Genomic DNA, 461,373 nt, shown 5'->3' with positions numbered 1-461,373 from the left:
ACTAAATATCGTAATATTCCGGAATTAGATATCTACTTTTTTAAATTAAAAATTCCAATGTCCGTTTTAGAGTGTTATGACAACAAGTATTTATCTTTTTTACGCCCGGTTGCTAATCGCATTGTTGTTGATACTTATGAAGATAAATTTTATGAAACTACCGAAGTTGATTTAAAAATACTAAAATACCTTAAAATGGAAAAATTTAGTCGTATTATGGAATTACTAAAAAGTAATTTGAAAGATAAGAATTAATTCTCTTGCTAGTAGCGAGAATAGTGTTTTATTTATATTTGTTTATTTTCTAAAAAGTTTGTAAATTAGAGGAATTAAAACGATAAAAAATGCTACTAAGAAATTTTATACTACTTTATCTATGTTTTCCCAACGCCCTTATAAGTTTTAGGAGAACACCTTCAGTTGTTATTGTAAGTATTTATTATAATTACTTCTTTATTAAAATTCTCGCTACTAGCAAGGGAGTTAACTATCATATATTTTAATCTAAGAAAGGATACTTAATTATGGCAAATCTAGAAAAAATGGCATCATTTTTTGCTGATATTATTTATAAAGTTTTTGATTTAATTTGAAGTATGACTATTCCTGGTACCGGAATTCGGATTATCATTATTCCTTTAATCTCTTTAATTGTTAACTTTGTCTTTGTTGCTATTTTAGGTATTGGAATGCAAGCCAAAGAAAGTTATAAAAAGACAAGAGCTAACAAATCTGTTAAAGAGTGAGGTAAAAAATAATGTTTAAACTAGTTATAATTTTTCTTTTAATTACCGTTTTTTCTATTTTTGCTTTTGATGAATTTCTTGGTTTATGGCGTTTTGTAAATGAAGGATTGGAATATTTTAATAAAGTTATTGTGGCTAACAGTGAATTTTTACAATTATTTAAACCAATGATTAGGTTATTTTCTCAACATCCAATTTTTATTATTCTTGGAACAATTGGCATTTTATCAACAATATACTTTATTTTAAGAAGTTAAACGCAAAAGAAAGGACAAATAAATATGTATAAATTTATGTCGTTGTTAGTTATAGCTTTTATTGGTTTAGTCCCTCTAGGTGCCTTCTTTGATACAAAACAATCACTAAAACCTAGTATGGAACAATCTTTTATAAAGCGAGAAAAACGAGCCACAAACCCTAGTCAATGTGGTAATAGTTGTAAATTAGAATTTTTTAATATTTATAATAGTTTTTTAATTCCTAGCAAAATTGGCGGTGGAGCTAAAATTAAATTTCAAGATAACATAGATTTACCGCTTGAAATTAAAAAAACTCGCATTTTTAGTTTATCTCTGGGTAATAAAAATAAAGATTAGACTTGGTACATAACCTTTAATTTTATCTACTATTTTGATAATATTATTTACTAGGTGAAGTACAAATGTTAGATAAATACAAAGACGAAAATGAATTTTATAGTCTAATAGGCATAAAATATAAAACTTTCATGAAAATGGTAGAAATTTTAAAAGAAGCTAAAGCTAAACAAAAACAAATTGGTGGTAGACCAAATAAATTATCAATAGAGCAAAGATTACTTATGACTTTAGAATACTGAAAAGAATATAGTACATATCGTATTATTGCAAAAAAATATAATATTAGTCATGTTAGTTGTATTCGTAATATCTTTTGAGTTGAAAATACTCTAATAAAAAATAGTCACTTTCATATACCTGGCAAAAAGATATTATTGGAACATAAAGTTACTAATAATAATTTATTAGCAATTGATGCTACAGAAATTCCAATTGAAAGAATTAAAAAAAACTAAAATTATTATTTTCTGGTAAGAAAAGGCAACATTCATTAAAATCGCAAATAATTATTGATTTATTTAACAATAAAATTATTTCAGTAGATTTTTGTTATGGCAGTATTCATGATTATAAGTTATTTTTAAAATCAAATACACTTATAAATCCAAAATTAGAATTAATTGCCGATTCAGGCTATCAAGGTTTGCAAAATGTTCATAAAAATACATTATTGCCAATTAAAAAGAGTAAAAATAATCCCTTAAATCCAGATAAAAAGGAATATAATAGCTTTTTAAGTAAAGTTAGAATTGCCATTGAACATGTTTTTGTTAGATTAAAAAGATTTAAAATACTAGTTTATCGTTATCGCAATAAGATTAGAAGATTTGGATTACGATTTAACTTAATTTCAGGAATATATAATTTTGAATTAAGCTAGTTATAGTTATGTACCAAGTCTAATGAATAGTTTTATATCAGTATTAAGTAGTATCACTATTGGATTAACAAGTGTGACGCAATTAGCTTCTAGTAGAATTCAATTAGTTAGTCAAAAAAGTAATGTAGTATGTTTGCAAACAATAAAAAAACCATCGCAAATGGATATATCAAATTATGATGCTACTGTTAAAGCAATATTTAATTTTGATATTAAACCATTTAGAGATGCGAAAGTATGAACAGAATCTTATAATGCTGGTTGAAAATTTTGAAATTCAGGTTTAAAAATTTTTTTTAATAAACAAACAGTACAAGCCACAAAAGAGGTTTTACGATTTAAAAATGTTTCTAGTTATTCCGATATAAAAAATACTTTGACAATATTTTTTAGTAAATATAATAATCTTCAACAAATAATAAAAAATCATTCGCAAAACTTTCATATGATTCAAAAGGCGTTTAAAGATTTTTTAATTGTGCTTTTTGATATTGTTCCGCAAGATAAAAATATTGGTATGAAATTAGTTGAAGATTATTGACCATTTTTAAGTGAATATGCTCCTAACATTGTTAATTTTTTATTAAAAGAACAAGTTAGTAGTATTATGAAAGTATTAAATCAGATTAATAATGTCTTTAATAGGCTTAATAGCATTTTCTTTTTAGGAATACCTACTGTGATTTTAGGAGCGATTTATAAATTAGCATCAAGTTTTTTTATAAATATGATTAAGATTGATCAAGGAAAGGGAGTATATTTCTTTATTAGGTTGTATATTTATCCTGAAGGTTTTGAACCGTTATAATAAAGACTTGGTACATAACCTTTAATTTTATCTACTATTTTGATAATTATTTTTTAGATGAAATACAAATGTTAGATAAATACAAAGATAAAAATGAATTTTATAGTTTAGTCGGCATAAAATGTTATAGTTATGTACCAAGTCTTAAATAAAAAGATTTTCTTGAAAGGTAACAGTTAGTTTAATTGTTACCTTTAAATTTAATATAAAAAATTGGTAACCTTGTAATATTTACATATGTTGAAGACCGGTCAAGAAAAATTATTTTTAGCGAAAGTTTGAGAAATGTTTTATAATTAAATTCCAAACGAAGAATATTTTAGATTAAAATTTGGAGAAAGAAATTTTTATTGTTTAATTTGCTTTGTATTAATTTAAATATCTTTGCACATATAAATGTCAATATGTTAATAACAAGTAAAAAGGAGGATACAAGATTGAAAAAATTATTAAATTTATTAAGTGCAGTAAATTTAATTGCCATTGGATTAATTTCAGTTGTTAGTTGTGGTAGTAGCAGAGCTAAAATTAACCCAATTGCTAAACCAAAATCAGCAGAAGAAACAATTAATCATGAGCCGACATTACGTGCTTCTAATCCTAATAACTTCAAATTTGATCTAAGTAAAATTAGTCAAAAAGAAATATTATTAGATGAAACATCTAATGATGAATTTTTAACAAGACAGTCAATTCTTGAAACAGACATTAGTGAAAAAGTAAAAAGGGCGGTTTTAGAACTTTTAAAAGAAAATGATAATTCTTTAACTGAAAATGATTTTATCGTTGATTTTAGCGAAAATTTTCCAGTTGACATAAGAAATAAAACAAATATTAATATTAAAGCAAAGGTTAGTGAAAAAAATAATAATAACAATAATGCCGAAATAATAATAAATATTAAAAGAAGGTTTTATACAAATGTTAAAATTATATCAATTGAATCACCAACAAAGATTATTGCTAACGATCCAACAAAAGTTACTAAAGAAGAATTAAAAACAGCATTATTGCCAGAAATTTTAAAAGCATTAGAAAAATTAAATTCTGGATTTCCTAATGCTGTAAATATAAAATATATATTAATCAAAGAATTTGAAATAGAAAATCTAAATTTTCCCCTTGATTTATCTTCTGAAAAAATATTAACAAAGTTTAATATTAGTTTTAAATTTATAAGTGGTGTAATACCAGTTTTAATGTTTTCTCCAAACATAATTTTAAATAATTTTAAATTACCGATGGCATTAAAAAATTAGTTAAATATAAAGAAGGATTGTAAATTTTGATTTCTTCTTAGAAAGAAAGGTTAATAAAAGACCTTTCTTTTTATTACTTTGATTAGTAGCAAATTTTTTAGTTGGATTTTTTTATATCTTAGAGAGGAACTTATTTAAATAAAAGTGGTTAGTTAAGAGTATAAAAAATTAAAAATCTTAAAATGATAAATTAATAATGATTAAATTTAATTATGTAATAATGTCTAGAAAAAAAAGAATTTTTCACTTTATTTTATATTGCCAAATTGTAAAGTTAAGTGCAACTAAATTATTTTTCTAACCAAATATTCGATTGGCGAAAGATAATTTAGTATTTTTCTTGGTCTTTGGTTTAAAGACAATATAAATTTATGAACTGCATTTTTAGTAGTGTTTGAAAAATTAAATTTTTTAGGAAATTTTTCTCTAATTAAACCATTAGTATTTTCATTAGTACCTCTTTGTCAAGGTGAATATGCATCAGCAAAATAAATTTTCACATTTAAATTTTTTTCAAGTTGTTGTCAATTAGCAAATTCTTTACCCCTATCAAATGTTATAGTCTTAACAAGATTATTTGGAAGAATTGATAAATAATGACTAATATTTTTGTTAATAACTTTAGTAGTTCTATTTTCAACTAATATTGCTAAAGTAAATCTTGATGTTCTTTCAACTAAAGTTATTAAACATGATTTACTTTTACCTCGTGATGATACTACAGTATCACCTTCTCAATGGCCAAGAGTTATGCGATTATTAACATTTCGTTCTTTAATGGATTTACCATTAAATTTACCCCGATTTTCTTGAGATTTTCGTTTCTTACCTTTTCTTCTTAAATTTTTACTAGTAACCTTTTCAAGTAATCCAGAATAAATTCAATTGTAAATTGTTTTAAAACTAATAATTCATTCTTGATGAAAATTTTTAATTCTGCCATAAATTTGTTCAGGCGATCAACCTAATAATAATTTTTGTTGTACATATTTTACTAATTCTCTATTTTTAAATTTATGAAAATAAACATGTAATTGTTTTCTATTTTCTGCTTTATTTTGTGCAATTAATGAAAAATAATGATTATTATCTTTATTTCTATTAACTTCTCGATTAATAGTACTAATACTTCGATTAAGATTTTTAGCTATTTCACTAATTTTTACTTTAAATTTCAATTGATTCTCAATATAAATTCTTTCATCTATGCCAAGATGTTTGTATCCCATATAAAAACTCCTTAAATTTACTTTTTCTAAAATAAACTTAGCATCATGAAATTTTTATATGAAATCTTTTGCAATTTTATTTACTTGCACTTACAAGTATAATTCAGCTTATGAAAATAAACATGTAATTGTTTTCTATTTTCTGCTTTATTTTGTGCAATTAATGAAAAATAATGATTATTATCTTTATTTCTATTAACTTCTCGATTAATAGTACTAATACTTCGATTAAGATTTTTAGCTATTTCACTAATTTTTACTTTAAATTTCAATTGATTCTCAATATAAATTCTTTCATCTATGCCAAGATGTTTGTATCCCATATAAAAACTCCTTAAATTTACTTTTTCTAAAATAAACTTAGCATCATGAAATTTTTATATGAAATCTTTTGCAATTTTATTTACTTGCACTTACAAGTATAATTCAGCAAATATTAAATTAATTGATTAATTGGTAAGGAAAGAAGGAATGTTAAGGTGAAAAAAATATTAATTATTGGTTCAGGAATTGTTAATTTTTAACTTACAAAGAAGTTATTTAAGTTATGAAAAAAATATTATCAATTTTAGGAATGACTAATTTTATAGTAATATGAACAAGTTTAATTATTTCTTGTGGTGATAAATTAACAAAACCAATAGAACAATCAAAACCAATAGAACAACCAAAACCAATAGAACAACCAAAACCAATAGAACAACCAAAACCAATAGAACAACCAAAACCAATAGAACAACCAAAACCAATAGAACAACCAAAACCAATAGAACAACCAAAACCAATAGAACAACCAAAACCAATAGAACAACCAAAACCAATAGAACAACCAAAACCAATAGAACAACCAAAACCAACTAATGAGTCACTGACTAATATTAAAATTAAGATAAATAACATATTTGTAAAAAATCCATCTAATGTTACTCAAGAAGAATTAAATAAAATATTACTACCGGAAATTACAAAAAAAATTAAAGAAATTGATAATGCAATAAATGAAAATGATATAACTTTTATTTTTAAAGATGTCTTTTGAAATGAAAATCATATAAATCTAAAAGAAAAAAAGGACATTAAAATTGATCTTTTGGTTTTAACAAAAGATAAAATGAATATAAATTTATACAAAAATATAACTATTAGTCTTCCAATTGCAGAAAAAATATAAAGAAAATAAATTAAGGGGAAATTAATTTATAGATTTTTGAATGCAATCATCGTGATTTCCTAAGTTTCTAATATGCAAGTATCAGCGACATATTTTATAATTTGTCGTTTCTTTTAAAATTAAAAATCGTTTTTATCACAAGAATTGCAGATTCCAACTGTATGGTTTTAATCAATTGCACACTAAACATTATTTTCTATCTCCCCAAAAATTTATTTTTAATATCAAAAAACTAACCTCCCAAAAATTTTATAAAAACCATTGTACGAAACATATAGGGTTTCTACAAAAAATTAGCAATCTTGTAATATACCACAGAGGGGTTTTAAAAAAGGATGTAATATACCACAGATGTTTTGCACAATAGACTTGGTACATAACCTTTAATTTTATCTACTATTTTGATAATTATTTTTTAGATGAAATACAAATGTTAGATAAATACAAAGATAAAAATGAATTTTATAGTTTAGTCGGCATAAAATGTTATAGTTATGTACCAAGTCTATTATTTTTTCAGCATATTAAATACTAGTTCTAAAAACATTTATCATTAAAGAAGAAAAATAAGCTAACTAAACTTTATTAAAATTACTATCAAGAAAGGTAATTTATTATGTTAGAAATTAATAATAATGTAAAAACCCCGGAAAATAAGCATTGATTAAACTTATTTACAACCCATAAAAATATGTACACCAATAAATGCGAACAACTAGCTAATGAATACGAAAAATTAGATGAATACTTATATAAATATCATTATCGCTTAAAACAAGGTTATAAAGTAGTTCATTTTGCATCAAGAACAATTATTACAATTTTTGGTGATGTTAATTTTAAACGACGCCGATATAAATATTGAAATAAAAAATCAGGTAAATTTGAATATGTATGTTTGTTAGACAAAGAAATTGGTCTATTACCCAAACAACGCATTTATTTTGATGTCCAATTTAAAGTTTTAAGTCTTCTGGGTGATGGTAAGCGGTATCGCGATGTTTTAGACGCTCTAAATCATTGTTATATTTCAAAAGCTAGTATTTCAAATATTTTAAATAAATACGATATTGCCGAATATTTTCAACTAGCAGAAAAAGAAACTAAAAATAGAATTGATGTCAAAAGTAAGGATTTATATATTCAACTAGATGAGACATTTTTAGCGACATTAGACCATAAAGTTAAACAAGACCAAAGAATTCGTTTAGTTACTTTTCACACCGGACATAAAAGACTTGGTACATAACTATAACATTTTATGCCGACTAAACTATAAAATTCATTTTTATCTTTGTATTTATCTAACATTTGTATTTCATCTAAAAAATAATTATCAAAATAGTAGATAAAATTAAAGGTTATGTACCAAGTCTAAAGAAAAAAACGACAACAATGCTCGTAGAGAATTAGAAAACAAACGAGGTCATTTTCTAATGTTAAAAGTTGGTAAACGAATAAATACGATGGATTATCGTGACTTATTAATTAGAGAATTACAAAAACATTATGTGAATATTAATTATGACAAAATAATTGTTTGTGGCGATGGCGCTACTTGAATTAGAGAAATTGCCAATAGTTTTGGTAATGTTAGATATATTTTAGATGGGTATCACGCTATTAAAAAATTAAAACAAACGGCATTTAATATTATTTTTGAAAATCGCAAAGTAACACTAAATAGTTGAATTGAATTATATAAAAATGGTAATCATCAAGAATTAATCAAAAACATTCGCAATGGTGCTAAAAATGAATTAAATAAAGACATTAAAAAAAATTTAAGGAGGGCGAGTAATTATTTCGAAAACAACAAGCATGGTATTCATCATCAAAATTTAGAATGAAATATCGGTTGTAGCATTGAAAGTGATGTATCACATTTGGTAAAACAACAATTAGGATATGGGGCGAAAATATATAATCATAAAAATTTAAATAATCTATTACATTTAAGAATGGCAAATTTAAACAAATTAAATGTATTACATTAGACTTGGTACATAACTATAACTAGCTTAATTCAAAATTATATATTCCTGAAATTAAGTTAAATCGTAATCCAAATCTTCTAATCTTATTGCGATAACGATAAACTAGTATTTTAAATCTTTTTAATCTAGCAAAAACATGTTCAATGGCAATTCTAACTTTACTTAAAAAGCTATTATATTCCTTTTTATCTGGATTTAAGGGATTATTTTTACTCTTTTTAATTGGCAATAATGTATTTTTATGAACATTTTGCAAACCTTGATAGCCTGAATCGGCAATTAATTCTAATTTTGGATTTATAAGTGTATTTGATTTTAAAAATAACTTATAATCATGAATACTGCCATAACAAAAATCTACTGAAATAATTTTATTGTTAAATAAATCAATAATTATTTGTGATTTTAATGAATGTTGCCTTTTCTTACCAGAAAATAATAATTTTAGTTTTTTTTAATTCTTTCAATTGGAATTTCTGTAGCATCAATTGCTAATAAATTATTATTAGTAACTTTATGTTCCAATAATATCTTTTTGCCAGGTATATGAAAGTGACTATTTTTTATTAGAGTATTTTCAACTCAAAAGATATTACGAATACAACTAACATGACTAATATTATATTTTTTTGCAATAATACGATATGTACTATATTCTTTTCAGTATTCTAAAGTCATAAGTAATCTTTGCTCTATTGATAATTTATTTGGTCTACCACCAATTTGTTTTTGTTTAGCTTTAGCTTCTTTTAAAATTTCTACCATTTTCATGAAAGTTTTATATTTTATGCCTATTAGACTATAAAATTCATTTTCGTCTTTGTATTTATCTAACATTTGTACTTCACCTAGTAAATAATATTATCAAAATAGTAGATAAAATTAAAGGTTATGTACCAAGTCTAATCAAGAAAAACATTAAAAAGGGGGAAATGCTGAATTATACTTGTAAGTGCAAGTAAATAAAATTGCAAAAGATTTCATATAAAAATTTCATGATGCTAAGTTTATTTTAGAAAAAGTAAATTTAAGGAGTTTTTATATGGGATACAAACATCTTGGCATAGATGAAAGAATTTATATTGAGAATCAATTGAAATTTAAAGTAAAAATTAGTGAAATAGCTAAAAATCTTAATCGAAGTATTAGTACTATTAATCGAGAAGTTAATAGAAATAAAGATAATAATCATTATTTTTCATTAATTGCACAAAATAAAGCAGAAAATAGAAAACAATTACATGTTTATTTTCATAAATTTAAAAATAGAGAATTAGTAAAATATGTACAACAAAAATTATTATTAGGTTGATCGCCTGAACAAATTTATGGCAGAATTAAAAATTTTCATCAAGAATGAATTATTAGTTTTAAAACAATTTACAATTGAATTTATTCTGGATTACTTGAAAAGGTTACTAGTAAAAATTTAAGAAGAAAAGGTAAGAAACGAAAATCTCAAGAAAATCGGGGTAAATTTAATGGTAAATCCATTAAAGAACGAAATGTTAATAATCGCATAACTCTTGGCCATTGAGAAGGTGATACTGTAGTATCATCACGAGGTAAAAGTAAATCATGTTTAATAACTTTAGTTGAAAGAACATCAAGATTTACTTTAGCAATATTAGTTGAAAATAGAACTACTAAAGTTATTAACAAAAATATTAGTCATTATTTATCAATTCTTCCAAATAATCTTGTTAAGACTATAACATTTGATAGGGGTAAAGAATTTGCTAATTGACAACAACTTGAAAAAAATTTAAATGTGAAAATTTATTTTGCTGATGCATATTCACCTTGACAAAGAGGTACTAATGAAAATACTAATGGTTTAATTAGAGAAAAATTTCCTAAAAAATTTAATTTTTCAAACACTACTAAAAATGCAGTTCATAAATTTATATTGTCTTTAAACCAAAGACCAAGAAAAATACTAAATTATCTTTCGCCAATCGAATATTTGGTTAGAAAAATAATTTAGTTGCACTTAACTTTACAATTTGGCAAAATTAAAATTTATTTGATAAGAACTTTCACCTTTATTAAAACCATTAATAATTCTTTTATCTTCAACAAAGAAATAAGAACGAAAAATCATATTCTTACTATTTTCGATTGTTGAACCAAAGTTAATTAAATACTGTTTGGGATAAAAAGTAATTAATGAGCGATAGAAAAACCCCATTTGTAAAACATTTTTAGGAATTTCTTGCATTCCTTTATAACTTAATCCTACATAAGTAGAAGCATCCATATCAAAACTCGCATAAAAGAATTGTGTAAAAAAACCACCTAAAACTTTATAAATGCCAAATTGTAAAGTTAAGTGCAACTAAATTATTTTTCTAACCAAATATTCGATTGGCGAAAGATAATTTAGTATTTTTCTTGGTCTTTGGTTTAAAGACAATATAAATTTATGAACTGCATTTTTAGTAGTGTTTGAAAAATTAAATTTTTTAGGAAATTTTTCTCTAATTAAACCATTAGTATTTTCATTAGTACCTCTTTGTCAAGGTGAATATGCATCAGCAAAATAAATTTTCACATTTAAATTTTTTTCAAGTTGTTGTCAATTAGCAAATTCTTTACCCCTATCAAATGTTATAGTCTTAACAAGATTATTTGGAAGAATTGATAAATAATGACTAATATTTTTGTTAATAACTTTAGTAGTTCTATTTTCAACTAATATTGCTAAAGTAAATCTTGATGTTCTTTCAACTAAAGTTATTAAACATGATTTACTTTTACCTCGTGATGATACTACAGTATCACCTTCTCAATGGCCAAGAGTTATGCGATTATTAACATTTCGTTCTTTAATGGATTTACCATTAAATTTACCCCGATTTTCTTGAGATTTTCGTTTCTTACCTTTTCTTCTTAAATTTTTACTAGTAACCTTTTCAAGTAATCCAGAATAAATTCAATTGTAAATTGTTTTAAAACTAATAATTCATTCTTGATGAAAATTTTTAATTCTGCCATAAATTTGTTCAGGCGATCAACCTAATAATAATTTTTGTTGTACATATTTTACTAATTCTCTATTTTTAAATTTATGAAAATAAACATGTAATTGTTTTCTATTTTCTGCTTTATTTTGTGCAATTAATGAAAAATAATGATTATTATCTTTATTTCTATTAACTTCTCGATTAATAGTACTAATACTTCGATTAAGATTTTTAGCTATTTCACTAATTTTTACTTTAAATTTCAATTGATTCTCAATATAAATTCTTTCATCTATGCCAAGATGTTTGTATCCCATATAAAAACTCCTTAAATTTACTTTTTCTAAAATAAACTTAGCATCATGAAATTTTTATATGAAATCTTTTGCAATTTTATTTACTTGCACTTACAAGTATAATTCAGCTTTCTTCTTCATTAGCATTAAATTTTAACCTATTAAAATTTTGCTCTAAAAATTGAAAAAATTTTTGCTCTGCTTGAGCTATTTCTACTTGTTTTGAATTAGTTTTCTTATTATTTTTTGTAGTAAATATTTTATAAATCTCATCATTAAAATTACTACATAAACTATTTTCCCATTAGACTTGGTACATAACTATAACATTTTATGCCGACTAAACTATAAAATTCATTTTTATCTTTGTATTTATCTAACATTTGTATTTCATCTAAAAAATAATTATCAAAATAGTAGATAAAATTAAAGGTTATGTACCAAGTCTATTGTTCTTTTAATTTCTTAATATCATCAGAAGATATTTTTTGTTCTTTTAAACTTTGTTCTTTAAGGTGCCAATAACCTTTTATATTATTTTCTTTAATACAAATAATATTTCAAATTAATTTATCTTCAGTTAAAATGAAATCTTTGTCATTAAAATCAATTGGTGTATAGTTGGAAAAATTCTTTTCATTTTTACTATATTTATGATTCATTTTTTGTTGTACCATATAAATATTATCAAGACTTAAATATTTTTTAAGAATTGGTAAAACTTCGCCATTCAACAATTTGTTTTTAAATTCCTCAATTAATTCATTATTTTTAAATTTTATTAATTCTCACTCCATTAGTTTTTTTGATTGAGTTTTTAGTAAGGTTTGATTTTCCAATATGTCTGACTTTTTAATATGCGCCATTCATAAAAAATATTCATTACTATCAATGTTAAGCTTAAAATTATTTTGTAATCAAAATGTATGTGCTATTTTCATTTTTGGTAATAAATTCTCAAAATATTCATTTGACATAAAATCTGCAATCGGTATCTCTTTTAACAATGCTAATCGTAATTCTAATTCGCTATCTGCTATAATATCAATTTTAGAATCATTAACTCCATCATCTCCAGTAAATAATTCTGAGCAAGGTGTTGGAGGGATAGAACCTTCAACACTGTCATCATCAAGGTTATCATTTTCTAATATTAAATCACTATCGGTTTTTTCTGATATTTTTCATGATAATTGTTGTTTCATTATTTGAGCATCTTCTTTAAGTACTTTCATTTGTGTGGACACAGATCCGACAGCATTTTGTAGTGCCCCAATGAGTCTCGCGCGATCATCTAATATAGCTAATACTTCTTGCCTAAAAGTATCGTTTTGATTACTATTACTATTATTCATTAGACTTGGTACATAACTATAACATTTTATGCCGACTAAACTATAAAATTCATTTTTATCTTTGTATTTATCTAACATTTGTATTTCATCTAAAAAATAATTATCAAAATAGTAGATAAAATTAAAGGTTATGTACCAAGTCTATTATTGTTTTTCCTTCCATATTTATTAAGATTCATTAATCTACATTATTTAGTATTCATAAGAGCTTTCTCTTGCTTGCTGTTCTTTTTCTTGTTGTCTTTTTTCTCTTGCTTGTTTTTCCTTCGTTTGTTGTGCCAGCATTTGCTCTGCTACTTTGGCAGTTTCTGCTTCAAGTTTAAAAATTGTATTGCGATCAAAACTAGTTCCTGCTTGTGGTGCAGTTAAATTAAAATAATCTTGTTGTTCTTCTGATTTTATTACTTCGCTTATTATTTCATCAATATCTGTTAATTTCTCTTCGCTTTTTCCTAATGTTTGTTCTGCTTTTTCTTGTTGGTTTCTTTCTTTTGCTTGCTCTGCTTTTTCTTGTTGTTTTTTTTCTCTTGCTTGTTTTTCCTTCGCTTGTTGTGTTAACATTTGCTCTGCTACTTTGGCAGTTTCTGCTTCAAGATTCAAGATATTGTCTAACTGTTTTTGATTATTATCAATTTCCACTGATGAAGTGCCATCTCCTTTAAGCTTTGCTAAGCGATCTGAAAGTTCTTGATGAACGGCACCATCAGAATAATCAACAATATCACTAGCTACTAATGGTGAATCTCCATCCCTCTTAAGTTCTGCTAAGCGAGCTAACAATTCTTCGTTAGATAAATGTTTATTTGGTTCAAGACTGCTCATTTTATCGATAAGCTCTTGTTCAGTTCATACAACTTTAAAACTTTCGTCTTGAATTTGTTGCTGTTTCAACATTTGCTCTGCTCCTTTGGCAGTCTCTGCTTCAAGTCTGATGATATTTTCTAACTGTTTTTGATTTTCATCTATTGTTAATGATGTTAGTGATACCATTGATGAAACGCGCTTAATATTAAGGTTTTCCATAGTTTCTAAGATTGCTTCCTCAGTTCACACTTTGTTAGCATTATCAATTTCCCCTGATGAACTTGCATCTCCTTCAATTTTTGTTAATTGCTCGAATAATTGTTGCTCAATAATATTATTAGAGTAATCAACAATATCACTTTCTACATAATTAACTAATGGTGAATCTCCATCCTCGTTATGTTTTGCTAATCAATCTAACAATTCTTGGTTAGTTGTGATATTAGAGTAATCAACAATATTACTATCTACATAATCATTAGTTAATGATAAACTATTATGTTCTCTAAGTGCTTCCAATCTTTCTTCAATTATTTGATTATTTTTTAATATTAATGAACTATTAAATTTTCTAAGATCTTCCAATCTTTCTTCAATTGCTTGAATTTTCTTGAATTCGGATGGATTATTATATTTGCTAAGTTTTCTTAACTTATCCCTAATCATTTGATCTCTTTTTATTCCTAGTTCGCTGTTAAAGTTTCTAATTTCTTTTAACTTATCTCTGATGATTTTATCTATTACTGCTTCTGAATAATAATCTATTTCACTATGAGCGTTGTCAAAAATATTAGAGGGCTTATTAACTGTGTCATCTAGAAATAATTGCTGATTGTCAGCATAATTCCTTCTAAAATTATGAGGATTACTCTGTGAGTCATCTTTTTCAATAACACTATGTGATTTTCTTAATAAGTAACCCATTACTTCATCATTATGACTTAGTCCTGACAACCTAGAAGTTCTACTAGTTCGATGTCTATTTCCTAATGATGAACTGCTATTACCTCAGTTTATTTGTAAAATTGTTGCTAATAAACATGCTAATTCTCAAGGTGATTTAGTTGGTTTTATTTTTATCATTTGTTTATAATTTACAGCATTGGTTTCTAGTGATGAAATACTTTGAATCATTTGTTCTTGCTCGTTTTTTATATCTGCTCTTAGTTGTTCTTCTCATTTTTCAACTTCAAATAGATTTTCTGATAGTTTTTGGGTTCTTTTCATTATTATTCTCCTCTTAAATTTCTACTAGAAGATGCTATTAAAATGAATCTAATCAATTTTTTTCTAGTTAATTATTAGTTTCTTCATATATTTTGTGGTTTTCCAACAACAATTAATCATTCAAATGTTCTAATAATTAATATCAGCATGATTTTCCAATTTTATAACTTTAACTAGATAATAAAGGTTTTTCGCGTTGACTTTTTTTTCTTTTTTGTTCTTCTGCTTCTTTAGCTTGTTGTCTTTCTTCTAATTTTCTTTTTTTTGCTTCTCTTGCTTGTTGTCTTTCTTCTCTTTCTCTCTTTTGCCTTTCTAGCATTTGCTTTGCTACTTTGGCCGTCTCTGCTTCAAGTTTACGACTATTTTCTAACAGCTTTTCTTCTGCTTCTCTTCTGCTTTGTTTTTCTGCTTGCTGTTTTCTTTGTTCTTCTGCTTGCTGTTTTCTTTGTTCTTCTGCTTGCTGTTTTCTTTGTTCTTCTTGTTGCTTTTCATACTCTTTAACACTTGTTTTGCTTAATTTTCGTTGTTCTTCTTCTTCATCTAATCGTTTAGCAACTTCTCTTGCATTTTCTATTTCTTTTTCTAAATTTCTTTCGTCTTCATTTCCTTTGGTTTTTCTTGTCGGTTTATCACTAATATTTAATTTTTTTAATCCTTCTGTTAACTCTTCTTCCTGTCTTGCTTGATCTTCTTGTTGTCTTTTTTCTCTTGCTTGTTTTTCCTTCGCTTGTTGTGCTAGCATTTGCTCTGCTACTTTGGCCGTCTCTGCTTCAAGTTTACGACTATTTTCTAACAGCTTTTCCTCTGCTTCTCTTCTTTTTTGTTCTTCTGCTTGCTGTTTTCTTTGTTCCGCTTCTTCTTGCTGCATTATTTCATCAATATCTGCTAATCTTTGTTCTACTTCTCTTTTTGCGTTTTCTTTTGCTTCTTCTTGTCTTGCTTGATTTTCTTGTCATCTTTGATCTAATAATGCTCTTGCATGGGCGCATAAAGTTTTGTTAGGTGGGTAAAGATTTGAATAATTTTGAAAGAAAAGCAACTAAAAATTTATTACCTTTTTACTTGAAAAATAATTAATAAAACAAAATATTTAATATTAACAAACATATTCTTAATAAAAGGTTATAAAAACTAAGTAAAATGCTTATAAAAACAACATTAAAATAATTTTTTACAACAAAAATCATACATAAGAAATATATACTTAATTTGCATATTGAAATAATTTATAGTAAATGACTATTTTTTCTTTTTTGCTGAATTATACTTGTAAGTGCAAGTAAATAAAATTGCAAAAGATTTCATATAAAAATTTCATGATGCTAAGTTTATTTTAGAAAAAGTAAATTTAAGGAGTTTTTATATGGGATACAAACATCTTGGCATAGATGAAAGAATTTATATTGAGAATCAATTGAAATTTAAAGTAAAAATTAGTGAAATAGCTAAAAATCTTAATCGAAGTATTAGTACTATTAATCGAGAAGTTAATAGAAATAAAGATAATAATCATTATTTTTCATTAATTGCACAAAATAAAGCAGAAAATAGAAAACAATTACATGTTTATTTTCATAAATTTAAAAATAGAGAATTAGTAAAATATGTACAACAAAAATTATTATTAGGTTGATCGCCTGAACAAATTTATGGCAGAATTAAAAATTTTCATCAAGAATGAATTATTAGTTTTAAAACAATTTACAATTGAATTTATTCTGGATTACTTGAAAAGGTTACTAGTAAAAATTTAAGAAGAAAAGGTAAGAAACGAAAATCTCAAGAAAATCGGGGTAAATTTAATGGTAAATCCATTAAAGAACGAAATGTTAATAATCGCATAACTCTTGGCCATTGAGAAGGTGATACTGTAGTATCATCACGAGGTAAAAGTAAATCATGTTTAATAACTTTAGTTGAAAGAACATCAAGATTTACTTTAGCAATATTAGTTGAAAATAGAACTACTAAAGTTATTAACAAAAATATTAGTCATTATTTATCAATTCTTCCAAATAATCTTGTTAAGACTATAACATTTGATAGGGGTAAAGAATTTGCTAATTGACAACAACTTGAAAAAAATTTAAATGTGAAAATTTATTTTGCTGATGCATATTCACCTTGACAAAGAGGTACTAATGAAAATACTAATGGTTTAATTAGAGAAAAATTTCCTAAAAAATTTAATTTTTCAAACACTACTAAAAATGCAGTTCATAAATTTATATTGTCTTTAAACCAAAGACCAAGAAAAATACTAAATTATCTTTCGCCAATCGAATATTTGGTTAGAAAAATAATTTAGTTGCACTTAACTTTACAATTTGGCTAATATAATAATTTCATAACATTTTATTAAGTAAAGAAGAAAAATATATATCAATTACATTAATAAATTTATTAAAAAGTTGTTTAAATTCAATGTTGTTAATGACATAATGATATTTTTCTTTAAGAATTTTTCCAATAATTGATTTTTGAAAATAAGAACTTTGATGATTAATTTGTTCTCATTTTAAATAATTAACTAGTTTAATATTATCAATAGTATATTGCTCGTTAACTTTTTTAGTTATTAGTTGCACATTTTTAGTTTTTAATGTTATTAGACTATCATCATTAGGATTATTACTAATACTAAAGTCACTAACTGTTAATTTATTGCTTTCTGTAAAATCAGTGTTAGAAAAATTAAATTTATAATAATAATCATATTTTACTTCTTGCCCCATAAAATTATTACTTTGCTTTAAATTATTAATTGTTGACATGGCGAGACTAATACTAGCAGTGAGAATTATTGTTAGCAAAATTAGTAAAATCATTTGAACTTTTACTTTAAACATTGAAAAAAATGCTTGTTTATAAGTTGGAAATATTTTTTTCATTAGTTTTTGTAGCCTTTCTGCTTTAAATAACTTATTCGTCACTACTTTTTACTAATTCAAGTACATTCATTCGTTTTAATGTTTCAGTTGAAATTATATAAGTCAGTGTGTAAATAATTGTAATTGTTGCTAATGTTATTGGTAAAAGTCATCATTGGAAATATAGGAGAATAATGAATCCAGTAAAAATTCCAATAGTTCATAAGATACCTTGACAAATAAATCAAGCACTGATAAATCCAACGATAAATCCCATAATAGCGGCCGGAATAAACATTGATAAAGTTAAACTATTAATTTCACGATATTTATACCCTTGAATTTTCATAATCGCCATTAGTTTAGCAAACTGATGGACAAGAAGATTAGAAATCATTATAACAATAATTACGGATAGACTAATTGAACCTAAAATAAAGATGGCAGCAATACTAGAAGCCACTGTTGTTAAGTTTTTAATTAATTCTCGTTTTACTGTTAATAGTTCACTGTTAGTAACAGTATTAGCAACATTATCATTTAAACTAGCAATTGAATAATCACCAAGAGTTGAAGTTGTTGAATATCTACTAGTAACATCAGTTAATTCAGGATTAGATGATAACCGACCATTAAATCATAATGGTTCATTATTAAAAGGATCTTTTTTATAAATTTCACTACTTGTTGTGGCATTAAAACCAAGAATTTGATTAGCAACTCGTTGATTAATATAAACTTTTAATTCACCATAAGATTCATGAATTGCTTTAACTTGATATTTAACTTTTTGCGGTATCGGGGTATTATCAATTTTTAGAATTTTAGGTATTTCTTTATTACCAATAGTTTTACCGTCTAGTATGGCAATAAAAATATTTCATAATGGATTGTCATATGATTGATTTAAGAGATTTAGTGCTGATGTCATAAAGTTTTCATCAACAAATTTATTTTTAGTAGCAAATGGCACAAAGGCTCTAATATGTCATCATTTATTGTCGGATGATTGTTCAATAACAAATTTATTATTATTTGTTGGTATTTTTGCATTAATAATTTCTTTTAAAAATTCATCTTTAATTGCTGGGTATTTGATATTATCAATTGTGATTTCTTCTTTGGGTAATCGTAAAATTATTTCATTTAAGTTACGATAACTTTTAGCAATGTCATCATCACCAATATCGTTTTCTTTATAACCATAATGGTTAGTTCAACCATAAGGCGAGTTATTATCATTAATACTTCATTTATCTAGAGGCATATTATAGATATTTTCAGAGTTATTTTCATCACGATAAATTCAAAATGAAGTGTGAGCAGGATATCATTTATTATTAGCACTCATATATTGTAATTGTTTTTGTTGAACTTCACTTTCAAAAATACTATCAACTTTTAAATTATGTTTTATTTGCATTGCCCGATTAATAACTGCTGGAATCTTATCAAGTCATTTTTTTTCTTGGATATATTTTGAACTTTCTTTTAATGCAATCATATCACTATTTGGTTTTACTCCTAGGGTTTTAAAAGCGACATTATTTAAGTTAGCATCATAATATGTATATAATTCATCTTCTTTAGCATTATAAGGTAAAGTATTATGAGTAATTGTTAAGCGTTGTTTTCTTCCAGAAATATTAAGAAAGTCTTTAATATAAGAAGGAACAGCTGTTTCAATTGCATTCATTGTACAGGTTCTTCAGTTATCACTAGTATTTATTTCGGCATTAGTTGTTAAAATAGTGTTTACCATTGGACAAATAATTGTGGATAATAATCCTGAAAGTTTGGGATTATTATTAAAATCCTTAGAAATTTGTTCTAATCAACCTAAAGAAATTCCTCTGCCACCTGTTCAATAATAGTTATAAGCAATTTGTTTTAAAATATTATCTAAATTAATGTTTTGGGTATTATCACTAAGTTTTTTTCAAGAATTAGCAGGAGCATCTTTATAGTAATCAGCTACTGGACGAATTTCAGTAATTGGGTAATCAAGACTTTGATTTTGAGCATCAATCCCTTTTCAAGGGTATAAATTATAACGAGTTGTTGGGATATTACTAATCGGTTGTTGAAATTCAGCATTAGTTTGATATTTTAAAAGTCCATAATAAGAATCATCAAGACTGCGAACAGCAGCAGGGATCATTAAGGCAATAGCGATAGTGAATGAAGCAATAAGAATTGTTACAAACATAATAATAATTTTCTTATATGAAACTGATGCCAATGCCAAACGAAACCGAGTTTTAAAGCTTCCAAATGCAAATCATCTTTTGTGGATGCCAGAAATTGCTTTTGAAGGTTTATTATCACTGTTAGGTCGTAATAGGGTAATTGTATTTTTTGCTACTTGTTTATAAGCAGTAATTGTTACGGTAATTAAAATTACAATGATATTAATTGCCAAAGCAATTAGAAAAGGAATAATATCAAAATAAAAAATATTATTTGGGATTGTAAAGAAATTTTCAAAAATTTTCATTACGGCTATTTGTAAAATACTACCAACAATTCAACCAATGGGTACAGCAAGAATTGTTGTTATTAAGGCATAAGATCAATATGAACCAATAATTGTTTTATTTTCATAGCCTAATGCTTTCAAAACACCAATTTGTGTTGCGTTGCGTTCAACGGTTTTTCTAATAATTAATACTGTTGCAAAAACTGTTAACATTGTCATAAAAATAACAATAATAATACTAAATCAAGTATATGTTCTAGTAATTGTTGGTAACGAATTAAAGCCACGATTAATATAATTGTTGCTGTCACTATTTTCAATCGTTGAAGTTATTTTTAAATCTTCAGTAATTTTTTGAATGTCTTGGGGGTTGTTATTGTAAGCTAACATTTTTTGATAAACAGTTTCAATGCTGTTATTATTTTTTTTAAAATTATCATTAAGAAAAAGTCGAAATAATTCGAAATCATTGGCAATATGATTTCCTGTGTATGTTAAATAGACATTAGATATATCTTCAATATCACTATAACGAATGAATTCATCACGAATAAATAATTGGTGGTTAACGAATAAGACGGCTTCTTTTGCTGGATTAGGAAGAAAATTTATTGGATGAACAACAGGTAACGATGTAAAGTTATCGCCACCAATGCCAGTAATTATTAATTTATAGCTACCAATTTTAAGAGTATCACCAATTTTATAATTATATTTTTCAGCAAACTGAGGATTAATTACAATTTGATTAGCACCAGTAGGATAGGTGCCACTAATGATTTTAATATTATTTTTTTTAGCGTCATTATTAGGATTAATACTAATTACACGATAACGGATATTAGTAGCAAAATCAGAAAATAAATACTCTTGGCGTAAATTGACATTAAAGTTACTTAATAAGCCAACTAATTTATTATGGTGATTTCATATTGCTTGCGAAATATCTCAATTATTTCTTAAAGATGTTCCACCAATCGGAAGTGTTAGATATTTGGCAACATCGAGATAACTACTATCCTTATTATCATTTATGTGGTCGTTTGTTAGTTGAAAAATAATTTCATTATTATCTTTGCTAATATTCATTAAAATATTTCCTAAATCGCCTTTAAAACCTTGTTTAAAAAAAGCTTTGTTATTAAAATTTGTTGCCTGAGGAAACCTTTTTTCATAATCTTCTTTTGTTAATTGTTGAAAAATATTAATTCCGCCACCAAAAATTGGAACATTATCACTAGATAAATCAGTTTCATTATTTATATCTCTTATTCAACTGTCGCCATTACGAGCATTAACAAAGTCTCTTAAAAATATTTCTTTAAATGCTTTAACTTTGTCAAAATAATCAGCATCAGTTGTTTTTTTTGGATATTTAAGTTTATCACTATTAGCTTTATAAAGATTAAATAAATAAAAGGCAAAAATTGGGTTAATGTATTGTTCAACCAAAGTTGTATATTGTTCATATAATATTTTAAATTCGTTATTAGGAATGTCATGATATTTTTTATGTAAAATTTGACCAAAGAGTGAATTTTTAAAGGCTAAACTATTTGTATTAATTTTTTCTCATTTTAGTAAATTTTTAAAGGAAATATTTTCAATTGTGATATTATTATCACTTGCTATTTTTTCCGTAATATCTAAACTTTCTGATATTAATGGTAATAAACACCCCGTAGGGTCATTTTTATCTTTCGCAATGGTAAGTATTGGTGTACTGTTATCTTTTATACTTTTACTAGTATTAGATTCTGCTAATGAACTTTTACTAAAAGCAGTACAAATATTAAATGTTGGTGATATGCTTTGAATACTAGGACTATTTTTACTGTTAAAGCGATAACTATAATTAAATGGTGTTGTAGCACTATTCATTGCTGTTTCACCATCTAAGAGTCATCTTGTCGTAATTCAAGTTAAGGTAATTGTCGTTGATAAGATAATAGTTAATAAAATTAATGAAATAATTTGGATTTTATGTTTAAATGCTCCTCAAAAGGCTTGCTTAAATAATTTGTTTCATTTTCAATGTTTCATAAATGTATCTAACCTCAACTTAATAAATTATTATAAAAAAGATAAATATTTTTTAACATAAATAATTATATCAACTTATTTATGAACGGCAACCTTGTAAGAATATTGGTCACGTTTAGTTTTCTTAGGTATTTTTTAAAAAAGAAAAAATAGTCATTTACTATAAATTATTTCAATATGCAAATTAAGTATATATTTCTTATGTATGATTTTTGTTGTAAAAAATTATTTTAATGTTGTTTTTATAAGCATTTTACTTAGTTTTTATAACCTTTTATTAAGAATATGTTTGTTAATATTAAATATTTTGTTTTATTAATGCTGAATTATACTTGTAAGTGCAAGTAAATAAAATTGCAAAAGATTTCATATAAAAATTTCATGATGCTAAGTTTATTTTAGAAAAAGTAAATTTAAGGAGTTTTTATATGGGATACAAACATCTTGGCATAGATGAAAGAATTTATATTGAGAATCAATTGAAATTTAAAGTAAAAATTAGTGAAATAGCTAAAAATCTTAATCGAAGTATTAGTACTATTAATCGAGAAGTTAATAGAAATAAAGATAATAATCATTATTTTTCATTAATTGCACAAAATAAAGCAGAAAATAGAAAACAATTACATGTTTATTTTCATAAATTTAAAAATAGAGAATTAGTAAAATATGTACAACAAAAATTATTATTAGGTTGATCGCCTGAACAAATTTATGGCAGAATTAAAAATTTTCATCAAGAATGAATTATTAGTTTTAAAACAATTTACAATTGAATTTATTCTGGATTACTTGAAAAGGTTACTAGTAAAAATTTAAGAAGACAAGGTAAGAAACGAAAATCTCAAGAAAATCGGGGTAAATTTAATGGTAAATCCATTAAAGAACGAAATGTTAATAATCGCATAACTCTTGGCCATTGAGAAGGTGATACTGTAGTATCATCACGAGGTAAAAGTAAATCATGTTTAATAACTTTAGTTGAAAGAACATCAAGATTTACTTTAGCAATATTAGTTGAAAATAGAACTACTAAAGTTATTAACAAAAATATTAGTCATTATTTATCAATTCTTCCAAATAATCTTGTTAAGACTATAACATTTGATAGGGGTAAAGAATTTGCTAATTGACAACAACTTGAAAAAAATTTAAATGTGAAAATTTATTTTGCTGATGCATATTCACCTTGACAAAGAGGTACTAATGAAAATACTAATGGTTTAATTAGAGAAAAATTTCCTAAAAAATTTAATTTTTCAAACACTACTAAAAATGCAGTTCATAAATTTATATTGTCTTTAAACCAAAGACCAAGAAAAATACTAAATTATCTTTCGCCAATCGAATATTTGGTTAGAAAAATAATTTAGTTGCACTTAACTTTACAATTTGGCAATATTATACAAAATTTAAAAATAAAAATTTAATGAGATAAATTTTTCAATTAAAAAAGTGAAGCCAAAGCTTCACTTATAAAAATAAGAATTTTATTTTTTTGTTTTAAATGATGTTAATGTTCATAAGACTGAACCTACTGCTAAAAACGCATAAGGTGCTGCTCCAAAATAAGTTCATATTGATTTATAATCAACATCAATAAGACTACCAATAAGAATAATGATTGATAGGGTTGCTATTAAAGCACCTCAAACTAATGATCAAATTCCCACTTTAACAGAAAAAGGAATCAATATATATACTAACCCTAAAAATAATAATAACGGTCACGAAATTTTTAAACCATACATCACACCAGCATTTTCATCTTTACTAATTGCAATCGCAACTGCAAAAACCATAATTCAAATAGCGCCAATCATCATTAATATTTTAGGAATTATTAGTCCTGTTGGATTTATTTTTGCCATATATAATACATCCCCTTTAACTAAGATATATTATACTATTTTCAAATAGTCTAATGCAATACTATTTTATAATTCTGTAATTTCATCACCAAATTCAGAATCATTACCAGTCTCATTAGGAGTAATTTGTCCCAGAGAAACATAAATTTCTGGCACATTATTATCATTAGAAAAATTATTTGTCGTCCCATTATCACTTGTTGATTGTCCAAGTTCTGATGCATTACCAGCTTCATTATCATTTTCTAATTCATTATCTTTCATAAATAATCCTAATCAAGGCAAAGCAAGAATTAATAGTAAAAAGAAAATTTGTAAAATTGCTCCTACTTTATTTTCAGAGGTTACTAATAAAGCAAAGTAAGAATAAACATTATATCCCAATATTAAAGTAATACATAATATGGAAATAATCGCTGCCGGAATAAAATATCAAGCATTAAGCGTTTTAATTTTTTTACGATAACGATTTAATAAACCATAAAAAATAATTACACCATATAACATAAATGCCATCACAACACCAGCATTACTAATAAAATCAAAGAAATTATAATTATCATCAGTAACTATCGTTGGTAGTGCCATAATTACAATTCAAACTGCAAATAATACTCCCATCACCATTAATGTTGCTGTTTTAATACCAAAACGATTAATAACTTTTTGTCATATTTTATCGTTACCAACAACAAAACCATCATCTAATGATGACCTTGTTAACTTTGTCATTGAAAAACAATAACCATTTAAAGTGCCAAAAGCACTAATAAGAATAAAAATAAAAATTAAGCGCGTACAAACAGCATTAACTGTTGGATTATTAAATATTTTCCCCGCAGCAATAGCAACGCTACCACTAGGGTCTAAATTTAATGTTGAAATTGAAGTTAAAACATAAATAAAAGTAATTCCTGTTAAACCAAAAACTAAGGCTAAAGGAATATTTTTACTAGAATTCCGAACATCTTTTTGAATATAAGTTGTTGATAAAAAACCATCAAAGGCAAAAAGAATTCCTGGTAACGCCATTAATAGCATTTCAAAATGACCTTTATTTTTAACAATTTCATATTTTTTTGGATCACCTAATCCAGTTTCTAAAAAAGCACCTGCTCCTGCATTAACAACAATTAATCCAGCAACACCAATAAAAATTAATGGTATTAATTTTAAAACAACGGTAATCATTTGTACTCATTTACTAATTGATTCATTATAAATGCAACAAACAATAACAAATAAAGTATATAAAACTGCAAAAATACTTAATAATAATTCATACACATTAGAACCACCTAAGACATTTGCTAAACGCATTTCCGCATCTTGACCGCCACCAATTGCTCAAACAGAAGCCTTACTAGTATAATAAGCTACTGTAAAAGCAGTTAATGGCAAATAAATATTATTCATTGCGTTACGAACAACACGACCAAATTTACTACCAGCAAACATTTTTGCATATAAAGCAATTCCCGAATTACTATCTTGTTTTGCCGATGAAATTTCCATAAATGATAAACCAAAAGAAATTGCTACAACACCACCAATAATTCAAGCAATGATTCCTAAAATTCCATTACCATTAACAAAGCCGTAAACACCTTCATTTTTAAAGAAAATCCCAGTTCCAATTACTGTCCCCACAACCATACAGAGGCACATAAATAAACCATATTTTCTTGCGACATTTTGACTCATATATTTTTTCCCTTCTAAATTATTAATTTTATTTAATTTTTTTATTTTCATAGTATTATATATATTTATTATAACAATAATAAATATAAATATTAAAACAATTTTACAATTATAAAATTGTTTTAAAAAATAAAACGGTAACTACCATTTTATTTACTAAATATGTATTTAATTAAGTTGTTCAAAATTAAATATTTTCATTCCTATTAATTTTTTCTCGTTACTATAAGAAAACTTTCAACTAAATTTAAATTCTTGCTTTTCTATCGTTATATTATAAAATACTAACCCTGCACTCGGATCATAAACAATTTCTGCTTTTGTATCCTGAATATAACTTAATTTATTAACAAAATCAGCAATATAATCACCATCTTCTTCTCAAATACTTTTATTATCGCTGAATTATACTTGTAAGTGCAAGTAAATAAAATTGCAAAAGATTTCATATAAAAATTTCATGATGCTAAGTTTATTTTAGAAAAAGTAAATTTAAGGAGTTTTTATATGGGATACAAACATCTTGGCATAGATGAAAGAATTTATATTGAGAATCAATTGAAATTTAAAGTAAAAATTAGTGAAATAGCTAAAAATCTTAATCGAAGTATTAGTACTATTAATCGAGAAGTTAATAGAAATAAAGATAATAATCATTATTTTTCATTAATTGCACAAAATAAAGCAGAAAATAGAAAACAATTACATGTTTATTTTCATAAATTTAAAAATAGAGAATTAGTAAAATATGTACAACAAAAATTATTATTAGGTTGATCGCCTGAACAAATTTATGGCAGAATTAAAAATTTTCATCAAGAATGAATTATTAGTTTTAAAACAATTTACAATTGAATTTATTCTGGATTACTTGAAAAGGTTACTAGTAAAAATTTAAGAAGAAAAGGTAAGAAACGAAAATCTCAAGAAAATCGGGGTAAATTTAATGGTAAATCCATTGAAGAACGAAATGTTAATAATCGCATAACTCTTGGCCATTGAGAAGGTGATACTGTAGTATCATCACGAGGTAAAAGTAAATCATGTTTAATAACTTTAGTTGAAAGAACATCAAGATTTACTTTAGCAATATTAGTTGAAAATAGAACTACTAAAGTTATTAACAAAAATATTAGTCATTATTTATCAATTCTTCCAAATAATCTTGTTAAGACTATAACATTTGATAGGGGTAAAGAATTTGCTAATTGACAACAACTTGAAAAAAATTTAAATGTGAAAATTTATTTTGCTGATGCATATTCACCTTGACAAAGAGGTACTAATGAAAATACTAATGGTTTAATTAGAGAAAAATTTCCTAAAAAATTTAATTTTTCAAACACTACTAAAAATGCAGTTCATAAATTTATATTGTCTTTAAACCAAAGACCAAGAAAAATACTAAATTATCTTTCGCCAATCGAATATTTGGTTAGAAAAATAATTTAGTTGCACTTAACTTTACAATTTGGCATTTAAATTGAGAAAAAAACAGTGAACCAAGATATTGAGAAAATAAAGATTTTTTATCATATCAAAATAAAAAATTAAAAAACATAAAAATGAAAGTACAAGAATGAGATAAAAATGAAAGATATGCCAAATGAAAAATATTAGAATTTAACGCACAATTAGAAATTAAACCCTCGACTGATATTGATTTACCAGAAAAAACCACCAAATTTGATGGCAACCATAACTATAACGATGTTGTTGATAATCTTGATTACTTAATGATTCACCGTGGTGATTTTGATAAATTTAATTACTCGTATCTCTATTGAACGCCCGTATTTAATTTCATTGACACCCTAGAAAAAGGTTATTACAAAGAATTTACGATTAAAAATCACGGCTTTAAAGACGAGAGTTACTTTTATCATAAAACTTCTAGTGATAAAAATGTAGTAAATGAGAATGTTTTGAAAATTAAGGCATTTAACAAAACTTTAATTGCTGGAAATAAGTATTTACAATTGATACACGGTGAAAATGAAATCTGAAAATATGGCACTACGAATTCTAACGATTATTACCTAATTAAATATCTTTTTGGTACCTTAAATTACCTCAATGTTAGATTTAGTTTTCTACGCTATGACCCCGATTTAAAAAATGATATTTACCTATATTTTAAAAACAACATTCCTAGTATTAACAATAGCGATTACAAAAATGTTTTTAACGAAATCTATGAAATTCTTGGCAATTTCTTTGCTAGTTTATTTTATGCGACTTTTGATATGGACGAAAAAACTCATACCGAAATTGATTTTAAGGGTGTAGAAAACTATAAGAAGGATTACTTTATTCAAATCGGTTTCTTTTATCGTTCATTAATTACCTTTTATCCCAAAAAATACTTAGTAAATATTATAGGAAACTCAGAATTATTACTAAGAAGTTATTTCTTTACTTTTGACAAAAAAATGCACCAAGATAATTACAATGCTATTAACAACACCAATAGTATTTATCAAATTGATTTTAATGTCCTTAAATCTTATGATAATAAACTCATTGCCTTGCCAACCAACAAAACCGCTAACAGTATTAATTATCTAAATACCGATATTGATATTCGTTATGGTATTAACATTTTTACCTTAACTTTTCCACTTTATCACAAAGGGAATATCTCTAACTACAATTTTAAAATTTATGACTTTAATAGACTTGGTACATAACTATAACATTTTATGCCGACTAAACTATAAAATTCATTTTTATCTTTGTATTTATCTAACATTTGTATTTCATCTAAAAAATAATTATCAAAATAGTAGATAAAATTAAAGGTTATGTACCAAGTCTAATGTATTAAATTCAACAGCCTTTATCCCTGATGGCTCAAATAACAGTGAATGAGACGATTTAATTCCACCAGCAAATTGCAAATATTCTGGACGATGAATACCAACCTTTAATGATATTGGTTGTGCCATTCAAAATGCTGGTATCAAAATGATAAACTGAATACTCACAGCTTCACAAATTATTACCATTTTACGCCCGTTAGCAATTATTGCAAAAGCAACAGTTAACTTTTCAACCGCCATTTTTCCAGTTTTTAAAACGGTACCAGCTTTTTACTATACCTTTCAATTTTTAATCGGTTTTGCCATTTTTCTAATGATATTAAGAATTTTTGTATAATTATATATATATATATATATATTAGACTTGGTACATAACCTTTAATTTTATCTACTATTTTGATAATATTATTTACTAGGTGAAGTACAAATGTTAGATAAATACAAAGACGAAAATGAATTTTATAGTCTAATAGGCATAAAATATAAAACTTTCATGAAAATGGTAGAAATTTTAAAAGAAGCTAAAGCTAAACGCCAAATTGTAAAGTTAAGTGCAACTAAATTATTTTTCTAACCAAATATTCGATTGGCGAAAGATAATTTAGTATTTTTCTTGGTCTTTGGTTTAAAGACAATATAAATTTATGAACTGCATTTTTAGTAGTGTTTGAAAAATTAAATTTTTTAGGAAATTTTTCTCTAATTAAACCATTAGTATTTTCATTAGTACCTCTTTGTCAAGGTGAATATGCATCAGCAAAATAAATTTTCACATTTAAATTTTTTTCAAGTTGTTGTCAATTAGCAAATTCTTTACCCCTATCAAATGTTATAGTCTTAACAAGATTATTTGGAAGAATTGATAAATAATGACTAATATTTTTGTTAATAACTTTAGTAGTTCTATTTTCAACTAATATTGCTAAAGTAAATCTTGATGTTCTTTCAACTAAAGTTATTAAACATGATTTACTTTTACCTCGTGATGATACTACAGTATCACCTTCTCAATGGCCAAGAGTTATGCGATTATTAACATTTCGTTCTTTAATGGATTTACCATTAAATTTACCCCGATTTTCTTGAGATTTTCGTTTCTTACCTTTTCTTCTTAAATTTTTACTAGTAACCTTTTCAAGTAATCCAGAATAAATTCAATTGTAAATTGTTTTAAAACTAATAATTCATTCTTGATGAAAATTTTTAATTCTGCCATAAATTTGTTCAGGCGATCAACCTAATAATAATTTTTGTTGTACATATTTTACTAATTCTCTATTTTTAAATTTATGAAAATAAACATGTAATTGTTTTCTATTTTCTGCTTTATTTTGTGCAATTAATGAAAAATAATGATTATTATCTTTATTTCTATTAACTTCTCGATTAATAGTACTAATACTTCGATTAAGATTTTTAGCTATTTCACTAATTTTTACTTTAAATTTCAATTGATTCTCAATATAAATTCTTTCATCTATGCCAAGATGTTTGTATCCCATATAAAAACTCCTTAAATTTACTTTTTCTAAAATAAACTTAGCATCATGAAATTTTTATATGAAATCTTTTGCAATTTTATTTACTTGCACTTACAAGTATAATTCAGCTTTTATAAAAATTGCTAATCTTTTTTTGTTTAAACTAGTTTTTTCTATGATGTTTTTTGTAAGATGAGAACATCCTTTCTTTGAATAATAAAAATTGAAATAAAGTATGTTATGAGAAGAATAAATAATACAATGCCAACTGTTAATAATAAAGAAATTAATGAAATATGAGTTAGATACATAATTCCTGAGAGTTTAAATATATAAGCACCCACAATATATCAAGTTAAAAATGAAAGCCCCACACCACCAGCAAAGAAAAGAATAACAGCAATTAAATACCAACCAATAATTAAACTAACAATTTGCTTAATATGATAACCGAGAATTTTCATTGTCGCAATAATAAAAACATTATCATCAATAATCATTGAAACTAATAAAATTAAAACAATAATTACTACTACTAAGGTTACATAACGAATTGTATCTAAAACACTACTAATGATATTTAAAAGATTAGTAATACCGTCTTTTGCTAAACGAATAATAAGAATGCTATTAAAATTAGCAGTATTCTTAATTCCTAATGTTGGAATGTTAGGTTCTTCTTTTATTAATGGTGGTCTTACTAAATTGTTTTTATTGTTGTTAGTACTAATACTATCAATTGTGACAATCGGAATACTATCTCTTTCATAATAAAGTCCCATTGACCGTAAGGGTTGTAATACTTCATTTTTCCCCATTATAAAGTTATAAAAATTATTATTTTGAAAATCATTACCCTCTTTATTAACATCAATAATGTCATAATTGTCACCATTCTTAATAGCTTCACGATAAACAAAATATTTCGCAATTAGTTTTTCATTAGTGACAATAGTTCATCCATCGGTAGCATTATCAATAATACCAACAATTTTAATATTCATATCTTTAATTCAAAACATATTAAAATTATTAATAATATCACCGACTTGATATTGATGCTGATAATATTCAGCATAACTACGAGAAACAAGAACTGGTAATATGCGACGCTTAGCATCATAATCATTAGGATTATTAAAGTAAAGTTGATCAATGTATTGGTCACTATGTTTAATATTTAATATGTCTTGAAAAGATTTTTGATTTACACCATAAACAAAGGCATTAAATCCTGAATTAATCTTTTGAATCGCGTTTAATGTGGGAACATTGAAATAATAACGATTCATCAAATAATCTTGTGTATTATCATATTCTACATAATTAAGGGTTAAATCAATATTTTCAATATTAATATTAATATTGGTATTTTTAAAATCATCAATAATGTTTAAAAAACTCATAATGTCTTTAAAATTAAATTCAGATGGTATTTTTTTACTAAGTTCAATAATTAATTTCCGATTTTTTAAAATAATAGCTATTGTGTCACTACTAACATTAAATTTATATCGTTCAGGAATTTTTATTTGTAACGCTTTAAGACGATTAAATCATTTCATAAGTTGGTTTTGTTTATCAACATTTAACTTTTGAAATATTTGAATAAGACTAATATTAGGATTTTCATTTACGATTTTTTCAACGACAGCGAAAATTTCTTTTAACTTCTCATTGTCAATAGTATTAAAAACACGATAAATAGTTGCTTTTTTAGTATCAGGTTTTATTTCTTCATCTTGTCAATCAACGAGATAATATGCAAATTCTCTATTTGAATTGTGGTTATAAATATTAGATGTCTGAGAACCAATTATATCTTGTAAAGCAATATACTCATATTGTTGATTGTAAAAATAAGCAGTCGTTGCCGATTGTTTTGTATTGTTAGCATTAAATTGGTCATAATCAGTAATATTACGATATTGTTCATTATAGCTGTTACTGCCAGCAACTTTTCATTCGGAATGAAAACTATCAATTTTATGATTCATTGTATCCACAGTTAAATATTGTAAAAATAAAATAAACGAAGCTAATAACAAAATACTACCACTTACTAATCATTTTCCAAATGATTTAGTAAAAAAAGCTACTGAAAGACGAAATGAAAACGGAAATTTAACTACTAATGATTTAAAAAAATGTGCTGCTAAATAACCTTTACTACTATTGGAAGCATAAATTAATTGTAGTACGGGCATTCGTAAAAGAAAGGTTGTTAATCCTCAACAAACAAAAGTAAATAACAATGGTAAAAAGATAAAAAATATTAATAAAATTTTAATATCAAAATAAATCGTTACAATGCCAAAATTATAAATTAACATTGCTCCTGAAAATTGCTTTTGAAATAATAATGAAATGCCAAATCCTAAAATAGCCGCTAAAGATGTAATAATAAAAATTGAACCAATAAAATTAAACGAAATTTGTCAACCTTTATAACCAAATGATTTTAAAATTCCAATTTGAGTGCGTTGGTCATTAATTTCTTTACGAATAAAAAAAGATACAATTAAAACTAATGCTGACATTGAAATAAAAGTTAAAGCAATAAAAACAATACTTTGAATAATTAAATTACTTATTAATTCATCACTTATAACTTTAATAAAATTCTTATTAACATCTTCAATTAAAGTTTTTTCTTTTAATTGCTTGTAAATATCTTTTTGAGCTTGAACTTCATCACCACTAATTGTTAAATAAATATTAGAATTTTCAAAACTACTTTTAGTATCATTACGAAAATGATCATCAAATAAAAGATCAAGGGTAGTATAAATTACGCCATTATCTTTAGGACTTAACTGTTCGGGAATTACTGTTTGAATTAAACTATTTTTTTGAATAAACTTTGTTGTATAACTATTTCCGATACCGACAACAATAAATTTATTATTTTTAATTATAAATGAATCATTAATTTTAATATTATGGACATAACTATAAGTCTCACTAATAACAATTTCATCATTTCTTATCGGAATTCGTCCTTTAACAATACTAACAGGATTATTATTAATTAATCCAATATTTTCTAAATCAAAACTAGGAACAATATCAAATTCCTGACCATTATTATTTTGAATGCGTCCTTTAAAAAATAATGAACTTTTAATATTTTGAGAGTTTGTTGCCATTAAAATTCGCCAATTACGAATGCTAGTTTCACGAAGTGGAACTTTATCACTATCTTTATTTTGAGTGGTGACAATTAAATGGATTGAACAAAGCATTGGATCAATAAAAGGCTCTTGTTTATTTTGATTTTCAATTTGACAATTAAAACCTTCATTTTCAAGTTTTGCTAACATTAGCATTAATTTAGCATTATTATTTTCAAAAGGAATGCTAGTGTGTTCTGTTAAATCAATAGTTGTATTGCTACTATCATTAATTAACTTTAATTCTGAGGGATTAGAAATACGATGTGTTGGTCGCAAAGAATTTTTATAGATTAAATCATACTTTGATGTAATTTGTTGATTGTTAGCAAACATGGCACTAAAAATACTAATTGCTAGCACCAGCAAAATTAGTAAACCAATATATTGTAAAAATCGTTTCTTAATAGAACGAAAAGAGTTTTTTAAAAGAACAAACATCTACTTAACCCCTTATTTGGCAACACTGACAATAAAGTGAATATTATTGGGTTTAATCAATATTGATTCATTAATATTATTAATAATGTGGTTTTGCAAATGCTCGCAAAGAGTTTCTAAATTTGTCTCTTTATTTACTTTTAAAACTATTGATACCACTCATTGCTCACTAAAAAAATTAATTTTAATATTTTTTCTCTGAATATCTAATGCTGGAAATGATTTTAAATATGAAATTAATAATTTTTTAATAACTAATTGACTAATTTGCAAAGTACCACTTTTATTTGTCAGAACAGTTAACTTCACGATATCACTCCAAAAATCCACTACTTTAAATTTTTAATATTTAATATTTTATTTTCCAATTTCTAAAATTTTAACTTTATATTTTGTTTCTTTACCTTTAATTTCAACAATATCATTAACACTACGATCAAAAATGGCTTTAACTAAGGGAGTCTCATTAGAAATTTTATTTTCAAAAGGATCAGCCTCCACAGTACCAACAACTTTAAATGTTGATTTATCATTAGTTTCTAAATTAAGAATAGTTACTATTGAACCAATTCTAATGGTTTTAGTTCCTTGACGATCAGTAGCAATAACTTTAGCTCGTGCTAAAGTATCTTCAATTTCTTTAATTCGACCTTCAACTTCAGCTTGGCGATTTCTTGCTGATTCATACTCAGCATTTTCTGATAAGTCACCTTGGTTTCGCGCTTCAACTAATTCTTTAATTACTTGTGGACGAATAATATTGATTAACTCATTTAATTCTTGATTTAATTCTTCTTTACCTTCTTTAGTTAACAAAATTTCATTATTGTTATTATTTTCCATTACTTTGTCTCCTTTATTCAATATGTATTATAACATATATTATTTGTCTTTTTTTGCTTTTGCAAGATGTTGTAAATAATCAAAATAGTTTTGTAAAATTAATTGAGCTGCTAATTTATCTTTATTCATTTTTCGTTTTTTCCGTGAAACATTAGCAGTTAACATTATTTGATTAGCCGATCGTGATGTTAATCTTTCATCTCATAAAATAATTTCGCAATTAGTTTTTGTTTTTAGTTGCAAAACAAAATCTTCAACCATTATTGTTGTTGTACTTTTAGTTCCATTCATATTTAAGGGATGACCAACAATAATTATATCAGGATTTTCTTGTTTAATAAATTGTAATACTAAATTAATAGCTTGAGAAAAATTATATTCAGGAAAATTAATTGTTGTTTTTGATAAACTAATAATTCCTTGACCAATAGCTAAACCAATTGTTTTGCTACCCACATCTAAGCCTAAATATTTCATAACGCATCTTCTTGTTTTAATTGTTGTAATAATTCTTGCATTTTTATTTCATTATTAAATCCACCTAAAGCTAATTGCATATTTCCGCCACCAGAACCTTGACATTGTTTTGTTAAAGATTTAACAATTGTAACGGCACTTAATCCTTCTTTAATTAAAGATTCACTAACAACTACTAATAACGAATTTTTTGTATTAATATTTTTATTAGTAAAAATAATTACTAATTTATTATCTAATAACCGATATTTATCCGCTAATAACTTTAAAGTAGCAATCGCAAGATCATTAAATTGATAAATTAAAATATTATATGTTGGCAATGAAATAATTTCCAGATTTTGATATTGATTAATTTGTTCTTTAATTAGTTTTTGTTCAGCTTTTTTTTCTCATTTTTTAAAAGCAATTTGAAGTTCATAATATAATGTACGCAATTGTTTTCATATATCATTACTAATATTATTCATACTAGTAATGGTATTAAATAGTTGTTCAAGATAACTATCTGTTAATAAATTTTTATTATATTTTGCGAATTTTTCAGCACTTTTTGTTTTTAAATCTTTAATTTGTTCATCATAATAATTATTAATTGTTTGTTTTGATGTTAAAGCTTGAAAACGATAAATACCAGTTCCTTTGGATTCAATACTAGTAATTAATAATTGTTCAATATCACCTGTATATTTAACATGTGTTCCCCCACATAATTCAATAGAATAATTACCAAACTTAACAACACGAACTTCTTTGTCATATTTCTCGTTAAAAAAAGCCATAGCATTCATTTTAATTGCTTCATCATAACTAGTAATATAAATTTCACAACTATCATTTTGTGCAATTCATTTAGTAACTAAATCATTAATAGCTTGTAAATTTTGGGTTGTAATTTCTTTATTGTAAGCAATATCTAGGCGTAAATATTGATAGTTATTAAATGAACCAATTTGCATGGCATCAGCACCTAAAATTTCTCTAATCGCTGAATGCAATAAATGAGTTCCCGAATGATTTTTCATTCCATAATTACGATGATGATGATTAATAACAGCACAAACAATATCATTAGTTTTTAAAGTACCGTTAACTTGGATCCGATGAATATGTTGCTTATTGGGTGCTAATTTGACATCAATAACTTCACCAAGCATTGTGGCATTACTAATTATTCCTGTATCGTTAGCTTGACCACCTTTTTCAGCATAAAATGGTGTGGCATCAAGTATCACATCAACAATATCATCTTTAACTGATGTTAACATTTCTTCACCATAAAATAAAGCTACGACTTTAGCTTGCGGATTTTCTTCTACTTCGTAACCAATAAAAATGCTAGGGATTTTTAAATCTAATAATAATTTATTTTGCATATCCATCGCTTCAATTTGTTGATTACTTCGTGCATTACGAGCATCTTTTCTTTGTTCTTCTAATAATTCATTATATCTTACTAAATCAATAGTAATTTTTTTTTCACTTGCTAACTCAATAGTTAAATCAATCGGAAAACCATAAGTATCATATAGTTTAAAAGCATTTTCAGCCGTAATTGTTTTTTCTTCAATTAGCATTTCATTAAAATGATTAAGACCTTGTTTTAGATTATTAAAAAACTTTTCTTCTTCCTTTTTAACAGTACTAGTAATAATCTCTTGTTTTGCTTCTAAATGAGGATAATAATCTTTCATCAAGTTAACAACAATAATAACTAATTTATATAAAAACGGTTCATTAATGTTCAATTTATGACCATAAACCATTGCTCGACGAATTAAACGGCGAATAACATAACCGCGATCTTTATTACTAGGAAAAACACCATCACCAATAGCAAAAGAAACCGCTCTAATATGGTCACTAATAACTTTAAAGGCAACATTAATTTTTGTTTGTTCATTAGGTTTTTCAAAAATATTATTTGGAACATAAGAAACTTTAACTAATTTAGTAATGCCTTCAATTATCGGTAAAAATAAATCAGTTTCAAAATTAGTAGGTACTTCTTGGATTATACAAGCTAATCGTTCTAAACCTGCTCCTGTATCAATATTTTTACGAGGTAAATCATGATAATTACCTTGCCCATCATTATTACTGTCTGAAAAAACAATATTTCAAATTTCTAAATAACGATCATTTTCAATATCATCTTGCAATAACTTCAAACCATAGTTTTCTTTATCTCAAGCAGTTCCCCGATCATAAAAAATTTCCGTATTTGGACCACAAGGACCCTGACCCATATCTCAAAAGTTGGTATCACGACTCCCTAAAATAATCCGACTTGAATCTAAACCAATAACTTCTTTTCAAATTTTAATGGTATCAGTATCATCTAGAAAAACAGTAACAACCAGTTTATTAGCATCAATACCTAATCATTGTTTACTAGTTAAAAATTCTCAAGCAAAAACAATAGCTTCTTTTTTAAAATAATCACCAATTGAAAAATTACCTAGCATTTCAAATAAAGTATGATGTCTTGCTGTGTAACCAACATTTTCAATATCATTAGTTCGCAAGGCCTTTTGTGAATTTACTAATCGTTGATGAGGTGGAGCTTTTCTACCATCAAAATACGGTTTTAAGGCTGCAACGCCAGAATTAATTCATAATAATGAATTGTCATTAACAGGAATTAATGATGCACTAGGTAAAGCATAATGACCATTTTTAATAAAGAAATTAAGAAATTTCTGTCTAATCTCACTAGTTGTTAAGTATTTCATTAATTTATACCCCTTTAATTTAAAATTTATAAAAGCAATTTCTTATTATAAATATCGTTAGCAACTGCTTTAATTGTTGCTATTGTTGGTACCGCAATAATCATTCCTCAAATACCAATAATTGCCCCAAAAATAGAAATTCCCATTAATATTGTCACCGGATGTAATTTGGTTACTCGTCCAAAAACTTTTGGATAAACAAAAGCATTTTCAATTAATTGAACAATAAATGCACCAACTACAGCAACAATCATTGGTACCCAACTAACTAATTCATTTGTTCCTGATGGTGCTACTAAAGCATCTAATACTCCCGCTAAAGCAATGGGAACCATTCCAATAAATGGTCCCACATAAGGGACAATATTAGCAAAAGTCATAAATAAACCTAATACCGCAAAAGAACTTTTATATGTGGAACCACCCGCCACATAACCAGCAATAACTATCATAATAGTTGTAAAAGTAAACATATAACTCATATCAATTAATATTCCGCGACCATAACCAAATAAAGATTTTTGCAAAGCATTAGCAATAATTTCTTTGCGTTTAATATTTTTCCCAGGAATTAATTGCGTTTTTAAAAAATTAGTAAATGATTTATCGCCACCTAACAAAAACATTGTAATCATAATCGTAATAAATAAACCATAAAAAATACTAGCTATCGTTCAAAAATAGCGATTAAGAAAAATATTAGTTAAATTGGAGGCTGTTGTATAACCATAAATTGTATTAATAATATCAACTAAAAAAGTTGCTGAAAAAAATCATTGTGCTGTGGCGCCAAAACTAAATAGTAACTGATACATTTTCCCTAATTTGTTACCATCAAAAGCATCACCAATTTTTGCATTATTAATTACAACTTCATTTACTATATTTAAATCATTGTCATCTATAGTAATGTTATTTGCTATTAACCATGCTTTGATTTCAGTATATAAATTTTTAAAATATTCACTAACACTATCTAATGATGGTTGTTTTAAGTAGCGCAAATAATCAACAACAAATTTATTAGTTGAATCCAAATAAATACCATAGTCATTGCGTAATTTTGTTAATAAAATTTCCCAAGCACCTTTTTTATCAATAAGTGCTTTAGTTTTAATTTGACCTAATATGTCTTGTCAATTATCTTTTATTGGTGTTCAATCAACATTAGTTTGTAATCGTCATTGTTCAGTTTCTGTATCATAAGCAAAACCAAAGATATGTGATAAAAGTGATTTATTTTGATCAACACCTGTACCTTTTCAATTATCTAATCTTTCTTTAATAACTGTACTATCACCTAAGAACTGACTAATAAAACTTACAAATTGGTCAATAAATAATCAAAGCAAAAAAACAATAATAAAAATACCAATTATTAGAGAAATAAAAAAAGTTAAATATTTTGCCACAGTTTTATTAAACTTTAATTTAATCAAACGATAAATTAACGGATTCAAACCTCAAATCACAGCTAATGCTAATCCTAACGGAATAAAAGCTAAAATAACATTAAGAATAATTTGATCAGCACCCGTAAGTTTTAATAATAAAAGAACTACTAAACAAATTAAAATTATAAATAATCATCTTGTTCATTTGTGGTCAAAACTAATAGTAAATTTGGAAGAATTACCTTTACTGTTACCATTATTCGTTTTTATTTCAATGTTTTTAGTATCTGTTCTTTCCATTTTACAAATCGTTCCTTAAAATATTTTAAAAAATAAATTTACAATTAAAATTATATCATAAGAAATTAAATTTATTAAGAATACCTAAATGGTGGTTGTGTAAAAAATTATTTGTTTTAATAATTAATATTTGATAATATAACTACATAAGATTACTTTAGATTTTTCTATTAAATTTACTAAAAAACAGAGAAAGGTTAATTTAGGATGCTAAAATTTTTGCAGTTTTTCTTCATACCTATTATTATTTCAATAAATTCAAATAACTTCAATAAATTAATAAATAAAAGTGAATATATTGACTTTAAAATTGAAGAAAAAACTGTTTTTCAATATTTAATCAATCTTTTCAATCGCAATGAAAAAATTCAAATTTATAACTATAATGATTCTAACTATGACTATCAAAAAACTATTGAAGATAATCTAAAAAAACAAATTATTAATATTATTAATAAAAAACCCTTTGTAAAGATTAGCGATTCTTCTGGTGATAAAATTTACTTTATTAAACGCCAAATTGTAAAGTTAAGTGCAACTAAATTATTTTTCTAACCAAATATTCGATTGGCGAAAGATAATTTAGTATTTTTCTTGGTCTTTGGTTTAAAGACAATATAAATTTATGAACTGCATTTTTAGTAGTGTTTGAAAAATTAAATTTTTTAGGAAATTTTTCTCTAATTAAACCATTAGTATTTTCATTAGTACCTCTTTGTCAAGGTGAATATGCATCAGCAAAATAAATTTTCACATTTAAATTTTTTTCAAGTTGTTGTCAATTAGCAAATTCTTTACCCCTATCAAATGTTATAGTCTTAACAAGATTATTTGGAAGAATTGATAAATAATGACTAATATTTTTGTTAATAACTTTAGTAGTTCTATTTTCAACTAATATTGCTAAAGTAAATCTTGATGTTCTTTCAACTAAAGTTATTAAACATGATTTACTTTTACCTCGTGATGATACTACAGTATCACCTTCTCAATGGCCAAGAGTTATGCGATTATTAACATTTCGTTCTTTAATGGATTTACCATTAAATTTACCCCGATTTTCTTGAGATTTTCGTTTCTTACCTTTTCTTCTTAAATTTTTATTAGTAACTTTTTCAAGTAATCCAGAATAAATTCAATTGTAAATTGTTTTAAAACTAATAATTCATTCTTGATGAAAATTTTTAATTCTGCCATAAATTTGTTCAGGCGATCAACCTAATAATAATTTTTGTTGTACATATTTTACTAATTCTCTATTTTTAAATTTATGAAAATAAACATGTAATTGTTTTCTATTTTCTGCTTTATTTTGTGCAATTAATGAAAAATAATGATTATTATCTTTATTTCTATTAACTTCTCGATTAATAGTACTAATACTTCGATTAAGATTTTTAGCTATTTCACTAATTTTTACTTTAAATTTCAATTGATTCTCAATATAAATTCTTTCATCTATGCCAAGATGTTTGTATCCCATATAAAAACTCCTTAAATTTACTTTTTCTAAAATAAACTTAGCATCATGAAATTTTTATATGAAATCTTTTGCAATTTTATTTACTTGCACTTACAAGTATAATTCAGCAAATCAAATACACTTATAAATCCAAAATTAGAATTAATTGCCGATTCAGGCTATCAAGGTTTGCAAAATGTTCATAAAAATACATTATTGCCAATTAAAAAGAGTAAAAATAATCCCTTAAATCCAGATAAAAAGGAATATAATAGCTTTTTAAGTAAAGTTAGAATTGCCATTGAACATGTTTTTGCTAGATTAAAAAGATTTAAAATACTAGTTTATCGTTATCGCAATAAGATTAGAAGATTTGGATTACGATTTAACTTAATTTCAGGAATATATAATTTTGAATTAAGCTAGTTATAGTTATGTACCAAGTCTAAAAAGTAAATTTAAGGAGTTTTTATATGGGATACAAACATCTTGGCATAGATGAAAGAATTTATATTGAGAATCAATTGAAATTTAAAGTAAAAATTAGTGAAATAGCTAAAAATCTTAATCGAAGTATTAGTACTATTAATCGAGAAGTTAATAGAAATAAAGATAATAATCATTATTTTTCATTAATTGCACAAAATAAAGCAGAAAATAGAAAACAATTACATGTTTATTTTCATAAATTTAAAAATAGAGAATTAGTAAAATATGTACAACAAAAATTATTATTAGGTTGATCGCCTGAACAAATTTATGGCAGAATTAAAAATTTTCATCAAGAATGAATTATTAGTTTTAAAACAATTTACAATTGAATTTATTCTGGATTACTTGAAAAGGTTACTAGTAAAAATTTAAGAAGAAAAGGTAAGAAACGAAAATCTCAAGAAAATCGGGGTAAATTTAATGGTAAATCCATTGAAGAACGAAATGTTAATAATCGCATAACTCTTGGCCATTGAGAAGGTGATACTGTAGTATCATCACGAGGTAAAAGTAAATCATGTTTAATAACTTTAGTTGAAAGAACATCAAGATTTACTTTAGCAATATTAGTTGAAAATAGAACTACTAAAGTTATTAACAAAAATATTAGTCATTATTTATCAATTCTTCCAAATAATCTTGTTAAGACTATAACATTTGATAGGGGTAAAGAATTTGCTAATTGACAACAACTTGAAAAAAATTTAAATGTGAAAATTTATTTTGCTGATGCATATTCACCTTGACAAAGAGGTACTAATGAAAATACTAATGGTTTAATTAGAGAAAAATTTCCTAAAAAATTTAATTTTTCAAACACTACTAAAAATGCAGTTCATAAATTTATATTGTCTTTAAACCAAAGACCAAGAAAAATACTAAATTATCTTTCGCCAATCGAATATTTGGTTAGAAAAATAATTTAGTTGCACTTAACTTTACAATTTGGCATTTTTAATTCGCATTTTTATTTTGGCATAAATTTTATAAGAAAAATATGCCGATAGCATTATGCTGATAATAATAAACATTAGTCCAATTGCAATATTCATTTTTAAACTCCTTTAAAATAGTTATAATTCATATCTTTTTTGTTGTTTTCTTTTTCGACAATGAAGAAACTTAATAATTCTTGTCCTTTAATTAACTTGGTTTCTTGCTCTTGTTGATTAATTGAAATTACTTGATATTTACTATCTTTTATTATTCCAATACAAATAGAATTTTCGTATTTTCCTTTATAAACAAATCGCTTTGGAAACCAAATGCCGATTTGTTCATTAAATCAGGGAATTTTTGGTGCTTTAATAAGCATTGCGTTTTGTGTTTCTTTTAAAAGATATTTCTTAGTATTTAAGAAAATGTTTTCAATGTTTTTCATAGTAAGTTACCTTTCTTATAGATAAACTAAGTTATATTAACTAAGTTAGTTAACTTAGTTTTTTAAACACTTATATATCGCAGATTTAAGTGTTTAACAAGCTTTGTTATTAAATTTTGTTTTTTAATTAGATAAAGATTTTAATAATTTTAAACTTAGCATACCCCTATATAGAAATTTCTACACTTTAATATCCGCATCCTACCCTTGGAACTAATTTAATAGCGTGTATATTTTTAGGAAATCCACCCATTCATTTTTTTATTGCAAAATGAAACAAATTGCTATAGCTAATAGGGTGTTATCTATCAACTGGTAAACTTCTTTCGGTTATGGCGACCACCCACAATTTATCGTGCTTTAATACATACCAACATTATTAATTCACTTGTATTTAATTTTCAAAGAACAAAATTTTAACACCTCATAAAATAAAAAGACAATCACTGCTGACTGTCTTAATACTTATTCAAATATTTTCCTACCTAACAAAACTTTATGCGTCCGAATAGCAATCGCATTAAATACCGATATTGTCAATAATCCAGATTCAAATTTTATTTGATATCGTGAGTCTGGTAAGTTCGCTTTAAAGAATGAAAGCAATATAACAGAAAGGTTGGAACCAATTGACAAAACATCAAAAGCAAAAGCACTTGAAAATACTAATGATGAATGTTGTACAAAACAACTTGAAGAAGATGGAAATATTAAATTGGATAAAGCAAGAAATCACTCTGTATTTAATGAAAGAGATTTACATTCCGTTGTTGTCAAATTTTTACATAATTCTGCTTTTAATATTTCTAGTAAAACAATTTTTCATGAACTTTCAAGTAAAAAAGTTTCTGGTAAAAATAAATGATTGCATCCTGATATTGTTGGCGTTCATTTTCCATTTAATGATTTTAGTAAAAAAACTTTAAAGTTACAAAAGGAATATTTAGGATCTTTGAAAACAAAGTTTTATTCATTTGAATTAAAAAAAGAATTAAGTTTTGCTAATCTTCGTGAATCTTATTTTCAAGCAGTATCAAATTCATCTTGAGCCAATGAAGGGTATTTAGTAGCCTTAAAAATTTCTGAAAGTAATGACTTTATTAATGAATTAAAAAGACTTAATGATGCTTTTAATATTGGTGTTATTAAGCTAAATCCTAATAATATTAAGCAAAGTATTATTTTATTTCCAGCAAAAGAAAAAGAAACTCTTGATTGAGCAACAATTGATCGCTTAGTTACTGAAAATTCTGATTTTAAAGATTTTGTTAGAATTGTTATTCAATCATTACAAGCAAATACCATTGTTGGTAATTTTGATAAGGTACTAACAGATGCCGAATATGAAAATTATATTAATGAAAAACATATTAGACTTGGTACATAACCTTTAATTTTATCTACTATTTTGATAATATTATTTACTAGGTGAAGTACAAATGTTAGATAAATACAAAGACGAAAATGAATTTTATAGTCTAATAGGCATAAAATATAAAACTTTCATGAAAATGGTAGAAATTTTAAAAGAAGCTAAAGCTAAACAAAAACAAATTGGTGGTAGACCAAATAAATTATCAATAGAGCAAAGATTACTTATGACTTTAGAATACTGAAAAGAATATAGTACATATCGTATTATTGCAAAAAAATATAATATTAGTCATGTTAGTTGTATTCGTAATATCTTTTGAGTTGAAAATACTCTAATAAAAAATAGTCACTTTCATATACCTGGCAAAAAGATATTATTGGAACATAAAGTTACTAATAATAATTTATTAGCAATTGATGCTACAGAAATTCCAATTGAAAGAATTAAAAAAAACTAAAATTATTATTTTCTGGTAAGAAAAGGCAACATTCATTAAAATCACAAATAATTATTGATTTATTTAACAATAAAATTATTTCAGTAGATTTTTGTTATGGCAGTATTCATGATTATAAGTTATTTTTAAAATCAAATACACTTATAAATCCAAAATTAGAATTAATTGCCGATTCAGGCTATCAAGGTTTGCAAAATGTTCATAAAAATACATTATTGCCAATTAAAAAGAGTAAAAATAATCCCTTAAATCCAGATAAAAAGGAATATAATAGCTTTTTAAGTAAAGTTAGAATTGCCATTGAACATGTTTTTGCTAGATTAAAAAGATTTAAAATACTAGTTTATCGTTATCGCAATAAGATTAGAAGATTTGGATTACGATTTAACTTAATTTCAGGAATATATAATTTTGAATTAAGCTAGTTATAGTTATGTACCAAGTCTATTAAAGAATAATAAAATATTTGAATTAAGCATATTTTCTATTTAATAGAAAATATGCTTTCTTTTATGCTAAAATTAGTAATAACGGTGGTAAAGATATGGAAAAAAATTCACAGCATAATATAAGAGAAAGCATAATTTTTTTTATCTATCAACAACAATTATTAAATTATGACTTAGAAACAATTATTAAAGAAATTAAAGAAAATGAAGAAGATTTTAATACGGAAATTACTAATAATTTAATCCATCTTTTCGAACAACGAGAAATTATAATTAAAATTATTAATAAGTACTTAAAAGTAGGGTGACATTTTTCTAAATTATCTAATTTAGAGCAAGGGATTTTATTGTGAGCAACTTATGAATTACTGATTTTAAAAGAAAATTCAGCAATTATTATTAATGAAGCAGTTCTTATTACTAAAAAGTATTTCATCAATAGTGAATATAAATATATTAATGGCATTTTGCAAAGTATTGCTGATAATGAGAAAAAAAACTAACAAGGATGACAACTATGGAAAATGAATTATTGAAGAAATCTATTAAATTAGCAAAGAAAACATTAATTAAAACCATAAAACAAACCAATAATCCAGAAATTATCCAAGATGGTTTGTATATTTTAAATGTTGTTACTAAACATAGTATTTTTATGCAAGCATTAGGTCTATTAATTGTTAATGAAAAATTAAGTCCCGAGTTATTTATTCGTCATTTAATTTCTTGCAAAGCTATAGTTTGTAGTCAAATTTATCTTTTTGATTTAGAAATTAAAAAAATTAAAAATCTGAAAGTAATTAATGAATTTTTTCAAAACTTAGCAGTTAGTTCTGCAATTAAATCACCAATTGAATTACAATTACAAGATACCTATAATAGTAAAATTAAAAATATTGACGAGTTAAAAGGTTTAGAATTAATAAGAAATGAAAAATTTTATCTTCTCGCCCATCTGATTGGTAATTCATTTGAATCGGTAGCAATTTTTAATCACAAAGAAAATAACAAAACTTATTATTATAATTTTGGTTTTTATTTAGCATTATATTTTTTATTACATCGTGAAACCTTAGCCCGAAAAGCTAAAATTCCTTCTTTATTAGACCAATTACCAACACAAAATCTTTTAATTGTAAAGCTTAATATTATGGAAAAATATATTAATGCTATTGCTACAATATATCCTTTAGAATTTAACGAATTTATTATCCTCAATAACAAATCAATAAACAAAATGAAAAATTTATCGTAAGTGAAGAACAACAATGAAAAAAATCCGATTAGATATATTATTAGTTCAAAAAGAATTATTTCATTCTCGAACTGAAGCTCAAAGTGCCATTATTAATCATCAAGTACTTGTAAATGAGGAATTAATTATTAAGTCAGGAACTTTAGTTGCCCTTAACAGTATTATTAGAATAAAAAAACAAGATAATCAATTTGTTTCTCGTGGGGGATATAAATTAAGTAAAGCTCTTAAAGCGTTTAATATCAATTTAGAAAATCTTGTATGTTTAGATATCGGTTCTTCTACGGGTGGTTTTACTGATTGTATGTTACAAAATCAAGCAAAATTGGTTTATAGTTTAGATGTCGGTACTAATCAATTAGCTTGAAAATTACGAATTCACCCCCAAGTAATTGTTATGGAAAACACTAATTTTCGTTATGTTAAGAAAGAAATGTTTAAAAAAAATATTAGTTTTTGTGCTATTGATGTTGCCTTTATTTCATTAACAAAAATTATTCCGGTTTTAACAGAAATTTTAATGCCCCAAGGTCAATTAGTTTGTTTAATTAAACCACAATTTGAAAGTAGGAAAACGCAAATTGAAAAGGGGGGCGTTGTTAAAAACCCCATAGTGCATTATCAAGTATTAAATAATTTAATTGCTTTTTTTAAAGAATATGGTTTTTCTTTACAAGGTTTAATTTATGCTGAATTATACTTGTAAGTGCAAGTAAATAAAATTGCAAAAGATTTCATATAAAAATTTCATGATGCTAAGTTTATTTTAGAAAAAGTAAATTTAAGGAGTTTTTATATGGGATACAAACATCTTGGCATAGATGAAAGAATTTATATTGAGAATCAATTGAAATTTAAAGTAAAAATTAGTGAAATAGCTAAAAATCTTAATCGAAGTATTAGTACTATTAATCGAGAAGTTAATAGAAATAAAGATAATAATCATTATTTTTCATTAATTGCACAAAATAAAGCAGAAAATAGAAAACAATTACATGTTTATTTTCATAAATTTAAAAATAGAGAATTAGTAAAATATGTACAACAAAAATTATTATTAGGTTGATCGCCTGAACAAATTTATGGCAGAATTAAAAATTTTCATCAAGAATGAATTATTAGTTTTAAAACAATTTACAATTGAATTTATTCTGGATTACTTGAAAAGGTTACTAGTAAAAATTTAAGAAGAAAAGGTAAGAAACGAAAATCTCAAGAAAATCGGGGTAAATTTAATGGTAAATCCATTAAAGAACGAAATGTTAATAATCGCATAACTCTTGGCCATTGAGAAGGTGATACTGTAGTATCATCACGAGGTAAAAGTAAATCATGTTTAATAACTTTAGTTGAAAGAACATCAAGATTTACTTTAGCAATATTAGTTGAAAATAGAACTACTAAAGTTATTAACAAAAATATTAGTCATTATTTATCAATTCTTCCAAATAATCTTGTTAAGACTATAACATTTGATAGGGGTAAAGAATTTGCTAATTGACAACAACTTGAAAAAAATTTAAATGTGAAAATTTATTTTGCTGATGCATATTCACCTTGACAAAGAGGTACTAATGAAAATACTAATGGTTTAATTAGAGAAAAATTTCCTAAAAAATTTAATTTTTCAAACACTACTAAAAATGCAGTTCATAAATTTATATTGTCTTTAAACCAAAGACCAAGAAAAATACTAAATTATCTTTCGCCAATCGAATATTTGGTTAGAAAAATAATTTAGTTGCACTTAACTTTACAATTTGGCTTATAGTCCAATCGTTGGCCACAAGAAAGGAAATATTGAATATTTAGCTCATTTATCTTTCAATAACCTTTTACAAAGCAAAGAAATTAATGTTATAAAATTAGTAGATGATGCTTTTAATACCCTTAAAAATCCCACCAAATAGATTTTATATTAACTAAAAAGGATAAGTTAAAAGATGAAAGTAATATTTTATATTGATATGAATGCTTTTTTTGCTAGTTGTCATCAAGTTATTGATCCAAGGATTGTTTCCAAACCTATTGTTGTTAGTAGTCAATCCAGAAGAGCAATTGTTGCTTCAGCTAACTATGAAGCGAGAAAATATAATATTAAAACTGCCATGCCCTTATATCAAGCAAAAGCGTTATGTCCGACATTAATTTGTATTAACATCAATCGTAAACTTTATATTGAGTATTCACATAAAATTTTCAATTTATTAGTAAATAATTTTACCAATAAAGTAGAAATAACTTCGATTGATGAATACTGTTTAGACGCAACTAATATTTATCTTCAATACAATAATGCATTTGAATGCGCTAAAGCAATCCAAAACAATATTTTAAATTCATTAAATTTACCTTGTAGTATTGGAATTTCTTATAACAAATTTTTAGCTAAAATGGCATCAAAAGTTAATAAACCATTAGGAATATTTATTTTTAAACCTCATAATATCAAAACTAAACTATGACCACTAGATATTAAAGAACTATCTGGTATCGGCAAAAAAACAACTGAAAAATTAAAAAATATTAATATTAATACTATTGGTGACTTTGCAAATAGCACTAATAACTGAGCTTTACAAGAAATAATAGGGAAAGGTTATTTTGTTCTTCAACAAATAGCTCTTGGAAAAACATCAAACATTAATGATCAGATTAATTTTCAAGAGCAAAAATCAATTAGTCATGATTTAACATTTGAATATGATACTGAAAATATTGATGAAATTAAACAATATTTATTAGATTTAACTTGCAAAGTTGTTAGTCGTGCTAAAAGTAATTCATTAGTAGGGAAGATAATTACTTTCGCTTTCAAAACTAATCGTACTCAGTGAACATCTAAACGAATTTCATTAACTGATTATACCAATGATATTGATACCATTTATTCCTCGGTTTTATATTTATTTGAAACCATTTGAAACTATCATTCAATTCGTGCCATTAGAATTAATTTAGGAAAAACAGTTAATCAATATGACTTAAATATCCAACTTGAATTATTTAATCCCGCATTATCATCCGAGAAAAAATCACAAATGACCGTACAAGAGACAATAATTAAAAAAATAAATAGACAATGAAAACAAGAAATTAGTATGACTGGTAAAAAATATTTAGACAAAATTTATTCTAAAAACAATAATAGCTATGCTACTAAAAATAAAACTAAAAAATATAAATAATAATATAATGCTGAATTATACTTGTAAGTGCAAGTAAATAAAATTGCAAAAGATTTCATATAAAAATTTCATGATGCTAAGTTTATTTTAGAAAAAGTAAATTTAAGGAGTTTTTATATGGGATACAAACATCTTGGCATAGATGAAAGAATTTATATTGAGAATCAATTGAAATTTAAAGTAAAAATTAGTGAAATAGCTAAAAATCTTAATCGAAGTATTAGTACTATTAATCGAGAAGTTAATAGAAATAAAGATAATAATCATTATTTTTCATTAATTGCACAAAATAAAGCAGAAAATAGAAAACAATTACATGTTTATTTTCATAAATTTAAAAATAGAGAATTAGTAAAATATGTACAACAAAAATTATTATTAGGTTGATCGCCTGAACAAATTTATGGCAGAATTAAAAATTTTCATCAAGAATGAATTATTAGTTTTAAAACAATTTACAATTGAATTTATTCTGGATTACTTGAAAAGGTTACTAGTAAAAATTTAAGAAGAAAAGGTAAGAAACGAAAATCTCAAGAAAATCGGGGTAAATTTAATGGTAAATCCATTAAAGAACGAAATGTTAATAATCGCATAACTCTTGGCCATTGAGAAGGTGATACTGTAGTATCATCACGAGGTAAAAGTAAATCATGTTTAATAACTTTAGTTGAAAGAACATCAAGATTTACTTTAGCAATATTAGTTGAAAATAGAACTACTAAAGTTATTAACAAAAATATTAGTCATTATTTATCAATTCTTCCAAATAATCTTGTTAAGACTATAACATTTGATAGGGGTAAAGAATTTGCTAATTGACAACAACTTGAAAAAAATTTAAATGTGAAAATTTATTTTGCTGATGCATATTCACCTTGACAAAGAGGTACTAATGAAAATACTAATGGTTTAATTAGAGAAAAATTTCCTAAAAAATTTAATTTTTCAAACACTACTAAAAATGCAGTTCATAAATTTATATTGTCTTTAAACCAAAGACCAAGAAAAATACTAAATTATCTTTCGCCAATCGAATATTTGGTTAGAAAAATAATTTAGTTGCACTTAACTTTACAATTTGGCAATTAAATAAAAATGTCTTAAAATTTTAAGACATTTTTATTTATTACTCCCCTATTGCGGATAATCTTGTCTTCGTAATACAAGAAGATTATTTATATATATAAATATACTTCCTAAAATTAAAAATACTAAAAAGAAAATAATATAAGCAATAAAAAAGACTAGTCACCCATTAGGAGAAGTTTGTTGCACATTAAAAAAGAAATATGGATAATAACGAGTTCAATCATAATCATTATTGCCTTGTTCGGTTATGATTTTAATATGACCTCGTAATAATACAAAAAAACCATAAAACATTGGGTATAGATAATAAAGATAAAGATTTTTCTTTAAGTATTTTGATAATGAAATATATGATGATGGTGCAAATAATGAGTATACTAACATTAAAATTGGTAAACAAAAATGTTGAATATGAGTGGGAATTCAGTAATTACGATAAGCAAATTTTTTTGTTAAGTCGTTAATTGGTGGTGGACCAATAATAATAGCTACATAATAAGAAATCATTGCAATTACTAAAAATATATTAGTAAAATTACGAATATGAAAATTAGTCGCCCATTGTAAAGCAATATTAGGTTTTAAATAATAAATGATATTTAATAAACTATAAAATAATACAATTACTGTTGATTGCATACTTCAATAACCAAAAAAATCTCATGCTAAAACATCAGAAGAATATTCAGGATTTATTAATGCTTCATTGAAAACTAAAAATCAATAATGTCACGATAAACTTCCTAAAGAAACTATAAAAAATGATAATTGAACATAGAAATGGTAGTTTTGATACCATTTAGGATAATTATGAACACTGGTTAACATTTTTAAATTTTTCTCTCCTTCTCTTTTTGATTAATATTGGCACCAATTATTATTGGATAAAGTTTTAATCTATTGGATAATTTAATAAATAAATAAAATGAAATTTTTTTAATTGCCAAATTGTAAAGTTAAGTGCAACTAAATTATTTTTCTAACCAAATATTCGATTGGCGAAAGATAATTTAGTATTTTTCTTGGTCTTTGGTTTAAAGACAATATAAATTTATGAACTGCATTTTTAGTAGTGTTTGAAAAATTAAATTTTTTAGGAAATTTTTCTCTAATTAAACCATTAGTATTTTCATTAGTACCTCTTTGTCAAGGTGAATATGCATCAGCAAAATAAATTTTCACATTTAAATTTTTTTCAAGTTGTTGTCAATTAGCAAATTCTTTACCCCTATCAAATGTTATAGTCTTAACAAGATTATTTGGAAGAATTGATAAATAATGACTAATATTTTTGTTAATAACTTTAGTAGTTCTATTTTCAACTAATATTGCTAAAGTAAATCTTGATGTTCTTTCAACTAAAGTTATTAAACATGATTTACTTTTACCTCGTGATGATACTACAGTATCACCTTCTCAATGGCCAAGAGTTATGCGATTATTAACATTTCGTTCTTTAATGGATTTACCATTAAATTTACCCCGATTTTCTTGAGATTTTCGTTTCTTACCTTTTCTTCTTAAATTTTTACTAGTAACCTTTTCAAGTAATCCAGAATAAATTCAATTGTAAATTGTTTTAAAACTAATAATTCATTCTTGATGAAAATTTTTAATTCTGCCATAAATTTGTTCAGGCGATCAACCTAATAATAATTTTTGTTGTACATATTTTACTAATTCTCTATTTTTAAATTTATGAAAATAAACATGTAATTGTTTTCTATTTTCTGCTTTATTTTGTGCAATTAATGAAAAATAATGATTATTATCTTTATTTCTATTAACTTCTCGATTAATAGTACTAATACTTCGATTAAGATTTTTAGCTATTTCACTAATTTTTACTTTAAATTTCAATTGATTCTCAATATAAATTCTTTCATCTATGCCAAGATGTTTGTATCCCATATAAAAACTCCTTAAATTTACTTTTTCTAAAATAAACTTAGCATCATGAAATTTTTATATGAAATCTTTTGCAATTTTATTTACTTGCACTTACAAGTATAATTCAGCAATTATAAAACAAATAAAATAAATTATTATTAAATGCCCCAAAGTTCATAGTAATAATAAAAATCAATGTGAATAAATAGCAGAAATTAAAGAAATAAAAAAAGTTGCACGAAAATCACGACTAAAATCTAAAATATAAGTTAAAGCGATGCCACATGGCATCATTATTATTGTGGTATTAAATATATTATTACTTTTTAATCCAATTTTATTTTGCGAATTAGTTTCTAAAGTACTTAAAACTGTTAATAACAGAAAACTAATTAATAAATAATTTATACCAATAGTACTATGACTATAAAATATTAATTGACTAGTAAAATAAATAATAATAACTAAAAAAACTACCATTAACTGTCACATTAATAAATAATTATGTGCAAGTTTTTTTAAATAAAATGAACCTTGAAAATAATGAAAACATAAACCAATCATAAAAGCACAAAGAAAAAATATTCCTGCAATAACAGTAGGTTCTTCTAAACTATAAAAGAAATTGCTTCGTTGATATATTCCAATTTTAGAAATGTATTGGCAGTCATATATAAGAACAGTAATCGATAAAGCAATAACTATTACTAAAACAACTACTAATAATGTTATAAGCGTAATAGTAATCATTTTAGTTTTTCTAATGATATTTCCTTTAAATAATACGAGACGAATTAAATAACAAACCATAAAAAGTAATGTTACATAAATACTTCCGCGTTCATATGTTAAATAACTTAAAAAATCCATTATTGCTAAATATTGTTCTGGTAATCCTGTTCAATGACCATAAACACCAATAAAATTAATTACTACCATTAGCAACGCCATCATAATCATTAGTGAAATAATAAAAAATCATATTCAATGTGCTTGCTTTTTAGTTCATTTAAAACTAATACTAAAATATCCTAAAAGCATTACATTTAAAGTTAAAAAAATATTTTTAAGAACTAACAAATATTCTTCAAAATCAATCATAAAACTAGCAAAAAAAAGATTAGTTTGTAAAAATAAATATAAAATTGTTGTTGTAATAAATCCTATTTGTAAAATTACTTTATTATTTTTCATCTTGAAATACATCCAATATTCTACTTTGATAATTTCATCAAGGTTGAATTTCACCTAAAATATTTTTATAAGTTTTTAATATTGGTAATCCTAAAGCACTGGCAATTATTGGTGTTAGATCCATATTACTAATTTGATATCCCAATATGCCATTTTTTCTATTATGAGGATGATACATTATAAAAGGAATTTGTAATTCTAATGGTGCATAAAAAGTATGATTCTTACCAATATGTCCGTGATCAGAAACAAAAATTAATAAGTAATTATCATATTCTGCCCTTTTTAAAGCATTTAATATATTTTCTAGTCACATATCAACATTACTAAGCAAATACTGGTCATAATAACCGCTATTACTATATTTAGCGTGTGCTAATAAATCAGTACTAGCTAAATATAGAAATGATAACGGACCTAACTTTTTATCCTTAGTATCATTTAAAAATAAGTTAACAGCTGCTTGATCTATTTTTACTAACCGATCGTATGACCCAGGCAAAGAATTATATATACTCATCCGATCTAGTTGTGTGTGTTGTAAAATATCTAAAACCTTATCTTGTTTAAAAAAACCCTCTTGATATTTTTTCTTTGAATTATTAATATTTTCCTTAATATTATCTTGAATATTAGCAGCAATTTTCTTGTTCCACGCCCTACTGGCATATTGGCGATATAATTCACTTTTTAAGATTACATCCATTGTAAAATCATAAGTCCCATAATATTGCGAAGAATTATGACTATTTTTTGTATTAAACATATCAATATACTTCATAATTGATAATGGTGGTACTTTTAATGGGTTTCAATAACATTTTGAATTATGATTATCAATTCATCAATTATCTTGGTCTTGTTGCAAATATTGACTACAATCGGTTACCTCGTGATTATTTCAGTGTTTTTTTTGAATATCATCACTAGTAGCAGTTAAGACCGAAGACCAATTAGAATCCGAATGAATTGTTCCATTATTTAATGCTGTTTTACTATAAATTCCTTTATTAATAATTTTTTGGAAATTAGGATATTTATTTTTAAATACATTAGCAGAAGATACACCATCAACACCAACAAGAATAACATTATCAACCGGTTTATTTAAATTTAAATTATTGCCAAATTGTAAAGTTAAGTGCAACTAAATTATTTTTCTAACCAAATATTCGATTGGCGAAAGATAATTTAGTATTTTTCTTGGTCTTTGGTTTAAAGACAATATAAATTTATGAACTGCATTTTTAGTAGTGTTTGAAAAATTAAATTTTTTAGGAAATTTTTCTCTAATTAAACCATTAGTATTTTCATTAGTACCTCTTTGTCAAGGTGAATATGCATCAGCAAAATAAATTTTCACATTTAAATTTTTTTCAAGTTGTTGTCAATTAGCAAATTCTTTACCCCTATCAAATGTTATAGTCTTAACAAGATTATTTGGAAGAATTGATAAATAATGACTAATATTTTTGTTAATAACTTTAGTAGTTCTATTTTCAACTAATATTGCTAAAGTAAATCTTGATGTTCTTTCAACTAAAGTTATTAAACATGATTTACTTTTACCTCGTGATGATACTACAGTATCACCTTCTCAATGGCCAAGAGTTATGCGATTATTAACATTTCGTTCTTTAATGGATTTACCATTAAATTTACCCCGATTTTCTTGAGATTTTCGTTTCTTACCTTTTCTTCTTAAATTTTTACTAGTAACCTTTTCAAGTAATCCAGAATAAATTCAATTGTAAATTGTTTTAAAACTAATAATTCATTCTTGATGAAAATTTTTAATTCTGCCATAAATTTGTTCAGGCGATCAACCTAATAATAATTTTTGTTGTACATATTTTACTAATTCTCTATTTTTAAATTTATGAAAATAAACATGTAATTGTTTTCTATTTTCTGCTTTATTTTGTGCAATTAATGAAAAATAATGATTATTATCTTTATTTCTATTAACTTCTCGATTAATAGTACTAATACTTCGATTAAGATTTTTAGCTATTTCACTAATTTTTACTTTAAATTTCAATTGATTCTCAATATAAATTCTTTCATCTATGCCAAGATGTTTGTATCCCATATAAAAACTCCTTAAATTTACTTTTTCTAAAATAAACTTAGCATCATGAAATTTTTATATGAAATCTTTTGCAATTTTATTTACTTGCACTTACAAGTATAATTCAGCCTTGCACTTACAAGTATAATTCAGCTAACTAAAAAATTAATCTTTTTATCACTATCAGAAATAATATCACGAGAATTTTTTTCTCTTAATTGAAATAATACCGTAACTTGCCCAAAACTTTTACCAGCAGCCGTTATTACTTTATCATTTCAATCGCTTTCATTAGGAACGATTAATAATTCATAATTGCCTTTATAAATATCTTTTGTTTTATTTTGTAAATAATTTATGAACTCAGACATAGTTGCAAGAGGTTCATTAATCATTGTTTTATTTTCAGGAAATATCCTTCCAAGTTCTGAATGAATATAATCTTTTATTTCTTCACCTGTTGAAGCCAAGACCTTAACAGTAATAGTTTTTGTTTCTAAAATTTCACAATTATGAATTGCTTGAATTTTAACTTGGACATCATAATCACTAATATAAACTTTTTTTCAATCTAAAACTTCATATTTTATCTTAACACCAACTGGTGGCATTTCCGTAACTAAATTTCTAACTACTTGTTCAATATCTTGCTCATTTTTATAAGCACGAGTTTCAGCAATACTATTAAACTTATTTAAATAGTTACTTACTTCGTTTTTAATTTTTTCACTACAAGTAATCGCCTTAACTTTAAGCTTAACTTCACCAACCTCAGTAGTATTATTCATTAGACTTGGTACATAACCTTTAATTTTATCTACTATTTTGATAATTATTTTTTAGATGAAATACAAATGTTAGATAAATACAAAGATAAAAATGAATTTTATAGTTTAGTCGGCATAAAATGTTATAGTTATGTACCAAGTCTATTGCTTTAACAACAACTTCTAAGTCAACATTTGATAATTCACTAGTAGCGACTAAATCTCAATGCAAAACTTTACTAACAATTGTAATTCCTTTTGGCGGTGAAATATCAACTAATTCTTTAATGGCTTCCATAACTTCATCTTCATTATGATAATATTTAGGCACATCAATATTTTTAAACTTACTTAAATAAGATTTAATCGCACTTTTTAATTCCTTAACTTTCACATTAACTTGAATAGTATTAATTTCTTTACCATCCTTTATTGCTTTAACAATAACTACGGCATCAAAACTTCCAGATACATAGGGGTCTTTTCAATTTAACACTTCATATTCTATCGTAATATTATTAGGAACTACAGCAACAACGGAATTTTTTACAGCTTCAATCACTTCTTCTTTACTAAAATAACAATTTTCTTCAAGAATATCTTTAAAATTATCCAAATAATTCTTAATCGGTTCAAATAAACCCCATACCTTAACAACAATATCCTTTGTTTTAATTAAAACTGTATGATGTAATATTGATATTTTTACTTTCAGCGCATAAAAAACCGTTGGTTCTGTTTGCATCACTTGCTCTCAATCATTATTATCAATTTCAATATTAACCCTTAAATCATTTTCTTTATTATTAGGTATCTGTTGCTGTAATGCATATGTCATTTCTTTAATTGAATGATAATGAAAGACATTCTCAATAGTTTTAAACTTATTTAAAATATTACTAGCTTCGTTATCTAAAACCCGACGATGCTTTTCATTAATAGTAATTTTCCTTTCAATTTTAACTTCGGTTTTATTTTTATCAATCGCTTTTCCTTTTAAAATAACATTAACATTAATGACATCAACATCCTTCAAAACCATAATATTATTATCTTTTAATTCAATCGTAACATCACTAACATATAAAAATAATAATCCCGCAATACAATCTGATAACTTTTTGGTAATTAAATTAACAATATTATCGCCAACAATAGTTTGTTCTAAAAACAAAGGGTTAAGAACTTTATTTGTTAATTCATTAGTTGCTGCCGCAAGCTTCGCATTTTTTATTTTAAAATTGTCATCATTAAAACTACCTGTATTACAACCAATTATTGTGCTTATTGGTGTAATAATAAAAGTAAAAGTTAGTAACTGCTTTAAAATTCTATTCATTTAAATCAACACATTCCCTTCATATAACAAATAAAAAGTAATTAAAATTATACTATTGATAATAATACTTTTATAGATAATTTAATAATTACTTTTACTTGCTATTATTTTAATCACTTTAAAATAAAAATACAAGCATTTAACCACTTAATATCAAAAAGGAACAACATCATCATAAATTGTTCCTAATTATTTTATTATTTAATTTTAACGAGCAACCTCATTAGCTCTTAATTCTCTAATAACAGTGATATGAATATCGCCAGGAATGGTAATTTCTTTTTCAATTTTAATTTTCACATCATGAGCAATTTTATAAACCTTAGCATCACTAACCTTACCAGGATCAACAATAATTCTAATTTGTCTTCCAGCTTGAACAGCATAAGATTTTTGTACCCCAGGAATTGATTGACAAATTTCTTCAATTTGTTGCATTCTTTGAATAAACTCTTCTAAAGAGTTATTTCTTGCTCCCGGTCTAGCTGCCGATAAAGTATCCGCTGCCATTACTAAAACCGCATAAATACTTTGCGGACTAACCTCACCATGGTGCGCATGAATAGCATTAATAATTAGCGGGTGTTCACCATATTTTTTTGCTAATTGCACCCCCAAATTAACATGCGAACCATCCATTTCATAATCAATTGCTTTACCAATATCATGTAATAAACCCGCTCTTCTTGCTAATTTTTCATCCAATCCTAACTCAGCAGCCATTGTTCCTGCCAATTTTGCTACTTCAATACAATGCTGTAAAGCATTTTGACCAAAACTAGTACGATATCGTAATCTTCCAAGATAATAAACTAATCCAAGCTTCATATTAGTAATTCCTAAGTCATTAAGTACCTTTTGTCCAGTTTCTTGAATTAAAGTTTCCAACTCATCTTGGGTTTTCTTTAAAACTTCTTCAATTCTTATTGGTTGAATTCGCCCATCGCGCATTAATGAATTTAAAGTTCGAACCGCAATCTCTCGTCTAATCGGATTAAAAGATGCCACTTGAATCACTTCTGGAGTATCATCAATAATAATATCAACACCTGCCGCTTGTTCAAGAGCCTTAATATTTCTACCTTCTTTACCAATAATTCGTCCCTTCATTTCATCATTAGGTAACTTAACAAATGCTGTTGTTTTTTCAGCAACAACATCATGGGCATACTTTTCAATAGCAACAGCAATAATATTGTCAGCAATATTTTTTGCTTTAATTTTAGCATCATTTTCACGATTTTTAATTAACTGTCCTAACTCTAAATCAAGTTTCTCCTCTAATTCCTTAAACAAAACTACTTTTGCTTCTTGTTGACTAAGTCCCGCAACTTTTTCTAATTCCAAAACAATTTTGTCTAACTTATCATAATAGTTTTCTTCAATTTTTTTAATATTATCTTTTTTTTGAAGAATTTCACGATATTGAGATTCCAACACTTCTTCGCGTTCAATAATATTTTTTTCGCGTTTCATTAATAAGGCTTCATAATTATTACTTTGACTTCTTCTTTGTTCTAAATCCATTGCTACTTCTTTTTTCATTTGCGCAATTTCTACTTTGATATCTGCCTTTGCTGATTGAATAATATTTTTTGCTTCTCGTTCTGCTTGCTCCAATTTTATTTGACTCTTTTTATCATTACTAGTACGAACAAAATACTTAATTAACAGACCAACGCCAATGCCAATCGCCAATGCCAAAAAAATTCCAACCAAAAGACCGAATTCTAATTTACTCATAAATTTTCCTTTCTGAATAGTTAATTTTCTTTTCAAATTATTAATAAAATTTAATTTTTTTTTTTAAATAATAGATAATTAGTTTAAAACATTACTTTAATGTTTACCTATTAATAATATCATTTTTTAATAACTAATTAAATACCAATATCAAGATTAAAAAACAAAAAGCAAGTCATTTGTTAAAAGACTTGCGATTAAACATTACTTAACAGTCTGTAATCACTCAGCAACATTACAATGCAACTGTTCTTGTAAATCAACATTAGCAATAAAAAATTCTCTAACCTTATCACGACCTAAACCAAGTTTCTGCTCACCATAATTATATCAAGAACCATTTTTTTGCAAAATATTAGCCTTTAAACCTAATGAAATCAATTCTTCTAACTTACATATTCCCCGATCAAAGTAAATATCTAAAACTGTCATTTGAAAAGGAGCAGCAACTTTATTTTTAACAATTTTAACTTTAGTTTTATAACCAACCAATTGATTATTAAGCAGAATTTGTTCACTTCTTCTTAATTCAACTCGTAATGATGAATAAAATCTTAATGCTCTACCTCCGGGGGTTATTTCTGGATTACCAAAAATAATTCCTACTTTTTCTCTAATTTGATTAATAAAAAAAACCAAACAATTAGTTTTAGCAATATATGAATTTAACTTGCGTAATGCCTTTGACATTAATCGCGCTTGCGCACCAATTGTTTGATCAGACATTTCACCATCTAATTCAACTTGGGGAGTTAATGCTGCCACAGAATCAATTACAATCAAATCAATAGCATTTGATTTAACAAAAACTTCTAATATCCCTAACGCTTGCTCACCTGAATCTGGTTGAACAATTATTAATTGTTCTAAAATAACACCAATTTTTTGAGCATAATTTGGGTCTAACGCATGTTCTACATCAATAAAAGCCGCTTTACCATTACTCTTTTGAACTTCACTAATGGCATGTAATGCCAAAGTGGTTTTTCCTGAAGATTCAGCACCATAAACTTCAATAACTCGGCCCCGAGGATACCCACCAATCCCAATTGCCATATCCAATAATAAACTTCCCGAACTAATGACATTATCTTTGGATGGCAGTTTTTTATTCATATCTACAACCGCATCCCGACCATATTCTTTAATAATTGTTTGTAATGCTTGTTGTAAAAGTTCTTCGCGATTAATAATTTCGGTAGTATTTGTTTTATTTTTTGACATTTTCTTACCTCCACTAAATAAATTAACAAAAAAAATAAACTTTTCCTAGTTTATTTTAAATTTTCTTTAATTAATTCTTTAGTTAATTTAACACATTTATTAATAATTTGTTTGCGATTTCCCGATAATTGATATTCATAAACTAAACATTTGTTATTATAAGCCAATGCAATATATACTAAACCTAATGGCTTATTTTCATGATTTTCAGGACCAGCATTACCAGTAAAACTAATTGCCATATCACTATCAAATAAATTTTTTGCGTTTTGTGCCATTTCAATAGCTGTTTCAACACTAACAGCACCAAATGATTGTAAAGTTGTTAACTGAACTCTTGCTAAATGAACTTTAGAATGAGCACTATAAGCTATTAACCCACCACGAAATACTTTACTAGCTCCTTCCGTCTTAACTAATGCTTCACTAAAAGCTCCTCCTGTAATACTTTCACAACTACTAATGGTTAAATTTTTCTTTTCTAATAATTTAACTAAATCGTGCAACTTTTTTTCCTCCTAATTAGTATTTATTTTTGATTGCTTTGTTTAATTCCAAGAATATAAGTAATTGCACTCCAAATTGAAAGCAATAATGATAAATACATTGGTATTAAAATAATATGATACTTTCATGAACCTCAACCACTATCTCATCCAAATCAAATATGATTAATAAAAAATAATAATGTTAACCCCACCATTTGCATTAGCGTTTTTAATTTACCATAATAATTAGCAGCAATAACAACTTTCTTAGTTGCTAAAAACATTCTTATCCCATCAAGCAAAATATCGCGAGAAATCAAAATTAATGTTACTCAAACCGGAATAATTTGCGGAATTGTCATAATAATTAAAACACCACTAGTCAACATCTTATCAGCAATCGGATCAGCAATCTTACCAAAGTTTGTTACTTGATTATTTTTTCTAGCAAGATAACCATCTAATCAATCACTAAAACAAGCAATAATAAAAAGGAACCCTGCAATAATTCAAAGAATATTAATTTTAACATTACTATCAATACTAATACTACCACTAACAAAATTATAGTTATCAAATGGTCCGCCTAACAACATTAAAATTAAAATTATTGGTACTAAAATAATTCGTACTAATGTTATTTTATTTGGTAAATTCATTAGCAACCCTCCTATATTAAATAATTATAACCTAAAAATAAAAAAACGAGATTAAAAATCTCATAAGCCACATTCTGTTCTTAAAGACATCAATGCTTTAAGTGCTAATCATTTATCTATATTAATTAACCTTTAAATGTTAACAAATATCCATTAATTACTTATCATTCGCAATTAATAGTTCCCCTACCATAATTTGGGTTTCTCACTTATGGGGTTTACCGCGTTCCACTCTAATAATTTCTCATTAGCATCGTCACTATGGCACTTTTATAAACTACTAAACCATATTAAATAATTAACTTAGGTTATTAATTAGCCATCTAAGAAACAGCAGATGCTATTTCTTATCCTTGGATTATTTTTTATCCAAGCATAAACATTACTAGCATCACAGCTAGTGTGAGTGTGGACTTTCCTCTATTAAAAATAAATTTCTAACAGCGATTAGCACGGATTTTTAATCTCATATCCATTTTACTATTTATTAACTTTACTTTCAAGTTTACTTAACCGATTTATGATATCAACATTTCGTAAACCTTTTTCTTCTAACTTATCTCGTTGTTGCATAACAATTTCATAATTACTTTTTAACTTTTCATGTTCTTCAATTATTTCTTTAAGTTTTTCTTTTAAACGCGAAATTTCATCAATATGAGTTTCCATAATTTTATTAAAAGCATCATAATCTTTTTGAACAATATCTAAAAACCGATCAACTTCTTGGGCATCATAACCTTTAAAATTAATTTGAAATTCTTTTTCTAAAATATCCTCTTTTGCCAATTTAAAACTATTATCATTTTTCATAAAATTATTCCTCCTTTTTTATGGCATCAATCATATCAGTAATTAATCAATTAAATTGTGATAAACCTTTTTTATTACTAGAATTTAAAATCAATTGTTGTAATTTAATAAAATTAGTTTTTTTATTATTACTTTTTAACGATTGCACCTTATTAATTAAATTTTCATCATTCAAATGTTGCTCAATAAATAATTTTTGTTCAAAAGATAACGGTGTTACTAAAACACTATTAATATCAACAAACTTATCTTCAATAATTACATTATCATCTTGCAACATCTGAAAAATCCTATTAAATAATGGCGTTAATGACATTGTTAACTTATCATTAAAATTACTAATTTGTAAATAATCTTTTTCTAATAATTGAACTAATAATTTATCAATTTTGTTAACATCAAAATTAGAAAAATTTTCTAATTCCCGCGGAGTTATAAATTGATATTCTTCCGATAATAAATGCATTAGTAATAATAAAATAATTAATTCATCTTCAGTAATTAAAAGAACCTTATAAAACTGTAATAAAAGTCTTCACTTATGAAAAATATTTAACGAATTTATGTTCATTATTTTTATTCAATTGGAAAATGTTTTAAAAAGTCGTTAATTACAATTTGCGGATTTTCATATAAATAAAGAATTTTATATAATAATGCAAATAAAGGGAGGTTTAACTTTAATTTTAGCATTTGTTCATTAACCAACCGACAAGTACCAAAACCTTCAACAGTTTTTTGCAATTGCTTAATAACAGTTTCTGGATCATTAGTTTTTCCAATTTCATAACCAAATTGATAATTACGAGATTTCGGTGACATTGCTGTTAAAATTAAATCACCAATTCCAGCTGGCGTTAAAAATGTTTCTGACTTTCCCCCCATTTTATTACTAAATTTAATTGCTTCATTTAAACCAATAGTAATAAAAGATGCGACAGTATTATCACTAGCATTTTGACCTTTTAACATTCCCGAAATAATCGCAACAACATTTTTTAATGCACTAGCACATTCAACACCAATAAAATCATTAGTAATCGTCACCGAAAAATTTTCACTATTAAAATATTGTTGAACTTTTTTTGCATATAATAAATTCTCACTAACCGCTGTTACTTGTGTGGAAAATCTTTGAACAATTTCAATCGCAATACTAGGGCCATATAGTCCTGACAAATCTTCAATAATATCAGGATTTAAATTTTTGCGAATTGTTAATGATAACCTTTCACCACTATTAGGGTCAAAACCTTTAGCAATATTAATAAAATGCACTGGATAAGTTACTAACTCATTAATTTGCTGACAAACACTAGGTAAAACCAGCGAAGGAACCGCAAAAACAATAACTTTAGCATCACATAAAGCTTGTTTTAAATCATTAGTCGCCACAATATTTTCATTTAAACGAATTTCTTGAAAATATTTACTATTTTGATGATTATTATTAATATCATCAACTTCACTTTTTTCAATACCATACATTAATACTTCATTTTTATTATCTGCTAAAACTTGTGCCAAAGCACTAGCAAATGCACCAGTTCCTAAAATAATAATTTTTTGCATTCTTTTACCTTCCTTAAATATTTATTTTCTTTGACGAAAAATCAATCGTAAAGGAATTCCTTGAAAGTCAAAATATTCTCGTAACTGATTTTCCAAAAATCTTGCATATGAAAAATGTAAATGCTTCGGGTTATTAACAAATAAAACAAAAGTAATCGGTTGCTTACTTACTTGCGTAGCATAATATATCTTTAATCGTTCACCTTGAAAAATAGGTGGTTGATGTAATAATTGAGCCTTACTAAGAATTTCATTAACAACACTAGTTTGAATTCGTAAATTTTGTTTTTCTTGAATCTTATTAATATTTTGAAAAATCTTTCCAAGATGGACATTTTTTAATGCCGAAACAAAAATTACAAAAGCATAATGAAGATATTTAAAATGAACTTGAATTTCTTTACGAAAATCATCTAAGGTTTTTTTTGTTTTTTCCATTTCATCATATTTGTTAACAACAATAATTACCGGTTTATAACCCTCTTTCGCAATGGCACCAATTTTAGCATCTTGTTCTCTAATACCTTCTTTACCATCTAATACTAATAAAACAATATCACTTCGTTCCACAGCTTTTAAAGCCCGCAAAACACTATACTTTTCTAAATTTGTTTGAACTTTTCCTCGTTTTCTAATTCCCGCCGTATCAATAACAACAAATTTTTGCCCATTTCTAACAAATGAACTATCAACCGCATCAGTTGTCGTGCCTGGAACATTAGAAACCACAACCCGCGATTCATTTAATAATGCGTTTGTTAAACTAGACTTACCAACATTCGGTCGGCCAATAATAGCCATTTTAGTTTCATTTTCAAGATCTGGTTTTATTTCTAAATTTAACTGATTTAAACTAAAAATAATTTTATCTAACAAATCACCAATCCCAATCCCATGCGTTGACGAAACAGCAATTGGTTCACCAAATCCTAATTGAATAAACTCATATAGTCCATTATTAACTTGTTGATTATCATATTTATTAACAACCAAAATAACCGGTTTATTAATTCCATAAAGCATTTTAGCAATTTGTTTTTCCTCATCTTGCAAGCGTTCTTGATAGTTAGTAGTAAAAATAATAACATCCGCTTGTTCAATCGCAATTTGTGCTTGTAACAAAATTTGTTCTTGTAATTCATCATTACCAAAACCAAGACCACCTGTATCTACTAATCAAAATTCACGATTAAGTCATTGTGCCTTTTGATAAATCCGATCCCGCGTAACTCCTACTGTATCATCAACAATTGATAAACGATTTTTAATCAAGCGATTAAATAATGTTGACTTACCAACATTAGGTCGCCCAATAATAGCGACAATTGCAGAATTTTTCATTTTATTTTTTCCTAACTATGCATTTGCAAAAAGCATTGATTTCTTTTTAATTTCATAAGCCATTGTTGCAATTAAATCAACAATTTGATCTAAAGATAAATTACTATTATCAATTTCAATCGCATCATTTGCTTTCTTTAAGGGACCAACTTTACGATCGGAATCTTGACGATCACGATCTTGTAAATTATTTTGAACATTAGACAATTCTAAAACTATTCCTTGTTGTCGTGCTTGTTCCACTCTTCTTTGTGCTCTTTTACTAACTGTTGCTGTTAAAAATATTTTTAATTGCGCATTAGGTAAAACAACCGTCCCAATATCTCTCCCTGCAAGAATATAACCAAAACCTTGAACAATTGCTCTTTGACTTTTAACCATAAATGTTCTTACTGCTTTGATAGCACTAATAGGACTAACATACTCAACAACCTTTTTACTACTTAAATCATAAGAATTTTGTTTTACCCCATTCACATAAATATTGCCATTAGCATCATAACTAAATCTAATATTAGTCAACACCTTAATAACTGCTCGATTATCATCAATATCAATTTTATTTACTAAACAATAAAGTGTCAAAGCCCGATACATTAAGCCAGTGTCAATAAAAATATAATGTAACCGTTTAGCGACTAATTTAGCAGTTGTTGACTTACCACTTCCAGCTGGTCCATCAATAGCAATATTTATCTGTTTCATTTTTATTCCACCTCTATCTAATATAATGATATTATTGAATTAATAAAAGTAAAAGAACAATTAATAATGCGATAATCAAGATAATACTACCAATTATTAACAATACCAATCATTTAAAACTAATTTTTTGTTTTTTAAACCTTGTTACTAACTGATTAAATTGCTCATCAGTAATTACTGCTGAATTGGATAATAATTCTACTAACGGTTTTTTACTAGGCATTAACGCCTCGGGATGCTTTTTTAAATCTTCTTGATAGATTTTAATTACTTGCTGGGCCAATTCCGTTTCTGAAGAAATTTTAGTTTGTAAATTTTTAACAGAATTTTCTAATGCTAAAATTATTTCTTGATATTTACTTTCACTAGTACCATTTAAATGCTGTCCAAACTTATGATGATAATTATGGTCTTGTAAAATTTGCTGTAAATTAACATTATCATTTAAATCACAATCATACTTACTACGAATATCGGTTAAATATTGATTAATTTCATATCTAACTTCAAAATTAATAAAATCTTTTGAATGGTCTTGATGTAGTTGAGGACTTAATAGTTCTCATTCTTGATTAATATTATCAAGAAATTCTTGAAAATATTCCTTATCAATATGACTAAAACGCGTAATATAATCTTGCAATAACTCTTCTTCTTGCAATAATGCTTGATCTAACTCAATCTCACGATTAATTTGCTCTCGTAAGAGCGAAAATCGTTCCATCCTTGTTTGTTCAATTTTCACTACTACCGCCTCATTTCTCTAATATAATTATAATAAAATATAATAACTTGCGTTAGCATTTTTTTCAATTAATGGTCAAGTTGCTGTTATGATTAAACTATAAACTAAAGCTTCCAAACAAAATTTTATTAAATTAAATGGTAAAAAAACTACAAATAATTGATTTCGTAAAGATGCCATCCCATATAATTCCAAAATAAAAGCTCAATTTAAAAAAGTCATTCAAAATGAATTAATGATGGCTGCTAAAAAAATACTAATAATTCAAACAATAATTGTTAAAAATTTACCAGAACTATTTTTTGTTCATCCACAAAATTGAATAATAAAAAATAATGGTATTTGGACAATTAAAAATATTGAATAAAATCCTCCTGTTGCTAACATTAAAGCTAAATAAGCAATTGGACCACTAACACTAGTAATTAGCATTAACATTCAAGGAATTAAAAATACTAAAAAATAAGTATAAATAATTCCTAAAAACGGAAAAGCAATAATAATAAAAACATCAATAAATTCTAATTTTAAGTAAGGCAAAAATAAAGGCGGAATAAATTTACTAATATAACCCACTAATAAACAAATAGCTAAAAAATTAGCAATTAAAACTAGCTTTTTAATTGTTAATTGACTATCATTTTTAAATGTTACTCATAACAATCTTGTTGTCTTTCTCATTAATTTATTACTCCTTAATTAATTACCGTTATTTCAACATATTTATTGTATAATATTTTTACAAATAAAGAAAAGGAGAAAATTTATTAATGGAAAATAATAGCGTTCCTGTAATTATTGAAATTACTACTGGTAGTAGTAACAAATATGAATATAATTTTGAAACTAAAAGAATTATTTTAGATCGTGTTTTATATGGTGCTAATGTTTATCCTGCCGAATATGGTTGTATTGAAAATACTTTAGACTGAGATGGTGATCCGCTTGATGTTATTGCTTTAGCAACATATCCAACAATTGCTGGATGTCAAGCCAATGTTAGAATTCTTGGAGCCTTAGAAATGATTGATGGTGGTGAAATTGATACTAAGCTATTTGGTGTTTTAGCCGATGACCCGCATTTTAATCATCTTAAATCTTTAAAAGATGTTCCTGAACATACTTTAGCAAAAATTAAAAATTTCTTTATCCAATATAAACAGTTACAAAAAAAAGCAGTTATTGTTAAAGAATGAAAAGATGAGCAATGAGCTTTAAAAGAGTTAGCTCATTGTCGTGAACTATATACTAAATATAACGAACTTCTAATTAATGAAGGAAAAGAAAAATTACTAGAAAAATTTAAAGAAATACAAAAATAATCCCTAAGGATTATTTTTTTTCGCCATTATTTCTAATTGCTTAACTTCATTATTTGTTAATAACCGATAATGACCTTCACTAATACCACTAAGGGTTAATATTCCCACAGCAACCCGTTTTAATGCTAAAACTTTACCATTTATTGCTTTAATCATTTTCCGAATTTGTTGATTGTGACCATCTTGAATTGTTATTGCTAACATATAAGATTGTTGCTTACTATTTACTCTTAATAATTTAACTTGTACTGCTTTAGCTAAAAAATCATCATCAAATAAATTATTAATCGTTGTGGAAGTAATTTTACCTTTAACCGCTACTTCATAAACTTTATTAATGCCGTGGGTTGGATGCATAATTAAATTAGCAAAATTACCATCATTAGTTAATAATAATAACCCACTAGTATAATAATCTAATCTGCCAATCGGATAAATTCGCACAGTAATATCTTGTAAATAATCAAAGACAGTTTTTCTTCCGAGGGGGTCATCCAAAGAAGTAATACAGCCAATTGGTTTATTAAAAGCTAAATAAATATTTTCTTGTTCTGCTGGCAATAATTCACCATTAACAGTAATTTTAGCATTTACTTCAACTTTAAATCCTAATTCCGTAATAATTTGTTCATTAACTGCAACTTTACCTGCTAAAATTAATTGTTCTGCTTTTCGCCGTGAACAATAACCACGCATAGCAATTATTTTTTGTAATCGTTCTTTTTTCATTATCATTATCCTTAATTAATAAACAAATTAGTGTCTTCATCTTTATCAAAAAAAGATTCTGGTAATGGTGGTAATTTATCTAACGAAGATAAATTAAAATAATCTAAAAAATATTGACTCACACCATATAATATTGGTCGCCCCGGAGCATCACTTCTTCCCAATTCAACAATTAATTCTCGGGCTTTTAATTTAGCAACCATAAAATCACTGCTAACACCACGAATACTTTCAATTTCACTTTTTACTATTGGACCTTTATAAGCAATAATTGCTAGCGTTTCTAATGCAGCCGTTGATAATTTACTAGTTTGCTCAATAACTAATGATTCATAAATATTAAAATGTTCTTGTTTTGTCATAAACTTAAAAACATTATTATTATTCATTAATGCTATGCCTCGCGATTCATCCGCTTCTAACTGCTGTTGGATAGTAATTAACATTTCATTAACAAGATTAAGACTAAGATTTAACTTTTTAGCAATTTTTTGATTACTAATGCCTTCTTCACCAGCAATAAAAATTAATCCTTCCATTAAAGCATAATTATTCATTTTCTTCACTAAATTCACCTCGATATTTTAATGTGATGGGAGCAAACATATCTGCTTGTTCAATGTATATTTGCTGACTACGAACTAAATCCAAAATGGCACTAAAACTAACAACAAGCAAATTATTTGTAATATTATCACTTTCAACAAAAATATCATAAAGATTATAACTTTTTTGGGGATTTTGTTTTAAAAAATTAAAAATTTCTGATGCCCGCTTTTGTGGTGATATTTGTTGTTTAGCCACGCGTGTTGTTATTGGCATATTTAATTGATACCTTTTATACACTTCTTGTAATTGAAAACTCAACTGCTCTAAGTTAAAATCTCAATTAGTTTCCTTTGCTAACGATGCATATTGTTGAGAATTAGAAACAATTGCTGGTCTCGTAAAAACTTGCTGACGAACAATTTCTTGTTCTTTAAAAAAACCAGTTGTTTCTTTAATAGTTTGATATTCTAATAATTTTTGAATTAATTCTTGACGATTATCGGCTTCATAATCACTATTATCTTCTTCTAAATTAGTCTGTTGTAATAATCGCCGTGATTTTAATTCCAAAAGATATGCTGCCATTGTTAAATATTCACTAGCAATATCTAAATTTAATGTTTCCATTTTATTTAAATAATCTAAATATTGCGTTGTAATCATACTAACATCAACAGTAAAGATATCAAGATTTTTTTCTTTAATTAAATGTAAAAGTAAATCTAATGGTCCTTGAAAATTATCAATGTTAATCAGATATTTACTCATATTTAGTTATCCACCTTATCTTAATTATCTTATTGCATTATTTCATAAATAATATTATTAATTAGCGGTAAAGATTGTTCAATTGTAAATAATTCTTTTGCCATTGCTGTAAACTCACTGACATTATTAATATTAGTATATAAAGTTAATACCGTTTCATTAGCATTAACCTTTTCTTGGGTTTTTTTATTAATAAAAATTCCGGCCATATAATCAATTGATGAATAATTTGTTTCTCTTCCTGCTCCTAAATGCATTGCTAAATTACCTAAACCATAACAGTTATGAAAATTAACAAATCCTGAAACTGATGCCTTAATTTCAATAACAAATTTAACAGCATCTTTTCAAACAAAATTAGTAACAAAATCAATATCACCAGATTGCTGTTTAATAAATTGTTTAAAAATATTCAATGGCGCTAATGATTTTAGTTGCTCAATACATTTTTGTTTTGCTTCATCAAAATTACTACAAATTTCTGCTTGTAATAAACTAATTGCACTTAGAGAGGTTACAAGTTCTAACAATGCTGAATCTTGATTTTTACCTTGTAAAAATTCATATGCTTCATAAACTTCACAAATGTTACCAATCATTCTTCCTAATGGTTGATTCATATCACTAATAATAACAGCGGTTTTAACCTTTAATTCTTGAGCAATTTGTAACATTAGTCTTGCTAATTTTTTAGCATCATTTAAATTACTCATAAAAGCACCATTACCACACTTAACATCTAAAACAAGACCATCACTACCCATAGCAATTTTCTTAGCCATAATACTGGCTGCTATTAAAGGGATGGAATCAACAGTTCCCGTAGTATCTCTTAAAGCATAAACTTTCTTATCAGCCGGAGTAAAATCTTGCGTTTGACTAATAATACTCATTCCGTATTCATTAATTACTTTTAAAAAATCATTTCATTGCAAATTAACATTAAAATTAGGAATCGCTTCTAACTTATCAATTGTTCCACCAGTTTGTTCTAATCCTCTTCCAGAAATTTTTGCTACCTTAATGCCAAAACTTGCTAACAAAGGAGCATAAAGTAAACTTATTTTATCACCAACACCACCTGTAGAATGTTTATCAGCTTTAAAACCACTAATTGATGATAAATCTAATGAATCACCAGAATTAATTAATGATTTTGTTAAATCAAATGTTTCTTGATTATTTAAACCATTAAATCAAACAGTCATTAAAAAAGCACTCATTTGATAATCAGGAATATCACCCTTAGTAAAACCACTAATAATAAAATCAATTTCTTTTGTTGTTAATTGTTGATTTTGTTTTTTCTTATTAATTAAATCTAACATTCACATTATTTTTTTTCATCCTTATTTTTTAAATTAAAATTATTAATGATTTTTTGAATATTACTTTGCATATTTCTTGCTAAATTATCAGTAGTAATATTAATAAAATTAGCAGGGTCTAATGGTTTTTGAATCACAAGATAAATTTTTTTCTTTCCTTGAGATTTTTTATTAAAAACTTCATACGAATTAATAATAGCAACCGGAATAATTGGAACATATGCTTGATACGCAATTCTAAGTGCTGCTGGCTTAAATTCTTGTACTGTTGAACTATTACTTCTCGTTCCTTCTGGAAAAATAACCATTGTTCGTGGGACACGAATTAACATTTTCGCATCACTAAAAACTTCTAATGCTTGCCTTGGATTATTACGATCTAAAAATAACACATCAATTAATTGTACAAAGCGTTTAAATATTTTATGTTCTTGTAATTCTTGCTTAGCAATGAATGCTAAGGGAGCAAATTTACTAAAATCATTAATTAAAAGTAATAATAAAGCATCAAAATTTGATTGATGATTGGCAATCATCACACATCCCTTATTATTAACTCAATTTTCTAATCCTTGGGGATAAACTTTAACATTATATAACCATGCAAAATATCGCGCTCGCTTTTGCAATCATTTATAACGATATTCTTCTGATACTGAATTAGGATCACGAAGCACTTTCTTTGTCATTTTTTTTGCTTTTCTTAAAGTTTGTAGCAAATATGGCAATGTAATTATTACTCTTCATTTATTCATTAGTAACTTTCCTTTCATAAATTAATCCAACAAATTTATCATATTGTTTCTTACTAATTTCTTTAAATTGATGGAAATCAATTTCTGGAAAATAAGTATCGCCTCCATATGAATCATTAATAAGTGAAACAAATAATTTGCTGGCATAGGGGATTGCGATTTGATAAATCAAAGCCCCCCCACAAACATATAAGTCATCACCACTATGCTCATATTGTTTTAAAATCCCTTCTAAATCATTACTCACAATTACATCAGGATGATTAAATTCATAATTAGGATTTCAACTAACAACAATAGTTTTTCTTTGTGATAAAGGTTTAACTTTTAAACTAGCAAAAGTTTTTCTTCCCATTAAAATTGTTTTTCCGATAGTAATTTCTTTAAAATATTGTAATTCTTGATTTAAACACCACGGCAATTTATTATCTTTACCAATAACACCATTCTTATCCATTGCTCATACCAAAATTACCATAATTAAACTGCCACTTGTCCTTTTATCGCCGGATGCGATTCATAATCTAATAATGAAAAATCTTCATATTTAAAATCAAAAATTGAAGTTACTGAACGATTAATTATTAATTTGCCTAATTTTTTTGGAGGTCTTGTTAATTGTTCATTTATTTGTTCTAAATGATTAGTATAAATATGCGCATCACCAATTGTATGCACAAAATCACCAACTTCATACCCACAAACAGATGCTAGCATATAAGTTAATAAAGCATAACTAGCAATATTAAAAGGAACACCTAAAAATACATCAGCACTTCTTTGATATAACTGACAAGATAATTTATTGTCAGCACTAACATAAAATTGAAATAATGTATGACAAGGCGGTAATGCCATTTCTTCAATTTCCTCAGGATTTCAACTAGATAAAATATGTCTTCGTGAATGGGGATTATCTTTTAATTGCTTTTCTAAATTTTTTAATTGATCCATACCATTAAAATTTCGCCATTGTTTACCATAAACTGGACCTAAATCACCATATTTTTTAGCAAATTGCTCATCATTTTTAATTTTAGAAATAAAATCTTGTAATTGCTCACCTTTAAAATCAGGTGAATTTTGATATTTTTTATACGGTCACTCATTTCAAATATTAACATTATTTTGAACTAATGTTCTAATATTAGTATCACCTTTAATAAATCATAATAATTCATAAATAACAGCTTTTAAATATACTTTTTTTGTTGTTAATAGTGGAAACCCTTTTTGTAAATCAAACCGCATTTGATAACCAAAAAAACTAATTGTATCAATAAGGGTACGATTAGGTTTATTTTGACCTTTTTCTAATATCTGACGACATAAACTTAAATACTGCTCCATTGTTTCACCTCACGATAATTTCTATTCTGTTTTTAATTTTAACATAAAATCTAATAACAAACTATTACGCTTAATAAAAAGTAAAAAGCTAAGGTAATTTAAAATTACCTTAGCTACTATGATTTCTTAGTTATAAAATTTTATTTTTAACAATTACAGGGCAGTAAATTCATCGTCTGGCTTTTCATCTAAAGTTTTACAATTCCCAATGTTATATTTTTGTTTAAATTCTTCAACCACAGGATTTAATATACTTGCTAATTGCGAATTACCATATTCTTTATTTCCATTGTCTAATGTTCTAAAATTCCCATTACTATCAAACTCATCTTGATAAAGATTGCACTCATTTCTTTTTGCGACCACTTGTTCTATTTCCCGATTAAGAGTCATTTTCAAATCGTCCATTTCTAAATTAGACTTTGCTCCTTGTTCATTTTTTGCTTGTCAATTTACTGGTTTCATTGCTGGCTTTACAGGCACAGGTGGCGCCTGACGCTTAGTAGCAATTCCTTCTTTATTTTTGGTCAATACTGTAGCAACTTTATCATAAGGATTTCAATTATTTCGTTGCGCATTTGGTTGGTTAGAATCATTAACAATCGCATTACGAAGTTCATCACTATCTAACATATTTAATGGTTTCATTGCTGGTTTTGGGGGCACAGGTGGCGCTTGGCGTTTAACTATCGTACATTGTTCGTTTTTGCCCATACCTTTATCTAATTCATCGGGCACAGCTCTTTGTCCTACCTTTGGTTCTGAAAATAAACGATGATTATTTTCTCTTATTTGCATAAAGTCAATAAAACTATTAAAATTATAATTTTTAAATTGAAAATATATTCCATATTCATTATCAAACATAAAATGCATATAGTGCTCTTTAAGACTTTTAATAGCAACGGCTTCAAAATTATAATTTGTTAATTTTTGATACGCTACTTTAAACCCAACAACATCATTAAGTTTAGTTAACCGAATTAAGTTTTCAATTGATTGATTGGTAGCAGAATCATTTTTAAACCGTTTATTAATTTGAGCACACAAAAGATTAATATAGGCATATTGTTTTACTTCTTGACAAGCATTGGTAACTTTTCATAATTGAAAATCTTTCATTTTTAATAAAACATCAAATTTAATATATTCATTGATGCGTTTTGTTATTTCCGCACTAATTTTTTCATTCATAAATATTCTCTCCCTTTATTTTTAAGCCAAATTGTAAAGTTAAGTGCAACTAAATTATTTTTCTAACCAAATATTCGATTGGCGAAAGATAATTTAGTATTTTTCTTGGTCTTTGGTTTAAAGACAATATAAATTTATGAACTGCATTTTTAGTAGTGTTTGAAAAATTAAATTTTTTAGGAAATTTTTCTCTAATTAAACCATTAGTATTTTCATTAGTACCTCTTTGTCAAGGTGAATATGCATCAGCAAAATAAATTTTCACATTTAAATTTTTTTCAAGTTGTTGTCAATTAGCAAATTCTTTACCCCTATCAAATGTTATAGTCTTAACAAGATTATTTGGAAGAATTGATAAATAATGACTAATATTTTTGTTAATAACTTTAGTAGTTCTATTTTCAACTAATATTGCTAAAGTAAATCTTGATGTTCTTTCAACTAAAGTTATTAAACATGATTTACTTTTACCTCGTGATGATACTACAGTATCACCTTCTCAATGGCCAAGAGTTATGCGATTATTAACATTTCGTTCTTTAATGGATTTACCATTAAATTTACCCCGATTTTCTTGAGATTTTCGTTTCTTACCTTTTCTTCTTAAATTTTTACTAGTAACCTTTTCAAGTAATCCAGAATAAATTCAATTGTAAATTGTTTTAAAACTAATAATTCATTCTTGATGAAAATTTTTAATTCTGCCATAAATTTGTTCAGGCGATCAACCTAATAATAATTTTTGTTGTACATATTTTACTAATTCTCTATTTTTAAATTTATGAAAATAAACATGTAATTGTTTTCTATTTTCTGCTTTATTTTGTGCAATTAATGAAAAATAATGATTATTATCTTTATTTCTATTAACTTCTCGATTAATAGTACTAATACTTCGATTAAGATTTTTAGCTATTTCACTAATTTTTACTTTAAATTTCAATTGATTCTCAATATAAATTCTTTCATCTATGCCAAGATGTTTGTATCCCATATAAAAACTCCTTAAATTTACTTTTTCTAAAATAAACTTAGCATCATGAAATTTTTATATGAAATCTTTTGCAATTTTATTTACTTGCACTTACAAGTATAATTCAGCTTAATAAATTACTATTTATTTACTATTTAGATAATTAAAATTTCTTAATTTTTAGATATTTAAATTTGTCCCATTTGCTAATAAAAGATTAATTATATCTAAATTTTTTCTTATTCTAGCAAAATAAAGTGCCGACCTACCAGCATTATCTTTGATATTAGCATCAGCGCCCTTTTCTAAGATTAATTCAATCATTTCAATATTAGCACCACTTGCTGATAATAATTTTGCATCTCTGACACAATTCAACATTAGACTTGGTACATAACCTTTAATTTTATCTACTATTTTGATAATTATTTTTTAGATGAAATACAAATGTTAGATAAATACAAAGATAAAAATGAATTTTATAGTTTAGTCGGCATAAAATGTTATAGTTATGTACCAAGTCTATTATTGGAATATGAAGCAGGGTATTATCATTATTATTTTTAATATTAGCTCCCTTTGAAATTAATAAGGATAGCAATTCTAAATTATTATTTTTACGCATTATAAATATTTTTTTCAAGTTCCATTAAATCGTTTCTTTTCATTAATTATTATTGTTCTTTAACTATTGCCTTATCTTTGGAGAAATTGTTCAAAACTCTCACCTTGTAAATAGATTTTTTTAAAAAAATTTAACATTTTCCTTGTTTTATTCATTAGACTTGGTACATAACCTTTAATTTTATCTACTATTTTGATAATATTATTTACTAGGTGAAGTACAAATGTTAGATAAATACAAAGACGAAAATGAATTTTATAGTCTAATAGGCATAAAATATAAAACTTTCATGAAAATGGTAGAAATTTTAAAAGAAGCTAAAGCTAAACAAAAACAAATTGGTGGTAGACCAAATAAATTATCAATAGAGCAAAGATTACTTATGACTTTAGAATACTGAAAAGAATATAGTACATATCGTATTATTGCAAAAAAATATAATATTAGTCATGTTAGTTGTATTCGTAATATCTTTTGAGTTGAAAATACTCTAATAAAAAATAGTCACTTTCATATACCTGGCAAAAAGATATTATTGGAACATAAAGTTACTAATAATAATTTATTAGCAATTGATGCTACAGAAATTCCAATTGAAAGAATTAAAAAAAACTAAAATTATTATTTTCTGGTAAGAAAAGGCAACATTCATTAAAATCACAAATAATTATTGATTTATTTAACAATAAAATTATTTCAGTAGATTTTTGTTATGGCAGTATTCATGATTATAAGTTATTTTTAAAATCAAATACACTTATAAATCCAAAATTAGAATTAATTGCCGATTCAGGCTATCAAGGTTTGCAAAATGTTCATAAAAATACATTATTGCCAATTAAAAAGAGTAAAAATAATCCCTTAAATCCAGATAAAAAGGAATATAATAGCTTTTTAAGTAAAGTTAGAATTGCCATTGAACATGTTTTTGCTAGATTAAAAAGATTTAAAATACTAGTTTATCGTTATCGCAATAAGATTAGAAGATTTGGATTACGATTTAACTTAATTTCAGGAATATATAATTTTGAATTAAGCTAGTTATAGTTATGTACCAAGTCTATTAAAAAATCAACATCAAATTTTTTTCTTGAAAAAATTTGATGATAATTTCCGACATAATATTCAATAGCACTATTAACAAAATTATAATTTGTTATTGCTTCATACTTTTCTTTAAAACCTAAAATATCATTAATTTTAACTAATTTAGAAAGACTTCTTATTCGCTTATAGATTTCAAAGTCAAACAATTTCTCATCAGGAATTCAATAATAAATATATTCCAAGTTATTTATTTCATCTCCTCTTTCATTTATTAATATTCAAACTTTAAAAGTCTTCATTTTTGATAAAATATCAAATTTAATATATTCGCTGAATTATACTTGTAAGTGCAAGTAAATAAAATTGCAAAAGATTTCATATAAAAATTTCATGATGCTAAGTTTATTTTAGAAAAAGTAAATTTAAGGAGTTTTTATATGGGATACAAACATCTTGGCATAGATGAAAGAATTTATATTGAGAATCAATTGAAATTTAAAGTAAAAATTAGTGAAATAGCTAAAAATCTTAATCGAAGTATTAGTACTATTAATCGAGAAGTTAATAGAAATAAAGATAATAATCATTATTTTTCATTAATTGCACAAAATAAAGCAGAAAATAGAAAACAATTACATGTTTATTTTCATAAATTTAAAAATAGAGAATTAGTAAAATATGTACAACAAAAATTATTATTAGGTTGATCGCCTGAACAAATTTATGGCAGAATTAAAAATTTTCATCAAGAATGAATTATTAGTTTTAAAACAATTTACAATTGAATTTATTCTGGATTACTTGAAAAGGTTACTAGTAAAAATTTAAGAAGAAAAGGTAAGAAACGAAAATCTCAAGAAAATCGGGGTAAATTTAATGGTAAATCCATTGAAGAACGAAATGTTAATAATCGCATAACTCTTGGCCATTGAGAAGGTGATACTGTAGTATCATCACGAGGTAAAAGTAAATCATGTTTAATAACTTTAGTTGAAAGAACATCAAGATTTACTTTAGCAATATTAGTTGAAAATAGAACTACTAAAGTTATTAACAAAAATATTAGTCATTATTTATCAATTCTTCCAAATAATCTTGTTAAGACTATAACATTTGATAGGGGTAAAGAATTTGCTAATTGACAACAACTTGAAAAAAATTTAAATGTGAAAATTTATTTTGCTGATGCATATTCACCTTGACAAAGAGGTACTAATGAAAATACTAATGGTTTAATTAGAGAAAAATTTCCTAAAAAATTTAATTTTTCAAACACTACTAAAAATGCAGTTCATAAATTTATATTGTCTTTAAACCAAAGACCAAGAAAAATACTAAATTATCTTTCGCCAATCGAATATTTGGTTAGAAAAATAATTTAGTTGCACTTAACTTTACAATTTGGCATTTTTTTTGCTATCTTCTTTACTAATATTTTGTCCGATATATAATCTCTCCTCGTCTAATTAAATACCATTACTTTGCTAATTATTTTAAATTAAATTTTAACTAGATAAGAAGTTTTCTTTTTGTTTTTTTCTCTCTACTTTTTTTTGCTACTTTGACAGTCTCTGCTTCAAGTTTACGACTATTTTCTAACTTTCTTTTTTCTTTTGCTTCTTGCATTTTTTCATATTGAACTAATTTATTTTTCTGTTTTAAAAATTCTTGCCTGTCTCGTGCTTTAGTTCTTACGGCCCATTCTCTATCTGTTTGCAATTGTTTAAATGATGTTGCTTCTTTTTTTAGTTGTTCTGTTTCTCTTGGCCATGCTTGTTGTTGCTTGTCTCATTCTTTAACACTTTTGTTGATGAACTTTCTTGTTGGTTCTTTTTTGTATGTTTGCAAAGAAATATCTTTAAGTTTAATAGTTTTTAGAGTAGTGTCTGACAACGCAGGTAAAGTATAACTTTGTTCAACTTCAAAATCCATTTGACAATCATCAACAGCATCAACTTCAAAATCCATTCGATAGTTATTAAAATTACTAAGGGCAAAATTCATTGTATCAGGTTGAAAATCTTCAATTTCATTTTTAATTGCCAATGAATTTGCTACTGAACAAGACGACGGTTCTAAAAAAGCATCTTCTGAGAAATTTACTCCTACACGCTCGCTTTCTTGCTCAAACCTGTTCCTCGCATATTGCTCGGCACTTAATTTTCTTACCGATTCATTAACTGTTCTTAGACTATTTTGTTCTTCTAATGTCTGAAGTTGTGATGCTTCATCTACGGCTCTTTTTGCTAACTGTTCAATATTAATTTTGTATTTATTAACTACTTCCATAATTGCTTTTTTACCGCTTAAAGATCTAGAATCAGCAATTAACTTACCAAAATTCATACCATCACGATTCCTAATATAAATATTAGCGCCACGATTCAATAAAGTTTGTACATTGATAAGATAATTTTTCACATTATGACGCGAATAACAAATGAGATGTTTTCTTGTATTTATTAAAAGGGCAGTATCGCCAAATACATTTTGAAGATTAATATTAGCACCATTATCTAACAAAAGATTTATTTTATCACTATTTTTAGCTAAATGAAGTGGATTTCTACCAAAACCAGAAAATGCTACGGCATTCGGGTCAGCCCCTAACTTTAATAAATTTTCCATACATTTTAATGAATCTCTATTATTTGACTTCGTCCAATAACAAAACTTATAACTAATTGTCATATTAGTATTAGTTAATTTTACAGCAATACGCTTATCAACCTCAATGACCTTAAAATTTAATTTTATTTGTTCAATATCTTCATCCATATCTAAAAAAAGCAAATAATCATTACGAAATTTATAATATTCATCTTTAATAATATTAGGCATTTTGTAATTTTCTTTATTAAGATTTTTTATTCGTTGTTCAGTTTCATAACTAATAATTTTTTCTTTAAATTCATCTCAATTAAGATTCTGAGATAAATCTAAAAATTGATTAGACTTGGTACATAACTATAACATTTTATGCCGACTAAACTATAAAATTCATTTTTATCTTTGTATTTATCTAACATTTGTATTTCATCTAAAAAATAATTATCAAAATAGTAGATAAAATTAAAGGTTATGTACCAAGTCTATTGAAAAACTTAGGTATTGGGATTATTTGGTTAATTCTGCGCATTAAAAATACCTTATTTGGATCCACATCTAATATTCCTTTCTGATTACTATATAAAAAATAAAAATTAAAAGCACTTTAATTCTTAACTAAAAATTAAAGTGCTAATTTTTTTAAAGATAAATTAAGTTATCTTTAAAATTAAACAAACTTTTTTATTGCAGAGTACATGCCTGAACTGCTATAGTTTTTTAAATAATTTTAAAAAACTGGCTATCTTTACCATTGGAGTAGACCAATCCAATTTTTAAATATAATTTATATAATTACTACTAAATTACACTTTTTATTATAGACTTGGTACATAACTATAACTAGCTTAATTCAAAATTATATATTCCTGAAATTAAGTTAAATCGTAATCCAAATCTTCTAATCTTATTGCGATAACGATAAACTAGTATTTTAAATCTTTTTAATCTAGCAAAAACATGTTCAATGGCAATTCTAACTTTACTTAAAAAGCTATTATATTCCTTTTTATCTGGATTTAAGGGATTATTTTTACTCTTTTTAATTGGCAATAATGTATTTTTATGAACATTTTGCAAACCTTGATAGCCTGAATCGGCAATTAATTCTAATTTTGGATTTATAAGTGTATTTGATTTTAAAAATAACTTATAATCATGAATACTGCCATAACAAAAATCTACTGAAATAATTTTATTGTTAAATAAATCAATAATTATTTGTGATTTTAATGAATGTTGCCTTTTCTTACCAGAAAATAATAATTTTAGTTTTTTTTAATTCTTTCAATTGGAATTTCTGTAGCATCAATTGCTAATAAATTATTATTAGTAACTTTATGTTCCAATAATAGACTTGGTACATAACCTTTAATTTTATCTACTATTTTGATAATTATTTTTTAGATGAAATACAAATGTTAGATAAATACAAAGACGAAAATGAATTTTATAGTTTAGTCGGCATAAAATGTTATAGTTATGTACCAAGTCTAATATCTTTTTGCCAGGTATATGAAAGTGACTATTTTTTATTAGAGTATTTTCAACTCAAAAGATATTACGAATACAACTAACATGACTAATATTATATTTTTTTGCAATAATACGATATGTACTATATTCTTTTCAGTATTCTAAAGTCATAAGTAATCTTTGCTCTATTGATAATTTATTTGGTCTACCACCAATTTGTTTTTGTTTAGCTTTAGCTTCTTTTAAAATTTCTACCATTTTCATGAAAGTTTTATATTTTATGCCTATTAGACTATAAAATTCATTTTCGTCTTTGTATTTATCTAACATTTGTACTTCACCTAGTAAATAATATTATCAAAATAGTAGATAAAATTAAAGGTTATGTACCAAGTCTTATGTAATAAAATAATAAAAATATCAAGGGTAATAATTATCAAGCAGATTATTTATTCAAGAATATAATGACCAACCCGCATAATGCGATCAGCAATAATTTCCAAATAATGATTCTCATTATCTTTATATTGAAATGATTGAATTCTAGCTTTAATAGCAATCATCGTATCAATTACTAAAAATGATACGATATCAGCAATTAAATTATTTCATACTTTAATAACAAGATAATCTTCATCATAATGACCTAACTTATTTTTAAAAGGTCGGGTTACACTAATAGTTAATCGCATCATTTTTGATGTTCTTTCACCAGTTTGATTATGAATAATTTCTGGCGGATTAACAATTCTTCCTACTAAAACAAGATTATTTAACATTATATCACCTACCTTTCCCATTTTATTGTAAAAGATAGCACCGATTTTTAAGTTAAAAGATATTGCTGTCGTATATTTATAATGTTAATATTGCCATACCAACGGCATATTCTTTTTCATGACTAATTGATAATCAACTATTATGTTCAAATCCAATCCATTGTAATTGCTTATTTACTAATTGAATATTAACTTCACAAAAAATTAAAACCTCATTAACATTATTTATTGCTTTATACAATGCTTCTTTTAATGCTCATCTTCCTGCTAAAAATTGTTTTTTTTCGGTTTCACTTTTAATTGTTTGTAAATAACTAATTTCTTCTAAATGTAATACTTTATTAATAAATGATTTTTTTAATTGCATTCGTTTAATGCTAACAATATCAATTCCCACACCTTTAATCATTTTTACTGCCATCCTTTTAAAATAATATTAGACTTGGTACATAACCTTTAATTTTATCTACTATTTTGATAATTATTTTTTAGATGAAATACAAATGTTAGATAAATACAAAGATAAAAATGAATTTTATAGTTTAGTCGGCATAAAATGTTATAGTTATGTACCAAGTCTATTATTTAAATTATAACAAAAGACTTGGTACATAACCTTTAATTTTATCTACTATTTTGATAATTATTTTTTAGATGAAATACAAATGTTAGATAAATACAAAGATAAAAATGAATTTTATAGTTTAGTCGGCATAAAATGTTATAGTTATGTACCAAGTCTAATGACTAATATTTTTGTTAATAACTTTAGTAGTTCTATTTTCAACTAATATTGCTAAAGTAAATCTTGATGTTCTTTCAACTAAAGTTATTAAACATGATTTACTTTTACCTCGTGATGATACTACAGTATCACCTTCTCAATGGCCAAGAGTTATGCGATTATTAACATTTCGTTCTTTAATGGATTTACCATTAAATTTACCCCGATTTTCTTGAGATTTTCGTTTCTTACCTTTTCTTCTTAAATTTTTACTAGTAACCTTTTCAAGTAATCCAGAATAAATTCAATTGTAAATTGTTTTAAAACTAATAATTCATTCTTGATGAAAATTTTTAATTCTGCCATAAATTTGTTCAGGCGATCAACCTAATAATAATTTTTGTTGTACATATTTTACTAATTCTCTATTTTTAAATTTATGAAAATAAACATGTAATTGTTTTCTATTTTCTGCTTTATTTTGTGCAATTAATGAAAAATAATGATTATTATCTTTATTTCTATTAACTTCTCGATTAATAGTACTAATACTTCGATTAAGATTTTTAGCTATTTCACTAATTTTTACTTTAAATTTCAATTGATTCTCAATATAAATTCTTTCATCTATGCCAAGATGTTTGTATCCCATATAAAAACTCCTTAAATTTACTTTTTCTAAAATAAACTTAGCATCATGAAATTTTTATATGAAATCTTTTGCAATTTTATTTACTTGCACTTACAAGTATAATTCAGCATTTAAAAAAATAAATTCATCCGGAGATGATAGAAGTCGGGATGATTTTATTAATGAAGATATTGAAATTATTGCTAATGTTGTAAGTGATCATTTTTCAGATATTAATCAAGTTTTTCTAAATAAAAATAATAATTACGAGGGTTTAATAAATAAGAACAAATCGAAATAAATATTGAACAAATAATGATGATTTTTGAGGGGCCCATATAAACAAAGAAGATAATGGGGGAGAAGATTTAAATGATGCAATTGTTAATACACAATTAGGCGTATTAAAAAATAATGATGATGAAACAATTTTATATGCACTAAAAGAAAAAAATCCCGATTTACTTATTAGACTTGGTACATAACCTTTAATTTTATCTACTATTTTGATAATATTATTTACTAGGTGAAGTACAAATGTTAGATAAATACAAAGACGAAAATGAATTTTATAGTCTAATAGGCATAAAATATAAAACTTTCATGAAAATGGTAGAAATTTTAAAAGAAGCTAAAGCTAAACAAAAACAAATTGGTGGTAGACCAAATAAATTATCAATAGAGCAAAGATTACTTATGACTTTAGAATACTGAAAAGAATATAGTACATATCGTATTATTGCAAAAAAATATAATATTAGTCATGTTAGTTGTATTCGTAATATCTTTTGAGTTGAAAATACTCTAATAAAAAATAGTCACTTTCATATACCTGGCAAAAAGATATTATTGGAACATAAAGTTACTAATAATAATTTATTAGCAATTGATGCTACAGAAATTCCAATTGAAAGAATTAAAAAAAACTAAAATTATTATTTTCTGGTAAGAAAAGGCAACATTCATTAAAATCACAAATAATTATTGATTTATTTAACAATAAAATTATTTCAGTAGATTTTTGTTATGGCAGTATTCATGATTATAAGTTATTTTTAAAATCAAATACACTTATAAATCCAAAATTAGAATTAATTGCCGATTCAGGCTATCAAGGTTTGCAAAATGTTCATAAAAATACATTATTGCCAATTAAAAAGAGTAAAAATAATCCCTTAAATCCAGATAAAAAGGAATATAATAGCTTTTTAAGTAAAGTTAGAATTGCCATTGAACATGTTTTTGCTAGATTAAAAAGATTTAAAATACTAGTTTATCGTTATCGCAATAAGATTAGAAGATTTGGATTACGATTTAACTTAATTTCAGGAATATATAATTTTGAATTAAGCTAGTTATAGTTATGTACCAAGTCTATTGATAAATTAACAGTTTTTAAAAAAACCAATTCTTCGGCCACAATAAAAGTTACAGGTTCTTGAGGAGCAACAGAATACCAATCTTGAAGTTGAAAAAAAGTTACTTTTACAGTTAAACCGCCGACAACAATAGTTCATAATAATAATTTAGAAAGAAAATCTTGATGACCATGAAGTTCAAATACGAACGATAAAATTATAGCTGCACCCGAAGTAGCCCAGAAAACTCCAAAGTGGTGTGGGCCCGCTGTTGCAGAAGCAGTTTTAAGAACTTTTCATTGAAATAATAATTTAAATATAGAAAATAATAATAATCTCCAACAAGATCTAGCCACCGCTATGGGAACAAATGATACTAACGGAACGCTTCTTGAAAATTTAGCAACTGTAATAAACAATTTTTTTGAAAGAAATTGACGTGATGATTTAAATATTGATGTCGAAGCTAATCCTCCACAATATTCTACAACAGCGATTCTTGCCACCGAAAGAAGAATGTCACTTTCTAGACAAGAAGAATTAAATTTTATTGAAACAATTAATAATATTATTCGTAATAGTTTAAATTTTGGCGTTCCGGTAATACTTAGATATTCAGGTAATCTTCCATCAAATCAAAGGTGCGAAAACGATAGCGATCATTATATTTTAATTAATGGTATTTCTGAGTCAACAGAAAATATTTTTGAAACAAGATATAATTACATGGATCCACAACATTGAAATTTAGATGGCACAAATTGAACAGGAAGTTTAAGAAGTGATTTGACAGCTAGAGACTTTGTTTATTGCAAAATGAAACAAATTGCTATAGCTAATAGGGTGTTATCTATCAACTGGTAAACTTCTTTCGGTTATGGCGACCACCCACAATTTATCGTGCTTTAATACATACCAACATTATTAATTCACTTGTATTTAATTTTCAAAGAACAAAATTTTAACACCTCATAAAATAAAAAGACAATCACTGCTGACTGTCTTAATACTTATTCAAATATTTTCCTACCTAACAAAACTTTATGCGTCCTCTTTTCTACGATATCTATAAATTTCTTATTACATATGATATAATTATTAGCGAAGTTAAAATTTATAAATAAATGGGGTATAAAAATGTTTACTGATTTTTTGGCGAATCGTATTACTAAAGCTATTAAGAAAAATATTAAGACATCAACTTTAACAGAACAAAATATGGAAGCTACTTTAAGTGAAATTAAACTTGCTTTATTAGAGGCTGATGTTAATTTTAATGTGGTAAAAGAATTTGTTAATAATGTTCGTGATCTTGCAAAGGGAGAGTTTATTCTTGAAGGTTTAAAACCTGAACAAATGTTAATTAAAATTGTTCATAATGAGTTAATTCGTATTATGGGACATAAAGAACATTTATTGAATCTTAATAAACGACCAACAGTTATTATGATGGTGGGGTTACAAGGAAGTGGAAAAACAACCACAACAGCTAAGTTAGCAAATTTATTACGAAAAAAGTATCATAAGAATTCTTTGTTAGTTGCTTGTGATGTGTATCGGCCAGCCGCCATTGAGCAGTTAAAATCGTTAGGTAAGCAATTAGACATTCCTGTATTTTCATTGGATAATGAAAAAGATGTTGTTAAAATTGCTAACAATGCTCTTAATTATGCAATGGAAAATAAGTTTGATGTTGTTATTGTTGATACAGCAGGAAGATTGCATATTGATAGCGTATTAATGGATGAATTATCTAATTTAAAACAAAATATTAATCCCCAAGAAATTCTTATTGTTGTTGATGCGATGACAGGACAAGAAATAATTAATGTTACTGAACGATTTCATCAATATCTTAATTTAACAGGAACAATTCTTTCTAAATTAGATGGTGATGCTCGTGGTGGAGCGGCACTTTCTATTAGTCATTTAACTAAAATTCCGATTATGTTTGCTGGTACAGGAGAAAAGGTTGAAGCATTAGATATTTTTTATCCTGAAAGAATGGCTGACCGAATTTTAGGGATGGGCGATGTTCAAAGTTTATTTGAAAAAGCTCAAGATGTTGTTGATGAAAGATCAATTCAGAAAACAATGAATCGAATGATGATGGGACAATTTGATTTAGATGATTTAGCTAATCAAATGAAACAAATGTCAAAGATGGGTAAACTTTCAGGAATAATTAAAATGATGCCTGGGGTTAATAATCTTAGTGATGCCAAAATTGAAGGTGCTGAAAGTAAACTATTAGTTACAAGAGCATTATTAGATTCAATGACTAAAAAAGAACGAAGAGATCCACGACTTTTAAAACATTTAAAAAGAAAAAATCGGATTATTAAAGGTTCGGGACGAAATGAAAAAGAATTTAATAATTTAATAAATCAATTTGAAAAAGCTAAAAAAAGTGTTGATGCAATGGCAAAACAAATTAAATTAGGAAGAATGCCAGATTTTAGTAAGTTTAAAAGATAAAGAATTTCTAATCCTTAGTTAAGAATTAGAAATTCTTTTTGTCACGATTATCTTTTTGAAAGTAAGTATTTTAAAATTTCCGAAGATAAATTAGCATCACTAATATTAGTTAGTATGGTGCGTCCTTGATAAATTAAATCGGTCATTGAACCATTATATTTGGATGTAATCCCAAAACTAAATCCTCAATGCGGTAGTGTTGTCGATTTTTTTTCATTACCTCATGGGTTATATGTTTTAGGATTTATTGTTAAGATAAATTCATTATTTTGATTTGTTTTATCTAATTTAAAGGCACAAGGGTTAACTAAATCCATTGGTGAATTCATTACAGGTTTACCAGCAAAAATATATTGAGCGTATTCTTTATACATTGCTATTCATTTATCAGCTTGTTGTTGTGTTCAATCGCTTTTACTTTCTAGATAAGGTGTGAAAACTAACTTGGTAATAAATAAAAATTTTATTTCGTTTCATCATAGTTGTTTTGTTATGGAGTTATTACGAAATCTTGGTATCATTTCATTGCCATTAGTATAATAGACTTGGTACATAACTATAACATTTTATGCCGACTAAACTATAAAATTCATTTTTATCTTTGTATTTATCTAACATTTGTATTTCATCTAAAAAATAATTATCAAAATAGTAGATAAAATTAAAGGTTATGTACCAAGTCTAATATAGAAAATCACTTTTTTCTTTATTTAATATGGGATATTTATCTACGGTGCTATTAAAAGTTAAGTAATGATTAGAGCAAAAAGCATTACCTTTTTGATAATCTAATCGGATTGTTTCCGTAGTTTTTGTTATGGGCGATCATTCATTAAATGATGCTTGGGCGCTATCAATTGGTTTAATATATTTGGCTGCTTGCTCCAAATTAATATTTAAGTGTTTCTTAAATTTAAAAGTTAATTGATTACTTTCTTCATTGTTTAATCATCCTTTAGTATCTCAATATTCGCTATTAGGAGATAATTCTTTATTTTGATAATATACTTTAACATCATCTTTTGTAAGGATAGGTTCTTGAATTTGTGAATAGTTGTTATTATTTAAATTGTTTCATAGATTGGGGGTTATTGCTAATATTGGTATTAAAAACATTGCTTGTTTCATTTTAATTCCTGCTTTCAGTTTGGATTACTGATATTTAATATGAAAGTATCAGTTATAGTCGCAACTATAATGTGTAGTAATTATCTGACAAATACTATTAATACCAGAAGGCTGTCTTTTAAAAGTTAAGTTAGGAAATATTGTTGATTGTAAGGTAATGTCACTGTAAAATACAAATAACATTTCTGGATGAAAAAATTCTGGTTTTCACATTTCTTGATGTTCATATTTAATGTTACCAGTGAAGTCATTGTCTTGTACTAATGCCTTGTGATAATTACTAAGTTTTAAAGACTTAATTTTTAAAGAACCAACTTGTTGTTTAACAATATTATTGAATTGTTTATTAATAAGTGGTTTTAAATCAGTAGCAGTTTTGCTTAAACTTCCGAGATTAAGTTCAATACTCCCAATAATTTCTTGTGCTGTGGTATATTTATTTAACGCTCTTTGCATATTAGCTTGATATTGTTCTTGTTCTTTAAAATTGTAAATTTGATTTTCCTTAATTTTATTACATCCATATATATTTAAAACTAATGAAAATCAAATACTACTACTAGTTAGTTTTTTAAGGTATGATGTCATTATCTCTTCCTTTGAATAATGTCGCCATTTTCGTTATAAGTTAATAATTCGTGTTCGTTGTATGAAGGAATTTTATGATCATTATTAGTTGCTTCATATCAACAGCCTCGTTTAAGCGGATGAGAATTTTTGTTGAATTGATAAACATATGATAATTGAAAAATTTTTGCTTGTGAATTATTAATACTAGTGGCAGTTAATTTATCATTATTAAAAATGAAAGGGCAACTATTAATGATACTTATTGAGGCATTGTTAGTTTTAAGATAACCTCGTGGTTTATTTAAGACTTGGCTGGTCGCGTTTAGTTTTCTTAGGTATTTTTTAAAAAAGAAAAAATAGTCATTTACTATAAATTATTTCAATATGCAAATTAAGTATATATTTCTTATGTATGATTTTTGTTGTAAAAAATTATTTTAATGTTGTTTTTATAAGCATTTTACTTAGTTTTTATAACCTTTTATTAAGAATATGTTTGTTAATATTAAATATTTTGTTTGCTGAATTATACTTGTAAGTGCAAGTAAATAAAATTGCAAAAGATTTCATATAAAAATTTCATGATGCTAAGTTTATTTTAGAAAAAGTAAATTTAAGGAGTTTTTATATGGGATACAAACATCTTGGCATAGATGAAAGAATTTATATTGAGAATCAATTGAAATTTAAAGTAAAAATTAGTGAAATAGCTAAAAATCTTAATCGAAGTATTAGTACTATTAATCGAGAAGTTAATAGAAATAAAGATAATAATCATTATTTTTCATTAATTGCACAAAATAAAGCAGAAAATAGAAAACAATTACATGTTTATTTTCATAAATTTAAAAATAGAGAATTAGTAAAATATGTACAACAAAAATTATTATTAGGTTGATCGCCTGAACAAATTTATGGCAGAATTAAAAATTTTCATCAAGAATGAATTATTAGTTTTAAAACAATTTACAATTGAATTTATTCTGGATTACTTGAAAAGGTTACTAGTAAAAATTTAAGAAGAAAAGGTAAGAAACGAAAATCTCAAGAAAATCGGGGTAAATTTAATGGTAAATCCATTAAAGAACGAAATGTTAATAATCGCATAACTCTTGGCCATTGAGAAGGTGATACTGTAGTATCATCACGAGGTAAAAGTAAATCATGTTTAATAACTTTAGTTGAAAGAACATCAAGATTTACTTTAGCAATATTAGTTGAAAATAGAACTACTAAAGTTATTAACAAAAATATTAGTCATTATTTATCAATTCTTCCAAATAATCTTGTTAAGACTATAACATTTGATAGGGGTAAAGAATTTGCTAATTGACAACAACTTGAAAAAAATTTAAATGTGAAAATTTATTTTGCTGATGCATATTCACCTTGACAAAGAGGTACTAATGAAAATACTAATGGTTTAATTAGAGAAAAATTTCCTAAAAAATTTAATTTTTCAAACACTACTAAAAATGCAGTTCATAAATTTATATTGTCTTTAAACCAAAGACCAAGAAAAATACTAAATTATCTTTCGCCAATCGAATATTTGGTTAGAAAAATAATTTAGTTGCACTTAACTTTACAATTTGGCATATAATTAGCTGATTGTTTTACTTCTTCAAAGCAATACCTAAGAAAACTAAACGCGACCTTTTTTAAGTAACTAGTTTACTAAAAAACAATTATTTGCTATAATTACTTTTGGTTTTATAATAATAAAATAAACTAAGGAGACAATGATGGCAAATATCAAATCACAAATTAAACGCGCAATAACAAATGAAAAAGCAAGACAAAGAAATGTTCATATCAAATCAACAACAAGAACAGCAATTAAAAAAGCTAAAATCGCAATTACCAGTAATGAAACTAATATGCAACAAACATTAAATCACGCTATTTCAATGCTTGACCGTGCAGAAAGTAAAAATATTTTTCACAAAAATAAAGTTGCCCGAATAAAATCTAAACTAACTATTAAAGCTAATAATATTGCTAATAATATTGCTAATAATATTAAAGAAACTAATTAACTAATTAACAAAAAAGAGTGCTAACTAACACTCTTTTTTGTTGTCTTACTTGTTTTTTGACTAGCAATAAAAACTATAAATCATGCTTTTTATTATTTTCATCCTGCTTTTCAGCTTCTAAAATTAAATCTTGGTCAAATAATGATGCATCAATAACATACGATTCACCTTTTAATGTTGCCTGCAATGCTTTTTGATATTCCAAATCCGCTTGCATTAACTTATCACGATCCAAACGAGGATTAATGGAAAATACAATAAAAATTAGTAATATCGGAATAATAGCAATACCAGCACCCACAATTTTTAAAACCCGATAACCTTGAAAACTAGAACTACTTCAAATTTCCTCTAAGACACTATCAACATTATGAACTTGATCAAAAGCATTTTTAAAAAACTGAACAAACGAATTATAAGATAAAAATCCAAACACACCATAAATAGAATTAAAAAGAATAGCAATAATGGCAAATATTAATATCATTGGTTGCATTCGATATTTATCTCTTAAAAATTGTGGTTTTTTAAAGAAAGAATAAGTTAACATTGCATAAGTTAAAATTTCTAAAATTATACTTCACATTGACAAATTTCAAGCAATAGACGCTGGCCGAAAATTAAAACTTTTTGGCTCAACTAAATTATCTTTTAAAATAACATCAGTTAACTTAATTTCAGCAACAAAACCATAAACATTAACACCAATAACAATAGCCAACAAAAACATAAAAACATAACTTAAAACCCTTTTAAAAAACGGCATTGCTTTAGGTTTACCAGTATATGGATAAAAACCTTGATTATTTGCCGGATGAGTTGGCAATTTTAAACCTTGCAAATTAAGTTGTAAATTTTGCAAATTAATTAACTGTTCATTAACTTTTTTTTGCGAATCAGCCTCAGTTGCTTTTTCGCCACTATCTTTTAAAATTTGAGAATTATTATTAGAAATTTGTTCAGAATTATTATTCTGACTAGTTACTAAAACATTATCGTTTTTTAATAATTGCTTTTGTAAATTTGAATCAATATTTGATAATTCTTTAACAATATCAAGAGAAATCACTGTTGGTGTAACCAATTCTTGTTTTGATATTTGAAAAATATTAAGAATATAAGTTTGTAAAAAATTATAATCATTCTCAATAGTTTCTAAGGTTAAATTATCATCTTTAACAATTTTTATTTCTTCATCTCTTAAATCAGCTAATACTTGCACAAAACTTCTCGCATAGCGTTGCCCTTCATAATTAGCGTGATGCTCTTGTTCTAAAAATAAAAGACTATTAACTAATCGTAAAAAATAAGTATAAAATTCATCATCCTTAATCACTTTAAGTTTCAATTTAGAACTTTGTAAAATATTAACTAATAAATTAACAATATTTTCATAAGTATTTTTGCTATTATTCATTAATAAACTCACCCTCTTACAATTGCAATAAAAACATCTCAAAGCCAATATTTTTATTAACATGACTTCTTTTTATATTATAATCTAAATTACTTAAACTACCTAATAAATAATGAATTTGTTGATCATCAATTTTTAAAAGATACTTTCAAAGAATTTTTAACCGAAAAGGATTAATAGTCATTTTTTGACAAATAGTATTAAAATCATAATTCCTTTGTTGATAAATTTTAATATCACGAATCGTCCTCAGTTGATTAGCTAACAAACCAATAATTGCCAAAACATCTTGATTACTATTTTTAAAATCATAGTATCGTTGCCATATTTGTGAAATATCACGAACAATAAAAGCATTAGCTAAATCAAAAATATTACTATCTAAATAACGACTAACCAAAACATCAACATCTTCCAATATTAATGAATTACTATAATTAACCAGTTTATTTAATTCATTAGCAATAATTTGCAAACTATTAGGTAATCTTTCTAATAATAAATTTAAACCCTCATTAGTAATTTCAGTATTATGCTTAACAAAATAATTTTGAACAAACATTTTTAACTGACTATCATTTAATTCTTTAACAACTAAAACTTTACCTGTTTTTTCAATAACTTTAATAATTTTTTTTCGTTGATCAATATTAGAGCTGTTAACAACAAAAAATATCTCAGTAAATGGTGCGGGATTTTCACAATATTTAAGTAAATTTTTAAATTGTAAACTACTTAATTGATGCTCACGAGAAGAAGTTAAAAACCAACAATCTTCAATAATAACAATTTGTTTATTGTTAAATAATGGTGGCATTGAAATAACTTGTAGTATTTCATCAATATTAGTATTTATCATACTATACTTTAAAATATTCATTTGTTGATCTTTATTAATAACATTAATTACTTTTTGAATTTGTTTATTAATAAGAAATTTATCACTACCGTAAATTAGAAACATTTTATTCACCTTTTAGAATTATATAATAGACTTGGTACATAACCTTTAATTTTATCTACTATTTTGATAATTATTTTTTAGATGAAATACAAATGTTAGATAAATACAAAGATAAAAATGAATTTTATAGTTTAGTCGGCATAAAATGTTATAGTTATGTACCAAGTCTAATATTATTTTATTAATGTTGATATAAAATGTTGATAATTTTTCACATTATAAATTAGACTTGGTACATAACTATAACTAGCTTAATTCAAAATTATATATTCCTGAAATTAAGTTAAATCGTAATCCAAATCTTCTAATCTTATTGCGATAACGATAAACTAGTATTTTAAATCTTTTTAATCTAGCAAAAACATGTTCAATGGCAATTCTAACTTTACTTAAAAAGCTATTATATTCCTTTTTATCTGGATTTAAGGGATTATTTTTACTCTTTTTAATTGGCAATAATGTATTTTTATGAACATTTTGCAAACCTTGATAGCCTGAATCGGCAATTAATTCTAATTTTGGATTTATAAGTGTATTTGATTTTAAAAATAACTTATAATCATGAATACTGCCATAACAAAAATCTACTGAAATAATTTTATTGTTAAATAAATCAATAATTATTTGTGATTTTAATGAATGTTGCCTTTTCTTACCAGAAAATAATAATTTTAGTTTTTTTTAATTCTTTCAATTGGAATTTCTGTAGCATCAATTGCTAATAAATTATTATTAGTAACTTTATGTTCCAATAATATCTTTTTGCCAGGTATATGAAAGTGACTATTTTTTATTAGAGTATTTTCAACTCAAAAGATATTACGAATACAACTAACATGACTAATATTATATTTTTTTGCAATAATACGATATGTACTATATTCTTTTCAGTATTCTAAAGTCATAAGTAATCTTTGCTCTATTGATAATTTATTTGGTCTACCACCAATTTGTTTTTGTTTAGCTTTAGCTTCTTTTAAAATTTCTACCATTTTCATGAAAGTTTTATATTTTATGCCTATTAGACTATAAAATTCATTTTCGTCTTTGTATTTATCTAACATTTGTACTTCACCTAGTAAATAATATTATCAAAATAGTAGATAAAATTAAAGGTTATGTACCAAGTCTATTATTGTTTGATTATTATTTGTTGTATAAATATTATCACAGTTTTGTTCCAATCGTTGCATTACTAGTGGATGGGGCAAATTGCGATTATTAGTTTTTTTAGTAGAAATAATACAAGTTTCAGGATTAATAATTTTTAAAAATTCATCACTTGTTGAACTATTACTCCCATGATGTGCAACTTGAAACAAATTAATTTTTTGTGGCAAAATATAATTTAATAATTTTTTCTCACCACTTTTTTCTAAATCACCTGTAAGCAAAAATTTATGGCGCTGATACTCCCAAAACAAGACTAACGAGCGATTATTTTCATCTTGCTCTTTAATTTGTTCATAATAATTAAAAGCTCAATTATCAAATTTAAATCCATTAATATTATATGTTTTTTGCATTAATTTATTAGTATATGCCAAATTGTAAAGTTAAGTGCAACTAAATTATTTTTCTAACCAAATATTCGATTGGCGAAAGATAATTTAGTATTTTTCTTGGTCTTTGGTTTAAAGACAATATAAATTTATGAACTGCATTTTTAGTAGTGTTTGAAAAATTAAATTTTTTAGGAAATTTTTCTCTAATTAAACCATTAGTATTTTCATTAGTACCTCTTTGTCAAGGTGAGTATGCATCAGCAAAATAAATTTTCACATTTAAATTTTTTTCAAGTTGTTGTCAATTAGCAAATTCTTTACCCCTATCAAATGTTATAGTCTTAACAAGATTATTTGGAAGAATTGATAAATAATGACTAATATTTTTGTTAATAACTTTAGTAGTTCTATTTTCAACTAATATTGCTAAAGTAAATCTTGATGTTCTTTCAACTAAAGTTATTAAACATGATTTACTTTTACCTCGTGATGATACTACAGTATCACCTTCTCAATGGCCAAGAGTTATGCGATTATTAACATTTCGTTCTTTAATGGATTTACCATTAAATTTACCCCGATTTTCTTGAGATTTTCGTTTCTTACCTTTTCTTCTTAAATTTTTACTAGTAACCTTTTCAAGTAATCCAGAATAAATTCAATTGTAAATTGTTTTAAAACTAATAATTCATTCTTGATGAAAATTTTTAATTCTGCCATAAATTTGTTCAGGCGATCAACCTAATAATAATTTTTGTTGTACATATTTTACTAATTCTCTATTTTTAAATTTATGAAAATAAACATGTAATTGTTTTCTATTTTCTGCTTTATTTTGTGCAATTAATGAAAAATAATGATTATTATCTTTATTTCTATTAACTTCTCGATTAATAGTACTAATACTTCGATTAAGATTTTTAGCTATTTCACTAATTTTTACTTTAAATTTCAATTGATTCTCAATATAAATTCTTTCATCTATGCCAAGATGTTTGTATCCCATATAAAAACTCCTTAAATTTACTTTTTCTAAAATAAACTTAGCATCATGAAATTTTTATATGAAATCTTTTGCAATTTTATTTACTTGCACTTACAAGTATAATTCAGCTAATATTAAATATTTTGTTTTATTAATTATTTTTCAAGTAAAAAGGTAATAAATTTTTAGTTGCTTTTCTTTCAAAATTATTCAAATCTTTACCCACCTAACAAAACTTTATGCGCCCTAATAAAATTATTTGATATAATAAATAATAATAAATGTTAAAATAAGATAAAAGTTAAGAGGTGGCTTTAATGATTAAAATTAAGTTAAATGATTTACCAAGTAAATATGGTACTATTAAGCAAATTTTAGTTGAACAAGGGAGTCATGTTAAAGCCTTTCAAAATATTTTGCTTGTTGACTGTGAGGGTCAAGAGATTCCCGTTAGTACTTTATTTGATGGTGATATTGAAAAATTATTTGTTGCTGAGGGTGATAGTGTTAAACGCGGTGATGTTGTTGTTAAAATGAAGATTATGTTGAAAGAAATTGTCTCTGAAAAATCAGTAAAACCAATAAAATCGTCATCAAAAAAGCTGTTTTCTAATTGAGAAGAACTAGAAGAACTAGAAGAACTAGAAGAACGAGAGCAAGAATTAAAATTTAATTTATCAGAAAATCAATCACATTTAGAAAATGGTTTTACAGCAGAATTTGAAAAAAAAGTTATTAATGAAAAATTATCGCCAACGCCAACGCCAAAACCTAAATCGTTAAATCAAGTAATTGAAAAAAAACAAAGTATTATTAATTCTAATAGTGTTATTAGTGATATGCAAGAAAAAAATGAATCTGGTATTTCTAAATTTCGTCAAAGAATTTTAAATAAATTAAGTGATATTCAAGAAAAAACTCCATTGCCTGAAAATAATTTAAGTTCAAAAACAACTTCAGAAGAGTTAATAAAGAAAAATGAAAAACCGTTATCATTTCGGGAAATAATTATGAAGCGAATGAATAATTTGCAAGAACAAGTTGCTACAGTTAAAGAAAGTAAAACGCAATCAAGTGATGCAAATGCTTCTTTTGTTGATAATGCTCGGAATACTATTTATAAAAAAATTGATTTAATTCAAAAAGGTAAAATTAATAACGATAGTAATATTGAAGAAATTAATAAAATAATTTCTGAAGAAGTAGATGATAAACTAGAAACTAATGAAATTAAAGAAACTATTAAAAGTCAATATCAACCATTAGGGTATCAAGAAAAGAATACTGAGCAAGACAAAGTTGCTGTTTCTCAGTCAGAAGTAAATTTAAAAGAATTAATTGATGAAGTAACTGATGAAAATATAAATACTCAACAAAGTAATCAACAAAGTAATCAACAAAGTAATCAAGGAATAAATAATATGTTGGAAAATTTAGGTCATCAATATGTACCTAGTTATTTTCAGCAACCAGTATTTATTCCACCAAAATATGTTCCAATTGTTAATCCACAATTAATGGCTTTTTATCATACTGATATGCAACAATCTTTTAATTCATTATCTCAAGAACAGTTAGAAAAGATTGCTAAACAAAATTTAATTACCCCATTAGAAAATAATTTAAGGAATGAAAATTTAACTAATGATAATGGTGTTAATATTGAAATTAATCATTCTGCTGAACAAAAGAGTGGTCATTTAGAAACTAGAAAAATGCTTTCAAAAGCAAGAAATAGTGCTGTGGAAGCGTTGATATTAAGTAATAAATATGTTCCACATTTAACATTAAATTGTGAAGTTGATATGAATAATGTTATTGCTCTTTGTGAAAGGATGTCTTTGCATAGTAATAATAGTAAGACACGGTTGAATTCAATGGTATTTATAATTAAAGCAATATCTTTAAGTTTAGAAGAATATCCAAAACTTAATGCTAGCTATGATGCTGATACTAATGAATTAGTTATTAAGAGATATCATAATATTGCTATTGCTCGACAATATGCTGATGGTTTACAAACTCCAGTTATTAGATTAGTTGATAAGTTATCAATAGCACAGTTAGCAACTGATATGGAGCAATCTGATCAAAGGATTCGGGCAAGGAAAACAAATGACCTTGAATTTGTTGGTAGTACCATTACTATTACTAATTTTGGAATGGTTGGTGCAAATTCAGGTATTTCACCAATTTTTTATCCTAATGTTGCGGTTATGGGGATTGGTAAGATTTTAAGAAAACCTGTTGTTTATGGTCAAAGTGTGACTATTAGGCATATGATGAATATAACATTAACAGTTGATCAACGAGCTATTGATATTTATGATGCGGGACAATTTTTAGAAACTTTAAAAAATAATTTAGAAAAACCATATATTTTATCACTAAGTTAATCTTAGCGATTTTTTTTAGGACGCATAAAGTTTTGTTAGGTAGGAAAAGATTTGAATAAGTATTAAGACAGTCAGCAATGATTGTCTTTTTATTTTATAAGATGTTAAAAATTTGTTCTTTGAAAATTAAATACAAGTGAATTAATAATGTTGGTATGTATTAAAACACGATAAATTGTGGGTGGTCGCCATAACCAAAAGAAGTTTACCAGTTAATAGATAACATCCTATTAGCTATAGCAATTTGTTTCGTTTTGCAATAAAAAAATGAATGGGTGGATTTCCTAAAAATATACACGCTATTAAATTAGTTCCAAGGGTAGGATGCGGATATTAAAGTGTAGAAATTTCTATATAGGGATATACTAAGTTTAAAATTATTAAAATCTTTATCTAATTAAAAAAACAAAATTTACTAACAAAGCTTGTTAAACACTTAAATCTGCGATATATAAGTGTTTAAAAAACTAAGTTAACTAACTTAGTTAATATAACTTAGTTTATTCATAAGAAAGGTAATTTATTATGAAAAACATTGAAAACATTTTCTTAAATACTAAAAAATATCTTTTAAAAGAAACACAAAACGCAATTCTTATTAAAGCACCAGAAATTCCGTGATTTAATGGACAAATCGGTATTTGGTTTCCAAAGCGATTTGTTTATAAAGGAAAATACGAAAATTCAATTTGCATTGGAATAATAAAAGATAGTAAATATCAAGTAATTTCAATTAATCAAAAAGAAAAAGAAACCAAATTAATTAAGGGACAAGAATTATTAGGTTTTTTCATTGCCGAAAAAGCAAACAACAAAAAAGATATAAATTATAACTATTTTAAAGGAGTTTAAAAATGAATATTGCGATTGGAATAATATTTATTATCATTTGCATAATGCTATTGGCATATTTTGCTTATAAAATTTATGCCAAAATAAAAATTAGAATTAAATATAAAAATTCCATTAAAAATAATACTGGTAATTTCACAAAAGACGAAAAAGTGTTTATTGCTCGCTTTGAAGAATGAGTTAAAGCCCCTAATTCAAAAGAAAATAACGCGGATAAAAAATAATGTTTTGAGAAATTATTATGGAGTTCTTAAAACTGTTTGTTCCAATAGAAAAAATGCCTGCACAAGTTGCGTTTATTGCCGGATTAATTATTATCATTACTTTTCTTTTCGCCTTAATTTCAATTATGTATTTACCAATAAAAATGATTTTTGGGAGATAAAAAAATGACAGTAAATTTAAAAGAATTTAATTGAGAACAAATTAAACAAACTTTCTGAGATTTATTTATTCAAATTACAACTATTCCGGCTCATATTACTGGTGGTAAAGAAATTAATTTAACTGAAGAACCACTTTGACTTTTAACAACCAACATCGCTTTTTGATTACTAACAGCGATTATAGTCTGATTTATTCTAATGCTACTTTGGAAAACCATGTCAGTATTTAGATAGAGACAAAAGTAATGTCAAGAAGCTACATTGTGATGCATTCACAAAGAAATTCAAAATTAATTAGAAAAAAATACAATCGTGTTAAGGTTAATCGTGGTTTTAACAAATTTAAGAAAAACTTTGAATATAAATGATGAATGTTTTAAAAAGAAAGGGGGTGATTATATGATTGGAACTTTCTTAACAGAAGCACCAGCAGTAACAAAGATAACAGCTAGTGACGCGATGACTAAATTATGGAATGCGATTATAACAGCGTTTACTAAAATGTGGGAAATTATTGCTGTTAATATGCCACAAGTCGGTAATTTCTTTGCTGACTACTGAATATTCATTTTTCCATTTATTTTGGCAATATTCTTTATTTGCTTTAAAATGTTTGAAAAATTACTTGGAGCAGTACGCTAACAAAAAAATAAAGTGAGGTGCAAGATGAAATTTTGCAAATGAATAATAGAAAAAAATAACCATTTTATTGAATTAAATCGCACCTCATTTTTAATTTTATGACGCTGAATTATACTTGTAAGTGCAAGTAAATAAAATTGCAAAAGATTTCATATAAAAATTTCATGATGCTAAGTTTATTTTAGAAAAAGTAAATTTAAGGAGTTTTTATATGGGATACAAACATCTTGGCATAGATGAAAGAATTTATATTGAGAATCAATTGAAATTTAAAGTAAAAATTAGTGAAATAGCTAAAAATCTTAATCGAAGTATTAGTACTATTAATCGAGAAGTTAATAGAAATAAAGATAATAATCATTATTTTTCATTAGACTTGGTACATAACTATAACATTTTATGCCGACTAAACTATAAAATTCATTTTTATCTTTGTATTTATCTAACATTTGTATTTCATCTAAAAAATAATTATCAAAATAGTAGATAAAATTAAAGGTTATGTACCAAGTCTATTGAGTTCCCATTTTTAATTTCTTTGATGATAATTTTAAATATATGAGTGAAATGTCAATTGAATTAAATGGTTTTAAACAAAATAGTAAATTTACTTTAATTCGTAGTTTTGAACCTGAAAACTCATTAGACTTGGTACATAACTATAACATTTTATGCCGACTAAACTATAAAATTCATTTTTATCTTTGTATTTATCTAACATTTGTATTTCATCTAAAAAATAATTATCAAAATAGTAGATAAAATTAAAGGTTATGTACCAAGTCTATTAATTGCACAAAATAAAGCAGAAAATAGAAAACAATTACATGTTTATTTTCATAAATTTAAAAATAGAGAATTAGTAAAATATGTACAACAAAAATTATTATTAGGTTGATCGCCTGAACAAATTTATGGCAGAATTAAAAATTTTCATCAAGAATGAATTATTAGTTTTAAAACAATTTACAATTGAATTTATTCTGGATTACTTGAAAAGGTTACTAGTAAAAATTTAAGAAGAAAAGGTAAGAAACGAAAATCTCAAGAAAATCGGGGTAAATTTAATGGTAAATCCATTAAAGAACGAAATGTTAATAATCGCATAACTCTTGGCCATTGAGAAGGTGATACTGTAGTATCATCACGAGGTAAAAGTAAATCATGTTTAATAACTTTAGTTGAAAGAACATCAAGATTTACTTTAGCAATATTAGTTGAAAATAGAACTACTAAAGTTATTAACAAAAATATTAGTCATTATTTATCAATTCTTCCAAATAATCTTGTTAAGACTATAACATTTGATAGGGGTAAAGAATTTGCTAATTGACAACAACTTGAAAAAAATTTAAATGTGAAAATTTATTTTGCTGATGCATATTCACCTTGACAAAGAGGTACTAATGAAAATACTAATGGTTTAATTAGAGAAAAATTTCCTAAAAAATTTAATTTTTCAAACACTACTAAAAATGCAGTTCATAAATTTATATTGTCTTTAAACCAAAGACCAAGAAAAATACTAAATTATCTTTCGCCAATCGAATATTTGGTTAGAAAAATAATTTAGTTGCACTTAACTTTACAATTTGGCTTATATATCATTAAATAAGAATTTATATTATTTTTTCAGCATATTAAATACTAGTTCTAAAAACATTTATCATTAAAGAAGAAAAATAAGCTAACTAAACTTTATTAAAATTACTATCAAGAAAGGTAATTTATTATGTTAGAAATTAATAATAATGTAAAAACCCCGGAAAATAAGCATTGATTAAACTTATTTACAACCCATAAAAATATGTACACCAATAAATGCGAACAACTAGCTAATGAATACAAAAAATTAGATGAATACTTATATAAATATCATTATCGCTTAAAACAAGGTTATAAAGTAGTTCATTTTGCATCAAGAACAATTATTACAATTTTTGGTGATGTTAATTTTAAACGACGCCGATATAAATATTGAAATAAAAAATCAGGTAAATTTGAATATGTATGTTTGTTAGACAAAGAAATTGGTCTATTACCCAAACAACGCATTTATTTTGATGTCCAATTTAAAGTTTTAAGTCTTCTGGGTGATGGTAAGCGGTATCGCGATGTTTTAGACGCTCTAAATCATTGTTATATTTCAAAAGCTAGTATTTCAAATATTTTAAATAAATACGATATTGCCGAATATTTTCAACTAGCAGAAAAAGAAACTAAAAATAGAATTGATGTCAAAAGTAAGGATTTATATATTCAACTAGATGAGACATTTTTAGCGACATTAGACCATAAAGTTAAACAAGACCAAAGAATTCGTTTAGTTACTTTTCACACTGGACATAAAGAAAAAAACGACAAAAATGCTCGTAGAGAATTAGAAAACAAACGAGGTCATTTTCTAATGTTAAAAGTTGGTAAACGAATAAATACGATGGATTATCGTGACTTATTAATTAGAGAATTACAAAAACATTATGTGAATATTAATTATGACAAAATAATTGTTTGTGGCGATGGCGCTACTTGAATTAGAGAAATTGCCAATAGTTTTGGTAATGTTAGATATATTTTAGATGGGTATCACGCTATTAAAAAATTAAAACAAACGGCATTTAATATTATTTTTGAAAATCGCAAAGTAACACTAAATAGTTGAATTGAATTATATAAAAATGGTAATCATCAAGAATTAATCAAAAACATTCGCAATGGTGCTAAAAATGAATTAAATAAAGACATTAAAAAAAATTTAAGGAGGGCGAGTAATTATTTCGAAAACAACAAGCATGGTATTCATCATCAAAATTTAGAATGAAATATCGGTTGTAGCATTGAAAGTGATGTATCACATTTGGTAAAACAACAATTAGGATATGGGGCGAAAATATATAATCATAAAAATTTAAATAATCTATTACATTTAAGAATGGCAAATTTAAACAAATTAAATGTATTACATTACATTAATGAAAATATTAATTCAGAAATAGAAATCAGAAAAGAAATATATAAAAATTCATTATGAAATAAATATAATAATAAAAATGATGATAGTTGAATTAACTATAAAGGTAATGCTGTAACAAATAAATATAATAGATTTAAGTAAGTAAAAATATTAATTAAAATTTAATAAAATAAGGGCGCATAAAGTTTTGTTAGGTGGGTAAAGATTTGAATAATTTTGAAAGAAAAGCAACTAAAAATTTATTACCTTTTTACTTGAAAAATAATTAATAAAACAAAATATTTAATATTAACAAACATATTCTTAATAAAAGGTTATAAAAACTAAGTAAAATGCTTATAAAAACAACATTAAAATAATTTTTTACAACAAAAATCATACATAAGAAATATATACTTAATTTGCATATTAGACTTGGTACATAACTATAACTAGCTTAATTCAAAATTATATATTCCTGAAATTAAGTTAAATCGTAATCCAAATCTTCTAATCTTATTGCGATAACGATAAACTAGTATTTTAAATCTTTTTAATCTAGCAAAAACATGTTCAATGGCAATTCTAACTTTACTTAAAAAGCTATTATATTCCTTTTTATCTGGATTTAAGGGATTATTTTTACTCTTTTTAATTGGCAATAATGTATTTTTATGAACATTTTGCAAACCTTGATAGCCTGAATCGGCAATTAATTCTAATTTTGGATTTATAAGTGTATTTGATTTTAAAAATAACTTATAATCATGAATACTGCCATAACAAAAATCTACTGAAATAATTTTATTGTTAAATAAATCAATAATTATTTGTGATTTTAATGAATGTTGCCTTTTCTTACCAGAAAATAATAATTTTAGTTTTTTTTAATTCTTTCAATTGGAATTTCTGTAGCATCAATTGCTAATAAATTATTATTAGTAACTTTATGTTCCAATAATATCTTTTTGCCAGGTATATGAAAGTGACTATTTTTTATTAGAGTATTTTCAACTCAAAAGATATTACGAATACAACTAACATGACTAATATTATATTTTTTTGCAATAATACGATATGTACTATATTCTTTTCAGTATTCTAAAGTCATAAGTAATCTTTGCTCTATTGATAATTTATTTGGTCTACCACCAATTTGTTTTTGTTTAGCTTTAGCTTCTTTTAAAATTTCTACCATTTTCATGAAAGTTTTATATTTTATGCCTATTAGACTATAAAATTCATTTTCGTCTTTGTATTTATCTAACATTTGTACTTCACCTAGTAAATAATATTATCAAAATAGTAGATAAAATTAAAGGTTATGTACCAAGTCTATTGGTGAAATAAAAAAAGTTAATAAAAATAGTGTTATAAAAAGATTAAGTGAAATTAATCACCCAATCTTATCAAGACAAGATTTTTTAGAGAATATTGAACTTGAAGAGATTACAACGAATTCAGCCATTGTTCATTTTAGAAATTGAGAACTTGCACCATTACCAAGAACGGGCGCATAAAGTTTTGTTAGGTGGGTAAAGATTTGAATAATTTTGAAAGAAAAGCAACTAAAAATTTATTACCTTTTTACTTGAAAAATAATTAATAAAACAAAATATTTAATATTAACAAACATATTCTTAATAAAAGGTTATAAAAACTAAGTAAAATGCTTATAAAAACAACATTAAAATAATTTTTTACAACAAAAATCATACATAAGAAATATATACTTAATTTGCATATTGAAATAATTTATAGTAAATGACTATTTTTTCTTTTTTAAAAAATACCTAAGAAAACTAAACGCGACCTATAATCACCCCCTTTCTAAACAAAATATGATTTAACCTTATAAAATAAAATAACCATAAATAAGACGATGAATACTAATACCATTCAAAACGCAATATTTGCCATTAAAAGTCAAAAGACTTGGTACATAACTATAACATTTTATGCCGACTAAACTATAAAATTCATTTTTATCTTTGTATTTATCTAACATTTGTATTTCATCTAAAAAATAATTATCAAAATAGTAGATAAAATTAAAGGTTATGTACCAAGTCTAATGTTTAATAGAGCATTAAATGCTAGTGGTTTAATGCGTGTTTTTAATATTTATTTTTTTTGACAACACCCTTTTGTTACTTCAGAGAATGGAACAGTTATTAATGGTGATATTCCTGCATTTCTTAGTAATGATTTAGTTGTTGGTGCCGGATTATTTCAAAGTGGGTTTTTCCCCATTATGATGTTTGGATTACCAGCTGCTGCCTTGGCGATCATTAAATGTGCTCATCCTGACCAAAGAAAAAAAGTTATGGCATTATTACTTGGAGCGGCGTCAGTTTCATTTTTAACGGGGATTACTGAACCGTTAGAATTTAGTTTTATTTATGCAGCCCCAATATTATTTTTTGTTCATATTGTCTTATCAGGGATTATTGCTGCAATTACTGTTGGTTTAGGAATTCGGATTGGTTTTGGGTTTTCTGCTGGTTTTATTGATTATGTTTTAAGTTTTTATCAATCAATGAAAATTGCTAAAATAACTTGGGAGTCTGGTATTGCCCAAGTGCTAGCAAATCCGGCTTGAATATTACCAATTGGTATTCTAAGCGGGGGCGCTTATTACTTTTCTTTTAATTATTTGATTAAGAAGTTTAATTATCAGACATTAGGTCGCGAGCAAACTGTTAGTGAAATAGAAAATTTGGATAATAGTTTACCACTGTCTTCTTATCAGTTATTAGCCAGAAAAATTTTGGATATTTTAGGTAAAGATAATATTATTAGTGTTGGTAATTGTGTCACAAGGGTGAGAATTGTTGTTAAAAATGTTGATGCTGGAAAAATTGAACAATTAAATAAAGTCAGATTTGAAGTAAGAGGGATTGCTAATAATAAACTTAATCCGAAAATGGTTTCAGACAAAGATTTACAACTGATTGTTAGCAATGATGCCCAATTTATTGTTGATGAATTAGAAAAATTGCTTCAGGCATCAAAAGAGTTGTTGGCAACTAATTTTTAAAAATAGAAAATAGTTTTTATTTTAGCCAAATTGTAAAGTTAAGTGCAACTAAATTATTTTTCTAACCAAATATTCGATTGGCGAAAGATAATTTAGTATTTTTCTTGGTCTTTGGTTTAAAGACAATATAAATTTATGAACTGCATTTTTAGTAGTGTTTGAAAAATTAAATTTTTTAGGAAATTTTTCTCTAATTAAACCATTAGTATTTTCATTAGTACCTCTTTGTCAAGGTGAATATGCATCAGCAAAATAAATTTTCACATTTAAATTTTTTTCAAGTTGTTGTCAATTAGCAAATTCTTTACCCCTATCAAATGTTATAGTCTTAACAAGATTATTTGGAAGAATTGATAAATAATGACTAATATTTTTGTTAATAACTTTAGTAGTTCTATTTTCAACTAATATTGCTAAAGTAAATCTTGATGTTCTTTCAACTAAAGTTATTAAACATGATTTACTTTTACCTCGTGATGATACTACAGTATCACCTTCTCAATGGCCAAGAGTTATGCGATTATTAACATTTCGTTCTTTAATGGATTTACCATTAAATTTACCCCGATTTTCTTGAGATTTTCGTTTCTTACCTTTTCTTCTTAAATTTTTACTAGTAACCTTTTCAAGTAATCCAGAATAAATTCAATTGTAAATTGTTTTAAAACTAATAATTCATTCTTGATGAAAATTTTTAATTCTGCCATAAATTTGTTCAGGCGATCAACCTAATAATAATTTTTGTTGTACATATTTTACTAATTCTCTATTTTTAAATTTATGAAAATAAACATGTAATTGTTTTCTATTTTCTGCTTTATTTTGTGCAATTAATGAAAAATAATGATTATTATCTTTATTTCTATTAACTTCTCGATTAATAGTACTAATACTTCGATTAAGATTTTTAGCTATTTCACTAATTTTTACTTTAAATTTCAATTGATTCTCAATATAAATTCTTTCATCTATGCCAAGATGTTTGTATCCCATATAAAAACTCCTTAAATTTACTTTTTCTAAAATAAACTTAGCATCATGAAATTTTTATATGAAATCTTTTGCAATTTTATTTACTTGCACTTACAAGTATAATTCAGCTTTAAAAGCATTAAAATAAGGTGACAGGGGATTATTGTTAGTGCTGTAAATAAAAAAGGTAGCGTTGCTACCTTTTTCTTTGTTAATTTTTTTTATTGTTTAACAACAATAATTCCTACGGAGTTAACACCGGCATGACTGACAAAGCAGTTAGGGAGGAATGCTTTTTTGATTTTAAGTTCAGGGTGGTTGGTTATAATTTTGTTAATAATTGTGGTGACCTTTTTATCACATTGTGATGTGAGAATTTCTAAGATATAATTTTCATTTTTAATAAATTCTTTAATTTTTGTGATTACACTTTCAATAGCGTTGTTTAAGGTTCTGGCAATTCCACTTTTTTCCGATATTTCGCCGAATTTAATAATGACTTTAACGCGGATTAAACTTATTAGGGAAGCAACAACAGATTTGGCACGACCACCTTTAGAAAGTCGCGAGATATCTTCAGGGATAATGTAAATTAAACTATTTTTTTTAACTTGGGTTACCATTTTATTAATATCATTAATGTTGCCCCCATTAGCTACAATTTCAGTAGCTTTGATTGCTAATGTACTATTAAATGTAGCAGCGCCGTTAGTATCAATAATATGAACGCGGTTTTTAAATTCACTTTCTTGTGATAACATATAGGCATTTTGGTATTGACCAGATAATCCTTTAGCAATCGGAATAAAGATAATTTCATCATTTCCTTCAGCTAGTAGTTTTCGCCATAAGCTCATTAGTTTCCCCGGTGATGATTGACTAGTTTTAGTATATTCACCATTTTTAACACGAGCATAAAAATTAGATTTTTTAATATCACTAGTGGTATCTTCAATTTCAGTTTTATCTTCAAAACTTATTAATAAAGGAATGATATTAATATTTTTTTCTTTTAGCGTTGTAAGGTCAAGGTTGCTAGATGAGTCAACAATAATAGCAATTTTCTTATTTGTGTTAGACATTTTTTTCTCCTTTACTTTATTCAATATACAAGTACAAATGTATTATATCCGGTGTGAGCAGCAATAACATTAGATATTAAACTCATATGTTTAATTGTAAATTTTTCTTTAGTAATGATTTTAATTACTTCTTCTTTTAATTCCGTATCACATAATGAATGCATAATTGTTAATTCGCCAGCACTGTCATAGCGTTTTTTGATTTCTTTTAAAACTTCTTTAATTGCTTTTTTAAATGTTCTGGTTTTATCAAATTTATCAATAAAACCATTAAATTCTAGGATTGGTTTAATTTTCAATAAATTAGCTAGGGTAGCAGCAGCACTGCTAATTCTACCACCACGAACCAATGTATCTAATTGATATGGAAGAATGAAGGCACAATATTTTGTTTTCTGTTCATCAATAAAACCTTGTAATTCATTAATAGGTCGTTCTTGTAAAAATAGTTTTGCGCGGTTAATCATTTCTTTATTAATGTCGCCAACTGCTTCGCTATCAATTATATAGACTTTGTTTTTATAAACATTATCTTGAGCTAGTAATATTGCACTTTGATATTGTCCTGATAGATGGGAAGAAATTGGAAAGAAAAGAATTTGTTCATATTCTTGTAGTAGTTCATCTCATTTTTCTTTTAAAATTCCTGGTGGCGTTTGACTGGTTTTAATTGGTTCAGTTTCTAAAATTTTATAAAATTTATCAATAGTAATTTCTTTGTTATTGTCAGCAATAGTTTTATTGTTAATATTTATCATTAAAGGAACAAATGCCATATTATGTTCTTTTGCCTGTTCTTCATCATAACCAGTTGCTGAGTCCATTAAGATAATGTATTGCTTCATTAATTTTACACCTCACAAAAATCTCTATTTTGTTTATTAATCAATTATAAACTTTGATATAATATTATTCAAGAAAAGAAATAGTAAAGGATAATTTGATGATAAGAATAGCAAAATTTGTAATCAAAAAAAGAAATTTTCTTAAAAACTATATTACAATATTTATTAAGTAGTAAAATTGATATATTAAAACTAATAATTATATAAGAGATTTGAGGCTATTTAAATGACAAAATTTAAATTTGATGTTCGTATTAAAGAAGGCTATTATAGTGCGATTTATTTTTTAAAAACCCAAAAAATTCTTAAAAAGTATTTTCCTAATAATATTGTTACGATGCAATTTTTTCAAAGACAAGATAATGTTATGCTTTGTGGTATTGATGAAATTGTGGCATTATTGAAAGAATTTGTAACGCCATTAGAAAAAATATCTGTTTATGCTTTAAATGATGGTGATATTATTAAAGCTAATATTCCGGTTTTAAAAATAACCGGTCCTTATCATTTATTTGGTTACTTAGAAGGAATTATTGATGGCATTTTAGCAAGAAGAAGTAGTGTTGCTACTAATTGTAATGAGATTTTAAAAGTTAGTAATGATAAACCAATCATCTTTATGTTTGATCGTAATGATGACTATCTTAATCAACAAGGTGATGGTTATGCTGCATATATTGCTGGTATTAAATCACAAGTTACGAGAGCACAAACTGAATGATGAAATAATCAAGAAATATTGGTTGGGACAATGCCCCACGCTTTAATTCATGGTTTTAATGGTGATATTATTAAATCTTTAGAAGCTTATAGTGAATTATTTCCTAATGATAAGTTAGTAGCATTAGTTGATTTTGATAATGATGTTATTAATACTAGTTTAAAAGTATGTCGTCATTTTCAAAATCGTCTTAGTGCTGTTCGGGTTGATACTAGCATTAGTTTAGTTGATAAATATTTTACTGTTAAAGAAAATCAAGAGAAATATTATAATGAAAATATTATGGGTATAAATCCAATTTTAATTAAGGCTTTAAGAAAAGCAATGGATGATGAAGGTTTTAATAATGTAAAAATTATTGTTAGTTCTGGATTTGATAAAGCGAAGATTAGTTGATTTGCTAGTGATAATACCCCCGTAGATTTTTATGGTGTGGGAGCAACTATTGGTAAGTTTGATATTCATTTTACTGGTGATTTAGTGCAATTAAATAATAAAAATTTTGCTAAAGTTGGTCGTGAAAATATTGAAAATGATAAGTTAGTACAAAAAATCTAATTTTGATTATGTTATAATTGATTATGTTATAATTTAAAAGAACGAATGCTTCTTTTAAAAGGAGGGTCATAATGAATACTAATGATTTTAAAATTAAATATGGATTAAATGGTCCATTATCAAAACTTTATGAAGAAAATAGTCATCAGCAAAAAATTGCAGAGTCAAAAATTGCTGAAAATCGTCGTAAACAAAGAAATTGAATGCAACAAAAGCAAGTATATGGTTATGAACCAACAGAGATTATTTCACCAATTACAGGTTCTAATGCTAATAAAGCAAATATTGCTAGTGATAAACCAAAAGATTTTTCATTAGTAAATAATATTTATAGTATTAGACCACAATCATTAGTTAGAACAACAAAGACTTATAGTTCAATTGAAGAATATGTTAATGAGCATGTTCAGCAAGAAATTATTAATCGTAAAATTCAAAAATATCAAGATTTTTCAATATATGTTGAAGGAAGAAATATGACAAGAAATGTTAATCCAATTCCAATTGATTTTATTAATCGAAAAAGTGATAACAGTGTTAATTTAGCAACTAATGATGCACATTATGATGATACTAGTTATATTCGGGCGCAAAGTTATGTTAATCGTTTTAATGATATTCATCAACGCGCTAGTAAATTTTATGATCAACAGCAAGTTACTGAAAAAAATCGGAGCATTGTTAATTTAATTGATGAAAAACAAAAATAAGAGAAAGAATGGTAAGAAATGGAATTTTTAGAAGAATTGCAAGCCCGAGGACTTTTAAAACAAGTTACTAATAGTGAAAAAATAAAACAGGCTAAGAATAGTAATGCTAGTGTTTATTGTGGTATTGATCCAACAGCAACATCATTGCATGTGGGGCATTTATTACAAATTGTTTTATTATATCGCTTTTCATTAGCGGGTTTTAAACCGCTTGCTGTTATTGGTGGAGCCACGGCAATGATTGGTGATCCGAGTTTTAAAGTTGAAGAAAGAAAATTGTTAGATGCTAAAACAGTAAAATTAAATAGTGATGCGCTTGCTTTACAATTAGATAAATTATTAGATCATAATATTAAAGTTTTAAATAATGATGATTGAATAGCAAAATTAAATTTAATTGATTATTTAAGAGATTTGGGGAAAGAGTTTACGATTAATTATATGCTTGATAAGGAATCAATTAAAACAAGACTCGCAACAGGAATTTCTTATACTGAATTTTCTTATATGCTTTTACAAGCATATGATTTTTGGTATTTATATAAGAATTATCAATGTTTAGTGCAAATTGGTGGTAGTGACCAATGAGGGAATATTACTGCTGGAATTGAATTGATTCGTAAAAAAGAACAAGATAATCATTTAGCAAGTGGGTTAACGATTGAATTATTAACGCAAAGTAATGGTGTTAAGTTTGGTAAAACTGAGCAAGGAACAATTTGGTTAGATGCTAATTTAACATCCCCATATATTTTGTATCAGTTTTTTGTTAATCAAAATGATGCTGATGTTGAAAAACTTTTAAAATGATTAACTTTGTTATCATTAGATGATATTTTGCAAATAATGGCAAAACATAATGTTAATAAGGCTAAAAGACATGCCCAAAAGGTATTAGCAAAAGAAATTGTTGCTTTTGTTCATTCCCAACAAGAAGTTATGATGGCGATTAATATTAGTGAAGCATTATTTTCACAAAAAGTTATGCAATTACAAATGAGTGAAATTCAACAAATGAAAAATGCTGTTCCGTGAATAACTGTTAGTCAAGAACATAAACTTATTGATTTACTTTTATTACTTGAAGTATGTAGTTCTAAAACTCAAGTTCGGGAACTATTAAAGAGTAATGCTATTTATGTTAATGAGCAACTGATTACTGATGAAAACTATATATTATCTAAAGATAAATTGCTATATAATAAAATAATTTTTATTCGTAAAGGTAAACAACATTATTATATTGTTGAAGTTAATAGTCATTAATGTTTAAAACAATAAGTTATTTTCATAAAAATTTATCTTGTTTTTTTAAATATTTTATTGCATAATTTGTATATAATTTTAAATAGAATTTAGCAGTTAGAAATGTATTTTTTAATAATTTGTTTAAAGAAAATTGCTTAAAAATGGAGGAGCATTATGCCACAAGATATTAAAACTGTTATTACTAATCAAATTAAACAAGATATCAATGAAAATATTAAAGATGATATTGTATTAAAAGCGAAGTTTTTTAAGATGATATGTTTACAAACTAAAAATGGGGATAATAATATGTTTCCTAAACTTTTAGTTTATCTTTCTTGTATGAGTGAAAATCGTAATGCTAACATTTCTAAAGAAAATATTGATAGTTTAGTTAGTTTAGTTGAAAATAATAATATTTTAGAATTTAAAGAAAAACTTGAAATAATAACAAATTATAATTTTGTTAGTGAAGCGATTACTAAGAGCAAAGAATTTTATTATAACTTTGTTTATAATAGACTTGGTACATAACCTTTAATTTTATCTACTATTTTGATAATATTATTTACTAGGTGAAGTACAAATGTTAGATAAATACAAAGACGAAAATGAATTTTATAGTCTAATAGGCATAAAATATAAAACTTTCATGAAAATGGTAGAAATTTTAAAAGAAGCTAAAGCTAAACAAAAACAAATTGGTGGTAGACCAAATAAATTATCAATAGAGCAAAGATTACTTATGACTTTAGAATACTGAAAAGAATATAGTACATATCGTATTATTGCAAAAAAATATAATATTAGTCATGTTAGTTGTATTCGTAATATCTTTTGAGTTGAAAATACTCTAATAAAAAATAGTCACTTTCATATACCTGGCAAAAAGATATTATTGGAACATAAAGTTACTAATAATAATTTATTAGCAATTGATGCTACAGAAATTCCAATTGAAAGAATTAAAAAAAACTAAAATTATTATTTTCTGGTAAGAAAAGGCAACATTCATTAAAATCACAAATAATTATTGATTTATTTAACAATAAAATTATTTCAGTAGATTTTTGTTATGGCAGTATTCATGATTATAAGTTATTTTTAAAATCAAATACACTTATAAATCCAAAATTAGAATTAATTGCCGATTCAGGCTATCAAGGTTTGCAAAATGTTCATAAAAATACATTATTGCCAATTAAAAAGAGTAAAAATAATCCCTTAAATCCAGATAAAAAGGAATATAATAGCTTTTTAAGTAAAGTTAGAATTGCCATTGAACATGTTTTTGCTAGATTAAAAAGATTTAAAATACTAGTTTATCGTTATCGCAATAAGATTAGAAGATTTGGATTACGATTTAACTTAATTTCAGGAATATATAATTTTGAATTAAGCTAGTTATAGTTATGTACCAAGTCTAATAAAAAAGATATTGATGAATTTTTTGATAATTTAGGTTCTTTAACGGAATTAAATGAACAGTTTACTAGTTTTATTAATAAGAGCCAAATTGTAAAGTTAAGTGCAACTAAATTATTTTTCTAACCAAATATTCGATTGGCGAAAGATAATTTAGTATTTTTCTTGGTCTTTGGTTTAAAGACAATATAAATTTATGAACTGCATTTTTAGTAGTGTTTGAAAAATTAAATTTTTTAGGAAATTTTTCTCTAATTAAACCATTAGTATTTTCATTAGTACCTCTTTGTCAAGGTGAATATGCATCAGCAAAATAAATTTTCACATTTAAATTTTTTTCAAGTTGTTGTCAATTAGCAAATTCTTTACCCCTATCAAATGTTATAGTCTTAACAAGATTATTTGGAAGAATTGATAAATAATGACTAATATTTTTGTTAATAACTTTAGTAGTTCTATTTTCAACTAATATTGCTAAAGTAAATCTTGATGTTCTTTCAACTAAAGTTATTAAACATGATTTACTTTTACCTCGTGATGATACTACAGTATCACCTTCTCAATGGCCAAGAGTTATGCGATTATTAACATTTCGTTCTTTAATGGATTTACCATTAAATTTACCCCGATTTTCTTGAGATTTTCGTTTCTTACCTTTTCTTCTTAAATTTTTACTAGTAACCTTTTCAAGTAATCCAGAATAAATTCAATTGTAAATTGTTTTAAAACTAATAATTCATTCTTGATGAAAATTTTTAATTCTGCCATAAATTTGTTCAGGCGATCAACCTAATAATAATTTTTGTTGTACATATTTTACTAATTCTCTATTTTTAAATTTATGAAAATAAACATGTAATTGTTTTCTATTTTCTGCTTTATTTTGTGCAATTAATGAAAAATAATGATTATTATCTTTATTTCTATTAACTTCTCGATTAATAGTACTAATACTTCGATTAAGATTTTTAGCTATTTCACTAATTTTTACTTTAAATTTCAATTGATTCTCAATATAAATTCTTTCATCTATGCCAAGATGTTTGTATCCCATATAAAAACTCCTTAAATTTACTTTTTCTAAAATAAACTTAGCATCATGAAATTTTTATATGAAATCTTTTGCAATTTTATTTACTTGCACTTACAAGTATAATTCAGCTAATAAAAATGATGATAGTTGAATTAATTATAAAGGTAATGCTGTAACAAATAAATATAATAGATTTAAGTAAGTAAAAATATAAAATTAATATATATTAGTGAAATTTAATAATATTAATAATTTTTAGTGTGTAAAAATTCAATAATATGGTAAAATAATCATGAATAAAAATGACAATAACAAGGAAAGGCAGGGTTAGTTTAGTAATTAAATAATATAATTAGCTGATTGTTTTACTTCTTCAAAGCAATACCTAAGAAAACTAAACGCGACCGCAGATTTAAAAATTATTGTGCAAGATGTTAAGCCAAGTTATAATATCTTAGGTTTATCATTTGATAATTTAACTTATAAAATTCAGGACTTTATTAATAGCAATTCAAGTAAAGATGAAAATAATCAAAGCTTAGTATTATCTTTTGTTTATCAAAATCAGCGGTTTTTATTAACAGGCGATACCGAAAAGAAAGTAGAACAAGAGTTATTAAAAAAGAATTTGCTTTCAGAAGTTAATTTTTTACAAGTAGCCCATCATGGTAGTAAAACATCAAGTTCATTGTCATTTTTAAATAAGATTAAACCTAAAACTTGCTTTGCTTCGGGTGTTAATCCTGATACTTATGGATTAGAATATGTTGGTAATAAAAGTCATATTTATCCAACAGCAGAAGTAATGGCTAATTTAAAAACTGTTGGTTGTGATTTTTCTTGAACAGGAAAAGATGGAACATTAGTTTATACAGTTACAAATAGTAAGGCACAAGTTCAAAAATTAAATTATCATATTAAAAATTATACATAAATTGTTTTGATAAGATTATTAATTATTTAAAAAATGTAATGATTACGATATAATTACTATAGACTTGGTACATAACTATAACATTTTATGCCGACTAAACTATAAAATTCATTTTTATCTTTGTATTTATCTAACATTTGTATTTCATCTAAAAAATAATTATCAAAATAGTAGATAAAATTAAAGGTTATGTACCAAGTCTATTAGAGAATTACAAAAACATTATGTGAATATTAATTATGACAAAATAATTGTTTGTGGCGATGGTGCTACTTGAATTAGAGAAATTGCCAATAGTTTTGGTAATGTTAGATATATTTTAGATGGTTATCACACTATTAAAAAATTAAAACAAACGGCATTTAATATTATTTTTGAAAATCGCAAATTAACACTAAATAGTTGAATTGAATTATATAAAAATGGAAATCATCAAGAATTGATAAAAAACATTCGTAATGTCGCTAAAAATGAATTAAATAAAGATATTAAAACAAATTTAAGGAGGGCGAGTAATTATTTCAGTAATAATAAGCACGGCATTCATAATCAAAATTTAGAATGAAATATCGGTTGTAGCATCGAGAGTGATGTATCACATTTAGTAAAACAACAATTAGGATATGGAGCAAAAATATATAATCATAAGAATTTAAATAACTTATTACAGTTAAGAATGGCAAATTTAAACAAATTAAATGTATTACATTAGACTTGGTACATAACCTTTAATTTTATCTACTATTTTGATAATTATTTTTTAGATGAAATACAAATGTTAGATAAATACAAAGATAAAAATGAATTTTATAGTTTAGTCGGCATAAAATGTTATAGTTATGTACCAAGTCTATTATATTAATGAAAATATTAATTCAGAAATAGAAATCAGAAAAGAAATATATAAAAATTCATTATGAAATAAATATAATAATAAAAATGATGATAGTTGAATTAATTATAAAGGTAATGCTGTAACAAATAAATATAATAGATTTAAGTAAGTAAAAATATAAAATTAATATATATTAGTGAAATTTAATAATATTAATAATTTTTAGTGTGTAAAAATTCAATAATATGGTAAAATAATCATGAATAAAAATGACAATAACAAGGAAAGGCAGGGTTAGTTTAGTAATTAAATAATATAATTAGCTGATTGTTTTACTTCTTCAAAGCAATACCTAAGAAAACTAAACGCGACCGCAGATTTAAAAATTATTGTGCAAGATGTTAAGCCAAGTTATAATATCTTAGGTTTATCATTTGATAATTTAACTTATAAAATTCAGGACTTTATTAATAGCAATTCAAGTAAAGATGAAAATAATCAAAGCTTAGTATTATCTTTTGTTTATCAAAATCAGCGGTTTTTATTAACAGGCGATACCGAAAAGAAAGTAGAACAAGAGTTATTAAAAAAGAATTTGCTTTCAGAAGTTAATTTTTTACAAGTAGCCCATCATGGTAGTAAAACATCAAGTTCATTGTCATTTTTAAATAAGATTAAACCTAAAACTTGCTTTGCTTCGGGTGTTAATCCTGATACTTATGGATTAGAATATGTTGGTAATAAAAGTCATATTTATCCAACAGCAGAAGTAATGGCTAATTTAAAAACTGTTGGTTGTGATTTTTCTTGAACAGGAAAAGATGGAACATTAGTTTATACAGTTACAAATAGTAAGGCACAAGTTCAAAAATTAAATTATCATATTAAAAATTATACATAAATTGTTTTGATAAGATTATTAATTATTTAAAAAATGTAATGATTACGATATAATTACTATGTAATTTAAAGATAATCATAAAGAAGGTAATTATTTTGCAAGGATTTCTAACTAATGAAAAAGATTATATTAATATTTTAGGACAAAATTTAGCAATTCAATATTTAATTATTTCTTGTATTATTATTGGAGTAGTATTTATTGCAATTATTAGTGTGATTTTATTGGTTATTAATTATCGCAATCGTAACTTGAAAAATTCAGCTTGAGAAAAATTTAAAAATGAAAAATTAATTTATAATATTGAATCAGAAATAATTAAAATGGGGCAAGCATTAAAAAATAAATAGTTATATTTTTATAAGGTAGGCAATAGATATGTCATGAAAAGAAAAAATAATGGATAAGTTTTTTAATAAAGCAGAACAAAAACGATTTAATGATAATAAATTAAAGGCAGAGCAACTTGATCCGTATTTTCCTTATGAAAGAAAACAAAAACAAAATGATGTTCCCCGCGTAATTAATCGTTATGAGTTTACAGTTGATGATAAAAAATATTTTAATTCTGGTATTAATAAAGAACCACCACCATATTATGAAGAAAATTATAGTTTACCAAAAGCAAGAGTTTATAGTCCTAAAAATGGTTATAATCGTGAATTTGGTGGTACGCCATACCAACAAAATTCGCCAACAATAACTTCTTATCAATATCCACAACCACAACAACCAATTTTAGATTCATCACCTAATGATTTTTTAGAGGATAATCATAATGATTATAGTCCAACTTTATATCAAAAAGCATATCAAGAACCATATTTATCATATGATGAACCACGAGGACAAGAGATACCGTATCGTTCGTTAAGTTTAAAAACTATTCCTAAAGAAATTGCTAATGAGGTTCGTAGTGAAAAATATCGTTTGGTTTTAACAATGATTATTGGTTTTTTAGGAATAATCGCTTCTTCAATACCATTAATTTTGTGATTTTTAAAGCAACAAAATATTGTTATTGACAATGAAAATTTAATTCCGCATCCAACTTTGATGATACCGTTATGTATTGTGTCATTAGGTTTATTTTTTATTTCTTTGTTTGATTGAATTAAAATTAAAAAAGAAGTGGAAGGATATTTAAAAAAAGCTAAATTAGGAAATAATGTTATTCCTAATTTCATTATTGCTAATTATCGAAAAATGCATATTCGTAGTATTATTATTAATTGAGTAGCTTTTCCTTTGTATATTATTGGTGCTGCAATTATTGCTATTCTTTATGGATTATCAGGTGCAACACAGCCAAAACTTTTTGGGTTTTTAATTTTAGATATGACGATTAGAGATTTAACAACAGAAATTATTATTTTAACAGGAATATTATTTGCCTTATTTTTTTTACAAGTATTAAATATTATTTTTGTTCGTAAAAGAAAAGCTAATATTATTGGTTTTTATGGTTATGAAATTATTAATCCTTATGAAATGTATGAATTAAAGCGAATAATAAATCGTCGCTGTTTATGAACTTGATTAACAATTATTGCGATTATGTTTTTTGTTATTGCGATTCCGATTTGAATATTGCGACGAAAAAAAATTAAGGTTACTTCAAGTTAAAATGTATTTTCATTTATTTGTAAATCTTTTTATTAGTAATGATGGAAATTATCACTTGCAAAATATTAATCAAGGACGCATAAAGTTTTGTTAGGTGGGAAAAGATTTGAATAAGTATTAAGACAGTCAGCAATGATTGTCTTTTTATTTTATAAAGTGTTAAAAATTTGTTCTTTGAAAATTAAATACAAGTGAATTAATAATGTTGGTATGTATTAAAAGCACGATAAATTGTGGGTGGTCGCCATAACCAAAAGAAGTTTACCAGTTGATAGATAACACCCTATTAGCTATAGCAATTTGTTTCGTTTTGCAATAAAAAAATGAATGGGTGGATTTCCTAAAAATATACACGCTATTAAATTAGTTCCAAGGGTAGGATGCGGATGTTAAAGTGTAGAAATTAATATTATTAAATTTTCACTAATATATATTAATTTTATATTTTTACTTACTTAAATCTATTATATTTATTTGTTACAGCATTACCTTTATAATTAATTCAACTATCATCATTTTTATTATTATATTTATTTAATGCTGAATTATACTTGTAAGTGCAAGTAAATAAAATTGCAAAAGATTTCATATAAAAATTTCATGATGCTAAGTTTATTTTAGAAAAAGTAAATTTAAGGAGTTTTTATATGGGATACAAACATCTTGGCATAGATGAAAGAATTTATATTGAGAATCAATTGAAATTTAAAGTAAAAATTAGTGAAATAGCTAAAAATCTTAATCGAAGTATTAGTACTATTAATCGAGAAGTTAATAGAAATAAAGATAATAATCATTATTTTTCATTAATTGCACAAAATAAAGCAGAAAATAGAAAACAATTACATGTTTATTTTCATAAATTTAAAAATAGAGAATTAGTAAAATATGTACAACAAAAATTATTATTAGGTTGATCGCCTGAACAAATTTATGGCAGAATTAATAATTTTCATCAAGAATGAATTATTAGTTTTAAAACAATTTACAATTGAATTTATTCTGGATTACTTGAAAAGGTTACTAGTAAAAATTTAAGAAGAAAAGGTAAGAAACGAAAATCTCAAGAAAATCGGGGTAAATTTAATGGTAAATCCATTGAAGAACGAAATGTTAATAATCGCATAACTCTTGGCCATTGAGAAGGTGATACTGTAGTATCATCACGAGGTAAAAGTAAATCATGTTTAATAACTTTAGTTGAAAGAACATCAAGATTTACTTTAGCAATATTAGTTGAAAATAGAACTACTAAAGTTATTAACAAAAATATTAGTCATTATTTATCAATTCTTCCAAATAATCTTGTTAAGACTATAACATTTGATAGGGGTAAAGAATTTGCTAATTGACAACAACTTGAAAAAAATTTAAATGTGAAAATTTATTTTGCTGATGCATATTCACCTTGACAAAGAGGTACTAATGAAAATACTAATGGTTTAATTAGAGAAAAATTTCCTAAAAAATTTAATTTTTCAAACACTACTAAAAATGCAGTTCATAAATTTATATTGTCTTTAAACCAAAGACCAAGAAAAATACTAAATTATCTTTCGCCAATCGAATATTTGGTTAGAAAAATAATTTAGTTGCACTTAACTTTACAATTTGGCATAAACACCATTTTTGTTATAAAGATTAGTAAATTCTGAATTATAGACATAAAATTGTTTTTGTAGTGCTAGAAAATTAGGTAATAAAATATTACTTTTTGTAAAATCAAGCATATCATAATTTTTAGGGATTAAAATTAAACCACTATTTTTAACACTAGCAAACTGCAAATTATATTAGACTTGGTACATAACCTTTAATTTTATCTACTATTTTGATAATTATTTTTTAGATGAAATACAAATGTTAGATAAATACAAAGATAAAAATGAATTTTATAGTTTAGTCGGCATAAAATGTTATAGTTATGTACCAAGTCTATTCTTTAAAATTATTACTATTACTACACGCAGAGATAAATATTAGCCCAACTAAATTTAAAGCTGATAAAAATTTTCACATAACAAAAAATCCTCCTTTCAAAGGAATTATATTTTAGACTTGGTACATAACCTTTAATTTTATCTACTATTTTGATAATTATTTTTTAGATGAAATACAAATGTTAGATAAATACAAAGATAAAAATGAATTTTATAGTTTAGTCGGCATAAAATGTTATAGTTATGTACCAAGTCTTTTATATAAAAATACTTTAAATACCTAAGAAAACTTTTTTAATATCATTAGTAAGATTGCTAAGGGCACTACAAATTCAAATAACATCTGAAACGCCGGAATAACCTCAAACACCGGAAAGGCGGTTTTGGTAAAATTAATCGTTGTTTTGGCAATATCCGCAATGGGGCGAATTAAAAGATTAATCCCCGAAAAACCAAGTAATCAATTTAACAGGCTAACAGAAGCGTGCTGAATACCACAGGATATTGCACTAAATAAACCTCAATAAGAACAGTTGGGCGTAGGAATTAAATCATCCATATTACCACTTATTCCGCCGCCAATAAAAGCCGTTGAATTCAAAATATTAAAATCATATAAAGAATAATGATATTTAGTGCTTTCATTTTTCTTTTTATATAGCGGAAAAGTTAGCGTAAAAATATTAATTCCATACATCACATCAACTTTGGCATTAGACTTGGTACATAACCTTTAATTTTATCTACTATTTTGATAATTATTTTTTAGATGAAATACAAATGTTAGATAAATACAAAGATAAAAATGAATTTTATAGTTTAGTCGGCATAAAATGTTATAGTTATGTACCAAGTCTTATGTAATTTAAAGATAATCATAAAGAAGGTAATTATTTTGCAAGGATTTCTAACTAATGAAAAAGATTATATTAATATTTTAGGACAAAATTTAGCAATTCAATATTTAATTATTTCTTGTATTATTATTGGAGTAGTATTTATTGCAATTATTAGTGTGATTTTATTGGTTATTAATTATCGCAATCGTAACTTGAAAAATTCAGCTTGAGAAAAATTTAAAAATGAAAAATTAATTTATAATATTGAATCAGAAATAATTAAAATGGGGCAAGCATTAAAAAATAAATAGTTATATTTTTATAAGGTAGGCAATAGATATGTCATGAAAAGAAAAAATAATGGATAAGTTTTTTAATAAAGCAGAACAAAAACGATTTAATGATAATAAATTAAAGGCAGAGCAACTTGATCCGTATTTTCCTTATGAAAGAAAACAAAAACAAAATGATGTTCCCCGCGTAATTAATCGTTATGAGTTTACAGTTGATGATAAAAAATATTTTAATTCTGGTATTAATAAAGAACCACCACCATATTATGAAGAAAATTATAGTTTACCAAAAGCAAGAGTTTATAGTCCTAAAAATGGTTATAATCGTGAATTTGGTGGTACGCCATACCAACAAAATTCGCCAACAATAACTTCTTATCAATATCCACAACCACAACAACCAATTTTAGATTCATCACCTAATGATTTTTTAGAGGATAATCATAATGATTATAGTCCAACTTTATATCAAAAAGCATATCAAGAACCATATTTATCATATGATGAACCACGAGGACAAGAGATACCGTATCGTTCGTTAAGTTTAAAAACTATTCCTAAAGAAATTGCTAATGAGGTTCGTAGTGAAAAATATCGTTTGGTTTTAACAATGATTATTGGTTTTTTAGGAATAATCGCTTCTTCAATACCATTAATTTTGTGATTTTTAAAGCAACAAAATATTGTTATTGACAATGAAAATTTAATTCCGCATCCAACTTTGATGATACCGTTATGTATTGTGTCATTAGGTTTATTTTTTATTTCTTTGTTTGATTGAATTAAAATTAAAAAAGAAGTGGAAGGATATTTAAAAAAAGCTAAATTAGGAAATAATGTTATTCCTAATTTCATTATTGCTAATTATCGAAAAATGCATATTCGTAGTATTATTATTAATTGAGTAGCTTTTCCTTTGTATATTATTGGTGCTGCAATTATTGCTATTCTTTATGGATTATCAGGTGCAACACAGCCAAAACTTTTTGGGTTTTTAATTTTAGATATGACGATTAGAGATTTAACAACAGAAATTATTATTTTAACAGGAATATTATTTGCCTTATTTTTTTTACAAGTATTAAATATTATTTTTGTTCGTAAAAGAAAAGCTAATATTATTGGTTTTTATGGTTATGAAATTATTAATCCTTATGAAATGTATGAATTAAAGCGAATAATAAATCGTCGCTGTTTATGAACTTGATTAACAATTATTGCGATTATGTTTTTTGTTATTGCGATTCCGATTTGAATATTGCGACGAAAAAAAATTAAGGTTACTTCAAGTTAAAATGTATTTTCATTTATTTGTAAATCTTTTTATTAGTAATGATGGAAATTATCACTTGCAAAATATTAATCAAGGACGCATAAAGTTTTGTTAGGTGGGAAAAGATTTGAATAAGTATTAAGACAGTCAGCAATGATTGTCTTTTTATTTTATAAAGTGTTAAAAATTTGTTCTTTGAAAATTAAATACAAGTGAATTAATAATGTTGGTATGTATTAAAAGCACGATAAATTGTGGGTGGTCGCCATAACCAAAAGAAGTTTACCAGTTGATAGATAACACCCTATTAGCTATAGCAATTTGTTTCGTTTTGCAATAAAAAAATGAATGGGTGGATTTCCTAAAAATATACACGCTATTAAATTAGTTCCAAGGGTAGGATGCGGATGTTAAAGTGTAGAAATTAATATTATTAAATTTTCACTAATATATATTAATTTTATATTTTTACTTACTTAAATCTATTATATTTATTTGTTACAGCATTACCTTTATAATTAATTCAACTATCATCATTTTTATTATTATATTTATTTAATGCTGAATTATACTTGTAAGTGCAAGTAAATAAAATTGCAAAAGATTTCATATAAAAATTTCATGATGCTAAGTTTATTTTAGAAAAAGTAAATTTAAGGAGTTTTTATATGGGATACAAACATCTTGGCATAGATGAAAGAATTTATATTGAGAATCAATTGAAATTTAAAGTAAAAATTAGTGAAATAGCTAAAAATCTTAATCGAAGTATTAGTACTATTAATCGAGAAGTTAATAGAAATAAAGATAATAATCATTATTTTTCATTAATTGCACAAAATAAAGCAGAAAATAGAAAACAATTACATGTTTATTTTCATAAATTTAAAAATAGAGAATTAGTAAAATATGTACAACAAAAATTATTATTAGGTTGATCGCCTGAACAAATTTATGGCAGAATTAATAATTTTCATCAAGAATGAATTATTAGTTTTAAAACAATTTACAATTGAATTTATTCTGGATTACTTGAAAAGGTTACTAGTAAAAATTTAAGAAGAAAAGGTAAGAAACGAAAATCTCAAGAAAATCGGGGTAAATTTAATGGTAAATCCATTGAAGAACGAAATGTTAATAATCGCATAACTCTTGGCCATTGAGAAGGTGATACTGTAGTATCATCACGAGGTAAAAGTAAATCATGTTTAATAACTTTAGTTGAAAGAACATCAAGATTTACTTTAGCAATATTAGTTGAAAATAGAACTACTAAAGTTATTAACAAAAATATTAGTCATTATTTATCAATTCTTCCAAATAATCTTGTTAAGACTATAACATTTGATAGGGGTAAAGAATTTGCTAATTGACAACAACTTGAAAAAAATTTAAATGTGAAAATTTATTTTGCTGATGCATATTCACCTTGACAAAGAGGTACTAATGAAAATACTAATGGTTTAATTAGAGAAAAATTTCCTAAAAAATTTAATTTTTCAAACACTACTAAAAATGCAGTTCATAAATTTATATTGTCTTTAAACCAAAGACCAAGAAAAATACTAAATTATCTTTCGCCAATCGAATATTTGGTTAGAAAAATAATTTAGTTGCACTTAACTTTACAATTTGGCATAAACACCATTTTTGTTATAAAGATTAGTAAATTCTGAATTATAGACATAAAATTGTTTTTGTAGTGCTAGAAAATTAGGTAATAAAATATTACTTTTTGTAAAATCAAGCATATCATAATTTTTAGGGATTAAAATTAAACCACTATTTTTAACACTAGCAAACTGCAAATTATATTAGACTTGGTACATAACCTTTAATTTTATCTACTATTTTGATAATTATTTTTTAGATGAAATACAAATGTTAGATAAATACAAAGATAAAAATGAATTTTATAGTTTAGTCGGCATAAAATGTTATAGTTATGTACCAAGTCTATTCTTTAAAATTATTACTATTACTACACGCAGAGATAAATATTAGCCCAACTAAATTTAAAGCTGATAAAAATTTTCACATAACAAAAAATCCTCCTTTCAAAGGAATTATATTTTAGACTTGGTACATAACCTTTAATTTTATCTACTATTTTGATAATTATTTTTTAGATGAAATACAAATGTTAGATAAATACAAAGATAAAAATGAATTTTATAGTTTAGTCGGCATAAAATGTTATAGTTATGTACCAAGTCTTTTATATAAGCCAAATTGTAAAGTTAAGTGCAACTAAATTATTTTTCTAACCAAATATTCGATTGGCGAAAGATAATTTAGTATTTTTCTTGGTCTTTGGTTTAAAGACAATATAAATTTATGAACTGCATTTTTAGTAGTGTTTGAAAAATTAAATTTTTTAGGAAATTTTTCTCTAATTAAACCATTAGTATTTTCATTAGTACCTCTTTGTCAAGGTGAATATGCATCAGCAAAATAAATTTTCACATTTAAATTTTTTTCAAGTTGTTGTCAATTAGCAAATTCTTTACCCCTATCAAATGTTATAGTCTTAACAAGATTATTTGGAAGAATTGATAAATAATGACTAATATTTTTGTTAATAACTTTAGTAGTTCTATTTTCAACTAATATTGCTAAAGTAAATCTTGATGTTCTTTCAACTAAAGTTATTAAACATGATTTACTTTTACCTCGTGATGATACTACAGTATCACCTTCTCAATGGCCAAGAGTTATGCGATTATTAACATTTCGTTCTTTAATGGATTTACCATTAAATTTACCCCGATTTTCTTGAGATTTTCGTTTCTTACCTTTTCTTCTTAAATTTTTACTAGTAACCTTTTCAAGTAATCCAGAATAAATTCAATTGTAAATTGTTTTAAAACTAATAATTCATTCTTGATGAAAATTTTTAATTCTGCCATAAATTTGTTCAGGCGATCAACCTAATAATAATTTTTGTTGTACATATTTTACTAATTCTCTATTTTTAAATTTATGAAAATAAACATGTAATTGTTTTCTATTTTCTGCTTTATTTTGTGCAATTAATGAAAAATAATGATTATTATCTTTATTTCTATTAACTTCTCGATTAATAGTACTAATACTTCGATTAAGATTTTTAGCTATTTCACTAATTTTTACTTTAAATTTCAATTGATTCTCAATATAAATTCTTTCATCTATGCCAAGATGTTTGTATCCCATATAAAAACTCCTTAAATTTACTTTTTCTAAAATAAACTTAGCATCATGAAATTTTTATATGAAATCTTTTGCAATTTTATTTACTTGCACTTACAAGTATAATTCAGCATAAAAATACTTTAAATACCTAAGAAAACTTTTTTAATATCATTAGTAAGATTGCTAAGGGCACTACAAATTCAAATAACATCTGAAACGCCGGAATAACCTCAAACACCGGAAAGGCGGTTTTGGTAAAATTAATCGTTGTTTTGGCAATATCCGCAATGGGGCGAATTAAAAGATTAATCCCCGAAAAACCAAGTAATCAATTTAACAGGCTAACAGAAGCGTGCTGAATACCACAGGATATTGCACTAAATAAACCTCAATAAGAACAGTTGGGCGTAGGAATTAAATCATCCATATTACCACTTATTCCGCCGCCAATAAAAGCCGTTGAATTCAAAATATTAAAATCATATAAAGAATAATGATATTTAGTGCTTTCATTTTTCTTTTTATATAGCGGAAAAGTTAGCGTAAAAATATTAATTCCATACATCACATCAACTTTGGCATTAGACTTGGTACATAACCTTTAATTTTATCTACTATTTTGATAATTATTTTTTAGATGAAATACAAATGTTAGATAAATACAAAGATAAAAATGAATTTTATAGTTTAGTCGGCATAAAATGTTATAGTTATGTACCAAGTCTAATATAAAACTTTCATGAAAATGGTAGAAATTTTAAAAGAAGCTAAAGCTAAACAAAAACAAATTGGTGGTAGACCAAATAAATTATCAATAGAGCAAAGATTACTTATGACTTTAGAATACTGAAAAGAATATAGTACATATCGTATTATTGCAAAAAAATATAATATTAGTCATGTTAGTTGTATTCGTAATATCTTTTGAGTTGAAAATACTCTAATAAAAAATAGTCACTTTCATATACCTGGCAAAAAGATATTATTGGAACATAAAGTTACTAATAATAATTTATTAGCAATTGATGCTACAGAAATTCCAATTGAAAGAATTAAAAAAAACTAAAATTATTATTTTCTGGTAAGAAAAGGCAACATTCATTAAAATCGCAAATAATTATTGATTTATTTAACAATAAAATTATTTCAGTAGATTTTTGTTATGGCAGTATTCATGATTATAAGTTATTTTTAAAATCAAATACACTTATAAATCCAAAATTAGAATTAATTGCCGATTCAGGCTATCAAGGTTTGCAAAATGTTCATAAAAATACATTATTGCCAATTAAAAAGAGTAAAAATAATCCCTTAAATCCAGATAAAAAGGAATATAATAGCTTTTTAAGTAAAGTTAGAATTGCCATTGAACATGTTTTTGCTAGATTAAAAAGATTTAAAATACTAGTTTATCGTTATCGCAATAAGATTAGAAGATTTGGATTACGATTTAACTTAATTTCAGGAATATATAATTTTGAATTAAGCTAGTTATAGTTATGTACCAAGTCTATTGTAAAAATGAAGTTTATTACTAGTAACGTTTCATAATTGGTTATCATACGCTTTTAAAACATTAAAATCTATTTGATAAGAACTTTTACCGGTGTTAAAACCATTAGCAATTTGTTTATCTTTAACAAAAAAATAGGAACGAAAAATCATATTCTTACTATTTTCTAGTGTCGAACCAAAATTAATTAAATACTGTTTGGGATAAAAAGTAATTAAGGAACGATAGAAAAATCCCATTTGTAAAACATTTTTAGGGATTTGTTGCATCCCTTTGTAATCTAATTCTACATAAGTAGAGGCATCCATATCAAAACTGGCATAAAAGAATTGTACAAAAAACTCACCTAAAACTTTATAAATTTTATCAAATAAGCCATTAATAAAATCAATAGTTAAATCTTTTTGATAATGAAGCATAAAATCTTTAAAATCTAATTTTAATTTGTCATCATAGCGTAAAAAATGGAAAGTATTACCATAATAATTAACTTGTCCAAAAAAAGTGTTGATAAAGTCTTTTCCAAAACTTGTTCGTGTTTTAACCTTTCAAAGTGACTTACCATTTTCTAAAAACTCATTAGAACCTCCATAATTAATATGTTCAGTTTTTACAGTAATAACATCACCAAAACTAGAAAAAGAAAGTTCTCTAAAAATAATTTCTTCCATCATTACAGGTAAAAGATATGAATTTTTGCGACTTAAACTAAATTTACTATTTTGTTTAAAACCATTTAATTTAATTGAAATTTCATTCATATATTTAAAATTATTGTCAAAGAAATTAAAAATGGGTACTCAATAGACTTGGTACATAACTATAACATTTTATGCCGACTAAACTATAAAATTCATTTTTATCTTTGTATTTATCTAACATTTGTATTTCATCTAAAAAATAATTATCAAAATAGTAGATAAAATTAAAGGTTATGTACCAAGTCTAATGCTGAATTATACTTGTAAGTGCAAGTAAATAAAATTGCAAAAGATTTCATATAAAAATTTCATGATGCTAAGTTTATTTTAGAAAAAGTAAATTTAAGGAGTTTTTATATGGGATACAAACATCTTGGCATAGATGAAAGAATTTATATTGAGAATCAATTGAAATTTAAAGTAAAAATTAGTGAAATAGCTAAAAATCTTAATCGAAGTATTAGTACTATTAATCGAGAAGTTAATAGAAATAAAGATAATAATCATTATTTTTCATTAATTGCACAAAATAAAGCAGAAAATAGAAAACAATTACATGTTTATTTTCATAAATTTAAAAATAGAGAATTAGTAAAATATGTACAACAAAAATTATTATTAGGTTGATCGCCTGAACAAATTTATGGCAGAATTAATAATTTTCATCAAGAATGAATTATTAGTTTTAAAACAATTTACAATTGAATTTATTCTGGATTACTTGAAAAGGTTACTAGTAAAAATTTAAGAAGAAAAGGTAAGAAACGAAAATCTCAAGAAAATCGGGGTAAATTTAATGGTAAATCCATTGAAGAACGAAATGTTAATAATCGCATAACTCTTGGCCATTGAGAAGGTGATACTGTAGTATCATCACGAGGTAAAAGTAAATCATGTTTAATAACTTTAGTTGAAAGAACATCAAGATTTACTTTAGCAATATTAGTTGAAAATAGAACTACTAAAGTTATTAACAAAAATATTAGTCATTATTTATCAATTCTTCCAAATAATCTTGTTAAGACTATAACATTTGATAGGGGTAAAGAATTTGCTAATTGACAACAACTTGAAAAAAATTTAAATGTGAAAATTTATTTTGCTGATGCATATTCACCTTGACAAAGAGGTACTAATGAAAATACTAATGGTTTAATTAGAGAAAAATTTCCTAAAAAATTTAATTTTTCAAACACTACTAAAAATGCAGTTCATAAATTTATATTGTCTTTAAACCAAAGACCAAGAAAAATACTAAATTATCTTTCGCCAATCGAATATTTGGTTAGAAAAATAATTTAGTTGCACTTAACTTTACAATTTGGCTAATATAAATAACTATAATTAAATTTATCAAAATCTCGGCGTTGTATCATTAAATAATCAAGTTTATCTTGAAACTGGTTATACTGATATTCACCATCATGTTTAGTTATTGCTGTTGGTAATGGTTGCTCGTTATTTTTTTCGGGTAAAGGAGGCATTTCAGCAAAAAAGGAAATTATATGATAAACACCTGAAACTTTTTTAAATAAAATTTTAACATTAACAATTTCGTCAAGCCAATAACTACGGACATCGTAAGTAGAACCATCAACCCAATAACCATTTATTTTTTTATAAACACCATTTTTGTTATAAAGATTAGTAAATTCTGAATTATAGACATAAAATTGTTTTTGTGGTGCCGGAAAATTAGGTAATAAAATATTACTTTTCGTAAAATCAAGCATATCATAATTTTTAGGGATTAAAATTAAACCACTATTCTTAACATTAGCAAACTCTAATTCGCAACTTTCACCACATTGACTAGGGTTTGTAGCTCGTTTTTCTCGTTTCATAAAGAATTGTTCCATATTAGGTTTTGGTGATTGTTTTGTATCAAAGAACGCCCCTAGCGGTACCAAACCAATAAACATTATAACAAATCAAGAAATAATCTTATCCATCTCATCGCGCCTTAAAACTCTTTTTTATTGCTTTAACAGCATCAGAAAATTTATAATGTTGATGTTGCGGACATTCACAATTAGCAACTTGCATTTGATGCTTTCTAAAAACTTTATTAAAGTAATAACCCCTAATAAATAACTTAATAGCAGTTATTAACAAATAAACGATTAATAATCAAAAATACACTTTAAGAAATACATTTTGAAAATCAAACAATAGACTTGGTACATAACTATAACTAGCTTAATTCAAAATTATATATTCCTGAAATTAAGTTAAATCGTAATCCAAATCTTCTAATCTTATTGCGATAACGATAAACTAGTATTTTAAATCTTTTTAATCTAGCAAAAACATGTTCAATGGCAATTCTAACTTTACTTAAAAAGCTATTATATTCCTTTTTATCTGGATTTAAGGGATTATTTTTACTCTTTTTAATTGGCAATAATGTATTTTTATGAACATTTTGCAAACCTTGATAGCCTGAATCGGCAATTAATTCTAATTTTGGATTTATAAGTGTATTTGATTTTAAAAATAACTTATAATCATGAATACTGCCATAACAAAAATCTACTGAAATAATTTTATTGTTAAATAAATCAATAATTATTTGTGATTTTAATGAATGTTGCCTTTTCTTACCAGAAAATAATAATTTTAGTTTTTTTTAATTCTTTCAATTGGAATTTCTGTAGCATCAATTGCTAATAAATTATTATTAGTAACTTTATGTTCCAATAATATCTTTTTGCCAGGTATATGAAAGTGACTATTTTTTATTAGAGTATTTTCAACTCAAAAGATATTACGAATACAACTAACATGACTAATATTATATTTTTTTGCAATAATACGATATGTACTATATTCTTTTCAGTATTCTAAAGTCATAAGTAATCTTTGCTCTATTGATAATTTATTTGGTCTACCACCAATTTGTTTTTGTTTAGCTTTAGCTTCTTTTAAAATTTCTACCATTTTCATGAAAGTTTTATATTTTATGCCTATTAGACTATAAAATTCATTTTCGTCTTTGTATTTATCTAACATTTGTACTTCACCTAGTAAATAATATTATCAAAATAGTAGATAAAATTAAAGGTTATGTACCAAGTCTATTATATTATCTGGAGGTTAAGTAATGAATCAAGAACAAGGATATCTTCATATTTACTGTGGTGAAGGTAAAGGTAAAACTAGTATTTTAAATGGAATGACAATTAGAGCCTTAGGAAATAATTGAAATGTAGTATATTTTCGTTTTTTAAAAAATCGTCCTACAGGTGAATTAATATTTTTTGAAAAGCATACTAATTTAACAATTCTTGATTTTTATCATTCATCAAAAAAATTTTTTTGATGAATGAATGTTGAAGAAAAACAAGAGTTAAAAGCTGAAACAAGAAAAGGTTTTGAAGTTTTAGTAGCAAGTTTAAAAAATTCTAATATTGATTTAATTGTTGTTGATGAGATTTTAGGTTGTTTACAAAATCAATTAATTTATGAAGATGAATTAGTGTTAGCATTAGAAAATAAAGCTAAGAATATTGAAGTTGCCCTTTCAGGAAGATATTGTCCAGAAAAATTACAATCAATTGCTGATTTAATTAGTGAGGTAACGCCAACAAGACATTATTCAGAAAAGAATATTTGGGCTCGGAAGGGTATTGAGTATTAATGATAAAACAATTATTTTTAGCAACTACTAATGCTAATAAGTTAGAAGAATTTCAAAACATATTAGGGCAAAAATACGATTTAAAGACACTTTTAGACATTAAGCAGTTTCTGGGTACTGAAATTGAAGATATTGAAGAAACAGGAGCGACATTTATTGAAAATGCTTTAATTAAGGCAAGAACTTTAAGCAAATTATTACAAAAACCAGTCTTAGGTGATGATTCTGGATTAGAAATATTAGCATTAGATAATTTCCCGGGAATTTATTCGGCGCGTTGGATGGATACTACTGATGGTTTTATGCAAGCATCTAATGTTATTTTAGAAAAGATGATGAATATTAAATTCCGAGATTGTCGGTATGTTTGTGCTCTTGCTTTTGTTGATGTTACTAAAAATATTGAAAAAGTGTTTGTCGGTTCGTTAAATGGTTTAATTCATAGTGAACGCCAAGGTAATTATAATTTTGGTTATGATGCTATATTTTATTTACCAGAATATAAAAAAACGCTAGGTGAAATAACAGCACAAGAAAAAAATCAAATATCACATCGTGCTATAGCAATCCAAAAGATGGTTAATTGAATAAATAAGGAAGATAATAATGAATACTAAAATTAACATTGTTTTATATGAACCAGAAATTGCTGGTAATGTTGGTTCGATTATGCGAACTTGTGTTGCTATTAATGTGAACCATTAGGGTTCTTTTTAAATGATCGTTTTATTATTGGCTCATCTGCTAACTATTTTGAATTTTTACAATATGAAAGTGATGAAGATTGAAATAGTTTTCTTAGTAAAAATCCTCATGCTAACTTATTTTTTTCTACAAGATATGGTCAAAAACCACCTAGTGCCATTGATTTTACAGAAAGTGAAACACCAATATATTTAGTATTTGGTAAAGAATCGTCGGTTATTCCAAAAACGATATTACAAGAGCATTTGAATCAATGTTTTCGTTTACCAATGAGTATATTAATACTCGCAGTCTTAATGTCGCTAATGTTGTTTGTACTGTAAGTTATGAGGTTTTACGGCAATTAGATTATTTAGATTTATCTTTAAATGAAATTCAGAAAGGTAAAGATTATTTACAAAATTAAAAAGCTGGTAATTCAATTACCAGCTTTTTGTTTAATTTAATTTAATGTATAAAAATCTTTAAAATCATTAATTATAAAGTCACGAACTAGTCGTGTTAAAGTACTACGATTATATGCTGGTTTTTGCTTAAAGTCGCTGTTGCTAGTTAACATATCATCAATACCATCAACAGCGTCACCTCATTTATTAATAAATCAGCGATATTCACCATTTTTAACAAAAAATATTGTGGGAATACCATTTCCAGGGAGATAATCTGGGTCAAAGCCGTTCTTAATGTTTTCGTTGGTTGCTCATAAGTTTTTTTGTGATTTTTTTAATCATTCAAAAGTATTCTTAACTCACTTAGTTTCAAAAAAAGTTTTATTTCAAGTATTATCATTAGCACCTTTAAAGTCATAATCACTAACAAAAGCATAGCGATTAATTTTTAAATTTTCATCTTTTAAATCCAAAATATCTTTGTCTCAATCTTTTTCTTGCATTCAAAGATCTCATTGTTTTGATAATGTTTGACATCCTGGACAATTTTCTGATCCAATATAACCAATAAATGTTTCTTTATTTTTAATTTTTAATATTATTTCATCATAATTGCTATTACACGCAGTAACAGATATTATAGGTAATATTGTTAAAATAAAACTGCTTTTAATACTCAATATTTTTTTAAATTGCATTTAATTCACCTCTATAAAAATAAAATCAAAACCATTATAACATAAAGTTATTATTTTCTTGTTATATATATGATAACGGTCGCGTTTAGTTTTCTTAGGTATTTTTTAAAAAAGAAAAAATAGTCATTTACTATAAATTATTTCAATATGCAAATTAAGTATATATTTCTTATGTATGATTTTTGTTGTAAAAAATTATTTTAATGTTGTTTTTATAAGCATTTTACTTAGTTTTTATAACCTTTTATTAAGAATATGTTTGTTAATATTAAATATTTTGTTTTATTAATTAGCTGAATTATACTTGTAAGTGCAAGTAAATAAAATTGCAAAAGATTTCATATAAAAATTTCATGATGCTAAGTTTATTTTAGAAAAAGTAAATTTAAGGAGTTTTTATATGGGATACAAACATCTTGACATAGATGAAAGAATTTATATTGAGAATCAATTGAAATTTAAAGTAAAAATTAGTGAAATAGCTAAAAATCTTAATCGAAGTATTAGTACTATTAATCGAGAAGTTAATAGAAATAAAGATAATAATCATTATTTTTCATTAATTGCACAAAATAAAGCAGAAAATAGAAAACAATTACATGTTTATTTTCATAAATTTAAAAATAGAGAATTAGTAAAATATGTACAACAAAAATTATTATTAGGTTGATCGCCTGAACAAATTTATGGCAGAATTAAAAATTTTCATCAAGAATGAATTATTAGTTTTAAAACAATTTACAATTGAATTTATTCTGGATTACTTGAAAAGGTTACTAGTAAAAATTTAAGAAGAAAAGGTAAGAAACGAAAATCTCAAGAAAATCGGGGTAAATTTAATGGTAAATCCATTAAAGAACGAAATGTTAATAATCGCATAACTCTTGGCCATTGAGAAGGTGATACTGTAGTATCATCACGAGGTAAAAGTAAATCATGTTTAATAACTTTAGTTGAAAGAACATCAAGATTTACTTTAGCAATATTAGTTGAAAATAGAACTACTAAAGTTATTAACAAAAATATTAGTCATTATTTATCAATTCTTCCAAATAATCTTGTTAAGACTATAACATTTGATAGGGGTAAAGAATTTGCTAATTGACAACAACTTGAAAAAAATTTAAATGTGAAAATTTATTTTGCTGATGCATATTCACCTTGACAAAGAGGTACTAATGAAAATACTAATGGTTTAATTAGAGAAAAATTTCCTAAAAAATTTAATTTTTCAAACACTACTAAAAATGCAGTTCATAAATTTATATTGTCTTTAAACCAAAGACCAAGAAAAATACTAAATTATCTTTCGCCAATCGAATATTTGGTTAGAAAAATAATTTAGTTGCACTTAACTTTACAATTTGGCATTATTTTTCAAGTAAAAAGGTAATAAATTTTTAGTTGCTTTTCTTTCAAAATTATTCAAATCTTTACCCACCTAACAAAACTTTATGCGCCCACATGATTTACTTTTACCTCGTGATGATACTACAGTATCACCTTCTCAATGGCCAAGAGTTATGCGATTATTAACATTTCGTTCTTTAATGGATTTACCATTAAATTTACCCCGATTTTCTTGAGATTTTCGTTTCTTACCTTTTCTTCTTAAATTTTTACTAGTAACCTTTTCAAGTAATCCAGAATAAATTCAATTGTAAATTGTTTTAAAACTAATAATTCATTCTTGATGAAAATTTTTAATTCTGCCATAAATTTGTTCAGGCGATCAACCTAATAATAATTTTTGTTGTACATATTTTACTAATTCTCTATTTTTAAATTTATGAAAATAAACATGTAATTGTTTTCTATTTTCTGCTTTATTTTGTGCAATTAATGAAAAATAATGATTATTATCTTTATTTCTATTAACTTCTCGATTAATAGTACTAATACTTCGATTAAGATTTTTAGCTATTTCACTAATTTTTACTTTAAATTTCAATTGATTCTCAATATAAATTCTTTCATCTATGCCAAGATGTTTGTATCCCATATAAAAACTCCTTAAATTTACTTTTTCTAAAATAAACTTAGCATCATGAAATTTTTATATGAAATCTTTTGCAATTTTATTTACTTGCACTTACAAGTATAATTCAGCAATTAAATAAGGAAAGGAATGTTTATTGCAATAATATTTTCTAGAAAATAAATCAGTTATTAGAATTTTAAAATAGGAGATAGACAGAATGAGAGGCAAAAGATTTATTAAAAGTTTTATTAATATTTTAGGAATTACAATCATTATTAATTTAATTTTATTATTAGTAAATAAATCTTCATTAGGAGAAATGGCATCAAAAATAACTGTCGGAACCACTCAAAATGAAAAATTTAGTTATGCTGGTTGATCAATGGTTCAGTGATTAATAAATTTTACTATTATTGGTTTTATTATTACAATTTATTTTTGAGCAACGCAACAACCATCAATGGCAGAAAGGTTTAGCGGGTTAAAACAAAAAGGTTAAAAGTAGAAAACATATATTTTAAATGCCTGATAAGCAAACTATCAGGCATTTTTATGATTTAATATTTTTAAAGAAGGATTTCTTTATTGAAAATTAGCAAAATAATTTGTATAATAGACTTGGTACATAACCTTTAATTTTATCTACTATTTTGATAATTATTTTTTAGATGAAATACAAATGTTAGATAAATACAAAGATAAAAATGAATTTTATAGTTTAGTCGGCATAAAATGTTATAGTTATGTACCAAGTCTAATATAATTTATAAATGAAAGAGGGATTTAATATTGAAAAAAGGATATTGAAGTTTAACAATCGCAAGAATTTTATTATTGTTAGCTTTGATTTTTATTATTATTCAATATATAATCTCATTAAGCTATGTTCAAAATAAAATTAATGATATTTTTACCAATGCTTTAGATAGCAGTAATTTGCAACAACATGTATTGGCAGAATTTAAACCAATACAAGATTTTTTTCCTTTAATTATTATTGTAGCATTATGTTTAAGTTTAAGTTTATGAATAATTGTTATTACTAGTATTTTATTTATTAACAAAAAGGGTATTTGTTTTTATGGACCATTTGTCTTATTGTTTTTAGTAATATTAAAAATAATATTATTAATAATGATAACATTTTATAACGAAATTATTGTTGATGATTTAAATTTTTTTGCTCAAAGTCATAAGTGAAAGTTAACAATTATTAAAAATCAATTTCAAAGAATCTTACAATTTAATATTAATGATATTTTTAACATTATTAGCATTATTTTATTATTATGTAGTACTACAATACTGTTATGAATATTTATTTTTAAAAAACAAGAATATTCATTTTTACTTTTTAAAAATAAGCAAGAGTTATTTTCTTATCTTAAAATAAATTATAAGCAATTATCAATTATTTCATAGAAATGGATTACAATACAAATGAAATTTCAAAAAACAATATTTTTTTATATTATTATAATGATGCTAACAACATTAATATTGTTTTTTATTATTTTAGTGCCAAATTGTAAAGTTAAGTGCAACTAAATTATTTTTCTAACCAAATATTCGATTGGCGAAAGATAATTTAGTATTTTTCTTGGTCTTTGGTTTAAAGACAATATAAATTTATGAACTGCATTTTTAGTAGTGTTTGAAAAATTAAATTTTTTAGGAAATTTTTCTCTAATTAAACCATTAGTATTTTCATTAGTACCTCTTTGTCAAGGTGAATATGCATCAGCAAAATAAATTTTCACATTTAAATTTTTTTCAAGTTGTTGTCAATTAGCAAATTCTTTACCCCTATCAAATGTTATAGTCTTAACAAGATTATTTGGAAGAATTGATAAATAATGACTAATATTTTTGTTAATGCCAAATTGTAAAGTTAAGTGCAACTAAATTATTTTTCTAACCAAATATTCGATTGGCGAAAGATAATTTAGTATTTTTCTTGGTCTTTGGTTTAAAGACAATATAAATTTATGAACTGCATTTTTAGTAGTGTTTGAAAAATTAAATTTTTTAGGAAATTTTTCTCTAATTAAACCATTAGTATTTTCATTAGTACCTCTTTGTCAAGGTGAATATGCATCAGCAAAATAAATTTTCACATTTAAATTTTTTTCAAGTTGTTGTCAATTAGCAAATTCTTTACCCCTATCAAATGTTATAGTCTTAACAAGATTATTTGGAAGAATTGATAAATAATGACTAATATTTTTGTTAATAACTTTAGTAGTTCTATTTTCAACTAATATTGCTAAAGTAAATCTTGATGTTCTTTCAACTAAAGTTATTAAACATGATTTACTTTTACCTCGTGATGATACTACAGTATCACCTTCTCAATGGCCAAGAGTTATGCGATTATTAACATTTCGTTCTTTAATGGATTTACCATTAAATTTACCCCGATTTTCTTGAGATTTTCGTTTCTTACCTTTTCTTCTTAAATTTTTACTAGTAACCTTTTCAAGTAATCCAGAATAAATTCAATTGTAAATTGTTTTAAAACTAATAATTCATTCTTGATGAAAATTTTTAATTCTGCCATAAATTTGTTCAGGCGATCAACCTAATAATAATTTTTGTTGTACATATTTTACTAATTCTCTATTTTTAAATTTATGAAAATAAACATGTAATTGTTTTCTATTTTCTGCTTTATTTTGTGCAATTAATGAAAAATAATGATTATTATCTTTATTTCTATTAACTTCTCGATTAATAGTACTAATACTTCGATTAAGATTTTTAGCTATTTCACTAATTTTTACTTTAAATTTCAATTGATTCTCAATATAAATTCTTTCATCTATGCCAAGATGTTTGTATCCCATATAAAAACTCCTTAAATTTACTTTTTCTAAAATAAACTTAGCATCATGAAATTTTTATATGAAATCTTTTGCAATTTTATTTACTTGCACTTACAAGTATAATTCAGCATAAAATATAATTCCTTTGAAAGGAGGATTTTTATTTATGTGAAAATTTTTATCAGCTTTAAATTTAGTATGTATAATGTTTGTCTCGGGATGTAGTAAAAATAGTAATGATTTAAAAACATATAAATTACAATTTTCTAAAATTGGTAAAAGTGCTTGAATTAGTAGTAATTTTTTGTATAGACCTCAATATTTAGAAATTGATGCCAATGATTTAAATATTCCTAATTATCTCAATGAACAAGTATCGCATAATGGTAAATTTACGATAAGAAATACCGAACAAAATAGTGTCATTGGATTTGCTTTTTATTTATTAGTTGATGTACGAAGTAATGTTTATAACCAACTTTGTGATTTTTACCTTAATAATAGTGCTCGTAAATCTGCATTTTCTAAGGATTTTTATGTAATAGATACTTTGGTTGATGTTAAAATTTCTATTCATAAATTAGAAGACGGATTTTATTTAACTTCATTCTCAGCGGAAATGCCTCATTAATTTAGTAATTAGACTTGGTACATAACTATAACTAGCTTAATTCAAAATTATATATTCCTGAAATTAAGTTAAATCGTAATCCAAATCTTCTAATCTTATTGCGATAACGATAAACTAGTATTTTAAATCTTTTTAATCTAGCAAAAACATGTTCAATGGCAATTCTAACTTTACTTAAAAAGCTATTATATTCCTTTTTATCTGGATTTAAGGGATTATTTTTACTCTTTTTAATTGGCAATAATGTATTTTTATGAACATTTTGCAAACCTTGATAGCCTGAATCGGCAATTAATTCTAATTTTGGATTTATAAGTGTATTTGATTTTAAAAATAACTTATAATCATGAATACTGCCATAACAAAAATCTACTGAAATAATTTTATTGTTAAATAAATCAATAATTATTTGCGATTTTAATGAATGTTGCCTTTTCTTACCAGAAAATAATAATTTTAGTTTTTTTTAATTCTTTCAATTGGAATTTCTGTAGCATCAATTGCTAATAAATTATTATTAGTAACTTTATGTTCCAATAATATCTTTTTGCCAGGTATATGAAAGTGACTATTTTTTATTAGAGTATTTTCAACTCAAAAGATATTACGAATACAACTAACATGACTAATATTATATTTTTTTGCAATAATACGATATGTACTATATTCTTTTCAGTATTCTAAAGTCATAAGTAATCTTTGCTCTATTGATAATTTATTTGGTCTACCACCAATTTGTTTTTGTTTAGCTTTAGCTTCTTTTAAAATTTCTACCATTTTCATGAAAGTTTTATATTTTATGCCTATTAGACTATAAAATTCATTTTCGTCTTTGTATTTATCTAACATTTGTACTTCACCTAGTAAATAATATTATCAAAATAGTAGATAAAATTAAAGGTTATGTACCAAGTCTATTTAATAACCATTCTTGAAAATCGTATTTTTTTAATACGGTTTTCTTAATCTTAAGGAGTTTAAAAAAATGAAATATATTATTTCCCAAACTGATTTAGCAGATTTAAAAGCAAAAGTACAAAGTTGATTAAGTGCTAATTGTCGTAATCCTTATTACTATAAAACTAAAAAACGCATTACTGCCTATTTAAATTTATGTACTTATTTCTATATTGCAGAAACTTCTTTAACAAAACTTATTAAAAAATATTTTAAGAATGCAACGAAAAGCTTTTATCGTTGGGCACAAAAAATTATGACCGCTTATTATTCTGATAATTTAGATTTGTTATTGTTTAAAACTACAAAACCACAAAATCTTAATTATCAATATAGTTTAAATTCTCGTGAAAAGGTATGTGATTTATATTTTGATTACAAAAATATCAAAGCCGGTGGAATGTGGTCTTTATTTAACAATAGACTTGGTACATAACCTTTAATTTTATCTACTATTTTGATAATTATTTTTTAGATGAAATACAAATGTTAGATAAATACAAAGATAAAAATGAATTTTATAGTTTAGTCGGCATAAAATGTTATAGTTATGTACCAAGTCTAATTTAAAAATCGGTTTTCACGATGCTAAAAATTCAGAAGTTCCTAAAAATATCAAAACTTTTTATCGTTGAATTAAATCTGACCCTCGTTGAAAAGAATTAAAACAACAAATCAAACAAACAAAACGCCATTTTAAGCGGTATGAAGTCTCCGAGATTGGTCTTTTACAAATGGATGCCAAAATTATTACCACATCAAATTTTCCGGTTGATAAAAAATATTACATTTATGATTTCATTGACGAAATGACACGGATAGTATTTGGTTATGTTTATGATAGTTTAGGAACCAATAACGCAATTAATGCCGTGCAAAGAGCAATGAAAGATTTTAGTGAACTTGGCATAACAATTAAACGCCTTCGTACTGATAATGCTCCAGAATTTACTACTACCAATTGAAGTAATAAAAAAGCATACAAAGTAAAAGAAAGATCTTTTACAACCTTTCTTTCAAAAAACGGAATTGTTCACGAGACGACGCCAATTCGTTCACCACAATCAAATGGCAAAATTGAACGATTCCATCAACATTATACCAAATTATTTTATGCTAAGGATAAAAGATTGAATCAAAACGAACTCCAACATTATTTAAACAAATATTATTACTTTTACAACTTTGAACGCCATCATTCATCATTAAACACTAAAACTCCATTTCAAACATTACAAAAACTTTTAATAAAATAATTTGTAAACTTTTAAACAAGCTGGTAGTGTTGTGTTTTATTAAACTATTTGTTGCTATAGTATGTTAAATATTTTTATTGTCTTGTAACATAGTTAAATTCTCCGCTACTTCTCATAACTATATCTAAACCAACATTACTAGGAAGAGAATTATAACAATTATTAATATTTTCAATTTTATTTAATAAAATATTAAAAATTTTATTATTATAATCATTCCCATTGACTCTGTCATCTCTATGCATCATGGAAACAAAATTTTTTAAATATTCATTAAATTTTTTCGAACTTAAATTATCATATTTATCATATATAGTAGCTCACGATTCTTTTTTAATTTTTATAAAAAGTAATGTTTTATAATGTGTAGCTCCTCATTGATAATCAATGCCTTCTACATTTTTTACATAACCTTTATTTTGCCCACACCTTTTATCTCGTTTTAAATTTTCTAAATTATTATTTTCAATTTGTGATGAAAATGGTTTGTTGGCAATAATACCTGACATTCCACCCCCTGCTATTGTTATTGTTCCTAAAATTCCTAGAAATTTTTTCATATTAATCAAATCCCTTTCATGAATTTTTACTAATTAATAAAATTAATAACACTTTTTCCTTTCTCCAAAAATTAATCTACAGTCTCTAGTCTCTTTGCCTTGGAATTTAATTATAAACTATTTTTGAAAATTTCTCGCATTATTTTATAATTTTTCGTCCCTTTTTTAAAGGGCGCATAAAGTTTTGTTAGGTAGGTAAAGATTTGAATAATTTTGAAAGAAAAGCAACTAAAAATTTATTACCTTTTTACTTGAAAAATAATTAATAAAACAAAATATTTAATATTAACAAACATATTCTTAATAAAAGGTTATAAAAACTAAGTAAAATGCTTATAAAAACAACATTAAAATAATTTTTTACAACAAAAATCATACATAAGAAATATATACTTAATTTGCATATTGAAATAATTTATAGTAAATGACTATTTTTTCTTTTGCTGAATTATACTTGTAAGTGCAAGTAAATAAAATTGCAAAAGATTTCATATAAAAATTTCATGATGCTAAGTTTATTTTAGAAAAAGTAAATTTAAGGAGTTTTTATATGGGATACAAACATCTTGGCATAGATGAAAGAATTTATATTGAGAATCAATTGAAATTTAAAGTAAAAATTAGTGAAATAGCTAAAAATCTTAATCGAAGTATTAGTACTATTAATCGAGAAGTTAATAGAAATAAAGATAATAATCATTATTTTTCATTAATTGCACAAAATAAAGCAGAAAATAGAAAACAATTACATGTTTATTTTCATAAATTTAAAAATAGAGAATTAGTAAAATATGTACAACAAAAATTATTATTAGGTTGATCGCCTGAACAAATTTATGGCAGAATTAAAAATTTTCATCAAGAATGAATTATTAGTTTTAAAACAATTTACAATTGAATTTATTCTGGATTACTTGAAAAGGTTACTAGTAAAAATTTAAGAAGAAAAGGTAAGAAACGAAAATCTCAAGAAAATCGGGGTAAATTTAATGGTAAATCCATTAAAGAACGAAATGTTAATAATCGCATAACTCTTGGCCATTGAGAAGGTGATACTGTAGTATCATCACGAGGTAAAAGTAAATCATGTTTAATAACTTTAGTTGAAAGAACATCAAGATTTACTTTAGCAATATTAGTTGAAAATAGAACTACTAAAGTTATTAACAAAAATATTAGTCATTATTTATCAATTCTTCCAAATAATCTTGTTAAGACTATAACATTTGATAGGGGTAAAGAATTTGCTAATTGACAACAACTTGAAAAAAATTTAAATGTGAAAATTTATTTTGCTGATGCATATTCACCTTGACAAAGAGGTACTAATGAAAATACTAATGGTTTAATTAGAGAAAAATTTCCTAAAAAATTTAATTTTTCAAACACTACTAAAAATGCAGTTCATAAATTTATATTAGACTTGGTACATAACTATAACATTTTATGCCGACTAAACTATAAAATTCATTTTTATCTTTGTATTTATCTAACATTTGTATTTCATCTAAAAAATAATTATCAAAATAGTAGATAAAATTAAAGGTTATGTACCAAGTCTATTGATGATAAAAAATATGAAAAAATTTGTGATATCTTAGATAAATATAGTTTATTTCAACGCAGTTCAAAATTAAATAATTCTTTTAGAAGAAAAAATATTATTTCTAAATATGTTAATAAAATAGTAACTGATGAAGAAGTTTCTTTTATTGATTGTTTACGAAAAAAATGCAAGTTATTTTCTGAAAATGGAACAAGGAGTCGTTTATACATAATGCCATTAATATCGCATCAAAATAAAGTTAAAGAAGAGTTATTTCCTAAACAAGAAGATAATTTAAAGTTAATCCAACCTGTTTATCAAGAAGTGCTAATAGGTGCTAATAATAAGAAAAATAAGCGAGACTCTAAAAGTGATGTTATTGATTTTAGTCATTTAAGTTCGCAAGAAGAACTTTGCATTTCAGAGATAGATAACAATGAGAAACAACAAAAACGAAAAGAAAAAGCAGAATCATTAAAAAAGCAATATAACGAAATAAGTGAATAATAATTAAAAGTTAGCTAAATGAATAGGAAGTTTTAAGGATGAATAATGAGATATTTTTAATGCAAATAAATGGGTTGCTAGTAAGAATTCCGCAATTTTTATGTCAAATATTGGCATTAAATACTAATAGAAATATGCAATTACAACAAGTTGAAGAGCAACTGAGTAATCCGTTAACTTTACAACATATGCAAGAAAGATATGCTGATGCGACTAATTTAGCATTTTTACAAGAACAATTGCGAACATTTCAACAAAATTGTTTTAATAATTGAGAAAATGTTGATTGGCAAACAAGAAATTCACAAATTATTTTTGTTAGTGAAAATCTTAGTAATATTTTAGGAATTGCTAGAATGCCAATAGAATTATCGATTCAAGAGCAAAGTAATTTTATTATATCAAGATTATGAGAAAATGCTAATAATGATGTTGACGGCGGATATATTCCCCTGCATCTCGCTATTTTAGAAGGTAATATCCCGCTAACACAGTTATTGTTACAATGTGATAGTAGTAATGTTAATTTTCAGACACCCAATAATGAAACATCGCTTCATCTAGCTACGCGTACTAATAATATTAGATTAAGTGAATTATTACTTGCCAATGGTGCCAATGTTGATGTTCAAGATAATGGCAATCTGACAGCCCTTTATAATGCTGTTGATAATAATAATTTAGTATTAGCTAGTTTATTAGTAGAAGCTGGTGCTGACCCAAATTTACCTGATGAAGAATCTGAAGAGGATCTGCCACTTCATCTTGCTGTCCATCACGATAATCTTTTATTAGTACAACTTTTACTAGAAAATGGTGCAAATCCTAATTTACAAAATGAAAATAGTGAAACCCCGCTTCATCTTGCAATGCGGAGCATTAATGTTTTGCCATTAGCTCGGTGCTTATTAGCATATGCTGCTGATATTAATGCCCAAAATGATAGTGAAGAGACAGCCCTTAATATTGCTGTGCGTTGTGCTAATTATGATGCGGTCCATTTATTAGTAACCAATGGTGCTGATGTGACAATACTAGATTCTGAAAATCAATCACCAATTTATTTAGCTTTACTTGATGATGATTTAAAAATGATTAAGTTATTTATTGAGTATGGTGCTGATGTTAATTGTTGTACTTCTAGTGGTGATACGCCTCTACATTTAGCGTTAAATGAAAATGACTTTGAATTAGCACAATTATTTATTAGACTTGGTACATAACTATAACATTTTATGCCGACTAAACTATAAAATTCATTTTTATCTTTGTATTTATCTAACATTTGTATTTCATCTAAAAAATAATTATCAAAATAGTAGATAAAATTAAAGGTTATGTACCAAGTCTATTGAAAGGGGTGCTAATCCAGATATTCTATTTAATGATAATAATACCCCGTTACATATCGCAAGTCGCAATTTTGCCGGATTAACATTTATGCAAATGTTAATTCAACAAGGTGTTAATGTAAATACTACTAATATGGTGGGTAGTATGCCAATTCATGAAGCGACATTTGTAAATAATATTTCAGCAATGCAATTATTAATTAGTGAAGGAGCTAGTGTCAATGTTATTAATAATATTGGAGCGCCATTGCATATTACAATAGACTTGGTACATAACTATAACATTTTATGCCGACTAAACTATAAAATTCATTTTTATCTTTGTATTTATCTAACATTTGTATTTCATCTAAAAAATAATTATCAAAATAGTAGATAAAATTAAAGGTTATGTACCAAGTCTAATAATTACTGGTGCGATTACAACAGCAACTTTTTTATTAAGAAATCGGGCTGATGTCAATATTAGAAATAATAATCTTGATACGCCATTACACTTAGCAGCTATGGGGAAAGATTTTAAAATGGTGAAGCTATTACTAGAAAATGGTGCTAATGTTAATGTGCAAGATTATTGTGGTCTTACGCCCTTACACTGAGCAGTTTATAATAGTGATGTCATAACAACTACTATTCTCTTAGAAGCAAACGCTAATATTAATATTAGAGGATTAAATGGGGCCACACCATTTGAACTTGGAGAATATTTTAATAATTTTGAAATAAGAAATTTGATGTGAGAACAAGTTAATAAGAATATTAAGAAAAGTGATGCTAATATTTGTTTAGTGGAAAAAAATATTCAGCAACAACAAGAAGGTTTATTTAATGATAAAAAATGTCACAAGCAAAAAATAGAAGTGGCAACAAATAATAGAAATTCTAAGAAATTTAAAGTTAATGAAATTTCACAAAAAGATTTAGACGAAGCAGGAACATCATCAGGAATTACAATGAATACTAATACTAAAATAAATATCCAGCCAGAACCGAGTTGTCCTTTACCAAATTTATCAGAATATACTTTTATAGATGAAGAAATGTCAGAACAAAACCAAAACAAAAAAAAGAATGATGATTTAATCAAGCAGATGCTAGAAGATAGAGAAAGAAAGAATAGAAAAAGAAAGAGCAGAGAAAGAGAAGATCTTTTATAACTTTAAATAGTAAAAAGACTTAGAGGATTATCACTCTAAGTCTTTTTACTTATCTTTAATTATACTTAATTTATTATTAAATAATACGGTTATATCATTCAACAATTAAAGATTCATTAATTTCCGAATTTAATTCATTTCTTTCAGGATAACGAATGTAAGTTCCAACAATATTTTTGCGATCAAAGCTAACAAATTCCAATGTTCCAGCATTTAATTCAATTGCTTCTAACAGTTTTGGATTGTTCTTATAATTTTCTTTAATTGTAATCTTATCATTAGGTGATACACGATAAGAAGGGATATTAACTTTCTTATTATTTACTAATATATGACTGTGATTAACTAATTGGCGAGCTGCACTTCTTGTTCTTGCTAAACCTAAACGATAAACAATGTTATCTAAACGAGATTCTAATAAAATTAAAAAGTTAGTTCCTGTAACACCACTCATTTTTTTGGCTTTTAAAAATGTATTTCGAAATTGTTTTTCATTTAAACCATACATATATCTTACTTTTTGTTTTTCTTGTTGTTGTAAACCATAGTTAGATAATTTTCTTCTTCTTGCTCCGTGTTGTCCTGGAGCAGTTGTACGCTTTTTTCCTTTAGCAAATTCTTTTCCAGTTTCTAAAATTGAAAATCCAACTCTTCTTGCAATTCTAAAAATAGCTCCTGTATATCTTGACATAATAAAAACTCCCTTATCAATATATTTGACATTATAAAATCAGTGAGTTTAAATTAAACTCTAATTAAGATAGATTACTATTCGCCATTGCAGCAAAGGCTACTTAAAGTAAAAGATTAAGCAATCTATTTGCAACTTAATTATGTTTAAAAGCTGTGATTTAATTGTCTTTAAGTATTATATAAATTACTTTCTTAAATGTCAATACAAGTTTATTTAAGGGTCGCGTTTAGTTTTCTTAGGTATTGCTTTGAAGAAGTAAAACAATCAGCTAATTATATTATTTAATTACTAAACTAACCCTGCCTTTCCTTGTTATTGTCATTTTTATTCATGATTATTTTACCATATTATTGAATTTTTACACACTAAAAATTATTAATATTATTAAATTTTCACTAATATGCCAAATTGTAAAGTTAAGTGCAACTAAATTATTTTTCTAACCAAATATTCGATTGGCGAAAGATAATTTAGTATTTTTCTTGGTCTTTGGTTTAAAGACAATATAAATTTATGAACTGCATTTTTAGTAGTGTTTGAAAAATTAAATTTTTTAGGAAATTTTTCTCTAATTAAACCATTAGTATTTTCATTAGTACCTCTTTGTCAAGGTGAATATGCATCAGCAAAATAAATTTTCACATTTAAATTTTTTTCAAGTTGTTGTCAATTAGCAAATTCTTTACCCCTATCAAATGTTATAGTCTTAACAAGATTATTTGGAAGAATTGATAAATAATGACTAATATTTTTGTTAATAACTTTAGTAGTTCTATTTTCAACTAATATTGCTAAAGTAAATCTTGATGTTCTTTCAACTAAAGTTATTAAACATGATTTACTTTTACCTCGTGATGATACTACAGTATCACCTTCTCAATGGCCAAGAGTTATGCGATTATTAACATTTCGTTCTTTAATGGATTTACCATTAAATTTACCCCGATTTTCTTGAGATTTTCGTTTCTTACCTTTTCTTCTTAAATTTTTACTAGTAACCTTTTCAAGTAATCCAGAATAAATTCAATTGTAAATTGTTTTAAAACTAATAATTCATTCTTGATGAAAATTTTTAATTCTGCCATAAATTTGTTCAGGCGATCAACCTAATAATAATTTTTGTTGTACATATTTTACTAATTCTCTATTTTTAAATTTATGAAAATAAACATGTAATTGTTTTCTATTTTCTGCTTTATTTTGTGCAATTAATGAAAAATAATGATTATTATCTTTATTTCTATTAACTTCTCGATTAATAGTACTAATACTTCGATTAAGATTTTTAGCTATTTCACTAATTTTTACTTTAAATTTCAATTGATTCTCAATATAAATTCTTTCATCTATGCCAAGATGTTTGTATCCCATATAAAAACTCCTTAAATTTACTTTTTCTAAAATAAACTTAGCATCATGAAATTTTTATATGAAATCTTTTGCAATTTTATTTACTTGCACTTACAAGTATAATTCAGCATATATATTAATTTTATATTTTTACTTACTTAAATCTATTATATTTATTTGTTACAGCATTACCTTTATAATTAATTCAACTATCATCATTTTTATTATTATATTTATTTCATAATGAATTTTTATATATTTCTTTTCTGATTTCTATTTCTGAATTAATATTTTCATTAATATAATGTAATACATTTAATTTGTTTAAATTTGCCATTCTTAACTGTAATAAGTTATTTAAATTCTTATGATTATATATTTTTGCTCCATATCCTAATTGTTGTTTTACTAAATGTGATACATCACTCTCGATGCTACAACCGATATTTCATTCTAAATTTTGATTATGAATGCCGTGCTTATTATTACTGAAATAATTACTCGCCCTCCTTAAATTTGTTTTAATATCTTTATTTAATTCATTTTTAGCGACATTACGAATGTTTTTTATCAATTCTTGATGATTTCCATTTTTATATAATAGACTTGGTACATAACCTTTAATTTTATCTACTATTTTGATAATTATTTTTTAGATGAAATACAAATGTTAGATAAATACAAAGATAAAAATGAATTTTATAGTTTAGTCGGCATAAAATGTTATAGTTATGTACCAAGTCTTGTGTAAAAATTCAATAATATGATAGAATAGTAATAGACTTGGTACATAACCTTTAATTTTATCTACTATTTTGATAATTATTTTTTAGATGAAATACAAATGTTAGATAAATACAAAGATAAAAATGAATTTTATAGTTTAGTCGGCATAAAATGTTATAGTTATGTACCAAGTCTAATGAATAAAAATGACAATAACAAGAAAGGTATGGTTAGTTTAGTAATTAAATAATATAATTAGCTGATTGTTTTACTTCTTCAAAGCAATACCTAAGAAAACTAAACGCGACCAAAGGTGATATTAAATTAACTAATAATCTTAATGAATGATATAATAGTTTACCGATTAATGCTATAAGTGTTATTAATGAAAAAAACTATAAAACTATTATTTCATATTTACTTATTAATAATGTTTTAACAATTGAAAATAATAAAATTATTTTAAATGTAAAAAAGAATGAAACCGTTATGTATGTTTGATCAGAATTTTATTGATATTGATTTGGTTATTGAAGATTACATTTAGATGCTAGTGATTGCTTAAATATTGCCCATGTTTTAAATAATGGCGGAGATATTGGTAGTATAATTGGTGATCAATTACCAAACTTTGTGGGAAATGTAACTTCTATTGTTTCTGGCATTATTTCTATAATGGGAGCAGATTTTAGTTATTGAGCAAATAATAATGGCGTGGTTATTCATTTTTATGCTTTAATACCGCTTTATTTTGTTGGAAAATAGACTATGTGATGGGAAAATAAAATATGATTTTAGATAAAGATAAATTATTTTATAGTGGGATAGTTATTTCAGGAACTATTCAAATCTTTCTTATTATTTTTTTACCGTTCTGTTTATTTGATTTATCTTATTTATATGGTTATTTTCAAGAAAATTGAAAAGCAACTGAGTGAATATGAGTCTCTTTGATGATTAATTTTGGTGCCATGATTATTGGCTTATTAGTAAACATTATTGGATTTTTCTTAAGATATTCATATTTTCGGATTATTCACGGAATATTAATTAGTGCTACAAGTATGTTTACAATATTTTTTATTTTTACAGGAATATTGATTGTATTATCATCACAAAATAATACTTTTATTAATCGTAATAGCAAAAAAATGTTTTCCATAGGTTCAAAAGGAGCTTTAGTAATGGCTATTTTGCCAGTTGCACAAGCAATTATTATTTTTAGCATTAGTAATTACTTTGCATGATTAGCAAAAAGTATTGCTCATTTTGAAACTCAAGCATTAATTTTTATAATATTTTTCTGTATTAGACTTGGTACATAACTATAACTAGCTTAATTCAAAATTATATATTCCTGAAATTAAGTTAAATCGTAATCCAAATCTTCTAATCTTATTGCGATAACGATAAACTAGTATTTTAAATCTTTTTAATCTAGCAAAAACATGTTCAATGGCAATTCTAACTTTACTTAAAAAGCTATTATATTCCTTTTTATCTGGATTTAAGGGATTATTTTTACTCTTTTTAATTGGCAATAATGTATTTTTATGAACATTTTGCAAACCTTGATAGCCTGAATCGGCAATTAATTCTAATTTTGGATTTATAAGTGTATTTGATTTTAAAAATAACTTATAATCATGAATACTGCCATAACAAAAATCTACTGAAATAATTTTATTGTTAAATAAATCAATAATTATTTGCGATTTTAATGAATGTTGCCTTTTCTTACCAGAAAATAATAATTTTAGTTTTTTTTAATTCTTTCAATTGGAATTTCTGTAGCATCAATTGCTAATAAATTATTATTAGTAACTTTATGTTCCAATAATATCTTTTTGCCAGGTATATGAAAGTGACTATTTTTTATTAGAGTATTTTCAACTCAAAAGATATTACGAATACAACTAACATGACTAATATTATATTTTTTTGCAATAATACGATATGTACTATATTCTTTTCAGTATTCTAAAGTCATAAGTAATCTTTGCTCTATTGATAATTTATTTGGTCTACCACCAATTTGTTTTTGTTTAGCTTTAGCTTCTTTTAAAATTGCTGAATTATACTTGTAAGTGCAAGTAAATAAAATTGCAAAAGATTTCATATAAAAATTTCATGATGCTAAGTTTATTTTAGAAAAAGTAAATTTAAGGAGTTTTTATATGGGATACAAACATCTTGGCATAGATGAAAGAATTTATATTGAGAATCAATTGAAATTTAAAGTAAAAATTAGTGAAATAGCTAAAAATCTTAATCGAAGTATTAGTACTATTAATCGAGAAGTTAATAGAAATAAAGATAATAATCATTATTTTTCATTAATTGCACAAAATAAAGCAGAAAATAGAAAACAATTACATGTTTATTTTCATAAATTTAAAAATAGAGAATTAGTAAAATATGTACAACAAAAATTATTATTAGGTTGATCGCCTGAACAAATTTATGGCAGAATTAAAAATTTTCATCAAGAATGAATTATTAGTTTTAAAACAATTTACAATTGAATTTATTCTGGATTACTTGAAAAGGTTACTAGTAAAAATTTAAGAAGAAAAGGTAAGAAACGAAAATCTCAAGAAAATCGGGGTAAATTTAATGGTAAATCCATTAAAGAACGAAATGTTAATAATCGCATAACTCTTGGCCATTGAGAAGGTGATACTGTAGTATCATCACGAGGTAAAAGTAAATCATGTTTAATAACTTTAGTTGAAAGAACATCAAGATTTACTTTAGCAATATTAGTTGAAAATAGAACTACTAAAGTTATTAACAAAAATATTAGTCATTATTTATCAATTCTTCCAAATAATCTTGTTAAGACTATAACATTTGATAGGGGTAAAGAATTTGCTAATTGACAACAACTTGAAAAAAATTTAAATGTGAAAATTTATTTTGCTGATGCATATTCACCTTGACAAAGAGGTACTAATGAAAATACTAATGGTTTAATTAGAGAAAAATTTCCTAAAAAATTTAATTTTTCAAACACTACTAAAAATGCAGTTCATAAATTTATATTGTCTTTAAACCAAAGACCAAGAAAAATACTAAATTATCTTTCGCCAATCGAATATTTGGTTAGAAAAATAATTTAGTTGCACTTAACTTTACAATTTGGCAATTTCTACCATTTTCATGAAAGTTTTATATTTTATGCCTATTAGACTATAAAATTCATTTTCGTCTTTGTATTTATCTAACATTTGTACTTCACCTAGTAAATAATATTATCAAAATAGTAGATAAAATTAAAGGTTATGTACCAAGTCTATTGTAGGAATTATTAGTGTTATTTTAACAACAATTGTTTTAACTAATAAAATAATTAGTTCTATTAAACTTTTAATTATTACCATTAGTATTATTATGTTAGGTTTTCCAATGTTATTAGGAACGATCTTTGGTTTAATTTTATTAGTTAGTCAAATGGAATATATTGATGAAATAACTATTTAATATTTTCTAATATTTAAAATTAGTGAATTTATGTAATAAGACTGTGTAATCTACAAGTAACACACCCTTATAATAGGTTGACAAAATATACGGTATATTCTATACTTGCTTGGTGCATTAGATATTGCTATTGCATATATAAAAAGTAAATAAAAATTTAATAAAAATTTAATACAATTATTGTGAAGAACTCGGGTTTTATTTAAGTAGTATTTGAATGAATAATGTCTTGGGTCTTTGTTTTTTAGAGCGGGGTTGCTATGGCGGATATTAATAAAAGAATGGAATTGTTAGTTAATCATTTGAAGGAGTATGGCTTTGTTTTTCAGGGTTCGCAAATTTATGGTGGGTTAAGTAATAGTTGGGATTATGGTCCGTTGGGAGCACAGTTGAAAAATCGTTTGCAACATTTGTGATGGGAACGGTTTGTGACGAAGCATCCTTTGAATGTTGGACTGGATAGTGCCATTATTATGAACAGTAGTGTTTGGGAGGCTTCGGGGCATCTTGATAATTTTTACGATTTATTTGTGGATTGTAAAAGTTGTATTAAGCGGTTTCGGGTGGATCATTTGTTAAGCAATGTGACTGTTGATTTTCAAAAATTGCGTGCTGATGAATTGCAAGCCTTATTAAAAGAACATCAAGTTGTGTGCCCTAATTGTAAGAATAATAATTTTACAGCGGTTCGTTCATTTGATTTGATGTTCAAAACTCAACAAGGGGTTTTAGCAAATGATCAAGGTGTTGTTTATTTACGACCAGAAACAGCGCAAGGAATTTTTGTAAATTTCAAAAATATTCAACGAAGTTTAAGAAAGAAATTGCCCTTTGGGGTAGGTCAAATTGGAAAAGCTTTTCGTAATGAAATTACTCCGGGACACTTTATTTTTCGGACAAGAGAATTTGAGCAAATGGAATTGGAATTTTTTTTTAATCCTAATGATCAAACGGAGTGATTTGATTATTGATTAAGTTATTGTCAGCAATTTTTATTAGATGTTGGTATTAAACAGGGTAATTTTAGTTTAAATGAACACGAAGATAGTGTTTTAGCTCATTATGCGAAGCGAACTGTGGATATTGAATATAATTTTCCTTTTGGTAAGCAAGAGTTATGGGGTATTAGTAATCGTTCTTCTTTTGATTTAAAAACGCATAGTGAACATAGTGGTGAAGATTTAAGTTATTTAGATTCAGAATTAAATGCGAAGATATTTGCGAATGTTATTGAACCGTCAGTCGGTGTTGGCAGATTAATGTTGGCCATTTTAAATGATGCTTATGATGTTGAGATTTTGCCAGATAATAGTAAACGCACGATATTGCGATTAAATCATAATTTGGCTCCTTATTATATTGCTATTTTACCTTTAAGTAAGCAATTAAATGAAGAAGCGTATAAATTATATGAAGAGTTAGCTAACGATTTTTTAGCAACTTATGATGAAACGCAAAATATTGGGAAAAGATATCGTCGTCAAGATGCTATTGGAACGCCTTATTGTATTACGGTTGATTTTAAAAGCTTAAGACGGTGAAGAAGAAGTGTAACGGTGCGTTTTCGCGACACGATGGTGCAAAAACGAGTAAAAGTTAGAAAATTAAGAAAATACCTTAAACACTTGCAAGAACAAAATTAAAGTGTAAGGAGAAATAAAGCTAGTATGGTTAATCCTGAAAAAATTTCTCTCATTAGAACGAGAACTAATATTACTGAAATTATTGGTCAATATTTAAAATTGCAAAAAAAAGGTCGTAACTATTGAACAGTTTGTCCTTTTCACGAAGACAATGCGCCTTCAATGAGTGTTTCTCCTGAAAAACAAATTTATCGGTGTTTTTCTTGTCAAGCTTCTGGGAATGTATTTACTTTTTTGCAAAAATATAAAAAAATTTCCTTTTTAGAAGCTTTAAAAGAAGTAGCAGCACTTGTAAATATTGATTTACAAGAATTAGAGCAATGAACAAAAAATAAATATGATAGTGAAACTTTGAAAATATTTGCGATTAATGCTTTAGCTTGTGAATACTTTATGTATCATTTAGATAGCAAAATTGGTATTCAAGCAAAAAAATATTTAGAACAGCGAAATATTGATAATAAGTTAAGAGAACAATTTAGTATTGGATTGGCGCCTAGCGAAGATGGACTAGTAGCATATTTACAACAAAAAGGTTATAAACCTAGTGAATTAGTTATTTCTGGTTTAGTTGTTTATCAAAATAATCATTTTAATGATTATTTTAGAAATCGGATTATGTTTCCGATTCGTGATATAGAACATAATATCATTGGTTTTTCGAGCCGTTCATATTTGGAAAATCAACAACCAAAATATATGAATACCTTAGAAACTAATATTTTTAAAAAAAATCAATTATTGTATAACTTAAGTTTTGCAAAAAATCATTTGCATCAAGATAAGTATTTATTAATTTGTGAAGGATTTATGGATATTATTGCTTTAAGCAAAATTGGCATTAACAATGCCGTTGCCATTATGGGAACAAGTTTAAGTGCACAACATTGTTCAATATTAAAAAAGGTTACTAATGAAATTATTTTATTTTTGGATGGTGATGATGCTGGAATTATAGCTGCGTTTAAAATGATTAGTGAATTATGATATCACAAATTTAATGTTAAAGTAGTAAACAATCCAACAACATTGGATCCCGATGATTTAATTAAAAAAGAAGGTGCAGTAGCAGTTCGCGCTTTAATTAAAAATAGTATTCATCCTTTAGACTTTGTTTTAAATTATTTTCAAAATAATTTAGATTTAAAGAAAATTGATAATGTGACTGAACTTTTAAAAAAAGTTACTCCATTTTTTCAGTTATTACATAGTGCTGTTGAAGTAAATTTTTATTTAAATAAGTTGGAAACAATAACTAATTTGAATAAAAAAATCCTTGAACAAACATTGTTTGCTAAGCAAACAATAGAAACTACTGATAAAATAAATCCTAAAAATGCTGGGGCTAATAAGAATTTATATTTAAATCCGATTGAGAAATCGGAAAATATTATTATATTTTCGTTACTTTATACAAAAGAAACATTAACTAATAGCGAATTAAATAATTTTTCCTTAATTGATCCCATTAAAAAAGTTTTATTATCAGAAATTATTAGTTGATATGATAAAAATCCGCAAGCAGGAAAAGTAAATTATGAAGATTTTCTAAAATCATTACAACAAGAACAAGTAAAAAAGTCGTTAGAAATGATTTATAGTCTTTATAATAAACAAGAATTTGTTTATCGCCCTAAGTTAATTAATGATTGTCAAGAAACTATTTATAATTATTTAATTAAATTAGAAAAAGATAAATGAGCAAAAAAATGATTAGCAACTAATAATGTTAATGAAAAAATAGCAATTGGGGAAAAAATTATTAGTTTGTCAAAAAATATTAAAAGAGAAAAGAGTGGTCAATAGATGCGAAAAAGAATATTTAAAAAAATAAAAACTTTTGATGAGATTAAGTATGACTTATTAAAAAAGATTAAAAAAAATGATAATCATATTAGTCAAGAAGAGGTTTTAAAAGCATTTGAAATGTTAGATATTGAAGATGGACTCTTAGAATCTTTTATTAATGAACTACAAAATGATGGTGTTGTTTGAACCGATTTAGTTGATGATGATGAAGTTGAAGTTCATATTGATTTAGAACATTCTGATTTTGAAGATGATGATATTGTTAAAGAGCGAGCTATTTTTGATGAAGATGATGATATTATTATTAACTTTAAAAATAATGGTCCAAGTATTTCTAATGAAACTAAAATTCATGACATTATTAAAGCCTACTTTAATCGTTTAGGTTCAAGTAAAATTTTAACAAAAGAAGAAGAAGTAAAATATGCAAGAATGTTGGATTCATCTGATCTTGAAATTAAACAATATGGACGAAATAAGTTAATTATTTCTAACTTAAAGTTAGTTGTTTCAGTAGCTAGAAGGCATACTAATCGTGGTTTAGATTTTTCAGATTTAATTGAAGAAGGAAATATTGGTTTAATGAAAGCAGTTGATCGTTTTGATTATCGCCGAGGATTTAAATTTTCTACTTATGCAACTTGATGAATTCGTCAAGCAATTACAAGAGCGATTGCTGATCAAGCAAGAACGATTAGAATACCGGTTCATATGGTGGAAACTATTAATAAATTAACAAGAATTGAACGCCAATTAACTCAAGAATTAGGTCGGGAACCAACCCATACTGAAGTTGCAGAAAAAATTGGTTTGGGAATGACTGCTGAAAAAGTTCGTGAAATTAAACGATTATCAATGGAACCAGTTTCTTTAGAAAAACCAATTGGCGAAGAAGATGATACACACTTTGCTGATTTTGTTGAAGACAAAGATATTTTTTCACCAGATGATTATGCTGAACGAGAATCATTACGAGAACAATTAGATAAGGTTTTTGAAGAAATCTTAAATAAACGCGAGGAAAAGGTTATTCGGATGCGTTTTGGTTTACTACCAACTAAAATTCGATCGCTAGTTGATTTAGCAGAAGAGGGAAGCGAAAAAGATGAATTAATTAGTGAAATAATGAATTTAGATTTTAAGTTTGATACGCCAATTGAAAAGGTAATTAATTTAAATGATTATGTTATTGATAAACATTTAACTAAGTATGATTCACCAAAAACATTAGAAGAAGTTGGTAGTGAATTTGGTGTTACCAGAGAAAGAATTCGTCAAATTGAAGCTAAAGCTTGTCGCAAACTAAGAAGTCCTTCAAAGTCAAGAGTTTTGAAAGATTTTTATAAAGGTTAATAATGAAACTATCTCATCGTTTAGCAACAATTGCTAATTTAGTTAATCCTAATGATATTGTTGCTGATATTGCTTGTGACCACGGTTTAGTTGCTATTTATTTAGTAAAGAAAAAAGGAATGAATAATATTTTTGTTAGTGATATTAATCCTAAAGCATTAGTACAAGCTCAGAAAAATATTATTCAAAATCAATTACAAAATAATATTTTTCCAATTTTAGGAGATGGCATTAAATGAATTAATGCTAGTGATAACATTAATTGTGTTATTATTGCGGGATTAGGTGCCAAGACAATTATTAATATTTTAACTAATGATTATCAATCAATTAATCGTTATATAATTCAAACAAATAATGAAATGTCTAAAATTCGTAAATGAGTCCAAGACCACAATTATTTTATTGAAGACGAATTATTAATTAAAGATAATAATTTTATTTATGAGATTATTGTTATTAATAAAACGCACGGTTGTTTAATTGTTAGTGATGAACAAATTATGTTTGGACTAAATTTAGAAAATAAATATGAGTTATTATTTAACAAAATGTGAACCGACAAACTTTTTCATTATGAAAATATTATCAATAAATTAACCCCAAATCAAATTAATGCCATAATGAATTTACAAGTTTTGTTAATTAGAAATAAATTGCAAAAGCAAAAGGAGAAATAAAGATGATTAATGTTAATGATTTACGCAATGGCATGACTTTTAGACATAGTGGTAATCTATTTTTAGTCTTAGATACTGGTCGTGCTCAAGCTGGAAGAGGCCAAGCAAATGTTAAAGCTAAAGTTAAAAATTTGCGAAGCAATGCAATTATTAATTTAACTTTTACTAGTGGTGATAAAGTTGAACGGGCGCATCTTGATAAACGCGTGATGCAATATTTATATAGTGATGGCAATAACTTGATTTTTATGGATAATGAAAGTTATGAACAAGTTGAAATTAATAAAACAAAAATGGCATGAGAATTAAAGTTTTTAACTTCTAATTTACCAGTTCAAGTATTACAATATGATAATGAAATTTTAACGATTTCGTTACCAGATAAAGTAACTTTAAAAATTATTGAAGCTGAACAGGCTGTTAAAGGTGATAGTAGTTCTTCGCCAAGCAAAAGAGCAGTTGCTGAAACTGGATTAGCATTACAAGTACCATTATTTATTAATACAGATGATTATATTGTTGTTTCCACAGTTGATGGTAAATATCAGCACCGAGCTTAAAATAACCTAAAAGGTTATTTTTTTTATGTCATAATTATTACAAACATATAAAGGAGTTAATTAAAGTGAAAATTGGATTTTTAGGTGCTGGTAATATGGGGAAAGCAATTATTGATGGGTTATTAAATACTAATGCTTTTACTAATGAAAATATTAAAGTTGTTATTAATAGTGATAAAAGTTTTCAATATTGAAATAATCGTCATATTAGTGTAAGTAAACAATGAGAATTTTTAAGGGATTGTGAAATAATTATCTTAGCATTAACCCCACAAGATATTTTAAAATTAAAAGAGCAGTTAACAAATTTATTTACTCAGAAAATAATAATTTCTGTGGCATCGGGAATTAATATGACATTGTTAAAAACAATATTTAAAGATTGTGAGGTTACAAGAGTAATGCCCAATACTTCTTGTCAGTTTAATAATTCAATGACAATGATTTGTGAAGAGGGTAATGTTATTGCTAATGAGCAAGCATTAAACATTTTTAATTATTGTGGTAAAACCATTTCATTAAGTGAAAAACAAATTCATTTGTTTATTGCTATTTGTGGTAGTGCTAGTGGTTATTTATATCATTGATTACAACCGTTAATAGAAATTGCTGAAAATAATAATCTTAGTAAAGATGAAGCCAAAACAATTGTTGGTGGTTTATTACTTGGTGTTGCGACAAATATTTTAAATAGTGATTTAGAGCTAAAAAAATTGCAAGAAAATGTAACATCGCCTGATGGTACAACAATGGCAGCAATTAAAGTTTTTGAAACTAATAACTTGCAAAATATTATTAGTGATGCTGTAAATGCTTGTATGTTAAGGAGTAAACAACTAGAAGATAGTATCTAAAATTAAAATTATCAAAAATAAATAAAAATTATCAAAAAAATAGTATAATATTTCTAATCCAAAATCTTAAAATTTATGGTAAATAATCATATTTAAGGAGCTGACAAATGAAAGTATTATTATCTATTGCAAGTATAATGAGTTTAACAGCACCAACATTACCAGTGCCAACAAGTAATATCGAGACTGTTATTAATAATGATATTAAACCGCTTGGTGAAGAAATCATAATAAGTAATAAGGAGGAATTACTTCATAATGTGAGTACTATTGCAGGTGCTAGTGTTAATAATAACATTTATTTTGGAACTTATCACGGTGCTTATGTTATTGACCAAAAAACTAACAAAGCAAAATTATTATGTAAGGATGCTTTAAATGTTAATGAATATCGCCATATTCGTGTCGTTGCTATTGATAGCAATAAGAATATTTATTTTGGTACTTTTAGCAATGGCGCATATGTTTTGAAAGTTGGTGCAACTACTGCAACTAAAATTGAAGGCGTTAGTAGTGTTGTTCGCAGTATTGCTATTACTAGTAATGATGATGTTTATTTTGGAACAAAGAATAACACTTATATTTTAAAAGCAAACGAAGCAACAGTAAATAAATTCTCTTCTCTTACTGATCTTTTTTCAATTTGTAATATACCACAGATGTTTAGTACAATCAAGAAAAATATTAAAAAAGGAGAAATTAATTTATTAATTCTTGTAATTTTTGAAATGGTGATTTATTTTGTAATGCTGAATGACAGCGTTGGAAGTTGTAATAGTAATAATATTGATTTAAGAAATGTTGTAGTTCGTTTTGATTTAGTTTTTTATCCTTAACATAAAATAATTTAGTATAATGTTGATGAAACCGCTCAATTTTACCGTTACTTTGTGGCGAACGAATTGGAGTGGTTTCATGGATAACCCCATTCCTTGAAAGAAAGGCCGTAAAAGGTCTTTCTTTTACTTTAGACTTGGTACATAACCTTTAATTTTATCTACTATTTTGATAATATTATTTACTAGGTGAAGTACAAATGTTAGATAAATACAAAGACGAAAATGAATTTTATAGTCTAATAGGCATAAAATATAAAACTTTCATGAAAATGGTAGAAATTTTAAAAGAAGCTAAAGCTAAACAAAAACAAATTGGTGGTAGACCAAATAAATTATCAATAGAGCAAAGATTACTTATGACTTTAGAATACTGAAAAGAATATAGTACATATCGTATTATTGCAAAAAAATATAATATTAGTCATGTTAGTTGTATTCGTAATATCTTTTGAGTTGAAAATACTCTAATAAAAAATAGTCACTTTCATATACCTGGCAAAAAGATATTATTGGAACATAAAGTTACTAAGAATAATTTATTAGCAATTGATGCTACAGAAATTCCAATTGAAAGAATTAAAAAAAACTAAAATTATTATTTTCTGGTAAGAAAAGGCAACATTCATTAAAATCGCAAATAATTATTGATTTATTTAACAATAAAATTATTTCAGTAGATTTTTGTTATGGCAGTATTCATGATTATAAGTTATTTTTAAAATCAAATACACTTATAAATCCAAAATTAGAATTAATTGCCGATTCAGGCTATCAAGGTTTGCAAAATGTTCATAAAAATACATTATTGCCAATTAAAAAGAGTAAAAATAATCCCTTAAATCCAGATAAAAAGGAATATAATAGCTTTTTAAGTAAAGTTAGAATTGCCATTGAACATGTTTTTGCTAGATTAAAAAGATTTAAAATACTAGTTTATCGTTATCGCAATAAGATTAGAAGATTTGGATTACGATTTAACTTAATTTCAGGAATATATAATTTTGAATTAAGCTAGTTATAGTTATGTACCAAGTCTTATATTCTTTTCAGTATTCTAAAGTCATAAGTAATCTTTGCTCTATTGATAATTTATTTGGTCTACCACCAATTTGTTTTTGTTTGCCAAATTGTAAAGTTAAGTGCAACTAAATTATTTTTCTAACCAAATATTCGATTGGCGAAAGATAATTTAGTATTTTTCTTGGTCTTTGGTTTAAAGACAATATAAATTTATGAACTGCATTTTTAGTAGTGTTTGAAAAATTAAATTTTTTAGGAAATTTTTCTCTAATTAAACCATTAGTATTTTCATTAGTACCTCTTTGTCAAGGTGAATATGCATCAGCAAAATAAATTTTCACATTTAAATTTTTTTCAAGTTGTTGTCAATTAGCAAATTCTTTACCCCTATCAAATGTTATAGTCTTAACAAGATTATTTGGAAGAATTGATAAATAATGACTAATATTTTTGTTAATAACTTTAGTAGTTCTATTTTCAACTAATATTGCTAAAGTAAATCTTGATGTTCTTTCAACTAAAGTTATTAAACATGATTTACTTTTACCTCGTGATGATACTACAGTATCACCTTCTCAATGGCCAAGAGTTATGCGATTATTAACATTTCGTTCTTTAATGGATTTACCATTAAATTTACCCCGATTTTCTTGAGATTTTCGTTTCTTACCTTTTCTTCTTAAATTTTTATTAGTAACTTTTTCAAGTAATCCAGAATAAATTCAATTGTAAATTGTTTTAAAACTAATAATTCATTCTTGATGAAAATTTTTAATTCTGCCATAAATTTGTTCAGGCGATCAACCTAATAATAATTTTTGTTGTACATATTTTACTAATTCTCTATTTTTAAATTTATGAAAATAAACATGTAATTGTTTTCTATTTTCTGCTTTATTTTGTGCAATTAATGAAAAATAATGATTATTATCTTTATTTCTATTAACTTCTCGATTAATAGTACTAATACTTCGATTAAGATTTTTAGCTATTTCACTAATTTTTACTTTAAATTTCAATTGATTCTCAATATAAATTCTTTCATCTATGCCAAGATGTTTGTATCCCATATAAAAACTCCTTAAATTTACTTTTTCTAAAATAAACTTAGCATCATGAAATTTTTATATGAAATCTTTTGCAATTTTATTTACTTGCACTTACAAGTATAATTCAGCATTTTCTGCTTTATTTTGTGCAATTAATGAAAAATAATGATTATTATCTTTATTTCTATTAACTTCTCGATTAATAGTACTAATACTTCGATTAAGATTTTTAGCTATTTCACTAATTTTTACTTTAAATTTCAATTGATTCTCAATATAAATTCTTTCATCTATGCCAAGATGTTTGTATCCCATATAAAAACTCCTTAAATTTACTTTTTCTAAAATAAACTTAGCATCATGAAATTTTTATATGAAATCTTTTGCAATTTTATTTACTTGCACTTACAAGTATAATTCAGCAATCACAAATAATTATTGATTTATTTAACAATAAAATTATTTCAGTAGATTTTTGTTATGGCAGTATTCATGATTATAAGTTATTTTTAAAATCAAATACACTTATAAATCCAAAATTAGAATTAATTGCCGATTCAGGCTATCAAGGTTTGCAAAATGTTCATAAAAATACATTATTGCCAATTAAAAAGAGTAAAAATAATCCCTTAAATCCAGATAAAAAGGAATATAATAGCTTTTTAAGTAAAGTTAGAATTGCCATTGAACATGTTTTTGCTAGATTAAAAAGATTTAAAATACTAGTTTATCGTTATCGCAATAAGATTAGAAGATTTGGATTACGATTTAACTTAATTTCAGGAATATATAATTTTGAATTAAGCTAGTTATAGTTATGTACCAAGTCTATTAGAGAATTACAAAAACATTATATGAATATTAATTATGACAAAATAATTGTTTGTGGCGATGGTGATGCTTGAATTAGAGAAATTGCCAATAGTTTTGGTAATGTTAGATATATTTTAGACGGTTATCACGCTATTAAAAAATTAAAACAAACAGCATTTAATATTATTTTTGAAAATCGTAAAGTAACACTAAATAGTTGAATTAAATTATATAAGGATGGAAATCATCAAGAATTAGTAAAAAGTATTCGGAATGTTGCTAAAAATGAATTAAATAAAGATATTAAAACAAATTTAAGGAGGGCGAGTAATTATTTTAAAAATAATAAGCATGGTATTCATCATCAAAATTTAGAATGAAATATCGGTTGTAGCATTGAAAGTGACGTATCGCATTTAGTAAAACAACAATTAGGATATGGGGCAAAAATATATAATCATAAGAATTTAAATAACCTATTACATTTAAGAATGGCAAATTTAAACAAATTAAATGTATTATATTATATTAGACTTGGTACATAACCTTTAATTTTATCTACTATTTTGATAATTATTTTTTAGATGAAATACAAATGTTAGATAAATACAAAGATAAAAATGAATTTTATAGTTTAGTCGGCATAAAATGTTATAGTTATGTACCAAGTCTATTATATTAATGAAAATATTAATTCAGAAATAGAAATCAGAAAAGAAATATATAAAAATTCATTATGAAATAAATATAATAATAAAAATGATGATAGTTGAATTAATTATAAAGGTAATGTTGTAACAAATAAATATAATAGATTTAAGTAAGTAAAAATATAAAATTAATATATATTAGTGAAAATTTAATAATATTAGCTGAATTATACTTGTAAGTGCAAGTAAATAAAATTGCAAAAGATTTCATATAAAAATTTCATGATGCTAAGTTTATTTTAGAAAAAGTAAATTTAAGGAGTTTTTATATGGGATACAAACATCTTGGCATAGATGAAAGAATTTATATTGAGAATCAATTGAAATTTAAAGTAAAAATTAGTGAAATAGCTAAAAATCTTAATCGAAGTATTAGTACTATTAATCGAGAAGTTAATAGAAATAAAGATAATAATCATTATTTTTCATTAATTGCACAAAATAAAGCAGAAAATAGAAAACAATTACATGTTTATTTTCATAAATTTAAAAATAGAGAATTAGTAAAATATGTACAACAAAAATTATTATTAGGTTGATCGCCTGAACAAATTTATGGCAGAATTAAAAATTTTCATCAAGAATGAATTATTAGTTTTAAAACAATTTACAATTGAATTTATTCTGGATTACTTGAAAAGGTTACTAGTAAAAATTTAAGAAGAAAAGGTAAGAAACGAAAATCTCAAGAAAATCGGGGTAAATTTAATGGTAAATCCATTAAAGAACGAAATGTTAATAATCGCATAACTCTTGGCCATTGAGAAGGTGATACTGTAGTATCATCACGAGGTAAAAGTAAATCATGTTTAATAACTTTAGTTGAAAGAACATCAAGATTTACTTTAGCAATATTAGTTGAAAATAGAACTACTAAAGTTATTAACAAAAATATTAGTCATTATTTATCAATTCTTCCAAATAATCTTGTTAAGACTATAACATTTGATAGGGGTAAAGAATTTGCTAATTGACAACAACTTGAAAAAAATTTAAATGTGAAAATTTATTTTGCTGATGCATATTCACCTTGACAAAGAGGTACTAATGAAAATACTAATGGTTTAATTAGAGAAAAATTTCCTAAAAAATTTAATTTTTCAAACACTACTAAAAATGCAGTTCATAAATTTATATTGTCTTTAAACCAAAGACCAAGAAAAATACTAAATTATCTTTCGCCAATCGAATATTTGGTTAGAAAAATAATTTAGTTGCACTTAACTTTACAATTTGGCATTTAATTTTTATTGTGTAAAAATTCAATAATATGATAAAATGGTAATGAATAAAAATGACAATAACAAGAAAGGCGAGGTTAGTTTAGTAATTAAATAATGTAATTAGCTGATTGTTTTACTTCTTCAAAGCAATACCTAAGAAAACTAAACGCGACCTTTATTTTGTTATTATTTGCATTAAATTGATAAAAAATATAAAATTAAAAAGTAAATGTTGAATAAAATTAAAAACTATTAATAATTTTTGAAAGGAGAAAATGATATTGATTAAAAAAAATTCTAACCATTGAAAAAATATTAATAAGATTACTAAAAAAGTAACTATTGCTAGTAAAAATAAATTGTGATTAGGATTAATTTTAACTTTTACAGTTATTGCGATAATTATTCCAGGTGTATATTTATTAACATTAGATATGGTTAGTGTTTTTACCAATGCTATTAGTTTAGAAGATACTAATAATAAAAAAATTCCCGATATTAGTCCTAAAATTCTTAATCCTGATGATGGTGAAGGGTTAACTGTTAAACCAATTCCTGATGATGATTCAGCACCGGGGATTGTTAATGATAGGTTACTTTTAGATGGTGCTAAAATTAACGTTAAAAACTATGATAAGTTTAAAAGTTTACGGCTTATTGAATTAGAGAATTTAGTATTAGAATATTTTAAAAATTATGTTCAAAATAATAAATTTTTACAGACAAATAATAAAACTTATAAAAAATTTGATTATCGTTATAAATATCTTACTGCTGAAAATAGTAAAGAAATTGATAATAGTTTTATTCAAGATGATGTGAAAATAAAAAAAGTGTTAGTTAAAGATATTGAAAGATATGAGATTAATCGGCCTGATATTTATGAAGTTGTTAATGCTAATATTTTTTCACTATCGTTTAATTTAAAAATTATTAATACAAATGTGTTTTATAAAAATTATTTTGACTTTTATTCATTTCAAGGGTCTAGAGAGCAAATTTCTCAAAATAATATAACTAATGCTACTACTGGTTATTTAACTAGTGAACGGGTATTGTTTACTGATAAAGTATTAGGAAAAGAAATTTATCGCGAAGTAAATGATTCATTAAGAGATTTTATTTTTGCAAATCCAATTGAGTTTGATAATGATATTAAGATTAAACCAATAATTACTACACAATGTCTTAATGAGTGTGCTAGTATTAATGATTGAGATACTTTTAGAGAAAAGTTATATGATGCATCACAAGTTCTTATTGAAGAAAATAAAATTTATTATTCTGATTTAGTAATTTATATTTATTTTATTAGTACTAATATTAAACTTGATAAGTTATATGAATCCTATGAGCAATTGCCAATTCAGCCTTTTATTGTAACTAATCATTATACTAATAAAGTTGCTAGTCAGAAATTATTAATTAGTTCAACGAATCGATTGAAACAGAAGCGCAACAAAACTATTGCTGAATATATTGCTTTTGCTATTTCATTTCCAAAACTTGTTTTAGAGAAAATTCAAGATTGAGAATTTTTAAATGATAATTGAAAAGATAGAGTAAAAAAAGGAATTTATAATTATCTTTATAATTATCTTGTAACTAATAAAAAATTTAATATTATTGATGATGTTAGTTTACCAATATTATCGGAAAATCATTATCTTAATTTATTAAATTTAAAAAGGAAGTTAAACATTATTGAAATTAAGCAGATTAATTTTAATGCCTACAAATATACTGTGAATATTATTGGGTTTAATGATGAAGAAATTATTTTAATGGGAATTAGTTTTTTTGCTTAGAGAAATTATTGTTAGTGTTGTTGCTAAAAATATTGTGTTATTAAATAATGAAAGAATGGTTAAAAATGTTAAATAGAAATGATTTAAATGAAAGTAATGATATTTATGAATTAGGTAAAAAACGATTAGATCAAAGTAATAATCGCATTATTACTTTAAAGCAAGATATTAATGCCACAAGAATTTACTATGGTTCATTTTTAGAAATAATGGCACGATTAATATTAATTTTAAGTCAGGTTTTATTTATTGTTACTATTTTTTTAAATGCTATTAATTATGCGAAATGATTTTTAGATTTTAATAGTGAAGTCACAATAACAGTTAGAATGATTATTATTTCCATAATATTTATTTTTTCAACGATTATGGCGTTATTATCGTCATTATTTTTTATTATTCCATTATTAGTGTGCAAAACTATTGCTAGTATTAAAAGTTGGTCAATTGTGTTTATTTTAACTGGTATTATTATTTTTTGTCTTATTTTTGCATTTAGTATTTATTTAAGAATTTATAATATCGGACTAAATAATAGTATTATTTTAAGTATTGTGGGGTTTATTTTATTAATAAGCGGAGCGCTATTGTTATTAAGGAAAATGAAAAATCTGTCGCGTGATTTAGAAAAAGCAATTATTGAAAGTTATTTTCTTTAAATATTATTTTGAACATTAAATTTAAAATGTTATAAAAGATGATGAAAAGTGGTGATATAAGTGAGTTTTAAATTAATAAAAAAACCAACATTAAAAGTTTGATGAAATACTAAAAGAGAAATAACATTGCGGTTATTAATAATTATTAATGTTGTTTTATTTTTATGCTTAAGTTATTTCATTGGTTTTGGTTGAGGACAAAATTTGCAAATTGATAAATTTATTATTGGTTTAATAGCGGATAGAAATTTTTTTAAAAATTCATATTATTTAGGACTAAGTAGTTGTGGTTTGACAGCAGTTTTAACATTAATTACGCTTATTGTAATGTTAAAAGTTAAAGAAGAAAATTTTTTGAAAATATGAGTCATCATAATTGCTGTTTTATGAATAATTTATTTTTTAATAGTTTTTACGATTAGTTTATTAAATAATTATTGACCACAATGATTATTAACTAGTTTTATTATTTTTAATTTAAATTTTCTTATTTTAGAAGTTAGTACCATTTGTTTATTTAAGGAAATAAAATATCAAAAAATTTTAAAGTTATCTTTTGAATATAAAAATGATAATAAAATAAAATTGGAGTAAAATAATGACAAAAAAAGTTAAAAAATCACAAAAGAAAAAAATAACGATTAGTAATAATTTTTATTTAAAATTATCAATTTCTTTTTCAATTTTAATTATTATTAGTAGTATTGGTTTTACTATTTTTAAAGCTTATGATTGGGTATTTGAATATAATCCCTATAATAAAGATTGTATTAATTTTTCAAAAGAAATTGACAATATTTTCTTATTTGGTAAAGAACATAAATTTTTTGTTGCTGAAAAATCTAATGAACAAAATTTTTTAACAAAAGATTTAGCAAATTCAATTGTTAAAGAATTTAATGAACGATCACTAGTTAATAGTTTATCTTCATTTAATTATAGTTTAAGAAAGGAATTCTTAGATAAATTAAATATTAAAAAAGATGGTTTAAAGTTTTTTTATGAGGCAAAGGAAATTAAGTATCTGAAATTTTTGCCAGTTAGACATAATATGAATAGTTATGGTGTTGTTAATCTTAGTCATAATAACTATTGGTATAATTTAAAAATTAATTATTTATATCAAATAGTTATATATACTGATGAACATCCAAAACCGATAATTTTAAATAAAAGATCTTTATTTACTTATGAGATAAATAATATTGATGTAAAAACATTAATCCAAAAATATGTTAAAAATTTCCCTAGTTTTTTTAATTTAAATAATTTTATAAATAATCATTTTCTTGAAATTTGTAATTATGATGTTAATTATATTTATCAAGATTTTCAAAATCAACTTGAATTTAAGGTATACTATAATACACAATATATTAGTAGTTTAAAGCAGTTAGATAATTTTAGCTTTAATAAACAAAATTTATTGTATATTAAACTAAGAAACTTACAAATTAATTTATCAAAAACAAATATTAATTTTAATATTAAGGAATTACCTAAATATGAAGGAAGAAAACAAATTGATAATAACCCTAGTTTACCACCAAGTTTTTTAGGAACAATCCTATTAACTGTTAATGATCAGCAATTAGAAGTAAAATTGAAGTTTCAACCACAAGAAATTATTATTTTTGAATCTGAGACTGACAATGTTGCGAATTTAAAAATGAATAAAGGAGAAGTTAAATAATGGTGTCAAAAGAAAAAAAAATATTTAGTTTTAGTGAACAATTCCCAGAATTTGATAAACTAGAACAAGAATATAATGCTTCAGCGCCATCTGAGAAATTAAATGAATTAGATGAACAACGATTTCAATATGTTAATCCGCTACAAAATAGTTTGTCGCAACGAAAAATGTATTGAGATTCGAAATCGGAAAGAGGTGCTCGGATTTTAATTATTTTCGCACAAATTTGTTTAGTAGTTATTTCGTATTTTTTTGGTCGTGATATTCTTGGGCAATCAATTTTATTATTAGCTGATCAATTAAATTTTCAATTTATTACAGATTTAGAAGTATCATTTGATAAAACAATTGGAATAATTTTTTTAACTTTATCGGCATTATATTCATTATTATATTTTATTCCTATGGCCGTTTGTCGGCGTGCGGGCACTATTTTTGGTTGAGCGGTGGCATATATTATTTTTGCTGTTTTTTATTTTTTAATAATGATGGTTTTTATTGTGATGGCTTTAGTAGTTTTTTCTAGTTTTAAATTTGTCGCGATTAATTTAGCAATTTATTTAACAATGATTTTTATTTTAGTAGTAATATGAATTGTTGGTGCTGCGGTGTTAATTGTCAAAGCTGATGATATTAAACAACAAATAAGTGTTGAATAAAAAGGAGAAGAAAAATAATGGCAAATACAGAACTTAGGCAACGAATTTTAAAGTTAATGCAACAAGCATCAGTTGGTATTTTTGAGAAAGAAAATGTTTTTAAATTGGCAACATTGGCAATGTTAACTGGTGAATCAATTTTTCTTTTGGGAAAACCAGGCGTAGCTAAGTCGTTAGTTTCACGACGAATGAAATATTTATTTTGCCAAGCCAATGTTTTTGAGAATTTAATGAATCGTTTTTCAACGCCAGAAGAAATTTTTGGACCAATTTCAATAACTGATTTACAAAATGGTATTTATCGGCGGTTAACAACAAATTATTTGCCAAGTGCGGATATTGTATTTTTGGATGAAATTTGAAAAGCTGGCCCTTCAATTCAAAATACATTGTTAACGATTATTAATGAAAAAATATTTCGTAATGCGGGGAAGGACTATAAGGTACCATTAAAATTATTAATATCAGCATCAAATGAATTGCCAGAAGTTAATCAAGGATTAGAAGCATTATTTGATCGCTTTATTATTCGTTATGTGGTTCACGGTATTGCTAATGAAGAAAATTTTAATGCTATGATTGAATCAGCAACTAAATTAGATGTTATTGTTGATGAACAATTACAAATTACTAATAGTGAGTATAATACTTGGTTACAAGAAATTGCTAAAGTAAAATTATCAGATTTATCATTAAAGTTTATTTCTCGGTTCCGGAAAAAATTATATTTAGTAACTGCAGGTAAAGTATATATTTCTGATCGTCGTTGAAATAAGATTGCTTTTTTGATGAAAGCATCAGCTTTTTTTAATGCTCGTCTTGAAACTGATAAACCAGATTGAATTATTATTGTTCATTGTATTTGAGATACAGTAGAACAACAAAAAGAATATGCTAGTTTATTTTATGAGGTTTATACTAATGCATTAACATATGAGTTAAAAGAAAAACAAGAACAACTAGAAAATCGATTAGATAAATTAAATGAACAATTAAATAAAGTTCAATTAGAAAATATTAAGTTTTCAGTATATACTAATCCTTTTAAAGGTCAATTAGTTGGTAATTATCATCGCTTATTAGTAACAAATAAAGATTTGCCGATTTGTTTTCTTTCATTAACTGATTATCAAAAAATTAGAAAAAATTTTGATGGTTTTGAAATTGTTAAATTATCTTTTGGGAAAACCTTAAATCAATTAAATCGTCATATTAAAGTTAATTTATCTTATCATACCGATAATAAGTTAATTGATAGCAAAAAAAATGTTTATCCGATTGAAATTGAAGATTTAGAATCAACTTTAAATCAAGTTACAAAAATAACAAAAGAGGTTGATAAAACGGAAAAAGAAATTAAAAATTTAACAAAAGATTTTAAAAATGAAAAAGACCGTTTATGTTCTTTATCAGCAATATTTTTTGATGAACAGTATAAAATGATTCTAGATGTTGCTTTTAATGATTTAGAAACTATTGATGAAGAAAAATTTGATATTTTACAAATTGATTCATAAGAAAAAGAGTTGTTACAAATGATAAAGTTTTTAGAAAATGCTATTGATTTAGAATTAAAAAAGCAAATTTTACGATTAAAAGAAGTTGATAAAAATATAACATCATTTCAAACTTTTAAAACTAATTTTAAATGATTGGCAACAGCATTTGATGATGAGATTAATCATTTTTATGCGAGTCAAATTGAATCAAAAATTATTTCTCAATCATTATCGGTTAACATTAAACAAGAAATTTATTTATATTATTGAATTCGTGAAAATGGCATTAAAGGTTTAAAAGATAATTATGAAAAAGTATATTTTACTTTAGAAAAAGTGTTATCACCATTTGTAATGAAAATGAATTACTATCATTATCTTTTGAATGATAAAACGAAAGATTTACAACTTATTTTTCAAAATTTTATTAATAATTGAGAACAATTATTAATAAAGCGAGTTATTGATTTTAAATTAGCATCAATTAATGAATTAAGAAAAAAATATTTACGCGAAGTATATGACCGCATTGAAGTTGTTAAAAAATTTCGTCGTTTATATGGATTTATTTGAAATTTTTTTGGTCGTTTTTGAGATGGTAATGTTAAAGAACTTGAAAAGTTAGATTTAACACAATTACAAAAATTGGCAAATTTTTTGCAGTCTGATCCGGCAATTATGACAATTGCTAAATTATTAGGACGATTAAAAGGGCAATCTGATAAATTAGAAGCGGTAATTACTGAAAAGATTAATATTGAATATGAAATTCGTCCTGCTAGTAAATGACCAGAAGAAATTATTGGGGTTACCGAAAGTGCTGATTTAGAACATTTATTACCAATGGAACTAGTTCACTTAAATATTCCTAATTTACAACCAATTTTTTATAAAAAATTTGTTGAAAAAAAATTATCAACATTTGAATTTATTTCTAATGATGTAGTTACTATTGAAACAATAACAAAAGTAAAAAGTAATCATCCACTTCCAGAAACTGATGGACCATTTATTTTGTGTATTGATACTTCAGCTTCAATGCGTGGTGAACCGGAATATATTGCTAAGGCATTAAGTTTAGCAATTGTTAAACTTGCTTTAAAACAAAGGCGAGATTGTTATATGATTAATTTTTCTGATTCGTTAGAAGTATTTGATTTAACGACAGTTAAATCATCATTAAAAACTTTAGTTAAATTTTTATCACATTCATTTCATAGTAGTACGAATATAACTCTTGCTATTGTTCAAACTATTAATGTGATGAATCATAAAAAATATCAAAATGCTGATGTATTAATTATTAGTGATTTTTTAACAATTGATTTATCATCAAAACTAGTTAATCAAATTCAAGAACTTCATAATAATCATAATCGTTTTCATTCAATAACTATTGGTAATAATGGAAATGAACAAATAACAAGATTTTTTGATAATAATTGAATATATGACCCGCAAAATCCTTTTACTAAAAATGATATTATTGCGGATTTAGAAATTAAAACTAGGAGTAAAAGTAGTGAATAAAAAATATTTAAGATCTAATCTTTTAGAAAAAAGAGGAATTAATTAATGTGAATAAAATTTAAGGCAATACTTTTTAAAAAATCATTTAGTTTAACTTTTTGTGGGTGCATATTATTATTATTTTCGTTACCATTGTGTGTTTTGATTGTTGATAATTCTAATAGTAACCAATTATTAAAAATTAATCTTGCATATATTTTAAGTCTTTCGCCATTAACTTCATCATCAAATGTAGCGTTAATAACTTTTTTGTTATGAGGATTTTTATTTTCTTTAGCAATTATTCCTTTTGTTTATTAGACTTGGTACATAACTATAACATTTTATGCCGACTAAACTATAAAATTCATTTTTATCTTTGTATTTATCTAACATTTGTATTTCATCTAAAAAATAATTATCAAAATAGTAGATAAAATTAAAGGTTATGTACCAAGTCTATTGAATGAAAAATGATCATCACTATTGACGATTAGCATCATTGATATTACTAATTTGTGTCAGTTTAATAATTTGTGTTATTACGATTATTAGCGTTATTAATGGGGGATTAAAAATTATGAATGTTTGAATGGTTTTTATTGGTTTTATTCCTTTTGTAATTGGCATTACTTATGAATGTTATGAGTGATTGTTAGAATTTTTGCAAAATAAACAACAACATTTAAATCGCTGAATTATACTTGTAAGTGCAAGTAAATAAAATTGCAAAAGATTTCATATAAAAATTTCATGATGCTAAGTTTATTTTAGAAAAAGTAAATTTAAGGAGTTTTTATATGGGATACAAACATCTTGGCATAGATGAAAGAATTTATATTGAGAATCAATTGAAATTTAAAGTAAAAATTAGTGAAATAGCTAAAAATCTTAATCGAAGTATTAGTACTATTAATCGAGAAGTTAATAGAAATAAAGATAATAATCATTATTTTTCATTAATTGCACAAAATAAAGCAGAAAATAGAAAACAATTACATGTTTATTTTCATAAATTTAAAAATAGAGAATTAGTAAAATATGTACAACAAAAATTATTATTAGGTTGATCGCCTGAACAAATTTATGGCAGAATTAAAAATTTTCATCAAGAATGAATTATTAGTTTTAAAACAATTTACAATTGAATTTATTCTGGATTACTTGAAAAGGTTACTAGTAAAAATTTAAGAAGAAAAGGTAAGAAACGAAAATCTCAAGAAAATCGGGGTAAATTTAATGGTAAATCCATTAAAGAACGAAATGTTAATAATCGCATAACTCTTGGCCATTGAGAAGGTGATACTGTAGTATCATCACGAGGTAAAAGTAAATCATGTTTAATAACTTTAGTTGAAAGAACATCAAGATTTACTTTAGCAATATTAGTTGAAAATAGAACTACTAAAGTTATTAACAAAAATATTAGTCATTATTTATCAATTCTTCCAAATAATCTTGTTAAGACTATAACATTTGATAGGGGTAAAGAATTTGCTAATTGACAACAACTTGAAAAAAATTTAAATGTGAAAATTTATTTTGCTGATGCATATTCACCTTGACAAAGAGGTACTAATGAAAATACTAATGGTTTAATTAGAGAAAAATTTCCTAAAAAATTTAATTTTTCAAACACTACTAAAAATGCAGTTCATAAATTTATATTGTCTTTAAACCAAAGACCAAGAAAAATACTAAATTATCTTTCGCCAATCGAATATTTGGTTAGAAAAATAATTTAGTTGCACTTAACTTTACAATTTGGCAATCAAATTAAATATGCTTTAAATAAAGAAAATTCTATTAATCAAGAAGAACAATTATTAATTGCAGTTGATAAATTAAAAATTCGTTTACAAAAATTAAAAAAAGCATTGGACTGTGCTCATATAAATGGTAATATCATTTCGCAAAATTTAGAATTGAAGCAAATTAAAAGTTCTTCTTATAATAAAAAATATTATGAAGATAAAGTTAAGGAATAAAATTTAGTGTAGGATATATATTAAGGGGCGCATAAAGTTTTGTTAGGTGGGTAAAGATTTGAATAATTTTGAAAGAAAAGCAACTAAAAATTTATTACCTTTTTACTTGAAAAATAATTAATAAAACAAAATATTTAATATTAACAAACATATTCTTAATAAAAGGTTATAAAAACTAAGTAAAATGCTTATAAAAACAACATTAAAATAATTTTTTACAACAAAAATCATACATAAGAAATATATACTTAATTTGCATATTGAAATAATTTATAGTAAATGACTATTTTTTCTTTTTTAAAAAATACCTAAGAAAACTAAACGCGACCTATATTAAGAATTAGTTAATATCAATGGATTTTTTATGTTATAATTATAGTCCATATTTAAAGAAACTATCTTTTAGGAGGAATTAATAACTAGTGGAAATTGATGATTGGCTTGTTTTTAATATGAGTTGACAAATTACATTATCTTGGTTAGCACCAACAATATTTATTTTATTATTTTTAAGTGCTTTTTTTTCAGCAATGGAAACAGCATTAACCTCAATTAATATTATTAGGATTAAAAATTTAGCAAAAACTAATAAAAGACAGGCAAAAAAAGCTAAAAGAGTATATCTTTTAGTTAAAGATTATAGTATTACGATTACAACGCTGTTAATCGCTAATAATTTAGTTAACATTGCTTTAGCGACATTTGTTACTTTCTTTTTTGATAATCAATTGGGTTTACCAACATATTGATCATTAATAATATCAACAATGTTTTCTTTAGTGATTGTATTGCTATTTGGAGAAATTATTCCTAAAAATATTGCGCGATGAATTCCTGAAAGGTTAGCTATTAGTTGTTCATGAGTGATTGTTGTGGTGTGGTTAATTTTTTACCCATTAGCTTATATGTTTTCAAAAATTAAATTAAAATCAGAGCATCCTTCAACAACAGAAAGAGAGTTATTAGAGCTTGTAAAAACTATTGAAAATGAAGGTGTTTTGGAAAAACAAGAGCGTCATTTAATTACTTCAGCAATTATGTTTGATGAAAAAACTGTTAAAGTGGCAATGCAGCCAAGAGATAAAGTAATAACAATTAATTACAATAGTTCTATTAGTGATATTAAGACTTTATATCGGCAAAAGAGGTTTACTAGAGTACCTGTAATAAATTCTAATACTAAAGTTGTTAAGGGAATTCTTAATGTTAAAGATATTATTATTAATACTCTTGATGATGAATCATTAACGATACCAGCGCTTTTGCAAAAACCGTTATTTTTGTCTAAAAATACCAAATTAAGTGTTGCCTTAGAAAAAATGCAAAAGAGTAAGATGCATTTAGCAATTGTAACAAGTAGTAAAACTAAAAAAGATTTTATTGGTATTATTACAATGGAGGATTTAATTGAAGAATTAGTTGGCGAAATTTATGATGAGCATGATGCAACAGGAAAAATTTATGAAATTGGACATCATAAATTTCAAGTAGTAGGAACAATTAAGTTAAAAAAGTTATTTCAAACTTTAAATGAATCAGTACCGGTAACAAATGCTAAGTCATTAAATGAATGATATCGTGAAATTAGCGGTGAAGCAAAAATTACTAAGAAAAGTCCAGAATTTCAATATAATAACTATATTTTCCGAATTATTAAAGTAAGAAATTCTTATGCTTCGTTTGAAATTGAAGTATTAACAAATAATAAAACTGAAAATTGAGAATAGTTAATTGGTTGCCTGTTATTATTAAGTAATAGGCGATTTTCTTGGGGAATGTAATATACCACAGACTTATGACAAACACAAGAGGGTATTTTAAAAAAGGGATGAAAAATTATAAAATAATGCAGAAAATTTTTAAAAATAGTTTATAATCAAATTCCAAGGTAAAGAAATTACAGATTAATTTTTGGAGAAAGGAAAAGGTGTTATAAATTTTATTAATTAGTAAAAATTCATGAAAGGGATTTAATTAATATGAAAAAATTACTAGGATTCTTAGGAACCATAACAATAGCGGGAAGCGGAATGTCAGGCATTGTTGGAAACGCTCCAGCTCCAAATGCAACAAAAGATGAAATTAATTATTCACGCTGAATTATACTTGTAAGTGCAAGTAAATAAAATTGCAAAAGATTTCATATAAAAATTTCATGATGCTAAGTTTATTTTAGAAAAAGTAAATTTAAGGAGTTTTTATATGGGATACAAACATCTTGGCATAGATGAAAGAATTTATATTGAGAATCAATTGAAATTTAAAGTAAAAATTAGTGAAATAGCTAAAAATCTTAATCGAAGTATTAGTACTATTAATCGAGAAGTTAATAGAAATAAAGATAATAATCATTATTTTTCATTAATTGCACAAAATAAAGCAGAAAATAGAAAACAATTACATGTTTATTTTCATAAATTTAAAAATAGAGAATTAGTAAAATATGTACAACAAAAATTATTATTAGGTTGATCGCCTGAACAAATTTATGGCAGAATTAAAAATTTTCATCAAGAATGAATTATTAGTTTTAAAACAATTTACAATTGAATTTATTCTGGATTACTTGAAAAGGTTACTAGTAAAAATTTAAGAAGAAAAGGTAAGAAACGAAAATCTCAAGAAAATCGGGGTAAATTTAATGGTAAATCCATTAAAGAACGAAATGTTAATAATCGCATAACTCTTGGCCATTGAGAAGGTGATACTGTAGTATCATCACGAGGTAAAAGTAAATCATGTTTAATAACTTTAGTTGAAAGAACATCAAGATTTACTTTAGCAATATTAGTTGAAAATAGAACTACTAAAGTTATTAACAAAAATATTAGTCATTATTTATCAATTCTTCCAAATAATCTTGTTAAGACTATAACATTTGATAGGGGTAAAGAATTTGCTAATTGACAACAACTTGAAAAAAATTTAAATGTGAAAATTTATTTTGCTGATGCATATTCACCTTGACAAAGAGGTACTAATGAAAATACTAATGGTTTAATTAGAGAAAAATTTCCTAAAAAATTTAATTTTTCAAACACTACTAAAAATGCAGTTCATAAATTTATATTGTCTTTAAACCAAAGACCAAGAAAAATACTAAATTATCTTTCGCCAATCGAATATTTGGTTAGAAAAATAATTTAGTTGCACTTAACTTTACAATTTGGCTCACAAACAAATAATTTAAAAACTTTAAATCGAACAAAAAGAGATTTCTTTGGTGATGCTTGAAATAAATTAAAAACAACTGCAGAAAAAGTTGGTAACACAGTGGCTGACGTTGCTAATGCTGTTGCTGATGTAGCAGTTAAAGGCGGTAACGCTGTTGCTAATGTGGCCATTGTTGGTTGAGACAATTCGTTAGGTCATAAAGTTTCTAAATCTATTAATCACGAAGGTGGAACATTTACTGCAGAGTGAAGACCAATACAAATATTATATTGACAATTAAAAATGGATGATGCTGCTTGTAAGTTGGTTTTAAATAATTTATCATCTTCTGGAGAATTTGCAGCAAAAACCTCTTTAATGGCAATAGTGGGTGGGTTGTTTGCTGCCGGAGGAGTTCCTGGCGTAGTGGGGACCGCTGCTGCCGCAACAGTTGCTGTAAATTTTTGAGCAATTAAATCTATTATTGAAAATAACAATAATGGAAATGGTGTATGAATTGGATTTTGATTTAATCAACCAGGTCTTGGGTTCGGCTCTTTATAAGTTTTTGAAATGGAGTTTTGGTATTTAAAGATGAATGAGGGCGTTCAAAATTATAAAAGTAATAATATTTGTTTAAATAATGTTGAAGTTCATTTTGGTTTAGTTTTTTATTCTTAACATTGGCATAAAATAATTTGCTATAATGTTGATGGAATCGCTCAATCTTACCATTTGATTGTGGCGAACGAATCGGCGTTGTTTCGTGAACAATTCCGTTTTTCGAAAGAAAGGTTGTAAAAGGCCTTTCTTTTACTTTATATGCTTTTTTATTACTTCAATTAGTAGTAGTAAATTCAGGAGCATTATCAGTGCGAAGGCGTTTAATGGTTATGCCAAGTTCGCTAAAATCTTTCATTGCTCTTTGTACGGCATTAAGAGCATTGTTAGTTCCTAAACTATCATAAACATAACCAAATACTATGCGTGTCATTTCGTCAATGAAATCATAAATATAATATTTTTTATCAACCGGAAAATTTGATGTGGTAAAGATTTTAGCATCCATTTGTAAAAGACCAATCTCGGAGACTTCATAACGCTTAAAATGGCGTTTTGTTTGTTTGATTTGCTGTTTTAATTCTTTTCAACGAGGGTCGGATTTAATTCAACGATAAAAAGTTTTGATATTTTTCGGAACTTCTGAATTTTTAACATCATGAAAACCGATTTTTAAATTGTTAAATAAAAACCACATTCCGCCAGCTTGAAGATTTTTGTAATCAAAATATAAATCACATACTTTTTCACGAGAATTTAAACTATATTGATAATTAAGATTTTGTGGTTTTGTAGTTTTAAACAATAATAAATCTAAATTGTCAGAATAATAAGCGGTCATAATTTTTTCTGCTCAACGATAAAAGGTTTTCGTTGCATTCTTAAAATATTTTTTAATAAGTTTTGTTAAAGTAGTTTCTTCAATAGACTTGGTACATAACTATAACTAGCTTAATTCAAAATTATATATTCCTGAAATTAAGTTAAATCGTAATCCAAATCTTCTAATCTTATTGCGATAACGATAAACTAGTATTTTAAATCTTTTTAATCTAGCAAAAACATGTTCAATGGCAATTCTAACTTTACTTAAAAAGCTATTATATTCCTTTTTATCTGGATTTAAGGGATTATTTTTACTCTTTTTAATTGGCAATAATGTATTTTTATGAACATTTTGCAAACCTTGATAGCCTGAATCGGCAATTAATTCTAATTTTGGATTTATAAGTGTATTTGATTTTAAAAATAACTTATAATCATGAATACTGCCATAACAAAAATCTACTGAAATAATTTTATTGTTAAATAAATCAATAATTATTTGTGATTTTAATGAATGTTGCCTTTTCTTACCAGAAAATAATAATTTTAGTTTTTTTTAATTCTTTCAATTGGAATTTCTGTAGCATCAATTGCTAATAAATTATTATTAGTAACTTTATGTTCCAATAATATCTTTTTGCCAGGTATATGAAAGTGACTATTTTTTATTAGAGTATTTTCAACTCAAAAGATATTACGAATACAACTAACATGACTAATATTATATTTTTTTGCAATAATACGATATGTACTATATTCTTTTCAGTATTCTAAAGTCATAAGTAATCTTTGCTCTATTGATAATTTATTTGGTCTACCACCAATTTGTTTTTGTTTAGCTTTAGCTTCTTTTAAAATTTCTACCATTTTCATGAAAGTTTTATATTTTATGCCTATTAGACTATAAAATTCATTTTCGTCTTTGTATTTATCTAACATTTGTACTTCACCTAGTAAATAATATTATCAAAATAGTAGATAAAATTAAAGGTTATGTACCAAGTCTAATATAGAAATAAGTACATAAATTTAAATAGGCGGTAATGCGTTTTTTAGTTTTATAGTAGTAAGGATTATGGCAATTGACGCTTAATCAACTTTGTGCTTTTGCTTTTAAATCTGCTAAATCAGCTTGGGAAATAATATATTTCATTTTTAAACTCCTAAAATTAAGAAAATCGCATTACAAAAAATACGATTTTCAAGAATGGTTATTAAATTAATGAGGCATTTCCGCTGAGAATGAAGTTATATAATGTTTAAAATCGTGTAGTTTATTCACTAATCCAATTGTAATTTTTACATTGACAATTTCTGATATAGTATAAACATCTGTTTTAAATCCACTACCAGGAGTATTAAAAGATTGTAATGTTCCATTTTTTTTATAAAAATTAAACGCAGAAATTCAGTTTTTATAACCAAACAAACGAAATTGATTGGGATATTCAAGCTCAACATCATTAGGCCAGGTAAAACCGCTTTCACTTATATCTAATCAATAATCACCGTGATGAATTAATTTAGTGTTTTTTAAACTAGTAAATTGCAGTTTTTTTTCAAAAACACTAGAACTACATCCAAAAATAAACATTAAACAAACTGAATTTAAAGTTGATAAAAATTTTAACATAACAAAAAATTCTCCTTTCAAAGAAATTACATTATATAATAATTTAGAGATATTTAAGAAAACTTTTTTAATATCATTAATAAGATTGCTAATGGCACTACAAATTCAAATAACATCTGAAATGCCGGAATAACTTCAAATACCGGAAAGGCGGTTTTGGTAAAATTAATCGTTGTTTTGGCAATATCCGCAAGAGGACGAATTAAAAGATTAATCCCAGAAAGACCAAGTAATCAATTCAACATACTAACAGAAGCGTGCTGAATACCACATGATATTGCACTAAATAAACCCCAATAAGAACAATTGGGTGTCGGAATTAAGTCATCCATATTACCACTTATTCCACCACCAATAAAAGCTGTTGAATTCAAAATGTTAAAATCGTATAAAGAATAATGATATTCAGTACTTTCACCTTTCTTTTTATATAGTGGAAAGGTCAGTGTAAAAATATTAATCCCATACATGACATCAACTTTGGCATTGTAAAAATGCAGTTTATTACTAGTGACATTCCATAATTGGTTATCATATGCTTTTAAAACATTAAAATCAATTTGATAAGAACTTTTACCAGTATTAAAACCATTGGCAATTTGTTTATCTTTAACAAAGAAATAGGAACGAAAAATCATATTCTTACTATTTTCGATTGTTGAACCAAAGTTAATTAAATATTTTTTGGGATAAAAAGTAATTAAGGAACGATAGAAAAATCCCATTTGTAAAACATTTTTAGGGATTTGTTGCATCCCTTTGTAATCTAATTCTACATAAGTAGAGGCATCCATATCAAAACTGGCATAAAAGAATTGTACAAAAAACTCACCTAAAACTTTATAAATTTTATCAAATAAGCCATTAATAAAATCAATAGTTAAATCTTTTTGATAATGAAGCATAAAATCTTTAAAATCTAATTTTAATTTGTCATCATAGCGTAAAAAATGGAAAGTATTACCATAATAATTAACTTGTCCAAAAAAAGTGTTGATAAAGTCTTTTCCAAAACTTGTTCGCGAACCAGATTTTCAAAGCGATTTACCATTTTCTAAAAACTCATTATTACCCACAATGCTACCATGCTCAGTTTTTATAGTAATAACATCACCAAAACTTGAAAAGGAAAGTTCTCTAAAAATAACTTTTTCAATAAAACCGGGTGGATATGAATTTTCGCGACTTAAACTAAATTTACTATTTTGTTTAAAACCATTTAATTTAATTGAAATTTCACTCATATAGTTAAAATTATCGTCAAAGAAATTAAAAATGGGTACTCAATATAAATAACTATAATTAAATTTATCAAAATCTCGGCGTTGTATCATTAAATAATCAAGTTTATCTTGAAACTGGTTATACTGATATTCACCATCATGTTTAGTTATTTCGGTAGGTAATTGTTGCTCGTTTTCTTTTTCTGGTAAAGAGGGCATTTCCGCTGAGAATGAAGTTATATAATGTTTAAAATCGTGTAGTTTATCCACTAATCCAATTGTAATTTTTACATTGACAATTTCTGATATAGTATAAATATCTGTTTTAAATCCACTACCAGAAGTATTAAAAGATTGTAATGTTCCATTTTTTTCATAAAAATTAAACGCAGAAATTCAGTTTTTATAACCAAACAAACGAAATTGATTGGGATATTCAAGCTCAACATCATTAGGTCAGGTAAAACCGCTTTCACTTATATCTAATCAATAATCACCGTGATGAATTAATTTAGTGTTTTTTAAACTAGCAAACTTTAATTCACAGCTATTACCACATTGGCTAGGATTTGTAGCTCGTTTTTGTCGTTTCATAAAGGATTGTTGCATATTAGGTTTTGGTGGTTGTTTTATATCAAAGAAGGCACCTAGAGGGACTAAACCAATAAAAGCAATAACTAACCACGACATAAATTTATACATATTTATTTATCCTTTCTTTTGTGTTTAACTTCTTAAAATAAAGTATATTGTTGATAAAATGCAAATCGTTCCTAAAATTTGGAAAATTGGATGTTGAGAAAACAACCTTATCATTGGTTTAAACAAATCTAAAATTTTAATATTACTTGATAGAACTTTATTAAAATATTCTAAACCCTCACGCACATAAGCTCATAAACTTAAAAAGTCATTTAAAGCAAAAATAGAAAAAACAGCAATAAGAATAAATAATATTATCAATTTAAACATTTTCTAAAACCTACCTTTTTATTCGCCGTCCGTGTTGGTTAACTCACGGTCTATTTTTAGAACTATTACCACTAAATTTCTTAATTTGACCACTAGATGATTGTTTCTTAGTTCCTCAATTAGCAACTGATTTTCGATATTTTTTACGAAAACCAACTTTTGGTCGTTCAATATGAATACCTAAAATGCCACCAATTACAAGATTTATCACAAGCATAATTAGCGGAAAAATAATAATGCGAATATCTGTTCCGGGAATGGTTAAAGTTCAAATTAAATCAAAAACTTTATAAAACATATCGCCAATCAAGCTGGCCATTTTTTCTAAGTTTTCCATTTTTTAAACTCCTTTACTTGTTTTTCTTCTTCAGATTATTTTTTAACTTAAGACTTGGTACATAACCTTTAATTTTATCTACTATTTTGATAATTATTTTTTAGATGAAATACAAATGTTAGATAAATACAAAGATAAAAATGAATTTTATAGTTTAGTCGGCATAAAATGTTATAGTTATGTACCAAGTCTTTAGTAAGTATCTTGCTGAATTTTTCCATTTTTAAATATTCTAATGCTTCAATATCCATTACATTATCATTTCAAAATTTATGTTGATAATTATCATTTAAAGCACGATTACTTAATTCACGCAAGAATGATAAATATTTATTATCGTAAAGGTTTAAGATTGACATCGGGATTTTCAATTTAAAGAAATAAATATCTAATTCCGGAATGCTACGATACTTGATTTTGCGACCTTTTTTATCATTTTTAGCATTAATTAAAGTTAATCGTCATTGCTCGTATTCGCTTACCGATTTAAAAGTGCCATAAATAACTTGTAAATAAGGACGAGAAATACTAACTGGTTTTTTTCTAATGCCAACAATTATTGAATTCGCAATATCACGAACTTTAACTCATATATGTTCGGCTCGTTGTCCACTTGCTAATACGATATGGGTAAATTGGCGAGCTGAAGCAAAATATTCTTGGGCGCATAAAGTTTTGTTAGGTGGGTAAAGATTTGAATAATTTTGAAAGAAAAGCAACTAAAAATTTATTACCTTTTTACTTGAAAAATAATTAATAAAACAAAATATTTAATATTAACAAACATATTCTTAATAAAAAGGTTATAAAAACTAAGTAAAATGCTTATAAAAACAACATTAAAATAATTTTTTACAACAAAAATCATACATAAGAAATATATACTTAATTTGCATATTGAAATAATTTATAGTAAATGACTATTTTTTCTTTTTTAAAAAATACCTAAGAAAACTAAACGCGACCAATATTCTTGTAAACCTTGAGTTACCCTATCATTTTCTTTATAATCAGTTCCTTCTAAAAATAAGTTAGTTTCATCTCATAACAATAAATGCTTTTCGTCTAAAATTGGATAATTATAATAGACTTGGTACATAACTATAACATTTTATGCCGACTAAACTATAAAATTCATTTTTATCTTTGTATTTATCTAACATTTGTATTTCATCTAAAAAATAATTATCAAAATAGTAGATAAAATTAAAGGTTATGTACCAAGTCTAATCTAACAAAGACATATGTCCTAACGAAAGCATTTGTTTATCAGTAATCGGAAAAGTAGAAACCGTTTTTCAACCGCTTAATAAGTAAGAAGCTAAAACCATTAAAGCTGTTTTTCCAGTCCCTAAGGCACCAATTACTAAATTTAAGGGTGAATTTAATAAGAAATTAATAAAACTACGACGAGCAAAGAAATGAGAAATTTTAGTATATAGAATAGACTTGGTACATAACCTTTAATTTTATCTACTATTTTGATAATATTATTTACTAGGTGAAGTACAAATGTTAGATAAATACAAAGACGAAAATGAATTTTATAGTCTAATAGGCATAAAATATAAAACTTTCATGAAAATGGTAGAAATTTTAAAAGAAGCTAAAGCTAAACAAAAACAAATTGGTGGTAGACCAAATAAATTATCAATAGAGCAAAGATTACTTATGACTTTAGAATACTGAAAAGAATATAGTACATATCGTATTATTGCAAAAAAATATAATATTAGTCATGTTAGTTGTATTCGTAATATCTTTTGAGTTGAAAATACTCTAATAAAAAATAGTCACTTTCATATACCTGGCAAAAAGATATTATTGGAACATAAAGTTACTAATAATAATTTATTAGCAATTGATGCTACAGAAATTCCAATTGAAAGAATTAAAAAAAACTAAAATTATTATTTTCTGGTAAGAAAAGGCAACATTCATTAAAATCACAAATAATTATTGATTTATTTAACAATAAAATTATTTCAGTAGATTTTTGTTATGGCAGTATTCATGATTATAAGTTATTTTTAAAATCAAATACACTTATAAATCCAAAATTAGAATTAATTGCCGATTCAGGCTATCAAGGTTTGCAAAATGTTCATAAAAATACATTATTGCCAATTAAAAAGAGTAAAAATAATCCCTTAAATCCAGATAAAAAGGAATATAATAGCTTTTTAAGTAAAGTTAGAATTGCCATTGAACATGTTTTTGCTAGATTAAAAAGATTTAAAATACTAGTTTATCGTTATCGCAATAAGATTAGAAGATTTGGATTACGATTTAACTTAATTTCAGGAATATATAATTTTGAATTAAGCTAGTTATAGTTATGTACCAAGTCTAATGTAAAAACCCCGGAAAATAAGCATTAGACTTGGTACATAACCTTTAATTTTATCTACTATTTTGATAATTATTTTTTAGATGAAATACAAATGTTAGATAAATACAAAGATAAAAATGAATTTTATAGTTTAGTCGGCATAAAATGTTATAGTTATGTACCAAGTCTAATATACAAAGCAATTAATAAATAAATAATATCAAATAACATTCGTCAACTCTGAGGATTATAATAATGCAAAATCGCACCATAAACTCACGCAATAATAAAGAAAGTGCGATTTAAAGCAACAAAATCATATAATCTTAAATTTGTTTTTTTAAACAATAGCATCACTTAAATCAAACTTTCTTTATTTTTATTACTATCTGCCGGGCATTAATTTTTCAAACATTTTGAAAGCAATTAAAAATAAACCAATAATTACACCAAGCAAGAAAACTCAATATGTAGCAAAAAAATTAACAACATTAGGCATATTACCACCAATAATATCGGTTCAAATGTGACCAAACGCTCCAATTAACGCTTTTCATAAGTTAGTAACCGCTTGCTCGCCAGTAACAGCTACTACCGGTGCTTGTGCTAAGAAAGCTCCAATCATATAATCACCCCCTTTCTAAACAAAATATGATTTAACTTTATAAAATAAAATAACCATAAATAAGACAATAATTACTAATACCATTCAAAACGCAATATTTGCTATTAAAAGTCAAAGTAGTTCTTTGGTTAAATCAATTTCTTTACCAGAAACTCACGCCGGAATAACTTTAATTTGAATAAATAAATCCCAAAAATACAATTTTGTCATTTCTCAATCTAAATCTTTTCAAGCAAGTAAAAACATAATAATTACCGCTTAAAAGGTCAAAAGAGCAGAAAAATAATGGCTGAGAAGAGCATTACAATTATTAAAATTGAAAACAAAAATACAACTTGGGGTGGTAAATCGGCAGTTGGATAAATTAATTCAATTAACTCAATAATTATTTTTTTAAACATTTTCTAAACCTACTTTTTAATTTCTTTTTCATCTTGTTCTAATAAATTTCGCTTAAACTTTGCAATAAATATTCGTTGTGAATAAGTAAAATCTTTTGGCAACTGCTTTGCTTCACTACCATATTTCTTTTTATCTTTAAAAAACCGATAAATATTAACCGCAATATAATATGCTAGTAATAATGTTAAAATCGTAAAAAACACTAGTCCAAAAATACTCATTTTTCTTTTCTCCTTAATTTTCTAATTTTTTAGTATACAAATCATAAGCACGAATATCTCAATCATAACTATTTTTCTTTATTCAAGCACGAACACAAATTCACTTTTTACCATTTAAATCAGTTCTAATTAAGTAAATTTCATTTCTACACGCTCAAAATCTTTGTTGTAATCCAGTTTTTTTATTAATAGAATAGACTTGGTACATAACCTTTAATTTTATCTACTATTTTGATAATTATTTTTTAGATGAAATACAAATGTTAGATAAATACAAAGATAAAAATGAATTTTATAGTTTAGTCGGCATAAAATGTTATAGTTATGTACCAAGTCTAATATATAAATTCTCGATGATAATTTATGATAATTTTTATCTTTTAAATTAACTCATATTTTCATTTTTAAACCCCCAAGTTTTATAGTGATTATTTTTAAAACCACGATTAACTTTAACCCGACTGTATTTTTTCCTAATTAATTTTGAATTTCTCTGTGAATGCATAACAATATAACTACGAGACATACTTATTAACTCCTAGTGTTTCATTTTTCTTAGTTGGTTTCTAAACCTTAAACTTTCTAACGAAGCATAATTTTCACTTTCAAATTCTACATAATTGATATTTTTAAATTCATAAATTACTCCACACATTTTAGTTTTAAACTTGTTAACTGCTGATTTTAGGTACTTTACAAATTCAGAATTTATGGTGCGATTAACAATATTATTTAAAGTATCGGTAAATATTTGTTTTCTAGTAATAGGATTTTGACAGTTGTAAGAGAATTGATAAGCCTTGATATTTAAGTCATACTGATTTAATGATTTTTCATTCAGGACATTTTTAGTAATATATTTAGAGCAGTATTTAACAACCGCTTCGTTAGTATCTTGTTTAACAACCAAATTTTTATTTAACCCATAAGGTCAGTGTTTAAGAACTAATTTATTTGGTATTTTTTTATCAAGTAAAATATGAAAATGTATCGCTCCTCTTTGTTGATATTCATATGTATAAAAATATTTAATTTCTTTATTCTTTTTTTTAAAAGCTGAATTATACTTGTAAGTGCAAGTAAATAAAATTGCAAAAGATTTCATATAAAAATTTCATGATGCTAAGTTTATTTTAGAAAAAGTAAATTTAAGGAGTTTTTATATGGGATACAAACATCTTGGCATAGATGAAAGAATTTATATTGAGAATCAATTGAAATTTAAAGTAAAAATTAGTGAAATAGCTAAAAATCTTAATCGAAGTATTAGTACTATTAATCGAGAAGTTAATAGAAATAAAGATAATAATCATTATTTTTCATTAATTGCACAAAATAAAGCAGAAAATAGAAAACAATTACATGTTTATTTTCATAAATTTAAAAATAGAGAATTAGTAAAATATGTACAACAAAAATTATTATTAGGTTGATCGCCTGAACAAATTTATGGCAGAATTAAAAATTTTCATCAAGAATGAATTATTAGTTTTAAAACAATTTACAATTGAATTTATTCTGGATTACTTGAAAAGGTTACTAGTAAAAATTTAAGAAGAAAAGGTAAGAAACGAAAATCTCAAGAAAATCGGGGTAAATTTAATGGTAAATCCATTAAAGAACGAAATGTTAATAATCGCATAACTCTTGGCCATTGAGAAGGTGATACTGTAGTATCATCACGAGGTAAAAGTAAATCATGTTTAATAACTTTAGTTGAAAGAACATTTAGTTGAAAGAACATCAAGATTTACTTTAGCAATATTAGTTGAAAATAGAACTACTAAAGTTATTAACAAAAATATTAGTCATTATTTATCAATTCTTCCAAATAATCTTGTTAAGACTATAACATTTGATAGGGGTAAAGAATTTGCTAATTGACAACAACTTGAAAAAAATTTAAATGTGAAAATTTATTTTGCTGATGCATATTCACCTTGACAAAGAGGTACTAATGAAAATACTAATGGTTTAATTAGAGAAAAATTTCCTAAAAAATTTAATTTTTCAAACACTACTAAAAATGCAGTTCATAAATTTATATTGTCTTTAAACCAAAGACCAAGAAAAATACTAAATTATCTTTCGCCAATCGAATATTTGGTTAGAAAAATAATTTAGTTGCACTTAACTTTACAATTTGGCAAAATAATATTTTATATTTCTAAAAAATTTTTTTAATTCTTTTTTACATTTTTTAACATCTGTTTCATTTAACTTATAAGTTAAAGTTAAAAATGTAAGTTCTTTAACTGAAAAATTATGATAGGCCTTTCTAACGGCACTACATTTAGCACGAACATTACTATTTAACATTTTAGTTTCTCGTTCGCCTTTATTCTTTAAACCACTAACATTACGAGTATTTGCTTTAATGCGTTCTAAGGGCATAACAACATTACGAATGTATTGACCGTAATAAATGGTTTTCATATAAAAATCAGTCGGATTCTGAGCTTGTAAATTCATATTTTTTGCTCCTATTTTAGGTTTTCGTTCAGTTGTGTTATTTAATCAAGTAATAGTCGGCTTCGCCGACTAACCCGCTAGCGGGCGGGGCATACGCCTTCCGCACCGCTTCGCAGACCGAAGTGATTATCAATTAACTGGACAAGTTTTTTTGATTTTTTGATAATTCAATTTTTTGCAAGTTAACTATTTTGGGGGTTTTTTCAAAAGTTAATTCGCAACTAAAAAATGATTTAACGTTTTCTTTTAACAGTTTATAAATTTCTTGTTGTTCTAGATTGTTATCATCAATTCATAAAGCCTTTTGTTCGCCGGTAGGCTCAAATAAGTCATTTTCATAACGCAAAAATTCGGCAGAATAACCTGACATCATAGAGCCATCTTTATTTTTAAATATTTTTCTTTTTATACTAACTAATTTAACTTTAAACATTATTATCTAAATTCCTTTTACTTTTATTTTTTAAAATTTTTTTAATATGATTAATAAATTTTTTCTCACAAGCAACATGCAAATATCGTTTATCACTAAATAGATGTAAACACCAGCGACATATTTTATAATTTATCTTTCCTTTCAAAATTTAAAAACCCTTTTAATCGCAAGAATTACAGATTCCAACTGTATTTTTATTACCAATGACATAGCTTTCGCTGTCGCATTCAATACAAAATATTACTGCCAAAAGAAAACACCCCCTAAAAGTTTGTAGAAAACAAAATCTTGTCATATGTATATGGTTTCTACAGATTTTCTTGGGGAAAATATTGATTTTTTAGTAAAATACTATATAATTAAAAAAATAAGGTCCAAGTGGTGGAATGGTAGACACAATGGTCTCAAAAACCATCGGTTAATCCGTATCGGTTCGAGTCCGATCTTGGGCACCATTAATTTTAGAAAGAATTTTTGTTATGAAAATAATTAATTCAATAGATAATTCATTAATTAAGGATTTAGTCAAGTTAAAAGAGAGCAAGTATCGTAAAGAAAAGGAACAGTTTCTTATTGAAGGGTTTCACTTAATTGAAGAGGCTAAGAAACAAAATAAGTTATTAATGATTTTAACAACACAAGATATTGCTAATAAAATAGAAGATTTTAGTAATATAATTGTTGTTAATGAGCAAATTATTAAAAAAATATCTACAACTGTTAACCCACAACCAATTATTGGTGTTTGTAGTTTTTTAGATAACTATGAAGTTGATAAAAATTTAGTTGTCATGTTAGATAAGATTCAAGATCCGACTAATTTAGGAAACATCATTCGTAGTTGTGTTGCCTTTAATGTTCAAACATTATATATTAGTAATGATAGTGTTGATATTTATAATGATAAAGTAATTCGGACTTCAATGGGGGCGATATTTCATTTAAATATTATTAAAACTAATTTGGAACTTATTATTGCTAGTGTAAAAGATAAAGGTTTTAAAGTTTATGGTACAGTATTTAAAGAAGCTAATAATCGTTTGCGAGATGTAAAATTTAATAGTCAAGTAGCATTATTATTTGGTAATGAGGGTAAAGGAATAAATCCTCATTTATGACCATTGATTGATGATAATTTTTATATTCCAACATCAAATGGAGTAGAATCTTTGAATGTTGCTAATGCTTTAACTATTAGTCTTTATGAAATAATGAATCAAAATTAATGTAACTTTTTTAGTTGCATTTTTTTATGTCTTAGAGAGGAACTTATTAAATAAAAATGGTTAAGAAGATAGCATATGGTTGTTATTGCTACCACGATATATAAATTAAATGTTTAATTAAAAAAATAAAAATTTTAAAATAAAAAACTAATAATGAAATAATGTTTCAAAGAAAAAAGTTTTTTTCACTTTATAGCGTATTAAAATTAAAATAAAGTTGGCTTTAAGATATTAAATTAGTTAGTAAGGAAAGAAGGAATGTTAAGGTGAAAAAAATATTAATTATTGGTTCGGGAATTGTTGGTCTTGAACTTGCAAAGGAATTATTAGCACAATCTAATAATAAAATAACAATTATTGAAAAAAATCAAGATGTTTGTTCCGAAACATCAATTTTAAATTCAAATATTATTCATATGGGTTTTGACGCAACACCAGGAACTTTAAAAGCAATTTTGGGAATGCAAGGTCATAATATTTGAAAAAAAAGATATTTGGCGGATAAAAAAGCTAATAATGAGATTATAAAATATGCTCCTTCACAAGTATTGGGTTTTAATGAAGATGATGTTAAAATATTAGATCGGCTTTTAAAGCAAGGAATTGTTAATGGTATTAATAGTAATTTGTTAACATTAAATGCAAATTCATCTAGTAATAAAAATGTTAGCAAATATTTATTAGGCGTTGATTCTTATATTTTAAATGTTAAGAAATATGTAACGCTATTGCTTAAACAATGAGAAAATAATGATCGCATTAAAATTATTAAAAATTGTAGTTTTGTGGCATTAACAACTAAATTATTTTTTGATGGTCATAAAGATGTTATCCCATCTGATTTTGATTTAATTATTAATTGTGCTGGTCATGGGGCTCAGTTTAATATTGAAGAAACAAAAAACTTTAGTTTGTCATTAAGAAAAGGTCAGTATTTAGTTTGTGAAAATGAAGATAATATTGATGTGATATATTTTTTACCACCAACTAGTTTAGGAAAGGGGATATTAGTTGCTCCAAGCTTTGATAATAAAATAATTATTGGTCCAACAGCAGAAAATCATAATGATTATCATAATCACAATACAATTGTTTTAAAAACAGAAACTATTCAGGAATTAATTGCAACAGGGAAAAAAATAAAACCTGATTTAAATTTTAACATTACGAGTATGTTTGCTGGTTCAAGGTCAATTGAAGCAAAAAATGATTTTCATATTGAATGGGGTTCTGAAAAATGAATTAATGTTGTTGGTATATCTAGTCCTGGTTTAAGTGCAAGTCCGGCGATTGCTAAATATGTTGTTAATATGATTCAAGAAAAAGAATTAAAAAATAAAAATTAATAAAAATTAATAAAGATTATTAAGGATGGTAATAAAAAATATGAAAATTTGATTTGCAAAAATGTTTGCGTTTATGAAACCAGCAAAAGCAAAAGAACAATTAACTGAAGATTTTTTAATTAAAAAATATTTTAAATCTCATCAAGAGCGAGTATTTTGAATAGCAATAATATCATATATATTATATTATTTTATTAGAAGACAATGAAGTGTTGCTGGAAGTGATTTAATTAATAATGGTTTAATGACGAAAGATATTTATTCATTAGTTGGTATGGCAATGGGACTTAGTTATGGAGTTTCTAAATTTGTAATGGGTTCTGTTGGTGATCGTAGTAATGCGCGCTGATTCTTAGGAATCGGTTTAATTTTGTCATCATTAATGAATTTTGTAATGGGATGAACGGTTGGTATTAATATTACTAATATTGTATTAATGATGAGTTCAATGGCTTTAATTGGTTGATTTCAAGGAATGGGATGACCGGCTAGCGCTAGAAGTATGACTAATTGGTTTATTCCGAAAGAAAAACAAATGCGGATGACTTTCTGGAATACATCGCATAATTTTGGAACAGCAATAATTGCGATAATAATTATAATATCGCATTCATTATTAGAAGAATATATTGGTATTGCAGGTTACTTTATTTTGCCTAGTGCTATTGCTTTAGTTGGGGGAATATTAATTTGTATATTTATGAAAGACCGCCCAGAAAGTTTAGGTTTGTTATCAGTTGAAGAACATTATAAAAAGTATTACCCTGAAAAATTAGATATTGAAGTTAAAAAATTTGTTAGTGCTAATGGTAATAAAAATAAGCTTGTTGAAAAAACTTGATTTTATTATTTTAAAAAATATGTTTTATTAAATAAAAATTTGTGAATTATTGCTTTTGCTAATTTATTTATATATGTATTAAGAAATGGTGTTTCTGATTGAACATTAACTTTCTTTAAAGAACAGCATAATTTTGATGTTAAAAATCAAGGTAAATGATTATGAAGTATTTTTGAATGAATGGCAGTTCCAGGAACGATATTAATGGGATTTACTGCTAAAACATTATTTAAAGGAAGATTAACACCGATTATGATAGCAGCAATTGCTATTACGACATTATCAATTGTTGGTTTATGACAAGCTCAATATCAAAGTATTTGACAAATTGCTCTCTTTATGGGAATTGCTGGTTTTTGTATTTATGGTCCAGTTGCGTTTATTGGGATGCAAGCGATGGATTTATCAAATAAAAGAGTTGTAGCGACAGCTGCTGGTTTTACGGGGATATTTGGTTATTTTGGTGATGCTGTGATATCTAAAGTTGTTATTGGTTCGGGATTACAAAGTTTAAGCAATCGTTGGGATGCAACCTTTATATTTTTAATAGTTTGTGGTGTAAGTGCTTGTATATTATTATCATTAGTATGAAATAAATCGTATCACGATAATGAAAATGAATAGAATTTATAGTTATTATAATTAGATTTAATATTTACTTGTGATAAAAGAAAGATAAAAAAAGAAATTATATTTAAAATATAATTTCTTTTTTTATTAGGGTTTACATAGAATTTGTTATAATTAAACAAGTTATTATATGATAGTAGGGTGAAGTAAATGACAGAACAACAATTACAGGAATTATTAGTGCAAGCAAAAAAGGAAGTTAATGAATGTCAAGATTTAGACCTTTTACAAACTTTAAAAATAAAATATTTAGGTAAAAAATCGCAATTAGCTACTTTGTTAGGAACAATGCATAATTTAAAAAATGAAGCAAGAATTGCTTTAGGAAGGATGATTAATGTTTTTAAAAAGGAAATAATTAGTTTATTTGAAACTCAAGAAAAATTTTTAAAGGAAAAAAATTTGGCATTAGAATTAAAATCAGAAACAATTGATGTTAGTTTACCAGTGAATAGTTTTTTGATTGCTAATCGTCATCCTTTAAATTTAATTATTTGTGAGATTAGTGAAATTTTTGAACAGTTAGGGTATGAAATTGTGCAAGGACAGGAAGTAGATACTGATGAATATAACTTTGAAAGGTTAAATTTAGCTAAAAATCATCCAGCTCGTGAGATGCAAGATTCATTTTATTTAGATAGTAATTATTTGTTAAGAACACATTGTACTAATGTTACGGCTCGTTATTTAGAAAAATATAAAGATGCTTCTTTACCGTTAGCTATTGTTTCTATTGGTAATGTTTATCGTCGTGATGATGATGATGCTACGCATAGTCATCAGTTTATGCAAATTGATGGTTTTTTAGTTGCACCAAATATTTCCTTTGCTAACTTGAAATGAACTTTAAATTATTTAATTAAACGCTTATTTAACGAAGAAAGTAAAATGCGCTTGCGCCCCAGTTATTTTCCTTTTACGGAACCATCAGTTGAGGTGGATGTAAGTTGTACTAAGTGTGCTGGTATTGGATGTAGTATTTGTAAACATACAGGGTGATTAGAAATTTTAGGTGCTGGAATGATTAGTCCGAATGTTTTTATTAAAAATAATCTTGTTGCTTCTTTACAAGGTTTTGCTTTTGGTATTGGTATTGAGCGGATTGCAATGTTAAAATATGGTATTGAAGATATTCGTCATTTTTATAAGAATGATTATCGTTTTTTAAAGCAATTTAGAAATTTTTAGAATAATAGGAGCGTATATATGATTTTTACCCGTAAATTTTTAAATGAATATGTTGATTTAAAAAATATTAGTAATGAAGATATTGAACAAGCATTAAATGATAGTGGTTTTGAAGTTGAAAGAGTTTTTAGTTTTGATACTTTAAATACTAATATTGTTATTGGGAAAGTATTATCAAAAGTTAAACTTGCTAATTTTGATAAGTTATCGTATTGTATGGTTGATATTAATGAAGAGTTACCGATTCCTGTTGTTTGTGGTGCTAATAATGTTGAAGAAAATCGTTTTGTTATTTTTGCTAAAATTGGTGCTCATTTAGCCAATGGCATGATTATTGAAGAAAGAATGATTGCTAATAAGCCTTCATTAGGAATGATTTGTTCGTTACAAGAATTAGGAATCCCTAAGGAAGTTTTAGCTAATCAAGATGCTGTTGGGGTTTATTTATTTCCTGAGGATGTTAATTATCCATTAGGTAATACTAATCCTTTAAGTTATATTTTTGAAAATGATACTGCTTTTGTTATTAATTTGACCTATAATCGTAGTGACTGTTTAAGTGCTTATGAATTAGCTCGCGAGATAGCAGCATTCTTTAAATTGCCTTTAAAATCGTTAATAACTGATGATTTTTCTCATTTAGGAAATTTAGTTAATGATAAGTTATCATTAGATATTAAAATTGATAATAATCTTGTTAAAGCGATGAAAAATGTTACGGTGTTAATTGATAGTAGTGTCGTTACGCCAAAGTGATTATTTTCAAGACTTTGTTATGCTAATATTCGTCCAAATAATTTAATTCAAGATTTACTAAATTATGTTTCTTGAGAAACCGGACAACCATTAGTAGGTTATGATTTTTCAAAAATTAATAGTGAAATATCAATTCAAAAAGCGATGGCAGAAACGAAAGTTAATGACCAAGAGATATCTTTACAAGATTTTGTCATTGCTGGTGATGATATTATTGAAGTGTTAGGTGTTATGACTAACAAGAAATATGAAATTATTAATGCAACTAAACAATTTGTAGTTTTAGCATTACATTTAAATGAGAAGCAGATGTATGAGCAAAAGAAAAGATATTTATCATTACTTAATGCTAATAATTTATTACGATGGTCAAAACCATCAAATGGGCATAATTTAGAAATTGCTATCCAAAGGTTTTTAGAGTTATTAACATCAATTGTAGTTATTAAACAAGTATCACCAATAATTAATAATAAAGTGTTAGCGATAAAAAATGTAACGATAAAAACATCATTAAAAATTCAGAAAAGTATTTTAGGCATTAGTGATTTAACAAAAAAAGATATTATTGAATTTTTAAAACCGTTAGGGTTTTTAATTTCGGAATCGGGTATTAATGATGATTTAGTAATTACTGTCCCTAAGTATCGTCTTGATATTATGAATGAGGCTGATATTAGTGAGGAAATTGCTCGTAGATATGGTTATAACAATATTCCTAATATAATGCCATTATTTATACCATTAACTAAAGAAAAAAATTGAAGTAAATATATTTTAGAAACAATTATTAGTTATTTATTAAATCAAAATATTTTTGAAACAAAAACTTATAATTTAGAGTCAAGTATTAATTTAAATCGTTTTAATTTTTTTAATGTTACAAAACCTGTTAAGGTATTACAACCAATGTCGTTAAATCATCAGTATTTAAGAACTAATTTAGTAAATTCGTTGTTAACGATAGCCCAATATAATAATTTCCGAAAAATTAATGATATTAAAATTTATAGTTATGAAGATATTTATGATGATTTAAAATTTCATCATCAACAATTATCAATTTTATTGCAAGGTAAATGAATGGATATTCCTTATTTATCACAAGCAATTACTGTTGATTTCATTAATACTAAGGGATTATTGCAAGGAATATTGCGGAAATTAAACTTTAATGATCAAGATATTCAGTATGTTCCTTCAACATACGATGATTTGCATCCGCATTTACAAGCTAATGTTGTAATAAAAAATCAGCAAATTGCGATAATTGGTAAAGTGCATCCAAAAATTCAACAAGAATTAGATTTTAAAGATGATAATTTTATTATTTCATTAAATATGACATTAATTAATGAACTTTTTAAAGGCGATATTAAATATCAGACAATTATTAGAAATATGTTTTCTTGATTTGATTTGTCGCTTTTAGTTAATAAAGATACAAACTATGATAGTATTATTAAGCCATTGTTAAATATTAGTAATAGGTTAGTTGATTTGCAACTTATTAATGAGTATGAAAATGTTGATAAACTTGGTCAAGATAAAAAATCTTGAACTTTACGATTATTTTTTAATGATGCAAGAAAACAACTTACTGATGAAGATTTAAAAGAGCAGTATGATTTATTTTTAAAAGCAATGAAAGATTTAAAAGTTATGGTGCGTTAATCGTTATTTATTAACTAGAAAGGTATAAAAATGAAAACAATAATTAATGATAATTTTAAAAATGATGATGAATTACAATTAACAAAAAGAGAAATAGTAATTCGTAATTATAATCCTTGAAAAGCAATATTTTTTATGTGCTTGCCAACCGTTATAATTATGATTATTATGTCAACATATAATTTGATTGATAAGTTTTTAGCATTACAATTTGCTGATAGTTATGTTATTAGTACATTTTTAGAAAATAATCCTTTAATTAAACAAAATAATTTGCAAATGTTAGCTCGAAATATTATTAATGTTGCAACCCAATATTCTTCTTCAACAATTGGTTTATTGACAGCTTTTAGTTTATTTATTGCTATTGGGACATCAACAAGGTTTGGTATTGCTTATGGGGAAAGAAATAATCCATTAATATCGCGAACTATTGGTAATGGAATTTCTTTAATGATTATTGTTGCTATTGTTTTAACACCAATTTTAGTATTTACTAATGAACCGCTAATTGCTTTGCAATCAAAAAATTCGCAAATGACAAATCCTGAAGTATATAAAATTACTTTGCAGTTGGCAGTTGGTTATACGAAGTGGTTTATTTTCTTTTTATTTTTTGTATTACTAAGTAATTTTTTAATTAATTTATTAAGATCTGAAGGTCAAGGTTTTTGAGCAACAATTATTATTTTTACTTCAGTAATTGTTAATGTTGTTTTAGATATTGTATTAATGGTTTATGGTAAATTAGGATTAGAAGGGGCAGCGATTGCGACAGTTATTTCGTGACTTTGAAATATTATTTTTGCATTATTAGTTATCTATTTAGATCCGAAATCAAAGTTAAAAATTTATTGAGAAGATTTGAAAATTGAAAAAACGATTTTATATAATATTATTGCTATCGGAATGACACCATTATTTATTAATATTTCAGTTGCTGTGACATCAGCACTATCTAATTTTTTTGTTTCAATGTTAAGTAGTGAATTACCTCGGCCGGGTTTTACTGTTCCATGAGTTGTGCAATTATTTGCTGGGATTGCGCCATGAATTGCGTTAACTGATTCTCCTTTAATTGGTGTTAGTCAAGGCGGAAGGGCATTATTATCTTATTCTTATGGTGCTAAAGATTATCAAAGGATTTGGGATATTCTTAAAAGGATAATTTTAGTGCAATTTTTAATATTAATAATTACCGAATTAATTATTGGTATTTTTGGTAATGAAATGTTAAGTCTATTTATTTCTAATGTTGATACGACTTATCGGTGATATTTCTTGTTAAGTTATTTAGTTTATCCAACAGTTGTTGTGCCATATGTTGGGATTATTTTTTATCAATCAATTAGTCGTCCTAAGATGTCATTATTTTTTTCGGCGCTTCGTTCAATAATTGTTTTTATACCTTGTATTATTATTGGTTATTTCGTTGCTTTGGTAACTAAAAATGCTCATTATTATTTTTTATTTTTAGGTTTGGTAGCACCAATTTCAGCTTTGATATCAATCCCAATATTAATTATGACTTGAAAAAAATATCGTTCTTATTTAAAATTAAATAGTGCAAAAAAAGTGAGGAAGAGTAGTGGAATATTCACAAAGTTATTTAAAAAATAATCCAGTTATTAATTTGGATAATGTTATTACCATTAATCCCGAAGTGATAAGAGCTAGTAATAGTCATATTAAAGAAGTTAATTATGCGCATCTTAAAGGGACAATAATTTATAACTCACAAGTTAATTCATTAATTATTGATGTGCAAGTGACAGTAAGGATAACATTATTGTGTGCTTTAAGTTTACAACCTTTTAGTTGAACTAATGAATGAAATTGAAAGGATGAGTATGGTTTTGATTACTTTAATTGTAATTTAAACTATATTAATGAAAAAATATTTTATTTAGATAAGTATTTGTGAGATGAAATATTTGCAATAACTCCTATCAATTTAACAGTAAAAGATGTTAAAATATGTAAGAAAGGTAAAAAATGACAATTTATTACTGAAAAAGAAGTTTATAATTCTTTAGAACAAGATAGTCGTTGAATGCCCTTAAAAAAATTGAAATTAGAAAGTATTAAGGAGGATAAATAATGGCAGTTCCGTTTCGACGTATATCAAAAACAAGAAAAGCGAAAAGAAGAACACATTTTAAGTTATGACATCCAACATTAGTTAGTTGTACTAATTGTGGTGCAAATATTAAGCCCCATCGTGTTTGTAAAGAATGTGGTTATTACAAAGGCAAAGAAGCAGTTAAAATTGGTGAGTAAAATTTGTATTTAATTTCAAATGATAAAAAAAGAGCATTGCTTATAATAGCAGTGCTTTTTTTAAAATTTTTAATAAATTGTGTTAAATTTTATTGAAAAACTTGTTAATTAGGAATATAATGTGTTTACTAGTGGGAGAAAGTGGGTTATAATATGCTGTTAGGACAATTTAAACATAGTCTTGATGATAAAGGCAGAATTATAGTTCCGACACGCTTTCGTAGTAAACTAGGTGAACAAGTAGTCATTTCTAAAGGCTTTGATGGTTGTTTAGTATTAAGAGCGTATGATGTGTTTATTAAATGACAAGAGCAAATTTTATTAAGTTCAGAAGGTTTAAAGGATAGTCGTATCTTACAACGACAAATTTTTGCTAATTCTTTAGAACTTAATATTGATAAAGTTGGAAGAATTAATCTTCCGGCAAATTTATTAATATTAGCTAATATTAAGAAAGAAGTTATGATTATTGGACTTGCTAATAAAATAGAAATTTGAGACATTAAGGCCTGAGAAAATTATTTAGTAAATGCTGAAAATAATTTAGAACAATCTGCTCAAAATTTAATAATGAATATTGAGGAGAAAAATTAATGTTAAAACATAAACCAGTTTTATTGTCAGAAACCATAGACTTATTAAATATTAAATCTGATGGTATTTATGTGGATTGTACTTTAGGAAGGGCAGGACATAGTGAGAAAATTTTAGAAAAGTTAACAACTGGAAAATTATATTGTTTAGAACAAGATAAACAAGCAATTGTTGATGCTAAAGTAATATTAAATAAATTTCATAATTATGAAATTATTGCCACTAATTTTCGTCATTTAAAGAAAGAATTACAATTAAGAAATATTTTACAAGTTGATGGTATTATTTATGATTTAGGAGTATCATCACCACAATTAGATGAAGCAGAGCGAGGATTTAGTTATCATCAAGATGGTCCTTTAGATATGCGAATGGATCAAAATCAAACGCTATCGGCAGAAGTTATTGTTAATAATTGAAGTTTTGAAGATATTGTTAATATTTTATGAATTTATGGTGAAGAAAAGTTTGCAAGAACAATAGCTCGTGCTATTGTAAAATATCGTGAAAATAGTAAAATTATAACAACATTACAACTTGTTGATATTGTTAAGAGTGCCTTACCAATGAAAATTTTAAAAAAGGCTAAACATCCAGCCAGAAAGACATTTCAAGCATTAAGAATTGCCGTTAATGATGAATTAGATAGTTTGCGAGTTTCGTTAAAGCAATCTTTGCAACTATTAAAATCAAAAGGGGTGCTTGTGGTTATTAGTTTTCATTCTTTGGAAGATCGGATTGTTAAAACATTATTTAAAGAACAAGTAGTTCCTAAATTTGATCCATTATTATCTAAATTACCAATCTCAATCAAATGGGACCCTAGTTTTGAATTATTAACTAAAAAAGCTGTTTCGCCTTGTGAGCAAGAAATTCAAGAAAATTCTCGTGCTCGTAGTGCTAAATTAAGGGCAATCAGAAAAATTTAAGGAAGGTATTGTTAGTGATTAATCAAGAGCTTTATGCAGTTATTGAAATAGATACTAAACGCATTAAATTTATGGTTTTTAGTTATCATAAATCACAGTTTAATGTTTTGTTTAATCATATGCAAAATGGTAATTTTTGTGATAATGGTGTTGTATTAGAACCTAAAATTGTCGGTAAACTTATTAATATGATGGTTAAAAAGGCTAATTTGCAATTAGCAATTCAAATTAAACGCGTGGCTTTGAATTTAGTAAGTAATGGTTTAACTATTCGTCAGGGACAAGCAATAATTGAAATTAATCGCAAACAACATCGGATTACTAATGAAGATATTAGTAATTTGATTGCAATGAGTAAAAATATTTCTCTTGCTAATGATGAAGTTATTTGTTTGACACGACCATATAAATTTATTGTTAATGGGCAGAAAAGGCTACCATACCCGCCAATTGATGAGTTAGCAACAAGTGTTGCGGTTAATTCGTTAGTCTATACAATTAAAAAAGAAGTTTATAATTCACATTTAGAAGCAATAAATTATAGTAAGTTAGAGTTGTTATCTTTAGTTTTAATGCCTTTTTGTCATGCTTGAGCAACAGTTTCTCGCAAAGAATTACAAGAGGGAGCAATTATTATTGATTGAAATTATGATAATACGCAAGTAAGTATTTTTGCTAAAGAAACACTGTATGATTTAAATATTATTGATTATGGGTTTAAAAATCTTATTGCTGATTTACAATATGCTTTGCAATGTCCATGAGATGTTGCTGAAGACTATTTACATAAAATTATTAATATTGATAATAATTTTTTGGATAATAAGATTATTTACTCTAAATATGATTATGAGAAAAAGAAATATTTGGAGTATAGTCATCAAACATTAAAAAATATTATTATTAGTCGTGTTGAGGCAGTTTTAATTAAAATTACGGAGCATTTGGCACATATTTTGAAAGCGAGAAATTTGCCAATTGTGTTTTTGGGTGAAGTAATGAAGATTGCTGGTTTTGTTAATTATATTAATAAAAATAGTAATTTAGCATCATTACGGTTTTATAATTCTAATATTATTGGTGCTAATGATGAAATTTGGTCAGGACTTATTGGTAATGTTTATTATCAACACTTATTAAACAAAAATACTATTGAAAAAGTATTTTCAATTGATAGAATAAGTAGAGAACCACAATATCCGAACATACCTAAGAATCATAAGTTAGATTATGTTCATAAGTATTAGTAATATTTGCCGGTTTAATTCATAAAGAGGAGATGAAGAGAAATGAATAATGATACTCAACTAGAACAATATGATCAAGTAGCTCATATTAAAGTAATTGGTGTTGGTGGAGCTGGAAACAATGCTGTTAATCGCATGATCGAGGCAGGAGTTCAAGGTGTTGATTTCATTGTTGCAAATACTGATGCTCAAGTATTAAGCGTTTCTAAAGCTCGTGAAAAGATTATTTTAGGCAAACAATTAACTAAAGGTTTAGGAGCAGGTGCTAATCCAGAAATTGGTAAGCAAGCAGCAATTGAAACTGAACCGGAAATTAAAAAGATGTTAGAAAATTCTGATATGGTTTTTATTGCCGCTGGGATGGGTGGTGGAACTGGTACGGGAGCGGCACCAATTATTGCCCGAATTGCTAAAGATTTGGGTGCTTTAACAATTGCTATTGTTACAAGACCATTTACTTTTGAAGGTCGTTTAAGAAGTTCTTATGCTGTTCAAGGTATTGAAGAATTAAGAAAGCATGTTGATTCATTAATAATTATTTCTAATGATAAGTTATTGCAAGTAATTGGTGGTGTGCCTTTAACAGAATCATTTAATGAAACTGATAATATTTTACGACAAGGAGTACAAACAATTACTGATTTAATTGCTGTTCCCGCGTTAATTAATTTAGATTTTGCTGATGTTAAAACAGTCATTGAAAGTAAAGGTAGTGCTTTATTTGGTATTGGTATTGGCACTGGTGAAAATAAAGCTATTGAAGCTGCTAATAAAGCGATTTCTTCACCATTATTGGAAGCATCAATTAAAGGAGCTCAAAATGCGATTGTGAATGTTACAGGTGGTAATACTATGTCATTATTTGATGCTAATGATGCTGTTGATATTGTTCGTCAAGCTGCTGGTAGTGAAGTAAATATTATTTTTGGTGTTGCTGTGAACGAACATCTCGATGATGAGATGATTGTTACGGTTATTGCTACTGGTTTTGATGAAAGACAAATTGAGAAAGCTAATCCTCAGGTTATTGAAGAAGCCCGATTAAAAAGATTTCGCCCCGTAGGAGCAGAAAATTTGTCTAATTTTGGTTATGAAGATGATCAGTTGCAAGAACGAAGTGTTATTTATAAACCGCAAAGAGTTGGTAATTTTAAACCATCACCAGATGGTTTACAAGAGGAATTAAGTAATGATGATGATTTACCACCATTTTTAAGAGGGCGATAATGATGTTCAAAAGAAGACAAAAAAAATCAGCAATATTGGTTCAAAATGATGACAGTCAATCTAATCCAGTATTGTCACAGTTACATTCAACAATGAGGCTTCAAGATAATGATTTAAGTCCTACTGTGCAGTCATTAGCAGTTGATGAGAATTTAACAAAACCATTATTAGAATATGAATTAGAAGCTTATGCTCAAGTTGTTGCTTTAGCAGACCGTTTAGTTGCTGGTGAAAATTTAATTGTTAATGTTGCAAATTTATCACCAATTGATCGCAAACGCACTTTAGAGTTTTTAGGTGGTGTTATTTATACTTTGCAAGGTAAAGCTCAAAAAATTGATGCTTGTGCTTATGTTTTTATTAGTAATGAAAATTTTTAATAGTTATTATTTTAGCGATCAGAGATTTTTATGTAAAATAAATATTTAATAGACATAATTGGTGTCTATTTTTTATGTTATGATTTTAATAGGTGATGAATATGAATTATTCCAGAGATTATATATTGAATGAGAAACAAATGGTGATTGATAAATTAAAACAAGAAAATAATATTTTAAAACAACGAATTTATACTTTAGAAAAATATATTAATGATTTGCAAAGAAATTTGCATATTAAACAAAATGAAATTATTAATAATGCTAATCAAAATGCTAATGTTATTATTGCTAAAGCCATTAATATTGCTTATAACTTTAAAATTGAATTAGAACAATTATGGTTAGATTTAGAAAGTAAACAAACTGATCCGGTGATGGTTTTAAAATTAATTGATAACTTTTTAGAAAAACATCAACAAACATTTTTAGTAAATGCTAATGAATCGCATCGCGTTTTTCAAGATTTAGAGGCATCTTTACAATTAGTTAAAAATAATTCATAATTTTAACAATTTTTATTGCATAATTGATTAATATTAAAGTGCCAAATTGTAAAGTTAAGTGCAACTAAATTATTTTTCTAACCAAATATTCGATTGGCGAAAGATAATTTAGTATTTTTCTTGGTCTTTGGTTTAAAGACAATATAAATTTATGAACTGCATTTTTAGTAGTGTTTGAAAAATTAAATTTTTTAGGAAATTTTTCTCTAATTAAACCATTAGTATTTTCATTAGTACCTCTTTGTCAAGGTGAATATGCATCAGCAAAATAAATTTTCACATTTAAATTTTTTTCAAGTTGTTGTCAATTAGCAAATTCTTTACCCCTATCAAATGTTATAGTCTTAACAAGATTATTTGGAAGAATTGATAAATAATGACTAATATTTTTGTTAATAACTTTAGTAGTTCTATTTTCAACTAATATTGCTAAAGTAAATCTTGATGTTCTTTCAACTAAAGTTATTAAACATGATTTACTTTTACCTCGTGATGATACTACAGTATCACCTTCTCAATGGCCAAGAGTTATGCGATTATTAACATTTCGTTCTTTAATGGATTTACCATTAAATTTACCCCGATTTTCTTGAGATTTTCGTTTCTTACCTTTTCTTCTTAAATTTTTACTAGTAACCTTTTCAAGTAATCCAGAATAAATTCAATTGTAAATTGTTTTAAAACTAATGCCAAATTGTAAAGTTAAGTGCAACTAAATTATTTTTCTAACCAAATATTCGATTGGCGAAAGATAATTTAGTATTTTTCTTGGTCTTTGGTTTAAAGACAATATAAATTTATGAACTGCATTTTTAGTAGTGTTTGAAAAATTAAATTTTTTAGGAAATTTTTCTCTAATTAAACCATTAGTATTTTCATTAGTACCTCTTTGTCAAGGTGAATATGCATCAGCAAAATAAATTTTCACATTTAAATTTTTTTCAAGTTGTTGTCAATTAGCAAATTCTTTACCCCTATCAAATGTTATAGTCTTAACAAGATTATTTGGAAGAATTGATAAATAATGACTAATATTTTTGTTAATAACTTTAGTAGTTCTATTTTCAACTAATATTGCTAAAGTAAATCTTGATGTTCTTTCAACTAAAGTTATTAAACATGATTTACTTTTACCTCGTGATGATACTACAGTATCACCTTCTCAATGGCCAAGAGTTATGCGATTATTAACATTTCGTTCTTCAATGGATTTACCATTAAATTTACCCCGATTTTCTTGAGATTTTCGTTTCTTACCTTTTCTTCTTAAATTTTTACTAGTAACCTTTTCAAGTAATCCAGAATAAATTCAATTGTAAATTGTTTTAAAACTAATAATTCATTCTTGATGAAAATTTTTAATTCTGCCATAAATTTGTTCAGGCGATCAACCTAATAATAATTTTTGTTGTACATATTTTACTGCCAAATTGTAAAGTTAAGTGCAACTAAATTATTTTTCTAACCAAATATTCGATTGGCGAAAGATAATTTAGTATTTTTCTTGGTCTTTGGTTTAAAGACAATATAAATTTATGAACTGCATTTTTAGTAGTGTTTGAAAAATTAAATTTTTTAGGAAATTTTTCTCTAATTAAACCATTAGTATTTTCATTAGTACCTCTTTGTCAAGGTGAATATGCATCAGCAAAATAAATTTTCACATTTAAATTTTTTTCAAGTTGTTGTCAATTAGGCCAAATTGTAAAGTTAAGTGCAACTAAATTATTTTTCTAACCAAATATTCGATTGGCGAAAGATAATTTAGTATTTTTCTTGGTCTTTGGTTTAAAGACAATATAAATTTATGAACTGCATTTTTAGTAGTGTTTGAAAAATTAAATTTTTTAGGAAATTTTTCTCTAATTAAACCATTAGTATTTTCATTAGTACCTCTTTGTCAAGGTGAATATGCATCAGCAAAATAAATTTTCACATTTAAATTTTTTTCAAGTTGTTGTCAATTAGCAAATTCTTTACCCCTATCAAATGTTATAGTCTTAACAAGATTATTTGGAAGAATTGATAAATAATGACTAATATTTTTGTTAATAACTTTAGTAGTTCTATTTTCAACTAATATTGCTAAAGTAAATCTTGATGTTCTTTCAACTAAAGTTATTAAACATGATTTACTTTTACCTCGTGATGATACTACAGTATCACCTTCTCAATGGCCAAGAGTTATGCGATTATTAACATTTCGTTCTTTAATGGATTTACCATTAAATTTACCCCGATTTTCTTGAGATTTTCGTTTCTTACCTTTTCTTCTTAAATTTTTACTAGTAACCTTTTCAAGTAATCCAGAATAAATTCAATTGTAAATTGTTTTAAAACTAATAATTCATTCTTGATGAAAATTTTTAATTCTGCCATAAATTTGTTCAGGCGATCAACCTAATAATAATTTTTGTTGTACATATTTTACTAATTCTCTATTTTTAAATTTATGAAAATAAACATGTAATTGTTTTCTATTTTCTGCTTTATTTTGTGCAATTAATGAAAAATAATGATTATTATCTTTATTTCTATTAACTTCTCGATTAATAGTACTAATACTTCGATTAAGATTTTTAGCTATTTCACTAATTTTTACTTTAAATTTCAATTGATTCTCAATATAAATTCTTTCATCTATGCCAAGATGTTTGTATCCCATATAAAAACTCCTTAAATTTACTTTTTCTAAAATAAACTTAGCATCATGAAATTTTTATATGAAATCTTTTGCAATTTTATTTACTTGCACTTACAAGTATAATTCAGCTTTTATTAAAATTAGTTAATCCTAAAAGATATTCATTTACTTTTATTTTAGAATTAAAATTAAATTGCTCTGGTAAATAACTAATATCACAATTATTAGTTCGCTTAGTATCATTTCCCATAATTTTAATTTTTCCTGAATTTTTATTAATAACACCAACAATTAATTTAATGAGAGTCGTTTTTCCCGCACCATTATGTCCTAATAATCCAAAAATAATTCCTTTTTTAATATTAAAACTTAAATTATCCAAAATAACTTTACCTTTTATTTTCTTAGATAAATTATTAACTTCAATGGCAAAATCATTATTAAAATTGATATCTAGTTGATCTTGCTTCTTTCAAAAACTTAACTTCACAATTTATTTTCCTTTCTTATTGATTAACAAGTTTATCAATTTCTTTGGCTAATATGCCATCATAGCCTCCAATTGCTAAAAATAAATGGTTTCAATTATCATAGGTCTTTCATTTCAGCACTAATTAAAAATATTAAATTTAAAATCGTGTTTTATTTTCTAAACTAGAAAAAGCAAATCCTGATATTAAAAATACTAATAATGCCTTTAGCATTTTAATAACCTTCCTTTCAAATGTTCTCTTAATTAAAATATAACACAAATAAAATCTAATATTTAACTTTTACTCATTAGACTTGGTACATAACTATAACATTTTATGCCGACTAAACTATAAAATTCATTTTTATCTTTGTATTTATCTAACATTTGTATTTCATCTAAAAAATAATTATCAAAATAGTAGATAAAATTAAAGGTTATGTACCAAGTCTATTATGAAATAACTTTCGTTTATTTGCAACAAAAAGTCGCTTTTAAATTTAAAAGCGACTTAATATTAATTTAATATTGATTTCATTAACTAGCTGATATTTTTAAGCGCTTATTATCTTTTCTTTTTAAAAATAATAATATGCATCCCGCTAATACTGCTAATAATAGACTTGGTACATAACTATAACATTTTATGCCGACTAAACTATAAAATTCATTTTTATCTTTGTATTTATCTAACATTTGTATTTCATCTAAAAAATAATTATCAAAATAGTAGATAAAATTAAAGGTTATGTACCAAGTCTAATGAAACAACAAGAATCATTGTTAAGACAATTTGATATCCCGTTTGGCTAGAAAATTTTTCTTCTTTACCATTAACAATCTCAACGATTTCATAACGCTTATAAACAACAGAAGCAATATGTCAAAATCAAGCATCAGGAGAAAAAGAAATTAAAGAAATAAATGCTACCATTAAACCATAATTCTTTTCTGGAATATTTAATTCATTAATTACTGCTCAACGATTAGTTACTAAACATCAACAAGTTATTCCTAAAAGAATAAACATCGCCGAAACAATAATTTGAATTGTAATTTTTCCAGCAGCTCCAAAATTATTAATTGTTGTTCCAAACCCAGGTGTAATAATAGCAATCAAAATTAAACAACTATTTATTACTAGTCCCAAAGTAATAAAGAGAATATACTTCACTCAGCGATCAGCAATATTTCCTGCAAATGAAGATACAGCAAACCGTGAGAGATAAGTTCTAACAATTCCTAAAATAAATGTTACTACACTAGCAACTTTTAAACTATTTTCTAAGTAATTAATAAAAACGCTTAAACCTGATTGAAACATATAAACACCTAAAATTAATAGTGTTACTAACCACACCTTAATATTACCAATAATCAGTCGTAATTCATCTCACTTAAAAGCAAAAGCTTTCGTTTTTTGCTTTTCTTCAACAAATAACATTGTTAAAACACAAACAATTAAAGCTGTTGCTGATAAAACTCAACATAAAGCTGGAAATGCTCAATTATCTAAACTTGTTGCTTTTAAAATAAAATAAATCGCATAAGAAAAACCAACAATTAAAGCACCAAACAAACCATTAATACTGCCTAATAAACCATTAACTGTTCCTTGTTGCTTGTCGGCTGCTTGTTGTGACAATAACTTTCATAATGCTGACCAAAAAATAAATCCTGTTGCTAATCCTCAAATAACAAATATCGCTACTAACTGACTAAAAATTGCTTCTTCGATACCTTGCATAAATGGAATTGCTCCATATCAAAAACCAACGCCACCAATCATTGCTAAACCACTAACAATTAATAACTTTAAAAAAAACATTTTTTAAATAAAAAGGCAATGTCATTGATAATACATCTGCCATTGCTAAAATAGCAATAGCTCATATTTTTTTACTGCCAAAACTATGAAAAACTCTCACAAAAGATGAATTTTTTAGTTTTGTCATTTTCTTACTCCTCTCAAATATAAACTTATAAATTTATCTTAACATAAGATTTAGTAAAACATCTTTCATTTAAAAGAAAAAATGTCATTTTTAAATAAATGACATTTTTTTATTCACTAACTAATAAAACATAATCAACGGTTCTTAAATCAAAAAGTTTATTGCCTCCCGAATATGAAATTGCTGATTGTAAATCCTGATTAATTTCTCTTAACTTTGAAGCAATATTTCCTTCAATCGGAACAAAAATTCTCTTGCCTTCAATATTATCAGTATTTTTTTTATTAAAGGCACTAGCTGAACCATAATATTCTTTCAAAAATTGACCATCAACTTGGACAGTTTTCCCTGGTGATTCTTCCAATCCTGCTAATATCGCTCCCACCATACAAATTGTTGCCCCAAATCTAATCGCTTTAGCAATATCACCATGTTCGCGTAAACCACCATCTAAAATAATTGGTTGTTTAATCGTATTAAAAATGTCTAAACAAGCTTTGGGTTGTCATCCAGCGGTGCCAAAACCAGTCTTTAACTTTGTCGTACAAACTTTTCCCGGACCAATACCAACTTTAACACAATCAGCTCCTCAAGAAACTAAATCTTGTGCTGCTTCAACCGTAGCAATATTTCCCGCAATAACAAATGTTTGTGGTAAATGAATTTTAATGTATTTAAGCATCTTTTCCATATATTGCGAATGTCCATGAGCAATATCAATAGTAATAAAATCAGGAATTAAATTTTTTGCTTTCAATTCATCAATGACATTATAATCCTCTAATTTAATTCCCAAACTAATCGAACTATAAAGATTTTGGGCTTTCATTTTAGCAACAAAAGCCACATTATCAAACTCAAAACGATGCATAATGTAAAAATAATTATTTTTAGCTAAAAATAATGCCATTGTTTCACTAATAACTGTTGTCATATTAGCAGGAACAATTGGTAACTTAAATTTAAAGTTACCTAACTGCACACTGGCATCACAGTCTTTCCTTGATTCAACAATACATTTTTTAGGTAATAACCGAATATTTTCAAAATTATAATATTCTCTTTTCATACTTTTCTCCTTAAACATTAACTACTATTCTCAATTCATTGATGAATCATTTTACAATATTGCTCATAGTTTTTACTTCATAGTAAATCATGCGCATCATCAATGAAATATAGTAAATGAGCCCCCATTAACTTTTTAATTTTTTTTTGATTACTAAACGGATGATTATTACTTTAGACTTGGTACATAACTATAACATTTTATGCCGACTAAACTATAAAATTCATTTTTATCTTTGTATTTATCTAACATTTGTATTTCATCTAAAAAATAATTATCAAAATAGTAGATAAAATTAAAGGTTATGTACCAAGTCTTTTGTAATAATAAAACTTTTTTATTTGAATTTTTAAGTTTTCAATACGATTTATTAATTAAAGAGTTCATTTGTAACCGATATCATAATAAAAACGGCTTATTTTCAAAATATTTCTTAATTTGTAACTGATAAGTTTTATTCTTACTAATTAATTTCTCCACCAAAACAACTGGTAATTTAACATTACGATCAAATCAAAAACCATACAACGAAATAAATTTTGTTTTCAAATCACTATCAAGATAATTAGGATTACTAATTATATTCAATAATATTATCCCAGTAACCGATACTTTATTACTAAGACAAGATATAATATTAGCACCTAATCCCTGTCCAAGCAAATAAATTTGTTGATGAGGATATTTGCTATTAAATAAATTAATAATTGTTACTAAATCTTTAATATTACTTCCTAATGTTACTTTTTTATTAGCGATTTCATTATGATGATATCGTAAATTAAATCAAACGCTAGAAAATTATACCCAATTTTTTGAAAATAATCAATATAAAACTTAAAATCGGTCGCGTTTAGTTTTCTTAGGTATTGCTTTGAAGAAGTAAAACAATCAGCTAATTATATTATTTAATTACTAAACTAACCCTGCCTTTCCTTGTTATTGTCATTTTTATTCATGATTATTTTACCATGCTGAATTATACTTGTAAGTGCAAGTAAATAAAATTGCAAAAGATTTCATATAAAAATTTCATGATGCTAAGTTTATTTTAGAAAAAGTAAATTTAAGGAGTTTTTATATGGGATACAAACATCTTGGCATAGATGAAAGAATTTATATTGAGAATCAATTGAAATTTAAAGTAAAAATTAGTGAAATAGCTAAAAATCTTAATCGAAGTATTAGTACTATTAATCGAGAAGTTAATAGAAATAAAGATAATAATCATTATTTTTCATTAATTGCACAAAATAAAGCAGAAAATAGAAAACAATTGCATGTTTATTTTCATAAGCCAAATTGTAAAGTTAAGTGCAACTAAATTATTTTTCTAACCAAATATTCGATTGGCGAAAGATAATTTAGTATTTTTCTTGGTCTTTGGTTTAAAGACAATATAAATTTATGAACTGCATTTTTAGTAGTGTTTGAAAAATTAAATTTTTTAGGAAATTTTTCTCTAATTAAACCATTAGTATTTTCATTAGTACCTCTTTGTCAAGGTGAATATGCATCAGCAAAATAAATTTTCACATTTAAATTTTTTTCAAGTTGTTGTCAATTAGCAAATTCTTTACCCCTATCAAATGTTATAGTCTTAACAAGATTATTTGGAAGAATTGATAAATAATGACTAATATTTTTGTTAATAACTTTAGTAGTTCTATTTTCAACTAATATTGCTAAAGTAAATCTTGATGTTCTTTCAACTAAAGTTATTAAACATGATTTACTTTTACCTCGTGATGATACTACAGTATCACCTTCTCAATGGCCAAGAGTTATGCGATTATTAACATTTCGTTCTTTAATGGATTTACCATTAAATTTACCCCGATTTTCTTGAGATTTTCGTTTCTTACCTTTTCTTCTTAAATTTTTACTAGTAACCTTTTCAAGTAATCCAGAATAAATTCAATTGTAAATTGTTTTAAAACTAATAATTCATTCTTGATGAAAATTTTTAATTCTGCCATAAATTTGTTCAGGCGATCAACCTAATAATAATTTTTGTTGTACATATTTTACTAATTCTCTATTTTTAAATTTATGAAAATAAACATGTAATTGTTTTCTATTTTCTGCTTTATTTTGTGCAATTAATGAAAAATAATGATTATTATCTTTATTTCTATTAACTTCTCGATTAATAGTACTAATATTTCGATTAAGATTTTTAGCTATTTCACTAATTTTTACTTTAAATTTCAATTGATTCTCAATATAAATTCTTTCATCTATGCCAAGATGTTTGTATCCCATATAAAAACTCCTTAAATTTACTTTTTCTAAAATAAACTTAGCATCATGAAATTTTTATATGAAATCTTTTGCAATTTTATTTACTTGCACTTACAAGTATAATTCAGCATAAATTTAAAAATAGAGAATTAGTAAAATATGTACAACAAAAATTATTATTAGGTTGATCGCCTGAACAAATTTATGGCAGAATTAAAAATTTTCATCAAGAATGAATTATTAGTTTTAAAACAATTTACAATTGAATTTATTCTGGATTACTTGAAAAGGTTACTAGTAAAAATTTAAGAAGAAAAGGTAAGAAACGAAAATCTCAAGAAAATCGGAGTAAATTTAATGGTAAATCCATTAAAGAACGAAATGTTAATAATCGCATAACTCTTGGCCATTGAGAAGGTGATACTGTAGTATCATCACGAGGTAAAAGTAAATCATGTTTAATAACTTTAGTTGAAAGAACATCAAGATTTACTTTAGCAATATTAGTTGAAAATAGAACTACTAAAGTTATTAACAAAAATATTAGTCATTATTTATCAATTCTTCCAAATAATCTTGTTAAGACTATAACATTTGATAGGGGTAAAGAATTTGCTAATTGACAACAACTTGAAAAAAATTTAAATGTGAAAATTTATTTTGCTGATGCATATTCACCTTGACAAAGAGGTACTAATGAAAATACTAATGGTTTAATTAGAGAAAAATTTCCTAAAAAATTTAATTTTTCAAACACTACTAAAAATGCAGTTCATAAATTTATATTGTCTTTAAACCAAAGACCAAGAAAAATACTAAATTATCTTTCGCCAATCGAATATTTGGTTAGAAAAATAATTTAGTTGCACTTAACTTTACAATTTGGCAAATATATAAATCGTTTGAATAATTATAATCAACATTAAAATATACATTATTATTACTATCAAAAACAATTTTATTTATAATTCCAATTAATCCCTCAATTTTTGTGAGTTGTTTTTTATCTTGTTCTAAAAAATAAGCACCATTATCTGTTCCGACATATAAAATATTATTATTAATTGCAATTATTCTTATATTGCTTTTTATTTTTTCTATTCCAATTGCAGTTGTTTGTCCTTTTTTTAAAAACCACAATTCGTTAGTTGTACTAAAATAAATATTTTGATTTTTATCAAATAAAATGTTATTAACTGACTCTTTTATTTCTTCAATTTTCTCAAAATATTTAATATCTTTATTATTAGATTCTAAATAATCATTTACTAATACTGTTTCTCTTTTATTTCTTTCTAAGTTGTTAGCTTGTAAATTTTTATTTTCTGTTTTTGTTGAAACATTGGCTAATATCATCGGCATTATACTTCCGATTGTACTGATACTTGTTAACATTGATAGTAACTTTTTCACTTATTAAATTCCTTTACTTTTATGTCAATTTTTCCTAATTAATAAATTTATTGAACAATCAATATCCTTTCTCCAAAAATTAATCTAGAGTCTCTTTGCCTTGGAATTTAATTATATATCATTAAATAATAATTTCTATCGTTTTTTCAGGATATTGAATACTAGTTCTAAAAAACATTTATCATTAAAGCAAAAAAATAAGCTAACTAAACTTTATTAAAATTACTATCAAGAAAGGTAATTTATTATGTTAAAAATTAATAATAATAGACTTGGTACATAACTATAACATTTTATGCCGACTAAACTATAAAATTCATTTTTATCTTTGTATTTATCTAACATTTGTATTTCATCTAAAAAATAATTATCAAAATAGTAGATAAAATTAAAGGTTATGTACCAAGTCTAATGTAAAAACCCCAGAAAATAAACATTGATTCAGTTTATTTATAACCCATAAAAATATGCACACCAACAAATGTGAACAACTAGCTAATGAATACGAAAAATTAGATGAATACTTATATAAATATCATTATCGGTTAAAACAAGGTTATAAAGTAGTTCATTTTGCCTCAAGAACAATTATTACAATTTTTGGTGATGTTACTTTTAAACGACGCCGATATAAATATTGAAATCAAAAATCCGGTAAATTTGAATATGTATGTTTACTAGATAAAGAAATTGGTTTATTGCCCAAACAACGCATTTATTTTGATGTCCAATTTAAAGTTTTAAGTCTTTTTGGTGATGGCAAACGCTATCGCGATGTTTTAGATGCTCTAAATCATTGTTATATTTCAAAAGGTAGTATTTCAAATATTTTAAATAAATACGATATTGCCGAATATTTTCAACTCGCAGAAAAAGAAACTAAAACTAGAATTGATGTCAAAAATAAGAATTTATATATTCAACTAGATGAGACATTTTTAGCGACATTAAATCAGAAAGTTAAACAAGACCAAAGAATTCGTTTAGTTACTTTTCACACCGGACATAAAGAAAAAAATTACAAAAATGCTCGTAGAGAATTAGAAAACAAACGAGGTCATTTTCTAATATTAAAAGTTGGTAAACGAATAAATACTATGGATTATCGTGATTTATTAATTAAGGAATTACAAAAATATTATGTAAATATTAATTATGACAAAATAATTGTTTGTGGCGATGGCGCTACTTGAATTAGAGAAATTGCCAATAGTTTTGGTAATGTTAGATATATTTTGGATGGTTATCATGCTATTAAAAAATTAAAACAAACGGCATTTAATATTGTTTTTGAAAATCGTAAAGTAGCACTAAATAGTTGAATTGAATTATATAAAAATGGAAATCATCAAGAATTGGTAAAAAACATTCAAAATGATGCTAAAAATGAATTAAATAAAGATATTAAAACAAATTTAAGGAAGGCTAGTAATTATTTCAAAAACAATAAGCATGGCATTCATCATCAAAATTTAGAATGAAATATCGGTTGTAGCATCGAAAGTGATGTATCACATTTAGTAAAACAACAATTAGGCTATGGAGCGAAAATATATAATTATAAGAATTTAAATAACCTATTACATTTAAGAATGGCAAATTTAAACAAATTAAATGTATTACATTACATTAATGAAAATATTAATTCAGAAATAGAAATCAGAAAAGAAATATATAAAAGTTCATTATGAAATAAATATAATAATAAAAATGATGATAGTTGAATTAATTATAAAGGTAATGCTGTAACAAATAAATATAATAGATTTAAGTAAGTAAAAATATAAAATTAATATATATTAGTGAAAATTTAATAATAATTAATAATTTTTTATTGTGCAAAAATTCAATAATATGATAGAATAGTAATGAATAAAAATGACAATAACAAGAAAGGCAGGGTTAGTTTAGTAATTAAATAATATAATTAGCTGATTGTTTTACTTCTTCAAAGCAATACCTAAGAAAACTAAACGCGACCTTTTTTATTTTTTATTTTTAAAATTGTTAATAAATATGTATAGTAAGTTAAATACAATAAATAAAAATAAAATTAAAGTTGCAAAGATAACAAATACTAAAACCCCATTCATTCCAAAATTTTTATTATGAAGGTTTAAGAAAAAGTAGGGGTATGATAAGTTTTCTTTACCATCTGCTCAGCGCATTTCGCCACGAAGCATAACATAGATAATGTATGTTAATGGATAACTTAAGTATATTCAGATATTTTTTTTAAAATAGTTATTTAATTCAATTTTATTACTGCCAATATTTCAGATGCCATAAATAATCATTAATAAAGGGACAATAATGTGTTGGGCAACGCCATAAATTCAGGCATTTATTCCCATATCTTTAAAAGCGGTGGGCATTAGGACTGTAAGTCAAACAAAAAAAGTTACGGAAATATAACTAGTTATGAAAAGTTTGCTTGTTTGTCCTGTTAAAATATTTTTATCTTCATTTTGATAATTAATTGTTGCTAATAGAAATCATATGGCAACAATGATATTTGATTGCGTAGTAAAAAAAGATAAATACTGAACTGTAAAATCGCCATATAGAAATGGTAAGTCAGATTTAGGTACTCATAATTTTAATACCATTGAATTAATATATGTAGCAATTAAAAATGCTATTGTAAATATGAAAGCAAATATTTTAAAGATTAGTTTTCCTCGTGTTGGTTTCATAAGACCCTCCGTAGATTTTTTTTAATTAAAAATATTATATCAAAATTAGACAACGGATTGTTTTAAAATTTTGCTATTATTGCATTATATTGTTTATTGAATATAATTATAGATAATAAAATTAAAAAAGAAGGGATGTTTTAAAAATGATTAATAATTCTAATTTAAATCAAACTAATATTGGCCCTAATGGATTAATGAAAGCAGGACTAATTATAACGATTATTAGTTCGGGATTTATTTTATTTTTTGCTCTAATTTCATTGGCGTATACTTTAATTGGAGCTGGAGTTGTTGGATTTATTGGTTTTAGTGGATTTATATTTGGCGTATTTTGAATTATTAATGTTATTTTAGTAATTTTGGCAGTGATGGCGATAGTAACTAATAGTTTAGTATTAGTTAAAAAGAGTCAAAATTATATTTTGGCAGGTATTTTTGGAATTTTTTCTGGTTTTATTGGTGGCATTTTAGTTCTTTGTGGTAAATTTGAATCTTTAGCAAGTCCTGAATCTAATATGAATTCTTAGAATATTAAATAGAAATAGTAAACTTTATTTATTTATCTTGGTTTATTGCTTGCAAACTTGCATTATTTTTATTATAATTTATTTTGTTTAAGATTAGTGACAATTTTATTGATTTAAACAACCAATTAAATATAAGTTAGTTTTGCTATTGGACCCTTAGCTCAGTTGGTTAGAGCATCCGGCTCATAACCGGATGGCCGTAGGTTCGAGCCCTACAGGGTCCACCATTATGGTATTATTTTATGGAGGTGTACCCAAGCCTGGTTGAAGGGGGCGGTCTTGAAAACCGCAAGGAGTATAAAAACTCGCAGGGGTTCGAATCCCTTCACCTCCGCCATTAGTAATTATTAACGAAACATATCGCGGGATAGAGCAGTCTGGTAGCTCGTCAGGCTCATAACCTGAAGGTCGGGGGTTCAAATCCTCCTCCCGCAACCAATTGGTCCCGTGGTGTAGTGGTTAACATGCCTCTCTGTCACAGAGGAGATCGAGGGTTCAATTCCCTTCGGGACCGCCAGTTAGTTAGGGTTCGGTAGCTCAGTCGGTAGAGCACTTGATTGAAGCTCAAGGGGTCGGCGGTTCGATTCCGCCACGAACCACCATTAGACTATGAATTAAAATTTAAAAAAGCATTAACTGGTTTTTTTAAAATAGTTGAAGAAACCCAAAATAAATCTAATTTAAGTAGTTTTTGTAATTAATTGCCAAATTGTAAAGTTAAGTGCAACTAAATTATTTTTCTAACCAAATATTCGATTGGCGAAAGATAATTTAGTATTTTTCTTGGTCTTTGGTTTAAAGACAATATAAATTTATGAACTGCATTTTTAGTAGTGTTTGAAAAATTAAATTTTTTAGGAAATTTTTCTCTAATTAAACCATTAGTATTTTCATTAGTACCTCTTTGTCAAGGTGAGTATGCATCAGCAAAATAAATTTTCACATTTAAATTTTTTTCAAGTTGTTGTCAATTAGCAAATTCTTTACCCCTATCAAATGTTATAGTCTTAACAAGATTATTTGGAAGAATTGATAAATAATGACTAATATTTTTGTTAATAACTTTAGTAGTTCTATTTTCAACTAATATTGCTAAAGTAAATCTTGATGTTCTTTCAACTAAAGTTATTAAACATGATTTACTTTTACCTCGTGATGATACTACAGTATCACCTTCTCAATGGCCAAGAGTTATGCGATTATTAACATTTCGTTCTTTAATGGATTTACCATTAAATTTACCCCGATTTTCTTGAGATTTTCGTTTCTTACCTTTTCTTCTTAAATTTTTACTAGTAACCTTTTCAAGTAATCCAGAATAAATTCAATTGTAAATTGTTTTAAAACTAATAATTCATTCTTGATGAAAATTTTTAATTCTGCCATAAATTTGTTCAGGCGATCAACCTAATAATAATTTTTGTTGTACATATTTTACTAATTCTCTATTTTTAAATTTATGAAAATAAACATGTAATTGTTTTCTATTTTCTGCTTTATTTTGTGCAATTAATGAAAAATAATGATTATTATCTTTATTTCTATTAACTTCTCGATTAATAGTACTAATACTTCGATTAAGATTTTTAGCTATTTCACTAATTTTTACTTTAAATTTCAATTGATTCTCAATATAAATTCTTTCATCTATGCCAAGATGTTTGTATCCCATATAAAAACTCCTTAAATTTACTTTTTCTAAAATAAACTTAGCATCATGAAATTTTTATATGAAATCTTTTGCAATTTTATTTACTTGCACTTACAAGTATAATTCAGCAAAATCAAATACACTTATAAATCCAAAATTAGAATTAATTGCCGATTCAGGCTATCAAGGTTTGCAAAATGTTCATAAAAATACATTATTGCCAATTAAAAAGAGTAAAAATAATCCCTTAAATCCAGATAAAAAGGAATATAATAGCTTTTTAAGTAAAGTTAGAATTGCCATTGAACATGTTTTTGCTAGATTAAAAAGATTTAAAATACTAGTTTATCGTTATCGCAATAAGATTAGAAGATTTGGATTACGATTTAACTTAATTTCAGGAATATATAATTTTGAATTAAGCTAGTTATAGTTATGTACCAAGTCTATTGAAATTAGTTACTGACATTATTAGTAAAGGGAGAATTGAAGATAATGGTTAAACATTATATTTTGGGTTTATTAACTTGAAGAACAATATATAAAGTTATTGCTATTAGTTTATGTATTGTTGTTTTGGTAATTGGTTATTTGATAGCTTTATTTGATTATCAAGGAACAGCTTTTGATGAAACCCCTGCTAATGGTCGGAGTGGTAATTATTTAAGTTTTTTTGTGGTGCAAGTAAATATTTTAATTTTAGCATATTTTGTTAATGCGTTAGTCTTTTATCGTAATGAAGGATTAACAAGGTGAACTAAACCAACGGCCAAGATTGCTTTTTCTGTTTATGCATCATTTACTTTATTAGTTTATTGAATAATTATTTTTCCATGAGTATTAATATCTACACCGTATACTATTAAAGGTTGACATTGAATTATTATTGCGTTTCAAAATGGTATTATTCCTTTACTGTTAATTATTTACATTGTGATTATTAGTTATGAAGATATAATCTATTCAAGAAATTTTTTTCGTTGAAAGTTATGAATTATTATTTTATATCCCTTAATTTATTTAATGTTTATTTTAGTTCGGGGCGCATTACGCTTATTAGATCATAATAAACACCCAGATTTATTTACTACTAATGGTAAAATTGATTGGATTAAGATTTATAATTATCCATTTCTTTCATATAATCAAGAAGTTTCTTTTATTAATTTTGATGGTATATTTACTTTTATTTTCTTTATGATTATTTTTACTATTTTATTATTATTTTTAGTATGATTTTATGTGTATATTTTTAATTATCGTTATGATATGAAACATAAAAGAAAAAGGAGATAAAAATGAAAAATTATCGTAAAATTATTAATTATTTATATCTAGGAGATTATCAGTCAAAACCAGCATTTTGTGAATTTATCGTTAGTGCTGCGAGTGATTTTTTTGCTCAAAAAATCCCTAATCTTGATGACCAATCAGAACAAGTATATTTAAGCGATGATAAAAAAGAATTATATTTAAATTTGTTAGATTATCCAGAAATTGGTACCTTAGACAAAAAAGTTTTAAAAGCAGGTTTAAATTTTATTGATGAACATCTTAAACAGGAAAAAAATGTTTTCGTTCATTGTGTTTGAGGAGTTAATCGTAGTGCTTCATTAGTCTTTATTTATTTAGTTATTAATAACCATTTATCACAAGATAACTTTCATAGTGCTTGAAAACAATTTAAAAAAAATTATTCTCGTGCTAATCCGAACCCAGCTTATTGACATTATTTGAATCATGAGTTTCCTTATAATGATTTAAAAAATAAGTAAAATCTTTTTTAGTAATTAAGGAGAACATAATGGAAAAAATTAAAGGCTATTTAAAAACAATTGTTTTTGAAACTAATGGTTTTATAATTTGTAAGTTTTTGTTACATAATAGTATTAATCGTTATATTTTTGTTAAAGGTTATTTATTTAATTTACAACCTGAGCAGTTATATGAATTACAAGGGCAATTTGTTAGTCATCCAAAGTATGGTAAACAATTTCAAGTTGAACAATATGAAACAGTAATTATTGAAGACAATGAATATTTAGTGAAGTATTTGTCGTCACCATTATTTCCGACAATTGGTAAAACTACAGCTCAAAAGATTATTGATTGTTTACAAGATGATGTTTTAAATAAGATTTATTGTGATGCTAAGATTTTATTTAATATTGGTATTAAAAAAAATCAGGCACAAATTATTTATGAACAAATTAAAAAACAAAAAAATGATCATCAATTAACACAATGATTTTCACGAGCTCAGTTATCTTTTGATTTATTGCATAAGTTACAAGCCCAATATGGAGAAAAACTTTTAGAATTAATAAAAGTTAATCCTTATGTGTTAAGTGATCAATGTGAATTTTGAACTTTTCATAAAGCTGACCAACTCGCTAGAGTGTTAGAAATTAATCTTGATAATGTTTCGCGTTTAGTATATGCATTAAGATATATTATTCGTCAAGAGTCCTTTAAGACAGGACATAGTTATTTTTCAGTTAATATAATTTTAAAACAACTTATGAAGTATAGTATTTTAGATGAAAAATTAATTAATCAAGTAGTAATGCAAGCTATTAATGAAAATAAAATTATCGTTGATAATAATAATTTTTATGATATAGAAATTTATTATAGTGAAATTTTTATTGCTAAATATTTAAATCAATTACAAAAATTAGATAATAATATTAATGATGCTGTTATTATTCAAGATATTCATATTATTGAACAAGAAAATAATATTAGTTATAATAACGAACAACAATTAGCATTATTAAAATTTAGTCAAAAAAATTTAACCATTATTAATGGTGGACCGGGGACAGGAAAAACAACTTTAATTAAAGGAATTATTGCTTTATATCAAAAACATTATCCTCATAATACCGTTGCGATTTGTGCACCCACAGGAAGAGCCGCTAAACGATTAAAGGAGCAAACTAATGTTGAAGCAATAACAATTCATAAATTATTAAAATGAGATTTGCATCACAATAAATTTAATCATAATGAAACTGAACCATTAAATTTTGATTTAATTGTTGTTGATGAGATGAGTATGGTTGATACAATTTTATTTAATAATTTATTAGTTGCTAGCCCTAATTTACATAAATTAGTTTTAGTTGGTGATAACAATCAATTAACTTCTGTTGGTAGTGGCAATGTTTTAGGAGATTTATTACAAGTATCACATTTAAATATTATTAGTTTACAGAAAGTCTATCGTCAACTTGAAAAATCAGAAATTATTAATTTAGCATATCAAATGCAACAAAATAATTTTAGTTATGAATTTACTAATAGTAATGAAGTTCAATTTATTGAATATTATCAAATCCAGCAACTTTTAGAAAATTTGGCAAAGATATTTTTACAATTAGTTAATGAAAGCAATATCTTTGAAGTTCAGGTTCTTGCTTCAATGTATAATGGTCGTTGTGGCATTAATGCAATTAATGAAATATTGCAAGAAGCCTATAATCCTTTTTGTAAAGATAAAATGCAAATTAAAATTGCAACAACTATTTTTCGTGTTGGTGATAAAGTAATGCAAACTAAAAATGATAGTGAAAAAGATATTTATAATGGTGATATTGGGATTATTGATAACATTATTACTAATGAACAAAATAAACAAGTTATTATTGTTCGTTATGAGCAAAGAATTATTGAATATCAGCATCAGGAGTTGAATAATCTTATTTTAGCTTATGCTATTTCTGTTCATAAATCACAAGGTAGTGAATATCCGTTTGTAATAATGATTATTGACAATAGTGCAACATATATGTTAAAAAGAAATCTTATTTATACGGCGATTACTCGCTGTCAAAAGAAATTATATCTTTTAGGTCAAAAAAATATTTTTATTAAAGCTGTTAATTCATTAGAAAAACCACGAATTACAACATTAGTTAAAAGATTAATGGAAAATAAAATAATCTATAGTGGTAAAATATCATCATAAATGACATCATCTAATAAGTGAAAAGTGAGGGATATTATGAAAAAGAATGTATCGCTAATAGTTATCTTTTTTTGATTAATACAAGTTCTTAATATTATTAGTGCTTGTTCTTTAAGTGTTAAAGATTTAAGCACTTTAAATAGTTTACAAGCAATTATTTATCAATCAAATAATCAATATAATAAACTACAACAAGAGATTATTAAAGAAGAACAATTTATTAAGCGCCCCCTTTCTACTAAGGCAAAATTTAAATATTTTGCTGATAGTGAAGCACCTAATGATATTAGTAGTAATTTACAAGTGAAAGGGGATATATGAGTAACTATTTCTGTTGGGAATGATGAAAAGTATGGAACTGGTACTAGTAAACCATTACTAATGAGTCTTATTAGTCCGTTTACTGAAATTGCTAATTTTGGAAGTCCAGCGCAAACAATTCCAACTTTTAGTTATAGTAATGGTAGTTTTTATGTATTTTTACATAACAGAATTCTAAAAGGTGACCAAAGTGGTAACTTTCAAGAGTTAGGAACAATTCCTACTTCTGATACTTTTTGAAGTGCATTAGTATATAATGATAATATTTATATGGGAACAATAACCAAAAAACTTTTTAAAGGTAATAAAAATGGTAACTTTCAAGAGTTAACCAATTGAACTGGTGGAATGATTTGAAGTCTTGCTGTTCATAATAATAATTTTTATTTAGGTACTGATAAGGGGAAAGTTTTTTTAGTAAAAGATTCTAATACTTTTGAAGAAATATTTAGTGTGCCTGATAGTGGTGCTAAAATTATCAGAATAGGTTCTTTTAATAATAGTTTATATGTTGGTGTAAATTATGGAATAAGTAGCAGTAAACTCTTTAAAGAAAGCACAGTTGGTAATTTTACTGAATTAAGTAATTTTGATAAAAACATTAATGATATGATTTTTGTTAATAACAATATCTATATTGCTCTCCAAAATGGTGAAGTTTTGAAAAGTGACAGTACTGGTAATTTTAATCTTTTTTTTAACTTGCTCGCGGGAATTAGAAATTTAGTATTTTATGCTGAATTATACTTGTAAGTGCAAGTAAATAAAATTGCAAAAGATTTCATATAAAAATTTCATGATGCTAAGTTTATTTTAGAAAAAGTAAATTTAAGGAGTTTTTATATGGGATACAAACATCTTGGCATAGATGAAAGAATTTATATTGAGAATCAATTGAAATTTAAAGTAAAAATTAGTGAAATAGCTAAAAATCTTAATCGAAGTATTAGTACTATTAATCGAGAAGTTAATAGAAATAAAGATAATAATCATTATTTTTCATTAATTGCACAAAATAAAGCAGAAAATAGAAAACAATTACATGTTTATTTTCATAAATTTAAAAATAGAGAATTAGTAAAATATGTACAACAAAAATTATTATTAGGTTGATCGCCTGAACAAATTTATGGCAGAATTAAAAATTTTCATCAAGAATGAATTATTAGTTTTAAAACAATTTACAATTGAATTTATTCTGGATTACTTGAAAAGGTTACTAGTAAAAATTTAAGAAGAAAAGGTAAGAAACGAAAATCTCAAGAAAATCGGGGTAAATTTAATGGTAAATCCATTAAAGAACGAAATGTTAATAATCGCATAACTCTTGGCCATTGAGAAGGTGATACTGTAGTATCATCACGAGGTAAAAGTAAATCATGTTTAATAACTTTAGTTGAAAGAACATCAAGATTTACTTTAGCAATATTAGTTGAAAATAGAACTACTAAAGTTATTAACAAAAATATTAGTCATTATTTATCAATTCTTCCAAATAATCTTGTTAAGACTATAACATTTGATAGGGGTAAAGAATTTGCTAATTGACAACAACTTGAAAAAAATTTAAATGTGAAAATTTATTTTGCTGATGCATATTCACCTTGACAAAGAGGTACTAATGAAAATACTAATGGTTTAATATAGAGAAAAATTTCCTAAAAAATTTAATTTTTCAAACACTACTAAAAATGCAGTTCATAAATTTATATTGTCTTTAAACCAAAGACCAAGAAAAATACTAAATTATCTTTCGCCAATCGAATATTTGGTTAGAAAAATAATTTAGTTGCACTTAACTTTACAATTTGGCATAAATTTAAAAATAGAGAATTAGTAAAATATGTACAACAAAAATTATTATTAGGTTGATCGCCTGAACAAATTTATGGCAGAATTAAAAATTTTCATCAAGAATGAATTATTAGTTTTAAAACAATTTACAATTGAATTTATTCTGGATTACTTGAAAAGGTTACTAGTAAAAATTTAAGAAGAAAAGGTAAGAAACGAAAATCTCAAGAAAATCGGGGTAAATTTAATGGTAAATCCATTAAAGAACGAAATGTTAATAATCGCATAACTCTTGGCCATTGAGAAGGTGATACTGTAGTATCATCACGAGGTAAAAGTAAATCATGTTTAATAACTTTAGTTGAAAGAACATCAAGATTTACTTTAGCAATATTAGTTGAAAATAGAACTACTAAAGTTATTAACAAAAATATTAGTCATTATTTATCAATTCTTCCAAATAATCTTGTTAAGACTATAACATTTGATAGGGGTAAAGAATTTGCTAATTGACAACAACTTGAAAAAAATTTAAATGTGAAAATTTATTTTGCTGATGCATATTCACCTTGACAAAGAGGTACTAATGAAAATACTAATGGTTTAATTAGAGAAAAATTTCCTAAAAAATTTAATTTTTCAAACACTACTAAAAATGCAGTTCATAAATTTATATTGTCTTTAAACCAAAGACCAAGAAAAATACTAAATTATCTTTCGCCAATCGAATATTTGGTTAGAAAAATAATTTAGTTGCACTTAACTTTACAATTTGGCAAGAATTAAAAAAAACTAAAATTATTATTTTCTGGTAAGAAAAGGCAACATTCATTAAAATCACAAATAATTATTGATTTATTTAACAATAAAATTATTTCAGTAGATTTTTGTTATGGCAGTATTCATGATTATAAGTTATTTTTAAAATCAAATACACTTATAAATCCAAAATTAGAATTAATTGCCGATTCAGGCTATCAAGGTTTGCAAAATGTTCATAAAAATACATTATTGCCAATTAAAAAGAGTAAAAATAATCCCTTAAATCCAGATAAAAAGGAATATAATAGCTTTTTAAGTAAAGTTAGAATTGCCATTGAACATGTTTTTGCTAGATTAAAAAGATTTAAAATACTAGTTTATCGTTATCGCAATAAGATTAGAAGATTTGGATTACGATTTAACTTAATTTCAGGAATATATAATTTTGAATTAAGCTAGTTATAGTTATGTACCAAGTCTAATGTAATACATTTAATTTGTTTAAATTTGCCATTCTTAAATGTAATAGATTATTTAAATTTTTATGATTATATATTTTCGCCCCATATCCTAATTGTTGTTTTACCAAATGTGATACATCACTTTCAATGCTACAACCGATATTTCATTCTAAATTTTGATGATGAATACCATGCTTGTTGTTTTCGAAATAATTACTCGCCCTCCTTAAATTTTTTTTAATGTCTTTATTTAATTCATTTTTAGCACCATTGCGAATGTTTTTGATTAATTCTTGATGATTACCATTTTTATATAATTCAATTCAACTATTTAGTGTTACTTTGCGATTTTCAAAAATAATATTAAATGCCGTTTGTTTTAATTTTTTAATAGCGTGATACCCATCTAAAATATATCTAACATTACCAAAACTATTGGCAATTTCTCTAATTCAAGTAGCGCCATCGCCACAAACAATTATTTTGTCATAATTAATATTCACATAATGTTTTTGTAATTCTCTAATTAATAAGTCACGATAATCCATCGTATTTATTCGTTTACCAACTTTTAACATTAGAAAATGACCTCGTTTGTTTTCTAATTCTCTACGAGCATTGTTGTCGTTTTTTTCTTTAGACTTGGTACATAACCTTTAATTTTATCTACTATTTTGATAATTATTTTTTAGATGAAATACAAATGTTAGATAAATACAAAGATAAAAATGAATTTTATAGTTTAGTCGGCATAAAATGTTATAGTTATGTACCAAGTCTTTTATGTCCGGTGTGAAAAGTAACTAAACGAATTCTTTGGTCTTGTTTAACTTTATGGTCTAATGTCGCTAAAAATGTCTCATCTAGTTGAATATATAAATCCTTACTTTTGACATCAATTCTATTTTTAGTTTCTTTTTCTGCTAGTTGAAAATATTCGGCAATATCGTATTTATTTAAAATATTTGAAATACTAGCTTTTGAAATATAACAATGATTTAGAGCGTCTAAAACATCGCGATACCGCTTACCATCACCCAGAAGACTTAAAACTTTAAATTGGACATCAAAATAAATGCGTTGTTTGGGTAATAGACCAATTTCTTTGTCTAACAAACATACATATTCAAATTTACCTGATTTTTTATTTCAATAGACTTGGTACATAACTATAACATTTTATGCCGACTAAACTATAAAATTCATTTTTATCTTTGTATTTATCTAACATTTGTATTTCATCTAAAAAATAATTATCAAAATAGTAGATAAAATTAAAGGTTATGTACCAAGTCTATTGTGTTATTTGCCAGTTTCATTGGGATTCTCTTTCTTCCGATTAAGTGTTTATTTCAATAGACTTGGTACATAACTATAACTAGCTTAATTCAAAATTATATATTCCTGAAATTAAGTTAAATCGTAATCCAAATCTTCTAATCTTATTGCGATAACGATAAACTAGTATTTTAAATCTTTTTAATCTAGCAAAAACATGTTCAATGGCAATTCTAACTTTACTTAAAAAGCTATTATATTCCTTTTTATCTGGATTTAAGGGATTATTTTTACTCTTTTTAATTGGCAATAATGTATTTTTATGAACATTTTGCAAACCTTGATAGCCTGAATCGGCAATTAATTCTAATTTTGGATTTATAAGTGTATTTGATTTTAAAAATAACTTATAATCATGAATACTGCCATAACAAAAATCTACTGAAATAATTTTATTGTTAAATAAATCAATAATTATTTGCGATTTTAATGAATGTTGCCTTTTCTTACCAGAAAATAATAATTTTAGTTTTTTTTAATTCTTTCAATTGGAATTTCTGTAGCATCAATTGCTAATAAATTATTATTAGTAACTTTATGTTCCAATAATATCTTTTTGCCAGGTATATGAAAGTGACTATTTTTTATTAGAGTATTTTCAACTCAAAAGATATTACGAATACAACTAACATGACTAATATTATATTTTTTTGCAATAATACGATATGTACTATATTCTTTTCAGTATTCTAAAGTCATAAGTAATCTTTGCTCTATTGATAATTTATTTGGTCTACCACCAATTTGTTTTTGTTTAGCTTTAGCTTCTTTTAAAATTTCTACCATTTTCATGAAAGTTTTATATTTTATGCCTATTAGACTATAAAATTCATTTTCGTCTTTGTATTTATCTAACATTTGTACTTCACCTAGTAAATAATATTATCAAAATAGTAGATAAAATTAAAGGTTATGTACCAAGTCTAATGTTTCTAGTTGTTTGAAAAGATTTAAATTGAGAACAAATTAAACAAACTTTCTGAGATTTGTTTATCCAAATTACAACTATTCCAGCTCATATTACTGGTGGTAAAGAAATTAATTTAACTGAAGAACCGCTTTGACTTTTAACAACCAACATCGCTTTTTGATTACTAACAACAGTTATTATCTTATTTATGTTGATTTTATTTTATAAAGCTGAATTATACTTGTAAGTGCAAGTAAATAAAATTGCAAAAGATTTCATATAAAAATTTCATGATGCTAAGTTTATTTTAGAAAAAGTAAATTTAAGGAGTTTTTATATGGGATACAAACATCTTGGCATAGATGAAAGAATTTATATTGAGAATCAATTGAAATTTAAAGTAAAAATTAGTGAAATAGCTAAAAATCTTAATCGAAGTATTAGTACTATTAATCGAGAAGTTAATAGAAATAAAGATAATAATCATTATTTTTCATTAATTGCACAAAATAAAGCAGAAAATAGAAAACAATTACATGTTTATTTTCATAAATTTAAAAATAGAGAATTAGTAAAATATGTACAACAAAAATTATTATTAGGTTGATCGCCTGAACAAATTTATGGCAGAATTAAAAATTTTCATCAAGAATGAATTATTAGTTTTAAAACAATTTACAATTGAATTTATTCTGGATTACTTGAAAAGGTTACTAGTAAAAATTTAAGAAGAAAAGGTAAGAAACGAAAATCTCAAGAAAATCGGGGTAAATTTAATGGTAAATCCATTAAAGAACGAAATGTTAATAATCGCATAACTCTTGGCCATTGAGAAGGTGATACTGTAGTATCATCACGAGGTAAAAGTAAATCATGTTTAATAACTTTAGTTGAAAGAACATCAAGATTTACTTTAGCAATATTAGTTGAAAATAGAACTACTAAAGTTATTAACAAAAATATTAGTCATTATTTATCAATTCTTCCAAATAATCTTGTTAAGACTATAACATTTGATAGGGGTAAAGAATTTGCTAATTGACAACAACTTGAAAAAAATTTAAATGTGAAAATTTATTTTGCTGATGCATATTCACCTTGACAAAGAGGTACTAATGAAAATACTAATGGTTTAATTAGAGAAAAATTTCCTAAAAAATTTAATTTTTCAAACACTACTAAAAATGCAGTTCATAAATTTATATTGTCTTTAAACCAAAGACCAAGAAAAATACTAAATTATCTTTCGCCAATCGAATATTTGGTTAGAAAAATAATTTAGTTGCACTTAACTTTACAATTTGGCAAATAATAATAATCGGATTATTTTTAAACAACTTGTGTATCAAGGAACAATTAATCAAATTTCGATTGATCCAAAAGATATATATTACCTCGTTTTAAAAAATCATGCCCAAAAAATTATTTGTGCTCATAATCACCCTAATAATGATAGTTTGCCTAGTAAACATGATATAGAAACCACAAATTCTTTAATTTATATTGCTAAAGTTTTAAAAATTGAATTTGTTGATCACATCATTATTAGTAAAAATAATTTTTATAGTATTTTATTGCAAACTAAATTTGCCATATAAAAACTGCCATTATATGGCAGTTTAAAAAATTATTTTATTAGTTCTAAGGTTTTTTTTGATTACGACGCATCGCATTCATCACAGCTTTAATTTGTGATTCGGAAGGTTTTCTTCCCATTTGCATATACATTGCTCGAATCATTTTTTCATTAACTGGTGGATTATCTCTTAATTGCTTTTCAAACATCTTTTTAGATATTAAAAATGCTAATAACCCTCCTATTACTAAACCGCCAACAAGACCAATTAACAATCCTGCTCATCAAGGCATTTTATCTTTTCTCCTTTATATTATCTTTTTGTAATAATTGTTTAACTTGTAATACAATATTATCAACAGCAAATCCTAATTCATTCATTATATCTTGCATTGGTGCTGATATTCCAAATCTGTCAATGCCAAAAGTTATCCCATTATCAACATATTTATGTCATCCTCAAGTTGAAGCCATTTCTAAACTTATCTTTTTAACAGTCTGCGGAAGCACTTCTAACTTATAAGTCACATCTTGACAATCAAAAACAGTTGTTGAAGGCATAGAAACAACACGAATAGTATTAATATTTTCTTTTTGTAATTGTTGCTGAACTTTTAATGCTAATTGCACTTCACTACCAGTAGCAATAATTATTAATTCTAATTGTGATTTTTCAGGACTAATAATATATCCGCCTTTTAATGCTTTATTAACATCACTAGAAATAATTTGCGGTAAATTTTGTCGCGAAACTAAAATTGCTGTTGGCTTATCTTTACTATTCAATGCACAAATATAACTAGCAATCGTTTCTTTCATATCACAAGGACGAAAAACATTTAAGTTAGGTAATGCTCTTAACATTGAAATTTGTTCTACCGGTTGATGGGTTGGTCCATCTTCACCAACAGCAATTGAATCGTGACTAAAAACAAAAATATTAGGAATTTCCATTAATGAAGCTAAACGAATTGCAGGTTTCATATAATCACTAAAAATTAAAAAAGTAGCAACAAATGAGCGAACAGTTTTTTGTAATAGCATCCCATTACTAATAGCACCCATTCCAAATTCACGAACGCCAAACATAATATTACGACCTTGTAAATTATTAGATGCAAAATATCCATCACTTCCTAAAACTTTTGTTGATGATGATAAATCAGCACTACCACCAATAAATAATGGCAATTTTTTACTAATAGTTTTTAATACTATTGATGAACAATCTCTTGTTGCCATATCTTGTTCAATTAAAATATCTTGAAAATCATTAGCAGTAAAATTATAGTTATGATATAAAGTATCATTAATTTCCTTATATTCAGTAACATATTTATTAGCATATTCAGTTCACATTTGATTTCAAATTTGTTGTTGTTGTTGACCTCTTTGTGCAACTCTAACTTTAAAATCATTTTTCACATCATCAGGAACAAAAAATGGTTCATAATCTCACTTTAAATTTTCTTTTAGCTTAATAATATCATCACCTAAAGGGGCACCGTGAACACTGCTAGTTCCTGCTTTTGAAGCGCCAACACCAATAATAGTTTTAATTTCAATTAAAGTTGGCTTTTCAGTTTCCGCTTTAGCTTGTCTTATTGCTTGACTAATTGCTTTAAAGTCACTACCCGCAGTAACTAAAATATAATTTCAATTAGCACTTAAAAAACGCTGTTTTGTATTTTCACTTTGTGATAAACTTACTGGACCATCTAATTGAATATCATTAGAGTCATATAAAACAATTAAATTACTTAATTTTAAATGACCTGCTAAACTAATAGCTTCTTGACTTATGCCTTCTTGTAAATCACCATCACTACAAATAATATAAGTATGATAGTCAAAAATATTAAAATCAGGTTTATTATATTTATGTGCCAGAAAAGTTCTTACTAAATCACAACCAACACCCATTGCTAATCCTTGTCCTAATGGTCCCGTTGTTGCTTCAACACCAGGTGTTAAATTTCTTTCTGGATGTCCAGGAGTAATTGAATCTAATTGCCGAAAATTTTTAACTTCATCAATACTAATATCATAACCACTTAAATGTAATAACGCATACAATAATGCTGAGCCATGTCCAGCTGATAAAATAAAACGATCACGATTAATTCATTGGGGATCTTGCGGATTACAATATAAATGTTCACTAAATAGTGCATAACTCATTGGTGCTGCTCCTAAAACAATTCCCGGATGCCCTGAATTAGCTTGATTGACAGCTTCAACACCTAACATCTTAATAGTATTAATTGACTGCTCACGATTATAATTATCGTTTTCATTTTGAAATTGGTTTTGTGACATATTATTCCTCCTTGTTACTTTTCACCATACTTATTTTAATATATTTTCCATAAAATACCTATATTTTACTAACTATTTACCACATTTAACCCTAAAATGTCCAATTGTTCTTGTTTAACAACACTAGGAGCATGCGTTAACATATCACTACCCTTAGTATTTTTAGGAAAAGCAATCACATCACGAATACTATGACTATTACTTAATAACATTATTAAACGATCTAATCCCAAAGCAATACCACCATGAATTGGTGCTCCATAGGATAAAGCATTCAAAAGAAAACCAAATTTTTCTTTTTGTTCTTCAACAGAAACTTGTAAAAACTCTAACATTTTTTGTTGCATTTCAAGACTATGAATTCGCATTGAACCACCACCAACTTCATAACCATTCAATACTAAATCATAAGCCTGAGATTTGACTAACATTGGATTACTAGTAAAATCAATTTCATCTTTAATATTAGGGCGCGTAAAAGGATGATGGGCAGCAACAAATTTTTTACTTTCATTATCATAAGCAAATAATGGTCAATTTACAACTCATAAAAATTGATAATCTTCATTAGTAAAAAGATTTAATTGTTTAGCAATAGCCTGTCTTATGGCTCCCATTGTATTGCAAGCCAATTCATAATCATTTGTAATCATTAAAACGGTTGCTTGATTACTAATTGCTAAATGATTAATGATAGCTTCAGCATTATTAGATAATAACTCTGACCCAATAACTTTATTGTCATAAGTAATATATTCCAACTGTCCCGCCTGATATTGACTAACAATAACTTTTAGGTCTGCTAATTGTAAATCAGTTAATAACTGAGAAACAACAATTGCTTTAGTAGTTTTCTTTTTACTACTAGTATTCATTAAACTAAGGTCAATAAGTTTTAAATCATATCGTAAATCTGGTTTATCACTACCATATAAATCAATTGCTACTTCATAATCTAATTGTAAAAAAGGTATTTTTAGATTAATGATTTTAGTTTTTAACATTATTTCCTGCATCATTTGCTCTAAAAGAGTAATAATATCCTTTTGTTCAATAAAACTCATTTCTAAATCTAATTGACTAAATTCTGGTTGGCGATCACTTCTTAAATCTTCATCACGAAAACAACGAGCAATTTGATAGTAGCGATCATAACCACCAACCATTAATAATTGCTTAAATATTTGCGGTGACTGTGGTAACGCATAAAAATGTCCTTTTTGATTTCTTGCCGGAACTAAATAGTCTCTTGCCCCTTCGGGAGTTGTGCTTGCTAAAATTGGCGTTTCAATTTCTAAAAAATTATTATTATTTAAAAAATTACGCATTATTTGCATAACTTGATGACGCAAAATTATTTTATCTTGCATTACTTGTCTTCGTAAATCTAAAAACCGATATTCTAAACGCGTTTCCTCTAAACTTTCATTATCTAATGGTGATACTTGTGATTTATTTATTAACTCTAAATTAGTACAAATAATTTCAATATTTCCTGTTGATAAATTATTATTTTTAGATTTACGAAGCACTACCGTACCATCAACTTTAATAACATCATCAGTGCTTAAACTTTTAGCGAGAATATAGTTAGGATTTTCACTATTAATTATAATTTGCGTCATTCCATAACGATCGCGTAAATCTAAAAATATTAAATTATTAAGTTTACGAATTGTATGAACTCAACCACAAAGGTTAACTTCTAAATTAACATTTTCTTCTCTTAATTCACCACAATTATGACTTCTCATTATTTATCTCCCTTATTTGCATTCAAATAATTAATTAATTCATTAATACTAATCTTTTCTTCTACCTTAGTTTCCTGATTTTTAATAGTTAAATTACTCTCTTTAACTTCGCTATCACCAATAATAATAACAAAACGACAATCTAATTTAGAAACAACATTAAACTGAGCCTTAATATTCCTTTGTTCATAATCCATATCACTAATAAAATTATTACTTCTTAAAGTTAATAATACATTAGTTGCTAATTCATAACCAGTAGCGGTTAAAGCAATAATGTATACATCAACCAATGGAAGCATTTTTTTAATAAAGTCTGAATGATTTTCAGTAGCATTAAGTAATCTTTCAATTCCGATTGCAAAACCAATTGCTGGAACTGATTTTTGATTTTTTGATAATTCCTCAACTAAATTATCATAACGACCACCACCAATTAATGTATTCTGTCCTTCAACACCCTTCTCTAAACTAATAATTTCAAAAACAGTATCATTATAATAGTCTAAACCGCGAACTAATTTACTATCAATCTCATATTTAACTTTTAAATTATCCAATAACTTTATTAACCTTGTAAAATATTCTTTTTCTTCAACAGAATAAGTTTCACTAATTATTGGTAAATTTTTAATATTTTGATCAATTTTACAATCTAATACTCGCAAGGTATTTTTAGTAATTCTTCTTTGACAATCCTCACATAATGTTGTGCTCATATCTTGTAAAAATGTTTTTAAAATTTGTTGATATTTATTTTGGGTTGCTTTTGCTCCTAAAAAATTTATTTTAAGAATAATATTATTAATCTTTAACGATTTAACAATATCCATTGCTAAACAAATAATTTCAGCATCTAAATAAATAGTTTTTTTACCAAAAACTTCCACACCAAATTGCGTAAATTGTCTTTGACGCCCTCGTTGTGGTCGCTCATAGCGAAACATATGTCCATAGTAAAATAATTTTAAAGGTAATCCTAAAACATCAACTAATTTATTTTCAATTACTGCTCTAACAATTGGCGCTGTATTTTCAGGACGAAGTGCTAATTCACGACCTTTTTTATCTTGAAAGTTAAACATTTCTTTACTAACAATATCGCTATTAACACCAACAGTTCTTTGAAATAATTCATACTGTTCAAATATCGGCGTACTAATTTCTTCATAATTATATTTTTTAACAATATCTCGTAAAATTTGTTGTAATTGATATCGTTGTTTACTTTGGATTGGTAAAATATCATTAGTACCTCTGGGGGCTTTATATTCCATACATTTCTCTCCTTAGACTTACTTTCACTACTAATTTTACTAGTTATTTACAAAAATTAAAAATTTTTCAATAAAAACTTCTTGTTGTTGTCTTAACTACAAGAAGTCTTTTAAAATTACAATAATTTTTTTAAAGAATCCTCAATTTTAGCAATTAATATTTCTTGTAAATTCTCTTTAACGCTTTTTAATTTCTCATTAGAGTTTTGAATTTGTTGAATATGCTTTTCAAACTTAATAAACTCTTGCATCGCTTTACCAATTAAAGAACTAAATTCATCTTGTAATCAATTATTAAAGCGTTCTTTAAATTCCTGATCATTTTTATTAGTTGAAGATTGTAATGATAAAGCAAATTCTTTTTTAATTAAAATTTTTAAAATATTAACAATTAATGCAATAACTTCAAGGTCAGTATTAATAATAAAAATATCACGATATTTTGAAGAACGACTAAATGGTGCTTTAGCATAAGTTCAAACAATAATGCCAAACTTAGCATTTCATTCTTTTAATTCAATTGCTAATTTTTCCTCTCATTTACTATCTAATTTTTCTTGATTTTTTAACTCAAATAAGATATTACCAACTACTTTATTATCCTCTTCATCATTCAAAACTCCTAACCTAAAATCAGGTTTTTTACCATTAATGGTTTTAGTTGTTTTTTCAAAATGGTCATTTGGAAAAAACGATGGCATTTTACCTGCAAAATCATTTTCTAAATTAGCTCCTAAAATTCCTGTTCTAATATTTCGTCCTTGTTCTAATTTAAGTTTTAATTCAGTTGTTTCATCAATTAACTTATTAATTTCTTCTTGTTTAGAATTAATAATTTCAGTTTCTTTTTTTGCTACTAATTCTTGGACCTTAGCATCATTAGTTTTAACTAACATATCTAATTGATGATTTTTCTCTTGTAAATCATTAATATTTTTCTGATAGTCTTTATTTAAAGTATCCAACTTATTTTGTTGTAAATTACTTCACTCTTTTTCTTTTTCAGCCAAAATAACCTTAATATCTGCTTCCTTTGTTTTCTTTTCGGTTTCTAAAATACTAATTTTATCCTTTAATAAATCAATTTCTTGTTGTTTATTTTTAGTAATTTCAAGTTCTTTTTCTGTAAACAATTTTTCTCGTTGAGATGCATTAGTTTTTTCTTTAATATCTAAATCTTTTATTTTAGAATTTAACTCATCAATTATCTTTTGATAATTATCTTTAATATCAGCAATTTCTTTTTGTTTTTGTTTTTCAATATTGCTTTTTTCTTTCAAAATAGAAACTTCAATATCAGCCTTTTTTGTTTCTTCTTGGGATTTTAAATTGCTCTTAGCATCATTTAATTGTTGGTTTAAACCATCTAAAATTTGTTGATGGGCTTCTTTTATTTTATGCAATTCATTATCGTGTTGCTTATTTCACTCATTTTCTTTTTCATTTACTACACTAGTAATTTCTATTGCTTTTTGTTTTTGAAAATCAGCATCTAATTGATTTTTTAACTTATCACAATATTCTTGCTCCTTACGATTAAAAAATTGTTGTAAATATGATACTGCTTGATGACTCTTTTCAAAATCCTTTTCGGTAATTTCTTGATGACAATGTGGACATTGAATTATAAATGACATTAGTTAAATCCTTTCTTTTTTTAATTTTATAAATTAATATTATCATTAACAATCTGATATAAATTTCTATTCTAGATTATTTTCTAAACATTTTATATTAATTTTAAAAAAATAAAATGTCTCCTTCTATAAATAAAAAAGACATTAATTAAATAGTAATATTTTCAAACTACTTCATTTCAATCGCAAGTATTAATAAAAACTACTAGATATTTTAAAAATAACAATATTAATCTTTTGTTGATTCATTAACTATCATAAATTTTAATATAAGTGCTTTCTAAATGTTTTACTACTAGAGCTTGTCCTGATATTATCTTCCTGATTCATAATGAGTTCCCTGAGAAATAAATAGTAAGGTTTCAGCAATATTAACTAAATGATCACCAGCTCGCTCTAAATATTTTAATTGTTGCATAATTCCTGTATAAATTCATATTTTATCTTCAGTAACATTATCTAAAACTAAATCAATTAACAAAGTATTAATATCATTATATTCACTATCAACAATATCATCTAATCTAACAATAGTTTGAATAATTTTCTTACCTCATTGTGTTTCATCAGCAAGAACTTTAATAATAAACTGCATAATTTTTAAAACTTTTTTAGATAATTGACCAATATATTTACTATATTTAACTGGTGGTTTAGCTTTTAAATAAAAATTAGCAATGTTACGAGCATAATCAGAAATTCTTTCTAATTCTTTGGCAATTGACATATAACCAATAATATGGCGTAAATCGCTAGCAACTGGTTGTTGTTTAGCAATTCTTCAAATGGCACTATCTAAAATTTCAGCATAAAATTTGTTAATATTATTATCATTAGCAACAATTATTTTACATTTACTAATACTTTCTTCTTCTAAAGCTTTAATAACTTCTTTATGTTGTTTCATTGTTAAATTAAATAATTCAATAATATTATTTTTCAAGCGTTCAATCTCAATAGTAAATTTAGTTCTTAACATTTTAATAGCCTCCATTGGATTAAATCATTAATGTTTTACCCTTATCATACTAATAATACACGATAAATTAATTAGCAGAAGTAACTAAATTTTTTGCTTGTTCTAATCTAATAGCAACCATTTTAGTAACACCTTTACTTTGCATTGTTGTGCCATACAATGTATCACAGTTTTCCATTGTTCCTGGGCGATGCGTAATAACAATAAATTGTGTTTCCGTAGCAAAAGACTTTAAATACTTAGCAAATCTTTCAACATTGGCAACATCTAATGGCGCTTCCACTTCATCAAGAATAACAATTGGTAAAGGTCGTGCCTTTAAAATTGCAAAAAGCACTGCTAAAGCTACTAGTGATTTCTCACCACCTGATAATAAATTCAAGTTAGTAATAGTTTTTCCTGGTAAATTTACTAAAATATCAATTCCGGTTTCTAAAATATTATTAGGATCAGTATATACTAAACTAGCAGTGCCACCAGCAAAAAGAACTTTAAAAGTTTCTGGCAAAACCTTATTAATATCTTTAATGGTCGTATCAAAACAAGTTATCATAATTTCATCCATATCTTTAATAGCATTAAGTAATTGTTTTTTACCATTATTTAATTCTTGTTCTTGTTCTTTTAAAAATTGATATCGTTCATTAATTGTTTCATATTCAGAAATAGCATCAATATTTACTGGCCCTAAATCTTGTAATTCTTGGCGTAATAAAATAATTTGTTCACGAACTTCTTTAATATCACCAATCGGGTCTTGACCATACTTTTCATAACCATATTCATAAGTTAAACGATATTCTTGCGCTAATCTTTCTAAATTTTGTTGTAAACAATTATCAATTGCTAACTTTTGATAATTATATTCTTGTAATAGTTTCTCTTGATTTTTATATTCAGTACGCATTTTTTTTATTTCTAAAGTTAATGAATATAATTGATTACTATAAGTTTCTCGCAAAGTTCTTTGTGTTTGTTGTTGCTCAGTAATTTTTAATTTTTCTAACTTTAAATTACTAATTTTATTTTCCAATATTAGTCGCTCATCAAGTTGTTGATTAAAATCATCACTAACTCGCATTTTTTTCTTTGTTAAATGTTGATATTCTTGTTCAATTATTCTTTGTTTTTGTTCATTACTTTGTTTACTTTGTTGAAACTTACCTAAATGCAATTGTTTTTGTTCTAATTCATTATTTAATGTTATTAGTTTCTCTTTAATACTTTGCCATTTTTGATAATAAGTTTGAACTAATTGTTCTAATTCACTAATTTTAGTTTTTAAACTATTAACTTGCTCTTCATTATTAAATAAAAATGGCTTAACTCTTTTGTGACCACCACTAATACTGCCCCCAGGGCGAATAACATCACCTTGTAAAGTAATAATATGATACTTCCGATAAGTCAAATGAGCAATTTCATTTGCTTGTGCTAAACTCTCAACAATAATTATTCTTCCTAATAAAAAACGCATTACTGGTTCAAACTTAACATTAGTAGTTAATAATTCATAAGCAATGCCAATAAAACCTTTTTGAGTTTTTAATAATGATAAATCCTCATTATTAATCATTTGAATCCGTAAACTATTTAAAGGTAAAAATGTTGCAATTCCACCTTCATTAGCTTTTAAAAATTGAATTGCACGAATAGCATCACTATCCTTTTCAACAACAATATGTTGCATACTGCTAGATAAGGCTTCTTGAATAGCTAATTGATAAATACTAGGAACATTAATTAATCGATCAATAGTATCAATAATTCCTGTTAAATGAAGTCGATTATTTAAAATTGTTTTAACACCCTGATAATAATAAGTATTATTACTTTGCAAATCAACTAAATAATCTTGTTTACTTTTTAATTCATAAATTTCCTTATTTAAAAGATTATACTTTTTAACAGCAACTTCTAAATCTTCATTTAATAAAATTCTTTGTTTTTGAAAATCATCAATCATATTTTGCTGTTCAGTAATTAATTTAGTTTGTTGTAAAATTTCTTGATTAATATTATTAGCATCTTGTTCTAAATCTTGAACTTGATTATTACTATTAACTTGCTTTTCATTTTGTTGTGAAATTTTTTCATTTTGTAATAGTTCTAATTGATTAAGATGTTCATCTAATTGTTGTCCGAATTGTTGCATTTTATTATCAATAGTAAAAATATTTTCTTGCAACAAATTAATTTTATTATCATAATTAGTAATTTGAACACTTAAATCTTCAGTTTGAGAAGTATATCTTTTAATTTCTAATTGTAAATCACGAAGCCCTTCATACTGACTAGTAATATCTTTTACTAAAATAGCCACTTCAATAGTTGTCAATTGTTCTTTTTTAGTAACATATTCTTGTGCTTTTTTAGCTTGACGACGCAAATAATTAATATTTCTTTCCATCTCAATAATGATGTCATTAATGCGAACTAAATTTTCTTCAGTTTTTTCTAATTTCCGAACTGACTCTAATTTGCGTTTTTTATACTTAGATACATTAGCTGCTTCTTCAAACAATAATCTTCTTTCTTCTGGTTTAACTTGTGAAAAATTAGCGACATTACCTTGATTAATAATAGCTAATGAACCTTTACTTAAACCAGTACCTAATACTAATTCTTGAACATCCTTTAATCTGCTACGACTTTTATTAATTGAATATTCATTCTCATTATTATCACGATAAACTCTTCTAGTTATTTCTACTTCATCAAAGTCAATAGGAAAAATGCGTTTTTTATTATTAAAAATTAATTTAACTTCCGCCATATTTAACTGTGGATATTCACTACTACCTTGAAAAATAATATCTTGAATATTATCACCCCGTAATGATTTAATTGATTGTTCGCCCAATACTCAACGAATAGCATCATTAATATTAGACTTACCAGAACCATTAGGTCCCACAACACCAATAATACCGTGCTCAAAAACTATTTTTGTTGGCTTAGCAAATGATTTAAATCCATACGCTTCTAATCTTTTTAAAAACACCATATTTATCTACCTCACAAATTTTATTATAACAATATATTTTAACTATGTATTAGTAATACTTCTAATTTTATTACGATATATTAATGATAGTCAACAAATACTAAAAGATACTGTAAACAAAATAACTAATATTAATAAAACCAACGGATAGTATCAATCTGCAATATATACAGGAAATAAAACTTTAGTTTCACTATAAATAATATCAGTTAATAATTTAATAATTGGTCTTGCTAAAGGAATGGATATTATTCAAGTAATTAACATAATTGGCATAAAAATTAATATAAAACGACTAGCTAATCATTTATAATGATACCCAATAACATTTAAAATTGTAACAAATCGCAAATTATCATTAATAGTAATATTACTAGTTACAAAAACAATAATTAAAACAATAACAATAGCTCCAATGATAAAACATATAATTAAACTTTCTAAATAAGTGCTAAATTTTAATGTTAACTGCTTTTTATGATGAATATTGGTAAATCCTTCAATTGCACTACTCCAACCTAAATCATCATTTCAATAATCAGTCTTAAATAATTCATTTTTATTGAAACTAATTTGATAATTTTTCTTATTACTAACAATTGAAAAATAAGATTGAAAATCATTCGCTGTATTTTGTGATAACTTGGTATTAAAATATGTTGCATTTAAATTAGTATATTCATAAAACTCCTTTTCACGAGTAATAACAGTATCTTTTGTTAAATTATCAAAAGTATCAAAAATATAACCAAATAATGGTTTTTTATTATCATCATTAATAAAATTAAAGTCACCATCACTCAAATAAACAAAATCATCTTGTTTTAAGTTTGAAGCTCAAACATCATTAGCATTTACTAAAAGTGGTAAAATAGTAATCTTATCATACCCAAAATTATTTTGTAAAGATGATAAAAAATGTTCATATTTAATTTTAATGCCAAATTGTAAAGTTAAGTGCAACTAAATTATTTTTCTAACCAAATATTCGATTGGCGAAAGATAATTTAGTATTTTTCTTGGTCTTTGGTTTAAAGACAATATAAATTTATGAACTGCATTTTTAGTAGTGTTTGAAAAATTAAATTTTTTAGGAAATTTTTCTCTAATTAAACCATTAGTATTTTCATTAGTACCTCTTTGTCAAGGTGAATATGCATCAGCAAAATAAATTTTCACATTTAAATTTTTTTCAAGTTGTTGTCAATTAGCAAATTCTTTACCCCTATCAAATGTTATAGTCTTAACAAGATTATTTGGAAGAATTGATAAATAATGACTAATATTTTTGTTAATAACTTTAGTAGTTCTATTTTCAACTAATATTGCTAAAGTAAATCTTGATGTTCTTTCAACTAAAGTTATTAAACATGATTTACTTTTACCTCGTGATAATACTACAGTATCACCTTCTCAATGGCCAAGAGTTATGCGATTATTAACATTTCGTTCTTTAATGGATTTACCATTAAATTTACCCCGATTTTCTTGAGATTTTCGTTTCTTACCTTTTCTTCTTAAATTTTTACTAGTAACCTTTTCAAGTAATCCAGAATAAATTCAATTGTAAATTGTTTTAAAACTAATAATTCATTCTTGATGAAAATTTTTAATTCTGCCATAAATTTGTTCAGGCGATCAACCTAATAATAATTTTTGTTGTACATATTTTACTAATTCTCTATTTTTAAATTTATGAAAATAAACATGTAATTGTTTTCTATTTTCTGCTTTATTTTGTGCAATTAATGAAAAATAATGATTATTATCTTTATTTCTATTAACTTCTCGATTAATAGTACTAATACTTCGATTAAGATTTTTAGCTATTTCACTAATTTTTACTTTAAATTTCAATTGATTCTCAATATAAATTCTTTCATCTATGCCAAGATGTTTGTATCCCATATAAAAACTCCTTAAATTTACTTTTTCTAAAATAAACTTAGCATCATGAAATTTTTATATGAAATCTTTTGCAATTTTATTTACTTGCACTTACAAGTATAATTCAGCAATATTTTCAATATCAAAATCAAAAAATTCCTGTAATGTCTTATTATTTAACGATGGTTTAATAAATTCTTGATGCGTTTCATTAATAACATTCAACTGATTAATATTTGTTTTTATTGTTATTTCATCAATTTTACTAATTTTTTGATTACTATTTTTAATTCTTTGATATTTATTCATATTAAACGAATAAATTTGCTCATTAAAAATATTAATCATTTTATCTTGTTCTGGACAATAAAAAATATTATTAAATAAAATAATAATATCATTTTTTAAATTTGTACCTGTAAAATAATCTCTTAAATAAGGATAAGTATTAATAATACTTACTAATAATTTCTTAGTTTCTAAATCTAATCCAAGTAAATTATCACTATTTGGATTATTAAGTTGTTCAATAATGATTTTAACTTCTGAACTTTTAATTCATTTATTACTAACATCATAATACCCTTGATTTGTAATTTTTGCAGAATTATTTTTAATATCTTCAACAATATTATTATTAGGATTTAATTCACTAATTGCTTGATAATCAACTTTACTACCTTCGCCTTTATACATTAATTTTAAATCATCATTACTAGTATGATAATTATATAAATAATTAACATTAACGCCTTCCCATTGTTTATTCATAATTGAATCATTCATCTTAAAAGCTGATAATGAAAAGAATAATAATGTTGATGCTGCTAAAGTTGAAACAAATGTCAATGACAATTTAGAGAAACTATTATTAGCAAAGAAAAAGGTTATTTTAGTTTTAAAACTAAAATCGACAATTTTATTAAAAAAACTACTTTTATTACTAGTTTTTGATTTAACAACAGTTTTATAATTATAATTAATTGACTTAGACATTAATGTTAATGGATTTTTTCGTAATAAGAAAAAAGCAAAAATAAAAGTAAAAAAAGCAATAATTAAAAGTGGTACAACAATAATTAAAATAATAATTAAAACATTAAATGAAATACCATATTCAGGAAAAACAAAAAAATCAATATAAGTTTGATTAAAAAAACTCTGCATATAATACGATAAAAAAATACTACCAATACTAACAAAAATAATTGGTATCATTTGAGCAATTGTCATTACTAATGATATTTTTATTGTTGAATAACCTAATGATTTTAACATTCCAAATGATTGCTGATTATTTATTACTGATTTATGAATTAAAATAAAAATAATTAACAAATTAATTCCAAAAATTAACAATGAAAAAGTTGTTGCAACACTATTTATTATTAATATTCTTGCATTCAAAGCTTCTTTTGTCATTAAATAAGGATTTCAAATAACAGCAAAATCATTATTATTTAATTTAAGATTTCAATACAACGAAAAGCGATTATATTCTTGTTTTAAAGTTTGAAAATTAAAATTTAAATCAGTATTTTTTTGATGCTTAAACCCATAAATACTTTTTTTATTTTCACCTAACTTATGATCAACAACATCACCCTTTAATTTATTATAAGTTTGCTTATTAACTCATACAACAGTTGAACTTGATAAACTAGGCATTTCTCCACTTTGCATTAAAAAATACGCATCATTAACATCAGTAGCATAGCCAGCAATAATAACTTCTTGTCCCATAATCCGAAATTTGCTACCTAACGATAGATTATTAACATCAGCAAATCTTTTAAACACAAAGACATAATTACTACCATCATTTAAATTAAATTTACCATTTTCTTTAATTATATAAGGTTTATTAAAATAACTAGTAGCATCATAACTCTTAACACGATAGGCATTTCCTGATGTTAAAAACTCAGTAATGTCTAATGACTCAACATATTCTAAACGATTAAAACTAATTGATGAAGCAATAAATCAATATAAATCAATATGCTCACGCATTGTATCACTAGTAATATTACGAGGAAAGTTATCTTGTAAATTATCTTTGTGCAATTGTTCTAACTCTTGATTAATAGTTAATAAATTTTCTGCCTCATTAGTAGTAATTAAATGAAAGTAATCATATTGTTGATATTTTTCAAAAAGTTCAGAAACATAAGGTGTTCCTAATCCATCATTATTAATTATTTGACTATTAACAAATCAATATCCTTTATTTGAAATTTTAGAACTATCACAACCAATTTTAATCTTATTAGGTTCATCACAATATGTTACCTTATAAATTGTTGAAATATTAGCATTTAAATATTGCTGAACATCGTGATTCATTAGACTTGGTACATAACTATAACATTTTATGCCGACTAAACTATAAAATTCATTTTTATCTTTGTATTTATCTAACATTTGTATTTCATCTAAAAAATAATTATCAAAATAGTAGATAAAATTAAAGGTTATGTACCAAGTCTATTGTTAAAATTTCTTCTTTATCAAATTCAGTAAGATGACTTATTGATAGAGTTGCTTTTTTAAAAATTTCTATATCAAGTTTATTTTCAGAAGTAAAATAATTTTTATTTTTTCAAAGTTTAGAATCATTTCTAAAAACTAAATCTTTAGATGAACTAATTGTATTATCATAAATTGCAGCATTATTATAAATTTTAGCATATTGATTTTTAACATAATCATTTGATGAAAATATCCCTAAAAGGATAACTAACATTATTAAAATAACAATTAGTAAACTAATTACTTGAAAAAAGTTTTGAAAAAAACTATAAATAATACTTTTAAATAACTTTAACATCTAATTACCTCATTAATTGCTATCCTTTTATTTAACAACCTTAACTAATTTTAAATAAGCATCTTTTGCAGCTGCTTGCTCAGCTTTACTATGTGAACTACCACTTCCCTTACCAAAAATAATGTCACCACTTTTTACAATAGCAACATATTGATAACTATTTTTATCTTTATGTTCAAAAATAACTTTATATTCAATAGGATCTTGGCGTTCAGTTTGTAAATATTCTTGTAATAAAGTTTTATAATCTTTAACTAAATAAATACTTTTATCTTTAATTTTATTAAATAATGTTTGCATTAAAAATGTATTAACCGCTTGTTGGCCTAAATCTAAATAAATAGCACCGACAATCGCTTCAAAAACATCACCTAAAATGCTATCTTTTTCACGACCACCCGTTTGAATTTCGCCTTTACCTAAGCGAATATATTCATTCATCTTATAAAATCTACACACTTGTGCTAAGGTTTCTTCTCTAACAATTTGACTTCGCCAAATTGTTAACTCGCCTTCATTTAAATCATCATTTATTCGATATAAATATAATGTTGTATACATTTGCAACACCGCATCACCTAAAAATTCTAATCGTTGATAATTATAATTTAATTGCTTTTCATTAGCATATGAACTATGAGTCAAAGCTTGTTCATATAAATTAATATTTCGTGGTTCTAAATTAAATGCTTTTAACAAAATTTTAATTTCTTCAATAAACATAAATCCTTATTTTCCTTCTTCTTTAACAACATTATTTTTAATTAGTGATAATACATCTTCTAAAAGCGCTTTCCGAACTAATTTTAAAGTACTAAAAAATGCTTTAACATTACTACTACCATGCGCTTTAAAAACAATGCCATTAACACCAATTAAAATTGCTCCGCCCGTATTTCGATAGTCAAAAATTTCTTTAACTTCATTAAATGCTTTTTTCAAACATAATGATGCTAACTTACGAAAGATATTCTTAGTAAACTGATTTCGTAAAACTTGCAATAAATTCCGTGCCGTCCCTTCAACCGCTTTCAAGGAAATATTACCAGTAAAACCATCAGTTACAACAATATCAATATCACCATTCATAAAATTATTAGGTTCAATATTACCAACAAAATTTAATTGTGAATTGTTACTTAATTTTATATAAGTTTCTTGATGATATTCCTTACCTTTTTTCTCTTCTGTACCAATATTTAATAATGCTACTTTTGGTTGCGATAATTCTCAAATTTTTTGAACATAAATATTTGCCATCATAGCAAATATTTCTAAATCATTACTATCATTTTCAACATTAGCGCCCGCATCAATAAGCACAACTTGCTTATTTTTTATTTTTGTTGGCATAATTGCCATAAAAGCTGGACGAGTAACACCAGTTATTTCTTTTAAAATAAAATGATTAGCTGCTAAAAAAGGACCCGTAGCCCCTGCTGTTAATACTGCATCAGCTTCTTTATTAGCAACACATTCAATTGCTTTACTCATTGAATTATCGTTTTTTCTTCTAATATCTAAAATACTATCAGTCATCATTATTTCTTCATTAGCATTTTTAAAACTAATCCGCGATAATAACTTTTCATTTAATTTAAAACCAATTAAATATTCTTTAATTATCAGTTCGTTACCAACTAAAATAATATCAATGTCATTATATTGTTGTAAAAATTTTATGACACCACTTATTAGTGGCTTATGTCCTAAATCTGAGCCCATAACATCTACTGCAATTTTCACAAACTTCACCTCTTTTTAACAATTAAATTATATCTATTCAACACCAAATATGAAAGGATATACTGGTTGTTCACCTTCAATTTTTTCATATTCAACATCAAAGTTTTCATCAATATACTTTTCAATTAGTCGTAAATCTTGGCGTTTAGCATCTTCACCAATAAAAATTGTTACCAATTGTGATGATGATTTACTAATCATTTTACTTAGTAATTTTTTTGCTACTAAAACTAAATCTGCTTCTTGAGTATAAATTTTTTTATCTAAAATACCAAGATAATTTCCTTCTTTCACAGCAACACCATCAATAGTTGTTGTTCTAACAGCATTAGTAATTCTTGCTGACACAATCTTTTTAATAGCATTTTTCATATTATTAAAATTTTTTTTAGCACTTTTTTCTTCCTTATTAAAACTAAGAATACTAAGCATTCCTTCTGGAATTGAAGTTGTGGGGATAACATAAACATTAGATTTCTTTTCTAGTTTCGCTGCTTGTTGTGCAGTTGAAATAATATTGGAATTATTTGGTAAAATATAAACATCTTTAGCATCAACTAATTCAATCGCTTTTAAAAAATCATCAGTTGATGGGTTCATTGTTTGTCCCCCATTAACTACATACGATGCTTGCAAGTCATTCATAAAATATTTTGCTAAACCTTTACCAGCAGCAACAGTAATAATTGCTCAAGAGTTATTTAAACTACGAAGTTCTTTAATTTCTGTACTATGCTTTTTTGCTTGTAACCCCATATTTTCAATTTTTACTTTTTGAAAATCACCAAATTGTTGTAAATAAACTAATATTTGCCCTGGCATTAACGAATGAACATGAACTTTAAAAATATCTTGATCTTGAACAACAACGATTGATTTACAACCTTGTTCTTCTAACGAAAAGCGAACTTTTTCTAAAGGAAAATTTTTTTGTTTCATTTCACTTAAAATAACAATCGTTTCTGTACAATAACCAAAATTTTCATCATCTAATTTAATAACAACTTCTTTATTATCACTAGCTACTAAATTCTTTTTCTTTTTAATTTCTTTACCTTTTTCTAATGAATAAACCATTCCCTCAATAATTTTAACTAATCCAAAACCACCTGAATCAACAACACCAACTTCTTTTAAAATTGGTAATAAGTTAGGGGTTTGTGCTAATGCATTGTTAGCATTTTCCAAAAACTTATCCATAAGTTTTAATGGCAATATTGTTTCCTTAGTTTCAAGTTTAGTATCATCAATAGCAAGTCTAATAACAGTTAAAATTGTTCCTTCAACAGGTTTCATAACTGCTTTATAAGCTACTTGTTTAGCATAAGTTCATGCTTTTAGTAAATCGCTAGTACTGATAAATTCTTCATGAACTAATCCTTTACTAAAACCACGAAAAATTTGGGACAAAATAACTCCTGAATTTCCCCTAGCGCCCATAATCAAACCACGACTAAACACATTTGCTATTTCAGTAATACTAGAAGTTTCATATTTTTTAATTTCTTTAATAGCATTTTCCATTGTTAAATTCATATTTGTTCCCGTATCACCATCTGGAACAGGAAAAACATTTAATTTATCAATTTCTAAATGATAATTATATAAATTATTAGCAGCACTAATAAGCATGATTTTAAATAATTTTGCATCAATTTTCATTTTATTTCACCTACCTCTTAATAAATATTATTCACTAATTAAATCATCAATGCAAATATCAATTTTAAAATTACTATCAAATTCCATTTGCTTTTCCAATTCATATTTAACGCGATGTTGAACTTCTTGTAAAACTTCAAAAATATTAGTATGAATTGAACTAATAATATGAATTTTAACCCCATAATGATTTGGTTCAATTTTTTTAACATCAATTGCTGGGGTAATGTCTTTTTCTAAAGCAATGGCATCTTCATTTTCTTTATTTTCACGACTATAAGCAAACGCAACAACACCTGGTGTTATTGATACAACTTGCTTAATAATGTGAGCAATTTTATCAACATCAATTAATTTCACTTTATAACCACCATTTTATCCGATTTTTAGATTCATTATCTATAATTTATAAATCAACTTTTAGTTTTTTAAACTAAGCCATTAATCCTGCAGTATATAATGCTTTAAAGCGACCTTCTTGATTTTTTAATGTTTCAAAATTACCACTTTGAACAACACCTTTATCTTTTTCTAAAACAAGAATTTCATCAACATCTTTAATCGTTGATAAACGATGCGCAATAATAAAGGTTGTTCTTCCTTTCATTAATTGATTAAGATTTTCTTGAATTTCTTTTTCCACAATATTATCTAAAGAACTTGTTGCTTCATCTAAAATTAAAACTTCAGGATTTTTTAAAAACATTCTTGCAATTACTAATCTTTGTTTTTGACCACCAGATAAAATAAATCCCCGTTCACCTAAAATAGTATCATAACCATTTTTTAAACCAATAATAAAATCATGCAACTCTGCTTTTTTACAAGCAACAATAACTTCTTCTTTAGTAACTTTAAAAACTCCATAACTAATATTTTCAAAGAAAGTACCATAAAAAATTTGGGGTTCTTGTTCAACATAACCAACATGTTGTAAATAAGAAGTTAAATTAATTTTTTTTAAATCTTGATCAGCATTAATGTAAATTGTACCCATAGAAGGATCATAAAACCTTAATAATAATTTAGAAATTGTTGATTTTCCTACTCCCGTTTCACCAACGAAAGCATAAGACTTACCTTGTTCAAAATGATAATTAAATTTATTCAAAATAAGCTGATCACTATTAGGATAATAGAAACTAACATTATCAAAAATAATATTTCCCGTAACAGTCTTCATAATTGGTTGCTCTAAATTACGATTAATTTGTGGCTTTTCATTTAATAATTCATTAATTCTAATTGACGATGTTGATGCATTAGCTAAATTATTAAAAGTACGAACTAATGTCATAATTGGAAAAATTAAAATATTAATTCCTAAAACAAATGAAATAATAATTGGAATTGCTTCAGAATTATCTGCAACCAAAGTTTGATTATGCATCATTATTATCCCTGCTAATAAAATAATAATATTCAAACTAGAAATTCCCATTATCATAAAAGAAACAATTACTGATGATAATGTTACTTGTTTAAGTGAAGTTTTATAATAAATTTTATGAATATCCACAAAACGCTCTTTTTCATAAGTTTCTGTTCCTGATGATTTAATTAAACGAATAACACTAATGCGATCAGTAACATCACCATTAATATTTGTCAAAACTTTGCGAACTTTATAAGTTATTTTTTTAAAAATACCAAACATTACTAATAATGTAACTAAAATTGTTAATGCTGCGATTAAAGCAACAATAGTTAATTTAATGCTAATAGTTAAAAGAATTACAATTGCTCCAACAAAAGTAAAAATTGCTGAAAGAAAACTAATTGGTATTTGTTGTGCTTGGTCACCAATAGTAGCAGTATCAGCAATAACTTTAGTTAAAATTTCACCAGTCTTTTTATTCGTATAAAATTGCATATCTAAATCAACTAAATTATTTAACACTTTATTTCGAATATCAATTTCAATCTTTTTAGCAACAATGCCTCCTAAAAAACTTTGAAAGAAATTAAAAATTCCGGAAGCAAGATAAAGACTAATGATAATAATTACATAACTAATTAACATGCCATAAGGTCCTTGTAAAACATCAGGACTAACTAATTTTTGCGTTATTTTTGGGGTGATAATGACACAAATCGACCCTAAGGCTGTAAAAAGCATTATGATACAACATTGTCATAAATATCTTTTATAGTAAAAAGCAACTACTTTAAAAAAACCACCTTTAAATTTTTTAGAAGAATTATTTTTTTCATCATCTTTATCTTTGTTCATATAAATATATCCTTTCCTAAAAAACCATTTTGAATTTAGAATAATTATACAATAAAAAATATTTATCTGCTTTACTATTTGCAAAATATCTGATTAACAATTAGAAAAATAACTAAAACTTTTACTTTTATTTTTATTACTATTAATAGATAATAAGATTAACGATAGTAAACGAGAGGTGGCAAATTATGACTAACGAACAACTTAAAATATATGGTAATCCATCTCAAAAAATGAATGCAATTCTTGAAATTCACCAACAACTAAAAGAAATTTTTAAAAATTTTCAGTTTAATAATGAAAAAGATTGTATTGAAATTTTATTAGATGAAGAATGCTCTTGAAATACAACAATTGATGTTAAAAATGAAATTACATTTTATATTACTCACAAAACAATAACGACTTCTAATGTCCTATTAATGTGTTATGAATGATACCATTGAGAAATGCCATCTAGTGGTTATCGCTTTACAAAACGCCAAATAAGTCAATTTAAACAAGATTTTCCACGCTGAAAGGATGCTAAATACTTTCTTTTTAGTAAAGCAATTAAACACTTCATTACTCAAAAATGAGATTTAATAGACAAAAATGATTTCTACTTTGATTTAGGATTTATTTTATTTAAACAAATTTTTCCCGGCTTTCATCTCAGGTTAATTCCAACCTTTCGTTATTTTCATTTTGATAATTATTCACTTCGTAGTAAAAAGACATATTTAGAAGGTATTTTTTATCGTCTAAGAAGTCGTGATTTTTATACTCGTTTCCCACAAATTGAAATAATAAACATTCAAGAAAAAAATAAAATCACTAATACTTATTATTTGCAAACTTTACGACTAGTTAAATGGTTATACTACCAAATGTCAATGAAAAATAATCATCTTGCCAATAGTCACTTTAACATTCCCTTAAATAAATATTATCTCTTTGATTACTTATTATATCCTGTATATTATAAATACTTTTTAAAAGATAATCCCTTACAACGATGCTTTGATGTTATTAGAGAAGTATTACAAAGAATCATTATCAAATATGACAGCATTTATCTTCCTAACAATTTAATTGCCTTTTGAGAATTAGAAATTGATAATGAAGAACTTCAATATACTCTTGAACACTTACTAGAATATATTAACGAACATTATTCGGAAGAGCACGCTTATGAAGAAATTTATGAAGAAGTACAAAACTTTGTTGAATATATGGAAAGTTTAGAACCAAAAGAAAAGAAACACTAAAAAACGACTTTATTTTTTAAATAAAGTCGTTTTCAAACTGTAAACATAACTTGGTAGCGAGAGAGAGACTTGAACTCTCGACCTTTCGGGTATGAACCGAACACTCTAACCAACTGAGCTATCTCGCCAAATATGGTCGGGAAGATAGGATTCGAACCTACGACCTCTCGGTCCCAAACCGAGCGCTCTACCAAGCTAAGCTACTTCCCGTATTAAAATAAAATGGTGCGCCCAACAGGAGTTGAACCCGCAACCTCTTGATCCGTAGTCAAGCACTCTGTCCAATTGAGCTATGGGCGCCTATGGTGTCATTAAATAACAAAGTTATTATATATTATTACCGCTCTGTTGACAACAAAAATTTCATATTTCATAACTTTAATTAGTAATATCACAAATTATTTTTTATTACCTATTGGTTAATTAAAAAAATCACTTAACTGTGATTTTACTTAATATCTTATGGAGGCACTGATCGGATTCGAACCGATAATCAAGGAGTTGCAGTCCAATGCCTTAAACCAGTTTGGCCACAGTGCCATATATACAATAAATATTATTACACATTAATTATAAAACTACAATAATATTTTATTAAAAACTGTAGAAACCATATACATATGACAAGATTTTGTTTTCTACAAACTTTTAGGGGGTGTTTTCTTTTGGCAGTAATATTTTGTATTGAATGCGACAGCGAAAGCTATGTCATTGGTAATAAAAATACAGTTGGAATCTGTAATTCTTGCGATGAAAAGGGTTTTTAAATTTTGAAAGGAAAGATAAATTATAAAATATGTCGCTGGTGTTTACATCTATTTAGTGATAAACGATATTTGCATGTTGCTTGTGAGAAAAAATTTATTAATCATATTAAAAAAGCTGAATTATACTTGTAAGTGCAAGTAAATAAAATTGCAAAAGATTTCATATAAAAATTTCATGATGCTAAGTTTATTTTAGAAAAAGTAAATTTAAGGAGTTTTTATATGGGATACAAACATCTTGGCATAGATGAAAGAATTTATATTGAGAATCAATTGAAATTTAAAGTAAAAATTAGTGAAATAGCTAAAAATCTTAATCGAAGTATTAGTACTATTAATCGAGAAGTTAATAGAAATAAAGATAATAATCATTATTTTTCATTAATTGCACAAAATAAAGCAGAAAATAGAAAACAATTACATGTTTATTTTCATAAATTTAAAAATAGAGAATTAGTAAAATATGTACAACAAAAATTATTATTAGGTTGATCGCCTGAACAAATTTATGGCAGAATTAAAAATTTTCATCAAGAATGAATTATTAGTTTTAAAACAATTTACAATTGAATTTATTCTGGATTACTTGAAAAGGTTACTAGTAAAAATTTAAGAAGAAAAGGTAAGAAACGAAAATCTCAAGAAAATCGGGGTAAATTTAATGGTAAATCCATTAAAGAACGAAATGTTAATAATCGCATAACTCTTGGCCATTGAGAAGGTGATACTGTAGTATCATCACGAGGTAAAAGTAAATCATGTTTAATAACTTTAGTTGAAAGAACATCAAGATTTACTTTAGCAATATTAGTTGAAAATAGAACTACTAAAGTTATTAACAAAAATATTAGTCATTATTTATCAATTCTTCCAAATAATCTTGTTAAGACTATAACATTTGATAGGGGTAAAGAATTTGCTAATTGACAACAACTTGAAAAAAATTTAAATGTGAAAATTTATTTTGCTGATGCATATTCACCTTGACAAAGAGGTACTAATGAAAATACTAATGGTTTAATTAGAGAAAAATTTCCTAAAAAATTTAATTTTTCAAACACTACTAAAAATGCAGTTCATAAATTTATATTGTCTTTAAACCAAAGACCAAGAAAAATACTAAATTATCTTTCGCCAATCGAATATTTGGTTAGAAAAATAATTTAGTTGCACTTAACTTTACAATTTGGCAAAAATAAAAAAGTTTTTTGTTATGTTTTTATTTTTTTATTTTGGTGCTCGTTTTCCTAACAATACTATTCACAAAACAATTAACATTATATTTTAAACAAGTAGAATTAAGCAGGATTAAAGAATATTAGTAACTACTTTATTTAAAAAATAAAATAACTAAAACTATTTATAAGATAATTTCTATTGGTATTTATTTGATTTTTTAAAATTAAAAATATGATATAATATTTTTGCTTATCTTGCGGAACGACAAGCATTTTGGCGAGCCGACCACCCGAAACCCCGAACTCCCAACGATGTTGATAGCACGGGGTTTCGGGTGGATGTTGTGTTCCGCAGTGGTGTTCCTTTTTTCTTTTTGCCCAAGCCCTTAAAATAAAAAAGGAACCGAAAAAAGAAAAAAACCCACCCTGTTAATAAAACAAAAAAGTTTAGATAAGGAGGTGTAATTATGGGAGAACAAGAAAAAATACTGATGATGATAAATCGTTGGGGATATTTAAACTCAGAACAAATCGCATTATTATTAAATAAAAATCAAAATACTATTGAGCGATTATTAGATTATCACGCTCCAAAAGGTTTTTATAAAATAGACCAACATACAAGAAAAAACATTTATTATCTTTCTCATAAGGGAAATTCTTTTGTTGGTCGTGAGCATAAAAAATCAATTAAGATAAGTTGCTATGAACTACAGCACCAAGATATATTAGACTTGGTACATAACTATAACATTTTATGCCGACTAAACTATAAAATTCATTTTTATCTTTGTATTTATCTAACATTTGTATTTCATCTAAAAAATAATTATCAAAATAGTAGATAAAATTAAAGGTTATGTACCAAGTCTATTGATTAAATGACTTGTCGCCCAAGACGACATCGAACATTATCTAACAGAACGCGAGCTCAAAATGGAAAACGGTAATCTCAACGCTTACCCCGACTTAATTGTTTATAAAAATGATGGGTCAATTCAATTAGTGGAATTTGAGCGAACAAGAAAAACACCAGAGCGGTTTAGAAAAAAACTTGATGGTCTTCGCAAATACTATAAAGATAACTACCAAGTCCATTGAGTTACTCCAACGCAAACGCTCGCTAGTTGAATTGAAACACAAATCAATAACTATGCTTGGCAAGAACTAAATACCTACGAGATCTGAAACAACAAGGAATAAAAAAATGAAAAAAGACAAGAAAAAAACAAAATTAATTTATGTTAGTACATTTTTAATTTTATTAATACTGTTTCCTTTAATCAGTTTTAGTTTGTATTTATTATACTTTGTTTTTTTCATTCCAAAATTAATTTCACAACCAAACCCTTCGGATAAAAACAATATCAATTTAATAAATAAAATATATAAACCAAACCCGTTTTTATTTCAAGATAGAGGATATAAAGGAACATGAGCTTACAATAAAGATGATAAATATTATCGATATAATCAAAATGATTATCATGGAACTTATAATAATTTAAAAAAAACAGAACAAAATTTAACTAATGCTTTTTTAAGTACAGCAGATAATAAAAATTTATCTTTTTATAAACAAAAAATATTTAACTCTCTTGAAGAATTATTTGTTTTCTTACACCCGGGTGTAAGAAAATCTTTAAAAGAACTAATAAATAATAGTAATATTTGCCAAAAATACCAAAACAACTTAAAACATCTCATTTTATTATTTTACAATTTTGTTGCCAATGTCTTAGATAAAAAATCTGCTGATAATATTTTATTTGCAATAATAATTAATAAAAATCTTAGTTCATTTGGTATAACAACAAAAAATAATAGAACTATTCAAATATCCCAATTTTCATTAGAATGTATTTATGAAAAAACCATAAATAATGAATGAAAAAGGGGTGGGAAATCAACTAATAATTTTTTTCATACTTTAATTCATGAATTAGGGCATATAATACATTATTATTATGAATTTAATAATATTGATATTGTTTTTCACCTAAAAGAATTTTTAAAAAGTAAAATTATTAATTTTAATAATTTAGATATCGATATAGAAAAAATTTTTAAATCTTTTGCTTTTAGTAGCTATTCTTTAGTTAGTAATTATGAATTTATAGCTGAAGGATTTACATATTGATTTTTAACAACCGATGATTTAAAAACAAAAGCATGAGAACTATGACAAGAATATTTTACAAATTATTTAATAAAAGTTAAAAATCAACATTTAAAAAACAATAAAGTTAAAGATAGTATTTTAGATATTATTTAAAATAACATTAATTGGAGGTAAAAAATGTATACTTGTGAAAAATGTAATAAAAAATATCAAACCGAAGCACTGCCGCATTTTTTAGAAATTTATTTTTGTGATGATTGTTTTGTAAAGGGGCAAGGAGGAAAAATACAAGAACAAATAATGTTAATGGGTGATAATTTAGACCAAACAACATTGCAAGAAAAAATAAACGAAATTTATAGCAACCACAATAAAAACGCTTTAAAATTTTTAGAAAAAAACAAAGAAAAAAACAAAGAAAAAAACAAAGAATTAATTAAAAAGGTAAAAAAAATAACAAAAAGTAAATAATAAAGTTTGGGAGTTGAAATATTGTGACAAAAGACATATATTAAGAAATTGTTTGTCAGTAGTATTATTATATTCCGTTTTCGGAACGCCAACTTGCGATTTTACACTAGTTAGTAGTTTTTTTATATGCATCAATTTAAACCAAATAATGTTAATTAGTCCCATACTTTAAAACCCTTATAAAATAAGGGTTTTTTTATTATGTAATGAAAATAATCGGTTGTAACGCGCCGAAAGTTATTTTCACAGGGAACAAAAAAGGGCTCTGGTTCTATAAGTGTTTAATTTTATTAAATATGTATACTAATAAGTATAATAATACATAAATAAGTATTTACATACTTATAATTTTAAGTATAATAATACATAAATGAGTATAATAAAATGTATTTTAATACTTATCAGAAAGGAAGTGTGAAAGAATGAAAATTATTACAGTAGGAGCGTTAAAGGGTGGCGTTGGTAAAACGAATTTTACTTTTAACTTAGCAGGTTATTTATCTATAAAAGAAAATAAGAAAATATTATTGATTGACCTTGACCCGCAAGGAAATTTAACTCAGTGTCTTCAATTGGATGTATTTGAGTCACTAGCTATGAATATGTTTATAAATCAGGGAAAAAATATCAAAGAATTAATTTTAAAAACTGAAATTAATAATTTGGATATAGTACCAACTAATATCGGAATGTCAAGTTTAGAAGTAAAGTTATTTAATGAAATATCTAGAGAAACTAAACTTATGAAATATATTAATAAAAACAAAGATTATTTATCAAATAAATATGATTATATTTTAATTGATACAAACCCAAGTTTAAATATTACTAATATTAATGCTTATGCAGTAGCTGATAGTATTATATTAGTTTCAGATAACTCGGTTCATTCATTAAGAGCTTTAGATATAGTAGGAAATATGTGAGAACAAATTTCACTAGATTTAGAAATTGATAATAATATTAAAGCTGTAATATTAAATAATTTTGACACATTTTCAATTTCAAAAGATTTTATTAAAGAAATAAAAGAAAGCAACTTGAAAACAATTACAATACCACAAGAAATTAGAAAAAAACAAGTTTTTAAAGCAAGCGAAATAACAGGAATCCCTGTTATAAAAATTTTAAAAAAAGATGAAAACCCTTATTTTAATATTGTGGATGAATTAGAACAAAAAGGAGTTTTATAGTTATGGAAGAACGAAAAAGTATATTTTCTCAAAGCAAAATAGGAACAATAAGTAAAGATGTGTCCGGTACTTTATTGAATAAAAACAAATCTTTTGAAAAAGAAGAAATAAAAGATAATAAAATAAAAATTAATAAAGGGGGTAAAAAACAACATGTTAATTTAACATTATTACCTGAAAAATACCAAAAAGTAAAAAAAATAGCTTTAGAAAATAAATTATCAATCTCAGCTTTATTCGAACAATTAATTGACCAGTTATAAATATAAAATAACCATGAAAAAGAAGAAAAAAGATAACTTATGTATTGTTCCGTTATTGTGAAGAAAATATATTAATTCCTGCTCTTAATTGTCCTTTTTGTTCAGAACACTTAACAAAATATGATGATGATTTTATATTAAGATATAAAATTTCCAAAGAATTATTAGATGTTTTAAAAACGAATGAAGAATTCAAGGCCGAATTTGCTAAAGATATTATTATTGATTTTATTGATGAAGAAATGAGAAATTATATAAAAAAACCACACCAATTTATTTGGTGTGGTAAAATAATAGCAGTAATTAGTTTGTTCTTCTTACTCATTAAAATTGTATAAAGTGATACTAAGTTATTTAGGGATAACTTAGTATCGTGGAAACACTAGCGGCTAACTAGCGTTTCCACAGACAATTTTAACATATTTTATAGGGGTAATTTTCGGTACTCTTGTAAAATATGTTAGAAATTGACTTGTGGGAATAACGCTAAAGCGTTATTCCCTTTTTTTATTAAAAGAAAGGAAACAAATAAATATGAAAAAATTACTTGGTTTATTAACTATAACTACGCTGGCAGCTAGCACTACCGCTCCATTGCTAGCCAACACAACACTAGAAAGAGTTAAACGAGCTACAAAAAACCCCAGTCAATGTGGTGAAAGTTGTAATTTAGGGTTTTCTAGTTTAAAAAAAACTAAATTAATTCATCATGGTGATTATTGATTAGATATAAGCGAAAGTGGTTTTACCTGACCTAGTGATATTAAACTTGAATATCCTAATAGATTTCGTTTGTTTGGTTATAAAAACTGAACTTCTGCATTTAATTTTTATAAAGACAACGGAACATTACAATCTTTTAATACTCCTGGTAGTGGATTTAAAACAGATATTTATACTATATTAGAAATTGTTAATGTAAAAATTATAATTGGATTAGTGAATAAATTACATGATTCTAAGCATTATATAACTTCTTTCTCGGCGGAAATGCCTCCCTTTCCGTCGTTAGATTGAACAAAACAACAAAGTCAGTTTAATCTAATTGATAGTAGCAAGACAAAAATTTGAACTCGTCCTGACTCGGTTGTTGTTGATGGGGAGTTAAATATTGCCATTACTAATCCGAACATTGATAAGGTTGTTTTTGATAATGTCCTACAAGGTCAAACAAATAAACAATGAAAAATTAATGTTAAACCCGAAACTAGTGAAAAAGACCACCAATTACAAGTGTTTTTTACTTTGGATGGAAAACAATATACGAGTGAAATTATGGTGTCAATGTTGGCAAAAATAGAACCAGCCACAACGCCAATAAAAAAACAGTTAAGCACGTTAATTAAAAGACCTGATTTAGGAAATATCATTGATAACAACGATGACACTATTTTATTGGCAGCAAACAAAACAAATAATAATATTATTGATGATTTTACGCAACTGAAAATAGCGACAAAAACAGATACCGAAGCAACTTTAATCGCGAAAGCAGATAGTAAAAGTTATGGTGGGTCAGTCGTAGTTAAGTATAATGTTGTACCAACAACAATCGTTGATTCAAAGATTGATTTACAATCAACGACAAGCGACGCAAATGTTGATAGTGATTATTTAGCGCAACTTGATAAAAGTAACATCACAAACCCAGTTAATACATTCTACTATGCCAGTAGTGAAAGTACCATCACAATGATAAAACCAACTCTAAGCAGTGTGATAAATGGGGTGGTATATGGCTGCGATGACAAGTGAGAAAAAAACGGGCAACAAGAAAACATTGATATAACCAAGGGCATTAAACTTGACGGGAGTCAACTTGGTGCGGTTCGCGGAAAATATTTAATTGAGTTAAAAAACGAATTAGGACACATTAATAACATTTATTTACAAATTGCAGCAGATAAAGAGATAAAAAAGTATTGAAATACCGATAATGGGAAAAACTTTGAACAATGGGCCGAAGATAACGGATATAAAAATATCCGTGGTTCTAGTGCTGATCAACTAAATAATTTGTTTTTGTTATCGAAAATCTGAAAACAGAGTTTAGCACATTTAAAACTGCAATTAGATAACTTTGTTGTTGATCACATTAAAAATGTTACCCAAGATGAAATTAATACCTATAAAATCAAACTGCTAGCTAGGGTAAAAACACAAGTTGAAAAATATATGCCCGATGTTGCAGAAAATACCGACTATAAAATTCTTGCTGATAACCTTGTTGCGGGCGATTGAACTACTAGCAAAGATGTCATAGTTCAAGCAGTCGAGGGTAGTCCAAAAGTTTTGAGTTTTACCGCGGCAACAATTCCAATACAAGCAAAAGACCACATAGGGCACCCAGGCCCAAACACAGGACAAACCACGACATCTGATAATAACGATGGCGATAGTAAACTGTGAATTATTGGCGTTGTCGTTGGTGTCTTGGCGGGGTTTTGAACAGCATATTTGTTATTCAAAAGATTTGTATTTAATAAATATATCTTGCCAAAAATTTATGCGCGTCGTCAGCAAAAAGTAGTTGAACAGTGAAAACGTGACGACCGTGAAGAAGCCGAAGAACTAGCACGCAAACAAACTAAACGCCAACAGAAACAAAACAACAAAAATGATAACAATCAAGAAGAAGAAGATGAATAATGGTTAATTTATTGGCAACAAGTGGCATCAATGATTTACTTAACAAAATTTTAGATATAACAATGCCCGTGTTAATTGCTGGCGCGGTCGTTTCGGCAATTATTATGATTGGGGTTTATGCCATTGGTGGTAAGTTTAACGCTGATAGTAATAACCGTAAAGAAACAATTAAAAAAGTGATGTGGGTTTTAATCTGTTTATTGATTGTTATCCTTGCTAGTGCGATTGTGTTGGCATTTAAAGATACTATCGCCCCAATTACAATTTAGGTGGTGAAATTATGTTATTTTGAAAACGAAAACAAGATAATTTAGCGGTTGTAAAATCAAAAAAACCAATATTAAAACAAGGTTTAGAGCGATTTGTGGCATTTTATTTTAAAAAAATATTTACAATAATGGCAATTGTAATGATACCATTGTTAATTATTGCTTGCATTGTAATTGCGATATTATTGGCGATATTATGGTTTTTACCTAATACTGGAACCTCAAATAACATTCAAACATTTTTTTCTAATACTTTGAATGTTGAGACAATGCAAGCAACTGGTGGATCAAACATAATGGGCAATATTATCGGGTGAGCAATAGATAGTTTTTGTGCTATTTTGTATCTTGTTTTTATAACCCCCGTTGTTTGGTTGTTAGGTGGGATGCAAGATGTTGTGTATTTTATTGGTGGGGGGGCATTAAGCGAGCGATTATTTAGCATGGATAATATTGGAACGATATATTGATTGTTGTTCGGGATTGCAATGGCTATGTTTATTGTCATTATTGGTACTAAAGCGATTTCGTGAATGTATAATAATCGCCGTCACGAAATGAAACAAGCAATTACAAATATGTTGATTATCATTATTGCCATTCCATTAATCCCAACATTATTTATTATGGCAAACACAATTATGACGATGGTTGTTAAATTGTTTTTGCAAAATGCCCTCGTTGATACTAATAATATTGCCTTAGCAATTTTTAATAGTAGTTTTATGAATGGGGTTCATAATTTAGATTATATTCCAGTGTCGTGGACATTTTCGGATAGTGGGAATTTTAGTTATATTATTTGTTTGATATCGGAGGGGTTTATGGTTTATATTATGTTTACTGTTTGCATGTTCTTATTTTGACGGGTAATTGAATTATTTATCTTATTGTGTTACTCACCCGTGGTGGTTGTGATGAGTGTTGCCGACCAAGGGCAACAGTTTCGTAATTGAAAAGATATGGTTTTAGGGCGCTTTATTAGTTATGCCTTTATGTTTATCACTTACAATATTTTTATTATGGGTATTGCGGTTTTGGGACAAGTGGCAACATTTATGCCGAACGCTTTATCGCAACCAATCTTTATTTTGCTTGGTATCTTTGCCTTTGGTTTTGCTGTTGCAAAATCACCACAAATTATCACGAGTTTAATTGGTGGTAATACCGCGATGAGTGATAGTGTCGGTAATTTAATGTCTTTCGGGATGGCAACTAACCTCGCTAAAATTGGTGGTAAATTTGCGTGAAAATCAGGTAAATTTGCTGCTCGCAATGCTGTTGGAAAACCAATCGGTGTAACACGAGGAATAACTAGCGCAATCAAAAGTGGAACCTCATTTAAAGAGGCAACAGCAGGAACTTTATTTGGTGGCTTTAATCCCAATACCGGGGGAATTTCGGGTGCATTTGCGGATCAAACAATGAAAACAAAAGATAAAGTTATGACAAATATAAGTGATTATCAAACATTCAAAGAACAATGAAAAAACAATAAAGTTAAAGATAGTATTTTAGAGCAAGCAAGCAAACAAACAGCAAAGAAAAATAAAGGAAATAAAAAAAATGGAAAATAACCCAAAAATAATCACTAAAAAAGCAAGTCGGGTGCGATTTACTGTCTCAAATATTTTAGGCGGTATTGGATTACCAGAACTTTTTATCATTTTTGTCGCTGTTGTTTTAATAACTTTATCTTTGACTTTGCTTGCAAAAATATCTTTGTTCGCAGGAATTATTACAACTCTTATGGTTGCTATTTTGACTATCTTTTTCATCTCACCGAATAAAAACGGTGATAAATTATATTATGTGCTTTTTATTGCTGTTGGTTTTTTATTTAAGTCTAAAAAACATAACATAGAAAATAACAACAAAGTTCAAATTATTAAAAACCGTGTGGTATTTTATAACGGCAAACAAGTGCTGATTTATAAAATCAATGCTGTTGATTTAACATTGTCAACGCAAGAAGAACGCAATGCCCCAATTTATGATTTTTCAAATTATATGCGAGCATTAAATTTTGATTTGGAAATTATCAAAATTGATAGCAATTTGAATTTTGAAAAAAATAAACACTATCTTACAAGGACTTTAAAACAAGATAATTTAAAAAATTCCCAAAAACAGCAATTAAATAATTTTTTGTCGATGTCTGAATACTTGGAAAACCAAGATTTAAAATTAGAACAAAATTATTATTTAATTGTTTTTATAAATAACAATGATAAAAAAATTGAGTTATCATTGTTATCTTATAATCAAAATCTTTCGTTCACTTTGCCAACAAGTAAAGAAATTGAGAAAATTATTGATAAAAAAATTATCCCAACAAATAGTCTAGTTTCAACCTTAGCAACAACCATTAAAGAAACCGCAAAGTATTTAAAGCTGGCAAATAATAAATTTGTCAGTTATCTTTCTGTTAATCAGTTTCCATTGACTGTTAATGATATGTGGTTAAGTAATTTTAGTGAGATAGAAAATGTGAATATTTCTATTCGTGTGTGCCATTTAGATAATATGACGGCCTTTAAATTACTTGATAGAGCTATTTTAAGGGCTCAAGATCAAGAAACCAAAAAAGCAAGCGAAGATATTGAATATAACTTATATTTGCAAAATTTTAATGAATTACTACAACTTATTCAAGTTGGTGGAGAAACCTTGAAAATGGTTTCGATTATTTTTACTTGCTTTGCCGATAGCAAAAAAGATTTAGACCAAGTTGTTGCAAATTTAAAAAATGAAATGATAAGAAATCGTTTCACTATTAACGATTTAACATTTCGCCAATTTACAGCTTATAAATGTTTGTTGTTTAATAACAATGACAAATTAAAAAATATCGAACAAGAAATGGCAACGATTACTCTTGCGAGCGCTTGACCGTTTCCAAACAAACCCCTTAATGACCCTCAAGGACTAATAATGGGTGAGAACGAGCAAATACAACCGTTAATCTTTGATATTAAAACCAAATCATCAACAAGAGCTAGTCACAATGCTTTTATTGTTGGACAAATGGGGTTTGGAAAAACTTTTAATGTTAAAAAACAACTTAACTGATTATATTGTAATAACACAAAAATTTATATTATTGACCCACAACGCGAATATGGCGGGCTTGCCAATTATCACGGTGGCGAAATTATCGAATTTGGTAATAACCCAAAAGCAAAAATAAACCCCCTAGAAATTTTTACCGATAATTTTTCGGAACATATTTCGTTGCTTGAACAATGGTTTAAAAATTTGTATCGTGATTTAACAAATATTGACCTGGCTAAATTACAAGAATATATTATTCAGTTATATGCTGAATTATACTTGTAAGTGCAAGTAAATAAAATTGCAAAAGATTTCATATAAAAATTTCATGATGCTAAGTTTATTTTAGAAAAAGTAAATTTAAGGAGTTTTTATATGGGATACAAACATCTTGGCATAGATGAAAGAATTTATATTGAGAATCAATTGAAATTTAAAGTAAAAATTAGTGAAATAGCTAAAAATCTTAATCGAAGTATTAGTACTATTAATCGAGAAGTTAATAGAAATAAAGATAATAATCATTATTTTTCATTAATTGCACAAAATAAAGCAGAAAATAGAAAACAATTGCATGTTTATTTTCATAAATTTAAAAATAGAGAATTAGTAAAATATGTACAACAAAAATTATTATTAGGTTGATCGCCTGAACAAATTTATGGCAGAATTAAAAATTTTCATCAAGAATGAATTATTAGTTTTAAAACAATTTACAATTGAATTTATTCTGGATTACTTGAAAAGGTTACTAGTAAAAATTTAAGAAGAAAAGGTAAGAAACGAAAATCTCAAGAAAATCGGGGTAAATTTAATGGTAAATCCATTAAAGAACGAAATGTTAATAATCGCATAACTCTTGGCCATTGAGAAGGTGATACTGTAGTATCATCACGAGGTAAAAGTAAATCATGTTTAATAACTTTAGTTGAAAGAACATCAAGATTTACTTTAGCAATATTAGTTGAAAATAGAACTACTAAAGTTATTAACAAAAATATTAGTCATTATTTATCAATTCTTCCAAATAATCTTGTTAAGACTATAACATTTGATAGGGGTAAAGAATTTGCTAATTGACAACAACTTGAAAAAAATTTAAATGTGAAAATTTATTTTGCTGATGCATATTCACCTTGACAAAGAGGTACTAATGAAAATACTAATGGTTTAATTAGAGAAAAATTTCCTAAAAAATTTAATTTTTCAAACACTACTAAAAATGCAGTTCATAAATTTATATTGTCTTTAAACCAAAGACCAAGAAAAATACTAAATTATCTTTCGCCAATCGAATATTTGGTTAGAAAAATAATTTAGTTGCACTTAACTTTACAATTTGGCATATAAAAACTTTAATATTACTGCTGATACAAATTTGGGCCAGTTAAATAAAAAAGATTATCCGATTTTAGCTGATTTATATAACTTGATTAATAAAAAAGAACAAAATACTTTGTTAGAAAAAATACTGTGAAAATTAACCAAAGGAGTAGACGGGATATTATTTAATGGCGTTAGCACCTTAGAAATTAAAAGCGATTTTATTGTTTTTGATATTTATAATATGGCAAAATCAAAAACTATTGCCAATGCTCAAATGTATCTGCTACTGGCGTTGCTTGATCGTATAATGAAAAAAAATAAAGAAGAAAACATGAATTTACCGTCCGACCAACAGAGTTGAATTTGTATTGCGGTAGATGAAGCCCATTTGTTAATTAACGAAGATAACATGCTGGCCCTTAATTATTTGTTTACTTTGTCGAAAACTTGCCGAAAATTTAACGGAATATTATATATCTTAACGCAAAGTATTGGGGACTTTACCCAACACGGCGAAGAGGTTAAACGCCAAGCACGGGGAATAATTGAACAATGTACTTATCAATTTATTCATCATTTGAACTCGATTGGGTTGCAAAACTACACTGAATTACTAACTGATAATAATATGATCAATGAGTATGAAAGAAATGTTATTTTAACTCCTAAAAAGGGGTTGTGCTTGTTTAGCATCAATGATACGCGTTATATTTTACAAGTTGTGGCAACAAGCGAAGAAATCAAAGCTATTGGCACCAATGAAGATATCAATAACTTAGGAAAGGAAAAATAAATATGGAACAAAAACATAATGAATGAGTAACGGTTAATATTATGGCCCGAAGAAAACTCAAACGCGAAACTGACAAATCCAATTTATTTTCTATCCCTGAGCATAAAGGGTTGTCGGTGTGAATTAGTAAAAAGTGTATTCACGGTTCGCGGAGCGGTAAATCGTTGGCCGTTAGCATAAAAGCCAATGATGAATATAATATTTGATTATATGACAATGATGCTAAAATACATATCAAAAGCGAAATTTGACAAGGACAGCAATTAATTAATATGTATCAAAAAGAATGAAACAAAACAATTGAAGCAATTAAAATTCACAAAGAATCGTTGAACGAATAAAATCGTTTATACGGCGTTGAGATATGATATCTTATTCATTAAAATAACGCGTTGCGCGTTACAACCGATTATTTTTATTAAAAGAAAGGCGACGCTTTAAATGTGAAAAAAATTAATAAACTGGCGAGATAAAAATATTAGTAATAAAATTATTTATTGAATTATTTTTATTTTAGTAATTCCATTTATCCTTTTATGTCTGATAAATTGTGCTTCGGCAATAATTATTATGTTTTTAAAATATCATACATTAGATTTTAAAAATTTTAATCTTGGTTATATCGATAAATATAGTTGGATAATATCGCTTGTTGTTTTTATTATAGGTACTTTGTTTTTCTTTTGGTTTTATGCAAGTCATAAAATAGATAATATGGATAATCCTAAAACAAAACAACAAAAAACAGACAAAGCAATTAATAAAGAATTTAAAACATTACAATATAAAATGCTTGCCCTTGATAAGAGTTATGGCATTCCAAAAAACAATTTAACTCAACACACTTTATTAGTCGGGACAACCGGAAGCGGTAAAACAACAACTTTAATGTTTTTAGTAAAACAACTAACTAAATTATTTAAACAAACAACTATTATCATTGACGGTAAGGGGGACATTGATTTAATTAAGCAAGTTAAACAACTAGACCACAACGCTTTTATTTGAGAAATTGGCGGCGAAACTGAATATAATCCTTTTTCAAATAAAGATAATGTTATTTTAGCGGATAAAATAATGTCCTTGTTTGATTTTACTGAACCTTTTTACCGGGACAAAGCACAACATTTTTTATTAATATTATTAGATACTATGTTAATAAATAATATTGATATTACTTTAAAAAATATCATTGAATACTTTAATATTGAAAAATTATTAAAGTTAGTTGGTGTTAAAAGCGTTAATTATGATATGCTTAGCAATAATTTTTCCGAAAAAGAAATATCCGGGATGTTAAGCAAACTTGATATTACTAATATGCAATTAAGCAAAGCCCTCGGCAACCGCAACAATCTATTAGACTTGATTAGTAATCATAAAACGATATTGTTTAGTATAAATTCGTTGATGTATCCCAAACTAGCGGGGGTGGTTGGTAAAATTATTATCCAAGACTTAAAAGAATTAACCACTTTAAAACCAGTTAATCAAAAAATCAATGTTGTTTTAGATGAGTTTAATGTCTTTGCTAGTGAAACCATTATCAACTTGATAAATAAATCGCGTAGTTTTAATTATCAATGTTTTTTATCGTTTCAAGTAACAGATGACTTATCAACAGATAATAAAAAACTTTTAAATACAATATTTGGAAATGTAGCAAATATAATTGCCCATAAAGTAAGTGATGTCGAAAGTCCTGAATACCTTGCCAAGGTTTTTGGTACGCAAGAAACCGAGAAACTAACTCGCCAAATTGACTTTAAAAATAACACTGCTGATATGGGTTCGGTACGAGTAGTGGATGAATTTATTGTTCATCCCAACGACCTTAAAACCCTTAAAATTGGCGAATGCTATTTTAAAACCACCCTTCCGGATGGTCAATTATGTATTAAAAAAATTCAGGTCAATCCCACTTGTTTAGAATTGTTAATTCACCAATTAAAATAAGCCAAATTGTAAAGTTAAGTGCAACTAAATTATTTTTCTAACCAAATATTCGATTGGTGAAAGATAATTTAGTATTTTTCTTGGTCTTTGGTTTAAAGACAATATAAATTTATGAACTGCATTTTTATTAGTATTTGAAAAATTTAATTTTTTAGAAAATTTTTCTTCTTTTGTATATTCTTTTCTCAATAAATTAAATTAAAAGAACATCTCCAATAAAGTTTTATCACACAGGTTTTTTTCTTATGTGTTTATTTTATTATAGATGTTCAAATTTAGGTATATTTTTAATTATAAAGAGTTTTTGATAAAAATTAAGATTTTTTGTTAAAAGTTACAGTAACTTCATTTTCTGGTGTTCTAATTGTGGCTTTTGTTGAAGTAATATTTTCAACCCGAACTTTTTTAATATCTAAATCTATTTTTTCTCCTTTTTGATAATTACTAGTACTTGCTACTGCTACTTCCGTGTCTTTATATTCGCCGATGAATATTTCGTTTCCCACCGCTTTTATATGTGTTTGTGCCTTTACAAGCGTTGTTGTTTTTGGAACTATAGATAAATGAGGATTGTTAACTAATATTGCTTCTTTAATTTGTGGAATACTTGGTTGATTTTGTTGATCAGTATTGATTGCGCCTAAGTTTCTATGTGGTATAAATTTATTTAATTCAGAACTTTTAGAACTTAGAATAGCAATATCATCTATCTCTTTTTGTTGTTTTTGTACTTTTTGTGTTGGAGATAACTCATTGTTGTTGGAAATTTCGTCGTTTAATTGCATTGAGCCGTTGCCTATTTTTGTTTTAATATAGTTTCCACTATTATCATCTCACTTTGTTAATTTATTTTCGTAATGTCCTCAATTAATAGTTTGTGGATGATCGTCACTAGAGTGTAACACTCTTGCAACATCATTACGAACCGAAAAAAAGCGCATTGATTCAGAAGTAACAAATATTGTTGTTAATAAACTATCTTTTAATCCTTTTTTATTGTCATCATTAACACTAGCTAGTTTATCAATTGATTCGTTAATATAATTTTTAGAAATTATTAACTCATGATTTCCTATTCGTTGATAACTACCATCATAACCAAGACATTTCGATTCAATTCCTTCAATTTTAGTAATAACATTATCCGTCTCTTTTTCTTTTTGAAAGTGTCAATATGTTTTTTTACCATTTGCATCATTAACAATAAATCCATCCATATATAAATTATTATTTGGATTTAAAATCGCGGTAACTTCTTGGCCATCATGATTTTTTAAAGGAAGTTCTAAAATTGCTTTTGAAGGATTTTGATTTAGGGCATATATTCTATTTCCTGTACGTTGATTTATTCCATAGACACGAAAAACATTATTATTTGCTTTGTCTTTTGTTATTTTTGTCTTACTGTGACTTGTTGTTTGGGTCGGGGGTTGTGACCTACCAGAATTATTATCAATATAGTCTCTAATACTTCTTGAGTAATTTCTTTTATTTAAAATAATATTATTTCTGTTTGTAGATGCCGGTGTTGGCGTTCTTCGGCTGTTTTGTGTTGATGATTTTGTTTTTGTCTGATTGATACTTGTTGTTTGTATTGCTGTTCTTTTTGTGCCATTTGGCGTTCTTCCTGTTGTTGCGTTGTGGTTTGTTCTTCCTTGAGTTAAAGAAGAACTATTTTGTTCATTTCTGTTTGAACTTCTATTTGTACTTGTTTCAGAAGGACTAGCGGCAATAACCATCGGTATTGCCGTTCCACTAATTGTTAAGACACTCAATAAATTTAGCAGTTTTTTCATATTTTTATTTCCTTTCTGTAATTGTTATTATTTATAATTAATAGTTTTCTAGTGGTTGATTTCTTCCTTTTACTATTTCTGCGTTATATCCTTTTTTAATAGAAAATTCTATTTTTCCATTAAAAAAAATTGAATTTCCATCTTCATAAACAGTTATTTCTTCAGGCAATGTGCCATACTTTATTAATTTTTGCATTAGTTGTCCAATTGAGATATCAAAATGCACTGTTTCATTATTTTTAGTCAAAATATCAAATTGGATATTTCCATAAATATCTTGTTCCAAATTTAAAGTAGTTTGAAATTTTATTTCCTCAAGTGTTGCTGTAATAATTCTTGATGAATTTGCTGCGACTGTGACTTTTTGTGAAGGGAAAGTCATGACACTTGACGTTCTATCTACTTTTTCACCACTAATATCTAAATTAACATTTTTTGATAGGCTAATACTTTGCGAAGAACTTTTTGAAGTTGACGAACCATTACTTTCTGAAGAACTTTTTGAAGTTGACGAACCGTCACTTTCTGAAGAACTTTTTGAAGTTGACGAACCATTACTTTCTGAAGAACTTTTTGAAGTTGACGAACCGTCACTTTCTGAAGAACCATATTCTCCGCGTGCACCCCCTGAAGCACCTATTCCCAAAAATTTACCGCCTATTTCCACATTTCATCCATGTGATTGATTTTTAGTTTGAGAAGAACTACTTTCTTGTGCTTGTGAATTTTGTTTAATATCACTATTTTCTAAAATATTAGATAATGTAATAGAAGTGTTATTTTCTTTTACTTGATTTGAAGTGTAAGAAAAACTACTTTCTTGTGATTCTGAATTTCCAATTTCTAAATTTTCTATTCTAATTATTCCTGTTGTTATTCTATATCTTGTTTCTGTTGAAAATTCATAAGAACATTGGGGGGTATTAAAATCTGATTCATTATCATCATCATTTTTCATTATTGTTCGAATAAAACAAATTCCTTTAGATTGCTTTTCAAATGAAAATTTAGGAGTAATTTGCTGTTTTAATTGAACATTTGAATATTGTAAATTATTTGAATTAATATTTTTAATTTCTTTAAAAATTAAATTAGGGTTATCATCTCGAAATTTGAAAAAAATTGCTTTTTTAATCAATTCATTTAAATCAATAATTTTATTTTGCTGATTATTTATTGTATAGTAAATTCTCTTTTCACCAAAATATTTAGAACTATCTTTTTTTTCTTTTATTATAGCAGAAATATTAGTTTTTTCAACTACTTCTAATTGTGAAATATCTAAATCAGGATTTAAATAATTTAATTCATTTAAAATTACTTTATCACTATTATCAATAACATTTAAATTAAGATTTGTAATTACAGTAGATAAATTTTGTATAGCTGTAAAAGTAACTTTTTGATATCCCTGGTATTTATTTGAATTATAACGTGGTGAGCCCTCAATATCGGCTGACGTATCTGTAATGTTACTAAAGCCAACTTCAGTTACATCTAAACTGGGATTAAGTTTTTTGACAGCATCTTTTATAGTAGAAACACCATTATCATTTAAGGCCCCTAAATTAAGGTTTGTAATTACAGTAGATAAATCTTTTCTAACTGTAAAAGTAACTTTTTGATATCCCTGGTATTTATTTGAATTATAACGTGGTGAGCCCTCAATATCGGCTGACGTATCTGTTATTGCACTAACATCTACTTCACTAGCATCTAAAATAGAATTTTTAGCTTTAACTGCATTTAAAATTGCATCTTTGTTGTTATCATTTAAGGCCCCTAAATTAAGGTTTGTAATTACAGTAAATAAATCTTTTCTAACTGTAAAAAAAACTTTTTTATCTCCCTGATATTTATTTGAATTATAACGTGGTGAGCCCTCAATATCGGCTGACGTATCTGTAATGTTACTAAAGCCAACTTCAGTTACATCTAAACTGGGATTAAGTTTTTTGACAGCATCTTTTATAGTAGAAACACTATTATCATTTAAGACCCCTAAATTAAGGTTTGTAATTACAGTAGATAAATCTTTTCTAACTGTAAAAGTAACTTTTTGATATCCCTGATATTTATTTGAATTATAACGTGGTGAGCCCTCAATATCGGCTGACGTATCTGTTATTGCACTAACATCTACTTCACTAGCATCTAAAATAGAATTTTTAGCTTTAACTGCATTTAAAATTGCATCTTTGTTGTTATCATTTAAGGCCCCTAAATTAAGGTTTGTAATTACAGTAGATAAATCTTTTCTAACTGTAAAAGTAACTTTTTTATCTCCCTGATATTTATTTGAATTATAACGTGGTGAGCCCTCAATATCGGCTGACGTATCTGTAATGTTACTAAAGCCAACTTCAGTTACATCTAAACTGGGATTAAGTTTTTTGACAGCATCTTTTATAGTAGAAACACCATTATCATTTAAGGCCCCTAAATTAAGGTTTGTAATTACAGTAGATAAATCTTTTCTAACTGTAAAAAAAACTTTTTTATCTCCCTGATATTTATTTGAATTATAACGTGACCAACCCTCAATATCGGCTGACGTATCTGTAATGTTACTAAAGCCAACTTCAGTTACATCTAAACTGGGATTAAGTTTTTTGACAGCATCTTTTATAGTAGAAACACCATTATCATTTAAGGCCCCTAAATTAAGGTTTGTAATTACAGTAGATAAATCTTTTCTAACTGTAAAAAAAACTGCTTTTCAACTTCCAAGTTGGTATTCTTTTAATCCTTTATGTTTGCTAACTCATATTTTGGCCCAAGAATCATTTTTTACAAAAACATATAATTTATCAATAAGTAAATCGGGATTTTTTTCTTTTAGTGCATTTAAAATTGTTTCATCATCTTCATTATTTAATGCGCCTAATTGTATATTAACAATTGCATCATTTAAATCTTCTCCCCCATTATTTTCTTTGTTTACATGGGCTCCTCAAAAATCGTCATTATTTTCTCAATATTTATCTCGATTTGTTCTTATTATTAAACCCTCGTAAATACTAATTTTATTTAAAAAAACTTCATCAATCTCTGAAAATCTTTGATATATAACAGAAGCAATAATTTCAATATCTTCATTAAGAAAATCATCCCGACTTCTATCATCTCCGGATGAATTTATTTTTTTAAATTCATTCTTTAATAAAGCATATACAAAATTATAAAGAGAGGTTCTTGTTCTTTTATTATACTCAGACCTTATTTTTTCTCAATTTCTATGGCTTATTTTTACATATAAGCGGTTATTACATAAAAAACAATAGTGATTTTCAATAAAATTATTATTTCCTCTTTTAACTCTACTTAAATTTTCTAAATTACTTGTTTGCGAATAATTAATTTCGTTATCTACTATTTTATTTTCTGGCGCTTTTTCTGAGGCATTAGCTAAAATTATTGGTGTTATGCTCGACAAGCTTGTAATTGTCGTTAACATAGCGAGTAATTTTTTCATATTAATTCAAATCCTTTTCGTTAATTTTTGCTAATTAATAAAATTTACAACACCTTTTCCTTTCTCCAAAAAATAATCTACAGTCTCTTTGCCTTGGAATTTAATTATAAACAATTAAATAAAAATTTATATCATTTTTTCAAGATATTGAATACTAGTTCTAAAAAACATTTATCTTTATTTAAAGAATAACTGTGTTTCCATAAACTTTATAAAATAAAGCAAATAAATAAATTTATTGTAAAAATTAATGTTATAATAAGCATAATTAAATAAAAAGAAAAATGATGACTACACCATCATTCTTCCTAATTAGATTATAACATAGGTAGAATGAAAAAAAAATCATTCTACCTATTTTTTTATTTAACTAAGTAAAAAGAAGCAATAATAATTAATCGCCCCAATCGGGTGTTAAAAACACAGAAAGGAGCATATAGATTATGCAAACAGCAATCTTACAAAATAAATCAGAAGCCTTCAATCAATTAAATTCCTTAAAAGATATTTCAAATTTTTTTACGCCAAAAAAATGTGTGAATAAAAAATTTACTGAGGATAGTGTTCAAGTCCGCGTTTTTGAGTACTATATTTCCGTCCCGAAGAAATTTTGTCATTTAGATAAAAATAAACAAAATTATTTAATTGGGATTATCCCCAATTATGTTTATAACTGTTATGACGCCCAAAAAAACTGACGCGAAAAAATTAGTGGGCGTGAATTAATTAAAAAATATAACTTAAAAGGCTTCCACTTTTTAACAGTGGAAAACCAACGCTTTAAAAATATGCAACAAACCAACCCTTTTTTAATACAATTTAAAAATGCACAAGAGAGTATGGAATGACATCGAGAACAAGTGGCCAAAGAGCAGGAACAATTAAAAACATTTTTATTATCTCGTAAAAAAAATACAGACACCGGAGTATCGGAAGATGAAATCGCGAATGTCAATAATAATCATGTAACAACACCATATCAATCACCCAAACATCAAGAACGGCAACAGGAACTTGATATCAAAAAAGTATTCGATGCATTGTACAATGCATCGAATACTTAAAAATAAATCCTTTTAAAGACACACCGCTTTAGGAAAGCAAAAGTGTCTAACTAAATAATACCATAGTTTTTTTAAAAAAGCTGAATTATACTTGTAAGTGCAAGTAAATAAAATTGCAAAAGATTTCATATAAAAATTTCATGATGCTAAGTTTATTTTAGAAAAAGTAAATTTAAGGAGTTTTTATATGGGATACAAACATCTTGGCATAGATGAAAGAATTTATATTGAGAATCAATTGAAATTTAAAGTAAAAATTAGTGAAATAGCTAAAAATCTTAATCGAAGTATTAGTACTATTAATCGAGAAGTTAATAGAAATAAAGATAATAATCATTATTTTTCATTAATTGCACAAAATAAAGCAGAAAATAGAAAACAATTACATGTTTATTTTCATAAATTTAAAAATAGAGAATTAGTAAAATATGTACAACAAAAATTATTATTAGGTTGATCGCCTGAACAAATTTATGGCAGAATTAAAAATTTTCATCAAGAATGAATTATTAGTTTTAAAACAATTTACAATTGAATTTATTCTGGATTACTTGAAAAGGTTACTAGTAAAAATTTAAGAAGAAAAGGTAAGAAACGAAAATCTCAAGAAAATCGGGGTAAATTTAATGGTAAATCCATTAAAGAACGAAATGTTAATAATCGCATAACTCTTGGCCATTGAGAAGGTGATACTGTAGTATCATCACGAGGTAAAAGTAAATCATGTTTAATAACTTTAGTTGAAAGAACATCAAGATTTACTTTAGCAATATTAGTTGAAAATAGAACTACTAAAGTTATTAACAAAAATATTAGTCATTATTTATCAATTCTTCCAAATAATCTTGTTAAGACTATAACATTTGATAGGGGTAAAGAATTTGCTAATTGACAACAACTTGAAAAAAATTTAAATGTGAAAATTTATTTTGCTGATGCATATTCACCTTGACAAAGAGGTACTAATGAAAATACTAATGGTTTAATTAGAGAAAAATTTCCTAAAAAATTTAATTTTTCAAACACTACTAAAAATGCAGTTCATAAATTTATATTGTCTTTAAACCAAAGACCAAGAAAAATACTAAATTATCTTTCGCCAATCGAATATTTGGTTAGAAAAATAATTTAGTTGCACTTAACTTTACAATTTGGCAAAATTAAAATTTATTTGATAAGAACTTTCACCTTTATTAAAACCATTAATAATTCTTTTATCTTCAACAAAGAAATAAGAACGAAAAATCATATTCTTACTATTTTCGATTGTTGAACCAAAGTTAATTAAATACTGTTTGGGATAAAAAGTAATTAATGAGCGATAGAAAAACCCCATTTGTAAAACATTTTTAGGAATTTCTTGCATTCCTTTATAACTTAATCCTACATAAGTAGAAGCATCCATATCAAAACTCGCATAAAAGAATTGTGTAAAAAAACCACCTAAAACTTTATAAATTTTATCAAATAAACTGAAATAATATTCACTTGTCAAATCCTTTAAATAAAAAAACATAAAATCTTTAAAATCAGTCTTTAATTTGTCATCATAGCGTAAAAAATGAAAGGTATTACCATAATAATTAATTTGTCCAAAAAAGGTATTAATAAAATCTTCGGTTCAACCATCTAATCAAATAAACTTAATTAATTGTTTATCATTCAAATAAAGAGTAACCATCCCCAAAGAAATTTCAATTCTAAAAACATCACTAAAACTAGAAAATTCCAAGCTATCAAAAAAATATAACGAATTTTTAGGTTCAAAACTACGAATTAAAGTAAATTTTGTAGAAACCATATACATATGACAAGATTTTGTTTTCTACAAACTTTTAGGGGGTGTTTTCTTTTGGCAGTAATATTTTGTATTGAATGCGACAGCGAAAGCTATGTCATTGGTAATAAAAATACAGTTGGAATCTGTAATTCTTGCGATGAAAAGGGTTTTTAAATTTTGAAAGGAAAGATAAATTATAAAAGACTTGGTACATAACTATAACATTTTATGCCGACTAAACTATAAAATTCATTTTTATCTTTGTATTTATCTAACATTTGTATTTCATCTAAAAAATAATTATCAAAATAGTAGATAAAATTAAAGGTTATGTACCAAGTCTAAAATATGTCGCTGGTGTTTACATCTATTTAGTGATAAACGATATTTGCATGTTGCTTGTGAGAAAAAATTTATTAATCATATTAAAAAAATTTTAAAAGCCAAATTGTAAAGTTAAGTGCAACTAAATTATTTTTCTAACCAAATATTCGATTGGCGAAAGATAATTTAGTATTTTTCTTGGTCTTTGGTTTAAAGACAATAGACTTGGTACATAACTATAACATTTTATGCCGACTAAACTATAAAATTCATTTTTATCTTTGTATTTATCTAACATTTGTATTTCATCTAAAAAATAATTATCAAAATAGTAGATAAAATTAAAGGTTATGTACCAAGTCTTGTGTAAAAATTCAATAATATGATAAAATGGTAATGAATAAAAATGACAATAACAAGAAAGGTAGGGTTAGTTTAGTAATTAAATAATATAATTAGCTGATTGTTTTACTTCTTCAAAGCAATACCTAAGAAAACTAAACGCGACCGTTAGTCTTTGATAAGTAATTATTAATATTAAAAAGTGGTATAATAACGATATTAAAATATAAAGAGGAGTAAAAGAATGACACCACATATTAGTGCTAAAAAAGAGGACATTGCCCCAATAGTTTTAATGCCCGGAGATCCAATTAGAGCAAAATATATTGCAACAAATTATTTGCAAGATGTGCAATTAGTAAATAGTGTTCGTAATATGTTAATGTATACAGGAATATATCAAGGGAAAAGAATAACTATTGCTGGTAGTGGTATGGGTTGTCCTTCAATTGGCATTTACTCATATGAATTATTTAAATTTTATGATGTTGATGTAATTATTAGAATTGGAAGTGCAGGTGCATATGACGAAAAGTTAAAACTGTATGATGTTATTAATGTAAGTTCGGTGTATGGTGAAAATAATTATGCTAAAATTGTTGGTGCAACAAATGGTGATATTATTGAAGCCAATCCTAATATTTATGAATTAATTAAAAAAACAGCAAGTGATAAAAATATTAACATCATATCTGGAAGGGTACATTGTTCTGATGTTTTTTATCGTAAAAATTTTGAAGAATATAAAAGATTTTTAAGTGAAAAACAAACTATTGCTGTAGAAATGGAAACTTTTGCGTTATTTGCTAATGCAAAAGTGTTAAATAAGCAAGCAGGATGTATTTTAACTGTATCTGATTCGTTAGTAACAAAAGAGGCTACTACGAGTGAAGAGCGCGAACAATCATTTGATAAGATGATGATGTTAGCTTTAAAAACAGCAGTTAATTTTTATAAACAAGATGTTTAAAGAAAAAGGGAAATTTTTATAAAGAGGGGTTTCTCAAACTAATGGATAAAAATAGTATTGATAGTTTTTTAATTTTAGTTAAAACCAATGTTTCTATTGATCAAGTTGTTAAGCCTTTTGTTAAAACAATAGATAAACAAACTTTGCATAAAATTAAATGACTTTATATTTCAGAACATAAAATTAATGATGAATCTTATTTAACTATTGCTTTAAATGAGTTTACTTTTAATATTATTAAAAAGTTAAAAAAGTGTGATTGAATTTTAGTTCATAAATATATTTTAAAAGATAAATTTCATAATGAAAATTATAAGGTTGTTAGTTGTGAAATGGGATTTTATAAATATAAATTAATTAATACGGTATATCATTGTCATCGTATTGATGAACAAACTTCAATTGATAGTAATTTATGAAAAGTATTAAGTGAAAAAAAGCAACAAATTTTGCTTGAATTTTTAATTGCTTTACGAAAAAAAAGAAAAATAGATTTTTTAATTTTAAATGATATTTTTAGTAGTACAACAGAAAAGGAAATTGCTAATCAAGTTTGTGAACAGGCTAATAGTTATAAGAAGCATTATCAGTTATTACGAATTGGGCAAGATATTATTGCTTGCTTAGGGCGATTAAAAAATATTATTGATTTTTATATTGAGGATGGTAGTATTAATTTTGCTTTGAAAGATAATGAAATTATTAATCAAAAAGTATTAAATGAATTAGAAATTGTTAAAAAAACAAAAACTAGCGCTAAAAATCTTACAAGTCTTTTTATAAATCATGATATGGAAGCGCTTTATCAAATAATGAAAAAGATTATTCGTGATAATCCGTGTTCGTTGTATGTAAGTTCAGGTTAATAGATAATAAAAATCATTCTCATATGAGAATGATTTTTATTTTTTCTTTTTAGAAGTTTCTTTTAAGCGATTATTAATTATTTGTCAAGTTAATCTTGCAATCATCGCAGCATTATCAGTACAGTATTCATTATTAGGAATAATAACTGTGGTATTTTTTGTTGCTAAGTTTTCAACCTTAGTTCGTAAAACACTGTTAGCAGCAACGCCACCGACTACTGTTATCATTTTTGGATGATATTTTTTCATTGCCATTGTTAATTTTTTAATTAAAATATTAGTTGCTTGTTCTTGAAAAGAACAAGCAATATCTTCTTTTCTAAATTCTAATTGGCGAACATTTAATTTTTTAATTAAATTTGCTACTGCAGATTTTAAACCACTAAATGAAAAGTCAAAACTGTTATCATTTTTTCCTAATGGCAGTTCAAAAATATTTTGTCCTTTTTTTGCTATTTTATCAATTATTGGTCCACCTGGATATTCAAGTTCTAATAATCTTGCTACTTTATCATAAGCTTCACCGACAGCATCATCATAAGTTTCTCCTAAAATATGAAAATCAAGATGTTTTTTCATTAAAACTAATTGCGTGTGGCCACCGGATACTACTAAGGTTATTAAGGGAAACTTAAATTCATTATTAATGGCAGCGCTATAAATATGACCTTCAATATGATTACAAGCAATAAGTGGTTTTTTTAACATTAATGATATTGTTTGAGCGCAAACTTTACCGATATGAAGTGAACCACTTAATCCCGGATGGTCAGTATAACCGATGTAGTCAATATCATGATATTGGATTTGTGCTTGTTTAATGGCTTCTTTTAAAACATAACTAATTTTAGAAATATGAAGTCTTGAAGCAATTTCAGGAACAACCCCACCATATTGTTGATGATTAGCTATTTGTGAAAAAATAATATTGCTTTTAACTTTTTTATCTTTATATATTGCTATTGCTGTTTCATCACAACTTGTTTCAATAGCTAAGATGGTCATATTTTTCTCCTTAATTAATAACAATAATTGAGTTACCTATTTCGTTAATATTGGGTAATGATTTATTGTTTGTAATAAATATATCACATTCCTTTAAATTGGCGTATTTAATAAAACCAATTGTGTTAATACTATCATTTTCAGCAATAATAATTTTAGTATTAGAAGCACTTAATACTTTTTGTTTCAGTTGTGCTTCTTCTTCATTTTTAGCATATAAATCATAAGTATTAGAAATATTCTTAATATTAAGAATGCATTTACTGAATTTGACATTTTCTAAATTTGCTAAGCTATGGCTTCCTACTAAAACTTTACTTTCAGCTAAATAGCGACCACCAATTAAAATAGTATCTAAAATATTTTTATTATTAATTGCTTGTTTAAAAATTTCAATAGACTTGGTACATAACCTTTAATTTTATCTACTATTTTGATAATTATTTTTTAGATGAAATACAAATGTTAGATAAATACAAAGATAAAAATGAATTTTATAGTTTAGTCGGCATAAAATGTTATAGTTATGTACCAAGTCTAATACTGTTTGTAAATAAATAAACTGGTTTATTTATTAAACTGATTAAATATTCATTGGTAATTCCTGAATTAATAAACAAAATGTCATTATTATTAATTAGTTCATTAGTTTTTGTTGCTAGAAATATTTTATTATTGTCAATATCTAATAATTTAATTTGTGTAGAAACCATATACATATGACAAGATTTTGGTTTCTACAAACTTGCTTTTAATTAATAAATAAATACGAGCTCATTTATTTATTACAAGAAATATAAGGTTAAATTAATATTTATTATTTTTAGTTATGCCTTGTATTTTTTTGTGCCTTGATAGTAATAAACTAAGTTAATTAGTAAACGAAGTTTACTAACAAATTTTGTTAAACATAAATGTTTAAAAAAATAAATATTTAACTTAGTTAAAAGACTAAGTAACTAAGTTAAATATAACTCTTAGTTTAGTATAACTAAATATTGTAAGGATGGTATGTATATGCGAAATATTGAAAATATTTTTTTAAATACTGAAAAATATCTTTTAAAAGAAACACAAAATGCAGTACTTATTAAAGCACCAGCAATTCCGTGATTGTATGAATCTACTGGTATTTGGTTTTCAAAACGATTTGTTTATAAAGGAAAATATGAAAATTCTATTTGTATCGGAATAATTAAAGATGGTGAGTATCAGTTAGTTTTAGTTAATAAAAAAGGTCAAAAATCTAGTTTGATTTTAGATCATGAGTTGTTAGGTTTTTTTGTTGCTGAAAAAGAACATGATAAAAAGGTTGTAAGTTTTGATTATTTTAAAAATTCATTTTAAAAATGTTTTACGGTGTTTTAAAGATAAGGGGTAAAAAAAATATATCTTAGTTGGCTTTTATGGTGTTTAAACGGTGCGGAAAGCGTATGCTCCGCCCGTTAATTATCTATGTTAGTTGAGTTATTTAACTAAGTTATTGCAATTTTTTTGAGGAGTTTTAGAAATGAAAATGTGAGTTAATGTGGATGAGTCTGGCAAAGATTATTGTCAAGAGTTTATATATTCTATTAATAAAAAAACTGGATAGTGTGTGATTTAACAGTTAGGTAGGTGTATGATAATGAGTAATGAGAATAGTTGTTTATTAAAGTTGAAGTTTGTGCCTTATGGTAATCGTTTGGATGTAAATAGTTCTGTGGTACTTTCTAAGCGTGTCGCTGGTTTGTGTGATGATTGTGGATTGTTTCGTTTTTGTAATAAGGTATTGTTTGATGGTGTTGAGTGTGTTGGTGTTTTGTCTGCTAAGTCTAGTCGCCTCAGCCTCCTAGAGAGTGAGACATCTGTGTCTGCATCTGCAGTTGAATCTGTTAGAACTGATTTAGTCGGTGATAATTGACTTTGTGTTGATATTGCATATTAAAAGATTAAAAAATTAAGGAGAAAAGAAAGATGAGTATATTTGGACTAGTGTTTTTTACGATTTTAACATTATTACTAGCATATTATATTGCGGTTAATATTTATCGGTTTTTTAAAGATAAAAAGAAATATGGTAGTGAAGCAAAGCAGTTGCCAAAAGATTTTACTTATTCACAACGAATATTTATTGCAAAGTTTAAGCGAAATTTATTAGAACAAGATGAAAAAGAAATTAAAAAGTAGGTTTAGAAAATGTTTAAAAAAATAATTATTGAGTTAATTGAATTAATTTATCCAACTGCCGATTTACCACCCCAAGTTGTATTTTTGTTTTCAATTTTAATAATTGTAATGCTCTTCTCAGCCATTATTTTTCTGCTCTTTTGACCTTTTAAGCGGTAATTATTATGTTTTTACTTGCTTGAAAAGATTTAGATTGAGAAATGACAAAATTGTATTTTTGGGATTTATTTATTCAAATTAAAGTTATTCCGGCGTGAGTTTCTGGTAAAGAAATTGATTTAACCAAAGAACTACTTTGACTTTTAATAGCAAATATTGCGTTTTGAATGGTATTAGTAATTATTGTCTTATTTATGGTTATTTTATTTTATAAAGTTAAATCATATTTTGTTTAGAAAGGGGGTGATTATATGATTGGAACTTTCTTAGCAGAAGCACCGGCAGTAGCTGTTACTGGCGAGCAAGCGGTTACTAACTTATGAAAAGCGTTAATTGGAGCGTTTGGTCACATTTGAACCGATATTATTGGTGGTAATATGCCTAATGTTGTTATTTTTTTTGCTACATATTGAGTTTTCTTGCTTGGTGTAATTATTGGTTTATTTTTAATTGCTTTCAAAATGTTTGAAAAATTAATGCCCGGCAGATAGTAATAAAAATAAGGAGAGTGTGATTTAAGTGATGCTATTGTTTAAAAAAATAAATTTAAGATTATATGATTTTGTCGCTTTAAATCGCACTTTATTTATTATTGCGTGATTCTACGGTGCGATTTTGTATTATTATAATCCTCAAAGTTGACGAATGTTATTTGATATTATTTATTTATTAGCCAAATTGTAAAGTTAAGTGCAACTAAATTATTTTTCTAACCAAATATTCGATTGGCGAAAGATAATTTAGTATTTTTCTTGGTCTTTGGTTTAAAGACAATATAAATTTATGAACTGCATTTTTAGTAGTGTTTGAAAAATTAAATTTTTTAGGAAATTTTTCTCTAATTAAACCATTAGTATTTTCATTAGTACCTCTTTGTCAAGGTGAATATGCATCAGCAAAATAAATTTTCACATTTAAATTTTTTTCAAGTTGTTGTCAATTAGCAAATTCTTTACCCCTATCAAATGTTATAGTCTTAACAAGATTATTTGGAAGAATTGATAAATAATGACTAATATTTTTGTTAATAACTTTAGTAGTTCTATTTTCAACTAATATTGCTAAAGTAAATCTTGATGTTCTTTCAACTAAAGTTATTAAACATGATTTACTTTTACCTCGTGATGATACTACAGTATCACCTTCTCAATGGCCAAGAGTTATGCGATTATTAACATTTCGTTCTTCAATGGATTTACCATTAAATTTACCCCGATTTTCTTGAGATTTTCGTTTCTTACCTTTTCTTCTTAAATTTTTACTAGTAACCTTTTCAAGTAATCCAGAATAAATTCAATTGTAAATTGTTTTAAAACTAATAATTCATTCTTGATGAAAATTTTTAATTCTGCCATAAATTTGTTCAGGCGATCAACCTAATAATAATTTTTGTTGTACATATTTTACTAATTCTCTATTTTTAAATTTATGAAAATAAACATGTAATTGTTTTCTATTTTCTGCTTTATTTTGTGCAATTAATGAAAAATAATGATTATTATCTTGATGAATTGAAGTTGGCAACGCAATATTAGATGTTGAATGATGATGAAAAGCAAAATACATTCATGTTCCGGCAATTGCTAATCCTCCAATTACTAAGGATAGCCCTAGAGTTTCCGGAGCCAGAGTGGCAGCAGTACCAGTTTCCCCAGCGATAATTCCACCTTCAACTGCTGCTGTTTCGGCAACAGTAATTGTTTCTGCAGCGGCTAAGCTTTCTGTTGTGCTTGTTGATAAGAGCGGAGTCATTTCCATTGCTTCTGCATTTGTGGCACTAGTAGCAGCGGTGCCACTAACAGTCATTTTTGTTCCATAAGCTGTTAATGCACCCCCACTTAAAGCTGCTAATCCAGCATTTGTTAATTTTTCTTTAAAAGCTTTTTTATCATTTTCAGATAATGTTTGATAATAACGATTAATTTCATTTAATTTTTTTAATTTTTCTTCTTTTGAAAGAGCGTTGTATTTATTTATTGCCTTGGTAGCTGTTATTTGTGCGTTGATAATATTTTTGTTTATTGGTTTATTTACTACAGGTACATTTTGCTTGACTTTATTATTGTTTTTAATTAAGTTAATTTCTAAATTTTCATCATTTTTTAAACTAATTTGTTCTATTTGTTGATCTAAAAAATAATATTCATTATTTTTTAATTGTAATGGATTTAAATTTAATTTATCGTTATTAACATTTGAATTTAAAACTTTTCTAGATAAAATTTCATAATATTGATCATGATCATTTTCTGTTATTTTTTGTTGATTACTTTTTCCTGCAACTCCATTATTTCCATCTGGCCCTGGAGTAGTGCTATGATTTAATTTTCGTTGCTTATTAGATTTATCATCTTTTTCATCATTATTAAAATTTTGTAATCTTTTATTATTACCAATACTAAATATTATATTTACTGATCCAAAAAAATTAGAATTATTACTTCTAATTATGGCTGAATTTGAAGTAATATGTTCAACAATTATTTCGTCGTATCTTAATCTATAGTTTGGATTTGCTATTAATACAGCATTAGTAATTGTTACTGAATTATTATCAAGTAATATACCTAAATCAGTATTAGTAATAATAGATGATAAATCTATATTAATAGAATTAAAATTTACAATTACTGACCCAATATTTATTGGATTATTTCTTACCATAACTAATACTGAATTTGGAGTAATATAATTAGCTATTGTTATACTATTGGTTGTTAAGCCGGAATTCGGATTTGCTCTTATTATTGCTTCTCTAATTGTTGGCGTGCTATCATCAGGTAACATACCTAAATTAGTATTAGTAATAATAGATGATAAATCTATATTAATAGAATTAAAATTTACAATTACTGACCCAATAAAATTGTTATTATTACTTCTAATTATTGCTGTATTTAATGTAATACATTCAATAATTATACTAGACTTGGTACATAACCTTTAATTTTATCTACTATTTTGATAATATTATTTACTAGGTGAAGTACAAATGCTAGATAAATACAAAGACGAAAATGAATTTTATAGTCTAATAGGCATAAAATATAAAACTTTCATGAAAATGGTAGAAATTTTAAAAGAAGCTAAAGCTAAACAAAAACAAATTGGTGGTAGACCAAATAAATTATCAATAGAGCAAAGATTACTTATGACTTTAGAATACTGAAAAGAATATAGTACATATCGTATTATTGCAAAAAAATATAATATTAGTCATGTTAGTTGTATTCGTAATATCTTTTGAGTTGAAAATACTCTAATAAAAAATAGTCACTTTCATATACCTGGCAAAAAGATATTATTGGAACATAAAGTTACTAATAATAATTTATTAGCAATTGATGCTACAGAAATTCCAATTGAAAGAATTAAAAAAAACTAAAATTATTATTTTCTGGTAAGAAAAGGCAACATTCATTAAAATCACAAATAATTATTGATTTATTTAACAATAAAATTATTTCAGTAGATTTTTGTTATGGCAGTATTCATGATTATAAGTTATTTTTAAAATCAAATACACTTATAAATCCAAAATTAGAATTAATTGCCGATTCAGGCTATCAAGGTTTGCAAAATGTTCATAAAAATACATTATTGCCAATTAAAAAGAGTAAAAATAATCCCTTAAATCCAGATAAAAAGGAATATAATAGCTTTTTAAGTAAAGTTAGAATTGCCATTGAACATGTTTTTGCTAGATTAAAAAGATTTAAAATACTAGTTTATCGTTATCGCAATAAGATTAGAAGATTTGGATTACGATTTAACTTAATTTCAGGAATATATAATTTTGAATTAAGCTAGTTATAGTTATGTACCAAGTCTACTATTGATTGTTAAGCCGGAGTTTGGATTTGCTATTAATAAAGCATTAAAAATGTGTATAGGACTATTAAAATGTAAATTTCCTAAATTATTATTAAGATATGATAAATCTATCGCAAAAGGAGTAAAGGTTAAATTTGTTGCTCCAATATAATTTTTATTATTACTTCTAATTCTAGCTGTATTTAAAGTAATATAATAAAATTCTATACTATTGGTTGTTAAGCCAAGGTTCGGATTTGCTCTTATTATTGCTTCTCTAATTGTTAGTGCACTATTATCAGGTAATATACCTAAATCAGTATTAGTAATAATAGATGATAAATCTAGCCTACAAGGAGTAAAAGTTACAGTGATTATATCATCATAATCAAAATTTCCAGTAGAATGAAATTCGTGCGTTGAAGAACTACTGTTAGTTGTCTGATTAAATAAAATTTCAGCTGAATTTCTTGCAATATTTCTAACTTCTAGTCTTACATATCTACCATTATTAAATAAGTTATTTGCTTGTTCTAATACATTAATAATTGTTGTTTTTGAATTATCATTTAATGTGCCCAAATCATTATTAGTAATAAATGTTCTTAAACTTAAATATCTAGGCATAAAAATTACATTTATTGAAAGTATATAATTAATGTTTGAGCTTTCTATTAATGCCGAACCACTTGTTAAATTTGTAACTATTAAATCATCAACTGTTAATAAATGCTCTAAATTATTTCTTTCTATAAATTGTCTTGCGATTGTTTGTAACCTATTATTTAAAATGGTATTTAAATTTAAAATAGCATTTTCATTTGTTATACCTAAAAATTCATTAAAATTAACTATATCAGAATCAAAATTAATAGTAAAAGTTAAAGTTCTTGGTAATGGTGCAAGTTCTCAATTTCTAAAATGAACAATGGCTGAATTCGTTGTAATCTCTTCAAGTTCAATATTCTCTAAAAAATCTTGTCTTGATAAGATTGGGTGATTAATTTCACTTAATCTTTTTATAACACTATTTTTATTAACTTTTTTTATTTCACCAATATTAATTGTTGTGATTATATTTTTTAACGATGGCGGAATTTCTCTTTTATTTCTTTTTAAGCTTTCTAAACTATTTATTTTTGAATAATTAATTTCACTATCTAATAATTTTATTTCTTTTTCTTGTATTGAAACAAGACTTGTTGTTGTCACAGTTAACATGGCACTACTAGCAATTGTAACAGTTCCTAATAATTCTAAAAGCTTTTTCATTTTTTTACATGCCTTTCTTTCTTGTTCTTAAATTATTTTTAAGATAAGTAAAATTGTACTATAAATGTAATTAAAATAATTTTAAAAATTTATTATTTGCTGAATTATACTTGTAAGTGCAAGTAAATAAAATTGCAAAAGATTTCATATAAAAATTTCATGATGCTAAGTTTATTTTAGAAAAAGTAAATTTAAGGAGTTTTTATATGGGATACAAACATCTTGGCATAGATGAAAGAATTTATATTGAGAATCAATTGAAATTTAAAGTAAAAATTAGTGAAATAGCTAAAAATCTTAATCGAAGTATTAGTACTATTAATCGAGAAGTTAATAGAAATAAAGATAATAATCATTATTTTTCATTAATTGCACAAAATAAAGCAGAAAATAGAAAACAATTACATGTTTATTTTCATAAATTTAAAAATAGAGAATTAGTAAAATATGTACAACAAAAATTATTATTAGGTTGATCGCCTGAACAAATTTATGGCAGAATTAAAAATTTTCATCAAGAATGAATTATTAGTTTTAAAACAATTTACAATTGAATTTATTCTGGATTACTTGAAAAGGTTACTAGTAAAAATTTAAGAAGAAAAGGTAAGAAACGAAAATCTCAAGAAAATCGGGGTAAATTTAATGGTAAATCCATTGAAGAACGAAATGTTAATAATCGCATAACTCTTGGCCATTGAGAAGGTGATACTGTAGTATCATCACGAGGTAAAAGTAAATCATGTTTAATAACTTTAGTTGAAAGAACATCAAGATTTACTTTAGCAATATTAGTTGAAAATGCTGAATTATACTTGTAAGTGCAAGTAAATAAAATTGCAAAAGATTTCATATAAAAATTTCATGATGCTAAGTTTATTTTAGAAAAAGTAAATTTAAGGAGTTTTTATATGGGATACAAACATCTTGGCATAGATGAAAGAATTTATATTGAGAATCAATTGAAATTTAAAGTAAAAATTAGTGAAATAGCTAAAAATCTTAATCGAAGTATTAGTACTATTAATCGAGAAGTTAATAGAAATAAAGATAATAATCATTATTTTTCATTAATTGCACAAAATAAAGCAGAAAATAGAAAACAATTACATGTTTATTTTCATAAGCCAAATTGTAAAGTTAAGTGCAACTAAATTATTTTTCTAACCAAATATTCGATTGACGAAAGATAATTTAGTATTTTTCTTGGTCTTTGGTTTAAAGACAATATAAATTTATGAACTGCATTTTTAGTAGTGTTTGAAAAATTAAATTTTTTAGGAAATTTTTCTCTAATTAAACCATTAGTATTTTCATTAGTACCTCTTTGTCAAGGTGAATATGCATCAGCAAAATAAATTTTCACATTTAAATTTTTTTCAAGTTGTTGTCAATTAGCAAATTCTTTACCCCTATCAAATGTTATAGTCTTAACAAGATTATTTGGAAGAATTGATAAATAATGACTAATATTTTTGTTAATAACTTTAGTAGTTCTATTTTCAACTAATATTGCTAAAGTAAATCTTGATGTTCTTTCAACTAAAGTTATTAAACATGATTTACTTTTACCTCGTGATGATACTACAGTATCACCTTCTCAATGGCCAAGAGTTATGCGATTATTAACATTTCGTTCTTTAATGGATTTACCATTAAATTTACCCCGATTTTCTTGAGATTTTCGTTTCTTACCTTTTCTTCTTAAATTTTTACTAGTAACCTTTTCAAGTAATCCAGAATAAATTCAATTGTAAATTGTTTTAAAACTAATAATTCATTCTTGATGAAAATTTTTAATTCTGCCATAAATTTGTTCAGGCGATCAACCTAATAATAATTTTTGTTGTACATATTTTACTAATTCTCTATTTTTAAATTTATGAAAATAAACATGTAATTGTTTTCTATTTTCTGCTTTATTTTGTGCAATTAATGAAAAATAATGATTATTATCTTTATTTCTATTAACTTCTCGATTAATAGTACTAATACTTCGATTAAGATTTTTAGCTATTTCACTAATTTTTACTTGCTGAATTATACTTGTAAGTGCAAGTAAATAAAATTGCAAAAGATTTCATATAAAAATTTCATGATGCTAAGTTTATTTTAGAAAAAGTAAATTTAAGGAGTTTTTATATGGGATACAAACATCTTGGCATAGATGAAAGAATTTATATTGAGAATCAATTGAAATTTAAAAGACTTGGTACATAACTATAACTAGCTTAATTCAAAATTATATATTCCTGAAATTAAGTTAAATCGTAATCCAAATCTTCTAATCTTATTGCGATAACGATAAACTAGTATTTTAAATCTTTTTAATCTAGCAAAAACATGTTCAATGGCAATTCTAACTTTACTTAAAAAGCTATTATATTCCTTTTTATCTGGATTTAAGGGATTATTTTTACTCTTTTTAATTGGCAATAATGTATTTTTATGAACATTTTGCAAACCTTGATAGCCTGAATCGGCAATTAATTCTAATTTTGGATTTATAAGTGTATTTGATTTTAAAAATAACTTATAATCATGAATACTGCCATAACAAAAATCTACTGAAATAATTTTATTGTTAAATAAATCAATAATTATTTGCGATTTTAATGAATGTTGCCTTTTCTTACCAGAAAATAATAATTTTAGTTTTTTTTAATTCTTTCAATTGGAATTTCTGTAGCATCAATTGCTAATAAATTATTATTAGTAACTTTATGTTCCAATAATATCTTTTTGCCAGGTATATGAAAGTGACTATTTTTTATTAGAGTATTTTCAACTCAAAAGATATTACGAATACAACTAACATGACTAATATTATATTTTTTTGCAATAATACGATATGTACTATATTCTTTTCAGTATTCTAAAGTCATAAGTAATCTTTGCTCTATTGATAATTTATTTGGTCTACCACCAATTTGTTTTTGTTTAGCTTTAGCTTCTTTTAAAATTTCTACCATTTTCATGAAAGTTTTATATTTTATGCCTATTAGACTATAAAATTCATTTTCGTCTTTGTATTTATCTAACATTTGTACTTCACCTAGTAAATAATATTATCAAAATAGTAGATAAAATTAAAGGTTATGTACCAAGTCTATTGTGTAAAAATTCAATAATATGATAAAATAGTAATAGACTTGGTACATAACTATAACATTTTATGCCGACTAAACTATAAAATTCATTTTTATCTTTGTATTTATCTAACATTTGTATTTCATCTAAAAAATAATTATCAAAATAGTAGATAAAATTAAAGGTTATGTACCAAGTCTAAAGTAAAAATTAGTGAAATAGCTAAAAATCTTAATCGAAGTATTAGTACTATTAATCGAGAAGTTAATAGAAATAAAGATAATAATCATTATTTTTCATTAATTGCACAAAATAAAGCAGAAAATAGAAAACAATTACATGTTTATTTTCATAAATTTAAAAATAGAGAATTAGTAAAATATGTACAACAAAAATTATTATTAGGTTGATCGCCTGAACAAATTTATGGCAGAATTAAAAATTTTCATCAAGAATGAATTATTAGTTTTAAAACAATTTACAATTGAATTTATTCTGGATTACTTGAAAAGGTTACTAGTAAAAATTTAAGAAGAAAAGGTAAGAAACGAAAATCTCAAGAAAATCGGGGTAAATTTAATGGTAAATCCATTAAAGAACGAAATGTTAATAATCGCATAACTCTTGGCCATTGAGAAGGTGATACTGTAGTATCATCACGAGGTAAAAGTAAATCATGTTTAATAACTTTAGTTGAAAGAACATCAAGATTTACTTTAGCAATATTAGTTGAAAATAGAACTACTAAAGTTATTAACAAAAATATTAGTCATTATTTATCAATTCTTCCAAATAATCTTGTTAAGACTATAACATTTGATAGGGGTAAAGAATTTGCTAATTGACAACAACTTGAAAAAAATTTAAATGTGAAAATTTATTTTGCTGATGCATATTCACCTTGACAAAGAGGTACTAATGAAAATACTAATGGTTTAATTAGAGAAAAATTTCCTAAAAAATTTAATTTTTCAAACACTACTAAAAATGCAGTTCATAAATTTATATTGTCTTTAAACCAAAGACCAAGAAAAATACTAAATTATCTTTCGCCAATCGAATATTTGGTTAGAAAAATAATTTAGTTGCACTTAACTTTACAATTTGGCACTTTAAATTTCAATTGATTCTCAATATAAATTCTTTCATCTATGCCAAGATGTTTGTATCCCATATAAAAACTCCTTAAATTTACTTTTTCTAAAATAAACTTAGCATCATGAAATTTTTATATGAAATCTTTTGCAATTTTATTTACTTGCACTTACAAGTATAATTCAGCATAAATTTAAAAATAGAGAATTAGTAAAATATGTACAACAAAAATTATTATTAGGTTGATCGCCTGAACAAATTTATGGCAGAATTAAAAATTTTCATCAAGAATGAATTATTAGTTTTAAAACAATTTACAATTGAATTTATTCTGGATTACTTGAAAAGGTTACTAGTAAAAATTTAAGAAGAAAAGGTAAGAAACGAAAATCTCAAGAAAATCGGGGTAAATTTAATGGTAAATCCATTAAAGAACGAAATGTTAATAATCGCATAACTCTTGGCCATTGAGAAGGTGATACTGTAGTATCATTACGAGGTAAAAGTAAATCATGTTTAATAACTTTAGTTGAAAGAACATCAAGATTTACTTTAGCAATATTAGTTGAAAATAGAACTACTAAAGTTATTAACAAAAATATTAGTCATTATTTATCAATTCTTCCAAATAATCTTGTTAAGACTATAACATTTGATAGGGGTAAAGAATTTGCTAATTGACAACAACTTGAAAAAAATTTAAATGTGAAAATTTATTTTGCTGATGCATATTCACCTTGACAAAGAGGTACTAATGAAAATACTAATGGTTTAATTAGAGAAAAATTTCCTAAAAAATTTAATTTTTCAAACACTACTAAAAATGCAGTTCATAAATTTATATTGTCTTTAAACCAAAGACCAAGAAAAATACTAAATTATCTTTCGCCAATCGAATATTTGGTTAGAAAAATAATTTAGTTGCACTTAACTTTACAATTTGGCATACATTTAAGTAAGTAAAAATATTAGTTAAAATTTAATAATTTTTTATTGTGTAAAAATTCAATAATATGATAAAATGGTAATGAATAAAAATGACAATAACAAGAAAGGTAGGGTTAGTTTAGTAATTAAATAATATAATTAGCTGATTGTTTTACTTCTTCAAAGCAAAATACCTAAGAAAACTAAACGCGACCAAGTTTAATATTTTTTTGCATTTTTATTTATTTATGTTATTATTTATAGGAACATAAATAAAAGAAAGTAGTGTTACACTCACCTGATAGCAACATATTATCGTTATGGGTAAACAGCTAATAATAATTTTAGATTTAAAATCTAAATATTTTAATGGTGAGTGTGTATTAGTACACACTTTTTCTATGTTGTTATAGGAGGTTTTCTATTTTATGAAACATAAGCCAAATACTGATTTTATTAACCAAAATATTCCTTTTCGTGAAGTTTTAGTTATTGATCAAGATGGCAATCAATTAGGTGTGATGTCACGAAATGATGCTTTAAGGACTGCTAAAGAGCAAGGACTAGATTTGTTTGTTGTTGCACCTAATGTTAATCCGCCAGTGTCGAAAATTTTAGATTATGGCAGATATAAGTATGAAGAGCAAAAAAAAGATAAAGATAATAAAAAAAAGCAACGAATTATTCAAAACAAAGAAATGCGTTTAACACCTAATATTGGTGAGCATGATTTGCAATTCAAAGCTAAGAAGGTAATAGAATTTTTAAAAAATGGTGATCGGGTTAAAATATCTTTAAAGTTTCGAGGTAGGGAATCACATCGTAAAGAGTTTGGTTATGAAACATTAATGCGGTTTTATGATTTAGTAAAAGAGTATTGTGAAATTGAAAAAACACCAAAGTTAACTGGTCAGTTTTATGATATGTATTTAATTGCTAGAAAAGATAAAGATTTAATTAAAGAAAAGGAGCAAGAAAATGCCAAAAATGAAAACAAAAAAAGCATTACAGAAACGAATTAAAATTACTGGAACTGGTAAATGAAAGCGAAAGCATGCTTTTACTTCTCATTTAGCGCAAAATAAGTCAACTAAACAAAAACGACATTTAAGCAAAGAAGGAGCAGTACATAAAACTGATTACCGAAGATTAAAAAATTTACTACTTAGTTAGAAAGGAAATATAATAATGGCAAGAGTTAAAGGAGGCGTTACTACTAGAAAACGCCGTAAAAAGGTTTTAAAACAAGCTAAAGGTTATTTTGGTTCAAAACATACATTATTTAGAACTGCTAAAGAACAAGTAATGAAGTCTTTAGCATATGCTTATCGTGATCGTAAAAAGCGTAAATGCGAGTTTCGAAGTTTATGAATTACACGAATTAATGGTGCTGCTAGAGAATATGATATGTCTTATTCACAATTTATTAATGGTTTACATAAAGCAAATGTTGATATTAATCGAAAAATGTTATCGGAAATGGCAATTCATCAACCAGTTGAATTTAAAAAATTAGTTGATTTGTCTAAATCAGCATTAGAAAAAAAAGATTAATTTTATCTAGTAATAATTTATAAGTTATTACTAGGTTTTTTTATTTTTTTATTTGCAACTTGAAAAAATATAATTATAATAAATAAAACAATATAAGTTAGGGATGGGTGAAACATATTTTGGATTTACAATTATGAAAACAAATTATTAGTTTGCAAAAAAAGTTAGATGCAAGAATTTTAGAAGAAAAAAAATTATTAGTTGAAAAAACAATTGATAAACGATTTTTAGCTTTATTAGTAGAATTATCGGAATTTAGTAATGAATTACGATGCTTTAAATATTGATCAAATCGTATGACATATAAGTCAAAAGAATTAGTTTTAGATGAATTTATTGATTGTCTGCATTTTCTTATTAGTATTGGATTAAGTTTTAATATTGATTTAGAAGCATATTCTTATGAATTAAAGCAAGAACAAGATTTAACATTGTTAATATTAGAAACTTTTAATCATACGATTGCTTTTTGAAAAAATATTACTAATGATTATGCTAATATTTTAAATCATTTTTTTACAATTGCTAATATTTTGCAGTTTAGTTTTCAAGATATTTTTCAAGCCTATTTAAATAAAAATGAGATTAATCATCAACGAATAAGTAATAACTATTAAGGGAGAAGTAAAGATGTTTTTATCATTATATGATTTTTTTAATCCAGCAGGAAGTTCTGGTGAAGTTATTACTAAAATTGGTGTTACTTGACAATATTGATTGCCAGTTATTTTATCATTAATTGCTTTGGCTTGTTTGTTTATTTTTAAAACAGGATATGTTAAGTTAGCACAAAATAAATTATTTTTAAGAATTCTTGGTATTTTTCAAATTTTCTTATATTTTCTTTATTATTTTTTACATTTTTTATATTTATATTATTTTAAAGAATCAGGAAAAAATTTACGAGGTTGACCTTGAATTTTCCCATTTCATTTAAGTTCAATAACACAAATTATTAGTGGCATTTTATTAATTAAGGCTAATGATAAATTATTTAGTATTACTGCACCTTGAGTAGTAATTATGGTTTTTGCAAGTTTACTAATTCCAGCTGATAAATCGTATGGACCGCAACATTTTTCTTACTGGTTATATTATGTTTTACATGTTATTATCATTTTTACTTATTGATTTTTATATATGTATGGTATTGTGCAATATCATCGTGATTATTTATTATGAAGTTTTATTAGTTTAATTATATTTAGTTTAATGGCTTTAAGTTTTAATGCGTTTTCATTAGTTATTGCGAAAAATGAAAATGAAATAACTAATTTATTATTTATTGGTCGTGATGGTTATCCATTATGAGGTAGTGGTAATAATCTTGTTACTACTGCTAATATTTTTGATCGGACTGGTCGTTTGTGACCATTAGGTTATATTTTTATATTTACTTTTGGAATATTTTTTACATCTTTAGGTTATTTAATTTTAACGAAGGTGCAACCTTATTTTTCTAAAAAAGGAAATAAATTTGTTCCTTTAAAAAGAGTAAAACAACCGTGGGATTTTAAAGCTTTGGGAATAATGTTTTTAAACATTAAAACAATATTTAAAAAGTAGTATGAGGATGGTTATTAGATGCTTAAAAAGCAATTAGTTTATGAAAATGTAGCGTTGGATTATTATTTGCAACAAGGTAAAAGATTATCAGTAAGATATTATTCATCGGATATTATTGTCAATGCCCCCTTAGGAATGAAAGAACAATATATTGAGGATTTTCTTATTAGTAATTGAAAAAAATTACAGAAAATTATTAATAAGTCCTCAAAGATTTTAATTAATTTGCATCAAAAACCATATTTTGTTTATTTCTTAGATAAGAAATATGAGGTGCAAATTAATTATTTTGCTAATAACAATAAAGTTATTTTTGTCGCAACAACTGTTGTTGTTAATTTAAAAGGCAATGATGAAAAGCAACTTGTGAAAAATTTTAATAAATTTCTTAGTAAGCAAGCTGAATTATATTTGAGTTCCCGAGTGGCATTACTTGCTAAAACAATGAATTTAAGCTATCAACAACTTAAGTTTAGAGTGATGCGTAGTAAATGAGGTGTTTGTCATTTTAACAAGCAAAAAATTGTTCTAAATTCCAAAATTATGCATTTTAATTTTGAGGTTATTGACTATGTTATTATTCACGAGTTAGTACATTTATGAGAACCTAATCATAGTCAAGCATTTTGAAAATTAGTGGTGCAATTTTGTCCTAATTTTAAAGTTTGTCAGCAGATTTTAAAACAAGTTTTTTTGTAAAATTGTTCTGATTGTAAAATTAACAAAAGTAATTTGATGTTAGTGCTTAAAACAATTTAAATTTTATTAATAAATATTGAATATATATTTTTTAAATATGATAAAATATTTTTGAAGTTAGCAACATCGGTATTTAATTTAAAATTAATAATTTATATATTACATAAGAAGTGAATCATTTTTGATATTTTTTGTTTTAAAAAGGAGGAATTAGTTATAAAAAATAATTAATAAAAATTCTCATAAAAGGTTTTGATATGCTGAATTATACTTGTAAGTGCAAGTAAATAAAATTGCAAAAGATTTCATATAAAAATTTCATGATGCTAAGTTTATTTTAGAAAAAGTAAATTTAAGGAGTTTTTATATGGGATACAAACATCTTGGCATAGATGAAAGAATTTATATTGAGAATCAATTGAAATTTAAAGTAAAAATTAGTGAAATAGCTAAAAATCTTAATCGAAGTATTAGTACTATTAATCGAGAAGTTAATAGAAATAAAGATAATAATCATTATTTTTCATTAATTGCACAAAATAAAGCAGAAAATAGAAAACAATTACATGTTTATTTTCATAAATTTAAAAATAGAGAATTAGTAAAATATGTACAACAAAAATTATTATTAGGTTGATCGCCTGAACAAATTTATGGCAGAATTAAAAATTTTCATCAAGAATGAATTATTAGTTTTAAAACAATTTACAATTGAATTTATTCTGGATTACTTGAAAAGGTTACTAGTAAAAATTTAAGAAGAAAAGGTAAGAAACGAAAATCTCAAGAAAATCGGGGTAAATTTAATGGTAAATCCATTAAAGAACGAAATGTTAATAATCGCATAACTCTTGGCCATTGAGAAGGTGATACTGTAGTATCATCACGAGGTAAAAGTAAATCATGTTTAATAACTTTAGTTGAAAGAACATCAAGATTTACTTTAGCAATATTAGTTGAAAATAGAACTACTAAAGTTATTAACAAAAATATTAGTCATTATTTATCAATTCTTCCAAATAATCTTGTTAAGACTATAACATTTGATAGGGGTAAAGAATTTGCTAATTGACAACAACTTGAAAAAAATTTAAATGTGAAAATTTATTTTGCTGATGCATATTCACCTTGACAAAGAGGTACTAATGAAAATACTAATGGTTTAATTAGAGAAAAATTTCCTAAAAAATTTAATTTTTCAAACACTACTAAAAATGCAGTTCATAAATTTATATTGTCTTTAAACCAAAGACCAAGAAAAATACTAAATTATCTTTCGCCAATCGAATATTTGGTTAGAAAAATAATTTAGTTGCACTTAACTTTACAATTTGGCAATCATAATAACCATATTGTAAATACTCGTCATTATGATTAGCGATAACTTTTTGCCCTAACGCTTTCGTGTCATTAATAAATTTTTTGCTAACTAATTTATCATAATAATTATTTCTTAAAGAATTTACTAATTTATGTCAATTAATAACAAAAGCTAATTGATTAAAACCAAAATATTCGACTTTAAATTCATTAATTCATCATTGTTCTTTTTCATCTAAACACTGACATTTTTTGACATTACAATTAGGATGTTCAACAAATTCTTCTAATAATTTAATTTTAATATCATTAATACTACCATTAATATTTCTAACAAAATCATGGAGTTTACTATAAAAATGTTTACCATCTTGTTTTCCAGACTCAATATGCTCTTCATAATCAAGAGGTGACATTTTTAATAGTTTGCTTAACTGAATTTTATGTTGCTTAAATCTCTCACCAATCCCATTTTTATTTTTTGATTGACCAATATAAACAGGAATTAGTTTATTAAGTTTAACTGTTGGCAACTGAATATATAAAGCATAAATACCTTTTTTATTTAAATCATTAGAACTGTGTGACTTTTCTACTAATCATTCATATAGTTTTATTTTTTCTAAAAAACTTTTTTGAATCATAAGTTTCCTTTCATTTATTAATCATTTAAAATATCGTCCATTGATAATGATATTTGATCATTAGCATTAGATATTTTTTTATCCTTTTTTAAAGAAGAAATTAATGATGCTGATTGTAAATTATGCTTTCTTAAATCATAATAACGGTCATCTTGAATTCATTCTACATTAACATCCTCTAAAAAATAACTAACACTTTCTAATAAACGACCATAATGAACTTTATTAATGGCAAAATTTTCAATCGTATTATTTTTAGTTAAAATGTGAACTTTACTATTATTAGGAATTACAAACGATGTAATTACATAGGGAATAATAGTTTTAGTTATTTTAAAAGAATGAACCCCTTTCGCTGGACGATGTAGTAAAGGAATATTATTAATTTTAATTTTTTTAACCCCCGCTGTAGTAAAAGAAACATAACTATCATGCTCATCATTAACAACATTTAATGATACAACTTTATCATCATCTTTTAAATTAATCGCTTTAACACCTTTAGCTTTGGCACTAATAATTGCAATATCATTTTCATCATATCTAACAACAAAACCTTTTTTAGTTGTTAAAATAACTTGTTTTTTACCATTACTTAAATCAAAACCAACAACCTCATCATTGGGTTGTAAATTAATCGCTTTTAAAGCTTTAGATATTCTTGTTGCTTTAAAATCACTAATAACAGTTCTTTTAATAAATCCTAACTTAGTTGCTAAAATAACAAATTGGTCTTGAATATCAAAATCATTAATTAATATCGCACCAAGAACTCTTTCGTCACCCGTCATTGTTGAAAAGTTATTAACATGCTGTCCGATATCCTTTCAACGACTTTCTTTTACTTTATGTAAAGGAACAATACAATAATTACCTTGACTAGTAAACAGTAATAAAGTACTTAATGAAGTAGTTGATAATGAAGCAACATTAATATCTAAAGGTTTTCGGCCATAATCTTTCATATCTTGTTTAGCAACTACTTTTTCATTAATAACTTTAATATAACCATCACGCGATATCGTAACAAAAATATTTTCTTCATTAATTATTTCTGTTTTTTCAATAATAATTTCTTCCACCATATTCTCAATAACTGTTTTTCGTGGCGAATTAAATTCTTGCGAAATAGTTTGTAATTGTTGAATAATCAAAGCTTTTTGTTTTTCTTTTTTCTTAATAATTTCTTGTCAAGTTCTAATTTCTTTTTGTAAAGATTTTTCCTCTTCTTTTAAAGCATTAACATCAGTTGATGTTAAACGATACAATCGTAACGAAACAATAGCTTCTGATTGTAATTCCGTAAAATGATAAGTTTTAATTAAATTTTTCTTAGCATTAGCCTTATCAGTTGATTTACGAATCGTAGCAATAACCTTATCCAAAATTGTTGTAACTTTAATTAAACCACTAACAATTTCTAAACGAACAATCGCTTTTTCTAAATCGTATTTAGTTCTTTTTTGAACAATATCAAATTGATGTTTTAAATAAGCATCTAATAAGTTTAATATCCCCGCACAAATTGGTTTGTTATCTTCAAGAACAACCATATTAAGATTATAAGATACTTGTAAATTACTATGTTTTAATAAATATTTCCGAATTGTCTCGGCATCAGCATCCTGTTGTAAATTAATTTCAATATGAACTCCTGACATATCACTTAAATCAATAATATCCTTAATACCACTAAGTTTTTGTTCTTCTTTAATATCCGCAATTCGCGTTACTAAATCACTTTTAACAACTTCATAAGGTAACTCCTTAATAACTCATTTTCGATGACGCGGTGTCCCTTGTAATTCCATTTTACTACGAATAATAATCTTACCACGACCAGTTTTATAAGCATTTAATATTCCATCCCGTCCTTGAATAATACCACCCGTAGGTAAATCAGGCCCTTTAATAATTTTCATAATTTCTTTTAATGAACATTCAGGATTATTAAGACGATAAACTAAGGCAACAATTAATTCCGATAAGTTGTGAGGCGGAATATTGGTTGCATAACCAGCAGCAATACCCATACAACCATTTAAAAGCAAATTAGGAAAGTACGCTGGTAATACTGTCGGTTCAGTTTCTGAATCATCAAAGTTAGGGGTTCAACCAACAGTTTTTTTATCTAAGTCTTGTAATAAATACTTAGAAATTGCATTTAAACGCGTTTCGGTATATCGCATTGCCGCTGCTGAATCACCATCAATGGAACCAAAATTACCATGACCATCAATTAGTGGTACTCTTAACTTTCAAGGTTGCGCCATTCGCACCATTGCTTCATAAATGGGAACATCACCATGCGGATGATATTTACCAATTACTTCACCAACAACCCGAACTGATTTTTTGTGAGGCCGATCAAAAAATAACCCTAAATTATTCATTGCATATAAAATTCTTCTTTGCACTGGCTTTAAGCCATCACGAACATCAGGCAATGCTCGTTCTTGAATAATATATTTCGCATATAAACCAAACCGTTCAGCAACAATTTCATCTAATTCATGAACCACACTATTTCTGTTACTTTTCATTTCATTCCTCCTTTCATTTTATGAAGCAATAACAAAATTATCTTCTAATGTAAAATTAATGTTAGCTTCAATTCATTTTTTGCGTTTATCACTATCATCACCCATTAAAGTAATAATCTTTTTTTCAGCTTTATGGCGATCACCAATAGTAACTTGCACTAGTTGTCTAGTTTCTGGATTCATTGTTGTTGTTCATAATTGATCGGCATTCATTTCTCCAAGTCCTTTATAGCGTTGAATTTCACTTTTAGTATGTTTTTCTAATTGCTTATATAAATCTTTTTGATTTCAAGCATAACTAATTTCATTAGATTTTTTGTTACTAATTTTATATAACGGTGGTAATGCTAAATAAATCTTTTGCGCAGCCATTAAAGGCTTCATATAACGATAAAAAAAAGTTAATAATAAAATTTGAATGTGAGCGCCATCAACATCAGCATCGGTCATAATAATAATTTTATCATAATTAACATCATCTAAATCAAAATGCTCACCAATGCCAGCACCAATAGCATTAGTAATCATATTAATTTCAGGATTTTTTAATAATGTTGCTAAATTAGATTTTTCAGCATTAATTATCTTCCCTTTTAAAGATAAAATGGCTTGAAAACTTCGCGCTCGCCCCATTTTCGCAGTACCACCAGCCGAATCACCTTCAACAAGAAATAATTCATTTTTATTACGATTCCGGTTTTGCGCTGGCGCTAACTTGCCAATTAACATTCGGTCTTTTAAACCTTTTGATTGTCGTTGTCCTCTTGCTTGTTCGCGAGCTTTTCTTGTAGCTTCTCTTACTTCTCTAGTTTTAATAATCTTTGTTAAAATTTCATAAGCAACAGTCTTATTTTCTTGTAATCAAAAAGAAAATTGTTTAGTGACAATATTATCAACAATATTTTTAATTTCATTAGTTCCTAATTTACTTTTAGTTTGTCCTTCATATTGAATCATATTTTCAGGAATCCGTACCGAAATAACTGCTGTTAATCCTTCACGAACATCACTACCTTCAAAGTTTTTTTCTTTTTCTTTTAAAAGATTTTCTGTTCTAGCATAATCATTAATAACTTTCGTTATGGCAGTACGAAAACCAACAACATGGGTTCCCCCATCAATAGTTTTAACATTATTAGCAAAACTAATAATATTTTCACTATAAGCATTACTATATTGCATCCCCACTTCTAATTGAACATTATCCATTTCACCTTTTAAAAGCATAATTGGACTAATAATTTTTTCATCAGCGATTAAATATTTAACAAATTCTTCTAAGCCATTAGTAAAACAAAATTGTTCTTCTTTTTTACTATGTTCATCAACAACAATAATTTTTAAACCACTAATTAATAATGCTGACTCGCGAGCTCGCTCACAAATCATTGAATATGAAAACTTAAAATTATTAAATATCGTACTATCAGGGCGAAAATGAACTACAGTACCAGTTTTTACTGTTTTACCAATTAATTTTAAATGTCGTGCTAAATGACCCCCATTTTTAAAACCAATTTCGTAAATTTTTTTATCACGATAAATTGTTACATAACAAAATTCACTTAACGCATTAACAACCGATGCCCCCACACCGTGTAAACCACCTGATGTTTTATAACTATTACCATCAAATTTACCACCAGAATGTAACATTGTAAAAATAACTTCTGGTGTTGATTTTCCTTTTTTATGCATTCCCGTAGGAATCCCCCGACCATTGTCTGCAATAATAATTGAATCATCTTTTTTAATAGTAATCTTAATTTCATTACAATATCCAGCTAATGCTTCATCAATCGAATTATCAAAAATCTCTCATGCGAGATGATGCCACCCTTTCCTATCTTTTGACCCAATGTACATTGACGGTCGTTTACGAACACCATCTAATCCCTCAAGAACTTGAATTGAAGATTCATCATAGGTATTTAGCATTTTAATTCACCCCTTTATTGTTGTTAATTATTATTTACTATTATACTTATTAATAAAATTTAAAATATCTTGATATACTTGTTCTTTACCAATTTCATTTAAAATTTCATGACGCATTCCTGAATATAATAAAATGCTTGTTTTTTTAAAACCATATTGACGATATTTTCTTGCAGTTTTTTCAACATCTTTACCAAAATTACCAACCGGATCACTCATTCCCCCAATAAAAAATATTGGTAAAGTTTTCCGAGTTTTAATAATATTTTTCTTTTTCATAATATACAATAAACCTGTAAACATATCTTTAAAAGCACTAGCAGTAAATATTTGTCCCGTTAAGGGATCATTTCTAAATTTTTCTTGAATATTTTTATCACGAGTTAGTCAAGCTAAATCATTATCTTTTTCTTTAATTTTCTTACTAAATTTTTTATAAGTTAAATTATTAATAAAATTACTAGGAGAATGTAATGGTTGTCGTTTTTGTAAATATTTAGCAATAAATTTACCAGTTCATAATTGCATTTTTGATTTTCAAGTTGTGGCACAAATAACTAATGATTCAATAGTATAAGAGTATAATGTTGCATAATGTCGCGCTAAAAATGAACCCATTGATTGCCCTAACATTGTAATTCCTAATTTGGGATAATTATGAACAATATAATCATTCACTACTTTTAAATCTAATACCAGCTTATCTCAACCATCCTTAACACTAAAAAATCCTAAGTGGTCTTTATCAGTAACCGTTTTTCCATGTCCCCGAAGATCATTACCAATAACGATTCAACCATTAGCATTTAAATACTTAGCAAATTCATCATAACGAAAAGCATATTCACTTGACCCATGCACTAATTGCATAACCCCTTTAGGTTTAATGACTTGATCTCATATATATAAATGAAGTTCATTATTATCAAACGATAAAATTTTTAATTCTTGCATTTTTTCCATCTTCCTTTTCTAAAATTACTACTTTAAGTACAAAACTTAATTTCTATAATGTTACTTTGAATATCTGATGACTAAAACTATTATAAGAATTATGCCATATATAATGATTATATTATAAATTAAGCAATAAATTTTAAATTAAACAATAATATAATAAAATTACCTTATAATAGTAATATAATATTAAATAATTAATATTAGAAAAGAGATGATTATATGAGTACTGCATCAATCATTATGACAACCTTGGGATGTGTTATTGGTTATTTAGTTGGTTCACTATCACCAGCAATTCTTATTAGTAAATATTATTTTAAAACTGATGTCCGTAACCATTATTCCAAAAATGCCGGTGCTACTAATGCTGCCAGAATTATGGGAACCAAATTTGGTTTAATTATTCTTATTTTAGATGGTTTAAAAATTGGTCTTGTTTTAGCAATTGTAAAATTACTATCACTAATTAATTCACCAAGCTTTACTCTTAGTGAAAGCTCAGTTTATATTAGTGCTGTTTTTGCTGTTTTCGGACATTGCTTGCCAATTTATCATAAATTTAAAGGTGGTAAAGGTGTTGGACCCTTTTTAGGCTTTACACTTTTTCTTAATCCAATTTATTTCATTATTGCAACTATTGTATGATGAACAATATTTCTAACTATTCGCATTGTTTCTATTGCCTCATTAATATGTGCTATATCTATTTTTTGTTGCTCTTGAATTACGCAAATAAACAATTTGCCTGTAAATATGTGAATTAATCACTCCGAGTTATTTTTTTCATACTTATTGCCTAATTATTGAACGCAATTAATTGTTGGTTTGATTGTTTTAATTGTTATTTTACGACACTATCAAAATATTTATCGAATTTTTACTGGACAAGAAAAACAATTTAGTAATAAAAAATAACACAAAAAATGCTCTGCTAAAATTTATTGGCAGAGCATTTTTTTATTTTTTAAGATTAAAACATAAAAATTTGTTAGTTTCACACTCTTTATTGAAGTTATTTTTTATCATTCTTATTCAAATGATTTAAATCCTCATTTTTGTTTTATTAATAAAGTAAAGTAAAAAGGTTTAAACTTTGTAAAGTTTAAACCTTAATCATTTTTTTATTGCAGAACACATTCCCAAACTGCTATAGTTTCTAAAAATATTTAAAAACTGACTATTTTTCAATGCTAATAGGTAAGTCATCCTAAGTTATTTTATTTATTAGTTATGCATTATTCTAATAAATAAATGGTATTAACTTATTTTTTAATTAGCTGAATTATACTTGTAAGTGCAAGTAAATAAAATTGCAAAAGATTTCATATAAAAATTTCATGATGCTAAGTTTATTTTAGAAAAAGTAAATTTAAGGAGTTTTTATATGGGATACAAACATCTTGGCATAGATGAAAGAATTTATATTGAGAATCAATTGAAATTTAAAGTAAAAATTAGTGAAATAGCTAAAAATCTTAATCGAAGTATTAGTACTATTAATCGAGAAGTTAATAGAAATAAAGATAATAATCATTATTTTTCATTAATTGCACAAAATAAAGCAGAAAATAGAAAACAATTACATGTTTATTTTCATAAATTTAAAAATAGAGAATTAGTAAAATATGTACAACAAAAATTATTATTAGGTTGATCGCCTGAACAAATTTATGGCAGAATTAAAAATTTTCATCAAGAATGAATTATTAGTTTTAAAACAATTTACAATTGAATTTATTCTGGATTACTTGAAAAGGTTACTAGTAAAAATTTAAGAAGAAAAGGTAAGAAACGAAAATCTCAAGAAAATCGGGGTAAATTTAATGGTAAATCCATTAAAGAACGAAATGTTAATAATCGCATAACTCTTGGCCATTGAGAAGGTGATACTGTAGTATCATCACGAGGTAAAAGTAAATCATGTTTAATAACTTTAGTTGAAAGAACATCAAGATTTACTTTAGCAATATTAGTTGAAAATAGAACTACTAAAGTTATTAACAAAAATATTAGTCATTATTTATCAATTCTTCCAAATAATCTTGTTAAGACTATAACATTTGATAGGGGTAAAGAATTTGCTAATTGACAACAACTTGAAAAAAATTTAAATGTGAAAATTTATTTTGCTGATGCATATTCACCTTGACAAAGAGGTACTAATGAAAATACTAATGGTTTAATTAGAGAAAAATTTCCTAAAAAATTTAATTTTTCAAACACTACTAAAAATGCAGTTCATAAATTTATATTGTCTTTAAACCAAAGACCAAGAAAAATACTAAATTATCTTTCGCCAATCGAATATTTGGTTAGAAAAATAATTTAGTTGCACTTAACTTTACAATTTGGCTTTTTTTAAAATTTTTTTAATAGACTTGGTACATAACTATAACTAGCTTAATTCAAAATTATATATTCCTGAAATTAAGTTAAATCGTAATCCAAATCTTCTAATCTTATTGCGATAACGATAAACTAGTATTTTAAATCTTTTTAATCTAGCAAAAACATGTTCAATGGCAATTCTAACTTTACTTAAAAAGCTATTATATTCCTTTTTATCTGGATTTAAGGGATTATTTTTACTCTTTTTAATTGGCAATAATGTATTTTTATGAACATTTTGCAAACCTTGATAGCCTGAATCGGCAATTAATTCTAATTTTGGATTTATAAGTGTATTTGATTTTAAAAATAACTTATAATCATGAATACTGCCATAACAAAAATCTACTGAAATAATTTTATTGTTAAATAAATCAATAATTATTTGTGATTTTAATGAATGTTGCCTTTTCTTACCAGAAAATAATAATTTTAGTTTTTTTTAATTCTTTCAATTGGAATTTCTGTAGCATCAATTGCTAATAAATTATTATTAGTAACTTTATGTTCCAATAATATCTTTTTGCCAGGTATATGAAAGTGACTATTTTTTATTAGAGTATTTTCAACTCAAAAGATATTACGAATACAACTAACATGACTAATATTATATTTTTTTGCAATAATACGATATGTACTATATTCTTTTCAGTATTCTAAAGTCATAAGTAATCTTTGCTCTATTGATAATTTATTTGGTCTACCACCAATTTGTTTTTGTTTAGCTTTAGCTTCTTTTAAAATTTCTACCATTTTCATGAAAGTTTTATATTTTATGCCTATTAGACTATAAAATTCATTTTCGTCTTTGTATTTATCTAACATTTGTACTTCACCTAGTAAATAATATTATCAAAATAGTAGATAAAATTAAAGGTTATGTACCAAGTCTAATATATGATTAATAAATTTTTTCTCACAAGCAACATGCAAATATCGTTTATCACTAAATAGATGTAAACACCAGCGACATATTTTATAATTTATCTTTCCTTTCAAAATTTAAAAACCCTTTTAATCGCAAGAATTACAGATTCCAACTGTATTTTTATTACCAATGACATAGCTTTCGCTGTCGCATTCAATACAAAATATTACTGCCAAAAGAAAACACCCCCTAAAAGTTTGTAGAAAACAAAATCTTGTCATATGTATATGGTTTCTACAAAAAATTAGCAATCTACTATTGACACTGCCAAAATAATATACTATAATTATTTTATCAGCATTCTAGTATGTAGACTGCTAAAATAAATGGGGAGGTTTGATAAATATGCAAATTAATGAAATACCTAATTACAGCAATGATCCTAAGATTTTAGAAAAATTTGCTCGTAATTTAAATGAGATGCATATTGAAGGCAAAACTGATCCAATAATTGGTCGTGATGATGAAACCCGACGAATTATTGAAATTTTATCGCGAAAACAAAAAAATAATCCAGTACTTATTGGTGAACCCGGAGTTGGGAAAACAGCTATTATTGAAGGATTGGCACAAAGAATTGTTAAGGGTGATGTTCCTAGTAATTTAAAAAATAAAATTATTTATGAACTGGATATGTCATCAATAATTGCCGGTGCTAAATTTCAAGGTGAATTTGAAGAGCGATTAAAGGCAGTTATTAACAAAGTTAAAGCCTCAGCTGGAGAAATTATTTTGTTTATTGATGAATTGCATTTAATTGTGGGAATGGGTAAAACTCAGGGAGCAATTGATGCTTCAAATATTTTAAAACCAATGTTAGCTCGTGGTGAACTGCGATGTGTGGGAGCAACAACATTGGATGAATATCGCGAATATATTGAAAAAGATGGTGCTTTAGAACGAAGATTTCAAAGAGTTCTTATTAAAGAACCAACTGTTGATGATACAATTTCAATTTTACGCGGTTTAAAAGATCGTTATGAATCATATCATGGCGTGCGAATTCATGATAATGCTATTGTTGCAGCTGCTAATTTAGCTAATAAATATATTAGTGATCGATTTTTACCTGATAAGGCAATTGATTTAATTGATGAAGCGTGTGCCAACATTAAAACAGAAATTGGTTCAATTCCTGCTCCGCTTGATGATGTGAAGCGAAAAGTAATGCAATTGGAAATTGAAAAGGCGGCTTTATTAAAGGAAAAAGATCATAAGTCAAAGCAACGATTAGATGAATTAATTGCAGAATTAGAAAAATTGAAAGTGAAGGAAAATTCTTTAGAATTAGTTTGGAATGAAGAAAAAGCACAATTAGATGAAATTAAAAATACTAGATTACAAGTAGAACAATTAAAAACAGAATTGGAACAAACACAATTAAAAGGTAACTTTAACCGTGCTGGTGAAATTCAATATGGTTTATTACCAAAATTAGAAAAAAAATTGGATGAGATTACTAATAAAACAAAAATTAATGCATTATTAAAAGAAGATGTTACTGAACAAGATGTTGCTAATATTGTTGAAAGATGAACGGGGATTCCTGTTAGTCGCCTCGTTGAAAGTGAAAAACATAAGTTACTTAATTTAACTAAGCATTTACGAATTAGAGTTAAAGGTCAAGATGAAGTTTTACAGTTAGTAAGTGATGCAATTATTAGAGCAAGAAGTGGGATTAAAGATCCAAATCGACCAATTGGTTCATTTATTTTTTTAGGTCCTACTGGAGTTGGAAAAACTGAAGTAGCTCGTGCCCTTGGAGAATATTTATTTGGTTCAGAAAAAAATATTATTAGACTAGATATGTCAGAATATATGGAAAAACATTCGGTAAGTAATTTACTTGGGGCCCCTCCGGGTTATGTGGGTTATTTGCAAGGTGGACAATTAACAGAAAAAGTTCGCAGAAATCCATATAGTATTATTTTATTTGATGAGATTGAAAAGGCACATAGTGATATTTTTAATATCTTATTACAAATTTTAGATGAAGGAATAGTTAGTGATCGGCATGGTAAAATAATTGATTTTAAAAATACAATTATTATTATGACTTCCAATCTTGGTTCGGAATTTTTATTATCACCAAGAGAAGACAGTAAAGCATTGGTAATGCAAAAATTAAAAACAACATTTCGTCCAGAATTAGTTAATCGGATTGATGAAATTGTTATTTTTAATTCATTATCGGAAAAGATTATTAAAGAAATTATTGATAAAGAGTTAGCATTATTGAATGATCGCTTAGAAATGACTAAAGATATTAAATTAGTTTTTGATAATAAGGTTAAAGAAAAAATTCTTAAAGAGGGTTATGATCATCAATTTGGTGCCCGACCAATTAAGCGATATATTCAAAAGCATATTGAAAATTTACTTGCTAAGTCAATTATTGAAGACCATATTAAAGAAAATCGCATTTATTCGTTAACTGTTAAGAATGATAAAATTATCATTGCTAGTAAGGAAAAGTTAAATTAATGATTGATTTTTCTAGTAATTGTTATATAATTTTATTATTGGCAGTAAACAAGATTAAGTGCTAAAAGTAGGAATGAAATTATGTTAACGATAAGACAAAAAGAAATATTGAAGTTTATTATTGATGAATATATTCAAAGTGCGCAACCAGTATCAAGTAAAATCTTAATTGAAAAGTATAAGTTACCTTATTCTTCAGCGACGATTCGTAGTGAGTGTGCGTTTTTAGAAGAGACAGGATTATTAGAAAAAACTCATGTTTCTAGTGGTCGGATACCAGCATCACTTGGTTATCGCTATTATGTTGATAATTTAATGGATGTTCGTAATGGTGATAATGATATTAAGCAACAATTAGAAAATATTTTTGCTAATCGGCAATTAGCTATTGAAGATATTATTGAACAAACAGCTGAAATATTAAGTGCGATGACTAATTTGATTACAGTAGTTATTGGTTCTAATTCGCAAGAAGATTGTTTGAAAAAAATTGAATTAGTGCCTATTAGTGAAGAAAATGCAGTTGCAATTTTTATTAGTGAAAAGGGACATGTTGTTAATAAGACTTTTAATATTAAAGATGTCACCTTGCAAGATTTAGTTTTAGCGATTGAATTATTTAATAGTCGTTTAATTGGTACAAAATTAGAAGATATTAAAGAAAAAATGCAAGCTTTACAACCAATATTGGAAAAACAAGTTTTGAAACATGAATATATTTTACAGTCATTTATTAATACTTTAGTTAGTTTTAAAAAGCGTGAACATTCAACACATGGTCTTCAATATATGTTAGATAATCCTGAATTTAATGATGTTAATAAAATTAAAGAAATTGTCCGATTTATTGAAGATTATTCGCCTTGGAAACAGTTTATAAAAACAGAAAAAGAACAGCAAGAATATAATCAAGAAAATATTCATATTCTTATTGGCAATGAACTAGGAAAACAAACAGATGATATTGCTGTTATTAGTACTGATTATCATACTGGTAATAAGCAAATTGGACAGTTAGCGGTAATTGGCCCTAAGCGGATTGATTATGATAAGATGTCAGAATTATTAGATTGAATATCACGCAAAATTGAAGAGAGTTTTTAAGAGAAAGGGATAAGAGATATTATGAATAATGATAAACAAAAAGAACTTGATAATCAAAATTTAAATGATGTTAGTGGAACAACGGATGATATTACCAAATTACAATTAGAAATTACAAATTTAAAAATGTTATTAGAAACAACTGAGAATGATAAAATTCGTGCTTTAGCTGATTGAGATAATGCAAGAAAACAATACGATAATGACCTCAAAGAAGTTAGAAAGTATCGTTCGCAAGCAATGATTGTGCAATTATTACCAATTATGGATAATTTTGAACGAGCATTAAATGTAAAAAATGTTGGTGCTGATGTTAAAAATTTTCTTCAAGGTTTTGAAATGATGATTAATCAATTAAAAGTAATTTTAACTAATGAAGGTGTTACTGAGATTGATGTTAAAGTTGGTGATATGTTTAATAGTCATTTGCATTATGCAATTGAACAAGTTGAAAGTGATAAATATCAACCAAATGAAATTACTAAAATTTTACAAAAAGGATATCATTTATATAATCGGGTTTTACGAGTTGCCACCGTACAGGTAGCAAAGGAAAAGATGATTAATAATAATGAAGAAAATCAAGAAAATATTGAAATGAAAGAGGAAAAATAAAATGGCAAAAATTATTGGAATAGATTTAGGAACAACAAATACTTGTGTGGCATTTATGGATGGTGCTGAACCAAGAGTAATTGAAACTCCAGATGGAGCCAGAACGGCACCGTCGGTAGTAGCATTTAAAAATGAAGAAATTCTTGTTGGAAATAGTGCAAAACACCAAGCAGTAGCGAATATTAATACTATTTTTTCAATTAAAAGTAAAATGGGAACTGACGAAAAAATTAATATTAATGGTAAAGACTATACACCAGAAGAAATTTCAGCAAAAATTTTAAGTTATGTGCGTGATTTTTCAGAAAAGAAACTTGGTGAAAAAATTACTAAAGCAGTAATTACGGTTCCAGCATATTTTAATAATGCGCAAAGACAAGCAACAGAAAATGCTGGTAAAATTGCTGGTTTTGAAGTTGAACGAATTATTAATGAACCAACAGCAGCGGCGTTAGCATATGGTATTGATAAAGTGAATAAAGAGCAAAAAATATTAGTTTATGATTTAGGAGGCGGAACTTTTGATGTTTCAATTTTGGAATTAGCTGATGGCGTTTTTCAAGTGTTAGCAACATCAGGTGATAATAAATTAGGTGGTGATGATTTTGATCAAATAATTACTGACTGATTAGTTGCTGACTTTAAAAAAGAAACTGGTATTGATTTATCAAAAGATAAATTGGCAATGCAACGAGTAAAAGAAGCTTCAGAACAAGCTAAAAAAGAATTATCTGGTAGTTTACAAGCAACAATTTCATTATCATTTATTTCAGCTAATGAATCAGGACCAGTACATTTACAAAAAACCTTAACACGAGCAGCATTTGATAAAATGACAAGATTATTAGTTGAACGAACTTTAAAACCTGTTGAAAATGCATTAAATGATGCCAAATTAAAAGCTAGTGATTTAGATCAAGTTTTATTGGTGGGTGGTTCAACAAGAATTCCAGCTGTTCAAGAAGCAGTTAAAAAAATATTAGGGAAAGAACCTAATCGTAGTATTAATCCTGATGAAGTTGTTGCTTTGGGAGCTGCTATTCAAGGTGGAATTATTGCTGGTGATGTTAAAGATATTTTATTGTTAGATGTAACCCCATTGTCATTAGGAATTGAAACTTTAGGTGGTGTAATGACACCTTTAATTCCAAGAAATACAACAATTCCAACATCAAAGTCACAAGTATTTTCTACTGCTGATGATAATCAACCGGCTGTGGATATTCATGTTTTACAAGGTGAAAGACCAATGGCTAGTGATAATAAGACTTTAGGTCGTTTTCAATTATCAGGAATTGATAAGGCACCAAGAGGAGTACCACAAATTGAAGTAACATTTTCAATTGATGTTAATGGTATTGTTGCGGTTAAAGCTAAAGACTTGAAAAATAATAAAGAACAATCAATTACAATTAAATCTGATGAAGGTTTAAGTGAAACAGATATTAAAAGAATGGTTGAAGAAGCAGAAGCTAATAAAGAAGCTGATGAAGCTCGTCGTAAAAATGTTGAGTTAGTAAATAAAGCCCAAACTTATTTACATGATATTGAACGAGGAATTGAAGAAGGCAAAGAAAAAGTGACTGAAGAACAAAAAACAGCGATGAATGATATGAAAGCAGAAATTGAAAAACTAATTAAAGAAGAAGATTATGTTGGTTTAGAGAAAAAAATGACTGACTTGGAACAAATGATGATGCAAGTAGCACAGTTTATGCAACAACAAGCTAATTCTGAAGCTCCAGAAATTAATGAATAAGAAAATAATGATAAAAAAGATGATGTTATTGATGCTGAATCTAATGATTCTAGTGTTGAATCTAGTGATGAGAAGAAGTAAATTAGGAATGATTCTTACTACACACTGTAGTAAGAATTATTTTATGAGCAAGGTAGGGTTAAAAAATGAGCACTAAAAACAAGCGAGACTTTTATGAAATATTAGGTTTATCGCGTAATGCGAACAATGATGATATTAAACGCGCTTATCGTAAGTTAGCTAAGCAATATCATCCTGATGTATATAAACAAAGTGATGCTGAAGCTAAAATTCAAGAAATTAATGAAGCGTATGAAGTATTGTCTGATTCTCAAAAACGACAAATGTATGATCAATATGGCAGTGCTGACCCAAATATGTTTAGTGGTGGTCAAGGTTTTGGTAATTTTGAAGATATGTTTGGTGATATTGGTAGTGTTTTTGGTGATTTCTTTGGCGATATTTTTGGTGGTGGTCAAAGAACGCGACAACGACATTCACAAACACATAAGGGTGAAGATATCTTTTATCGCGAAACTATTAGTTTAAAAGATGCAATTTTGGGAACAACGATTCAGTTTAAAGTTAATGTTAATTTTCCTTGTGATGAATGTCATCAAACAGGTGCTAAAACATCAGGAGATGTTGTAAAATGTTCAAATTGTAATGGTCGGGGGATTGAAGTTACTGAGCAAAGAACAATGTTAGGAATTATTAGACAAGAAAGACCTTGTCATTCTTGTCATGGAATTGGTGAAATTATTAAAAATAAATGTTTACAATGTAAAGGTAAAAAGTTTATTACTAAACAAGAAACCATTAGTCTTGATGTCCCCAAAGGAATTTTTTCTGGACAAAAAGTGCGTGTTCAAGAAAAGGGTCATTATGGACTTAAAGGACAATCTCGTGGAGATGTTTATATTGAAATTGAAGTTCAAAAGCATGCTTTTTTTCAGCGTGATGATTTAGATTTATTAATTACGATTCCAATATCTTTTATTGATGCAATGTTAGGGACAATCATTAAAGTTCCAACATTTGAGAAAACAGTAGAATTTAAAATTCCTCCTAAAACTAAAAATAATGCTGTTTTTACGATTCCTAAAATGGGAAGTTATCATCCTTTAAATAGTAAAAAACGCGGTGATATTATTGTTAAAATAGAAATTGCTTTTCCAAAGCATCTTTCAAAACAGCAAGAAAAGATTTTACAACAGTTAAGTGATGAATTAGATTTTAATCCTAACAATGAATTTATTAAAAAATTTAAATAGTTAAAAAATATCGTTAATCAACGATATTTTTTTATATTTGTGCTGAAAATAATCGCACCGAGATTATTTATTTACAATATGGTTTTATTTTCAAAATTTGAAAATAAAACCTAGTTTACTATCTGATTTTAGAAAATATGACAAATATGTTAAAATTAAAGTATTATTATTTTTTAAAAGAAAGGATAAAGAAAAAATGGAATCAGATATTAATGAGCAGCGGTTTAATGATTTGTTTCAAACTTCTTTGGAAGAAATTAAAGCAATAATTAAAGTACCTTCATTTAGTAATGGTGAAGTTAATGAACAATATCCTTATGGAAAAAATGTTCATCAAGTATTAGAGGATGTTATTGATTTAGGTAAAAAACTTGGTTTTAAAACTAAATTAGGCACACAAAATCGTTATGGATATATTGAGTATGGTGCAGGTAAAGAATTAATTGGCATTTTATGTCATCTTGATGTTGTTCCCCCAGGTGATTTATCAAAATGAGAATTTCCTCCTTTTGAACCAACTATTAAAAATGATATTCTTTATGGTCGGGGAGTTATTGATGATAAAGGACCCGCCATTATAAATTTATTTGCTTTAAAATATTTAGTTGATGAAGGTTTTATTCCTCAGAAAAGAATTCGGTTAATTTTTGGGATTACCGAAGAAACAACATGAGATTCAATTAAGCATTATATGAATAATGAAGAAAAACCAAAATTTGCATATACTCCGGATGGTTATTTTCCGCTTGTCTATGCTGAAAAAACGATTTTAAATTTAAAAATTATTGAAAAAAATCCGCAACAAGATTTTACAGTAGACTTGGTACATAACCTTTAATTTTATCTACTATTTTGATAATATTATTTACTAGGTGAAGTACAAATGTTAGATAAATACAAAGACGAAAATGAATTTTATAGTCTAATAGGCATAAAATATAAAACTTTCATGAAAATGGTAGAAATTTTAAAAGAAGCTAAAGCTAAACAAAAACAAATTGGTGGTAGACCAAATAAATTATCAATAGAGCAAAGATTACTTATGACTTTAGAATACTGAAAAGAATATAGTACATATCGTATTATTGCAAAAAAATATAATATTAGTCATGTTAGTTGTATTCGTAATATCTTTTGAGTTGAAAATACTCTAATAAAAAATAGTCACTTTCATATACCTGGCAAAAAGATATTATTGGAACATAAAGTTACTAATAATAATTTATTAGCAATTGATGCTACAGAAATTCCAATTGAAAGAATTAAAAAAAACTAAAATTATTATTTTCTGGTAAGAAAAGGCAACATTCATTAAAATCGCAAATAATTATTGATTTATTTAACAATAAAATTATTTCAGTAGATTTTTGTTATGGCAGTATTCATGATTATAAGTTATTTTTAAAATCAAATACACTTATAAATCCAAAATTAGAATTAATTGCCGATTCAGGCTATCAAGGTTTGCAAAATGTTCATAAAAATACATTATTGCCAATTAAAAAGAGTAAAAATAATCCCTTAAATCCAGATAAAAAGGAATATAATAGCTTTTTAAGTAAAGTTAGAATTGCCATTGAACATGTTTTTGCTAGATTAAAAAGATTTAAAATACTAGTTTATCGTTATCGCAATAAGATTAGAAGATTTGGATTACGATTTAACTTAATTTCAGGAATATATAATTTTGAATTAAGCTAGTTATAGTTATGTACCAAGTCTAGTAAATGGTGGTGCAGTCTATAATGTTACTTGTGATCAAGCAGAATATCGTGGTTCACAATTAGAAACACTAATTACGGTATTAGAACAAAATAAATTTTTATATATGCCAAATTGTAAAGTTAAGTGCAACTAAATTATTTTTCTAACCAAATATTCGATTGGCGAAAGATAATTTAGTATTTTTCTTGGTCTTTGGTTTAAAGACAATATAAATTTATGAACTGCATTTTTAGTAGTGTTTGAAAAATTAAATTTTTTAGGAAATTTTTCTCTAATTAAACCATTAGTATTTTCATTAGTACCTCTTTGTCAAGGTGAATATGCATCAGCAAAATAAATTTTCACATTTAAATTTTTTTCAAGTTGTTGTCAATTAGCAAATTCTTTACCCCTATCAAATGTTATAGTCTTAACAAGATTATTTGGAAGAATTGATAAATAATGACTAATATTTTTGTTAATAACTTTAGTAGTTCTATTTTCAACTAATATTGCTAAAGTAAATCTTGATGTTCTTTCAACTAAAGTTATTAAACATGATTTACTTTTACCTCGTGATGATACTACAGTATCACCTTCTCAATGGCCAAGAGTTATGCGATTATTAACATTTCGTTCTTCAATGGATTTACCATTAAATTTACCCCGATTTTCTTGAGATTTTCGTTTCTTACCTTTTCTTCTTAAATTTTTACTAGTAACCTTTTCAAGTAATCCAGAATAAATTCAATTGTAAATTGTTTTAAAACTAATAATTCATTCTTGATGAAAATTTTTAATTCTGCCATAAATTTGTTCAGGCGATCAACCTAATAATAATTTTTGTTGTACATATTTTACTAATTCTCTATTTGCCAAATTGTAAAGTTAAGTGCAACTAAATTATTTTTCTAACCAAATATTCGATTGGCGAAAGATAATTTAGTATTTTTCTTGGTCTTTGGTTTAAAGACAATATAAATTTATGAACTGCATTTTTAGTAGTGTTTGAAAAATTAAATTTTTTAGGAAATTTTTCTCTAATTAAACCATTAGTATTTTCATTAGTACCTCTTTGTCAAGGTGAATATGCATCAGCAAAATAAATTTTCACATTTAAATTTTTTTCAAGTTGTTGTCAATTAGCAAATTCTTTACCCCTATCAAATGTTATAGTCTTAACAAGATTATTTGGAAGAATTGATAAATAATGACTAATATTTTTGTTAATAACTTTAGTAGTTCTATTTTCAACTAATATTGCTAAAGTAAATCTTGATGTTCTTTCAACTAAAGTTATTAAACATGATTTACTTTTACCTCGTGATGATACTACAGTATCACCTTCTCAATGGCCAAGAGTTATGCGATTATTAACATTTCGTTCTTTAATGGATTTACCATTAAATTTACCCCGATTTTCTTGAGATTTTCGTTTCTTACCTTTTCTTCTTAAATTTTTACTAGTAACCTTTTCAAGTAATCCAGAATAAATTCAATTGTAAATTGTTTTAAAACTAATAATTCATTCTTGATGAAAATTTTTAATTCTGCCATAAATTTGTTCAGGCGATCAACCTAATAATAATTTTTGTTGTACATATTTTACTAATTCTCTATTTTTAAATTTATGAAAATAAACATGTAATTGTTTTCTATTTTCTGCTTTATTTTGTGCAATTAATGAAAAATAATGATTATTATCTTTATTTCTATTAACTTCTCGATTAATAGTACTAATACTTCGATTAAGATTTTTAGCTATTTCACTAATTTTTACTTTAAATTTCAATTGATTCTCAATATAAATTCTTTCATCTATGCCAAGATGTTTGTATCCCATATAAAAACTCCTTAAATTTACTTTTTCTAAAATAAACTTAGCATCATGAAATTTTTATATGAAATCTTTTGCAATTTTATTTACTTGCACTTACAAGTATAATTCAGCAAGTAAAAAGGTAATAAATTTTTAGTTGCTTTTCTTTCAAAATTATTCAAATCTTTACCCACCTAACAAAACTTTATGCGCCCCTTGTTCACTACTAATTAATAATGATTGTTCAAAATCATAAATTATTTTTTCATCAGCAGGAATAGCTATTTGCAAAATATTAGAATCTTGCGTTAATGATTTTTTAATAAAAAAATTTTGACTAATATTTAATATTAAATCAGTAGTAATCGTTTTAATTTTAAGTTTAGTACTAATGTTTCCCCTTCAATTTTGATATTCAAAAGGCAATATTATTCCTTGACTATTTGAATAAATCGCTGAACTAGAACTAAGGTTAACAGTTTCTTGAAATTTTTGAAAATAGTAATAAACCATATTAGAGGTGTGAAATACACTTTTAATTTTTACTGGTGTTTTATTTGTTAAATAATAGTCTTTAATTGTTGAAACAGCACTAGGTTCCAATAAAGGTCGTTCATACTGTTGAATAATTTTTGTCCTTATCTCTTTATCAGCTTTGTCTTCTAAATGAGTTCAATTTATTGTTGATAATTGATGATAAAAATAAAATAATGATCTAATTACACGAGGATATTCATAAGTTGTGGAATCATTATTTTTTAAAAAAATAGTTTCTGTTATTGGTTCTGAAACTATAATATCTTCTACTTTAGCTATTCATTCATTAACAATAGGCATAAAATTATATGCTAACGGATTATTAATCTGCACCGTTTCATCGCCTTCTAAACTAACATTATAGTTTAAGAGCGAATGATATTGAAAGTTAATTACTCCCATTGATTTATGACTATCAATGCTAATAACTGTATTTTCATTTTTTGTTTGCTGAAATGAATAATAAATTTTATTCATTTTATTTGCTGAATTATACTTGTAAGTGCAAGTAAATAAAATTGCAAAAGATTTCATATAAAAATTTCATGATGCTAAGTTTATTTTAGAAAAAGTAAATTTAAGGAGTTTTTATATGGGATACAAACATCTTGGCATAGATGAAAGAATTTATATTGAGAATCAATTGAAATTTAAAGTAAAAATTAGTGAAATAGCTAAAAATCTTAATCGAAGTATTAGTACTATTAATCGAGAAGTTAATAGAAATAAAGATAATAATCATTATTTTTCATTAATTGCACAAAATAAAGCAGAAAATAGAAAACAATTACATGTTTATTTTCATAAATTTAAAAATAGAGAATTAGTAAAATATGTACAACAAAAATTATTATTAGGTTGATCGCCTGAACAAATTTATGGCAGAATTAAAAATTTTCATCAAGAATGAATTATTAGTTTTAAAACAATTTACAATTGAATTTATTCTGGATTACTTGAAAAGGTTACTAGTAAAAATTTAAGAAGAAAAGGTAAGAAACGAAAATCTCAAGAAAATCGGGGTAAATTTAATGGTAAATCCATTAAAGAACGAAATGTTAATAATCGCATAACTCTTGGCCATTGAGAAGGTGATACTGTAGTATCATCACGAGGTAAAAGTAAATCATGTTTAATAACTTTAGTTGAAAGAACATCAAGATTTACTTTAGCAATATTAGTTGAAAATAGAACTACTAAAGTTATTAACAAAAATATTAGTCATTATTTATCAATTCTTCCAAATAATCTTGTTAAGACTATAACATTTGATAGGGGTAAAGAATTTGCTAATTGACAACAACTTGAAAAAAATTTAAATGTGAAAATTTATTTTGCTGATGCATATTCACCTTGACAAAGAGGTACTAATGAAAATACTAATGGTTTAATTAGAGAAAAATTTCCTAAAAAATTTAATTTTTCAAACACTACTAAAAATGCAGTTCATAAATTTATATTGTCTTTAAACCAAAGACCAAGAAAAATACTAAATTATCTTTCGCCAATCGAATATTTGGTTAGAAAAATAATTTAGTTGCACTTAACTTTACAATTTGGCGTTAAACAATTTACAATTGAATTTATTCTGGATTACTTGAAAAGGTTACTAGTAAAAATTTAAGAAGAAAAGGTAAGAAACGAAAATCTCAAGAAAATCGGGGTAAATTTAATGGTAAATCCATTGAAGAACGAAATGTTAATAATCGCATAACTCTTGGCCATTGAGAAGGTGATACTGTAGTATCATCACGAGGTAAAAGTAAATCATGTTTAATAACTTTAGTTGAAAGAACATCAAGATTTACTTTAGCAATATTAGTTGAAAATAGAACTACTAAAGTTATTAACAAAAATATTAGTCATTATTTATCAATTCTTCCAAATAATCTTGTTAAGACTATAACATTTGATAGGGGTAAAGAATTTGCTAATTGACAACAACTTGAAAAAAATTTAAATGTGAAAATTTATTTTGCTGATGCATATTCACCTTGACAAAGAGGTACTAATGAAAATACTAATGGTTTAATTAGAGAAAAATTTCCTAAAAAATTTAATTTTTCAAACACTACTAAAAATGCAGTTCATAAATTTATATTGTCTTTAAACCAAAGACCAAGAAAAATACTAAATTATCTTTCGCCAATCGAATATTTGGTTAGAAAAATAATTTAGTTGCACTTAACTTTACAATTTGGCTTAAAAATAAAAAATCACTCTTTATTTAAAGAGTGATGATAAAATTCATTTTTCTTTAATCGGTTTTAAAGATTGATAACTTAAAACTCCGCGCTCGCTTAGATATTCATAATAAAATGGAATTAGAACATATAAATCATCTTGATTAATCTCTCATTGTTCAAATTCTGGTTCATGATTTAATTCATATAGTGCTTGTAAAAGTGAAATTGGAAATATTTGTTGTTCGTTTTTAAAACAACCACGACAAACAAACCCACCAGCTGATCAATTTATTGTTTTAATATTCTTATTACTTTTACAAATGCTACAATGGTTTAGTTGCAATTGTAATCCTAAAAGTTTTAACACTTTAAAAGTTAAAAAACAGAAAAGTTTTTTAACTTCATTTTTATCACTATTAATAGTTTGTAAAATAACTAATAATTCATTAAAAATAATATTAGTATCCTCACTAAGTTCACTATAAAGTTTAACTAAATAATTAGTGACCATTAAGCGTTCATAGTTACTATGAATATTAGGGAATGTTTCAAGAATAACTCCGGTTTTTAAGCGATGCATTTTATTTTTACTATAAGCAAAAAATAATTCAAATTCACAATAATTAAATAATTGTAAAAATGCTTGATTTTTAGAAGTGATTTTTCGTACCCCCGGACAATAAATAGCAATAATGCCATTAATAGTATAAATATTAACAATGGCATCAACCAATTGATAATCTTGTTTATTAACAATTATTCCCGAAATTTTTGTTGTCAATGCACTTTATTTCCTTTATTTTTTACCATAACCTAATTTTGCTAATATGTTAGGACTATCTCTTCATTTTTTTATTACTTTAACGAATAATTCTAAATAAAATTGGGTTGCAAAAATTTCTTCTAATTCAATTCTTGCTTGCGAACCAATATTTTTAATCATTTTACCACCATTACCAATTAAAATTCCTTTTTGCGAATCTCTTTCAACAACAATAGTAGCGATTACACGAATAATTTTTTTTGTTCTTTCTTTTTTAAATTCCTCAATTAAAATTGCAACACCGTGTGGTACTTCTTGATGAGTTAATAAGAGAATTTTCTCACGAATAATTTCTTTAACAAAAAAATCTTCTTGTTGATCTTGAAACATATTTTTAGGAAAATACTGCGGTCCAAGCGGTAATGTCATCATCAGCTTATTTAATAAAAAACTAATATTAATATTTTTTAAACAACTAATACCAATAATTTCTTGAACATTAAATCGTTCATTTCATAATTTAATTTTTTGCTCTAATTGCTCAGAAGTAATTAAATCAATTTTTGTCAATCCTAAAAAAATTGGTACCTCTCGTTCCTGCAAAGACTTATATATATATTGATGTGTTAATGAAATTTCTTCATAACTATTAACTAATCATAAAATACCTTCAACACCTTTAGTACTTTGCACTGCCACCCGATTTAAACTTTTTCCTAATTCATTAGTAGACTTATGAATTCCTGGACTATCAATAAAAATTATTTGATAATCATCGGTAGTCAAAATTCCTTGAATTCGATTTCTTGTTGTTTGCGGTTTATTACTAATAATAGCAATTTTTTTTAACATTAAAGTATTTAATAAAGTAGATTTACCAACATTTGGTTCACCAACAATGGCAATAAAACCAGAACGAAAATTATTATTCATATCATTTTCACCATTTAATCGCAACGCCAATAAATATTAAGGGTAAAGCACTAGAAACTAAAATATTAATAATAAAATTTGTGTTGGATAAGATACTATTGTTAGCAATATTATTCATTAATAAACTACTTGGATATTTAAAAATTGATAAATAACTAAAAATCTTAAAAATTAAATTCTTATCAAAATTTAAATTTGATAAAAATACGCCACTAAAAAGCATCATTGGTAAAAATAAAGCATTAGAAATTAACATATGTTGTTTTTGAGTTTTAAAAAATGTTGCTAATAAGACTCCAAAACTAATACTAATAATAATAGAAAATATTAAATAACCAATAACTGGTAAATTAATAAAACTTAAAAGTTCACTAATATTAAATTGACGCCCAAAAATAATGATAGTTCAAAATAATGTTATTAAAATTGTAAATAAACTTAAAATACAACCAAATAAAATAACAGTTAAGAAAAAAGTTCTGGGTTTCATATTAATTGATCCAAAATGTTTAATAATTATTGAATTACGAAATTCAACAATTGTTCCTGAAATAATTTGAAACCCAATAATCATTACTTGAATCATTAATGCCCCCGCAATCATATTTTTTATTTTGCTTAATAAAAATTCATTATCAACATTAGGTAATTCACTGGAAAAAACAATGAAATCAATTATTAATATCATTAAAGAAGAATTATTATTTTTATCTTGTTCTTTATAAAATTTAAATTTTACCTTTGTATATTCAGCAACGGTACCATATTGTTCAATAACTTCTTTAACAGTAATTTGTTCTTTAATTAAACCATTATGTAAAAAAATGATTTTTTCACAAAACTTTTCTACTTCACTCATAATATGGGTTACTAAAATCATCGTTACATTTTTCTTAACAATATTTTCTTCTAAAAATTCAAAAATATCTTCACGCACTTCAATATCTAAACCTGTTGATACTTCATCTAAAATAATTAATTGCGGTTTATGAATAACTGCTAATAAAATATTTAATCTTTGTTGTTGACCCCCAGATAAAGAATTAATTTGTTTTTTCTTAATACCATCTAGTTGATATGTTTTTAACAAATTTTCTAAATCATCATAATGATATTTAATATTAAAAGTTTCTAAGTAATATTGAATCATATCTAAAATAGTAATACCCATCGGATATTTAGAATCTTGAAACTGAATCCCAATAACTAATTCTGACTTTTTTCAAACTACTCCTGCTGTTGGCTTTCTTATTCCCGCAATAATTTCTGAAATGGTTGATTTACCACTACCATTAGCACCAATTAAACCAATTCGCTCGCCACAATAAATTTGCAAATTAATATCTTGTAAAGCTCATTTTTGACGATATTTTTTACTTAAATTTTTTATGTCAACTAATAATAAATTACTATTTGTTTCCTTCATAAAATTATGCTCCATTACTATAACTTATTTTAAACATATTTCTTTATTCTAATGTTATTTAGTTAATTGATTTAAAACGATTCGGCAATAATTGTTCATTTTTATATACACCAACTATTTCTGTTTCATTGTAAATATAAACTTGACAATTTGCCGTTAATAATTCACTCATTACTTGCCGACAACTACCACAAGGAGTTATTCCTATTTTTGTATAAAGATGAATGGCAATTAAATCTTTTTTTGTAAAACCTTGCGTATAGGCTTGCATCAAAGCTACTCTTTCAGCACAAATAGTTTCACCATAAGCGATATTTTCAACATTAACACCTTTAATTATTATATCATCCTTTATTTAGACTTGGTACATAACTATAACATTTTATGCCGACTAAACTATAAAATTCATTTTTATCTTTGTATTTATCTAACATTTGTATTTCATCTAAAAAATAATTATCAAAATAGTAGATAAAATTAAAGGTTATGTACCAAGTCTTTTGTAATATTGCTGCTACTTGAAACTTTGAATATGGACTATAAGAAGGGCGCATAAAGTTTTGTTAGGTGGGTAAAGATTTGAATAATTTTGAAAGAAAAGCAACTAAAAATTTATTACCTTTTTACTTGAAAAATAATTAATAAAACAAAATATTTAATATTAACAAACATATTCTTAATAAAAGGTTATAAAAACTAAGTAAAATGCTTATAAAAACAACATTAAAATAATTTTTTACAACAAAAATCATACATAAGAAATATATACTTAATTTGCATATTGAAATAATTTATAGTAAATGACTATTTTTTCTTTTTTAAAAAATACCTAAGAAAACTAAACGCGACCCTATAAGAATTATTACTTAACTCTTTTAATATTTTTAAATAATCTTTTTCCATAATTTCTCCTCTATTTATTTCTAGGAATTTTTAGTTTTGTTAATACTTCATCTTGTAAAGCAAACATGATATCTTCTTCTGATTTAGTTTGATGATCATATCCCAATAAATGTAATAAACCGTGTAAAAATAAAAACGATAACTCGCGCAATAAACTATGTTCATATTTATCGGCTTGTTCTTGTGCTAATTCAAAACAAATAAAAATATCACCTAAAATTCGCATATTAATCATCGCATAAAGCTTTTGATTATCTGCTTCAACGGGAAAAGATAGCACATCAGCAACATAATTTTTTTGCCGATAAGTTTGATTTAATTTCAAACTCATTTCTTTACTAATAATGTTTAACGATAATTCTAAAGCATCATCAATATTTAACATATCGGTTATGGTATTTAAAATTTTATGTCACGAGTCAGTATAAAATGTGACATCAAATTCAGTATTATTAATGATATCAAAATTATTTTTCATATCTTACCTCACTAATTAAATTATATCAAATTAATTCAGTTTTAAAATATTGTAATAACTTTTACTATTATAACAAATATTTTATTAATAAGCATTTGCTATTTCTTAAATTAACAAGAAATCATAGGAATAAACAAAAATACTAAGAATTTTAAAATTCTTAGTATTTTCTAAATTAATTAACTAAATTAACTTTTAATAATTTTTGGTAACTCTAACATAAAATATTGATTTAATATTTCTCATCCATAAGTTCGTAAATGCTTCGGAGTTAACATTCAATAGGCAAAAGCCTCACCAAATCACTCTTCAATTCAAGTAGATTCTAACGGATGGAAAATATGATAATTACTGGGAACTAAAATTCACGAAAATAACATTTGCGATAAATAATTATTAAAATTTATTTTTTTATTTAATCATTCTCAAAGGTGAAATGCTCCGCTTTGGTTATTATTTTTAAAATATGTATAATAAGAAACTAAGTGCCCATATTCATGAACAAAAACATTATGAGCAGCACTAGTAGGATTCACAATATAATCTTTAAATTCTTGACCATTATAAGTAATTATATTTCAATCACCTTGATATCACTTTCAAGCATCTTCTTTATTAACACCAGCACCAAAAAGTAATAAATTTATCATTTGATTATCATCGTCTTTATTAACAATACCATTCAAGCCATTCAATTTTTGAATATAAGTTCATTGAAGTTTTGTTAAACTATTTTTCAAGAATTTTTTACCATAAAGAAAATTTAATTGTCCAAAAAAAGATATAAATGCTTGTTTCATTTCACCTACAGTATTAATTTTAAAAAAAGGCATTCAATTAACTTCATCATTATCGTTTCAAATATTGTTTATTGCTTCTAAAGTATTAAACTCAAAATATGATCCAATTGTTTCCAATCCATCTTTTATTTTACTGGCCTTGTTAGATGCTTTGCGAGTCAAAATATTATCTCACTTGCTTAAAAATATTTTATCATTACTATCTAACTTAGTTTTATGATTTTCTTTTAAAATATCTATAAACCATCCAGAAATATCATCGTTAGGTTGCATAATTAAGTTAATAAAATCAACATTTCGGTCAAAAGAAACTTTTTCGCGTTGTAAGATTTCAAAATAATTATGAGAATAAATTTCATTAATTTTATTATTATTAATCGCTTGATAAAAACTATTTCCTAATGTAATAACGGATATTAAACATCCACTTACTATTTTTCGCATAGTTAGTATCCTTTCATTTAATAGACTTGGTACATAACCTTTAATTTTATCTACTATTTTGATAATTATTTTTTAGATGAAATACAAATGTTAGATAAATACAAAGATAAAAATGAATTTTATAGTTTAGTCGGCATAAAATGTTATAGTTATGTACCAAGTCTAATATTAATTCATATTAATGATTTCATTATTAACAACATCAATATTATATGCTTGTGGACTCTTACTTAATCCTGGCATTGTAATAATATCTCCCGTACTAATAATAATATAGCCAAATTGTAAAGTTAAGTGCAACTAAATTATTTTTCTAACCAAATATTCGATTGGCGAAAGATAATTTAGTATTTTTCTTGGTCTTTGGTTTAAAGACAATATAAATTTATGAACTGCATTTTTAGTAGTGTTTGAAAAATTTAATTTTTTAGGAAATTTTTCTCTAATTAAACCATTAGTATTTTCATTAGTACCTCTTTGTCAAGGTGAATATGCATCAGCAAAATAAATTTTCACATTTAAATTTTTTTCAAGTTGTTGTCAATTAGCAAATTCTTTACCCCTATCAAATGTTATAGTCTTAACAAGATTATTTGGAAGAATTGATAAATAATGACTAATATTTTTGTTAATAACTTTAGTAGTTCTATTTTCAACTAATATTGCTAAAGTAAATCTTGATGTTCTTTCAACTAAAGTTATTAAACATGATTTACTTTTACCTCGTGATGATACTACAGTATCACCTTCTCAATGGCCAAGAGTTATGCGATTATTAACATTTCGTTCTTTAATGGATTTACCATTAAATTTACCCCGATTTTCTTGAGATTTTCGTTTCTTACCTTTTCTTCTTAAATTTTTACTAGTAACCTTTTCAAGTAATCCAGAATAAATTCAATTGTAAATTGTTTTAAAACTAATAATTCATTCTTGATGAAAATTTTTAATTCTGCCATAAATTTGTTCAGGCGATCAACCTAATAATAATTTTTGTTGTACATATTTTACTAATTCTCTATTTTTAAATTTATGAAAATAAACATGTAATTGTTTTCTATTTTCTGCTTTATTTTGTGCAATTAATGAAAAATAATGATTATTATCTTTATTTCTATTAACTTCTCGATTAATAGTACTAATACTTCGATTAAGATTTTTAGCTATTTCACTAATTTTTACTTTAAATTTCAATTGATTCTCAATATAAATTCTTTCATCTATGCCAAGATGTTTGTATCCCATATAAAAACTCCTTAAATTTACTTTTTCTAAAATAAACTTAGCATCATGAAATTTTTATATGAAATCTTTTGCAATTTTATTTACTTGCACTTACAAGTATAATTCAGCGTTTAAAAAACTAAGTTAACTAACAACTTAGTTAATATAACTTAGTTTATTCACAAGAAAGGTAATTTACTATGAAAAACATTGAAAACATTTTCTTAAATACTAAAAAATATCTCTTAAAAGAAACACAAAACGCAATGCTTATTAAAGCACCAAAAATTCCATGATTTAATGAACAAATCGGCATTTGGTTTCCAAAGCGATTTGTTTATAAAGGAAAATACGAAAATTCAATTTGCATTGGAATAATAAAAGATAGTAAATATCAAGTAATTTCAATTAATCAATCAATTAATCAACAAGAACAAGAAACCAAGTTAATTAAAGGCCAAGAATTATTAAGTTTCTTCATTGCCGAAAAAGAAAACAACAAAAAAGATATGAATTATAACTATTTTAAAGGAGTTTAAAAATGAATATTGCAATTGGACTAATATTTATTATTATCAGCATAATGCTGTCAGCATATGTTGCTTATAAAATTTATGCCAAAATAAAAATTAGAATTAAATATAAAAATGCCATTAAAAATAATACTGGTAATTTCACAAAAGACGAGAAAGTATTTATTGCTCGCTTTGAAGAATGAGTTAAAGCGCCTAATTCAAAAGAAAATAATGAGGATAAAAAATAATGTTTTGAGAAATTATTATGGAATTTTTAAAACTGTTTGTTCCGATAGAAAAAATGCCTGCACAAGTTGCATTTATTGCCGGATTAATTATTATCATTACTTTTATTTTCGCCTTAATTTCAATTATGTATTTACCAATAAAAATGATTTTTGGGAAATAAAAAATGACAATAAACTTAAAAGAATTTAATTGAGAACAAATTAAACAAACTTTCTGAGATTTATTTATTCAAATCACAACTATTCCGGCTCATATTAGTGGTGGTGAAGAAATTGATTTAACCAAAGAAACACTTTGACTTTTAATAGCAAACATTGCTTTTTGATTCTTAACAGCAATTATGGTGTGATTTATTCTAATGCTACTTTGGAAAACCATATCAGTATTTAGATAGAAACAAAATTAATGTCAAGAAGTTACATTAAAGAAAGGGGGTGATTATATGATTGGAACTTTCTTGGCCGATGCACCAGCAAAAATAACAGCTAGCGATGCGATGACTAAATTGTGAAATGCAATTATAACAGCGTTTACTAAAATGTGAGAAATTATTGCCGTTAATATGCCGCAAGTTGGTAACTTCTTTGCCGACTACTGAATCTTCATTTTTCCATTTATTTTGGCAATATTCTTTATTTGCTTTAAAATGTTTGAAAAATTACTTGGCGCAGTGCGCTAACAAAAAATAAAATGAGGTGCAAGATGAAATTTTGCAAATGAATAATAGAAAAAAATAACCATTTTATTGAATTGAATCGCACCTCATTTTTAATTTTATGACATTGAGGAGCAATTTGATACATTTACAACGGTTATTTCAAAAACATTGTGAGCTATTTATTTTTAGCCGGTTGTATTTTAATTTTCCTTTTTAAAATCGGTAATTTAACACAAATTAACAAAGTTATTAATTTCTTAAAAAATTCACCATTAAATATTGTGATTGGTTCATTAGGGACTGGAAAAACTGCTTTTCTAGTATACGCAGCAAAATTACTAAAAAAGAAGAAATATCACATCGCCGCAACCTTTCCATTACTAGAAACCCAAAAATTAAGTTTAGGCCATATGGGATTGTTAGACTTTGATTATCCGGTATTGCCAGACAAAACCTTACTGTTATGAGATGAAACCAACTTATTTTTAGAAGGAACTGATTGAGAAAAAAATAATACCAAAAACGAAGAAGCCGGTATTCAAGAATATTTCGCTTTGGCACGCCATTTCGGTCATATTGTGCTTGCTAGCGGTCAAAGAGATAAACATATTTGAGTTAAAGTTCGTGATATTGCCAATAATGTGATTGTGGGAATTCGCAAAAAACCCGTTAATATTTTTCGTCCCTACTTAAAAGTCATCTATGGCACCTTTACGAGCATTGAAGAATATGAACGCTGACGAAACACCTTAATTGATGCGAAAAATAGTAAAAAAGGGCGTCGCATTAAATATCGTGATATTCCTGAACTTGATATTTATTTTTTTAAACTAAAAATTCCTCTACCAATATTAAACACTTACAATTCTTTTTATTTAGCGTTTTTAAGAGATTACTTAAATGCAAAAGTAAATCCTGACTATGAAGATAAATACTATAATGACACAGCAATTGATTTAGAAGACTTAGAATACTTAAAAATGGATAAATTTAGCAAATTTTTAAGAAAAATGAAAGAAAAGGAATAATAAAAAATGGAAAATCTCGCAAAAATGGCCGACTTTCTTGCCCAAATGCTTTATAAAGTTTTTGATTTAATTTGAAGTCTTGAAGTGCCGGGAACAAAAATTCAACTAATATTTCCTTTGTTCTTAACGCTGGCTGTAGAATTTCTTATGGCAATTATTCTTGGATTTGGTAGTCAACAAGTTAATTTAGAAAAACAGCGCCAATATGCTGTTAAAAATAAGGGGCGTTTAAGTGCGTGAGGAAAAGCTAAAAAACAAATAAAACCAATAAAAACAAAACAAGGTAACTAAAAATGTTTAAATTAATTATTATTTTTATCTTAATAACTGTTCTTGGATTGTTGGCTGGTAGTCATTTTGAAACTTTAACAAACTATATTAGCGAAGGTCTTACCAATTTCCAAAAATTTATTACTAGCAATTTAACAATTTTAGAACTATTTAAACCAATGGCACGAACATTTTCGCAACATCCAATCTTTACCATTCTTGGTGTCACTTGTGTACTTATTGCTTTATTTATTGTGATTAAAGGACGATAAAAAACATGAAAGGAGAGTTAAAATGAAAAAACTTTTAGGAAAATTATTCAAAAAAGATAATTCAAAAGAAAAAATGCCATTAAAATTAAGAATTAAAAATTCTTTTAAAAAGCAGTGGTTAAAAATAGTATTAATTATCATTTTCATCTTTATAAGCTTATTAATTTGTGCATTAACAGTAATCGATACTAAATGAATAACCGGAACAAGTGACGAATTTAATGATTTTATGAATAAAGAAATGGTTAATTTCTTTGGCAAATTTAATAGTGGTATTATGCTAGCAGGAATATTTGTTTTTTGATGAGGCGGAGCAATATATTTTGCACTTAAATTTGAAAAATTAATCCGTCTTATTATTCAGAAAATTAAAGCAAAAAGAGTCTTAAAAAATGAAGCGAAACAAACTCATTAATTCTTTAAAAAAATATTGATGGATAATTTTGCCCTACATTTTTATGATTATTATCTTTTTCATTCCATTTTTAAAATTTAAAATTAATGAGAAATTATTATATGAAAAATTTGAAGAATTAATTTCACTTATGATATTAGGGTATTTTAGATATATGCATTACAATAGCCGTAATTATAAATTGTGGTATTGAGCGACTTATTAAAAATGCCAAATTGTAAAGTTAAGTGCAACTAAATTATTTTTCTAACCAAATATTCGATTGGCGAAAGATAATTTAGTATTTTTCTTGGTCTTTGGTTTAAAGACAATATAAATTTATGAACTGCATTTTTAGTAGTGTTTGAAAAATTAAATTTTTTAGGAAATTTTTCTCTAATTAAACCATTAGTATTTTCATTAGTACCTCTTTGTCAAGGTGAATATGCATCAGCAAAATAAATTTTCACATTTAAATTTTTTTCAAGTTGTTGTCAATTAGCAAATTCTTTACCCCTATCAAATGTTATAGTCTTAACAAGATTATTTGGAAGAATTGATAAATAATGACTAATATTTTTGTTAATAACTTTAGTAGTTCTATTTTCAACTAATATTGCTAAAGTAAATCTTGATGTTCTTTCAACTAAAGTTATTAAACATGATTTACTTTTACCTCGTGATGATACTACAGTATCACCTTCTCAATGGCCAAGAGTTATGCGATTATTAACATTTCGTTCTTTAATGGATTTACCATTAAATTTACCCCGATTTTCTTGAGATTTTCGTTTCTTACCTTTTCTTCTTAAATTTTTACTAGTAACCTTTTCAAGTAATCCAGAATAAATTCAATTGTAAATTGTTTTAAAACTAATAATTCATTCTTGATGAAAATTTTTAATTCTGCCATAAATTTGTTCAGGCGATCAACCTAATAATAATTTTTGTTGTACATATTTTACTAATTCTCTATTTTTAAATTTATGAAAATAAACATGTAATTGTTTTCTATTTTCTGCTTTATTTTGTGCAATTAATGAAAAATAATGATTATTATCTTTATTTCTATTAACTTCTCGATTAATAGTACTAATACTTCGATTAAGATTTTTAGCTATTTCACTAATTTTTACTTTAAATTTCAATTGATTCTCAATATAAATTCTTTCATCTATGCCAAGATGTTTGTATCCCATATAAAAACTCCTTAAATTTACTTTTTCTAAAATAAACTTAGCATCATGAAATTTTTATATGAAATCTTTTGCAATTTTATTTACTTGCACTTACAAGTATAATTCAGCACATACCAACATTATTAATTCACTTGTATTTAATTTTCAAAGAACAAAATTTTAACACCTTATAAAATAAAAAGACAATCATTACTGACTGCCTTAATATTTATTCAAACCTTTACCTACCTAACAAAACTTTATGCGTCCAATAAATATGATATAAAATTGCAAATAATGAAACAAAATTCACAAAAAATTAAAACCATTTTTATAACTAAAATTAATTAGCAACTAAACCATCAATAACGCTGCTTTACTAATCCCCAGTCGGTCTGCTCCACCTTTAATAAGTTTTATTGCCTGTGCTTTAGTTTTAATTTTCCCTGACGCTTTAATATACATTGCATCTTTAACAATACTACGAATTAATTTAATATCTTTAACTTTAGCACCACTTTTAGCAAATCCTGTTGAAGTTTTAATAAAATCTGCTTGTGCTTGCAAAGCTAATTTACAAACTTGAATTTTTTCTTCTTTCGTTAATAATGCAGTTTCAATAATAACTTTTAAAATTTGTTTTGGACATACAGCCCGAACATGTTTAATATCATTTAATACTACCGTATATGCCCCTTCTTTTAAAGCTCCGACATTAATAACCATATCAATCTCATCGGCACCATCACGAACAGCTTGTTCAGTTTCCAACACTTTAATATTTGTAGGCACCGAACCCAATGGAAAACCAACAACAGTACAAACATTAACCTTTGTCTTTTTTAACAAATTTTTAGCATGACTAACATAAATAGGATTAACACATACACTAGCAAATTTGTGCTTTTCAGCATCCACACAAATTTTTTGAATGTCATGACTCGTAGCATGTGAACTTAATAAAGTATAATCAATAAATTCATTCAGTTTCATAAAACAAGCAGATCTCCTTACTAATTAATTTTTAATAACACAAATATGTTACTAAAAATTAATTATACTACTAATTATTTATTTTTAATTATTAATTCATCATTTAGGGTAGAAATTTCACTTTTTGATAATGCCTCTCATTTTAACCTTTGAATAAAAAACTTAATATCAAAGATAATTGTTACTAAACCAAATATTCCAGAAATTCCAATTGATAAACCAAACGCTAAAATAGCATTTTGGTGATTTTTAGCAATTAAAATTAATAAATTGGCTAAAATTGACATCACTGCCATCAATACGATTAATATTAAGTATTTATATGCTTTAAATTGATATTTAATATCAAAATTCTTAATTGATATATAAGTTAATCAAACATAAACCATTATTAAACATAAAGTTATTAATGGAATTAAATAACTAGCAATTTCAAAACCACCACTTAAAGGTAAATTTGATTTTTGAACACTAATAAATACCATTGTTAAAAACAATCAATTAATTGCAAATAATAAATTTAAAATTGCACCCATTCGCTTTGAACTTAAAGACATTCTTATTGCTCCTTTAACTTTTCATGTTCATAACCGATATTAGCAAGAAATGCTAAAACAGCTGTTTCTGATCTTAAAACTCTTTTTCCTAAATTAATTGCATGAAAACCTTCAAAATTAAAAAATTCTAATTCTTTATCACTAAAACCACCCTCAGGTCCACAAATAAAAGTAATACTTGTTGACTTGGATAATGGTAACATTAGTGCCGACAATGAACGGGTTGCTAATGATAATTCATTAGCAATTAAATTTAACTCGCTCTTATAAGGAATAATAGCAGTAAAATCAGTAATAATATCAACAATTTTTGGAATTTGATTACGATTCGACTGTTGTGCTGCTTCTTTAGCAATCTTTTGTCAACGCATCATCTTTTTTTTCTTATCATCATTTCGTTTAATCTTAGTAACACTTCGTTCTAAAGCAATACCAATAATTTGTGTCACACCTAATTCAGTCGCTTTTTGAACAATTCAATCATTACGATCTTGTTTAAGCAATGGCATTAATAATGTTACAACTATTTCTAATTCGGTATTTTCCAATAAATTTTTTTGAATTTCAACTTTTAATTGTGGTTTCTTTTCAATTATCTTCGTTTGATATTTTTTGCCATTATATACAGCAATTAACAAGTCATTAATTTGAAATCTTAAAACATTAACTAAATGATGAGTATCAATATCATTAAAAATTAAATTGCCGAATTCATCTTGAAAATGAGCAAAATAACATTGCATTATATCACCTACTCCAATATTAATTATATCATTTTTAAATCATTACCCAAACCGTCCTGCAATATAATCTTCAGTTTCCTTTTGTTGTGGTGATAAAAATAATTTTCTTGTTCTTGCCACTTCAACAATTTTACCCATTAAAAAAAATGCTGTTTGATCAGAAATTCTTGCTGCTTGTTGCATTGAATGGGTCACAATAATAATTGTAAAATCTTTTTTTAATTGCAATATTAACTCCTCAATTTTACCAGTAGCAATCGGATCTAATGCTGAAGTTGGTTCATCCATTAATAGCACTTCTGGTTTAATAGCAATTGCTCGAGCAATACATAATCTTTGTTGTTGACCACCACTTAAACTTAAAGCTGGACTTTTTAAATCATTTTTAACTTCATCTCATAATGCCGCTTTTTTTAATGAATCTTCAATTATTTCATCCAATTTTTTTCGATTTCTAATTCCTAAACTTCTTGGTCCATAAGCAACATTATCATAAATTGATTTTGGAAAAGGATTAGGTTTTTGAAAAACCATACCAATCGTAGTTCTTAAAGCAATAATATCTTGTTTATTATCATAAATATTTTTTTGTTGATAAATAATTTCTCCCGTAATTTTAGTTCCTTCAATTAAATCATTCATCCGATTAATTGAGCGCAATAATGTTGATTTACCACAACCCGAAGGACCAATAAGAGCCATAATCTTATTTCTTTTAATATTCAAATTAATATTAAATAGTGCTTGTTTCTTACCAAAATTATAATAAAAATTAAAATCAGAAATAGCAATACTATATTTCTTATCAACAATTTTAACTTTAACCTTATCGCGAGAATGTTTTTGCTTTTTAGATTTATTAGGAAAGGATGTCTTTATTTTTTGTATTCAATTGATGTTCTTTTTCTTTTTAGCCATAACATTACTCCTTTTAAATTATTATATGAATATCCAAAATTCTTCTTTTCCCTTGTAATATATTTAACTAATAAATTTAAGACAATAATCAATAAAATTGTAATCGCAGCAATCTCATAAGCAATAATTTTTGCCAATTGATAAGCACTAATTTTAATTAAATGAGCAGGACCTGCAACGATATCAGGTTCATTTATTAATTGATAAATTTTAACAGTTAAAGTAGTACCTGGATCTAATAAACTTTGTGGCATAGAAGGTGATGATGACAAAGTTAATAACGCGGGCATACTTTCACTAATAACTTTACTAATAGCAAAGACAATTCCCGTAACAATTCCCTTTTTACAATTCGGTAAAATAATTTTAAAAATTGTCCCAATTTTTGTAACTCCTAATGCTAATGAAGAATCACGATATTCTTGAGCAACACCATTTAAAGCATCTTCAGTAGTTTTAATAATAATTGGTAATGTTAAGACCCCAAACATCAATCCAGCACTAATAAAGTTATGACCAATTCCTAAAATATTAACAAACACAATATAACCAAACATTCCAAAAACTACTGAAGGCGTTGCAACTAAAGCATCAACTGAAAAACGAATTAAATTAGCAATCTTACTAGTTTTATTAGCATACTCATTTAAATATATTCCTCCTAAAATTCCTAACGGAATAGAAACTACTAACGAACAAACAATTAATAATAATGTTGAAACAAATAATGGTGTTAAATCATATGAACCTTGTAAAACTTCACGATACGGCGTTAAAAAAAGTGTTGATTGAATCCCTTTAATAATAACATCACCAATAATTCAAATAACCATTGATAATGTTATTATTGTTGATAAAAACATTAATAATATCCAAATAACATCTTTTAATTTGTTAAACTGACGATGAAATTTCAAAATTTTACTTTCATCATAGTAACTTAATAACCGTTGGTTAGAAATTTGATGATCTTCTAATACCGTCATATTTCTTCGCAAAACTTTTGTAATAAAATAAATTTTAAGCTTTTTTGTATAACTAACGCCTTGAATTTGATTGTTGGCTACTTTATATGTAGCTAAAATAACAATATTTAAAATTGATACAAAAATGATTAAAACTAATCCTAAAGCAAATAAAGCTGATGTATGAATTGTTGAAGCACTTTCAGCTAACTCAATACCAATTACCGCAGCTAAAGATGTTATTCCTGAAAAAATAAATCCTAAAAATCCATTTTGAAATGTCGGTATTTGATATACTAATCCTGAAACCATAATCATCGCTGTAACTTCACCAATAACCCGACATATCCCAAAGGTAATAGCGCCAATTATCTTGGTTCGGACCGCTTTTTTTACAACTTTAAAAGCAGAACTAGTCCGTGATACTCCCATCGCTAACGAAGCAAACCGATAAGAACTAGGGACACTATTTAAAGCATTACAAATTAAAGCAATAATGGTAGGTAAAGCCATTAATGCTAAAATTGTCGCTGCTGTTAACATATTAGCTGGTGATGATGCGCCAATTTGTTTATAAAAACTGCCAATAACTTCTAAACCAAAAATTCCAAAAATAACCGGTGGTACACCAGCTAATAATTCAACTAGAAAAATCACAATGCGCTTAATTTTCTTTCCTAAAAATTCACTAATTAAAACTGAAGTAAAAATTGCTAACGGAATCGCAATTAACATTGCTAAAAAAACTACTAACAAAGTAGAAATAACAAAACTCATTGCACCAAATTGTAAAGTATCCGCTAATCAAGCTTTACTAAAAATAAAATTTCAAAAGCCATATTTCCTAAATACTGGTATTGATTGATAACTAATAAATACAATAATAAAAAATGATATAATAATAGCCGCCAAAGCCGCACAAAAAATCAGAATTTTATTAAATAAATCAAGATAATATTTATGTTTAAAAATCTTATTATGAAACTGAACCATAATTTCTCCATCACTTAATTAGTTTGTTTAATCAACCATTCAGGTTCTTCACTTTTTCATTCAAAATCAAATATTAAACCTGTTTTTTCAAATGCTAATTTACCACTATGATCATCATTCATAAAATAAATAAACTGACGAATCAACTCTCTTTGTTTACTTTCATATCAAAATAAACATGCAAATAAACGATACAAAATATATGATTTATTAGTTAACGATTCAATACTAGCTTTAACACCATTAATCGTAAAAGGGACTAAATTATTAGCAAGAACCGAATCAACATTTGAAAATGAAACATAACCAATAGCATTATTAGTATCTCTTACTTGATTAATCATTACTGATGTTGAATTAGCAATTCTTAAACCACTAGAAAAATCACTACTACCCATTTCTAAAAATCCTCGCCAAACATCTCTGGTTCCACTTCCTGATTCACGATTAACACCAATAATCGTTTCTTTATTAGCACACCCATTTCCTAACAAATCTGTTCAAGTTTTACTTTTACCAGTATATATATCTCGTAAAACACTTACTTTATCCTGAGAAATATTTGTAACATTGCAATTAATAGGAGCTTTAGCAATAATTACCATCCCATCAATTGCAAAATTAAAAACACGATAATTACTATTATCAATATACTCTGACTTAACATCTCTTGAAGTAAACCCCATCACTAGTGTTTGATTTTTAACACCATTTTCACCAGCTGATGAACCCGTACCATTATATGCCACCTTACGATTATATTTATGATTAAAACCTTGAAATTTCGGAGCATTTAACTGGTCACCATATAATAAGATATGCATTAAAGTCATCACTGAACTAGAACCACCAAATAAAATAATTTCACTTTTCTGACAAGCAACAAGATTAATAATAGTAATGAATGAAAGCAAATTTGCTCCTAATCAAGAAAACATTTTTTTCATCACAATGACTAAATACCCCATTCATAACCTTAATTATCATAATAAATAACAAGGTAATAATAACAAAAAAAAGCATAATTACAATAATTCTTAAAAAATTACCGTTTAAAAGTTAGAAGAATCTTTTTTAATTTTATTTAAAATATCTTCAATTTTTCTACTTTCACTTAATGATTGATCATAAACAAAAATTAATTGCGGAACTTTATAAATCGTTAACTGTTGACCTAATTTTTTTCGGATTAATCACAAATTTTGTTTTATCGCTAATTCAATAATCTGCTTTTGTTCTTGGAAAACCAAAGAATCATAATATACTTTAGCAATTGTGCGATCATTATTTAATTTTACTCCCGTAATTATTAATTTTTGCAAAACTTCATTCTCATCTTTAACTTCTTTTTGCAAAATATTTGTTAGCAAACGTTGAATTGTAGTTTGTAATCGTTGAAACTTAACATTTACCATTACTTAATTTCCTTCAATAAATAAGATTCAATAACATCATTTTCTTTTATATCATTAAAGTTTTTAATAGTTAACCCACATTCAGTTCCTTGTCGTGATTCTTTAATATCTTCTTTTTGATGTTTTAAAGATGATAAATCACCATCATAAATAACAATACCATCTCGTAAAACCTTTACTTTACTTTGACGACTAATAACACCTTCAATAACCATACATCCCGCAATGACACCAACCTTAGAATAATGAAATAATTGGCGCACAGCAGCTTGTCCTAAAACAATCTCTTCAAACTTTGGATCTAATAAACCTCTGGCTGCTTGTTGCAATTCTTCAATTACTTTATAAATAACATTATGAAGATGAATCTCAATGCCTTCATCTAATGCCAATTTTCGCACAACAGAATTAGGTCGCACATTAAAACCATAAACTAAAGCTTTTGAAGCAACAGCTAAGGTAATATCTGATTCACTAATTGTTCCAACTGAAGAACGAATAATTCTAATACTAATATCATCAATTTTAATTTTACTTAATGACTGTTTTAAAGCTTCTAAACTTCCCTGAGTATCAGTTTTTAAAATAATATCAATATGTTTCAAATTACCAGCTGCAATTTCATCAGATAAATTTTCTAAATTTAAAGTTTTAGTTTTTCTTCGCTCATTAATTTCATCTTGTGTTTTTCTTGATAACGCTACTTCACGAGCTAACTTATCATCACCAAACACCATAAATGGTTCACCCGCCTTAGGAACAAAATCTAAACCATGAATTTCAATTGGCGTTGAAGGTTTTGCTTCCTTAATAGCAACATTACGATCATTTTTCATATCACGAACCCGACCAAAAGAAACTCCTGCTACCAAAGCATCTTTAATTTTTAAAGTGCCATTTTGAACTAACAATGTACAAACGGGACCAACATTACGATCTAAATGCGCCTCAATAACTGTCCCACTAGCAAAACAATTTGGATTAGCTTGTAAACCTTGCATTTCCGCTAATAATAAAATTACATCTAATAATTCATCAATTCCTGCACCAGTTAAAGCACTACCTTTAACAAAAATTGTATCACCACTTCACTCTTCCGAAATTAAATCTAAAGTTGCTAAATCTTTCATAATTAATTCCACATTAGCAGACGGCAAATCCATCTTATTAACAAACACAATAATTGGCACATTAGCAGCTTTAGCATGATCAATTGCTTCTTTAGTTTGTGGCATAACACCATCATTACTAGCAACAACTAATACAACAATATCAGTAACTTTAGCGCCCCGAGCACGCATTTGCGTAAATGCTTCATGTCCAGGCGTATCCAAAAAAGTAATAATTTTACTATCCTTTGTTTTAATTTGATAAGCACCAATATGTTGCGTTATACCACCTAATTCTTTCTCAGTAATTTTAGATTTTCTAATATTATCTAACAAAGTTGTTTTACCATGATCAACATGACCCATAATGGTCACAACTGGTGGCCGTTCTTTTAAATCATTAATATCATCAATAATATCTAAATTTTCTAACAGATTTTGATGCGTAATAACAGTTTCCTTTTTAAAATCTAAACTAAATTCTAAACATAACTCACCAATTAATTCTTCATTCAAAAAATGATTTTGCGTTAACATTTGTCCTTTATTAAAAAAGTATTTAATAATTTTCACAACAGGAATATTTGTTTTTTTAGAAAACTCAATAATTGATAATGGTTCACTAAAAATAAAAATCCCATTATCAAGATGTGAATCACTTCCTGTTTTTAATTGATTTTTAATAACTGTTGTTTGCTTTTTTCTTTGATTACTTTTTTTCATACAATCACCACCCCTAATTAATTACTATGCTCCTGTTCTTTTACAACTTTGAGTAATAATAAATAAATATTATCAACAATTTGTGTTTTAAAAATCTTTTCTAATAATTGTTTTTTTTGCATTTTTTCAATAATAGCAACTTCTCGCTTAACATAAGCACCTTTACCAGCAAGACAATAATTTAAATCAACCAAAACTTGTTCTTGTTTTGTTTTAACAACTCTTATTAACTCACTTCGTAAAACAACAACTTTTGTAACGATGCATTGCCGATATACTAATTTTTGTTTTGCCACCAATAATTTTTTCCTTTATTTAATCTTTATCTAATTCATCACTATCTAATTCAGTATTAGTATTATCAACATTATCTATTTCTTCAATACTTGTTTCTAACCCTACAAGCAAATTATCTTTCTTGATTTTAAATTGATGTTTATTTTGTAATTCTTGCATTTGCTGTTCCGATAAATTACCATTTCATTTAAAAATAATATTTTGATTTAAAGCATCACTTAAAGAAATAATATTAATTTTTCATTTTGTTAATTTTGCTGTTAATTTTGCTGTTATTCCTTTTTTACCAATAGCTAATGAATAATGCTCATCAGCAACGATAATATTAGCTTCATTAGTTTGTTCATCTAAACTAATAGAAATCGCTTTAGCTGGCGATAACGCATTAATAATAAATGTTTTTATTTCCGCATCTCACTTAATAAGATCAATTTTTTCATCATTCAATTCTTCCATAATACTTTGAATTCTTTTTCCTTTATTACCAACACAAGCACCAATCGGATCAATAGTTGGGTCATTACAAAATACTGCAACTTTTGATCTTTGTCCTGCAATTCTTGCAATGACTTTAATTTCAATTATTCCTTCATAAATTTCTGGAACTTCAATTTCTAATAATCTTTTTAAAAATCCTGGATGAGTTCTTGAAGCTAAAATTTGTCCAAAATTTTTCGTTTTATTAACATCCTCAACATAAAACTTTACTTTATCACCTAAATAAAATTTCTCTGTGGGAATAATATTTTTTTTAGGTAAAATTGCAAAAGTACGATCAACAATTTTTAATAAATAGTAGTTTTCTTCAATATTATCAATTGTGCCAATTAAAATATCATCTTTCTTAGAAATATATTTTTCATAGACAACTTCTTTTTCTGCTTCTCTTAAATGTTGTTTTAAAATTTGTGCTACTTGTAACGCTGCTAAACGAGAAAATTCATCAGTATCAACAGGCTCATAATATATATTATCAATTGTTAAATTTTTCTCTAAATTTTTAACATCATCTAATAAAATTTCAGCAAACTCATCTTCAATCTTACTAACAATTTTTAATAAACGATAAACTTTAATTTGACCAGTTTGTTCATCAAAGTCTACTTTTATTAAGGCTTGTGGGTCCAAATATTTTTCATAAGCTTTTATTATTCCTTCTTTAATAGCCTCAATAATTAAACTGCGATCAATTTTCTTTTCTTCCACCAAAAGATCAATTGCTTTTAAAATTTCTATTCCATCAATCATCTTATTTTACTCCTTCTAACACTATTATTGTCAACATTTTAATTATGACTTTTAAATTAGATGAAGGTGAGGAAACCCTCACCTTCATCTGCCCTAATTACTTGTTAATTATATAGTGTTTTGACTACTATTACAAGAACTAAATTAATCATGGTCGCGTTTAGTTTTCTTAGGTATTGCTTTGAAGAAGTAAAACAATCAGCTAATTTATATTATTTAATTACTAAACTAACCCTGCCTTTCTTGTTATTGTCATTTTTATTCGTTATGATTTTATCATATTATTGAATTTTTACACAACAAAAAATTATTAATTTTATTAAATTTTCACTAATTATCTAAATTTATGTTTTCTATATTTATTCGTATATACAATACTGCCCTTATTAATTCAACTATAATCATTTTTATTATTATATTTATTTCATAATGAATTTTTATGCTGAATTATACTTGTAAGTGCAAGTAAATAAAATTGCAAAAGATTTCATATAAAAATTTCATGATGCTAAGTTTATTTTAGAAAAAGTAAATTTAAGGAGTTTTTATATGGGATACAAACATCTTGGCATAGATGAAAGAATTTATATTGAGAATCAATTGAAATTTAAAGTAAAAATTAGTGAAATAGCTAAAAATCTTAATCGAAGTATTAGTACTATTAATCGAGAAGTTAATAGAAATAAAGATAATAATCATTATTTTTCATTAATTGCACAAAATAAAGCAGAAAATAGAAAACAATTACATGTTTATTTTCATAAATTTAAAAATAGAGAATTAGTAAAATATGTACAACAAAAATTATTATTAGGTTGATCGCCTGAACAAATTTATGGCAGAATTAAAAATTTTCATCAAGAATGAATTATTAGTTTTAAAACAATTTACAATTAGACTTGGTACATAACCTTTAATTTTATCTACTATTTTGATAATTATTTTTTAGATGAAATACAAATGTTAGATAAATGCTGAATTATACTTGTAAGTGCAAGTAAATAAAATTGCAAAAGATTTCATATAAAAATTTCATGATGCTAAGTTTATTTTAGAAAAAGTAAATTTAAGGAGTTTTTATATGGGATACAAACATCTTGGCATAGATGAAAGAATTTATATTGAGAATCAATTGAAATTTAAAGTAAAAATTAGTGAAATAGCTAAAAATCTTAATCGAAGTATTAGTACTATTAATCGAGAAGTTAATAGAAATAAAGATAATAATCATTATTTTTCATTAATTGCACAAAATAAAGCAGAAAATAGAAAACAATTACATGTTTATTTTCATAAATTTAAAAATAGAGAATTAGTAAAATATGTACAACAAAAATTATTATTAGGTTGATCGCCTGAACAAATTTATGGCAGAATTAAAAATTTTCATCAAGAATGAATTATTAGTTTTAAAACAATTTACAATTGAATTTATTCTGGATTACTTGAAAAGGTTACTAGTAAAAATTTAAGAAGAAAAGGTAAGAAACGAAAATCTCAAGAAAATCGGGGTAAATTTAATGGTAAATCCATTAAAGAACGAAATGTTAATAATCGCATAACTCTTGGCCATTGAGAAGGTGATACTGTAGTATCATCACGAGGTAAAAGTAAATCATGTTTAATAACTTTAGTTGAAAGAACATCAAGATTTACTTTAGCAATATTAGTTGAAAATAGAACTACTAAAGTTATTAACAAAAATATTAGTCATTATTTATCAATTCTTCCAAATAATCTTGTTAAGACTATAACATTTGATAGGGGTAAAGAATTTGCTAATTGACAACAACTTGAAAAAAATTTAAATGTGAAAATTTATTTTGCTGATGCATATTCACCTTGACAAAGAGGTACTAATGAAAATACTAATGGTTTAATTAGAGAAAAATTTCCTAAAAAATTTAATTTTTCAAACACTACTAAAAATGCAGTTCATAAATTTATATTGTCTTTAAACCAAAGACCAAGAAAAATACTAAATTATCTTTCGCCAATCGAATATTTGGTTAGAAAAATAATTTAGTTGCACTTAACTTTACAATTTGGCATAAATTTAAAAATAGAGAATTAGTAAAATATGTACAACAAAAATTATTATTAGGTTGATCGCCTGAACAAATTTATGGCAGAATTAAAAATTTTCATCAAGAATGAATTATTAGTTTTAAAACAATTTACAATTGAATTTATTCTGGATTACTTGAAAAGGTTACTAGTAAAAATTTAAGAAGAAAAGGTAAGAAACGAAAATCTCAAGAAAATCGGGGTAAATTTAATGGTAAATCCATTAAAGAACGAAATGTTAATAATCGCATAACTCTTGGCCATTGAGAAGGTGATACTGTAGTATCATCACGAGGTAAAAGTAAATCATGTTTAATAACTTTAGTTGAAAGAACATCAAGATTTACTTTAGCAATATTAGTTGAAAATAGAACTACTAAAGTTATTAACAAAAATATTAGTCATTATTTATCAATTCTTCCAAATAATCTTGTTAAGACTATAACATTTGATAGGGGTAAAGAATTTGCTAATTGACAACAACTTGAAAAAAATTTAAATGTGAAAATTTATTTTGCTGATGCATATTCACCTTGACAAAGAGGTACTAATGAAAATACTAATGGTTTAATTAGAGAAAAATTTCCTAAAAAATTTAATTTTTCAAACACTACTAAAAATGCAGTTCATAAATTTATATTGTCTTTAAACCAAAGACCAAGAAAAATACTAAATTATCTTTCGCCAATCGAATATTTGGTTAGAAAAATAATTTAGTTGCACTTAACTTTACAATTTGGCATATATATATATTAGACTTGGTACATAACCTTTAATTTTATCTACTATTTTGATAATTATTTTTTAGATGAAATACAAATGTTAGATAAATACAAAGATAAAAATGAATTTTATAGTTTAGTCGGCATAAAATGTTATAGTTATGTACCAAGTCTATTGAAAAAACAAAATAAAGGAGTTAATTTTATGAAATTTTTAAATATAACCGCTATTTTAGGATTAATAACACTACCAATATTTGGCTGTTCTAAAAATGAAAATAAAACAATATTACAAATTGAGAATGAAACATACGAATTTACTTTATTAAAAGCAAAAATTAATTGAATGTGAGACGGATTTAGACAAAATTTTAGTATAGCTTTAAGTGAATTTGATAAAAATGAAAGTGGATTAAATAAATTACCAATTGATTTTAAAAATACACTAGCTATGAAAAATAGTTATATTTATTTAGATGAAGAAGGAATAAGCACATTAAAAACTGATAATCTCGGAAGAAATGGCAACTTAAAAGTAACAAATATCAAAGGTAAAATAATTAAAACACAGAATTTTTATAATTGATTAGAATTTAATTTTCAACATAATTAAAAAGAGATAGTTTTTTACTATACTATGACGCAATTCTTAAACAACTAAGCAATTTTTTTATTTTGTCAAAATAGAAAAGCAGTATTTAAATTTAAATACTGCTTTAGTAAAAATATTTTTAAATTATTCTGCATAACACATATAAGGGCGCATAAAGTTTTGTTAGGTGGGTAAAGATTTGAATAATTTTGAAAGAAAAGCAACTAAAAATTTATTACCTTTTTACTTGAAAAATAATTAATAAAACAAAATATTTAATATTAACAAACATATTCTTAATAAAAGGTTATAAAAACTAAGTAAAATGCTTATAAAAACAACATTAAAATAATTTTTTACAACAAAAATCATACATAAGAAATATATACTTAATTTGCATATTGAAATAATTTATAGTAAATGACTATTTTTTCTTTTTTAAAAAACACCTAAGAAAACTAAACGCGACCCACATATAAGAAATATTTTTCTCTTTTAATTAATAATGTTAAAATTTATTCTATTCCTAGTCAATCACCTTCAGTGTTGGTTATAATGACAAAACCATCATTTTCATTATCTAATATTTCAAAATAACCATTTATTTGTTCAAAATGAAGCAATATTACTTTTACGAGAGTATTGAAATCTTCATTTGTGACACTTCCGCCTCAGCTAGAATGATCACTTATAACAAATTTATTTTTAATAATTTTAGTAATGCTTGTTGCAATTAAAGTGATTGATTATGTAATATTTACAATATTTTTTTGTTAATAATTAAATACATTCTATCGCATGATAAGCATCATATCCCGGAATTAATCTGTATCAATTATCTCAAACAGGTGTTAAAAATATTTCTTTAAAAGAACATTTTTTATTTGTAAAATAAACTGTTTTATAACCTTGATATTTATTTGAATTATAGTATGTTGCCCCATCAATATCAGCAGATGTATCTGTAATTCGGCTAACACCAACTTGACTTGTATCTAAGTTAGGGTTTTTAGTTTTAACCGCATTTAAAATTGTATCTTTGTTATTATTATTTAAAGATCCTAGTTGTGTATTTGTAATTATATTAGAAATATTTTGTCTAACTGTAAAGTTATCACAGTGACCACTACTAGTGGTGTTATATTTATTTGAAGTGCTTTTTACACCAAGTTCTAATCGACCGTTTACTACTTTTTGTTTAACATAAACTTGTGATGTATCTAAGTTAGGATTTTTGGCTTTAACAGCTGCTAAAATTGTTTCATCATTAGTATCATTAACTGGATCTATACATCATTTAAAATCAGTCAATAAATCTTGTTTAACTGTAAAATAAACTTTTTCTCAACTTCATTTTTGATAATAATCATTATCACTATCAATTCAAATTTCAGCTGAATTATTTGTTTTATTTCTAATAGTATATGTTAAATTTGCTAAATTATTTTTTGTTTTAACTGCATTAATAATTGTTTGATTATTGTTGTCATTTAAGGCCCCTAAATTAGAATTTGTAATAATTTCATTAGACTTGGTACATAACTATAACATTTTATGCCGACTAAACTATAAAATTCATTTTTATCTTTGTATTTATCTAACATTTGTATTTCATCTAAAAAATAATTATCAAAATAGTAGATAAAATTAAAGGTTATGTACCAAGTCTATTTAAATTTTTTATAATTGCCAAATTGTAAAGTTAAGTGCAACTAAATTATTTTTCTAACCAAATATTCGATTGGCGAAAGATAATTTAGTATTTTTCTTGGTCTTTGGTTTAAAGACAATATAAATTTATGAACTGCATTTTTAGTAGTGTTTGAAAAATTAAATTTTTTAGGAAATTTTTCTCTAATTAAACCATTAGTATTTTCATTAGTACCTCTTTGTCAAGGTGAATATGCATCAGCAAAATAAATTTTCACATTTAAATTTTTTTCAAGTTGTTGTCAATTAGCAAATTCTTTACCCCTATCAAATGTTATAGTCTTAACAAGATTATTTGGAAGAATTGATAAATAATGACTAATATTTTTGTTAATAACTTTAGTAGTTCTATTTTCAACTAATATTGCTAAAGTAAATCTTGATGTTCTTTCAACTAAAGTTATTAAACATGATTTACTTTTACCTCGTGATGATACTACAGTATCACCTTCTCAATGGCCAAGAGTTATGCGATTATTAACATTTCGTTCTTTAATGGATTTACCATTAAATTTACCCCGATTTTCTTGAGATTTTCGTTTCTTACCTTTTCTTCTTAAATTTTTACTAGTAACCTTTTCAAGTAATCCAGAATAAATTCAATTGTAAATTGTTTTAAAACTAATAATTCATTCTTGATGAAAATTTTTAATTCTGCCATAAATTTGTTCAGGCGATCAACCTAATAATAATTTTTGTTGTACATATTTTACTAATTCTCTATTTTTAAATTTATGAAAATAAACATGTAATTGTTTTCTATTTTCTGCTTTATTTTGTGCAATTAATGAAAAATAATGATTATTATCTTTATTTCTATTAACTTCTCGATTAATAGTACTAATACTTCGATTAAGATTTTTAGCTATTTCACTAATTTTTACTTTAAATTTCAATTGATTCTCAATATAAATTCTTTCATCTATGCCAAGATGTTTGTATCCCATATAAAAACTCCTTAAATTTACTTTTTCTAAAATAAACTTAGCATCATGAAATTTTTATATGAAATCTTTTGCAATTTTATTTACTTGCACTTACAAGTATAATTCAGCAGATGAAATACAAATGTTAGATAAATACAAAGATAAAAATGAATTTTATAGTTTAGTCGGCATAAAATGTTATAGTTATGTACCAAGTCTTTTATATAAAAATACTTTAAATACCTAAGAAAACTTTTTTAATATCATTAGTAAGATTGCTAAGGGCACTACAAATTCAAATAACATCTGAAACGCCGGAATAACCTCAAACACCGGAAAGGCGGTTTTGGTAAAATTAATCGTTGTTTTGGCAATATCCGCAATGGGGCGAATTAAAAGATTAATCCCCGAAAAACCAAGTAATCAATTTAACAGGCTAACAGAAGCGTGCTGAATACCACAGGATATTGCACTAAATAAACCTCAATAAGAACAGTTGGGCGTAGGAATTAAATCATCCATATTACCACTTATTCCGCCGCCAATAAAAGCCGTTGAATTCAAAATATTAAAATCATATAAAGAATAATGATATTTAGTGCTTTCATTTTTCTTTTTATATAGCGGAAAAGTTAGCGTAAAAATATTAATTCCATACATCACATCAACTTTGGCATTAGACTTGGTACATAACCTTTAATTTTATCTACTATTTTGATAATTATTTTTTAGATGAAATACAAATGTTAGATAAATACAAAGATAAAAATGAATTTTATAGTTTAGTCGGCATAAAATGTTATAGTTATGTACCAAGTCTAATGATAAAAAATGTCACAAGCAAAAAATAGAAGTGGCAACAAATAATAGAAATTCTAAGAAATTTAAAGTTAATGAAATTTCACAAAAAGATTTAGACGAAGCAGGAACATCATCAGGAATTACAATGAATACTAATACTAAAATAAATATCCAGCCAGAACCGAGTTGTCCTTTACCAAATTTATCAGAATATACTTTTATAGATGAAGAAATGTCAGAACAAAACCAAAACAAAAAAAAGAATGATGATTTAATCAAGCAGATGCTAGAAGATAGAGAAAGAAAGAATAGAAAAAGAAAGAGCAGAGAAAGAGAAGATCTTTTATAACTTTAAATAGTAAAAAGACTTAGAGGATTATCACTCTAAGTCTTTTTACTTATCTTTAATTATACTTAATTTATTATTAAATAATACGGTTATATCATTCAACAATTAAAGATTCATTAATTTCCGAATTTAATTCATTTCTTTCAGGATAACGAATGTAAGTTCCAACAATATTTTTGCGATCAAAGCTAACAAATTCCAATGTTCCAGCATTTAATTCAATTGCTTCTAACAGTTTTGGATTGTTCTTATAATTTTCTTTAATTGTAATCTTATCATTAGGTGATACACGATAAGAAGGGATATTAACTTTCTTATTATTTACTAATATATGACTGTGATTAACTAATTGGCGAGCTGCACTTCTTGTTCTTGCTAAACCTAAACGATAAACAATGTTATCTAAACGAGATTCTAATAAAATTAAAAAGTTAGTTCCTGTAACACCACTCATTTTTTTGGCTTTTAAAAATGTATTTCGAAATTGTTTTTCATTTAAACCATACATATATCTTACTTTTTGTTTTTCTTGTTGTTGTAAACCATAGTTAGATAATTTTCTTCTTCTTGCTCCGTGTTGTCCTGGAGCAGTTGTACGCTTTTTTCCTTTAGCAAATTCTTTTCCAGTTTCTAAAATTGAAAATCCAACTCTTCTTGCAATTCTAAAAATAGCTCCTGTATATCTTGACATAATAAAAACTCCCTTATCAATATATTTGACATTATAAAATCAGTGAGTTTAAATTAAACTCTAATTAAGATAGATTACTATTCGCCATTGCAGCAAAGGCTACTTAAAGTAAAAGATTAAGCAATCTATTTGCAACTTAATTATGTTTAAAAGCTGTGATTTAATTGTCTTTAAGTATTATATAAATTACTTTCTTAAATGTCAATACAAGTTTATTTAAGGGTCGCGTTTAGTTTTCTTAGGTATTGCTTTGAAGAAGTAAAACAATCAGCTAATTATATTATTTAATTACTAAACTAACCCTGCCTTTCCTTGTTATTGTCATTTTTATTCATGATTATTTTACCATATTATTGAATTTTTACACACTAAAAATTATTAATATTATTAAATTTTCACTAATATATATTAATTTTATATTTTTACTTACTTAAATCTATTATAGACTTGGTACATAACTATAACATTTTATGCCGACTAAACTATAAAATTCATTTTTATCTTTGTATTTATCTAACATTTGTATTTCATCTAAAAAATAATTATCAAAATAGTAGATAAAATTAAAGGTTATGTACCAAGTCTTATATTTATTTGTTACAGCATTACCTTTATAATTAATTCAACTATCATCATTTTTATTATTATATTTATTTCATAATGAATTTTTATATATTTCTTTTCTGATTTCTATTTCTGAATTAATATTTTCATTAATATAATGTAATACATTTAATTTGTTTAAATTTGCCATTCTTAACTGTAATAAGTTATTTAAATTCTTATGATTATATATTTTTGCTCCATATCCTAATTGTTGTTTTACTAAATGTGATACATCACTCTCGATGCTACAACCGATATTTCATTCTAAATTTTGATTATGAATGCCGTGCTTATTATTACTGAAATAATTACTCGCCCTCCTTAAATTTGTTTTAATATCTTTATTTAATTCATTTTTAGCGACATTACGAATGTTTTTTATCAATTCTTGATGATTTCCATTTTTATATAATAGACTTGGTACATAACCTTTAATTTTATCTACTATTTTGATAATTATTTTTTAGATGAAATACAAATGTTAGATAAATACAAAGATAAAAATGAATTTTATAGTTTAGTCGGCATAAAATGTTATAGTTATGTACCAAGTCTAATTCAATTCAACTATTTAGTGTTAATTTGCGATTTTCAAAAATAATATTAAATGCCGTTTGTTTTAATTTTTTAATAGTGTGATAACCATCTAAAATATATCTAACATTACCAAAACTATTGGCAATTTCTCTAATTCAAGTAGCACCATCGCCACAAACAATTATTTTGTCATAATTAATATTCACATAATGTTTTTGTAATTCTCTAATTAATAAATCACGATAATCCATCGTATTTATTCGTTTACCAATTTTTAACATTAGAAAATGACCTCGTTTGTTTTCTAATTCTCTACGAGCATTTTTGTAATTTTTTTCTTTATGTCCGGTATGAAAAGTAGCTAAACGAATTCTTTGGTCTTGTTTAACTTTATTATCTAATGTCGCTAAAAATGTCTCATCTAGTTGAATAGACTTGGTACATAACTATAACTAGCTTAATTCAAAATTATATATTCCTGAAATTAAGTTAAATCGTAATCCAAATCTTCTAATCTTATTGCGATAACGATAAACTAGTATTTTAAATCTTTTTAATCTAGCAACAACATGTTCAATGGCAATTCTAACTTTACTTAAAAAGCTATTATATTCCTTTTTATCTGGATTTAAGGGATTATTTTTACTCTTTTTAATTGGCAATAATGTATTTTTATGAACATTTTGCAAACCTTGATAGCCTGAATCGGCAATTAATTTTAATTTTGGATTTATAAGTGTATTTGATTTTAAAAATAACTTATAATCATGAATACTGCCATAACAAAAATCTACTGAAATAATTTTATTGTTAAATAAATCAATAATTATTTGTGATTTTAATGAATGTTGCCTTTTCTTACCAGAAAATAATAATTTTAGTTTTTTTTAATTAGACTTGGTACATAACTATAACTAGCTTAATTCAAAATTATATATTCCTGAAATTAAGTTAAATCGTAATCCAAATCTTCTAATCTTATTGCGATAACGATAAACTAGTATTTTAAATCTTTTTAATCTAGCAAAAACATGTTCAATGGCAATTCTAACTTTACTTAAAAAGCTATTATATTCCTTTTTATCTGGATTTAAGGGATTATTTTTACTCTTTTTAATTGGCAATAATGTATTTTTATGAACATTTTGCAAACCTTGATAGCCTGAATCGGCAATTAATTCTAATTTTGGATTTATAAGTGTATTTGATTTTAAAAATAACTTATAATCATGAATACTGCCATAACAAAAATCTACTGAAATAATTTTATTGTTAAATAAATCAATAATTATTTGCGATTTTAATGAATGTTGCCTTTTCTTACCAGAAAATAATAATTTTAGTTTTTTTTAATTCTTTCAATTGGAATTTCTGTAGCATCAATTGCTAATAAATTATTATTAGTAACTTTATGTTCCAATAATATCTTTTTGCCAGGTATATGAAAGTGACTATTTTTTATTAGAGTATTTTCAACTCAAAAGATATTACGAATACAACTAACATGACTAATATTATATTTTTTTGCAATAATACGATATGTACTATATTCTTTTCAGTATTCTAAAGTCATAAGTAATCTTTGCTCTATTGATAATTTATTTGGTCTACCACCAATTTGTTTTTGTTTAGCTTTAGCTTCTTTTAAAATTTCTACCATTTTCATGAAAGTTTTATATTTTATGCCTATTAGACTATAAAATTCATTTTCGTCTTTGTATTTATCTAACATTTGTACTTCACCTAGTAAATAATATTAGACTTGGTACATAACTATAACATTTTATGCCGACTAAACTATAAAATTCATTTTTATCTTTGTATTTATCTAACATTTGTATTTCATCTAAAAAATAATTATCAAAATAGTAGATAAAATTAAAGGTTATGTACCAAGTCTAATTAATAAATCACGATAATCCATCGTATTTATTCGCGTACCAATTTTTAACATTAGAAAATGACCTCGTTTGTTTTCTAATTCTCTACGAGCATTTTTGTAATTTTTTTCTTTATGTCCGGTATGAAAAGTAACTAAACGAATTCTTTGGTCTTGTTTAACTTTCTTATCTAATGTCGTTAAAAATGTCTCATCTAGTTGAATATATAAATCCTTATTTTTGACATCAATTCTAGTTTTAGTTTCTTTTTCTGCTAGTTGAAAATATTCGGCAATATCATATTTATTTAAAATTCTTGAAATACTAGCTTTTGAAATATAACAATGATTTAGAGCATCTAAAACATCGCGATAGCGTTTACCATCGCCCAAAAGATTTAAAACTTTAAATTGGACATCAAAATAAATGCGTTGTTTTGGCAATAAACCAATTTCTTTATCTAATAAACATACATATTCAAATTTACCTGATTTTTGATTTCAATATTTATATCGGCGTCGTTTAAAAACAACTTCACCAAAAATTGTAATAATTGTTCTTGATGCAAAATGAACTACTTTATAACCTTGTTTTAACCGATAATGATATTTATATAAGTATTCATCTAATTTTTCATATTCATTAGCTAGTTGTTCGCATTTGTTGGTGTACATATTTTTATGGGTTGTAAATAAACTGAATCAATGTTTATTTTCTGGGTTTTTTACATTAGACTTGGTACATAACCTTTAATTTTATCTACTATTTTGATAATTATTTTTTAGATGAAATACAAATGTTAGATAAATACAAAGATAAAAATGAATTTTATAGTTTAGTCGGCATAAAATGTTATAGTTATGTACCAAGTCTAATTAAACAATCAACAATTATTTGAAGACAAATTTATAAATGGGCAATGCTTGATGAAAATAATAATCGACAGAAACCTCGCATCAAACAATTTTTACAAGCTAGTAGAATGAGACAATTATATGAATCAGATATCACATTAGAAAAGTTTAATTGACTGTATTTAGGATATATTTCATATCACTGAAAAAAAATTGTTACTCAATATGAAAGGGTTGTATTATATGAAAATGATATTATTTTATATGGTGCTGATTTTGAGGCGATAACTAGTAGACCAGTTTATATTGACCCGCAAGAAAATAATGCTTTGTTTAATAAGTATGCTTCTGGGTTAGAAGAATTTTTTATTACTAATGAACAAAAATTACCTAATGCTGTTCTTTTGGAATTACGATTAAAAGATAAAGGGGAAATTCAAAAAGATTTATTATTTAGACTTGGTACATAACCTTTAATTTTATCTACTATTTTGATAATTATTTTTTAGATGAAATACAAATGTTAGATAAATACAAAGATAAAAATGAATTTTATAGTTTAGTCGGCATAAAATGTTATAGTTATGTACCAAGTCTTTTGAAGAAATGCAGTATTTTTTTCTTATTCCCATTCATATTAATCTTTAAATTTTTGAAAGGTGTGTATTTGAATGAAAATAGTAAAATCAATGTTATTTTTAATGTTAGTTTTTAATTTCTTTACTTATCGATGAATTGTTTTTCATAACATTAACTATTCACAATCAATTGTAAACCTTAGAGACAATGATAATATTTACCAATTAATTAATAAAATATCACCAATATTAGCAACTATGATTAATGAAGATAATTTCACTTGAATATTACCAAATGTTAAAGAACAAAATATTTTAGATATTAAATCTAATTTAACTTATGAAGAACTAGATATAACACATACAGGAAAAGTTACAATTAATATACCTTCATTTAAAGCTTTATTATTCTATTACTTTTTTAAGGATGTTAAATATTTGTCATTACTTTTTAATAATTGAGTTTATAAACATAGTTTAAATTTAGAAGAAAATAAAGTCCTTTTAGTTACTGAATTTTTAAAATTGATGAAAGTTATTGATATTAATACTTTTGAAGTTTCAGAAGATAATGATGAAAATTTTTCATTAATGTTAGGTTTTTTAAATAACTTTTGTAGTGAAAATCGCTCGGAACATCTTATTAATTTAATTAATAGTTTTTTTATTAACAATATTATTAATGCTAAGATGGAGGGTTTTACTAGCTGAATTACTTTAGAAACAATATCTAATCCAGAACAGTTTACAGGAGGTTTAAATTTATTAATAGCAAAAAATATTATTGAAGCTCAAAAATTTTATGATTTATTGTCTGTTGTCGCTTTGGAAGCATTTTTTGAATCTAATGTTATTAGTTATCGTAATATTAATAATAATATTAAAATTATTTCTACTGAACATTATCAACGCTATACTAAAAGTTTGCATTTTGAATGTTATTTACCAACGGTTTTTTCAATTTGTACTCAATAAAATTAAATTTTAGTAGAGGAGATTAATTTCTTGAAATTATTATCATTAGTTTCAATAGTAACGACAATAAATTTTATTCAAGTTCCCATAAATCAAATTTCACTGTGCGTTCAACAAGATAATAAAATTTTCAATAATATACCTTGTCAACAACAAGATAATAATATTTTCTTTAATGAAGTAAAAATGGAGTATAGACTTGGTACATAACCTTTAATTTTATCTACTATTTTGATAATATTATTTACTAGGTGAAGTACAAATGTTAGATAAATACAAAGACGAAAATGAATTTTATAGTCTAATAGGCATAAAATATAAAACTTTCATGAAAATGGTAGAAATTTTAAAAGAAGCTAAAGCTAAACAAAAACAAATTGGTGGTAGACCAAATAAATTATCAATAGAGCAAAGATTACTTATGACTTTAGAATACTGAAAAGAATATAGTACATATCGTATTATTGCAAAAAAATATAATATTAGTCATGTTAGTTGTATTCGTAATATCTTTTGAGTTGAAAATACTCTAATAAAAAATAGTCACTTTCATATACCTGGCAAAAAGATATTATTGGAACATAAAGTTACTAATAATAATTTATTAGCAATTGATGCTACAGAAATTCCAATTGAAAGAATTAAAAAAAACTAAAATTATTATTTTCTGGTAAGAAAAGGCAACATTCATTAAAATCGCAAATAATTATTGATTTATTTAACAATAAAATTATTTCAGTAGATTTTTGTTATGGCAGTATTCATGATTATAAGTTATTTTTAAAATCAAATACACTTATAAATCCAAAATTAGAATTAATTGCCGATTCAGGCTATCAAGGTTTGCAAAATGTTCATAAAAATACATTATTGCCAATTAAAAAGAGTAAAAATAATCCCTTAAATCCAGATAAAAAGGAATATAATAGCTTTTTAAGTAAAGTTAGAATTGCCATTGAACATGTTTTTGCTAGATTAAAAAGATTTAAAATACTAGTTTATCGTTATCGCAATAAGATTAGAAGATTTGGATTACGATTTAACTTAATTTCAGGAATATATAATTTTGAATTAAGCTAGTTATAGTTATGTACCAAGTCTATTATTATTAATTTTTAACATAATAAATTACCTTTCTTGATAGTAATTTTAATAAAGTTTAATTTAGTTTGATTATTTTTTTTGTTTTAATAGACTTGGTACATAACCTTTAATTTTATCTACTATTTTGATAATTATTTTTTAGATGAAATACAAATGTTAGATAAATACAAAGATAAAAATGAATTTTATAGTTTAGTCGGCATAAAATGTTATAGTTATGTACCAAGTCTATTATTTTTTCAGCATATTAAATACTAGTTCTAAAAACATTTATCATTAAAGAAGAAAAATAAGCTAACTAAACTTTATTAAAATTACTATTAAAATTACTATCAAGAAAGGTAATTTATTATGTTAAAAATTAATAATAATGTAAAAACCCCGGAAAATAAGCATTGATTAAACTTATTTACAACCCATAAAAATATGTACACCAATAAATGCGAACAACTAGCTAATGAATACGAAAAATTAGATGAATACTTATATAAATATCATTATCGCTTAAAACAAGGTTATAAAGTAGTTCATTTTGCATCAAGAACAATTATTACAATTTTTGGTGATGTTAATTTTAAACGACGCCGATATAAATATTGAAATAAAAAATCAGGTAAATTTGAATATGTATGTTTGTTAGACAAAGAAATTGGTCTATTACCCAAACAACGCATTTATTTTGATGTCCAATTTAAAGTTTTAAGTCTTCTGGGTGATGGTAAGCGGTATCGCGATGTTTTAGACGCTCTAAATCATTGTTATATTTCAAAAGCTAGTATTTCAAATATTTTAAATAAATACGATATTGCCGAATATTTTCAACTAGCAGAAAAAGAAACTAAAAATAGAATTGATGTCAAAAGTAAGGATTTATATATTCAACTAGATGAGACATTTTTAGCGACATTAGACCATAAAGTTAAACAAGACCAAAGAATTCGTTTAGTTACTTTTCACACCGGACATAAAAGACTTGGTACATAACTATAACTAGCTTAATTCAAAATTATATATTCCTGAAATTAAGTTAAATCGTAATCCAAATCTTCTAATCTTATTGCGATAACGATAAACTAGTATTTTAAATCTTTTTAATCTAGCAAAAACATGTTCAATGGCAATTCTAACTTTACTTAAAAAGCTATTATATTCCTTTTTATCTGGATTTAAGGGATTATTTTTACTCTTTTTAATTGGCAATAATGTATTTTTATGAACATTTTGCAAACCTTGATAGCCTGAATCGGCAATTAATTCTAATTTTGGATTTATAAGTGTATTTGATTTTAAAAATAACTTATAATCATGAATACTGCCATAACAAAAATCTACTGAAATAATTTTATTGTTAAATAAATGCCAAATTGTAAAGTTAAGTGCAACTAAATTATTTTTCTAACCAAATATTCGATTGGCGAAAGATAATTTAGTATTTTTCTTGGTCTTTGGTTTAAAGACAATATAAATTTATGAACTGCATTTTTAGTAGTGTTTGAAAAATTAAATTTTTTAGGAAATTTTTCTCTAATTAAACCATTAGTATTTTCATTAGTACCTCTTTGTCAAGGTGAATATGCATCAGCAAAATAAATTTTCACATTTAAATTTTTTTCAAGTTGTTGTCAATTAGCAAATTCTTTACCCCTATCAAATGTTATAGTCTTAACAAGATTATTTGGAAGAATTGATAAATAATGACTAATATTTTTGTTAATAACTTTAGTAGTTCTATTTTCAACTAATATTGCTAAAGTAAATCTTGATGTTCTTTCAACTAAAGTTATTAAACATGATTTACTTTTACCTCGTGATGATACTACAGTATCACCTTCTCAATGGCCAAGAGTTATGCGATTATTAACATTTCGTTCTTTAATGGATTTACCATTAAATTTACCCCGATTTTCTTGAGATTTTCGTTTCTTACCTTTTCTTCTTAAATTTTTATTAGTAACTTTTTCAAGTAATCCAGAATAAATTCAATTGTAAATTGTTTTAAAACTAATAATTCATTCTTGATGAAAATTTTTAATTCTGCCATAAATTTGTTCAGGCGATCAACCTAATAATAATTTTTGTTGTACATATTTTACTAATTCTCTATTTTTAAATTTATGAAAATAAACATGTAATTGTTTTCTATTTTCTGCTTTATTTTGTGCAATTAATGAAAAATAATGATTATTATCTTTATTTCTATTAACTTCTCGATTAATAGTACTAATACTTCGATTAAGATTTTTAGCTATTTCACTAATTTTTACTTTAAATTTCAATTGATTCTCAATATAAATTCTTTCATCTATGCCAAGATGTTTGTATCCCATATAAAAACTCCTTAAATTTACTTTTTCTAAAATAAACTTAGCATCATGAAATTTTTATATGAAATCTTTTGCAATTTTATTTACTTGCACTTACAAGTATAATTCAGCTTATCTTAAAGATGATAAAAAGTCTTTTTTATTAAGACTTGGTACATAACCTTTAATTTTATCTACTATTTTGATAATTATTTTTTAGATGAAATACAAATGTTAGATAAATACAAAGATAAAAATGAATTTTATAGTTTAGTCGGCATAAAATGTTATAGTTATGTACCAAGTCTTTAGTAAAAATAAAATATCATAATATTAAAAAGTAGTTTTTGTAATTGCTGAATTATACTTGTAAGTGCAAGTAAATAAAATTGCAAAAGATTTCATATAAAAATTTCATGATGCTAAGTTTATTTTAGAAAAAGTAAATTTAAGGAGTTTTTATATGGGATACAAACATCTTGGCATAGATGAAAGAATTTATATTGAGAATCAATTGAAATTTAAAGTAAAAATTAGTGAAATAGCTAAAAATCTTAATCGAAGTATTAGTACTATTAATCGAGAAGTTAATAGAAATAAAGATAATAATCATTATTTTTCATTAATTGCACAAAATAAAGCAGAAAATAGAAAACAATTACATGTTTATTTTCATAAATTTAAAAATAGAGAATTAGTAAAATATGTACAACAAAAATTATTATTAGGTTGATCGCCTGAACAAATTTATGGCAGAATTAAAAATTTTCATCAAGAATGAATTATTAGTTTTAAAACAATTTACAATTGAATTTATTCTGGATTACTTGAAAAGGTTACTAGTAAAAATTTAAGAAGAAAAGGTAAGAAACGAAAATCTCAAGAAAATCGGGGTAAATTTAATGGTAAATCCATTAAAGAACGAAATGTTAATAATCGCATAACTCTTGGCCATTGAGAAGGTGATACTGTAGTATCATCACGAGGTAAAAGTAAATCATGTTTAATAACTTTAGTTGAAAGAACATCAAGATTTACTTTAGCAATATTAGTTGAAAATAGAACTACTAAAGTTATTAACAAAAATATTAGTCATTATTTATCAATTCTTCCAAATAATCTTGTTAAGACTATAACATTTGATAGGGGTAAAGAATTTGCTAATTGACAACAACTTGAAAAAAATTTAAATGTGAAAATTTATTTTGCTGATGCATATTCACCTTGACAAAGAGGTACTAATGAAAATACTAATGGTTTAATTAGAGAAAAATTTCCTAAAAAATTTAATTTTTCAAACACTACTAAAAATGCAGTTCATAAATTTATATTGTCTTTAAACCAAAGACCAAGAAAAATACTAAATTATCTTTCGCCAATCGAATATTTGGTTAGAAAAATAATTTAGTTGCACTTAACTTTACAATTTGGCGAATAAAAAAATCTTATCTAAATTAGATAAGATTTTTTTAAATACTTATTACTTTTAAAGTTCGTAAAACTAAATGAATTTTATCATTATACTTTTCAACAGTAGCATTAATTAAGACAATAGTATTTTCTTTAAGTTGTTCTTGATATTGCATATATATATTACTAAAAACTGTCACATCACTTGTCCCATAATCATCACTTACTGTTAAAAAACACATATACTGACCATCTTTAGTTTTAATTTGTTTAATCCGATTAATAAAAACCAATACTTTAACTTTTCAATTAATCAATTTATCTAGATTTTGTAATTTAATAATTTCTTTTTCTAATTGCAATTGCTTTTTAATTAATAATAAAGGATGAGTTTGTAAATAGAAACCAAAATATTTTAACTCATCTTGAGCTTTTTCTAATAAATTATCTGGTTCTTGTTTTAAACTAGGTATTGCTACCAAATCATAATTTAGGGTGATATTTTCATTCCTTGATACCTGAATTAATTGTGCATAACGAAAAGCTAGTGTCATATTTAATTTCATCGTTTTTCGTGAGATTTTAAATTCATCTAAAGCTCCCGCAGCAATTAATGCTTCTAATATGCTTATATTTAAACCTTTAAGCACCATTCTGGCCACAAACGAAAAATAATCAGTATATTGTCCATTTGCTTCTCTTTCAGCATATATTGCTTCATACATCACCATTCCCACTTGCTTAATTATCGTGAGCGGTACCCTAATCATATGATTCTCAATAATAAAATTTTCTGTTGAAAAATTAACTGACGGTGGCAATATTTTTAGATGATATCTTTGACATTCTTTAAGATACTGTTCAATTTTATTAGCACTAGCAATCACACTAGTTAATAACGCACACATAAATTGTAATGCATAATTAACCTTCAAATAAGCCATTCAATAACCTAATAATGAATATGACACCGCATGACTGCGATTAAACCCATAACTAGCAAACTGATTAATATCATCATAAATTTGCTTAACAGTTTTTTCATCATAACCATTAGCAACACCTGAAGCAATAAATTCTTTACTTAATAAGGTCATCTCGTTCTGATTTTTTTTACTAATTGCTCTTCTTAAAATATCAGCTTTTGCTAATGAAAAATTAGCAATTTTTTGGGCAATTAAAATAATTTGTTCTTGATAAACAATAATTCCATAAGTTGTTTTTAATATTGGTTGTAAATCAGGATGTAAATACCAAACCGCTTCTTGCTTTAATCTTCTTTTAATATATGTCTTAATATGTTCTTGCGGACCAGGGCGAAATAATGAACTTGTAACAACAATATCTTCTAAATTTTTGGGTTGCATGGTTATTAAAATTTGTTGCATTCCTTTAGACTCTAACTGAAAAATCCCCGCCGTATATCCTTCACTTAATAATTGATATGTTTTACTATCATTTAACGGTATTTTATCTAAACTAATCATCATTGATAAATCTTTATTAATCATATCAAGAATTTGCTTTAAAATTGTTAAATTTCTTAAACCTAAAAGATCCATTTTTAGTAATCCTAATGATTCTAAATGATTCATTGAATATTGCGTTAAATAGATATTGTTATAACCTTTTTGAATTGGAACAATTTGCATTATTGGTAATTGTGATAAAACAACACCAGCAGCATGCGTTCCAAATTGTCGAGGTAAACCAATAATTTTTTTTGCTAATAAAAATAACTGCGGATATTGTGTCATATACACTTGTAAAATTTCAATTTTACTAACAGCTAATGATAAATCTAAATTTAAATCTAATGGCACCGCTTTACTGATTTTATCAATAATATCTAAAGGAATATTTAATACTCTTCCCGTATCTTTAAGAGCAATTTTACAAGTAATGGTTTGAAAAGTAATAATTTGGGCGACATTATTTTTACCATATTTTTCAACTAAATATTTTATTACTTCTTCGCGACGATCATCTTGAAAATCAATATCAATATCTGGCATTGATATTCGTTGCGGATTTAAAAATCTTTCAAAAATTAAATCATATTTTATTGGGTCAACAGTAGAAATTTGTAATAAAAATGCTACCAAACTACCAGCAACAGAGCCTCTTCCCGGACCAACCATAATATTTTGCTCACGAGCATATTTAACATAATCATAAACAATAAGAAAATAATTAGCAAAACCCATTTCACAAATAATTGATAATTCATAAGATAATCGTTGTTGATAACGATAATCATTATTAATTTCTTTATTATTTTGTAATCGTTGTAAACATAAGTTTTGCAAATATTCATTGCTATTCACACCAATTGGTGGCACATACTGTAACATATTTTCCTTAATATTAAATTGTAATTGTAAATTAACATTATTAATTAACTGTTCCAAATTAGTTATTAATATTTGTTCATATTCACAATAAATATCAAATGATAATAAATAATGATAATTACTAAAATCATTAACACTAGTTTCTGCTAACAATTTTTGTTCCTTAATAGCTTCAATTAACTGTAATGTTTGATTATCATCCGATTGTAAATATTTTACTAAATTACAAGGAACAACTAATTGTTGCCTATCAATTCAATATTGAATATTACTAAAATTATCCTGATTAATTCCCATATATGTGTGGGCCTTTTTTTGAATTCTTGTTAAATATTCCGCTTGCATTGTTAAAGACATTGTTAAAGTATTTTGTGGTTTAAAAATAACAATAATCTCATTTAAATGTTCTAATAATTGTTCACAACTAATTGTTGAATTATTAGAAATAGCAATTATTGAAGAAATAAGACAAAGTTGTTCATAACCTTGCTGATTTTTAGCAATAACAATTAATTCTAATTTCAAATTACGAGCAATATCTAACACATCAATATCAATGCCAATAATTGGTTTAATATTATATTTTTGACATTGTTCATAAAATTGTATTGTCCCAAACATTGTATTCTTATCAGTCAATGCTAAAACCGAAAGATTATTTTTAATTGCAAACTTAAAATAATCTTTTAACTTTAACGGTGAACTTAATAGTGAATACTCACTATGAACATTTAAATTAATAATTATTTTCACCTACTTTTTTTCAAGAAAATTAATTTCTTGTTTTATAATATTATTTTCAACTGTTAATGCTAAAATCTCTTCTCATAAAATGCTTTGTTCTTGTTTCTTAGCAATAGCAATTATTGGTTTAATTACTGGATTTTGAGGAACAAATAATGAACAACAATCTATAAAAGGAATAATTGATGTTTTATAAGTATTAATATTTTTAGCAATATTAATAATTTCATTTTTATCATAAGTAATTAATGGTCGCAAAATTACCATATCACTAACATCAGCAATAACTGATAAACTTTCAATTGTTTGTGATGCTACTTGTCCTAAAGAATCACCAGTTGCTAAAATTTTAATACGCAATTTTCTTGCTAAATAATTAGCAATACGCATAAACATTCGGCACATAATTGTAATCTGATACGATGATAAAGGAATATGGTTTAACTCTTGTTGTAAACTACTAAAATTGCATATATATAATTTTGAAGCAACATTACCGCCATAAACTCCTAAGGTTTTAACTAAATTAATAACTTTTTGTAATGATTCATCTTTAGTATATGGTGGAGTTATAAAATGTAAATAATGAACTTCCAATCCGCGTTTCATTAATAAATAAGCACTAACTGGTGAATCAATCCCACCACTCATAAGTAATAATACTTTTCCAGCAATACCAACAGGATAACCTTTTAATCCAGTAATTTTATCAAACATAATAAAAACATTATCAATTTGAATTTCTAAATATATCGTTAATTGCGGATTTGTTAAATTAACTTGACAACCTTTTTTATAATCTAAGATTAATTCAGCAATAACATTAATTATTTCTAACGAAGTACAATGAAATTTTTTATCAATCCGATTAACATCTAATTTAAATGATTTAAATTCTAAATTGCTAATCAATGTCAAAATTTCCTTCTGAATAACATTTAAATCTTTAATAACTTGTTTAGCAAAAGAAAACGAAGTAATTCCAAAAGTATTTCTAATAATATTAGTAATTTGTTCAATTTCAATAGGATTAGTTTGATGTTCATTTAAATAAATCAACATCCGACTATGTGTTGCAACAATATTTAAATATTTAAATGCGATTAACTTAGCTTTTAAATTTTTTTCTAACTGATTAATAAATAAATACCGATTCTTACCTTTAGTTGATAATTCACCATAACGAATTAAAATAGTATCATTCATTTTTAATTATTCCTACTCTCTATTACCTTTTTTGCAATCTTTTATGTAACCGTTGTTCATACGAATATTCTAATGCTTGTAATACTAATTGTAATGCATCTTCATAATTAGCATTGTTATAAATTAGCTGTGCACTTTTAATTTTATTGTTAACACTATCATCAATAGCACAAAATTTATAACCATAGACAATTGCTCGTTGAATTAGTTGATCAATGATGGCAATATTTTTGATTTTACTATGCAATTTATAAATATTATCTTTTAATAAATATAACTTGCGTAATAATCGCTTTTGTTCTTGTAAATCATCACTAATACTAATTAATTCTTTAAGTTCCGAAAATGAGTTATAAACATCACTAATCCGGTCTTTGAAAGTATAAGCAATTTTTTGATAAGTAATTTTATTTAACTTAGCATTTAATTGCATTAATAGGATTCCTAAATGTGAAAGTAACTGTTTTAATTGCTTTTCTTCTTCAGTTTTTTGCGTTATTAATTTGTACACTTGTTCTAAATGAACTTGAGTTTTTAAAGCATTTTCTAAAATTTTTACCTGTAATTTAACCAATTGATGATAAGCATTAGTTTTTGTTTGATTCATAATCACAATTAATTCATTCATTTGTGAACTTAAATTCTTAACTAATTTTTGACTATTATTAATTATTTCTTTTTCCATTGGCAAAAATAAATAAATAGTTTCAATTTGTACTAATTCTTTTTTTAAATTTTCAAAACTATTTTCAATTAATTCAACTACTTTAATAATTGACTCATAGTAAGTTGAAAAAATTGTTTTTAAATCTTTTTCTTTTTGTGCTTGATAATTAAAATTAGCTAGCAAAACCAGAATTTTTTCAACTCTGACTTGTCCCTTTTTATACTGTAAATTATCTAACAATTTTTTAACTTGTTGAACTTGAAGATTAACATCATCAAATAAATTCACAAACTGCTCTTGTAAAATAATATCATTACCTTTATTCATATATAAAGTAGTCATTTGTTTTAATTGTTTGGGAATAACTTTATGTACAATCGTTAATAACTGCGGAATCTTATCTAAAATTTCTGTAAAGGAAATTAAACCAACAGCAATCTTATCAAGAATTTGATATGACTTCAAAAATACTCCTTTAGTTAATTCAATTTCAAAGTTATATAACATATTTTGTAAAACATTAACTAAATAATCTAATTTTTCAGGATTTATTGCCACATGAATTTGTAATTTAGTAGCATTATTAATTAACTGATTAAAAAAACTTTTATATAATGATGCTTGCTCGCGTTGGGTTAATTCAATTTTAAGAGCATTTTCATAATCTAATAATAAAGCGCGTGATGTTTTATTTAACTTATTAATTTTTGCTAATAATTGTTTTAACTTATATAAACTAAATTTCTTAATATCTTGCTGATCTTGTTTTAAAATTATTAATGATTCATTTATTAATGCTAATAGTTCTTGACTATGCTTTTCATAAAGAAAAATTCAATATGGTAAAATTGTTTCAAATTCATGATGATAACTAGCAATTTCTGATAACCGATATAATCTTTGACGCAGTGGCAATAATTTAATTATTTCTAAAAAATTAATGATTTTACCTTCTAAAAATTTTCTTTGATGCAAAATAAATAATAATATTTGTCATATGATAAGAGTAAATATTAACAGAAAAATTAAACCGGTTATTAATCAATGATATCAATTTCATTCTTTTAAACTAATAAATAATCTCATTATTTACAATCCTCACATCTGCATTTCAGTTTTAATTATAACATAAATTTTATTACATAAAATGAAGCAACCCTATTGAAAACCTAAACAATATCTCGGCGTTTAATAACTAAAACTGAACCGATATTTAATAGCATTGCAAATATCCCATAACCAATAGCTACTGCTGTTGAATTTAAAATGTGATTAATCTTTTGAACCTCAATCTGTCCTTTATTATTTGTTATAATTTCAAAATCACGATATGAATTTAAATAATTTTTTTGTTTATCAAAATCAATATATGAATTACCTGTGGGGCTAAAAAAGAAATCATTAAATCCTAAAAATGTTGTTCACATTTGATTTCAATGTTCAAAAAGATTAAGAAAACTAATAATCCGATATGTCTTCATTAATGATTGATAATCAGCCCAATTTTTATTTATTGATAATGATTGATTAGTTAATAATTTCAAATGACGAACTTTAACTAAAATATTATTATCTAATTCTTGAATTGCAAAATATACCTTATTACTAAACAAATCATTATATTTTTCAGATAATTTTTCATTAAATTCATAATTATAATTCTCTCTAAAAACAGTAAATGGATTTCAATTAGACATTTTTTTGTTCTTAACTTCAATATATGTTTCACTAGTAGTTGAATTACTTTTGTCAATATCTAATTCCATTAACGAAACATTTTTATCTTTAGTAAGTTCAACAACTTGTGGTGATAAATCATTATTAATAAGTTGTATTAGTTCATATTGATATTCATTACTAGTATCTAATTGTTCTAATGTTTTAAAATATGTTTTAAATTGAATATGCAATTTAACATTTTTATCCTTTAACTCGTTTGTAAGATCTCCTGTTCATCGTGTAACACTACCCACAGCAGTAAATGTCTTAATTTCATCAGTATATAAATCAAATTTTTTATACATTGCTCTTCTTTTATCATCAATTTCTGTTAACCTTGCTGTAAGTTGTTCATATTCATATTCATTATAAAAATTAAAAATCTCGGTTACTAATTTAGAGTAGCGAATTTTAATATTAGTTTGGTTATTTTCAGGTTTTTTGACAGCATCATTAAATAAGATTATTTCTTTAATATTATTAATATCAAAAGTGTCCGCACCAATATTAACTGTTTGTTTATTACTAATTTCTTTAATTAAAGAATATGGTAATCCGCCTAATAAAAACATACTGCTAAAAACAACTAATATTAAAAAAACAATATTTGATGAAAATATTAAAGCTGTTAATACTGAACCTGCTAACACAACAAAACTAAGAAATAATGAGAAAAGCATTAATTTTGTCATCATATTTAAAAGTAAAACAAACTGGGCATGCTTATTACTAATAGTACTAATAATATAACCTAATAAAATAGCTATTCCTAAATTAATTGCAATAAATAAAAAAACTACAAATAATAAGCTTAGATATTTAGAAAATAATATTTTAAATCGTGAATAAGGTTTAGAAATTAATAACAAAAATGTTCCATCAGTTATTTCTTCACTAATAATTCGAACTACATTTAAAACAATAAAAAGAAATAATAATAGATTTAAAAATACTAAAATAATATATTGAAAATTTACTAAAAAACTATCATTATCATTTTCTAATTGAATAAAAAGAACTAGTGTTGTTATTATAAGACTTAATAAAGTAATAATTTCAATTATTAATGTTAACAAGGAAACTAATATTTTTCTTAAAGCAAAATTAAAAATCGGTAAAAAATTATTACTTGATAAAATTTTCATATTTTATTCCTTTCTTACAAATTAAATTTTTCACTGGTTAAAGTATTATAAAAGAAATCTAAATCAATCGTATATGGCTCAATCCGATAAATAATTAGATTATATTCAATGGCATAAAGAAATATCTTATTAATTTCTAACGAATTTTTTAATTTAAAGAAAAGATCATTACTTTCTTCTCTAAAAAAATAGTCAATATCATTATCTTTAAAAAATATCACCATCGCTTCATTATCCTCACATTCAATAACAAATGAATTTGTTAATTGAAAACCACTAATTGGTCCACTATATAATAAATTACCCCGATAAATAATTGAACATTCATCAATAACATCCTTAACTTCATTTAATAAATGAGTTGAAAAAAAGACTGTTTTACCTTGATTAACTAGTGTTCTTAAATAACCTAAAATTTGTTTTCTTGTTGTTGTATCTAAATTTGCTTCCGGTTCATCTAAAATTAAAATGTCCGGATTATGAATAATTCCCTGAATTACCATTACTTTCTTTTTCATACCACTAGAAAAAGCATTCATATTTTTATCACGAAATTCTCAAATATTAAACTCTTCCATTAATGATTGTAATCTTTGTTTAATCTGATTATTTTTTAAACCATTCATTTTAGCTAGTGATTTTAAAAACTGATAAGTTGTAATATTACGAGGAAATTTAGTAAACTCGGGAACATACCCAATAGTTTGTTTTGCTAACGGTTTCTTAGCATCTTGACCATTAATATAAATTTTACCGCCATCATAATTAATACCGCCAATTAATGATTTAATCGTAACTGTTTTCCCACTACCACTAGCGCCAATAATCGCATGCATCTTGCCACTACTAACTTTAAGTGAAATATCATTAAGTTTAAAATTATGATATTTTTTTATTAATCGTTCAATAATAATTGAAAATTTCATCTGTTTCTCCTTATTTATAAAAAGTATTTAACTTTGCTAATAATTTTAATGAATTTTGATAATTTTTGCAAATTTGAATTTGGTCGCGGTCGCGTTTAGTTTTCTTAGGTATTTTTTAAAAAAGAAAAAATAGTCATTTACTATAAATTATTTCAATATGCAAATTAAGTATATATTTCTTATGTATGATTTTTGTTGTAAAAAATTATTTTAATGTTGTTTTTATAAGCATTTTACTTAGTTTTTATAACCTTTTATTAAGAATATGTTTGTTAATATTAAATATTTTGTTTTATTAATTATTTTTCAAGTAAAAAGGTAATAAATTTTTAGTTGCTTTTCTTTCAAAATTATTCAAATCTTTACCCACCTAACAAAACTTTATGCGCCCATTTAATTTTAGTTTATTGAATAGTAAAAAACATCATTAGTTAAAATGATGTTCTTCTGTAATATCCTTAAATTCAGTATTAAGTATTGTAAGGATTAATCTTAATGTTTAAAGTTTGTTCTAATCTTTTAATATCAATTAATTCTTTTTTATTATTTACTAATGTAATTGCAATTCCGGTTTCACCAGCGCGTCCTGTTCTTCCAATACGATGCACATAACTTTCTTGTTCACGAGGTAAATCATAATTAAAAATATAATCAATCCCATCAACATCAATTCCCCGTGCTGCTACATCAGTAGCAATTAGCACTTGAACTTTATTAGTTCTAAAAGCATTCATTGCTTTATTTCTTTCACTTTGTCGCTTATCACCATTAATAACAGCTGACTTAATGCCATTTTCTCATAATATTTTAGAAATTCTTTCAGTATATGCTTTGGTATTAGAAAAAACAATACTTAAATTTGGTTGAATTTTCAAAAATAAATCCACTAACGCGCGATCTTTACTTGTATTTCTTGTATTAATAAAATATTGCTTAATATTATTTAATTCCGCAGCATTTCTTTTAATACTTATTTGAACCGGACTATTTTGATAGTTATTAGCAACTTCTAAAACAGCACTATTCATTGTTGCTGAAAACAATAATGTTTGATACTTTGATGTAATGCTAGTAAATATTTTATCAATATCTTGTTTGAATCCCATTTTTAACATTTCATCAGCTTCATCTAAAACTACAGTTTGAATATCATTCAATCTTAAAGTTCTGCGTTGAATATGATCAACAATTCTTCCTGGTGTCCCAACAACAATATTACTATTTTTTAAACTATAAATTTGTTCTCGTAAATCCGAACCACCAAATAATGCTATCGCATTAACTCCTTCTAAATAAAAAGCATATTTTCTTACTTGATCTAAAACTTGTAATGCTAACTCTCTTGTTGGACAAACAATCATTGCTTGTACTCTTCGTAGTTTTGGATTTAAATTATTTAAGATTGGTAATACGAAAGCAGCAGTTTTTCCTGTTCCTGTATGACTTTTTCCAATAATGTCCTTATTTTCTAATGCTAACGGAATTGTTTTCTTTTGAATTTCAGTAGGGTTAACATAACCCGCCTTTAAAATTGCACGCTTTAAGTTATTATTTAAATTTAAGTCATCAAAACTTATATTATCTTCCTTTAAATTTAATTCATTAAAACTCATATTTTTTCCTCCTTGAATATAGTTGCATAAATAAATGGTGTTATGACATTTTTTATTGTCAATTCATCACATATCAGCACCTATAAAGCAAGGGAATTGTAATGTACAGTATTTTATTTAACAACTTAATTATTATAAACTATTTTATCTAATACTACAACTAATATTATACATTAGGTCGCGTTTAGTTTTCTTAGGTATTGCTTTGAAGAAGTAAAACAATCAGCTAATTATATTATTTAATTACTAAACTAACCCTGCCTTTCTTGTTATTGTCATTTTTATTCATGATTATTCTACCATATTATTGAATTTTTACACAAGACTTGGTACATAACCTTTAATTTTATCTACTATTTTGATAATTATTTTTTAGATGAAATACAAATGTTAGATAAATACAAAGATAAAAATGAATTTTATAGTTTAGTCGGCATAAAATGTTATAGTTATGTACCAAGTCTACACTAAAAATTATAATATTATTAAATTTTCACTAATATATATTAATTTTATATTTTTACTTACTTAAATCTATTATATTTATTTGTTACAGCATTACCTTTATAATTAATTCAACTATCATCATTTTTATTATATTTATTTCATAATGAATTTTTATATATTTCTTTTCTGATTTCTATTTCTGAATTAATATTTTGGGCGCATAAAGTTTTGTTAGGTGGGTAAAGATTTGAATAATTTTGAAAGAAAAGCAACTAAAAATTTATTACCTTTTTACTTGAAAAATAATTAATAAAACAAAATATTTAATATTAACAAACATATTCTTAATAAAAGGTTATAAAAACTAAGTAAAATGCTTATAAAAACAACATTAAAATAATTTTTTACAACAAAAATCATACATAAGAAATATATACTTAATTTGCATATTGAAATAATTTATAGTAAATGACTATTTTTTCTTTTTTAAAAAATACCTAAGAAAACTAAACGCGACCTCATTCTAATATTTTATTGGTGGGAATAATAAAATATGCTATTATTTATATAGTAGACTTGGTACATAACCTTTAATTTTATCTACTATTTTGATAATTATTTTTTAGATGAAATACAAATGTTAGATAAATACAAAGATAAAAATGAATTTTATAGTTTAGTCGGCATAAAATGTTATAGTTATGTACCAAGTCTAGTTTAAAAAAATATTAATATTTTTTATAGGAGGAATGATGGTGAGTCGCAAGGTTAAAAAGTTATCACCAAAAATTCAGTTATCACAAGAGCGCTTATCTAAGTTTTTAGGTAAACAATATGTATTGTTAACGATTTTTTGAATGATTTTTACAGCGATGTTAATTTATGTACTAATTTTATTTATTCAAGAAAGAGGGATGGTAAATAATACACCAGAAATTAGTAAACTTTTAAATCAACTTAAAGAGGCAACGCTTACAAATGTTGAGAAACAAGAAATTTATAAGCAATTAATTAAGTTAACTGTTTATCCAATTATTGATTTTTCATTAATGAAATTTGATTTTTTTGGGACAAAAACTGATGTTGTTGATTGAGAAGCGGCTTGGAATGACCGAATCAAAAATATTAATCTTGCTTATTCTTATGTTTTTATTAGTGCGACGATTGCTCTTATTGCTTTATTTTTTTATATATTAATTAATATTAAAAATCTTCGTAGAAGACTTTTTGAAAAAAAATATCAATTATCAACGGTATATCCCAATAACTACTTTATTTTTAATACTAAAATTTATTTAGATTTTATTACTAGTTTAACAATTGTTTTTTGCTTTTTTAACTTTATTACGACAATAATTGCTATTATTTATGGTATTTTTAATGTTGTGATTTCTACTTTAAATCGCTGAATTTTTAAGGTTGATAGTCCTGCTTTTTTACCACGAAAATGATGGCGCGGTGGTAATTTTGGTTTTTTTGTAATGGTATTAGTTATTCAAAACTCATATACAATTGCTAAATCATATTTTGCAACTCAATTTGATGTTGATATTGATATTATTGTTTCCATAATTATTCCTATTGGAACCATAACTGTGATTGTGGCAATATTTATTCGTAATATGATGGCTGCTAAAGTTACAGCTGTTAAAACAGCTGTTAAAACGATTATGGTAAGAGTAATGGCATTTAAAATTTATGTTCATTCACAAGATGATAAAGTTTTTAGTGATTATAGTTTTATGCGTGATATGCCAATAATAATTAAAGAAAGATTTTTGAGCAAGCAATTAATAATAAACAGGGATTAGAATTATTAGGTATTATTGATGAAACTGTTGAATTTTTTCGTCTTAACATTAAAAAGCCTGATGAGTTAAATTATATGTTATTTCATCTTTTTAATGATGTTCATGAAATCGCAGAAATTGAGGAGATGAGACATAATATTCTAAAAGTAAAATCTAAGAAATAAAAAATAATGAAAATGGAAAGAGATAATAATGAAAAATATATTTAAACCACCGGCTGCTAAAGAGCCGTTTAGTAGTGATTTAAAAACTGTTAATAAAAAGTTTAATTTTTTAAGAAATCAAGTATTTATTGTATCAATTTTAGGTTATATGATGTATTACTTTACTCGAAAATCAGTTGATATAACTGGTAGTCATTTAATGGAAACTGGAGGGTTAAGTACATATAATTATGCATTAATGGGAATGTTTTTTTCAATTACTTATGGATGTAGTAAGTTTATTATTGGTGGTTTTGCTGATCGTAGTTCAGGAAGAATTGTGATGACGATGGGATTACTAGTTTCAGCCATCTTAAATATTGCTTTAGGTGGTGTTATTCAAATTGGTAATGGTCAAATTACGGTTGCTCCATTAGTGGTAATGATTATTATTTTAACAGCATTAGGAATATTTCAAGGTATGGGCTGACCAGCTACTGCGAGAATGATGGCACATTGATTTACTGATAAAGAACGATCACCACGACTTGCGATTTGAAATTCCGGACAAGGATTAGGAGCCGCTTTTGCTCCACTAATTATTATTCCTTTAATTGAATTAATTGACCCAGGTGGTACAATTTATGGGTTATATTACTGAGTACCTAGTATTATTGCTTTAATTTTTTTACCTTTGGTTTTTTGAGGTTTGCGAGACCGACCTGAGGCCGAAGGATTACCAACTGTTGAAAAATGAAAAGGAATAACTGAACATGCTAAAGAAAAAACAGAATTAAAAATCAAAGAAATTTTTGTTAAATATATTTTAAAAAATAAATATGTTTGAATTTTAGCATTTGCAAATATTTGAGTTTATGTTTTACGACAAGGAATGTCTTCGTGAGCAATAAAAATTGCCGATGAAATGCATGGTATTAAGTTAAAAGATAGTAAATGATTGTGGTCATTTTTTGAATGGTCAGGAATTGCTGGTGGAATATTTGCAGCCTATGGTGCTAGATATTTATTTCAAAATCGGAAAGCACCATTAATGATTTTTGGATTAATTATTGGTATCGGTGGTCTAGTTATCTTTCAAAATGCTCCTAGAGGTAATATCGCCGTATTAATTACTGCTATAATTGTTGCTGGTTTTGGTGTCTATATGCCACAGGCAATGATTGGAGCAACAGCAATTGAATTAACGAATAAAAAAGCCGCGGCCACAGCTTCAGGACTTACAGGATTATTTGGATATTTTGGAGATGCTGTGATGTCAAAACCAGTTGTTGCGGGAATTGCTGGTAATGGTAATTGAGACAATGTCTTTTATTATTTCTATGCTTGTGCGATTATTGCGATTATTGCTCTTGCGTTCTTATGAACTAAAAATCAAGATAACAAAGTTATTTAATAAATTTTTGTGTAATAAAATTGTATGAACGAGGGATATAAATGATTAGAAAAGCAAAGAAAAATGAGAGTTTAGAAAATTTACAGCAAATTGCAACATTAATTTATAATGTATTTGCTAGTAAAGATACCTTGTTATTTTTACCACAAAATAAAGTTAGCGATATTCTTTTCTTTCAAGAACAATATTTATTAGATAATCATTATTACAGTTATGAAAACTATCTTGTAAAAGAAGAAAACAATAATATAATTGCGAGGTCGCGTTTAGTTTTCTTAGGTATTTTTTAAAAAGCCAAATTGTAAAGTTAAGTGCAACTAAATTATTTTTCTAACCAAATATTCGATTGGCGAAAGATAATTTAGTATTTTTCTTGGTCTTTGGTTTAAAGACAATATAAATTTATGAACTGCATTTTTAGTAGTGTTTGAAAAATTAAATTTTTTAGGAAATTTTTCTCTAATTAAACCATTAGTATTTTCATTAGTACCTCTTTGTCAAGGTGAATATGCATCAGCAAAATAAATTTTCACATTTAAATTTTTTTCAAGTTGTTGTCAATTAGCAAATTCTTTACCCCTATCAAATGTTATAGTCTTAACAAGATTATTTGGAAGAATTGATAAATAATGACTAATATTTTTGTTAATAACTTTAGTAGTTCTATTTTCAACTAATATTGCTAAAGTAAATCTTGATGTTCTTTCAACTAAAGTTATTAAACATGATTTACTTTTACCTCGTGATGATACTACAGTATCACCTTCTCAATGGCCAAGAGTTATGCGATTATTAACATTTCGTTCTTTAATGGATTTACCATTAAATTTACCCCGATTTTCTTGAGATTTTCGTTTCTTACCTTGTCTTCTTAAATTTTTACTAGTAACCTTTTCAAGTAATCCAGAATAAATTCAATTGTAAATTGTTTTAAAACTAATAATTCATTCTTGATGAAAATTTTTAATTCTGCCATAAATTTGTTCAGGCGATCAACCTAATAATAATTTTTGTTGTACATATTTTACTAATTCTCTATTTTTAAATTTATGAAAATAAACATGTAATTGTTTTCTATTTTCTGCTTTATTTTGTGCAATTAATGAAAAATAATGATTATTATCTTTATTTCTATTAACTTCTCGATTAATAGTACTAATACTTCGATTAAGATTTTTAGCTATTTCACTAATTTTTACTTTAAATTTCAATTGATTCTCAATATAAATTCTTTCATCTATGCCAAGATGTTTGTATCCCATATAAAAACTCCTTAAATTTACTTTTTCTAAAATAAACTTAGCATCATGAAATTTTTATATGAAATCTTTTGCAATTTTATTTACTTGCACTTACAAGTATAATTCAGCGTTTGAAATGAGTGGTTTAATCACAAAAGGTATGGTCTTGTTAAAGAATTTTTAAATCAAAATAATGTAAAATATTTTTTAGATGAAATACCTTTAGCAGATTTAGGCCTTGTCATAAGTAATAATGAAGATTAGGGCATAAAAAAATTTACATGGGCGCATAAAGTTTTGTTAGGTGGGTAAAGATTTGAATAATTTTGAAAGAAAAGCAACTAAAAATTTATTACCTTTTTACTTGAAAAATAATTAATAAAACAAAATATTTAATATTAACAAACATATTCTTAATAAAAGGTTATAAAAACTAAGTAAAATGCTTATAAAAACAACATTAAAATAATTTTTTACAACAAAAATCATACATAAGAAATATATACTTAATTTGCATATTGAAATAATTTATAGTAAATGACTATTTTTTCTTTTTTAAAAAATACCTAAGAAAACTAAACGCGACCAATTTACATATTTTGCTACCGAAAATATTTATTTTAGGTTATAATTATTAATGTTGTAAGTATTGCAATATTAATTTGTGATAACTTTAAACGGTTTCAACCGCACGAAATAGGTTATAAGTAGTTTAATCTCACCTAAATTGGCGAGTCTAAGCTGGAGGGTATGTATATATGTCTGCTATTATTTTAACTGGTGGCAAGCAACTAAGTGTTGAAAAGGAACAAGTAATTTGAATTGAAAAAATCGTTGGTGATGCTGGCGATGTTGTTGAGTTTGATAAGGTTTTAATGATTGATGGTAACATTGGTCGACCGCTTGTACCAAATGCTAAGGTTGTTGGTCAAATAATTAAACAAGGTAAAGAAAAAAAGATTGTGGTTTTTACTTATAAACCGAAAAAAAATAGTAAAACTAAGTATGGTCATCGTCAACCATATACACAAGTAAAAATTATTGATATTTTATTAGATGGAGCAAAAAAGGTTTCTAAAGTTGTTGAAACTAAGTCAAAAGCGGTGCCGACAGCAGAAATTAGTGATAGTAATAATGGTTCGGGTTCAGATTCAAAGACAGCAAAATAATTATTATCAAGTAATTGTTAGTGGTCATTCTGGTTTTAAAGCAAAGGGTCAAGATATTGTTTGTAGTGCGATTAGTGCTGTTGTTTTTGGAACTTTAAATGCATTAGATCGGCAGTGTCAAGATAGTATTAGTATTTCGGTTAAGGATGATATTATTATTAAGGTTTTAGAAGTGGAAGCTGTTAATCAAATTGTGTTGAATACAATGGTTTATCAGTTACAAACTATTGCTGAGCAATATCCACAAAATATAGAAATTAAGGAGATATAATTATTATGATGAGATTTAAGTTAGATATTCAATTCTTTGCTTCTAAAAAAGGTGTTGGTTCTAGTCGTAATGGTCGTGAATCACATTCTAAACGATTAGGTACTAAGTTAAGTGATGGACAATTAGCGAAGACGGGGATGATTATTTATCGTCAACGGGGAACTAAGATTCATCCTGGAAATAGTGTTGGTCGTGGTGGCGATGATACTTTGTTTTCTTTAATTAACGGTGTTGTTAAATATGAACGCTATGGTAAAAAGAGAACGAAAGTTTCAGTTTATAAAAAATAGTCTTTTTCTTTGTTAAATTAAATATTATGAGAAGCAACAAGTTAATTCTTGTTGTTTTTTTGTGCTAAAATATATGCAAATATGTGAAATTAGAAAGGGATACAAATTATGAAGGATAGTAAATATCAATTTAGCTTTGAACTGGGAAAATTCTTAGAAATTAATATTATTAGATGAGTTTTGTTAGTGGCAATGGTTGATTAGCGATATGAAAAAGTGATTTAAATTTAAAATGCCAACGGCATTTACCATTTTATTTTTAATTATTATTATTTTAGTTTTTTTATCTTGAATTCCGGCGGTTGCTAAAACGCCAGCAGGAATTATTGATATTTTTTGAGTTCCGATGGAAAGTTTTACTAATAAAGGTCGGGCATCAATTATTATCTTTGTATTAATTTTAGGGGCTTTTGTTAATGTGATGATGAAAACTCAAGCTTTAGATGCTTTGATTGGCAAGTTAATTTCTAATTTAAAAAATAAGGAGTTGTGGTTAATTCCTATTTTAATGATTTTCTTTTCCGTTTCAGGAACAACATATGGGATGGCAGAAGAGACATTAGGATTTTATGCTTTAATTTTACCAATTATTTTAGCTGCGGGATTTGATGCTTTTACGGGATTATTAATTATTTTGTTAGGAGCTGGGATTGGTGTTTTAGGTTCAATTATTAATCCATTTTTAATTGGTACTGCTGTTCAGGCTGCAATAGATGGTGGAATTGTTGGTAAGTTAGCAGTAACTACAGGAATAGTTTGAAGAGTTATAATTTGAATTGTGATGACAACGGTGGCGATTGGTTTTGTAATGCTTTATGCTTATCGTGTTAAAAAAGATAACCGTAATTCAGTTGTTTTTTCAATGCATAGTGAACATCAAAAAATTTTTAAAAAATCAATTTTAGAAGTGCCATTAACAAAGCGAAGAATTGTTTCATTAATCCTGTTTGCTTTAGCATTTGTAGTAATGATTTTTTATTTAATTGCTTGAAGTGAATTTGGTATTAGTATTTTTAAAGAATTTGGGAAAACAATTAATACTGAAGTGCCATATATAACCAAATTTATTCCGGGAGTTGGTGTAGGTGGTTTATTAGAAGTTTCTTCGTTCTTTTTAATTGCGACAATTATTATTGGTTTTGTTAATTGAAAATCAGAACAAATGTTAGTTAATGATATTTTACAAGGAAGCTCTGCTATTTTATCTGTTTGTTTAGTAATTGCATTAGCTGGTGGAATTACAGTAATTTTACAACGCACAGGAATGCAAGAAATTATGATTGCGGGAATTAAAAATAGTATTGTTAATTTACCACAATGAGCTATTCCTTTAATTTTATATTTTTTATTTGTTCCCTTATCATTTTTAATTCCTTCTGCTAGTGGTTTTGCAACAGCAGTTTTTAGTATTATTGCTCCTGCATTAGGTGTCGGTTTAACATCAGGAGCAATTACTAGTTTTAGTTTAGCATCAGGAATTGTTAATTTAGTAACCCCAACTTCTGGTGTTGTTATGGGAGCTATTGCTCTCTCACATATTTCATATGGTTCATTATTAAAAGGACTTTGACCTTTGTTAATAGTTATTATGGTATTATCAATAGTATTTTTAGTAATTGGTTCATTAATTGGACAACCAACATTTTAATGCCAGAAAGTTGGGTATATTAAAACTTAAAAGAATATTGCCAAATTGTAAAGTTAAGTGCAACTAAATTATTTTTCTAACCAAATATTCGATTGGCGAAAGATAATTTAGTATTTTTCTTGGTCTTTGGTTTAAAGACAATATAAATTTATGAACTGCATTTTTAGTAGTGTTTGAAAAATTAAATTTTTTAGGAAATTTTTCTCTAATTAAACCATTAGTATTTTCATTAGTACCTCTTTGTCAAGGTGAATATGCATCAGCAAAATAAATTTTCACATTTAAATTTTTTTCAAGTTGTTGTCAATTAGCAAATTCTTTACCCCTATCAAATGTTATAGTCTTAACAAGATTATTTGGAAGAATTGATAAATAATGACTAATATTTTTGTTAATAACTTTAGTAGTTCTATTTTCAACTAATATTGCTAAAGTAAATCTTGATGTTCTTTCAACTAAAGTTATTAAACATGATTTACTTTTACCTCGTGATGATACTACAGTATCACCTTCTCAATGGCCAAGAGTTATGCGATTATTAACATTTCGTTCTTTAATGGATTTACCATTAAATTTACCCCGATTTTCTTGAGATTTTCGTTTCTTACCTTTTCTTCTTAAATTTTTACTAGTAACCTTTTCAAGTAATCCAGAATAAATTCAATTGTAAATTGTTTTAAAACTAATAATTCATTCTTGATGAAAATTTTTAATTCTGCCATAAATTTGTTCAGGCGATCAACCTAATAATAATTTTTGTTGTACATATTTTACTAATTCTCTATTTTTAAATTTATGAAAATAAACATGTAATTGTTTTCTATTTTCTGCTTTATTTTGTGCAATTAATGAAAAATAATGATTATTATCTTTATTTCTATTAACTTCTCGATTAATAGTACTAATACTTCGATTAAGATTTTTAGCTATTTCACTAATTTTTACTTTAAATTTCAATTGATTCTCAATATAAATTCTTTCATCTATGCCAAGATGTTTGTATCCCATATAAAAACTCCTTAAATTTACTTTTTCTAAAATAAACTTAGCATCATGAAATTTTTATATGAAATCTTTTGCAATTTTATTTACTTGCACTTACAAGTATAATTCAGCAAACTAATAATTCATTCTTGATGAAAATTTTTAATTCTGCCATAAATTTGTTCAGGCGATCAACCTAATAATAATTTTTGTTGTACATATTTTACTAATTCTCTATTTTTAAATTTATGAAAATAAACATGTAATTGTTTTCTATTTTCTGCTTTATTTTGTGCAATTAATGAAAAATAATGATTATTATCTTTATTTCTATTAACTTCTCGATTAATAGTACTAATACTTCGATTAAGATTTTTAGCTATTTCACTAATTTTTACTTTAAATTTCAATTGATTCTCAATATAAATTCTTTCATCTATGCCAAGATGTTTGTATCCCATATAAAAACTCCTTAAATTTACTTTTTCTAAAATAAACTTAGCATCATGAAATTTTTATATGAAATCTTTTGCAATTTTATTTACTTGCACTTACAAGTATAATTCAGCAGACAATATAAATTTATGAACTGCATTTTTAGTAGTGTTTGAAAAATTAAATTTTTTAGGAAATTTTTCTCTAATTAAACCATTAGTATTTTCATTAGTACCTCTTTGTCAAGGTGAATATGCATCAGCAAAATAAATTTTCACATTTAAATTTTTTTCAAGTTGTTGTCAATTAGCAAATTCTTTACCCCTATCAAATGTTATAGTCTTAACAAGATTATTTGGAAGAATTGATAAATAATGACTAATATTTTTGTTAATAACTTTAGTAGTTCTATTTTCAACTAATATTGCTAAAGTAAATCTTGATGTTCTTTCAACTAAAGTTATTAAACATGATTTACTTTTACCTCGTGATGATACTACAGTATCACCTTCTCAATGGCCAAGAGTTATGCGATTATTAACATTTCGTTCTTTAATGGATTTACCATTAAATTTACCCCGATTTTCTTGAGATTTTCGTTTCTTACCTTTTCTTCTTAAATTTTTACTAGTAACCTTTTCAAGTAATCCAGAATAAATTCAATTGTAAATTGTTTTAAAACTAATAATTCATTCTTGATGAAAATTTTTAATTCTGCCATAAATTTGTTCAGGCGATCAACCTAATAATAATTTTTGTTGTACATATTTTACTAATTCTCTATTTTTAAATTTATGAAAATAAACATGTAATTGTTTTCTATTTTCTGCTTTATTTTGTGCAATTAATGAAAAATAATGATTATTATCTTTATTTCTATTAACTTCTCGATTAATAGTACTAATACTTCGATTAAGATTTTTAGCTATTTCACTAATTTTTACTTTAAATTTCAATTGATTCTCAATATAAATTCTTTCATCTATGCCAAGATGTTTGTATCCCATATAAAAACTCCTTAAATTTACTTTTTCTAAAATAAACTTAGCATCATGAAATTTTTATATGAAATCTTTTGCAATTTTATTTACTTGCACTTACAAGTATAATTCAGCAAAAGATATTTCTTAGTATTTAAGAAAATGTTTTCAATGTTTTTCATAGTAAGTTACCTTTCTTATAGATAAACTAAGTTATATTAACTAAGTTAGTTAACTTAGTTTTTTAAACACTTATATATCGCAGATTTAAGTGTTTAACAAGCTTTGTTATTAAATTTTGTTTTTTAATTAGATAAAGATTTTAATAATTTTAAACTTAGCATACCCCTATATAGAAATTTCTACACTTTAATATCCGCATCCTACCCTTGGAACTAATTTAATAGCGTGTATATTTTTAGGAAATCCACCCATTCATTTTTTTATTGCAAAATGAAACAAATTGCTATAGCTAATAGGGTGTTATCTATCAACTGGTAAACTTCTTTCGGTTATGGCGACCACCCACAATTTATCGTGCTTTAATACATACCAACATTATTAATTCACTTGTATTTAATTTTCAAAGAACAAAATTTTAACACCTCATAAAATAAAAAGACAATCACTGCTGACTGTCTTAATACTTATTCAAATATTTTCCTACCTAACAAAACTTTATGCGTCCAATAAAAAAATATTAGAAAATAATTTAAATTTCAAAAATGAGAATAACTAGTTATTCTCATTTTTACTTATCTTTAACATAATCTTTTAATTGTTCTAAATAATCCAATTTTTCTCAACTAAAATTATCATCTTTACCAAAATGACCATAAACGGCAGTTTTTTGATAAATCGGTTGCATTAACTGCAAACAATCAATCATTCCTTGCATCGAAAAATCAAAAACAGCACTAATAGCACCACTAATTATATTAAGAGCAATCTTTTCAGTATTAAATGTTTCAACATAAATAGCAATCGGATCTTTCATACCAATAGCATATGCCAATTGAATTTCACATTTATCAGCCCAATTTAAAGCAACAATATGTTTAGCGACTTTTCTTGCCATATAAGCAGCGGCCCGATCAACCTTAGTAGCATCTTTACCAGAAAAGGCACCACCACCACTACGAGCATATCCACCATAAGTATCCACAATAATTTTTCTTCCTGTTAATCCCGTATCGCCATAAGGTCCACCAACAACAAATCTTCCTGTCGGATTAATCAAAAATTTAAAATCAAAATTTAAATTATATTTCTTAGCAATAACTAACATAATTTTTTGATGAATATATGTTTTAAATTCACTTTCATTATAATCAGGATGATGTTGAATTGACATTAAAATCGTATCAATTTTAGGTTGTAACCAATCAGTATAATCAATCGTTACTTGTGATTTCATATCAGGACGAGCATCTTTAAATTGTTGATTTTTTCTTAAAGAAGAAGCCAAATGTACTAAATCATGGGCAATTTGAATGGCTAACGGCATATAAGTTTTAGTTTCATTAGTAGCATAACCAAAAATAATTCCTTGATCACCTGCTGCTAATTGATGATTATGTTCCACACCACGAATAATATCTTGTGACTGACTATGAATTAATACTTGAATATGACAAGTATTACCATTAATACCAATTTTTTCATCAATATAACCAATATCACAAATAACTTTTCTAGCAATCGCTTCATAATTTACAATTGCTAATGATTTAATTTCGCCACCAATAATAACCATATTAGTAGTAATAAACACTTCACAAGCTAGTCTTGTTCGCGGGTCTTGTTTTAAACAAGCATCCAAAATAGCATCAGCTATTTGATCACAAATCTTATCAGGATGTCCCTCACTAACAGATTCACTAGTAAATAATATTTTTCTCATGCTTTCCTCCATTAATATTTATTTAAATAATATAAAACCTTCTTTAACTAAAAAGAAGGTTTTATATTTTAGATATAATCCTTCCCTTATTGTTGGTATTTACCCTGCTAGAAGCACCTTCTTTTAAAAATAAAAGGGTTGCTACTGGTTAAAACTAGCATATCCAGTTCAGAATAAGTGAATGAAAATTTTAAATTGTTCCTAAAAATATTAACATTAATCACTTAAAAATGCAAATCACTTAAAAATAATGGGCGCATAAAGTTTTGTTAGGTGGGTAAAGATTTGAATAATTTTGAAAGAAAAGCAACTAAAAATTTATTACCTTTTTACTTGAAAAATAATTAATAAAACAAAATATTTAATATTAACAAACATATTCTTAATAAAAGGTTATAAAAACTAAGTAAAATGCTTATAAAAACAACATTAAAATAATTTTTTACAACAAAAATCATACATAAGAAATATATACTTAATTTGCATATTGAAATAATTTATAGTAAATGACTATTTTTTCTTTTTTAAAAAATACCTAAGAAAACTAAACGCGACCAAAATTTAATTCATCAATATTAAAAGTTAAAAATTTTCGTTTCCGATTTAATTTTTTAGAATAATCATTAATAACATCAGAAAAAATAATTTGTTTATTTTCAAAACCCTTAACATAAATATTATAAATATCTAAAAATAATTTTTCTTGCATATCTTTATCTTTTATTAGACTTGGTACATAACTATAACATTTTATGCCGACTAAACTATAAAATTCATTTTTATCTTTGTATTTATCTAACATTTGTATTTCATCTAAAAAATAATTATCAAAATAGTAGATAAAATTAAAGGTTATGTACCAAGTCTATTAAAGAAAAAAGAAAATTTAATTTAATGCCAAATTGTAAAGTTAAGTGCAACTAAATTATTTTTCTAACCAAATATTCGATTGGCGAAAGATAATTTAGTATTTTTCTTGGTCTTTGGTTTAAAGACAATATAAATTTATGAACTGCATTTTTAGTAGTGTTTGAAAAATTAAATTTTTTAGGAAATTTTTCTCTAATTAAACCATTAGTATTTTCATTAGTACCTCTTTGTCAAGGTGAATATGCATCAGCAAAATAAATTTTCACATTTAAATTTTTTTCAAGTTGTTGTCAATTAGCAAATTCTTTACCCCTATCAAATGTTATAGTCTTAACAAGATTATTTGGAAGAATTGATAAATAATGACTAATATTTTTGTTAATAACTTTAGTAGTTCTATTTTCAACTAATATTGCTAAAGTAAATCTTGATGTTCTTTCAACTAAAGTTATTAAACATGATTTACTTTTACCTCGTGATGATACTACAGTATCACCTTCTCAATGGCCAAGAGTTATGCGATTATTAACATTTCGTTCTTTAATGGATTTACCATTAAATTTACCCCGATTTTCTTGAGATTTTCGTTTCTTACCTTTTCTTCTTAAATTTTTACTAGTAACCTTTTCAAGTAATCCAGAATAAATTCAATTGTAAATTGTTTTAAAACTAATAATTCATTCTTGATGAAAATTTTTAATTCTGCCATAAATTTGTTCAGGCGATCAACCTAATAATAATTTTTGTTGTACATATTTTACTAATTCTCTATTTTTAAATTTATGAAAATAAACATGTAATTGTTTTCTATTTTCTGCTTTATTTTGTGCAATTAATGAAAAATAATGATTATTATCTTTATTTCTATTAACTTCTCGATTAATAGTACTAATACTTCGATTAAGATTTTTAGCTATTTCACTAATTTTTACTTTAAATTTCAATTGATTCTCAATATAAATTCTTTCATCTATGCCAAGATGTTTGTATCCCATATAAAAACTCCTTAAATTTACTTTTTCTAAAATAAACTTAGCATCATGAAATTTTTATATGAAATCTTTTGCAATTTTATTTACTTGCACTTACAAGTATAATTCAGCATATGAAATCTTTTGCAATTTTATTTACTTGCACTTACAAGTATAATTCAGCATATTAGTGAAAATTTAATAATAATTAATAATTTTTTATTGTGCAAAAATTCAATAATATGATAGAATAGTAATGAATAAAAATGACAATAACAAGAAAGGCAGGGTTAGTTTAGTAATTAAATAATATAATTAGCTGATTGTTTTACTTCTTCAAAGCAATACCTAAGAAAACTAAACGCGACCAATATTTACCTTCTACTTTTTGTTATTTTAGGTTAGTGTTATAATTTATTGTGAAATGATTATCTAATGATTGCTTAGTTGTGCACGATAAATTCATTTAGGGAAGGTTTTAATGTCGCTAATAAATGTGATATTATTGTTTCAGTTGTTAGACATTTTGTCGTCAATAAACTAGATTTTGGATGTTTATTAAGGTTAGTAAGAGAATTTCTTAAAAAAAGGAGAATTGTAGATGCGTGATTGAAAAAGTACTTTGTTAATGCCACAAACTATGTTTGAAATGCGAGCTAATTTAAAAGATAAAGAACTGCATTATCAGCAAAAGTGGCAAAAAGAACAATTATGGTCACAAATTTTATTGAAAAATGAATTTGGTAAAAAGTTTATTTTACATGATGGACCACCTTATGCTAATGGTAGTATTCATGTTGGTCATGCTTTGAATAAAATTTTAAAAGATATTATTGTGCGAAATCGTAGTTTTAATGGTTATTATGCACCATTATTATTTGGTTGAGATACACATGGATTACCAATTGAAACCGCAGTTACTAAGTTAAATATTGAGTGAAAAAAATCAGATCCAGTTTTATTTCGTAATAAGTGTTATGAATATGCTCAAGAGCAAATAGCAATTCAAAAGCAACAATTTGCTCGTTTAGGGTTATTAAATATTCCTAATGATGAATATATTACTTGTGTTCCCACATATGAAGGTTATCAAATTGATTTTTTAATAATGATGATTGAACAAAAGCTTATTTATCGGGGATTAAAACCTGTATATTGGTCACCAAGTAGTCAGACAGCGTTAGCTGAAGCAGAAGTAGAATATATGGAAAAGACATCACCAAGTATTTTTGTTGCTTGTGATTTGAAAGCTGGTAATGGTGTTTTAGATAATGATGTACGATTAGTAGTATGAACGACAACACCGTGAACATTAACTAGTAATCAATTTATTGCTGTTGGTAAAGATATTGAATATGTTGTTATTAACTCCAACCAAGGTAAATTGGTCGTTGCTAAGGAATTATTAGCAAAAGTTAGTGAACAATGTCAGTTATTAGATGTTAAAGTTATTAAACAATTAATTGGAGCTAATTTAGTTGGTATTACTTATTTTCATCCGTTATATAGCAATATTATTAATAAAGTAGTTTTAGGACATCATATTACTTTAACTGAGGGGACAGCATTAGTTCATACTGCTTGTGGTTTTGGCGTTGATGATTTTATTATTGGTCAACAAAATAATACTGCTCCAATTGTTAGTGTTGATGATGCTGGTTATTTTACTGATATAATTAATGATGAACAATTATATGGTAAATTTTATGAAGATACTAATAAAATTATTACTACCAGATTAAAAGCTGACAATAGATTATTAGCTTTATCTTTTATTAAGCATTCTTATCCTCATGATTGAAGGACTAAAAAGCCAATTATTTATCGTGCAACTGAACAATGGTTTGTTGCTATTAGTGCGATTAAATCACAATTATTGGAACAAATTAATCAAGTTAAATATTTACCAGTTTGAGGGCAAGAAAGAATGCGTCAGATGATTATGCATCGTGATGATTGATGTATTTCGCGTCAAAGATTATGGGGAGTACCGATTACTATTTTATATGGTGAAGATAATGAACCGATTTATGATGTGGCATTAATTAAACATTTTCGTGATTTAATTGCGCAATATGGAACAGCAATTTGATGAAGTTGATCATTAGATAAGTTATTGCCAAAAAATTATGTGCATCATCAAGCCCCTAATGGTAAGTTTCGTAAAGAAACTGATATTATGGATGTTTGATTTGATAGTGGAATTTCGCATTGAAACTTGTGGCAACAAAAGCATTGAAAATATCCTGTGGATCTTTATTTAGAAGGCAGTGATCAGTTTCGGGGATGATTTAATTCTTCATTAACTACGGGTGTTATTAGTCCATTAAAACGAGCTCCTTATGAACAAGTAATTATTCACGGCTTTATTAATGATGAAAAAGGTAAAAAAATGTCAAAATCATTAGGTAATGTTGTTGACCCTTTGGAAGTATGTAATACTTATGGCAGTGATATTTTACGATTATGGGTTTCATCAGTTGATTATACTGATGAAATGAAAATTGGTAATGATATTTTAAAACAAGTTAGTGAAACCTATCGTAAGATTCGTAATACAATGCGTTTTATGTTAGGAAATTTATTTGATTTTAAATTAGAACATATTGTTAAAGAGTATGAAATAGTTGATCAGTATTTATTAGTTAAAACTCAAGAATATCATCAAGCAACCCAAGTAGCATATAATAATTATGATTTTAATGAAGTATATGTATTAACAAATAATTTTATTGTTAATAGCCTTTCAGCATTTTATCTTGATTTTACTAAAGATATTTTGTATATTGAAGAAGCAAATAGTATGCGTCGAAAACAAGTACAAACAACAATTTATTATATTTTACAAACGCTATTGTTTAATTTGGCACCAATTTTAGTTCACACTTGTGAAGAAGTTTATGAGTATTTACCGTTAACAAATAAATTATCTTCAATTCATTTAATGGATATGGTTGTCTTACCAACATTTGAAAATATTAAGGAAATTAAAAATATTGGATATAAACTTTTACAATTACGCGAAGATGTTAATAAGGCATTAGAACTAGCAAGAAATGAAAGAATTATTGGTAAGTCTTTACAAGCTCAAGTTATTATGGAGTTAAATGATAATTATCAAGAGTTAGCAACAATAAATAATTTAGGACAAATGTTTATTATTAGTGAGTTAATTGTTACTAATAATTTAAGTGAGGGTGTTCAGTATCCAACGGCTAAAATTGCGGTAAAATTAAAACTTGGTGATAAGTGTGTTCGTTGTTGAATGATTGTGAGTGTTACGATGGATGAACTTTGTTCTCGTTGTCAAAAGGTTATTAGTAAATTAGAGGAAAATAAATAATGAATCGTCATTTAAAACAGTGAAAAAATTCAGTTAAGGAATATTTCAGTAATTATACTTGAAATTTAAAGAAAAAATTATTATTGTTAATAGGTATTTTTATTCTGATTTTAATTGATTTTGTAATTAAAAATGTTGTTATTAATAATTTAAATGAAAATGAAATGGTTAATTTTTTACCAGGATTTATTCAAATAGAGTTAGTATATAACACAGGAGCGGCATTTGGAATTGGTGCTGAAAATCCTCAATTAATGGTTGTTGTGCAAAGTATTATTATTTTATTAATTTTAGTAGGATTTTTATTTGCCCAAACAACAATGATGAATATTGGTTTAGCATTAATTGTTGCGGGTGCATTAAGTAATTTTGGTGATCGGTTTTCAAATCAAATTGTTGAATGAGGTGTTGTTGATTATTTTTCTTGACAATTATTTCCACCATATTCAATTTTTAATATTGCCGATATGTTTGTGGTTGGCGGAACAATGGTAATTATTTTTGCAATTATTTTAACACCAATAACTAGTTATTGAGAACAATAAGATGGAAAAGAAATTAGTTATTATTGTTGAAGATACACCAAGTATTAAAAGAATTGATAAGTATTTGCAATTAAAATTTTCTGCAATTAGAGGACTTTCTCGTAGTCAAATTCAAAAATTAATTACTAATAAAAAAGTTATTGTTAATAATCAAATTATTACTAATAACTATAATGTTAAGCAAGATGATGTGATTATAATTAATTTTCAAGAAGAGAAATCTTGACAAGGCGAAAATCTTGATGAAAAAGATTTAGATATTGTTTATGAAGATGAGTATTTATTGGTAATAAATAAACCAAAAAATCTTGTTGTTCATCCCGGAGTTGGTAATTGAGATAATACACTAGTTAATATTTTATTAGCTAAAGATATTAAATTATCTGATAATGATATCGCAAGACCAGGTATTGTCCATCGTTTAGATAAAAATACAACAGGGTTACTTATTATTGCTAAATGTAATTCTGTTCATCAAAAGTTAACTAGTCAGTTACAAAATAAATCTTTAACTAGAAAGTATTTTGCTCTTGTTCGTGGTATTATTAATAAAGAGAATGGCTTTATTGATGGTCCCATTGGTCGTGATCCTAAAAATCGTAAACGAATGGCGATTGTTTTTAAAAATAGTAAACCAGCTCAAACTAAATTTAATGTTATTAAAAGATTTTTAGAAAGTAATATTACTTTTCTTGAATGTGAGTTATTAACAGGAAGAACACATCAAATTCGTGTTCACTTAAGTTCTATTAAACATCCTATTTTAGGAGATCATTTATATGGAATTAAACAAGATTTAGATGAACCTTATGAACAATATTTACATGCTCATGAGATTGCATTTATTCATCCTATTAGTGGTAAAAAAATGCAGTTGAATTGTGAATTACCAGAATCTTTTAAAACAAGGTTAGATAGTTTACAATAAGGTTTTTAATCACTTAGTGATAAGCTTTATCTAATAAGGGAGTATGACAATGGAAAGAAATACATTTGATATTTTAAAAATGCAATTAGTTGAGTATTTTAAACAAATTGAAAAATATCAAATTCATCAGCGGAAATGACGCTGAAAGCGAAATAAAGAACATAATTTATATTTAATTAATTTATTTAATAAGAGTTATCAAGTTATTAAGATTTTGGATTATTTTAATCATTCAGAGATGTGATCGGCAAAAGATTTAAAACAAAATCAGTTAGATATTGATAGTTTTCGTAAAGAAATTGCTACTAGTAGTCATAGTAAATTACAAGTATTAACAATTGTATTAACTAAAGTTATTCATGAACCATTGCTTTTTAGTAATAACGATGGGATTGTTTTTGTTAATCCAGAAACTTTAGTTGCGCAATTGAAACCAATTTATTCACAAATTGATCAAATTGAAACCATTACTTTTCAAGAAAAACCTAGTAATGATGACGAAGTTTTTGATCCGAAGTCAATTACTAGTGATGATTTAAAAGAAGGTTCGTTATTGCAAAAACGAATGAAGGATTTTCATAGTTTAACAACTAAGCAAAATATATTTTTAGCTTATGTGTTTACATTTATTCCCTTGCTATTACCAATTTTAGTGCCATTTTTTGTGCCACAAATTCGTGAGATTTTGCAAGGAAAAAATGATAATAGTTTAATTGATGGGGGATTTGAGTCACAATTAATGTTAGGTGGTTCTTATAAACATTTAATTTTTCAAGCTGGTCAGTTTTGGCGATGAATAGTTTATCCATTAGCGGGTGACAATATGTTTAATTTATTTTTATCGTGTTTAGTTATTTTTTATTGTGCTCGTTTAGTTGAGTCATTTTATAAACCATGAAAGTTAGGGTTAATTATTCTTTGTACAACAGTAATTGTTGGCTTTACTCATTCAGTTGTTGCTAGTGCGATGTATCATTTTAAGTCGCAAAAGATACCAAATATTTTAACAGGACCTTTATATTGAGCATGAATGGTAATTCCACCACTTTATATTTTTAGTTTTACTAAAAAGGATTTTTCAGCTTTTGTTGTTCGCAGAAGACTAATTTTACCAACAGTTTTTATGTTGGTAACATTTATTTCAAGTGGTGACCGTTTAGCAATGCCATTAGTTTTGACTTTTTTCGTTAGTTTTTTTATTAGTTATTTTTTAGGTTATACTAAGCAAGCATGAGAATGAAAGCGCGGTGTTGCTGTTGTTGTTGTTTTAGTATTAGTGTTAGTGGTATTAATTTTGTATTTAACTAATAATCGTTTTTTTACTGATGAAGATGGTTGAACTCATACAATTCTTGAAGATTATGTTAAGCTAGGTTTAATTTCACAGGAAAAATTAGATATTTCTGGTATATTTAGATAGATGATGTCAAAACGCTTATCTTATTTAACATGAGATCAATATTTTATGAGTGTTGCTAAAGTTTCTGCTTTAAGGAGTAAAGACCCTAATACGCAAGTTGGTGCTTGTATTGTTAACGACCGCCAGCAAATAATTGCTACTGGTTATAATGGTTTACCACGACTTTTAGATGATGACAACTATCCTTGAGCTCGGACAGGAAAATTTTTAGAAACAAAATATCCATATATTGTTCATGCGGAATTGAATGCGATTTTAAGTGCCACAGTTAAATTAGAAAATAGTGTTATTTATGTTAGTTTATTTCCTTGCAATGAATGTGCAAAAGCAATTATTCAGTCGGGAATTCAAACCATTATTTATGAAGAAGATAAATATGAAAATACCGAAAATAATATCACTGCTAAAAGAATGTTAGGTGATGCTAATGTCGTGTTAAAGAAATTGGCGTTTAGCGAAATTACAATAAAGGTTTAATTAGTAAAAAAACTACGCTATAGCGTAGTTTTTATTTGTCAGTATAGGGAAGGATAACTTTTAGAGTATCCGGTTCTTCGCGTTTAGCAAGGTGCTTATCAATACCATAATAGTTATTATTAGACATTTTAATCTTATCAATATAGGTTTTTGCGAGTTCAACTTCTTCGTAGAAATCAATTAGGAATCAGTCAAGAAATTTAATTGTTAGGAAATCTTTGGCTTCTTGACAGGTTGCAATTAGAGTATTAGTTTTTTCAATAAATTGCAGTTTGTAAGTCAGATATTTTTCCATTAATTCTAATAAACTTTTTTCATGATGTGCTTCTGGTTGGGTTGGATTAACAATAAGTATTTCATCCCGACCAATTAAATAATTATATATTTTTCTTGTATGTAAGACTTCATCTTGTGCTTGAATTTGAAATCAAGTACTTGCTCCGGGAAATCCAAGCGTGTTACTAACGGAAGACATTACATAGCAATCTAATTGTAGTTTGTTATGGTCATCAGCATATTTATTTAATAGACTATGAATATTGGGATTCATTTTTTTCCTCCTTGATGAGTAGATTTATTATTACTAATTTATTTTATTACTTTTTTTCAATTTATAAAATGTAATTTTCCAAAGTCAATTGCCTTATCTTCAAGACCGTCTTGTTTTATTTTCGCAATGGCTTTGTCAACAATTGTACTAGCACCCAAAGGAAAAATCCGGTTATATTCTTGTTCTAATTGTTTAATACTTTTTAAAAAGAAGTAACGACTAATAATGGCAGCACATCCGACAGCAAGAAATTTATCTTCGGCGTGGGTTGTAAATGATAACTTTAAATCATTATCAGCAATATTAAGAATTTTTAAATATTCTTCATATTTTTTTTTGTTAACAAATTGGTCAATAATTACTTTTTTGCAGTTAACTTTATTGGCAAGTTTTCTTATTACTTGATGATGCCCAATGGTTTTTAAAATATGACTGTTTTGATATGTTTCATATAACTTATTGTATTGGCGGTTATTAATGATGATAGTACTATATTCTAATTGTTGGATTAATTGTTTAGCGATAATATTAATTTGTATTGTTGATAAGACTTTAGAATCACGAATTTTTAATGATTTAATTAATGCTAAATCTTTTTCTTTAATATAACAGGCTGTTACTACTAAGGGACCAAAAAAATCACCAACGCCTGATTCATCACTGCCAATAATATTAATTTGTTCTTTTAATATCATCTCTGGTTTTCATTTGTTTCATTGTGTTTTAACTTCATCTTCATCACCACCTTGGAAAACGATTTTTAAAGAACGATATAATAAAATAGTTATATTATGGTATTTGTATTTAGCAATAATGTTAGGATTATTAACAGGTACTTTATAGGCATCATAATAGGTTATTACTTGGTTTTTATTTTCTTCACTCAGTTGTAAACTGTAAGTTGCCATCATATTCCCTTCTTTCACTCTTAAATATTATCATAATTTTTGTTGGCGTATAAATATAACCCAAAATTTATTGCTTTTTATATGCAAAAAGGAGGTTAAAGAATGATAAAATATTATGAATGATTTTATTTATTTTTTAATTTTATTAAAAAGATTTAAAAGGAGAAATATATGCCCGAACTACTAAAAAACAGGTATAATTACCAGTCAATTCAAGATTTGGCTTTGAGAATTAGAGCTGTATATCCTTTGTTTAAGATTGATAATTTTATTAATGACATTATAGACGAAACATGAGATAAGTTAGAACTGAAAGCTCGTATGAGGAAAATTACTATGAATTTAGGAAGGTATTTGCCAAGTGATTATGAACAAGCACTTGAAATTATTGATAAAATTATAGCTCATTATCCTGTAGGGTTTAATGACTTTACTTTAATGTATTTCCCTGATTTTGTTGAAATCTACGGACAGAATGAAGGGCATTGGAATTTGTCAATAATTGCATTAGAACGGTATACTAAATTCTCATCTTCTGAATTTGCAGTGAGACAATTTATCATAAACCATGAAAAGCGTATGATGCAACAAATGCTCGCTTGGTCTAACCATGAGAATGAACATGTGCGACGACTTGCTAGCGAAGGTTGTCGCCCGCAATTACCTTGAGGCCAATCATTAGCAAGTTTCAAAAAAACCCTTACCCAATCTTTGATATTTTAGAACAATTAAAAGATGATCCTTCACTATATGTTCGTAAAAGTGTAGCCAATAACTTAAATGATATTTCCAAAACACATCCTAATCTAGTTACAAAAATTGCAAGGGAATGGTATGGTAAAAACAGCCGTACTGATTGGATTGTAAAGCATGGTTGTAGAACACTTCTAAAAAAAGGCAATAGGGATGTACTGGACATATTCGGGTTTAAAAATATTGATTGCGTGAATGTGGATGATTTTTCTTTGAGTGTTGAGTCTATTTTTATTGGAGCGGAGATGAGTTTTTCCTTTAAGATTGAATCAAAAAAAGCGGTCAAGTTACGATTAGAATATGGGCGCATAAAGTTTTGTTAGGTGGGTAAAGATTTGAATAATTTTGAAAGAAAAGCAACTAAAAATTTATTACCTTTTTACTTGAAAAATAATTAATAAAACAAAATATTTAATATTAACAAACATATTCTTAATAAAAGGTTATAAAAACTAAGTAAAATGCTTATAAAAACAACATTAAAATAATTTTTTACAACAAAAATCATACATAAGAAATATATACTTAATTTGCATATTGAAATAATTTATAGTAAATGACTATTTTTTCTTTTTTAAAAAATACCTAAGAAAACTAAACGCGACCCTTACAAACTAAATAGTTGCATATTTTTATTCTATACGATAAAATTTTAAGCACAAGGTAAAATTTTAATAAAATTAAAAATTATTTCATTTTTAGTTTTAGAAAATAAAAGTGGTGAAAACAATGAAAATTACTAAGAGTGTGTTTCTTAAAGGTGCTATTAATAAGGAACAATGAATTGATGATGAGATTAGTGAAGTATTGTTATTAGGACGAAGTAATGTTGGAAAATCAACATTTATTAATTCTTTATGTAACAATAAACAATTAGCAAAGGTGTCTAGTTCGCCTGGTAAAACACAAATGCTTAATTTTTTTGCTATTAATAATAATGAATTTCGTTTTGTTGATTGCCCCGGTTATGGTTTTGCAAAAATAAGTAAGAGTATTAAAAAACAATTTGTTAAAATGATGGATACTTATTTATTAGAGCGAAAAAATTTAAAGTTAGCAATCTTATTATTAGATTTAAGACGAACTCCTAATGCGGATGATTTATTAATGTTTAATTTTTTACGAGAACGAAATATTAATATTCTCATTGTTACTACGAAGTTAGATAAACTAAAGAAAAATGATATTAGCAAGCAAGAAAAAATAATTAAAGAAACATTGCTGATTATTAATGATATTGACATTATTAAAACATCAAGTATTAGTAAAATGGGTTATGATGCTGTTCTTGAAAAAATTACTGAATATATTTAAAAACTAAGTTTAGAGGTAGAGTTATAATGAAATTAAGAAAGATCAAGTCAAATAGTAATCTTTGTCATCAGATGCATTTAACACATACTGATAAACAACATCGTTGATTTGAAATCAAAGAAATTTTACGCTCAGTTTTTGCTATTTTATTAGTTATTCCGATGTGAATATCAATGGGTAAAGTAAATCCATTGGCAGTATATTTTGGTAATCCAATTATTCAATTAATGCTTGCGAGTATTGTCCAGTTTATTTTAGGATTTAATTTTTATAAAGCCTGATATCAAGAATTGTTTCAACAACGACGAGTCGGCATGTATTCATTAATCATTTTGTCGTCTTTGGTGGCATTTATCTATAGTATTTATTTAATTGTTTTGATGTTGCAATATTCACCATATGGTAAGCAACATATTATTGGTTTATTTCAAGGAATTAGTCATCAACAATTAATGAATTATATGATGATTGATAATAAATTTCAACATATGTATTTTGAGATTGGGGCTTCAATTATAGCTTTTGTTTTAGTCGGCGATGCAATATCGCAAATAGTTCGTAATCGTGCGATTGATGGCTTACAAGATTTAATGTCGTTGCAAGTAAAAGAGGCGACTATTTTTAAAGAAAATAATAAATATGCAACAATTGCTGCTATTGATATTAAAATTGATGATCAGTTATTAGTTAAAAAGGGTGATAAAAGGGCGCATAAAGTTTTGTTAGGTGGGTAAAGATTTGAATAATTTTGAAAGAAAAGCAACTAAAAATTTATTACCTTTTTACTTGAAAAATAATTAATAAAACAAAATATTTAATATTAACAAACATATTCTTAATAAAAGGTTATAAAAACTAAGTAAAATGCTTATAAAAACAACATTAAAATAATTTTTTACAACAAAAATCATACATAAGAAATATATACTTAATTTGCATATTGAACTAATTTATAGTAAATGACTATTTTTTCTTTTTTAAAAAATACCTAAGAAAACTAAACGCGACCATTTATTGCTCGCTTTGAGGAATGAGTTAAAGCTCCTGATTCAAAAGAAAATAACGCGGATAAAAAATAATGTTTTGAAAAATTATTATGGAATTTTTAGAACTGTTTATTCCGATAGAAAAAATGCCTGCACAAGTTGCATTTATTGCCGGATTAATTATTATCATTACTTTTCTTTTCGCATTAATTTCAATTATGTATTTACCAATAAAAATGATTTTTGGGAGATAAAAAATGACGGTAAATTTAAAAGAATTTAATTGAGAACAAATCAAACAAACTTTCTGAGATTTATTTATTCAAATTACAACTATTCCGGCTCATATTAGTGGCGGTAAAGAAATTGATTTAACTCAAGAAACACTTTGACTTTTAATAGCAAACATTGCTTTTTGATTCTTAACAGCGATTATGGTGTGATTTATTCTCATGCTACTTTGAAAAACCATATCAGTATTTAGATAGGGAAAAAATTAATGTCAAGAAGTTACGTTGTGATGCATTCCCAAAGAAATTCAAAATTAATTAGGAAAAAATATAATCGTGTTAAGGTTAATCGTGGCTTTAACAAATTTAAGAAAAACTTTGAATATAAATGATGAATGTTTTAAAAAGAAAGGGGGTGATTATATGTTTGGAACTTTCTTGGCTGATGCACCTGCAACAGTAGAAAAAATAACAGCTAGTGACGCGATGACTAAATTATGAAATGCAATTATAACGGCTTTTACTAAAATGTGAGAAATTATTGCTGTTAATATGCCACAAGTCGGTAACTTCTTTGCTGACTACTGAATCTTCATTTTTCCATTTATTTTGGCAATATTCTTTATTTGCTTTAAAATGTTTGAAAAATTACTTGGAGCGGTCCGCTAACAAAAAAATAAAGTGAGGTGCAAGATGAAATTTTGCAAATGAATAATAGAAAAAAATAACCATTTTATTGAATTGAATCGCACCTCATTTTTAATTTTATGACATTGAGGAGCAATTTGATATATTTACAACGGTTATTTTAAAAACATTGTGAGCTATTTATTTTTAGCAGGTTGTATTTTAATTTTCCTTTTTAAAATCAGCAATTTAACACAAATTAACAAAGTTATTAATTTCTTAAAAAACTCACCGTTAAATATTGTTATTGGTTCATTAGGAACTGGAAAAACTGCTTTTCTAGTATACGCATCAAAATTATTAAAAAAGAAGAAATATCACATCGCATCAACCTTCCCATTACTAGAAACTCAAAAATTAAGTTTAGGACATATGGGATTATTAGATTTTGATTATCCGGTATTGCCAGACAAAACCTTACTTTTATGAGATGAAACCAACTTATTTTTAGAAGGAACTGATTGAGAAAAAAATAATACCAAAAACGAAGAAACCGGTATTCAAGAATATTTCGCTCTGGCACGCCATTTCGGTCATATTGTTCTCGCTAGTGGTCAAAGAGATAAACATATTTGAGTTAAAGTTCGTGATATTGCCAATAATGTGATTGTGGGAATTCGTAAAAAACCCGTTAATATTTTTCGTCCCTACTTAAAAGTCATCTATGGTACCTTTACTAGCATTGAAGAATATGAACGCTGAAGAAACACCTTAATTGATGCTAAAAATAGTAAAAAAGGGCGTCGCATTAAATACCGTGATATTCCTGAACTTGATATTTATTTTTTTAAACTAAAAATTCCTTTACCAATACTTAACACTTACAATTCTTTTTACCTAGCATTTTTAAGAGATTACTTAAATTCAAAAGTAAATCCTGACTATGAAGATAAATACTATACTGACACAGCAATTGATTTAGAAGACTTAGAATACTTAAAAATGGATAAATTTAGCAAATTTTTAAAAAAAATGAAAGAAAAGGAACAATAAAAAATGGAAAATCTCGCAAAAATGGCCGACTTTCTTGCCCAAATGCTTTATAAAGTTTTTGATTTAATTTGAAGTCTTGAAGTGCCGGGAACAAAAATTCAACTAATATTTCCCTTGTTCTTAATGCTGGCTGTAGAATTTCTTATGGCAATTATTCTTGGTTTTGGTAGTCAACAAGTTAATTTAGAAAAACAACGCCAATATGCTGTTAAAAATAAGGGTCGTTTAAGTGCATGAGGAGAAGCTAAAAAACAAATAAAAACAAAACAAGGTAACTAACAATGTTTAAATTAGCCAAATTGTAAAGTTAAGTGCAACTAAATTATTTTTCTAACCAAATATTCGATTGGCGAAAGATAATTTAGTATTTTTCTTGGTCTTTGGTTTAAAGACAATATAAATTTATGAACTGCATTTTTAGTAGTGTTTGAAAAATTAAATTTTTTAGGAAATTTTTCTCTAATTAAACCATTAGTATTTTCATTAGTACCTCTTTGTCAAGGTGAATATGCATCAGCAAAATAAATTTTCACATTTAAATTTTTTTCAAGTTGTTGTCAATTAGCAAATTCTTTACCCCTATCAAATGTTATAGTCTTAACAAGATTATTTGGAAGAATTGATAAATAATGACTAATATTTTTGTTAATAACTTTAGTAGTTCTATTTTCAACTAATATTGCTAAAGTAAATCTTGATGTTCTTTCAACTAAAGTTATTAAACATGATTTACTTTTACCTCGTGATGATACTACAGTATCACCTTCTCAATGGCCAAGAGTTATGCGATTATTAACATTTCGTTCTTTAATGGATTTACCATTAAATTTACCCCGATTTTCTTGAGATTTTCGTTTCTTACCTTTTCTTCTTAAATTTTTACTAGTAACCTTTTCAAGTAATCCAGAATAAATTCAATTGTAAATTGTTTTAAAACTAATAATTCATTCTTGATGAAAATTTTTAATTCTGCCATAAATTTGTTCAGGCGATCAACCTAATAATAATTTTTGTTGTACATATTTTACTAATTCTCTATTTTTAAATTTATGAAAATAAACATGTAATTGTTTTCTATTTTCTGCTTTATTTTGTGCAATTAATGAAAAATAATGATTATTATCTTTATTTCTATTAACTTCTCGATTAATAGTACTAATACTTCGATTAAGATTTTTAGCTATTTCACTAATTTTTACTTTAAATTTCAATTGATTCTCAATATAAATTCTTTCATCTATGCCAAGATGTTTGTATCCCATATAAAAACTCCTTAAATTTACTTTTTCTAAAATAAACTTAGCATCATGAAATTTTTATATGAAATCTTTTGCAATTTTATTTACTTGCACTTACAAGTATAATTCAGCTTATGAAAATAAACATGTAATTGTTTTCTATTTTCTGCTTTATTTTGTGCAATTAATGAAAAATAATGATTATTATCTTTATTTCTATTAACTTCTCGATTAATAGTACTAATACTTCGATTAAGATTTTTAGCTATTTCACTAATTTTTACTTTAAATTTCAATTGATTCTCAATATAAATTCTTTCATCTATGCCAAGATGTTTGTATCCCATATAAAAACTCCTTAAATTTACTTTTTCTAAAATAAACTTAGCATCATGAAATTTTTATATGAAATCTTTTGCAATTTTATTTACTTGCACTTACAAGTATAATTCAGCATTAATTATTATTTTTATCTTAATAACTGTTCTTGGGCTATTAGCTGGTAGTCATTTTGAAACTTTAACGAACTATATTAGCGAAGGACTTGCCAATTTCCAAAAATTTATTACTAGCAATTTAACAATTTTAGAACTATTTAAACCAATGGCACGAACATTTTCGCAACACCCAATTTTTACCATTCTTGGTGTTACTTGTGTACTTATTGCCTTATTTATTGTAATTAAAGGTAGGTAAAAAATGAAACATGAACTAAAAAACAAGAATTAAAAATAGTGAATGACAAATTAAAAATAATTAAAGAAAGGAATTAATAGTTAATTATGTTAAATTCTAATTTATTAAATAGCTGAATTATACTTGTAAGTGCAAGTAAATAAAATTGCAAAAGATTTCATATAAAAATTTCATGATGCTAAGTTTATTTTAGAAAAAGTAAATTTAAGGAGTTTTTATATGGGATACAAACATCTTGGCATAGATGAAAGAATTTATATTGAGAATCAATTGAAATTTAAAGTAAAAATTAGTGAAATAGCTAAAAATCTTAATCGAAGTATTAGTACTATTAATCGAGAAGTTAATAGAAATAAAGATAATAATCATTATTTTTCATTAATTGCACAAAATAAAGCAGAAAATAGAAAACAATTACATGTTTATTTTCATAAATTTAAAAATAGAGAATTAGTAAAATATGTACAACAAAAATTATTATTAGGTTGATCGCCTGAACAAATTTATGGCAGAATTAAAAATTTTCATCAAGAATGAATTATTAGTTTTAAAACAATTTACAATTGAATTTATTCTGGATTACTTGAAAAGGTTACTAGTAAAAATTTAAGAAGAAAAGGTAAGAAACGAAAATCTCAAGAAAATCGGGGTAAATTTAATGGTAAATCCATTAAAGAACGAAATGTTAATAATCGCATAACTCTTGGCCATTGAGAAGGTGATACTGTAGTATCATCACGAGGTAAAAGTAAATCATGTTTAATAACTTTAGTTGAAAGAACATCAAGATTTACTTTAGCAATATTAGTTGAAAATAGAACTACTAAAGTTATTAACAAAAATATTAGTCATTATTTATCAATTCTTCCAAATAATCTTGTTAAGACTATAACATTTGATAGGGGTAAAGAATTTGCTAATTGACAACAACTTGAAAAAAATTTAAATGTGAAAATTTATTTTGCTGATGCATATTCACCTTGACAAAGAGGTACTAATGAAAATACTAATGGTTTAATTAGAGAAAAATTTCCTAAAAAATTTAATTTTTCAAACACTACTAAAAATGCAGTTCATAAATTTATATTGTCTTTAAACCAAAGACCAAGAAAAATACTAAATTATCTTTCGCCAATCGAATATTTGGTTAGAAAAATAATTTAGTTGCACTTAACTTTACAATTTGGCATTAACAAAAATATTAGTCATTATTTATCAATTCTTCCAAATAATCTTGTTAAGACTATAACATTTGATAGGGGTAAAGAATTTGCTAATTGACAACAACTTGAAAAAAATTTAAATGTGAAAATTTATTTTGCTGATGCATATTCACCTTGACAAAGAGGTACTAATGAAAATACTAATGGTTTAATTAGAGAAAAATTTCCTAAAAAATTTAATTTTTCAAACACTACTAAAAATGCAGTTCATAAATTTATATTGTCTTTAAACCAAAGACCAAGAAAAATACTAAATTATCTTTCGCCAATCGAATATTTGGTTAGAAAAATAATTTAGTTGCACTTAACTTTACAATTTGGCATCAGATATTAATAAACAAGAACAAGAAATGATTTTGCATTCATTTGATAAAAAAACAGAATTTGAAGCAGAAATTGCCCCTCACGAACAAGCGGTGGTTGAATATTCAGTCCGAGAAATTCATCTTGAAAATACACTAAATTTAAAACAAAAAATTACCGGAACAATTACTGCTAAAATAATTGATGATAATAATGAAGAACAAACAATTACGTTATCAATCAAAGAAGCAATGCAAATATTACAAAAATATAGCTTATTGCCAGATGAAATTACTCTCAATGAAGATAACAGTATAACTTTTAATGGAAAAGGCAAAATTTCTTTGACACAAGAAGCAGAACCGAAATTAATTATTAAGACTTCAATAATTTAATTGTTTGTGAAAAATAATCAAACTATTCAAACCAGTAATTTTAATTACTGGTTTTTATTCCGACAAAATATAAAGGAAAAATTAAAATGAAAAGTTGTTTAAGGGCCTTGTCTTGTCATCATAGAAAACTACCTTGCTGGGTGTGTGTTGGGGCAGTATTTAACAGTTTTTAAATTTAGTTATTACGAATTTTCAATTTCAAAATCATTTGTACATATTAAACTATAATCTATTGTATTATCATCTTGTTTGTAGTCATTTAAATTTTTGCCTTGTGCTTTAATTGTTATTTTTTTATTGATTACTCATTCTTTCTTTCCTACTTTGGTTCCGTATGTAGTTATTAATTGTCTTATTTCATCTTGTTTATTTTTATTATTAGAGAATTCTGATTGTATAAATTTGAAAGTAAAATCGTTTAAGTTTTTAAATTCTGGTAATTTTTCATTTAGATTGATATTATCTTCTTTTTTTATGTTAACTTCTATAAGTCTGGTTGTTGGCCAAGTTGCGCGATCACCAAAATGAAACCTCACCTTTTGTAAGTTTTTGATTTCAAAATCATAAATTTTATTAATATCTTTATTACTATCTTTATTTTTTTGTTCTACTGGTTCATTTGCTTTTTTAGAACAACCAACTATTGGTAATGTTATTAGTCCTAAAACAGCGGTTATATTTAAAAATTTCATAAATTTAACTCCTTTTTTTCAGTATATATATATATTATACAAAAATTCTTAAAATCATTAGAAAAATGGCAAAACCGATTAAAAATTGAAAGGTATAGTAAAAGGCGGGTACTGTTTTAAAAACTGGAAAAATGACAGTTGAAAAGTTAACTGTTGCTCTTGCAATAATCGCTAATGGTTGTAAAATCGTAATGACTTGTGAAGCCGTAAGCATTCAGTTTAGCATTTTGATACCGGCATTTTGAATGGCACAGCCAATATCGTTAAAGGTTGGTATTCACCGTCCAGAATATTTACAATTTGCTGGCGGGATTATGTCATCTCATTCCGAGTTGGTTGAGCCGTCAGGGATAAACGCCATGGAATTAAGGACATTAAAGTCGTAAATTTTAAAATTGTAGTTAGCGGTATTTTTTTTATGGTATAAAGGAAATGTCAAGGTAAAAATATTAATACCATAACGAATATCAATATCGGTATTGAGATAATTAATACTGTTAGTAGTCTTGCTGGTTGGCAAGGTGATCAGTTTATTGTCATAGGATTTAAGGACATTAAAATTAATTTGATAAACGCTATTGTTGTTTTTAATGGCATTATAATTTTCTTGGTGAATTTTTTTGTCAAAAGTAAAAAAATAACTTCTTAGTAATAATTCTGAATTACCAGTAACATTGATTAAATATTTTTTAGGATAAAAGGTAATTAATGAGCGATAAAAGAAACCGATTTGAATAAAGTAATCTTTGTTGTAATTATCTACTCCCTTAAAATCAATTTCGGTATGAGTTTTTTCGTCCATGTCAAAAGTCGTATAAAATAAACTGGAAAAGAAATTGCCAAGAATTTCATAGATTTCGTCAAAAATATTTTTGTACTCGCTGTTGTTAATACTAGGAATGTTGTTTTTAAAATAAAGGTAAATGTCATTTTTTAATTCGGGGTCATATCTCAAAAAACTAAATTTAACATTAAGATAATTTAAGGTACCAAAAAGATACTTAATTAAGTAATAATCGTTAGCATTTGCAGTGTCATATTTTCAGATTTCGGTTTCACCGTGGAGTAATTGCAAATAGTTATTACCTGCGATTAAGGTTTTATTAAAAGCTTTAATTTTTAAAATATTCTTATTAATTTCATCTTTACTACTAGAAGTTTTGTGATAAAAATAGCTTTCGTTTTTAAAACCGTGGTTTTTAATTGTAAATTCTTTGTAATAACCTTTTTCTAAGGTGTCAATAAAATTAAACACTGGTGTTCAATAAAGATAAGAATAATTAAATTTGTCAAAATCACCACGATGAATCATTAAATAGTCAAGATTATCAATGATATCTGTATAGTTATGGTTTCCATCAAATTTGTTGGTTGTTTCTGGTAAATCAATATCGGTGCTATCTTTTTTAATTTCAATTTCAAAATCATTTGTACATATTAAACTATAATCTATTGTATTATCATCTTGTTTGTAGTAATTTAAATTTTTGCCTTGTGCTTTGATTGTTATTTTTTTATTGCTGAATTATACTTGTAAGTGCAAGTAAATAAAATTGCAAAAGATTTCATATAAAAATTTCATGATGCTAAGTTTATTTTAGAAAAAGTAAATTTAAGGAGTTTTTATATGGGATACAAACATCTTGGCATAGATGAAAGAATTTATATTGAGAATCAATTGAAATTTAAAGTAAAAATTAGTGAAATAGCTAAAAATCTTAATCGAAGTATTAGTACTATTAATCGAGAAGTTAATAGAAATAAAGATAATAATCATTATTTTTCATTAATTGCACAAAATAAAGCAGAAAATAGAAAACAATTACATGTTTATTTTCATAAATTTAAAAATAGAGAATTAGTAAAATATGTACAACAAAAATTATTATTAGGTTGATCGCCTGAACAAATTTATGGCAGAATTAAAAATTTTCATCAAGAATGAATTATTAGTTTTAAAACAATTTACAATTGAATTTATTCTGGATTACTTGAAAAGGTTACTAGTAAAAATTTAAGAAGAAAAGGTAAGAAACGAAAATCTCAAGAAAATCGGGGTAAATTTAATGGTAAATCCATTAAAGAACGAAATGTTAATAATCGCATAACTCTTGGCCATTGAGAAGGTGATACTGTAGTATCATCACGAGGTAAAAGTAAATCATGTTTAATAACTTTAGTTGAAAGAACATCAAGATTTACTTTAGCAATATTAGTTGAAAATAGAACTACTAAAGTTATTAACAAAAATATTAGTCATTATTTATCAATTCTTCCAAATAATCTTGTTAAGACTATAACATTTGATAGGGGTAAAGAATTTGCTAATTGACAACAACTTGAAAAAAATTTAAATGTGAAAATTTATTTTGCTGATGCATATTCACCTTGACAAAGAGGTACTAATGAAAATACTAATGGTTTAATTAGAGAAAAATTTCCTAAAAAATTTAATTTTTCAAACACTACTAAAAATGCAGTTCATAAATTTATATTGTCTTTAAACCAAAGACCAAGAAAAATACTAAATTATCTTTCGCCAATCGAATATTTGGTTAGAAAAATAATTTAGTTGCACTTAACTTTACAATTTGGCATTGATTACTCATTCTTTCTTTCCTACTTTGGTTCCGTATGTAGTTATTAATTGTCTTATTTCATCTTGTTTATTTTTATTATTAGAGAATTCTGATTGTATAAATTTGAAAGTAAAATCGTTTAAGTTTTTAAATTCTGGTAATTTTTCATTTAGATTGATATTATCTTCTTTTTTTATGTTAACTTCTATAAGTCTGGTTGTTGGCCAAGTTACGCGATCGCCAAAATGAAACCTCACCTTTTGTAAGTCTTTGATTTCAAAATCATAAATTTTATTATCTTCTCTTTTATTTCTAACTAGTTGTGCTGTGGTTTTTTTGTTGTTAATGTTTGTGGGAATAGTAAAAATGTTATTGAAACCAATAGTTAGCACGGTAAATATTTTCATAAACATTTTTATCACTCCTTTTTAAAATATTTTATTTTTCATTATTCTTTTAGTTTTAATCTTTTTTAATATAAAACGAATTAAACAGTTTAATATTTCTGTTATGGTTACTCATACTAAGGAATAACCTATAATCATTAACTTATCAATTGCTCCAATATCTTTTTAAAAAATTAATGAGTTTGTTTAGTTTCATTTTTTAAGGCTCTTTTTGCTTTAATTTTCTGAATAATAAAGCGGATTAATTTTTCAAATTTAATTGCAAAGTATATTGCTCCGCCTCATCAAAAAACAAATATTCCCGCTAGCATAATGCCGCTATTGAACTTGCCAAAGAAATCAACCATCTGTTTATTCATAAAATTATTAAATTCATCGCTTGTTCCGGTTATTCATTTAGTATCGATTGCTGTTAATGCACAAATTAATAAGCTTATAAAGATGAAAATGATACTTAATACTATTTTTAACCACTGGTTTTTAAAAGAATTTTGAATTTTTAATTTTAATGGCATTTTTTCTTTTGAATTATCTTTTTTAAATAATTTTCCTAAAAGTTTTTTAATTGCCAAATTGTAAAGTTAAGTGCAACTAAATTATTTTTCTAACCAAATATTCGATTGGCGAAAGATAATTTAGTATTTTTCTTGGTCTTTGGTTTAAAGACAATATAAATTTATGAACTGCATTTTTAGTAGTGTTTGAAAAATTAAATTTTTTAGGAAATTTTTCTCTAATTAAACCATTAGTATTTTCATTAGTACCTCTTTGTCAAGGTGAATATGCATCAGCAAAATAAATTTTCACATTTAAATTTTTTTCAAGTTGTTGTCAATTAGCAAATTCTTTACCCCTATCAAATGTTATAGTCTTAACAAGATTATTTGGAAGAATTGATAAATAATGACTAATATTTTTGTTAATAACTTTAGTAGTTCTATTTTCAACTAATATTGCTAAAGTAAATCTTGATGTTCTTTCAACTAAAGTTATTAAACATGATTTACTTTTACCTCGTGATGATACTACAGTATCACCTTCTCAATGGCCAAGAGTTATGCGATTATTAACATTTCGTTCTTTAATGGATTTACCATTAAATTTACCCCGATTTTCTTGAGATTTTCGTTTCTTACCTTTTCTTCTTAAATTTTTACTAGTAACCTTTTCAAGTAATCCAGAATAAATTCAATTGTAAATTGTTTTAAAACTAATAATTCATTCTTGATGAAAATTTTTAATTCTGCCATAAATTTGTTCAGGCGATCAACCTAATAATAATTTTTGTTGTACATATTTTACTAATTCTCTATTTTTAAATTTATGAAAATAAACATGTAATTGTTTTCTATTTTCTGCTTTATTTTGTGCAATTAATGAAAAATAATGATTATTATCTTTATTTCTATTAACTTCTCGATTAATAGTACTAATACTTCGATTAAGATTTTTAGCTATTTCACTAATTTTTACTTTAAATTTCAATTGATTCTCAATATAAATTCTTTCATCTATGCCAAGATGTTTGTATCCCATATAAAAACTCCTTAAATTTACTTTTTCTAAAATAAACTTAGCATCATGAAATTTTTATATGAAATCTTTTGCAATTTTATTTACTTGCACTTACAAGTATAATTCAGCAATTTTAACTCTCCTTTCATATTTTTTATCGTCCTTTAATCACAATAAATAAAGCAACAAGTACACAAGTGACGCTAAGAATAGTAAAAATTGGGTGTTGCGAAAATGTCCGAGCCATTGGTTTAAATAGCTCTAAAATTGTTAAATTGCTAGTAATAAATTTTTGGAAATTAGCAAGACCTTCGCTAATATAGTTCGTTAAGGTTTCAAAATGACTACCTGCTAATAACCCAAGAACAGTTATTAAGATAAAAATAATAATTAGTTTAAACATTGTTAGTTACCTTGTTTTGTTTTTATTGGTTTTATTTGTTTTTTAACTTTTCCTCACGCGCTTAACCGCCCTTTATTTTTAACCGCATATTGGCGTTGTTTTTCTAAATTAACTTGTTTACTACCAAAACCAAGAATAATTGCCATAAGAAATTCTACAGCCAGTGTTAAGAATAAAGGAAATATTAGTTGAATATTTGTTCCTGGTACTTCTAAACTTCAAATTAAGTCAAAAACTTTATAAAGCATTTGAGCCAGAAAGTCGGCCATTTTTGCGAGATTTTCCATTTTTTATTGTTCCTTTTCTTTCATTTTTCTTAAAAATTTGCTGAATTTATCCATTTTTAAGTATTCCAAGTCTTCTAAATCAATTGCGGTGTCAGTATAGTATTTATCTTCATAGTCAGGATTTACTTTTGAATTTAAATAATCTCTTAAAAACGCTAGGTAAAAAGAATTGTAAGTGTTTAATATTGGTAGCGGAATTTTTAGTTTAAAAAAATAAATATCAAGTTCAGAAATATCACGATATTTAATGCGACGACCCTTTTTACTATTTTTAACATCAATTAAGGTGTTTCGTCAGCGTTCATATTCTTCAATACTAGTAAAGGTGCCATAGATGACTTTTAAGTAGGGACGAAAAATATTAACGGGTTTTTTACGAATTCCCACAATCACATTATTGGCAATATCACGAACTTTAACTCAAATATGTTTATCTCTTTGACCGCTAGCGAGAACAATATGACCAAAATGTCGCGCCAGAGCGAAATACTCTTGAATACCCGTTTCTTCATTTTTGGTATTATTTTTTTCTCAATCAGTTCCTTCTAAAAATAAATTGGTTTCATCTCACAAAAGTAAGGTTTTGTCTGGTAATACCGGATAATCAAAGTCTAACAAACCCATATGCCCTAAACTTAATTTTTGGGTTTCTAGTAATGGAAAGGTTGCGGCGATATGATACTTCTTCTTTTTTAGTAATTTTGCTGCGTATACTAGAAAGGCAGTTTTTCCAGTTCCTAATGAACCAATCACAATGTTTAATGGTGAGTTTTTTAAGAAATTAATAACTTTGTTAATTTGTGTTAAATTACCGATTTTAAAAAGGAAAATCAAAATACAACCTGCTAAAAATAAATAGCTCACAATGTTTTTAAAATAACCGTTGTAAATGTATCAAATTGCTCCGCAATGTCATAAAATTAAAAATGAGGTGCGATTTAATTCAATAAAATGGTTATTTTTTTCTATTATTCATTTGCAAAATTTCATCTTGCACCTCACTTTATTTTTTTGTTAGCGGACTGCGCCAAGTAATTTTTCAAACATTTTAAAGCAAATAAAGAATATTGCTAAAATAAATGGAAAAATGAAGATTCAGTAGTCAGCAAAGAAGTTACCGACTTGCGGCATATTAACAGAAATAATTTCTCACATTTTAGTAAATGCTGTTATAATTGCATTTCACAATTTAGTCATCGCATCACTAGCTGTTATTTTTGCTGGTGCCTCGGCTAAGAAAGTTCCAATCATATAATCACCCCCTTTCTTCTTAAGGCATTCGTCATTTGTCTTTATCTAAATACTGATATGGTTTTTCAAAGTAACATTAGAATAAATCAGGCCATAATCGCTGTTAATAATCAAAAAGCAATGTTTGCCATTAAAAGTCAAAGTGTTTCTTGGGTTAAATCAATTTCTTTACCACCAGTAATATGAGCCGGAATGGTTGTAATTTGAATAAATAAATCTCAGAAAGTTTGTTTAATTTGTTCTCAATTAAATTCTTTTAAGTTTATTGTCATTTTTTATCTCCCAAAAATCATTTTTATTGGTAAATACATAATTGAAATTAAGGCGAAAAGAAAAGTGATGATAATAATTAATCCGGCAATAAATGCAACTTGTGCAGGCATTTTTTCTATCGGAACAAACAGTTTTAAGAACTCCATAATAATTTCTCAAAACATTATTTTTTATGCTCGTTATTTTTTTTTGAATTAGGAGCTTTAACTCATTCTTCAAAGCGGGCAATAAATACTTTTTCGTCTTTTGTAAAATTACCAGTATTATTTTTAATGGCATTTTTATATTTAATTCGCATTTTTATTTTGGCATAAATTTTATAAGAAAAATATGCCGATAGCATTATGCTGATAATAATAAACATTAGTCCAATTGCAATATTCATTTTTAAACTCCTTTAAAATAGTTATAATTCATATCTTTTTTGTTGTTTTCTTTTTCGACAATGAAGAAACTTAATAATTCTTGTCCTTTAATTAACTTGGTTTCTTGCTCTTGTTGATTAATTGAAATTACTTGATATTTACTATCTTTTATTATTCCAATACAAATAGAATTTTCGTATTTTCCTTTATAAACAAATCGCTTTGGAAACCAAATGCCGATTTGTTCATTAAATCAGGGAATTTTTGGTGCTTTAATAAGCATTGCGTTTTGTGTTTCTTTTAAAAGATATTTCTTAGTATTTAAGAAAATGTTTTCAATGTTTTTCATAAGACTTGGTACATAACCTTTAATTTTATCTACTATTTTGATAATTATTTTTTAGATGAAATACAAATGTTAGATAAATACAAAGATAAAAATGAATTTTATAGTTTAGTCGGCATAAAATGTTATAGTTATGTACCAAGTCTATAGTAAGTTACCTTTCTTATAGATAAACTAAGTTATATTAACTAAGTTAGTTAACTTAGTTTTTTAAACACTTATATATCGCAGATTTAAGTGTTTAACAAGCTTTGTTATTAAATTTTGTTTTTTAATTAGATAAAGATTTTAATAATTTTAAACTTAGCATACCCCTATATAGAAATTTCTACACTTTAATATCCGCATCCTACCCTTGGAACTAATTTAATAGCGTGTATATTTTTAGGAAATCCACCCATTCATTTTTTTATTGCAAAATGAAACAAATTGCTATAGCTAATAGGGTGTTATCTATCAACTGGTAAACTTCTTTCGGTTATGGCGACCACCCACAATTTATCGTGCTTTAATACATACCAACATTATTAATTCACTTGTATTTAATTTTCAAAGAACAAAATTTTAACACCTCATAAAATAAAAAGACAATCACTGCTGACTGTCTTAATACTTATTCAAATATTTTCCTACCTAACAAAACTTTATGCGTCCGTAAATATTTATTATCTTCTACTTAATGATTTATTTTTTATTTTAATTTACTAATAATAATATTAGTTATTTCATCAATTGACTTATCATCACTTTCAATAACTAAAAAATTAAACTTAGTTTTATATTTTTCATATCATTGTTCATACTTCTCATTTAATAAAACTCAATAATTTTCATCTACTAATAATTCACTAGTTCGGCCACGAACTTTTATGCGCTGAATCGCCGTTGCTGAAGACACGCGTAAAAAAACAATTAAGTCCGGAGTAATTAAATTATCTAAATAAATACTTTCTAAAACCACATTGTGATAAAAGTCACAATAAACTTGATAATCAATATCATTAATAAGTTGTAAGTCTTTTAACACTTCAACAAAAATAACATCTTCCATCACACTACGATCAAAAATTACATTTGTTTTACCCTTAGTTAATTTTAATTGCTGACTTCGTGCCATTAACATATATACTTGCATTTTAAAAGCTGTTTGTTGCGGATTGCGATAATATTCATCCAAATATGGATTTTCCTTTACTGGCTCATTCATTAATAAATAATCGGCATATCTTTTTGATAATTTTTCACTAATAGTTGATTTGCCAGCCCCCACGACTCCTGATAATATAATTCGCATTTATTTAAACTCCTTATTTATGTTAATCTTGACTTTCATTTTTAAATTTATCACTGGCAACCGTCGCTTCTTCAGTTGTTGTTATTGATTCTGATTGGTGAGCCAGTAATATTTGTTGACAACTACTTTTTGATGTTAAGAACAACAAATTCATTGTAACAATTATTTTATTTAAAATTAATTTGTTAGATTTTTTTGCTTGTTTTTTAGTAGAAAAAATTTTAACTAAATTACTACTTATTTTTAATAAAACTTTACTCATACTTCTTCTGATTAATGAACAATAATTAAAGATAATATCTATTTCTGCAAGTTCTACTGTACTACCAGCGATAGCAATAATTGTTATGTTGCTTAACAACTTTAAAATTTTTGCCATTTTTTATCCTCCCAAATAAATATATTTATCTAAATATTATTATTTATTTTACATTTTTTATCATTTTTTAGCAATATTTTATTTGCCAAAGGTCGCGTTTAGTTTTCTTAGGTATTTTTTAAAAAAGAAAAAATAGTCATTTACTATAAATTATTTCAATATGCAAATTAAGTATATATTTCTTATGTATGATTTTTGTTGTAAAAAATTATTTTAATGTTGTTTTTATAAGCATTTTACTTAGTTTTTATAACCTTTTATTAAGAATATGTTTGTTAATATTAAATATTTTGTTTTATTAATTATTTTTCAAGTAAAAAGGTAATAAATTTTTAGTTGCTTTTCTTTCAAAATTATTCAAATCTTTACCCACCTAACAAAACTTTATGCGCCCTTTGCCAAATTGTAAAGTTAAGTGCAACTAAATTATTTTTCTAACCAAATATTCGATTGGCGAAAGATAATTTAGTATTTTTCTTGGTCTTTGGTTTAAAGACAATATAAATTTATGAACTGCATTTTTAGTAGTGTTTGAAAAATTAGAAGGAGTTATTAATACAAATTACCCAAACAAAAAAGTATTTAAATTAAAAAATGGTATTGATAAACATAAAATTATTCCATTAAGTAATGAAAATCATGAAATTGAATTAGTTTTTGATACAAGTAATTTATATTTAGAGGGAATTATTAATATTGATAAAAATCACAACAAAACATATTGATATTTTTCTGATTCAAAAATAAAAAATTTAGATAATAACATTACTTCAGAATCTCTTCATTTTTCAGGAAATTATAGCCGTTTAGTAGGTGAAGATACAATAGAAATTAGTAGGGAAGATATTAATAACTCTATTAGTAATTTAAGTAATATCACCAAAGAAAATAGGCATACTATTAAAAATGATTTAGTACGAACTATTTTTATAACATCAGAATCAATGCGGTTTTTTCTGTTAGAGATAGTATTAAGAAAATTTTAATTGATGATAATGCCAAATTGTAAAGTTAAGTGCAACTAAATTATTTTTCTAACCAAATATTCGATTGGCGAAAGATAATTTAGTATTTTTCTTGGTCTTTGGTTTAAAGACAATATAAATTTATGAACTGCATTTTTAGTAGTGTTTGAAAAATTAAATTTTTTAGGAAATTTTTCTCTAATTAAACCATTAGTATTTTCATTAGTACCTCTTTGTCAAGGTGAATATGCATCAGCAAAATAAATTTTCACATTTAAATTTTTTTCAAGTTGTTGTCAATTAGCAAATTCTTTACCCCTATCAAATGTTATAGTCTTAACAAGATTATTTGGAAGAATTGATAAATAATGACTAATATTTTTGTTAATAACTTTAGTAGTTCTATTTTCAACTAATATTGCTAAAGTAAATCTTGATGTTCTTTCAACTAAAGTTATTAAACATGATTTACTTTTACCTCGTGATGATACTACAGTATCACCTTCTCAATGGCCAAGAGTTATGCGATTATTAACATTTCGTTCTTTAATGGATTTACCATTAAATTTACCCCGATTTTCTTGAGATTTTCGTTTCTTACCTTTTCTTCTTAAATTTTTACTAGTAACCTTTTCAAGTAATCCAGAATAAATTCAATTGTAAATTGTTTTAAAACTAATAATTCATTCTTGATGAAAATTTTTAATTCTGCCATAAATTTGTTCAGGCGATCAACCTAATAATAATTTTTGTTGTACATATTTTACTAATTCTCTATTTTTAAATTTATGAGCTGAATTATACTTGTAAGTGCAAGTAAATAAAATTGCAAAAGATTTCATATAAAAATTTCATGATGCTAAGTTTATTTTAGAAAAAGTAAATTTAAGGAGTTTTTATATGGGATACAAACATCTTGGCATAGATGAAAGAATTTATATTGAGAATCAATTGAAATTTAAAGTAAAAATTAGTGAAATAGCTAAAAATCTTAATCGAAGTATTAGTACTATTAATCGAGAAGTTAATAGAAATAAAGATAATAATCATTATTTTTCATTAATTGCACAAAATAAAGCAGAAAATAGAAAACAATTACATGTTTATTTTCATAAATTTAAAAATAGAGAATTAGTAAAATATGTACAACAAAAATTATTATTAGGTTGATCGCCTGAACAAATTTATGGCAGAATTAAAAATTTTCATCAAGAATGAATTATTAGTTTTAAAACAATTTACAATTGAATTTATTCTGGATTACTTGAAAAGGTTACTAGTAAAAATTTAAGAAGAAAAGGTAAGAAACGAAAATCTCAAGAAAATCGGGGTAAATTTAATGGTAAATCCATTAAAGAACGAAATGTTAATAATCGCATAACTCTTGGCCATTGAGAAGGTGATACTGTAGTATCATCACGAGGTAAAAGTAAATCATGTTTAATAACTTTAGTTGAAAGAACATCAAGATTTACTTTAGCAATATTAGTTGAAAATAGAACTACTAAAGTTATTAACAAAAATATTAGTCATTATTTATCAATTCTTCCAAATAATCTTGTTAAGACTATAACATTTGATAGGGGTAAAGAATTTGCTAATTGACAACAACTTGAAAAAAATTTAAATGTGAAAATTTATTTTGCTGATGCATATTCACCTTGACAAAGAGGTACTAATGAAAATACTAATGGTTTAATTAGAGAAAAATTTCCTAAAAAATTTAATTTTTCAAACACTACTAAAAATGCAGTTCATAAATTTATATTGTCTTTAAACCAAAGACCAAGAAAAATACTAAATTATCTTTCGCCAATCGAATATTTGGTTAGAAAAATAATTTAGTTGCACTTAACTTTACAATTTGGCAAACACTTATATATCGCAGATTTAAGTGTTTAACAAGCTTTGTTATTAAATTTTATTTTTTAATTAAATAAAGATTTTAATAATTTTAAACTTAGTATATCCCTATATAGAAATTTCTACACTTTAATATCCGCATCCTACCCTTGGAACTAATTTAATAGCGTGTATATTTTTAGGAAATCCACCCATTCATTTTTTTATTGCAAAACAAAACAAATTGCTATAGCTAATAGGGTGTTATCTATTAACTGGTAAACTTCTTTTGGTTATGGCGACCACCCACAATTTATCGTGCTTTTAATACATACCAACATTATTAACTCACTTGTATTTAATTTTCAAAGAACAAATTTTTAACACCTTATAAAATAAAAAGACAATCATTGCTGACTGCCTTAATACTTATTCAAATATTTTCCTACCTAACAAAACTTTATGCGTCCTAAATCTGCTCATTGTTTTGGTCATTTTTTGCTGGCTTTGCCTTGATAACGTTCAAAAAATGAACGACTACCATAAATATTTTTAACATTAACCGTATTAACAATCGTTTCTAAATTACTTGTATGGTCAGTATGATCGTGAGAAATAAAAATTGCATCTAATTGATTAATTTCTAGGTTTTTTAAATAATTAGCAACAAAATTATTTTTTGCATATTTATTTTTTCATCAATCTTGCGGATTACCGCCAATACCCGTATCAAACATTATTGCCCGATTTTTATATTGCGAATTCGTAATAATCGTTGATAAACCATTACCAACTGCTAACATATGATATTGTAATTGTGGATTATTAAGTAAAAAATCACTAATTTTACTACAAGATACTACTAAAAAAATATTACTAACTACTAAACTAACTTTAAATAAATTACTTCTCGTCATAACTATCATTCCTTATTTTGGCAACATTTTTTCTAATTCATCAAATTCTTGTAATTTTAATTATAAAAATTTTTTAAATAAAATGCCTCCAATCAAAGTTATTGTATATACATTTATTCTATCAAAAACTTTACAGTAATGTAATCTTCTTGTACACAATCAATGTATTTTCCCAAACCAATAAAATTATAAAGTTTTAAATATAAATTTGGTAAATTGTGATTAATTTTATTATCTAAAAATAAAAATTTAGCAATTTTTAAATTTTGTAAATCATTCACTAGTTTACTTTGCATTGTTTTATCCTCAGGAATTGACCACCAATATTCTTTACTTGTAGCATTATATTTCGTTTTCTTACCATATTTACTACCAGCAACATCAGCAAAAATAACTGCTTTTGTTTGATCAAAAGTTAAATGTCCCGCTTGAAAAGCAATAATTCTTAATTCACCTAATTGTTTAATAAAATTTACGCGACGAATTGCACATAAGGCTTGACGAACAGTAAATATTGATTCATAAGCTAACAATGGATACAACAAAAAATTATGTTCATTAACTAATAAGGTTTCATTTTCTAATTTATATTTTAATATCATTACTAGTTCATTAACAACTAATTTATTATGATTAATAAATTCTGCTACTAAATCATCAATTGCTAAATAATTAGGAAACACTTTTAAAAAGGCTTTCATACTAGTTACTTCATATAAAAGCGAACAAATTAATAAATTATCATATTCATAATTAATTGCTTCATTATTAATGTTTTTTAACAATCGCTGATAAAAATAATTTATTAAATGATAATCATTAAGAAATAAAAATTGCTTTAAAAGATTTTTATTACGATTAGAATTATTAATACCATTTGCATAAACTTTAATATCTTGACCAATTTTTAAATAAAAATCATTTAAAAAATTATAAAATTCCCATAAGGTTAATTCATAATCTTGTAAAACTTTAACTAAACCATCAACACCATAAATCCGATAATAATGTTTAATAACTAAATGGATGCGTTTTTTATTTTCATATCATTTTTGTAAGTTTGCCAAAATAACTTTTTGACTGCGTTTCTCTAAAGTAATCGTACACCCATAGGGTAAACCACTATTACCACCTAAAAATGCTTTATTCCTTTCTAAATGAGAATTATAAAGATTTTTAATTCCCACAGTAATATCATATTTTTTATCAACATTAGCAATTAAATCATAAACTTCTAACTTATTTTTACTGTCAGTTTTTCTTAAACCACGACCTAATTGTTGTAAATAAATAGTTTTTGAACTTGTTGGTCGTAACATTATAATTGTATCAATTTGCGGAACATCAATGCCTTCATTAAACATATTAACAACACATAAATAATTAATTTTACCCTTTTTAAAATTATTAATAATTGTTGTTCGCTCTTGAGATACTTCATTAGTTAAATAAGCAGCCTGTAACCCTTCCTTTTGAAGAAAATTAGCAACAATTTTAGCATGCGTTGTTGTGATACAAAATACTAAACAAAATGGTTGAGCATAAATACCAATATAATTATTTATCACACTAAATAATAATTTATTGCGTTCACTAGTATTCAACTTCTTAAACAATTCAACATCATTATTTAAATCAATACCTTCAAGATTACTACTAATATCATCAATACAATAATAGTCAAATGGCGATAATAAGCGTTGATTAATAGCATCTCATAATCGTAATTCATATGCAAATTCATTATCAAAATACGGCGTAATTAACTTATTATCTTCCCTTTCGGGAGTTGCTGTTAAACCAATAACTTGTTTTGATTGAAAATAATTAAAAATCGTTACAAATGATTTAGCAGCAATATGATGGGCTTCATCAAAAATAATAACATCAAACTGATCCGGTAAAAACTTTTTTAAATTACGATAAACTGATTGCACAGTAGCAAATAAATAATTAGTATTATCTAATGTTTGATTTTCATAAAAAACACAACCAAACTTATTATCTTGTAAAACATTACGAAAAGTTAATATTGCTTGATCAATAATTTCTCGTTGATGAGCTAAAAATAATAATCGGGGGCGAAAATTATTATTTTCTTTAATTTGATTTAAATAATCAAAAGCACTAATAATAGTTTTCCCAGTTCCCGTAGCCATAATAATTAAATGCTTAGTTTTATTAATCTTGCGACGATATTGTAAACGATTAACAATTTTTTGCTGAAAATCATACATTGAATATTTTCTTGTTATCGTTCCCTCACTTTGTGCTTTAATATGTAAACGATTATTATCAATTCTTGTTAGTAATATCTCACGCTCATTAGCATTATTAAAATTAACAAGATTATCATTTCAAATTTTTTCATATTCACGAAAGAGATGATAATATAAATTAGGATTACTAAACTCACTAATTTTAATATTTCATTCTCTTCCACGCATCATTCCCTTATAAGTTAAATTAGAAGAGCCGACAATTGCTGTTGAAAAACCTGATTTTCTTTTAAAAATCGCTGCTTTAATATGAATTCTTTCGCTACGCTTTTCAGTATTATCTTCTACCCTAATTAAAATATTATTATAACTATTAACTAAGTTTTCTAATTCATATAAATTAACAAATAAAGCAATATCATCAAAAGTTGTCGTAATAAAATTAATCTTAATATTATGTTGTTGAGCATACAAAAAAGAATTTCTAATTTTATTAATCATTCCCTTAGAAATAAAAGGATAAATAAAATAAACACTATCAGCAGTTTTAATTTCTTTATTAATTTCATTAATTAATTCTTGTTCATTTTCATTAGTAAATAAGTGATTATCAATTAATCGAATGTCTTGATGATAACTAACTTTTTCTTGCAAATCATTACCTATTTGTAATAAAACATTATTAGATAATTGTGATTGTTCACTATAAATACCAATAATTTGATTTAAAAATTTTAACTTATCATCAACTGTTTTATGTTCTTGCAATTTAATACTTAAAATATTATTAAATTGCTTCAATAAATATTTATCAATGTCTTTAATAGCATTTTTTTCATCATTAAGATTTTTAACAATATAATCTTCATTAATTGTTTCACCTAATTTTAATAATAAATCATAATAACCTTTTTCTTTCATTTATAAATCACTCTTTATTTCCTTGTTGTAATAAGATTATATACCGCCTTAATTAAAAATTTGTTATTTTATTTGTAAATGCCAAATTGTAAAGTTAAGTGCAACTAAATTATTTTTCTAACCAAATATTCGATTGGCGAAAGATAATTTAGTATTTTTCTTGGTCTTTGGTTTAAAGACAATATAAATTTATGAACTGCATTTTTAGTAGTGTTTGAAAAATTAAATTTTTTAGGAAATTTTTCTCTAATTAAACCATTAGTATTTTCATTAGTACCTCTTTGTCAAGGTGAATATGCATCAGCAAAATAAATTTTCACATTTAAATTTTTTTCAAGTTGTTGTCAATTAGCAAATTCTTTACCCCTATCAAATGTTATAGTCTTAACAAGATTATTTGGAAGAATTGATAAATAATGACTAATATTTTTGTTAATAACTTTAGTAGTTCTATTTTCAACTAATATTGCTAAAGTAAATCTTGATGTTCTTTCAACTAAAGTTATTAAACATGATTTACTTTTACCTCGTGATGATACTACAGTATCACCTTCTCAATGGCCAAGAGTTATGCGATTATTAACATTTCGTTCTTTAATGGATTTACCATTAAATTTACCCCGATTTTCTTGAGATTTTCGTTTCTTACCTTTTCTTCTTAAATTTTTACTAGTAACCTTTTCAAGTAATCCAGAATAAATTCAATTGTAAATTGTTTTAAAACTAATAATTCATTCTTGATGAAAATTTTTAATTCTGCCATAAATTTGTTCAGGCGATCAACCTAATAATAATTTTTGTTGTACATATTTTACTAATTCTCTATTTTTAAATTTATGAAAATAAACATGTAATTGTTTTCTATTTTCTGCTTTATTTTGTGCAATTAATGAAAAATAATGATTATTATCTTTATTTCTATTAACTTCTCGATTAATAGTACTAATACTTCGATTAAGATTTTTAGCTATTTCACTAATTTTTACTTTAAATTTCAATTGATTCTCAATATAAATTCTTTCATCTATGCCAAGATGTTTGTATCCCATATAAAAACTCCTTAAATTTACTTTTTCTAAAATAAACTTAGCATCATGAAATTTTTATATGAAATCTTTTGCAATTTTATTTACTTGCACTTACAAGTATAATTCAGCAAATAAAATAAATAACATTAACAAAACAAAATACGATGTGTTTAATGAAATTTATTAACCACATCGTATAAAAATTTTATTTTAATAATTAATTTTGAGTAATAACTTCAAACATAATAACTACACCCCTTTCTTGACAAAACAAAGTTTACACAAGTTAAATTTCTTTGTATTTGCTGAATTATACTTGTAAGTGCAAGTAAATAAAATTGCAAAAGATTTCATATAAAAATTTCATGATGCTAAGTTTATTTTAGAAAAAGTAAATTTAAGGAGTTTTTATATGGGATACAAACATCTTGGCATAGATGAAAGAATTTATATTGAGAATCAATTGAAATTTAAAGTAAAAATTAGTGAAATAGCTAAAAATCTTAATCGAAGTATTAGTACTATTAATCGAGAAGTTAATAGAAATAAAGATAATAATCATTATTTTTCATTAATTGCACAAAATAAAGCAGAAAATAGAAAACAATTACATGTTTATTTTCATAAATTTAAAAATAGAGAATTAGTAAAATATGTACAACAAAAATTATTATTAGGTTGATCGCCTGAACAAATTTATGGCAGAATTAAAAATTTTCATCAAGAATGAATTATTAGTTTTAAAACAATTTACAATTGAATTTATTCTGGATTACTTGAAAAGGTTACTAGTAAAAATTTAAGAAGAAAAGGTAAGAAACGAAAATCTCAAGAAAATCGGGGTAAATTTAATGGTAAATCCATTAAAGAACGAAATGTTAATAATCGCATAACTCTTGGCCATTGAGAAGGTGATACTGTAGTATCATCACGAGGTAAAAGTAAATCATGTTTAATAACTTTAGTTGAAAGAACATCAAGATTTACTTTAGCAATATTAGTTGAAAATAGAACTACTAAAGTTATTAACAAAAATATTAGTCATTATTTATCAATTCTTCCAAATAATCTTGTTAAGACTATAACATTTGATAGGGGTAAAGAATTTGCTAATTGACAACAACTTGAAAAAAATTTAAATGTGAAAATTTATTTTGCTGATGCATATTCACCTTGACAAAGAGGTACTAATGAAAATACTAATGGTTTAATTAGAGAAAAATTTCCTAAAAAATTTAATTTTTCAAACACTACTAAAAATGCAGTTCATAAATTTATATTGTCTTTAAACCAAAGACCAAGAAAAATACTAAATTATCTTTCGCCAATCGAATATTTGGTTAGAAAAATAATTTAGTTGCACTTAACTTTACAATTTGGCATTTTCAAAAGAAATCTGATAACTTTCCGAATTAATAAACATTCGTTTTCCTAATGTTTCTATTCCTTTAGCATTAGCAAAATATCTTAAAATCTCATTTACTTGAATAGAACTAACTAAACTATTTAAAGGACCATAACTTGGTGATTTAAAATTTGAATTTCAAAATTTAAGAGTTGGTTTTTTATCTTGGGGAACAATACAGTTTCAACATTTAGTTACTTCGGGAACTATTAACGGTCCAACAATCCCATACTTATTAACATACCCCGCAATACTATAAGGAATTTTATATTTAGTTGCGATTTCATTTATTAAATAATAAACTAAAAAACTAGAATCAGCAGAAACAATAATAAAATTACTATCATTTATTTTCAAAGCAATTTCTTCATAATTATCTTTAGAAATTTTAAAATCAAGATGCTCAATTTCACAATTATGATTTCGTTTTAGTAACTGTTTTTTAAGCACTTTACCTTTTTTTTGACCAACTTCTTTTTCTGAAAATATATATTGTCTAGTTAAATTTAATAATTCAACAATGTCATCATCTACCAAATATATTTTTTTAATACCCGCAACTGTTAATAAAAGAGCAATGTTAGTACCAATACCACCCGCACCAACTAAGGTTATTGTTTTTGAATTTAAAAAATTAAAATTATTATTACCAATCATTTCAAAATATAAATTATGGCGCGAATAGCGGTCTTGCATATCAAGGGCGCATAAAGTTTTGTTAGGTGGGTAAAGATTTGAATAATTTTGAAAGAAAAGCAACTAAAAATTTATTACCTTTTTACTTGAAAAATAATTAATAAAACAAAATATTTAATATTAACAAACATATTCTTAATAAAAGGTTATAAAAACTAAGTAAAATGCTTATAAAAACAACATTAAAATAATTTTTTACAACAAAAATCATACATAAGAAATATATACTTAATTTGCATATTGAACTAATTTATAGTAAATGACTATTTTTTCTTTTTTAAAAAATACCTAAGAAAACTAAACGCGACCGCATATCAATTAATTCATCCGATAAAATAATTTTATTTCGTAATAAAAATGAAATAAAATTATTAATATGACGATGCGATTTTTTATTATTTGCAATTAAAAAATCTTTTAACTCTATTAACTTAAATTGTTTATTTTGAAAATTATTAAAAAATTTTAAAAATTCTTGCTTTCGTCAACTAAATCGTAAATTTTTTAAAAATTTAACATCCGTGCCAATAATTTGAATGCGCTTTTTTTTATAGTTAGTAACTAAATTAATATGATAAGGAATTTTATAATCTAAATTTGCATCAAAAGCGACTTTTTGTCTTGAATTGCTATTTTGCAAAATAAAAAATACTATAAATAAACTAATAGCACCAATAAAAATCACAGTTGCAAAAGCTGAAAAAGGATTATTTAAAATTCTATTAAATAATGTTAAGACCAACATTGCAACCATTGAAACAATACGACTAAAAAAACTAATTGTTGAAGTAATCGTTGACCTTTGTTTTGATGAAATCGCATTTTGAATTTTATTATTATAGAATAACATAATAAATGTATTCGCCAATGTTACAATAAAAAATACTATTGCCATCACAATAACATTATTTAAAAAGAAAAATAATCCTCCAATCAAATAGATTAACATAAAAATAGGAAGCAATTTTTCTTTAATGTTTACAAATTTAAAAATATAAGAAAAAAGTGCTGTTGAAAATAATATTAACGAATGCTGAATTATACTTGTAAGTGCAAGTAAATAAAATTGCAAAAGATTTCATATAAAAATTTCATGATGCTAAGTTTATTTTAGAAAAAGTAAATTTAAGGAGTTTTTATATGGGATACAAACATCTTGGCATAGATGAAAGAATTTATATTGAGAATCAATTGAAATTTAAAGTAAAAATTAGTGAAATAGCTAAAAATCTTAATCGAAGTATTAGTACTATTAATCGAGAAGTTAATAGAAATAAAGATAATAATCATTATTTTTCATTAATTGCACAAAATAAAGCAGAAAATAGAAAACAATTACATGTTTATTTTCATAAATTTAAAAATAGAGAATTAGTAAAATATGTACAACAAAAATTATTATTAGGTTGATCGCCTGAACAAATTTATGGCAGAATTAAAAATTTTCATCAAGAATGAATTATTAGTTTTAAAACAATTTACAATTGAATTTATTCTGGATTACTTGAAAAGGTTACTAGTAAAAATTTAAGAAGAAAAGGTAAGAAACGAAAATCTCAAGAAAATCGGGGTAAATTTAATGGTAAATCCATTAAAGAACGAAATGTTAATAATCGCATAACTCTTGGCCATTGAGAAGGTGATACTGTAGTATCATCACGAGGTAAAAGTAAATCATGTTTAATAACTTTAGTTGAAAGAACATCAAGATTTACTTTAGCAATATTAGTTGAAAATAGAACTACTAAAGTTATTAACAAAAATATTAGTCATTATTTATCAATTCTTCCAAATAATCTTGTTAAGACTATAACATTTGATAGGGGTAAAGAATTTGCTAATTGACAACAACTTGAAAAAAATTTAAATGTGAAAATTTATTTTGCTGATGCATATTCACCTTGACAAAGAGGTACTAATGAAAATACTAATGGTTTAATTAGAGAAAAATTTCCTAAAAAATTTAATTTTTCAAACACTACTAAAAATGCAGTTCATAAATTTATATTGTCTTTAAACCAAAGACCAAGAAAAATACTAAATTATCTTTCGCCAATCGAATATTTGGTTAGAAAAATAATTTAGTTGCACTTAACTTTACAATTTGGCAAAAATATTATTCAATAGTTAATAATAATTGTATTATATTTTTAATAAAAAAAGTGAATTAATAAATTAAAAAATCTGGCACCGTCTTATTTTCCCCGTGAAGGTATCGTCAGCGCTGGCATGCTTAACTTCTGTGTTCGGAATGGGAACAGGTGTGGCCACGCCGCTATAGGCACCAGATAGAGAGATTGCTCTCTCAAAACTAGACATAAACATTATTTTAGACTTTCAACAATAGGAATTACTTTTAAAATAAAGTAAGTCCTCGACCTATTAGTATTGGTCAGCTAAATATGTCACCATACTTACACACCCAACCTATCAACCTCATAATCTTTAAGGGGTCTTATTCCATTTCTGGATGGGAAGTCTCATCTTGAAGTTTGCTTCGTGCTTAGATGCTTTCAGCACTTATCAATTCCCTACATAGCTACCCAGCTGTGCCATTGGCATGACAACTGGAGCACCAGAGGTAGGTCCATTCCGGTCCTCTCGTACTAAGAACAGATCTCCTCAAACTTCCTACGCCCACAACAGATAGGGACCAAACTGTCTCACGACGTTCTAAACCCAGCTCACGTACCACTTTATTGGGCGAACAGCCCGACCCTTGGAACCAACTTCAGCTCCAGGATGTGATGAGCCGACATCGAGGTGCCAAACCTCCCCGTCGATGTGAACTCTTGGGGGAGATAAGCCTGTTATCCCCGAGGTAACTTTTATCCGTTGAGCGACGGCCTTTCCACTCAGGACCGCCGGATCACTAAACCCAACTTTCGTTCCTGTTCGACTTGTAAGTCTCACAGTCAAGCACCCTTCTACTTTTGCGCTCTGCGTATGATTTCCATACATACTGAGGGTACCTTTGGGCGCCTCCGTTACTCTTTAGGAGGCGACCGCCCCAGTCAAACTACCCACCTGACACTGTTCCTATTCAGGATAACTGAATAAGGTTAGATTTTCAAAATAATAAGGGTGGTATCCCAAGGTTAACTCCATAGATACTAGCGTATCTACTTCAAAGTCTCCCACCTATCCTGTACATATTAGATCAAAAATCAATATCAAGTTATAGTAAAGCTCTACGGGGTCTTTCCGTCTAGTTGCGGGTAACCTGCATCTTCACAGGTACTAAAATTTCACCGAGTCTATAGCCGAGACAGCGCCGGGATCGTTACGCCTTTCGTGCGGGTCAGAACTTACCTGACAAGGAATTTCGCTACCTTAGGACCGTTATAGTTACGGCCGCCGTTCACTGGGGCTTCAATTCTGAGCTTCATAATAAATTATTAACCCATCCTCTTAACCTTCCAGCACTGGGCAGGCGTCACCCCCTATACATCGTCTTACGACTTAGCAGAGAGCTGTGTTTTTGCTAAACAGTCGCCCCGGCCTCTTCACTGCGGCTCACATAATTACTTATATGAGCATCCCTTCTTGCTAACTTACGGGATGATTTTGCAGAGTTCCTTAGCTATAGTTATCTCGCTTGCCTTAGGATTTTCTCCTTGACCACGTGTGTTCGTTCTCGGTACGAGCACCATGATAGTTAATAGTAGAAGTTTTTCTTGGAAGCGTGGCGTCAGACTCTTCGCTACTTGCCGAAGCTTTCACTCCCCATAACGCTTCAAGGTTATGCCATAAAATTTACTAAATGACCCTCTTTGCGCTTAGCCCGGAATCCATTAACCGGGATATCCTAGCCTTCTCCGTCACTCCATTCCATACCATGGTGGTACAGGAATATCAACCTGTTGTCCATCGACTACGCCTTTCGGCCTCGCCTTAGGTCCCGACTAACCCTGGGTGGACGAACCTTGCCCAGGAAACCTTAGTCAAACGGCATGAAAGATTCTCACTTTCAATCGTTACTCATGCCGGCATTCTCACTTCTAAACAGTCCAGTAGTCCTTACGATCTACCTTCGTCCCGTTTAGAACGCTCCCCTACCACTTTAAAATAATTTAAAATCCATAGTTTCGGTACAATGCTTAGCCCCGGTACATCTTCGGCGCAAAATAACTCGACTTGTGAGCTGTTACGCACTCTTTAAAGGATGGCTGCTTCTAAGCCAACCTACAAGCTGTTTAAGTCATTCCACATCCTTTTACACTTAGCATTGATTTTGGGACCTTAACTGATGATCTGGGCTGTTTCCCTCTCGTCCATGGACCTTATCACCCACAGACTGACTGCCAAACATACAACAACGGCATTCAGAGTTTGATTGCATTCAGTACCCCGAGATGGGGCCATCATACATTCAGTGCTTTACCTCCGTTGCGCTAATTTTGACGCTAGTCCTAAAACTATTTCGGGGAGAACCAGCTATCTCCAGGCTCGATTGGAATTTCACCACTAGCCACAAGTCATCCACGGTCTTTTCACGAACGTTGGTTCGGTCCTCCATTAAGTATTACCTTAACTTCAACCTGCTCATGGCTAGATCGCCTGGTTTCGGGTCTACGACTACATACTAAACGCCCTATTAAGGCTCGCTTTCACTACGGCTCCATGTTTTCCACTTAACCTTGCATATAATCGTAACTCGCCGGCTCATTCTACAAAAGGCACGCCGTCACTCATTAACGAGCTCCGACTTCTTGTAAGCATATAGTTTCAGATACTATTTCACTCCCCTCTCGGGGTACTTTTCACCTTTCCCTCACGGTACTGGTTCACTATCGGTGATTAGGTAGTATTTAGGATTACGCAGTGGTCTGCGCGTCTTCCGACAAGATTTCTCGTGTCTCGCCGTACTCTGGATCCCATCAAGAGACTTTTCAATTTCGTATACGAGGCTTTCACTCTCTATGGCATCGCATCCCAGCGATTTCTACTATCAAAAAATTTTCTAAAACTCTATATAGATGGTCCAAACCCCACTCCGAAGAGTGGTTTGTCCTGTTCCCTGTTCGCTCGCCGCTACTAAGGGAATCGCATTCGCTTTCTTTTCCTCTAGGTACTAAGATGTTTCATTTCCCTAGGTATCCCATCAATATGACTATGTATTCATCATATGACACTATTCGATTAAGAATAGTAGGTTGCCCCATTCAGAAATCCCTGGCTCAAAGCTTACTTCCAGCTCCCCAAGGCTTATCGCAGGTAGTCACGTCTTTCATCGGCTCCTAATCCCACGGCATCCACTATATGCTCTTATTAACTTACTAATTTTTCTTTGTCAAAAGAAAAACCTATTGCAATTATAAAAATAAATGTTTATATCCAGTTTTCAAAGAACAATGCTCATAGAAATTACAGTGTAATTTCTCATATTGCGTTTGAGAGATAAATAATCTCTCAAAACTAAACAGAACATCCTCAACCAAAGTTATTTGTTAAAATCTAATGTAATTAGTTTATAAATATAAACTCCATAGAAAGGAGGTGATCCATCCGCACCTTCCGGTACGGATACCTTGTTACGACTTCACCCCAATCGTCAATCCTACCTTGGGTCGCTCTCTCAGTAAACTGTTAAGATACGAACTTCTGGCATTACCAACTCTCGTGGTGTGACGGGCGGTGTGTACAAGACCCGAGAACGTATTCACCGCGGCATTGCTGATCCGCGATTACTAGCGATTTCAACTTCATGGAGTCGAGTTGCAGACTTCAATCCGAACTGAGATCGGCTTTTTGAGATTAGCTTGCCCTTGCGAGTTTGCGACTCTTTGTACCGACCATTGTATCACGTGTGTAGCCCCAGACATAAGGGGCATGATGATTTGACGTCATCCCCACCTTCCTCTAGCTTGCACTAGCAGTCTCATTAGAGTCCTCAACTAAATGTTAGCAACTAATGATAAGGGTTGCGCTCGTTGCGGGACTTAACCCAACATCTCACGACACGAGCTGACGACAACCATGCACCACCTGTCTCAGTGTTAACCTCCACTATATTTCTATAGCATTGCACTGGATGTCAAGTCTGGGTAAGGTTCTTCGCGTTGCTTCGAATTAAACCACATGATCCACCGCTTGTGCGGGTCCCCGTCAATTCCTTTGAGTTTCACTCTTGCGAGCATACTACTCAGGCGGAGTACTTAATGCGTTAGCTGCAGCACCGACATTAAAGCCGACACTTAGTACTCATCGTTTACGGCAGGAACTACTAGGGTATCTAATCCTATTTGATACTCCTGCTTTCGTGCCTCAGCGTCAGTTACAGGCCAGTTAGTCGCCTTCGCCACTGGTGTTCCTCCATATATCTACGCATTTCACCGCTACACATGGAATTCCACTAACCTCTCCTGTACTCTAGTTATACAGTTTCCAAGGCGAATCGAAGTTGAGCTTCGATCTTTAACCTTAGACTTATATTACCGCCTACGCACCCTTTACGCCCAATAAATCCGGATAACGCTTGCCACCTATGTATTACCGCGGCTGCTGGCACATAGTTTGCCGTGGCTTTCTGGTAAGGTACCGTCAAATAAGAATCATTTCCTATTCTTACTATTCTTTCCTTACAACAGACCTTTACAACCCGAAGGCCTTCATCAGTCACGCGGCATTGCTCCATCAGGCTTTCGCCCATTGTGAAAAATTCCCTACTGCTGCCTCCCGTAGGAGTCTGGGCCGTGTCTCAGTCCCAGTGTGGCCGTTCACCCTCTCAGGTCGGCTATGCATCATCGTCTTGGTAAGCCATTACCTTACCAACTAACTAATGCAACGCATCCTTATCTTTTTGTAGTGCAAATGCACCTTTAATTATCATTAGATGCCTAACGATAACCTATGCGGTATTAGCCGTCGTTTCCAACGGTTATTCCCCTCAAAAAGGCAAATTAGATACGTGTTACTCACCCGTTCGCCACTAGAGTGCAAGCACTCTCGTTCGACTTGCATGTATTAGGCATGCCGCCAGCGTTAATCCTGAGCCAGGATCAAACTCTCATTAAAAAGTGAAAATAAAAAAACATTTTATAGTAATGTTTTCAATTTTTATTGTTTATTTCATAACTCATCAGATTGACAGATTGTTCTGTTTAGTTTTCAAAGATCATTCTGTAATAGTAAGAAGTTTAACGACTTAATTACTAGCACATTTAAGATAATACTGAATTTGGAAATAAATGTCAACATAAATTTAAACTTTTTTTAAAATAATTCTAATTATCTTTTAAACCAATATTTAATCAATTAAATTCAATATATATCCTCGGAGTATTTCAAAACCGTAAATATATATTACCACAAATTTTAACTATTTAGCGATATAAATTAAATATTTGCTGAATTATACTTGTAAGTGCAAGTAAATAAAATTGCAAAAGATTTCATATAAAAATTTCATGATGCTAAGTTTATTTTAGAAAAAGTAAATTTAAGGAGTTTTTATATGGGATACAAACATCTTGGCATAGATGAAAGAATTTATATTGAGAATCAATTGAAATTTAAAGTAAAAATTAGTGAAATAGCTAAAAATCTTAATCGAAGTATTAGTACTATTAATCGAGAAGTTAATAGAAATAAAGATAATAATCATTATTTTTCATTAATTGCACAAAATAAAGCAGAAAATAGAAAACAATTACATGTTTATTTTCATAAATTTAAAAATAGAGAATTAGTAAAATATGTACAACAAAAATTATTATTAGGTTGATCGCCTGAACAAATTTATGGCAGAATTAAAAATTTTCATCAAGAATGAATTATTAGTTTTAAAACAATTTACAATTGAATTTATTCTGGATTACTTGAAAAGGTTACTAGTAAAAATTTAAGAAGAAAAGGTAAGAAACGAAAATCTCAAGAAAATCGGGGTAAATTTAATGGTAAATCCATTAAAGAACGAAATGTTAATAATCGCATAACTCTTGGCCATTGAGAAGGTGATACTGTAGTATCATCACGAGGTAAAAGTAAATCATGTTTAATAACTTTAGTTGAAAGAACATCAAGATTTACTTTAGCAATATTAGTTGAAAATAGAACTACTAAAGTTATTAACAAAAATATTAGTCATTATTTATCAATTCTTCCAAATAATCTTGTTAAGACTATAACATTTGATAGGGGTAAAGAATTTGCTAATTGACAACAACTTGAAAAAAATTTAAATGTGAAAATTTATTTTGCTGATGCATATTCACCTTGACAAAGAGGTACTAATGAAAATACTAATGGTTTAATTAGAGAAAAATTTCCTAAAAAATTTAATTTTTCAAACACTACTAAAAATGCAGTTCATAAATTTATATTGTCTTTAAACCAAAGACCAAGAAAAATACTAAATTATCTTTCGCCAATCGAATATTTGGTTAGAAAAATAATTTAGTTGCACTTAACTTTACAATTTGGCATTTTTAAAAAACTAAACTACATATTTTAGGTATCATTTTAATAAAAGAAAAGCAACAACAAAAATTTTTGTTTAGCATCTTACAGAAAAAGTAAAACCTTAATAGGTTTTATTTAACTCTTAACTAATGCATTTTTTCACTTTTAACTATTCAAAAAAGTTCAAAGATATTTGATCAAATTTATCTAAACCTGATAAAATACCCATCTCCTCAAATTCCTTTAAATGAGTTTTAGTAATACTAGTTCTTTTTTGCAAATCTTCCAAAGAAGCAATCGCTCTTTCAGTTCTAGCTTCAACAATTGAATTAGCAACAGTACTACCCAAACCATCTAATGCTGATAATGGCGGAACAATCTTTTTAAAACCAGCAAACTCTTGAACAACAAAATTTGTTGCTAAAGAATATTCTAAATTAATACCAATAAATTCAATTTTGCGAGCATACATTTCTAATGCTACTTCCAACACTGGTACTAAATCCTTCTCCTTTTGAGTTAACTTATTAACAGCATTATAACCATTATCCATTCGTGATAAGATATCGGTTAATTTTGTTAAAACAGCGTTCCTTCCCTTAGCAATCGTTTTAATATCAAAAACATCACATCGTGTTGAAAAATAAGTCGCATAATATTCGTGCGGATAATTAATTTTATATCAAGCAATTCGCAAAGCCATTAGAACATAAGCTGTCGCGTGTGCCTTAGGGAACATATACTTAATTTTTTGACACGATGCAATATATCATTGGGGAACATTATGACTAATCATAATTTTTTGTTGCTCATCAGTGACACCTTTTCCTTTACGAACGGTTTCCATAATGTTAAAAGCAATATCTGACGGAATTTCACGATGAATTAAATAAGTCATAATATCATCACGACAACCAATAACATCTTTTAATTTTAAATCTTGATGGGTAATTAATGTTTGGGCATTATTTACTCACACATCAGTACCATGCGATAATCCAGAAATTTGCACTAAATCAGCAAAACTCGTCGGATTTGTTTCTTCTAACATTTTACGAACAAATTGAGTGCCAAACTCAGGTAAGCCCACCGCTCCAGTTTTTTCATTATTAATATCACTACTAGTAATCTTCATAATTTCTGGGGAACTAAATAATGAAAGCACTTCGGCATCATTACACAAAATATTTTGCGGATCATATCCAGTAAGGTCGTGTAACATTTTTAAAGCTGTGGGATCAACATGTCCCAAAATATCTAACTTTAACAAGTTATCATGAATAGCATGAAAATCAAAATGCGTTGTTTTTCACTGCGAAGTAATATCATCAGCTGGGAAATTTACTGGCGTAAAATCATTAACATCATAGTTCTTAGGAACAACAATAATTCCCCCCGGATGTTGTCCGGTTGTTCGTTTAACACCCTCACAACCTTGTGCTAATCATTCCAAATACGCCTTTTTAACAAAATGATTACCTTTCACATCTTCCAAATAACCACGAGCATAACCAAATGCTGTTTTCTGTGCCACGGTAGAAATTGTTCCCGCCCGAAACACATTATCCGCACCAAACATCTCTTTAGTAAAATTATGAGCAATCATTTGATACTCACCAGAAAAATTCAAATCAATATCTGGTACTTTATCACCATCAAAACCTAAAAAGGTTTCAAACGGAATATCATGACCATCACCAGTTAAAAGATGCCGACATTGCGGACAATTTTTTGGTGGTAGATCATAACCACTACGAATATTTTCATCACTAACAAATTCACTATATTGACATTGCGAACACACATAATGTGGCACTAATGGATTTACTTCGGTAATCTTCGCCATTGTCGCAACTAATGATGACCCTACAGAACCACGAGAACCAACCAAATAACCATCATTTAATGACCTTGTAACTAACAAATGAGCAATTCAATAAACAACCCCAAAACCATGCTTTAAAATCGCGTCTAACTCCCGCGTTAACCTTTCTTCTACCATTATTGGCAATACTGCACCATAAATTTTTTTCGCGTTATCATAACATAATCTTTTCAAATTGCTATCAACATCACCATTATCAATTACTGGGGTATACAAATCATCTTTAATCGGTCGCAACCACGAAATTTGCTCATTTAAATAATTAGGACTAATAACAACCAACTCTTTAATTAAAACTTCATCTTCTAAAAAACTAAACTCATTTAACATCTCAGCAGTCGTTCTTAAATGTTGCTCAGGATTATTTTTAACACGACCTTTACGGTCAAATAAAGGATGCATTCTTCCTCCTAAACCCTTAGTATTAATATATACATCACGAAAAATCTTATCTTGCGGATTTAAATAATGAACATCAGAAGAAGCAATAACCACTTTATTAAGTTTCTTTGCAGTATGAACAATATTTTTTACAATCCGCATTAAATGTTCAACTGTCATCTCACCACTTTCAACTAAATGATTGTAAACACTTAGCGGTTGTACTTCAATATAATCATAAAATTGCATTATTGCTTCCAATTCTTGTTGACTCCGATTACGAGCAAACTCAAAAACCTGACCATTAACACAACCAGAACCAATAAAAACATTAGCACGCATTTCTTGCAATGCCGCAATCGTAATTTTAGGACTACTATAAAAGTACTTAGTATGCGATAACGAAACTAACGAAAATAAATCTTTCAATCCTTGCTCATTTTTAGCAATTACTGTCGTATGATTACCAAATAACTTGGCAAAAATTGGTTCATAATTAATTTTTTCAATATCTAATAATGTTTTTACTTGATAATTATCTTCTAAATCCGTTAACATCACAGCAAACACATCAGCTAATATTTCAGCATCATAATCAGCACGATGAGCAATTTCTTCATTATACTTAATATTATATTTTCTAGCAACCGTTCCTAAACGATGATAGCGTAACTGTTGCTGTAATAACCGTGATAATTGCAAGGTATCAATAATCGGATTAGTAAGTTTTCCATAACCCATTTGATTTCACAGTTCTTGAATAAAACCAACATCAAACGATGCATTATGAGCCACAAGGACAGCATCTTGTAAAACTTCTTTAATCTCAGCAGCCACAATTTCAATTGGGGGCTTATCTTGTAACATTTCGTTACTAATCCCAGTTAATGATTCACTAAAAGCACTAACATTACTTTTGGGTTTAATTAAAAAATCATATTTTTTATTGCTTAATCCTCGACCCTCAATAACTACCGCTCCAAATTCAATAATTTCATCATAACGACTAGATAATCCTGTTGTTTCAATATCAAAAATAACAAACTTACAAGCATTAATCGCATCACTAGTAGCATTAGTAATTGCTTTAACACTACTATCAATCATTTGCATTTCCACACCATAAATAACCTTAACAGTAGGATATTTCTTTTGGGCGATTTGCGCATCAGGAAATGATTGAACATTTAAATGATCAGTAATCGCAATTGCTGAATGTTTTCAAAGACTTGCTTGTTTAATATATTCACCAATACTTGTAACCCCATCCATCGCACTCATTTTTGTATGTAAATGAAATTCAATCCGCTTTTCTACCATATCATCAGTTCGTAAATGCGGATCAGCAATCTTTTGAATTTTATTTACTCACAAAACTTGTTCACGAGAAAAATTATCAAACCGCACATCACCTTTAACAACAACTCAATCCTTTTCTTGTAGTTCTTCCAAAAGCTTGTCTTTCATATCATCACTTGTAAAATATCGTAAAGCAATCGCATCACTAAAATCACTAATTAATATTGAATAAATTCATCGTTTAGTTTTTGTTAATTTACAATCTTTACGAAAAATTTGTCCTTGAATAGAAACCCCCCGCACATCTTCTTCCAATTCTGAAATTTTACACGATACTTGCGACAATAAATTGTCACTACTAGACAAATTGCCTTTAAACGCCCGTTTTTTTGCAGGCAAAGCCTTTACTTGTTGTTGTTCTCTTTGTTGGACTTTCATTCGTTCTTCATCTTCAATTTGTATCATTGCTGGATCAACAGAAACATCATATTGTTCAATTTTTATTTTTAAAGACAAGTTTTGAAAACCATACCGACGCATTCGCTCCTGATAATATTTTAAATGCCGATTAGTCAATGCCCCTTGTGATTCATTATGAACTTTAATAAGTAAATCATTATTTTCCAACACTAAATTATCACAAGAAATATTACTATTAATGTACTCTTTTTGTTTTGTCTTAGTTTGCTTAATATATTCTCAATAATCAACAATTTGTTCTATTACATAATTAGCATCAACACATAAAAAAGTTATTTTACTACGAAAATCAAGTTTCAATAAACATTGTTCAAGTTCTCTAATAATTTCAATTGGTAAAATTTTGTTAATTTGCAATGTAAAATACAGCGTATCATTCTTTTTCTTAAATTCTATTTTCAATAATTTTGCTTGTTGTAAAATGTCATTTTTTAAAGAAAACTTCATTATTTTTCACAATTGCTGTAAATTCTTTTCCATACTTTCACCCCTGACTTAAATTGTTGAAAAACTCTGGATTAACATAAAAAATCCAGTAAATATTAATACTAACGACAAACTATCAATCCGATCCAAAAATCCGCCATGACCTGGTAAAACCTTAGAAAAATCTTTTACATTATGATTCCGTTTAATAAATGAAAAAAGTAAATCACCAATATGACTTATTAATGATAAAAATAAAATTAACAAGAAATAAATTACATATTTATAATCATCTGTTTTCGTTGTAAAAAAGTTAACAAATGGCTGATACTTCGTAAATTCCGTTAATAACACAATATATCCTAAAATAAGCACCAAGGTTACTGAAATACCAATAATCGCCCCTTCTCATGTTTTACTAGGACTAATTTTTGGAGCAAGAGCATTTTTGCCAACTAATGTTCCGCCAATATAAGCAAATGTATCATTACTAATAGTAATTAATAAAACTACACTAACTGCTGGTCAACCAAACCCTGGTTGGAGCATAATATAATTCATTGCTTTAAAAGCAAATACTAAATAAAGTGTCATACAAAATATAAATAGCGCATCATTAGCACTAAATTTCTTAAAAACTTTCACCATTAGTAAAATAACTAATAAAAATATCATATAAATTAACAATACCATTCATGATTGTCATCATTCAATACGACTTGGACCATCGTACTTATTTCAATACGGTTCATACTTAATATTCTCTGCTATGGGAAACCATAATAATATAATTGCAAAAACAAAAATAATAGCTTTAATAATTCAATTAAAACTTTCTCCTTTACTTAAATTCATCACCTCAAAAATTGTAATCCCTAATAAAATACTATTAACTGTTAAAAATGCATATGGCATATATCAAACATTAAAACCTTTTCACTCTTGATATATCGCCCCAACAAATAAATATAAAATTGCAAAAGAAATTAAAAAGATACTAGTAATAATTCGCTTTTTCATTTAAGCACTCCTTCTATCAATATTAACTAATTATAACTGATAATTAAATTGAAAGAATAAAATCGCATCTAATTGTGAAAATATATTCAGACAATCAATGCTATAATAAAATTTAATAAGGAGGGGTTTTGACCAAATTAAAAAATATTTTTGCTTTTTAAAAAATAAAATAAGATCTTTTAAGAAAGAGGTAAAAATAATGAATACAAAAGTACTAGCTAGATATTTTAGTGCCTTATGCATTATCAACAACGGATTAAATTGATGAAAACGATTTAGTTATGATTGAATTGGACTATTTTCACAAGATAAACTAGATAATGGTGATGAAATTAAATTTCACTATGTTAGTGATATTGATAGAATTAGATACCACACTTGAACAGATTGCTGAGGAGGGCCTTATCCAGATTGTGCCATTCACTGAAAAGACCGCTGAACAGAACTGATTGAGAAAAACATATGACAAATCGCAACATAGTTTTTACAGTCACAACAGTGTGGCTAATCCTCAACATTATTTTTTGAATAACAATGATGTTTCTTTATCCTAATAGTTTAACTGGAAGTAATCGTGCCAATGCCTATGATGAAATTAAAATTATTCTTGAAAAATGTCTTATCCCAAATAATGTTACTTTTTTTCCATTTCATTATTTTATAACCTTTGTTACTTTTAGTATTATCTTTATCAGTTTACAAATTTTTTCTTATTTCAGTCAAATAAAAGCAAAAATAGCAATTGTGCTTTTTAGCATTTCATTGCTTGCCTTAATTCTCTTAACTTTAGTAGCAACAATGTCGCTTATTAGAATTGAAGATTTTGGTGGAACAATGTGATGCAGTTATCGCGAGATTGCTGTCTCCGCTCTAATTCTGATTTTCCTATTTTGTCCCGCATTATATTGAAATTTATATTACTGTAAAAAATATGCTCGTAAATAACTTTAAAAAATAAAACTCTCCTAAATAAAGGAGAGTTTTATTTCCATTAAACTGTCATTAATTCTTTTTCTTTTTCTAACGCAATAGCATCAGCCTTAGCAATATATTCATCAGTTAATTTTTGAATATCTTCTTGATAAGATTTAACATCATCTAAAGGCAATTTAGATTTTTTAATAATTTCATTAATATCTCGTCTTAAATTACGAATCCGAACTCGCATTTCTTCAGTAATCTTTTTTACTTGCCGAACAAATTCTTTGCGTTTTTCTTCAGTTAACTGCGGGACATTCATTCTAATATAATCACCTTGGTCTTGCAATGAAACTTGCAAATTAGCTTTAGTAATCGCAGCAATAACTTGCTTAATAATACTTCGATCATAAGGTTTAATAACAAGTTGTCGCCCTTCAACAACCGTAATTGCAGCAACTTGATTAACTGGCATTAAACTACCATAATAATCTACCAAAACAGAATCAAGAATTAAAGGATTAGCTCTTCCTGTACGAATCTTACTTAATTCATATCGTAAACTTTCTAAAACCTTTTCCATTTCTTCTTTTATTTGTTCAATTTCTAATTGTAATGCCTCAATTAACATTAATTATTCTCCTTACTTTTATTACTGTAATTTAATCTTATTTCTTAAAAACTTTAACTATTTATTGCTACTACTAATAATTGTAATTTTAGTATTTTCCTGTAAAGCTTTAACAATATTATCTGGTTCATTAATATCAAACACAATAATCTTTAAATTAGCTTCCATACTCATTGTAATTGCTGTTAAATCCATTACCCGTAATTGCTTTTGCGTTATATCCTCATAAGTTAAAAACTTATAATGAGTAGCAGTGTTATCTATTTTTGGGTCAGCACTATAAACACCATCAACACCATTTTTAGCCATTAATAAGACATCAGCTTTAATTTCCGCCGCTCGTAATGCTGCTGCGGTATCAGTTGTAAAATAAGGATATCCCGTTCCAGCTGCTAAAATAACAACATAACCCTTAGATAATCGTGATAGACATTTTTTAAAATAATAAGGTTCACAAATTTTATTCATTTCAATTGATGATTGAATAATTACTTTATCAAAGTTTTGATTTTTAAATTCAGCTTCTAAAGCTAAAGCATTCATTACCGTAGCTAACATCCCCATATAATCAGCATTAACCTTATCCAAACCAGCGATTTTAGCATTAACTCCTCTTCAAATGTTACCACCACCAACAACAACAGCAATTTCAATTCCTTCTTGCGATAAAGTAATAATTTGTTTAACAATATTTTTCATTCGTTGTGGATCATAAATGCTAACACCGCCTAAAGCTTCACCACTAATTTTTAATAAACATCGCTTATATTTAAATTCCATTATTCACACCTACTTCTTTTTCCCATATATATTTTATACGAGATTTTTTTAAATAAAAAGAAAAACTTTAATTAAAATTTTAAAGTTTTTCTTTTAAAATATTACTACTTTTCTTTTTTTGAACGCACCGTTTTAAGTGGCTTTTTGCTAGTCAAATTATTTGCTTCTAAATTCATTAGCTTATGAATATAATCTTGATAATTTTCCAAAATAAATTTTGTTGTTAAACTTTTTTTATTTCAACTAATTTTTCTTTTTGCTCTAGAACCTTCAATAAACCGAACTGTTAAATAATCATTTTCATTTTCATTTATTTCATAAATTTTTTCAATCCGAATCTTTCGTCCAAAAAGAAAAACAAATTGTTTTGTAAACTTAACAGCTAAATAATCAGAAACTAAAATACAATAAACAACAGTAAAAATAAGTAAAGCAAAATTTATTGTTAATAAACTAATAGCAAATTTATCATCAGAGGATAAAGTATCACTAATGGAAAAATTATATGTTTTACTAGTAATTGCTAATATTAATGTTGTTAACTGTAACGGTAAATTCATTACAATAATTGTTAATAAAATCAATGATTGTTTCTTATTTCAAAATCCTACTTTTGATGCAACTTTGTTAAACATTGTAAAACTACCAATAATTATTGCTATCAAACCAAAATAAAATGCAAATAAGAAATAAACTATTACTGATAAATACACTTAATTATGCCTCCTTTATTTTATCTTTATTTCAATGCTAATGTAACGCTAATTAATAAAAATTAATCAGTTTTAGTAATTCCTTCACCAACTTCATAACGATACATTACTAAAACTTTTGTATTATGCATTGTAAGAATTTCTTGAACTTTTTTCTTTTCATCAAACATAAAAGGTTGATCTAATAAAGAATATTCCGCTAACTGCTTATCTAAACGACCTTGCTTAATTTTTTCCAAAATTTCTGGTGGTTTATTTTCTGTTGCCATTTGACTATTAATAATATCCATTTCCTTATTAATAAAATCTTGAGGAATATCTTCACGACTAATAAAAGCAGGTTTTGAAGCCACAACATGCATCGCAAGTTTTTTAGCAATATCACTATCAACTTGACCTTGCAACTTAACTAAACTAGCAATACGATAATTACCATAATTATATCCCACTAATGTGTCTTGATCACTTTTAGTAATAATCATAAAACGACGAATACTAATCTTTTCACCTAATTTATATGTTGCTTCATTTAATAAATCATTAACAACAATATTTTCTTCATTTTTTAACAATAATCCTGCTTCTAAAGTAAGCGGTTGATGTTTCAAAAATAAAGTTAAAATATTGTCTAATAATTCAAGAAATAATTTATTTTTAGCAACAAAATCAGTTTCACAATTTAATTCTAAAATAATTGCTATATCATCAACAACTAAAACTTTTGATAATCCCTCAGTATTAATCCGCGCTTGTTTAGCTTGTGCCTTTGCAATACCATTGGTTCTTAATCATTGAATCGCTGCTTCAATATTACCATTACTTGCCTCTAATGCTTTTTTGCAATCCATAAGGCCAACACTAGTACGGTCACGCAAATTTTTAATCATTTCCATTGTTATTGGCATTATTCTTTAGTTCCTTTCGCATCGTCATTTTTTTCAATAATTTCTGCTTCCTTTTTACTTGGAGAAATAACTGCTGGCGCTGAATCAGCACTAACATTAGTTTGTAGTTTTTCTTCTTTAACAATAGTTAAATCAGTAGCTTCAATGATAGCATCTGCAACTAATGTTGAAATTAAAGCAATTGTTTTAGCGGCATCATCATTTCCAGGAATGGGATAACTAATACCATCAGGATCACTATTAGTATCACAAATAGCAATAATAGGAATATTTAACTTCAATGCTTCTTTAATTGCATTGTGTTCAACATTAGTATCAATAACAAATATTGCTTGTGGTAACGAACGCATATGGCGAATTCCACTTAAAAACTTATCTAATTTCTCTTTATCTTTTTGAATTAAAATTTGCTCTTTTTTTGGTAAAACAGATAATTCACCAGTTTTTTCCCGTCGTTCAATATTTCATAATTTTTTAACACTTTTTTGAATTGTTCTTAAATTAGTTAAAGTTCCTCCAAGTCATCGCTTATTAACATAAAAAGAATTACTTCTTACTGCTTGTTCTTTAACAATATTTTGAGCTTGTTTCTTAGTACCAACAAAAATAATTTTTCCACCAGTTTTAGTTATTGATTTAATAAACTCTAAAGCTTCTTCCAACATAATTATTGTTTTATGTAAATCAATAATATAAACTCCACTTTTTTCAGTGAAAATATACTTTTTCATCTTGGGATTTCATCTTTTAGCTTGATGACCAAAATGAGTCCCCGCTTCTAATAACTGTTCCTTAGTAACACTTGCCATATTTATTTCCTTTCGTTTTTCTTCCATATCCTTCTAACATTAATCACTTAATTAATAAGCACTAGACTAATGAATCCACATATGTGTTGCTTTTAAAATATTAGCAAATAAATTATAACACATTTACATTAAATCAATTACACCAGTTTTATTTAACGGTCGCGTTTAGTTTTCTTAGGTATTGCTTTGAAGAAGTAAAACAATCAGCTAATTATATTATTTAATTACTAAACTAACCATACCTTTCTTGTTATTGTCATTTTTATTCATTAGACTTGGTACATAACTATAACTAGCTTAATTCAAAATTATATATTCCTGAAATTAAGTTAAATCGTAATCCAAATCTTCTAATCTTATTGCGATAACGATAAACTAGTATTTTAAATCTTTTTAATTTAATCTAGCAAAAACATGTTCAATGGCAATTCTAACTTTACTTAAAAAGCTATTATATTCCTTTTTATCTGGATTTAAGGGATTATTTTTACTCTTTTTAATTGGCAATAATGTATTTTTATGAACATTTTGCAAACCTTGATAGCCTGAATCGGCAATTAATTCTAATTTTGGATTTATAAGTGTATTTGATTTTAAAAATAACTTATAATCATGAATACTGCCATAACAAAAATCTACTGAAATAATTTTATTGTTAAATAAATCAATAATTATTTGTGATTTTAATGAATGTTGCCTTTTCTTACCAGAAAATAATAATTTTAGTTTTTTTTAATTCTTTCAATTGGAATTTCTGTAGCATCAATTGCTAATAAATTATTATTAGTAACTTTATGTTCCAATAATATCTTTTTGCCAGGTATATGAAAGTGACTATTTTTTATTAGAGTATTTTCAACTCAAAAGATATTACGAATACAACTAACATGACTAATATTATATTTTTTTGCAATAATACGATATGTACTATATTCTTTTCAGTATTCTAAAGTCATAAGTAATCTTTGCTCTATTGATAATTTATTTGGTCTACCACCAATTTGTTTTTGTTTAGCTTTAGCTTCTTTTAAAATTTCTACCATTTTCATGAAAGTTTTATATTTTATGCCTATTAGACTATAAAATTCATTTTCGTCTTTGTATTTATCTAACATTTGTACTTCACCTAGTAAATAATATTATCAAAATAGTAGATAAAATTAAAGGTTATGTACCAAGTCTATTACTATTTTATCATATTATTGAATTTTTACACAATAGACTTGGTACATAACTATAACATTTTATGCCGACTAAACTATAAAATTCATTTTTATCTTTGTATTTATCTAACATTTGTATTTCATCTAAAAAATAATTATCAAAATAGTAGATAAAATTAAAGGTTATGTACCAAGTCTAATGAAAAATTATTAATTGGTCGCGTTTAGTTTTCTTAGGTATTTTTTAAAAAAGAAAAAATAGTCATTTACTATAAATTAGTTCAATATGCAAATTAAGTATATATTTCTTATGTATGATTTTTGTTGTAAAAAATTATTTTAATGTTGTTTTTATAAGCATTTTACTTAGTTTTTATAACCTTTTATTAAGAATATGTTTGTTAATATTAAATATTTTGTTTTATTAATTATTTTTCAAGTAAAAAGGTAATAAATTTTTAGTTGCTTTTCTTTCAAAATTATTCAAATCTTTACCCACCTAACAAAACTTTATGCGCCCTGCGCCCTTTCTTTTCGCCTTAATTTCAATTATAGACTTGGTACATAACCTTTAATTTTATCTACTATTTTGATAATTATTTTTTAGATGAAATACAAATGTTAGATAAATACAAAGATAAAAATGAATTTTATAGTTTAGTCGGCATAAAATGTTATAGTTATGTACCAAGTCTTATGTATTTACCAATAAAAATGATTTTTGGGAGATAAAAAAATGACAGTAAATTTAAAAGAATTTAATTGAGAACAAATTAAACAAACTTTCTGAGATTTATTTATTCAAATTACAACTATTCCGGCTCATATTACTGGTAGTAAAGAAATTAATTTAACTGAAGAACCACTTTGACTTTTAACAACCAACATCGCTTTTTGATTACTAACAGCGATTATAGTCTGATTTATTCTAATGCTACTTTGGAAAACCATGTCAGTATTTAGATAGAGACAAAAGTAATGTCAAGAAGCTACATTGTGATGCATTCACAAAGAAATTCAAAATTAATTAGAAAAAAATACAATCGTGTTAAAGTTAATCGTGGTTTTAACAAATTTAAGAAAAACTTTGAATATAAATGATGAATGTTTTAAAAAGAAAGGGGGTGATTATATGATTGGAACTTTCTTAACAGAAGCACCAGCAGTAACAAAGATAACAGCTAGTGACGCGATGACTAAATTATGGAATGCGATTATAACAGCGTTTACTAAAATGTGGGAAATTATTGCTGTTAATATGCCACAAGTCGGTAATTTCTTTGCTGACTACTGAATATTCATTTTTCCATTTATTTTGGCAATATTCTTTATTTGCTTTAGCCAAATTGTAAAGTTAAGTGCAACTAAATTATTTTTCTAACCAAATATTCGATTGGCGAAAGATAATTTAGTATTTTTCTTGGTCTTTGGTTTAAAGACAATATAAATTTATGAACTGCATTTTTAGTAGTATTTGAAAAATTAAATTTTTTAGGAAATTTTTCTCTAATTAAACCATTAGTATTTTCATTAGTGCCTCTTTGTCAGGGTGAATATGCATTAGCAAAATAAATTTTCACATTTAAATTTTTTTCAAGTTGTTGTCAATTAGCAAATTCTTTGCCCCTATCAAATGTTATAGTCTTAACAAGATTATTTGGAAGAATTGATAAATAATGGCTAATATTTTCGTTAATAACTTTAGTAGTTCTATTTTCAACTAATATTGCTAAAGTAAATCTTGACGTTCTTTCAACTAAAGTTATTAAACATGATTTACTTTTACCCCGTGATGATACTACAGTATCACCTTCTCAATGGCCAAGAATTACGCGATTATTAACATTAGCATTTCGTTCTTTAATGGATTTACCATTAAATTTACCCCGATTTTCTTGAGATTTTCGTTTCTTACCTTTTCTTCTTAAATTTTTATTAGTAACTTTTTCAAGTAATCCAGAATAAATTCAATTGTAAATTGTTTTAAAACTAATAATTCATTCTTGATGAAAATTTTTAATTCTGCCATAAATTTGTTCAGGCGATCAACCTAATAATAATTTTTGTTGTACATATTTTACTAATTCTCTATTTTTAAATTTATGAAAATAAACATGTAATTGTTTTCTATTTTCTGCTTTATTTTGTGCAATTAATGAAAAATAATGATTATTATCTTTATTTCTATTAACTTCTCGATTAATAGTACTAATACTTCGATTAAAATTTTTAGCTATTTCACTAATTTTTACTTTAAATTTCAATTGATTCTCAATATAAATTCTTTCATCTATGCCAAGATGTTTGTATCCCATATAAAAACTCCTTAAATTTACTTTTTCTAAAATAAACTTAGCATCATGAAATTTTTATATGAAATCTTTTGCAATTTTATTTACTTGCACTTACAAGTATAATTCAGCTTTAAAATGTTTGAAAAATTACTTGGAGCAGTACGCTAACAAAAAAATAAAGTGAGGTGCAAGATGAAATTTTGCAAATGAATAATAGAAAAAAATAACCATTTTATTGAATTAAATCGCACCTCATTTTTAATTTTATGACATTGAGGAGCAATTTGATATATTTACAACGGTTATTTTAAAAACATTGTAAGTTATTTATTTTTAGCAGGTTGTATTTTAATTTTCCTTTTTAAAATCAGTAATTTAACACAAATTAACAAAGTTATTAATTTTTTAAAAATTCACCATTAAACATCGTTATTGGTTCATTAGGAACTGGAAAAACCGCTTTTCTAGTATACGCATCAAAATTACTAAAAAAGAAGAAATATCATATCGCATCAACCTTCCCATTACTAGAAACCCAAAAATTAAGTTTAGGACATATGGGATTATTAGATTTTGATTATCCGGTATTGCCCGACAAAACCTTACTGTTGTGAGATGAAACCAATTTATTTTTAGAAGGAACTGATTGAGAAAAAAATAATACCAAAAACGAAGAAACTGGTATTCAAGAGTATTTCGCTCTGGCGCGCCATTTCGGTCATATTGTTCTCGCTAGTGGTCAAAGAGATAAACATATTTGAGTTAAAGTTCGTGATATTGCTAATAATGTGATTGTGGGAATTCGCAAAAAACCCGTTAATATTTTTCGCCCCTACTTAAAAGTCATTTATGGTACCTTTACGAGCATTGAAGAATATGAACGCTGACGAAACACCTTAATTGATGCGAAAAATAGCAAAAAAGGTCGCCGTATTAAATACCGTGATATCCCTGAACTTGATATTTATTTTTTTAAACTAAAAATTCCTCTACCCATACTTAACACTTACAATTCTTTTTACCTAGCATTTTTAAGAGATTACTTAAATTCAAAAGTAAATCCTGACTATGAAGACAAATACTATACTGACACAGCAATTGATTTAGAAGACTTAGAATACTTAAAAATGGATAAATTTAGCAAATTTTTAAGAAAAATGAAAGAAAAGGAACAATAAAAAATGGAAAATCTCGCAAAAATGGCCGACTTTCTGGCTCAAATGCTTTATAAGGTTTTTGATTTAATTTGAAGTCTTGAAGTACCAGGAACGAATATTCAATTAATATTTCCTTTATTCTTAACGCTTGCTGTAGAATTTCTTATGGCATTTATTCTTGGATTTGGTAGTCAACAAGTTAATTTAGAAAAACAACGCCAATATGCCGTTAAAAATAAGGGTCGTTTAAGCGCATGAGGAAAAGCTAAAAAACAAATAAAACCAATAAAAACAAAACAAGGTAACTAAAAATGTTTAAATTAATTATTATTTTTATCTTAATAACTGTTCTTGGCTTATTAGCTGGTAGTCATTTTGAAACTTTAACAAACTATATTAGTGAAGGGCTTGCCAATTTCCAAAAGTTTATTACTAGCAATTTAACAATTTTAGAACTGTTTAAACCAATGGCTCGGACATTTTCGCAACATCCAATCTTTACCATTCTTGGTGTCACTTGTGTACTTATTGCTTTATTTATTGTGATTAAAGGACGATAAAAATATGAAAGGAGAATTAAAATGAAAAAACTTTTAGTAAAATTATTTAAAAAAGATAATTCAAAAGAAAAAAAGCCATTAAAATTAAGAATTAAAAATTCTTTTAAAAAGCAGTGGTTAAAAATAGTATTAAGTATCATTTTCATCTTTATAAGCTTATTAATTTGTGCATTAACAGTAATCGATGCTAAATGAATATCCGGAACAAGTGATGAATTTAATAATTTTATGAATAAAGAAATGGTTGATTTCTTTGGCAAATTTAATAGTTGTATTATGCTGGCAGGAATATTTGTTTTTTGATGAGGCGGAGCAATATATTTTGCACTTAAATTTGAAAAATTAATTCGCTTGATTATTCAGAAAATTAAAGCAAAAAGAACCTTGAAAAATGAAATAAAACAAAGTCATTAATTCTTTAAAAAAATATTGATGAATAATACTTAATTAAATTATATTCATATCTTTGAGCATAGTTTTATTATTACATACAGATATTGAAAATTTGCAACAACTTATTAAAAATTTTGGAGCAATTGGCAAGTTAATGATTATAGTTACTCATTAGTATGAGTAACTATAACAGAAATAGTAAACTGCTTAATTCGTTTTATATTAAAAAAGATTAAAACTAAAAGAACAATGAAAAATAAAATATTTTAAAAAGGAGTGATAAAAATGTTTATGAAAATATTTACCGTGTTAATTATTAGTTTCAATAACATTTTTACCATTCCCCAAAATATTAATAATGACAAAATAACAACACAATCATTAATTAGAAACAAAAGACAAAGTAACGAAACATACGAATTTACTTTATCAAAAGCAAGAATTAATTGAATGTGAGACGGATTTAGACAAAATTTTAGTATAGCTTTAAGTGAATTTGATAAAAATGAAAGTGGATTAAATAAATTACCAATTGATTTTAAAAATACACTAGCTATGAAAAATAGTTATATTTATTTAGATGAAGAAGGAATAAGCACATTAAAAACTGATAATCTCGGAAGAAATGGCAACTTAAAAGTAACAAATATCAAAGGTAAAATAATTAAAACACAGAATTTTTATAATTGATTAGAATTTAATTTTCAACATAAAAAAACTACCGATATTGAATTACCGACAACAACCACTAATTTTGACGGTAACCATAAATACAGTGATGTTATTGATAACCTTGATTATTTAATGGTTCATCGTGGTGATTTTGATAAATTTAATTACTCTTATCTTTATTGAACACCGGTATTTAATTTCATTAACAGCTTAGAAAAAGGTTATTACAAGAGACTTGGTACATAACGGGCGCATAAAGTTTTGTTAGGTGGGTAAAGATTTGAATAATTTTGAAAGAAAAGCAACTAAAAATTTATTACCTTTTTACTTGAAAAATAATTAATAAAACAAAATATTTAATATTAACAAACATATTCTTAATAAAAGGTTATAAAAACTAAGTAAAATGCTTATAAAAACAACATTAGACTTGGTACATAACTATAACATTTTATGCCGACTAAACTATAAAATTCATTTTTATCTTTGTATTTATCTAACATTTGTATTTCATCTAAAAAATAATTATCAAAATAGTAGATAAAATTAAAGGTTATGTACCAAGTCTATTAAAATAATTTTTTACAACAAAAATCATACATAAGAAATATATACTTAATTTGCATATTGAAATAATTTATAGTAAATGACTATTTTTTCTTTTTTAAAAAATACCTAAGAAAACTAAACGCGACCATTAATAATTTTTCATTGTGTAAAAATTCAATAATATGATAAAATAGTAATAGACTTGGTACATAACCTTTAATTTTATCTACTATTTTGATAATTATTTTTTAGATGAAATACAAATGTTAGATAAATACAAAGATAAAAATGAATTTTATAGTTTAGTCGGCATAAAATGTTATAGTTATGTACCAAGTCTAATGAATAAAAATGACAATAACAAGAAAGGTATGGTTAGTTTAGTAATTAAATAATATAATTAGCTGATTGTTTTACTTCTTCAAAGCAATACCTAAGAAAACTAAACGCGACCATACCAACATTATTAATTCACTTGTATTTAATTTTCAAAGAACAAATTTTTAACATCTTATAAAATAAAAAGACAATCATTGCTGACTGTCTTAATACTTATTCAAATCTTTTCCTACCTAACAAAACTTTATGCGTCCTTATTTAACTTTTGCAGTAAAAAATCAATGGAAAAATTAGATTCACTAATCTTATAAATTGTAACTTCCATTTGTTCAGCATATTGCATAACATCTAAAAATGATAACGGATTATTTAAAACAAAATTTAATTCTTGACTAGCCTCTTCATATCAGTAAGGAATATTATATTTAATAAAAAAATCAATGATTTTTCAATCATTATCTGACATTAAAAAATAAGAAGAATCAACACCAAATGGTGCAATTGAACCAGAATAAAACTGTTTACCATTAAGTACTAATGTAAACTCATCAAGATAATATTTAACTTCATTTAATAAATGGGAAGACAAAAAAATTGTTTTCTTTTGCGATGCTAAAAATTTTAAATATTCCATAATTATCCGACGATTGGTAATATCCAATCCTGCTTCTGGTTCATCTAAAATAACAATATCTGGATCATGCAATAACCCTTGAATAATCATTACCCGTTTTTTCATTCCCGAAGAAAAAGCATTAACATTCTTATTACGATGTTCTCAAATTCCTAATTTAGTCATTAAGTCTTCAATCCGATTTTTTAATTTCTTACCTTTAACACCACTTAATTTTCCCATATATCGTAAAAATTGATATGCTGTTATATTCTCAGGAAAAGTAATAAACTCAGGAACATAACCAATACTATGTTTTACTTTAATATTTTTGTTATTTTTACCATTAATGGATATCGTGCCCTTAAAAGAATTAATTCCGCGAATTAATGATTTAATAAATACTGTTTTACCACTACCAGAAAGTCCAATAATTGCATGAATTTTTCCGGGGTTTACTTGCAAATTAAAAGGACCAACAATATTTTTTTTAAAACTTTTAATAAAGTTTTTAGCTTCAATTTTATATTTCATAACTTTTCTCCTTAAATCTTACTAGATAATTGTCTTGCGATTTAATATTAAGTAAGCTACTAATAAAAAGCAAGAACTTAAAGTAAGATAAAAAATAAATAAATTATTAGTATTAATAAAATTTTCTTGCCGAACAAAAATACCGTTTTCATCTTTAACTAATGGAAAATCATCATAACTCATTAAATAATTCCTCTGATTATTAAAATCAATAAAACCTTGTTGGAACTTTTCAAACGAATAAAGATTATATCGCACACTACTTGTTCATATTTGATTTATATGTTCAATAATATTAATTTTAGAAAGAATCCCATATAGTTGACTTGCTGATAAATAAAATTTAAAGAAAAAGTGATTATCATCAACTTGATTAGTAGTAATTATTTTAAAATCAATAACTTTTTTAATAATATTATATTCAAAATCTTTGAAAACATATAACAGTTGATTATTAAAAACTTTTTCATAACTTTCATAAAAATTACTATCTTTAACTTTATAATTACTATTAGCATTAGGATATCCCATATCGCTATTCATCTTATCATCATATAATTGTTTAAATATTAGAAACGGATCAAAGGTTTTTTCCATATAAGAATCATTATTAATTTTAAAATAAGTATTTGCTTTATCAAATAATATTAAAGAAGAAATTCGACTTAAATTAAAAAACATCAAATCTTTTATTGAAGCACTATCAAGATAATCTTTTACCATATTTGCTAATTCTTGATGTTCATGTTCAATCCGACTATTTTCAAGTTCTGCACTAGTTTTAAAAAAATATGGCATTTTTAATTGCAGAAAAATTTTTGTATTTTGACCTTTTTCTTTATTTTTTGTAATCAATTCATTAACTTCATTTGTTTGATATTGTCCTCTTCACTGTTCAACATTATTACCAGTAATTTCAAAATCTATGGGTTTGGTTAAACCTAATTCTTGTTCATAAAATTTCAATCATTTTTCTTTAACATTATCTTCATAACGATCAAAAATAATATTTTGTAACCCTTGGAGACTTTCTTGATTATAAAAATCATAGATTTTTTTTGTTAAATTATAATATTTAACTTCTTTTTTGTCTAATTTTTCTTTAAATAAGAAGGTTTCCTTAATTTGAGAAATTGTATATTTTTGCGTTTCATTTTTAAATTTAATTTCAAGATTATTAGCAATTGTTGTTATTAAAGAATAAGGCATTCCCCCTAATAAAAATAAACTACAAAAAATAAAACCAATTAATAATACCGTTTGCACACTAAAAAATGTTGAAATAAAAATAATACCACTGGATGCTAAATAAGAAACAAAAACTGAAAATACAAAGAGTTTTAATATTAATTCCTGAAAAGCTGATACAAAATCATTTTTATTACTAATTATGCCCATAATATGAACTAATATTAAAGTAAATCCTAGATTAATAACAATAAAAATTAAAATTAAAAATCAAATTGTTATTAATTTTAAAATAAATATTTGTAATCGTGAATATGGACGCGAAATTAACAATAAGTATGTACCATCAGTAAATTCACGACCAAAAATTTTTATTATTATTAATAAAATAAATAATAATAAAATAATATTTGTAAAAATTAAAACACCATATTGAAAATTGCTAATAACACTGTTAAGATTATCAGATTTAAAAAAAATAAAAAGCGTTAAGGTGGCAAATATAACTAAAGAAATAAATAATAAAAATCAAACTGCCATCATTTTTCTAATTTTAAAAATTGCAAATAAACAAACTGATAAATATGAATTGTTTTTACTTCCTAATTTCATACTTTTATTTTTGCTGATCCTTATTAATAATCTTTAAAGATTTTGTTTTATATACATTATTAACTTTAAAATATTGCTCCTTATGACCAAAAACTAAATCTCAATTAATTTCTTGATTACTTGCTAAGGAAATAATATTATTATTTTTATCATAAACGATATCTTCATTATATATATTAGAAATATTACCAGCACCAACAGTAAAATCTTTATGTTTTAAAATATCATCTTTAATCATAAAATCTGATTTCTTAAAATGGTTTTCTAAAATCTTGTAAATTCCATCAAGATTATTAGGTTTACCATCTTTACTTGTTTCATTATCTAGTAGTTTTGCAAAAATATCATTATTTACAAAAAGTGTAATCTGATCCTTTGCTCATTTAATTTCATATTCTTTAAAGAAACCAAATACCATTTTAGTTATTTGTTCTAAATGAGCATTTAAAATTTTTGTTGGCAAAACCATTGTCACTGTTAATTTTTGCTGATTTTTTTGTACCTCACCAGTCATTGGTAAACCATAAATCGTCATTGGTGCCAATCTTAAATTATTAGTACTAAAAGTAAATCATTCATTGTTAGAAAAATCATAATCACTTGGATATTTATTTACAAGATGGTTAAAAAGTTCCTTGTGAGTTGATAAACTCCCTTGCTCATCATAAAATTTATTATATTCATCATTATTAAAACGATTAGTTAATGGTTCGATTTTTATACTTATTGAGTCTAAGAAATCAGAATAAGAATTATACTTAATATCATTATCATCACTAGCTTTTTTAAAGCGATTAGAAGAAGCAATAAGTTCTTTAAAACGACCAAAAATTTTATTATTATAATGAGACCAAATATTATATGTTAAAAAATCATTAGTAATTTTCGGATATTGATTATTATCTTCGTTAATTTCAATGCGTTCATATTCTGCTTTCAGCTGATCATATGTAGCTTCACCAATTTTAACTTCCAAATTAGTAATAATTTTCTTTGTTAATTCAAGATTATTAGTAATAATATGACTTGCAATAAAGTTTTGATTTGTAGGACTATATTCTTTAAAACTAAAACTATATTCATAAACTATATCTAGTCTAATCGCGCTATCTTTAGTTACATCTAGTCCCGCTAAATCAGCGACTTTATCTAAAGCAATTTTAAATACTGTAAACTTCGTATCATTAATAGAAAGTTTAAAAGGTGGCAATAACTTATAATAATTACTGTATTTTATTTGTAACTCACTATTGGCTTTATTGAAATTATTTTCAAACGAATTTTTAATAAAATCAAGAGATTTTTTTGCGTCAGTATGTTTAAGAACTTGCCTTGGCAGTGGTTGGTTCATTCCAAAGTCTAAAACATCACTAAGGTCTTTTTCGCTTTTAGTATCATAATCACTTCTGGCAAATTTTCTTAAATTACTGCTAAAATTTAAGTGAATATCTCGCATCGTTGCCATATCTTCTTCCAAGATTTTATTTTTAATCTTATTATCAATTTTATCATTCTTATCAAAATAGTTACATCCAACTACTGATAAAACTGATAACAAAGAAAAGCAACCGATGGTAATAATTTTTGTAAAATATTTCATTTTATTCTCCTTACTAATTAGTATTCTTAATATAACTTATTATATATGATTTTATTATTTTAGACAAATATTTTATTTTATATGGTCGCGTTTAGTTTTCTTAGGTATTGCTTTGAAGAAGTAAAACAATCAGCTAATTATATTATTTAATTACTAAACTAACCATACCTTTCTTGTTATTGTCATTTTTATTCATTACTATTTTATCATATTATTGAATTTTTACACAATGAAAAATTATTAATTGGTCGCGTTTAGTTTTCTTAGGTATTGCTTTGAAGAAGTAAAACAATCAGCTAATTATATTATTTAATTACTAAACTAACCCTGCCTTTCTTGTTGTTGTCATTTTTATTCATTACCATTTTATCATATTATTGAATTTTTACACAATGAAAAATTATTAATTTTATTAAATTTTAACTAATATTTTTGCTTACTTAAATCTATTATATTTGCTGAATTATACTTGTAAGTGCAAGTAAATAAAATTGCAAAAGATTTCATATAAAAATTTCATGATGCTAAGTTTATTTTAGAAAAAGTAAATTTAAGGAGTTTTTATATGGGATACAAACATCTTGGCATAGATGAAAGAATTTATATTGAGAATCAATTGAAATTTAAAGTAAAAATTAGTGAAATAGCTAAAAATCTTAATCGAAGTATTAGTACTATTAATCGAGAAGTTAATAGAAATAAAGATAATAATCATTATTTTTCATTAATTGCACAAAATAAAGCAGAAAATAGAAAACAATTACATGTTTATTTTCATAAATTTAAAAATAGAGAATTAGTAAAATATGTACAACAAAAATTATTATTAGGTTGATCGCCTGAACAAATTTATGGCAGAATTAAAAATTTTCATCAAGAATGAATTATTAGTTTTAAAACAATTTACAATTGAATTTATTCTGGATTACTTGAAAAGGTTACTAGTAAAAATTTAAGAAGAAAAGGTAAGAAACGAAAATCTCAAGAAAATCGGGGTAAATTTAATGGTAAATCCATTAAAGAACGAAATGTTAATAATCGCATAACTCTTGGCCATTGAGAAGGTGATACTGTAGTATCATCACGAGGTAAAAGTAAATCATGTTTAATAACTTTAGTTGAAAGAACATCAAGATTTACTTTAGCAATATTAGTTGAAAATAGAACTACTAAAGTTATTAACAAAAATATTAGTCATTATTTATCAATTCTTCCAAATAATCTTGTTAAGACTATAACATTTGATAGGGGTAAAGAATTTGCTAATTGACAACAACTTGAAAAAAATTTAAATGTGAAAATTTATTTTGCTGATGCATATTCACCTTGACAAAGAGGTACTAATGAAAATACTAATGGTTTAATTAGAGAAAAATTTCCTAAAAAATTTAATTTTTCAAACACTACTAAAAATGCAGTTCATAAATTTATATTGTCTGCTGAATTATACTTGTAAGTGCAAGTAAATAAAATTGCAAAAGATTTCATATAAAAATTTCATGATGCTAAGTTTATTTTAGAAAAAGTAAATTTAAGGAGTTTTTATATGGGATACAAACATCTTGGCATAGATGAAAGAATTTATATTGAGAATCAATTGAAATTTAAAGTAAAAATTAGTGAAATAGCTAAAAATCTTAATCGAAGTATTAGTACTATTAATCGAGAAGTTAATAGAAATAAAGATAATAATCATTATTTTTCATTAATTGCACAAAATAAAGCAGAAAATAGAAAACAATTACATGTTTATTTTCGCTGAATTATACTTGTAAGTGCAAGTAAATAAAATTGCAAAAGATTTCATATAAAAATTTCATGATGCTAAGTTTATTTTAGAAAAAGTAAATTTAAGGAGTTTTTATATGGGATACAAACATCTTGGCATAGATGAAAGAATTTATATTGAGAATCAATTGAAATTTAAAGTAAAAATTAGTGAAATAGCTAAAAATCTTAATCGAAGTATTAGTACTATTAATCGAGAAGTTAATAGAAATAAAGATAATAATCATTATTTTTCATTAATTGCACAAAATAAAGCAGAAAATAGAAAACAATTACATGTTTATTTTCATAAATTTAAAAATAGAGAATTAGTAAAATATGTACAACAAAAATTATTATTAGGTTGATCGCCTGAACAAATTTATGGCAGAATTAAAAATTTTCATCAAGAATGAATTATTAGTTTTAAAACAATTTACAATTGAATTTATTCTGGATTACTTGAAAAGGTTACTAGTAAAAATTTAAGAAGAAAAGGTAAGAAACGAAAATCTCAAGAAAATCGGGGTAAATTTAATGGTAAATCCATTAAAGAACGAAATGTTAATAATCGCATAACTCTTGGCCATTGAGAAGGTGATACTGTAGTATCATCACGAGGTAAAAGTAAATCATGTTTAATAACTTTAGTTGAAAGAACATCAAGATTTACTTTAGCAATATTAGTTGAAAATAGAACTACTAAAGTTATTAACAAAAATATTAGTCATTATTTATCAATTCTTCCAAATAATCTTGTTAAGACTATAACATTTGATAGGGGTAAAGAATTTGCTAATTGACAACAACTTGAAAAAAATTTAAATGTGAAAATTTATTTTGCTGATGCATATTCACCTTGACAAAGAGGTACTAATGAAAATACTAATGGTTTAATTAGAGAAAAATTTCCTAAAAAATTTAATTTTTCAAACACTACTAAAAATGCAGTTCATAAATTTATATTGTCTTTAAACCAAAGACCAAGAAAAATACTAAATTATCTTTCGCCAATCGAATATTTGGTTAGAAAAATAATTTAGTTGCACTTAACTTTACAATTTGGCAACCAATAAAAACAAAACAAGGTAACTAAAAATGTTTAAATTAATTATTATTTTTATCTTAATAACTGTTCTTGGCTTATTAGCTGGTAGTCATTTTGAAACTTTAACAAACTATATTAGTGAAGGGCTTGCCAATTTCCAAAAGTTTATTACTAGCAATTTAACAATTTTAGAACTGTTTAAACCAATGGCTCGGACATTTTCGCAACATCCAATCTTTACCATTCTTGGTGTCACTTGTGTACTTATTGCTTTATTTATTGTGATTAAAGGACGATAAAAATATGAAAGGAGAATTAAAATGAAAAAACTTTTAGTAAAATTATTTAAAAAAGATAATTCAAAAGAAAAAAAGCCATTAAAATTAAGAATTAAAAATTCTTTTAAAAAGCAGTGGTTAAAAATAGTATTAAGTATCATTTTCATCTTTATAAGCTTATTAATTTGTGCATTAACAGTAATCGATGCTAAATGAATATCCGGAACAAGTGATGAATTTAATAATTTTATGAATAAAGAAATGGTTGATTTCTTTGGCAAATTTAATAGTTGTATTATGCTGGCAGGAATATTTGTTTTTTGATGAGGCGGAGCAATATATTTTGCACTTAAATTTGAAAAATTAATTCGCTTGATTATTCAGAAAATTAAAGCAAAAAGAACCTTGAAAAATGAAATAAAACAAAGTCATTAATTCTTTAAAAAAATATTGATGAATAATACTTAATTAAATTATATTCATATCTTTGAGCATAGTTTTATTATTACATACAGATATTGAAAATTTGCAACAACTTATTAAAAATTTTGGAGCAATTGGCAAGTTAATGATTATAGTTACTCATTAGTATGAGTAACTATAACAGAAATAGTAAACTGCTTAATTCGTTTTATATTAAAAAAGATTAAAACTAAAAGAACAATGAAAAATAAAATATTTTAAAAAGGAGTGATAAAAATGTTTATGAAAATATTTACCGTGTTAATTATTAGTTTCAATAACATTTTTACCATTCCCCAAAATATTAATAATGACAAAATAACAACACAATCATTAATTAGAAACAAAAGACAAAGTAATGAAACATACGAATTTACTTTATCAAAAGCAAGAATTAATTGAATGTGAGACGGATTTAGACAAAATTTTAGTATAGCTTTAAGTGAATTTGATAAAAATGAAAGTGGATTAAATAAATTACCAATTGATTTTAAAAATACACTAGCTATGAAAAATAGTTATATTTATTTAGATGAAGAAGGAATAAGCACATTAAAAACTGATAATCTCGGAAGAAATGGCAACTTAAAAGTAACAAATATCAAAGGTAAAATAATTAAAACACAGAATTTTTATAATTGATTAGAATTTAATTTTCAACATAAAAAAACTACCGATATTGAATTACCGACAACAACCACTAATTTTGACGGTAACCATAAATACAGTGATGTTATTGATAACCTTGATTATTTAATGGTTCATCGTGGTGATTTTGATAAATTTAATTACTCTTATCTTTATTGAACACCGGTATTTAATTTCATTAACAGCTTAGAAAAAGGTTATTACAAGGAATTTACGATTAAAAATCACGGTTTTAAAAACGAAAGCTATTTTTATCACAAAACTTCCAGTAGTGAAGATGAAATTAATAAGAATGTTTTGAAAATAAAGGCGTTTAACAAAACTCTAATTGCCGGAAATAATTATTTACAATTATTACACGGTGAAAGTGAAATCTGAAAATATAATACTGTAAATGCTAACGATTATTACCTAATTAAGTATCTTTTTGGTACCTTAAATTACCTTGATGTTAGATTTAGTTTTCTACGCTATGACCCCGATTTAAAAAATGATATTTACCTATATTTTAAAAATAACATTCCTAGTATTAATAACAGCGATTACAAAAATGTTTTTGATGAAATCTATGAAATCCTTGGCAATTTCTTCGCTAGTTTATTTTATGCTACTTTTGATATGGATGAAAAAACTCATACCGAAATCGGTTTTAAAGGCGTAGATAACTATAAGAAGGACCACTTTATTCAAATTGGTTTCTTTTACCGCTCGTTAATTACCTTTTATCCAAAAAAATATTTAATCAATGTTACTGGTAATTCAGAATTACTACTAAGAAGTTATTTTTTTACTTTTGACAAAAAAACGTACCAAGGAAATTATAACGCTATTAACAACAACAATAGCATTTATCAAATTGATTTTAATGTTCTTAAATCTTATGACAATAAACTCATTACCTTGCCGGCCGACGGAAACGCTAATAGTATTAATTATCTTAACACCGACATTGATATTCGCTACGGCATTAATATTTTTACCTTAACATTCCCGCTTTTTCTAAGTTAATTTCAGAAACTTGATTACTTTTTTTACTGTCTAAGTCTAACGGTGCCCGCCTTTTACTATACCTTTCAGTTTTTAATCGGCTTTGCCATTTTTCTAATGATTTTAAGGATTTTCGTATAATATATATATATATATATTGAAAAAACAAAATAAAGGAGTTAATTTTATGAAATTTTTAAATATAACCGCTATTTTAGGATTAATAACACTACCAATATTTGGCTGTTCTAAAAATGAAAATAAAACAATATTACAAATTGAGAATGAAACATACGAATTTACTTTATTAAAAGCAAAAATTAATTGAATGTGAGACGGATTTAGACAAAATTTTAGTATAGCTTTAAGTGAATTTGATAAAAATGAAAGTGGATTAAATAAATTACCAATTGATTTTAAAAATACACTAGCTATGAAAAATAGTTATATTTATTTAGATGAAGAAGGAATAAGCACATTAAAAACTGATAATCTCGGAAGAAATGGCAACTTAAAAGTAACAAATATCAAAGGTAAAATAATTAAAACACAGAATTTTTATAATTGATTAGAATTTAATTTTCAACATAATTAAAAAGAGATAGTTTTTTACTATACTATGACGCAATTCTTAAACAACTAAGCAATTTTTTTATTTTGTCAAAATAGAAAAGCAGTATTTAAATTTAAATACTGCTTTAGTAAAAATATTTTTAAATTATTCTGCATAACACATATAAGAAATATTTTTCTCTTTTAATTAATAATAGACTTGGTACATAACCTTTAATTTTATCTACTATTTTGATAATTATTTTTTAGATGAAATACAAATGTTAGATAAATACAAAGATAAAAATGAATTTTATAGTTTAGTCGGCATAAAATGTTATAGTTATGTACCAAGTCTATAATAAATAATCAAGAAAATAAAATTATTAATTTAAACGAACTAATTTAAAAGGGGATATTTTTAAGTTATCGAGATAAAAATCAAGGAATTACTATAAAAGAAATTAAAAATGCCAAATTGTAAAGTTAAGTGCAACTAAATTATTTTTCTAACCAAATATTCGATTGGCGAAAGATAATTTAGTATTTTTCTTGGTCTTTGGTTTAAAGACAATATAAATTTATGAACTGCATTTTTAGTAGTGTTTGAAAAATTAAATTTTTTAGGAAATTTTTCTCTAATTAAACCATTAGTATTTTCATTAGTACCTCTTTG

Annotated in this window: 526 protein-coding genes, 10 tRNA genes, 3 rRNA genes, 1 other RNA gene, 3 pseudogenes and 1 other annotated feature (2 of these 544 running past the window's edge); of the genes and pseudogenes, 278 read left to right on the top strand and 265 right to left on the bottom strand. The window is 25.7% G+C overall.

Annotated elements, in window-relative coordinates; translation table 4 throughout:
* The 8 genes from ACFEL5_RS04760 to ACFEL5_RS04725 all read left to right on the top strand — a co-directional run.
* Positions 1-255 carry the 3' end of a hypothetical protein gene (locus ACFEL5_RS04760; protein WP_375315107.1) on the top strand. It extends 741 nt beyond the left edge of the window, so 255 of the gene's 996 nt are visible here — the last part of the coding sequence; its start codon lies off the left edge, out of view; it ends in the stop codon at positions 253-255.
* Between the two features lie 269 nt (positions 256-524).
* On the top strand, positions 525-758 hold the full coding sequence (locus ACFEL5_RS04755) for a hypothetical protein (protein WP_338966805.1): 234 nt from the start codon (positions 525-527) through the stop codon (positions 756-758).
* Positions 758-1,003 (top strand): hypothetical protein, encoded by a 246-nt coding sequence (locus ACFEL5_RS04750; RefSeq protein ID WP_338966804.1) that lies wholly within the window; start codon positions 758-760, stop codon positions 1,001-1,003. The genes ACFEL5_RS04755 and ACFEL5_RS04750 overlap by 1 nt, the downstream gene beginning before the upstream one ends.
* A gap of 24 nt (positions 1,004-1,027) precedes the next feature.
* A complete protein-coding gene (locus tag ACFEL5_RS04745; protein WP_375315106.1) occupies positions 1,028-1,342 on the top strand; it encodes a hypothetical protein in 315 nt (104 codons plus the stop codon).
* A gap of 65 nt (positions 1,343-1,407) precedes the next feature.
* Entirely contained in the window at positions 1,408-1,800 is a 393-nt protein-coding gene (locus ACFEL5_RS04740; RefSeq protein ID WP_375315019.1) for a transposase family protein, read from the top strand.
* Positions 1,801-1,802: 2 nt separating this feature from the next.
* Entirely contained in the window at positions 1,803-2,225 is a 423-nt protein-coding gene (locus tag ACFEL5_RS04735; protein WP_375315769.1) for a transposase family protein, read from the top strand.
* Between the two features lie 22 nt (positions 2,226-2,247).
* Positions 2,248-3,033 carry a hypothetical protein gene (locus ACFEL5_RS04730; protein WP_342190057.1) on the top strand — a complete coding sequence of 262 codons (786 nt, stop codon included), beginning with the start codon at positions 2,248-2,250 and terminating at the stop codon, positions 3,031-3,033.
* A 437-nt stretch (positions 3,034-3,470) separates the two neighbouring features.
* Positions 3,471-4,292 (top strand): lipoprotein, encoded by an 822-nt coding sequence (locus ACFEL5_RS04725; protein WP_375315105.1) that lies wholly within the window; start codon positions 3,471-3,473, stop codon positions 4,290-4,292.
* A gap of 284 nt (positions 4,293-4,576) precedes the next feature.
* Here ACFEL5_RS04725 and ACFEL5_RS04720 read toward each other — a convergent pair whose 3' ends face one another.
* Positions 4,577-5,521 (bottom strand): IS30 family transposase, encoded by a 945-nt coding sequence (locus ACFEL5_RS04720; protein ID WP_338966716.1) that lies wholly within the window; start codon positions 5,519-5,521, stop codon positions 4,577-4,579.
* A gap of 80 nt (positions 5,522-5,601) precedes the next feature.
* Positions 5,602-5,844, bottom strand: a complete 243-nt coding sequence (locus ACFEL5_RS04715) for a helix-turn-helix domain-containing protein (RefSeq protein WP_375315104.1) — start codon at positions 5,842-5,844, stop codon at positions 5,602-5,604.
* 224 nt (positions 5,845-6,068) lie between these two features.
* Between ACFEL5_RS04715 and ACFEL5_RS04710 the strand changes: the two genes are divergently transcribed.
* The 3 genes from ACFEL5_RS04710 (at position 6,069) to ACFEL5_RS04700 (ending at position 8,689) form a co-directional block, all read left to right on the top strand.
* On the top strand, positions 6,069-6,692 hold the full coding sequence (locus ACFEL5_RS04710; RefSeq protein WP_375315103.1) for a hypothetical protein: 624 nt from the start codon (positions 6,069-6,071) through the stop codon (positions 6,690-6,692).
* 616 nt (positions 6,693-7,308) lie between these two features.
* Complete coding sequence (locus ACFEL5_RS04705) at positions 7,309-7,941, top strand: UPF0236 family transposase-like protein (protein ID WP_375315102.1); 633 nt, start codon at positions 7,309-7,311, stop codon at positions 7,939-7,941.
* Between the two features lie 187 nt (positions 7,942-8,128).
* Entirely contained in the window at positions 8,129-8,689 is a 561-nt protein-coding gene (locus tag ACFEL5_RS04700) for a UPF0236 family transposase-like protein (protein ID WP_375315101.1), read from the top strand.
* A 19-nt stretch (positions 8,690-8,708) separates the two neighbouring features.
* Here the strand turns inward: ACFEL5_RS04700 and ACFEL5_RS04695 are convergent, their stop codons facing one another.
* The gene (locus ACFEL5_RS04695; RefSeq protein ID WP_375315760.1) at positions 8,709-9,128 is read right to left on the bottom strand and encodes a transposase family protein; all 420 of its coding nucleotides are present in this window, start codon (positions 9,126-9,128) and stop codon (positions 8,709-8,711) included.
* Positions 9,129-9,133: 5 nt separating this feature from the next.
* The gene (locus ACFEL5_RS04690; protein ID WP_375315019.1) at positions 9,134-9,526 is read right to left on the bottom strand and encodes a transposase family protein; all 393 of its coding nucleotides are present in this window, start codon (positions 9,524-9,526) and stop codon (positions 9,134-9,136) included.
* 205 nt (positions 9,527-9,731) lie between these two features.
* Between ACFEL5_RS04690 and ACFEL5_RS04685 the strand changes: the two genes are divergently transcribed.
* Complete coding sequence (locus tag ACFEL5_RS04685) at positions 9,732-10,676, top strand: IS30 family transposase (RefSeq protein WP_338966716.1); 945 nt, start codon at positions 9,732-9,734, stop codon at positions 10,674-10,676.
* Between the two features lie 12 nt (positions 10,677-10,688).
* Here the strand turns inward: ACFEL5_RS04685 and ACFEL5_RS04680 are convergent, their stop codons facing one another.
* Together ACFEL5_RS04680 and ACFEL5_RS04675 are read right to left on the bottom strand one after the other, a co-directional pair.
* Positions 10,689-11,027 carry a hypothetical protein gene (locus ACFEL5_RS04680; RefSeq protein WP_375315100.1) on the bottom strand — a complete coding sequence of 113 codons (339 nt, stop codon included), beginning with the start codon at positions 11,025-11,027 and terminating at the stop codon, positions 10,689-10,691.
* Positions 11,028-11,972: an IS30 family transposase gene (locus tag ACFEL5_RS04675; protein ID WP_338966716.1), complete on the bottom strand. Its 945-nt coding sequence runs from the start codon at positions 11,970-11,972 to the stop codon at positions 11,028-11,030.
* 68 nt (positions 11,973-12,040) lie between these two features.
* On the opposite strand from ACFEL5_RS04675, the gene ACFEL5_RS04670 reads away from it, so the two are divergent.
* A complete protein-coding gene (locus ACFEL5_RS04670) occupies positions 12,041-12,217 on the top strand; it encodes a hypothetical protein (RefSeq protein WP_375315099.1) in 177 nt (58 codons plus the stop codon).
* Between the two features lie 180 nt (positions 12,218-12,397).
* Here the strand turns inward: ACFEL5_RS04670 and ACFEL5_RS04665 are convergent, their stop codons facing one another.
* The 3 genes from ACFEL5_RS04665 to ACFEL5_RS04655 all read right to left on the bottom strand — a co-directional run bounded on the left by ACFEL5_RS04665 (position 12,398) and on the right by ACFEL5_RS04655 (position 16,376).
* On the bottom strand, positions 12,398-13,384 hold the full coding sequence (locus ACFEL5_RS04665; protein WP_375315098.1) for a hypothetical protein: 987 nt from the start codon (positions 13,382-13,384) through the stop codon (positions 12,398-12,400).
* 114 nt (positions 13,385-13,498) lie between these two features.
* Positions 13,499-15,337, bottom strand: a complete 1,839-nt coding sequence (locus tag ACFEL5_RS04660; protein ID WP_375315097.1) for a hypothetical protein — start codon at positions 15,335-15,337, stop codon at positions 13,499-13,501.
* A gap of 169 nt (positions 15,338-15,506) precedes the next feature.
* Positions 15,507-16,376, bottom strand: coding sequence for a hypothetical protein (locus tag ACFEL5_RS04655; RefSeq protein WP_375315096.1), 870 nt, complete (start codon positions 16,374-16,376; stop codon positions 15,507-15,509).
* A 324-nt stretch (positions 16,377-16,700) separates the two neighbouring features.
* Here ACFEL5_RS04655 and ACFEL5_RS04650 point away from each other — a divergent pair, with 324 nt between their 5' ends.
* Entirely contained in the window at positions 16,701-17,645 is a 945-nt protein-coding gene (locus ACFEL5_RS04650) for an IS30 family transposase (protein ID WP_338966716.1), read from the top strand.
* Here ACFEL5_RS04650 and ACFEL5_RS04645 read toward each other — a convergent pair.
* Complete coding sequence (locus ACFEL5_RS04645) at positions 17,629-18,165, bottom strand: hypothetical protein (RefSeq protein ID WP_375315095.1); 537 nt, start codon at positions 18,163-18,165, stop codon at positions 17,629-17,631. The genes ACFEL5_RS04650 and ACFEL5_RS04645 overlap by 17 nt on opposite strands.
* A 94-nt stretch (positions 18,166-18,259) precedes the next feature.
* Positions 18,260-22,729 carry an ABC transporter permease gene (locus ACFEL5_RS04640; RefSeq protein WP_375315094.1) on the bottom strand — a complete coding sequence of 1,490 codons (4,470 nt, stop codon included), beginning with the start codon at positions 22,727-22,729 and terminating at the stop codon, positions 18,260-18,262.
* 428 nt (positions 22,730-23,157) lie between these two features.
* Between ACFEL5_RS04640 and ACFEL5_RS04635 the strand changes: the two genes are divergently transcribed.
* Entirely contained in the window at positions 23,158-24,102 is a 945-nt protein-coding gene (locus ACFEL5_RS04635; RefSeq protein WP_375315093.1) for an IS30 family transposase, read from the top strand.
* 117 nt (positions 24,103-24,219) lie between these two features.
* Here the strand turns inward: ACFEL5_RS04635 and ACFEL5_RS04630 are convergent, their stop codons facing one another.
* Entirely contained in the window at positions 24,220-24,600 is a 381-nt protein-coding gene (locus ACFEL5_RS04630; protein WP_338968675.1) for a hypothetical protein, read from the bottom strand.
* A 66-nt stretch (positions 24,601-24,666) separates the two neighbouring features.
* On the bottom strand, positions 24,667-26,304 hold the full coding sequence (locus ACFEL5_RS04625) for an APC family permease (RefSeq protein ID WP_342190075.1): 1,638 nt from the start codon (positions 26,302-26,304) through the stop codon (positions 24,667-24,669).
* A gap of 507 nt (positions 26,305-26,811) precedes the next feature.
* On the opposite strand from ACFEL5_RS04625, the gene ACFEL5_RS04620 reads away from it, so the two are divergent.
* Positions 26,812-27,756 carry an IS30 family transposase gene (locus tag ACFEL5_RS04620; protein WP_375315065.1) on the top strand — a complete coding sequence of 315 codons (945 nt, stop codon included), beginning with the start codon at positions 26,812-26,814 and terminating at the stop codon, positions 27,754-27,756.
* A gap of 113 nt (positions 27,757-27,869) precedes the next feature.
* Entirely contained in the window at positions 27,870-28,994 is a 1,125-nt protein-coding gene (locus ACFEL5_RS04615) for a hypothetical protein (protein ID WP_375315092.1), read from the top strand.
* Between the two features lie 105 nt (positions 28,995-29,099).
* On the opposite strand, the gene ACFEL5_RS04610 is transcribed toward ACFEL5_RS04615, so the two are convergent.
* Positions 29,100-29,366 carry a hypothetical protein gene (locus ACFEL5_RS04610; RefSeq protein WP_375315091.1) on the bottom strand — a complete coding sequence of 89 codons (267 nt, stop codon included), beginning with the start codon at positions 29,364-29,366 and terminating at the stop codon, positions 29,100-29,102.
* 187 nt (positions 29,367-29,553) lie between these two features.
* Between ACFEL5_RS04610 and ACFEL5_RS04605 the strand changes: the two genes are divergently transcribed.
* Positions 29,554-29,700: a hypothetical protein gene (locus ACFEL5_RS04605; RefSeq protein ID WP_375315090.1), complete on the top strand. Its 147-nt coding sequence runs from the start codon at positions 29,554-29,556 to the stop codon at positions 29,698-29,700.
* Here ACFEL5_RS04605 and ACFEL5_RS04600 read toward each other — a convergent pair.
* On the bottom strand, positions 29,684-30,628 hold the full coding sequence (locus tag ACFEL5_RS04600) for an IS30 family transposase (RefSeq protein ID WP_338966716.1): 945 nt from the start codon (positions 30,626-30,628) through the stop codon (positions 29,684-29,686). The genes ACFEL5_RS04605 and ACFEL5_RS04600 overlap by 17 nt on opposite strands.
* Positions 30,629-30,686: 58 nt before the next feature.
* On the opposite strand from ACFEL5_RS04600, the gene ACFEL5_RS04595 reads away from it, so the two are divergent.
* The gene (locus ACFEL5_RS04595) at positions 30,687-30,824 is read left to right on the top strand and encodes a hypothetical protein (RefSeq protein ID WP_375315089.1); all 138 of its coding nucleotides are present in this window, start codon (positions 30,687-30,689) and stop codon (positions 30,822-30,824) included.
* Here the strand turns inward: ACFEL5_RS04595 and ACFEL5_RS04590 are convergent.
* Genes ACFEL5_RS04590 through ACFEL5_RS04565 form a run of 6 tightly spaced genes read right to left on the bottom strand, consistent with a single transcriptional unit; the run spans position 30,781 to position 39,970 of the window.
* The gene (locus ACFEL5_RS04590; protein ID WP_375315088.1) at positions 30,781-34,221 is read right to left on the bottom strand and encodes an ABC transporter permease; all 3,441 of its coding nucleotides are present in this window, start codon (positions 34,219-34,221) and stop codon (positions 30,781-30,783) included. The genes ACFEL5_RS04595 and ACFEL5_RS04590 overlap by 44 nt on opposite strands.
* A 12-nt stretch (positions 34,222-34,233) precedes the next feature.
* Entirely contained in the window at positions 34,234-34,530 is a 297-nt protein-coding gene (locus tag ACFEL5_RS04585; protein ID WP_342190113.1) for a hypothetical protein, read from the bottom strand.
* 48 nt (positions 34,531-34,578) lie between these two features.
* The gene (greA, locus tag ACFEL5_RS04580; protein ID WP_338967205.1) at positions 34,579-35,064 is read right to left on the bottom strand and encodes a transcription elongation factor GreA; all 486 of its coding nucleotides are present in this window, start codon (positions 35,062-35,064) and stop codon (positions 34,579-34,581) included.
* A 39-nt stretch (positions 35,065-35,103) separates the two neighbouring features.
* Entirely contained in the window at positions 35,104-35,541 is a 438-nt protein-coding gene (ruvX, locus tag ACFEL5_RS04575; RefSeq protein WP_338967206.1) for a Holliday junction resolvase RuvX, read from the bottom strand.
* Positions 35,529-38,276 (bottom strand): alanine--tRNA ligase, encoded by a 2,748-nt coding sequence (alaS, locus tag ACFEL5_RS04570; protein WP_338967208.1) that lies wholly within the window; start codon positions 38,274-38,276, stop codon positions 35,529-35,531. The genes ruvX and alaS overlap by 13 nt, the downstream gene beginning before the upstream one ends.
* 26 nt (positions 38,277-38,302) lie before the next feature.
* Complete coding sequence (locus ACFEL5_RS04565; RefSeq protein WP_375315087.1) at positions 38,303-39,970, bottom strand: AI-2E family transporter; 1,668 nt, start codon at positions 39,968-39,970, stop codon at positions 38,303-38,305.
* 207 nt (positions 39,971-40,177) lie between these two features.
* Between ACFEL5_RS04565 and ACFEL5_RS04560 the strand changes: the two genes are divergently transcribed.
* Entirely contained in the window at positions 40,178-40,525 is a 348-nt protein-coding gene (locus tag ACFEL5_RS04560) for a hypothetical protein (protein ID WP_375315086.1), read from the top strand.
* On the opposite strand, the gene ACFEL5_RS04555 is transcribed toward ACFEL5_RS04560, so the two are convergent.
* Entirely contained in the window at positions 40,509-41,453 is a 945-nt protein-coding gene (locus tag ACFEL5_RS04555) for an IS30 family transposase (protein WP_375315085.1), read from the bottom strand. The two genes, ACFEL5_RS04560 and ACFEL5_RS04555, sit on opposite strands and share 17 nt — an antisense overlap.
* A gap of 168 nt (positions 41,454-41,621) precedes the next feature.
* Here ACFEL5_RS04555 and ACFEL5_RS04550 point away from each other — a divergent pair, with 168 nt between their 5' ends.
* Both ACFEL5_RS04550 and ACFEL5_RS04545 read left to right on the top strand, forming a co-directional pair.
* A complete protein-coding gene (locus tag ACFEL5_RS04550) occupies positions 41,622-41,858 on the top strand; it encodes a transposase family protein (RefSeq protein ID WP_375315084.1) in 237 nt (78 codons plus the stop codon).
* Positions 41,859-41,905: 47 nt separating this feature from the next.
* Positions 41,906-42,850 (top strand): IS30 family transposase, encoded by a 945-nt coding sequence (locus ACFEL5_RS04545; protein ID WP_375315065.1) that lies wholly within the window; start codon positions 41,906-41,908, stop codon positions 42,848-42,850.
* 128 nt (positions 42,851-42,978) lie between these two features.
* Here the strand turns inward: ACFEL5_RS04545 and ACFEL5_RS04540 are convergent, their stop codons facing one another.
* Positions 42,979-43,305, bottom strand: coding sequence for a hypothetical protein (locus ACFEL5_RS04540; RefSeq protein WP_375315083.1), 327 nt, complete (start codon positions 43,303-43,305; stop codon positions 42,979-42,981).
* Positions 43,306-43,924: 619 nt separating this feature from the next.
* Between ACFEL5_RS04540 and ACFEL5_RS04535 the strand changes: the two genes are divergently transcribed.
* The 9 genes from ACFEL5_RS04535 (at position 43,925) to ACFEL5_RS04495 (ending at position 51,091) form a co-directional block, all read left to right on the top strand.
* Positions 43,925-44,692 carry an HrgA protein gene (locus ACFEL5_RS04535; RefSeq protein WP_375315082.1) on the top strand — a complete coding sequence of 256 codons (768 nt, stop codon included), beginning with the start codon at positions 43,925-43,927 and terminating at the stop codon, positions 44,690-44,692.
* 52 nt (positions 44,693-44,744) lie between these two features.
* On the top strand, positions 44,745-45,137 hold the full coding sequence (locus ACFEL5_RS04530) for a transposase family protein (RefSeq protein WP_375315019.1): 393 nt from the start codon (positions 44,745-44,747) through the stop codon (positions 45,135-45,137).
* Positions 45,138-45,139: 2 nt separating this feature from the next.
* Positions 45,140-45,562, top strand: coding sequence for a transposase family protein (locus tag ACFEL5_RS04525; protein WP_342224593.1), 423 nt, complete (start codon positions 45,140-45,142; stop codon positions 45,560-45,562).
* 119 nt (positions 45,563-45,681) lie between these two features.
* Positions 45,682-46,089 carry a transcription antitermination protein NusB gene (locus tag ACFEL5_RS04520; protein WP_342190148.1) on the top strand — a complete coding sequence of 136 codons (408 nt, stop codon included), beginning with the start codon at positions 45,682-45,684 and terminating at the stop codon, positions 46,087-46,089.
* 14 nt (positions 46,090-46,103) lie between these two features.
* Positions 46,104-46,841 carry a hypothetical protein gene (locus tag ACFEL5_RS04515; RefSeq protein ID WP_342190149.1) on the top strand — a complete coding sequence of 246 codons (738 nt, stop codon included), beginning with the start codon at positions 46,104-46,106 and terminating at the stop codon, positions 46,839-46,841.
* A 13-nt stretch (positions 46,842-46,854) separates the two neighbouring features.
* Positions 46,855-47,547, top strand: coding sequence for a TlyA family RNA methyltransferase (locus ACFEL5_RS04510; protein ID WP_375315081.1), 693 nt, complete (start codon positions 46,855-46,857; stop codon positions 47,545-47,547).
* Positions 47,548-47,637: 90 nt separating this feature from the next.
* On the top strand, positions 47,638-48,582 hold the full coding sequence (locus tag ACFEL5_RS04505) for an IS30 family transposase (protein WP_338966716.1): 945 nt from the start codon (positions 47,638-47,640) through the stop codon (positions 48,580-48,582).
* 202 nt (positions 48,583-48,784) lie between these two features.
* On the top strand, positions 48,785-50,029 hold the full coding sequence (locus tag ACFEL5_RS04500; RefSeq protein ID WP_375315080.1) for a Y-family DNA polymerase: 1,245 nt from the start codon (positions 48,785-48,787) through the stop codon (positions 50,027-50,029).
* A 117-nt stretch (positions 50,030-50,146) separates the two neighbouring features.
* Positions 50,147-51,091: an IS30 family transposase gene (locus ACFEL5_RS04495; RefSeq protein WP_338966716.1), complete on the top strand. Its 945-nt coding sequence runs from the start codon at positions 50,147-50,149 to the stop codon at positions 51,089-51,091.
* 75 nt (positions 51,092-51,166) lie between these two features.
* On the opposite strand, the gene ACFEL5_RS04490 is transcribed toward ACFEL5_RS04495, so the two are convergent.
* The 19 genes from ACFEL5_RS04490 to ACFEL5_RS04400 all read right to left on the bottom strand — a co-directional run bounded on the left by ACFEL5_RS04490 (position 51,167) and on the right by ACFEL5_RS04400 (position 68,353).
* Positions 51,167-51,760, bottom strand: a complete 594-nt coding sequence (locus ACFEL5_RS04490) for a hypothetical protein (protein WP_375315079.1) — start codon at positions 51,758-51,760, stop codon at positions 51,167-51,169.
* A gap of 327 nt (positions 51,761-52,087) precedes the next feature.
* Complete coding sequence (locus ACFEL5_RS04485; protein WP_338966716.1) at positions 52,088-53,032, bottom strand: IS30 family transposase; 945 nt, start codon at positions 53,030-53,032, stop codon at positions 52,088-52,090.
* Positions 53,033-53,122: 90 nt separating this feature from the next.
* A complete protein-coding gene (locus tag ACFEL5_RS04480) occupies positions 53,123-54,205 on the bottom strand; it encodes a hypothetical protein (RefSeq protein WP_375315078.1) in 1,083 nt (360 codons plus the stop codon).
* Positions 54,195-55,352 (bottom strand): alkaline phosphatase family protein, encoded by a 1,158-nt coding sequence (locus ACFEL5_RS04475; protein ID WP_375315077.1) that lies wholly within the window; start codon positions 55,350-55,352, stop codon positions 54,195-54,197. Before ACFEL5_RS04475 ends, ACFEL5_RS04480 begins: the two co-directional genes overlap by 11 nt.
* Positions 55,353-56,297 carry an IS30 family transposase gene (locus tag ACFEL5_RS04470; RefSeq protein WP_338966716.1) on the bottom strand — a complete coding sequence of 315 codons (945 nt, stop codon included), beginning with the start codon at positions 56,295-56,297 and terminating at the stop codon, positions 55,353-55,355. It lies immediately after the preceding gene.
* Between the two features lie 80 nt (positions 56,298-56,377).
* Positions 56,378-57,064: a hypothetical protein gene (locus tag ACFEL5_RS04465; protein WP_375315076.1), complete on the bottom strand. Its 687-nt coding sequence runs from the start codon at positions 57,062-57,064 to the stop codon at positions 56,378-56,380.
* Positions 57,065-57,089: 25 nt separating this feature from the next.
* Entirely contained in the window at positions 57,090-58,382 is a 1,293-nt protein-coding gene (locus tag ACFEL5_RS04460) for a hypothetical protein (protein WP_375315075.1), read from the bottom strand.
* A gap of 207 nt (positions 58,383-58,589) precedes the next feature.
* A complete protein-coding gene (gene rny, locus ACFEL5_RS04455; protein WP_375315074.1) occupies positions 58,590-60,125 on the bottom strand; it encodes a ribonuclease Y in 1,536 nt (511 codons plus the stop codon).
* A 204-nt stretch (positions 60,126-60,329) separates the two neighbouring features.
* Entirely contained in the window at positions 60,330-61,349 is a 1,020-nt protein-coding gene (recA, locus tag ACFEL5_RS04450) for a recombinase RecA (RefSeq protein ID WP_342189416.1), read from the bottom strand.
* 50 nt (positions 61,350-61,399) lie between these two features.
* On the bottom strand, positions 61,400-61,855 hold the full coding sequence (locus tag ACFEL5_RS04445) for a CinA family protein (protein WP_342189417.1): 456 nt from the start codon (positions 61,853-61,855) through the stop codon (positions 61,400-61,402).
* A 23-nt stretch (positions 61,856-61,878) separates the two neighbouring features.
* Positions 61,879-62,496 (bottom strand): CDP-diacylglycerol--glycerol-3-phosphate 3-phosphatidyltransferase, encoded by a 618-nt coding sequence (pgsA, locus tag ACFEL5_RS04440; RefSeq protein ID WP_338968541.1) that lies wholly within the window; start codon positions 62,494-62,496, stop codon positions 61,879-61,881.
* A gap of 58 nt (positions 62,497-62,554) precedes the next feature.
* Positions 62,555-62,955, bottom strand: an RNA gene (gene rnpB / locus ACFEL5_RS04435) — RNase P RNA component class B.
* Between the two features lie 21 nt (positions 62,956-62,976).
* On the bottom strand, positions 62,977-63,309 hold the full coding sequence (locus ACFEL5_RS04430; RefSeq protein ID WP_338968539.1) for a DivIVA domain-containing protein: 333 nt from the start codon (positions 63,307-63,309) through the stop codon (positions 62,977-62,979).
* Positions 63,310-63,313: 4 nt separating this feature from the next.
* A complete protein-coding gene (locus tag ACFEL5_RS04425) occupies positions 63,314-63,880 on the bottom strand; it encodes a hypothetical protein (protein WP_342189419.1) in 567 nt (188 codons plus the stop codon).
* Between the two features lie 5 nt (positions 63,881-63,885).
* The gene (locus tag ACFEL5_RS04420; RefSeq protein ID WP_342189420.1) at positions 63,886-64,881 is read right to left on the bottom strand and encodes an NAD(P)H-dependent glycerol-3-phosphate dehydrogenase; all 996 of its coding nucleotides are present in this window, start codon (positions 64,879-64,881) and stop codon (positions 63,886-63,888) included.
* Between the two features lie 21 nt (positions 64,882-64,902).
* Positions 64,903-66,222 carry a ribosome biogenesis GTPase Der gene (der, locus tag ACFEL5_RS04415; RefSeq protein WP_375315073.1) on the bottom strand — a complete coding sequence of 440 codons (1,320 nt, stop codon included), beginning with the start codon at positions 66,220-66,222 and terminating at the stop codon, positions 64,903-64,905.
* 15 nt (positions 66,223-66,237) lie between these two features.
* Positions 66,238-66,927, bottom strand: a complete 690-nt coding sequence (gene cmk, locus ACFEL5_RS04410; RefSeq protein WP_375315072.1) for a (d)CMP kinase — start codon at positions 66,925-66,927, stop codon at positions 66,238-66,240.
* A gap of 31 nt (positions 66,928-66,958) precedes the next feature.
* Positions 66,959-67,672 carry a hypothetical protein gene (locus tag ACFEL5_RS04405; protein WP_342189423.1) on the bottom strand — a complete coding sequence of 238 codons (714 nt, stop codon included), beginning with the start codon at positions 67,670-67,672 and terminating at the stop codon, positions 66,959-66,961.
* A gap of 27 nt (positions 67,673-67,699) precedes the next feature.
* A complete protein-coding gene (locus ACFEL5_RS04400; RefSeq protein WP_342189424.1) occupies positions 67,700-68,353 on the bottom strand; it encodes a hypothetical protein in 654 nt (217 codons plus the stop codon).
* Positions 68,354-68,442: 89 nt separating this feature from the next.
* On the opposite strand from ACFEL5_RS04400, the gene ACFEL5_RS04395 reads away from it, so the two are divergent.
* On the top strand, positions 68,443-68,994 hold the full coding sequence (locus tag ACFEL5_RS04395) for an inorganic diphosphatase (RefSeq protein WP_375315071.1): 552 nt from the start codon (positions 68,443-68,445) through the stop codon (positions 68,992-68,994).
* A 3-nt stretch (positions 68,995-68,997) separates the two neighbouring features.
* On the opposite strand, the gene ACFEL5_RS04390 is transcribed toward ACFEL5_RS04395, so the two are convergent.
* The 10 genes from ACFEL5_RS04390 to ACFEL5_RS04345 all read right to left on the bottom strand — a co-directional run bounded on the left by ACFEL5_RS04390 (position 68,998) and on the right by ACFEL5_RS04345 (position 77,021).
* Positions 68,998-69,723, bottom strand: a complete 726-nt coding sequence (locus tag ACFEL5_RS04390) for a pseudouridine synthase (RefSeq protein ID WP_375315070.1) — start codon at positions 69,721-69,723, stop codon at positions 68,998-69,000.
* Positions 69,724-69,734: 11 nt separating this feature from the next.
* A complete protein-coding gene (gene scpB, locus ACFEL5_RS04385; protein ID WP_338968945.1) occupies positions 69,735-70,280 on the bottom strand; it encodes an SMC-Scp complex subunit ScpB in 546 nt (181 codons plus the stop codon).
* Complete coding sequence (locus tag ACFEL5_RS04380) at positions 70,273-71,040, bottom strand: segregation and condensation protein A (RefSeq protein WP_338968522.1); 768 nt, start codon at positions 71,038-71,040, stop codon at positions 70,273-70,275. The genes scpB and ACFEL5_RS04380 overlap by 8 nt, the downstream gene beginning before the upstream one ends.
* Positions 71,041-71,069: 29 nt before the next feature.
* Entirely contained in the window at positions 71,070-72,368 is a 1,299-nt protein-coding gene (locus ACFEL5_RS04375) for a thymidine phosphorylase (protein ID WP_375315069.1), read from the bottom strand.
* 5 nt (positions 72,369-72,373) lie between these two features.
* Positions 72,374-73,123: a lysophospholipid acyltransferase family protein gene (locus ACFEL5_RS04370; RefSeq protein WP_338968518.1), complete on the bottom strand. Its 750-nt coding sequence runs from the start codon at positions 73,121-73,123 to the stop codon at positions 72,374-72,376.
* Positions 73,116-73,601, bottom strand: a complete 486-nt coding sequence (locus tag ACFEL5_RS04365; RefSeq protein ID WP_342189426.1) for a dihydrofolate reductase — start codon at positions 73,599-73,601, stop codon at positions 73,116-73,118. Before ACFEL5_RS04365 ends, ACFEL5_RS04370 begins: the two co-directional genes overlap by 8 nt.
* Before the next feature lie 2 nt (positions 73,602-73,603).
* Positions 73,604-74,473 (bottom strand): thymidylate synthase, encoded by an 870-nt coding sequence (gene thyA, locus ACFEL5_RS04360; RefSeq protein ID WP_338968514.1) that lies wholly within the window; start codon positions 74,471-74,473, stop codon positions 73,604-73,606.
* A 153-nt stretch (positions 74,474-74,626) separates the two neighbouring features.
* Complete coding sequence (locus ACFEL5_RS04355; RefSeq protein WP_375315068.1) at positions 74,627-75,667, bottom strand: hypothetical protein; 1,041 nt, start codon at positions 75,665-75,667, stop codon at positions 74,627-74,629.
* Between the two features lie 49 nt (positions 75,668-75,716).
* A complete protein-coding gene (locus tag ACFEL5_RS04350) occupies positions 75,717-76,661 on the bottom strand; it encodes an IS30 family transposase (protein WP_338966716.1) in 945 nt (314 codons plus the stop codon).
* 159 nt (positions 76,662-76,820) lie between these two features.
* Complete coding sequence (locus tag ACFEL5_RS04345) at positions 76,821-77,021, bottom strand: ankyrin repeat domain-containing protein (protein WP_375315067.1); 201 nt, start codon at positions 77,019-77,021, stop codon at positions 76,821-76,823.
* Positions 77,022-77,488: 467 nt separating this feature from the next.
* On the opposite strand from ACFEL5_RS04345, the gene ACFEL5_RS04340 reads away from it, so the two are divergent.
* Positions 77,489-77,881, top strand: a complete 393-nt coding sequence (locus ACFEL5_RS04340; protein WP_375315019.1) for a transposase family protein — start codon at positions 77,489-77,491, stop codon at positions 77,879-77,881.
* A gap of 2 nt (positions 77,882-77,883) precedes the next feature.
* Entirely contained in the window at positions 77,884-78,306 is a 423-nt protein-coding gene (locus ACFEL5_RS04335) for a transposase family protein (RefSeq protein WP_342224593.1), read from the top strand.
* On the opposite strand, the gene ACFEL5_RS04330 is transcribed toward ACFEL5_RS04335, so the two are convergent.
* On the bottom strand, positions 78,303-78,554 hold the full coding sequence (locus ACFEL5_RS04330) for a hypothetical protein (protein WP_375315066.1): 252 nt from the start codon (positions 78,552-78,554) through the stop codon (positions 78,303-78,305). The genes ACFEL5_RS04335 and ACFEL5_RS04330 overlap by 4 nt on opposite strands.
* Before the next feature lie 195 nt (positions 78,555-78,749).
* Here ACFEL5_RS04330 and ACFEL5_RS04325 point away from each other — a divergent pair, with 195 nt between their 5' ends.
* Complete coding sequence (locus tag ACFEL5_RS04325; RefSeq protein ID WP_375315065.1) at positions 78,750-79,694, top strand: IS30 family transposase; 945 nt, start codon at positions 78,750-78,752, stop codon at positions 79,692-79,694.
* 127 nt (positions 79,695-79,821) lie between these two features.
* On the opposite strand, the gene ACFEL5_RS04320 is transcribed toward ACFEL5_RS04325, so the two are convergent.
* The 5 genes from ACFEL5_RS04320 to ACFEL5_RS04300 all read right to left on the bottom strand — a co-directional run bounded on the left by ACFEL5_RS04320 (position 79,822) and on the right by ACFEL5_RS04300 (position 83,583).
* The gene (locus ACFEL5_RS04320) at positions 79,822-81,153 is read right to left on the bottom strand and encodes an ankyrin repeat domain-containing protein (RefSeq protein ID WP_375315064.1); all 1,332 of its coding nucleotides are present in this window, start codon (positions 81,151-81,153) and stop codon (positions 79,822-79,824) included.
* Positions 81,154-81,762: 609 nt separating this feature from the next.
* Positions 81,763-82,128 (bottom strand): transposase family protein, encoded by a 366-nt coding sequence (locus ACFEL5_RS04315; protein ID WP_342224590.1) that lies wholly within the window; start codon positions 82,126-82,128, stop codon positions 81,763-81,765.
* Between the two features lie 168 nt (positions 82,129-82,296).
* Positions 82,297-82,725: a helix-turn-helix domain-containing protein gene (locus tag ACFEL5_RS04310; RefSeq protein WP_375315063.1), complete on the bottom strand. Its 429-nt coding sequence runs from the start codon at positions 82,723-82,725 to the stop codon at positions 82,297-82,299.
* A gap of 119 nt (positions 82,726-82,844) precedes the next feature.
* Complete coding sequence (locus tag ACFEL5_RS04305) at positions 82,845-83,174, bottom strand: single-stranded DNA-binding protein (protein WP_338968472.1); 330 nt, start codon at positions 83,172-83,174, stop codon at positions 82,845-82,847.
* Positions 83,175-83,250: 76 nt separating this feature from the next.
* Positions 83,251-83,583: a holo-ACP synthase gene (locus ACFEL5_RS04300; RefSeq protein ID WP_375315062.1), complete on the bottom strand. Its 333-nt coding sequence runs from the start codon at positions 83,581-83,583 to the stop codon at positions 83,251-83,253.
* 256 nt (positions 83,584-83,839) lie between these two features.
* Here ACFEL5_RS04300 and ACFEL5_RS04295 point away from each other — a divergent pair, with 256 nt between their 5' ends.
* Positions 83,840-83,965 carry a hypothetical protein gene (locus tag ACFEL5_RS04295; protein ID WP_375315061.1) on the top strand — a complete coding sequence of 42 codons (126 nt, stop codon included), beginning with the start codon at positions 83,840-83,842 and terminating at the stop codon, positions 83,963-83,965.
* On the opposite strand, the gene ACFEL5_RS04290 is transcribed toward ACFEL5_RS04295, so the two are convergent.
* Complete coding sequence (locus ACFEL5_RS04290) at positions 83,915-84,550, bottom strand: IS30 family transposase (RefSeq protein ID WP_375315060.1); 636 nt, start codon at positions 84,548-84,550, stop codon at positions 83,915-83,917. The genes ACFEL5_RS04295 and ACFEL5_RS04290 overlap by 51 nt on opposite strands.
* Before the next feature lie 58 nt (positions 84,551-84,608).
* On the opposite strand from ACFEL5_RS04290, the gene ACFEL5_RS04285 reads away from it, so the two are divergent.
* The 3 genes from ACFEL5_RS04285 (at position 84,609) to ACFEL5_RS04275 (ending at position 85,884) form a co-directional block, all read left to right on the top strand.
* On the top strand, positions 84,609-84,830 hold the full coding sequence (locus tag ACFEL5_RS04285) for a hypothetical protein (protein WP_375315059.1): 222 nt from the start codon (positions 84,609-84,611) through the stop codon (positions 84,828-84,830).
* A gap of 236 nt (positions 84,831-85,066) precedes the next feature.
* A complete protein-coding gene (locus ACFEL5_RS04280) occupies positions 85,067-85,459 on the top strand; it encodes a transposase family protein (RefSeq protein ID WP_375315019.1) in 393 nt (130 codons plus the stop codon).
* Between the two features lie 2 nt (positions 85,460-85,461).
* Positions 85,462-85,884, top strand: coding sequence for a transposase family protein (locus ACFEL5_RS04275; RefSeq protein WP_342224593.1), 423 nt, complete (start codon positions 85,462-85,464; stop codon positions 85,882-85,884).
* Here the strand turns inward: ACFEL5_RS04275 and ACFEL5_RS04270 are convergent.
* Entirely contained in the window at positions 85,881-86,243 is a 363-nt protein-coding gene (locus ACFEL5_RS04270; protein WP_375315058.1) for a hypothetical protein, read from the bottom strand. The two genes, ACFEL5_RS04275 and ACFEL5_RS04270, sit on opposite strands and share 4 nt — an antisense overlap.
* Before the next feature lie 4 nt (positions 86,244-86,247).
* On the opposite strand from ACFEL5_RS04270, the gene ACFEL5_RS04265 reads away from it, so the two are divergent.
* Both ACFEL5_RS04265 and ffh read left to right on the top strand, forming a co-directional pair.
* Positions 86,248-86,751 carry a hypothetical protein gene (locus ACFEL5_RS04265; protein ID WP_375315057.1) on the top strand — a complete coding sequence of 168 codons (504 nt, stop codon included), beginning with the start codon at positions 86,248-86,250 and terminating at the stop codon, positions 86,749-86,751.
* 273 nt (positions 86,752-87,024) lie between these two features.
* Positions 87,025-88,365, top strand: a complete 1,341-nt coding sequence (gene ffh, locus ACFEL5_RS04260) for a signal recognition particle protein (protein WP_375315056.1) — start codon at positions 87,025-87,027, stop codon at positions 88,363-88,365.
* A 47-nt stretch (positions 88,366-88,412) separates the two neighbouring features.
* Here ffh and ACFEL5_RS04255 read toward each other — a convergent pair whose 3' ends face one another.
* The 3 genes from ACFEL5_RS04255 to ACFEL5_RS04245 all read right to left on the bottom strand — a co-directional run bounded on the left by ACFEL5_RS04255 (position 88,413) and on the right by ACFEL5_RS04245 (position 90,081).
* Positions 88,413-88,919: a hypothetical protein gene (locus tag ACFEL5_RS04255; RefSeq protein WP_375315055.1), complete on the bottom strand. Its 507-nt coding sequence runs from the start codon at positions 88,917-88,919 to the stop codon at positions 88,413-88,415.
* Positions 88,920-89,046: 127 nt separating this feature from the next.
* Positions 89,047-89,493 carry a hypothetical protein gene (locus ACFEL5_RS04250; RefSeq protein ID WP_375315054.1) on the bottom strand — a complete coding sequence of 149 codons (447 nt, stop codon included), beginning with the start codon at positions 89,491-89,493 and terminating at the stop codon, positions 89,047-89,049.
* A gap of 24 nt (positions 89,494-89,517) precedes the next feature.
* Positions 89,518-90,081 (bottom strand): hypothetical protein, encoded by a 564-nt coding sequence (locus ACFEL5_RS04245; RefSeq protein ID WP_375315053.1) that lies wholly within the window; start codon positions 90,079-90,081, stop codon positions 89,518-89,520.
* A gap of 610 nt (positions 90,082-90,691) precedes the next feature.
* On the opposite strand from ACFEL5_RS04245, the gene ACFEL5_RS04240 reads away from it, so the two are divergent.
* Positions 90,692-91,636, top strand: a complete 945-nt coding sequence (locus ACFEL5_RS04240; protein ID WP_338966716.1) for an IS30 family transposase — start codon at positions 90,692-90,694, stop codon at positions 91,634-91,636.
* A 172-nt stretch (positions 91,637-91,808) separates the two neighbouring features.
* Positions 91,809-92,102, top strand: a complete 294-nt coding sequence (gene rpsT, locus ACFEL5_RS04235; protein WP_375315052.1) for a 30S ribosomal protein S20 — start codon at positions 91,809-91,811, stop codon at positions 92,100-92,102.
* Positions 92,103-92,175: 73 nt separating this feature from the next.
* Here rpsT and ACFEL5_RS04230 read toward each other — a convergent pair whose 3' ends face one another.
* The 6 genes from ACFEL5_RS04230 to ACFEL5_RS04205 form a co-directional block, all read right to left on the bottom strand.
* Positions 92,176-93,519 carry a hypothetical protein gene (locus tag ACFEL5_RS04230; protein WP_375315051.1) on the bottom strand — a complete coding sequence of 448 codons (1,344 nt, stop codon included), beginning with the start codon at positions 93,517-93,519 and terminating at the stop codon, positions 92,176-92,178.
* Between the two features lie 16 nt (positions 93,520-93,535).
* On the bottom strand, positions 93,536-94,483 hold the full coding sequence (gene holA, locus ACFEL5_RS04225) for a DNA polymerase III subunit delta (protein ID WP_338968181.1): 948 nt from the start codon (positions 94,481-94,483) through the stop codon (positions 93,536-93,538).
* Positions 94,484-94,729: 246 nt separating this feature from the next.
* Complete coding sequence (locus tag ACFEL5_RS04220; RefSeq protein ID WP_342224590.1) at positions 94,730-95,095, bottom strand: transposase family protein; 366 nt, start codon at positions 95,093-95,095, stop codon at positions 94,730-94,732.
* Between the two features lie 59 nt (positions 95,096-95,154).
* Positions 95,155-95,547, bottom strand: coding sequence for a transposase family protein (locus tag ACFEL5_RS04215; protein WP_375315019.1), 393 nt, complete (start codon positions 95,545-95,547; stop codon positions 95,155-95,157).
* A 45-nt stretch (positions 95,548-95,592) separates the two neighbouring features.
* Positions 95,593-96,030, bottom strand: a complete 438-nt coding sequence (locus ACFEL5_RS04210) for a ComEC/Rec2 family competence protein (RefSeq protein ID WP_375315050.1) — start codon at positions 96,028-96,030, stop codon at positions 95,593-95,595.
* A gap of 19 nt (positions 96,031-96,049) precedes the next feature.
* The gene (locus tag ACFEL5_RS04205) at positions 96,050-96,994 is read right to left on the bottom strand and encodes an IS30 family transposase (protein WP_338966716.1); all 945 of its coding nucleotides are present in this window, start codon (positions 96,992-96,994) and stop codon (positions 96,050-96,052) included.
* A 296-nt stretch (positions 96,995-97,290) separates the two neighbouring features.
* Between ACFEL5_RS04205 and ACFEL5_RS04200 the strand changes: the two genes are divergently transcribed.
* The 10 genes from ACFEL5_RS04200 to ACFEL5_RS04155 all read left to right on the top strand — a co-directional run bounded on the left by ACFEL5_RS04200 (position 97,291) and on the right by ACFEL5_RS04155 (position 104,364).
* Positions 97,291-99,369 (top strand): 2-oxo acid dehydrogenase subunit E2, encoded by a 2,079-nt coding sequence (locus ACFEL5_RS04200; protein ID WP_375315049.1) that lies wholly within the window; start codon positions 97,291-97,293, stop codon positions 99,367-99,369.
* A 525-nt stretch (positions 99,370-99,894) separates the two neighbouring features.
* Positions 99,895-100,221: a hypothetical protein gene (locus ACFEL5_RS04195; protein WP_342263031.1), complete on the top strand. Its 327-nt coding sequence runs from the start codon at positions 99,895-99,897 to the stop codon at positions 100,219-100,221.
* Positions 100,222-100,223: 2 nt separating this feature from the next.
* Positions 100,224-100,445, top strand: a complete 222-nt coding sequence (locus ACFEL5_RS04190) for a hypothetical protein (protein WP_375315048.1) — start codon at positions 100,224-100,226, stop codon at positions 100,443-100,445.
* A gap of 17 nt (positions 100,446-100,462) precedes the next feature.
* Positions 100,463-100,606: a hypothetical protein gene (locus tag ACFEL5_RS04185; RefSeq protein ID WP_375315047.1), complete on the top strand. Its 144-nt coding sequence runs from the start codon at positions 100,463-100,465 to the stop codon at positions 100,604-100,606.
* 4 nt (positions 100,607-100,610) lie between these two features.
* Positions 100,611-100,841, top strand: a complete 231-nt coding sequence (locus tag ACFEL5_RS04180; RefSeq protein WP_375315046.1) for a hypothetical protein — start codon at positions 100,611-100,613, stop codon at positions 100,839-100,841.
* Positions 100,842-100,852: 11 nt separating this feature from the next.
* Positions 100,853-100,987, top strand: a complete 135-nt coding sequence (locus ACFEL5_RS04175; RefSeq protein WP_338968593.1) for a hypothetical protein — start codon at positions 100,853-100,855, stop codon at positions 100,985-100,987.
* A 19-nt stretch (positions 100,988-101,006) separates the two neighbouring features.
* The gene (locus tag ACFEL5_RS04170; protein ID WP_338967559.1) at positions 101,007-101,249 is read left to right on the top strand and encodes a hypothetical protein; all 243 of its coding nucleotides are present in this window, start codon (positions 101,007-101,009) and stop codon (positions 101,247-101,249) included.
* A 211-nt stretch (positions 101,250-101,460) separates the two neighbouring features.
* Entirely contained in the window at positions 101,461-101,739 is a 279-nt protein-coding gene (locus ACFEL5_RS04165; protein ID WP_375315045.1) for a helix-turn-helix domain-containing protein, read from the top strand.
* Between the two features lie 249 nt (positions 101,740-101,988).
* A complete protein-coding gene (locus ACFEL5_RS04160) occupies positions 101,989-102,822 on the top strand; it encodes an IS30 family transposase (RefSeq protein WP_375315768.1) in 834 nt (277 codons plus the stop codon).
* Between the two features lie 159 nt (positions 102,823-102,981).
* On the top strand, positions 102,982-104,364 hold the full coding sequence (locus ACFEL5_RS04155) for an Mbov_0401 family ICE element transposase-like protein (protein ID WP_375315044.1): 1,383 nt from the start codon (positions 102,982-102,984) through the stop codon (positions 104,362-104,364).
* Between the two features lie 290 nt (positions 104,365-104,654).
* On the opposite strand, the gene ACFEL5_RS04150 is transcribed toward ACFEL5_RS04155, so the two are convergent.
* The 3 genes from ACFEL5_RS04150 to ACFEL5_RS04140 all read right to left on the bottom strand — a co-directional run bounded on the left by ACFEL5_RS04150 (position 104,655) and on the right by ACFEL5_RS04140 (position 106,210).
* Positions 104,655-105,074 (bottom strand): transposase family protein, encoded by a 420-nt coding sequence (locus tag ACFEL5_RS04150; protein WP_375315760.1) that lies wholly within the window; start codon positions 105,072-105,074, stop codon positions 104,655-104,657.
* Positions 105,075-105,079: 5 nt separating this feature from the next.
* Entirely contained in the window at positions 105,080-105,472 is a 393-nt protein-coding gene (locus tag ACFEL5_RS04145) for a transposase family protein (protein WP_375315019.1), read from the bottom strand.
* A gap of 582 nt (positions 105,473-106,054) precedes the next feature.
* Entirely contained in the window at positions 106,055-106,210 is a 156-nt protein-coding gene (locus ACFEL5_RS04140; RefSeq protein ID WP_375315043.1) for a hypothetical protein, read from the bottom strand.
* A gap of 66 nt (positions 106,211-106,276) precedes the next feature.
* Between ACFEL5_RS04140 and ACFEL5_RS04135 the strand changes: the two genes are divergently transcribed.
* Entirely contained in the window at positions 106,277-107,242 is a 966-nt protein-coding gene (locus ACFEL5_RS04135; protein ID WP_375315042.1) for a PTS transporter subunit EIIC, read from the top strand.
* Positions 107,243-107,290: 48 nt separating this feature from the next.
* Here ACFEL5_RS04135 and ACFEL5_RS04130 read toward each other — a convergent pair whose 3' ends face one another.
* The 3 genes from ACFEL5_RS04130 to ACFEL5_RS04120 all read right to left on the bottom strand — a co-directional run bounded on the left by ACFEL5_RS04130 (position 107,291) and on the right by ACFEL5_RS04120 (position 110,141).
* Positions 107,291-108,235: an IS30 family transposase gene (locus tag ACFEL5_RS04130; RefSeq protein ID WP_338966716.1), complete on the bottom strand. Its 945-nt coding sequence runs from the start codon at positions 108,233-108,235 to the stop codon at positions 107,291-107,293.
* 200 nt (positions 108,236-108,435) lie between these two features.
* The gene (locus ACFEL5_RS04125) at positions 108,436-109,296 is read right to left on the bottom strand and encodes a DegV family protein (protein WP_342189598.1); all 861 of its coding nucleotides are present in this window, start codon (positions 109,294-109,296) and stop codon (positions 108,436-108,438) included.
* 11 nt (positions 109,297-109,307) lie between these two features.
* Positions 109,308-110,141, bottom strand: coding sequence for a DegV family protein (locus ACFEL5_RS04120; RefSeq protein ID WP_375315041.1), 834 nt, complete (start codon positions 110,139-110,141; stop codon positions 109,308-109,310).
* Positions 110,142-110,367: 226 nt separating this feature from the next.
* On the opposite strand from ACFEL5_RS04120, the gene ACFEL5_RS04115 reads away from it, so the two are divergent.
* The 6 genes from ACFEL5_RS04115 (at position 110,368) to ACFEL5_RS04090 (ending at position 114,782) form a co-directional block, all read left to right on the top strand.
* Positions 110,368-111,420 carry a nicotinate phosphoribosyltransferase gene (locus tag ACFEL5_RS04115; protein ID WP_342189596.1) on the top strand — a complete coding sequence of 351 codons (1,053 nt, stop codon included), beginning with the start codon at positions 110,368-110,370 and terminating at the stop codon, positions 111,418-111,420.
* Positions 111,421-111,491: 71 nt separating this feature from the next.
* A complete protein-coding gene (locus ACFEL5_RS04110; protein WP_342189595.1) occupies positions 111,492-112,130 on the top strand; it encodes a hypothetical protein in 639 nt (212 codons plus the stop codon).
* 18 nt (positions 112,131-112,148) lie between these two features.
* The gene (tyrS, locus tag ACFEL5_RS04105; protein WP_375315040.1) at positions 112,149-113,396 is read left to right on the top strand and encodes a tyrosine--tRNA ligase; all 1,248 of its coding nucleotides are present in this window, start codon (positions 112,149-112,151) and stop codon (positions 113,394-113,396) included.
* 156 nt (positions 113,397-113,552) lie between these two features.
* Entirely contained in the window at positions 113,553-113,912 is a 360-nt protein-coding gene (locus tag ACFEL5_RS04100; RefSeq protein WP_375315039.1) for a hypothetical protein, read from the top strand.
* A gap of 52 nt (positions 113,913-113,964) precedes the next feature.
* Complete coding sequence (locus ACFEL5_RS04095; protein ID WP_375315019.1) at positions 113,965-114,357, top strand: transposase family protein; 393 nt, start codon at positions 113,965-113,967, stop codon at positions 114,355-114,357.
* Positions 114,358-114,359: 2 nt separating this feature from the next.
* Positions 114,360-114,782, top strand: coding sequence for a transposase family protein (locus tag ACFEL5_RS04090; RefSeq protein ID WP_342224593.1), 423 nt, complete (start codon positions 114,360-114,362; stop codon positions 114,780-114,782).
* Positions 114,783-114,912: 130 nt separating this feature from the next.
* On the opposite strand, the gene ACFEL5_RS04085 is transcribed toward ACFEL5_RS04090, so the two are convergent.
* Complete coding sequence (locus ACFEL5_RS04085) at positions 114,913-115,857, bottom strand: IS30 family transposase (RefSeq protein WP_338966716.1); 945 nt, start codon at positions 115,855-115,857, stop codon at positions 114,913-114,915.
* Positions 115,858-115,915: 58 nt separating this feature from the next.
* On the opposite strand from ACFEL5_RS04085, the gene ACFEL5_RS04080 reads away from it, so the two are divergent.
* From ACFEL5_RS04080 to ACFEL5_RS04050, 7 genes are all read left to right on the top strand, one after another.
* Positions 115,916-116,038 carry a hypothetical protein gene (locus ACFEL5_RS04080; RefSeq protein ID WP_375315038.1) on the top strand — a complete coding sequence of 41 codons (123 nt, stop codon included), beginning with the start codon at positions 115,916-115,918 and terminating at the stop codon, positions 116,036-116,038.
* Positions 116,039-116,260: 222 nt separating this feature from the next.
* Positions 116,261-116,770, top strand: coding sequence for a ComEC/Rec2 family competence protein (locus ACFEL5_RS04075; RefSeq protein ID WP_375315035.1), 510 nt, complete (start codon positions 116,261-116,263; stop codon positions 116,768-116,770).
* A 226-nt stretch (positions 116,771-116,996) separates the two neighbouring features.
* Complete coding sequence (locus ACFEL5_RS04070; RefSeq protein WP_375315037.1) at positions 116,997-117,482, top strand: UPF0236 family transposase-like protein; 486 nt, start codon at positions 116,997-116,999, stop codon at positions 117,480-117,482.
* A 127-nt stretch (positions 117,483-117,609) separates the two neighbouring features.
* Complete coding sequence (locus tag ACFEL5_RS04065; RefSeq protein ID WP_375315036.1) at positions 117,610-117,774, top strand: hypothetical protein; 165 nt, start codon at positions 117,610-117,612, stop codon at positions 117,772-117,774.
* A 222-nt stretch (positions 117,775-117,996) separates the two neighbouring features.
* Complete coding sequence (locus tag ACFEL5_RS04060) at positions 117,997-118,506, top strand: ComEC/Rec2 family competence protein (RefSeq protein ID WP_375315035.1); 510 nt, start codon at positions 117,997-117,999, stop codon at positions 118,504-118,506.
* Between the two features lie 95 nt (positions 118,507-118,601).
* Positions 118,602-118,856: a hypothetical protein gene (locus ACFEL5_RS04055; protein ID WP_338968759.1), complete on the top strand. Its 255-nt coding sequence runs from the start codon at positions 118,602-118,604 to the stop codon at positions 118,854-118,856.
* Between the two features lie 28 nt (positions 118,857-118,884).
* Complete coding sequence (locus tag ACFEL5_RS04050) at positions 118,885-120,132, top strand: MSC_0882 family membrane protein (RefSeq protein WP_375315034.1); 1,248 nt, start codon at positions 118,885-118,887, stop codon at positions 120,130-120,132.
* A 451-nt stretch (positions 120,133-120,583) separates the two neighbouring features.
* On the opposite strand, the gene ACFEL5_RS04045 is transcribed toward ACFEL5_RS04050, so the two are convergent.
* A complete protein-coding gene (locus tag ACFEL5_RS04045) occupies positions 120,584-120,721 on the bottom strand; it encodes a hypothetical protein (protein WP_375315033.1) in 138 nt (45 codons plus the stop codon).
* 58 nt (positions 120,722-120,779) lie between these two features.
* Between ACFEL5_RS04045 and ACFEL5_RS04040 the strand changes: the two genes are divergently transcribed.
* Complete coding sequence (locus tag ACFEL5_RS04040) at positions 120,780-121,724, top strand: IS30 family transposase (protein ID WP_375315028.1); 945 nt, start codon at positions 120,780-120,782, stop codon at positions 121,722-121,724.
* Between the two features lie 268 nt (positions 121,725-121,992).
* Positions 121,993-122,115 (top strand): hypothetical protein, encoded by a 123-nt coding sequence (locus ACFEL5_RS04035; protein WP_375315032.1) that lies wholly within the window; start codon positions 121,993-121,995, stop codon positions 122,113-122,115.
* 237 nt (positions 122,116-122,352) lie between these two features.
* On the opposite strand, the gene ACFEL5_RS04030 is transcribed toward ACFEL5_RS04035, so the two are convergent.
* A complete protein-coding gene (locus ACFEL5_RS04030) occupies positions 122,353-122,769 on the bottom strand; it encodes a hypothetical protein (protein ID WP_375315031.1) in 417 nt (138 codons plus the stop codon).
* Between the two features lie 198 nt (positions 122,770-122,967).
* On the opposite strand from ACFEL5_RS04030, the gene ACFEL5_RS04025 reads away from it, so the two are divergent.
* Together ACFEL5_RS04025 and ACFEL5_RS04020 are read left to right on the top strand one after the other, a co-directional pair.
* Positions 122,968-123,222, top strand: a complete 255-nt coding sequence (locus ACFEL5_RS04025) for a hypothetical protein (protein ID WP_338968759.1) — start codon at positions 122,968-122,970, stop codon at positions 123,220-123,222.
* A 28-nt stretch (positions 123,223-123,250) separates the two neighbouring features.
* Positions 123,251-124,498 carry an MSC_0882 family membrane protein gene (locus ACFEL5_RS04020; protein ID WP_375315034.1) on the top strand — a complete coding sequence of 416 codons (1,248 nt, stop codon included), beginning with the start codon at positions 123,251-123,253 and terminating at the stop codon, positions 124,496-124,498.
* Positions 124,499-124,949: 451 nt separating this feature from the next.
* Here the strand turns inward: ACFEL5_RS04020 and ACFEL5_RS04015 are convergent, their stop codons facing one another.
* Positions 124,950-125,087 carry a hypothetical protein gene (locus ACFEL5_RS04015; RefSeq protein WP_375315033.1) on the bottom strand — a complete coding sequence of 46 codons (138 nt, stop codon included), beginning with the start codon at positions 125,085-125,087 and terminating at the stop codon, positions 124,950-124,952.
* Between the two features lie 58 nt (positions 125,088-125,145).
* On the opposite strand from ACFEL5_RS04015, the gene ACFEL5_RS04010 reads away from it, so the two are divergent.
* Together ACFEL5_RS04010 and ACFEL5_RS04005 are read left to right on the top strand one after the other, a co-directional pair.
* Positions 125,146-126,090, top strand: coding sequence for an IS30 family transposase (locus tag ACFEL5_RS04010; RefSeq protein WP_375315028.1), 945 nt, complete (start codon positions 125,146-125,148; stop codon positions 126,088-126,090).
* A gap of 268 nt (positions 126,091-126,358) precedes the next feature.
* Positions 126,359-126,481: a hypothetical protein gene (locus tag ACFEL5_RS04005; RefSeq protein ID WP_375315032.1), complete on the top strand. Its 123-nt coding sequence runs from the start codon at positions 126,359-126,361 to the stop codon at positions 126,479-126,481.
* Positions 126,482-126,727: 246 nt separating this feature from the next.
* On the opposite strand, the gene ACFEL5_RS04000 is transcribed toward ACFEL5_RS04005, so the two are convergent.
* Complete coding sequence (locus tag ACFEL5_RS04000; RefSeq protein ID WP_338966716.1) at positions 126,728-127,672, bottom strand: IS30 family transposase; 945 nt, start codon at positions 127,670-127,672, stop codon at positions 126,728-126,730.
* A 127-nt stretch (positions 127,673-127,799) separates the two neighbouring features.
* Positions 127,800-128,216, bottom strand: a complete 417-nt coding sequence (locus tag ACFEL5_RS03995) for a hypothetical protein (RefSeq protein WP_375315031.1) — start codon at positions 128,214-128,216, stop codon at positions 127,800-127,802.
* A gap of 180 nt (positions 128,217-128,396) precedes the next feature.
* Between ACFEL5_RS03995 and ACFEL5_RS03990 the strand changes: the two genes are divergently transcribed.
* On the top strand, positions 128,397-128,717 hold the full coding sequence (locus tag ACFEL5_RS03990) for a transposase family protein (protein WP_375315030.1): 321 nt from the start codon (positions 128,397-128,399) through the stop codon (positions 128,715-128,717).
* A 2-nt stretch (positions 128,718-128,719) separates the two neighbouring features.
* Positions 128,720-129,142 (top strand): transposase family protein, encoded by a 423-nt coding sequence (locus ACFEL5_RS03985; RefSeq protein ID WP_342224593.1) that lies wholly within the window; start codon positions 128,720-128,722, stop codon positions 129,140-129,142.
* A gap of 6 nt (positions 129,143-129,148) precedes the next feature.
* On the opposite strand, the gene ACFEL5_RS03980 is transcribed toward ACFEL5_RS03985, so the two are convergent.
* On the bottom strand, positions 129,149-129,982 hold the full coding sequence (locus ACFEL5_RS03980) for a hypothetical protein (RefSeq protein WP_375315029.1): 834 nt from the start codon (positions 129,980-129,982) through the stop codon (positions 129,149-129,151).
* A 240-nt stretch (positions 129,983-130,222) separates the two neighbouring features.
* On the opposite strand from ACFEL5_RS03980, the gene ACFEL5_RS03975 reads away from it, so the two are divergent.
* Positions 130,223-131,167, top strand: coding sequence for an IS30 family transposase (locus ACFEL5_RS03975; RefSeq protein WP_375315028.1), 945 nt, complete (start codon positions 130,223-130,225; stop codon positions 131,165-131,167).
* Positions 131,168-131,190: 23 nt separating this feature from the next.
* On the opposite strand, the gene ACFEL5_RS03970 is transcribed toward ACFEL5_RS03975, so the two are convergent.
* The 3 genes from ACFEL5_RS03970 to ACFEL5_RS03960 form a co-directional block, all read right to left on the bottom strand.
* Positions 131,191-131,817, bottom strand: a complete 627-nt coding sequence (locus tag ACFEL5_RS03970) for a hypothetical protein (RefSeq protein ID WP_375315027.1) — start codon at positions 131,815-131,817, stop codon at positions 131,191-131,193.
* 242 nt (positions 131,818-132,059) lie between these two features.
* Positions 132,060-132,479, bottom strand: coding sequence for a transposase family protein (locus ACFEL5_RS03965; RefSeq protein ID WP_375315760.1), 420 nt, complete (start codon positions 132,477-132,479; stop codon positions 132,060-132,062).
* 5 nt (positions 132,480-132,484) lie between these two features.
* A complete protein-coding gene (locus tag ACFEL5_RS03960) occupies positions 132,485-132,877 on the bottom strand; it encodes a transposase family protein (RefSeq protein ID WP_375315019.1) in 393 nt (130 codons plus the stop codon).
* A 91-nt stretch (positions 132,878-132,968) separates the two neighbouring features.
* Here ACFEL5_RS03960 and ACFEL5_RS03955 point away from each other — a divergent pair, with 91 nt between their 5' ends.
* The 3 genes and pseudogenes from ACFEL5_RS03955 (at position 132,969) to ACFEL5_RS03945 (ending at position 134,616) form a co-directional block, all read left to right on the top strand.
* Entirely contained in the window at positions 132,969-133,505 is a 537-nt protein-coding gene (locus tag ACFEL5_RS03955) for a cob(I)yrinic acid a,c-diamide adenosyltransferase (RefSeq protein ID WP_375315026.1), read from the top strand.
* The gene (rdgB, locus tag ACFEL5_RS03950) at positions 133,505-134,122 is read left to right on the top strand and encodes an RdgB/HAM1 family non-canonical purine NTP pyrophosphatase (RefSeq protein ID WP_375315025.1); all 618 of its coding nucleotides are present in this window, start codon (positions 133,505-133,507) and stop codon (positions 134,120-134,122) included. The genes ACFEL5_RS03955 and rdgB overlap by 1 nt, the downstream gene beginning before the upstream one ends.
* A pseudogene (locus ACFEL5_RS03945) lies at positions 134,112-134,616 on the top strand (TrmH family RNA methyltransferase). The gene rdgB and the pseudogene ACFEL5_RS03945 overlap by 11 nt, the downstream one beginning before the upstream one ends.
* Before the next feature lie 36 nt (positions 134,617-134,652).
* Here the strand turns inward: ACFEL5_RS03945 and ACFEL5_RS03940 are convergent.
* The gene (locus ACFEL5_RS03940; protein ID WP_375315024.1) at positions 134,653-135,279 is read right to left on the bottom strand and encodes a hypothetical protein; all 627 of its coding nucleotides are present in this window, start codon (positions 135,277-135,279) and stop codon (positions 134,653-134,655) included.
* A gap of 418 nt (positions 135,280-135,697) precedes the next feature.
* Between ACFEL5_RS03940 and ACFEL5_RS03935 the strand changes: the two genes are divergently transcribed.
* Positions 135,698-136,642: an IS30 family transposase gene (locus ACFEL5_RS03935; protein ID WP_375315023.1), complete on the top strand. Its 945-nt coding sequence runs from the start codon at positions 135,698-135,700 to the stop codon at positions 136,640-136,642.
* 96 nt (positions 136,643-136,738) lie between these two features.
* Here the strand turns inward: ACFEL5_RS03935 and ACFEL5_RS03930 are convergent, their stop codons facing one another.
* The gene (locus ACFEL5_RS03930; protein ID WP_375315022.1) at positions 136,739-137,299 is read right to left on the bottom strand and encodes an IS30 family transposase; all 561 of its coding nucleotides are present in this window, start codon (positions 137,297-137,299) and stop codon (positions 136,739-136,741) included.
* Positions 137,300-137,495: 196 nt separating this feature from the next.
* Between ACFEL5_RS03930 and ACFEL5_RS03925 the strand changes: the two genes are divergently transcribed.
* Both ACFEL5_RS03925 and ACFEL5_RS03920 read left to right on the top strand, forming a co-directional pair.
* On the top strand, positions 137,496-137,777 hold the full coding sequence (locus ACFEL5_RS03925) for a hypothetical protein (RefSeq protein WP_342190156.1): 282 nt from the start codon (positions 137,496-137,498) through the stop codon (positions 137,775-137,777).
* A 290-nt stretch (positions 137,778-138,067) separates the two neighbouring features.
* Complete coding sequence (locus tag ACFEL5_RS03920) at positions 138,068-138,700, top strand: hypothetical protein (RefSeq protein ID WP_342190155.1); 633 nt, start codon at positions 138,068-138,070, stop codon at positions 138,698-138,700.
* A 122-nt stretch (positions 138,701-138,822) separates the two neighbouring features.
* Here ACFEL5_RS03920 and ACFEL5_RS03915 read toward each other — a convergent pair whose 3' ends face one another.
* On the bottom strand, positions 138,823-139,179 hold the full coding sequence (locus ACFEL5_RS03915; protein WP_375315021.1) for an IS30 family transposase: 357 nt from the start codon (positions 139,177-139,179) through the stop codon (positions 138,823-138,825).
* The gene (locus tag ACFEL5_RS03910) at positions 139,180-140,124 is read right to left on the bottom strand and encodes an IS30 family transposase (RefSeq protein WP_338966716.1); all 945 of its coding nucleotides are present in this window, start codon (positions 140,122-140,124) and stop codon (positions 139,180-139,182) included. It abuts the gene before it with no gap.
* A 184-nt stretch (positions 140,125-140,308) separates the two neighbouring features.
* On the opposite strand from ACFEL5_RS03910, the gene ACFEL5_RS03905 reads away from it, so the two are divergent.
* Entirely contained in the window at positions 140,309-140,734 is a 426-nt protein-coding gene (locus tag ACFEL5_RS03905; protein ID WP_375315020.1) for a hypothetical protein, read from the top strand.
* A gap of 31 nt (positions 140,735-140,765) precedes the next feature.
* Here ACFEL5_RS03905 and ACFEL5_RS03900 read toward each other — a convergent pair whose 3' ends face one another.
* Complete coding sequence (locus ACFEL5_RS03900) at positions 140,766-141,185, bottom strand: transposase family protein (RefSeq protein ID WP_375315760.1); 420 nt, start codon at positions 141,183-141,185, stop codon at positions 140,766-140,768.
* 5 nt (positions 141,186-141,190) lie between these two features.
* The gene (locus ACFEL5_RS03895; RefSeq protein WP_375315019.1) at positions 141,191-141,583 is read right to left on the bottom strand and encodes a transposase family protein; all 393 of its coding nucleotides are present in this window, start codon (positions 141,581-141,583) and stop codon (positions 141,191-141,193) included.
* A gap of 136 nt (positions 141,584-141,719) precedes the next feature.
* On the opposite strand from ACFEL5_RS03895, the gene ACFEL5_RS03890 reads away from it, so the two are divergent.
* Both ACFEL5_RS03890 and ACFEL5_RS03885 read left to right on the top strand, forming a co-directional pair.
* Positions 141,720-142,127 (top strand): hypothetical protein, encoded by a 408-nt coding sequence (locus tag ACFEL5_RS03890; protein WP_375315018.1) that lies wholly within the window; start codon positions 141,720-141,722, stop codon positions 142,125-142,127.
* 298 nt (positions 142,128-142,425) lie between these two features.
* Positions 142,426-142,947, top strand: a complete 522-nt coding sequence (locus ACFEL5_RS03885; RefSeq protein ID WP_375315017.1) for a DDE-type integrase/transposase/recombinase — start codon at positions 142,426-142,428, stop codon at positions 142,945-142,947.
* Between the two features lie 74 nt (positions 142,948-143,021).
* Here the strand turns inward: ACFEL5_RS03885 and ACFEL5_RS03880 are convergent, their stop codons facing one another.
* On the bottom strand, positions 143,022-143,507 hold the full coding sequence (locus ACFEL5_RS03880; RefSeq protein ID WP_375315016.1) for a hypothetical protein: 486 nt from the start codon (positions 143,505-143,507) through the stop codon (positions 143,022-143,024).
* 550 nt (positions 143,508-144,057) lie between these two features.
* Here ACFEL5_RS03880 and ACFEL5_RS03875 point away from each other — a divergent pair.
* From ACFEL5_RS03875 to ACFEL5_RS03855, 5 genes and pseudogenes are all read left to right on the top strand, one after another.
* Positions 144,058-145,044, top strand: coding sequence for an IS30 family transposase (locus ACFEL5_RS03875; RefSeq protein WP_375315015.1), 987 nt, complete (start codon positions 144,058-144,060; stop codon positions 145,042-145,044).
* Between the two features lie 240 nt (positions 145,045-145,284).
* Positions 145,285-145,560 carry a hypothetical protein gene (locus ACFEL5_RS03870; protein ID WP_375315014.1) on the top strand — a complete coding sequence of 92 codons (276 nt, stop codon included), beginning with the start codon at positions 145,285-145,287 and terminating at the stop codon, positions 145,558-145,560.
* A 38-nt stretch (positions 145,561-145,598) separates the two neighbouring features.
* Complete coding sequence (locus ACFEL5_RS03865; RefSeq protein ID WP_375315013.1) at positions 145,599-146,783, top strand: ankyrin repeat domain-containing protein; 1,185 nt, start codon at positions 145,599-145,601, stop codon at positions 146,781-146,783.
* A 112-nt stretch (positions 146,784-146,895) separates the two neighbouring features.
* Positions 146,896-147,291 (top strand): ankyrin repeat domain-containing protein, encoded by a 396-nt coding sequence (locus tag ACFEL5_RS03860; protein WP_375315767.1) that lies wholly within the window; start codon positions 146,896-146,898, stop codon positions 147,289-147,291.
* A pseudogene (locus tag ACFEL5_RS03855) lies at positions 147,269-147,472 on the top strand (ankyrin repeat domain-containing protein); the annotation flags it as partial. The gene ACFEL5_RS03860 and the pseudogene ACFEL5_RS03855, both read left to right, overlap by 23 nt.
* Before the next feature lie 673 nt (positions 147,473-148,145).
* Here the strand turns inward: ACFEL5_RS03855 and rpsD (ACFEL5_RS03850) are convergent.
* The 3 genes from rpsD (ACFEL5_RS03850) to ACFEL5_RS03840 all read right to left on the bottom strand — a co-directional run bounded on the left by rpsD (ACFEL5_RS03850) (position 148,146) and on the right by ACFEL5_RS03840 (position 150,687).
* The gene (rpsD, locus tag ACFEL5_RS03850; RefSeq protein WP_342189590.1) at positions 148,146-148,760 is read right to left on the bottom strand and encodes a 30S ribosomal protein S4; all 615 of its coding nucleotides are present in this window, start codon (positions 148,758-148,760) and stop codon (positions 148,146-148,148) included.
* Positions 148,761-149,189: 429 nt separating this feature from the next.
* Positions 149,190-150,134 (bottom strand): IS30 family transposase, encoded by a 945-nt coding sequence (locus ACFEL5_RS03845; protein WP_338966716.1) that lies wholly within the window; start codon positions 150,132-150,134, stop codon positions 149,190-149,192.
* 133 nt (positions 150,135-150,267) lie between these two features.
* On the bottom strand, positions 150,268-150,687 hold the full coding sequence (locus tag ACFEL5_RS03840) for a hypothetical protein (RefSeq protein WP_375315737.1): 420 nt from the start codon (positions 150,685-150,687) through the stop codon (positions 150,268-150,270).
* Between the two features lie 270 nt (positions 150,688-150,957).
* Between ACFEL5_RS03840 and ACFEL5_RS03835 the strand changes: the two genes are divergently transcribed.
* From ACFEL5_RS03835 to ACFEL5_RS03825, 3 genes are all read left to right on the top strand, one after another.
* A complete protein-coding gene (locus ACFEL5_RS03835; RefSeq protein ID WP_375315583.1) occupies positions 150,958-151,089 on the top strand; it encodes a hypothetical protein in 132 nt (43 codons plus the stop codon).
* A 239-nt stretch (positions 151,090-151,328) separates the two neighbouring features.
* Positions 151,329-151,604, top strand: coding sequence for a hypothetical protein (locus tag ACFEL5_RS03830; protein WP_375315736.1), 276 nt, complete (start codon positions 151,329-151,331; stop codon positions 151,602-151,604).
* Positions 151,605-151,627: 23 nt separating this feature from the next.
* Positions 151,628-152,164: a hypothetical protein gene (locus ACFEL5_RS03825; RefSeq protein ID WP_375315735.1), complete on the top strand. Its 537-nt coding sequence runs from the start codon at positions 151,628-151,630 to the stop codon at positions 152,162-152,164.
* A gap of 6 nt (positions 152,165-152,170) precedes the next feature.
* On the opposite strand, the gene ACFEL5_RS03820 is transcribed toward ACFEL5_RS03825, so the two are convergent.
* Both ACFEL5_RS03820 and ACFEL5_RS03815 read right to left on the bottom strand, forming a co-directional pair.
* The gene (locus ACFEL5_RS03820; protein WP_342224590.1) at positions 152,171-152,536 is read right to left on the bottom strand and encodes a transposase family protein; all 366 of its coding nucleotides are present in this window, start codon (positions 152,534-152,536) and stop codon (positions 152,171-152,173) included.
* Positions 152,537-152,595: 59 nt separating this feature from the next.
* Complete coding sequence (locus ACFEL5_RS03815) at positions 152,596-152,958, bottom strand: transposase family protein (RefSeq protein WP_375315734.1); 363 nt, start codon at positions 152,956-152,958, stop codon at positions 152,596-152,598.
* 58 nt (positions 152,959-153,016) lie between these two features.
* On the opposite strand from ACFEL5_RS03815, the gene ACFEL5_RS03810 reads away from it, so the two are divergent.
* The 7 genes from ACFEL5_RS03810 (at position 153,017) to ACFEL5_RS03780 (ending at position 161,221) form a co-directional block, all read left to right on the top strand.
* Positions 153,017-153,961 (top strand): IS30 family transposase, encoded by a 945-nt coding sequence (locus ACFEL5_RS03810; protein WP_338966716.1) that lies wholly within the window; start codon positions 153,017-153,019, stop codon positions 153,959-153,961.
* A gap of 630 nt (positions 153,962-154,591) precedes the next feature.
* Positions 154,592-155,965: a glycine--tRNA ligase gene (locus tag ACFEL5_RS03805; RefSeq protein WP_375315766.1), complete on the top strand. Its 1,374-nt coding sequence runs from the start codon at positions 154,592-154,594 to the stop codon at positions 155,963-155,965.
* A gap of 24 nt (positions 155,966-155,989) precedes the next feature.
* Positions 155,990-157,771 carry a DNA primase gene (dnaG, locus tag ACFEL5_RS03800; protein WP_375315733.1) on the top strand — a complete coding sequence of 594 codons (1,782 nt, stop codon included), beginning with the start codon at positions 155,990-155,992 and terminating at the stop codon, positions 157,769-157,771.
* Positions 157,772-159,127: a sigma-70 family RNA polymerase sigma factor gene (locus tag ACFEL5_RS03795; RefSeq protein ID WP_375315732.1), complete on the top strand. Its 1,356-nt coding sequence runs from the start codon at positions 157,772-157,774 to the stop codon at positions 159,125-159,127. It begins immediately after the preceding gene.
* A gap of 2 nt (positions 159,128-159,129) precedes the next feature.
* Positions 159,130-159,807, top strand: coding sequence for a tRNA (adenine(22)-N(1))-methyltransferase (locus ACFEL5_RS03790; RefSeq protein WP_338967955.1), 678 nt, complete (start codon positions 159,130-159,132; stop codon positions 159,805-159,807).
* A 2-nt stretch (positions 159,808-159,809) separates the two neighbouring features.
* Positions 159,810-160,367 carry an elongation factor P gene (gene efp, locus ACFEL5_RS03785; RefSeq protein ID WP_342190035.1) on the top strand — a complete coding sequence of 186 codons (558 nt, stop codon included), beginning with the start codon at positions 159,810-159,812 and terminating at the stop codon, positions 160,365-160,367.
* Between the two features lie 65 nt (positions 160,368-160,432).
* The gene (locus ACFEL5_RS03780; protein ID WP_375315731.1) at positions 160,433-161,221 is read left to right on the top strand and encodes a pyrroline-5-carboxylate reductase family protein; all 789 of its coding nucleotides are present in this window, start codon (positions 160,433-160,435) and stop codon (positions 161,219-161,221) included.
* Between the two features lie 699 nt (positions 161,222-161,920).
* On the opposite strand, the gene ACFEL5_RS03775 is transcribed toward ACFEL5_RS03780, so the two are convergent.
* Positions 161,921-162,097: an integrase core domain-containing protein gene (locus ACFEL5_RS03775; RefSeq protein ID WP_375315765.1), complete on the bottom strand. Its 177-nt coding sequence runs from the start codon at positions 162,095-162,097 to the stop codon at positions 161,921-161,923.
* Between the two features lie 160 nt (positions 162,098-162,257).
* Between ACFEL5_RS03775 and ACFEL5_RS03770 the strand changes: the two genes are divergently transcribed.
* Together ACFEL5_RS03770 and ACFEL5_RS03765 are read left to right on the top strand one after the other, a co-directional pair.
* A complete protein-coding gene (locus ACFEL5_RS03770; protein WP_375315730.1) occupies positions 162,258-162,650 on the top strand; it encodes a transposase family protein in 393 nt (130 codons plus the stop codon).
* 2 nt (positions 162,651-162,652) lie between these two features.
* The gene (locus ACFEL5_RS03765) at positions 162,653-163,075 is read left to right on the top strand and encodes a transposase family protein (RefSeq protein WP_342224593.1); all 423 of its coding nucleotides are present in this window, start codon (positions 162,653-162,655) and stop codon (positions 163,073-163,075) included.
* Here ACFEL5_RS03765 and ACFEL5_RS03760 read toward each other — a convergent pair.
* The 3 genes from ACFEL5_RS03760 to ACFEL5_RS03750 form a co-directional block, all read right to left on the bottom strand.
* Positions 163,035-163,205 carry a hypothetical protein gene (locus ACFEL5_RS03760; protein WP_375315729.1) on the bottom strand — a complete coding sequence of 57 codons (171 nt, stop codon included), beginning with the start codon at positions 163,203-163,205 and terminating at the stop codon, positions 163,035-163,037. The two genes, ACFEL5_RS03765 and ACFEL5_RS03760, sit on opposite strands and share 41 nt — an antisense overlap.
* A complete protein-coding gene (locus ACFEL5_RS03755) occupies positions 163,206-164,150 on the bottom strand; it encodes an IS30 family transposase (protein WP_375315085.1) in 945 nt (314 codons plus the stop codon).
* Between the two features lie 90 nt (positions 164,151-164,240).
* Positions 164,241-164,444 (bottom strand): helix-turn-helix domain-containing protein, encoded by a 204-nt coding sequence (locus ACFEL5_RS03750; protein ID WP_375315520.1) that lies wholly within the window; start codon positions 164,442-164,444, stop codon positions 164,241-164,243.
* A gap of 68 nt (positions 164,445-164,512) precedes the next feature.
* Between ACFEL5_RS03750 and ACFEL5_RS03745 the strand changes: the two genes are divergently transcribed.
* The 17 genes from ACFEL5_RS03745 to ACFEL5_RS03665 all read left to right on the top strand — a co-directional run bounded on the left by ACFEL5_RS03745 (position 164,513) and on the right by ACFEL5_RS03665 (position 180,407).
* Positions 164,513-164,938 carry a transposase family protein gene (locus ACFEL5_RS03745; RefSeq protein ID WP_375315728.1) on the top strand — a complete coding sequence of 142 codons (426 nt, stop codon included), beginning with the start codon at positions 164,513-164,515 and terminating at the stop codon, positions 164,936-164,938.
* 45 nt (positions 164,939-164,983) lie between these two features.
* Positions 164,984-165,487: a UPF0236 family transposase-like protein gene (locus ACFEL5_RS03740; RefSeq protein ID WP_375315727.1), complete on the top strand. Its 504-nt coding sequence runs from the start codon at positions 164,984-164,986 to the stop codon at positions 165,485-165,487.
* 114 nt (positions 165,488-165,601) lie between these two features.
* On the top strand, positions 165,602-165,766 hold the full coding sequence (locus ACFEL5_RS03735; protein WP_375315726.1) for a hypothetical protein: 165 nt from the start codon (positions 165,602-165,604) through the stop codon (positions 165,764-165,766).
* Between the two features lie 155 nt (positions 165,767-165,921).
* The gene (locus ACFEL5_RS03730) at positions 165,922-166,866 is read left to right on the top strand and encodes an IS30 family transposase (RefSeq protein ID WP_338966716.1); all 945 of its coding nucleotides are present in this window, start codon (positions 165,922-165,924) and stop codon (positions 166,864-166,866) included.
* Positions 166,867-167,156: 290 nt separating this feature from the next.
* Positions 167,157-168,683 carry a hypothetical protein gene (locus ACFEL5_RS03725; protein WP_338967186.1) on the top strand — a complete coding sequence of 509 codons (1,527 nt, stop codon included), beginning with the start codon at positions 167,157-167,159 and terminating at the stop codon, positions 168,681-168,683.
* A gap of 65 nt (positions 168,684-168,748) precedes the next feature.
* Positions 168,749-169,342, top strand: a complete 594-nt coding sequence (locus tag ACFEL5_RS03720; protein WP_375315725.1) for a hypothetical protein — start codon at positions 168,749-168,751, stop codon at positions 169,340-169,342.
* Between the two features lie 598 nt (positions 169,343-169,940).
* Positions 169,941-171,035 (top strand): hypothetical protein, encoded by a 1,095-nt coding sequence (locus tag ACFEL5_RS03715; protein ID WP_342277602.1) that lies wholly within the window; start codon positions 169,941-169,943, stop codon positions 171,033-171,035.
* Positions 171,035-171,694, top strand: a complete 660-nt coding sequence (locus tag ACFEL5_RS03710) for a hypothetical protein (protein ID WP_375315724.1) — start codon at positions 171,035-171,037, stop codon at positions 171,692-171,694. The genes ACFEL5_RS03715 and ACFEL5_RS03710 overlap by 1 nt, the downstream gene beginning before the upstream one ends.
* Before the next feature lie 17 nt (positions 171,695-171,711).
* A complete protein-coding gene (locus tag ACFEL5_RS03705) occupies positions 171,712-173,211 on the top strand; it encodes an AAA family ATPase (protein ID WP_375315723.1) in 1,500 nt (499 codons plus the stop codon).
* 18 nt (positions 173,212-173,229) lie between these two features.
* Complete coding sequence (locus tag ACFEL5_RS03700) at positions 173,230-174,723, top strand: VWA domain-containing protein (RefSeq protein WP_338967177.1); 1,494 nt, start codon at positions 173,230-173,232, stop codon at positions 174,721-174,723.
* A gap of 427 nt (positions 174,724-175,150) precedes the next feature.
* A complete protein-coding gene (locus ACFEL5_RS03695) occupies positions 175,151-175,426 on the top strand; it encodes a hypothetical protein (protein WP_375315722.1) in 276 nt (91 codons plus the stop codon).
* 76 nt (positions 175,427-175,502) lie between these two features.
* The gene (locus ACFEL5_RS03690) at positions 175,503-176,447 is read left to right on the top strand and encodes an IS30 family transposase (protein ID WP_338966716.1); all 945 of its coding nucleotides are present in this window, start codon (positions 175,503-175,505) and stop codon (positions 176,445-176,447) included.
* On the top strand, positions 176,448-176,690 hold the full coding sequence (locus ACFEL5_RS03685) for a hypothetical protein (RefSeq protein ID WP_375315721.1): 243 nt from the start codon (positions 176,448-176,450) through the stop codon (positions 176,688-176,690).
* A 452-nt stretch (positions 176,691-177,142) separates the two neighbouring features.
* Positions 177,143-178,417 (top strand): hemolysin family protein, encoded by a 1,275-nt coding sequence (locus ACFEL5_RS03680; protein ID WP_375315720.1) that lies wholly within the window; start codon positions 177,143-177,145, stop codon positions 178,415-178,417.
* 252 nt (positions 178,418-178,669) lie between these two features.
* Positions 178,670-178,816: a hypothetical protein gene (locus tag ACFEL5_RS03675; RefSeq protein ID WP_375315719.1), complete on the top strand. Its 147-nt coding sequence runs from the start codon at positions 178,670-178,672 to the stop codon at positions 178,814-178,816.
* Between the two features lie 76 nt (positions 178,817-178,892).
* Positions 178,893-179,837 carry an IS30 family transposase gene (locus tag ACFEL5_RS03670; RefSeq protein WP_338966716.1) on the top strand — a complete coding sequence of 315 codons (945 nt, stop codon included), beginning with the start codon at positions 178,893-178,895 and terminating at the stop codon, positions 179,835-179,837.
* The gene (locus ACFEL5_RS03665; protein ID WP_375315718.1) at positions 179,838-180,407 is read left to right on the top strand and encodes a hypothetical protein; all 570 of its coding nucleotides are present in this window, start codon (positions 179,838-179,840) and stop codon (positions 180,405-180,407) included. It abuts the gene before it with no gap.
* Here the strand turns inward: ACFEL5_RS03665 and ACFEL5_RS03660 are convergent.
* From ACFEL5_RS03660 to ACFEL5_RS03620, 9 genes are all read right to left on the bottom strand, one after another.
* Entirely contained in the window at positions 180,373-181,245 is an 873-nt protein-coding gene (locus tag ACFEL5_RS03660; protein WP_375315717.1) for an integrase core domain-containing protein, read from the bottom strand. The genes ACFEL5_RS03665 and ACFEL5_RS03660 overlap by 35 nt on opposite strands.
* Positions 181,246-181,350: 105 nt before the next feature.
* Positions 181,351-181,716 carry a transposase family protein gene (locus ACFEL5_RS03655; RefSeq protein WP_342224590.1) on the bottom strand — a complete coding sequence of 122 codons (366 nt, stop codon included), beginning with the start codon at positions 181,714-181,716 and terminating at the stop codon, positions 181,351-181,353.
* A gap of 59 nt (positions 181,717-181,775) precedes the next feature.
* Positions 181,776-182,168, bottom strand: coding sequence for a transposase family protein (locus ACFEL5_RS03650; RefSeq protein WP_375315019.1), 393 nt, complete (start codon positions 182,166-182,168; stop codon positions 181,776-181,778).
* Between the two features lie 52 nt (positions 182,169-182,220).
* Entirely contained in the window at positions 182,221-182,382 is a 162-nt protein-coding gene (locus tag ACFEL5_RS03645) for a hypothetical protein (RefSeq protein ID WP_375315716.1), read from the bottom strand.
* A 66-nt stretch (positions 182,383-182,448) separates the two neighbouring features.
* Positions 182,449-182,862: a hypothetical protein gene (locus ACFEL5_RS03640; RefSeq protein WP_375315715.1), complete on the bottom strand. Its 414-nt coding sequence runs from the start codon at positions 182,860-182,862 to the stop codon at positions 182,449-182,451.
* 53 nt (positions 182,863-182,915) lie between these two features.
* A complete protein-coding gene (locus ACFEL5_RS03635; RefSeq protein ID WP_375315714.1) occupies positions 182,916-184,787 on the bottom strand; it encodes a hypothetical protein in 1,872 nt (623 codons plus the stop codon).
* Positions 184,788-185,067: 280 nt separating this feature from the next.
* Positions 185,068-185,394, bottom strand: a complete 327-nt coding sequence (locus tag ACFEL5_RS03630) for a hypothetical protein (RefSeq protein ID WP_375315713.1) — start codon at positions 185,392-185,394, stop codon at positions 185,068-185,070.
* Between the two features lie 74 nt (positions 185,395-185,468).
* Positions 185,469-186,113 carry a hypothetical protein gene (locus ACFEL5_RS03625; RefSeq protein ID WP_375315712.1) on the bottom strand — a complete coding sequence of 215 codons (645 nt, stop codon included), beginning with the start codon at positions 186,111-186,113 and terminating at the stop codon, positions 185,469-185,471.
* 215 nt (positions 186,114-186,328) lie between these two features.
* The gene (locus ACFEL5_RS03620; RefSeq protein ID WP_375315711.1) at positions 186,329-186,493 is read right to left on the bottom strand and encodes a hypothetical protein; all 165 of its coding nucleotides are present in this window, start codon (positions 186,491-186,493) and stop codon (positions 186,329-186,331) included.
* 413 nt (positions 186,494-186,906) lie between these two features.
* Here ACFEL5_RS03620 and ACFEL5_RS03615 point away from each other — a divergent pair, with 413 nt between their 5' ends.
* Positions 186,907-187,299 (top strand): transposase family protein, encoded by a 393-nt coding sequence (locus tag ACFEL5_RS03615; protein WP_375315019.1) that lies wholly within the window; start codon positions 186,907-186,909, stop codon positions 187,297-187,299.
* Between the two features lie 2 nt (positions 187,300-187,301).
* Positions 187,302-187,724 carry a transposase family protein gene (locus tag ACFEL5_RS03610; RefSeq protein WP_342224593.1) on the top strand — a complete coding sequence of 141 codons (423 nt, stop codon included), beginning with the start codon at positions 187,302-187,304 and terminating at the stop codon, positions 187,722-187,724.
* Between the two features lie 387 nt (positions 187,725-188,111).
* Here the strand turns inward: ACFEL5_RS03610 and ACFEL5_RS03605 are convergent, their stop codons facing one another.
* The 4 genes from ACFEL5_RS03605 to ACFEL5_RS03590 form a co-directional block, all read right to left on the bottom strand.
* On the bottom strand, positions 188,112-188,351 hold the full coding sequence (locus ACFEL5_RS03605) for a hypothetical protein (protein WP_375315710.1): 240 nt from the start codon (positions 188,349-188,351) through the stop codon (positions 188,112-188,114).
* 15 nt (positions 188,352-188,366) lie between these two features.
* Positions 188,367-188,597 carry a hypothetical protein gene (locus ACFEL5_RS03600; protein ID WP_375315653.1) on the bottom strand — a complete coding sequence of 77 codons (231 nt, stop codon included), beginning with the start codon at positions 188,595-188,597 and terminating at the stop codon, positions 188,367-188,369.
* 164 nt (positions 188,598-188,761) lie between these two features.
* Positions 188,762-188,974 (bottom strand): hypothetical protein, encoded by a 213-nt coding sequence (locus tag ACFEL5_RS03595; protein WP_215825617.1) that lies wholly within the window; start codon positions 188,972-188,974, stop codon positions 188,762-188,764.
* Positions 188,975-188,987: 13 nt separating this feature from the next.
* Positions 188,988-189,182, bottom strand: coding sequence for a hypothetical protein (locus tag ACFEL5_RS03590; RefSeq protein ID WP_375315709.1), 195 nt, complete (start codon positions 189,180-189,182; stop codon positions 188,988-188,990).
* Positions 189,183-189,234: 52 nt separating this feature from the next.
* On the opposite strand from ACFEL5_RS03590, the gene ACFEL5_RS03585 reads away from it, so the two are divergent.
* The gene (locus tag ACFEL5_RS03585) at positions 189,235-189,363 is read left to right on the top strand and encodes a hypothetical protein (RefSeq protein ID WP_375315708.1); all 129 of its coding nucleotides are present in this window, start codon (positions 189,235-189,237) and stop codon (positions 189,361-189,363) included.
* Positions 189,364-189,512: 149 nt separating this feature from the next.
* On the opposite strand, the gene ACFEL5_RS03580 is transcribed toward ACFEL5_RS03585, so the two are convergent.
* A complete protein-coding gene (locus ACFEL5_RS03580) occupies positions 189,513-190,079 on the bottom strand; it encodes a rolling circle replication-associated protein (protein WP_375315707.1) in 567 nt (188 codons plus the stop codon).
* A gap of 58 nt (positions 190,080-190,137) precedes the next feature.
* Between ACFEL5_RS03580 and ACFEL5_RS03575 the strand changes: the two genes are divergently transcribed.
* Together ACFEL5_RS03575 and ACFEL5_RS03570 are read left to right on the top strand one after the other, a co-directional pair.
* Positions 190,138-190,752 carry an IS30 family transposase gene (locus ACFEL5_RS03575; RefSeq protein WP_375315706.1) on the top strand — a complete coding sequence of 205 codons (615 nt, stop codon included), beginning with the start codon at positions 190,138-190,140 and terminating at the stop codon, positions 190,750-190,752.
* Positions 190,691-191,098: an IS30 family transposase gene (locus ACFEL5_RS03570; RefSeq protein ID WP_375315705.1), complete on the top strand. Its 408-nt coding sequence runs from the start codon at positions 190,691-190,693 to the stop codon at positions 191,096-191,098. The genes ACFEL5_RS03575 and ACFEL5_RS03570 overlap by 62 nt, the downstream gene beginning before the upstream one ends.
* A gap of 12 nt (positions 191,099-191,110) precedes the next feature.
* Here the strand turns inward: ACFEL5_RS03570 and ACFEL5_RS03565 are convergent, their stop codons facing one another.
* Both ACFEL5_RS03565 and ACFEL5_RS03560 read right to left on the bottom strand, forming a co-directional pair.
* Positions 191,111-191,446, bottom strand: a complete 336-nt coding sequence (locus ACFEL5_RS03565; RefSeq protein WP_375315704.1) for a hypothetical protein — start codon at positions 191,444-191,446, stop codon at positions 191,111-191,113.
* A 133-nt stretch (positions 191,447-191,579) separates the two neighbouring features.
* Entirely contained in the window at positions 191,580-191,879 is a 300-nt protein-coding gene (locus ACFEL5_RS03560) for a hypothetical protein (protein WP_338966992.1), read from the bottom strand.
* A gap of 375 nt (positions 191,880-192,254) precedes the next feature.
* Here ACFEL5_RS03560 and ACFEL5_RS03555 point away from each other — a divergent pair.
* The 15 genes from ACFEL5_RS03555 (at position 192,255) to ACFEL5_RS03485 (ending at position 206,706) form a co-directional block, all read left to right on the top strand.
* Positions 192,255-192,337: transfer RNA gene (locus ACFEL5_RS03555), tRNA-Leu, on the top strand.
* A 24-nt stretch (positions 192,338-192,361) separates the two neighbouring features.
* The gene (locus tag ACFEL5_RS03550; protein WP_338967169.1) at positions 192,362-193,108 is read left to right on the top strand and encodes a TrmH family RNA methyltransferase; all 747 of its coding nucleotides are present in this window, start codon (positions 192,362-192,364) and stop codon (positions 193,106-193,108) included.
* A gap of 266 nt (positions 193,109-193,374) precedes the next feature.
* A complete protein-coding gene (locus ACFEL5_RS03545) occupies positions 193,375-194,454 on the top strand; it encodes an NAD(P)/FAD-dependent oxidoreductase (protein WP_338967166.1) in 1,080 nt (359 codons plus the stop codon).
* Positions 194,455-194,494: 40 nt separating this feature from the next.
* Positions 194,495-195,919, top strand: a complete 1,425-nt coding sequence (locus tag ACFEL5_RS03540) for an MFS transporter (RefSeq protein ID WP_342277894.1) — start codon at positions 194,495-194,497, stop codon at positions 195,917-195,919.
* A gap of 156 nt (positions 195,920-196,075) precedes the next feature.
* Positions 196,076-197,113, top strand: a complete 1,038-nt coding sequence (pheS, locus tag ACFEL5_RS03535) for a phenylalanine--tRNA ligase subunit alpha (RefSeq protein WP_342189445.1) — start codon at positions 196,076-196,078, stop codon at positions 197,111-197,113.
* An 18-nt stretch (positions 197,114-197,131) separates the two neighbouring features.
* The gene (gene pheT, locus ACFEL5_RS03530) at positions 197,132-199,543 is read left to right on the top strand and encodes a phenylalanine--tRNA ligase subunit beta (protein WP_375315703.1); all 2,412 of its coding nucleotides are present in this window, start codon (positions 197,132-197,134) and stop codon (positions 199,541-199,543) included.
* A gap of 30 nt (positions 199,544-199,573) precedes the next feature.
* Positions 199,574-201,163, top strand: coding sequence for an MATE family efflux transporter (locus tag ACFEL5_RS03525; RefSeq protein ID WP_375315702.1), 1,590 nt, complete (start codon positions 199,574-199,576; stop codon positions 201,161-201,163).
* Complete coding sequence (locus ACFEL5_RS03520; RefSeq protein ID WP_342189442.1) at positions 201,132-201,644, top strand: hypothetical protein; 513 nt, start codon at positions 201,132-201,134, stop codon at positions 201,642-201,644. Before ACFEL5_RS03525 ends, ACFEL5_RS03520 begins: the two co-directional genes overlap by 32 nt.
* The gene (gene rpmF / locus ACFEL5_RS03515) at positions 201,644-201,823 is read left to right on the top strand and encodes a 50S ribosomal protein L32 (RefSeq protein WP_338967155.1); all 180 of its coding nucleotides are present in this window, start codon (positions 201,644-201,646) and stop codon (positions 201,821-201,823) included. The genes ACFEL5_RS03520 and rpmF overlap by 1 nt, the downstream gene beginning before the upstream one ends.
* Before the next feature lie 153 nt (positions 201,824-201,976).
* Entirely contained in the window at positions 201,977-202,417 is a 441-nt protein-coding gene (gene mraZ / locus ACFEL5_RS03510; protein ID WP_342189441.1) for a division/cell wall cluster transcriptional repressor MraZ, read from the top strand.
* Positions 202,417-203,346 carry a 16S rRNA (cytosine(1402)-N(4))-methyltransferase RsmH gene (gene rsmH, locus ACFEL5_RS03505; protein WP_342189440.1) on the top strand — a complete coding sequence of 310 codons (930 nt, stop codon included), beginning with the start codon at positions 202,417-202,419 and terminating at the stop codon, positions 203,344-203,346. The genes mraZ and rsmH overlap by 1 nt, the downstream gene beginning before the upstream one ends.
* Before the next feature lie 14 nt (positions 203,347-203,360).
* Complete coding sequence (locus tag ACFEL5_RS03500) at positions 203,361-204,593, top strand: hypothetical protein (RefSeq protein WP_375315764.1); 1,233 nt, start codon at positions 203,361-203,363, stop codon at positions 204,591-204,593.
* A 42-nt stretch (positions 204,594-204,635) separates the two neighbouring features.
* Positions 204,636-205,820 (top strand): cell division protein FtsZ, encoded by a 1,185-nt coding sequence (gene ftsZ, locus ACFEL5_RS03495; protein WP_375315701.1) that lies wholly within the window; start codon positions 204,636-204,638, stop codon positions 205,818-205,820.
* Positions 205,820-206,200 carry a cell division protein SepF gene (locus ACFEL5_RS03490; protein WP_338967147.1) on the top strand — a complete coding sequence of 127 codons (381 nt, stop codon included), beginning with the start codon at positions 205,820-205,822 and terminating at the stop codon, positions 206,198-206,200. The genes ftsZ and ACFEL5_RS03490 overlap by 1 nt, the downstream gene beginning before the upstream one ends.
* 143 nt (positions 206,201-206,343) lie before the next feature.
* Positions 206,344-206,706: a hypothetical protein gene (locus tag ACFEL5_RS03485; protein ID WP_375315700.1), complete on the top strand. Its 363-nt coding sequence runs from the start codon at positions 206,344-206,346 to the stop codon at positions 206,704-206,706.
* A gap of 64 nt (positions 206,707-206,770) precedes the next feature.
* Here the strand turns inward: ACFEL5_RS03485 and ACFEL5_RS03480 are convergent, their stop codons facing one another.
* From ACFEL5_RS03480 to ACFEL5_RS03435, 10 genes are all read right to left on the bottom strand, one after another.
* The gene (locus ACFEL5_RS03480) at positions 206,771-207,418 is read right to left on the bottom strand and encodes an IS30 family transposase (protein WP_375315699.1); all 648 of its coding nucleotides are present in this window, start codon (positions 207,416-207,418) and stop codon (positions 206,771-206,773) included.
* Positions 207,419-208,135 (bottom strand): IS30 family transposase, encoded by a 717-nt coding sequence (locus tag ACFEL5_RS03475; protein WP_375315698.1) that lies wholly within the window; start codon positions 208,133-208,135, stop codon positions 207,419-207,421.
* A gap of 19 nt (positions 208,136-208,154) precedes the next feature.
* Positions 208,155-208,370 carry a transposase gene (locus tag ACFEL5_RS03470; RefSeq protein ID WP_375315393.1) on the bottom strand — a complete coding sequence of 72 codons (216 nt, stop codon included), beginning with the start codon at positions 208,368-208,370 and terminating at the stop codon, positions 208,155-208,157.
* Positions 208,371-208,426: 56 nt separating this feature from the next.
* Positions 208,427-209,371 (bottom strand): IS30 family transposase, encoded by a 945-nt coding sequence (locus ACFEL5_RS03465; protein WP_338966716.1) that lies wholly within the window; start codon positions 209,369-209,371, stop codon positions 208,427-208,429.
* 76 nt (positions 209,372-209,447) lie between these two features.
* Positions 209,448-209,840 (bottom strand): ATP-binding cassette domain-containing protein, encoded by a 393-nt coding sequence (locus tag ACFEL5_RS03460; RefSeq protein ID WP_375315697.1) that lies wholly within the window; start codon positions 209,838-209,840, stop codon positions 209,448-209,450.
* 519 nt (positions 209,841-210,359) lie between these two features.
* On the bottom strand, positions 210,360-210,518 hold the full coding sequence (locus ACFEL5_RS03455) for a hypothetical protein (RefSeq protein ID WP_375315438.1): 159 nt from the start codon (positions 210,516-210,518) through the stop codon (positions 210,360-210,362).
* Positions 210,519-210,561: 43 nt separating this feature from the next.
* On the bottom strand, positions 210,562-211,650 hold the full coding sequence (locus tag ACFEL5_RS03450; RefSeq protein WP_375315696.1) for a permease: 1,089 nt from the start codon (positions 211,648-211,650) through the stop codon (positions 210,562-210,564).
* On the bottom strand, positions 211,622-211,777 hold the full coding sequence (locus tag ACFEL5_RS03445; RefSeq protein ID WP_375315695.1) for a hypothetical protein: 156 nt from the start codon (positions 211,775-211,777) through the stop codon (positions 211,622-211,624). Before ACFEL5_RS03445 ends, ACFEL5_RS03450 begins: the two co-directional genes overlap by 29 nt.
* Positions 211,778-211,886: 109 nt before the next feature.
* Positions 211,887-212,846 carry a GMP reductase gene (locus ACFEL5_RS03440; RefSeq protein WP_338967518.1) on the bottom strand — a complete coding sequence of 320 codons (960 nt, stop codon included), beginning with the start codon at positions 212,844-212,846 and terminating at the stop codon, positions 211,887-211,889.
* 168 nt (positions 212,847-213,014) lie between these two features.
* Positions 213,015-213,509 (bottom strand): hypothetical protein, encoded by a 495-nt coding sequence (locus tag ACFEL5_RS03435; protein WP_375315694.1) that lies wholly within the window; start codon positions 213,507-213,509, stop codon positions 213,015-213,017.
* Positions 213,510-213,927: 418 nt separating this feature from the next.
* Between ACFEL5_RS03435 and ACFEL5_RS03430 the strand changes: the two genes are divergently transcribed.
* Positions 213,928-214,170, top strand: coding sequence for a helix-turn-helix domain-containing protein (locus ACFEL5_RS03430; protein ID WP_342277269.1), 243 nt, complete (start codon positions 213,928-213,930; stop codon positions 214,168-214,170).
* Here the strand turns inward: ACFEL5_RS03430 and ACFEL5_RS03425 are convergent.
* Entirely contained in the window at positions 214,167-215,111 is a 945-nt protein-coding gene (locus tag ACFEL5_RS03425) for an IS30 family transposase (RefSeq protein ID WP_342277599.1), read from the bottom strand. The genes ACFEL5_RS03430 and ACFEL5_RS03425 overlap by 4 nt on opposite strands.
* Before the next feature lie 68 nt (positions 215,112-215,179).
* Between ACFEL5_RS03425 and ACFEL5_RS03420 the strand changes: the two genes are divergently transcribed.
* The gene (locus ACFEL5_RS03420; RefSeq protein ID WP_375315693.1) at positions 215,180-215,953 is read left to right on the top strand and encodes an IS30 family transposase; all 774 of its coding nucleotides are present in this window, start codon (positions 215,180-215,182) and stop codon (positions 215,951-215,953) included.
* Here the strand turns inward: ACFEL5_RS03420 and ACFEL5_RS03415 are convergent.
* Entirely contained in the window at positions 215,937-216,503 is a 567-nt protein-coding gene (locus tag ACFEL5_RS03415; RefSeq protein ID WP_375315692.1) for a hypothetical protein, read from the bottom strand. The two genes, ACFEL5_RS03420 and ACFEL5_RS03415, sit on opposite strands and share 17 nt — an antisense overlap.
* Before the next feature lie 467 nt (positions 216,504-216,970).
* On the opposite strand from ACFEL5_RS03415, the gene ACFEL5_RS03410 reads away from it, so the two are divergent.
* The gene (locus ACFEL5_RS03410; RefSeq protein WP_375315691.1) at positions 216,971-218,278 is read left to right on the top strand and encodes an Mbov_0401 family ICE element transposase-like protein; all 1,308 of its coding nucleotides are present in this window, start codon (positions 216,971-216,973) and stop codon (positions 218,276-218,278) included.
* Between the two features lie 210 nt (positions 218,279-218,488).
* Here the strand turns inward: ACFEL5_RS03410 and ACFEL5_RS03405 are convergent, their stop codons facing one another.
* A complete protein-coding gene (locus ACFEL5_RS03405) occupies positions 218,489-219,199 on the bottom strand; it encodes a Pr6Pr family membrane protein (protein ID WP_375315690.1) in 711 nt (236 codons plus the stop codon).
* 146 nt (positions 219,200-219,345) lie between these two features.
* On the opposite strand from ACFEL5_RS03405, the gene ACFEL5_RS03400 reads away from it, so the two are divergent.
* The 6 genes from ACFEL5_RS03400 (at position 219,346) to ACFEL5_RS03375 (ending at position 220,331) form a co-directional block, all read left to right on the top strand.
* Positions 219,346-219,729 carry a hypothetical protein gene (locus ACFEL5_RS03400; RefSeq protein WP_342190125.1) on the top strand — a complete coding sequence of 128 codons (384 nt, stop codon included), beginning with the start codon at positions 219,346-219,348 and terminating at the stop codon, positions 219,727-219,729.
* A gap of 150 nt (positions 219,730-219,879) precedes the next feature.
* Positions 219,880-219,956 (top strand) — tRNA-Ile (locus ACFEL5_RS03395).
* A 17-nt stretch (positions 219,957-219,973) separates the two neighbouring features.
* Positions 219,974-220,066 (top strand) — tRNA-Ser (locus tag ACFEL5_RS03390).
* Positions 220,067-220,090: 24 nt separating this feature from the next.
* A tRNA-Met gene (locus tag ACFEL5_RS03385) sits at positions 220,091-220,167 on the top strand.
* Positions 220,168-220,170: 3 nt separating this feature from the next.
* Positions 220,171-220,246 (top strand) — tRNA-Asp (locus ACFEL5_RS03380).
* 9 nt (positions 220,247-220,255) lie between these two features.
* A tRNA-Phe gene (locus ACFEL5_RS03375) sits at positions 220,256-220,331 on the top strand.
* A 125-nt stretch (positions 220,332-220,456) separates the two neighbouring features.
* Here ACFEL5_RS03375 and ACFEL5_RS03370 read toward each other — a convergent pair.
* Complete coding sequence (locus ACFEL5_RS03370; protein ID WP_338966716.1) at positions 220,457-221,401, bottom strand: IS30 family transposase; 945 nt, start codon at positions 221,399-221,401, stop codon at positions 220,457-220,459.
* Between the two features lie 58 nt (positions 221,402-221,459).
* Here ACFEL5_RS03370 and ACFEL5_RS03365 point away from each other — a divergent pair, with 58 nt between their 5' ends.
* From ACFEL5_RS03365 to ACFEL5_RS03330, 8 genes are all read left to right on the top strand, one after another.
* Positions 221,460-221,807: a transposase family protein gene (locus tag ACFEL5_RS03365; RefSeq protein WP_375315689.1), complete on the top strand. Its 348-nt coding sequence runs from the start codon at positions 221,460-221,462 to the stop codon at positions 221,805-221,807.
* 68 nt (positions 221,808-221,875) lie between these two features.
* Positions 221,876-222,676: a hypothetical protein gene (locus ACFEL5_RS03360; protein ID WP_338967915.1), complete on the top strand. Its 801-nt coding sequence runs from the start codon at positions 221,876-221,878 to the stop codon at positions 222,674-222,676.
* Between the two features lie 2 nt (positions 222,677-222,678).
* Positions 222,679-223,155, top strand: a complete 477-nt coding sequence (locus tag ACFEL5_RS03355) for a dual specificity protein phosphatase family protein (RefSeq protein ID WP_338967917.1) — start codon at positions 222,679-222,681, stop codon at positions 223,153-223,155.
* A 29-nt stretch (positions 223,156-223,184) separates the two neighbouring features.
* Complete coding sequence (locus ACFEL5_RS03350; RefSeq protein ID WP_375315688.1) at positions 223,185-225,353, top strand: SF1B family DNA helicase RecD2; 2,169 nt, start codon at positions 223,185-223,187, stop codon at positions 225,351-225,353.
* A 36-nt stretch (positions 225,354-225,389) separates the two neighbouring features.
* Complete coding sequence (locus ACFEL5_RS03345; protein WP_375315687.1) at positions 225,390-226,427, top strand: hypothetical protein; 1,038 nt, start codon at positions 225,390-225,392, stop codon at positions 226,425-226,427.
* A 90-nt stretch (positions 226,428-226,517) separates the two neighbouring features.
* Entirely contained in the window at positions 226,518-227,321 is an 804-nt protein-coding gene (locus ACFEL5_RS03340) for an IS30 family transposase (protein ID WP_375315120.1), read from the top strand.
* 138 nt (positions 227,322-227,459) lie between these two features.
* A complete protein-coding gene (locus ACFEL5_RS03335; RefSeq protein WP_375315756.1) occupies positions 227,460-228,221 on the top strand; it encodes an IS30 family transposase in 762 nt (253 codons plus the stop codon).
* Positions 228,222-228,266: 45 nt separating this feature from the next.
* Complete coding sequence (locus ACFEL5_RS03330) at positions 228,267-228,689, top strand: transposase family protein (protein ID WP_342224593.1); 423 nt, start codon at positions 228,267-228,269, stop codon at positions 228,687-228,689.
* 19 nt (positions 228,690-228,708) lie between these two features.
* Here ACFEL5_RS03330 and ACFEL5_RS03325 read toward each other — a convergent pair whose 3' ends face one another.
* The 4 genes from ACFEL5_RS03325 to ACFEL5_RS03310 form a co-directional block, all read right to left on the bottom strand.
* On the bottom strand, positions 228,709-229,269 hold the full coding sequence (locus ACFEL5_RS03325; RefSeq protein ID WP_375315101.1) for a UPF0236 family transposase-like protein: 561 nt from the start codon (positions 229,267-229,269) through the stop codon (positions 228,709-228,711).
* Between the two features lie 187 nt (positions 229,270-229,456).
* Entirely contained in the window at positions 229,457-229,858 is a 402-nt protein-coding gene (locus tag ACFEL5_RS03320; protein WP_375315547.1) for a UPF0236 family transposase-like protein, read from the bottom strand.
* Between the two features lie 211 nt (positions 229,859-230,069).
* Positions 230,070-230,489, bottom strand: a complete 420-nt coding sequence (locus tag ACFEL5_RS03315) for a transposase family protein (protein WP_375315760.1) — start codon at positions 230,487-230,489, stop codon at positions 230,070-230,072.
* Positions 230,490-230,494: 5 nt separating this feature from the next.
* Complete coding sequence (locus tag ACFEL5_RS03310) at positions 230,495-230,887, bottom strand: transposase family protein (protein WP_375315019.1); 393 nt, start codon at positions 230,885-230,887, stop codon at positions 230,495-230,497.
* Positions 230,888-230,955: 68 nt separating this feature from the next.
* Between ACFEL5_RS03310 and ACFEL5_RS03305 the strand changes: the two genes are divergently transcribed.
* From ACFEL5_RS03305 to ACFEL5_RS03295, 3 genes are all read left to right on the top strand, one after another.
* Complete coding sequence (locus ACFEL5_RS03305; RefSeq protein ID WP_375315108.1) at positions 230,956-231,186, top strand: hypothetical protein; 231 nt, start codon at positions 230,956-230,958, stop codon at positions 231,184-231,186.
* Between the two features lie 90 nt (positions 231,187-231,276).
* Complete coding sequence (locus ACFEL5_RS03300; protein WP_338966716.1) at positions 231,277-232,221, top strand: IS30 family transposase; 945 nt, start codon at positions 231,277-231,279, stop codon at positions 232,219-232,221.
* Positions 232,222-232,240: 19 nt separating this feature from the next.
* The gene (locus ACFEL5_RS03295; RefSeq protein WP_375315686.1) at positions 232,241-232,537 is read left to right on the top strand and encodes a JAB domain-containing protein; all 297 of its coding nucleotides are present in this window, start codon (positions 232,241-232,243) and stop codon (positions 232,535-232,537) included.
* Positions 232,538-232,580: 43 nt separating this feature from the next.
* Here the strand turns inward: ACFEL5_RS03295 and ACFEL5_RS03290 are convergent, their stop codons facing one another.
* The 16 genes from ACFEL5_RS03290 to ACFEL5_RS03215 all read right to left on the bottom strand — a co-directional run bounded on the left by ACFEL5_RS03290 (position 232,581) and on the right by ACFEL5_RS03215 (position 253,846).
* Positions 232,581-232,808 (bottom strand): YneF family protein, encoded by a 228-nt coding sequence (locus ACFEL5_RS03290; protein WP_338967972.1) that lies wholly within the window; start codon positions 232,806-232,808, stop codon positions 232,581-232,583.
* Position 232,809: 1 nt separating this feature from the next.
* Positions 232,810-234,834, bottom strand: a complete 2,025-nt coding sequence (tkt, locus tag ACFEL5_RS03285) for a transketolase (protein WP_375315685.1) — start codon at positions 234,832-234,834, stop codon at positions 232,810-232,812.
* A 68-nt stretch (positions 234,835-234,902) separates the two neighbouring features.
* Positions 234,903-236,588 (bottom strand): aspartate--tRNA ligase, encoded by a 1,686-nt coding sequence (aspS, locus tag ACFEL5_RS03280; RefSeq protein WP_375315684.1) that lies wholly within the window; start codon positions 236,586-236,588, stop codon positions 234,903-234,905.
* Positions 236,588-237,865, bottom strand: a complete 1,278-nt coding sequence (hisS, locus tag ACFEL5_RS03275; RefSeq protein ID WP_338967979.1) for a histidine--tRNA ligase — start codon at positions 237,863-237,865, stop codon at positions 236,588-236,590. Before hisS ends, aspS begins: the two co-directional genes overlap by 1 nt.
* Positions 237,866-237,981: 116 nt before the next feature.
* Positions 237,982-239,502 carry a DUF2130 domain-containing protein gene (locus ACFEL5_RS03270; protein ID WP_375315683.1) on the bottom strand — a complete coding sequence of 507 codons (1,521 nt, stop codon included), beginning with the start codon at positions 239,500-239,502 and terminating at the stop codon, positions 237,982-237,984.
* 313 nt (positions 239,503-239,815) lie between these two features.
* On the bottom strand, positions 239,816-240,481 hold the full coding sequence (phoU, locus tag ACFEL5_RS03265; RefSeq protein WP_342189542.1) for a phosphate signaling complex protein PhoU: 666 nt from the start codon (positions 240,479-240,481) through the stop codon (positions 239,816-239,818).
* A gap of 67 nt (positions 240,482-240,548) precedes the next feature.
* Positions 240,549-243,488, bottom strand: a complete 2,940-nt coding sequence (locus ACFEL5_RS03260) for an AAA family ATPase (RefSeq protein WP_375315682.1) — start codon at positions 243,486-243,488, stop codon at positions 240,549-240,551.
* Positions 243,489-243,530: 42 nt separating this feature from the next.
* On the bottom strand, positions 243,531-244,451 hold the full coding sequence (locus ACFEL5_RS03255) for a hypothetical protein (protein WP_375315681.1): 921 nt from the start codon (positions 244,449-244,451) through the stop codon (positions 243,531-243,533).
* Positions 244,452-245,396 carry an IS30 family transposase gene (locus ACFEL5_RS03250; RefSeq protein WP_375315680.1) on the bottom strand — a complete coding sequence of 315 codons (945 nt, stop codon included), beginning with the start codon at positions 245,394-245,396 and terminating at the stop codon, positions 244,452-244,454.
* A 90-nt stretch (positions 245,397-245,486) separates the two neighbouring features.
* Positions 245,487-247,799: an FtsX-like permease family protein gene (locus ACFEL5_RS03245; protein ID WP_375315679.1), complete on the bottom strand. Its 2,313-nt coding sequence runs from the start codon at positions 247,797-247,799 to the stop codon at positions 245,487-245,489.
* A gap of 43 nt (positions 247,800-247,842) precedes the next feature.
* Complete coding sequence (locus ACFEL5_RS03240) at positions 247,843-248,205, bottom strand: hypothetical protein (protein WP_375315678.1); 363 nt, start codon at positions 248,203-248,205, stop codon at positions 247,843-247,845.
* Between the two features lie 27 nt (positions 248,206-248,232).
* Positions 248,233-248,928, bottom strand: a complete 696-nt coding sequence (rnc, locus tag ACFEL5_RS03235; RefSeq protein ID WP_338967997.1) for a ribonuclease III — start codon at positions 248,926-248,928, stop codon at positions 248,233-248,235.
* Between the two features lie 6 nt (positions 248,929-248,934).
* The gene (plsX, locus tag ACFEL5_RS03230) at positions 248,935-249,951 is read right to left on the bottom strand and encodes a phosphate acyltransferase PlsX (RefSeq protein ID WP_375315677.1); all 1,017 of its coding nucleotides are present in this window, start codon (positions 249,949-249,951) and stop codon (positions 248,935-248,937) included.
* Between the two features lie 33 nt (positions 249,952-249,984).
* The gene (locus tag ACFEL5_RS03225; RefSeq protein WP_375315676.1) at positions 249,985-251,613 is read right to left on the bottom strand and encodes a DAK2 domain-containing protein; all 1,629 of its coding nucleotides are present in this window, start codon (positions 251,611-251,613) and stop codon (positions 249,985-249,987) included.
* Between the two features lie 27 nt (positions 251,614-251,640).
* On the bottom strand, positions 251,641-251,973 hold the full coding sequence (locus tag ACFEL5_RS03220; RefSeq protein WP_338968004.1) for an Asp23/Gls24 family envelope stress response protein: 333 nt from the start codon (positions 251,971-251,973) through the stop codon (positions 251,641-251,643).
* A 73-nt stretch (positions 251,974-252,046) separates the two neighbouring features.
* Positions 252,047-253,846, bottom strand: coding sequence for an ABC transporter ATP-binding protein (locus ACFEL5_RS03215; RefSeq protein ID WP_375315675.1), 1,800 nt, complete (start codon positions 253,844-253,846; stop codon positions 252,047-252,049).
* A gap of 188 nt (positions 253,847-254,034) precedes the next feature.
* Here ACFEL5_RS03215 and ACFEL5_RS03210 point away from each other — a divergent pair, with 188 nt between their 5' ends.
* On the top strand, positions 254,035-255,096 hold the full coding sequence (locus ACFEL5_RS03210) for a hypothetical protein (RefSeq protein WP_342189549.1): 1,062 nt from the start codon (positions 254,035-254,037) through the stop codon (positions 255,094-255,096).
* 51 nt (positions 255,097-255,147) lie between these two features.
* Here ACFEL5_RS03210 and ACFEL5_RS03205 read toward each other — a convergent pair.
* The 5 genes from ACFEL5_RS03205 to ACFEL5_RS03185 all read right to left on the bottom strand — a co-directional run bounded on the left by ACFEL5_RS03205 (position 255,148) and on the right by ACFEL5_RS03185 (position 256,027).
* Positions 255,148-255,224: transfer RNA gene (locus tag ACFEL5_RS03205), tRNA-Met, on the bottom strand.
* A gap of 5 nt (positions 255,225-255,229) precedes the next feature.
* Positions 255,230-255,306, bottom strand: a tRNA-Pro gene (locus ACFEL5_RS03200).
* A gap of 13 nt (positions 255,307-255,319) precedes the next feature.
* Positions 255,320-255,396: transfer RNA gene (locus tag ACFEL5_RS03195), tRNA-Arg, on the bottom strand.
* Positions 255,397-255,559: 163 nt separating this feature from the next.
* Positions 255,560-255,636: transfer RNA gene (locus tag ACFEL5_RS03190), tRNA-Cys, on the bottom strand.
* A 247-nt stretch (positions 255,637-255,883) separates the two neighbouring features.
* Positions 255,884-256,027 (bottom strand): hypothetical protein, encoded by a 144-nt coding sequence (locus ACFEL5_RS03185; RefSeq protein ID WP_375315674.1) that lies wholly within the window; start codon positions 256,025-256,027, stop codon positions 255,884-255,886.
* A 58-nt stretch (positions 256,028-256,085) separates the two neighbouring features.
* Between ACFEL5_RS03185 and ACFEL5_RS03180 the strand changes: the two genes are divergently transcribed.
* From ACFEL5_RS03180 to ACFEL5_RS03110, 15 genes are all read left to right on the top strand, one after another.
* Entirely contained in the window at positions 256,086-257,030 is a 945-nt protein-coding gene (locus tag ACFEL5_RS03180) for an IS30 family transposase (RefSeq protein WP_338966716.1), read from the top strand.
* 884 nt (positions 257,031-257,914) lie between these two features.
* Positions 257,915-258,244 (top strand): hypothetical protein, encoded by a 330-nt coding sequence (locus ACFEL5_RS03175; RefSeq protein ID WP_375315673.1) that lies wholly within the window; start codon positions 257,915-257,917, stop codon positions 258,242-258,244.
* Between the two features lie 4 nt (positions 258,245-258,248).
* On the top strand, positions 258,249-259,316 hold the full coding sequence (locus ACFEL5_RS03170) for a hypothetical protein (RefSeq protein WP_375315672.1): 1,068 nt from the start codon (positions 258,249-258,251) through the stop codon (positions 259,314-259,316).
* Positions 259,317-259,340: 24 nt separating this feature from the next.
* Positions 259,341-259,634 (top strand): hypothetical protein, encoded by a 294-nt coding sequence (locus tag ACFEL5_RS03165; RefSeq protein ID WP_375315671.1) that lies wholly within the window; start codon positions 259,341-259,343, stop codon positions 259,632-259,634.
* 422 nt (positions 259,635-260,056) lie between these two features.
* Positions 260,057-260,827, top strand: coding sequence for a ParA family protein (locus ACFEL5_RS03160; protein WP_375315670.1), 771 nt, complete (start codon positions 260,057-260,059; stop codon positions 260,825-260,827).
* Positions 260,828-260,829: 2 nt separating this feature from the next.
* Positions 260,830-261,090 carry a hypothetical protein gene (locus tag ACFEL5_RS03155; RefSeq protein WP_375315669.1) on the top strand — a complete coding sequence of 87 codons (261 nt, stop codon included), beginning with the start codon at positions 260,830-260,832 and terminating at the stop codon, positions 261,088-261,090.
* 44 nt (positions 261,091-261,134) lie between these two features.
* The gene (locus tag ACFEL5_RS03150) at positions 261,135-261,428 is read left to right on the top strand and encodes a hypothetical protein (RefSeq protein ID WP_375315668.1); all 294 of its coding nucleotides are present in this window, start codon (positions 261,135-261,137) and stop codon (positions 261,426-261,428) included.
* A 196-nt stretch (positions 261,429-261,624) separates the two neighbouring features.
* Entirely contained in the window at positions 261,625-263,739 is a 2,115-nt protein-coding gene (locus tag ACFEL5_RS03145; protein ID WP_375315667.1) for an adhesin, read from the top strand.
* Positions 263,739-264,008, top strand: coding sequence for an Mbov_0395 family pilin-like conjugal transfer protein (locus ACFEL5_RS03140; RefSeq protein WP_375315666.1), 270 nt, complete (start codon positions 263,739-263,741; stop codon positions 264,006-264,008). Before ACFEL5_RS03145 ends, ACFEL5_RS03140 begins: the two co-directional genes overlap by 1 nt.
* 11 nt (positions 264,009-264,019) lie before the next feature.
* Complete coding sequence (locus tag ACFEL5_RS03135) at positions 264,020-265,585, top strand: Mbov_0396 family ICE element transmembrane protein (protein ID WP_375315665.1); 1,566 nt, start codon at positions 264,020-264,022, stop codon at positions 265,583-265,585.
* Positions 265,575-267,347 (top strand): hypothetical protein, encoded by a 1,773-nt coding sequence (locus ACFEL5_RS03130; protein WP_375315664.1) that lies wholly within the window; start codon positions 265,575-265,577, stop codon positions 267,345-267,347. Before ACFEL5_RS03135 ends, ACFEL5_RS03130 begins: the two co-directional genes overlap by 11 nt.
* 90 nt (positions 267,348-267,437) lie before the next feature.
* Complete coding sequence (locus tag ACFEL5_RS03125) at positions 267,438-268,382, top strand: IS30 family transposase (RefSeq protein WP_338966716.1); 945 nt, start codon at positions 267,438-267,440, stop codon at positions 268,380-268,382.
* Between the two features lie 19 nt (positions 268,383-268,401).
* On the top strand, positions 268,402-269,181 hold the full coding sequence (locus tag ACFEL5_RS03120) for a hypothetical protein (protein WP_375315663.1): 780 nt from the start codon (positions 268,402-268,404) through the stop codon (positions 269,179-269,181).
* A gap of 2 nt (positions 269,182-269,183) precedes the next feature.
* Entirely contained in the window at positions 269,184-269,522 is a 339-nt protein-coding gene (locus ACFEL5_RS03115; protein WP_375315662.1) for a hypothetical protein, read from the top strand.
* 229 nt (positions 269,523-269,751) lie between these two features.
* Complete coding sequence (locus ACFEL5_RS03110) at positions 269,752-271,137, top strand: type IV secretion system DNA-binding domain-containing protein (RefSeq protein ID WP_375315661.1); 1,386 nt, start codon at positions 269,752-269,754, stop codon at positions 271,135-271,137.
* A gap of 24 nt (positions 271,138-271,161) precedes the next feature.
* Here ACFEL5_RS03110 and ACFEL5_RS03105 read toward each other — a convergent pair whose 3' ends face one another.
* The 3 genes from ACFEL5_RS03105 to ACFEL5_RS03095 all read right to left on the bottom strand — a co-directional run bounded on the left by ACFEL5_RS03105 (position 271,162) and on the right by ACFEL5_RS03095 (position 276,408).
* Positions 271,162-271,326 (bottom strand): hypothetical protein, encoded by a 165-nt coding sequence (locus ACFEL5_RS03105; RefSeq protein ID WP_375315660.1) that lies wholly within the window; start codon positions 271,324-271,326, stop codon positions 271,162-271,164.
* Positions 271,327-271,451: 125 nt separating this feature from the next.
* Complete coding sequence (locus ACFEL5_RS03100; RefSeq protein WP_375315659.1) at positions 271,452-272,933, bottom strand: ribosome-inactivating family protein; 1,482 nt, start codon at positions 272,931-272,933, stop codon at positions 271,452-271,454.
* Positions 272,934-272,970: 37 nt separating this feature from the next.
* Positions 272,971-276,408 carry a hypothetical protein gene (locus ACFEL5_RS03095; RefSeq protein ID WP_375315658.1) on the bottom strand — a complete coding sequence of 1,146 codons (3,438 nt, stop codon included), beginning with the start codon at positions 276,406-276,408 and terminating at the stop codon, positions 272,971-272,973.
* Positions 276,409-276,851: 443 nt separating this feature from the next.
* Here ACFEL5_RS03095 and ACFEL5_RS03090 point away from each other — a divergent pair, with 443 nt between their 5' ends.
* The gene (locus tag ACFEL5_RS03090; RefSeq protein WP_375315657.1) at positions 276,852-277,472 is read left to right on the top strand and encodes a hypothetical protein; all 621 of its coding nucleotides are present in this window, start codon (positions 276,852-276,854) and stop codon (positions 277,470-277,472) included.
* Positions 277,473-277,659: 187 nt separating this feature from the next.
* A complete protein-coding gene (locus ACFEL5_RS03085) occupies positions 277,660-278,604 on the top strand; it encodes an IS30 family transposase (RefSeq protein ID WP_338966716.1) in 945 nt (314 codons plus the stop codon).
* A 12-nt stretch (positions 278,605-278,616) separates the two neighbouring features.
* Here ACFEL5_RS03085 and ACFEL5_RS03080 read toward each other — a convergent pair whose 3' ends face one another.
* The gene (locus ACFEL5_RS03080; protein ID WP_375315656.1) at positions 278,617-279,273 is read right to left on the bottom strand and encodes a hypothetical protein; all 657 of its coding nucleotides are present in this window, start codon (positions 279,271-279,273) and stop codon (positions 278,617-278,619) included.
* Between the two features lie 445 nt (positions 279,274-279,718).
* Positions 279,719-279,874 carry a hypothetical protein gene (locus ACFEL5_RS03075; protein ID WP_375315420.1) on the bottom strand — a complete coding sequence of 52 codons (156 nt, stop codon included), beginning with the start codon at positions 279,872-279,874 and terminating at the stop codon, positions 279,719-279,721.
* Positions 279,875-280,162: 288 nt separating this feature from the next.
* Here ACFEL5_RS03075 and deoD point away from each other — a divergent pair, with 288 nt between their 5' ends.
* Entirely contained in the window at positions 280,163-280,888 is a 726-nt protein-coding gene (deoD, locus tag ACFEL5_RS03070; RefSeq protein WP_342263304.1) for a purine-nucleoside phosphorylase, read from the top strand.
* Positions 280,889-280,929: 41 nt separating this feature from the next.
* A complete protein-coding gene (locus tag ACFEL5_RS03065; RefSeq protein WP_338968843.1) occupies positions 280,930-281,754 on the top strand; it encodes a hypothetical protein in 825 nt (274 codons plus the stop codon).
* A gap of 36 nt (positions 281,755-281,790) precedes the next feature.
* On the opposite strand, the gene tsaD is transcribed toward ACFEL5_RS03065, so the two are convergent.
* The gene (gene tsaD, locus ACFEL5_RS03060) at positions 281,791-282,759 is read right to left on the bottom strand and encodes a tRNA (adenosine(37)-N6)-threonylcarbamoyltransferase complex transferase subunit TsaD (RefSeq protein WP_342189956.1); all 969 of its coding nucleotides are present in this window, start codon (positions 282,757-282,759) and stop codon (positions 281,791-281,793) included.
* 10 nt (positions 282,760-282,769) lie between these two features.
* The gene (locus ACFEL5_RS03055; RefSeq protein ID WP_375315763.1) at positions 282,770-283,108 is read right to left on the bottom strand and encodes a hypothetical protein; all 339 of its coding nucleotides are present in this window, start codon (positions 283,106-283,108) and stop codon (positions 282,770-282,772) included.
* A 668-nt stretch (positions 283,109-283,776) separates the two neighbouring features.
* Here ACFEL5_RS03055 and ACFEL5_RS03050 point away from each other — a divergent pair.
* The 5 genes from ACFEL5_RS03050 to ACFEL5_RS03030 all read left to right on the top strand — a co-directional run bounded on the left by ACFEL5_RS03050 (position 283,777) and on the right by ACFEL5_RS03030 (position 285,578).
* Complete coding sequence (locus ACFEL5_RS03050) at positions 283,777-284,106, top strand: hypothetical protein (RefSeq protein ID WP_375315655.1); 330 nt, start codon at positions 283,777-283,779, stop codon at positions 284,104-284,106.
* A 280-nt stretch (positions 284,107-284,386) separates the two neighbouring features.
* Positions 284,387-284,686, top strand: a complete 300-nt coding sequence (locus tag ACFEL5_RS03045) for a hypothetical protein (RefSeq protein WP_375315654.1) — start codon at positions 284,387-284,389, stop codon at positions 284,684-284,686.
* Positions 284,687-284,715: 29 nt separating this feature from the next.
* Positions 284,716-284,928: a hypothetical protein gene (locus tag ACFEL5_RS03040; protein ID WP_215825617.1), complete on the top strand. Its 213-nt coding sequence runs from the start codon at positions 284,716-284,718 to the stop codon at positions 284,926-284,928.
* A 164-nt stretch (positions 284,929-285,092) separates the two neighbouring features.
* Positions 285,093-285,323 carry a hypothetical protein gene (locus tag ACFEL5_RS03035; RefSeq protein WP_375315653.1) on the top strand — a complete coding sequence of 77 codons (231 nt, stop codon included), beginning with the start codon at positions 285,093-285,095 and terminating at the stop codon, positions 285,321-285,323.
* Positions 285,324-285,338: 15 nt separating this feature from the next.
* On the top strand, positions 285,339-285,578 hold the full coding sequence (locus ACFEL5_RS03030; RefSeq protein ID WP_375315652.1) for a hypothetical protein: 240 nt from the start codon (positions 285,339-285,341) through the stop codon (positions 285,576-285,578).
* 205 nt (positions 285,579-285,783) lie between these two features.
* On the opposite strand, the gene ACFEL5_RS03025 is transcribed toward ACFEL5_RS03030, so the two are convergent.
* Complete coding sequence (locus tag ACFEL5_RS03025) at positions 285,784-287,874, bottom strand: IS30 family transposase (protein ID WP_375315651.1); 2,091 nt, start codon at positions 287,872-287,874, stop codon at positions 285,784-285,786.
* A gap of 205 nt (positions 287,875-288,079) precedes the next feature.
* Between ACFEL5_RS03025 and ACFEL5_RS03020 the strand changes: the two genes are divergently transcribed.
* The gene (locus tag ACFEL5_RS03020; protein ID WP_375315019.1) at positions 288,080-288,472 is read left to right on the top strand and encodes a transposase family protein; all 393 of its coding nucleotides are present in this window, start codon (positions 288,080-288,082) and stop codon (positions 288,470-288,472) included.
* 2 nt (positions 288,473-288,474) lie between these two features.
* Positions 288,475-288,897, top strand: coding sequence for a transposase family protein (locus ACFEL5_RS03015; RefSeq protein ID WP_342224593.1), 423 nt, complete (start codon positions 288,475-288,477; stop codon positions 288,895-288,897).
* A 6-nt stretch (positions 288,898-288,903) separates the two neighbouring features.
* Here the strand turns inward: ACFEL5_RS03015 and ACFEL5_RS03010 are convergent, their stop codons facing one another.
* Positions 288,904-290,172 carry a hypothetical protein gene (locus tag ACFEL5_RS03010; protein ID WP_375315650.1) on the bottom strand — a complete coding sequence of 423 codons (1,269 nt, stop codon included), beginning with the start codon at positions 290,170-290,172 and terminating at the stop codon, positions 288,904-288,906.
* 206 nt (positions 290,173-290,378) lie between these two features.
* On the opposite strand from ACFEL5_RS03010, the gene ACFEL5_RS03005 reads away from it, so the two are divergent.
* Positions 290,379-290,993, top strand: coding sequence for an IS30 family transposase (locus tag ACFEL5_RS03005; RefSeq protein WP_375315649.1), 615 nt, complete (start codon positions 290,379-290,381; stop codon positions 290,991-290,993).
* Between the two features lie 90 nt (positions 290,994-291,083).
* Positions 291,084-291,326, top strand: a complete 243-nt coding sequence (locus ACFEL5_RS03000; RefSeq protein ID WP_342277269.1) for a helix-turn-helix domain-containing protein — start codon at positions 291,084-291,086, stop codon at positions 291,324-291,326.
* Here ACFEL5_RS03000 and ACFEL5_RS02995 read toward each other — a convergent pair.
* From ACFEL5_RS02995 to ACFEL5_RS02980, 4 genes are all read right to left on the bottom strand, one after another.
* The gene (locus ACFEL5_RS02995; RefSeq protein WP_375315648.1) at positions 291,323-292,246 is read right to left on the bottom strand and encodes an IS30 family transposase; all 924 of its coding nucleotides are present in this window, start codon (positions 292,244-292,246) and stop codon (positions 291,323-291,325) included. The genes ACFEL5_RS03000 and ACFEL5_RS02995 overlap by 4 nt on opposite strands.
* Before the next feature lie 152 nt (positions 292,247-292,398).
* The gene (locus tag ACFEL5_RS02990) at positions 292,399-292,764 is read right to left on the bottom strand and encodes a transposase family protein (RefSeq protein WP_342224590.1); all 366 of its coding nucleotides are present in this window, start codon (positions 292,762-292,764) and stop codon (positions 292,399-292,401) included.
* A gap of 59 nt (positions 292,765-292,823) precedes the next feature.
* Positions 292,824-293,216 (bottom strand): transposase family protein, encoded by a 393-nt coding sequence (locus ACFEL5_RS02985; protein ID WP_375315019.1) that lies wholly within the window; start codon positions 293,214-293,216, stop codon positions 292,824-292,826.
* 52 nt (positions 293,217-293,268) lie between these two features.
* Positions 293,269-293,397 carry a hypothetical protein gene (locus tag ACFEL5_RS02980; RefSeq protein WP_375315275.1) on the bottom strand — a complete coding sequence of 43 codons (129 nt, stop codon included), beginning with the start codon at positions 293,395-293,397 and terminating at the stop codon, positions 293,269-293,271.
* Between the two features lie 50 nt (positions 293,398-293,447).
* Between ACFEL5_RS02980 and ACFEL5_RS02975 the strand changes: the two genes are divergently transcribed.
* From ACFEL5_RS02975 to ACFEL5_RS02935, 9 genes are all read left to right on the top strand, one after another.
* A complete protein-coding gene (locus ACFEL5_RS02975; RefSeq protein WP_375315762.1) occupies positions 293,448-294,347 on the top strand; it encodes an IS30 family transposase in 900 nt (299 codons plus the stop codon).
* Between the two features lie 157 nt (positions 294,348-294,504).
* Positions 294,505-295,278 (top strand): IS30 family transposase, encoded by a 774-nt coding sequence (locus tag ACFEL5_RS02970; protein WP_375315647.1) that lies wholly within the window; start codon positions 294,505-294,507, stop codon positions 295,276-295,278.
* A gap of 434 nt (positions 295,279-295,712) precedes the next feature.
* Complete coding sequence (gene infC / locus ACFEL5_RS02965) at positions 295,713-296,306, top strand: translation initiation factor IF-3 (RefSeq protein ID WP_375315646.1); 594 nt, start codon at positions 295,713-295,715, stop codon at positions 296,304-296,306.
* Complete coding sequence (gene rpmI / locus ACFEL5_RS02960; protein WP_338967542.1) at positions 296,263-296,457, top strand: 50S ribosomal protein L35; 195 nt, start codon at positions 296,263-296,265, stop codon at positions 296,455-296,457. The genes infC and rpmI overlap by 44 nt, the downstream gene beginning before the upstream one ends.
* A gap of 15 nt (positions 296,458-296,472) precedes the next feature.
* Positions 296,473-296,838: a 50S ribosomal protein L20 gene (rplT, locus tag ACFEL5_RS02955; RefSeq protein ID WP_338967539.1), complete on the top strand. Its 366-nt coding sequence runs from the start codon at positions 296,473-296,475 to the stop codon at positions 296,836-296,838.
* Positions 296,839-296,957: 119 nt separating this feature from the next.
* Positions 296,958-297,455 carry a dUTP diphosphatase gene (locus tag ACFEL5_RS02950; protein WP_342189501.1) on the top strand — a complete coding sequence of 166 codons (498 nt, stop codon included), beginning with the start codon at positions 296,958-296,960 and terminating at the stop codon, positions 297,453-297,455.
* A gap of 13 nt (positions 297,456-297,468) precedes the next feature.
* The gene (locus ACFEL5_RS02945) at positions 297,469-298,404 is read left to right on the top strand and encodes a TMEM164 family acyltransferase (protein ID WP_342189500.1); all 936 of its coding nucleotides are present in this window, start codon (positions 297,469-297,471) and stop codon (positions 298,402-298,404) included.
* Positions 298,405-298,422: 18 nt separating this feature from the next.
* Positions 298,423-299,103, top strand: coding sequence for a SprT family zinc-dependent metalloprotease (locus ACFEL5_RS02940; RefSeq protein WP_338967528.1), 681 nt, complete (start codon positions 298,423-298,425; stop codon positions 299,101-299,103).
* Between the two features lie 367 nt (positions 299,104-299,470).
* Positions 299,471-300,415 (top strand): IS30 family transposase, encoded by a 945-nt coding sequence (locus ACFEL5_RS02935; RefSeq protein ID WP_338966716.1) that lies wholly within the window; start codon positions 299,471-299,473, stop codon positions 300,413-300,415.
* On the opposite strand, the gene ACFEL5_RS02930 is transcribed toward ACFEL5_RS02935, so the two are convergent.
* Genes ACFEL5_RS02930 through ACFEL5_RS02915 form a run of 4 tightly spaced genes read right to left on the bottom strand, consistent with a single transcriptional unit; the run spans position 300,399 to position 306,418 of the window.
* The gene (locus ACFEL5_RS02930; RefSeq protein ID WP_375315645.1) at positions 300,399-301,067 is read right to left on the bottom strand and encodes a hypothetical protein; all 669 of its coding nucleotides are present in this window, start codon (positions 301,065-301,067) and stop codon (positions 300,399-300,401) included. The two genes, ACFEL5_RS02935 and ACFEL5_RS02930, sit on opposite strands and share 17 nt — an antisense overlap.
* A gap of 17 nt (positions 301,068-301,084) precedes the next feature.
* Positions 301,085-303,610: a DNA topoisomerase IV subunit A gene (parC, locus tag ACFEL5_RS02925; RefSeq protein ID WP_342189902.1), complete on the bottom strand. Its 2,526-nt coding sequence runs from the start codon at positions 303,608-303,610 to the stop codon at positions 301,085-301,087.
* A gap of 18 nt (positions 303,611-303,628) precedes the next feature.
* The gene (parE, locus tag ACFEL5_RS02920) at positions 303,629-305,548 is read right to left on the bottom strand and encodes a DNA topoisomerase IV subunit B (RefSeq protein ID WP_375315644.1); all 1,920 of its coding nucleotides are present in this window, start codon (positions 305,546-305,548) and stop codon (positions 303,629-303,631) included.
* A gap of 30 nt (positions 305,549-305,578) precedes the next feature.
* Positions 305,579-306,418, bottom strand: a complete 840-nt coding sequence (locus tag ACFEL5_RS02915) for an alpha/beta fold hydrolase (protein ID WP_375315761.1) — start codon at positions 306,416-306,418, stop codon at positions 305,579-305,581.
* Positions 306,419-306,727: 309 nt separating this feature from the next.
* On the opposite strand from ACFEL5_RS02915, the gene plsY reads away from it, so the two are divergent.
* Together plsY and ACFEL5_RS02905 are read left to right on the top strand one after the other, a co-directional pair.
* Positions 306,728-307,423 carry a glycerol-3-phosphate 1-O-acyltransferase PlsY gene (gene plsY, locus ACFEL5_RS02910; protein WP_342189900.1) on the top strand — a complete coding sequence of 232 codons (696 nt, stop codon included), beginning with the start codon at positions 306,728-306,730 and terminating at the stop codon, positions 307,421-307,423.
* A 469-nt stretch (positions 307,424-307,892) separates the two neighbouring features.
* Positions 307,893-308,837, top strand: a complete 945-nt coding sequence (locus tag ACFEL5_RS02905; RefSeq protein ID WP_338966716.1) for an IS30 family transposase — start codon at positions 307,893-307,895, stop codon at positions 308,835-308,837.
* Positions 308,838-308,903: 66 nt separating this feature from the next.
* Here ACFEL5_RS02905 and ACFEL5_RS02900 read toward each other — a convergent pair whose 3' ends face one another.
* The gene (locus ACFEL5_RS02900) at positions 308,904-309,323 is read right to left on the bottom strand and encodes a transposase family protein (RefSeq protein WP_375315760.1); all 420 of its coding nucleotides are present in this window, start codon (positions 309,321-309,323) and stop codon (positions 308,904-308,906) included.
* Positions 309,324-309,328: 5 nt separating this feature from the next.
* Positions 309,329-309,721: a transposase family protein gene (locus tag ACFEL5_RS02895; RefSeq protein ID WP_375315019.1), complete on the bottom strand. Its 393-nt coding sequence runs from the start codon at positions 309,719-309,721 to the stop codon at positions 309,329-309,331.
* Between the two features lie 448 nt (positions 309,722-310,169).
* Here ACFEL5_RS02895 and ACFEL5_RS02890 point away from each other — a divergent pair, with 448 nt between their 5' ends.
* The 8 genes from ACFEL5_RS02890 (at position 310,170) to ACFEL5_RS02855 (ending at position 318,761) form a co-directional block, all read left to right on the top strand.
* Complete coding sequence (locus ACFEL5_RS02890; protein ID WP_375315643.1) at positions 310,170-312,308, top strand: ATP-dependent Clp protease ATP-binding subunit; 2,139 nt, start codon at positions 310,170-310,172, stop codon at positions 312,306-312,308.
* Between the two features lie 81 nt (positions 312,309-312,389).
* Positions 312,390-313,412 carry a heat-inducible transcriptional repressor HrcA gene (gene hrcA, locus ACFEL5_RS02885; RefSeq protein WP_215826474.1) on the top strand — a complete coding sequence of 341 codons (1,023 nt, stop codon included), beginning with the start codon at positions 312,390-312,392 and terminating at the stop codon, positions 313,410-313,412.
* Positions 313,413-313,433: 21 nt separating this feature from the next.
* On the top strand, positions 313,434-314,027 hold the full coding sequence (gene grpE / locus ACFEL5_RS02880) for a nucleotide exchange factor GrpE (protein ID WP_338968453.1): 594 nt from the start codon (positions 313,434-313,436) through the stop codon (positions 314,025-314,027).
* 1 nt (position 314,028) lies between these two features.
* Entirely contained in the window at positions 314,029-315,786 is a 1,758-nt protein-coding gene (gene dnaK / locus ACFEL5_RS02875; protein ID WP_375315642.1) for a molecular chaperone DnaK, read from the top strand.
* 146 nt (positions 315,787-315,932) lie between these two features.
* Positions 315,933-317,060: a molecular chaperone DnaJ gene (gene dnaJ, locus ACFEL5_RS02870; RefSeq protein ID WP_375315641.1), complete on the top strand. Its 1,128-nt coding sequence runs from the start codon at positions 315,933-315,935 to the stop codon at positions 317,058-317,060.
* A 97-nt stretch (positions 317,061-317,157) separates the two neighbouring features.
* Complete coding sequence (locus tag ACFEL5_RS02865; RefSeq protein WP_375315640.1) at positions 317,158-317,898, top strand: Sapep family Mn(2+)-dependent dipeptidase; 741 nt, start codon at positions 317,158-317,160, stop codon at positions 317,896-317,898.
* Positions 317,899-317,943: 45 nt separating this feature from the next.
* Complete coding sequence (locus ACFEL5_RS02860) at positions 317,944-318,336, top strand: transposase family protein (RefSeq protein WP_375315019.1); 393 nt, start codon at positions 317,944-317,946, stop codon at positions 318,334-318,336.
* A gap of 2 nt (positions 318,337-318,338) precedes the next feature.
* Positions 318,339-318,761, top strand: a complete 423-nt coding sequence (locus ACFEL5_RS02855; RefSeq protein ID WP_342224593.1) for a transposase family protein — start codon at positions 318,339-318,341, stop codon at positions 318,759-318,761.
* Between the two features lie 153 nt (positions 318,762-318,914).
* Here the strand turns inward: ACFEL5_RS02855 and ACFEL5_RS02850 are convergent, their stop codons facing one another.
* From ACFEL5_RS02850 to ACFEL5_RS02840, 3 genes are all read right to left on the bottom strand, one after another.
* The gene (locus ACFEL5_RS02850) at positions 318,915-319,643 is read right to left on the bottom strand and encodes an IS30 family transposase (RefSeq protein ID WP_375315639.1); all 729 of its coding nucleotides are present in this window, start codon (positions 319,641-319,643) and stop codon (positions 318,915-318,917) included.
* Positions 319,644-319,662: 19 nt separating this feature from the next.
* Positions 319,663-320,607 carry an IS30 family transposase gene (locus ACFEL5_RS02845; protein ID WP_338966716.1) on the bottom strand — a complete coding sequence of 315 codons (945 nt, stop codon included), beginning with the start codon at positions 320,605-320,607 and terminating at the stop codon, positions 319,663-319,665.
* Positions 320,608-320,769: 162 nt separating this feature from the next.
* A complete protein-coding gene (locus ACFEL5_RS02840) occupies positions 320,770-321,654 on the bottom strand; it encodes a hypothetical protein (protein ID WP_375315638.1) in 885 nt (294 codons plus the stop codon).
* Positions 321,655-321,712: 58 nt separating this feature from the next.
* On the opposite strand from ACFEL5_RS02840, the gene ACFEL5_RS02835 reads away from it, so the two are divergent.
* Both ACFEL5_RS02835 and ACFEL5_RS02830 read left to right on the top strand, forming a co-directional pair.
* Positions 321,713-322,657: an IS30 family transposase gene (locus ACFEL5_RS02835; protein ID WP_338966716.1), complete on the top strand. Its 945-nt coding sequence runs from the start codon at positions 321,713-321,715 to the stop codon at positions 322,655-322,657.
* A gap of 32 nt (positions 322,658-322,689) precedes the next feature.
* The gene (locus ACFEL5_RS02830; RefSeq protein WP_375315759.1) at positions 322,690-323,298 is read left to right on the top strand and encodes an IS30 family transposase; all 609 of its coding nucleotides are present in this window, start codon (positions 322,690-322,692) and stop codon (positions 323,296-323,298) included.
* Positions 323,299-323,343: 45 nt separating this feature from the next.
* Here ACFEL5_RS02830 and recO read toward each other — a convergent pair whose 3' ends face one another.
* The 8 genes from recO to ACFEL5_RS02790 form a co-directional block, all read right to left on the bottom strand.
* Complete coding sequence (gene recO, locus ACFEL5_RS02825) at positions 323,344-324,087, bottom strand: DNA repair protein RecO (RefSeq protein WP_342190160.1); 744 nt, start codon at positions 324,085-324,087, stop codon at positions 323,344-323,346.
* 15 nt (positions 324,088-324,102) lie between these two features.
* Complete coding sequence (era, locus tag ACFEL5_RS02820; RefSeq protein ID WP_375315637.1) at positions 324,103-325,002, bottom strand: GTPase Era; 900 nt, start codon at positions 325,000-325,002, stop codon at positions 324,103-324,105.
* Positions 324,995-326,443: an ABC transporter ATP-binding protein/permease gene (locus ACFEL5_RS02815; RefSeq protein WP_375315636.1), complete on the bottom strand. Its 1,449-nt coding sequence runs from the start codon at positions 326,441-326,443 to the stop codon at positions 324,995-324,997. The genes era and ACFEL5_RS02815 overlap by 8 nt, the downstream gene beginning before the upstream one ends.
* 43 nt (positions 326,444-326,486) lie before the next feature.
* Positions 326,487-326,723, bottom strand: a complete 237-nt coding sequence (locus ACFEL5_RS02810) for a cytidine deaminase family protein (protein ID WP_375315758.1) — start codon at positions 326,721-326,723, stop codon at positions 326,487-326,489.
* Between the two features lie 618 nt (positions 326,724-327,341).
* Positions 327,342-327,809, bottom strand: coding sequence for an rRNA maturation RNase YbeY (gene ybeY / locus ACFEL5_RS02805; RefSeq protein WP_342190163.1), 468 nt, complete (start codon positions 327,807-327,809; stop codon positions 327,342-327,344).
* Between the two features lie 188 nt (positions 327,810-327,997).
* Positions 327,998-329,053 carry a hypothetical protein gene (locus ACFEL5_RS02800; protein ID WP_342190164.1) on the bottom strand — a complete coding sequence of 352 codons (1,056 nt, stop codon included), beginning with the start codon at positions 329,051-329,053 and terminating at the stop codon, positions 327,998-328,000.
* Positions 329,054-329,221: 168 nt separating this feature from the next.
* A complete protein-coding gene (locus tag ACFEL5_RS02795) occupies positions 329,222-329,296 on the bottom strand; it encodes a hypothetical protein (protein ID WP_375315757.1) in 75 nt (24 codons plus the stop codon).
* A 57-nt stretch (positions 329,297-329,353) separates the two neighbouring features.
* A complete protein-coding gene (locus tag ACFEL5_RS02790; protein WP_375315190.1) occupies positions 329,354-330,298 on the bottom strand; it encodes an IS30 family transposase in 945 nt (314 codons plus the stop codon).
* A 179-nt stretch (positions 330,299-330,477) separates the two neighbouring features.
* Between ACFEL5_RS02790 and ACFEL5_RS02785 the strand changes: the two genes are divergently transcribed.
* The 9 genes from ACFEL5_RS02785 to ACFEL5_RS02745 are packed head-to-tail and all read left to right on the top strand — an operon-like array spanning position 330,478 to position 333,684.
* A complete protein-coding gene (locus tag ACFEL5_RS02785) occupies positions 330,478-330,816 on the top strand; it encodes a hypothetical protein (RefSeq protein ID WP_342277703.1) in 339 nt (112 codons plus the stop codon).
* A gap of 2 nt (positions 330,817-330,818) precedes the next feature.
* Positions 330,819-331,040 carry a hypothetical protein gene (locus ACFEL5_RS02780; RefSeq protein WP_375315193.1) on the top strand — a complete coding sequence of 74 codons (222 nt, stop codon included), beginning with the start codon at positions 330,819-330,821 and terminating at the stop codon, positions 331,038-331,040.
* The gene (locus tag ACFEL5_RS02775; RefSeq protein WP_342277701.1) at positions 331,040-331,201 is read left to right on the top strand and encodes a hypothetical protein; all 162 of its coding nucleotides are present in this window, start codon (positions 331,040-331,042) and stop codon (positions 331,199-331,201) included. Before ACFEL5_RS02780 ends, ACFEL5_RS02775 begins: the two co-directional genes overlap by 1 nt.
* 3 nt (positions 331,202-331,204) lie before the next feature.
* Complete coding sequence (locus ACFEL5_RS02770; protein ID WP_375315192.1) at positions 331,205-331,435, top strand: hypothetical protein; 231 nt, start codon at positions 331,205-331,207, stop codon at positions 331,433-331,435.
* 48 nt (positions 331,436-331,483) lie between these two features.
* Positions 331,484-331,720: a hypothetical protein gene (locus ACFEL5_RS02765; protein ID WP_338967064.1), complete on the top strand. Its 237-nt coding sequence runs from the start codon at positions 331,484-331,486 to the stop codon at positions 331,718-331,720.
* 23 nt (positions 331,721-331,743) lie between these two features.
* On the top strand, positions 331,744-332,727 hold the full coding sequence (locus ACFEL5_RS02760; protein WP_375315635.1) for a hypothetical protein: 984 nt from the start codon (positions 331,744-331,746) through the stop codon (positions 332,725-332,727).
* A 6-nt stretch (positions 332,728-332,733) separates the two neighbouring features.
* A complete protein-coding gene (locus tag ACFEL5_RS02755) occupies positions 332,734-333,018 on the top strand; it encodes a hypothetical protein (RefSeq protein ID WP_215826817.1) in 285 nt (94 codons plus the stop codon).
* A 2-nt stretch (positions 333,019-333,020) separates the two neighbouring features.
* Positions 333,021-333,269 (top strand): hypothetical protein, encoded by a 249-nt coding sequence (locus ACFEL5_RS02750; protein WP_338967070.1) that lies wholly within the window; start codon positions 333,021-333,023, stop codon positions 333,267-333,269.
* Positions 333,270-333,291: 22 nt separating this feature from the next.
* A complete protein-coding gene (locus ACFEL5_RS02745; RefSeq protein WP_375315634.1) occupies positions 333,292-333,684 on the top strand; it encodes a hypothetical protein in 393 nt (130 codons plus the stop codon).
* Between the two features lie 233 nt (positions 333,685-333,917).
* Here the strand turns inward: ACFEL5_RS02745 and ACFEL5_RS02740 are convergent, their stop codons facing one another.
* The 11 genes from ACFEL5_RS02740 to nusA all read right to left on the bottom strand — a co-directional run bounded on the left by ACFEL5_RS02740 (position 333,918) and on the right by nusA (position 344,802).
* Positions 333,918-334,862 (bottom strand): IS30 family transposase, encoded by a 945-nt coding sequence (locus ACFEL5_RS02740; RefSeq protein ID WP_338966716.1) that lies wholly within the window; start codon positions 334,860-334,862, stop codon positions 333,918-333,920.
* Between the two features lie 333 nt (positions 334,863-335,195).
* Positions 335,196-335,834 carry a deoxyribose-phosphate aldolase gene (gene deoC / locus ACFEL5_RS02735; RefSeq protein ID WP_342190091.1) on the bottom strand — a complete coding sequence of 213 codons (639 nt, stop codon included), beginning with the start codon at positions 335,832-335,834 and terminating at the stop codon, positions 335,196-335,198.
* Positions 335,835-335,908: 74 nt separating this feature from the next.
* Complete coding sequence (locus ACFEL5_RS02730) at positions 335,909-336,391, bottom strand: hypothetical protein (protein ID WP_375315633.1); 483 nt, start codon at positions 336,389-336,391, stop codon at positions 335,909-335,911.
* Positions 336,392-336,393: 2 nt separating this feature from the next.
* Complete coding sequence (locus ACFEL5_RS02725; RefSeq protein ID WP_338967547.1) at positions 336,394-337,134, bottom strand: RsmE family RNA methyltransferase; 741 nt, start codon at positions 337,132-337,134, stop codon at positions 336,394-336,396.
* 42 nt (positions 337,135-337,176) lie between these two features.
* Entirely contained in the window at positions 337,177-338,052 is an 876-nt protein-coding gene (gene pstB / locus ACFEL5_RS02720) for a phosphate ABC transporter ATP-binding protein PstB (protein ID WP_342190090.1), read from the bottom strand.
* On the bottom strand, positions 338,010-339,773 hold the full coding sequence (gene pstA, locus ACFEL5_RS02715; RefSeq protein ID WP_375315632.1) for a phosphate ABC transporter permease PstA: 1,764 nt from the start codon (positions 339,771-339,773) through the stop codon (positions 338,010-338,012). Before pstA ends, pstB begins: the two co-directional genes overlap by 43 nt.
* A gap of 251 nt (positions 339,774-340,024) precedes the next feature.
* On the bottom strand, positions 340,025-340,948 hold the full coding sequence (locus ACFEL5_RS02710) for a substrate-binding domain-containing protein (protein WP_375315631.1): 924 nt from the start codon (positions 340,946-340,948) through the stop codon (positions 340,025-340,027).
* Between the two features lie 114 nt (positions 340,949-341,062).
* Entirely contained in the window at positions 341,063-341,425 is a 363-nt protein-coding gene (gene rbfA / locus ACFEL5_RS02705; protein WP_342190088.1) for a 30S ribosome-binding factor RbfA, read from the bottom strand.
* On the bottom strand, positions 341,425-343,257 hold the full coding sequence (infB, locus tag ACFEL5_RS02700) for a translation initiation factor IF-2 (protein ID WP_375315630.1): 1,833 nt from the start codon (positions 343,255-343,257) through the stop codon (positions 341,425-341,427). Before infB ends, rbfA begins: the two co-directional genes overlap by 1 nt.
* A 17-nt stretch (positions 343,258-343,274) precedes the next feature.
* Positions 343,275-343,553 carry a YlxR family protein gene (locus ACFEL5_RS02695; RefSeq protein ID WP_338968857.1) on the bottom strand — a complete coding sequence of 93 codons (279 nt, stop codon included), beginning with the start codon at positions 343,551-343,553 and terminating at the stop codon, positions 343,275-343,277.
* 19 nt (positions 343,554-343,572) lie between these two features.
* Positions 343,573-344,802, bottom strand: coding sequence for a transcription termination factor NusA (gene nusA, locus ACFEL5_RS02690; protein ID WP_338968855.1), 1,230 nt, complete (start codon positions 344,800-344,802; stop codon positions 343,573-343,575).
* A gap of 549 nt (positions 344,803-345,351) precedes the next feature.
* Here nusA and ACFEL5_RS02685 point away from each other — a divergent pair.
* From ACFEL5_RS02685 to ACFEL5_RS02670, 4 genes are all read left to right on the top strand, one after another.
* Positions 345,352-345,699 carry a transposase gene (locus ACFEL5_RS02685; RefSeq protein WP_375315629.1) on the top strand — a complete coding sequence of 116 codons (348 nt, stop codon included), beginning with the start codon at positions 345,352-345,354 and terminating at the stop codon, positions 345,697-345,699.
* A gap of 184 nt (positions 345,700-345,883) precedes the next feature.
* Positions 345,884-346,828, top strand: a complete 945-nt coding sequence (locus ACFEL5_RS02680; protein WP_338966716.1) for an IS30 family transposase — start codon at positions 345,884-345,886, stop codon at positions 346,826-346,828.
* The gene (locus ACFEL5_RS02675) at positions 346,825-347,586 is read left to right on the top strand and encodes an IS30 family transposase (RefSeq protein ID WP_375315756.1); all 762 of its coding nucleotides are present in this window, start codon (positions 346,825-346,827) and stop codon (positions 347,584-347,586) included. The genes ACFEL5_RS02680 and ACFEL5_RS02675 overlap by 4 nt, the downstream gene beginning before the upstream one ends.
* A gap of 102 nt (positions 347,587-347,688) precedes the next feature.
* A complete protein-coding gene (locus ACFEL5_RS02670) occupies positions 347,689-348,204 on the top strand; it encodes a hypothetical protein (RefSeq protein WP_375315628.1) in 516 nt (171 codons plus the stop codon).
* Between the two features lie 759 nt (positions 348,205-348,963).
* Here ACFEL5_RS02670 and ACFEL5_RS02665 read toward each other — a convergent pair.
* Together ACFEL5_RS02665 and ACFEL5_RS02660 are read right to left on the bottom strand one after the other, a co-directional pair.
* On the bottom strand, positions 348,964-349,494 hold the full coding sequence (locus ACFEL5_RS02665) for a hypothetical protein (protein WP_375315627.1): 531 nt from the start codon (positions 349,492-349,494) through the stop codon (positions 348,964-348,966).
* 401 nt (positions 349,495-349,895) lie between these two features.
* Positions 349,896-350,840, bottom strand: coding sequence for an IS30 family transposase (locus ACFEL5_RS02660; protein WP_338966716.1), 945 nt, complete (start codon positions 350,838-350,840; stop codon positions 349,896-349,898).
* Positions 350,841-350,898: 58 nt separating this feature from the next.
* Between ACFEL5_RS02660 and ACFEL5_RS02655 the strand changes: the two genes are divergently transcribed.
* Positions 350,899-351,066 (top strand): hypothetical protein, encoded by a 168-nt coding sequence (locus ACFEL5_RS02655; protein ID WP_375315626.1) that lies wholly within the window; start codon positions 350,899-350,901, stop codon positions 351,064-351,066.
* Here ACFEL5_RS02655 and ACFEL5_RS02650 read toward each other — a convergent pair.
* Complete coding sequence (locus ACFEL5_RS02650; protein ID WP_375315031.1) at positions 351,063-351,479, bottom strand: hypothetical protein; 417 nt, start codon at positions 351,477-351,479, stop codon at positions 351,063-351,065. The genes ACFEL5_RS02655 and ACFEL5_RS02650 overlap by 4 nt on opposite strands.
* A 193-nt stretch (positions 351,480-351,672) precedes the next feature.
* On the opposite strand from ACFEL5_RS02650, the gene ACFEL5_RS02645 reads away from it, so the two are divergent.
* Complete coding sequence (locus tag ACFEL5_RS02645) at positions 351,673-351,969, top strand: hypothetical protein (RefSeq protein ID WP_375315779.1); 297 nt, start codon at positions 351,673-351,675, stop codon at positions 351,967-351,969.
* 76 nt (positions 351,970-352,045) lie between these two features.
* Here the strand turns inward: ACFEL5_RS02645 and rpsD (ACFEL5_RS02640) are convergent, their stop codons facing one another.
* The 7 genes from rpsD (ACFEL5_RS02640) to ACFEL5_RS02610 all read right to left on the bottom strand — a co-directional run bounded on the left by rpsD (ACFEL5_RS02640) (position 352,046) and on the right by ACFEL5_RS02610 (position 356,357).
* Positions 352,046-352,660, bottom strand: coding sequence for a 30S ribosomal protein S4 (rpsD, locus tag ACFEL5_RS02640; protein ID WP_342189590.1), 615 nt, complete (start codon positions 352,658-352,660; stop codon positions 352,046-352,048).
* 439 nt (positions 352,661-353,099) lie between these two features.
* A complete protein-coding gene (locus tag ACFEL5_RS02635; protein WP_375315625.1) occupies positions 353,100-353,651 on the bottom strand; it encodes a hypothetical protein in 552 nt (183 codons plus the stop codon).
* 52 nt (positions 353,652-353,703) lie between these two features.
* The gene (locus ACFEL5_RS02630) at positions 353,704-354,084 is read right to left on the bottom strand and encodes a UPF0236 family transposase-like protein (protein ID WP_375315624.1); all 381 of its coding nucleotides are present in this window, start codon (positions 354,082-354,084) and stop codon (positions 353,704-353,706) included.
* Between the two features lie 171 nt (positions 354,085-354,255).
* Complete coding sequence (locus tag ACFEL5_RS02625; protein ID WP_375315755.1) at positions 354,256-354,621, bottom strand: transposase family protein; 366 nt, start codon at positions 354,619-354,621, stop codon at positions 354,256-354,258.
* A gap of 96 nt (positions 354,622-354,717) precedes the next feature.
* Positions 354,718-355,083 carry a transposase family protein gene (locus tag ACFEL5_RS02620; RefSeq protein ID WP_342224590.1) on the bottom strand — a complete coding sequence of 122 codons (366 nt, stop codon included), beginning with the start codon at positions 355,081-355,083 and terminating at the stop codon, positions 354,718-354,720.
* Between the two features lie 59 nt (positions 355,084-355,142).
* Positions 355,143-355,535, bottom strand: coding sequence for a transposase family protein (locus tag ACFEL5_RS02615; protein WP_375315019.1), 393 nt, complete (start codon positions 355,533-355,535; stop codon positions 355,143-355,145).
* A gap of 153 nt (positions 355,536-355,688) precedes the next feature.
* A complete protein-coding gene (locus ACFEL5_RS02610) occupies positions 355,689-356,357 on the bottom strand; it encodes a UPF0236 family transposase-like protein (protein WP_375315218.1) in 669 nt (222 codons plus the stop codon).
* A 122-nt stretch (positions 356,358-356,479) separates the two neighbouring features.
* On the opposite strand from ACFEL5_RS02610, the gene ACFEL5_RS02605 reads away from it, so the two are divergent.
* From ACFEL5_RS02605 to ACFEL5_RS02580, 6 genes are all read left to right on the top strand, one after another.
* Positions 356,480-357,007, top strand: a complete 528-nt coding sequence (locus ACFEL5_RS02605) for a hypothetical protein (RefSeq protein ID WP_375315623.1) — start codon at positions 356,480-356,482, stop codon at positions 357,005-357,007.
* Positions 357,008-357,057: 50 nt separating this feature from the next.
* The gene (locus ACFEL5_RS02600) at positions 357,058-357,252 is read left to right on the top strand and encodes a hypothetical protein (RefSeq protein ID WP_375315622.1); all 195 of its coding nucleotides are present in this window, start codon (positions 357,058-357,060) and stop codon (positions 357,250-357,252) included.
* The gene (locus tag ACFEL5_RS02595; RefSeq protein ID WP_375315220.1) at positions 357,209-358,090 is read left to right on the top strand and encodes a hypothetical protein; all 882 of its coding nucleotides are present in this window, start codon (positions 357,209-357,211) and stop codon (positions 358,088-358,090) included. Before ACFEL5_RS02600 ends, ACFEL5_RS02595 begins: the two co-directional genes overlap by 44 nt.
* Before the next feature lie 262 nt (positions 358,091-358,352).
* Positions 358,353-358,745, top strand: a complete 393-nt coding sequence (locus tag ACFEL5_RS02590; RefSeq protein ID WP_375315019.1) for a transposase family protein — start codon at positions 358,353-358,355, stop codon at positions 358,743-358,745.
* A 2-nt stretch (positions 358,746-358,747) separates the two neighbouring features.
* Positions 358,748-359,170: a transposase family protein gene (locus ACFEL5_RS02585; RefSeq protein WP_342224593.1), complete on the top strand. Its 423-nt coding sequence runs from the start codon at positions 358,748-358,750 to the stop codon at positions 359,168-359,170.
* Between the two features lie 375 nt (positions 359,171-359,545).
* Positions 359,546-360,178 (top strand): UPF0236 family transposase-like protein, encoded by a 633-nt coding sequence (locus tag ACFEL5_RS02580; protein WP_375315621.1) that lies wholly within the window; start codon positions 359,546-359,548, stop codon positions 360,176-360,178.
* 6 nt (positions 360,179-360,184) lie between these two features.
* Here the strand turns inward: ACFEL5_RS02580 and ACFEL5_RS02575 are convergent, their stop codons facing one another.
* Both ACFEL5_RS02575 and ACFEL5_RS02570 read right to left on the bottom strand, forming a co-directional pair.
* Positions 360,185-360,505 (bottom strand): transposase family protein, encoded by a 321-nt coding sequence (locus ACFEL5_RS02575; protein WP_375315754.1) that lies wholly within the window; start codon positions 360,503-360,505, stop codon positions 360,185-360,187.
* Between the two features lie 71 nt (positions 360,506-360,576).
* Positions 360,577-361,521, bottom strand: a complete 945-nt coding sequence (locus ACFEL5_RS02570; protein ID WP_375315085.1) for an IS30 family transposase — start codon at positions 361,519-361,521, stop codon at positions 360,577-360,579.
* A gap of 439 nt (positions 361,522-361,960) precedes the next feature.
* Between ACFEL5_RS02570 and ACFEL5_RS02565 the strand changes: the two genes are divergently transcribed.
* Positions 361,961-362,905, top strand: a complete 945-nt coding sequence (locus ACFEL5_RS02565) for an IS30 family transposase (protein WP_338966716.1) — start codon at positions 361,961-361,963, stop codon at positions 362,903-362,905.
* 61 nt (positions 362,906-362,966) lie between these two features.
* On the opposite strand, the gene ACFEL5_RS02560 is transcribed toward ACFEL5_RS02565, so the two are convergent.
* The 7 genes from ACFEL5_RS02560 to ACFEL5_RS02530 all read right to left on the bottom strand — a co-directional run bounded on the left by ACFEL5_RS02560 (position 362,967) and on the right by ACFEL5_RS02530 (position 374,000).
* Positions 362,967-366,014, bottom strand: a complete 3,048-nt coding sequence (locus ACFEL5_RS02560; RefSeq protein ID WP_342189573.1) for a DNA polymerase III subunit alpha — start codon at positions 366,012-366,014, stop codon at positions 362,967-362,969.
* A complete protein-coding gene (gene thiI, locus ACFEL5_RS02555; protein ID WP_375315620.1) occupies positions 366,015-367,211 on the bottom strand; it encodes a tRNA uracil 4-sulfurtransferase ThiI in 1,197 nt (398 codons plus the stop codon).
* 22 nt (positions 367,212-367,233) lie between these two features.
* Positions 367,234-368,964 (bottom strand): septation ring formation regulator EzrA, encoded by a 1,731-nt coding sequence (locus tag ACFEL5_RS02550; protein ID WP_375315619.1) that lies wholly within the window; start codon positions 368,962-368,964, stop codon positions 367,234-367,236.
* 83 nt (positions 368,965-369,047) lie between these two features.
* Positions 369,048-370,742 (bottom strand): ABC transporter permease, encoded by a 1,695-nt coding sequence (locus tag ACFEL5_RS02545; protein ID WP_375315618.1) that lies wholly within the window; start codon positions 370,740-370,742, stop codon positions 369,048-369,050.
* A 14-nt stretch (positions 370,743-370,756) separates the two neighbouring features.
* Positions 370,757-371,668, bottom strand: coding sequence for an ABC transporter ATP-binding protein (locus ACFEL5_RS02540; RefSeq protein WP_338967924.1), 912 nt, complete (start codon positions 371,666-371,668; stop codon positions 370,757-370,759).
* A gap of 470 nt (positions 371,669-372,138) precedes the next feature.
* A complete protein-coding gene (locus ACFEL5_RS02535) occupies positions 372,139-373,281 on the bottom strand; it encodes a DEAD/DEAH box helicase (RefSeq protein ID WP_375315617.1) in 1,143 nt (380 codons plus the stop codon).
* Between the two features lie 524 nt (positions 373,282-373,805).
* The gene (locus ACFEL5_RS02530) at positions 373,806-374,000 is read right to left on the bottom strand and encodes a hypothetical protein (protein WP_375315616.1); all 195 of its coding nucleotides are present in this window, start codon (positions 373,998-374,000) and stop codon (positions 373,806-373,808) included.
* 480 nt (positions 374,001-374,480) lie between these two features.
* On the opposite strand from ACFEL5_RS02530, the gene ACFEL5_RS02525 reads away from it, so the two are divergent.
* From ACFEL5_RS02525 to ACFEL5_RS02515, 3 genes are all read left to right on the top strand, one after another.
* Positions 374,481-375,539, top strand: coding sequence for a hypothetical protein (locus ACFEL5_RS02525; RefSeq protein ID WP_375315615.1), 1,059 nt, complete (start codon positions 374,481-374,483; stop codon positions 375,537-375,539).
* A 192-nt stretch (positions 375,540-375,731) separates the two neighbouring features.
* On the top strand, positions 375,732-377,096 hold the full coding sequence (locus tag ACFEL5_RS02520) for an MFS transporter (protein WP_342189908.1): 1,365 nt from the start codon (positions 375,732-375,734) through the stop codon (positions 377,094-377,096).
* Positions 377,097-377,137: 41 nt separating this feature from the next.
* Complete coding sequence (locus ACFEL5_RS02515; RefSeq protein WP_375315614.1) at positions 377,138-377,386, top strand: hypothetical protein; 249 nt, start codon at positions 377,138-377,140, stop codon at positions 377,384-377,386.
* A gap of 27 nt (positions 377,387-377,413) precedes the next feature.
* Here the strand turns inward: ACFEL5_RS02515 and ACFEL5_RS02510 are convergent, their stop codons facing one another.
* The gene (locus ACFEL5_RS02510) at positions 377,414-378,358 is read right to left on the bottom strand and encodes an IS30 family transposase (protein ID WP_375315093.1); all 945 of its coding nucleotides are present in this window, start codon (positions 378,356-378,358) and stop codon (positions 377,414-377,416) included.
* A 654-nt stretch (positions 378,359-379,012) separates the two neighbouring features.
* Positions 379,013-379,085: a sequence feature (ribosomal protein L21 leader region), on the top strand.
* Positions 379,086-379,095: 10 nt separating this feature from the next.
* Here ACFEL5_RS02510 and rplU point away from each other — a divergent pair.
* The 4 genes from rplU to ACFEL5_RS02490 all read left to right on the top strand — a co-directional run bounded on the left by rplU (position 379,096) and on the right by ACFEL5_RS02490 (position 381,715).
* Positions 379,096-379,506, top strand: coding sequence for a 50S ribosomal protein L21 (gene rplU / locus ACFEL5_RS02505; protein ID WP_375315613.1), 411 nt, complete (start codon positions 379,096-379,098; stop codon positions 379,504-379,506).
* Positions 379,472-379,777 carry a ribosomal-processing cysteine protease Prp gene (locus ACFEL5_RS02500; protein WP_338968835.1) on the top strand — a complete coding sequence of 102 codons (306 nt, stop codon included), beginning with the start codon at positions 379,472-379,474 and terminating at the stop codon, positions 379,775-379,777. The genes rplU and ACFEL5_RS02500 overlap by 35 nt, the downstream gene beginning before the upstream one ends.
* Before the next feature lie 8 nt (positions 379,778-379,785).
* Entirely contained in the window at positions 379,786-380,067 is a 282-nt protein-coding gene (gene rpmA / locus ACFEL5_RS02495) for a 50S ribosomal protein L27 (protein WP_338968963.1), read from the top strand.
* Positions 380,068-380,275: 208 nt separating this feature from the next.
* Entirely contained in the window at positions 380,276-381,715 is a 1,440-nt protein-coding gene (locus ACFEL5_RS02490; RefSeq protein WP_338968833.1) for a YfcC family protein, read from the top strand.
* Positions 381,716-381,778: 63 nt separating this feature from the next.
* Here the strand turns inward: ACFEL5_RS02490 and ACFEL5_RS02485 are convergent, their stop codons facing one another.
* The 6 genes from ACFEL5_RS02485 to ACFEL5_RS02460 all read right to left on the bottom strand — a co-directional run bounded on the left by ACFEL5_RS02485 (position 381,779) and on the right by ACFEL5_RS02460 (position 387,882).
* Complete coding sequence (locus ACFEL5_RS02485; RefSeq protein ID WP_338966716.1) at positions 381,779-382,723, bottom strand: IS30 family transposase; 945 nt, start codon at positions 382,721-382,723, stop codon at positions 381,779-381,781.
* 80 nt (positions 382,724-382,803) lie between these two features.
* Positions 382,804-383,160 (bottom strand): helix-turn-helix domain-containing protein, encoded by a 357-nt coding sequence (locus ACFEL5_RS02480; RefSeq protein WP_342277956.1) that lies wholly within the window; start codon positions 383,158-383,160, stop codon positions 382,804-382,806.
* 90 nt (positions 383,161-383,250) lie between these two features.
* Entirely contained in the window at positions 383,251-384,141 is an 891-nt protein-coding gene (locus ACFEL5_RS02475; RefSeq protein ID WP_375315579.1) for an IS30 family transposase, read from the bottom strand.
* A gap of 724 nt (positions 384,142-384,865) precedes the next feature.
* Positions 384,866-386,029 carry a methionine adenosyltransferase gene (gene metK / locus ACFEL5_RS02470; RefSeq protein WP_375315612.1) on the bottom strand — a complete coding sequence of 388 codons (1,164 nt, stop codon included), beginning with the start codon at positions 386,027-386,029 and terminating at the stop codon, positions 384,866-384,868.
* 532 nt (positions 386,030-386,561) lie between these two features.
* Positions 386,562-386,819, bottom strand: coding sequence for a hypothetical protein (locus ACFEL5_RS02465; protein WP_375315611.1), 258 nt, complete (start codon positions 386,817-386,819; stop codon positions 386,562-386,564).
* Positions 386,820-386,937: 118 nt separating this feature from the next.
* Positions 386,938-387,882, bottom strand: coding sequence for an IS30 family transposase (locus ACFEL5_RS02460; protein ID WP_338966716.1), 945 nt, complete (start codon positions 387,880-387,882; stop codon positions 386,938-386,940).
* Positions 387,883-388,459: 577 nt separating this feature from the next.
* On the opposite strand from ACFEL5_RS02460, the gene ileS reads away from it, so the two are divergent.
* Genes ileS through ACFEL5_RS02435 form a run of 5 tightly spaced genes read left to right on the top strand, consistent with a single transcriptional unit; the run spans position 388,460 to position 394,571 of the window.
* Positions 388,460-391,201, top strand: a complete 2,742-nt coding sequence (ileS, locus tag ACFEL5_RS02455; protein WP_375315610.1) for an isoleucine--tRNA ligase — start codon at positions 388,460-388,462, stop codon at positions 391,199-391,201.
* A complete protein-coding gene (gene lspA, locus ACFEL5_RS02450; RefSeq protein WP_342189436.1) occupies positions 391,201-391,746 on the top strand; it encodes a signal peptidase II in 546 nt (181 codons plus the stop codon). The genes ileS and lspA overlap by 1 nt, the downstream gene beginning before the upstream one ends.
* Before the next feature lies 1 nt (position 391,747).
* Positions 391,748-392,674 carry an RluA family pseudouridine synthase gene (locus ACFEL5_RS02445; protein ID WP_375315609.1) on the top strand — a complete coding sequence of 309 codons (927 nt, stop codon included), beginning with the start codon at positions 391,748-391,750 and terminating at the stop codon, positions 392,672-392,674.
* A gap of 49 nt (positions 392,675-392,723) precedes the next feature.
* Positions 392,724-394,094: a hypothetical protein gene (locus tag ACFEL5_RS02440; RefSeq protein WP_375315608.1), complete on the top strand. Its 1,371-nt coding sequence runs from the start codon at positions 392,724-392,726 to the stop codon at positions 394,092-394,094.
* Entirely contained in the window at positions 394,095-394,571 is a 477-nt protein-coding gene (locus tag ACFEL5_RS02435; protein ID WP_375315607.1) for a deoxycytidylate deaminase, read from the top strand.
* A gap of 31 nt (positions 394,572-394,602) precedes the next feature.
* On the opposite strand, the gene ACFEL5_RS02430 is transcribed toward ACFEL5_RS02435, so the two are convergent.
* Positions 394,603-395,121: a ferritin-like domain-containing protein gene (locus ACFEL5_RS02430; RefSeq protein WP_338966731.1), complete on the bottom strand. Its 519-nt coding sequence runs from the start codon at positions 395,119-395,121 to the stop codon at positions 394,603-394,605.
* Positions 395,122-395,159: 38 nt separating this feature from the next.
* Entirely contained in the window at positions 395,160-396,032 is an 873-nt protein-coding gene (rnhC, locus tag ACFEL5_RS02425) for a ribonuclease HIII (RefSeq protein ID WP_375315606.1), read from the bottom strand.
* Positions 396,033-396,200: 168 nt separating this feature from the next.
* Between rnhC and ACFEL5_RS02420 the strand changes: the two are divergent.
* The 8 genes and pseudogenes from ACFEL5_RS02420 to ACFEL5_RS02385 all read left to right on the top strand — a co-directional run.
* Positions 396,201-397,084 (top strand): annotated as a pseudogene (locus tag ACFEL5_RS02420) (DNA alkylation repair protein); the annotation flags it as partial.
* A 427-nt stretch (positions 397,085-397,511) separates the two neighbouring features.
* Positions 397,512-398,096 carry a ribosome biogenesis GTP-binding protein YihA/YsxC gene (yihA, locus tag ACFEL5_RS02415; RefSeq protein ID WP_342189407.1) on the top strand — a complete coding sequence of 195 codons (585 nt, stop codon included), beginning with the start codon at positions 397,512-397,514 and terminating at the stop codon, positions 398,094-398,096.
* A gap of 26 nt (positions 398,097-398,122) precedes the next feature.
* Positions 398,123-398,830, top strand: coding sequence for a hypothetical protein (locus ACFEL5_RS02410; protein ID WP_375315605.1), 708 nt, complete (start codon positions 398,123-398,125; stop codon positions 398,828-398,830).
* Between the two features lie 509 nt (positions 398,831-399,339).
* Entirely contained in the window at positions 399,340-399,570 is a 231-nt protein-coding gene (locus tag ACFEL5_RS02405; protein WP_339024264.1) for a hypothetical protein, read from the top strand.
* Between the two features lie 11 nt (positions 399,571-399,581).
* Positions 399,582-399,716 (top strand): hypothetical protein, encoded by a 135-nt coding sequence (locus ACFEL5_RS02400; protein ID WP_375315230.1) that lies wholly within the window; start codon positions 399,582-399,584, stop codon positions 399,714-399,716.
* A 19-nt stretch (positions 399,717-399,735) separates the two neighbouring features.
* The gene (locus tag ACFEL5_RS02395; protein ID WP_342189776.1) at positions 399,736-399,981 is read left to right on the top strand and encodes a hypothetical protein; all 246 of its coding nucleotides are present in this window, start codon (positions 399,736-399,738) and stop codon (positions 399,979-399,981) included.
* A 24-nt stretch (positions 399,982-400,005) separates the two neighbouring features.
* Entirely contained in the window at positions 400,006-400,992 is a 987-nt protein-coding gene (locus ACFEL5_RS02390) for a hypothetical protein (protein WP_375315604.1), read from the top strand.
* Between the two features lie 3 nt (positions 400,993-400,995).
* Positions 400,996-401,271, top strand: a complete 276-nt coding sequence (locus tag ACFEL5_RS02385) for a hypothetical protein (protein ID WP_375315603.1) — start codon at positions 400,996-400,998, stop codon at positions 401,269-401,271.
* A 38-nt stretch (positions 401,272-401,309) separates the two neighbouring features.
* Here ACFEL5_RS02385 and ACFEL5_RS02380 read toward each other — a convergent pair whose 3' ends face one another.
* A complete protein-coding gene (locus ACFEL5_RS02380) occupies positions 401,310-402,254 on the bottom strand; it encodes an IS30 family transposase (protein ID WP_338966716.1) in 945 nt (314 codons plus the stop codon).
* Between the two features lie 80 nt (positions 402,255-402,334).
* Complete coding sequence (locus tag ACFEL5_RS02375) at positions 402,335-402,577, bottom strand: helix-turn-helix domain-containing protein (protein ID WP_375315104.1); 243 nt, start codon at positions 402,575-402,577, stop codon at positions 402,335-402,337.
* A 58-nt stretch (positions 402,578-402,635) separates the two neighbouring features.
* Here ACFEL5_RS02375 and ACFEL5_RS02370 point away from each other — a divergent pair, with 58 nt between their 5' ends.
* The 4 genes from ACFEL5_RS02370 to ACFEL5_RS02355 all read left to right on the top strand — a co-directional run bounded on the left by ACFEL5_RS02370 (position 402,636) and on the right by ACFEL5_RS02355 (position 404,847).
* The gene (locus ACFEL5_RS02370) at positions 402,636-402,926 is read left to right on the top strand and encodes a hypothetical protein (RefSeq protein WP_375315602.1); all 291 of its coding nucleotides are present in this window, start codon (positions 402,636-402,638) and stop codon (positions 402,924-402,926) included.
* A gap of 219 nt (positions 402,927-403,145) precedes the next feature.
* Positions 403,146-404,090 carry an IS30 family transposase gene (locus ACFEL5_RS02365; protein WP_338966716.1) on the top strand — a complete coding sequence of 315 codons (945 nt, stop codon included), beginning with the start codon at positions 403,146-403,148 and terminating at the stop codon, positions 404,088-404,090.
* Positions 404,091-404,447 (top strand): IS30 family transposase, encoded by a 357-nt coding sequence (locus ACFEL5_RS02360; protein WP_375315021.1) that lies wholly within the window; start codon positions 404,091-404,093, stop codon positions 404,445-404,447.
* A 19-nt stretch (positions 404,448-404,466) separates the two neighbouring features.
* Positions 404,467-404,847 (top strand): hypothetical protein, encoded by a 381-nt coding sequence (locus tag ACFEL5_RS02355; RefSeq protein WP_375315601.1) that lies wholly within the window; start codon positions 404,467-404,469, stop codon positions 404,845-404,847.
* A gap of 182 nt (positions 404,848-405,029) precedes the next feature.
* Here the strand turns inward: ACFEL5_RS02355 and ACFEL5_RS02350 are convergent, their stop codons facing one another.
* Together ACFEL5_RS02350 and ACFEL5_RS02345 are read right to left on the bottom strand one after the other, a co-directional pair.
* Positions 405,030-405,539 (bottom strand): hypothetical protein, encoded by a 510-nt coding sequence (locus ACFEL5_RS02350; RefSeq protein ID WP_375315600.1) that lies wholly within the window; start codon positions 405,537-405,539, stop codon positions 405,030-405,032.
* Positions 405,540-405,573: 34 nt separating this feature from the next.
* Complete coding sequence (locus ACFEL5_RS02345; protein WP_375315522.1) at positions 405,574-406,851, bottom strand: hypothetical protein; 1,278 nt, start codon at positions 406,849-406,851, stop codon at positions 405,574-405,576.
* A 315-nt stretch (positions 406,852-407,166) separates the two neighbouring features.
* On the opposite strand from ACFEL5_RS02345, the gene ACFEL5_RS02340 reads away from it, so the two are divergent.
* Positions 407,167-408,111, top strand: a complete 945-nt coding sequence (locus ACFEL5_RS02340) for an IS30 family transposase (protein WP_338966716.1) — start codon at positions 407,167-407,169, stop codon at positions 408,109-408,111.
* A 12-nt stretch (positions 408,112-408,123) separates the two neighbouring features.
* Here the strand turns inward: ACFEL5_RS02340 and ACFEL5_RS02335 are convergent, their stop codons facing one another.
* From ACFEL5_RS02335 to ACFEL5_RS02275, 13 genes are all read right to left on the bottom strand, one after another.
* Positions 408,124-408,531: a hypothetical protein gene (locus ACFEL5_RS02335; protein ID WP_375315599.1), complete on the bottom strand. Its 408-nt coding sequence runs from the start codon at positions 408,529-408,531 to the stop codon at positions 408,124-408,126.
* 167 nt (positions 408,532-408,698) lie between these two features.
* Complete coding sequence (locus ACFEL5_RS02330) at positions 408,699-409,097, bottom strand: hypothetical protein (RefSeq protein ID WP_375315598.1); 399 nt, start codon at positions 409,095-409,097, stop codon at positions 408,699-408,701.
* A 19-nt stretch (positions 409,098-409,116) separates the two neighbouring features.
* Complete coding sequence (locus tag ACFEL5_RS02325) at positions 409,117-410,061, bottom strand: IS30 family transposase (protein WP_338966716.1); 945 nt, start codon at positions 410,059-410,061, stop codon at positions 409,117-409,119.
* A 133-nt stretch (positions 410,062-410,194) separates the two neighbouring features.
* Entirely contained in the window at positions 410,195-410,443 is a 249-nt protein-coding gene (locus ACFEL5_RS02320) for a hypothetical protein (protein WP_375315597.1), read from the bottom strand.
* Positions 410,444-410,445: 2 nt separating this feature from the next.
* Positions 410,446-410,730, bottom strand: a complete 285-nt coding sequence (locus tag ACFEL5_RS02315; RefSeq protein WP_375315151.1) for a hypothetical protein — start codon at positions 410,728-410,730, stop codon at positions 410,446-410,448.
* Between the two features lie 3 nt (positions 410,731-410,733).
* Positions 410,734-411,720 carry a hypothetical protein gene (locus ACFEL5_RS02310; protein ID WP_375315596.1) on the bottom strand — a complete coding sequence of 329 codons (987 nt, stop codon included), beginning with the start codon at positions 411,718-411,720 and terminating at the stop codon, positions 410,734-410,736.
* Between the two features lie 24 nt (positions 411,721-411,744).
* Positions 411,745-411,981, bottom strand: a complete 237-nt coding sequence (locus ACFEL5_RS02305) for a hypothetical protein (RefSeq protein ID WP_342277333.1) — start codon at positions 411,979-411,981, stop codon at positions 411,745-411,747.
* 41 nt (positions 411,982-412,022) lie between these two features.
* Positions 412,023-412,253, bottom strand: coding sequence for a hypothetical protein (locus ACFEL5_RS02300; protein WP_342277465.1), 231 nt, complete (start codon positions 412,251-412,253; stop codon positions 412,023-412,025).
* A 3-nt stretch (positions 412,254-412,256) separates the two neighbouring features.
* Positions 412,257-412,400, bottom strand: a complete 144-nt coding sequence (locus ACFEL5_RS02295) for a hypothetical protein (RefSeq protein WP_375315047.1) — start codon at positions 412,398-412,400, stop codon at positions 412,257-412,259.
* A 17-nt stretch (positions 412,401-412,417) separates the two neighbouring features.
* Complete coding sequence (locus ACFEL5_RS02290) at positions 412,418-412,639, bottom strand: hypothetical protein (protein WP_375315595.1); 222 nt, start codon at positions 412,637-412,639, stop codon at positions 412,418-412,420.
* A gap of 2 nt (positions 412,640-412,641) precedes the next feature.
* Positions 412,642-412,968 (bottom strand): hypothetical protein, encoded by a 327-nt coding sequence (locus ACFEL5_RS02285; protein WP_375315083.1) that lies wholly within the window; start codon positions 412,966-412,968, stop codon positions 412,642-412,644.
* Between the two features lie 688 nt (positions 412,969-413,656).
* Entirely contained in the window at positions 413,657-414,259 is a 603-nt protein-coding gene (locus tag ACFEL5_RS02280) for a deoxynucleoside kinase (RefSeq protein ID WP_338967134.1), read from the bottom strand.
* 22 nt (positions 414,260-414,281) lie between these two features.
* The gene (locus tag ACFEL5_RS02275; RefSeq protein WP_338967136.1) at positions 414,282-414,638 is read right to left on the bottom strand and encodes a hypothetical protein; all 357 of its coding nucleotides are present in this window, start codon (positions 414,636-414,638) and stop codon (positions 414,282-414,284) included.
* 527 nt (positions 414,639-415,165) lie between these two features.
* Here ACFEL5_RS02275 and ACFEL5_RS02270 point away from each other — a divergent pair.
* On the top strand, positions 415,166-415,624 hold the full coding sequence (locus tag ACFEL5_RS02270; protein WP_375315594.1) for a ribosome-inactivating family protein: 459 nt from the start codon (positions 415,166-415,168) through the stop codon (positions 415,622-415,624).
* Between the two features lie 35 nt (positions 415,625-415,659).
* Here the strand turns inward: ACFEL5_RS02270 and ACFEL5_RS02265 are convergent, their stop codons facing one another.
* Positions 415,660-416,445 (bottom strand): IS30 family transposase, encoded by a 786-nt coding sequence (locus ACFEL5_RS02265; RefSeq protein WP_375315593.1) that lies wholly within the window; start codon positions 416,443-416,445, stop codon positions 415,660-415,662.
* A gap of 58 nt (positions 416,446-416,503) precedes the next feature.
* On the opposite strand from ACFEL5_RS02265, the gene ACFEL5_RS02260 reads away from it, so the two are divergent.
* Positions 416,504-417,448: an IS30 family transposase gene (locus ACFEL5_RS02260; RefSeq protein ID WP_338966716.1), complete on the top strand. Its 945-nt coding sequence runs from the start codon at positions 416,504-416,506 to the stop codon at positions 417,446-417,448.
* Positions 417,449-417,894: 446 nt separating this feature from the next.
* Here ACFEL5_RS02260 and ACFEL5_RS02255 read toward each other — a convergent pair whose 3' ends face one another.
* The 3 genes from ACFEL5_RS02255 to ACFEL5_RS02245 all read right to left on the bottom strand — a co-directional run bounded on the left by ACFEL5_RS02255 (position 417,895) and on the right by ACFEL5_RS02245 (position 422,551).
* Positions 417,895-418,362 (bottom strand): MBL fold metallo-hydrolase, encoded by a 468-nt coding sequence (locus ACFEL5_RS02255; protein WP_342277274.1) that lies wholly within the window; start codon positions 418,360-418,362, stop codon positions 417,895-417,897.
* A gap of 113 nt (positions 418,363-418,475) precedes the next feature.
* On the bottom strand, positions 418,476-421,502 hold the full coding sequence (locus ACFEL5_RS02250) for a DEAD/DEAH box helicase family protein (RefSeq protein ID WP_338968761.1): 3,027 nt from the start codon (positions 421,500-421,502) through the stop codon (positions 418,476-418,478).
* Between the two features lie 104 nt (positions 421,503-421,606).
* Positions 421,607-422,551 (bottom strand): IS30 family transposase, encoded by a 945-nt coding sequence (locus ACFEL5_RS02245; protein WP_338966716.1) that lies wholly within the window; start codon positions 422,549-422,551, stop codon positions 421,607-421,609.
* Between the two features lie 391 nt (positions 422,552-422,942).
* On the opposite strand from ACFEL5_RS02245, the gene ACFEL5_RS02240 reads away from it, so the two are divergent.
* Positions 422,943-423,887, top strand: coding sequence for an IS30 family transposase (locus ACFEL5_RS02240; RefSeq protein WP_338966716.1), 945 nt, complete (start codon positions 422,943-422,945; stop codon positions 423,885-423,887).
* Positions 423,888-423,899: 12 nt separating this feature from the next.
* Here the strand turns inward: ACFEL5_RS02240 and ACFEL5_RS02235 are convergent, their stop codons facing one another.
* Entirely contained in the window at positions 423,900-424,631 is a 732-nt protein-coding gene (locus ACFEL5_RS02235; RefSeq protein WP_375315753.1) for a HesA/MoeB/ThiF family protein, read from the bottom strand.
* A gap of 277 nt (positions 424,632-424,908) precedes the next feature.
* Positions 424,909-425,568 carry a hypothetical protein gene (locus ACFEL5_RS02230; protein WP_375315592.1) on the bottom strand — a complete coding sequence of 220 codons (660 nt, stop codon included), beginning with the start codon at positions 425,566-425,568 and terminating at the stop codon, positions 424,909-424,911.
* A 203-nt stretch (positions 425,569-425,771) separates the two neighbouring features.
* On the opposite strand from ACFEL5_RS02230, the gene ACFEL5_RS02225 reads away from it, so the two are divergent.
* On the top strand, positions 425,772-426,716 hold the full coding sequence (locus tag ACFEL5_RS02225; RefSeq protein ID WP_338966716.1) for an IS30 family transposase: 945 nt from the start codon (positions 425,772-425,774) through the stop codon (positions 426,714-426,716).
* Positions 426,717-426,813: 97 nt separating this feature from the next.
* Here the strand turns inward: ACFEL5_RS02225 and rrf are convergent.
* The 3 genes from rrf to ACFEL5_RS02210 form a co-directional block, all read right to left on the bottom strand.
* Positions 426,814-426,920, bottom strand: a 5S ribosomal RNA gene (rrf, locus tag ACFEL5_RS02220).
* A 73-nt stretch (positions 426,921-426,993) separates the two neighbouring features.
* Positions 426,994-429,913 (bottom strand): 23S ribosomal RNA (locus ACFEL5_RS02215).
* 210 nt (positions 429,914-430,123) lie between these two features.
* Positions 430,124-431,648, bottom strand: a 16S ribosomal RNA gene (locus tag ACFEL5_RS02210).
* Together the 16S, 23S and 5S rRNA genes form the textbook arrangement of a ribosomal RNA operon.
* Before the next feature lie 439 nt (positions 431,649-432,087).
* Between ACFEL5_RS02210 and ACFEL5_RS02205 the strand changes: the two genes are divergently transcribed.
* Complete coding sequence (locus ACFEL5_RS02205; protein WP_338966716.1) at positions 432,088-433,032, top strand: IS30 family transposase; 945 nt, start codon at positions 432,088-432,090, stop codon at positions 433,030-433,032.
* 171 nt (positions 433,033-433,203) lie between these two features.
* Here the strand turns inward: ACFEL5_RS02205 and ACFEL5_RS02200 are convergent, their stop codons facing one another.
* The 9 genes from ACFEL5_RS02200 to ACFEL5_RS02160 all read right to left on the bottom strand — a co-directional run bounded on the left by ACFEL5_RS02200 (position 433,204) and on the right by ACFEL5_RS02160 (position 444,396).
* Positions 433,204-437,559, bottom strand: a complete 4,356-nt coding sequence (locus ACFEL5_RS02200; RefSeq protein WP_342189895.1) for a PolC-type DNA polymerase III — start codon at positions 437,557-437,559, stop codon at positions 433,204-433,206.
* 15 nt (positions 437,560-437,574) lie between these two features.
* Positions 437,575-438,525: a phosphatidate cytidylyltransferase gene (locus ACFEL5_RS02195; protein WP_338967217.1), complete on the bottom strand. Its 951-nt coding sequence runs from the start codon at positions 438,523-438,525 to the stop codon at positions 437,575-437,577.
* Between the two features lie 991 nt (positions 438,526-439,516).
* The gene (frr, locus tag ACFEL5_RS02190) at positions 439,517-440,074 is read right to left on the bottom strand and encodes a ribosome recycling factor (RefSeq protein ID WP_338967223.1); all 558 of its coding nucleotides are present in this window, start codon (positions 440,072-440,074) and stop codon (positions 439,517-439,519) included.
* A 57-nt stretch (positions 440,075-440,131) separates the two neighbouring features.
* Complete coding sequence (gene pyrH, locus ACFEL5_RS02185) at positions 440,132-440,854, bottom strand: UMP kinase (protein ID WP_342189892.1); 723 nt, start codon at positions 440,852-440,854, stop codon at positions 440,132-440,134.
* Between the two features lie 104 nt (positions 440,855-440,958).
* Positions 440,959-441,489 (bottom strand): hypothetical protein, encoded by a 531-nt coding sequence (locus ACFEL5_RS02180; RefSeq protein WP_338967228.1) that lies wholly within the window; start codon positions 441,487-441,489, stop codon positions 440,959-440,961.
* Between the two features lie 140 nt (positions 441,490-441,629).
* Entirely contained in the window at positions 441,630-442,472 is an 843-nt protein-coding gene (gene tsf / locus ACFEL5_RS02175) for a translation elongation factor Ts (RefSeq protein WP_375315591.1), read from the bottom strand.
* A complete protein-coding gene (rpsB, locus tag ACFEL5_RS02170) occupies positions 442,472-443,281 on the bottom strand; it encodes a 30S ribosomal protein S2 (protein WP_375315752.1) in 810 nt (269 codons plus the stop codon). Before rpsB ends, tsf begins: the two co-directional genes overlap by 1 nt.
* Before the next feature lie 393 nt (positions 443,282-443,674).
* On the bottom strand, positions 443,675-443,944 hold the full coding sequence (locus tag ACFEL5_RS02165; RefSeq protein WP_375315751.1) for a transposase family protein: 270 nt from the start codon (positions 443,942-443,944) through the stop codon (positions 443,675-443,677).
* 59 nt (positions 443,945-444,003) lie between these two features.
* Positions 444,004-444,396 carry a transposase family protein gene (locus ACFEL5_RS02160; RefSeq protein WP_375315019.1) on the bottom strand — a complete coding sequence of 131 codons (393 nt, stop codon included), beginning with the start codon at positions 444,394-444,396 and terminating at the stop codon, positions 444,004-444,006.
* A 784-nt stretch (positions 444,397-445,180) separates the two neighbouring features.
* On the opposite strand from ACFEL5_RS02160, the gene ACFEL5_RS02155 reads away from it, so the two are divergent.
* Genes ACFEL5_RS02155 through ACFEL5_RS02145 form a run of 3 tightly spaced genes read left to right on the top strand, consistent with a single transcriptional unit; the run spans position 445,181 to position 445,825 of the window.
* Positions 445,181-445,411, top strand: a complete 231-nt coding sequence (locus ACFEL5_RS02155; RefSeq protein ID WP_375315590.1) for a hypothetical protein — start codon at positions 445,181-445,183, stop codon at positions 445,409-445,411.
* 11 nt (positions 445,412-445,422) lie between these two features.
* Complete coding sequence (locus tag ACFEL5_RS02150; RefSeq protein WP_338968593.1) at positions 445,423-445,557, top strand: hypothetical protein; 135 nt, start codon at positions 445,423-445,425, stop codon at positions 445,555-445,557.
* Positions 445,558-445,576: 19 nt separating this feature from the next.
* Entirely contained in the window at positions 445,577-445,825 is a 249-nt protein-coding gene (locus ACFEL5_RS02145; RefSeq protein ID WP_375315589.1) for a hypothetical protein, read from the top strand.
* On the opposite strand, the gene ACFEL5_RS02140 is transcribed toward ACFEL5_RS02145, so the two are convergent.
* Positions 445,809-446,759, bottom strand: a complete 951-nt coding sequence (locus ACFEL5_RS02140) for an IS30 family transposase (protein ID WP_375315588.1) — start codon at positions 446,757-446,759, stop codon at positions 445,809-445,811. The two genes, ACFEL5_RS02145 and ACFEL5_RS02140, sit on opposite strands and share 17 nt — an antisense overlap.
* Before the next feature lie 58 nt (positions 446,760-446,817).
* Between ACFEL5_RS02140 and ACFEL5_RS02135 the strand changes: the two genes are divergently transcribed.
* From ACFEL5_RS02135 to ACFEL5_RS02105, 7 genes are all read left to right on the top strand, one after another.
* A complete protein-coding gene (locus ACFEL5_RS02135) occupies positions 446,818-446,952 on the top strand; it encodes a hypothetical protein (RefSeq protein ID WP_375315587.1) in 135 nt (44 codons plus the stop codon).
* Positions 446,953-447,295: 343 nt separating this feature from the next.
* Positions 447,296-447,916: a hypothetical protein gene (locus tag ACFEL5_RS02130; RefSeq protein ID WP_375315586.1), complete on the top strand. Its 621-nt coding sequence runs from the start codon at positions 447,296-447,298 to the stop codon at positions 447,914-447,916.
* A gap of 3 nt (positions 447,917-447,919) precedes the next feature.
* Positions 447,920-448,204 (top strand): hypothetical protein, encoded by a 285-nt coding sequence (locus ACFEL5_RS02125; protein ID WP_375315585.1) that lies wholly within the window; start codon positions 447,920-447,922, stop codon positions 448,202-448,204.
* Positions 448,205-448,206: 2 nt separating this feature from the next.
* Positions 448,207-448,455: a hypothetical protein gene (locus ACFEL5_RS02120; RefSeq protein WP_215826579.1), complete on the top strand. Its 249-nt coding sequence runs from the start codon at positions 448,207-448,209 to the stop codon at positions 448,453-448,455.
* Between the two features lie 21 nt (positions 448,456-448,476).
* Positions 448,477-448,869, top strand: coding sequence for a hypothetical protein (locus tag ACFEL5_RS02115; RefSeq protein WP_375315578.1), 393 nt, complete (start codon positions 448,477-448,479; stop codon positions 448,867-448,869).
* A gap of 264 nt (positions 448,870-449,133) precedes the next feature.
* Positions 449,134-449,766 (top strand): hypothetical protein, encoded by a 633-nt coding sequence (locus tag ACFEL5_RS02110; protein WP_375315584.1) that lies wholly within the window; start codon positions 449,134-449,136, stop codon positions 449,764-449,766.
* 566 nt (positions 449,767-450,332) lie between these two features.
* Positions 450,333-450,464 carry a hypothetical protein gene (locus tag ACFEL5_RS02105; RefSeq protein WP_375315583.1) on the top strand — a complete coding sequence of 44 codons (132 nt, stop codon included), beginning with the start codon at positions 450,333-450,335 and terminating at the stop codon, positions 450,462-450,464.
* Between the two features lie 188 nt (positions 450,465-450,652).
* Here the strand turns inward: ACFEL5_RS02105 and ACFEL5_RS02100 are convergent, their stop codons facing one another.
* From ACFEL5_RS02100 to ACFEL5_RS02090, 3 genes are all read right to left on the bottom strand, one after another.
* Positions 450,653-451,555, bottom strand: coding sequence for an ABC transporter ATP-binding protein (locus tag ACFEL5_RS02100; RefSeq protein ID WP_375315582.1), 903 nt, complete (start codon positions 451,553-451,555; stop codon positions 450,653-450,655).
* Positions 451,556-451,576: 21 nt separating this feature from the next.
* Positions 451,577-453,286, bottom strand: a complete 1,710-nt coding sequence (locus ACFEL5_RS02095; RefSeq protein ID WP_375315581.1) for an ABC transporter permease — start codon at positions 453,284-453,286, stop codon at positions 451,577-451,579.
* Positions 453,287-453,359: 73 nt separating this feature from the next.
* Positions 453,360-454,955 (bottom strand): hypothetical protein, encoded by a 1,596-nt coding sequence (locus ACFEL5_RS02090; RefSeq protein WP_375315580.1) that lies wholly within the window; start codon positions 454,953-454,955, stop codon positions 453,360-453,362.
* Positions 454,956-455,520: 565 nt separating this feature from the next.
* Between ACFEL5_RS02090 and ACFEL5_RS02085 the strand changes: the two genes are divergently transcribed.
* From ACFEL5_RS02085 to ACFEL5_RS02055, 7 genes are all read left to right on the top strand, one after another.
* Entirely contained in the window at positions 455,521-456,411 is an 891-nt protein-coding gene (locus ACFEL5_RS02085) for an IS30 family transposase (RefSeq protein ID WP_375315579.1), read from the top strand.
* A gap of 90 nt (positions 456,412-456,501) precedes the next feature.
* On the top strand, positions 456,502-456,744 hold the full coding sequence (locus tag ACFEL5_RS02080) for a helix-turn-helix domain-containing protein (RefSeq protein ID WP_375315485.1): 243 nt from the start codon (positions 456,502-456,504) through the stop codon (positions 456,742-456,744).
* Positions 456,745-456,820: 76 nt separating this feature from the next.
* Positions 456,821-457,765, top strand: a complete 945-nt coding sequence (locus ACFEL5_RS02075; protein ID WP_338966716.1) for an IS30 family transposase — start codon at positions 456,821-456,823, stop codon at positions 457,763-457,765.
* 55 nt (positions 457,766-457,820) lie between these two features.
* Positions 457,821-458,069 (top strand): hypothetical protein, encoded by a 249-nt coding sequence (locus tag ACFEL5_RS02070; RefSeq protein ID WP_215826579.1) that lies wholly within the window; start codon positions 457,821-457,823, stop codon positions 458,067-458,069.
* 21 nt (positions 458,070-458,090) lie between these two features.
* Positions 458,091-458,483, top strand: a complete 393-nt coding sequence (locus ACFEL5_RS02065; RefSeq protein WP_375315578.1) for a hypothetical protein — start codon at positions 458,091-458,093, stop codon at positions 458,481-458,483.
* Positions 458,484-458,747: 264 nt separating this feature from the next.
* Positions 458,748-460,166, top strand: coding sequence for a hypothetical protein (locus ACFEL5_RS02060; RefSeq protein ID WP_375315577.1), 1,419 nt, complete (start codon positions 458,748-458,750; stop codon positions 460,164-460,166).
* 166 nt (positions 460,167-460,332) lie between these two features.
* The gene (locus ACFEL5_RS02055) at positions 460,333-460,740 is read left to right on the top strand and encodes a hypothetical protein (RefSeq protein WP_375315576.1); all 408 of its coding nucleotides are present in this window, start codon (positions 460,333-460,335) and stop codon (positions 460,738-460,740) included.
* 453 nt (positions 460,741-461,193) lie between these two features.
* Here ACFEL5_RS02055 and ACFEL5_RS02050 read toward each other — a convergent pair whose 3' ends face one another.
* Positions 461,194-461,373, bottom strand: the 3' portion of a protein-coding gene (locus tag ACFEL5_RS02050; RefSeq protein WP_338966716.1) for an IS30 family transposase. It continues 765 nt past the right edge of the window; the window shows 180 of its 945 coding nt (coding positions 766-945); its start codon lies beyond the right edge, outside the window; it ends in the stop codon at positions 461,194-461,196.

Source organism: Spiroplasma endosymbiont of Tipula paludosa (assembly GCF_964264785.1).
Classification (GTDB): domain Bacteria; phylum Bacillota_I; class Bacilli_A; order Mycoplasmatales; family Nriv7; genus Nriv7.
This window is presented reverse-complemented; position numbering and strand designations above follow the sequence as displayed.